Genomic DNA, 335,073 nt, shown 5'->3' with positions numbered 1-335,073 from the left:
ATCAATACGGAAGATTATAAACTGTCCTGCTTTTGCTTTTTTTGCAATAAAAGGAGCCTCAATCTCCATAAGTGTAACTGCGTCATTAAGTTTTCTTTTAGTTACTATTTTAAACATTTCAAAACCCCTGTTCTCCGCCTATATTTTTAAAATTTTATATGGAAAGGGGACCGGCGGTATCCTCTTTTGTAAAAATATCAAAGTAATGCCTCAGTAAATATGATTATATCAATAGTATTTTGATTTATCAACTGTTTGATAAATGTTTTTGCTTTAAAACAATATTGTGTTAAATAATGAAATTAAAAAATTAGGATTTTTAATATTTATTGTGGTATACTTTGAAATATATTTGAAGGGAGCGATTTTTTTGGAAAAGTATAGTTTTTATGATTTAGTTGATATTATAAAAAAATTAAGAGATGATAATGGTTGTCCATGGGATAAAGTTCAAACCCATGAGAGCCTTAAAAAAGCTATGTTAGAGGAAGCTTATGAGGCTTTGGAGGCCATAGATAATAAAGATATGAAAAATCTCTGTGAGGAGCTTGGAGACGTTATTTTACAGGCTGTATTCCATGCTCAGATAGAGAGTGAAAAAGGAGTATTTAATATTGATGATGTTACAGATGGTATATGTAAAAAAATGATTTATCGCCACCCACATATTTTTTCTAATGCTAAAGCTGAAACATCAGAGGAAGTACTTTCTAATTGGGAGGAACTTAAAAAGAAAGAAAAACATTATGAAACTCAAACAGATGTTTTAAAAGGTGTTGCAAAGGCTTTGCCAGCTTTAACAAGAGCTTCAAAAGTACAGTCAAAGGCAGCTGATGTTGGTTTTGATTTTCAATGCGGTGATGATACAATAAAGAAAACTCATGAGGAAATAGATGAATTGTATAATGCAGTTCTTTTGGGCAAAAGTGACAATATTGAAGAAGAATTTGGGGATATTTTGTTTTCAATCGTTAATATATCAAGATTTTTGAAAATAAATCCTGAGTTTGCCTTGACAAAAGCCATAGAAAAGTTTATAAATAGATTTGAGTATGTTGAAAAGGCTGTAATTTCAGAAGGTAAAAGTTTTTCTGATATGTCTTTAGATGAGCTTGATAATTTTTGGAATGAGGCTAAAAAAATTGAAAAAAGGGATTGACAGTATTATTTTATAATAATATAATGCTGTGAATTAATAAGTTTACTATTTAATGGTTTTTTAAGGAGGAAGTAATATGAATAAATCTGATTTAGTAGCAGCAATTGCAGCAAAATCTGAAATGAGCAAAAAAGATGCTGAAAAATTTGTAAAAGCATTTGAAGAAGTTGTAGCAGAAGAATTAGCTAACGGTGGAAAAGTACAGTTAGTAGGTTTTGGTACATTTGATGTTGCTGAAAGAGCAGCTCGTGAAGGAAGAAATCCTCAGACAGGTGAGGCTATGCCTATACCAGCTTCAAAAGCTCCAAGATTTAAAGCAGGAAAGGCTTTAAAAGACGCTATCAATAAATAATTTTTAAATTTAAGTAGATTTTTAAGGCTGTTCTTTTTTGAACAGCCTTTTTTGATACTAAGGAGAGATTTTATGAGACTTGACAAGTATTTAAAAGTTTCCAGAATAATAAAAAGAAGAACTGTTGCCAATGAGGCTTGTGACGCCGGAAGAGTTACTGTAAACGGAAAACAGGCGAAAGCAAGTGTTGATATTAAAGTTGGCGATATAATAGAGATACGTTTTGGAAGTAACACAACAAAAATAGAAGTTTTGGCTATTGCTGATACACAGAAAAAAGATGAAGCAGCAAATATGTATAGAAGTGTTCAATAATTAAAACAGCCCTTTTGGGGCTGTTTTTTTCTTCATAAGTTATTTTGGAAAAGCATATATTGTTTTTAAGAAATAATATTAGGAGGAATAATTGTGGCTGAGGATACAAGAAGAAAAAGCGGAAATCATAGTGTTATAATGGAACAGAGAAATAAAGTGACAATAACAGGTGTTGTTGATGTTCTTTCTTTTGATGATGAGGGAGTTATTGCTGATACTGAAATGGGTATACTTATTATAAAGGGCAGGGGAATGCACGTTGGAAGACTTAATGTTGATGACGGAAGTTTGAGTGTTGATGGAGAAGTTGAAAGTCTTGAGTACACTGAAGCGGGAGGAAATGTAAAAAACAAAAATTCACTATTTGGAAAAATATTCAGATAGTGGGGTGAAGGCTTTGATACTTTCTTTAAATGAACAGGCAGCAATATTTATTACTACTGTTTTGTTAGGCGTTATTGCAGGGGCAGTTTATGATTGTATTAAAATATTTAGAATTGCCTTTAAACACAATAATATTTTTATACAGTTAGAGGACGGTATTTTTTGGATAACAATAACATTTTTTGTTTTCACTGTAATGTTAGATAGAAATTATGGTGAAATACGATTTTTTAATATAGCAGGTGTATTTTTGGGAATGATTATGTATATTTTTACTGTAAGTCCCATTGTAATAAGTGTAAGCAGTAAAATAATATATGTTTGTAGATATATAATAAATTTGTTCTTTACTATAATAACAACACCCATAAGAATTTTGTACATATTATTATTTAGACCTATTATAAAAAGGGGAAAAATAGCGACAAAAAAAGGTAGAAATATATTGCATTTACTGGCTTTTTATGCCAAAATAAAATTCAAAGAGTTTAATAGAAATATTAAAATTATAATAGGAAAAAAATGAAGGATTGAAGCACTTATGGGAAGAACAAGCTATTCAGGTCCAAGGACTAAAAAAAATACAAAAAGAAAATCACACACAGGTTTGATAATGTTTATATTTGTAATTGTTTTTACATCTATTGTTGGAATAAGCTATGCTTATCAAACTACTAAATATAATGAACTTCTTGAAATTGAAAAAAAGCTTACAGAGCAAATTGAAGAAGAAAAACAGAAAAATTTTGAGTATAAAAATCAGCAAGAATATTATAAGAGTGATGCATATATTGAAAAAATAGCCAGAGAGCAATTAGGACTTATAAAACCTGATGAGCTTGTAATAATAAATCGCTCAGGTGAATGATTTAAAAATTTTTAAAAAAAGTCAAAAAAACTATTGACACATTATGTAAGTATATGTATAATAGTTCAAGTAGTCACCAATTAAGAGTGATACAGGATATGGCGGAGTAGCTCAGTTGGCTAGAGCACGCGGTTCATACCCGCGGTGTCGGGGGTTCAAATCCCTCCTCCGCTACCAATCCAATATGGCCCGTTGGTCAAGCGGTCAAGACGCGGCCCTCTCACGGCTGAAACAAGGGTTCGATTCCCTTACGGGTCAGCTTAATTTAATAGCAAAAATATGGGAGTTTAGCTCAGCTGGGAGAGCACCTGCCTTACAAGCAGGGGGTCACAGGTTCGAGCCCTGTAACTCCCATTTTTTTATACATGATAGTTAATAAAATAACAAAAATAATTAGCATGCAAATTAATTTTAAGTTCTATTTTAATTCCATATCTCTTGAAAATTCCTTAAAAATTAAGAAATATTACATTTTATGTTAAATTTATATAAAAAAATAAGTGTTATTTTTATAACAAAATACTTGATTTTTTAGCTATATTAATATATACTCTATCATAGATTGATTTTTGAAAGTAACATCAGTATTATCCATATTTTATTAGTCAAGAACGCATATGAATTGCCCCTTACAATTCGGCGTTTTCATTACAGACATAAAACTAAAAAGAGAAGCAATAGCTTCTCTTTTTAGTTTGTTAAATTTTAAGTTTATAAAGATTTTTTTAAAATAAAATAGTATAATATAAAAACAATAATTTATTAAGAAAGGGTTTTTTATATGAGTTTTATTACAATGTGTCTTATAGCTATTGGATTGGCGATGGACGCTTTTGCTGTTTCAGTTTCAAATGGTATTGCGTTAAGTAATTTTAAGTTTCGCGATTCTGTTCGTCAAGGTGTATATTTTGGTGGTTTTCAGTTTATAATGCCTCTTATGGGGTGGATTTTGGGAAATAGTATAAGACAGTATATAGAAGCTGTTGACCATTGGATAGCTTTCATACTTCTTGTTGTTATAGGCGTAAATATGATTAAGGAATGTTTTAGTGATGAAGATGAAGATTGTGGTATGGATTACATAAGTACAAAAACTATGGTTCTTCAAGCTGTTGCAACAAGTATAGATGCTCTTGCTGTTGGTATAAGTCTTGCTATACTTAACATAAATATAGTGTATGCCTGTTCAATTATAGGAATTGTAGCTTTTATATTCTCTTTTTCTGGAGGATTTATAGGAAAATATATAGGAGGATTTCTTAATAAAAAAGCTGAAATTGTAGGTGGAATAATACTTATATTTATAGGCTTAAAAATACTCCTTGAGCATACAGTTTTTTAAAAAATTAGGAGAATAATTTGATGGATTTATTACAAAGATTTGATGATAGTGTAATACTATTTCTTGACAGTATAAGAGGTGTAAGTTTTATTGATAATTTAATGAAATTTATATCCTTTTTGGGAAATGGTGGTTGGTTTTATATACTTATTGGAATAGTTATGATATGTTTTATTAAAAAATACCCTAAAGTTGGAAAATGGGGTATTGTACTTTTAATATCTTTAGCAATATCAGCTATTATAGTAAATTTAGGAATAAAACCTTATGTGGCTAGAATAAGACCTTTTGATAGGCTTATGCTTGATATAATAATAGACACTCCCCATGATTATTCTTTCCCTTCAGGTCATACAACAGCAGCTTTTGGTGCAGCAGTTGTTTTTATGTATATGAATAAAAAAATAGGATTTATTATGCTTATTTTTGCTGTTCTTATGGGATTTTCAAGAATGTATCTTATGGTACATTTTCCAACAGATGTTATATGTGGAGCTTTAATAGGTACTGTTGTAAGTGTTATTGTTTGTAATATCTATATTAATAAAATACAGAATAAAAAAACTAAGGTTTAAAGCCTTAGTTTTTTTATTTTAAAAAGTTATTTGTATACTTTTTAAATATACAATGATATTTCATAAAATAAATTACAAAAAATAAACTAAAAATATTACTAAAAATATATAATTATGTTGAAAGGTTATATTGTAATTAAAATGTTAATGTGATATTATTTGACATGGTTAGTTATGTTTTGTGTATTATGTATACATTTTTAAAATTTTTAAACCTGAAAGGGGTTAAATAGGGAATGCCTGTGGTTAATCAGCTTATAACTATGGTTATAGTGATGGCTTTAGGAATTCTGCTGAGAAAAGCGGGAATGATTGCTAATGGAGGTATAAAGGGACTTTCTGTTGTACTTTCAAAAGTTGCCGTTCCTTGTATGGTTGTAAATCTTTTGCAAAGAGAGTGTACTCCTGAACTTCTTCATGAGTTTATTTTTGTTTGTGTTGCAACATACATTCTTTCAGTAATTTTTGCTTTAATTTTTTTGATTGTAGGAAAATTTTTAAAATTAGATTTTCCAGAATTAGGACTTTTTTCAGTTAGTTGTACATATTCAAATGTTGCTTTTATGGGACAGCCTCTTGTTCTTGCAATGTTTGGCGAGGAAGGTCTTATATATTGTGTAGCTGTTATAGTAATGCAGAATGTATTTTTTGCTACTTTGGGAATAGGACTTCTCACAAAAGGTATTGAAGGCAGTGCAGAAAGAACTATAAAAGATACATTAAAAACAGCTTTTGTAAATGGTCTTTTTATAAATGCTGTAATAGGTTTTATACTTTTCTTTAATGGAATAATGCTTCCAGAATGTGTAAAAAATGCTCTCCAATATGCCAATGACTCAACTGTATTTTTATCTATGATGGTAATAGGAGCACTTCTTGCTAAAGCAAATGTTAAAAATGTGCTGAAAGATTACAGAATTTATGTGTTTTCATTTCTTAACCTTGTAGTTATGCCTATTTTGACAAAACTTATAATTGTAAATTTTACAGATAAGAATATTATTATAGGTGTAATGGTAATACTTATGGGAACACCAACAGCAGCAGCAGTTCCGGCTTTTGCTGACCATTATGACGCAGACAGTAGAAAAGGGGCGGAATATGTATTTGTTTCAACAGTTTTATCTGTTATAACATTACCTCTTGTGGCTTCTTTGGTGTGCTGTTAATAAAAAGGACTGATATTTATATCAGTCCTTTTTTTGTGTGTTTTATTTAATTTCAAATTTCCATAAACCATGGAGGTTGCAGTAAGCATATACAGCGATAGCTTTATCATCTTTTATAACAAAATCTGCAACAGGTTCTTCATTTGGTTTAAGGTCTTTTCTCTGTATGCCTTTTTCTGTCTCAACAAGAACCCACTGAATATAGTGTTCTTCTGTCATTGGGTGAATAACTGAACCTACCTGAACATGGATAGTGTCACCATCAATTTTTACATCTGGGATATGCTTTTCAAAAGCGGCATCTACTGTATTTGCAACAATTTCTTCCATTTTCTGTCCGCAACACATCATAGGTACAGGAGTTTTATAAATAGTCTCAACAAAATTACCGCAAGTATTACATTTAAAGAATTTTACCATAAAATATCCCTCATTTCTACAAATAATAATTATTTTCCTTTGATAATTATTATATCACAAAATAATAATATTGCAATAGTATATGAAAATATTTATCAAATATATTGTATACAATATAGTCTTTATAATTATTGACAGTTAATTTTTAAAGCTTTATTATGTATAAAGTATATTTAAAAATTGGGGGAATTAACATGAGAAAAGCTTTAAAATTTGCTTTTTTTAGAACCATACCCATATTCTGTGGGTATCTTTTTTTGGGAATGGCTTTTGGATTACTTCTTCAACAGGCAGGCTTTGGACCATTTTGGGCATTTATATCAAGTCTCTTTATATATGCCGGTTCAATGCAGTTTGTTCTTGTAAGTTTTATTGGAGGAGGACTTGGTGTTATATCTATTATAATTATGACTCTTTCAATAAATTGTCGCCATATATTCTATGGAATATCATTTATAGAAAGGTTTAAGTCTATGGGTAAAAAATATCTGTATATGATATTCTCACTTACAGATGAAACATATTCTTTGCTTTGTTCATCAGAGACTTTACCGGGGGTAGATGAGGACAAATATTTATTTTCAATAGCACTTTTAGACCATTGTTATTGGATATTTGGCTCTGTTCTTGGGGCAGTTTTGGGAGAAATAATACCTTTTGACACAACTGGTGTTGATTTTGCTATGACAGCTTTATTTGCTGTTATATTCACAGAACAGTGGCTCAGCTTTAAAACTCATATACCAGCTGTTACAGGTATAATATGCGGTACAGTGTGTCTTATAATATTTGGAGCGGATAAATTCATTCTTCCTGCTATGATTTCATCAGTTTGTGTTCTTATGATTATGAAAAATATAATAAAAGAGAGAGGAGAGTTTGAAAATGACAAATAATCCCTTTTTTATAATTATTATTGTTGCAATATTTACTTTTATAACAAGAGCTGTACCTTTTGCTATATTTGGAGGTAAAAAGGAAGTACCTGCATATATTACATATCTTGGAAAAGCCCTTCCTCCTGCTGTTATGTCAATACTTATAGTATATTGTTTGAAGAATGTTGATATTACTTCAGGTAGCAGAGGAATTCCAGAATTTATATCAATAGCTGTGGTTATTATTCTTCACAGATGGAAAAGAAGTAATCTTTTAAGTATTGGAACAGGTACTATATTGTATATGGTTCTTATACAGAATGTTTTTGTATAGTATGATTATCAAAAAGTAATAATATTGAATAAAATAAGATAGATTTTACAATAAAGTTTTGTATGCTTGATTTTGGCTCTTTTGTAATATATACTTTTATTCGTAAAATAGACAGTTTTAATACACATAAATAAAAGAATGGAAGGATATAATGATAAAATTTAAAAATATAGAAATAAGTGATAGGGAGTGGATTGATGCCAGACTTAAAGAGTCTGACTTTAGAGGTTGTGAGTATTCCTTTGTAAATAACTTTATATGGCAGAAACCTTATGATATTAAATTTGCTGATGTAAATGGTTTTTATTGTATAAGAGGTGGAGAGAAAAACTCTGTTTATGCTTATCCAGCCGGCAAAGGTGACATTGTTCCTGTTATTGAAGCCCTTATTAATGAAGCCCATGAAAAGGGAGAAAAATTCAAACTTAGAGGTATAACTCTTGAAAATATGGAGCTTTTAAAAGAACTTTTTCCAAATAAATTTGATTTTGAACCTCAAAGAGATGAGTTTGATTATATATATGAAGTTTCAAGACTTTCAACGCTTTCAGGAAGAAAACTTCATGGAAAAAGAAATCACATAGCAAGATTTAAGGACAACCCAAATTGGTCTTATGAGTCTATAACAGAAAACAATATTGATGAATGTTTTGTTATGAATAATGAATGGTGTAAACTTTATAACTGTATAAGTGATGAAAGTTTAAATCATGAGCTTTGTGCTGTAAAAGAGGCTTTCAGAAACTTTTTTGACCTTAAAATGCTCGGCGGAATACTTAGACGAGAAGGAAAAATAATAGGTTATACAATGGCAAGTCATCTCAATTCAGATACACTTGACGTAAATATAGAAAAGGCTTTCCCAGAGATACAGGGGGCTTACCCTATGATTAATCAACAGTTTGTATTAAATGAATGTCAGAACTTTAAATATGTAAATAGAGAAGAAGATGTGGGAGATGAGGGACTTAGAAAAGCTAAACTTTCATATGTTCCAGATATTCTTCTTGAAAAATACACAGCAACTCTCAAGGAGGAAAAATGATAACAAAGGGAAAAGAGGAATATATACCATATTTAAAAAATATATGGAAAGAATGTTTTAAAGACAGTGATGAATATATAAATTTCTTTTTTGATAACAGATACAGTGATGAAAATGTAGCTGTTAAAATATGTGACGGTGTTCCTGTTGCTATGCTTTTTGTACTTCCTTCAATGGTGGTTGTCAAAGGAAAATATGAAAAATACGGTTATGTATATGCTGTTTCAACTCTTGAAAAATATAGGGGAAAAGGTATAAGTACAGAGCTTATGGAGTTTATAGAAGGTAATTTTGATGTTAAAGGTACATTTCTTGTCCCTGCCACTGAAAGTCTCTTTAAGTTTTATGGAAAAAGAGGATATAAAGATGCTTTTTCATTGAAAGAAGTTTTGTTTGATACCTTTGAAACAGACATAAATATAAAATTTGAGTATGATATATCACCTAAAGAGTATAAAGAATTGAGAGACAATATGTTTTTTGATGAGGGTTATGTTTCTTGGTCAGAGGAAGCATTAAAATATGCCCTTAATGAAAATAAATTTGTAGGCGGTAAAAATTATCGTGTAGAGTATAACAATAAAGTATATGCTGTTATGGGATATATTGAAAAAGGAAGATTTTTTGCAAGGGAAGCTGTTGTTTCTGATGAAGATTTTTATACTGTTTTAAATTATATTGCAGTTAAAGAAAATTGTAATGAGGTTTATACAAGAATTGATATAAAAAGAAATATAGAGGGCAATAAAATAAAATTCGGTGTTTTAAATGGAAATGATGTTATAAATGACGGATATTTTAATATAGCATTGGATTAAAATAAAAGCAGTTGAAATGTTTTCAACTGCTTTTTATATTACATATTTAAAGCCTTTTTATAGTTTTCTCGCATTGTATCACAAGATAATGCAAACTGTTTAAGTTCTTCTTCTGTCATAGGAAGTTCTATAACTTCCACAACTCCGTCTTTTCCTAAAATTGCAGGAACACTTGCATATACATCTTTTTGACCATATTCACCATTTAAGAGAACAGAAATCATAGAAACTTTTCTTTCATTGGAGAATATTGTTTTTATAAGCTCTGCGGCAGATGTTCCTATTCCAAACTCTGTTGAGCCTTTTCCATAAAGAACATCCCAACCTCCAGCTTTTGCTTTTTTGGCTATTTCATCAAGATTGAGTTTTCCATAGGTTTCAGGCTTTTCTTCCATAAGTTTGTAGAGAGATTTTCCAAAAATTGAAGCACATGACCAAGGAACCATTTGACTTTCACCATGTTCTCCCATAGCATAAGCATATATTGATTTTTGGTCTATATTAAGCTCTTTTGCTAATACTTTTCTAAGTCTTGCAGAGTCTAATGTTGTACTTGTTGATATTACTCTTTCAGGTGGAAGTCCTGTTTTTTCTTGTATATAGTGTGTTATAACATCAGCAGGATTTGAAATATCTATAAGTATTCCGCCAAAGTTTGATTTTTTAATATTTTCAACAATAGGCTTTATTGCCTCAATTGTCATTCCAAGAGTGTCCATTCTTGTCATACCGCCAGTAGGGTCTGGGAGAGGACCTGCACTTACAACTATTATTTCTGCATCATCAACATCACTATAATTTCCTGATTTAACATTTACATGATGTGGAAGATATACTGTTGCATCTTCAAGGTCTTTTGTTTGTGCTTCAGCCTTTTTTTCATATATATCTATAAATACTATTTCATCACATATTCCCTGTGTTGCAAGGCTAAAACCTACATGAGAACCTACATGGCCAGCACCTATTATAACTACTTTTCGTGGTTTTATATTCATTTTAAAAACCTCCTTTTATCATTTGTTAAAATAAAAATCCGAAAACTGAATTTAAGGTATAATACAGTTCTCGGATTTTTATTTTATATTTATTATTTATATTATGCCTTCCAAAATTATGTTAAAAATTTCTTTTAAAGAATGGTAGCACAATAAAAAAAGTATGTCAATAAAACAAATATTTATAATGTTTTTAAAAAAACGAATATGTGGTATAGTAATCATTAGCATATAAAATATGAAATAATGGAAATGAGGGTTTATATATGAATACTGATAAGGGTTTTACCCATGGAGGAAAATTTCATGCTGATGATGTTTTTTCAACAGCACTTTTAAAGATACTTTTTCCAAATATAAATGTTGAAAGAGGATTTGTTGTGCCTGAAAATTTTGATGGAATAATTTATGATATAGGTTTTGGAGAATTTGACCATCATCAAGAAAATTCACCTGTAAGAGAAAGTGGAACCCCTTACGCTTCCTTTGGACTTTTATGGAGAAAGTTTGGTTGTGATATTTTGGGAGATGAGGCAGGATTTTTTGATGAAAAATTTATTGAGCCTATTGACCTTGATGACAATACAGGCTGTGGCAATGATATTTCAGATATAATAACATCTTTTAATCCACCTTGGGATTCTGAAAAAACATCAGATGAATGCTTTTTTGAAGCTGTTCAGTTTGCTAAAACAATACTTGAGAAAAAATTTGAATATACAAAATCACTTATGAGAGGAAAAAGTATTGTTGTAGATTGTTATAAAAATTCTAGTGATAAAATAGCTATACTTCCAAGATATATACCTTGGAAACAGGCTCTTGTTGATACTGATGCAGAGTTTGTTGTTTTTCCTTCTGATAGAGGAGGTTTTAATGCTCAGGTTATACCTAAAAGCAAAAAAGACAAAGAACCTAGAATTAATTTTCCAAAAGAATGGGCAGGAAAAACAAAAGATGAGCTTTTTGATATAACATCAATAGAGACTTTAAAGTTCTGTCATAATAGTCGTTTTATGATTTCTGCCGATACTATGGAAGATATAATTTTAGCTTGTAAAAGAGCAAAGGAAATTGATAAAGGTATTGAATAAAGTTGAGTGATATGGTATACTTTTATAAATAAAATATTTGTAGGAGGAAAGCCGTGAAAAAAGATAAAGTTATATGTAGTTGTTATGGTATAACCGTTGGCAAAATAATAAAGGCTGTTGAAAAAGGAACAACAGACTGGAAAGACTTAAAAAAAGAAATCAAAATAGCTACTGACTGTAAAAAATGTAAAGAACATGCAAAGGCTGTTTTTAAAGATATAGTTAAGGAATATAAATAAATTTTCAGGGATACTCTAAAGTATCCCTATTTTTTTGATTAAAATAGGGTTTTTAAAAACATATTGTAAGATTTTGTGGTATACTATAAACCTAGGAGGTGGCTGTATGGATAATGATTTTAATATTGTTGAGTCAGTAGATAAAGATATACGCAAGGCGAAAATGATTTTGGGAGAATACTCTCATGATAAAGATAAAATGGAAAAACTTTTTAATCACATACTTTTTAGATATATTGATAAAATTCAGAATATAGCTGACGATTTAGCTGTTATTTCTCCTTACAGCGGTAATATTGAAGCCACATCTATTTATATGGAGAATGTTCAAAAACTTGTAAAAAGACTTGAAATGTTTAAGGGTAACGGTTATAGTAATGAGGGACTTTTTGAGTTTTATCTTCGTTCTGAAGATATTGAAGATAAATTTGATAGCACAGAAAGTATTTCCGATATAATAATTGATATTGGAATGATGGAAAATATAACTATCAGAGAGAAAGAGGAAATATCAACAAAATTGGGAGAAATTGAGCAGATATTGGCTATTACAGAGACAAAATCTAAAAAATGGGAAAGGCTTAGACCTTATGTTGTTTGGATATCTGGAAAAGAATATAGTGTGGCAATAAAAATACTCCCATTATTTTTGAGATTTAGGTGATTATATGATAAAATTTATTGCTTGTGATATGGACGGTACTCTTGTTGATGATAAAAAGGAAATTGATAAATCAGTATTTTCAACTATTGAGTATTTGAATGAAAAAAATGTATTGTTTTGTGCTGCCAGTGGAAGACAGTATAACAGTTTAAAAACTATTTTTGGTGAATATGGAAAAAATATGGTTTTTATTTCAGAAAATGGTTCTTATGTTGTATATGACAACAAACAAATTTATGCCAGCTTTATGGATAAAGAATTGTGGCAGTATATAGTTTTAAAATGCACAGAACATGGTGGTATGGGCATAATATTATGTTGTAAGGATTATATATACACAACAGACCCTGAGACAGTTGATATGCTGTCAAATCCAAAATTTGGATACAATGTAAGACTTGTTGATAGTCTTATTGATATTGATGATGATATTTTGAAAGTATCAATACTTGACGATAATCCTTATTCAGGAAGGGTTAAAAAATTCCTTGAAACTAATTTTAAAGATAAAACAGATATTGCTGTTTCAGGATTTAACTGTATTGATATTATGAAAAAAGGTGTATCAAAAGGTAAAGCTGTTAGAGAAATACTTGAAAATATGGGTATTGCCAAAGATGAGGCTGCTGTATTTGGTGATAATTTCAATGATTTGGAAATGTTTGACGAAGTATATTACAGTTTTGCAATGAAAAATGCTGTTGATGAAATAAAAGAACGTGCAAATTTTGTTACAAGCCATACTAATAATGAATGTGGTGTTGTTAAAGAAATAGAGAAATTTATAGAAAAGGGTGTCATTTGATACCCCTTTATAATTTGTGAATGAGGTGGAATAATGAAAAATGTTGCCAGCTATGCCCTCGGTTGTAAAGTTAATCAGTATGAGAGTGAGGCAATTGCAGAACTTTTTGAAGAAAAAGGATATAATATTGTAGGAATAGATGACATAGCAGACGTATATGTTATAAATACATGTACTGTTACAAATTTCGGTGATAAAAAATCAAGACAGCTTATAAGAAAGGTTAAAAGACAAAACCCTGAAGCTGTTGTTGCTGTTGTTGGTTGTTATGCTCAGACAGCTCCTGATGATGTTATGAAAATAGAAGGTGTAAACATTGTTATAGGAACAAAGGACAGAAAGGAAATTGTTGATATAGTTGAAAACTATCATGATAATAAACCGGAAAATCATGTTTCTGGAATAATGCATGAGAGAGAATTTGAGCATCTTAAAATTCATAAACTTAAAAATAGGACAAGAGCCTATTTGAAAATACAGGATGGATGTAGTCAGTTCTGTTCATACTGTATAATTCCTTATGCCAGAGGCCCTATAAGAAGTAGAGACCCAGAAGATATTATGGAGGAAGTGAGAGTTCTTGCTGATAATGGATTTAAAGAGATTGTTTTGACAGGAATACACGTTGCTTCCTATGGAAAGGATATTAAAAATATTGACCTTTTAGGCATAATAAAGAAGGTTCATGAGGTTTCAGGCATTGAAAGAATAAGATTTAGTTCAATAGAGCCTAATATAATAACAGAAGAATTTGTGTCAGAGATAGTGAAGCTCTCTAAAGTTTGTCATCATTTCCATTTGTCATTACAAAGTGGCTGTGATAAAACTTTAAAGGCTATGAATAGAAAGTATACAACAGAAAGATATTATGATGCTGTTTGTACTTTGAGAAAATATATGCCTGATGTAGCAATAACAACAGATATTATTGTAGGTTTTCCGGGAGAGACTGAGGAGGACTTTAAGGAAAGCTGTGATTTTGCCGAAAAAGTAGGATTTTCAAAGATACATGTATTCCCATACTCACCTAAAAAAGGCACTCCAGCAGCAGAGAGAAAAGACCAGCTTTTAAACTCTGTAAAACAGGAGAGAAGTAGAAAACTTATAGCTATAAGTGATAAAATGTGCCAAGATTTTATGGAAAAATATATAGGTGAAAATGTGGAAGTTCTTTTTGAAAGAAATGTAAAAGAAGATATATATGAGGGACACACAGGAAACTATATAAAAGTTTTAGCTAAATCTGAAAAAAATATTTCAAATGAAATATTAGATGTTAAAGTTTCAGGAATAGAAGGAGAAGATTTAATTGCATTTTGTAATTTTTAAGACAGATTTTAGTATTTTGTAATTAAATCTTAACGAAAATATATTTGCATTAACAGAAGATTTATATTATTATTTTTATAGGATAATAATTTGTGAAGTAAAGTCGGCGAAATAAAAAGGCTTTTTAGTTGGGAGTGAAATAATATGAAAGACTTAAACGCAACACAACAGTTTAGTGCTGTTGATAAAGAAACTATGAACGAGGCAAAAGCTATATTAATAAGGGTTACTGCTGCTTTAAAGGCAAAAGGATATAATCCTGTAAACCAGATTGTTGGATATATTCTTTCTGGAGACCCTACTTATATTACAAGTTATGACAATGCCCGTGTACTTATAAGAAAACTTGATAGAGATGAGCTTCTTGAGGAACTTGTAAAAGACTATCTTGATAAAAATTTTTAATTTAAGGTGATATTTTTGAGAATACTTGGATTAGATTATGGTGATAAGACTATTGGTGTTGCCATAAGTGACCCTTTTGGCTGGACTGCTCAAGGGGTTGAAATAATAAGAAGAACAAATGAGAACGAATACAAAAAAAGTCTTGCACGTCTCGCTGAAATTATTTCACAATATGAAGTTGAAAAAATAGTCCTTGGTTTTCCAAAGAACATGGATAACACAGAAGGTCCAAGATGTGAAAAAACAAGAGCTTTTAAAGAAAGACTTGAAAAAAGGTTTCAAAATATACCTGTCATATTATGGGACGAGAGAATGAGTACAATAGCCGCTGAAAGGTCACTTCTTGAGGCGGACCTTTCAAGAGCAAAAAGAAAAAATGTTATTGACAAGATGGCTGCTGTCCATATATTACAGGGCTTTCTTGATGGAAATAAATAAAATATAAAACAGCAAAGGAGAATTTATATGGCAGATTTTAAAGAAGAAGAATTCGAAGAATTTGAAACAGTTATAATGACTGATGAAGACACTGGCGAAGAAATAGAATTCGCTATAATTGATAACACTGAACATAAAGGAAACAGATACCTTCTTGTTGTTGAAAGTGAATATATTGACGATGAGGAGTCAGAGGCTGTTATTCTTAAAGAAGTTTCTCTTGCAGGAGATGATGTAACATACGCTCTTGTTGAGGATGATGATGAATTTGATGAAGTAGCAGACATATTCAGTGCTATGGGCGAAGAATATGATGTTGAAATTGACGAATAAGAAATTTTCCAAAGGCAACTTTGGCAAATATATATTTTAAAATATTAAATATGGATTTTTTCTCTATATGTGCGGTGAAAAACAGAGAATAAATTTATTTTGAAAATTTAATATTTTAATTTTAGAAAATAGCCTGTTTAAGACAGGTTTATTTTCGTGTTTGGACTGCTGTTATAGATAAAGAAATCATGGATTTTATCTGCGGAAATTTTTATGGTAATATCCCTTCAAGATGTATTTATTGAATATTTTTTGTGTTTAAAAAAGATTTTTTTTGGAATAATTATATTTAGCAGACAAAAAACGAACGGTGGTTTTATTTTTGGTATTTTTTTAATTTATATTTAGAAACGGAGGTGTTTTTTTGGCTTCAAAAAAACAAAAGTTAAAGGTTATATCCCTTGGCGGCCTTCAGGAAATCGGAAAGAATATGACAGTTTTAGAATATAATAACGATATTATAGTTATAGACTGCGGTCTTGCTTTCCCTGAAGATGATATGCTGGGAATAGACCTTGTAATACCTGATACATCGTATTTACAAAAAAATATAGATAGAGTCAGAGGAATTGTTCTCACTCATGGTCATGAAGACCATATAGGAGCGTTGCCTTATGTATTAAAGGACATAAATGTACCTGTTTTTGGTACTATGCTCACTCTTGGACTTCTTGAAAACAAACTTCGTGAACATGACCTTCTCAATTCAGTAACCCTTCATACAGTAGTACCCGGAGAAACGATAAAACTTGGACAGTTTAAAGTTGAATTTATACACACAAATCACAGTATAGCTGACGCTGTTGCTCTTGCAATAACAACTCCTTTAGGTGTTATTGTTCATACAGGAGACTTTAAGGTAGATTATACACCTATTGATGGCGATATTATGGATATACACAGATTTGCAGAGCTTGGAAAACAGGGTGTTCTACTTCTTCTCAGTGACTCAACAAATGCTGAGAGAAAAGGTTTTACTATGTCTGAAAAAAATGTAGGTCGTGTATTTGACCAGATTTTTGAGGAAACTCCTAAAAACAGAATTATGGTTGCAACATTCTCATCTAACATACACCGCATACAGCAGATTATAAATTCTGCTCACACATACAAAAGAAAAGTTGCAATTATAGGCCGTAGTATGGTTAATGCTGTTAAAACATCAACAGAGCTTGGATATTTAAGTATTCCGGCAGGAGTTTTGATAGATATAAACGATATTAAAAATTATACAGATGAACAGCTTGTTATTATAACAACAGGAAGTCAGGGAGAAACTATGTCTGCTCTCTCAAGAATTGCTTCTAATGAACATAAACAAGTTCAGATAAAACCAGATGATAAAATAATAATAAGTGCTTCATCTATACCAGGAAATGAAAAGAATATTTCAAGAGTTATAAATGAGCTTCTCAAAAAAGGTGCAGATGTTGTCTATGAAGGTATGGCAGACATTCATGTTTCCGGTCATGCTAGACAGGAAGAATTAAAACTTATGCTTGCTCTTATAAAACCTAAATATTTTATGCCTGTTCATGGTGAGTTTGTTCACCTTGTAAGCCATAGAGATTTGGCTGTTTCAATGGGTATTGAAAAAGAAAATGTGTTTATTATGAGTATAGGCGATGTCCTTGAAATAACAAAGAATGATGCTAAAGTAAATGGTACTGTACAGGCAGGTCAAGTTCTTGTTGACGGTCTTGGAGTTGGAGACGTTGGAAATATTGTTCTTCGTGACAGAAAACATCTGTCACAGGATGGTCTTATGATAGTTGTTGTTACTATGGAAAAAGAAACAGGAATGGTTCTTGCTGGACCGGATATTATTTCAAGAGGATTTGTCTATGTTCGTGAGGCAGAGGAACTTATGGAAGAAGCTAGGGCTGTTGTTCAAGAAGCTTTGATGAAATGTGAAGAAAAACATATTACAGGTTGGAGTTATATAAAAGGTCTTATAAAAGATACTTTGAAAAACTATTTGTGGCAGAGAACAAAGAGAAGTCCTATGATTTTACCTATAATTACGGAGGTATAAAGCCTTGGATAATAATATTAAAAATTTGGTTTTGGAACTTTCAAATGCTGTAAATGAAAGTAAAGAGTATAAAGAATATTGTAAATATCATAAAGAACTTTTGGAAAATCCCGAAATTAAGAAAATCGTTGATGACTTTAGAATTTTACAAACAGAAATAGAATTAAAAAGATTATCTGAAAATAGTGTTTCTAAAGAAGAAGAACAGCGTGTTGATAAATTATATGATAAAGTATCAGAAAATGAATTATGCAGTAACTTCATTGAAAGTGAAAAAAAATTAATTACATTGGTTTCTGAAATTTATAAAATGCTTGGTGAAAATATATCAATAGATATGGATTTTTTCAAGAGTATTAATTAGTAGTATTTTAATAACCCTCTATAATTGTATTAAATTGTAGAGGGTTATTATATAATTTATAATTAATTATTATGATACTGAAAAAGATAAACTTTATTTTTACTATAAAATTAATGATTATGATATATTTACTATTAACTATGGTGAATATTGTGAGTATTATGAATGTGAATAATAATTAATAATTAAAAGACTGTAACATATACAGTCTTTTATGTTTGTTTTATAATGTTTACATAGTTGACATTTAAGTATATAATTTTGTAGAAAGGATTGAGTATATGTCTGTTTCAATAAGTGATATAAAATCAGAATTTGAATTATGTCCCATTGAAAATATAGAGATGCTCTTTTTAAAATATGGGAATGATGAGAGAAAAGGCGTTATAAATATAATAGAAAGCTATAAAAAGAAAATTAAAGCCCTTGAAGTTGAAAAAGAAAGAATAGAAAATCTTCTTGTATATGAAAAAGAGCTTTACAATGAAGGATTTGAGTTTATTGCAGGAGTTGACGAGGTGGGGCGTGGACCTTTGGCAGGTCCTGTTGTCACTGCTTCTGTTATACTTCCTAAAGATTGCCGTATTATGGGTATAAATGACTCAAAAAAACTTTCTGAGAAAAAAAGAAATGAGCTTTATGATATAATAATAAAAGAGGCTGTTGCTTATTCTTTTGGAGTTATAACAGCTAAAGAGATTGATGATATAAATATTTTACAGGCTACATATAAAGCTATGAAAAATTCTCTTGAAAGTTTATCTGTAAAGCCGGACTTTGTTCTTGCTGATGCTGTCACTATACCTAATATAGAATTTAAACAGAAAGGTATTATAAAAGGTGATGCTAAAAGTCTTTCGATTGGTGCTGCTAGCATAATTGCTAAAGTTACAAGAGATAGAATGATGGAGGAGTATTCAAAATTATATCCAGAATATCATTTTGAAAAAAATAAGGGCTATGGTTCTGCGGAACATATAGAGGCTATTAAAAAATATGGAATATGCCCTATACATAGAAAAAGTTTTCTTAAAAATCTCATAAAGGTATAATATTATAGTATGGAAAATAATAATATAGGCTCTTTTGGTGAAGATGTAACAGAAAGACAACTTTTAAAAAAGGGTTATGAAATTCTTAAGAGGAATTTCAGAAAAAAATGTGGTGAAATTGATATAATAGCAAAAAAAGATGATACAATAGCCTTTGTTGAGGTTAAAACCCGCATAAATCCTGTTATGGGACTTCCTAGAGAGGCTGTTGATATTAGAAAGCAAAAACATATTAAAGATACAGCTATGTTATATATATCTGAAAATCAGTTTTATGACACAAATTTTAGATTTGATGTTGCAGAGGTTATGATTTTGGATAAAAATGTATACTTTAATTATATAGAAAATGCTTTCTTTTAATAGGACGGTGATGTTTTTTGAAAATCATTGAAAATGGAGATTTAAAATATATACAGTTTGATAATATAAATAAAACAGGTATTGTAAGACATTTTTTTTCAACAAGATGTGGCGGTGTAAGTGAAGGGGAATTTTGTTCAATGAACCTTAGTTTTACAAGAGGCGACAAAAGTGAAAATGTCATTAAAAATTTTGAGATTATGGAAAAAGAGACGGGAATTAATTATAAAAACATAGTTATGAGCCGTCAAACCCATACTACAAATGTTCATATAGTGACTAAAGATGACATTGGAAAAGGTGTTACAGTGGAAAATGACCTTGAAAATACCGATGGACTTATAACAAATGAAAAGGGTATAGCTATTACAACATTTTCGGCAGACTGTGTGCCTCTTTTCTTTGTTGATACTGAAAATAAAGTTATAGCTTTAGCCCATGCCGGTTGGAGAGGAACTGTTAATGGAATAGCCCTTGAGACTGTAAAGAAAATGACTGAAAACTTTGGAACAAAACCTGAAAATATTGTGGCTGCAATAGGACCTTCCATTGGAAAATGTTGTTTTCAAGTTGATATGCCTGTTGTTTCTGAATTTATGGATAAAATAGAAAATGCAAAAAGATTTATAGAGAAAGATACAGAAGAAGGAAAATTTAAAATTGACCTTTGGGGTGTAAATGCATTTTTGATGGAGAAAGCCGGTATATTAAAAGAAAACATTGAAATTACTGATTTATGTACTATGTGTAACCCAGAGCTTTTTTATTCCCATAGAGTAATGGGAAATGCTAGGGGAAGTATGGTTGCTGTTATGGAACTTATATAAACTTATATAAAAGTATTGGCAGGTATTTTTTATGAAAAAGAATGAAAATGTTGTAATAAAAGTTGAAAAGGGAAGTATTGCTGAGGAAGTTGGAATATGTCCAGGAGATGTCCTTGTTGCCATAAATGACGAGGAGATTACAGATATATTTGACTATCGCTATCAGATTAATGATGAGTACCTTGAAATGACATTCAGAACTCCTGAAGGTGAGGAGTATGTGGCAGAGATTGAAAAAGATTTTGATGAAGATATTGGAGTTATATTTGAAAGTGGTCTTATGGATGAGGCTAGAAGTTGCAGAAATAAATGTATATTCTGTTTCATTGACCAGCTTCCAAAGGGTATGAGAAAAACATTATACTTTAAAGATGATGACTCAAGACTATCATTTTTACAGGGTAACTATGTTACACTTACAAATATGAGTGAGAAGGATATAAACCATATTATATTCTATCATTTATCACCTATAAATGTTTCTGTTCATACAACAGATTTAGAGCTTAGAAAAACTATGCTTAAAAATAAAAATGCTGATAAAGTTATTGATATTATGAAACGTCTTAAAGATGCAGGCATAGAAATGAATTTACAGGTTGTACTCTGTAATGGAATAAATGATGGAGATATACTTGATAAAACTATTTCAGACTGTGCTAAGTTTATGCCTAATGCTCATAGTATGAGTATTGTTCCAATAGGTCTTACAAAATATAGAGAAGGTCTTTATCCTATGGCACCTTTCTCAAAGGAAGATGCAGAAAAAGTTATAAATCAAGTTGAAAAATGGCAGAATAAATTTTTGAAAGACCATGGCACAAGATTTGTATACTGTGCCGATGAGTTTTATTTGAAAGCAGAAAGACAGCTTCCTGATGCTGAAATATTTGAGGATTTTGCTCAGTATGAAAACGGAGTTGGAATGTTGTCACTTTTTGAAAAAGAATTTAATGACGAAATTGAAAAAACAGAATATAATATTGAAAGCAAAAGAAGTGTTTCCATAGCCACAGGTGTTGCAGCCTATGACCTTATTAAAAAATTGTCAGACATAATTATGGAAAAATTCCCTTCTTTAAATATAAATGTTTACTGTATAAAAAACAATTTCTTTGGTGAAATGATAACTGTATGTGGTCTTTTGACAGGACAGGATATTATAAGCCAGCTTAAGGGAAAAGATTTGGGAGAATATCTTCTTTTACCTGAGTCCCTTTTGAGAAACAGTACACATACACTTCTTGATGATGTGGAAATTGAGGATATAGAAAAAGAACTTAATATTAAAATAAAGATTTCCACAAATTCGGGAGACAGATTTATAAAGACTATATTAAATACGGAGGATTAATAAATGAAACCTATTGTTGCAGTTGTTGGACGTCCTAATGTTGGAAAGTCCACACTTTTTAACAGGCTTGCAGGTGAGCGTATATCTATTGTACAAGATACACCAGGCGTTACAAGAGACAGAATTTATGCCGATGTTGAATGGCTTGACAAAAAATTTACACTTATTGATACAGGGGGTATGGAGCCTGGCACAGAGGACATTATATTAAAACAGATTTTACAGCAGGCTGAAATTGCTATTGAGACAGCTGATGTTATTGTTTTTGTTGTAGACGTAAAAACAGGCGTTATTGATGATGATATTCAGGTTGCAAATATTCTTAGAAAAACAAATAAACCTATTGTTCTTGCGGTAAATAAAGTTGACAATATGCGTAAGGACAACTTTGAAGTTCTTGAATTCTATAATCTTGGAATAGGTGACCCAATAGCTATATCTGCGGGACAGGCTTTAGGCCTTGGTGACCTTCTTGAGGAAGTTACAAAACATTTTCCAGATGATGCAGATTACACAGAGGACGAAAGTGAAATAAAAGTTGCTATAATAGGTAAGCCTAATGTTGGTAAATCATCTCTTATAAATAAAATTCTTGGAGAAGATAGACATATTGTAAGTAATATTCCGGGAACAACAAGGGACGCTGTTGACTCACCAATAGAAATTGACGGACAGAAATATGTATTTATAGATACCGCCGGAATGAGACGTAAGAGCAAGATTAAAGAAGAAATTGAGCGTTTCAGTATAATTAGAGCTGTTGCAGCTGTTGAGAGATGTGACGTTGCAATACTTGTTATAGATGCACAGGAAGGTATAACAGACCAGGACACAAAAATTGCAGGAATTGCCCATGAAAGAGGAAAAGCTGCCATTGTTGCAGTTAATAAATGGGACGCTATTGAAAAAGATGATAAGACAATGAATAAATACTTAAAAGACATAGGAAATGAACTTGCTTATATGCCTTATGCTCCTAGAGTGTTTATATCAGCTCATACAGGTCAGAGACTTACAAGAATGTTAGAGCTTATACAGACTGTTCATGAAAACCATGCTTTAAGAATAAGCACAGGAGTTCTTAATGATGTTTTAATTGAGGCTATGGCTATGCAGCAGCCACCAGCTGATAAAGGTAGACAGTTAAAAATATATTACATGACACAGGTTGGAGTAAAACCACCTACATTTGTTATATTTGTAAATGATAGAGAGCTTCTCCATTTCTCATACAGACGATACATTGAAAACCAGCTTAGAGAAGCTTTTGGTTTTGTTGGTACACCTATACATTTTGTTGTTAGAGAAAAAGGGGAGAAGGACTGATGATACTTAAAGCGATATGTATTGTCATAGGATATTTTATAGGGTGCATACAATCAGCTTTTATAGTAGGAAAGTTTATGCATGTTGACCTTAGAAAACACGGGAGCGGAAATTTGGGGAGTACAAACGCCCTCCGTGTATTAGGCAAAAAAGCAGGTTTGATAACTTTTATAAGTGATATTATGAAATCTGTAATAAGTTATGTTATATGTCGTTTGATTTTTGGCGATGAAATAGGGGTAATTGCGGGAATGTACGGTTGTGTTGGAGCTGTTTTGGGACACAACTTTCCTTTCTATCTCAAATTTAAAGGTGGGAAGGGTATAGCTGTAATGATAGGTATGATGTTATGCCTTTCAACTTTAGATTATAGAGTTACTCTTATTTCTTTTTCCATAGGTATAATAGGGCTTTTTACAAAATATGTTTCAGTAGGCTCAATGGCTTTTTCTGTTGCTATTCCAATAAGCCTTTACATACTTAAATTTGATACAGAACATATTATTATATGTACAATACTTGCAATACTTGCATTATATAGACATAAAGAAAATATAAAACGACTTATTGCAGGAAATGAAAATAAACTTGGGGCAAAAAAACAACAACAGGCTGTTGAACAAAAATAGTGAGGTGTTTTTTATGAAGAAAATATCTGTTATCGGTGCGGGTAGCTGGGGAACTGCCCTTGCCGTAATGCTTGATAAAAATGGACATGATGTTATTATATGGGCTAGAAGACAAGAAAGTGTCCAAAAAATGAAAGAAGAAAGAGAAAACAGTGAATATCTTCCGGGAGTTACTATAAGTGAAAATGTTACAATTACAGATGACTTAGAGTTTGCTGTTAAAAATTCAGATATTATAATATCTGCTGTGCCTTCAAGAGCCGTAAGAAGTACAGCAGAAAAAATGGCACCTTTTGTAAAAGATGGTCAAATTATAGTTAATGTTGCAAAAGGCATTGAGGAAGGAAGTCTTATGAGGCTTTCAAAGGTTATAAAAGAGTGTATACCTAATTGTGAAGTTTGTACTCTTTCAGGTCCAAGCCATGCCGAGGAAGTTGGAAGGGAAATTCCTACTGCTGTTGTTGTTGCTTCTGAAAATATGGAAGCGGCAGAGGAAGTTCAGCATGAATTTATGAACCCTTCTTTCAGAGTTTATACAAATGATGATGAGGTGGGAGTGGAGCTTGGTGCAGCTTTAAAAAATCTTATAGCTCTTGCAGCTGGTATGTGTGACGGTCTCGGTTTTGGAGACAATACAAAGGCAGCTCTTATGACAAGAGGTATAGCAGAGATTGGACGACTTGGAATTACTCTTGGTGGAAGAATTGAAACTTTTGCAGGGCTTTCTGGAATAGGTGACCTTATTGTAACTTGCACAAGTATGCATTCAAGAAATAGACGAGCAGGAATACTTCTTGGACAGGGAAAGAGCCTTGATGAAACTTTAAAAGAAATTAAAATGGTTGTTGAAGGTGTAAATACAGCAAAGGCAGCCTATGCCATATCAAAAAAATATGATGTTGATATGCCTATAACAAAAGCTATAAATGAAGTTCTTTTTGAGGGTAAAGACACAAAGACAGCAGTTCTTGACCTTATGATGAGAGAAAAGACATCAGAAATTAATTTTTAATACAAAAAAGAAGTGAGTAAATTTTACTCACTTCTTTTTTTGTGGAAAATATATGATATAAATTTTGGTGGCAATATTAATATATTAGTCGTTTAATAAAAGCTCATCAATAGGTCTTCCCGGAGGAACCATAGGGAATACACTACAATCTTTATCTATTACACAATCAAAATATACAGGGCCATCTATATCTTTTGACTCATCAAGAGCCTTTTTGAGGTCTGAAAGATTGTCTATACGATATGATTTTATTTCATAAGCTTCTGCAAGAGCTTTATAATCAACATTGTCTCCTATATCAGTTTGAGAATATCTCTTGTCATTGAAAAGTCTCTGCCATTGACGAACCATTCCCAAAGCTCTATTATCAAACATTACAACTCTAACAGGTACATTATAAGCTGAAAGTGTCACAAGTTCTTGACATGACATTCTAAAACAGCCGTCACCTGTTATAAGAACAGTTTTCTTGTCAGGATTTCCAAGCTGTGCTCCTATTGAAGCACCAAGACCAAATCCCATTGTTCCAAGACCGCCAGATGTTATAAACTCATTAGAGTGTTTGATTTTCCAATATTGACCAGCCCACATTTGGTGCTGTCCTACATCTGTTACAAGTATTGTATTATCATCATAGAAACTATTTATTGTCTCTATGATGTTGTCTGGTGCAAATGTTGTGTTGTCTCCCTTTGGAACTTTCCAGTCTTCAATCTGTTTTAACCATTCTGGTCTTTCTGTCTTATTTACATTTGCAATAAGCTCTTTTAATATTGTCTCAAAATCTCCCATTATAGGTATACAGTTTGAAATATTTTTGTCAAGCTCTGTAACGTCAACATCAATGTGTATTATTTTTGCATTAGGTGCAAATCTGTTTGGATTTCCTATAACTCTATCGCTGAAACGTGCTCCTATTGCTATTAAAAGGTCACACTCTGTTACAGCCATGTTTGTTTCTCTTGAACCGTGCATTCCTAAAAATCCAAGAGAAAGAGGGTGGTTTCTATCTATTGCACCAAGTCCCATAAAACTGTTTGTTACAGGAATACAGGCTTTTTCTGCAAGTTCTGTAAGAAGTTTATCTGTCTTACTTATTCTTATACCACCACCGGAGTAGAGTACAGGTTTTTTTGCTGAATTTATAAGCTCAGCAGCTTTTTCTATATTTGATAAATCATTTTCAAATTTTTTAATTTTTGTTTGTTTGTGGTTTTCATCATATTCATAAGTAGCAAGAAGAACATCTTTAGGTATATCTACAACAACAGGACCTGGTCTTCCACTACCTGCCACATCATAAGCCTCCTCGATTATACGCTGAAGGTCTTCAATTTTTCTTACAATATAATTATGTTTTGTTACTGAAAGTGTTATACCTGTAACGTCTATTTCTTGAAAACTGTCTTTTCCTATAAGCATATTAGGAACCTGACCACTTATTACAAGAACAGGAACAGAGTCCATATAAGCAGTAGCAAGACCTGTTACAGTGTTTGTAGCACCAGGACCAGATGTACTTACAAATACACCAACTTTTCCTGTGCTTCTTGCATATCCATCAGCAGCATGAACACCATTTTGTTCGTGGGCTGGACGATATACTTTAAAATAATCCATTTCGTCATAAAGGGCATCGAAAAAAGGTATTATTGCTCCGCCCGGATAGCCGAAAATTGTGTCAGCTCCTTTTTCTCTTAAAACCCTTAATATTATCTGTGAACCTGAAAGCTTCATATATTTTCTCCTTTAATCTGTCTCCGCTCTAAATTTCCCCCAAAATTTAGCTTTTTTTTAAAATTTATAAAAAACAAATTAGCATACTTCTCTTACATCATAAACATCTTCAAGTTTTTTCATATAGAGAACAGCTTTATCAAAACTTGTATATTCCATAGGCATATCTTCTAAAGTAACGCTTATTTCGTCTAAATCTTTCATAGAAAATTCTTTTACGTCAAATTGTTTTCTTCTTAAAGTTGTCATTACTCTTACAGCTGAATCCATACCACTTGTTACCTTGAAAGTTAAAGTTCTACACATATTATATTCCTCCTCAATATCCTTAAAACAATCATTTACTATTATCATTTTGTTGACCTGAGAATGAAATAAAAAAACCTCTCGGCTCTATACACAATGTAAGAATTGTATATAGGGACGAAAGGTTTCGTGTTACCACCCTATTTCACGGAAAAACCGCCTCAGTCAGGTCAATATTTAACCTTAGCCTTATAACGTAGGCATACGTCACAACTTAATTGGAAAAAATCTGTTCAGCTGTGAAGCTGGGAGTGATTAATCATATCCTTTAACCATCGGCTCGCACCAAATACCGACTCTCTGTACGCATAGGGGATACTTTTGTCTCCGTCTTCGCTTTTGTTTGTATGACACAAGTATAAAACCAAAAAAAAGATTTGTCAATAGTATTTTTTAAAATACATCAAAAAATTTCCAGTAGAATGTTTTACTAAAAATTATACTGTATTCTGTATTTGTTATATACTTTATACAAAGTATTATTAAAATACTATGGTTTAAATGAAAGCTATGTTTATTGAAAAATTGTATATTTAATGATAGAATTATGTGATTGAATATATAGGAAAAATAAAAAAATCCGCTGATTATTTCAGCGAATTTTATTATTTATCTTCTGTTTGCTCTTTTGTTGAGACCAGCTTGTTTTTCATTTGCCTGTTTAAGCCATTCTTTCATTTTATCTTCAAAGTCAGAAGAAGCTGTTACAGCAGGCTGTGGCTGGAAATATTCGTTGCTTGGATTATTTGAACCTCTGTTTTCATAATTATTTTTGTGTTCACGATTTTTGAAGTTCTGCTGAGGTTTTGAAGGTTTCTGAGGAGGAGGGAGAGTTTCTTTTATAGAAAGAGAAATTTTTCCTGTTTCCTCGTCAACTGACAGAACTTTTACATTTACAGTGTCGCCAACGGCGATATGCTCATTTATATCCTGTACAAAACTGTTTGAAATCTGAGATATGTGTACAAGACCTTGAGTTTTGCCATCAATGGAAACAATTGCACCAAAAGGTTTTATTCTAACAACTTTACCCTCAACAATTGCACCGATTTCTAATTTTTCAGACATTAAATAAAACAACTCCTATATATAAATAATTTTGTGTTGGAGAAATCCGACGGATATTCTCATAAATATGATGTATTAGTATAGCACAATTTTTATTAAAATTCAATAAAGTGATGTTAAGTTTGGAGGTATTTATGGTTAAAAAAAATGATATTGTTGAAATAGTCATTGATGAAGTTCTTTTTCCAAATAAAGGACGAGGAAAGTTTGAAGATACAAATATTATTGTAAAAAATACAGTTCCGGGACAGAAAGTTTCTGCTAGAATAAATAAAAAGAAAAAAAGCAGTGTTGAAGGAAGACTTCTTGAAGTTTTAGAAAAATCTCCTGTCGAGATAGAACCTAAATGTCCACATTTTGAGTTTTGCGGAGGTTGCACATATCAGCAGCTTAAACATGATGATGAGCTTAAACTTAAAGAAAATCAGGTTTTAAAACTCTTTAAAGATGGCAATATAACAGACTTTGAATATCTTGGAATTGAGCCTTCTCCAAAATTAGAAGGTTATAGAAATAAGTGTGAATTTTCATTCGGTGATGAGGAAAAAGGTGGAGACCTTGCTCTTGGAATGAGAAAAAGAATGAGTTATTATGAAGTTGTGACATTAACAGATTGTAATATTGTTGACAGAGATTTTATAAGTATAATAAAAACTGTATTAGATTTCTTTAAGGAAAGAAACGTTCCTTTTTATCATAAAATGAGACATGAAGGAGTTTTAAGACATCTTGTTGTAAGAAAAAGTGAGGCTTATGGTGAGATACTTATAAATCTTGTTACATCAAGTGAATATACATTTAGCAGAGATGAGTTTAAAAATGCTTTGCTTGAAACAGAACTTGAAGGAAGTATATGTGGTATACTTCACACAATAAATGATGGACTTGCTGATGTTGTAAAAAGTGACTCAACAGAGGTACTTTATGGAAAAGATTATTTTATGGAAAAACTCTTTGATTTAGATTTCAAAGTTTCAACATTCTCATTTTTCCAGACAAATTCTAAGGGCGCAGAAAAACTTTATTCAATAGTTAGAGATTTTGCGGGAGATGCTGAAAATAAAGTTGTTTTTGACCTTTATTGTGGTACAGGAACAATAGGTCAGATTATGTCAGAAAAATCAAAGAAAGTTATAGGAATTGAGATTGTAGAGGAAGCTGTTGTGGCTGCCAATGAAAATGCAAAAATGAATGGCATTTCAAATTGTGAGTTTATAGCTGGAGACGTTCTTAAAAAAGTTGATGAACTTACAGATAAACCAGATATTATAATTGTTGACCCTCCAAGAGATGGAATACATCCTAAAGCAATAGGAAAAATTATTGATTTTGGTGCTCCGGAAATAGTTTATGTTTCATGTAAACCAACTTCTCTTGTTAGAGATTTACAGATTTTTGAGGAAAGTGGATATAAGACTAAAAAAGTTAAACTTATGGATATGTTCCCAAGAACTGTTCATGTTGAGACGGTAGTACTTTTATCTCGTATATAATTATAAATAAAAAAAGAGAACTTTTTAAGTTCTCTTTTTTTATTATTATTTTACAACAAATATAATATAAATGGTATTATATGTGTAAAAAATAAGGTTTTTTATGGATAAACATAGACTTTAATTGAATTTAGTAGGGAAAAGTGATAAAATATAGAAGTTTGCTTTTTATTTAGAGAAGGAGGTGTTATATATGGAATTTAAAATTGAAGGCTATGAACCAAAAATGCTTTTTCATTTTTTTGAAGAAATAAGCTCTATTCCTAGAGGTTCAGGAAATGAAAAGGGCATAAGTGATTATTTGGTAGATTTTGCTACAAAAAGAAATCTTGAATATTATCAGGATAAAGATTTTAATGTAATAATAAAAAAGCAAGCTTCTGTGGGGGCAGAGAATAAACCGGCAGTTATGCTTCAAGGTCATGTTGATATGGTATGTGAGAAACGTGTTGATGTTGAACATGATTTTATGAAAGATGGTCTTAAACTTTATGTAAAAGATGGAATGCTTATGGCTGATGGTACAACTTTAGGTGCGGATAATGGTATTGCTGTTGCACTTATGTTGACTGTGCTTGATGATAATAATTTGAAAAATCCTCCTTTGGAGTGTGTGTTCACAACAGGAGAGGAAATTGGACTTTTGGGAGCTGTGGCTCTTGATAAGACAAAAATATCAGCAAGAACAATGATAAACCTTGATTCTGAAGAAGAAGGTGTTGCAACTGTAAGCTGTGCAGGTGGTTTGAGATATACCGGTTCAAAAGAGATTTCAGGCGAAATAAAAAAAGGGGTTATTCTGAAAATAGAGGTTTCAGGTCTTTTGGGTGGACATTCAGGTATGGACATAGATAAAGAGAGAAACAATGCTAATATTTTGATGGCTAGAATTATATATAAAATAATGAAAGTAGCAGATTGTAATATTGTTTCTTTTGAAGGCGGAACAAAAGACAATGCAATTCCAAGAGAGTGTAAAGCACAGATTATGTTTTCATCATTAGAAGAAGCTAAAAAGGGAGAAAATGCTTTAAATAGTATTATAGAGCTTTTAAAATCTGAAATTTGTCCTTACGAGGCTGATTTTAAAGTTGAAACTTTATTAACTGAAGAAAAAGAATGTTTTGCAGTATCAAAAGAAGATAGTAATTCTTTTATAAATGCAATAAGACTTGCACCTAATGGTATAAGAAGTCGCAATATAAATATGAATGGATTTGTTGTAACTTCTTTAAATTTAGGCATTGCTCAGTTGAAAGATAGTGAAGCTAAGCTTATTTTTGCTCCACGTTCTTCTGTTGCTTCTCTCCAAGAAGATACAAAAGAAGTTTTGGGAATACTTTTTGATACTTTTGGATTTGAAAAAAGTATTGATGGAGAGTATCCAGGCTGGAGTTATGCAGAAAAGTCTCCTGTAAGAGATGTATTCTGTAATGTTTATAAAAATCTTTTTGATAAAGACCTTAGAATAGAAGCTATTCATGCAGGTCTTGAATGTGGTCTTTTTTCTGATGCAATTGATAATATTGATGCAATAGCAGTTGGTCCAGACATATATGGTTGTCATACACCAGATGAGAGACTTCCTCTTGACTCTGTTGAGAGATTTTATAAACTTCTTTCAAGTGTATTAGAATATATGTCAGAAAATTAACAATTATTTATGTAAAAAAGGAGAAAAAAATGTCAAACAATAAAAATGATTTCAAGCCGTATATACCGGCTGACAGAGTTGTTCCAGAATTTACAGTAACATCTATACTTATAGGTATATTCCTTGCAATAGTATTTGGTGCTGCAAATGCATACCTTGGACTTCGTGTAGGTATGACTGTTTCTGCGTCAATTCCTGCTGCCGTAATATCAATGGCTATTATTCGTATAATATTAAGAAGAGATTCTATTCTCGAAAATAACCTTGTACAGACAATAGGTTCTGCTGGTGAATCTGTTGCTGCTGGTGCAATATTCACACTTCCAGCTCTTTTCCTTTGGGCAAAAGAGGGAGTTATAGACCCTCCAAGTGTTATCACAATATTTATGATTGCTCTTGTAGGTGGTATTTTAGGTGTTGCTTTCATGGTTCCACTTCGTCAGGCTCTTATTGTTGAGGAACATGGAACACTTCCTTTCCCAGAAGGTACAGCTTGTGCTGAGGTTCTTCTTGCTGGTGAGGAAGGTGGTAGCAAAGCTGGTACAGTTTTTGCTGGTCTTGGTATTTCAGCACTTTATAAATTAATTGCTGATGGTGCGAAAATATTCCCTAGTGAAGTAGGATATGCAATAAAAGGATATGCTGGTTCACAGATTGGTATACAGGTTCTTCCAGCCCTTACTGGTGTTGGTTATATCTGTGGTCCTAAAATTTCAAGCTATATGCTTGCTGGTAGTACATTAAGCTGGTTTGTACTTATGCCTATGATTGCTCTTTTTGGTGGAGATGCAATAATTTTCCCAGGAGCTGTTCCTATTTCAACTATGGACCCTGGTACAATTTGGGGAACATATATTAAATATATTGGTGCTGGTGCTGTTGCTGCCGGTGGTATAATAAGTCTTATAAAGACTTTTCCATTAATTGTAAAGACATTTGGACAGGCAATGTCAAGCATGAAGAAAAACCATGCAGCAAATGCTTCACTTCGTACAGAACAGGATTTACCTATGCCTTTACTTCTTATTATTGTTGTAGTAATAGCTCTTGCAATATGGATACTTCCTGTATTCCCTGTTAACCCTATTGGTGCTATTATAATAGTAGTATTTGGTTTCTTCTTTGCTACTGTATCATCAAGAATGGTTGGTCTTATAGGTTCATCAAACAACCCTGTTTCAGGTATGGCTATTGCAACACTTATCATTGCAACACTTTTATTAAAAGCTACTGGAACAGTTGGTGTAACAGGTATGATGGGTGCTATATCAATTGGTGCTATTATATGTATAATTGCAGCTATTGCTGGTGACTGTTCACAGGACCTTAAAACAGGTTTCATTTTAGGTGCTACACCTAAAAAACAGCAGATAGGTGAAATGCTTGGTGTTGTTGTTTCATCAGCTGCTATCGGTTTTGTATTATATCTTTTAAGTGAAGTTTGGGGATTTGGTTCAAATGAAATACCTGCTCCACAGGCTACAATGATGAAAATGCTTGTTGAAGGTATTATGAACGCTGAACTTCCTTGGGCTTTAATACTTATCGGTGTATGTGCTGCTATTGTTATTGAAATATTACAGATACCTGTACTTCCATTTGCTGTTGGTATGTATCTTCCATTCAGCTTAAATGCTGGTATTATGTCAGGTGGTATTATTAGATATATTGTTGAAAGTCGCAAAGGTTCAGAGGAAGAAAAGAAAGAGGCTGTTGACAGAGGTATATTATATACTTCAGGTCTTATAGCTGGAGAAGGTCTCATGGGTGTAATACTTGCCCTTCTCGCATTCTTCTATATTGATGTTGATATATCTGATAAATTCTCAATAGGACAGATTGGAAGTATTGTAGTATTTATACTTCTTCTTCTTTCACTTGTTTATGTTTGTGTTTCAAAAAGCAAAAAATCAAGTAAATAATTTTTAAAAATTACAGCCTGCCTTATAGCAGGCTGTACTATTTAAAATTTTTAATATTTTAAAGGAGATATTTTATGCCTAAAAATAAAAAAAAATCAAAGAATTATATGGATTTTATACCTGTAAGAAATAAAGATATAGAATATTCAATAAACGATGATGGAAAAGCTGTATTATTAATAGAGTGGAAGGGCTTTTATTATAAGATAGCTCAGAAATTTTTTAATCGTCCAAGAGTTAGCGATATAGATTTAGATGAATATGGTACTTTTGTATGGCTTGCCATTGATGATAATAAAACTGTATATGATATTTCATTGGAGATGGAACAAAAATTTCCTGGCATGGAAAAATCTTTATCAAGATTAATAAAGTTTTTGGAAATAATGAAAGATAACAATATTATACATTGGAAAGGTGAAAATAATGTTTAAATATGTGCCTTATGTATTGATGTTTGCTGTTATAACAGCTTTTATTTACACTTGGGGATTGTGGAGAGCTCAGAGAAAAACTACTGACCTTAATAATATGCTTTCAGCAAAGGGTATATCAAAAATAAAAAAAGCACTTAATGAAAAAGGTGAAATGACAAAAGAAGATATGGAAATTGTTGTGAAAGATATATGGGTTTCACAGCCTTTTTCTAAAGACAGAATGGGAGTTACAGAGCCTTCTTTGTTTGTTGATTCTTTAATTCCTTATATGATAAAACAAAAAATTGTAAAAGAAGAAAAAAAGAAGGGTAAAACTTTTTATACTTTATATGGAAAATAACATTAATTTGAAAAAAATACGGCAGATAGCTGTTTAATTCAGCTTATCTGCCGTTTTTTATAAATCTTATTATTTTATTAAATATTTATTACTTTAATTGAATGTAGCATATTTTATGGGTATATTATAAGTATGATATATACATATTTATAAGGAGTGATTTTTGATGATTAAAAATATGTTTAAATTATTTGCCTCTACTATTGTAATAGGAAGTTTATGCTATAACGCTTATGGTCAAAGTACATATTTAGCATTACCTTCTAACAACAATCTTTATATTATTAAAAATGGTGTGGAAACAAAAGTTGAAAATATGAGTGCCTATAATATAAATGGTAAAAACTATTTTAAACTTAGAGACATGGGAATAATAATGGAATTTTATGTTGAGTATGATAGTAGAACAAATGAAATAAATGTTGATACTTCAAAAAATAGCAGTGATAAAATGTCACATATCGAAAATATTTCTAAAAATGCTGTTAAATCTTCTCAAAGTGTGTTTATAGATGCAAAAAGATTTGGAAATCTTGAAGCTTATAATATAGATGGTAACAATTATTTTTCTATAAGGGATTTTTCAGATATTATAGGTTATGATTGTATTTGGAATGGTAATGAAAATAAGATAACTATTAATTTGGATAGTGACAATGACAATAATACAAATTCATCAAATGTTTTTATAGAAATAAATGAAAAACTTAATATAAATCCTAAAGAGGGAGATGTTCAGGCTCTTACAGAGTACTTAGCTAAAAATGCACAGGGATTTAATGAAAATTGTAAACTTGAAGACATAGAGAGTGAAGGCTCAAATGGAGATTACAGAGTTATATATTCCCTTTATTATAAAGGTTTTAGAACACAGAATGATTTAATGGTGTTTATAAGTAATGATGGAATTAAATACGTAAATAAAATAGTAGATTTTAATATTAATGGTAAAGATATAACTATAAATGGAAATGATGTTTCTGAAGGAGAAATTGAAAACGCAAAGAAAAAAGCTCTTGAGGGATTTGAAAATTATAAAGTTTACAGCCAAAGTGCAGAGAAGCAGTTGGACTTAAATTTAAGACCTATGATTTATGTTGTTACAGTGTTTGAGGATAAAACAGGTTCTAAATTTACAACAAATTATACTTATTATCTTGACTAATAACATATTTTTTATAAAATTACTTGTGTCCTTCCAAAAAAGACAAAATTTGCATATTTTGTATTTTTAATTTTAAATACAATTTGTGAAATAATCTTGTAAATTTTTTTGATATATGGGATAATAAAATAATATTATAGTGAAAAAATAAGCTTATTTTTATTAGTGTAACTTAATATGGAGGGTTGATATGACGGACATTCATGGTATATTAGACAAACAACTTGAAAGTATTATCAATCTTTGCGAGGACATATATAAACACCCTGAACTTGGTTACAAAGAGTTTAATACAAGGAAAAAAGTTATAGATGTTCTTGAAAAGGCGTGTATTCCGTACAGAGACTGTGCCTATACAGGTATACTTTCAGAAATTGACTCAGGAAAAGAAGGACCACATATTGCACTTATATGTGAGCTTGACGCTGTGCCAACACTTAACCACCCTTACGCAAATAAAGATGATAATGCTGCCCATACTTGTGGTCATTATGCTCAAATTGGGGTTATGTTAAGTCTTTTTGTTGCCCTTAAAGAGGCAAATACTCTTGATAAACTTTGTGGAAAAGTTACCCTTGTTGTAACTCCTGCTGAAGAATTCTGTGATATGGATTACAGAAAAAATCTTATAAAAGAGGGAAAAATATCCCACCCCTCAGGAAAACAGGAGATGATTTCCCTTGGAATTTTTGATGATGTTGATATAGTTCTTTCTTGTCATGCTATGGGTCTTGATATGGAAAAATATCATGCTGAGATAGGTGCAGGACTTAATGGTTTTATTGGTAAGAGAGTTATATTCTATGGAAAAGCTGCCCATGCTGGAAGTAATCCTGCTGGTGGTGTAAATGCTTTAAATGCAGCTAATCTTGCTATGTCTGGTATTAATTTCCTTAGAGAGACATTTAAAGAAGAAGATGCTATAAGAGTTCATTTCGTTATGTCAGAGGGAGGACAAACTGTAAACACAGTTCCTTCAAGAACACAGCTTGAAATGTATGTAAGAGCAAAAACAGTAGATGCTATATTTGAAACTAATGAAAAGGTTGAAAGAGCTATAAAAGCTGGAGCTTATGCTATTGGCTGTGATGTTGAAATTCAGGATACACCGGGATATTTCCCACTTCATCAAGACGAAAACCTTACAGAGCTTGTTAAAGAGCATATTTTAAAATATATGGGACCAGAATGGGTTGCACAGGGAACTCATGGATTTGCTTCAGGTGATATGGGTGATATATCTATGATGTGGCCTACTGTTGAAATTGGTGTGGCAGGTTTTACAGGAACAATGCATGGTGTTGACTTTAAAACAGCAGACTATGAACAGGCTTATAAAGTACCAGCTCATTATTTTGCTGATACTATTATAGACCTTCTTTCTAATGGAGGAGAAAAAGCCTATTCAATAAAAGAAAGATTTAAACCTGTAATGAGTAAAGAAAATTATCTAGAACTTCTGGATAATCTTAATAAATCAACTATTTATAAAAAGGAGACAGAGATACTATGAAGAAAAAAATATTAAGTGGTTTTGTAATGGCTTTAATGGTTGTTTCAATGCTTGCAGGTTGTGGTGGAAAAACAGAAACTACTGAAGATAACAATGCTGGAACAACAACAGAGGAAAACACAGGAGACAAATTAAAAGTAAGTCTTCTTGTTACAGGTTCATTTGGAGATAAAGCTTTTAATGACTCTGCTCAGGAAGGTATGGAAAAAATTAAAGCTGATTTAAGTGACAAATGTGAAGTTGAAATGATTGAAATGGGTAACGATAAAACAAAATTTGAAGGCTCACTTTTAGATGCTTCTGATTCTGATGCTGATGTAATTATCGTTGGAACATGGGATATGAAAGAAAACCTTGAAAGAGTTGCTCCACAATATCCAGAAAAGAAATATATCATATTTGACACAGATGTTGACTATTCTCTTGGACTTGAAAATGTTTACTCAATGAGCTACAAACAGAACGAAGCTGCTTTCCTTGCAGGTGTTCTTGCTGCTGGTGTTACAACATCAGACATGGAATTTGCTAATCCTGAAGCAACAATAGGTTTTGTTGGTGCTAAAGATACAGCAGCTGTTATAAATGACTCTGTTGTAGGATATATTGAAGGTGCAAAATTTATGAACCCTGACATAAAAGTTCTTGTATCTTATGTAGGTTCATATACAGACTCTGCTACTGCTAAAGAGCTTGCTCTTACACAGTACTCAGGTGGTGCTGACTGTGTATTCGTTGCAGCTGGTCCTGCTTCTGTTGGTGTTATTGAAGCTGGTGCAGAAAGTCAGAAATATGTAATCGGTGTTGACTCTGACCAGGCTCTTGCTTATGAAGGAAAAGATGAAGCAAACTACATCATTTCTTCTGCAATAAAAGGTGTTGGAACAAGTATTTACAACTCAATAGAAAAAGAACTTGAGGGAACACTTCCTTATGGAACATATGAACAGCTTGGACTTGCTGAAAATGCAGTTGGAATTGCAGACAATGATATTTATAAATCAGTTGTTCCTGAAGATATAAGAAATAGCGTTGAAGATGCAAAACAGAAAATATTAAATGGTGAAGTAACTGTAAGTACTGCTTATGGTATGGACGAAGCAACATTAAAAGAAATTATAAACAGTGCTCAGTAATTGAAATATTTTAAAGCTGTTGCAGTAATGCGACAGCTTTATTTTAGTAATACAACTATAAATACAAATAAATCATATGAAAGGAATGTGGGTATGGAGCATGATTTTATACTTGAGGCACGCAATGTGACAAAGGTTTATCCCGGTGGAGTTGTTGCCAATCACAATGTAAATCTTCAGATTAAAAAAGGTGAAATTCACGCTCTTGTAGGAGAAAATGGTGCAGGAAAATCTACACTTATGAAAATGCTTTTTGGTATGATAAGCCCAACAGAGGGAAGTATAATTGTAGATGGAAAAGAAATGCATTTTTCTTCTTCAAAAGATGCCATAGCAGCAGGTCTTGGAATGGTTCATCAGCATTTTATGCAGGTTCCTTCAATGACTGTTGCAGAAAATCTTATACTTGGTGCTGAGACAGGTACAAGTATAAAGGTTGATAGAAAAAAAGCTGTTGAAATTACAAAGGAGCTTTCTAAAAACTATAACTTAAAAGTTGATGCAGAGGAAAAAGTTCAGGATATTTCTCTTGCTATGCGTCAGAAACTTGAAATTTTAAAGGCTCTTTATAGAGGTGCTCATATACTTATACTTGACGAGCCTACTGCTGTACTTACACCACAGGAGACAGAGGAGCTTTTTGAACAGTTAAAACTTTTAAGAGATAAAGGACATACAATTATATTTATATCCCATAAACTTAATGAGGTAAAAGCTCTTTGTAGCAGAATGACTATTTTAAGAGACGGAAAAACAATGGGTACTTATGATATAAAAGACCTTGATGAAAATGAAATTTCCCGTCTCATGGTTGGTCGTGATGTAAGTCTTGACATTGAAAAAGATGAAGCTGATTTTGGTAAAACTGTATTTTCTGTTAAAAATCTTATGTATACAGACCATTTCGGCAAAACAAAAGTTGATGATGTTTCATTTTCAATTAAAGAAGGTCAGATTTTGGGTGTTGCCGGTATTGACGGAAATGGTCAGTCTGAACTTATAGAAATCATTGTGGGAGTTTTAAAACAGCAAAAAGGAAGTATATTTATAAACGGAAAAGATATATCAAATGCATCTGTTTTAAAACGTCAGGAGTCAGGAATTTCTCATGTTTCTGAGGATAGAATGAGATATGGAACAGCTCCAAAACTTTCTCTTGAGGATAATGCCATATCAAAAATTTATTATACAGATAAACTTAAAACAAGAGGACTTTTGGACTCAAAGAAAATTACAGAGTTTACAAACAAAATACTTGAAGAGTTTCTTGTAAAATATGATAATTCAAAACAGTCAATATCAGAACTTTCAGGTGGTAATGTGCAAAAGGTTGTTGTTGGTCGTGAGTATGACTATATGCCAGACCTTTTGATAATGAACCAGCCTACACGAGGAATTGACGTTGGTGCTATTGAATTTATACGTAAAAAAATAGTTGAAATGAGAAAAAACAGAAAAGCTATATTGCTTGTATCTGCTGACCTTAGTGAGATACTCTCTTTAAGTGATACAATAATCGTTATGCATGAAGGTAGAGTTGTTGGATATATTGATGATGTTAAAAATACATCAGAAAAAGAACTTGGTCTTTATATGCTTGGAGTAAAAGAAGATACAAAGGAACATATTGGAGGTGCTTATAGTGAATAAAAAATTTACAGCTGTTCGTCTTGCATGTGCCTTTGCTATTGCTATTCTTTTGACGGTTATTATAATATTTTCAATAAGTAATGAGCCAGGCACAGCTATTTATAATCTGTTTTTAGGACCTTTACAGTCAAAACGTCATTTATTTGATGTTTTTGCAAGTAGTATTCCTCTCATGTTTACAGGTCTTGCCCTTGGACTTGTGTTTAAATCAGGTAACTTTTCAATGATTGCTGATGCTTCACTTTATACAGGTGGTGTTATAGCTGCGGCAATAGCTATTATGATACCTTTACCAATGATAATACACCCTATTGTTATATTTATAGTTGCGGCTTTAATAGGTGGTGTTATAGGAAGTATACCTGCTATACTTAAAGTAAAATTTAAAGCTAATGAGCTTGTTACATCTTTGATGTTTAACTATGTATTTTTCTATCTTGGAATATATACAGTAAATCGTTTCTTTGTAGATAGAGAGGCGGGAACTTTTGCATCTTTAAAATATTCACCTACTGCTACTTTAGGAAATATGTTAAGTGGTACAAAACTTCATTGGGGTTTTGTTATAGCAATAGTTGTTGTTATACTTTTATATTTACTTGTATATAAAACAAAATTTGGATATGAAATACGTATTTCAGGTAGCAATCCAGAGTTTGCAAAATACAGCGGTATAAATACAAGTCGTGTAATAATACTTACACAGGTTATTGCAGGAGCTGTTGCAGGTCTTGGTGGAGCTGTTGAACAGCTTGGTATGTATCAGAGATTTAATTGGCAGGACTCACCTTCTTATGCTTGGGACGGTGTTATTATAGCTATACTTTCTGGAAACAATCCTAAGTTTGTTCCTTTTGCAGCATTTTTCCTTGCTTATATTCGTGTAGGTGCTGACCTTATGTCAAGACGTTCTGATGTTCAGAATGAACTTGTTTCTATCGTTCAGGCGGTACTTATACTCTTTATAACTGCTGAAAGATTTATGGCTGGTTGGAAACAGAGACAGGAAGCTAAAAAAGTATTAAAGGAGGAAGCATAATATGGAGATTTTAAGAGACATATTTGGTGCATTAAGTGTGCCTGATTTCTATTTTGCCATGTTCCGTAGTGCAACTCCTGTACTTTTAACAACATTGGGAGCTATGGTTGCATCTCGTTCAGGAACAAGTAATATTGCCCTTGAAGGTATAATGCTTATATCTGCCTTTGTGGGAGTTGTTGTAAGTGCTTTTACACAGAGTGCTTTCGTTGGATTTTTGGGAGCTGTTTTGGCAGGCTTTGTTATAAGTAATATACTTGCCTATTTCGTTTTAAAACTTAAATCAAATGCTGTTATATCTGGTATTGCCATAAATACATTGGCTTCCGGTGGTACTATATTTGTACTTTATCTCATAACAGGTGAAAAAGGTGCTTCAACATCACTTCACTCACTTAAATTACCTAATGTAAATATACCTGTTATACAGGATATTCCTGTAATTGGTACAATACTTTCAGGTCATCACATACTTACTTATGTAGCTTTTATACTTGTTATTGTAATATGGTATATGTTTAAATATACTAGATTAGGTATGCATATAAGAGCTGTTGGTGAGTCTCCGGAAGCTGCTGAATCTGTTGGTATTTCAGTTCAAAAAGTAAAATATATTGCTCTTGTAATAAGTGGTATTTTGACAGGTATGTCAGGAGCTTTCCTTTCAATGGGATATGTAGGTCTTTTCTCATCAGGAATGACCGCTGGTAGAGGTTATATTGCCCTTGCTACACAGGCTATTGCTGCCGGTAATGCTGTTATAGGTATGTTTGCATCTCTTATATTTGGTTTCTGTTCAAGTCTTGCGAACTATCTCCAATCTTCAGGTATACCTCTCCAGTTTATACAGCTTATGCCATATCTTATAATAATAATTGTTTATACATGGTACTGTGCTATGGTTGAAAGAAATAAACTTAAAAGACAGATGAATAATGCTAAGAAAGGGGAGACACACGTAAAATGACAGAACTTCATTTACATCTTGACGGCTCTTTAAGACCGGAAACAGTTTGGGAGCTTGCTAAAATTCAAGGTATTGACTTAGGTGCAAAAGATATTGATGAACTTAAATTTATGATGAAAGTCCCTGATGATTGTAAGACACTTCATGAATGTCTTGAAAGATTTGATGTTCCTCTTAAAGTTCTTCAAACAGCTGATGCTATTGAGAGAGTTACTTTTGAGCTTGTGGAAGACCTTTCAAATATTGGAGTTGACTATGCAGAAATACGTTTTGCTCCACAGCTTTCAACAGAAAAAGGATTATCTCAAGATGAAATTGTTGAAGCTGCTATAAAAGGTGCAAAAAGAGGAATGGAAAAATATCCTAATATAAAATGTGGTCTTATACTTTGCTGTATGAGAAATGAAAACATTGAGGATAAAAATTTACAGACAATAGAGACTGCTAAAAAATATATGGGTGATGTTGTCTGTGCTGTTGACCTTGCTGGTGCAGAGTCTTTATATCCTACTGAGATGTTTGAAAATGTATTTAAAAAAGCTAATGAATATAATTTACTAAGAACAATTCACGCAGGAGAAGCGGCAGGTCCTGACAGTATAAGAAAAGCTCTTTCCTATGGAACAAAACGTCTTGGACATGGTGTCAATGCAATTTTTGACAAAGAGCTTATGGAAGAACTTATTGACAAGGGAGTTACTCTTGAGGTTTGTGTTACAAGTAATTATCAGACTAAAGTTGTTGATAGTATAGACAAACACCCTGTCAAAAAACTTTTTGATGCTGGTGTTAGAGTTACTGTAAACTCTGATAATATGACTGTATCTGATACTAATATTCATAAGGAAATTAAAATACTTAAAGAACAACTTGGTTTTACTGATGCAGATATTGAAAAAATGCAAAAGTATGCTGAGGAAGCAAGATTTATTAAATAATTAATAAAAAAAGAAAAAGCAGGAATGCTTTTTCTTTTTTTATTGTCTTTTATTATGTTAAAGATATATAATTAATTATACTCAATAGGAGGGTGATATTTTATGAAAAGAAAACATTACTTTTTTTATGGTAGAGTGCAGGGGGTAGGTTTTCGCTATACTATGACATACAATGCAAGAAATTTAGGTCTTACAGGTTGGGTAAGAAATCTATATGACGGCAGTGTTGAGGCAGAAGTTCAGGGAAGTGAAGTCCGTATTATGGCACTTATAGAAAAAATGCAGAGTAACAGATTTATAAGAATTGACTCTATGGAAGTTTATGACATGACATTTGTTGAAGGTGAAAAAACATTCGTTGAAAAATGGTGATTTTGTAAGAGAACTGTTTTAATTAAAATGGTTCTCTTTATTTTTGATAATTGTAATGGATTTATAAATATGATATAATGAGTATACTTTAATTTAAAAACCAAACTTATTATATATTCAGAGAAGGAGGAGTTTTCCAACTTTGATGATTTATTTTAAGTTTATTGTTTACACAGTTACTGACACAAATTTTAAAAAATGTGAAAGAAGGACGGTGTTTTTTTAGTGCCTTCTTTTAAGGCATTTTTTATTTTGAAAGGAGAATTTTTTTGGAATATAGAGTGGCTTTAATTGGAATTATGGTTGAAAATCCTGATGCTGTTGAGACTTTAAATAAAATACTTCATGACTATGGAAGTTATATAGTTGGTAGAATGGGTATACCTTACCATAAAAGAAATGTAAATATAATAAGTATAGCTGTTGATGCACCTCAAAATATAATAAGTGCCCTTTCAGGTAAATTAGGTATGATTGAGGGTGTAAGCTCTAAAACTGTATACTCAAATATTAAAGGCGAGGAATAGGAAATGAAAAAACTTATTGATAAACTTGAAAAAGAAAAAAGATTGTCTTTTGATGAGTGGAAAAGTATTATTGTTGAGTTTAGAAAAGAAAAAGACAAAGCCCTTCCTCTCTTTGATAATGACAGTATACTTTCTTATGCTTCAGAAAAAGCAAGAAAAATAAGACTTGAAAATTTCGGCAATAAGATTTATATACGAGGTCTTATAGAATTTACTAATTATTGTAAAAATGATTGTTATTATTGCGGTCTTAGAAAAAGTAATAAAGATATTGAGAGATACAGACTTGATGAAAATATTATATTAAAATGCTGTGAAAAAGGGTATCAGCTGGGATTTAAAACTTTTGTTTTACAGGGTGGAGAGGATTTATATTTTAATGATGATAGAATGGAAAGTATAATAAAAAATATAAAGAAAAATTTTCCGGACTGTGCTTTAACTTTGTCTGTTGGTGAAAAATCCTTTGAAACATATGAAAAATGGAAAAATGCTGGTGCTGATAGATATTTGCTTAGACATGAAACTGCCGACAAAAAACATTATAGCACCTTACACCCTGAAAGTATGAGTTTTGACAATAGAATGGAATGTCTTAAAAATCTTAAAAAATTAGGCTATCAAACAGGCTGTGGAATAATGGTTGGTTCACCTTTTCAGACAGTTGAATGTATAGTTGAAGATTTAATGTTTATGGAAAAATTTCAGCCTGAAATGGTTGGGATAGGACCATTTTTGCCCCAGCACTCAACACCATTTTGTGATAAAAAAGGTGGAAGTCTTGAGGAAACACTTTTATTACTTTCCCTTGTAAGAATAATGCTTCCTAAAGCTTTACTTCCTTCAACAACAGCTTTAGGCACTGTAAAAGAAGGTGGCAGAGAACTGGGAATACTTTGTGGTGCTAATGTTGTAATGCCTAATTTATCACCTTTAGAGTTTAGAGAAAATTATCTATTGTATGATAATAAAATTTGTACAGGTGATGAGGCTGCTGAAAGTCTTAAATCTCTTGAAAAAAATATGAAAAATATAGGTTACGAGATTGTAAAAGAAAGAGGGGACTCACCCTTTTTTAAAAAATAATAAATAATAAAAAATAATAAATCTGACGGGAAAGGCTTTATGCTCTGACCCTATGAAGAAAGGAAGAATGAAATGTATAACTACAACCCTAAGTCATCAAAAGCAGAGGAATTTATAAACCATGAGGAGATTATAGAAACTCTAAAATATGCAGAGGAAAACAAACACAATGAAAAACTTATAAGTGACATAATAGAAAAAGCTAAACTTAGAAAAGGTCTTACTCACAGAGAGGCTTCTGTACTTCTTGAGTGTGATATACCTGAAAAAAATGAAGAAATTTTTAAACTTGCAAAACAGATTAAAAAAGATTTTTACGGTAATAGAATAGTTATGTTTGCTCCTTTGTATCTTTCAAATTACTGTATAAATGGCTGTGTTTACTGTCCTTATCACTTAAAAAATAAACATATAGCAAGAAAGAAACTTACTCAGGAGGAAATTAAAAAAGAGGTTATTGCCCTTCAAGATATGGGACATAAAAGACTTGCTCTTGAAACAGGTGAGGACCCTGTAAATAATCCTATTGAGTATGTTTTGGAGAGTATAAAGACAATTTACAGTATAAAACATAAAAACGGTGCTATACGCCGTGTTAATGTAAATATTGCTGCTACAACTGTTGAAAATTACAGAAAACTTAAAGAAGCTGGAATAGGTACTTATATACTTTTTCAAGAAACATATCACAAAGAAAGCTATGAAAAACTTCACCCAACAGGTCCTAAACATGACTACTGTTATCATACAGAGGCTATGGATAGAGCACAGCAAGGTGGAATTGATGATGTAGGACTTGGTGTTTTATTCGGTCTTGAACTTTATCGCTATGAGTTTGCCGGACTTTTAATGCACGCTGAACATCTTGAAGCTGTTTTCGGTGTAGGTCCACATACTATAAGTGTTCCAAGAATTCAGCCAGCTGATGACATTGACCCTTCTGAATTTGATAATGGAATTGATGATGATACTTTTGCTAAAATTGTTGCTTGTATAAGAATTGCTGTTCCATATACAGGAATGATTATATCAACGAGAGAGAGTAAGGCTTGTCGTGAAAGAGTTTTAGGACTTGGTGTTTCACAGATAAGTGGAGGTTCTAGGACAAGTGTTGGAGGATATGCTGAGCCTGAACCAGAGGAAGAAAACTCTGCACAGTTTGATATAAGTGATAACAGAACTCTTGATGAAGTTGTAAAATGGCTTATGGAACTTGGATATATACCTAGTTTCTGTACAGCTTGTTACAGAGAAGGAAGAACAGGAGACCGTTTTATGAGCCTTTGTAAGAGTGGACAGATACAGAATTGCTGTCACCCTAATGCCCTTATGACACTTAAAGAATATTTAATTGACTATGCTTCAGAAGGTACAAGAAAAGTAGGGGAAGAAATGATTGAAAGAGAAATATTAAATGTGCCTAATGATAAAGTTCGTGATATAGTAACTAAAAATATTGTTGAGATTGAAAAAGGAAATCGTGACTTTAGATTTTAAGGGGGAAATGTATTGAGTATGAATAATACACCTTCTGGAGAGAGGGTACATATAGCCTTTTTTGGCAAAAGAAATGCAGGAAAATCAAGTCTTTTAAATGCTGTAACAAACCAAAATATAGCTGTTGTGTCTGATATTAAGGGTACAACAACAGACCCTGTATATAAATCAATGGAGCTTTTACCCATAGGACCTGTTATTATAATTGATACACCAGGAATTGACGATAATGGAACTTTGGGAGAACTTAGAGTTAAAAAAGCTAAACAGATTTTAAACAAAACAGATATAGCTGTTATTGCTGTTGAAAATGAAATGAGTTCATTTGAAAATGAGCTTGTAGAAATTATAAAATCAAAAAATATACCTTTTATAGTTGCTTATACTAAATCTGATATATATAATAATAAAACAGATTTAAAAGAAAATGAAATATGTGTAAGCAGTGTTACAAAAGAGGGTATAAATGAATTTAAAGAGCTTATTGGGAATATAAAACCTTTTGAGAATAAAAATAAGCTGGTTTCTGATATGCTTAAAAAAGGTGATATTGCTGTTTTGGTTGTACCTATTGATAAGGCTGCTCCTAAAGGTAGACTTATATTGCCTCAACAACAAGTCATACGTGATTGTTTAGACTGTGGTGCTGTTTCTGTTGTGTGTAAAGAAACAGAGCTTAAAGAAACTCTTGATATTTTGGGAGAAAAAGTTAAACTTGTTATAACAGACAGTCAAATATTCCCTCTTGTTGATAAAATAACACCTGATAATATACTCATGACATCTTTTTCAGTGTTGTTTGCAAGATATAAGGGAAATATAAGTCAGGCTGTGTTGGGAGCAAGACAGCTTAATAATATTAATGATAACAGCAAAATACTTATATCAGAAGGTTGTACACATCATAGACAGTGTGGAGATATAGGAACAGAAAAACTTCCTAATATGATAAGAAAGTTTACAGGAAGTAACCCACAATTTGTATTTACATCAGGAACAGAATTTACTGAAAATATTTCTGATTATGATTTAATAATACACTGTGGTGGCTGTATGCTTAATGAAAGAGAAATGAAATATCGTCTTTCTATGGCTAAAGACAGTAATATTCCTATGACTAATTACGGAACAGCTATTGCATATATGAATGGAATACTTGAAAGAAGTCTTAAGCCTTTTTATGTTCTTGCAGGTCAAAAATATTAATTATATAAAACGCAGAATTTTTTCTGCGTTTTTTTATTTGATTTAAAAAAGTGTGTTATGATAAAATTAGTCTATATATGATTTTTAGGGGAGAATGTTGATATGACTATAAATGAAATTGCACATCTTGCAGGAGTTTCAAGGGCAACTGTATCAAGATACCTTAATAATGGCTATGTAAGTGAGGAGAAAAAAGAAAAAATACAAAAAGTTATAGAGGAAACAGGATATGTGCCTTCGTCACAGGCTCAAATGCTTAGAACTAAAAAAACAAAACTTATAGGTGTTATACTTCCTAAAATAAGCTCAAGCACTATAAGTAGAATGACAGCGGGAATAAGTGATGTTATAACAAAATATGGTTATATGATGCTTCTTGCAAATACAAATAATGATGAGAAAGAGGAGCTTAAATATTTACAACTTTTTAGAGATAATCAGGTTGATGGTATAATATTTATAGCTACTGTATTTACAAAAAAACATATTAAACTTTTAAAAGAGTGTAAAGTGCCTGTTGTCATATTAGGTCAAAGACTTTCGGGATATTCTTGTGTTTATCAAGATGATTATAACGCTTCTTTTGATATTACATCAAAAATGATTGAGAAAGGCAAAAAAATAGGATATATAGGTGTAATTGAAAAGGACGAGGCGGCAGGAAAAAATCGTAAAAAAGGATTTATTGATGCTCTCAAACATAGTGGAATTGAAATTGATACATCTTTAATGTTTGAAGGTGGATTTAATATAGAAAATGGATATGAAAATATGAAGCTTCTTTTTGAGAAAGCTCCTGATATTGACAGTGTTTTTTGTGCTACTGATACAGTAGCTCTTGGAGCTTTGACATATATAAAAGAGAAAAATATAAAAGTCCCTGATGAAATACAGATTGTAGGTACAGGTGATACACCTATGGGAGAGGTTGTTGAACCTAAATTATCAACAGTACATTTTTATTATAAGACAAGTGGAAGTGAGGCTGGAAAAACTCTCATGGATATACTTGAAACAGGAGAGAATGTAAAAAAAGAAATTAAAATGGGATATGAGATTGTTCTCAGAGAGTCCATTAGATAAAACTTACAAAATAACCGATAGAATTTTTATTATAAATAACAGTTTACAATTTTAATTCTATCGGTTATAATTTAATCAATATATGAGAACGATACCATATAAAAATAAATAATAATCATATAATATTATATAATATCGGCATATTCTCAATGGAAACGATAACACTTAAATGGAGGGCTATTTATGAATCATAGAAATATGGAACAAGAGAATATTTTTAAAAGATTTATAAAAAATATTGGAGACACTATTTTTGGCAGTGGGAAATCATCTAAAGATGAAAAACAGCAAGTAATAAATAAAGAAAAATTAGAAATACCAGAAATAATAGAAAAAAATGTTATTTATTGTCCATTAAAGGGAGAGGGAATTGAGCTTGAAAAAGTAAATGACCCTACATTTGCTCAGGGACTTTTAGGACAGGGATTTGCTGTAAATCCAAAAGAAGGAAAAGTTTTGGCACCTTTTGACGGAAAAATAGCAACACTTTTCCCAACAAAACACGCAGTTGGAATTGTAAGTAATGACGGATTAGAGGTTCTTATCCACATAGGACTTAACACAGTTGAACTTAATGGAAAATATTATGAAACTCATGTAAAAGAGGGGGACGTTGTTTCAAAAGGTCAAACTCTCGTTACATTTAATATTGATAAAATAAATAAAGCCGGTTATGAGACAACAACTCCTGTTCTTGTAACAAATTCAGATGATTATGAAAAAGTATCTGTTATTAAAACTGGCGATGTTGATTTTATGGATAAAGTTATAAAAGCAGAATAAGGAAGGTTTTTTATGAGTGAATTAACAAAGGTTATATTTAAAAGTATAGAAGAAATTGAAGAAAAAGAAAAAATGAATGTTTCAAGAGAAGCATATCGTCAAAAATTTCATATTATGCCACCAGTTGGCTGGCTTAATGATCCTAATGGCCTTTGTTATTTCAAAGGTGAGTATCACGTATTTTTCCAGTATGCTCCTTTTAATGCAAAGGGTGGACTTAAAACATGGGCTCATTATACAAGTAAAAATCTTATAGATTGGCAGTATAGAGGAGTGGCTTTTGTTCCAGATTGTCCTTATGACTGTCATGGAGTGTATTCAGGTTCTGCATTTGTGGAAGGGGACACAATGCACCTGTTTTACACTGGAAATGTAAAATATGACGGAAATTATGATTATATAAATAATGGTAGAGAAGCCTATACAATGAAATCTGAAAGTGTTGACGGGGTTAATTTTATGCCGAAAAAATGCCTTATGTCCCTTTCAGATATGCCTAAAAATTACACTTGCCACATAAGAGACCCTAAGGTTTATAAAGAAAATGATGAATATTTAATGGTTCTTGGGGGAAGAAAAAAAGGTGATAGAGGAGCTGTACTTGTATATTCATCAAATAATATTGAAGATTGGACATTTAAAAAAGAAATAATGTCAGATAAGCCTTTTGGTTATATGTGGGAGTGTCCTGATATATTGAAATTTGGAGACAAAGAATTTTTATCAATGTGTCCACAGGGACTTACAAGAGAAGAATATCGTTTCCAAAATGTATATCAGTCAGGATATGTTATTATAGAAAATGATGAGATAAATACAGATAATTTCAAAGAGTGGGATTACGGTTTTGATTTTTATGCACCTCAAACATTTACTGATGAAAATGGCAGAGTAATTCTCATAGGGTGGATGGGAGTTCCTGACACAGAAAATGAATATACAAATCCTACTACAAATAGAGGTTGGCAACATAACCTTACATTATTGCGTGAAATTAAATATAGTGACGGAAAACTTTTACAATATCCTGTTTTAGAGTTTAATAATTTAAGAAAAGAGAAGTTTGAAATAAAATCAGATGTTAAAAATATTTTCAAAGGAAGATGTTTTGACTGTGAAATAAAAGAAATAAAGTATAAAGTTGACATTTGTATATGTGAAGATGTAAACTTTAATTGGAATGAAGGTATTGCTACTTTAAGCCTTACAGAAAAAACTGGCTGTGGAAGAAAAACTCGAAAAGCTAAAATAGAAAATGTAAATAATGTAAGAATTGTAACAGATGTTTCTTCTATTGAAATATTTGTAAATGATGGAGAATATGTTTTTACAACAAGATTTTATCCTGAGGTTAACGAGTATTCTATAACAGTAAGTTCTGATGCTAAAATAATTGAAGCATGGGAACTTAAGGCTATGAAAGGTATCTGATTTTTATATTAAACCATAATTATAATGGAGGGTTTTGTTATGGCACAGAATAAAAAAATTGATGTTGCAGTTCTTGGAGAGATACTTATAGATTTTACATATCAAGGACTTAGCAAAAATAATCAAAAACTCTTTGCACAGAATGCAGGAGGAGCACCAGCTAATGCAGCTGTTGTTATTTCTAAACTTGGTGGAAAAAGTGCTTTTATAGGTAAAGCCGGAGATGATATGCATGGACATTTTTTGAAAAATGTTCTTGAAAATGAAAATGTAAATACAGAAGGCTTTGTTATTGATGATAAATATTTTACAACTCTTGCTTTTGTAGACCTTAACGAAAAGGGAGAGAGAACATTCTCTTTTGCAAGAAAACACAGTGCTGATATTATGCTTGATAAAGATGATATAAACATGGATATTATTGAGAATACTCAGATATTCCATGTAGGTTCACTTTCTTTAACTGATGAACCAAGTAAGGGAGCTACATATTTTGCAGTTGAAAAAGCAAAAGAAAATGGTGCAACAATATCTTATGACCCTAATTACAGAAGTTCACTTTGGAAAAATGAATATGAAGCAAAAGAAACTATGCGTTCAATGATTGAATATGCTGATGTTATGAAAATATCTGATGAGGAGACAGCTCTTTTGACAGACTTTGCAGAACCTGAAAAGGCTGGAAAATTCCTTGTAAATAAAGGTGTAAAGATTGCAGTTGTAACTCTTGGTGGTGATGGAGCTTGTGTTTGTACAAAGCATGGAGTTAAAATTGTATCAGGATTTAAGAGTAATGTTGTTGACACAACAGGAGCTGGAGACTCTTTCTGGGGAGGATTTTTATATAAATTAAGTCAGAGTGGAAAAAATCCTGATGAAGTTACTCTTGATGAGGCTTGTGAATTTGCAAGATTTGGAAATGCTGTTGCAAGTATATGTGTAGAGGGATTTGGTGCTATACCTTCAATGCCTTCTATGGAAAATGTAATTAAGAGAATGAAAATGTAAATATAAATAAAAATGTTTATAAAAACAACTTGTTTTGATTTTTCAAAGCAGGTTGTTTTTTTGTTGTTTTTATATATAAAACATATTTGTTTTTTGTAGAGTTTTATTTTATAAAATGTTTTATAGTTTTTATTAAGATGATATAATATTTCGAGTATTTATTTATAATGGGCATATAAATAATTGGTTTTTGGGAGGGATATAATGTAGGAGACAGAAATTAAATAGACAGTTTTATTAATTCTTTAGTATATTATTTAATTCTGATTTGCGGGGTAATTTTATGAAAAAAGTTAATAATCTTGGTTCCGACAGTATGACAGGCCTTGTTTTGCGTCTTGCCATACCATCAATGATTGCACAGTTTATAAATGTTCTTTATAGTATTGTAGATAGAATATTTATAGGAAATATTCCACAGATAGGTGCTATGGCTATTGCAGGAGTGGGAATATGTGGACCTATTGTTACTCTTATATCATCATTTTCAACATGGATTGGAATTGGAGGTTCCCCTTTGATGAGTATAAGAATGGGTGAAAAAAATAAAAAAGCTGCAAGGCATATTATGGCAAACTGTTTTTTGATGCTTATAATAATGGCTGTTATAATAACTATTTTTCTTTTTATATTTAAAGACAGATTGCTTATGCTTTTTGGTGCCAGTGATGTTACTTTCCAATATGCTAATACATATATGTCAATATATGTTGCGGGCAGTATATTTGCCATAGTGTCAATGGGTATGAACTCATTTATAATATGTCAGGGATTTTCAAGGGTTGCTATGGCTACTGTTGTTGTTGGAGCTGTAAGTAATATTATACTTGACCCTATATTTATATTTGTTTTTGATATGGGAGTTGCTGGTGCTGCTGTTGCCACTGTTATTTCACAGATGTTTTCATGTATATTTGTTTTATGGTTCCTTTTTGGGCAATATCCTCCTATAAAAATTACTTTTAGAGGATATAGTTTTGATATAATGAAAAAAGTATTGCTTATAGGATTTTCTCCTTTTGTTATTATATCTCTTGATAGTGGTCTTATAATTGCCATGAATATGGTTTTACAACATTATGGTGGTCCGGGATATGGCGACCAGCTTGTAACTTGCCATACCATAGCCCAAAGTTTTTTCCTTATGGTAACTTTACCTATGGCAGGGATAACAGGTTCAACACAGCCTATACTTGGATTTAATTATGGTTCAGGAAATATTGATAGGGTTAAAGATGGTCAGAAAAAAACTCTTTTAGTATGTATTGTGTTTACCATTGTAATGATGGTTCTTGCTCATACAATATCACCTTATTTTGTAAGACTTTTTACAAATGATAAAATTTATATGGACCTTTCAATAAAGGCAATAAAAATATTTACTCTTATGATAGTTCCTTTAGCTGTACAGTATACTATTGTTGATGGATTTACAGGAATTTCAGCAGTAAAATATGCTATAACTCTTTCATGTTTTAGAAAGGCTTTTTATTTTGCTGCTATGGTAGTTTTCCCTATTATAGTGGGAATTGAAAATGTATTCTATGCTGAGCCTGTTGTGGATGTTATAAGCTCTATACTTTCAGCTTTTGTATATTTTAAATGTATGTCAAAAATACTTGATAAACGTTTGGATACTTTGAAAATAAAATCTATATAATATTAAATAAAAAACATCTAATATTTTGATATTAGGTGTTTTTTTGTATTATATTATCAAATTAAATATTAATTATAGCTTTAAGCTGTAAATTTATTCAATTATTTGATATAATATTATACAAAAGATAATAATGGGAGGTTATATTTTTATGCAATTTGGAAATTTAAAATTTTCTTTTAATGCTCCGGTTATATTAACATTTACTATAATATCTTTTATATCTTTGATTTTGGGAATTTTGACAAATGGATTTACAACACAGAAATTTTTTTCTGTTTATAGAAGTTCTCTTTTAAGTCCTATGACATATATAAGACTTATTGGTCATGTATTTGGTCATGCTAATTATTCCCACTTTATGGGTAATATAACACTTATACTTATAACAGGAACACTTCTTGAGGATAAATACGGTTCTTTTAATATAGCTTTGATAATAGGTGTAACAGCTATTATAACAGGTCTTGTTAATATAATGCTTTTTCCTAATATAATGCTTCTTGGTGCAAGTGGTGTTGTTTTTGCATTTATACTCCTTTCTTCAATAACTAATACTGGAGATGGCAGTATACCCCTTACATTTGTTATTGTTGCATTTATATATATAGGTGGTCAGATTTATGAAGGTATATTTGTTTCAAATAATGTATCAAATCTAAGCCATATAATAGGTGGAATTACAGGGGCTGTATTTGGATATATCCTAAATATTAGGTAAATAAAAGTTTAAAGAGGCGGAATGTTAGGTATGTTATATAAATGTGCTGATATTGTCAGTTTAAATGATTATTTTAAAAAATATAGTGAGAGAAATTCACAAGGTATATATTTTTATAGAATAAATGGTTTTAACAATAATATTAAAAATTTTATAACAGAATATTTTAAAATAGCAGAAAAATATGGTGCTGTTATAGAAGAAAAAATACAAAACCCAACAGAAAAAAATCTTGAGTATTATGAAGAAATGTTGGGCAATGATTTTGTTATGAGTGTTGATTTTATATCAAATGCTCTTAAAAAATGGACTCCTGAAATTGGTGATTTCAAAATCAAAAATCTTGCCATGTCAATGTATGATGTTTTTGATAGAATGACGAGAGAGGGAAAAAACTTAAACATAATAAAAAATGCCTACATAAAGTTTATGTGTTGGCTTTACTATAAATTTAAGAGAGTATTAAATCTTGCCGGTGACAATGATATACCTAAAATACTTTATCAGGGTAATATAACAATGTATGAGCTTAAATTTATTTCTGTTTTAGCTGGTCTTGGCTGTGATGTTGTTGTGTTGCAGTATGAAGGTGATGAAAATTATAAAAAAGTCGATAATAGATTGGAATACTCAAAGGAATATAGAGAAAATGACTTTGTAAATTTCCCTAATAATTTTTCTATTGATAGTATAAGAAAAGAAGTCCGTTTAAATGAAAAAATTCAGATTAAAAGAGAAAACAGTGTAAATGATGTATCTAAAAGAGGTACTAATATATGGCTTTCAGGTGATATTTTAAAAGACGTATTAAAAAATCCTTCTGAAAGAGGTACAGACAAAAATATTTATTATAATTGTTTTGTTCGTATGGCTGGCACTGATGATAAAGCTATGTATACAAGTGAATTGTATAAGTTTTATTCTGATATAAAAAACTCAAATAGAAATGTTGTAATATGTGATAAAGGCCTTGGAATACCTTCTGTTGATGAAATATCAAAAGTTAGAAGGGGAATATATAATACAGCTGAAAATATGGCTTTGGATATTGCAAAAAACATAAATTATAATCTGAATAAAGATATTTGCGATATTATAAGGAAAAATTTTGTTGAAATAATACTTGAAGAAAGTCGTAATATAAATGGACCTTTAAACCGTGTTACAAATAAAGCTGTATATATTATGTGTTGGCTTAATAGGTTTGTTTATGATTTGTATAAAAATATAGATTATAGAAGTATACCTGTTTTTATACTTTTTGGTGTATCTGAAAATGAAAATCAAGGATTGTTTTTAAGATTTTTATCAAGATTGCCTGTTGATGTTGTTGTAATATCACCGGATATTAATAAAGAGTGTGTTATAAATGATAAACTTTTGTTTGAAAAGAAATTGACATACTCTGTTGATATGAATGTATTTCCTAGAGACAATGTAGCTTTAAGGGCTGGAACAACAGCCTATCATGCGGAAAGAGAGCTTGAAAATATAATGTATACTGACTCAGGTTTATATAAAAATAGACAGTATAATAAAGCTGATAGTCTTTCTCTAAATACAATGTATGAGGAAATATATATACTTTGGGAACAGGATATGAAATATCGTCCTAATTTTCAGACTTTAGATGATGTTGTTAAAATGCCTGTTATATATGCTAAGGTTTCTGGAGTTAAAGAAGGAAATACTATTAATTATTGGAAGGATATAAAAAGACTTCTTGTAAAAGATACGTATCTAATAAAGGAAGCTCCTTTTATTAAGGGAACTGACAGAAACCCTATAAAGCCTTACTCAACAGAATTTTTTAAAAATAGAAGGCTTATTCGTGAAAAAATAAAAAATCATAATGCTTATCAGTATAAATTTATACGTGATGAAATGCAAGAACATATACTTGATAAATTGGAAATGCTTATAAATAGCAGAATTATAAAGGGGACTTTTGAGAGAGGAACAGAATATACAATAATTTCAACAGTTTTAAATCTAAATAAAGATATTTTGAGACTTATACAAAATTTTGATTTTACAAAGAAAAATCCCAAAATAGTTTTTATAAATACTGGTGAGAAAACCTACTCCCTTGAAGATGCTATTGTAACTGCATTTTTAAATCTTATTGGTTTTGATATTATTTTCTTTGTACCAACTGGTTATAAAGGTATTGAGTTGTATTTTAACGAATGTGAACCAGAAGAACATCAGATAGGAGAATATATGTATGATTTGCCTGTGCCTGATTTCAATAGGATTTCTTCTGCTTCAAACCGTTCGTTTATGGATATAATATTTAAGAGAGGAAGCTGATAATATGGCAATAGATTTTGGAAGACCTTCAAATTCAAATGTTCCTTCAAGTAATGTGCCGGCTGTCAATGATGATATTGAAGTTAAAGAGTATAATATTCAGACAGACCGCCAACAGGTTGAAATCAAATTAAAGGACTCAAAAGAACTTGATGACATTGTAAGTAAAATAGAAGTCTACAACCTTGAGACAATAGTGTCTTTCGGTGCTGATGTGGCTGATGAGATTTCAAAATGCTCTGATGTTGTACTTAACAGTATGAACATGAAACAGCTTGATGACTCCGGTGAAATGCTTAATCTTTTGGCTAAAATAATGAGTAAGTTTGACATTGAGGAGATAAAAGATAATCCGGGACTTTTGGGAAAACTTTTTGGAGGTTTCAGAAAACAGCTTGATAAAATACTTGCAAAATACCATACAATGGGCGAGGAAGTAGATAAAATATATGTAAAACTGAAACAGTATGAAAGTGAGATAAAAGACTCCAATAGAAAATTAGAAGATATTTTCCAAACAAATGTAAACTTTTATCATGAACTTGTCAAATATATAATGGCTGGGGAACAAGGCATAAAAGAAATTGATGATTATATAAATCAGAGAAGAGCTGACCTTGAAAATACAGGTGATAACTCTATAACTTTTGAGCTTACAACTCTTGAACAGGCTAAAATGATGCTTGAACAGAGAACCCATGATTTGAGAATTGCTGAAAATGTTGCTATACAGTCAATACCTATGATAAAAACAATGCAGTTTAGCAACATGAACCTTGTAAGAAAAATAAACTCTGCATTTATAGTTACACTTCCTGTTTTTAAACAGGCTCTTGCTCAAGCTATAATGCTTAAACGTCAGAAAATACAGGCAGAGGCTATGTCTGCCCTTGATGAAAAGACTAATGAAATGCTTATAAAAAATGCAAGAAACACTGTTGAACAGTCTAAAATGACAGCACAGTTAGCTGGAAGTAGTTCTATAAAAATTGAGACTTTGGAAAATACATGGAGAACTATTGTAAATGGTATTGAAGAAACAAAACGTATAAGTGAAAATGCAAGAAATCAGAGAAATAATGACGCTGAAAGACTTAACGAGATAAAAAACGAATTTTACAAAATGTACAATAAAACAAAACAATGATTTTGTATAATAACATAAAGGGGGATTTTATATGCCTATTAACTTGACAAAAGGACAAAAAGTAGATTTAACTAAGGGAAATCCAAGCCTTAAAAAACTTCTTGTTGGACTTGGTTGGGATGTAAACGCTTATGACTCAGGTGCATCTTTTGACCTTGATGCTAGTGCTTTTCTTGTTGGTGATAATGGAAAGGTTCCTACTGAAAAAGAATTTGTTTTTTATGGAAATCTTAAACATGTAAGTGGCGGTGTTGTTCATATGGGAGATAACCGTACTGGTGAGGGAGAAGGAGACGATGAACAGATTAAAATTGATTTGGACAAAGTTCCTTCAAATGTATCAAAAATAGCTTTCACTGTTACAATATATGAAGCTGAAGAAAGACGCCAAAATTTTGGACAGGTTTCAAATGCTTTTATAAGAATAGTTGATGAAGTTACAAATGAAGAATTGATAAGATATGATTTGGGAGAGGATTTCTCCATAGAAACAGCCATTGTTGTAGGTGAGCTTTATCGTCACAATGGTGAGTGGAAATTTAATGCCATAGGTAGTGGTTTCCAAGGTGGTTTGGCAGCTCTTTGCAATCACTATGGAATTGAAGTAGCATAATAAATAAACATTATATTTTTATATTTTAGGAGGTAATGAATATGCCTGTAAGTTTAAAAAAAGGACAAAAAGTTAGTTTAACAAAGGATAATCCAGGACTTAAAAAAGTTATAGTTGGACTTGGCTGGGATACAAACCGTTATGACACAGGTGGAAGTTTTGACCTTGATGCATCAGCTTTTATGCTTACTGATATGGGAAAAGTTTCTGCCAGTGAAGATTTTGTTTTCTATGGCAATTCAAAGGATAAGAGCGGTTCTGTTGAGTATATGGGAGATAACAGAACTGGTGCTGGTGAAGGTGATGACGAGCAGATAAGAGTTAATCTTTCAACAGTTCCTGCTAATATAACAAAAATAGCTTTCACTGTTACAATATATGAAGCTGATGAAAGACGTCAAAATTTTGGACAGGTTTCAAATGCCTTTATAAGAATTTATAATGAAGAAGATGGAACAGAAATTTTAAGATATGATTTGGGAGAAGATTTCTCAATAGAAACAGCTGTTGTTTTTGGTGAACTTTATAAAAACAATGGAGAATGGAAATTTAATGCCATAGGAGCTGGATATCAGGGTGGACTTGCTGCTCTCTGTGATAACTATGGAGTTGAAGTAGAATAATACTTTTGAAAAATTTTTGACAATAGGGGGGAGTATATATGGACTATGAAATTCTTTACAATGAAGCGTTTCCTATTGTAAAATGTAGACTTATAAAAGGTGAAAAACTTAAAGCGGAGTCTGATGCAATGATTGCCATGTCAAACACTATTGATGTTGAAGGTGGCATTGAGGGAGGACTTTTAAAAGGCTTTACTCGTATGCTTTCTGGTGAAAAATTCTTCTTTCAGTATCTTACAGCTAAAAGAGGAAATGGAGAAGTTTTGTTTGGTCATTCTACTCCAGGAGGCATTATAGATGTGGAACTTGATGGAACTTATGGTCTTAGAATACAGAAAAATGGTTTCCTTGCATCCACAGAAGGTATAGAAATAGACTCTAAAGTACAAAATCTAGCTCAAGGCTTTTTCTCTCAAGAAGGATTTTTTATACTTAGTGCTAGAGGAAAAGGAACAATATTTTTAAGCAGTTATGGTGTAATACACCCTATAAACCTTGATGATGGGGAAGAAATTATTATTGACAATGGACATCTTGTTGCATGGCCTGATTATATGGAGTATCATATAGAAAAATCATCTAATGGTTGGGCAAGCAGTTTTATGAGTGGTGAAATGCTTGTTTGTAGATTTAGAGGCCCGGGAACAGTTTTAATTCAAACAAGAAATCCTTCCGGATTTTCAAATTGGATAGCTTCCATGGGATTTTCAAAAGGTAAATAATGACATAATGTTTTTAACATGGTGTGAATAAAGGAGGTTTTTAAATGTCAGTTAGTTTGAAAAAAGGACAAAAAGTAAGCCTTAAAAAGGGAGAAGATAGCCTTAAAAGTGTTATGATTGGTTTAGGTTGGGATGCAGCAGAACGCAAAAGAACAGGTTTTTTTGCACCAAAGCCACAATCTATTGACTGTGATGCTTCAGCTATTGTTCTTCAATCAGGAAAACTTATAAATAATGCAGATATAGTTTATTTTGGAAATCTTCAACATAAATCCGGTGCAATAAAACATATGGGTGATAATCTTACTGGTGAAGGTGTTGGTGATGATGAACAGATTTTTGTTGACCTTGAACACGTACCAGCAGAATATGACAAAGTTGTTGTTGTTGTAAATATTTATCAGGCAGTAAAAAGAAATCAGCATTTCGGTATGATTAAGAACGCTTTCATAAGAATTATGGACGGTCAGAGTGGTACTGAGATGTTTAGATATGACCTTACAGAAGACTATTCAGGAATGACAGCTATGATTTTTGGTGAGGTTTATCGCCATAATGGCGAATGGAAGTTCAATCCTATTGGACAGGGTACGAATGACCCTGGACTTGGTGAACTTGCAAAAAGATTTGTTTAATTAATTAAAATCTGAATGCATTTTAAGGAAATCAGGTTTTTACTTGATTTCCTTATTATTTATGTGTTTGGGAGATGGAGGTAAAAAATGAAGTACAAAGGATTAACCAGTAAAGAGGTTGAGGAGTCCAGATTGCAAAATGGTTCAAACAGTATACCGGACTCAGAGCCTACTACATTCTGGCAAGAGTTTAAAGAGACATTTAAGGACCCTATGATAAAGATACTTCTTTTCATAGCTGTTCTTATGATTGTAATGTTTTTCTTTGGATATGCAGAGATTTATGAACCAGTTGGAACAATAATAGCTATACTTATTGTTGCTTTTGTATCTGCAAAAACAGGTGTTGCCAGCGACACAAAATACAGAGAGCTTAAAGCAAGTACAAAGAAAGATACTTGTAAAGCTTTCCGTGATGGTGCTGTAACTGTTATTGATGTTGATGATGTGGTTGTTGGTGATAAAGTTATTCTTCAATCAGGTGATAAAATACCAGCTGACGGTGTTCTTATTAATGGTGATTTGAGAGTTGATAACTCTGCTCTTAATGGTGAAGCTGAAGAATGTAAAAAATTTGCTGCAAGTGAAGATTTTCAACTTGCTGACGATATAACAGGAGATACATTTGTTGATAAACATTCTCTTTTTAGAGGAGCTGTTGTATTTGACGGTGAAGGCGTTCTTGATGTAAGAAAAGTTGGTCTTAAAACTATGATGGGTAAAATGGCCGAGGAAATGCAAGAAGATGAGCTTGATTCTCCTTTAAAAGTAAAACTTGCAAAACTTGCAAGCCAGATTTCAAAATTTGGATATGTTGGAGCTGTTGTTATTGCTGTAATGTATTTTGTTTTCTTTATAATGAAGGCAGGAGGAGTTTCAGCCTATTTCTCAGGAGAGATTACAGAAATTATACGTGATGTTATAGAGGCTGTATCTCTTGCAGTTGTTATTATAGTTTGTGCTGTTCCAGAAGGTCTTCCTCTTATGATTTCTCTTGTTCTTATGCAGAATACAAGTAAAATGCTTGACCATAATGTTCTTGTAAGAAAAGCTATTGGTATTGAGACTGCCGGAGCATTAAACATACTTTTTAGTGATAAAACAGGAACAATAACAAAAGGTGAGCTTGAAGTTGTTGAATTTTTTACAGCTGATGGAGAAGTTATATCTTCTGATGATAATGCTACTATAAGTGAACTTATGAGTTTTGCCATAGGAAAAAATACAGCTTCAATGTTTGATGCTGAACATAACGTTATAGGTGGTAATGCCACAGATAGAGCACTTATGAAGTTTTTAGGTGAAACTAAATTTAATAATATTGCTGAACGTACTGATTTAGTTGTCACAGCTTCACAGGGCTTTAATTCTACAAATAAGTTTAGTCAGGCACATATTGAGAGTACAGGAAAGACATTCTATAAGGGTGCTCCTGAAAGACTTACTGCCATGGCTACAAAATACATAGATAAAAACGGAAATGTGCAAAATCTTGATAAAGATGTATTAAATGGAAAAATTGATGCTCTTGCTGTCAAAGCTATGAGAGTTCTTGCCTTTGGTTATTCTGAAAAACCATTAGTTGAAAATAAAATTAATGATGATATTGTAATAATAGGTCTTGTTGGAATACGTGACGATGTTCGTCCGGAGGCTAAAGAAGCTATACATGAAGTTCAGAAAGCCGGAATACAGGTTGTTATGATTACAGGTGATAGACTTGAAACAGCTGTTGCAATAGCTAAAGACTCAGGTCTTATAAAATCTGAAAATGATGTTGCCATAACATCTGCACAGCTCAATGAAATGAGTGATGATGATGTTAAGAAAATTATACCTAATATAAGAGTTATAGCTAGAGCTTTACCGACAGATAAATCAAGAATGGTAAGACTTTGTCAGGAGATGAACCTTGTTGTAGGTATGACTGGTGACGGTGTAAACGACTCTCCAGCATTAAAGAGAGCTGATGTTGGTTTTGCTATGGGAAGCGGAACAGAGGCTGCTAAGGAAGCTGGAAAAATTGTTATACTTGATGATAACTTTAAATCAATAAAAGATGCTATATGGTATGGAAGAACAATATATCATAATATACTTAAGTTCTGTAAATTCCAGCTTGTAATAAATGTTGCGGCTGTTGTTGTAAGTGCTGTTGCTCCTTTCTTTGGTGTTGAGGAGCCTTTAAAGGTTACACATCTTCTTTTTGTAAACCTTGTTATGGATGGTTTGGGAGCTATTATGCTTGGAAATGAGCCTGCTCTTGAAAAATATATGAGTGAAAAACCAAGAAGAAAAGATGAAAATATTGTAAGTCGTGAGATGATGACACAGATTGTAATTATGGGTATATGGCTTACAGTATTAAGTTTTATTTATTTAAAAGCTGATATATTTAAAAATATGTTTGCAACAGAAGAACAACATCTTACATCATATTTTGTTCTTTTTATAGCAAGTGCATTGTTTAATGGATTTAATGTAAGAAATGACGGTTATGGAATATTTAAAGGTCTTAATGAAAATACAGGATTTTTAAAAGTATTCTTTGGTATAATAGTTATACAAGCCCTTATAGTAAATTCAGGTCTTGTTCCTCTTGAGATTTTCAAGTGGATTGGAAATATGTTTAGTTGTGTTCCTTTTGGATTAACTGGTTGGATAGTTGTATTTATACTTGCCTTTACAATGATACCTGTTGACCTTATAAGAAAAGTTGTTACAGGAGCAAATAATAAATAAAATAAAAATAACAGCACAGAATTTAATTCTGTGCTGTTTTATTTTTACATTTCTACTTTTTCACCATTTATATATACAGCTTTAATTGATAAATCTTTGTTTAAAAGAATAAGGTCTCCGTCTTTTCCCGGTGTTATACTTCCGCATTTATCGTATATTCCTATTGATTTTGCAGGGTTCATTGTTGCACAAGCAACAGCACTTTCAAGAGGAATATCCATTTTTGTTACTACTGTACGCATACAGTCCATAAGGTTTGTAACAGAACCTGCAAGAGCATTGTTTACTGTAAGAGTTGCTCTGTTTCCTCTTACTGTAACATCTTGTCCACCTAAAGTATACTGACCGTCTGCAAGACCTGTTGCACGCATACTGTCACTTATAAGAACAACTCTGTCATCTGTAAACATATTAAATGTTGCACGAACAACAGCTGGATGTATATGAACATTGTCACATATAAGTTCAACATATGTGTGTTTGCTGTCAAAGGCAGCTCCTACAACACCTGGGTCTCTGTGGGAGAAAGCAGGCATTGCATTGTAAAGATGTGTTACATGGTTTGCACCTCTGTCAAAAGCAAGCTTTGCTGTGTCATAATCAGCACAAGTGTGTGCTATTGATATTGCAACTTCATCTTTAACTTCATCAATGAAAGGAAATGCATCATTTGTTTCAGGGGCAATGTCAACAAGTTTTATAAGTCCGCCACTGAGTTTTTGAAAATCTCTGTACATTTCAATACTACAATTGCGGATATATGTGGCATCTTGTGCTCCTTTTTTCTCGCTGTTTATGAAAGGACCTTCCATATTTATTCCGATAAGTTTTGAACCGTACTCTCTTTTGTAATTTCCGGCTGCTTCCATAACTTTTGCGAGTTCATCAACAGAAATTGTCATTGTTGCAGGAGCTATTGAAGTTACACCAACAGAAGCTTCATATTTTGCTATTTCTTTTATAGCTTCCTCTGTACCATCGCAAAAATCATATCCCATACAACCATGGAAATGAATATCTACAAGACCTGGAATAGCATAACAATCTTCTCCGTCAATAATCTGTGATGAGTCGGAGCTTGTGCTCTGAAATTTACCGTCTTCTATAATTATTTCGCCTTTTTCAAACTTTTTGTCCTCTGTATAGACATTAACATTTTTAATAATCATAATATTTTTCTCCCTGTAACAAGATTTTTTACTTATTAAAGGTCAACTTTTGATAATGCAGCTTCGTCAGCAACAAGAACAACATCTCTATGAAGCTGAAGTATTGAAGCTGGAACTTCTGGTGTTATTGGTCCAAAGAATGCTTTTTTAACTGTTTCAGCTTTGTCTGCACCACTTACAACGATAAGTATTTTTTTAGCCTGCATTATTGTTTTGATACCCATTGTGTATGCATATTTTGGAACATCATCAGCTGATGCGAAAAATCTTTTGTTTGCTTCGATTGTGCTCTGCTGTAAAGCTACACAGTGTGTTCCTTTGTCAAATGCTTCCCCTGGCTCATTGAAACCGATATGTCCGTTATGTCCCATACCTAAAAGCTGAAGGTCTACTCCGCCTAATGACTGTATTAATTTGTCGTATCTTTCACATTCTGCATCTGAATCTTCAGCCATACCATCTGGAAGATATGTTTTGTTTGTGTCGATGTTTACATGGCTGAATAAATGGTCATGCATGAAATAATAATAGCTCTGGTCATTTTCTTTTGTAAGACCTTTGTATTCGTCAAGGTTAACGCTTGTTACTTCTGAGAAATCAAGGTCTCCTTTTTTGTACCATTCGATAAGCTGGTCATAAATTCCGATAGGTGAAGAACCTGTTGCAAGACCAAGAACACAGTCTGGTTTCATAATAATCTGTGCTGATAAAACGTTAGCTGCTTTTCTACTCATGTCTGCATAATCTTTTGCTTTGTAAATTCTCATAGTTAATCATTACCTTTCCATAATATATTTTTTAAAAAATTTGAGTTAATATAAATTTTCTTGTTTGTTTCCTTTTAATGCTTTTAATGTGTTATCGTGCATGACATCTTTTTTATATTTATCCTGTTCGGTGTAACAGGAATAAAATATGTCTGCCATGATAGCGATAGGAAATTGAGGGGATATAAGCTTTCCAAAATCTAATCTTGAACGAGTTGGAACAAGTACAATCTCGTCACAGAACTCTTTGAAACTGTCTTTGTTTGTTGCTGTTATAAGAACGGTTTTAGCACCATTTTTGTGAGCTTCTTTTAAAAAGAATATTATTTCTTCTTTTTCGCCACTTATGCTTATTCCTATTGAAAGACAATTTGGATTTTGAAAAACTGTATTCATTTTTATTAAATCGCTATCAGTGATAGCGTTAATATCTACACCTACACGCATAAAACGCATAGCCATTTCTTTTGCAGCAAGACCAGAATTTCCTATACCACATACAAAAACTCTATAAGTTGATAGATAATTGCTTATTCTAGCTACTTGAGACTCATCAACAAGTTTATATGCTTTATTTAAAAGCTCTTGATATGTATTTAGTACAAGTTTTATATTGCTTGTTGCAAATTCATTTTTTTCAACAAAACTTTCTTCATATTGATATATAAATTCTCTGTAACCTCTGTATCCACATTTTTTTGCAAATCTTGAAAGAGAGGCTTCAGACACAAAAAGTTTCTCTGAAATAGTTTTTGCTGAAAAATTAATTTTTTCACCGTTATTGATGAAAAAATCTGCAATATTTTTTTCAACTTGGGTTAAATTATTGTAGTTTGATTCTATTATTGGAATAATAGATTTTGTATAGGTTTTCATATTTACCACCATATTCTTTTAAATTTTTTTGTTTCAATTTATAAAAATACTAATTTTATATTAGCTTGATGTATTTTAAATAGAAGGAATAGGGGGTTATTATTTAAGTGCATCTGCAAAAGATTTTGTAATTAGTTGTGGTCTTGTTATTATTGAACCTACAACAACACTATATGCACCAAGCTCAATAACACGTTTTGCTTTTTCAGGTGTGTTTATATTTCCCTCCGCAATAACATGATGTTTTGATTTTTCAACTATTTTTTTTATAATTTCAAAATCGTTGGACTCAATTTTAAGATTTTTACTTTGTTCTGTATATCCTACAAGCGTTGTACCTATAAAATCAAATCCAAGTTCATCAGCATGGAGAGCTTCTTCAACTGTTGAGCAATCGGCCATAAGAAGTTGGTCAGGATATTTTTTTCTTATTTCAGCATAAAACTGGTCAATAGTAACATTGCCAGGACGTAAATTTGAAGTTGCATCAAGAGCTATTATTTCAGGTTTAACTTCCATAAGTTCATCTATTTCTTTCATTGTAGGTGTTATATAAACTTTGCTGTCACTGTAATCTCTCTTTACAATTCCAATTATAGGAAGGTCTACTTGAGTCTTTATTTCTGCTATATCTTCCTTTGTATTGGCTCTGATACCAAATGCACCGCCTTCTTTTGCTGCAAGTGCCATTCTTCCCATTATAAATGAGGAGTGTAATGGTTCATGGGGGAGGGCTTGACATGAAACTATAAGTTTTCCTTTTATATTTTCAATTTTTTTATCCATATTATTTGCACCTCTCTTCTGTAATCCTGTTAATTTCAGTATAGCATTATTAAAATTAATTTCAATAGATTGACTTGTTTATGAAAGTACTTTCAATCATTTAACTTTTTAACGATAATATTGTTTATTTTTTAGCTATTTTATATGCATATTTTACAATATTACGATTTCACTTACATTATAAAGTTTACCGGCTTCATGCCAAAAGTTGACCATATTTTATTATTTATACTTTGTAAAATATTTAGCTAAATGTACAATTTTTAAATGGAATTTTAATAATATAGATTTGTATATAATTACAGTTAATTACAGTTGTTTTGAATGTAATATTTACATAGATTGACAGGGGTTAATATATTTGATAATATGGATTTATACAAATAAAAATATATTATTTGTTATAAATTATACAATTTATCTAAAATTTAGACAAAATGAGCGGAGGGGTAATTATGAGGAGAACAATATTGAAAAAGGTTACGTCAGTTATTGCTGTGGTTGCCTTGACAATGTCATGCTGTCCTTTGAGTGTGACCGCAGCATCAAGAGACAAAGTGGAGGATTATGGAAATATATTAAATGTCTTTGGCAACCCTGATGAGGTCATATATGGAGATTATGATACTAATATGTATAATAATTTCTCCGACATGGGAGTTTGGCATGGATATTATCTTGCTTCCCCTGAAGCTTCTGATATAGTAGGAGGTTTTGCAGGACCTGTCATAATAGCAGAGGAATATCCTGTAAATCTTTCTAATTCTATATGTAAAATATCATTATATGATGAATTTGGAAAAATGTATGACCTTAATGAAGCTGAATATAGTGGAGTATATTATCCGGGGAAACTTGTTCAGACTTATGATATGGAAAAATTTCAAATTAAAATGGAGCTTATATTTGCAACAAATAGAACAGCTTTAATAAAAACAGAAATAAAAAATAAAACAATTGAGCCTATCAGTTTAAATGTTAAATGGTCAGGACAGGTTTATACAGAATATGGTGAAAAACAAAGTCCTATGGGAACAAGCCTTGAGGCTGTTGATACAGGTGTAAAAGTTAATTTTGATAAAATACGTTCTATTTGGAACTACATGACAACAGATGAAACTAAATTTGAAATTACTTTTGGTGGAGATACCACAACATCAATAGGAGGAAATGCCTATGAGACAACTCTTAAAGATGATTTGAAATTAAACCCTGGTGAAAGTAAAAAATTATGGTATGCTGAAAGCTATACATTTACTAATGAAGAATGGGAAAAAGAAAAACCTATTGTAAATGATATGCTTAAATATGGCGACAGTTATTTTACAAAAAATAATCAGCGTTGGCAAGGATATATAGATAGTACACTTTCAACAAGAAGTTCACTTCCAAAAGAGTATAAAAATGTGGCTGTAAAATCTATTGAAACTCTTATGACAAACTGGAGAAGTGACGCTGGAGCATTAAAACATGACGGTGTTGTTCCTTCTATGTCCTATAAATGGTTTATAGGTCTTTGGGCTTGGGATTCATGGAAACAGGCTGTTGGAGTTGCTCATTTTAACGGTGACCTTGCAAAAGATAATATAAGAGCTTTGTTTGATTATCAGATAACTGAAAATGACTATGTAAGACCACAGGACGCAGGTGCTATTGTTGACGCTATATTTTATAATACTGATGCATCAAGAGGCGGAGAAGGTGGAAATTGGAACGAGAGAAACTCGAAACCTCCTTTAGCTGCATGGGCCGTATATAATGTATATAAAGAAACTGGAGACATTGAATTTTTGAAAGAAATGTATCCTAAACTTGTTGCTTATCATAATTGGTGGTATACAAATAGAGACGTTGACAAAAATGGTATAGCTGAGTATGGTGCTATGGTTCATGATGCCCATTATAAATATGATGACGAGGGAAATATCATAATTGGAGAAGACGGAAAACCTGTTTTTGATGCTGAAGCTATAATTGAAGCGGCAGCTTGGGAAAGTGGTATGGACAATGCTCCAAGATTTGATGTTGAAGGTGAAGGAAAAGGCGATATTGGTGTTCGTGTATATGAAAATAAAAATGAAGCTGGAGAAACTGTTGGTTATTCAATAAATCAAGAGTCTGTTGACCTTAATGCATATCTCTATGCTGAAAAAGGTTTCCTTAAATCAATGGCTGAAATACTTGGATATACTGAAGATGTTGAAAAATATGAAAATGAAGCTGTATTGGTTAGAGATTACATAAACAAAAATATGTATGATGAAAATACAGGATTTTATTATGATTTACAGACAAATGCTGACGGCAGTGAAAAGATTTTACTTGTAAATAGAGGAAAAGGTGCTGAAGGTTGGATACCTCTTTGGGCTAAAGTATCAACTCAGGAAATTGCTGATAATGTTGTAAAAAATATTGTTGATACAGGAAAAATAAATCTTACTGTTCCATTCCCAACTGCTTCAAAAGATAATACAAAATTTGCTCCTTCTAAATATTGGAGAGGTCCTGTTTGGTTAGACCAAGCTTTGTATGGTGTTGAAGGATTACAGAATTATGGATATGAAAGAGAAGCAAAAGCCATGACAGAAAAATTATTTAAGAATGCAGAAGGTCTTATGGGTGATGGTCCTATTCGTGAAAATTATAATCCTGAAACAGGAGAAGGATTACATACAAAGAACTTTAGCTGGTCAGCTTCATCATATTACACACTTTTCTGTAATATACTTTCTAATAATGGTAAAACAACATCACAGGAAGGTTTTGAAATACCTGTAAATATTGAGACTGTTGAAGATACAGAAAATAATGTAATAGAATAATATAAATAAAAAAGGCGTCTGATTATTCAGACGCTTTTTATTTATGCAAATTATGCAATTATTCGGAAACTTTTGCACAACTTTCTCTTTCTATAAGATAATAAGGAACGATAATTTTTGTTGCAAATAAATCAGGCTGTTCTATATGATTTATCATCTGTGAAGCTGCTTCAATTCCTAATTGATATGAATTTATATCTATTGAAGTAAGCTTTGGAAAAGTTAGTCTTGAGAATATTGAATTGTTAAAACCTATTATTGATATGTCTTCTGGTATTTTTAATCCTAATGAAAAAACTGTTCTCTGTAATGCTACTGCAAGCATATCATCACATACTATAAGAGCTGTTGGTCTCTCTTCCATTGATAAAAGCTCTTTTATTTTTATATCCTCATCATCGGGAATATATGGAACTTCTATGCAATATTTGTTGTCAAAAGGTATATTATTTTCGTTTAATGCTATTATATATCCTGATTTTCTGTCATTTGAAAAAACTTTTATGCTGTCTGTTCCAACATATCCTATTTTCCTATGACCTAGATTTATAAGATACTGACAGGCTTCTTTTCCTGCCTGAATGTTGTCATTATCAACATATATTGTGTCATTAATCATTTTTGTTGCTTTTCCTATAAGAACAAAAAGAAGATTTTCTTCATACATATAGTTTATTATATTGTCATCAACATTTGAATATAAAAATATAAATCCGTCAACATTAGCATTTTGTATGCTTGCCATAATTTCAGCTTCTGTTCCTCCTGTTATGGCTGTGACAGTATAGCCTTTTTGATTACAAAATTGTCCTACTCCTCTTATTGCTTCCAAATAGAATGAGTTTTCATAGGCATCTTTTAGAGATGCTGGAAATACTACACCTACGGTTTTTGATATTTTATTTTCAATAGTTGTTGCCTGTATATTAGGTTCATAACCAAGTTCGGCCATAGCTTTTCTAACTTTTGCCTTTGTCTGTTCACTTATGGAAGGGTGGTTGCGGCAAGTTCTTGAAACTGTGGACGGTGAAACACCTGCAAGTTTTGCAACATCTTTTATAGTCATTTTAAACACCTCCAATTATGATTTTATTTTATAAAAATAGAAAATAAAAGTCAATTACTCTTGTTGCATTACTTTAAAAGGTAATTTTTTAAATATATTGCATAAAAATTAACATGAAATTTTATGCAATATATACTGTGAAATTTTACGCAAATAGTTGCGTAAAATTAGTAAATTTTAAGGGTGATTTTACGCAAATAGTTATTGAAATTATGAAAAGAAAGGATTATAATATGTTTGTAATCAAAAATGAAGGGGAGACCAATACTAATAAAATTATTGTATGCGCAAACAATAATGCAATTTGCATTAAAATTTTTGATGTGTTTTCTGGAATTTGTTTTTGTAAAGACATTTAATATTTTGCATAATTAGTGTTATAATGAAATTTTGAAAAATCGGTTCTTGGAGGGGATTTTATGGGAGAACAGAAAAAAAACAAAATTTTGGAGATTAAAGCTCCTATCTCAGGAAAAGCGGTACCTTTAAGTGAAGTACCAGACCCAGTGTTTTCAGAAAAAATGATGGGTGACGGTTTAGCAATTATTCCTGCTGAAGGTAAAATTTACAGCCCTGTAAATGGTGAAATAATAATGGTTTCAGCAACAAAACATGCCTATGGAATACTTGCTGATGATGGAACAGAACTCCTTATACATTTTGGTCTTGAAACTGTTGAACTTAATGGAGAAGGATTTAATGTTTTAGTTAAATCAGGAGATAAAGTTAAAGTTGGAGATATTATATCAGAGGTTGACTATGAAAAACTTAAAGAAAAAAATATAAATATGATAACTCCTGTACTTATATGTAATGGTTCTGAAGACCAAAAAATTAACTGTACATATGGTAATGTTGAAAAAGGAAAAGATGTAATTATAAAAGTTGAAAAAATTAATGAAAATGTAGAAAATACCGTTGAAGAAAAATCAGAAGAAAAAGAAAACAAAAAATTTAAAATAGATTTTGACTTTCTTCAGAAATTAGGTAAAGTTTTAATGACTGTTATAGCAGTTATGCCTGCTGCTGGACTTATGATTTCTCTTGGGAAACTTGTGCAAATGGCGGGTGCTGATATGTCATTTATGCTTACTGTTGGAAGCACAATGGAGAATATAGGTTGGGGTGTAATAAATAACCTTCATATACTTTTTGCTGCTGCAATAGGTGGTTCATGGGCTAAAGAAAGAGCTGGCGGTGCTTTTGCTGCTATAATTGCTTTTATACTTATAAATGTAATTACAGGTTCAATATTTGGTGTTACAACAGAAATGCTTTCTGACCCTACTGCTGTTACTCATACTCTTTTTGGTCAGGAAATAGCTGTAAATGGTTATTTTACATCAATACTTGGAAAAGCTGCTCTTAATATGGGTGTGTTTGTTGGTATTATATCAGGTTTTGTTGGTGGTGTTGTTTATAATAAATATTATAATTTCAGAAAATTACCTGATGCTCTTTCATTCTTTAATGGAAAAAGATTTGTACCTTTAATGGTTATAGTTTATTCAGTTGTTATTTCAATAATTTTAAGTATAGTATGGCCTTTTATACAGACTGGAATTAATAATTTTGGTATTTGGATTGCAAATTCTTCAGATACTTCTCCAATACTTGCACCTTTTGTATATGGAACTCTTGAAAGACTTCTTATACCTTTCGGTCTTCATCATATGCTTACTATTCCTATTAACTATACATCTTTTGGTGGAACTTATGAGATTATGACAGGAATAAATGCTGGAAGCGAAGTTTTTGGTCAGGACCCTCTTTGGCTTGCATGGGTAACAGACCTTATTAATTTCAAAGATGCAGGAGATATGGCTTCATACAATGCACTTCTTGCAAATGTTACACCAGCTAGATTTAAAGTTGGTCAGATGATAGGTGCAACAGGTCTTATACTTGGTATTGCCTTTGCTATGTATCGTAGAGTTGATGTTGATAAGAGAGCAAAATATAAATCAATGTTTATTTCAACAGCTTGTGCTGTATTCCTTACAGGTGTTACAGAACCTATTGAGTTTATGTTTATGTTTGCAGCCCTTCCTTTATATATTGTTTATGCTGTTTTACAGGGAATTGCCTTTGCTATGGCTGGTGTAATAAACTTAAGACTTCACTCTTTTGGTAACCTTGAACTTTTTACACGTATACCTATGTCAATAAAAGCAGGCCTTTCAGGTGATATTATAAATTTTGTTATTTGCGTAATTGTATTTTTTGTTGTAGGATATTTTGTAGCATATTATATGATTGGAAAATTCAAATTTGCTACTCCTGGTCGTCTTGGAAATTATGACGGTTTAGGCGATGATGATGAAACATCATCAAAATCTGCAAAAGGTGGAAATAAACAGGCAGAAAATATAATAGCACTCTTAGGAGGCAGAGAAAACATAAAACTTGTTGATGCTTGTATGACACGTTTAAGAGTAACTGTAAAAGACCCTAGTAAAGTTGCTGATGTTGAACAGTGGAAAAAGAATGGTGCTATGGGACTTGTCAAAAAAGACAATGGAATTCAGGCTGTTTATGGACCAAAAGCAGATATTTTAAAATCTGATATTAACGATATTTTATAAATAGTCTGGAGAGATAATTATTATGAAGCTCATTACTTTAAACACACATAGTATTGTTGAAAAAAATTATGAAAAGAAACTTGAATTATTTGCTGATATGATAAAAGATTTAAAGCCTGATGTCTTTGTACTTCAAGAGTCAAATCAGTCAAGAGATGCAAAAGAAGTTCCAAAAGAAGAACTTATAGGTTGTGTTGGAACTGATATGCCAATAAAAGAAGATAATAACGCTTTTGCTGTTTCAAAACTTCTTATAAAAAGAGGACTTAACTATAATTGGTATTGGAACAGTGTTAAATTAGGCTTTGATATTTTTGATGAAGGTCTTGCAGTATTTTCAATTAAGCCTGTTGAAAATTTTGAATATTTTTATATGTCTGATGTAAAGGATTATGATAATTGGAAAACAAGAATATCAGTAGGTTTTACTGTCAATGATAATGGAACTAAAAAAAGTTTTTATAGTGTTCATTTCGGTTGGTGGAATGATGATGAAGAAAACTTTAAGGGACAGTGGACTAATCTTTTGAAACATTTTGAAAATAGAAATGACGAAACTATATATGTAATGGGAGATTTCAATTCTCCTTCTCATATAAAAGGTGAAGGATATGACTTTGCTCGCTTATCAGGTTGGTATGATATGTATGAATTGGCAGAGAGCAAAGATAGTGGTGTAACTGTATGTGATAACATTGACGGTTGGAAAGATAAAGTTGTTGATGAAAATGGTATGAGAATTGACTATATATTCTCAAATAAACCTGTAAAAATGAAGTATCACAATGTTGTGTTTAATGGAGTTAATGGGCCTGTTGTATCTGACCATTTTGGAATAATTGCAGAAGAATAGGAGTAATTTTATGAGAGCAAGTGGAATTTTAATGCCTATAAGCTCTATACCTTCAAATTATGGTATAGGTTGTTTTGATAAATATGCATATGAATTTGTAGATAAACTTTCTAAGGCTGGTCAAAAATATTGGCAGATATTGCCTTTAGGCCCTACTGGCTATGGTGATTCACCTTATCAGTCTTTTTCAACTTATGCAGGAAATCCTTATTATATTTCTCTTGATGAACTTATAAATGAGGGACTTCTCACTAAAGAGGAATGTGACAGTGTAGATTTCGGCAGTGGAAACTATGTTGATTATAAAAAAATATTTGACGGAAGATTTAAAATATTAAGAAAAGCCTATGAAAGAAGTAACATAGCTGAAAATGATGATTTTAATAAATTCAAATATATAAATGGATATTGGCTTAATGACTATGCTCTTTATATGGCTGTAAAAGATTTCTTTGCTGGTAAAGAGTGGACAAAATGGCCTGAAGATATTCGCCTTAGATATGGCTATGCTTTGGATTATTACCGCAGAGAATTATATTTTGATATTGAGTTTTATGAATTTATGCAGTATAAATTCTGGAACCAGTGGTATAAATTAAAAAGTTATGCCAATGAAAAAGGTATAAAAATTATAGGTGATATTCCTATATATGTTGCCTTTGACAGTGCTGATACATGGGCAAACCCTAATTTATTTCAGCTTGACAATGAGAATAAGCCTGTTGCAGTAGCAGGTTGTCCTCCTGACGGTTTTTCAGCAACAGGTCAGCTTTGGGGAAATCCTTTATATGACTGGAATTATCACAGAAATACAGGTTATGAATGGTGGGTTAAACGTATTGAATATTGTTACTATGCCTATGATGTTGTAAGAATTGACCATTTTAGAGGTTTTGATGAGTATTATTCAATACCTTATGGAAGTACAACAGCAATAGATGGCCATTGGGAAAAAGGTCCTGGAATGGAACTTTTTAATACTATAAATTATAGACTTGGTCATAAAGAGATAATTGCTGAGGACTTGGGATATCTTACAGACAGTGTAAGACAGCTTGTAAAAGATAGCACTTATCCGGGAATGAAAGTTTTTGAGTTTGCTTTTGACTCAAGAGATTCAAGTAGTGCCAATGATTATTTACCTCACAATTATACAGATAATTGTATTGTATATACAGGTACTCATGATAATGAAACTCTTATGGGATGGTTTAAATCTATAAAACCAGAAGAAAAAAATATGCTTTTGAAATATATTCATTCAAAATCTGAAAAAGATAGTGACATACTTGATGATTGTATATGTGCTGTAATGGGAAGTGTTGCAAAAACTTGTATAATTCCAATTCAGGACTGGCTTGGTCTTGACAACAGTGCAAGAATAAATACTCCTTCAACATTGGGCAATAACTGGAAATGGAGACTTGACAGAAATCAATTTACAGAGGAACTTTCAAATAAAATATTAGATATAACAAGAATATATGGAAGATAATAAAAAACACAGACAGTTTTTGCTGTCTGTGTTTTTGTGTTACTTAATTTGATTTGTCAAAATCTTCAAATACTATTTCCATATCTTCATAAAGGTCAGGATAAAGCATAAGTATGTTTTTAACAGATTTTTGGGCTTCTTTATCAGCTTCAATAAGAAGTCCGTTTTCTATTGCCTTTTTCTCCATTTTTTTCTTCTCTTCTGTGGTAAAATCAGCATAATCCTTAACACTAATTTGATTGAAAACGTTTTTTGTTTCGTCAAATACTTCTATGGAGTCCTCTTTAATTTCATGGGAAATTATTTGAGATGTGGGAAGGTCTATTTTTATTTTTTTATCTGATACATCTACTTTTATGTCATCTATTGATATTCCTGCAAGTATAACTCCGTCATAAGATATTGTAAATGACTTTTGTGAAAATGGTATTGTTATACCTTTAAATTCTGAAGCATCTTCAAATTTTCCAAAGTTTGTATACAAATATTTTATTGATGAAATTGTATCTGCATTTTCAATTCTTGAATATATGAGAGATGAAGTTATTTCTGGCTCTTTTTCGTTATCATTTATTGATGATATAAAAAAATACAGAAGAAAACAGAAAAAAATTAAAAATGCTATTATCAATACAAAAACTATATTTGCTGCGGTTTTTCCCATTTTATCTTTAAGATGTTTAAAAAACATTTTTATCACCTCTTGTTACAGTATACAACAAAAAAGGACTTCAAAAAAGATTAATATTGGACCTGCACCTAATTTTATTGTTGCCATAATATAAAATATAATTATTTTATGGGGGTATTTTTGTGGGCAGATTTATTATTGAGGGAGGAAATACTCTTAAAGGTGAAATTGAAATTTCTGGAAGTAAAAATTCTGCATTGCCTATACTTGCATCAACAGTACTTTTAAAAGGTGTCAGTGTTATTAACAATTGTCCTCAGATTTCAGATGTTTTTAAAATGATAGAAATACTTCGTATTTTAGGTTGTGAAGTAGAGTTCTCAAAGGGTACTGTTGTTATTGACTCAACAAATGCAGACTGTTGTGAAATACCTTCATGTATATCCGAAAAAATGAGGTCCTCTGTTGTTTTTATGGGAGCTGTACTTGGAAGATTTAATGAAGTTATTACAGGCTATCCGGGAGGCTGTGAGATAGGTGAAAGACCTATTGATTTTCATATAAAAGCCTTTTCAAAAATGGGTGTTGATTTTGAGGAGAATGGCTGTTATATAAGAGGTTTTGGAAATTGTTTTTTGGGGACTGATATTAATTTAGATTTTCCGAGTGTTGGAGCTACTGAAAATATAATGATTTTAGGTGCAGTTTCAAAGGGCATTACAACAATATATAATGCAGCTAAAGAACCAGAAATTGTGGATTTGCAAAATTTTTTAAATAAAGCTGGTGCAAAAATTACAGGTGGTGGAACGGATACTATTTATATTGAAGGTGTTAAGGAGCTTTTTGGGACAGAGTATAATATACAGAGAGACAGAATTGAAGCTGGTACATTTATGTGTGCTGTTGCAGCCACTGGAGGAAAAGCCTTTTTAAAATATGCAAAAGCTGAAGATATGCGACAAACTGTATTGAGACTTTCAGAAACCGGTTGTATAATAAAGGAATATAATGATGGTATTTACATTAAAAGGGAGAATATACTTAAACCTGTAAATATTATAAGGACTGAACCTTATCCAGGATTTCCAACAGATATGCAGCCTCAAATTATGAGTGTGTTGACATTGGCAAAGGGAACAAGTATTATTATTGAAACAGTGTTCGAGTCTAGATTTAAACATATACTTGAACTTTGTAAAATGGGGGCGGATATATCTTTTAATGAAAGAACGGCTGTTATAAAAGGTGTTCCAAAACTTAAAGGTGGTTTTGTTAATTGTCGTGACCTTAGAGGTGGAGCGTCTCTTATAATTGCGGGACTTTCTGCCAGTGGAAGAACATTTGTCGATAATTCCGTATATGTTGAAAGGGGCTATGAAAATATTGTGGAAAAAATATGTCTTCTTGGAGGTTGTATTAAACTCCAGAAGTAATATTTTAGGGAGGAAATATACTTGAGTATTCAAAAGAATAAGCAAAGTTTTGAAAATGTTGAGGATTTTCAGTATCATAAAGAAAAAAGGGAAAAACAAGCTAGAAAAGAGAGAAGAAAGGCTAAGGCTAGAAAAAGGAATAAAATAATAATTATAACATCAATAATTGTTATTGTTATTCTCATGTCTCCTGCCTTTCAGATAAAGACTATAAATGCTACACAGATTAAAAAATATACACAGTCACAGATTATTGAAAAAACCGGTATACGTGAGGGCATGAACCTTGTATTTCTAAGTAAAAGAGAAGCCCTTAGAAATTTTAAAAATGACCCATATATCGAAAGTTGTGAAATAGATAAACAGCTTCCTAATACTGTGAATATTAATGTTAAAGAAAGACGAGTGAGGGGATATGTGCCCTATATGGGTTCATATCTTTACATAGATGAATATGGGCGTGTTCTTGACGTACAAACATCATATACAGAGCCTTTGCCTATTGTTAAGGGGCTTGAGTTTAGTGAATTTAAGCTTGGTGAGACTTTAGATGTAAAAAATACCAAATCTTTTGATGTAATAGTAAAAATAGCACAGATGATGACAAAATATGAGCTTTTAGATTTGGTTGTCAGTATTGATGTAAGCAATCCTTCTGATATACACGCATATTCCAATAATGTGGAAATACTTTTAGGTGATATAAGTGATTGTGACAAAAAAATTCGAACCATGGCTGAAGTTCTTAAAAAGCTTCCAGAAGGTGACAGAGGAACTCTTGATTTGAGAGATATGTCAAAACCTATAATATTCAAATACCTCACATAATTTTATATAAAGGTAGGATGTGAATTTTTTGAAAAGTTATAAATATGCAGTGGCATCAATGACAGCTGTTTGTGTTGTTTTAGGTGTGATAATAGGTATACAGTTTAAGACTGTTAAAAATCAGCCTAAAGCAACAGATATTCAAAGGGTAAGTGAGCTTTCAGCAGAGCTTAAAAATGTTATTGATGAAAAAGATGCTTTATATGAAAGGCTTATGGAGAGTGAGGATAAAGTGAGAGAATATGAAAAATCTCAGTCTGATGTAAGCCAATCTGTAAAACTTTTAAATGATGAACTTGAAAAGACTAGAATGCTTGCCGGTGTAACTCCTGTTAAGGGTAGAGGTGTACAAGTTACTATGAATGACAGTTCATATAATAAACAGGAAAATGTTGACCAAAATGCTTATCTTGTTCATGCAGAAGATATTCTTTCTGTTATAAATGAGCTTAATGTAGGTGGTGCGGAAGCTATTGAAATTAATGGTCAAAGAATAGTTTCTACATCATCTGTAAGATGTGCAGGTTCTGTTGTAAATGTAAATGGTGTTAAAATTGCCGCACCTTTTGTTATAACAGCCATAGGAGACCCTGACATTCTTGAATCTGCTCTTACAATGTCTGGCGGTGTTGTTGATTCATTGGCGCCTTGGGGAATTGAAATATCAATAAAGAAAAGTGATGAAGTTAAAGTTGCTGGATATAATGGTGTTATACAGTATAAAGAGGCAACAGTGGACAAGGAGTGATTTTTTTGATATATATTTTACCTGTTATAGGAATTATTGTGGGAATATATGCAGGGGTACAAAGTCCTTATGTATTTCCTCAAGCCTATTCTCCTTATGTGGCAATAGGTATTCTTGCCTGTATAGACTCTGTCCTTGGTGGAATAAAAGGCATGACAGAGAAGAATTTTAATATAGGTATATTTATTTCAGGATTTTTTGGTAATGCTTTAATAGCTGTTGCTATGATTTTTATTGGAAAAAATCTAAATATTGATATGAGTATTGCTGCAATTGTTGTTTATGGTTCAAGAGTATTTCAGAATTTTGCACAGATAAGAAGATTTGTGTTGAATAAACGGGAAAAAAAGGATAATATATAAATGATAATTGTACTTATTAATAGTGGTAAATTATAATAATATGTTGTATAATATTTATTCAGATAGATATTTGCTAGTTACTAGGAGGGGATTTTTTTGCTCGAATTTGATATAACACAGAGCAACGTTGCACAGATAAAGGTTATTGGTGTCGGCGGTGGCGGTAATAATGCTGTAAATAGAATGATAGAGGACGGTTTAGAGGGTGTTGAATTTATAGCTGTTAATACAGATAGTCAGGACCTTATTAAATCAAAGGCGCCTATGAAAATACAGATTGGTGAGAAACTTACAAAAGGACTTGGAGCAGGTGGAGACCCTGCAAAAGGTGAAGCTTCTGTTGAAGAGAGTAAAGAAGAAATTTCTCAGGCTCTTAAAGGAGCTGATATGGTTTTTATAACAGCTGGAATGGGTGGAGGTACTGGAACTGGTGCTGCTCCAAGAATTGCTGAAATTTCAAAGGAAATGGGAATACTTACAGTAGGTGTTGTTACAAAACCATTCACTTTTGAAGGTAAGAAAAGAATGTCAAATGCGGAGAGAGGTATCGAAGCACTTAAAAACAGCGTGGATACTCTTGTAATTATACCTAATCAGCGTCTTCTTGCTATAATTGACAAGAAAACAACTCTTATTGAAAGTTTCAGAAAAGCTGATGAAGTTTTAAGACAGGGTGTTCAGGGTATATCTGACCTTATTTCAAAACCTGGTGTAATCAATCTTGACTTTGCTGACGTTAGAACAATAATGGCTGATAAGGGCGTTGCTCATATGGGAATTGGTCGTGCAAGTGGTGAGAATAAAGCTGAAGCTGCTGCAAAAGCTGCTATACAGAGTCCTCTCCTTGAGACAACTATTGAAGGAGCAAGAAGCGTTCTTATTAACTTCAGTGGTGATGAAAACCTTGGTCTTCTTGAAGCTGATGAAGCTGCAAACCTTATTAGAGAGTCTATTGACCCAGAAGCTGAAATTATATTCGGTACTACAATAAATGATGAACTTAATGATGAGGTTGTTGTAACAGTAATTGCAACAGGTCTTGGAGAAGAAAGAAAAGAGACTGTTAAAGCTACTGAGACAAAAACTACAACAGTTAAACCTGCTGTTTCTGCAACTGAAGAAGTGAAAGAAACTTTAGAAGAAGAAATTGCTAAGAGAGAAAGCCTTGAGAGAAGAGGATTTGATTTTGGCGGAAGTGGAATAGGAGTAGATATTGATATTCCTAAATTTTTAAGAAGAAGATAATTTAATATATATAACACAAAAGCATAGTTTGAACTATACTTTTGTGTTATATAAAAAATAAAAAAATGTCATATTATTTTTTTGAGTATATCAGTATATATTACAAATTTCGTAGAGGTACAGCCTTATAATGTATTATACAGATTTGCATTAGAGGGTGCTTTATATGGAGTTTGAGATATATGCTGATATTTTTTTTATTATTAATTTTTTTATGAACTTCTCTGTTTTATGGGTTTCAGCTTTTATTATTAAGAATAGAATAAAAATATCAAAAATATTTGGAGGAGCCTTTATAATAACAATACTTTACATGGTAATGTTATTTAATAGTTTTTTTCATAGATTTTATGGTATTTTTGCCGGTCAGATTATATTGATTTTAGGTGTTATATTTGTTTTTAAACCTTCAACATTATACAAAACTTTTATACATACTGTTAGAACAGACATAATTTCAGCCTTTTTTTGTGGAATTATAATTATGCTTTCAAATATTTTTCAAGGCTTTGATGAAAGCATTTTAAGTATATACAGGGGATTTTCAAGTAAAATAATGATACTTTCGGCAATTTTTGTATATTTATTAATTTTTGTTTTTAGAAAATATATTTTAAAAACTCTTAATTGCGAAAAATTTTGTAATGCAGAAATATTTTTTAATAATAAAAGTATAAAACTCACAGCTCTTATAGACACAGGAAATGAACTTAAAGACCCTTTAAGCGGAAAATCGGCTATAATTGCCCAGACAATAGATATAGTTAAACTTTTTGATACTGATACAGCTATATCAATACTTGAAAATGCAAGAGCTGAGCCGGAAATAATAATAGGAAGTATAAAAAATAGTGATTTATTAAAAAAAATAAGACTTCTTCCTTTTAAAAGTATTGATAATGATAGAGGGCTTATGATTGGATTTTTGGCAGATAAAATTAAAATAACTTTGTCGGACGGTCGGCAAAGAGAGATTGAAAATATTACTGTTGGAATGTATGGTGGAGAGCTTTCACCTAAAAGAATTTATAAAGCTGTACTTGATTATGAGAGTTGTAATTTTTAGGAGGGGTTTGATTTGAATATACGATTTTGGATTTTTAAAATAAAGTATGAAATTCGTATTATTTTTAACAGATTGAGAAGAAAAACTTTTGATGAAATATATTACATAGGCGGAAGTGATGTTTTTCCTCCGCCTCTTACACCAGAGGAGGAAAATGCACTTATGGAAAAATTAGGCGGTGATGAGGATAATACAATAAAAGCTGTTCTTATTGAGAGAAATCTTAGACTTGTGGTTTATATAGCAAGAAAATTTGAAAATACGGGTATAAATGTTGAGGACCTTATATCTATTGGTACAATAGGACTTATAAAAGCTATAAATACATTTAATCCTGAAAAGAAAATAAAACTTGCTACCTATGCATCAAGATGTATAGAAAATGAAATACTTATGTACCTTAGAAGAAATAGCCGTATACGTTTAGAGGTTTCAATAGATGAGCCTTTGAATGTAGATTGGGAGGGTAACGAACTTCTTTTATCTGATATATTGGGAACCGATAATGATGTTATTTATAAAGATATTGAAAATGAGGTTGATAGAGAGCTTTTAAAAAAAGCTATGAATAAATTGTCTAAGAGAGAAAAAAAGATTGTAAGTTTAAGATTTGGCGTTATGGGTGACGGTGAGGAAAAAACTCAAAAAGAGGTTGCTGATATGTTGGGTATTTCACAGTCTTATATATCACGTCTCGAAAAGAAAATTATTTCTCGTCTTAAAAAAGAAATTAATAAAATGGTATAATTTATTGACAGATTATATATTTTTGCTGTATGGTTTATATATAATAAGTATATAAAAATGTAAAGGGGCGGTGGAAATGAATACCATGAATCTTACAGAAGACGGAAAAATTAAAACCATACGGTATTTAAAGGCAACTCATGAGGACTTTGCAAAATTAGTAAATGAAGGTAAAAAGGTCATTGATGAGTTTAATACTATGGAAAGTAAAACCGGAATTACTATGGAGATGTGTAAAGAAAAGATTAAAGAAGGTAAAATTGATACTGTTACCATTGACGGAGAGGAAAAAGATATACTTTGGCTTTATACATATTATGTGGAGAAAAAATCAATACTTGACGGCTATAACAGAGCCTATAAATTCCTTATGGAGGAGGGCGTTGATGAACTTCTTCTTTCAATAGATATAGGTCCTGAAAGCTATAATTATAACTTTTATAAACTTTGTCTTGAAAATTAATTTTTGCGGCGGTATATCCGCCGTTTTTTTAGTTGTATTTTATTTTTTATCAATTTATAATTATGAAGCACAATAAAACATAATAAGTACAATAAGGAGGGATAATATGGCAAAAACTGATGAGCTTTTTAAAAAACTTTTGATTGAAAAAACTGTTGAGTGTGAAAAATTAACAGGAATAAAGGGTGAGAAATTTATTCAGAATATTGAAAAATTTGGAGCTGTTGAGGCTTGTAGAAATACTCTTAAAAGAAAACAATATTTTAATGGATTTTTACAGTTAAAAGAAAAAAACAGACTTGATTTATCTGTGGAGGCTCTTGTGACTGACAGTAGATTTTCAACCCTTTTCAGTGATGATGAAGTTAATTTCTGTTTTGAAAGTTTATGCGAAGCCGGATATTTTAACTAAAAAAATAAAAGTGCGTTATAAAAACGCACTTTTTTGTTTTAATAAAAACTGCTTACTATTGGAACTATAAAAACTGTCATAACTCCTGCAATAACTATTGATAAACTTCCCATAGCTCCCACAAGCTCATCAATCTGTATTGCTCTTGATGTTCCTATGGCGTGAGTTGCTGTTCCAACAGATAGACCAAGAGCTATTTTATTGTCAATTTTAAATATTTTTGAAAATACTGTTATAAATGCAGCTCCTATAATTCCTGATACAACAACGCCTACACAGGTTACACCTGAAATTCCTCCAAGTTCTTCTGTTATTCCTAAAGCTATGGCTAAAGTAACTGATTTTGGCATTAAACCATAAAAAACTGAGTCGGATATATTCCAAAGTTTAGAGAGTATAAATATTGTCATTGTACAGGATATACAGCCACAAAATATACTTATGAGTATTGCCCATAAATTCTTTTTTAATATTGACATCTGTCTGTAAAGAGGTATGGCAAAAGCCACGGTTGCAGGTGTAAGCATAAATTGAAACATACTTCCTCCTATATAATAGTCTTCATAATCTATTCCTGTTATTAATAGAAAAACTATTACAAATATTATAGCTATCAATAGAGGATTGAATATTACAAGTTTTGTTTTACGGTTTATTATAATACCTATTTGAAAAGCTATTATTGTCAAGAATATACCGAAAAGCCCGTTTCCGAATACATCACTGTAAACATTTGAGAACATTTAATCTTTACCACCTTTCTGTATATTCATTATAATTTGCGCAACCTTTCCTGTGATAAAGAAACTTATTACTGTCGATATTATTATTACACCGAATATTTTAAATATTTCTCCTCTTATAGCTCCATAGCTTGTTATAAGTCCTGCACCTACTGGAACAAACATTATTGTCATTATTGAAAGAAGAAAATCGGCGGCAATTTCAACTTGCTCAAGTTTTACTGCTTTTACACATAAAAGTATGAACATTACAATCATACCCCATACACTGCCCGGCACTGGTAATGGTATTATACTGTTTAGAAATGTTCCAAAAAGTGAAACACCAATTATTATGCCAAACTGAATTAGTCCATTCATAAAAATTCGCCTCCATATAAATTTATTTATTTAATTTCCTGATAAAAGCCTAACCCCTAACTCCATTATTAAAAATTTTTATTATATTAATTAATTTCGTTTTTTCATACTAAAGTATCTGCGAAAATATTCTGTCAAAATTTTTGAAGGCTATTTTTTCAGCAGTTTCTTTTCCATATCTTTTATAAATTTCAGTTACAATTTTTGATATACATGAAACTTCCAAAAGCCCTTCTGGTGCACTTTCTATTCCGTCATAGTCACAGCCGAAACCTATAATATCATCACCGGCAATATTTATTATATGGTCTATATGTCTCATAACATCATCAATATTACAATGTTCTTTTTCTGAAACAAAATTACTGTAAAGGTTTATACCCATAACACCACCAATATTTTTGAGCTCAATGATTTGTTCATCAGTTAGATTTCTTTTTGAATTACATATTGTCCTTGAATTTGAATGACTTGCTATAAAAGGTTTATCTGAAATTCTTAAAACATCATAAAAACCTTTGTCACAGAGATGAGATACATCTACAATCATACCTTTTTTATTCATATGTTTTACAACATTTTTTCCGAAGTCTGTAAGATTTTCATCACCATAAAAAGCCCCACAGCCAATATGATTTTTATAGTTCCATGTTAAAGTCATAAGTCTTACACCTTTTTCATAAAAATCTTCAAGTTTTTCAAGACTTCCTTCTATGGCTTCACCACCTTCAATTGATAATATTGAAGATATTATGTTGTTTTTTCTGTTTTTAATTATGTCATTGTATGTATTTACATGAGATATAATATTGCTGTTTTTATTGATTTCAGCATTATAAAAATCTATACAACGACAAGTTTCATTATATGCATCAGAATAGTATTCTTTTTCAAGCCATATAGCAAATGTTTCTGTTGAAACTGTGTTTTTCATTCTTTCCAAGTCAATATGAATATTGTTCTTAAAAAGATTTTGATTTTCTCTTTTACATTTTACAATGGTGTCACAATGCATATCTGTTATTTTTATATTTTCTGTCATTTTCACAAAAACACCTCTTAGATACATGATAATAAAATTATATCATAAATCTATATTAAAATTACAACTAAAAAACAGAGACTAAATATTTAGCCTCTGTTTTATTTGATTTTAAATATAATCAAGAACATCTTTTACAGCTGATATATGAGATTTTATAACATTTTCAAGTTCTTCTTTGTTTTCTTCTTCTAAGAGTCTTACAATAGTTTTATGTTCGTCAAAAAGTTTTCTCTGTTTTGATGAAGGCATTTTTGCCATTGTATAAAGATAGAAAGCTGAGCCTACACTCCAGTTTGTATCGTAAAGTCTTAAAAGCTGTTCGTTGTCTGAAAGTTCTACAAGTGCTCTATGAAAATCAGACTCAATAGAAGATGCCATTCTGTAATCATCGTCATTTATTTCATCAAATTTATGAAGAATGTCTTTCATATATTTGAGTTTATCAGGATTTTTTAAGACATTTTCAACTGCTTTTTTTACAGCATATGTTTCAAGTAACATTCTTACTTCTATTATGTCTTTTATTTGTTTTTTGGAAAGCTGTCTTACAATAGTTCCTCGTCTTGGAATTGCCTCTGCAAGACCTTCGGCAACTAGCCTATTTATTGCTGCATTTACAGGTGTACGGCTTATCCCCAATTCCTCCGCAATATCCTGTGTAGAAAGTTTTTTTCCTGCTTCATATTTTCCTGTAAGAATATTTTCACGTATGACAGCAAGAGCGTACTCAAGTAATGATGTTGGCTGTTCCATTTTTATTCCCCACTTTTTTATACATTATTATTTGGTAAACTTTGTATTTTAAAATTATTATACTAACATAAATATGTTTTGTAAATGTTATACACTTATATTTTACTAAAGTTATATACAAATTGAAATATATGGTCTAAAATTAAATAAAACTTTATTGATAATATTTATTAAAGGGGAATTTGTTGTGTTTTCATATGAAATAATAGATTATATAGAAAAATATAAAAAGAAATTTTTTGATGTAAGTAAAGATATATGGGATTTGGCTGAATGTAGATATGAGGAATATAAATCAGCTGAAATTTTTGCAAATTTATTGGAAGATGAAGGTTTTGAAGTTGAAAGAGGAATAGGAAAAATACCTACTGCTTTTAGTGGTAAATTTGGAGAGGGTAAGCCTTATATTGCAATATTGGGAGAGTATGACGCTCTTGAAGGTTTAAGTCAAAAGAGAGATACTTTTTGTTACTCTCCTTTGGAGGGTAAAAATTCAGGTCATGGCTGTGGTCATAATATACTTGGTGTGGCTGCTCTTATGGCTGCTTGTGCCCTTAAATATGCTGTTGAAAAGGGTGATTTGAAGGGTACAATATACTTTTTTGGATGTCCTGCTGAGGAGAATGGCTCTGGTAAAACATTCATGGTTAGAGAAGGAGTTTTTGGTGGAATGGATATAGTTTTAGCTTGGCACCCTGAGTGTATAACTACTATAACTCCTTCTGGCTGTTATGCTCATAATGGAAAGTATTATAGTTTTAAGGGCAAGGCTTCCCATGCTGCCGCTGCTCCTGAACTTGGAAGAAGTGCTCTTGATGCTGTGGAGCTTATGAATGTAGGTTCAAATTTCCTTCGTGAACATATACCAACAGAGGCCAAAATACACTATGCTATAACTAATGCTGGAGGAATGTCTCCTAATATAGTTCAGGAAAATGCAGAGGTTTTATACACTGTTAGAGCTCCTAAAATGGATATGGTGTTATCTATAACAGAGCGTGTTGATAATATTGCAAAAGGTGCTGCTCTTATGACAGGAACAGAAGTAAGTGAAAGAACTGTAAATTCTTATGCTGACATTATAACAAACAGTGTTATAAATAATGTTATTGAAAATGTTATGAATTATATATTACCAATAGATTATACAGAAGATGAGTTTTTATATGCTGAAAAATTCTGCAATACTTTTGATGATATGGCTATAAAATCTGTTGCTTCAAGATTTGTAAAAGAGGGTATATCTCAAAGTGAAGCTGATATTTTAACATCTAAAAGTATTTATACGGATTTACCTAAGTTTGTTCATTTTAATGCTTCAACAGATGCGGGAGATGTAAGCCATATTGCACCTTTGGGACATTTTACACTTACTTGTTTTGCTATGGGAACAGCTTTACATACATGGCAGATTACATCACAGGGGCTTTCTTCAATAGCTTTTAAGGGATTAGTTGCTGCTTCTAAAATAATAGCTTTAACAGCTTTTGAATTTTTATGTGATGAAAAACTTGTTGAAAAGGCAAGAGAGGAATTTGAAAATAGTATAAAAGAAAATCCTTATATATGTGGTATACCTGAAAATGTTTTCCCTGTATAATATTTAAAAATAAAAAAGATATTATTCTAATGTTTGGAATAATATCTTTTTTATTTTATAAGCCTATATTCATCATTCTATAAACCATTGTTCCATATTCTTCAAGAAGTTTTTCTAATGACTCTGCATTATATTCCTGACAGACTGTTTGATTTTCAATTGTTTTGGAGGCAAATTCATTTATACTTGATACAATATATTTATTATTTATTGTATAGAGATTTGGCCCTTTTCCTGTTCTGTATGCTTTGTGGTTTTTAAGGAAAGCTTTTTTGTCGTTGGCAAAAACCGATAATAATAATGAATAGTTGTTTGAAAATACTGCTTCATCATCTATCACAGCAAATCTTATATTTGGATTTCTCTTTGATATATCTATAATCTTTTTGAGATGTTCCATTCTCTCATCAACAGTGAGATTATATATAACATCTGTATAGAATATTTCTCCATTGCTTATATATTTTAAAACGGAAGAACTTAAAATGAAGAATGTTATTTGACGTTTTTCAAATATTTCTTCCCATGTAATCTGAAGATTACGTATCATAGCTTCTATATTGTCATAAGGAATTTGTTCTTTAGCTGTTTCAACAATGTTATCTATAACACTTGCAGGCAATAAAAATTCAAATCCTGTTGTTATAAAGAAATTGAATTTTGTTCTTGAATAAAAATCTGTTCTGTATGATTTTTTACTTAATTCCTCAGAAGAACAACTGTGAATTAGGAGACTTTGGGATTTGAATTTGTATTTAAAGAATGAATATATTTTGTTTACATCATCTTCATCTGTTATACTTACTCCAAAGTCCATATGCCCATCATTTCCATAGGATATAAATTCTGCAAATGAATTTTTTACAGCAATAACATTTGCGTTTTTAAGTTCTCTGCCGTCATAAAAATTAAAATATATATTGTTATTATTATTTATAAGCATATAAATCTCTTTTATGTATGAAAGGGAATTACCATTGAACTCATCAATATCAAGGGCAATGTGAAATTTTATTTTTATATTTGGATTTTCTAATAAAGGGTCAAGAGTGTTTATATATTTGAGACATTTACAAATATCAACAGACCAAAGTATATTAACATCATCAGTAGAGTTTTCTATTACATTATTTATTTTTTTAATTATATTTTCCAAAACTTGTTTTTTTGTTAATGAAGGAAAATTTTCAGGTTTTGTTGAATTTTTTGAAATATCATTTCCTGATGAACTTCTGTAACATGAATTAAGTGCTGACTCTATATTTTCTGCAAATTGTATACAGTAATCTTCACTTGTTTCGTCCGCAGGAAGTATAACATCTTCAAAATCAAAAAAAAAGTCATCTTCTCTTTCTTGAGAAATCACTTCTTTAGCAAAAACTTTAGAAAGTTTCTTGTTTATAACAGATATTGTTCGAGGGGTAGGAAGAAGCCCTTTATTACACCATTTACTTATGTATGATATATCATAACCGGTTTCTCTTGCCAGTACCGCCATTTTTGTATTAGTAAAAACAATAAGTTTTTTTAGAAGTTCACCATATTTCATAAATAACCTCCTTAAAATCCTTTATATATATCACTATACATAAAGTTGAATATGTTGAACAATTCAAGAGCCTTTTTTATATATGACTAGGTTCTATATTTTAATTCAATTAAAATTATAGCATACATATATGTGTAATTCAAAATAATTTTAAGTAGATTTTCATTTATATTAATGTTTTTCGTTATAAAAATATATAAAAAATCAATTGAATTCAATTGAATTCAATATTAATTAATATAAAAAGTGTATAAAAAACAGGTATAATTACAAATATACACAAAATTTTATCGTTTTTATTGAATTTATTGTTTCAATATCAGTCAATAACTGGTATTTTATTTCAAATTGTGTAGAGGCTATAATAAAAGTGTAAAACAGCTACGGCAAACAAACCAAGGAAAAAAGTATTTAGTTTTTAACACAATAAAAATAATAAAACTGACGACTTATTTAACTCTTACAGTAATAAAAAACATTTTAAAAATTTACATCATAAAACATAATATTACAATAAGATTCCTAAACCCTAACTAACCATTTACCGCCGTAGCTGTCATAAAATTTTTGCAGAGGAGGAGTATTCATTTGAAAAAAGTAAAAATATTAACTGCCCGTCAAGCGGCCGATTTGGTAAAGGACGGTGACGTTATTACGACAAGTGGATTTGTTGCCTCTTGTAATGCGGAAGCACTTTGTAAAGCACTGGAAGAAAGATTTATTGAAACAGGTTCTCCTAAAAATCTTACTCTTATATATGCTGCATCTCAGGGAAATAGAGACGGCAGAGGAGCTGACCATCTTGCTCATGAGGGACTTTTAAAAAGAGCCATTGCAGGACATTGGAACACAGCTCCAAAACTTGCACAGCTTGCCCTTGATAACAAAATTGAAGGATATAACATTCCTCAGGGAACTCTCCTTCATATGTTTAGAGACTTGGCAGGAAATAAAATTGGAACAATAACAACGGTAGGACTTGAAACATTCGTTGACCCTAGAAATGGCGGGGGAAAACTTAACAGCATTACAAAAGACGATTTATCAAAAATAATTGAGATAGAAGGAACAGAACAGATTTTTTATAAGGCTTATCCAATAGATATTGCTTTTATAAGAGCTACATATGCTGATGAATGTGGAAATATAAGTTTTGAAAGAGAGATAACTCCTCTTGAAGGTACATCTGTTGCACAAGCTGTAAGCAATAGAGGTGGAACTGTTATTGTACAGGTTGAAAAGGTTGTTAAAGCAGGAACACTTGACCCTAAACTTGTAAAAATACCAGGTATATGTGTATCAGCCGTTGTTGTGGCTGACCCAATAGACCATCAACAGAGTTTTGACTGTGATTATAATCCGGCTCTTACAGGTGAGATAAGAGAGGAAACAGGAGATAATGTTAAACCTGTAAAATTAGATGCAAAGAAAATCATAGGCAGACGAGGAGCTATGGAACTTACAGAGGGAAGTGCTGTAAACCTTGGAATTGGTGCTCCTGAATATGTTGCTAAGGTTGCTGCTGAAGAAGGAATTGGAGATTATATGACTCTTACCGTAGAGTCTGGGCCTGTTGGAGGAATACCTCAGGGTGGGCTTAGATTTGGTTCTTCATTAAATCCTGATTGTCTTCTTGACCAACCTTATCAGTTTGACTTCTATGACGGAGGCGGACTTGATATAGCATACCTTGGACTTGCTCAATGTGATGAAAAAGGAAATATAAATGTAAGCCGTTTCGGTCCAAGAATTGCCGGATGTGGCGGATTTATAAATATAACACAAAATTCAAAGAAAGTTATATTCTGTGGTACTTTCACTGCTGGAGGATTAAAAATAAAATCCGGTGATGGAAAAGTTGAGATACTTCAGGAAGGACGAGAAAAGAAATTTATAAAAGATGTTGAACAGATTACTTTCAGCGGAAACTATGCTAACAAAAAAGGACAGACTGTTATGTATATAACTGAAAGAGCTGTTTTTGAACTTAAAGAAGACGGTGTTCATCTTACAGAGGTTGCACCGGGAATAGATGTACAAACACAAATTATTGACCTTATGGATTTTAAACCTATTATAGGTGATTTAAGGGTTATGGATGAGAGAATATTTAAAGATGAAATTATGGGTATAAAATAAAAATTTGATTAATTAAATGGAGGATGATATTATGAAACCTATGAGAATGCACCATGTTGGAATTGTTTTACCAGAATTATCTTATGCACAAGATTTAATTGATATGTTTGGTCTTGAAGTTGATTATAAAGGATTTGTTAATGCTTATCATGCTGACCTTATTTTCACAAAATACGGCGAAAAAGAAAGCCCAATAGAATTCATTATACCTAAAGAAGGAGTTCTTACAAAATTCAATAATGGTAAAGGTGGTATTGCTCACATCGCTTTTGAAGTAGATGATATTGAAGCTTGCAGTAAAGAACTTATTGATAGAGGATTTGAAATGCTTGAAAAAGCTCCTGTTGAAGGAACAAGTGATATTATTGTAAACTTCTTAAGACCAAGATATTCTCACGGAATACTTGTTGAACTTGTTCAGACAGTTGGAGAAATTAAAAGAGATTAATTTTTAATACATATTTATATGGTATAATGTTTTAGTTTGAATAAATTTTTGTATTTATTTGCAATGACTAAATGACAATGTTATAAAGTTTTACTACACGGGTTAGGAGGGTTCTTTATGGAACTATTATTAGCAATTTCGCCTATAGCCATTGTAATAATAGGTGTTGTAGGTCTTAAAAAACCTGCTACAATCGTTTCTGTAATATCACTTATATATACTATATTCCTTGGAATGCTTTATTTCCATATGGAAAATAGTGTTATAATTGCACAGACAACAAATGGTATGATTGAAGGTGCCAAAATGGTATTTATGATTTGGTCAGCATTCCTTGTGCTTAACCTTCTTATAAATACAGGTGCAATGGATAAAATTAAAGAAATTATAGCAGACCTTACTGTTGACAGAAGAAAACAGTTTATAATTATAGCTTTCTGTTTTGGTGGTTTCCTTGAAGGTGTTGCAGGTGCTGGTACTCCTGCTGCTATTGCTGCACCATTCCTTGTTGCACTTGGTATACCTCCACTTTCAGCAGTAGTTGGCGCACTTGTTTTTAATGGTATTGCTGCATCATTAGGTGCTGCTGGTCTTACAACAATAGGTGGTTTTGCTGCTTTCGTATCAACTAATCCTCCTATTGTAGATGTTATGGAAATATCAAGATATACATCATTTATCCATTTCTTTGGTTCATTAATTGCACCAATATTAGTTCTTGTTATTCTTTGGGGTAGAAAAGCAATAGATAAGGGAATTGTTAAATTTGCTCTTGTAACAGGATTTGCATATGGTGGATGTATGGTTCTTGTAGCTACATTTGTAGGTGCTGAATTCCCTACAATATGTGCTGGATTAGGCTCACTTGTTGTATCAATATTATATATAAAACTTTTCTGTAAAAATGAAGTAGTTCCAGAAGAACATAGATATGTTCCTGACCCAACAAAACCAAGAAGTACAATGCCTGCCTATAAAGCTTTATCAGCTTATGGTATACTTCTTGTAGCTCTTCCAACAGTAAGATTTTTTGCTCCTGACTGGTTTATAGGACTTGGATTTGCTGTTTGGATTGGTATAACAATTACTTGTGTCTGTCTTGTATCAGCAGTTATATTAAAAGATATACCTGCTATGCCTAAACATATGAAAGAAGCTTTCTTAAGTGTATTCGGCGCACTTATAGCTATGGCAGCTCTTGTTGCTCTTTCAAACCTTATGAAATCTGGTGGACTTCTCTCAATAATAGCAAAAGCACTTGCAGATGTGCTTGGTCCTGTTTATCCAGCAGTTGCTGTTATTATCGGTTCACTTGGTTCATTCGTTGCTGGTACAACAACAGGTTCAAATATACTTTTTGCTCCTATGCATTATGAGGCTTGTAATATATTAGGATTTAATGTTCCTGTTGTATTTGCAGCACAGAGTGCTGGAGGTGCTTTAGGTAACATGATTTGTACAAACAATGTTGTTGCTGTATGTGCAACAGTTGGCTTTAGAGGACAGGAAGGCCTTATTATGAGAAAAGTATTTAAACCTATATGTATATTGTGGGTTGTATACTGTTTACTTGCACTCCTTTATTCTTATGTCCTTTTCCCGGTATAAGAATAATAATATAATAAACTCTCTTTAAAATGTCTAATGAAAACGCAATCAAGCAAGAAAAAAGTCTTGGGATTTTTCCCTAGACTTTTTTCTTGCTTTTTTGTTATTATGGTATAAGGCTTGCTTATGGTCTCTATTTATAAAATTAATTTATAAAAATGTGGATTTTATAACGGATTTTTGATAATATAATACATTAAGAAAGGTGATTGTATACTTTAAACATATATTTTGTTTGAATTTGAAGTTTATTATTAATTTTTGGTATTGAAAGTTTTTTAAAATTAGTGTAACATTGTGTACTGAACAAGGACAGATGTATACACTTGGAATACAATGAGTATAAATTTTTAGAGGTGAATATAATGGAATTATCAAGAAGAGCAGAAGGTATTAAACCTTCATCAACACTTGCAATATCAGCAAAAGCATCAGAACTTAAGGCACAGGGCCTTGATATAGTTGGATTTGGAGTTGGAGAGCCTGACTTTGACACACCAGACCATATTAAAGAGGCAGCTATACAGGCTATTAAAGACGGATTTACAAAATATACAGCAGCTGCTGGTATACCTGAACTTAGAAAAGCTGTTGCTAAGAAACTTAAAAAAGACAACGGACTTGACTATGATTTTTCACAGATTGTTATAAGTAATGGTGGAAAACATGCTCTTGTCAATGCCTTTATGGCTATACTTAATGATGGTGATGAGGTAATTATACCTGCTCCTTACTGGTTAAGTTATTCTGAAATAGTAAACATTGCAGGTGGTGTTCCTGTAATAGTAAATACAAGTAAAGAAAATAACTATATGGTTACTAAAGATGAGCTTGAAGCTGCTTACACAGAAAAAACAAAAGCTTTTATACTTGTAAGCCCTTCAAATCCAACTGGTATGGTTTCAAGCATGGATGACCTTAAAATGATTGCAGATTTTGCAATTGAAAAAGATATATTTGTTGTTGCCGATGAAATGTATGAAAAACTCATATATGATGAAGATAAAAAACATATAAGTATTGCTTCTCTTGGAAAAGATATTTATGATAGAACTATACTTGTAAATGGTGTTTCAAAAAGTTATGCTATGACAGGTTGGAGAGTTGGATATACAGCTTCAAATCCTAAAATTGCAAAACTTATAAGCTCATTACAGTCACATATGACTTCAAATATAAACTCTATTGCTCAGAAAGCTACTCTTGCAGCACTTGAAGGTCCTCAGGATTGTGTAGTTGAGATGTGTAAAGAATTTAAAAAACGTCGTGACTATATTTTTGAGAGAGAAGAAAAAATACCATTTATATCAGCTTTAAAACCTGAAGGTGCTTTCTATCTCTTTATTGATGTTTCAGAAATTTATGGTAAGAAATATGAGGGAGTTGAAATTAATTCAGCTGCTGATATGGCTGCTCTCCTCATTGAGAAGAAATTTGTTGCTGTTGTTCCATGTGCAGACTTTGGTATGCCTGACCACATAAGACTTTCTTATGCAACATCTATTGAGACAATCAAAAAAGGTATGGACAGAATTGAAGAATTTGTTAACGAACTTAAATAATTAAATTTATTTTATATAAAAAAGGTGTCCTTTTTAGGACACCTTTTAATATTTATTAGATTTCTATTTTTGCTCCAAGAAGTTTTATAAATTCAGCACAGATTTTTGTATCTCCAGGCCATGCTGGTGATGTTACAAGATTTCTATCAACAACTGCTTCAGTAGCAGGAACTTCAACATATTCTCCGCCAGCCATTGTAATGTCTGGACCTACTGCTGGATATGCTGTTGCTTTGTATCCTTTTACAACATTTGCTGCTGTAAGAACCTGTGGACCATGGCATATTGCAGCAACAGGTTTGTTATCTTTGAAAAATTCCTGAACGATTTCAATTACTCTTGGATTAAGTCTTATGTATTCTGGAGCACGTCCACCTGTTATGAATAATCCTACATAATCAGCTGTATTAACACTGTCAAAATCAGCTGTTAAAGCAAAATTATGGCCTCTTTTTTCGGAGTATGTTTGTTCTCCTTCAAAGTCATGAATTGCTGTTTTCACAATGTCACCAGCTTTTTTGTCAGGGCATACTGCATCTACCTTATAGCCAACCATTTCTAAAGCCTGGAAAGGAACCATTGTTTCATAATCCTCTGTAAAGTCACCTGTAAGCATTAATATTTTTTTAGCCATAAATATATCCTCCTTTTATGTATACATTTGGATAAATTCAAAATCAGTGGAACATACTTATTTTTGAGTGTTTTTACTGAAATAGTATATTTTATCCTGTTAAAATTATACACTTTGTTTATTTATATTGCAATGGGTTTGTTTATATACTTTAAAAATTTTGTATTTTGTGTTATGATTTTAACAAAATGAAAGGGGGGTTATCATGAAAAAGAGATATAGAATTCAACCTAGCAAAGGTTCATCTTTTATGGGAATGATAATGGGAGGCGTTTTCTGTTTTGTAGGTTTATTTTTTGTCACACCTATGTTTGGAGCTTTCGGAGCTATTTGGACACTTTTTGCTGTTGTTATAACGGTTTCAAATGGCTATGCGTATTTTAAAGATAAAAATATAATGGGACATGATATAATAATTGAAGATGATGAAAAAGATTTTATTAACAGTAGTAGTTCAAAAAGTCGTCTCAATGAGATTAAAAAACTTTATGATGAGGGGCTTATAACTAAAGAGGAGTATGACAAAAAACGTAAAGAAATTATAGATAAGATTTGAATTTTTAGGCATTGAAATATTTCAATGCCTTATTTTTTTGTAAAAAATAAAATCTGGGACTTTTTTGGATTTTTTTTATTTTATTTTAATTGTACAGGGCCCTAAAAAATATAAGGAGGTTTATTTTATGGCAACTTTTACAGATTATTATAATTTGAAAAAGCCGGAAGATACAGATTTTTTTGATATTGCTGATATGAATGGAAATTCTGATATTATAGATGCCACTCTTTCAGATTTTGCAAAACAGCTTTCTGACAGTGCTTCTAAAGAGATTATGGATTGTATTGATAAAGGAGTTATGTCTCATAGATTAGGAGTTTTCGGTCAGAAAAGCGGTATTTATAAAAATCCAACATTTCTTGAAAATTTAGCTTATGATGACAATGCTTTGAATGATGCATATTGTGTCAATTTTATACTTGATGGGTTGATTGACAGTGAAATCCATATGGGAAATTTTTTTAAAAAAGTAACAGGAAGTGGAGACACTTCTTTTGATAGTCTTTCGGATATTGAGAGTGTTATATCTTCTGATACTGTTTTTGGAATAATTATGAATAATGAAAAATCTAAAAAACTTATATATGCCAGTGAAAAGGCTTTTAAAATTTTGGCTGAAAATTCTTCAGCTGTTTCTACTGTTTTGGCTGATGAAGGTTTCTTTAAGTACTTTAAAAATGACAGTCGTATTAGAGACGTTGTTTATAGTAGTAATGTTATGGCTGAAAGTATGGGAGAGAATACAGAGTTTTTAAATTTTATGTTTTCTGTGAATGAAGAAAATTATGTTGAAATTATTTCAAATAGTGAGTTTTTGGAAAAGTTATTTAAAAAACAACAGTTTAATCAGAGACTTTTATTAAATATCAATATTATCAAATATATTCTTAATAATGCTATTGCTACAAAGATTTTATGTGAAAATGAAAACGCTTGTAATACCATTTTGGGAAATGAAAGTATTATAAGCTTGTTTAAAGAAAATATAGGTTTACTTGCTCCTGTTTTGCAATATGAATATTCAACAGCTGTTTTTAAAGATAATGATGAAATTATGGTATTAATAAGCAAAAATCCAAATTGTCTTTATAATCTTGCTCTTTCTGGAGGCGAAATAGATTTTGATTTTTATAAAAATATTCAAAAATATCGTGCCAATATTCAAAATACAATTTTCACTACAAGAACAATTAAAATATTGGAATATGGTAGTGCTGAAACAGTGGGTAAAAAAGGTAAAGGTATAATTTATATGTTTAAAGGTGGCGAATCTACTCTAAGGTCAAATATAAATTTTTATGCTGATATTGAAAAAACAAAACTTTTAAAAACTATTACTTCATCGAACTATGACGATAATATGCTTGATATTGTATGTTTTGGGACATTTTTTATGGAACATTTAGGCGCTGCTACTAGAATTACAAGAAATATACTTGTTCTTATTTAAGGAGGTGATTTTTTTGATACATGATAAGTCTGTTATTAAGTCTATTCAGAGAGGAGTAGTTGCAGAGAATGTTTTGGATAGTACTTTTATAGAGATAGATATAAATCCTGTTAATCCTGAAAAAACAATAGTTATATTTAATTGTTTAAATTATTCTTCAACTAATGTACCTAATGCAACAGCTATTGCTGAACTTGTTAATGGTGATACATTAAGGATTTTTGGTAATTATATTACTAGTTACGGAATGATTATACCTAAATGTATTTGGCAGATTATAGAGTTTAATTAAACTGATTAAAGGAGTGATTTTATGTATTTTGCAAATGTTGATTTTGATGGCTATTGTATAGGGATTTCTTCTTGTGTTGACGGTAATTTGAGAAATAATCCTTATTGTGTTGGTATTGATTGTTATGATATGAGTTTTGTTGGAAGAAAGTATGATTTTGAAAATAAAATGTGGAGTGATGAGTGGAAAAATAGAACTTATGATTTTGAAAATCCTTTTGAAACTTTAGGGCAACAACAGTCTGATATTGAACTTAATCTTTTTGATGCTCAATACGAGAGAGCTTTGATTGCACAGCAGATTACAGATGTTGAGCTTGCTATATTGGAGGGAGGTATTTGATTATGAGTGATATGTTTGAAATACTTAAAAAAAGATATGAAATGAATTTTGTTAGAGATGACCAGTTAAAAAGATATGTTGAACTTGGAAAAATTACAGAAGAAGAATTTTTTGATATAACAGGTATTCCCTTTTCGGAGGTGTAATATTTGACAAAAGTTTTTGACAAAATAAATATTACAGGGGGAATTATTGTGGCTTTTCTTTCTTCTGTTTTTGGTCCGGCTTGGTTTCTTTTTATGGGTTTTCTTATTATGAATATTGTTGATTGGTTGAGTGGTTGGTACTGTGCTTATATGAGAAATGAGGAAAGCTCTAAAATAGGTGCTAGGGGAATAGTAAAAAAAGTTGCCTATTGGATTGTTATTGGAATTTCATTTTATATGGGTTTTTCTTTTGAAAAAATGGGAGATATTTTGGGAATTAAACTCCAGTTTATGAATTTTCTTGGGTATTTTGTACTTTCGAGTTATATTGTAAATGAAATAAGAAGTATACTTGAAAATTCAGTTAAAATAGGTATTGTTCTTCCTGAATTTTTAATAAAAGGTCTTGAAATATGTAGTGATATAATTGAAAATTCAGCAGATATTTCAGTTGGAGGAAAAGATGAATATAAATAAAATGTTACTTTCAAAAAATAAATATAGTAGACCAGGAATTTATATGGATAAAATAAAGGGAATAGTTATACATTATGTTGGAAATCCTAATACATCGGCGGAAGCTAATAGAAATTATTTTGAAAATCTAAAATATGGTACAAATAATATATATGCTTCTTCTCATTATATAATAGGAATTGACGGTGAAATAATAATGTGTGTTCCTGAAGGGGAAGTTGCATATCATGCTTCAAAGGCTAATTATGAATACATAGGAATAGAATGTTGTCATAAATATTCTGACGGTAAATTTAGCCATAAGACAATAAATTCTCTTGTTATGCTTTGTAAAGATATAATATCAAGATATGGAAATATGGATATAATAAGACATTATGATGTTACAGGAAAAAATTGTCCTTTATATTATGTTAAAAATACTGATGAATGGAAAAATATTTTAAAACTTATAGAGGAGGATAAAATGACTACTGATGAGGCTGTTGCTGTTTTAAAGAAAAATTTACGTCTTGAGGACAGTACAATACAATTTTTATTATGTTATAAATTTGGTGATGAACTGGTTAAGAGAATAGCACAAAATATAAAATAATATTTTAATAATAAAAACAGACAAAAGTTTTATACATTGTCTGTTTTTTTATGCAGTTATATAAAATACATGATTAAATAGCTATATATAATTACAGCCATTTTTTGTATATTTTGAATAAAATGCATTATTTATTATAAAAATATGTAAAAATATTCATTAAACCATTGACGGAAATTGTTTTTTTATGTAAACTCTTATAAATGTCTTTCTTTTTTAATAGAACGATATACTTAATTATTTTAAAATATTTTGCGTTAGGGGGATATAATGAAAATTCTGAAGAATAAAAATTTTTATAGGTTTCTTATACCATCTCTTATAGGTATATTTCTTTTTGTTACACCAATAGGAAGCAATGGAAATCTTACAATACCAGTTGCTGTTATGGCAAATGGACTTTTAAATTTTATGGGTGACAATTCTCTTACAGTTATATATGTGCTTATAAGTATAAGTGCTATTGTTACTGTTTTGCATAAAATATTTAATTTTAAAGCTTTTATTATTATAGAGCCTTTAAATAAACTTTTTTCTCCTTCACATTTTTGGTTTGGTGTTAGAATTGTAGGTTTTATATTTGCAACAATGATATATTTTGATTTTGGCCCAGAATTTATAATAAGTGATGCAACAGGGAGTCTTGTTATAAATGACCTTATGCCTATACTTGTGTGTGTATTTTTTCTTGCAGGTCTTTTGCTTCCACTATTATTAAATTTTGGACTTCTTGATTTTTTTGGAGCACTTTTAATAAAAGTTATGAGACCTGTTTTTAATCTTCCTGGAAGAAGTGCTATTGACTGTGTGGCAAGTTGGCTGGGTGATGGCTCAATAGGTGTTCTTTTGACATCAAAACAGTATGAGGAAGGCTATTACAGCAAGAGAGAGGCAACTGTTATTGCTACAACATTCTCAGCTGTAAGTATAACATTTAGTCTTGTTGTAATAAGTGAAGTTGGTCTTTCTCATATGTTTATACCTTTCTATTTGACAGTGGCTTTTGCAGGAATTGTTGCTGCTATAATAGTTCCTAAACTTCCTCCTCTTTCTCGAATACCTGATAATTTTAATGGTGAGAAAGTTTTTGTTGAGGATATACCTAAAGGATATACTCCTTCAAAATGGGGACTTGAAAAGGCTATGGAAAAGGCTAAATATAGTAGAAGTATAAAAGCTTTTTTTGTTGAAGGTTTTGAAAATGTTTTTGATATGTGGTTTGGAACACTACCTGTAATACTTGCTATGGGTACAACAGCTCTTATAATTGCAGAGTATACTCCTATATTTTCATGGATAGGTGCTCCTTTTATACCATTATATAAATTACTTCAAATTCCTAATGCTGTGGAGGCTTCTAAAACTGTTATAGTAGGTTTTGCCGATATGTTTTTACCTTCAGTTATGGCAAGTACAATTGAGTCTGATATCACAAGATTTGTTGTTGCTGCTACTTCTGTTACACAGCTTATATATATGTCTGAGATAGGAAGTATTATTATGGGTAGTAAGATACCTGTATCTTTGTTAAATCTTTTTATAATATTCCTTGAAAGAACAATAGTTACTTTGCCTATTATTGCTATTATTGCACATATTCTTTTTTGATTTTATTAAAAACAGCGGAAATATTTGTGTTTTACGCTGTTTTTTAAATTTTTATGTTGATTAATTATTTAAAATATTGTAAAATCTTCATTTAGATGAGCAAAATAGTATAGTTATATTTATAGAAAGGAAAGAGTATATGTTAACAAGCAAACAGAGAGCATATCTTCGTGGACTTGCAAATCCTATTGATACAATTTTTCATGTAGGAAAAGCAGGTGTTACTCCAGAGCTTACAGAGGCTATTGATAATGCCCTTGAGGCAAGAGAACTTGTTAAGGCTAATGTTCTTGATAATAATCTTCTCGGTGCTAGAGAAGTTGCTGAAACTATTGCAGGTAGAACTCATTCTGATGTTGTACAGGTTATAGGAAATAGATTTGTACTTTTCAGACAGTCAAAAACAAAGCCTGTTATAGAATTACCTAAAAAATAATTTGTAAATCGTCGTTTCTTTTTTAAGAACGACGTTTTTTAATGATTTTGTTTGAATTAATTGAAGTTTAATAGTATACTTTAATTTGTAGTTAAAATTTTAAAATATATGGCTTTTATGCTTTTTGGGGGAATAAAATGTACAGTGAAAAGGAACAGCTTAAAAACTATAAAAGTATAGGCATTATGGGTGGAACTTTTGACCCTATACATTATGGTCATCTTGCTACTGCTGAGGCGGTTTTACATCGTTTTAATATGGACAAGATTATTTTTATGCCAACAGGACATTCTTATATGAAAGAAGATGATGTTGGAGAGAAAGTTACACCTAATGAACAAAGATTTATGATGACAGCCCTTGCAACTATAAGAAATAAAAATTTTCTCACATCAAGAATTGAGATTGACAGAAAAGGAAAGACATATACAGTTGATACAATAGAAGAATTAAAAAAAATGTGTGGTCCTGATGTGCATATTTATTTTATAACAGGTGCTGATGCTATTGAACAGATAATGAGCTGGAAAAATCCCGAAAAACTTTTCAGTTTATGTGATTTTATAGCTGTTACCCGTCCGGGATATAAAAAAAATAAACTTTATGAAGAAATAGGGGAAATTATGGGCAAATATAAGGGAAGAATATATTATATGCAGGTTCCAGCCCTTGAAATATCTTCTTCTGATATAAGAAAACGTGTTGCTGACGGTCAGCCTATAAAATATCTTCTTCCTGAAAGTGTAGAGGAATATATAGAAAAATTCGGTCTTTATAAAAAACCTGTTAAATCTGAGGTGAAATTTATGCTTGATAAGAGTGTTATGCAGGAAAAATTGCAGTCCTCTTTATCCATAAAAAGATATATTCATACTATGGGTGTTGTTAAGGAAGCAAAAAAACTTGCTAAAATATATGGTGATAGTACTGTTGTTGAAAAAGCACAAGTTGCTGGACTTTTACACGATTGTGCAAAGGATTATCCAGCTGACCTTAAAAAGAGACTTTGCAAAGAATATCATATTGAATTAAATGATATTATGAAAGAACAGATTGACCTTGTTCATCCTTTCCTTGGTGCTGAGGTTGCAAAGAGAGAGTATCTTGTAGATGATGAGGATATACTTGATGCTATAAAATATCATACAACAGGTAGAAAAAATATGTCTCTCCTTGAGAAGATTGTTTTTATTGCAGATTATATTGAGGAGAATAGAAAACCTTTTGAAGGTCTTGAGGAGGCAAGAAGACTTGCTTATATAGACCTTGATTTGGCTATGAAATTTATACTTGAACATACAATAGACTATGTTGAGGAAAGAAAATTAAAGCTTCATCCGTTATCTGCTGAAGCTTTAGAATACTATAAGAATAAATAATGAAAACAAGGAGGAATTTTATGATTAATACTTTAGAAGCAGCAAAAATCGCAAGAGAAGCTCTTGAAGATAAAAAAGGTGAGGACATTAAAGTTCTTGATATAAAAGGACTTTCAAATATAGCAGATTGTTTCGTTATTGCCAGTGGAAATAATCCAAATCAGCTTAGAGCTATGGCTGATGAGGTTGAAGAAAAACTTTTTAAAGAGGGATATAAACTTCATCACTCAGAAGGATATACAGGTGGAACATGGATATTACTTGATTTTGGTAATCTTCTTATACATCTTTTTAATAAATCTGAAAGAGAGTTTTATAGCCTTGACAGAGTTTGGGGAGACGCAAAAGAAATGTAATAAATTTTTATGCCGGTTTTTACCGGCATTTTTTGCAGATTTATATATAGTTTAAAAAATATGGAAAGGAGAGGTTTTATGTCAGGAAAAATACTTGTTGCTATTGAGGGAATTAACGATGAACATAAAAAAATAATTGAGAAAGCTGGAGAAGGAAGAGAAGTTATATATATTAACCCTTCAAATGTTAATGAAGAAATTTTAAAAGATATAGAGATAATTGTTGGAAATATATCTGTTGATGATATTTCAAAATCTAGCAATCTTAAATTTATACAGCTTGAAACTGCTGGAGCTGATAAGTATATAAACTGTGATTTTATAAAAGATAATAATATTATACTTTCAAATGCAACAGGTTCCTATGGTGTTGCAATAGGTGAGTACATGGTAGGAGCAATTCTCTATATGATGAAGAATTTTGATGGATATAGAAAATGTCAAAAAGAACATAGTTGGACAGATTTGGGGCAGGTTAAATCAATATATGGCTCAAAAGTTCTCATACTTGGACTTGGCGATATTGGAGGAAGTTTTGCCAAAATTATAAAAACTATGGGCGGATATACAATAGGTGTTAGAAGAAAAGATGCACGTAAACCTGAGTTTATAGATGAACTTTACATGACAGAGGATATTGATAAACTTATACCTTGTGCTGATATTATTGCTATGAGTTTGCCGGGAACACCTGAAACATATCATATTATGGATGAAAGACGTCTTAAATTAATGAAAAAAGATGCTTTTATTATAAATGTAGGTAGAGGAAATGCCATTGATACAAAGGCTCTTTATGATGTAATGAAAGGTGGTCATATTGCAGGTGCTTTTCTTGATGTTACAGAGGTAGAACCTTTACCTTCTGACAGTAATTTATGGGATGTTGAAAATATTTTTATAACTCCTCATGTTTCTGGTGGTCATCATATTAAAGAGACTTTAGACAGAATTGTAAATATTTCAGCAGAAAATATATGTAATTATATAAATGGAAAAGATATAAATAATATTGTAGACTTTAAAACAGGATATAAAACTTTAAAATAATAATTTGACATTGGATAAGACATTAGATAGCAATTTTATTGGTGTGAAAAGGTGTGATAAAAATGATAATGGGGATATTATTATTTGCCAGTGTAATACTTCTCTGTATAGGAGCTACAAGATTTTCTGATAAATTCGGAATGCCAGCCCTTCTTCTTTTCATGATGCTTGGAATGATTTTTGGTTCTGATGGAATATTTAAAATAAGTTTTAGTGATTATACACTTACAGAAAATGTATGTAGTTTCGTTCTTATATTTATTATGTTTTATGGCGGTTTTTGTACAAAATGGTCTGTTGCAAAACCTGTTGTAAAAAAGGCTGTTGCTTTATCTACAATAGGCGTTTTGTTGACTGTAATGGGAACGGCTGTATTTTGTAAATTTGTATTGAATGTGGAATGGAAAGAAAGTTTTCTTATAGGTTCAGTTTTAGGTTCAACAGACGCGGCTTCTGTTTTTTCAATACTTCGTTCAAAAAAATTAAGTTTGAAGGAGGGTTCATCTTCAATACTTGAAATTGAAAGCGGAAGTAATGACCCTTTTGCTTATATGTTGACAGTAATTGCTATAAGTCTCATGAATTCTGGAGAAAATGTATCTGTTATAAGTGTAGTGTTTTCTCAAATAGCCTATGGAGTTGTTATAGGTGTTGCCGCAGCTATTCTTGCTGTAAAATCTTTAAGAAAATTAAACTTTTCGGCAGATGGTCTTGATACTATATTTATAATAGCAGTTGCTCTTATATCCTATTCCGTTCCTTCTCTTATAGGTGGAAATGGATATTTAAGTGTTTACATAACAGGTATAATTATGGGTAATAGTCCTATAAATAATAAAAAAGGAATAATACATTTCTTTGACAGTATAACTGGAATTTCTCAAATAATACTTTTCTTTATACTTGGTCTTCTTTCATTTCCACATAAAATGGGAACAGTTATAATTCCGGCTCTATTAATATCAATATCTATGATTTTTGTAGTTCGCCCTATTGTTGTGTTTTTAATATTAAAAATCTTCAAATGTAGTACAAAACAGTGTCTTTTAATATCATGGGCTGGAATAAGAGGAGCTGCATCAATAGTTTTTTCAATAATGGCTCTCGTTTCAGGAATTAGTATGAAATATGATATATTCCACATAGTTTTTGTTGTTTCATTGATATCTGTATCATTTCAAGGAGCACTTCTTCCAAAGGTTGCGAAAACTCTTTCAATGGTAGACTATGATGAAGATGTAGGAAAGACTTTCAATGACTATCAGGAAGAAGCTGAGATGACTCTTATGAAAATGTATATACCTAAAGGTCATAATTGGGAAAATAGAAAGATAGAGGATGTAAGTATGCCTTATGGCTCTTTGGCTATTATGATAAAAAGAGGGGAAGAAAATATTATTCCTAAAGGAGATACAATAATATATGCCGGTGATAGTATAATCTTGAATGTTCCTTACTATACAGAGACATCGGATGTTTTCCTTAAAGAAATTATTGTTGATAAGACGAGTAAGTGGAAAGATAGAAAAATTTCAGAGATTGATTTTTCTGATAATAATACTCTTATTGCTCTTATAAAGAGAGGAAATGAAAATATTATTCCTAGTGGTAAGACTGTAATACATGAAGGGGATAAAGTTATTTTTTATAGTTAAATTTATTTTTAATTGGAGGTAAATATGGAAATAAGATTGCAAAAATACCTTGCTGATGCAGGTATTGCTTCTAGAAGAAAAGCGGAAGAACTTATACAGCGTGGAAAGGTTGCTGTTAATGGAAAAGTTGTAACAGAGCTTGGAACAAAGGTTGATGATAAAACAGATACTGTAACATATAATGGAAAAGTTGTTAATATAGAAAGAAAATACGTTTATATTATGCTTAATAAGCCAGAAGGTTTTGTTACAACAGTTAAAGACCAGTTTAACAGACCAGCTGTTACAGACCTTGTAAAAGTTAAAGAGAGAGTTTTTCCAGTAGGTAGACTTGATTATGATACATCAGGACTTCTTATTTTAACAAATGACGGTGATTTGACTTATAAACTTACACATCCCAAACATGAAGTTGAGAAGACATATATTGCTAAACTTTTTGGAACTCCTGATATAAATGATATAAATAAATTTAAACATGGTGTCCATGTTGATGGAAGAAAAACACTTCCTGCTAAAATAGAGATTATTGAAAAAGAAGAAAAATATTGTTATGCAAAAATTACTATAAAGGAAGGCAGAAATAGACAGGTAAGAAAAATGTGTGATGCTATAAAACACCCTGTTGCTATGCTTAAGAGAGTTGCCACTGGTGATTTGGAGCTTGGTGACCTTCCAAAGGGAAAATATAGATATTTGACTGAAAAAGAAATAAGATACCTTAAAAATCTTTAAAATATTTTTAATAGAACTGAATTAAAATTCAGTTCTATTTTTTTGTATAATATTTGAAAAAACCTTTAAAAATCCCTTTTATCTTGAATAGATATTGTTATTGCATTATAATATGAAAGATATAAAAGACAATTAAGAAGGCGGTTAATATGAGAACTAAAATATATTTTATACGACATGGTGAAACTGTCTGGAATACTGAAAAAAGATATCAGGGTTGGACTGATATTGAACTTTCTCCTGTTGGTTTAAAACAATCAGAGCTTTTAGGTGAAAGATTTAAAAATATAAAATTAGATAAAATATATGTTTCACCTTTAAAAAGAGCTAGACAGACAGCAGAGCCTATGGCTAAAGTTTTGGGAATTGAACCTATAATAAGTGAAAGTTTTAAGGAAATAAATTTTGGTGAGTGGGAAGGAGGAACTGTTGACGAGCTTAAAGAAAAATATGGTGATACTTTTATAAAATTCTTTGAAAATCCTGCTTTTTATCCTTTCCCTGGTGATGGTTCTTTTGAAAATGTTGAAAAAAGAATGGCAAAAGGACTTGAAAAAATTCTTGTTGAGGATAAAGGAAAGAGTATTGCAATAGTTTCCCATGGTGGTCTTTTAAAAATATTATTCCTTTATATTATGGGACTTCCTGGGGATTTTTATAGAAAAGTATGGATTGACAATACTGGTATATCTTTAATAGAGATATTTGACAATGGAAAACCTCGTCTCAGAACTTTTAATGACATAGCACATCTTGAAAATTTTAATTTTAAATAGGTGATATAAATAATGGGAAAAATAATAGTTGTAGGTGGAGGTGCAGCTGGTCTTATTGCGGCAGGTCGTGCCGCTGAAAATGGCCATGAGGTGCATATCTATGAAAAAAATAATAGACTTGGAAAGAAAATATATATAACAGGAAAAGGCAGATGTAATGTTACAAATGCAGGGGATATTGACGATTTTATGGAAAATATTCCGGGAAATCCTTATTTTATGTACAGTGCATTCTATACCTTTGACAATAAAGCTACAATTGAGTTTTTTGAAAATCTTGGAGTTAAAACAAAGGTTGAAAGGGGAAACAGAGTTTTTCCTGTGTCTGATAAGGCGGGAGATATTGTTGCTGCCCTTGAAAAATATGTTAAAAAGAATAAAGTTAAACTTCATCTTGAAAGCTGTGTAAAAGATATACTTTCTGAAAATGGAGTTGTAAAAGGTATAAGACTTGCTAATGGTAATGAAATTACTGCTGATGCTGTTATTGTGGCAACAGGTGGACTTTCATATCCGGGAACAGGTTCTACTGGTGATGGATACCGTTTTGCAAAAGATATGGGACATACTGTTACAAAACTTTATCCTTCTCTTGTGCCTTTAAGAGCTAAAGAAAATTGGTGTCAAAGACTTATGGGACTTAGTCTTAAAAATATATCAATAGTAATTAAAAATAATAAGGGAAAAGCTGTTTATAAAGATTTTGGAGAAATGCTTTTCACTCATTACGGTGTAAGTGGCCCTGTAATATTAAGTGCAAGCCGTCATCTTTTGGGAAAACTTGATGAGGGTAATACTCTTATAATAGACCTTAAGCCGGCTTTAGATGAAAAGAAACTTGATGAGAGACTTTTGAGAGATTTTGAAAAGTATATAAATAAAGACTTTAAAAATGCTCTTGATGACCTTCTCCCACAGAAACTTATACCTGTAATAATAGACCTTTCAAAAATTTCTCCTGAAAAGAAAGTCCATGATATAACAAAAGAGGAGAGAAAAAATCTTTGTAGACTTATAAAAGGTCTAACATTAACAATAACAGGTACAACAGGATATAATGAGGCTGTTGTGACAAGTGGCGGAATTAATATAGATGAGTTAAATCCTGCTACAATGGAATCAAAAATAATAAAAAATCTTCATTTTGCCGGTGAGGTTATAGATGTTGATGCTTATACTGGAGGTTTTAATCTTCAGATAGCTTTTTCAACAGGTTATTGTGCCGGTATGTATGCTTTGGAGGAATAAGGGGGAATATTTTAATGTCAGTTGTATGTATAAGAGGTGCTATAACAGCACAGGAAAATACAAAAGAGGAAATTTTGAAAAAAACAGAAATTTTACTTAATGAGATAAACAAAGAAAATAATATAAAAGATGAAAACATTGTTTCAATAGTTTTTACTATGACAAAAGACCTTAATAAGGTTTATCCTGCTGTTGCTGCAAGAAAAATTGGTATAACACAGGCAGCTTTGCTTTGTTATCAGGAGCTTGATATTGAGGGAAGTCTTGAAAAATGTATAAGAGTAATGTATACCTGTGAAATGGATTGTAAACAGAAAGATGTAAAACATATTTATCTTGAAGGTGCTAAAGTTTTGAGACCTGACCTTGCAAAATAACAGGAAAGAAGGAAATTTTATTATGAAAAATATTGCTGTTGCAGTAGATGGACCTGCCGGAAGTGGAAAAAGCACTGTTGCAAAACTTATTGCTAAAAATATGAATATTGTATATATAGATACAGGAGCTATGTATAGAACTGTTGGCCTTTACTGTATTGAAAATGGTATCGACACAAAAAATGAAAAAGCTGTTTGTTCTGTACTTGATGATATTAAGATGGATATAAAAGCCCAAATGGGTGGTCAGACTATATTTTTAAATGGTGTTGATGTTACTTCAAAGGTTAGAACTCAAGAAGCTGGTCGTGCTGCTTCTGATGTGGCTGTTATACTTGCTGTAAGAGAAAAACTTGTCCAGATACAGCGAAATATGGCTAAAGGTACATCTGTAATTATGGATGGTAGAGACATAGGTACAAATGTACTTCCAAAGGCTGAAGTTAAAATATTTTTAAATGCCAGTGTTGAGGAGAGAGCAAAAAGACGTGTGGGCGAACTTTTGGCTCTTGGTGAAAATCCTGATTTTGATGAAGTAAAAGAACAGATAAGAAAAAGAGATGAAAACGATACAAACCGCAAACATAATCCTTTAAGAAAAGCTGAAGATGCTGTTGAGATTGATACAACAGGAATGACAATAGATGAGGTTATAGATAAAATTTCAGATATTATAAGAGAAAAAATTAGTTGATGGAGGTTAATATGTTTTATAATATAGCAAAATATGCCTTGAGACTTATGTATCTTGTTATGTTTAGAGTTGAGGTTAGAGGTAAAGAAAATATACCAAAAGACGGTCCTGTTATAATATGTGCAAATCATAGCAGTAATTTTGACCCTATTTCTGCAGCTATATATGTTAAAAGACCTGTAAATTTTATGGCCAAAAAAGAACTTTTTGGAAATAATTTCATGAAAAAACTTATGTATAGTCTTCATGCTTTCCCTGTTGATAGAGAGGCTGCTGATATGAAATCTTTTAAAACAACTCTTGAAATACTCAAAAAAGGTGAAGTTTTGGGAATATTTGCACAGGGTAAAAGAGTAAAAGAAGGTGAGACAGCAGACCCTAAAGCTGGAGTTGCTCTTTTTGCATTAAAGGGAAACGCTGTTGTTATACCTGCGGGAATTTCAGGAAATTATAAACTTTTTTCAAAAGTTAAAATAAATTATGGAAAACCTGTAAATCTTGATGAATACAGAGGAAAACGTGCAAGAACTGAAACTCTTGAAAAGATAACAGAAGAAATTATGTCTGAAGTTGAAAAACTTAGAAAGGAGCCATAATTTTATGGAAATTACTGTTGCAAAATCTGCCGGTTTCTGTTTTGGAGTAAATAGGGCAATACAAGCTTGTTATGATGAAATAGGAAAAGGAAAAATATATACTTATGGTTCTCTTATTCATAATAAGGAAGTTACAAAAGATTTAGAAAATAAAGGTGTTAAAATTATAGAAAGTCTTGATGGTATTGATGAAGGTACTGTAATAATACGTTCTCATGGTGTTGGAAAGTTTTTATATGATGAATTTGAAAAAAAAGGAATTAGATATATTGACGGAACTTGTCCTTTTGTAAAAAAAATCCATAACATAGTAAAAGAGAATTATGACAATAATAATAACATTATAATTGTAGGAAATCCAAATCACCCTGAAGTTATGGGTATAAATGGTTGGTGTGATAACTCTGCAACAATTATAGAAAATGTTGAAGATGTAGAAAATATATATTTTGACAATGATAATGATACTGCTGTTGTTGTTCAGACAACATTTAGAGGTTCAAAGTTTAATGATATAACAGAAGCTATAAAATCTCATATATCAAATGTAAAAATTTACAATACAATATGTTCCGCTACTGATGAGAGACAGCGTGAAGCCGTTGAACTTTCAAAGAAAGTTGACAAAATGATTGTAATAGGTGACAAGGGCAGTTCAAATACACAAAAACTTTACGAAATATGCAAAAAATATTGTCAGAATACATATTACATTGAAACTATTTGCGATTTAGTGTTGAATATTTTCAGTTCTAATGATAAAATAGGAATAACTGCTGGTGCATCAACCCCATCAGCAATAATTAAGGAGGTAATTAGTACTATGAGCGAATTCGAAACTCGAAACGGAAATATTGAGGAAGGGGAAGAACTTTCATTCCAGGAATTACTGGACCAGTCTCTTGTAAGTTTACACACTGGCGATATAGTTAAAGGAACAGTTATTAGTGTTGTGAATGAAGAGGTTTCTGTAAACCTTGGATATAAATCTGACGGAATCATCTCAAGAGGAGAATTCAGCAGTGATGTTAACGTTATCCCAAGCCAGGTTGTAAAACCAGGAGATGAAATAGAAGTATTTGTTATTCGTGTAAATGACGGCGAAGGAAACGTATTACTTTCAAAGAAACGTATTGAAGCACAGAAAGGCATGGAAGAAATCGAAAAAGCTTACAATGAAAAAGCTGTTGTTACAGGTAAAGTAGTAAGCGTTGTTAAAGGCGGACTTATAGCTGTTGTTAATGGTGTTCGTGTATTTATACCATCTTCACAGGTTTCAAATAAATTCATTGATGACCTTAGCGTTTTCAAAGACCAGGAACTTTCATTCAATATTATCGAGCTTGACAGAGCTAAAAACCGTATAATCGGTGGACGTAAAGCTCTTATTGAAAAAGAAGCTAACGAAAAGAAAGCTGCTTTATTTGATTCTATCGAGGCTGGAAAGAAAGTTACAGGTACTGTAAGCAGACTTACAGACTTTGGTGCTTTCGTTGACCTTGGTGGAGTAGACGGACTTATCCACATTTCAGAAATGTCATGGGGACGTATCTCAAATCCTAAAGACGTATTAAAAGAAGGACAGACAGTTGAGGCTATCGTTCTTGACGTTGACAAAGAAAAAGGAAAAATTTCTCTTTCACTTAAAGATGCTGACAGCAACCCATGGAAAATAGCTGTTGAAAAATATGCTGTTGGAACAGTTGTTGAAGGTAAAGTTGTTCGTATGGTACCATTTGGTGCATTCATCGAACTTGAACCAGGTGTAGACGGACTTGTTCACATCTCTCAGATTGCTGAAAAACACGTTGTTAAACCTGAAGATGAACTTAAGATTGGTGAAACAATCAAAGTTAAAGTTCTTGAAGTTAATCCAGAACAGAAAAAAATCAGCCTTTCAAAGAAAGCTGCTGAAGCTCCAGCTGTTGAGGAAGCTAAAGTAGAGGAAACACCTGCTGAATAATTATTAAAAAATACATTTTATAGTGTTATTTAGACTGCCGTACATTTTGTGCGGCAGTTTTTTTATTGAATAATTATTTTTCATATGTTAATAATCAGTAATATAAAATCAAAAAAATACGTATCTATATTTATAAAAGATACAAAGGAGGTATAATAAATGCCTACAATAAATATGCTTTCATCAGCAGACTCCGTCAAGGGACAAGGTGTAGGTTCTGCATATCTTGAACAGGTAAGTCTTGTCAGTGAAGGTCTTAAGGATAAGTATGAAGTCCTTATAAATTCAAAAAAGAAATGTGATATACAACATTTTCATACAATAAACCCCGAATATTTTATACCTGTTATACTTGATAAAAAAAATTCTGCCAATGTTGGATATGTCCATTTTTTACCTGAAACGGTTGAAGATAGTCTTGATATACCAAAGACTATAAAACAGCTTTTTTATAAATATATGATAGAATTTTATGAAAGTATGGATTATCTTGTAACAGTAAACCCTTATTTCATAGGTGAGCTTGAAAAATATGGTATACCTAGAAGCAAAGTAACATATATACCTAATTATGTTTCAGATGACTTTTTTTATCCCTATGATAAAATTAAAAAAGATAGTATAAGAGAAAAATGGAATATAGATAAAAATGCTTTTGTTGTTTTAGGTGTTGGACAGGTACAAACTAGAAAAGGTATATTTGACTTTGTAGAATGTGCTAAAAAGTTTACTGATGCGGTTTTTGTTTGGGCTGGAGGTTTCTCTTTTGGACCTATGACAGATGGATATAAGGAACTTAAAGAGCTTATGGAAAATCCCCCTGAAAATGTTATATTTACAGGTATAGTTGACAGAAATGAAATGAACAGTATTTATAATTTAGCTGATGTTATGTTTCTTCCTTCATACAGTGAGCTTTTCCCTATGACTATACTTGAATCAATGTGTGTTAAAATTCCTATACTTTTGAGAGATTTAGACATATATAATGACATACTTTTCGACTATTATTTAAAGGGAAATTCTGTTGATGAGTTTTTGGAACTACTTGAAAAGTTAAAAAATGATAAAGATTTTTATGATGAATGGAGCAAAAACTCTGACAGAGGACATAAATTTTATTCAAGAGAAAATGTACTGAAAATGTGGGAAGATTTTTATGATAGAGTTTATAGAGAGACTAAAGATTTTAAGGGTAAGAAAAAATTAAAAGTTAAAGTTAAAAAGAAAAAGAGAAAACTCTATAAAAAACTTAAATTTAAAAAGAAAGACAAAAAGAAAAATAAAAAAATGGAAGAATGGCTGAAACTTAAAGAAAAAATAATGAATGAGGTTGAAAAACAGATTGATAATTTTGAAAAGCAGTCAAATGATGAGGATAGCCTTTATATGAGTTTCTTGCAATTTTTCAAGAAAAATAAATGAAGTAAGGTATGACGAGAGTCATACCTTATTTTGTTTTAATAAAGTGCTGTAAATTTTTATAATATTGTTTTCTAATTTATACAATATTTTTTTAAATTAAATGTTCTATGTTTATATTTTTTGTGGTATAATACTGTTTGTCTCACAAATACAAATGTATTTATTAGAGGGAGAATGAAAAAGGCTGGTGTTTATAAATGGATTGTATAAAAGTTGCTATACTTGGGATTGGTACTGTTGGAAGCGGTACTTATAAAATAATTGAAAGTCAAAAAGATGAATTTCCATATAAAACAGGTTCACAGTTGGAAGTTTCAAAAATTCTTGTTAGAAATAAGAATAAGAAAAGAGAAGGCGTTGATGAGTCTTTAATTACAGATGATTGGTCAGAAATCATAAACGATGACAGTATTAGTATTATAATTGAAGTTATGGGAGGAATTGAACCTGCTAGAACATATATAACAGAAGCTTTGAAAAAAGGAAAATCTGTTGTAACTGCAAATAAAGACCTTATTGCTTCCTATGGTCATGAACTTCTTGACCTTGCTAAGGAAAATAAATGCGATATTCTATTTGAAGCTGCTGTTGCTGGTGGTATACCTATAATACGACCTTTAAAACAGTGTCTTGCGGCTAATAGAATTGAAGAAGTTATGGGTATTGTGAACGGTACTACAAACTTTATATTGAGTAAAATGACTGATGAGGGAATGGAGTTTGCTGATGCCCTTAAATTAGCTCAGGATTTAGGCTATGCTGAGGCTGACCCAACTGCTGATATTGAAGGATATGACGCTGCAAGAAAAGTTGCCATAATGGCTTCTATCGCCTTTAATTCAAGGGTTACTTTTGACGATGTATATACAGAAGGTATATCAAAAATTTCTGCTAAAGATATTAAATATGCTAAAGAACTTGATTGTGATATAAAACTTCTCGGTGTTGCTGCCAATACAGAGGGGGGAATTGAAGTTAGAGTTCACCCTATGCTTATACCTAGTGACCACCCTCTTGCAGGGGTTAAAGACTCCTTTAATGCTGTTTTTGTTAAGGGTGACGCTGTTGGTGACACAATGTTTTATGGAAAAGGAGCTGGAGAGCTTCCAACTGCCAGTGCTATAATGGGAGATGTTTTGGACGTTGCAAGAAACATAAACTTTAATTGTTGTGGCAGAATAGGTTGCACTTGTTATAAAGAGCTTTCTATTAAAAATATGGATGATATATATTCAAAATATTTTATAAGAATGCAGCTTCTTGACAAACCAGGAACTCTTGCCAGTGTACTTAGTATACTTGGAAATAATGGTGTAAGTATTTATCAGATGATGCAGAAAAAGAAAAGAGATAATAATTTTGCTGAAATAGTTATAATTACAGATTCTGTAAAAGAGAAAAACCTTAAAGACTCAATAACAATACTTGAGGGACTTTCTATTGTAAATAAGGTTTCAAGTATTATAAGAGTTTATTAATATTAAAGCTCCTTTATTAAAAATAAAGGAGCTTTTTTTTAATGCCAAAAAGTTCTAAATAACCATTTTCTAATTGGTACAGCAAATATTGCAAAAACAAAACCAGTTGACAAAGCACCTTGTATACCTGTTGTAAAAAGACCTATCAAAGCTCCTATTATGAAACCGATAAACATTGCTCTTATTATCATAGTTCTACCCCCTTAAAATATGACAAAACTTGTAAATATTTTTTATTATAATATCATGCATTAAATGGAAAGTCAATACAAAAATAGCACTTATAAGTTCTATATTGAAGTTATAAGTTTCTGTTTGCAAATATGTCTATATGCTAATTTGAAACAGGAGGTGCAAAAATGGCTATTGATTATAAAGTTATAGGAAATAGAATTAAAAGTAACAGAAAATGTGCAAATTTAACTCAGGAAGAATTAGCAGAAAAATTAGGTATATCTATAAGTTATGAAAGTAGAATGGAAAGAGGAGCTACAAAGATAAGTCTTGAAATGTTAGGAAGAATATCTGATGTTTTAAACATACCAATATCATTACTTTTGACAGGAACAGTTGATAGTATGGATAATTTTTTAGGAAATGAACTTAGTGATATAGTTAAAGAGTTTAATTCAAATGATAAAAAATTATTGCTTGATGTTGCAAAAGCTATATTAAAAAATAAACAGTAAAAAAATACCTCCTATAATAAGGAGGTATTTTTTAATTTGTCTTAACAAGCTCTATTGCTTCTTTTCCAGTCATGTGGTCAATTGTAATTTCTATACATGATAAAGAATTCCAAAATCTTTTTATTTCTTTTTCTATAAAATCAATATCACTATTGTATTTTAATCCTAATATTTTTGCAGCTTCAAATATATCTTTTTCATCTTCTAATATTTTGGCTTTTCCAAATACAATTACACTTCTAAAATATGTTGTCAATTTTTCAGGAACAACATCATCTTTATCAATTACACAGAATGAAACTTTATCACAATTTTTTATAGCGTCTATTTTATGACCTTCTTTTGCAGAGTGGATATATATTTTATTGTTTTTATAAACATAATTTAAAGGTATTGTGTAGGGATAACCATTTTCGTCCAATACACCTAATATTCCTGTTTTACATTTCTCTAATATTTCTATTGTGTTATTGTCACTTAATTGTTGTTTTATTCTTCTCATTTTTTTGAACATTTTAAAATCACTCCTTAAATACAAAAATAAACGGTGGCAAAATACCACCGTTTAATATAGATTTTTTATTCTTCACAAGCTTTAAGAAGAAGTTCCCAACGTCTATCAACTTCGGCCTGGAATTCTTCAATAAGATGTTCATTACCTTTTTTGAAAAGATGTTTAAATCTTCCCTGTGGTCTTAAGAAGTCTTCAATAGGAAGTTTATTTTTTGGTTTGTAGTTAAGTGTCCATTTTCCTTTTTCAACTTCAAATAATGGCCAGTAGCATGTCTCAACAGCAAGTTTACATATGTCAATGATGTCAGGAGTGTTATATCTCCAACCACGTGGACATGGAGCCATGATATTAAGGAATGCAGCACCTGGTGTATAAATAGCTTTTTCAGCTTTTAAGTGAAGGTCTCTGAAATTCTGTACAAATGTTGTCTGTGCAACATAAGGAATGTCATGGTTTGCTATTATTGCAGCAAGGTCTTTTCTGTTCTGAGTTTTACCGTTTGACTCTTTTCCAACAGGTGTTGTTGTTGTATCAGCATACATAGGTGTAGCTGATGAACGCTGTATACCTGTGTTCATGTAAGCACCATTGTCATAACATACATAAACCATGTCATGATTTCTTTCCATAGCACCTGAAAGTGACTGGAAACCGATGTCGTATGTACCACCGTCACCACCAAATGTTATGAATTTGAAATTGTTTTTAACTTTTCCTTTTGCTTTGAGTACGCTGTAAGCAGCCTCAACACCTGAACAAGTAGCTGCTGCATTTTCAAAAGCATTGTGGATATATGAATCTTTCCAAGCTGTATATGGATACATAAATGTAGAAACCTCAAGACAGCCTGTTGCATTTGTTATAACAGCTTTATCTTCATCGTGAAGTGCACGAAGTACATTTCTTACTGCGATAGTACCGCCGCAGCCTGCACACATTCTGTGACCAGGAGCTAAACGTTCTTCTTTGTTCATTACTTCTTTAAAGTTATATGCCATTGTTTTTCACTCCTTAATCTCTTAATGATAAATAGCGATATCTTTCACCTGCATCGCCTGTTTTTTCAATTTCCATAAGTGCCTCATAAACTGATTTAAGGCTTTCAACTGTTACGTCACGTCCACCAAGACCGTATACATAGTTGATTACTTCACAGTCAGCTTTTGCATTGTATAAAGCTGTTCTTATATCGTTACCGATAGGACCGCTCTGTGCGTTAAAGCTTTCTGTTCTATCCATACAAGCAATATATTTAACGTGTTTTATTGCTTCAACAATTTCTTCAGCTGGGAATGGTCTGAAAAGTCTTATTTTGAGAAGACCAACTTTTTTGCCTTCTGCTCTTAATTCGTCAACAGCTTCTTTTCCTGTTCCTGCTGCTGAGCCCATTATAACCATTATGTAATCAGCATCTTCTGTTTTGTATGTTTCAAATAATCCGTATTTTCTTCCGGAAATCTTTTCAAAGTCTTCTGCAACTTCAAGAGCAACTTTTTTTGCATTTTTTAATGCTTCAAGCTGAGCTCTCTTTGTTTCCATGTAGTATGCAGGTATAGCATAAGGACCTACTGCCATTGTTCCATTGTCGTTAAGAAGATAATTTTCTGGACAATATTCTCCAACAAATTCTTTTACTTTGTCATCTTCTATAAGTTCGATATTTTCAACAGCGTGGCTTGTGATGAAACCGTCCTGGCATATCATAATAGGAAGTCTAACGTCTTTGTGTTCTGCTATTCTGTAAGCCTGTACAAAGTTGTCATATGCTTCCTGATTGCTTTCTGAGAAAATCTGTATCCAACCAGCATCTCTTGCACCCATAGCGTCTGAATGGTCACAGTTGATGTTTATTGGGCCTGATAAAGCTCTGTTTACAAGGGCAAGAGCTATTGGAAGTCTGTCTGATGCTGCAACATAAAGTTCTTCCCACATAAGGGCAAGACCACATGATGATGTTGCTGTAAGTGTTCTAGCACCGGCAGCTTCTGCTCCGATAGCAGCACTCATTGCACTGTGTTCACTTTCAACAGGTACGAAAACTGTATCAACCTGTCCATTTGCAACGAAAGCTGAAAAATACTGTGGTATTTCTGTTGATGGTGTGATAGGGAAGGCAGGCATAACGTCAGGATTAATCTGTCTCATCGCTACTGCAACTGCTTCATTTCCTGATAATCTTTCTCTGATAGACATTTTAGTTCTCCTCCTTCTTCATTTCAATTGCTCCGAAAGGACAGACTTTAGCACATATTCCGCAACCTTTACAGTGGTCAAAGTCAAAGTCAAGTCTCTTCATATCTTTTACAGGTATTGAGCTGTCTGGGCATACAGGCACACAGAGGAGACACTGTTTGCATTTTTCAGCTATGAATGTAGGCATATCTACTCTCCACTCACCTGTGTTAAAGTATTGTGATGTTGCACTTTCATATACATTACAGCCTTCATTCATTTCCTGCCAAGTGTTAAATTCGTTTATATCTTTAAATGCTCTTGACATTTATTTCACCTCCTGTAAAGCTAATCTGAGAGCTTTCATGTTTCCTTCGATAACTTCAGGTTTTGAAGCAAATTTATGTTTGAATGAACCTTCCATTTCGTTTAAGAATGTATCTTCGTCCATAATTCCTGTTACTTTTACTATTGAAGCAAGCATAGGAGAGTTAGGGAAATATTTTCCTAAAGCTTCAATGGAAACTTTTCTAGCGTCAATTGTGAAAACTTTTCCTTCATAGCCTTTAAGTTTTTTAATTATTTCCTCTTTAGGCTGTGCTGTGTTAATTACAATTGCACCTTCTTTTTTGAGTCCTTTTGTTACGTCTACTGAGTCAAGAAGTGTCTCGTCAACAACAACAACGTAATCAGGCTCATAAATATTTGAATGAACTCTTATTCTTTCATCACTTATTCTGTTATATGCTGTGATAGGTGCACCCATTCTTTCAGGGCCGTATTCAGGGAACCCTTGAACGAATTTACCTGTGTTGAAAGCAACATCTGCCAAAAGGAGAGATGCTGTTTTGGCACCCTGTCCGCCACGGCCGTGCCATCTGATTTCTACTGCATTAGCCATTGAAATAACCCCCTTAATATATTTTTAAATTATTGTTGTTTATATATATTAGCAAACTTTGTGCCAAAATGAAAGAAATAAATAAATTTTTTGTGTATTTTTAAAGAAACAATGTATTTTAAAGGTAAAATAATTCTCAATTTTAATTAAAAAATAAGTTTAATAAAGTGATTTTATTGTTATTATAACAAAATAGTGTTAGAATAATGTTATAATTATCACATAGAATGTTATAATTGTTGTAATTTTTTATGTTGGGGGAAATATTTATGTTACTTACACCGAAAGGTTTTATTGAAATGAATATGTTTGAGGAGATATTGGATAACTGTAATGATGCTGTTAATGCTGTTGATATAAATGGAAATATAATATTTGCCAATGAAATTTCAGCTCATTATGCCAAGTCTACAAAAGAAGATATGATAGGAAGAAAAATTACAGATTTTTATCCAAGAGCTGTACTTTTAACAGTTCTTGAAAGTCATGAGCCACTTTTGGATAAACGTATACATGACGTTTTTGGAAAAAGATATGTTGTTGACTCTTATCCTATATTCAGAGATGGTGAGTTTTTGGGGGCATATTCTGTTTTTAATGGTCTTGATGAGATTGATGAACTTAACAGAAAAATTAAATATCTTCAAATGCAAGTAAAACTTATAAAGCCTGAAGAAAATATAAGTGGTGTTGTTGATATGGGAAGTATAAAAAATGTTTTTAAACAGGCAAAGAAAATAGTTGGTTCTTTAGGTGGTCCAAGACATTCTATAATTACTGGTGAGTCGGGAACAGGAAAAACAATGCTTGCAACACTTATATATAACTATGCAAAGAGAATTGGAGTTATAGGTAAAAATGCTCCTTTTATAGAGGTAAACTGTGCCCAGTTCGTAAATCCGGATATTGCTGCTATGGAGATTTTCGGCAGTGTTGAAGGTGCTTTTACAGGTTCAAAAAAGAAATCGGGACTTTTTGAACAGGCAAATGGTGGAATATTATTTCTTGATGAAGCACATACAATAGAAAACTATCAAAATTTACTTTTAAAAGCTATTGAGTCGGGAAAAGTTAGAAGAATAGGAGATACAAAAGAAATAAGCAGTAATGTTATAATAATAGCTGCATCAACAAGAAATCTTGATGAAGTTTTTCTTCCAGAATTGTATCAGAGACTTGCCCAGTATGAAATGCATTTGCCTTCCCTTAATGAGAGACCAAAAGAAGAAAAAGAAATGCTTTTTTCTCATTTTGTGAAAAAATATGAGCAGGCTGTTTGGGAGTCCCATAAAGTTGTATACCATGTTAAATTTACAGATGAGGCAAAGGAGGCTTTACTTTCAGCAGTTTATCCAAGAAATATACGTCAATTTAGAGATGTTATAAATTTCAGTATAGATGCGGCAGCCCCTTTGATTGAGGATATAGGTTTCCAAAGTGAGATAACAACTATTGTAGGTATGGAACATATACCTTTTAATTCATTGGGTGGAGATACTGTAAAAAATAATAAAAATAAAAAAGAAACAAAAAATATAAACATTGATGAGTACATAGAAGAATTGAGAAAACAGGGATTAGGTGCAAGAAAAATATCAGGAATGTTAGAAAAAGAGGGCATAAATATGCCTTATTACAAAATTTCATACATATTAAAAAAGAAAGGTTTAAATTAAAAAAGGTGTCTTATGACACCTTTTTAATTATAATTTTGACATTATTCTCAATATGAGCGGTCTATATACTGAAACAGCTTCCTTTGGACAAAGTTCTTGACAACAATAACATCTTATACATTTTGATGTATGTACAAAAGGTTTGTGATTTTTCATTTCTATTGTTTTTGCAGGGCAGTTTCTGGCACAGTCTCCACAGCCTATACATTTTTTATAGTCAAAATCAGGTCTTGGCTGTATGTGTCTATCCACAAAGCCTTCCAAAAATTTTGGTGGTTTACCACCTAAGAAATGCATACTTTTTGTTTTTGGAACATCATAATCTGTAATTATAAAATCTTTGTAATTATCTCCTATCATTTCTATTTCTTCTATATTATTAGGACATAATCCTCTATCTATTGAATTTTTTAATACAGGTATTGTTTCAGCTTCAGTATTTATAATTTTTGCAGCTACAAAATCAACATGGAAAGGATTTTCAGAGGCAATAATAGCACCGATTTTTCTTGGTTTTCCTGCTGTTGGACCTTCTCCCTCCATTCCAACAATGGCATCCATAAATGATAATACAGGATTTGCATTTAAACATATATCTATTAAACAGTCGGCGAAATTATTTACATCAGGACAGTTAAAATGATATTCTGCTTTAGTTGTTCCTGGTATTGTTCCAAACATATTTTTTACAGCACCTGTCATTTTTGTCATACAGTGAGTTTTTAAACGACAGACGGATATTATTTTGTCACAGTTTTTAATATATGCTCCTGCTGTTATTTTTTTCAAAACTTTACCATCAGGAAATTCACATACTATATGTTCTGTATTGAAATTAAGCTCTGCATTTCCCATTTTTGCTGCTTTATCCATTTCACATACATTGTATATTGATTTTAATAACATTGGAGAGAAAGGTCCTCCCGGACTGTCTCCTATTATAACTTTTGCTCCGTATTCTGAAAGTATTGAAGCTAAAGCTCCTGTAAATTCAGGATTACTTGTTGCTGCCATTTCAGGAGGCTTTTTCATTACAAGATTTACTTTTAAAAGAACTGTTTCACCTTTATTTATATATCTTTCAATTCCTCCTAAATTTTCGAAGGATTTTTTTATAGTGTCTTTTAATAACTCAAAATCATAGTTATCACATTTTAAAATTGAAACCAATATATTCATCTCCTTTTTAGAGATTATACTTTTTAAAATATTTTTATGCAATAAAAAATATATTTTTAAATTTCAAAATTACAATTGTAAACTTTGATTGTGAAAAGTCGTACATAAAAGTATAAATTTATATTTTAAGAATTCTGAAAAGTTTTTGAAAAACATTATAAATTATTATGTATTTTAATTTTTATTGATGATAGATTTTTTTGAAAGGGGATTTGTATATGAAGAAAATGACAGCTTTTTGTTTGAGTGTTATATTAAGTTTTAGTGCTATTTATGGAAATAAGGTTTTTGGTGCAGAAAAATTTTCTGATATAAATTCTAATTATTTGACATATGAGAGTATAAATAAGTGATGTAAATACATAAATCCATATAAAATAGTAGTTTTAAATCTGAAAAATCCTCTTTTGTTTTGTATATAAAAGGGGATTTTGTATATTAATGACAAAATTATAGAAATAAAATTATAAACATTGGACAAAAGTTTAGAATATTATATAAATATGGAAATTATATATTTTTTTAGTATTATTTTTTTATATTGTGTGAAATGATTACACCATTATAAATATCATTTTTTTAGAATGTTTTGTTATTTACATTATTTGTGATATAAATTTTTTTCTTTACCACTTTATTCTTTAATGGTATAATTCAAAAGTATAAAAATCCATAATAATGGTTTTTTATAAATTTATAAATCCTTCTGCACAGAGAATATTTAATAGGGAGGTTAGTTTTAATAAATAAATTGTATTTTTAAGCGCCAGAGCCATAGTGCAGATATTGGCTGACGAGGTGGAAGTTATCGAAGTTTTCGGCGGATGCTTCCCGCCCATTAGCACAGGGACGCAGGTCTTTAACAAAGAGTTTGAGAAATCGGGCTTACAAAATAAAGATAACGTGCTAATAAAATATTTGGAGGTAAAATTAAATATGTGTGGAATAGTTGGATATATCGGAGGAAATGAGGCAGCACCTATACTTATAAAAGGACTTAAGAAACTTGAGTATAGAGGATACGATTCTGCAGGTATCGCTGTTTATGGTGATAGTATCAACGTTGTTAAAACAAAAGGTAGACTTGCTGACCTTGATGAAAAGGTTCAGAGTTTAGGCGGCGTTAAAGGTACAATGGGTATAGGTCATACAAGATGGGCAACTCATGGTGCACCAAGTGATGTAAACTCTCACCCTCATACAAGTATGAACGGAAGAATTACAGTTGTTCATAACGGTATTATTGAAAACTATATTCAGCTCAAGGCTGAACTGGAGAAAAACGGATATGTTTTTGCTTCAGAAACTGATACAGAAGTAGTAGCACAGCTTTTTGACTACTATTATAACGGTGATATGGTTGATACTCTTATAAAGGTTATAGAGAGAATAAGAGGTTCATATGCTTTAGCTGTTATGTGTACAGAAAAAACAGATGAGATTGTTGCTGTCAGAAAAGACAGTCCTATGCTTATAGGTTTAGGTGAAGGAGAAAATTATATTGCTTCTGATATTCCTGCAGTACTTGAGTATACAAAAAATTATTATCTTTTAAATGATAATGAAATCGTTGTTCTTAAAAAGGATAGTGTAAAAATCCTTGATATGAATAAAAATGAGATTAAAAAAGATGTTTATAATGTAACTTGGGATATTTCTGCAGCTGAAAAAGGCGGTTATGATTATTTCATGCTTAAAGAGATAATGGAACAGCCAAAGGCTATAAAAGATACAATACACCCAAGAATTGCTGATGGAACAATAAAACTTGATGATGTAAAATATACTGATGAAGATATAAAAAATATAAACAGAATTCACATTATTGCTTGTGGTAGTGCTTACCATGCAGGAATTGTAGGAAAGTATGTTATTGAGGACTTTGCAAGAATACCTGTTGAAGTTGACCTTGCTTCTGAGTTTAGATACAGAAATCCTATTTTAAATAAAAATGATGTTTGTATAATAATAAGCCAGTCTGGAGAGACTGCCGACACTCTTGCAGCTTTAAGAGAGGCTAAGAGACAGGGAATAAGAATACTTTCAATAGTAAATGTTGTTGGAAGTTCTATTGCTCGTGAAAGTGACGATGTTCTTTATACATGGGCTGGTCCTGAAATTGCAGTTGCCACAACAAAGGGATATTCAACACAGGTTGCTCTTATGTATCTTATAGGTCTTAAATTTGGTCAGGTTAGAGGATATATTTCTGATGAAAGAGTTTCAGAGCTTATTGGTGAGCTTGACAAACTTCCAGAATATATAGAAAAACTTATTGACCTTGAAAAAGATATAAAGGTTATGGCAAAAGAACATCATAATTCAAATGATGTATTTATAATTGGTCGAGGAATTGACTATGCTGCTTCCCTTGAAGGTTCTCTTAAATTAAAAGAAATTTCATATATTCACAGTGAAGCATATGCAGCAGGTGAACTTAAACATGGTACAATTTCACTTATAGAGGATGGAACTTTAGTTGTTGCTGTTGCTACACAGGATAATTTATATGAAAAACTTGTAAGTAATGTTAAGGAAGTAAAAGCAAGAGGTGCTTATGTTATCGCTATTGCTAAGGAAGGCAACACAGAAATTGGAGAAGTTGCTGACAAGGTAATATATATACCTCATGTTGATGATAAATTTACAGCTTCTCTTAATGCTATACCAATGCAGCTTTTTGCATATTATGTTGCAATTGAAAGAGGCTGTGATGTTGATAAACCAAGAAACCTTGCAAAATCAGTTACAGTTGAATAATTTATGATTTTAAAACGCTGTCTTTTGACAGCGTTTTTTTATAGTTTTTTTCTTCAATTTTGTCACTATCTAATTTATGACAATTTTATAATTTATATTTTTATATTCTAAAAATTTGTCACTTACTATATAATATAAATGTAAATGTTTAAAAATGGGTTTATACAGTATATTTTTATACTGGAAAAAACATACAAATGCAAATCTATATGCAAAATGTATATAAAATATATAGTTTATTTTGTATATTTTAACATATTGTCTTATGAAAGGTTTTTTGTGAGAAATGCCATCTCAAAAAATGTCACTATCTGTTAGAGACAAAAGTGACACATCATATAGTTGTAACTGCTGAAAATACATAATATAATTAACTCATCGAAAGGTTGGTTTTTAAAAATGTCACTAGTGAAAAAACGTGAGAACAAAAAATCCGGATTAACCTCACGACAAAAAGCAATCATTGAGATTTTAACAAAATTTACTGCGGCTAATCCTGTAACAGTATCTGCTATTTCAGAAAAACTTAAATTAAGCTCAAGAACAATTTTAAGGGAAATGCCTAAAATAGAAAAATGGCTTTCTGATAATGAATTCAAATTTATAAGAAAGCCGGGAGTTGGTCTTGTACTTGATGAGAGTCTTGAAAATCAGAAACTTATACTTGAACTTCTTGAAATTGAAAATATAGAAAATGATTATTCTAAAGATGACAGAAGAAAACTTATACTTGTTGAACTTCTTTCAGCCAAAGAACCTTTAAAATCATTCTATTTTACATCAAAATTTAAAATTTCCGAGGGTACACTTAGTAATGACTTAGACTTTTTAAGCGAATGGCTTGGAAATTATGGTGTAAGTATAATAAGAAAACCTGGTCTTGGTGTTTATATTGATGGAAGTGAGAGTAGTTATAGACAGGCAATAGTCAATGCAGTTTATGAGTTTATGAGTGAGGAAGACATTCTTGCTCTTTTAAATGGTAAAAAAGATACATTTGAGAACTCAACAATAGCTCTTAAATCACAAAGTAGGCTTTTTAACTTTATTGATGATTATACAATGAAAATTGTTGAAGAAATACTCATCAATACAGAGCAAAAAATGCATATTAAATATACCGACAGTGCATATATGGGACTTATAGTTCATATATCTTTGGCGGTAAAGAGAATACAAAATTTTGAAAAAATTGAAATGGAAAAGGAAAAACTTTCAAAGCTTGAAATGATGCCTGAATTTTCTGTTGCAGAAGAAATAGGCAGAGCTCTTGAAAGTAGTTTGGAAATATCAGTTCCAAAGGATGAAATTGGTTTTATAACAATGCATCTTGTAAGTGCTAAGATATGGATTACAGAGAAAAAGGGCAGATTTGATTCGGACAATATAAATATAAGACAGCTTGTTCTCACTCTGATAATGCTTGTTGAAAAAGAGCTTGACATATATCTTAGAGATAATGAAATGCTTGTTGAAGACCTTTGTAATCATATTGCACCTGTTTTAAGCAGGCTTTCAATGAATGTTAAAATAAAAAATTCACAGTTAAAAACTATAAAAGAAAATTATGGTGACATTTATAGAGCGACGGAAAAGGGTTGTGAAATTTTAAAAGATGCGGCTGGAGTAAAAAAAGTGCCAGAAACAGAGATTGCATTTATAGCAATGCATTTTTGTGCGGCAGTTGAAAAAATTCATTCAGCGGAAAATCAAATTTCTGTTGTTGTGGTTTGTCCTACCGGTCTTGGAACTTCAAGAATGCTTGCGGTAAACATCACAAAATATTTTCATAATATCGAGATAAAAGATATTGTATCTGCTATTAATATTGATGTTGACAGATTATCAAGAGAGGGTATTGACCTTATTGTTTCAACAGTTCATCTTGATGTGGATTTTCCAAGTGTCTGTGTCAATCCTATACTTCTTGAACAAGATAAAATACTTATTAAAAATGCCATAGGAAGTATAAGCAAAAATAAAACAGCAAAAAAAGGACCTGAAGGCAAGAAGAACATTGATAAAAATGAAATTATTTATATTAGTAAACTCGGCAGTGAAATTTTAAATCTTCTTACAACAATAAAGCTATTAAATATTCACTCTGTAAGTGACAGAGATGAGCTTATTGATAAGGCCTCCGGACTTTTTGCCCGTAACTTTGAAGCTAAAAGACTTATAGCCGAAAGTCTTGAAAAAAGAGAGCGTGTCGCTGGAACATATATAAGCGACTTTAAAATGATGCTTCTCCATTGTAAAACAAAAGGTACGGACCAGTGTTGTTTTGGATATGTAAGACTTGAAAATCCTATGGAATTTAAAGAGGGTATTGTATTGGGAGCAATAGTAATGCTTGTTCCTGAAGAAAATAATAGGGTACATATGGATATTATGAGTGAAGTGAGCGGTGCACTTATAGAAAATGAAGCCTTTTTCCTTGCTGTCAGGGATAAGGGTGAAGACCAGATTTCAACAGAGCTTGAAAAAAGTCTTCTTAAATTTTACAGGAAAACAATATTAAAAAGAATGGAGTGTTAGTTTATGAAAAATAAGCTTCAGAGATTTGGTAAGTTCTTAAGCTCAATGGTTATGCCAAATATCGGTGCATTTATTGCTTGGGGTTTTATTACAGCTTTATTCATTGAAGAAGGTTGGTTCCCTAATGAGAGACTTGCTAGTATACAGCCACCTATGCTTACATATCTTCTTCCAATTCTTATTGCATATCAAGGCGGTAAGATGATGGGCGGAGACCGTGGCGGTGTTATAGGTGCCATAGCAACCGTTGGTGTTATATGTGGTGCTGAACAGACAATGCTTATCGGTGGTATGTTAATGGGACCTATCGCTGGTTTCTGTCTCAAAAAATTTGATAATGCAGTTGAAGGAAAAATACCAGCTGGATTTGAGATGCTTGTAAACAACTTCTCAGTAGGTATTTTAGGTATGATACTTGCAATAATAGGATACTATGTAATAGGACCTGTTATGACTGCAATACTTGCATTCCTTACAGCAGGCGTTGATGTACTTGTAAATAACAATCTTCTTCCTTTTACAGCTATATTTGTAGAGCCTGCAAAAGTACTTTTCTTAAACAACGCTATAAACCATGGTATATTTACACCAATTGGTATAGAACAGGCAGCAGAAGCTGGAAAATCAATTATGTATATGCTTGAAGCGAACCCTGGTCCTGGTCTTGGTGTTCTCCTTGCATACTGGGCATTTTCTAAAGATAAAACAACAAAAAGTTCTGCTCCTGGTGCAGTAATCATCCACTTCTTTGGTGGTATTCATGAAATTTACTTCCCATACATACTTATGAACCCTGTAATTATTATAGCTCCTATCGTTGCTTCAATAGTAACTATATTCTTCTATTCAATTACAGGTGCTGGACTTGTAAGCCCTGCTTCTCCAGGTTCAATTATAGCTTTCCTTGCTGTTGCACCAAAAGGTGAAACACTTATAGTTCTTGCTGGTGTATTAATAGCAACTGTTATATCATTCCTTGTAGCTTCTCCAATCGTTAAAATGACAGGAGACAAAAATCTTAACGAAGCAACAGAAAAAATGAAAGACATGAAAGCTGAAGCAAAAGGTATTGCTAGAACAACTGGCGAAATCAAAAAAATAGTATTTGCTTGTGATGCTGGTATGGGTTCAAGTGCTATGGGTGCTACAAAATTTAGAAACAGAATAGCTCCTTTAAACCTTGGAATTACAGTTATAAACACATCAGTTGATAATGTTCCTGGTGATACAGATATAGTTGTTTGTCAGACAGTTCTTCAGGATAGAGCTAAAAAGAGTGCTCCACAGGCACAGCTTGTTACAATAGGAAACTTCCTTGCTGATGCAAACCTTGACGCTCTCTATGCATCTCTTGAAGCTAAAGCTAAAGGTGGAAACAGTGGTAATTCAAGTACAAAAAAGTCTGAAGCACCTTCTGGAAAATCAAATGACGGAATAATGGTAGCAGAAGGTATTAAAACAGGTCTTAAATCAGTTTCAAAAGAAGAAGCGATTGAAGCTGCTGGAAAACTTCTCAACAAACTTGGATATGTAAATGAAAGCTATATCCCAGCTATGCTTGAGAGAGAAAGAACTGTTTCAACATATATGGGACTTGGTGTTGCTATACCTCATGGTACATCAAGTGCTAAAAATGAAGTTAAGAAAACAGGTATCGTTCTTCTTCAGTACCCTGAAGGTGTAGATTTTGGCGAAGAAAAAGCATATCTTGTATTTGGTATTGCTGGTATTGGTGATGAACATCTTGACCTTCTTGCAAAAATCGGTACTGTTATCGAAGATGAAGCTAATCTTGCAAAACTTAAAAATGCAAAAACAGCAGAAGAAGTTCTTGCAATGTTTAAATAATTTTGTGTAAATTAATAATAAAATAAAAAGCATATTGCTTACGGGCGATTGCAAAAAAAGAGCGTGCCCTAAATTATAGGTACGCTCTTTTTTAAAAATTGATAGTTTTTAAGAGGAGGAATTTAAAATGAAAAAAGCTATACAGTTTGGTGCAGGAAACATAGGTAGAGGATTTATAGGTGCATTACTTGAACAAGCTGGTTATCATGTTGTTTTTGCTGATGTAAATGATGCCGTTATAGACAAAATCAATGCAGATAAATGTTATACAGTTCATGTTATGGACGTTGAATGTAGTGAACAGAAAATAACAAATATTAGTGGTGTAAACTCAACAAAACCTGAAATGATTGATGAGATGAAAGACGCTGAAATAATTACAACAGCAGTAGGTCTTGTTATACTTCCAAGAATTGCTCCAACAATAGCAAAAGGAATTACTCTTCGTATGGAAAGTGGAGTTAATGAATATCTCAACATAATAGCTTGTGAAAACGCTATTAAAGCAAGCTCACAGCTTAAAGACGCAGTTTATGCTTCACTTGATGAAAAAGGTAAAGAATATGCTGATAAATATGTTGGTTTCCCAGATTGTTCAGTAGATAGAATTGTTCCTCCTGTAAAAAGTGAAAACTTTATTGATGTAGTTGTTGAAAATTATTATGAATGGAATGTTGAAGAAGCTGCATTCAAAGGCGAAATCCCACAGATAAAAGGTATGAACCTTGCAGGAAATCTTATGGCTTATATTGAAAGAAAACTTTTCACACTCAATACAGGTCATGCTATAACATCATATCTTGGATTTATAAAAGGATATTCAACAGTTGATGAAAGTATAAAAGATGAGAAAATATACAACATAGTAAAATCAGCTATGACTGAAAGCGGTAACGGACTTATCGAAAAATATGGCTTTGACAGAGAGGCCCATTTAAAATATATTGATAAAATTATTGGACGTTTCAAAAATCATTATCTTCAGGATGATGTTGCAAGAGTTGGCAGAGAGCCTTTAAGAAAACTTAGTGCAACAGATAGACTTGTAAAACCTCTTATGACAGCTGCTGGATACGGTTTCCCAGTTGATAATCTTATAATTGGTATAGGAGCTGCTTTAAACTATGATAATGAAGCTGATGCTCAGAGTGTTGAACTTCAGGCTAAAATAAAAGAAAAAGGCTTAAAGGCTGCTTTCTCTGAAATTTCAGGGGTTACAGATGAAAAACTTCTTGAAAATGTTGAAAACGCTTACAGAGAAGTAAAAAATTTAATCTAATATATTTAAAAATATTCAATTTGGGTGTATAATATTTATTATACACCTGAATTTTTTTATTCAGTGTTATATAGGTTGAGGAAATTTTAAGAGAAAGAAGGAGAATTTTTATGGTATCAAAAAAAGTTGTAGTAAATAATAAGACAGGACTTCATGCTCGTCCAGCATCAAGCCTTGTATCTTTTGTGAAGAAATTTAAAGGCTGCACAGTTTCTATCGTTAACGGAGAGAAAAAAGCAAATGCTGCAAGTATAATCAATGTTCTTACACTTGGTGCAAAACAGGGTACAGAACTTGAAGTTATTGTTGAAGGCGAAAACGAAGAAGTAGCTTTAGACGAAATTGTAAAATTCATAGAGACTCTTGAAGAGTAATTCTTTGTGGGGAAAAAGGAAATTATAACATTAGAGAGAGGTATTGTTTATGAAAAAATTTACTGTATCTAAAGCAGCATCAAAAGGTATCGTTATGGGAAAAGCATTTGTTGCTGTTCAGGAGAAACTTGAGGCTGACACTAGAATAATAAAAGATTCAGAAAAAGAAATTGAAATTCTTAAATTCCAGAAAGCTGTAAAAGATGCTGTTGAAGAAATTAAAGTTCTTGCAAAAGACAATGAAATTTTTGCAGCACATCTTGACGTTGCAGAAGACGCAGTTTTATCTGATTCTGTTGAAGGAAAAATCAATGGTGAAAACAAAAATGCACAGCTTGCTCTTGAGGAATCTGTTGCTGAAATCGTAACAATGTTTGAAAGTCTTGATGACGAATATTTAAGAGAAAGAGCTGCTGACATTAAAGACGTTGGTAAGAGAATGATGTGTAAACTTAAAGGAGTAAAGAGCAATCCTTTTGAAGGAATTGACGAAGAAGTTATTGTTATAGCTGAAGACCTTGCTCCTTCTGATACAGCAAATATGGATTTCAAATTTATAAAAGGATTTATAACAGAAGCTGGTGGTGTAACAAGCCACGTTGCAATTATGGCAAGAAGTATGGAAATTCCTGCTTTTGTTGGTGTTGTTGATTTCAGAAAGAATGTCACAAATGAAGATTATATCATTCTTGATGCTCTTGGAAACGAAATTATTGTAAATCCTGATGATGAAACAAAAGAGGAATACACAAAGAAAGCTGAAGAATACAAAGCTATGAAAGCTGAGCTTGAAAGCATGAATGGACTTCCTGCAACAACTCTTGACGGAAGAACAGTAGAGCTTTTTGCTAACGTAGGAAGCCTTACAGATGTTGAAAACGCTGTTACAAGAGGTGCTGAAGGTATCGGTCTTTTCAGAAGTGAATTCCTTTACATGGAAAATACAAAGTTCCCAACAGAACAGGAACAGTTTGATACTTATAAAAAAGCTATCGAAACAATTAAACACCCTATGATTATCAGAACTCTTGATATCGGTGGTGACAAAGAGCTTTCATACTATGAATTTGACAAAGAGGAAAACCCATTCCTTGGTTGGAGAGCTATAAGAATATCTCTTGACCTCAAAGACGTATTTAAAACACAGCTTCGTGCTATATTAAGAGCTAGTGCATATGGTGACATAAGAATTATGTACCCTATGATTATTTCTGTTGAAGAATTTAGAGCTGCTAACGAAATCCTTCAGGAATGTAAAGCAGAGCTTAGAAAAGACAATATACCTTTCAACGACAGTATCCAGACAGGTATTATGATTGAAACTCCAGCAGGTGTTATGTGTGCTGAAGACCTTGCAAAAGAGGTTGACTTCTTCAGTATTGGTACAAACGACCTTACACAGTACATGCTTGCAGTAGACAGAGGAAATCAGAAAATTTCTAAGATGTACAATTCATTCCACCCAGCTGTTCTTCGTGCTATCAATAGAGTTATTGAAGCAGGTCATAAATATGGCAAGATGGTTGGTATGTGCGGTGAGTTCGCTAGTGATGAAAAAGCACTTCCTGTACTTCTCGGTATGGGACTTGATGAGTTCAGTATGGCTGCAACAGAAATTGCATCTTCAAGATATAAAGTAAGAAATCTTAAATATGAAGATTGCAAAGAGCTTGCAAAAAATGTATGCTCAAAGAGCACAATAGCTGAAATCAAAGAACTTCTTGACTAATATCTATTGATATATAAAAGACGTCGAATTTTTCGACGTCTTTTTTTATTATATTATCTATAATTTAACTTGTAGCCTTTAATTTTGTTATAATATTTGATAAAATTTTATAAAAATAGTAAAATATAATAATAAAAATATGCCTGGGGGTGACTATGTGGAAATATACAACTTAAAAGAAATGCTTTTCCCTTATGAGCAGGCTGTAAAAGAGCTTACATTGAAGTTTGAAGGCATACGAAATGAATATAAACTTTTAGGACTTTATTCACCTATTGAATCTGTCACTGGAAGAGTTAAAAAAATGTCAAGCATACTTGAAAAAGCATCAAGAAAGAAAATTCCTCCTGATAAGATTAAAGAAAAAATTGAGGATATTGCAGGTGTAAGAATACTTTGTCAGTTTGTTGAGGATATTCAAAAGGTTATAGACATTATAAGAGAACGAAATGGCAGAGACCTTTTTATAGAGGAGGAAAGAGACTATATAACAAATACAAAACCTAGCGGTTATAGAAGTTATCATATTATTATAAGATATCCTATGAATACTGCTATGGGTTATATGGAAGTTCCTGCTGAGATACAAATAAGAACTCTTTCAATGAATTTCTGGGCTGTTGCGGAACATTCTCTCAAATATAAATATAGTGGAAATATTCCTATGGACTTACAAAAAAGGCTTATAAATTGTGCTGAGGCTGCGTTTAAACTTGATGGGGAAATGGGCACTATAAGAGAAGAGATAATGCACGTTCAGAAACTTAATGAGATAAAAAGCAATCTTGTTAATGAGATAATAGAAAATCTCCATAACTTATACTTTAAAGCAAAACTTGAGGAGATGGACGATATAAACAGAAAGTTTGTTGACATATGGGAAGAAGGAGACATTGATAAACTTAAAGAGTTTAATCAACAACTTAATGTTATGACAGAGGTTTATAAAGTTTAGGAGTGTTTTATGAGTTTATTTGCTTTATCTGATTTACATTTAAGCTTTTTTAAAGAAAAGCCTATGGAAGTTTTTGGAGACAATTGGAAAGACCATTTTTTAAAAATAAAAAATAATTGGAACAGTATTGTATCTGATGATGATACAGTTATTATTGCTGGTGATGTTTCTTGGGCTTTAAATATTGATGAAGCTTATCCTGATTTGGAGTTTATAAGCAATTTAAAAGGTAGAAAAATTATTTTCCCCGGAAATCATGATTATTGGTGGAGTTCAAACTCTAAGGTTAGAAAGGCTTTCCCACAGCTTACATTTGTAAAAAATGACTTTGCTGTATATGAAAATTATGCTCTTTGTGGCTCGAGAGGTTGGCTTTGTCCTAATGATACAAGATTTACAGAAAATGATGATAAACTGTATAAAAGGGAGATAATAAGAGTTCGTTTATCAATAGAAGCAGCATTAAAAGCCGGATATAAAGATAATATAATACTTGTTCTACATTATCCACCCGTAAATGACAAAAAAGAATACTCTGAATTTATTAAAATAATAGAGGAAAACAATATAAAGTATGTTGTTTATGGTCATTTGCATGGAGAGGACTCTTTTAAAAATATTATGAACGGTGTTGAAAATGGCGTTAAATATATGCTTACATCAGCTGATTTTGTTGATTTCTCACCTGTCAAAGTACTTTGAATTAAAAATCGGACGTTTGTCCGATTTTTTTTAACCCCTTAATTTTATAAAATTTTATAAATTTTTGAAGGTATATATTATTTTTGGTCGTATTATAAGTGTAATCAAAATTAATTAAAAAAGCCGGCTTAAAAAAGGGGGGTGAGTACAGGTTGTGAAAGAGAGGGAATTTAGGAATATAGTTGAGAAATATGAGAAATTAATTTTTACAATATGCTTTCAGTTTGTGAAAGATTATCAAGAAGCTCAAAATCTTACACAGGAGACTTTTATTTCTGCCTATACTCATATTGACAGTTGCAATATGGATACAATAAAGCCGTGGCTTTCGAGAATAGCAACAAATAAAGCTAAAGATTATCTTAAAAGTGCTTATAATAGACGTATTATGCTTGGAACTGATGAAAGTGAAGAAAGTTCGGCAGTAAGTCTTTTACCTTTGCCGGAAACTCTTGTAGTTTCAAAGGAAGGTGCTGAAAATATACGGAAATTTATTCTTAATATGAAAGAACCATATTATAAAGTTTCTGTTATGTATTTTATAGAAGAAAAAAGTATTGATGAAATTTCTTCCATACTTAAAAGACCAAAGAAAACAGTTCAAACTCAAATTTTTAGGGCAAAAAATATGCTTAAAGAATACATAGACAAGGAGGAGGGATAGTATGGATTTATTTAATAATGATGGTCATCTTACAGATTATGCTTTTGATTTGATTATAAATGAAAAGGCTGATGAAATGCAGAGGTTTGAAATATCCGAACATCTTTCATTCTGTGATGAATGTCTTCTTGCCTATACTGAAAGGCTTTCAAATGATGTTCTTATAGATATGGAAGAAAGTGTTACAGACAGTGTTATGTCTAGAATAAAAATGAGACTTAGAAGAATATTTGTAAATAAATATGGTACAGTGGCAGTGGCGGCTTGTTTTGCTCTTGTACTTTGGACAACAGGAACATTTTCTTATTTTAATAATAAAGTTGAGAATTTTACTAAAAATGCTGTTGTTGAAAATGCAGATAGATTTTATTATAAAAATACAAGTTTTACAGAAAAAATATCAGATAGCATTAGACGAATATTTACATTTGATAGGATTGGAGATGAATATTAATGGAGAAAAGTAGATTTTTGGTTCTGGTATTTTCGTTTATACCAGGAGCCGGAGAGATGTATCTAAATATGATGAAAAAAGGTGCCACTATAATGGGGCTTTTTTGGGGAATAAGTTTTATTTCAGGGAGTATGGGTATAAATTCAAGTATTTTAATGTTTGCTTTACCTGTAATATGGTTTTATTCATTCTTTGAAACTCATAATATGAAACATTTTACATTAGATTACAGAAAAGAATGTGATGATAGATTTTTCTATAATATGGACAGTATTTTTGAAAATGGAGGATTTTTTTCAAAATTAGATAACAGAAATAGAGTTATCGGTATTGTACTTATTATTTTTGGATTTGTTGCTATATTTAAAACTGTGCAGTATCCTTTTTATAGACTTATGGACAGTATAAATCCGGTTGTTGCTAATTTTATACACAGTGTATTTAATATGGTTCCTGATGTTTTAATATCAATATTTATAATATTCTTGGGATTTAGACTTATTAAAGGTAAAAATTCTTCTGAAGAAAAAGATTATATTGAATATACAGGAAAAGATGACGATTATGAAAAATGAGAGGTGATATAATTATGGCAGGTACAAGGAGAGTAGGCAGTGTTACAATGGGTATATGCCTTATTGTATATGGTATATATATGCTTATAGTTACTCTTTTCCCAAATTCTGATATATGGCATATTATGAAGTTTTCACCTTTGTTTCTTATAATTTTGGGTATAGAGATTTTGTATAACAGTTATTTTCATAAAAATGAAGATATAAAATTTGATTTTTTAAGTATTGTAATGTGTTTTGTAATAATTATGACATCTTTAGGAATGTGGGTTTTTACCTATATAATGCTTAATTTTTCTAAATTTTATAATTTTATATAAAAATAAAAAATAAAAGAGGGTTATTTACCCTCTTTTTTATTTTTTGTTTTTCTTCCTGTCTTTCTCCAACGCTCTTTTTTAGGCTTATTTTCATCTTTTTGTTTTTTTACAGAATATCCGAAAGTTCCAAGCTGTTTTCCTAAACCAAAATATCCGCCATGAGAATAACATATAGGTTTTGATTTGTTAAAATGGAATTTACCTGTTTCGTCCATATACTCATCACTTACACTAACAGACACAACTTCACCTATAAACATATCATGGCTTCCAAGTTTAACTATCTCTTTGACTTTACACTCTATATTTACAGGAGACTCATATATTAAAGGTGCTGACACAACATTTCCTTTAAAAGGTGTTAGTTTCATTTCGGAAAATTTATCAACATCTTTTCCAGAACGGACACCACAAAAGTCACAGGCATAAGCAAGATTTTCTGTAACAAGATTTATTACAAATTCGCCGGTTTTTTTAATTATTTCATAGGAATGACGTTCAGGACGTATTGACACATAGGTCATAGGTGGGTTTGTGTTTATTGTACCTGTCCATGCAACAGTTATTATATTTTTCTCCCCTTCAATATCTCCACAGGATACCATTACCGCAGGAACAGGATATATCACTGTGCCCGGTTTCCATACTGATTTTCCCATTATGTTTTCTCCCTTCATTTTTACTGTGAATATATTATATTAAGTTTTTGATTTTGTAAAGGATATAGTTTAAAATAATGTTGTAATAAGTATATTTTTTATGTAAAATTAAATGTCAGACTAAAATTTTCGAGGAGATGAAAAGTATGAATTTGCCTGATAAGTTTGTTGAAAAAATGAAAAATATGCTAGGTGATGAGTATGAAGCTTATGAAAAATCTTTTGATGATAAGCGTTTATACGGACTTAGAATAAATACAATGAAAATTTCAAGAGATGAGTTTTTAAATAGAGGTATATATGAAGTAGAAGATGTTCATTGGTGTAAAGAGGGATTTTATTATAAAGAGGGTGAAAGACCTTCAAAACACCCTTATTACCATGCAGGAATGTATTATCTTCAAGAGCCTAGTGCTATGTCACCGGGAGCTGTCATTGATATAGAGGAAGGTGACAGAGTTCTTGATATATGTGCTGCTCCGGGAGGAAAAAGTACACAGGTAGGAGCTAGACTTAATAATACAGGTGTTCTTGTGTCAAATGATATAAGTACAAGTAGAATAAAAGCTCTAGTTAAAAATATTGAAATATTCGGTATAAAAAATACAATAATAACAAATGAGTCACCTAAAAAACTTCGCACAAAGTTTGAAGGGTATTTTGATAAAATACTTATAGATGCTCCTTGTTCCGGTGAGGGTATGTTCAGAAAAGAGCCTGATGTTATAAAGGCATGGGGTGACAGTATGAGTAAATTCTGTGTTGAACAGCAAGCTGATATATTGGAACATGCAGCAGCTATGCTTAAAAGTGGTGGGGAGATACTTTACTCAACTTGTACATTTGCACCGGAGGAAAACGAAAAGAGTGTAAATGATTTCCTTGATAAACATGAGGATTTTGAAGTTGTTAAAATATCTGATGAATACGGTTTTGAGCCGGGACACCCTGAATGGATTGAAAATGGCAGAGAGGAGCTTAAAGGCTGTGCAAGACTTTTCCCACATAAAATAAAGGGAGAAGGTCACTTTTTAGCACTTTTAAGACATAAAGGTGAAAAATATAGTTCATCAGCTCTTTTTGTAGAGGAAAAAAGTGATAATGATAAGAGAATTGAATTCTTTTATGAGTTCTGTGATAAGTATCTCAATATAAGACCTGAGGGAGTTTTCAAAATTTATGGTACATACCTTTATTTACTTCCTAAAGGTGTTCCAGCCCTTAAAGGACTTAGAGTAATTAGAAGTGGTTGGCTTTTGGGAGAGCTTAAAAAGAATAGATTTGAACCTTCTCAAGCTTTTGTAATGGGGCTAAAAAAAGAAGATATAAAAATTGCCATAGACCTTCCACTTTCAGACCCTAACGTTATAAAATATCTTAAAGGTGAGACTATTGATGTTGACTGCGACGGTGAAGGCTGGTGTGTTGTTCTCGTTGATGGTAGTCCTTTAGGTTGGGGAAAAATTAAAAATGGAAGAATTAAGAATAAATATTTTGTAAGTTGGAAATGGAATTAAAATATATAAAAAATAGAAAAGAGGAATAGTATGCCTTTCTTACCTGTAACAATGGAAGAAATGAAAGAAAGAGGCTGGGAACAGGCTGACTTTGTTTATGTCTGTGGTGATGCTTACGTTGACCACCCTTCTTTTGGTGCGGCTATAATATGTCGTGTTCTTGAAAGTAAGGGTTATAAAGTGGGATTTATTGCCCAGCCTGATTGGAATAAAAAAGAAGAGTTTATGAAACTTGGAAAACCTCGTCTTGGTTTTCTTGTAAGTAGTGGAAATATAGATTCTATGGTAAATCATTACAGTGTAGCTAAAAAGAGACGTCAGAAAGATGCCTATTCTCCAGGAGGGAAAATGGGACTTCGGCCTGATAGAGCTGCTATTGTATATTCAAATAAAATACGTGAAGTTTATAAGGATGTGCCTATAATTTTAGGTGGTATAGAAGCCAGCCTTAGACGACTTTCCCATTATGATTACTGGGATAATAAAGTTAGACGCTCAATATTACTTGACAGTGGTGCAGACCTTGTTTTATATGGTATGGGTGAACATCAGATTGTGGAACTGGCTGAGGCTTTAGACAGTGGTATTCCTGTAAGTGAAATTACATTTATAAAAGGCTCTGTTTATAAAACAAAAGATGAGACAAGACCATTCGATTTTATAAAACTTCCAAAGTATAAAGATGTCTTAAAATCTAAAAAAGAATACTCTAAAAGTTTTATGATACAGTATCAAAACACTGATGCAATAACTGCTAAAACTCTTGTGGAGGAATATGATGAATGGCTTGTAGTTCAAAATCCACCTTCACCACCTTTAAAAATGAATGAGCTTGACAGTGTTTATGCCCTTGATTATATGAGAACATATCACCCTATGTATGAAAAAGACGGTGGTATTCCTGCTATTGAGGAAGTTAAATTCAGTCTTATAAGTAATAGAGGTTGTTTTGGAAGTTGTAATTTCTGTGCTTTGGCTTTTCATCAGGGACGAGTTGTAACAGCTAGAAGTCACAGTTCTATTATAAGAGAAGCCGAAAAAATAGTTTGGGAGCCTGATTTTAAGGGTTATATTCATGATGTTGGAGGTCCTACTGCCAATTTTAGAGGTCCTGCTTGTAAAAAACAGGAGACAGAGGGAGTTTGTAAACATAGACAGTGTCTTTTCCCAACACCTTGTAAAAATCTTAAAATAGACCATAAAGATTATGTTTCACTTTTAAGAAAACTCAGAGAAATACCAAGAGTTAAAAAAGTATTTGTTCGTTCCGGTATACGTTACGATTATCTTATATATGATAAAGATGAAACATTTTTTAAAGAGCTTTGTAAATATCATGTAAGTGGACAGCTTAAAGTTGCCCCAGAACATGTTTCACCAAGAGTTTTGGCTAAAATGGGTAAACCTACAAGGGAAGTTTACGATAGATTTTATAAGAGATATTATGAGATAAATAAAAATATAGGAAAAGAACAGTATCTTGTGCCTTATCTTATGAGTTCACATCCAGGAAGTGACCTTGACGCTGCAATAGAATTGGCTGAATATTTGAGAGATATAGGACATATGCCTGAACAGGTTCAAGATTTTTATCCTACACCGGGAACTCTTTCAACTTGTATGTATTATACAGAGGAAGACCCAAGAACAGGAGAAAAAGTTTATGTTCCTAAAACTCCTCATGAAAAAGCTATGCAGAGGGCTTTAATGCAGTATAGAAACCCTAATAACTATGACCTTGTTATGGAAGCTCTAAAGAAGGCTCACAGAGAAGACCTTATTGGTTTTGATAAGCATTGTCTCATAAGACCAAGAAATTTTGGTGGTGCAGTATTTAAAGGTTCTAAAACAGATAGGTCAAAACAGAATTCAAAACAAAATAACTATTTTTCAGGTAAAAAGGTGAACGACTTTAAAAATAAAAATTCAGCAAAATCAAAAAATGACAAACCTAAAAAGAAAACAATAAGAAATGTTCATAAAAAGAAAAACTAATTTTTAAAAGGGGGTTGTTTTTGATGGTTAAATTTGACAATGAAAAATGTGTGGGATGTGGAAAATGTGTTTCGGAGTGTCCTTTTGGAATAATATCTGTGAGAAATGGAAAAGCCGGAAACCATAATATTGATTGTATGAAATGTGGTCATTGTGTCGCTGCCTGTCCATTTAATGCTGTTTATATTGAAGATTATGACATGAATGAAGTTTTAGACTTAAACAGAGAGTTTTCTATAAATCCAGATGATTATCTTTATATGATAAAAACAAGAAGAAGCATAAGAAACTATAAAAATAATACTGTTGAAATAGAAAAACTTGAAAAAATAATTGAAGCCGGAAGATATACAGCTACTGCAAAAAATACACAGAGTAACCAGTTTGTTGTTCTTCAAAATGATTTAGAAGAATTTAAAGAAATGTTTTGGACAAGCCTTGAAAATATTTTTGAGGATAGTGAAAAATCAAAAAATATACCTAAAGAAATACGTATGTTTTTGAAAAACAAGCGTAAAAATCCAGATGATGACTTTATATTCAGAAATGCACCTGCTGTTATTTTTGTTGCAAATGATAAACCTGTTGATGTGGGACTTGCTTGTCAGAATATGGAGAACATGGCTGTTTTACAAGGTCTTGGAGTTTTGTATAATGGATACCTTGCAAGACTTACAGATGCTATGACTAATCTTAAAAACTATATAGGAATAGAAAATGAAAAACAAATATTTTTGACAATGCTTGTTGGATATCCTGATGTAAAATATTTTAGGACAACACCTAAGAAAAAAGCAGATGTTATTTGGAAATAAAAAAAAGCCCTTTTTAGGGCTTTTTATTTTATTATTTTGTAGATTCTGTTGCAGGAGTTTCAGTAGTAGTGCCTTCTTCAGTACCTTCAGCAGGAGTTTCAGTAGTAGTGCCTTCTTCAGTACCTTCAGCAGGAGTTTCAGTAGTAGTACCTTCTTCAGTGCCTTCAGCAGGAGTTTCAGTAGTAGTACCTTCTTCTGTTGTCTCAGCAGCTGTTGTTATTGAGATTGTTGATGTTTCAGCATTCCAATCTACTGTAAATCCTAAAGCATCTCCAAGGTCTCTAAGTTTGAAGTAGTTGTATCCATCAATGTTATATGCTTCAAGAGTTACTTCTTTTTCATCTACTAATACTTTTGAGTCACTTGCAACAGCTGATTTTTTATCAGTGTTTTCAGAAACAGCCATTTCACCACCAACAGCTGTGTATTCAGCTTTTGTTGTGAGAGACATTGCATTGTTTTCAGCGTCCCAAGCAACAGAGAAACTGTTTGTTGTTCCGTTTAATGAATAAGAAATGTCTCTAAGTTTGAAGTAGTTATATCCTCCGATATTGTATGCTTCAAATTTTGTGTCTGTACCATTTACAAGTACGCTTGATGAATTTGGTGTTGCAGTAACAGCATCAGCAGCAAAAGCTGGAACAGATGCCATTGTTAATGCAGCTGCAAGTAAAATTGTAACTGTTTTTTTCATAAAAAAATCCCCTTTAATTAAAATACATTACAAAATAAATTTTAGCACACTTGTCCTTATAATACAATAGTCAATAAAACATGCTTTCTATGGTGGACAAATGTATTTTTTTTACTTGACATTTTTAAAATTTTCTGTAAATATATATCTATGTCAATTTGTTTTAAAAGTATAATTTTACATAGAGAGAAGGATTATTTTATGAAGTATATAGGAACAAGAAACCCAAATATAATATCAGAGGCTTCTAAGGCTGTTTTAAAAGGAATATGTGAAGACGGCGGACTTTTTATGCCTGATAAAATTCCTACAATGGATAAAAGCCTTGAGGAGCTTGTAAATTTAAGTTATCAGGAACTTGCCTATGAGGTTATGAAACTTTACATGAACGATTACACAGAGGATGAATTAAAATATTGTATAAACAATGCTTATGACAGTAAGTTTGATACAGATGTAATAGCTCCTCTTGTGAAACAGAATGATGTATCAATATTAGAACTTTTCCATGGAAGAACTTTAGCTTTTAAAGATATGGCTCTTTCAATACTTCCTTATCTTATGAAGACAGCAGCAAAGAAAAATGGTATTGATAAAGAAATAGTAATACTTACAGCCACATCAGGAGATACAGGAAAAGCTGCTCTTGAGGGATTTGCTGATGTAGAAGGTACAAGAATAATGGTATTTTTCCCAGAAGACGGTGTAAGCCCTGTTCAAAAACTCCAGATGGTTACACAGGAAGGAAAAAATACTTGTGTTGTTGGTATAAAAGGAAATTTTGATGATGCCCAGTCTGCTGTAAAGAGCATATTTACAGACCCAGAGCTTATAAAAGAACTTGATGATAAAGGTTTTATGTTCTCATCAGCTAACTCAATAAATATAGGTCGTCTTGTGCCACAGGTTGTATATTATTTTTATGCTTATATGCAAATGGTAAGAAGTGGGGAAATAAAACTTGGAGAAAAAATAAACTTTACTGTTCCAACAGGTAACTTTGGAAATATTCTTGCAGGATATTATGCTAAATGTATGGGACTTCCTGTAAATAAATTTATATGTGCATCAAATGACAATAAAGTTCTTTATGATTTCTTTAAAACAGGAACTTATGACAAAAATAGAGAGTTTATGGTTACTGTTTCTCCTTCAATGGATATACTTATATCAAGTAACCTTGAGAGACTTCTTTGTAAACTTACATCACCTGAAAAAACAAAAGAACTTATGGCATCTCTTGCAAAAGAGGGTAAATATAGCGTAGACATTAAAAATGATGAGATTGTTGGAGAGTTTGCAACAAAGGACGAAACTTTCAAAGCTATAAAAGATATGTATGAAAAAACAGGCTATGTTCTTGATACTCATACAGCTGTTGCTTATGCTGCTTATGAAAAATATAAAGTTGAAACAAAGGATGAAACAAAGACTGTTATTGTTTCAACTGCAAGCCCTTATAAATTTACAAAAGATGTTCTCTGTGCAATAGACAGCAAATATGAAAGTGGAGATGCTCTTGAACTTATGACAGAGCTTGAAAATATTTCAAAAGTTTCAATTCCAGAGCCTATAAAGGGAATTGAGTCAAGACCTGTGCTCCATAATAATGTATGTGAAAAAGACGGTATAAAGAATTTTGTAAGAGAAAAACTTAATTAATTTTTATATTTAAAAAGAAGGGATTTTGAAATAAAAATCCCTTCTTTTGCGTCTAATAGTTATAGGAGGTGTATATTATGGATAATAATTTTGATAATAAGGATAATAATAAAAAAAGTTTTTTTAATAAGAGGAATGTTTTTGGAGTTTTTGTTATATTGTTTTTGTGTGCTATATTTATTCAAAATATGGGACTTAAAGAAAGATTAAATAATATGAATAATACACTTAACTCATTTTATGGAATAAGAGATGAAATATCAAACATAAAATATGATGTTCATAACGAGCTTAAAAAACAAGTTGAAGTTTTCAGCGAAAGTTATATAGATATTAAAAGTTTTAATCCTGAAAATAAAACATATGCTGCTGAGGTTAGATTGACACCTAGAGAGTATACTCAAAATGATAAAATTTATGTTATAGTTGAAAGTATGGAAGATGGAAGCAGAAACAAGTTTGAAGCGGTAAATAATCAGGGAAAATTTATTGCATTATGTGAAAATTTAGATTTTAGTGTTGATGTTAATATTTGGGGTAGTGTTGAAAATGGTGATAATGTACGTCAGGAGTATGTTGAAACTGTATCACCTAAAGATAAATTTGCTTTAAATATAGAAAATAGTCATTTTGATGGAAGTATAGGTTTTGAATATAAAAGTAAAAATTTATCACTTCAAGGTGAAATGTATGTTAATATCATAAATCCTAGTGATAATAGTTCTGTTGAGAAATGTGATTGTGTTTTATATGTTTCTGATAAAGAGTATAAAACTATACCATTAGTTAAAAGTAATGATAATTTTTATGATTTAGAATATAGAGGGAATATAGATGAGAAAATAAATATTGATGAAAATGACACATTCACAGCTAAAATTATAGTGGAGGATAAAAACGGTTTTATTTATGAAAAAATAGTTGAAAAAATGGGATTTATAAATGGAAATTTTGAGAGTCTAAACTATGATTACAGCCAAAATATAATTTATTGAGATTTGTATATAATTTGATAAAAATGTCCATTTTTTGGACATTTTTATTTTTTTAACACTTTTAAAGACTATTTTATGAAATTTATATTGTTATTTTTGTCTAGTAATTTTATTGATTTTATACAATATATGCTTTAATATTATTGTATACAAGGTACATCATTAAATGGTATAATATTTTTGCATTGAAAGGAGTCTGGATAATTATGAAGTTATTTATTGACACAGCAAATGTAGAGCATATAAGAGAAGCCAACGACCTTGGTGTTATATGCGGTGTTACCACAAATCCTTCCCTTATAGCCAAAGAGGGTAGAGATTTTAAGGAAGTTGTAACAGAGATAACACAAATTGTGGACGGACCTGTAAGTGCCGAAGTTATTTCACTTGACCATGAAGGAATGGTTAATGAAGCTAGGGAACTTGTAAAAATTCATAAAAATATTGTTATAAAAATCCCTATGACTTATGAAGGTCTTAAAGCTGTAAAAATACTCAGTAAAGAGGGTATTAAAACAAATGTTACTCTTATATTCTCAGCAGGACAAGCTCTCCTTGCAGCCAGAGCCGGTGCAACTTATGTAAGTCCTTTTTTAGGCAGAGTTGATGATATAGGCTTTGACGGCATGACTATAATTGAGGAGATAGTTGATATATTTGACGTTCATGGAATAGATACTGAGATTATTGCAGCCAGCATAAGAAATCCACTCCATGTTATAAATGCAGCAAGAATGGGTTGCCATATTGCAACAGTTCCATTTAATGTTATAAAACAAATGATAAATCACCCACTTACAGATATAGGAATTGAAAAGTTCCTTAAAGATTGGGAGAGTGTACCAAAAAAATAATGTATTTCAATTAATTAATTAATCTTTGAAATATTTTTTATAAAATTTTTATGTTTTATTTTAGGAGGAAAACTATTTATGAAAAATATTGATTTATTAACAATCAATACTATCAAAGTTCTTTCAGCAGAAGCTGTTCAGAAAGCAAAAAGCGGACACCCTGGAATTGCTCTTGGTGCAGCACCTATGGCTTATACACTTTGGGCAAAAGAGCTTAAACACAATCCAAAAAATACTGACTGGGTTGACAGAGACCGTTTCGTTCTCTCAGCTGGTCATGGTTCAGCTCTTTTATATTCACTTCTCCATGTTTTTGGATATGGCTTAACTATTGAAGATATGAAAAACTTCCGTCAGTTTGGAAGTCTTACACCAGGGCATCCTGAATATAAACATACAAAAGGTGTTGAAACAACAACAGGCCCTCTTGGACAGGGTATAGCTAACGCTGTTGGTATGGCTATGGCTGAAAAACACCTTGCAGCAAAATTTAATAAAGAAGGATTTAATGTTGTTGACCATTACACATATGCTCTTTGTGGTGACGGTTGTCTTCAGGAGGGTGTTGCTTATGAAGCCACTTCTCTTGCAGGAACTCTTGGTCTTTCAAAACTTATTGTTCTTTATGACTCAAATCATATAACAATTGAAGGAGATACAGACACAGCATTTACAGATGACGTATGCAAACGTTTTGAGGCTATGGATTGGCAGGTAATCTGTGTTGCTGATGGTACAGATGTTGAAGCTATCAAAAAAGCTATTGAGGTTGCAAAAGCTGAGATAACAAAACCTTCTTTAATTAAAATAGAAACAAAAATCGGTGCTGGTTCTCCAAATAAAGAGGGAAAAGCATCAGCTCATGGTGAACCTCTTGGTGTTGAAGAACTTGCTCTTCTTAAGAAAAATATTGGTTGGGAATATGAAGAAGAATTCTTTGTTCCTGAAGAAGTTAAAGAAAGTATGGCTTCTATAATAAAAGCTGGAGAAGAAAAAGAAGAAAGCTGGAACAAACTTTTTGAAGAATACAAAAAAGCATATCCAGAACTTGCTAAAGAGTGGGATACATGGTTCAGTGGTGAAGTTGACAAAGAACTTCTTGATTCTGAAGATTTCTGGACATATGATGACAAAGCTACTGCAACAAGAGCTTCTTCTGAAATAGTACTTCAGAAAGTTTCGAAGATTGTTCCAAATCTTTTCGGTGGTTCAGCAGACCTTGCTCCTTCAAATAAATCTGTTATGAAGGATAGAGAGTATTTCTCAAAATCAAATCCAGAAGGCTCAAATATACACTATGGTATCCGTGAATTTGCTATGTCTGCAATAGCAAACGGTATGGCTGTTCATGGTGGTATAAGACCATATATAGCTACATTCTTTGTATTCAGTGATTACATGAAATCAGGTCTTAGAATGAGTGCTCTTATGGGACTTCCAGTTGTAAGCATACTTACACATGACTCTATTGGTGTAGGTGAAGACGGCCCAACACATCAGCCTATTGAACAGCTTATAGCTTTAAGAAGTATTCCTAACTATACAGTATTTAGACCTTGTGATACAAAAGAAACTGCTGCTGCTTGGTATGCTGCTTTAACAAGAAATACAAGCCCAACAGGTCTTGTTTTAACAAGACAGAACCTTCCTGTACTTCCTGAGACAGGTAAAGAGGCATTAAAAGGTGCTTATATTCTTAAAGATAGTGAAAAAGTTGACGTTATACTTATGGCTTCTGGTTCAGAAGTTGAACTTATATACAAGGCTTATGATGTTCTCAAAGAAAAAGGCATTGGTGCAAGAGTTGTAAGTATGCCTTCATGGGAACTTTTTGAAGAACAGAGCGATGAGTACAAAGAAAGCATTCTTCCTAAAAATGTAACATCAAGAGTTGCTGTTGAAGCAGGAATTGATTTCGGTTGGCATAAATACACAGGATTTGATGGAGAAATAATTTCTCTTACAAGTTTTGGTGCTTCTGCTCCAGCAGGACAGCTTTTTGAACATTTTGGATTTACAGTAGATAATGTTGTTGAAAAAGCTATGAAAGTAGTTAAAAAATAATATGGTATATTTTAAAAAGGGTTGGGCTTAAGCCTAACCCTTTTTTTTAAAAAAGAGGAGAGATATTTTTTATGAGAGTATTTATGGCAATAGATTTTTCTGATGAAATAAAAGATTATATTTATGATGTTCAGAACATTGTTAAAACAGCAACAAAAAAAGGCAATTTTGTTCCTCGTGATAATTTTCACATTACACTTCATTTTATAGGTGAAGTTGGAAAAGAAAGTATAGAAGGTCTCTGCGATGCTCTTTATAGTGCTGCTATACAGAATAGAGAGTTTAAATTGAGACTTAGCGATTTAGGAACATTTAACAGAGGAAACAGCAGTATACTTTGGGTTGGAACAGAGGAGAGCAAACCACTCTTTAGACTTTACAATACACTTTCAAAAACATTATCAAGAGAGGGATTTTCAGCAGGCAGACAAGGTCTTAAACCTCATGTTACCCTTGGAAGGGAAGTTGAATTTTATAACAATGTTAAAAATATAAGGGCAAAATTCCCTGTTGAGCACAGAGAATTTACAGTTGATAAAATAACTCTTATGGAAAGTGTAAGAAAAGGACCTAAACTTATATATAAACCTATATATACTGCAAATCTTAAAAAATCAAAAGAAATTAATAATAATCTATAAAAAATATTGAAAAAATAATTCAAAAAAGTGAAAAATTCAATAAAATTGTTCTATTTTTGTATTTTTTTAGGTAATTTATAATAAAAACTTGACAATTTGGTAGGGGTTATTATAACATAAACACTAGATATATCGTTAGATATTTTCTTTTAGTGGACACTTTAAGAGGAGGAAATATACAATGGATTTTACTTTGACAAAAGAACAGAATTTGATGCAGGAACTTTTTAAAAAGTTTGCTGAGACAGAAGTCAAACCTCTTGCAGAAATAATTGACGAAGAAGAAAGATTTCCAGAAGAAAACTTAAAAAAATTTGCAGAATGTGGATTTATGGGTATACCTTTTCCAAAGGAATATGGTGGACAGGGTGCTGATAATTTATCATACTCAATGTGTGTTGAGGAGATGGCTAAAGTTTGTGCAACAACAGCCGTTATAATTTCAGCTCATACATCCCTTTGTTGTCAGCCTATTTTCCAGTTTGGAACAGAGGAACAGAAACAAAAATATCTTGTTCCCCTTGCAAAAGGTGAAAAATTAGGAGCTTTTGGACTTACAGAGCCGGGAGCAGGAACTGACTCATCAATGCAGCAGACAACAGCTGTACTTGACGGTGATGAATACGTTTTAAACGGAACAAAAGTGTTTATAACAAATGGAGGATATGCTGATACATATGTTGTTATTGCCATGACTGACAAATCAAAAGGCAATAGAGGAATTTCAGCATTTATAGTTGAAAAAGGAACACCTGGTTTTAAATTCGGTAAAAAAGAAAGAAAAATGGGTATAAAAGGTTCTGCAACTTGTGACCTTATATTTGAAAATTGTCGTATACCTAAAGAAAATCTTCTTGGAAAAGAAGGTCAAGGATTTAAAATTGCTATGCAGACTCTTGATGGAGGACGTATAGGTATTGCTTCTCAGGCTTTGGGAATTGCCGAGGGAGCATTAAATGAGTGTATTGCTTATACAAAAGAGAGAAAACAGTTTGGAAAAACTATTGCTCAGTTCCAAAATACACAGTTTGAGCTTGCCGAAATGGCAGCAAAAATAGAGTCTTGCCAGCTTCTTTTAAGAAAAGCAGCCAGTGAAAAGGACGCTCATAGACCTTATGGTCATTTATCAGCTATGGCAAAACTTCTCTGTGCAGAGCTTGCCAGTGACGTTACAAGAAGATGTTTACAGCTTTTCGGAGGATATGGATATACAAGAGATTATCCAATGGAAAGAATGATGAGAGACGCAAAGATTACTGAGATTTATGAAGGTACATCAGAAGTTCAGAAGATAGTAATATCAAACTGGTTAAAACTTGGCAAATAATGTAAAAAACTGTTTTCTGTGATATTGATTTCACAATTAAATAAATTGGGAAATATTTCAAAATGTCATATAATTATACTATATATGTTGTTAAAGGGTTCTATATATCATTATTTGCATGAAACTTTACATAAATAATGTATATATTGCCATAAAATCACTGTAACCCTTTATATTTTGTATAGAATTTTTATAAAACATATTGACATATTATAGACAAGGGTGTAAAGTGTTATTATACATATAAAGAATAGATGCACGCTTAGTGTGTCGTTTTTTGGGGCATATACTTTGCATACTAATTATTAATTTTTTAAAGTTTGTGTATATGTTCACGGCCTTTACTGCGTATCTTCCTTTTGTGTATTAATCCACGCAGATGCACCGGTTTTTTATTCACCGTTGTGATTTAGGCGGCGGAATGGTTATGCATTTGTAATTTAATAATCGGTCACACACCCACCGGTTATTTTAATTTTTTATTATTATAATAGGAGGAATAAAAAATGGATTTCAAATTAACAAAAACACAGTTGCTTTGTCAAGAGTTATTCAGAAAATTTGCAGAAACAGAAATCAAACCAATTGCAAAGGATATGGACGAAGCTGAAGAGTACTCAATGGAGCTTGTAGCTAAACTTCAGAAAGCTGGTATTTTTGGTATACCTTATTCAAGAGAGTACGGCGGACAGGGAGCTGACAACCTTACATACACATTAGCTATGGAAGAAATGTCAAAAATCGATGCTTCAACAGGTATCACAATCTCTGTTCATACTTCACTCTGCTGTGCTTGTATCAATGAGTTTGGTACAGAGGAGCAGAAACAGAAATTCTTAAGACCTCTTGTAGACGGAAGCAAAATCGGATGTTTCGGACTTACAGAGCCTAACGCTGGTACAGACGCTTCAGGTGTTCAGACAGAAGCTGTTTTATCAGAAGACGGTACATATTACACAATAAATGGTACAAAGATATTCACAACAAACTCAGGATTTGCTGATACATTTATCGTATTCGCTCTTACAGATAAATCAAAAGGACAGAAAGGTATGTCAGCATTCATTCTTGATAAAGAAATGGAAGGCCTTTCAGTAGGAACAAACATTGAACGTATGGGTATCAGAGCTGCTTCTAACTGTGAAGTTGCATATGAAAACGTAAAAGTTCCAGCTGACAGACTTCTTGCTAAAGAAGGAAACGGATTTAAGATTGCCATGACAGCTCTTAACGGCGGACGTATCGGTATCGGTGCTCAGTCAGTAGGTATTGCTCAGGGTGCTCTTAACGAAACAATCAAATACGTTAAAGAAAGAAAACAGTTCGGAAAACCAATTTCTAAATTCCAGAATACACAGTTCAAGATTGCTGAAATGCAGACAAAAATTGACGCAGCTAGACTTATGGTTTGGAGAGCAGCTGTTGCTAAAGACAACCATGAAAACTATGCTCCATTAGCAGCTATGTGTAAATTATTCGCATCAGAAGTTGCAAACGAAGTAACAAGAGGATGCGTTCAGTTAATGGGTGGTTACGGATACTCAAGAGAATATCCAGTTGAAAGAGCAATGAGAGATGCTAAGATTACAGAAATTTATGAAGGTACATCAGAAGCTATGAAGATGGTTATCTCAGGCTCAATGAAGCTGTAATTAAACCTACATTTTAGAAAATAAATTTCGGAAGGAGAACTAAGATGAAAATCGTTGTATGTATTAAACAGGTTCCAGATACAGTAGAAGTAAAAATCGATCCAAAAACTGGTACACTTATCAGAGATGGTGTACCAAGTATTATAAACCATGATGACAAAACAGGTATTGAGGCTGCTTTAAGAATTAAAGAGCAGACAGGTGCAACTGTTACAGTAGTATCTATGGGACCTCCACAGGCAGACGTTGCATTAAGAGAAGCATTAGCTATGGGCTGTGATGAAGCTTACCTTGTATCAGGTAGAGAATTCGGTGGTTCTGATACATATGCTACATCAGGAATTCTTGCTGCTGCATTAAGAAAAATCGGATACGATTTAATTATCACAGGTCGTCAGGCTATCGACGGTGACACAGCACAGGTTGGACCACAGATTGGTGAAAAACTTGGACTTCCACAGGTTTCTTATGTAGAAGAAATTCAGGAAGTTGCTGAAGACCATCTTATCGTTAAGAGACAGTTTGAAGATGGATACCACATCATCAAAATCAAAACTCCTTGCTTACTTACAGCTATTGCTGAGCTTGCTACACCAAGATACATGTCAGTTAGAGGTATCGTAGAAGCTTACGAAAAAGAAATCAAAATCATTGGTTTTGAAGACTTAAAAGATGACCTTGAACTTGACATGATCGGATTAAAGGGTTCACCTACAAACGTTTACAAATCATTTACTAAAGAAGTTAAAGGTGCAGGTACAATCCTTAAAGATGTTTCTGCTGAACAGGCTGTTGCAGCTATTATTGAAAAACTTGATGCTAAACACATTATCTAATTTTAATTTTAGTTGAAATATAATAATAAGGAGGAGAACCCTACAATGAGTAAAGGAATTTATGTAGTAGTAGAACAGAGAAGCGGTAAAGTTCAGAACGTTGGACTTGAGCTTATTGGAGAAGCTACAAGATTAAAAGAAGATTTAGGCGACGACGTTGTTGCTGTATTATTAGGTAGCGAAATTGAAGACCAGGTTGAAAGATTATACCACTATGGTGCAGATAAAGTTGTTTTAATTGACAATCCACTTCTTAAAGACTATGTTACAGAGCCTTACACAAAAGCTCTTGCAGCAGTAGTTAAAGAATTTGACCCAGAAATCATGCTCTTTGGTGCATCTTCAATCGGTAGAGACGTTGCTCCAAGACTTGCAAGCCGTGTAAGAACAGGTCTTGTTGCTGACTGTACAGGTTTAAGAATGGCTAAAACAGAAGAAGAAATAGCTAAAGAAGAAGCTATGGGCTGTGCTGACGGTTCAAGAGCATTACTTATGACACGTCCTGCTTTCGGTGGTAACATCATGGCTACTCTTATGTGCCCAAGAACAAAACCACAGATGGCTACTGTAAGACCTGGCGTTATGAAGAGAATCGCTAAAGACACAACAAGAACTGGCGAACTCATCAGATTTGATGCTGGCTTAACAGATGCAGACATGAACGTTGAAATCCTTGAAGTAGTTAAAGCTACAAAGAAAGCTGTTGACCTTACAGAAGCTAAACTTATCGTTTCTGGTGGACGTGGTATCGGCGGACCAGAAGGATTTGATATGCTTAGAGACCTTGCTGATGTACTTGGTGCAGAAGTTGGTTCTTCAAGAGCTTGTGTTGACGCTGGCTGGATTGAAAAAGATCGTCAGGTTGGACAGACAGGTAAAACAGTTAGACCAGAACTTTATGTTGCTTGTGGTATCTCAGGTGCTATCCAGCACGTTGCAGGTATGGAAGGTTCTGAATTTATCGTTGCTATCAACAAAAATGATACAGCTGCAATCTTCCAGGTTGCTGACCTTGGTATCGTAGGTGACGTTAAAGTTATCGTTCCAAAACTTGCTGATGCTATCAGAAAGTTTAAAGAAGAAAAAGCTAATCAGTAATTAGAATATTTTCTTTAATATATAAATTTTATTTTGTGTCGTGAAGATAAAAGGCGTTTCCTTTGGGAGACGCCTTTTTTGTATATTTAAGTTTACTGTTATGATATAATATACTTTGTAAACTTATTTTTTGGAGGTGTTTTGATGGATAAAGTATTAAACATTGGTATTGCAGGTTTTGGAATGTCAGGACAGATTTTTCACGGCCCTTTCATAGACAATGACAAAAGATTTAATCTTAAAAAAGTCTATGAGAGAACAACAACAAAATCAAAAGAAAAATATAACTATGTTGAAGTTGTAAGAAGTATTGAGGAGCTTTTTACAGATGATATTGATATTGTTGTTATAAGCACTCCTAATAATACTCACTATGATTATGCTAAAAAAGCTCTTTTGGCAGGTAAAAATGTTATTGTTGAAAAACCTTTTTCAATAACAACAAGTGAGGGAAGGGAACTTATAGATATTGCCAATAAAAATAATTTAATGTTGGCTGTATATCAAAACAGAAGATTTGACGGGGATTTTATGACAGTAAAAAGTATTGCTGAAAGTGGAAAACTTGGAGAACTTCTTGATTATGAATGTAGATATGAACGTTTTGCTCCAAATAAAAATAAAAAGGTTTGGAAAGAAGAAAATATATTGGGAACAGGCTCTTTATATGATTTGGGAGTACATATTATTGACCAAGCATACAGTATTTTTGGAAAACCTTCTGAAATATACTGTCAGCTTAGAAATCAAAAAGAGGAAAGTTCTGTTGTAGATAATTTTACAGTTCATATGATATATAATAATGGTTTTAGAGCCACTTTGTATTCTTCTTTTATGGCAAAAGAGAAATTTCCACACTATGCATTGTATGGAAGAAAAGGAGCTTTTGTTAAATATGGAATGGATATGCAGGAGGAAAGACTTGTTTCGGGAATGAAGCCTTCTGACTGTGTTCTTGGAAAAGATATTGAAGAAAATTATGGCAAAATTAATTATACTGATGAAAATGGAAATGATATTATCGAAAAAGTTGAGACAATAGTAGGAGACTATGGAAAGTTTTATGATAATATATATAATCATATTATAAATGGAGAAGAATTATATATAAAACCGGATGAAGCTTTAGACGTTTTAAGTATAATAGAGGCTTGTATTGAAAGTGATAAAAAAGGTTGTAGAATAAAGTTATAATTTATATTGCAATACTACTTTTTTGTAGTAGAATTGTATGTATACAATTTATTTTGGAGGGGAATTTATTTTGGACATAAGAGAAAGACTTAAAAAAAGCAAAAGAGTTGTCATAAAGGTTGGTACATCAACAATTACATACCATGAAAACGGTAGACTTAATCTTAAAAGAATTGAAAAAATGGCGTGGGTTATTTCTGACCTTGTAAATCAGGGAAAAGATGTTGTTCTTGTATCTTCAGGTGCTATTGGTGTTGGTTCAACAAGACTTAATTTTACAGAAAGACCAAAAGAAACAAGAAAAAAACAGGCTGCTGCTGCTGTTGGTCAAGCTGTTTTAATGCAGATTTATCAGAATTTCTTTAATGAGTATAGCCAGACTGTTGCACAAATTCTTTTGACAAAAGATGATGTCAATATTGATGAGAGACGTCACAATGTTGAAAACACATTCAGAACACTTTTTGAAATGGGTGTTGTACCTATTGTAAATGCAAACGATACTATATCAACAGACGAAATTGAGTTCAGTGATAACGATAGACTTTCTGCTTTGGTTGCACAGCTTACAAGTGCCGACCTTCTCATAATTTTAACTGATATTGATGCACTCTATGACGGTGACCCAAGAGTTAACCCTGATGCTAAAAGAATTTCATGTGTTGAAAAAATTACAGATGAAATTATGGCTATGGCGGGAAGTAATGGTTCAAAATATAGTGTTGGTGGTATGATTACAAAACTTGAAGCTGCTAAAATGTGTGAAGAAAATAATATAGATATGGTTGTTGCCCATGGTGAAAACCCTACAATAATTGATGATGTTATAGACGGTTTGGATGTTGGAACTCTCTTTATAGGAAAACATTAATATCTTAAGAATAAATTACATTTATTTACCTGTCAATTTATGTATGATAAAATAAATATGTAATGCTTCAATAAAACTTTTTTGAAGGAGGTTTTATATGACCTGTAAAAAATGTGGTAAAGAATTTGACGATGAATTTGATTTCTGTCCCAAATGTGGATTTAAAGCTAAGAGTTCAAATGTTTTAAAAACAGAAAATCAATTAAGTAATATTGTAAAAGTTCTTATTGTTGTTGGTATATGTATAATTCCTTTTGTAGGTTGGATTGGCGGAATTATTGCTGGAATTATTTTTATGAATAATAGTGAAAGCGATTCAAAATCCTTTGGTAAAGCTATTCTTATACTTAGTATTATTATAGTTATTTGGAGTATGCTTTGTTGTGTTATTTTAGCAGCCTTTAATGTACGTATATTCAATACTATTGATAGAATAGAAAATATACCTTACGAGTATTATTATGAATTTGAAGAATTTATATAATTGATGAGGTGATTTTATGTATTGTCCAAACTGTGGCTCTTTTATAGATGAATTTAGTAAAGAGTGTGAAAAATGTGGCTACCAAATTAATGGTAATGAAAATAGTAATCAAAGTGATGTTATAGATGCCGAATTTACAGAGGAAACTGTAAAGGAGGAAACTATTTACGATAAAACAGATTATAATTTTAATTCAAATCAAAATAATGAAAATACTACTTTAAATAATGGTATAAAAGTTTTACTTGTAGCTATTACTGTTCTTTTTGGTGGATTAGGCCCTATTATAGGTCTTATTTCAGGTATTGTACTTATGGGAAAACCTTATGAGGACCATCGTTCTTTTGGTAAATTACTTGTAATATTAAGTATTGTATTATTTGCAATATCATTCCTCTGTTGCTGTCTGGGAGGATTTATAGATATTTTTCTTGCATTATTTACTGCATATTGATTGATATATTTTTCGCCATAGGCAGTTCTGTATGTCATCAAATGTTTGAGAGAAGCATATTTATGGGTGGAAATTATTTGCCGGTATGTGCCCGTTGTACAGGGATTTATATTGGTTTTTCAATTTCTGCCCTTTATTTATTTTTTTCAAAGGGATATAAGGGAAATAAAGTTTTTAATTTATATCAGACAGTTTTTATGATACTTTGTTTTTTGCCCTTTATGATTGACGGTGCAGGAAGTTATATTGGTCTTTGGCAATCAAACAATTTTTTAAGAATAATTACAGGTTCAATAGGTGGTTGGGCTGTTGTGCCTTTTATGGTTCTTGTTTATAATTTTTCTTCAAAGGGAGAAAATACCGTTCCTATATTTAAAAAGGATTACCACGTTATTTTTATATGTATTTTCTGTGTTTTAATAGGAATTACTATATATTACGGCATTTTAGACAAATTATACTTTGTTTTTTCTGTTTTAATATCAATGGGAATTGTGATATACTATTCAGAAATATGTGCTGTAATTTTAAAACTTATTTTTTCAAAAACTAGTGATAAAATTATATTGTCTGTATCTTTTATTATGGGTGTATCTATAATAATATTTGTTTCTATTATAACAGGAGGTTAAATTGTGTATAAAGAATTAAGACAGCTTATGATTAGAAAAAGAAAAAGTCTTTCTAAAATTGAAGTAGAAGAAAAAAGTAGAATTATAAGTGAAACAATTTTTGCTTCAAATGCTTATAATGAAGCTGAAAGTATATTTATATACATAAATTTTGGTGAGGAAGTATCTACTTTTGATATAATAGAAAGAGCATGGAGAGATGGCAAAAAAGTAGCTGTTCCTGTTAGTATGGGAAACAGAGATATGTATTTTGTTGAGATAAAAGATTTTTCAAATATGAAAAGAAAAAAGATAGGTACTCTTGAGCCTGAAATAGGCAGAGAAAGAGAGTTTATTCCCAATGAGAAAAGCCTTTTTATAGTACCTGGTTCAGTATTTGATAAAAAGGGAAATCGCTGGGGATATGGCGGTGGATATTATGATACTTACATAAGTAAGTATAATATCACTAATACAATAGGTGTATGTTATGATTTTCAACTTGTGGAAAGGCTTGAAACTGAGCCTCACGATAAGAAAATGAAATATGTAGTAACAGAAAAAAGAATGATAGGTGGGGATAGAAAATGACAAATCTTATTGAAATGGGTATTAGAGCTAAAGATGCATCTGTTGAACTTGCTAGACTTTCAACAAGTGACAAAAATAAGGCTCTCTATGCAGCAGCTGATGCACTTGAAGCTGATATGGCAGAAATTATTGAAATCAATAAAAATGATGTTAAAAAAGCTATTGAAAATGGCATAAAAGGTGCTTTTATTGACAGACTTACCCTTACAGAAGATAGAATAAAAGGTATGGCTGACGGTTTAAGAGATGTTGCATCTTTGCCTGACCCTATTGGAGAAGTAATATCTATGAAAACTCTTGATAATGGACTTATAATAGGTCAAAAGAGAGTTCCTATGGGAGTTATAGGTATTATATTTGAGGCTAGACCAAATGTAACAGCTGACGCCTTTGGTCTTTGTCTTAAAGCAGGTAGTGCTACAATATTGAGAGGTGGAAAAGAAGCTATTGGCTCAAATACTGCTATTGTAAAATCAATTCAGAAGGCATTAAAAAATCAGGGTATATCTGAATATGCTGTTCAAATACTTGAAGATACAAGCCGAGAGACAGCAACAGAAATGATGCGTCTTAATGGATATATTGATGTTTTAATACCTAGAGGAGGAGCTGGACTTATAAATTCTGTTGTTCAAAATTCTACTGTTCCAGTAATACAGACAGGTGTTGGAAACTGTCATATTTTTGTTGATGAGACAGCAAAACAAGATGATGCAGTAAGAATTGTGCTCAATGCAAAAACACAGCGTCCGGGAGTTTGTAATGCAGCAGAAAAACTTCTTGTCCATGAAAACATAGCAAAAGAGTTTATGCCTAAAGTTTGTGAAGCCTTAAAAGCTAAAAATGTTGAGCTTAGAGGAGACGAAAAAACAAGAAATATAACAAGTGGTATTAATGAGGCTACTGATGAGGATTGGGCAACTGAATATGAAGATCTTATTATGTCATTAAAAGTTGTCAAAGATGTTGATGAGGCAATAGAGCATATAAGAAAATATACAACTCATCATTCAGAGGCTATAATAACAGAAAACTATACAAATGCACAAAAATTCTTAAATGAAGTTGACGCAGCAGCTGTATATGTAAATGCTTCTACAAGATTTACAGATGGTGGACAGTTTGGTTTTGGTGCTGAGATTGGTATAAGCACTCAGAAACTTCATGCAAGAGGACCTATGGGACTTAAAGAGCTTACAACAACAAAATATATTATATATGGAAATGGTCAGATAAGAGAGTGATTTTTCTAAAAACAGCTTTAAAAATTTTAAAGCTGTTTTTTTATTTGTAAAATTGACAGTTATATTTTTGACAATTATTTATTTAATATATAATGGCAAAAACGGAAAAAAGTACTTGAATATAAAAATTATAAAGAGAAATAATACTATTGTAACAAAAAAGTATTTAATTTTTAGGAGGAATTTAATTATGTCAAACAATTCTAGTTCAGGAACATCAAATAAGGTAAATGTACCCGAAGCAAGAGCTGCTCTTGAAAAATTCAAATACGAAGTTGCAAGCGAAATCGGCGTTCCTTTAAAACAGGGCTATAATGGAGACCTCACATCTGCTCAGAATGGTTATGTAGGCGGATATATGGTTAAAAAAATGATTGAAGCTCAGGAAAAAGCTATGGCTGATAAAAGCTCAAAATAATTTATAAACTAATTTTTAAAAGCTGTCTTATTAAGACAGCTTTTTCAATATATAATATTATTGTTATTTTTTTAATAATCAAGTATAATTATATAAAATATGCTGTTTTATTATTTAAGAAAGGAACAATTATGATTTCTTATATTAAAGGAAAACTTCAATATTTGTCTGACAGTTTCGTTATTATTGATAATGGAGGAATAGGATATAAAATATTTGTTTCTCCAAAACTTATGTCTAATATCGGTAAAATAGGTGATAATGTCACAGTTTTCACTTATATGAGTGTAAAAGATGATGGCATATCTTTATATGGTTTTGAAAATTTTGAAGAATTGGAAATTTTCAATAAACTTATAACAGTATCCGGTATAGGGCCTAAGGGTGCTTTGGGTATAATATCAAATTTAACTCCTGCTGATTTTATTATGGCTGTAATATCTGATGATGTTGCTGCTGTTTCAAAAGCTCCGGGAGTTGGAAAGAAAACTGCTCAAAGAATAATTTTGGAACTTAAAGATAAATTTAAAACAGAAGATTTTATTGAAGAAAAAATATTTGGAGAAGGTAAGGGACTTTCTTCTGTTGTTACTGATAACTCAAAAATTGAAGCCATTGAGGCTCTTACTTCTTTGGGATATGGAAGAAGTGAGGCGGCAAAGGCTGTTTCTGCTGTTTTTGAGGAGGGTAAAACAACGGAAGATATTTTAAAACTTGCCCTTAAAAAACTTGCTAGATTTTAATTAGAAACAGGTGATAACAATAGAAGACAGAATTATTACTGCTGGGTTTAGAGATGAGGACTTGGAAAATGAACCTAAACTCCGTCCTAATAATCTTGAATCATACATAGGTCAAGAAAAAGTAAAAAGTAATATGAAAGTTTTTATTGAGGCGGCAAAGGGTAGAGGTGAAGCCCTTGACCATGTTCTTTTATATGGGCCTCCCGGACTTGGTAAGACAACTCTTTCAAATATTATTGCCAACGAAATGGGTGTTAATATTAAAACCACATCAGGACCGGCAATAGAAAGACCGGGGGATATGGCTGCTATACTCAATAGCCTTGGAGAAGGCGATATACTTTTTATAGATGAAATCCACAGACTTAATAGAATGATAGAAGAAATACTTTATCCTGCCATGGAGGATTTTGCTATTGATATTGTTATAGGTAAAGGGGCGGGAGCAAGAAGTGTCCGTCTTGACCTTCCAAAGTTTACTCTAATAGGTGCTACAACAAGAATAGGACTTTTAACAGCTCCATTAAGAGACCGTTTTGGGGTTATACACCGTCTCGAGCTTTATGACATATCACAGCTTAAAACAATAATAAAACGTTCTGCATCAGTTCTTGATATTCCAATAGATGATAAAGGGGCAGAGGAGATTGCAAGACGTTCAAGGGGAACACCTAGAATAGCAAACAGACTTTTAAAGAGAGTTCGTGATTTTGCACAGGTTAAATATGACGGCGAAATTACTGAGGAAGTTTCTAAATATGCCCTTGACCTTTTGGAAGTTGACAAAATGGGACTTGATAATGTAGATAGAAAAATGCTTTTGGCTATGATAGAAAAATTTTCTGGTGGACCTGTTGGTGTCGATACTCTTGCAGTTTCGATAGGTGAGGAAGCCGAAACAATAGAAGATGTATATGAGCCTTATCTCATACAGTTGGGATATATTCAGAGAACACCAAGAGGAAGAATTGTTACGGATTTAGGTTATAAACATTTTGGAATAGGATATTTAGAAAAGTAAGGAGTAGTTAGGGTATGAGAATTGAAATTGAAGAACTTATTTTACAGGTAAAAGATGAACTTCTCTGTTTCGAGGGAATGGAAAGTCGTGCTGATGAATGGGAAAAAGAATTCAGACAGTGGATGAAAACTCCAAAGGGCAAAAAAGAGATTATGGAGTCTAAGGGAAGATACTGCATAGGAATTAAAGATGAGGAAGAAATTTTTGAAATTGCTGACTCATACATAGAAGCAGTTGGTGAAGATACAATAGATAAATATTGGAATGAATTTTAATTTGTTTCTATTAATAATAAAAAAGCCTTTGATATTTCAAAGGCTTTTTATAATATAAAGAGGAGAAAAAATGTTTTCATTGGTTCTTTGCCTTTTGAAGGCTTTCCTCTATGGCATCTATTATAAGATTTCCTGTAACGGCAGTTTCCTCCGGTACTGTAACCTTTGAGACATCTTGAAGTTTTACAACTTCATTTCCTATATATTCTGCTGTACTTTCAAAAAGAGGATAAAATACAGGTATTGTCTCAGAAGTATGTATAAGTTTTACTGATTTTATTTGGCTTTCATCAACAGTCAGTTCAATGTTAAGACTATCATCATTTACGCCTATCTTTGATGTATATACGCCGGGAACGTATACTGATTTATCATCACTGTTGTGGGGTATAAGAAAATATATTATTGCTATTATAAGTATTGTTCCCAGTATGGCAAATATTGCTGTTTTTACAAGCTCTTTAAATTTTATTACCATAAATCTCGTCTTTCCCATACACAGCCTCCTTAATTACATGATTAATATATTTTATTTTGCTGTGACTGTATTTATGATTAATGTTATAATAAATATTATTTGTAAAAAATTTTTTTGAGGTGATTTTATGAGCCTAAGATTTATAATAGGACGTTCTGGAACAGGAAAAACAGATTTTTGTTTAAATGAAATTTCAAAAAAACAGGATAAAGGACTTAATGTAATATATATTGTTCCTGAACAGTTTTCTTTGCAGGGAGAAAAAGAACTTTCCGAAAAAACAAAGGGTTTTGGAATGTTATCTGCAAAAGTTTTGACCTTTGGCAGACTTTCTCATAATGTGGCAATTGAAAAGGGTGGAAGTGTAAAAGAAACTCTTGACGAGTCGGGAAAATCAATGGTACTTAGAAAAGTTATTTTTGATAAAGAAAATGAGCTTGTTTATTATAAAAATTCTATTGACAAAAAAGGATTTATGGAACAGCTTTCAATGACTGTCAGAGAGCTTTATAACTATGATGTTACAAATGAAAAACTTTTAAAACTTTATGAAAATGTAGATGAAAGCTCTGTAATAAAAATGAAAATAAAAGACCTTTTAACAATAATGAAAGGTTATGATGAATATGTAAAAGAGAAATATATTTCATCTGATGAAAAACTTGATATTCTTGCAAGGGATTTAAAAAATTCAAAAATAGTTAAAAACAGTTATATATATATTGACGGATTTTATGGTTTTACACCACAGGAAAATAAAGTAATAGGGGAACTTATGGAGAGTGCTTTGGAAGTAAATGTTGTTCTTCCTATGGATAAGTATACTTATTATGATAAAAATCCATCTGTTGCAAGATTGTTTTTTGAGCCGGCACAGACTGCAAAAAAACTTATGACAGAGGCACAGGAAAGAGGGGTTAAAATAAATGACCCTGTTATATTCTATGAACAGAAAAGAGCTGTAAATGAAGGTGTAAAACATATTGAGAGATATTTTAATTATTATCCTCCTGTTGTGTCTGATAATTGTAATGGTGTAAAAATATTCTCTGCCAACAGTAAATATGATGAGATTGAAAATTGTGCTGTAAATATATTAAAAATGGCTAGAGATGAAAATATTAGATTTAGAGAAATTGCAGTTTTAATGCGTAATGTCAATGACTATGAGAGCAATATAAAAAGTATATTTTCAGAGTATAATATACCTGTTTTCATTGACAGTAAAGATGATATAATTTCACAGCCTGTTGTTGAACTTGTGAGAAGTATAATTGATATTGTAAATAAAGAATTTTCTTATGAAAGTATGTTCAGATATTTAAAAACAGGTCTTGTTCCTATTGAAAGAGAAGATATAGACCTTTTAGAAAACTATGTCCTTGCCTATGGAATAAAGGGTTATAGATGGCATAATGATTTGTGGGAATATGGATTTAAGAAAGATGAAGAAAGCGAAGAAAAAGACAATATAAATAGAATAAAGTCTGATGTTTTAAAATATTTAAAACCTTTTTATGAAAATATAAAAAGAGATAAAAAATATACAATAAGAAAGTTTATAGAGAGTATATACAATACACTTAATAATATGAACATATCTTCAATATTAGCTGACAGAGTAAATACTTTAAAGAGTAATTATGATATAGGAAAAGCTGAGGAATACAAACAGGTATGGAAAATAATGAATGATATTTTTGAAAAAATGAATACATTCTTGGGCGATGAGAGAATGACAGTTTTAGAATTTTCAAAAATACTTGATGCAGGTTTTGGAGAAGGTAGATTTGCCATTGTTCCTCCTACGGCAGATAGTGTTATTGTGGGAGATATTGAGAGAACAAGACTTCCAAATGTGAAAGCTGTTTTTGTTTTGGGAGTTAATGAGGGAATACTTCCTTCACCGGGAGAAGCTAGTGGAATATTTACAGATAGTGAAAGAGAGATTATAGATAAAAAAGGTGTTGAATTAGCACCAGATGGAAAAAGAATGGCTTTTGAGGAACAATTTCTTATATACACCAGTATAACAAAGCCTTCCCATTACCTTTATATGAGTTATAGAAAAAGTGATATTGACGGAAAATCTTTGAGACCTTCTCCACTTATAACAAGAATTAAAAATCTTTTTAATGATATTGAAGTTTTGGAATATGACAAAAACAGTATTGATAATATAGTTTCTCCTGTACCTGTATTCCATAGATTGGGAGAAAATTTAAGAATGATTTTGGAGGGTGAAGGTTTTGATGTTTGGAAAGATATATTATCTTTCTATAACGAGAAAGAGGACTGGAAAAACTCTGTTGATACTGTTGTAAATTCAATATACGATAAAAATATATCTGAAAAACTCAGTAAAGACACTGTAAAGAGAATATATAATGGCAAACTTTATTCAAGTATTTCAAGGCTTGAAAGATATGTAAGTTGTCCATATTCCTATTTTGTTGAGTATGTTCTTTCAGCAAAAGAAAGAAAGTTATATGAACTGGGAACTCCTGACCTTGGTTTCCTTTTCCACAGTATACTTGAAAGTTTTGAAGTTAAAATGGCAGAAAATAATATAAATTGGAATGATATAAGTAAAGAGGATACAAATAAACTTATTGAGAGTGCTGTATCTGAGAATGTTCCAAAATTGGGAAATGAAATTCTTTTAAGTACAGCTTCCCATAGATATCTTGTAAAACGTCTTGAGAGAATATCAAAAAGAGCCGCAACAACACTTACAGAACACGTTAAAAAGGGAAGTTTTAAACCTTATGGCTATGAAATGGAGTTTGGCATAAATGGTGCTTTACCACCTATCGTTATAGAACTTTCAAACGGTGAAAAAATGATTATGAACGGTAAAATTGATAGAGTTGACGTTCTTGACGCAGATGGTAAAAAATATGTAAAAATAATAGATTATAAATCAGGAACAAAAGCCTTTAATCTTCAAGATATATATTACGGTTTGCAGTTACAGCTTATGATATATATTGACGCTTTAATTAAAAATATGGGAGACTCTGAAAATCTTCTTCCAGGAGGAGTTTTCTATTTCAAAATACAAGACCCTGTAATAAAATCTGTTTCAGAAATGACAGGAGAAGAAATTGAAAAGAAACTTTTACAGGAACTTAAAATGTCAGGACTTGTGCTTAATAATGAAGCTGTATTTGAAGGGCTTGATGAAGACCTTAAAAATGGGGGAACATCTGACATTGTACCTGTTTCCTATGGGTCAAAAGGTAAATTGAAAAAGACAGGTACATCTGTTGCCTCTGAAGATGATTATTTAAGTTTAATGGAATTTACAGGAGAAAAAGCAAAGAGTATAGGTGAAAATATACTTTCTGGAAATATAGATATAAAACCATATAAGAGTAAAGACATGACACCTTGCAGATATTGCAGTTATCATTCCATATGTCGATTTGACATAAATATGCCTGAAAATAATTATAATAAATTGAAAGAAATTAAAGATGAGGACATATGGAAGGAGATAAGAAAAGAAACTGTAATTACTGATAATAGAAAAGAGTGATTATATGAACAATTATTTTATTGATATGCATACTCACACAACAGCTTCTGACGGAACACTTACACCAACAGAGCTTATAAACCTTGCAAAAGAAACAGGACTTAAAGCTGTGGCAGTTACAGACCATGACACTGTTGAAGGTATAGAGGAAGCTTTGAAAGAGGGAGAGAAAGTTGGTATTGAGGTTATACCTGGAATAGAGTTTGCAGCAGCCTATGAGGGAGAAACTGAAATACACATACTTGGATTTTTTATTGACTATAAAAATCATAAATTAAATGAAACTTTAAAATCAATAAAAGAGGCAAGAGATAAAAGAAATATTCTTATGGTAGAAAATTTAAGAAAAATAGGTATGAATATTACTATTGATGACATTATAAATGAAGCCGGAGGAAATATAATAACAAGAGCTCATTTTGCTGCTGTTCTTGAAAAAAAGGGATATGTTAAATCTAAAAATGAAGCCTTTAAATATTTTATTTCACCAGGAAAACCGGGATATGTTAGACGTGAGTTTATAACTCCTAAAATGTGTATAGAAACTATAAATAATGCAGGAGGAGTTGCTTTTTTGGCTCACCCTACACTTTATAAAATGAGTTATAAACAGATTGAAAAACTTGTATCAGAGCTTATAGAGTATGGTCTTAAAGGTATTGAGGGAGAATACTCCACATACTCAGATGAACAGGAAAAAAATATTAAAAAGATTGCTAATAAGTTTAATATTATGATAAGTGGAGGAAGTGACTTTCACGGTGGCAATAAACCAGATATAAAAATTGGAACAGGTATGGGCAATTTAAAAATACCTTATGAATATATTGAAAATATAAAATTTAGTATATTGTAAATATTTTGTTTAACAATACTAAATATTTTTCGATAATATTTAACAAAAAATTTTATATATAAAAATATTGTTGACTTATTATTCCAGTTATGATATTATTCTTTGCGTATGAAGATGAATTTTTAGAAGTCTTTGTGCAAATATTGTCGACCGCTCTTTGTAAAAAGAGCTATGGCCATACGGACAGCCTGGTCGAAAGCCGATTAAACTTGGTAACTTTCGTTGCCTTATTGATTGAGTTAGAAGCTCAAATTTTATAAGTTGGTTCCTTTATAACCGGTGTGAATACGACACAAAACTTGTGAAACGGTCAATAAGAGTAGTAAAAGTAAGATATTTGCTATATAGACTCTGAAAACTTTATCTGCATATCTAAAATCATAATATTCAGAATAATTTTGTCTGGATATTTAAAATAAAGCAGATTTTCCAACGCAGGCATTGTATGTATTTACATTGTCTGCGTTTTTTTGTGCACAAATAAAGAAAAGGAAGATATATCTATGGAGCAGAAATTAAAATTATATGGATTTAATAACCTTACAAAGGCTCTTAGCTTTAATATTTATGATGTATGTTATGCAAAAACACCTAGAGAACAGAAAGATTATATTGCATATATTGATGAACAGTATAACTCTGAGCGTCTCACAAAAATTTTGACAAGTCTTGCTGATATGATAGGAGCAAGAGTTTTAAATGTTTCAAGACAGGATTATGAACCTCAAGGGGCTTCTGTTACAATACTTATTGCTGAAAATTCAATGGTTCCTAGTGGTGAGGTTCAACTTGGACATCTTGATAAAAGTCATATAACAGTACATACATATCCTGAATATCACCCAGACACTTGTATAGCTACATTTAGGGTTGATATTGATATTGCAACTTGTGGTCAAATTACACCCCTTTCAACTCTTGATTTTTTAATTGGTTCTTTTGACTCTGATATTATAACAATGGATTACAGAGTCAGAGGTTTTACAAGGGATTTAAGCGGTAAAAAACTTTTTACAGACCATAAAATAACTTCTATACAGGATTATATAGCTGATGAAACTTTAGATAAATATGATTCGGTTGATATTAATGTGTATACTGCAAATCTGTTCCATACAAAAATGCTTATTAAAGAAATAGATTTACAAAACTATCTTTTTAACACAGATGTTTATGAGTTGCCACCAAGAAGAAGGCTTTCTATTATGAACAGTCTGCGTCAAGAAATGATAGAAATTTTTAACGGTAAAAATATATTTTGATTGTTAAAAAGGGGGGATGGCTGTGAATAAGCTGTCACAGGAGAGAGCTCCTATTTATGAGGCCCTCCAAAATTTTAGAAGAAAAAGAATAGTTCCCTTTGATGTTCCGGGGCATAAAAGAGGAAGGGGAAACCCTGAACTTGTGGAGCTTTTAGGTGAAAAATGTGTCGGTATAGATGTAAACTCTATGAAATGCCTTGATAATCTCTGTCACCCTGTTTCTGTAATACGTGATGCAGAAATACTTGCAGCAGAAGCCTTTGGGGCAGATTATGCATTTCTTATGGTTGGTGGAACAACATCAGCAGTACAGAGCATGGTACTTTCATCAGTTAAAAAAGGAGAAAAAATAATACTTCCAAGAAATGTTCACAGAAGTGTTATAGGTGCTTTGGTTCTCTGTGGGGCTATACCTGTGTATGTAAATCCCGAGTGTGACAAGAGACTTGGTATTCCTCTTGGAATGAAAGTGTCTGAGGTTGAAAGAGCCATAAAAGAAAATCCAGACGCAAAAGCTGTTCTTGTAAACAATCCTACATATTACGGTATATGCTCAAATTTAAAAGCTATTGTTGATATAGCCCATAAAAATAATATGTTGTGTATTGCAGATGAGGCCCATGGAACACATTTATATTTTGGTGAAAATTTACCTGTTTCAGCTATGGCAGCCGGTGCAGATATGGCGGCTGTATCAATGCATAAATCAGGAGGAAGTTTAACTCAAAGCTCCCTTTTACTTGCAAAAAATACAGTTTCAGAAGGATATATAAGACAGATTATAAATCTTACACAGACTACAAGCGGTTCTTATCTTTTACTTTCGAGCCTTGATATATCAAGAAGAAACCTTGCTTTGAGAGGAAAAGAAAATTTTAAGAAAGTTATGGAAATTGCAGAGTATGCAAGAAAAGAGATAAACAAAATAGGTGGATTTTATGCCTATTCTGACGAGCTTATAAACGGGGACAGTATATATGATTTTGATAGAACAAAACTTTCTGTATTTACCCTTGATACAGGTCTTGCAGGTATAGAAGTTTATGACCTTTTAAGAGATGAGTATGATATACAGATTGAGTTTGGTGATTTGGGAAATATACTTGCTTATATTTCAATAGGAGATAGAGAAAGAGAGATTGAAAGACTTGTAAGTGCTATGTCTGAAATAAGACGAGTTCACTCAAAAGAAAAAATGGATTTTATTGTGCCTGAATATATTTCTCCTGTCGTTGCAATGTCACCAAATACAGCTTTTTATGCTGAAAAAGAGTCCCTTCCTATTGATGAGACAAAAGGCAGAGTTTGTAGTGAATTTGTTATGTGTTATCCTCCGGGAATTCCTATTCTTGCACCGGGAGAGCGTATAACGGAGGAGATACTTGAATACATAAAATGTGCAAAAGATATGGGTTGTTCTATGACAGGAACAGAAGACCCATACATAGAAAAATTAAATGTGCTGAAAGGAGAGTTTTGATTAATATGGATTTCTGGTTTTCGGAGGCACACACTCCAAATGTAAAAATATCTATAAGAGTTGATAAACAGCTTTTCAGTACACAGAGTGATTTTCAGAGAATAGACGTTTTTGAGTCTCCTGAGTTTGGAAGATTTTTAACTCTTGATGGATATATGATGTTAACAGAAAAGGACGAGTTTATATATCATGAAATGATAACTCATGTTCCTATGGCTGTTCACCCTAATGTAAAAAACGTTCTTGTTATTGGAGCAGGTGATGGTGGTGTTATACGTGAACTTGCCAGATATAAAGACATAGAGAGAATTGATATGGTTGAAATTGATGAGGAAGTTGTTGAAGTGTGCAAAAAATATCTTCCCAAAACAGCCTGTGCCTTTGATGATAAAAGACTGAATATATATTATGAGGATGGACTTAGATTTATCCGTTTTTGTAAAAATGAGTATGACCTTATAATAGTTGACTCAACAGACCCTTTTGGTCCGGGAGAAGGACTTTTTACTAAAGAATTTTACGGTAACTGTTATAAGGCTTTGAAAGATGACGGTATTATGGTAAATCAGCATGAAAGCCCTTTCTATACAGAGGACGCAATGGCTATGCAGAGAGCTCACAAAAGAATTGTTGAGTCTTTCCCTATAAGTAGAGTTTATCAAGCTCATATACCAACATACCCTTCAGGTCATTGGCTTTTTGGTTTTGCCTCAAAAAAATATCATCCATTAAAGGATTTAAACGAGAAAAAATGGAACAAAAATAAATTCCCTTGCAAATATTACACAACAACACTTCACAAGGGAGCCTTTTATATACCTGCATATGTAGAGGAGTTGCTTAAAGATGTTGAATAGAAATATAGAAACATTCCTTGCCTGTGACTGTGAATATAGTGATGCTGATATAGTGCTTTTTGGAGCACCTTTCGATTCAACAACATCATTTCGTCCGGGAACAAGATTTGGAAGTAGTGCCATAAGACATGAGTCTTTTGGTCTTGAAAGTTATAGTCCTTATCAGGATAAAGATTTACTTGATAAAAATATATTTGATAGTGGAGATTTAGAGTTATCTTTTGGTATCACAGAAAATGCCCTTGCTGATATAGAGGAGAGAGCAGAAACTATATTAAATGACAAAAAAATTCCTTTTATGATTGGTGGAGAGCATCTTGTGACATTGGGAACATTTAGGGCTGTATCAAAAAAATATGAAGATGTCCATATAATTCATTTTGATGCCCATGCAGACCTTAGAAATGACTATCTTGGAGCAGAACTTTCCCATGCCTGTGTTATTAGAAGATGTTGGGATATTATCGGAGATAATAAAATTTATCAGTTTGGCATACGTTCAGGAGACAGAGAAGAATTCCGCTGGGGAGAAAAACACGTTATAACAAATAAATTCAATTTTGATACTCTTGAAGATGTTGTTAAAAAATTAGAGGGAAAACCTGTATATTTTACAGTTGACCTTGATGTTTTAGACCCTTCAGTATTTCCGGGAACAGGAACACCAGAACCAGGCGGAGTTGATTTTGATACCCTTAGAAAGGCTGTAACTCTTGTTTGTTCTAAGTGTAATATAGTGGGCTGTGATGTAAACGAGTTAAGCCCACACTATGACCAAAGTGGAGCTTCAACAGCAGTAGCTTGTAAAATAGTAAGAGAAATGCTTTTAGCAATTTAATTTATATTTAGGAGGATTTTAAAAAATGGGTAGAGTTTTAATTATAGGTTGTGGAGGCGTTGCTTCCGTTGCAATTCAGAAATGCTGTCAGAACAGTGAAGTTTTTGAAGAAATTTGTATCGCAAGCCGTACAGTATCAAAATGTGATGCTTTAAAGGCTAAAATTGAAAATACAACAAAAACAAAAATAACAACAGCACAGCTTGACGCTGATAATACAGATGAAATTATAGCTTTAATTAATGAATATAAACCAGATGCAGTTTTAAATCTTGCACTTCCATATCAGGACCTTACAATAATGGACGCTTGTCTTGCTACAAAGACACATTATATTGACACAGCAAACTATGAGCCTAAAGACACAGCAAAATTTGAATATAGCTGGCAGTGGGCATATCGTGAAAAATTCAAAGAGGCTGGAATAACAGCTATTTTAGGCAGTGGCTTTGACCCTGGTGTTACAAGTGTATTTTCTGCCTATGCATTAAAACATCATTTTGATGAAATCAATTATATAGATATTCTTGACTGTAACGGTGGTGACCATGGTTATCCATTTGCTACAAACTTTAACCCTGAAATAAATATCCGTGAAGTATCTGCAAAAGGTTCATATTGGGAAGATGGTCATTGGGTAGAAACAGAGCCAATGGAAATAAAGAGAGTTTATAACTTTGATGAAGTAGGTGAAAAAGATATGTACCTTCTTCATCATGAAGAAATAGAGTCACTCGCTCTTAATATTCCGGGTATAAAAAGAATACGTTTCTTTATGACATTTGGACAGAGCTATCTTACACACCTTAAATGTCTTGAAAATGTAGGTATGACATCAATAGAACCTATTATGTATGAAGGAAAAGAAATTATACCTTTACAGTTCTTAAAAGCTGTACTTCCAGACCCTGCTTCTTTAGGACCACGTACAGTAGGTAAAACAAATATAGGTTGTATATTCCAGGGTAAAAAAGATGGAAAAGATAAAACATACTATCTTTACAATGTATGTGACCATCAGGAATGTTACAAAGAACTTGGTTCACAGGCTATATCATACACAACAGGTGTGCCTGCTATGATTGGAACAATGCTTGTAATAAATGGACTTTGGAATAAACCGGGAGTATATAACCTTGAGGAGCTTGACCCAGACCCATTCATGGAAGCATTAAACAAATGGGGACTTCCTTGGAAAGAATCATTTAATCCGGAGCTTGTAGACTGATGAATAATAAAATTAGAACACCATATTTTTTGGTAGATGAGAAAAAACTTATTGAAAATCTTGAAATATTAAAATATGTTTCAGAAAAATCAGGAGCAAAAATACTTCTTGCCCAGAAGGCATTTTCAATGTACTCTGTATATCCTATTATAAGTAAATATCTTTACGGTTCAACAGCCAGTGGTATTTATGAGGCTAGACTGGGAGCTGAGGAGTTTGGTGGAGAAACCCACGTTTTTTCACCAGCATACAGAGCTGATGAATTTGATGAAATATTAAAATATGCTGACCATATTGTTTTTAATTCCTGTAAGCAGATTGAAAAGTATGGTAAAAAAGCTAAAGATTGTGGAAAATCAATAGGACTTAGAGTAAATCCAGAGTGTTCCACACAGGAAGGCCATGAAATATATGACCCCTGTTCCTTTGGCTCAAGACTTGGAACAACAATATCAAACTTTGATGAAAATGTACTTAATATTATAGATGGACTTCATTTTCATACACTCTGTGAGCAAAATTCAGATGATTTAAAAACAACTGTTGATGCTTTTGAAGAAAAATTTGGAAAGTATATAAAAGGTCTTAAATGGCTTAACCTTGGAGGTGGTCATCATATTACAAGAGATGACTACGACAGAGACCTTTTAATTAATATTGTAAAATATTTGAGAGAAAAATATAATGTAGAAGTTTATCTTGAACCAGGGGAGGCTGTTGTTTTAAATTCAGGATATCTTGTTTCAGAGGTTCTTGAAATTGTAAACAATGGAATTGATATTGCTATACTTGACACATCAGCAGCTTGTCATATGCCTGATGTAATAGAAATGCCTTACAGACCACCTGTTAAAGATAGCGGAAAATCTAATGAAAAGAAATATACATATAGATTTGCTGGTGGAACTTGTCTTGCAGGAGATATTATGGGAGATTATTCCTTTGACAATCCTTTAAAAGAGGGTGACACTATTATTTTTGAGGATATGGCTTTATACACAATGGTAAAGACAAATACATTTAATGGTATGCCCCTTCCTCAGATTGCTTTTAAAAATATTAATGGTGAAATACAGCTTATAAAATCTTTTGATTATAATGATTTTAAATGTAGACTTTAATATAAAAAATGCTCGGAATTTTCCGAGCATTTTTTGTTATTTTGAATTTATATTTATTATACCACTTTCGTCCCACTCAACGTTAAAATTAAGATTTGAGCCTAAATCTCTAAGTTTATAGAAATTGTTTCCATCTATTTTATAAGTGTCAAGATAAACATATTTTCCGTTTATATAGAGATTGTCTGTTGATGTAGTGGCAGTTTTTGACTCTCCATTTCCCAAAGCAAGCTCATTTCCAACAACTTTATAAGGTGAACTTGGTGTAATGTTTATTGCTGATTTTTCACTATCCCAATCAACAGCAAATTGACTTGATGTGCCATTTAATATAGAAGCTATATCTCTAAGTTTGAAATAATTGTATCCGTCTATGTTGTAGGACTCAAATATAACAGCCTTTCCATTTACCATAACAGTGTCTGTTGTAGGTGTTGATGTTACAGTTCTTATTGTAATATTAGGTTTTTCTGTTGTATTGTTGTCTTCTGGTTTGTCCTCTATAACAGGAATATCTGTTACAGGTGGTTTTACTGTTTCATTATTATTGTTATTTGTGTTGTTGTCTGTTTCAGTGTTTTTGTCGCTGTTATCTGTCACAGGAGGGAGTCCTGGTGTAGTTGTTGAAGCGTAGTAAGTAGTTATTTTATCAGTACAACCCTGTCTGTTTTCAAATATATCTTTTGCAGAGAAAAAGAAACTTCCTCTGACCTGTGGATATTTTTCATTTATTTTAAGTTGTGTGTCAATCTGTGCAGCAACAACATCTTTATATATAGCCTGTCCGATATAAAGTTTTACTGATGTTCCACTAACTTCATTTGACCACCATTTTACAAGAGTTTCATAATCAGCAGCAGAGTTTCCAGTCTCCCAGTATATCTGAGGAGTTATATAGTCAACTGTTCCTGATTTTATCCATGAGCGAACATCTGAAAATACAGCATAATATGCTTCTTGTCCCTTTGTGGCTGAACCTGTTGGGTCTGATGTGTTGTTTTTCCATATACCCATTGGACTTATACCGAATGTTACAGAAGGTTTAATTGATTTTATTGTTTTATAAACCATTTCAACCATATCATCAACATTTTTACGTCTGGCATTGGCAACTGCTCCGTCACGAGTTTCACCTTCTGGGAGAGGATAGTTTGAAGGATAGAAATAATCATCAAAATGTATTCCGTCGACATCATAATTAGTAACTATCTCTGCAACAGTGTCTTTTATATGCTCTCTAACTTCAGGTAAATCAGGATTATAATAAAGAGCAGAATTGTGTGTTATAAGCCATTCAGGGTGAAGTCTTGCTGGGTGATTTGCACTTAATACAGATGTATCTGTGCCCCATGTAGTAACTCTGTAAGGATTAAGCCATGCGTGAAGTTCCATTCCTCTTTTGTGAGTTTCTTCAATCATAAATGCTAATGGGTCATATCCTGGGTCTTTACCCTGTACACCTGTCAAAACATCTGACCATGGGTTTATGTTTGATTTGTAAAGAGCATCAGCCTTTGGTCTAACTTGAACAATTACAGTATTTATTCCTGCTTTTTGGAGAGTGTCAAGTTTCTGTATAAATTCTTGCTTTTGACCTTCAGCGTTTGCAAGATTGTCTCTTGAAGGGAAATCAGAGTTATATACTGTTGTAAGCCATACAGCTCTCATTTCCTTTGAATTTGGTTCTGCAAAAACATTTATTGTAATTGATGATATCATCATTATAAGTGTAAGCAGAAAAGATAATACTTTTTTCATTTTATTATTATTCCTCCTTTTTTATTATATTGACGTTAAAGTATTTCTTTTTGTTTCAATATTTTATCATACAAATTTTGGTATGTACATAAAAATGCCTTTGAATAAAAAGATTATTAATATATAATAACTTTTGTAGGTGGTGATATTTTGAAAAGATGGGTTCTTAAAAGAAATAAAGTTGATATTGAAAAAATGGGAGAGGCTTTAGGAATAAGCAGTGTTACTGCCTGTGTAATGGCAAATAGAGGTATAGGCAGTTATAGTAGTGCTATGGATTTTCTAAAGTGTGATTTAGATAGCCTTTCTGATATATCTATTATGAAAGATGTTGATAAGGCTTTTAATATAATAATAAATAAAATAAGAGAGAATAAAAAAATTGCTGTTTATGGTGATTATGACGTTGACGGCGTTATGAGTACAGTTGTACTTTATTCTGCCATAAAGGAATGTGGCGGAAATGTTATGTATTACGTTCCAGATAGACAGAAAGAAGGTTATGGATTAAATTGTGATGCTGTAAAAGAACTCCATAGTATGGGAGTTGATACTCTTTTTACTTGTGACAATGGAATAGCTGCCCTTGAGGAGATAGAAACAGCAAAAAACATAGGTATGACTGTTATTGTCCTTGACCACCATGAACCGGCCTTTGATGATGAAAGAAAAGATATTATTCCCTGTGCTGATGCGGTGATAGACCCTAAACAGAAAGACTGTCAGTATGATTTTAAAAAAATGTGTGCGGCAGGTATTGCATATAGATTTGCAATGTATATATTTGAAAATATGGGTATAGAAACTAAAAAAGCTAATGAATACGTTACTTTTGCCGGTATAGCTACAATATGCGACATAGTAGACCTTCTCTCTGAGAATAGAACAATAGCAAAAAATGCTTTGAATAATATAAATAATACAAATAATATAGGTTTAAAATCTCTTATAAAAGTATGTGAACTGGAAGACAGAAACATAAATGAGTATCATATAGGATTTATAATAGGACCTTGTATAAATGCTACAGGAAGGCTTGAAAATGCTAAACTTTCCGTTGAGCTTTTTATAGAGGAAGATGAAGAAAAAGCTTATGAATTGGCTGAAAAACTTCATAAACTTAATGGAGAGAGAAAAGAGCTTACAGTAAATGCAGCTACTGAAGCTGTGGAATACATAGAAAACAGTAGTCTTAAAAATGATGATATTCTTGTTGTATATAATGAAGATATACATGAAAGTGTTGCAGGAATTGTGGCGGGAAGGATAAAAGAAAGATTTTATAAGCCTGTTATTGTTATAACTAATACAGAAGATGAAAATATTGCTAAGGGTTCAGGAAGAAGTATTGAAAGTTATAATATATTTGAGGAACTTTTAAAATGTAAAAAGCTATTTACTAAGTTTGGCGGTCACCCTATGGCTGCCGGTCTTTCTCTTAAAAAAGAAAATATTGATATATTGAGAGAAATGCTCAATAAAAATTCTACATTGACAGAAAAAGACCTTACACCTGTAATAAAAATTGAAAAACAACTTCCTATTGATAATGTAAATATGAATTTAGCTAATGAGCTTACTATATTAGCTCCCTTTGGAAAAGAAAATCCTGCTCCTTTGTTTGGTGCTAAAAATGTACTTTTGGAAAAAATTTATATTATGGGTAAAAATAAAAATGTTATTAAATTTATGTTTAAAACAAATTATGTAGGTGAGAAAATATATGGAATATCCTTTGATGGATATGATGATTTTATAAAACAAACAAAAGATTTGTACGGAGAGAAATTCTGTGATAGAATACTATCCGGAAACCGTGCTGATGTGTATTTGGATATAATATATTCAATAGGCATAAATTCGTATAATGGCAGAGAGACAGTGCAGTTAAATATTAAAGATTTAAGATACAGCCAATAATTATAGGAGGATTTAAAAATGGATTTAAAATCAAAAATAAGAAATATTGAGGATTTTCCAGAGAAAGGCATAATATTTAGAGACATAACAACACTTTTAAAAGACCCTGAGGCTATGACATACTCTGTTGATGAGGTTATAAAATGTATTAAAGATGAAGATTTTGATGTTATAGCAGGACCAGAGTCAAGAGGTTTTATATTTGGTATGCCTGCTGCATACAGCCTTAAAAAAGGTTTTGTTCCTGTAAGAAAAAAAGGAAAACTTCCTGCTAAAGTAAGAAGTAAAGAGTATTCTTTGGAATATGGTACAGCAACTATTGAAATTCATGAGGACGCTATAAAACCAGGAACAAAGGTTGCTATTGTTGACGACCTTCTTGCAACAGGTGGCACAGCAAAAGCTATTGCAGAACTTGTTGAGGAGATGGGAGGAGTTGTAACTTCATTCACATTTCTTATAGAACTTGATGGACTTAAGGGTAGAGAACTTTTATCAAAATATAAAGTAAATTCAATACTTCATTATTAAAAAATTTTTTTGAAAAATGTAAAAAAATATGTTGCAAAAATATATTTGTGATGATATAATATTGACCTGTGAGTACGGACAGTCCTCTGACGCAATAAAGGTTTGTGTTAAGAATGTCTTTGAGGGAAGGAGGAAACTCAAATGGATATAATTAGAGAATTAGAAAATGAACAGTTAAAATCAGAAATAACTCCTTTTAATGTTGGTGACACAATCCGTGTACACGCAAAAGTTGTTGAAGGAACAAGAGAAAGAATTCAGACTTTTGAAGGTGTTGTTATCAAAAAACAGAATGGCGGTTTAAAAGAAACATTTACAGTAAGAAGAATTGCTTCTGGTGTAGGTGTTGAAAGAACATGGCCTTTACATTCACCAAGAATCGAGAAAATCGAAGTTGTAAGACGTGGTGTTGTAAGACGTGCTAAACTTTACTACTTAAGAGATAGAGTTGGTAAAGCAGCTAAAGTTAAAGAAGTTTTAAAATAATTAAAATTTGAAAGGGTACTGAATTTTTTCAGTACCCTTAAAATTTACCGTTTTTTAGGCAGGTGACAGTTTTGTTTGATAAATTTAAAAAAGAATTGAGAGAAAATAGGCTTTTTATAATTTTTGCTCTTGTTGTAATAATAATACTTCAAGCTTTCGGTACAATAAGAATAAAAGGTGAGTCTATGGAACCTACATTCAATCATTATGACCTTGTAGGTATAAACAAGATTTATAGATTTATGGAGCCTAAACAAGATGATATTATAGTTTGTGGATATGAGGGAAGTGATGAGCTTCTCATTAAAAGAGTTATAGGTCTTCCCGGTGATGAGATTGATTTTCTTGAAGATGAAAACAGTGTTGACCTTAAATATGATTTATATATAAATGGAGTTCTCTTTGAGGAGGATTATATAATGGAGCCTATTCAGCAAATAGGTGATATTGATTATCCTTATATTGTGCCTGATGACTGTTATTTTGTTATGGGTGATAACAGAAATGCTAGCTCTGACAGTCGTACAGAGAGAATTGGTGCTATTAAACAGGAAAATATAAAGGGAAAAGTATTTGTGAGAATATACCCTTTTGACCAGATAGAATTTTTTGATTAAAGTAAAAAAGAGGTGATTTTTTAGTGAATATACAGTGGTATCCCGGTCATATGACTAAAACAAGGAGAATGATGCAGGAGAATATATCTCTTGTTGATGTTGTAATAGAGCTTCTTGATGCAAGAATACCTTACAGCAGCAAAAATCCTGATATTGATGACCTTGCAAAAAACAAATATAGAATTGTTGTCATGAATAAATGTGACCTTGCTAATGAGAAATCAACAGCTATATGGACAAAATATTTTGAGGATAAAGGTTTTAAAGTTATACAGGTTAATGCTTTAAAGGGTACAGGAATTTCAGAAGTAACAAACGCCGCTAAAGAGCTTATGAAAGAAAAAATTGAAAAACAAAAAGCAAGAGGAAGAATATTTGTACCTATAAGAAGTATGATTGCAGGTATTCCTAACGTTGGAAAGTCTACATTTATAAACAAATACGTAGGAAAAACAACAGCAAAAACAGGAGATAAACCAGGAGTTACAAGAGGAAAACAGTGGATAAGAATTAAAAAAGACTTTGAACTTTTAGACACTCCAGGTATACTTTGGCCAAAATTTGAGGATAAAGAAGTTGGTCTTAAACTTGCTTTTACAGGTGCTATAAATGATGATATACTTGATATTCAGACAATGGGTGTTGAGTTTATAAATCTTATGATGTCAGTTGATGCAGATTGTATAAGAAAACGTTATAACATAGAGTTTGACTCCATAGAAGAACCTCATGAAATACTCTCAAAAATAGGAGAAAAAAGAGGATTTAAAATAAGAGGTGGAGAAGTTGACCTTGAAAGAACTGCTAAAATACTTATGGACGAGTTTAGAGGGGGAAAACTTGGAAGAATAACTCTTGAGCTTCCTGAGGACATAAAGAATATGAATGACAGAAAAGAGGAAGAAGAAAAAGCTAAAAAAGAAGCTGACTATAAGAGAAAACAGGAATTTAAAAAGAGATAAATAAAAGTACTGCCAAAGAAATGGCAGTACTTTTTTTATACTCGTTTTTTAAGTATATCTACAACATTTGAAATTATTTTAGCAGTTATTCCCCATATAACATGACCATTAGCTTTGAAAAATAAATGATGTACTGGAAGTTTTGAAAATTTATAATTTTCACCGTTTACAATAAGATGAAATGGAAAATCTTCAGGAAGAGAAGGGGAAAGCTCCATTGTATAAACATCAGGCTGATTTTCAAAAAAGAATGATAAAGGAACTGTGAATATTTTTTCAACCTCATCACGACTAAAATTAATATCTTCAATATTAATTCCATTAACTATTCCCACAAAAGGAGTTATTATGCCTCTGCCTGTTGTGACAATAGTGTCAGCCTGTCCTATAATTTCTATGTTTCCTCGGTTTATTCCCAATTCTTCATATACTTCTCTGTATGCTGTCTCAATTAAAGTTTCATTTTCTTCCTGTCTTCCACCGGGAAAGCATATATCCCCTGGTTGATGTTTTAATTTTAAAGAACGCTGATTGAAAAGAACTTCTATTCCTTCAGGTCTTTTAAATAATAAAACCATAACAGCACTTTTTATATATGTTCCTTCTATACCTACTGTATGCTCTGAAAAAATTTCTTTAATTTCATTTATATCCATAAAATCACTTCTCTATAAATATATAAACTTTTTTAATCTCGTCTAAGTTTTACTTTTGTTGCGGCACTTCTTCTTCTTGAATCTTCTATGGCTGCATAATGTTTTCTTGTTGTGTTTACATCAGCATGACCTAAAACGTCAGCTACAAGATATATATCTCCTGTTTCTCTGTAAAGGTTTGTGCCATATGTACTTCTCAATTTATGGGGTGTTATTCTCTTTACTTTTGTTACTATTTGAGAATATTTTTTAACAAGATTTTCAACAGCTCTTACTGTTATTCTCGTACCTCTGTTTGATAAAAATAGAGCTTTTTCATGACCTTTTTTAACTTTTGCTTTTTCACGCTGTTCTATATAAGGTAAAAGGGCTTCTCTAACTTCATCACTGAAATAGAGTATTACCTGATTACCTCCTTTTCTTGTAACTTTAACACCGTTTTGTTTGAAATCTATATCATCAATATCTATTCCAACACATTCAGACACACGTATTCCTGTTCCAAGCATTAAAGATACAAGGGCAAGGTCTCGCACTCTGAGTTTTTCGTGAAATTTTTTCTGTCTTTCTGTGAGATTTTCACCATTTTCAATTTCATCAAGAAGGTCTGCCATTTCATCAATATCAAGATATACTATTGCTTTGTCATGTATTTTTGGTATATCAATTATCTCTGCCGGATTAGCCTTTATTTTTTTTCTTTTGTAGAAAAATTTGCACATTGAGCGTATAGCTGCAAGTTTTCTTGCTTTGCCGTTTTCATCATTCTGAAATTCCATTTCTATATCAGCATTTTCAGGATTGGGCTTTGTATAGTAAGTGATGTATTCTAAAAAACGGTCTATGTCCTCAGATTCTATATTGTCCAAATCCTCAACTTTAATATCTTTCATTGTCTTTTCTTCAAAGCCATCTTTGAAATCAAGTATATAATTAAAAAATATTCTTAAATCATAGGCATAAGCAAGTCTTGTTTTTATTGCAGTTGTATCAGACATTCCTCTGAAAAATTGTTCTGTAAAAGGAGGCAAGTCTTTTATAAGTTTTCTAAGATGAACCATCTGTTTGTTTTTCTGCTGTTCAAAATAACTTGCCATTTTTAAATCACTCCTTTTTTAAATTAATCTTTTTTAGGTTTTTCCCAGCCTTTGAGATATGAACGCTGTATCGCACCGAATACTTTTTCAGGTAAATTATCATAATTTTTTGATATAGATGCAATAAATTCTTTTGTCTCTTGACGTTTTGTGTTTCCATCAGCAAGACATGGATTTTTTACTATATTTATACCGCTTTTTGTGACAAAACTTTTTGCTTCATATTCTGGTACATACATAAGAGGGCGTATTGAATAAAGTTTTTTTCTGTCGAGATAACTTACTGGTGCAAATGTGTTTATTCTTCCTTCATAGAAAAGAGACATAAAGAATGTTTCTATTACGTCATCTTTGTTATGACCAAGAGCAACTTTATTGCAACCTAATTTTTCAGCAGCATCATTTAATGCACCTTTACGCATTTTTGCACAGAGAGAACATGGATTTTTTTCTTTTCTCTCATAAAATATAATCTGACCTATATCTGTCTCTACAACAGTGTAGTTTACTCCGATTTTTTCGCAAAGTTCACGGATATCATCATATTCTGCTCCAGGAAGACCTAAAGATACTGTTATTGCTTCAAGTTCAAAATGTTTTGGATAAAATCTCTGAAGTGTTTTTAATGCTATGAGAAGACAAATACTATCTTTACCACCAGATACACCAACGGCTATTTTGTCTCCTTCTTCAATCATGTTATAATCATCAACTGCACGTCTTACATAGCTTAAAAGTTTCTGAAGTTTCATTAAAAAAATACCTCCGTAAATTTTGTTACAAGATATTATATAGTAAAAACAAAAGTAAATCAAATGATAATATATCTATTTGCCTTTTTGATGTAAAGATACTATAATTCTTTTATAATCTGTTTTTTTAGGAGTTGAAATAATGAAAAAAATAATTGCAGTTTTAATGACAGTTGCACTACTGTCAGGTTGTGGACTTATTGACAGATTTACACCAACAGAAAATAAAGAGTTTGAAGAATACGTTCTTGAGAATAATGAAGATACACAGAGTTCTGAAAATGATGATAGTAAAGATAAAGAAGAAAAAGTGGAAAAAACTGCTGAGGAAATAAAAGAAGATTATATTGATGAATTTATGTCAAAAATGACATTAGAAGAAAAAGTTGGACAGATGTTTATGGTTGCTTGGAGAAAAGACAGCAATGATAATGGAATTACAGCGGTAAATGATTTAATTTCAAAAGATATTGAAAATATTAAGCCGGGAGGGGTAATACTTTTTGGTGAGAATATTGACACAGAAGAACAAACAAAAGAATATATTAAAAATCTCCAAAGCGTTTCAGATATACCTCTTTTTATGGGTATAGATGAGGAAGGTGGCAGAGTTTCAAGACTTCACCAAAGTGGAAAAATAAATACACCTAATATTCCAACAGCTCAGTATATGGCTGAAAATGGCAGACCTTCCGACGCTGAAAATAATATGAGTATTATTGCAAATGAGATTAAAAAACTTGGATTTAATGTTGATTTTGCACCTGTTGCCGATATAAATACAAATCCTGAAAATACTGTAATTGGTGACAGAGCTTTTGGAAGTGACACTGAAACGGTTTCTGAGTTTGTTGTATCAGCTGTTAAAGGTCTTCAAAAAAATAATGTTGTAGCTTGTGTAAAACATTTTCCAGGACATGGAGATACATACACAGATACTCATAATACAGAAACTTTTGTAAACCATGATATGGCAAGACTTGAAAGCTGTGAGCTTGTGCCTTTTAAAAGTGCCATAGAAAATGGTGTTGATTTTGTAATGGTAAGTCATATAAAAGTACCTAATGTTGATGACTCGGGACTTCCTTCATCTCTTTCAAAAAGTATTGTAACTGGCATATTGAGAGATTATTTAGGATTTGAAGGTATTGTAATAACTGATGCTTTAGATATGGGAGCGATTTCGGAGTATTATACTCCAGAAGAAGTAGCAAAATATGCCCTTGATGCAGGAGTTGACATGTTTCTTATGCCTGATGATACTTATAAAATGTATGATTATATTGTGAATAGTGTGAAAAATGGAGAGATTTCACAGAAAAGAATTGACCAATCAGTTGAAAGAATACTTAATGAAAAGTATGATATAGGTCTCATTAATATTGAAAATAAATAAATTTGCATATTTTAGGGCTTTTTGACAGTATGTGTACTTGAAAAATTTTTATCTAATTACTATAATATTATTTATAAATTTTTAAATTATATTTTTGAGTGAAAAGGGGTGATTTTTGTGTCAGTACCATCAGTACCAATAGAAGAAGAACTTTATAAACAATTAATTGAAAAAATTAAAACGTATCACCCTGCTAAGGAATTCACTATGGTGGAAAAGGCTTATAAACTGGCTGTTGATGCTCATAAAGAGCAGAAAAGACGTTCTGGTGAGCCTTATATTATACACCCTCTTAAAGTTGCTTATATTCTTGCTGAACTTGAGCTTGATATGGAATCCATAGTTGCGGGAATACTCCATGATACTATTGAAGATACACCATATACTTTTGATGATATTAAAAATCTTTTTAGTGAGGAAATAGCAAACCTTGTTGATGGTGTCACAAAACTCAGTAAACTTTCATATTCAGCTTCAAAAGAAGAAATTCAGGCTGAAAATTATAGAAAAATGTTCCTTGCAATGGCAAAGGATATTAGAGTTATACTTATAAAACTTGCCGATAGACTTCATAATATGCGTACTCTGAACTATATGACAGAGGCTAAACAGAGAGAAAAGGCTCAGGAGACTATGGATATATATGCTCCTCTTGCCCATAGACTTGGTATTAGTAAAATACGCACAGAAATGGAAGACCTTTGTTTTAAATATCTTAATCCCCATGAATATTATGATTTGGCAGAGAAGATTGAGAGAAAGAAAACTGAGAGAGAAGCTTTTGTAAAGCGAATAGTTACAGATGTTAAAGCCAAAATGGACGAGGCTGGAATAAAAGGAAAAGTTGATGGAAGAAGCAAACATTTTTTTAGTATATATAAAAAAATGGTAAATCAAAATAAAACCATTGACCAGATTTATGACCTTTTTGCAATTCGTGCCATTGTTGATAATGTAAAAGATTGTTACGCTGTTTTAGGTATTGTCCATGATATGTATATGCCTATGCCGGGAAGGTTTAAGGATTATATAGCTATGCCAAAGCCTAATATGTATCAGTCTTTACACAATACTCTCATAGGTCCTGAGGGTGAACCTTTTGAAATACAGATAAGAACATGGGAAATGCACCGTACAAGTGAATATGGTATCGCTGCCCATTGGAAATATAAAGAAGGTAAAGGCGGAGAGAAATCTTCAGCAAAAGAGGAAGCAAAACTTACATGGCTTCGTCAAATCCTTGAATGGCAGAAAGATATGTCCGATAACAAAGAGTTTATGGACACAATAAAAACTGACCTTAATATATTTGATGACCAAGTTTATGCATTCTCTCCTAGAGGAGATGTTATAAGCCTTCCTAAGGGTTCAACACCTATTGACTTTGCCTATATGATACATTCTGCTGTTGGAAACAAAATGGTAGGTGCTAGGGTAAATAATAAAATTGTAAACTTTGACTATAAGGTTCAAAATGGTGACCGTATAGAGATTATAACTTCAAACAACTCAAAAGGTCCAAGTCGTGATTGGCTTAACCTTGTAAAAAGCTCACAGGCTAGAACAAAAATTAATCAGTGGTTCAAAAAAGAGTTTAAAGAAGAAAATATTATAAAAGGTAAAGAGTTAATTGAAAAGGATGTTAAGAGAAAAGGCTATACAATGGCTGAGCTTATACGTCCTGAATGGATTGACACTGTTGTAGGAAAATTTGTATATAGAGATTGGGACTCCCTTTGTGCTGGTGTTGGTCATGGCGGTATAAAGGAAGGTCAAGTTGTAAATAGATTTATTGAGGAACTCCAAAAAGAAGAAAATAAGGCTCAAACTGCTGAGGACCTTTTAAGAAAAATGGAGGCTCACGCCAATAAAAATGGCAAAAACGAAAAGAGTAAAAGTGGTGTTATTGTTAAAGGTATAGGCGATGTTGCTGTTAAGTTTTCAAAATGCTGTTCTCCTGTTCCTGGTGATGAAATTATAGGATTTGTAACTAAAGGTAGAGGAGTTACAATACACAGAACTGATTGTATAAATATTATAAACCTTACAGAGGACGAGAGACACAGACTCATAGAAACTGAATGGGCTGAAAATGCCAAAGAAGAAAACGGTGATGTTTCATATCTTGCAGAAATAAGAATTATTGCAGATGAAAGAGTAAATCTCATATTTGATATATCAAGGGTTATTTCTGAGGAAAGTATACCTGTAAAAGCCTTTAATGGTAGAACAACAAAAGACCTTGTTGCAATATTTAATGTTACAATAGAGATAACAAGCAAAGCACAGCTTGAAAAGATAAGTAGACGACTTAAAAATATTGCAGGTGTAAGAGACATAGAACGTGTTACAACATAATTTTTTGGAGGGTATTATGCGAGGTGTTATACAAAGAGTTTCTAATGCAAAAGTTACTGTTGACGGTAATGTTGCAGGAGAGATTAAAAGAGGTATTATGGTTCTTGTGGGATTTATTCCCTCCGATGATGAAAAAGTTATGGGCTATATGCTTGAAAAAATAGTAAATTTAAGAATATTTGAAGATGAGAATGATAAAATGAACCTTTCTGTTAAAGATATAGAAGGAGAAATTCTCATTGTTCCAAATTTTACTCTCTATGGTGATGCTAGAAAGGGCAGACGTCCAAGTTATGCCAATGCTGCATCTCCTGCGGAGGCTGAAAGTATATTTGCACGCTTTGTGCAGAAAGCAAAAGAACTGCCTTTGAAGGTTGAGACAGGTATTTTTCAGGCTGAAATGAAAGTTGAACTTTTAAATGACGGCCCTGTTACAATTCTTCTTGACAGCGAAAGAAATTTTTGAAAAAATGGTTTGGGGTGCTTTTGCCCTCAAACCTTTTTAGTTGTATAAATAAAAATCTTTTTTGAGGATTGTTGATATGATAAAATTTATATTGAAAGGACATGACCTGCCCCATGAGGTTCAGACAATAGTGCAGGTTTTTTATCCTAACAGACATTATTATGAAACTGATGAAATATCTAATGAAACATTTACAGTTATAAGTATACTTGAAAATGGTATAAGCGGAGCGGAGCTTTATGACTGTGGTGAATTTTTGGGAAGATATACTGAAAGTTATGAAGAAAGTGAAATACTTAATATAAAAGAGAAAAAGAGAAAAATAAAAACTGCCATATTTAAGCTTTTAACTGATATTACAGGATATACTCCTGTTTGGGGTATACTTACAGGTATTCGTCCAGCAAAAACTATAAATGACCTTATTGATGAGGGAATGACCGGTGAGGAAGCTTTGGAATTTTTATGTGATAAATATTTTGTATCGAGGGAAAAAGCAGAACTTAGCCTTAAAGTTGCCCTTGAGGAAAGAAAAATATTAAAATCAGATAATAAAAAAGATGTAAGTATATACATAGGAATTCCATTCTGTCCTACAAGATGTCTTTACTGTTCTTTTACTTCATATCCTTTATTCCAGTATAAAGATAAAGTTGATTTATATCTTGATGCTTTAATAAAAGAAATAAAATTTGTAAAAGATTATGCTTTAAAGTATAATGTTAAAAATATATATATAGGTGGAGGAACTCCTACATCATTAAATGAACAACAGCTTGACAGACTTTTGACTGCTGTTGATGAAAATTTTGATGTTAAAAATACTCTTGAATATACTGTTGAGGCTGGTAGACCGGATACTATAACAGAAGAAAAACTTATAATTATGAAAAAACATAATGTTTCTCGTATATCTATAAATCCACAGACAATGAACCAAAAAACTTTGGATTTAATAGGCAGAAGACATTCTGTTGAAGATATAAAAGACGTTTTTTATAAAGCTAGAAAAGCGGGACATGATAATATAAATATGGATATTATATTGGGACTTCCTGAAGAAAAAGCGGAAGATGTTGCTCATACAATGGAAGAAATTATGAAACTTTCTCCTGAAAATGTTACTGTCCATACATTAGCCGTTAAACGTGCATCAAGACTTAAAGAGCAGTTTGATTTATATACTCTTACAAGTCTTGAGGAAATGGAAAAAATGCTTTCTGTTTCATATAATTATGCTGAAAAAATGGGACTTAAACCTTATTATATGTACCGTCAAAAAAATATGGTTGGTAGCTTTGAAAATGTGGGATACTGTAAAGAGGGCACAGAGGGCGTTTATAATGTTGAGATTATGGAAGAAAATCAGACAATATTCGCTTGTGGTGCAGGAGCTACAACAAAGACTGTTGATAAAAATACAGGCAGAATAGAGAGAATTTTCAATGTTAAAAGCGTTGATGATTATATATCAAGAATAGATGAAATGCTTGAGCGTAAAAAAGAAGGGCTCAAGGAATTTTAAGGAGGTTTTTATATATGCTTACACAGGCACCAAGAGGCACTAGAGATATATTCGGTGCGGAGATAAAAAAATGGCAGGAAGTTGAAGCCAAAATAAGAGAGATTTGTGAAAATGCAGGTATAGAGGAAATAAGAACTCCTATATTTGAACATACAGAGCTTTTTTTAAGAGGTGTTGGTGAGACTACTGACATTGTAAATAAAGAAATGTATACATTTAATGATAAGGGAGATAGAAGTATAACACTTAAACCAGAAGGTACAGCCGGCATTGCAAGAGCTTATATTGAACATGGTATGCACAATATGCCACAGCCTATAAAACTTTACTATCTTTCAGCACCTACATTTAGATATGAAAAGGCACAGGCAGGAAGACAGAGACAGTTCCATCAGTTTGGTGTTGAAATGCTTGGTTCATTAAGTCCAGCTCAGGACGTAGAGGCTATTTCTGTTGCTGCAAGACTTATTGAAAGTCTTGGAATAGAAAATATAGAGCTTAGACTTAACAGTCTTGGTTGTCCTGAATGTCGTGGAAGATACAATAAGGCTTTAAGAGAGTTTATAGGTGAAAACCTTGAAAATCTTTGTCCAACTTGTAAAGAGAGGTATGAAAAAAATCCTCTCCGTGTTCTTGACTGTAAAGAAGAAAAATGTAAAAAAATTATAGAAAATGCACCTTCTGTATTAGATTGTCTTGATGAGGAGTGTACAGCACACTTTAATAAAGTTCAGGAAATACTCACTGAAATGGGCATAAAATTTGTTGTTGACCCTAAAATTGTAAGAGGTCTTGACTATTATACAAGAACTGTTTTTGAATTTGTCACAAATAGTATAGGTGCACAGGGCACAGTTTGTGGCGGTGGAAGATATGATAAGCTTATCGAGGAATGTGGCGGTCAGCCAACAGGAGCAGTAGGTTTTGGTCTTGGTATGGAGAGACTTTTATTAACTCTTGAGGCTCAAAATGGAAAATTTGAAAACAAACCTTACAAAGATATTTATATTGGAGCTATTGGAGATAAAGGTTTTGTAAAAGCTCAGGCTGTAACTTATAACCTTAGAAAAGAAGGCATAAAAGCTGAATGTGACACTGTTGGAAGAAGTGTAAAAGCTCAGATGAAATATGCAAATAAAATTGGTGCTAAGTATTCTGTAATAATTGGAGACAATGAAATCGCAGAAGATAAAGTTTCTCTTAAAAATATGGAAACTGGAGATGTACAGGAAATAAAACTTTCAGAAATTGCTAATTATATTGCACACTAATTTAAAATGTGCTAGAATACATTTTAATCTTATATAGTTTAATGTATACAAATACAATATTTTGTACCGTTTCATATAAGGTATAAATGTTAGTTAAATGGGGGAATAAAAATGCAGGAAATTAAATTTATTGAAAGTCAAAATCTTAAAGAAAAACCAGACATGAACAATCTTGGTTTTGGTAATTACTATACAGACTATATGTTTGTTATGGATTACACAGAGGGTAAAGGTTGGCATGATGCAAGAATAGAGCCTTATGGTCCACTTACTATGGACCCTGCTTCAATGGTTTTACACTATGGACAGGCAACTTTTGAAGGTCTTAAAGCATACTATGGTGTTAATGGAGACATTCGTCTTTTCAGACCTGAAAAAAATATGGCTCGTCTTAATGAGTCAAACAAAAGACTTTGCATACCAGAGTTTGACGGTGATTTTGTAATTGAAGGTATCAAAAAACTTGTAAATATTGAAAAAGAGTGGATACCTACTGCACCAGGAACAAGCCTTTACATAAGACCTTTTGTTATTGCAACAGATGTTCATGTTGGAGTTCATCCTTCACATACATATAAATTTATTGTAATATTATCACCAGTTGGTGCTTATTACAAAGAGGGTATAAACCCTGTTAAGATTTACGTTGAAGACGACTTCGTAAGAGCTGTAAAAGGTGGTCTTGGATATGCTAAGACTGCTGCAAACTATGCTGCAAGCCTTAAATCACAGGTTATTGCTGAAGAAAAAGGTTATACACAGGTTCTTTGGCTTGATGGTATAGAGAGAAAATATATCGAAGAAGTTGGAACAATGAACGTTATGTTCGTAATTGATGGTGAGGTTGTAACACCTGAATTAAATGGTAGTATACTTCCTGGTATAACAAGAATGTCAACAATAGAACTTCTCAAAGATGCAGGATATAAGGTAACAGAGAGAAGAGTTTCTATTGAAGAAGTTTTTGAAGCTGCTGAAAATGGAAAACTTGATGAAGCTTTCGGAACAGGTACAGCTGCTGTTATTTCACCGATCGGACTTCTTGAGTGGGAAGGAAAGAAAGTTGTTATCAATGACGGAAAAATCGGACCTATCTCACAGAAAGTATATGACACAATTACAGGTATCCAGAGCGGAGCTGTTGAAGATAAATTCGGCTGGGTAACAAAAGCATAATTATAATATAAGTCGCAGTTTTTATATAACACTGGGGTGTCTTGAAACAGCCATAAACTTAATATGACCGTTTTATGACGCCCTTTTATATTTTATCAAGGAGGTTATATGGAAATAAAATTCAAAAAAATTTTACTTAAAATATCCGAGTATATAGAGCTTGTTATAGCACTTATACTTACAGTTGCCCTTGTAGCTGCTGTTATTGGAATGTTTGCTAACATAAAGGATATTCTTGATGGAACTAGGGTTCTCAATGAAACTCTTGAATATGCCCTTACTCTTGTTGTGGCAATAGAGTTTATAAAAATGCTTGTAAAAAATACACCAGGTTCTGTTATAGAGGTTATTCTTTTTGCTGTTGCTAGACAGGTAATAATATCTCATTCAGGAGCTTTGGAAAACCTTATAGGAGTTCTTGGAGTGGCTGTTATTTTTGCAACATGGAAATTTCTTTTTGTACCAAAGTTTCTTGATGAGGATTAATTAGGGTTATATAGGACTTTTAATATTATGTATGTATAAATGATGTAAATAAAAAACGACGGCTTTAACCGTCGTTTTTTGTTGCTAGTTTATTTATTTGTTATATTCATCTCTGCGGTTCATATATTCGATTATTAAATCAACACAGTTATCAAGACCAATCTGGTCACTGTTAAGTACAAGACTGTAATTATTGGCACGTCCCCATGCTCTATCTGTAAAGTATGAATAATAGTTAGCACGGCGTTTATCAACTTTTTTAATTATAGCTTCAACATTATCATGGGAAACATCGCCATAAACTTCTTTTACTCTTTTAACTCTGTTAGGGAGTGATGAATGTATAAATATATTTATTACATTTGGATTGTTCTGAAGAACAAAATCAGCACATCTTCCTACTATAACACAAGGGCCTTCCTCTGCAACTTCTCTTATAACTTTTGACTGTGTAAGGAATATTTTTTCATTTAAAGGCATTCCATAAACCTCTGTTGCAGGTGAGAGCATTGAAAGAGAAAGTATTATACTGCTTTTTGCCATTGTCTCTGCTTCTTTGAAATATTCTTCGTTTATACCGCTGCGTTCTGCTGCAAGAGTAATAAGTTCGTTGTCATAGAAAGGTATACCAAGTTTTTCTGCAAGTTGTTTACCTATTATTCGTCCGCCACTTCCATACTCACGGCTTATAGTTATAATAGTATTGTTTTTCATAACGCAGACCCCCTTTAAAAGTAAAGAATTATATTACAAGTTAATTATATAATATCTCTGTTAAAAAATCAACGAATTTATGCACAATATATAAAAATAAAATCAAAAATAAAGTGTAAAAGATAAAAAATACATAAAATACTGTATTTTTTTATGGACAATATTATATGATGTGTTTTTGAATATGTTTTGTGCTTTACAATAAAGTGTTATTATAATATAATTCAATCTGTTAGAATGTTTATAAATAAGCATTTATCTGCTTTTTTGGGAGGATTTAAAATGAAACTTAATAAATACGTCACAGCGGTTTTAGTGGGAGTTATTATGATGGCGGCTGTGGTGGCTTTTACAACAAAGATAAGAAATGATTATGAAAAACAATTTTCTGTTGTGGAGGAACAATATACAGAGGGTGGAACTGTTGAGTTTGAGGAAGAAAACAGTAATAAACCTGTTTTTGACAGTGCCACAGGAAAGTTTTTCCTTCCTCTTAGAGAGATAATTGAGGAGATGGGCGGAAAAGTTGAATGGGACAGTGAAAAGTCTGCTGTTGTTGTAAGTCTTAAGGGAACTGAGGTTGCTATAAAGGAAAATGATAATAAAGCCTCAATAAATGGTTATAGCATATATCTTGATGATGCTCCTAGAAATATTAATGGTTGTCTCTATGTTTCATCAGATTTTATAGCAAATAATTTTGGTGCTATTGTTGAGTGGGATGAAGCTAATAAATTACTTACAATAAAAACAGAGATTAATGCTAGTCCTATAATAAATGTAAATAGATTTGAGTATAAAGACAGTAAAATGGAATACTTTGTTGAAGTTCCTGTTATAACAGGGCTTAATGATAAAAAGTATGAAGAAAATCTTAATAATTCATTTGTTACAAAGACTATGGATGATATAAAGATTTTTGCAAGACAATCTGGTCTTGATACAGAAGCGGAATCTATTTATTATTGGAATGAGCAGGTTGAAGTTAAGACAAAAGACTCAAAAATTATAAGTTTTATAAGCAAGGGAGTTAAAGAAGAACCAGGCGGAATAAATGCAACAATTATGAAACCTGTTACAATAAATCTTAATACTCAAAGTACAATGAAACTTGGAGATTTCTTTAAAAATGATAAATATAAAGAATATGTACTTGATGAAATAAATCATATGTGGGTTTCAAATCCTGAAAAATATCCTGTTTCAATATCTGAAGACATTGAAACTATTATACAGGATAACTTCTATGTTGATGAAAATGACATGGTTATATTTATAAAAAATAAAGATGGTGTCACATATTCTGAGTTTAGAATACCATTCTATGATGTAAGAAAATATATGAAATCTGAAATGCAATATCTTGCAAAAAACACAGATGATATTAATCATAAGAGCTAAATTTTAATTTTGAAACAGGGAAAATTTTTCCCTGTTTTTTTGTTTTAGAGAAAATATACAAAATATAATGTATACAACTTTAAAGAGAATATTGAACTTTATAAATAAGTGACAAAATTTATGACAGTGTATGTTTTTTTTCATGTAATTATGATATAAATATTGAAATAAAACAAATATAGGAATATAATATAAAGTGTTATGTTGATAGTGTACTGTAATATTTAAAGGGTTAAAAGTAATTTTACAGCAAACAGGTTTAAGGGTAACGCATAACAACAGTATAAATTGTAGTTTTGAAAAAACTGCAATAAATAAATTGCCGAAAGGCTATTTTTTCAAAGGAGGAAAAAAATTTATGTCTAAAGTAATGAAAACAATGGACGGAAATGAAGCTGCTGCATTTGCATCATATGCATTTACAGAGGTTGCAGCTATTTTCCCTATTACTCCATCATCACCAATGGCTGAAAAAACAGACGACTGGTCTGCAAACGGAAAGAAAAACATTTTCGGACAGCAGGTAAAAGTTGTTGAAATGCAGTCAGAAGCAGGTGCAGCAGGTGCCGTACACGGTTCTCTTGCAGCAGGTGCTTTAACAACAACATATACAGCATCTCAGGGATTACTCCTTATGATTCCTAATATGTATAAAATAGCAGGTGAGCTTCTTCCTGGTGTATTCCATGTAAGTGCTCGTGCTCTTGCTACTCATGCATTATCAATCTTCGGTGACCATCAGGACGTTATGGCTTGTCGTCAGACTGGTTTTGCTATGCTTGTTTCTAACTCAGTTCAGGAAGTTATGGACCTTGCTTCTGTTGCACATCTTAGTGCTATCAAAGGTAGAGTTCCTTTCCTTCATTTCTTTGATGGTTTCCGTACATCACACGAAATTCAGAAAGTTGAATGTATCGACTATGATGAATTAGCAAAAATCGTTGATATGGACGCTGTTAATGAGTTTAGAAGAAATTCATTAAACCCAGAACATCCAGTTCTTCGTGGTACAGCTCAGAACCCTGACATCTACTTCCAGGGACGTGAAGCTTCAAACAAATATTATGAAAACATTCCTTCTGTTGTAGAAGATTACCTTAAAGAAATCAGCAGAATAACAGGAAGAACATACAACCTTTTCAACTACTATGGTGCTGAAGATGCTGAAAGCATAATCATCGCTATGGGTTCAGTTTGTGAAGCAATCGAAGAAACAATCGATTACTTAACAGCTAAAGGCGAAAAAGTTGGTCTTCTTAAAGTTCATCTTTACAGACCATTCGTAGCAGACAAAATGCTTGCTGCTATTCCTAAAACAGTTAAAAAGATTGCTGTTCTTGACAGAACAAAAGAGCCTGGTTCATTAGGCGAGCCTTTATATCAGGACGTTTGTACAGCACTCTTTGAAGCTGATATTAAACCTGTTGTTGTTGCAGGACGTTACGGTCTTGGTTCAAAAGACACAACACCTGCTCAGATTATCGCAGTATATGATAACCTTAAACTTGATGCTCCAAAGAACCACTTTACAGTAGGTATCGTTGACGACGTTACAAATCTTTCTCTTGAAGTTGGAGAAGACGTTGACGTAAACGGAGATAACGGAACAATTAGCTGTAAGTTCTGGGGACTTGGTGCTGACGGTACTGTTGGTGCTAATAAAAACTCTATCAAAATTATCGGTGACCACACAGATATGTACGCTCAGGCATACTTTGACTATGATTCAAAGAAATCTGGCGGTATTACACAGTCACACTTACGTTTCGGAAAGAAACCTATCCGTTCAACATACCTTGTTAAAAAAGCTGACTTCGTAGCTTGCCACAAACAGGAATATGTTCATATGTATGATATGGTTTCAGACTTAAAAGTTGGCGGAACATTCCTTCTTAACACAGAATGGTCAGCTGACGAAATCGAAGCTAATCTTCCAGCTGAAATGAAGAAAGCTCTCGCTGCTAAAAAAGCTAAATTCTATGTAATCAATGGTACACAGATTGCTAAAGAAATCGGTCTTGGAAACAGAATTAACACTGTATTACAGGCTGCATTCTTCAAACTTGCTAACATCATTCCTATTGATGAAGCTGTTGATTATATGAAAGCTGCTATCAAAAAATCATACGGCAAGAAAGGTGACGCTATCCTTAACATGAACTATGCTGCTGTTGACCAGGGTGTAGATGGTGCTAAAGAATTCACAATTCCTGCTAACTGGGCTGATGCAGTTGATACAAAAGTTGAAGAAGTTAAAGAACTTCCAAAATATGTTGAAACAATCGTTAAGAGCGTAAATGCACGTCTTGGAGATAACCTTCCTGTAAGTGCATTCCTTGGACACGAAGATGGTACTGTTCCTGTTGGTACATCTGCTTACGAAAAACGTGGTGTTGCTGTTGACCTTCCAGAATGGGATCCAGAAAAATGTATCCAGTGTAACCAGTGTGCTTATGTATGTCCACACGCTACAATCAGACCATTCCTCTTAACAGAAGAAGAAGCTAACAATGCTCCAGCTGACTTCGTTACTGTTCAGGCTAAAGGTAAAGGATTTGAAGGATACAAATTCAGAATGCAGGTTTCTTCACTCGACTGTCTTGGATGTGGAAGCTGTGCTAATGTTTGTCCTGCTAAAGACAAAGCTCTTGTTATGAAACCATTTGCTACTCAGTCAGCTCAGGCTGCTAACTGGGAATATGCATTATCACTTTCACCAAAAGCTAATCCAATGGATAAGATGACAGTTAAAGGAAGCCAGTTCGAACAGCCATTACTTGAGTTCTCAGGTGCTTGTGCTGGTTGTGGTGAAACACCATATGCTAAACTTATCACACAGCTCTTTGGTGATAGAATGTATGTAGCTAATGCAACAGGTTGTTCATCAATCTGGGGTGGTTCTGCTCCAACAGCACCATACACAACAAATCATGAGGGCAAAGGTCCAGCTTGGTCAAACTCATTATTCGAAGATAACGCTGAGTTTGGTTTAGGTATGGCAACAGCTGTTAGACAGCAGAGAGAAAACATTCAGGCTAAACTTGAAGCTCTTATGGCTATGGGTTGTGCTGATGATGTTAAAGAAGCTGCTACAGCTTGGATTGACACAATGGCTGACGGAGACGCTTCAAAAGCTGCTTCTGCTAAACTTGTTGATGTTCTTACATCAGGAAGCTTTGAGGGAGAAGCTAAAGAAATCGTTGATTTCGTTCTTGAAAATAAAGACCAGCTCGTTAAGAAATCACAGTGGATATTCGGTGGTGACGGATGGGCTTATGACATCGGTTACGGCGGTGTAGACCACGTTCTTGCATCTGGTGAAGACGTTAACGTATTCGTATTCGATACAGAAGTTTACTCAAATACAGGTGGACAGGCTTCAAAAGCTACACCAACATCTGCTGTTGCACAGTTCGCTGCTTCAGGTAAGAGAGTTAAGAAAAAAGACCTTGGTATGATGGCTATGAGCTATGGTTATGTATATGTAGCACAGGTTGCTATGGGTGCTAACCAGGCACAGCTTGTAAAAGCTCTTAAAGAGGCTGAAAGCTATCACGGACCATCACTTATCATTGCTTACGCTCCATGTATCAACCACGGTATTAAAGGCGGTATGAGCGGTGCTCAGAGTGAAATCAAACGTGCTGTTGAAGCTGGTTACTGGCATATGTACAGATTTAATCCACTTCTTAAAGAAGAAGGAAAGAATCCATTCATATTAGACTCTAAAGAGCCAACAGCAAGCTTCCAGGATTTCATCGCTAATGAAGTTCGTTACAGCTCACTTAAGAGAACATTCCCAGAAGTTGCTGAGGAACTCTTCGCTAAGACAGAGCAGGATGCTAAAGAAAGATATGAATCATACAAAAGACTTGCTGAACAGCAGTAATTTTTGACTATGATTTTATAGGCTGACCGAAAGGTCAGCCTTTTTTGTCTATTGTAAAGTAAAAAAATTTACCTATATTACTTATAATTATTTGCAATTTTACTTATATTTATACTTTCGTTGACAATGTTTTTTGAGTATTTTTACCATTAATTAGTGTAATAATTTTGTTATAATAATTTAAAATGTAAATTTTATATATAATTAACACTGTCGTATTTTATTATTACACTGTTTTGTGATACAATATACTATGAAATGTATGACTTGAAGGGGAGGCTTTAGAGTATATTTATGGAAATAGGAAAAGAAAATTTAAGACCTTTTACCCATCTGCATGTACATACTGAGTACAGTCTTCTTGACGGGTCTGCAAAAATAAAAGAGCTTATTGCAAGAGCCAAAGAATTAAATATGGACTCTATTGCAATAACAGACCATGGTGCCATGTATGGAGTTATAGACTTCTATAAAGAGGCTAAAGCTCAAGGCATAAAGCCTGTTATAGGTTGTGAAGTTTATGTTGCTTCAAAATCGAGATTTTCTAAGGAAAATACAGGTTTTAATTATTGTCATCTTGTTCTTATTGCTGAAAATAATGAAGGATACCAAAATCTTATAAAACTTGTTTCTTATGGTTTTATAGAAGGTTTTTACTATAAGCCAAGAATTGATATTGAACTTTTGAAAAAATATCATAAAGGTATTATTGCTTCAAGTGCTTGTCTTGCAGGCCCTGTTGCACGAAATATTCTTCAAGTTTCATATGAAAAAGCAAAAGAAGTTGCTCTTGAATATGATGAAATTTTTGGCAGAGGTAATTTCTTCCTCGAACTTCAAGACCATGGATTGAAGGACCAGCAGATTGTGAACCATGCTCTTATGCGTTTGCATAATGAAACGGGAATACCTATGATTTGCACAAATGATAGTCATTATATATATAAAGAGGACAGCACTCCTCATGACATACTTCTTTGTATTCAGACAGGTAAAACCGTAAATGATTCAGATAGAATGAGATATGAAGGCGGACAGTTCTATTTAAAATCTTCTGATGAAATGTATGAACTTTTTCCTTATGCTGAGGAAGCTTTGGAAAATACATGGAAAATTGCACAAAGGTGTAATGTGGAATTTACTTTCCATGACCTTAAACTCCCTAGATTTGATGTTCCAGAAGGCAAAACAGCTTCAGAATATCTTAGAGAGTTGTGCTTTGATGGTTTTTATAAAAAATATGAAAATCCGCCAGACCAACTTAAGGAAAGACTTATATATGAACTTGATACCATTGAAAAAATGGGTTATGTTGATTATTTCCTTATAGTTTGGGACTTTATAAAATATTCAAAGGATAATGGTATAATTGTAGGGCCTGGCAGAGGTTCGGCAGCAGGAAGCATTGTTTCTTATTGCCTCTCTATAACAACAATAGACCCTATAAAATACGATTTAATCTTTGAGAGATTTTTAAACCCTGAGAGAGTGAGTATGCCTGATATTGACGTTGATTTCTGTTATGAGAGACGTCAAGAGGTAATTGATTATGTTATAAGAAAATATGGTGAGGACCACGTAGCACAGATAATAACTTTTGGTACTCTTGCAGCTAGAGCTGCTATAAAAGACGTAGGCAGAGCATTGGCAATGCCTTATGCTGATGTTGACAGAGTATCAAAAATGATACCAATAGAGCTTGGAATAACCATTAAAAAAGCTCTTAATATGAACCCAGAGCTTTTAAAAGCATATAATGAGGAGAAAGATACAAGACATCTTATTGATATGTCTATGAAATTGGAAGGTCTTCCAAGACATTCTTCAACTCATGCTGCTGGGGTTGTTATCTGTCGTGACCCTGTTATGGAATATGTCCCTCTAAATTCAAATGATGGGGCAATAACAACACAATATACCATGACAACACTTGAAGAACTGGGACTTCTTAAAATGGACTTTTTAGGCCTTAGAACTCTTACAGTAATTCAAAATGCCGTTAAAGAAATAGAGAGAATTCACGGCATAAAGCTTGACATGGAAAATATACCTGATGATGACCCAGGTGTATATGATATGATTTCCCAAGGAAAAACAGAAGGAGTTTTCCAGCTTGAAAGTGGCGGCATGAAGCAATTCATGCGTGAACTTCAGCCTACAAGACTTGAAGACCTTATAGCCGGAATATCCCTTTATCGTCCAGGTCCTATGGACTTTATTCCTAAATATATAAAGGGAAAAAATAATCAAAATGATATTCAATATACCCATGAATCATTAAAACCTATTCTCAATACAACCTATGGCTGTATAGTATATCAAGAACAGGTTATGCAGATTGTGCGAGATTTGGCAGGATACAGTCTTGGACGAAGTGACCTTGTAAGAAGGGCTATGTCTAAGAAAAAAGCTTCTGTTATGGCAGAGGAGAGAAAAAATTTTGTATATGGCATAGGGGATGATGTTCCCGGCTGTGTGAAAAATGGTATACCTGTCGATGTTGCGGAAAAAATATTTGATGAAATGACTGACTTTGCAAAATATGCTTTTAATAAGTCTCATGCTGCTTGCTATGCTGTTGTTGGTTATCAAACTGCATGGCTTAAATATCACTATCCTGTTGAGTTTATGGCAGCTTTAATGACATCTGTAATGGATAATACACCAAAGGTTTCTGGATATATTGAGGAATGTAAAAAAATGGGGATAAAACTTTTACCCCCAGACATAAATGAAGGATATGCACATTTTTCCGTATTTGACGGCAAGATACGTTTTGGTCTTGCAGCTATAAAAAATGTAGGTAAAAATGTTATAAAGGCAGTAGTGGCCGATAGAGAAAAAAACGGCTATTATAAAAGTCTTACTGAGTTCTGTAATCGTTTAAGCGGTGGAGAACTTAATAAAAGATGTGTAGAAAGTTTTATAAAATCTGGTGCCTTTGATTCTTTCGGTAAAAAAAGAAGTCAATATATGTCATCATATAAAAGCATTATTGAGGGAATTGGACAGGCGAAGAAAAATAATATTGAAGGACAATTAAATCTCTTTGATATGGGTAATAATATAGATAATATTAATAGTATGTCTGATGTTTTACCGGATATTGATGAATTTCCGGAAAATAAAATTTTAGCCATGGAAAAAGAAGTTTTAGGTATTTATGTTAGCGGTCATCCTCTTTCTGCTTATGAGGAGATTTTGAAACGTAAAACAAGTTGTTCAAGCCGAGATTTTATGGTTGATACAAGGGACTATGAAAATCCTTTGAAAGATAATCAAAGTGTTATAATTGGTGGTCTTATATCAGCTATATCAATAAAATACACAAAAAATAATAAACAAATGGCATTCCTTTCAATAGAGGATATGCATGGCATTGTGGAAGCTATTGTTTTTCCTAATGTATACGAAAAATTTTCACACCTTATTACTGAAGAAAATGTTATAATTATAGAGGGAAGAGTCAATATTTCTGATGATGAAAACGGCAAAATAATATGCGAAAGTATAAGAGGCATAAATGAGCCGGAAGAAGAAAAAAAATGGCTTTCTGTTGGTATAATTATAGGAAAATCAAACAATATTAAAACAGAGGATATTATACCGATACTTTCAAAGTATCCGGGAAATTGTCCTGTATATATAAAAGATATTGCTGGTGGCGTAACTTTTAAGGCTGATAGAAAATATTGGATAAAACCTAATGATAATATTGTGTCAGAACTTGGAAGTATTATTGGAAATGATTGTATAACTATAAAAGAAAAATAAATTAATGAATAAAGGGGATAAAACAATGGAAAATAATTTTGAAACTGCAAATACACCTTATATTTGTGTAAAAGCCCTTGAAAAAGGTGTAAATATAATAGGTGTTACCCGTGGTGAGGATACTAAAATTCACCACACAGAAAAACTTGATACCGGAGAGGTTCTTGTTGCACAGTTTACAGAAAACACTTCTGCAATTAAAATAAGAGGAAAAGCTGTTATTTATACAAAATATGGTCAAATAACAAGCGGTGATTTATAATAATATTAAATTAATTTAACAACAATGGGCTTTTGCCATTGATATATAATTTTTATTCAGGTAATAATTTTTATAGATGCCTTTAAAAGTATTTTTAAAAATTTTTTTGGAGCAAGGTATATTAAAAACACAGGGAGGTATTTTAAATGGACAAACAAGTCAGAAAAATAGGAGTTCTTACAAGTGGTGGAGACGCACCTGGAATGAATGCGGCAATAAGAGCCGTTGTTAGAACTGCACTTAATAATAATATACAGGTTGTAGGTATAAGAAAAGGTTACAATGGTCTTATGAATGGTGACATTAAAGACCTTAACGGAAAAGATGTTTCTGAAATATTAGGCAGAGGTGGCACAATCCTTCATTCAGCACGTGCCCTTGAAATGCTTACAGAAGAAGGACAGCAGAAAGCTGCTAACATCTATAAAATCTTAGGACTTGATGCACTTGTTGTTATTGGTGGAGACGGTTCATTCAGAGGTTGTAGAGCCCTTGCTAAATACGGTGTAAACTGTATTGGTATTCCAGCCACAATCGACCTTGACATAAGTTGTTCAGAATATACAATCGGTTTTGATACTGCTGTTAACACAGGAGTTGAAGCTATAAGCAAATTAAGAGATACTTCAGGTTCTCATGAAAGATGCTCTGTTTGTGAAGTTATGGGTAGAGATGCCGGATATATAGCATTATGGTGTGCTATGGGTGGCGGAGCTGAAGAAGTTCTTATTCCAGAAGAAAAAGAACTTGGAACAAGCGAAAGAGTTATCAAACAGCTTCTTGAAAACAGAAGTAAAGGTAAACGCCATAACCTTGTAGTTGTTGCTGAAGGTATTGGAGGCTCACAGCAGCTTGCTAAAGAAATTCAGGATACAACAGGAATTCAGACAAGAGCTACAATTCTTGGACACCTTCAGAGAGGTGGTAGCCCAACAGCTTTAGACCGTATTCGTGCTTCAGAAATGGGATACATTGCTGTTAAATCAATTATGGAAGGCAATGTAAACAAAATAGTTGCATACAATAAAGGAGAATATCAGACAATTGATATTGAAGAAGCTCTCAGCATGGAGAAACAGTTCAATCCTGAAATGTATGAAATAATCAAAGTTTTATCAATCTAATTTATCAATCTATTTAATTGATTACAGGAGGAAAAAAATTTAATATGAGAAGAACTAAGATAGTTTGTACTCTTGGACCAGCTACAAGCAGCGTTGAAATTATGAAAGAACTTATCAAAAATGGTCTTGATGCTGCTAGAGTTAATTTTTCACATGGAACTCATGAGTCACACAGTGTTATAATAAATATGCTTAAACAGGCTAGAGAGGAGCTTAATGCACCTATTCCTCTTATCCTTGACACAAAAGGTCCTGAAATAAGAATTAAAAAATTTGGTGTTGATAAAATCTATCTTGAAAGAGGACAGAAATTCACACTTACGACAAGAGACGTAGAAGGAACACAGGATATTGTCAGCGTTACATATGCTGACCTTCCAAAAGACCTTGAAGTTGATTCAAGAGTACTTCTTGATGACGGTCTTGTTGAATTAAAAGTTGAAGAAATAAAAGGAACAGATATATTATGTAGAGTAGAAAACGGTGGTTTCTTAAGCTCAAACAAAGGTGTAAATGTTCCTGATATATATGTAAATCTTCCAGCTCTTACAGAAAAAGATATTGATGATATTAAATTCGGTATCAAAATGGGATTTGATTATATATTCGCTTCATTCATACGTTCTGCAAGCGATATTATCAATATCAAGAGAGTGCTTGAAGAAAATGGTGGTTCTGATATACAGGTTATCGCTAAAATCGAAAGCCGTGACGGTGTAAACAACATCAATGAAATTCTTGAAGTTGCTGATGGTATCATGGTTGCCAGAGGTGACCTTGGTGTTGAAATTCCTACTGAGGAAGTTCCTCTTGTTCAGAAAGACCTTATTAAGAGAGCAAATTATTATAGCAAACCTGTTATAACAGCTACACAGATGCTTGAGTCTATGGTTACTAACCCAAGACCAACAAGAGCTGAAGCTAATGACGTTGCAAATGCTATTTTCGACGGAACAGACGCTATCATGCTTTCTGGTGAAACTGCAAAAGGTGATTATCCAGTTCAGGCTGTTGCTACAATGGCAAGAATTGCTGAAAAAACAGAGTCAAGCATTGACTATGTAAAAGAACTTAGCGGTAAATTTACACCAGACCAGACAAATATTACAAATGCTATAAGCTACGCTGCTTGTACAACAGCTGCTGAGCTTCATACAGCTTGTATTTGTTCTCTTACAAAATCAGGATTTACAGCAAGAATGATTTCAAAATTCAGACCAGCTTGCCCAATATCAGCTTGTGCTATGGACGAAATGATTTGGAGACAGCTTAACCTTGTTTGGGGATGTCGTCCATCTCTTTACAAACAGCCTATCAAATCTGATGAAGTTTTTGATGTAGCTATGAAAATGGCTGTTTCAAGCGGACTTGCTGAAAACGGAGATACTTGTGTAATGGCTATTGGTGTGCCTGTTGGTGTTTCTGGTTCAACTAATACTTTAAGAGTTGAAATCGTTGGAGACGTTATCGCTAAAGGTGTTGGTATCGGAACAAAGAAAGTAAGTGGAAAAACAAGAGTTATAAAAGTAGCTTCTGAAGCTTCAAGAAAGTTTAAAACAGGAGATATCCTTGTTACAACTTCAACAAACAATGAACTTCTTCCATATATGAAGAAAGCTTCTGCTATCGTTGTTGGTCCTGTAACAAATCCTGAAAACTGCCATGCTGAAATAGTTGGTAGAGCTCTTGACATTCCTGTTGTAATGTGTAACGCTAAAGTTATTGACTTTATTGCTAACGATGCACTTATAACAGTTGACCCTGTTAAAGGATTTATATATTCAGGTAGACCAGAATAATAATTATTAGAATAATTAAAAAGCCTTCGGAAAAATCCGAAGGCTTTTGTTTTTATTAATTAATTTGATTTTACAAAAACTTTTTCTATTTCAGCAACATATAATGTATGGAAATCATGGTCAGGATACCATCTGTCAGCTATTGAGCTATCTAAAAAGCTGTCTGGAGTGAGTTTCTGTTTGTAGAGGACTTTACATATTGCTGCAAGTTTTCCTTCCTCAAAGAAAGGAATTTCGCTGTTTTCAGACACTGTAAGACCACTTTTCTTGATTTTATCTTCATCACGTCCGGAAACTGTTCCAAGATATGAAAGTTTGCTTCTAAAACTGTCATTAAAGAATGTAAGAGAAAATCTACCGCTTTTGTCAATAAACTCTTTTGTGTAACGCTGAGGTCTAACAACTATGTAAGCTACATTTTTTCCCCATAATACACCAAATCCACCCCAAGATGCTGTCATTGTATTGATTTTGTCATCGGCAGATGATGTTACAAGCATCCAGTCTTTTCCTATAAGTTTAAATGCATTTTCCGAAATTTCTTCCGGCTGTATTTCTTTAAAAATTTCCAAATTTAACACTTCCTTTGTTTTTTATAGAGTTATTATACTATTTTATATTATTTATGTACATAAATTTTATATGTGCAAATATTATTATAATTTTGGATATTTTATAATATTTTAACAGTAAATTTTGTTATAAATATTTTTCTTTTATCAATTATAGTCATGTTTTTTGTATATAGTTACAAATATAAAACTATTATTGTGAAAAAACTATGTATTTTGAGCATTAAATTAGTAAAAAAATATGGTAAGAATTTGCATAATATGTTATAATAATTATGTTCGTTAGAACAAAAGTGAAGGTAATAAGAGAGGAGAATGGAAATGGCAGTAGAATTAAAGTTACATGGTGTTGCACCTTTTATTAATGAGCATGAATTCAAATATATTGCTCCATTAGTAGAAACTTGCCACGAATATTTACACGAAAGAAAAGGAGCAGGAAACGACTTCCTTGGTTGGATTGACTTACCTGTTGACTATGATAAAGAGGAGTTTGCAAGAATTAAAGTTGCAGCTGAAAAAATTCAGAAACAGAGTCAGGTTCTTATCGTTATTGGTATAGGTGGTTCTTATCTTGGAACAAGAACAGCTCTTGATTTCATCAAATCACCATTCTATAACGAAGATAAATCAAAAACTACACCTGACATTTATTTCGTAGGTAATAATATAAGCTCAACATACTTAAATGAAATTATCAAAATTATAGGAGATAGAGATTTCTCTGTAAATATTATTTCTAAATCAGGTACTACAACAGAACCTGCTATCGCTTTCCGTATTTTCAAAAAAATGCTTGAAGATAAATACGGTGCTGAAGGCGCAAAAGAAAGAATTTATGCAACAACAGACAGAGCTAGAGGAGCTCTTAAAAACCTTTGTAATGAAAAAGGATATGAAACATTTGTTATTCCAGATGCAGTAGGCGGAAGATTTACAGTTCTTACACCTGTTGGACTTCTTGCTATGGCTGTTGCAGGAATTGACATTGATGCTGTTATGAAAGGTGCTGCTGATGCCCGTGAAAAATACAGCAATCCTAACATTGAAGAAAATGACAGCTACAAATATGCTGCTTTAAGAAATATTTTCTATCATAAAGGAAAAACAGTTGAAATACTTGCAAACTATGAGCCTTGCCTTACATCTTTTGGTGAATGGTACAAACAGCTCTTTGCTGAAAGTGAAGGAAAAGACAAAAAAGGTTTATTCCCTGTAAGTGCTAACTTCTCAACTGACCTTCATTCTATTGGACAGTTCATTCAGGACGGTAACAGAACAATGTTTGAAACTGTTATCTGGAGCAAAACTCCTAAGACAGAACTTGAAATATTCAGTGATGAAGAAAACATTGACGGTCTTAATTTCCTTGCAGGAAGAACATTACAGTATGTAAACAGCAAAGCATTTGGTGGAACACTCCTTGCTCATATGGACGGTGGAGTTCCTAATATCATAGTTGAAATTGATGCTATGGATGCTTACAACTTTGGTTATCTTGTATACTTCTTTGAAAAAGCTGTTGCAATAAGCGGTTACCTTATCGGTATCAATCCATTTGACCAGCCAGGTGTTGAAGCTTACAAGAAAAATATGTTTGCTCTTCTTGGAAAACCTGGATATGAAAGCGAAAAAGAAGCTCTTGAAAAACGTCTTCTTTAATATAAATCTAAGCAATAAGAAAGTGCAGTTTTTAAACTGCACTTTTTTTTAATTATTAGATTTTATTGCCATAAAAATGGATTTTTTATCAGAATTATTAGATATAGTATAATTACGGTCTGGAAGTATTATTATAGTGTCTCCTTTTTTGAGTATGTAATTTTCATTGTCAAAACTAATTGACAAAGTACCTTCCATAACAAAAATTATACATTCTTTTTTCTCATCAGAAAATATATTTCCTGTATATGATGATAAAGGTTCTAGCTCAATAAGTCTTAAACTGACAGAATTTTTATTTGCAGTATTTGGAAGAATATCAAAAAGTCTGCAACCTTTTGTATCGTTGAAAATCTCTTTTCTATTATCAGAATAAAGTATAAGCTCGCTGTTTGGTATTTCTTCTTCAACGAGAGATGATAAACTAACTCCAAGGGCATTTGCTATTGCTACGAGAGCGTTTAAACTTGGATTACCTTTTCCTCTTTCAAGCTGACTTATAAGAGCAGGACTAAGATTTGAAATTTTTGAAAAATCTCTTATTGCCATATGATTTTTATGTCTAAATGAAAGTATTTTTTTACCTATATTTATATTATTCATTATATAAAATCACTACCTTAATAATATCTTCATTAAATTAATACGATATTATTATATCATAAAATATGGAAATAATTAAGTATTTTTTTATAAAAATTGAAAAAAATGTATTAATTTGATATTTTTTGCAATAAAAATATCATTGTTTTATACTATAAATAATAAAGCCTCTGTTTAGAATTTAACTGAACAGAGGCTTTGAGTTTAATGTTTTATGTCTGGTCCAAGGATGAATATTTATACAATAAGAATAATTAGATTTCTATTGTACCATCAAATACCTTTTCAGCTTTTCCAGAAAGATATATTGTACCATCGATATTGCTTATGAGAAGGTCGCCACCTTTTTGTTTAACAGTGATTTCTTTATTTTCGTGGCAGTAACCATTAAGAACAGAAGCAACTGCTGCAACACAAGCACCTGTACCACAAGCCCATGTTTCACCGCTTCCTCTTTCCCATACTCTCATTCGTATTGTTGTTTTATTTATAACCTGTACAAATTCTGTTGTAACTCTTTCAGGGAAGAGTGGATTGTATTCAAATTCATATCCAATCTTTTCAACATCTATTGCATCAAGGTTGTCACAGAATACTACACAATGAGGATTTCCAAGATTTAAACATGTAATGTTATAAGGTATTCTGTTTATTACAACAGGGCGATTTATAATAGTTTCTCCCTCAAGATTTACAGGAACAAGTTTAGGGTCAAGAACTATTTTACCCATTTCAACAGTAGCGGAAACTGCTTTTCCGTTCTGTGTAAAGAGTTTAACGTGTCTTACACCGCTTAATGTTTCTACTGTAAGGTCTGTTTTATTTACAATACCATTGTCATAAACATATTTTGCAAGACATCTTATAGCGTTACCACCCATAAATTCTTCTGTACCGTCAAGGTTGTAAAGTTTCATTCTTACATCTGCAACATTTGATTTACATATAAGAACTACACCTTCACCACCAATGCTGAAATGTCTGTTTGAAAGTGTAACTGCTAAAGACTCAGGGCTTTCAATCATATTATCATCATTCATACAGTTGAAGTAAATGAAGTCGTTTCCTGTACCGTGCATTTTTGTAAAGTTAAGAGCAAGTTTTTCTTCACGCATATTATTGATGTCTATAAGCTCAATATTATTCTGTGAGAAACGGCTCATAAGACAGTTTGCAAGAGCGTCTGCTGTGTCAAGAGATGTGAGACATGGGATAGCATGCTCAACAGCTATACGACGTATTTTAACGCTGTCACGGCTTGGAAGTCTTCCCTTTGATGATGTGGAAATAATGTAGTTGATTTTTCCACTTTCAAGGAGAGTTTTTGTATTTTCGCTTCCTTCATGGATTTTGTTTACAGGTGTTACATTAAGTCCAGCGTCATTTAATATTTTTGCTGTACCTTTTGTTGAGTAAAGCTCAAATCCAAGAGCAGCATATTTTTTAGCTATATCAACGATTTCGCCTTTATCGCTGTTTCTTACAGTGATAAACATAGCACCGTTTTTCTTCATCTTATATCCGGCAGCAATGAGACCTTTGTAGAGAGCTTCTCCCATAGTTGTACCTATACCAAGAACCTCACCTGTTGATTTCATTTCAGGTCCAAGCTGAACGTCTACGTCAATAAGTTTTTCAAAAGAGAATACAGGAACTTTTACAGCAACATATGGAGGTGTTTTATAAAGTCCTGTGCCATATCCAAGGTCTTTAAGTTTTGCTCCAAGCATACAAGCTGTTGCAAGGTCTACCATAGGAACACCTGTAACTTTGCTTATATAAGGAATTGTTCTTGAAGAACGTGGATTTACCTCGATAACATATATTTCATTTTCATATATTACATACTGAATATTTACAAGACCTTTTGTCTTTAATGAGATAGCAAGGTTCTTTGTATAATCAATAATTTTTTCTGTAAGTTCTCCGCTTACATTCCAAGCAGGATATACAGCTATTGAGTCTCCAGAGTGAATTCCGGCTCTCTCAACGTGTTCCATAATACCAGGAATGAGAATGTCTTCTCCGTCACATATAGCGTCAACTTCGATTTCAACACCCATAAGGTATTTATCAATAAGTATAGGATTTTCGATTTCGTGAGCAAGAATAATTTTCATGTATTCAATTATATCTTCATCACTGAAAGCGATAATCATGTTCTGTCCACCTAATACATAAGAAGGACGCATAAGAACAGGATACTGAAGTTCATTTGCAACTTTTAATGCTTCTTCTGTTGTCATAACAGTGTAACCAGAAGGACGTTTAATTCCAAGGCTTTCAAGAAGCTCATCGAAACGTTCTCTGTCTTCAGCAGCGTCAATGCTGTCTGCTGGAGTACCAAGAATGTTTATTCCCTGACTTTCAAGGAATTTTGTAAGTTTGATAGCTGTCTGTCCACCGAAAGCAACTACAACACCATAAGGTTTTTCTGTTCTGATTATATTCATAACATCTTCTGGTGTAAGTGGCTCGAAGTAAAGTCTGTCAGCTGTGTCAAAGTCTGTTGATACAGTTTCAGGGTTGTTATTTGCAATAACAACTTCATATCCAGCTTTTTTAAGTGACCATACACAGTGAACTGAAGCATAGTCGAACTCGATACCCTGACCAATTCTTATTGGACCAGAACCAAATACTATAACTGTCTTTTTATCAGAATTTCTTTCTGCAATAAATTCAGCAGCTTCATTTTCTGTGTCATATGTTGAGTAGAAGTATGGTGTTTCAGCCTTAAACTCAGCAGCACAAGTGTCAACCATTTTGAATACAGCTGTGCGTGGGTTTTCAACTTTCTGTCCTGAAATTCTTTCAATAACTTTATCAGGATATCCATATTTTTTACCTTTAATGTAGAGTTCTTCTGTGAGAGTGTTTTCTGCAATCTCTTTTTCATACTCAACAAGGTGTTTTAATTTATTTAAGAACCAGTGGTCAATTTTTGTTATGTCGTGGATGTAGTCAAGAGAAATGCCTCTCTTTATTGCTTCAAATACAACAAAGAGTCTTTCGTCGTCACATACACTGATTTTATTTTTTATTTCATCATAGCTAAGCTCTGCAAGTTTAGGAAGATTTAAACTGTCAAGAGATATTTCAGCACCTCTTACAGCTTTTATTATAGCCATTTCAAAGTTTGGACCGATAGCCATAACCTCTCCAGTAGCTTTCATCTGTGTACCAAGAGTACGTTTTGCATAAACGAATTTATCAAATGGCCATTTTGGAAGTTTAACAACAACATAGTCGAGAGCAGGCTCGAAACAAGCGTATGTTTTTCCTGTAACAGCGTTTTTGATTTCGTCAAGTGTATAACCGATAGCTATTTTTGCAGCAACTTTTGCAATAGGGTATCCTGTTGCTTTTGAAGCAAGAGCAGAAGAACGAGATACACGAGGGTTAACCTCAATTACTGCATACTCAAAGCTGTTAGGGTCTAAAGCAAACTGACAGTTACAACCACCTTCAACACCGAGAGCAGAAACGATATTTAATGATGCAGAACGAAGCATCTGATATTCTTTGTCTGAAAGTGTTACAGCAGGAGCAATAACAACAGAGTCTCCAGTGTGAACTCCAACAGGGTCAAAGTTTTCCATAGAACATACTGTTATACAGTTTCCTTTGCTGTCACGGATAACTTCAAACTCGATTTCTTTCCAACCTGAAATACATTTTTCAACAAGTATCTGAGTAATAGGGGAGAGACGAAGACCATTTGCAGCAATCTCTCTGAGTTCTTCTTCATTATAACAGATACCGCCGCCAGTACCGCCAAGAGTGAAGGCAGGACGAATTATAACAGGGTATCCTATTTTGTTTGTAAATGCTATTGCATCTTCAAGAGTGTTTACAACTTCTGAAGGTATAACAGGTTCTCCGATTTCAAGCATTGTATCTTTGAACATCTGTCTGTCTTCAGCTTTATCAATAGTAAGAGGATTTGCACCGAGAAGTTTTACATTGTTTTCTTCAAGGAAACCTTCTTTTGCAAGCTGCATTGAAAGTGTAAGACCAGTCTGTCCACCAAGGGTTGAAAGAATGCTGTCTGGTTTTTCTTTCTTTATAATTCTTTTTAATACATCTATTGTTAAAGGCTCGATATAAATTTTATCAGCCATAGCCTTGTCAGTCATAATTGTTGCAGGGTTACTGTTTACAAGAACAACTTCAAGACCTTCTTCTCTAAGGGCACGGCAGGCCTGTGTTCCGGCATAGTCAAATTCTGCCGCTTGTCCGATTATAATAGGACCTGAACCGATAACAAGTACCTTTTTAATATCATTTTTAAGTGGCATTATTTTGTACCTCCCATAACATTAATAAATTTATCAAATAAGAACATTGTGTCCTGTGGACCACCACAAGCTTCTGGGTGGAACTGTACAGTATATACAGGAGCATTTTTATAAGAAACACCTTCGCAAGTTCCATCATTAACATTTACCCAGCTTAATTCAGCATTTTCAGGAAGTGAGTCAGCGTTTACAGCATAACCGTGGTTCTGGCTTGTTATATAAACTCTACCTGTTGCAGTTTCTTTTACAGGCTGGTTTCCACCACGATGACCATATTTAAGTTTGCTTGTTGTAGCACCCTGTGATAAAGCTGTAAGCTGATGACCTAAACAGATACCAAAAATAGGTGTTTTTGACTCAACAAGGGCTTTAATCTCCTCGATAACTTCAACGTTTTCAGCAGGGTCTCCAGGGCCGTTTGAGAGCATTATTCCATCTGGGTTCATTGCAAGTATTTCAGAAGCCTTTGTGTATGAAGGAACAACTGTTACTTTACAACCTCTCTTAATAAGTTCACGTTGAATATTTGCTTTTTCGCCAAAGTCCATAAGAACAACGTGTTTTTCACCATTTTCATTAAATACTTTCATTTCTTTACAAGTTGCACCTTTTACAGCATCAACAATTTTGTAACCTTTAAGCTCTTTAATGATTTCATCTATATTATCAATAGATTTTGTTATTTTGGCATTCATAACACCGTATTCTCTTATGATTTTTGTAAGCTGACGTGTATCTATATCATAAAGGCCTATAACGTTCATATCCTTTAAAAAAGTGTCAAGATTGCCCTCACAACGGAAATTAGAAGGTTCCTGACACCATTCACGTACAACGTATGCTTTTAAATATGGTCTATCGCTTTCGAAGTCGGAAGGTATAACACCATAATTTCCAATTAATGGGAAAGTTTGAACAACAATCTGTCCAAAGTAGCTAGGGTCTGTGATAGTTTCAAGATAACCTGTCATAGCAGTAGAGAAAACTATCTCACCAGTGATTTCTCCTTCGGCACCAAAAGATTTACCTTCAAAAATCTGTCCGTTTTCAAGTACTAAGTATAATTTTTCCATCTGAATTCCTCCGATTACTCAAGTGAAATTGTAGAATAATAGGCATTGAATATGCTACAATATGCCCAAAAAAAAACGGAGTTTAAAAAAATTCTCCGCTTTTACCCATAATAAATAAGGGACAAAAGCCCCGAATTTATATAAAAATAAATCAAAGCTTGTTTGTTTCTTTATAAAGTTACAAGCTTATTAATATTAACTTATTTTTTACATTTTATAGCAATACTACAACATTGTCCATAGGTATTTTTGACTAATTAATACCCATTGTAATAGGTTGACTTTGCTTTTGTATATAATATATACAAAAATGCTTTATTATAAACATAAAAAATATAATATATGCTGTAAAAATATGTTGAAAATACAAGAATAGTCATAATTTTTAATAACTATATATGGATTATGACAGCAAAAAATCAGCTGTCATAAGTATTAAGAATATTTTCAGCAATAGTTTTTTTTGTTTTTCTCATATCCATTGCCTGTTTTTCTATATAGCGATGAGCCTCAGCCTCTGTCATGTTAAGATATTGTATAAGAACACATTTTGCTCTGTCTACAAGACGTATTTCTTCTATCTTCTTTTGAAGTTTCATATTTTCTTTTTCAAGAATAAGAAGTCTTTTTTGTGTTGCAGATACAAGTTTAACTGCACTATAAAAAGTTTGTCTGCTTAAAGGTTTTGATAATACTAATATTCCATAGTCTTCAACTCTGTCACAGACTTCCTCATAAATTTCCGACTTTACTATAAGTATAAGTCCAGAAACGGTGTTTGTTGAAGCGTAGAGTGCAAGGTCGTGACCAAATTCATCAGCAAGAGGAGTGTTTATAATTATAATGTCATAACTATTTTCAATAAGCATTCTTCTTGCCTCAGAGCCGTTTCTTGTATAAAAAAAGTCGGATATACCTGATGTATTTCTCATAAGGTCTTCTATTAAATTGCTTCCTTTTTCTGTTCCCGAAACAATAAGAGCACTTCCTCCATTACTCAACTCTTTTCACCTCTTTTATAATCTTTGAATTTTATATTTTATAAAAATAATTTTCTGTTTCAAAGACGTTTTTATCTTCTGTAAGTGAATATTTTTCAAGTTCATTTCTTTTTATTGAAACATATTTATCAAATGTTTTATTTGGCAATACAGATTTTATAAAATCACTTTCACAAGCTTTATCAATAGCACTTTCAAGATTATTAGGTAATTTTCTGAATATTTGTGAAAGTTCTTTTGGAGCTTTATAGAGATTTAAGTCCTGTGGAGGTTCTAAAGTAGCATTATTTTTAATACCTTCAATTCCTGCCTTTATTATTAGAGCTAAAGCAATATAAGGATTGCAAGCTGGGTCAGGAGAGCGAAGTTCCATTCTGCTGTGTTCACCCTTTGCAGAAGGTATTCTTATAAGCTGTGAACGGTTTTTGTGAGACCAACTCACATACTCTGGAGCTTCAAATTTTCCAAAACGATTGTATGAATTTGTCAAAGGATTTAAAAATAATGTTATATCTTCAATTCTATTAAGTATACCAGCAATAAAGCTTTCTGCTGCCAAAGAATGTTCGTTTATTTCTGTCTTAAATATATTAAGACCGTTTTTGAAAAGTGAAAGATTTATATGAAGACCACTTCCGCTTTCATTTTCAAGAGGTTTTGGCATAAATGAAGCAAAAAGTCCATTTCTTGCAGCTACGGATTTTACAACAGATTTGAATGATACAAGATTATCTGCTGCTGTTAAAGCATCACTGTATTTGAAATCTATTTCATTTTGTCCTGGACCTGATTCATGATGAGAGCTTTCAGGAGTGATATTCATTTCTTCAAGAGTTAAACATATTTCACGTCGTATATTTTCACCTTTGTCAACAGGAGCTATATCAAAATATGTTCCTCTATCAAAAGGAATTTTTGTTGGAAATCCTTCTTCATCATTCTCAAAAAGATAAAATTCACATTCTGTTCCAACTTTACATACATATTTCATTTCTTTAAGTTCATCAAGAACGGTTTTTAATATATATCTTCCGTCTCCTTCAAAATTTCTTCCGTCAGGGTATTTTATATGACAGAAGAAACGAACAACACGGCCCCTAGATGGTCTCCAAGGGAGTATTGAAAGGGTAGAGGGGTCAGGCACTAAAAAAAGGTCTGACTCCTCTATATTCATAAAACCGTCTATTGATGAGGCATCAAATGATATACCTGTATCAAATGCCCTTGGAAGTTCTGAAGGCATTATTGATATGTTTTTCTGAACGCCGAAAATATCACAGAATGCAAGTCTTATAAATTTAACATCATTTTCTTCTACAAAACGCAATACCTCGGATACGGTATAGTTCATGTTATCACCTCAAATAAATAAAATCAGTTTCTTGTATAAAGCTGTTTGTAAGGATTTTTTGTATCTGCTGTTAAAACATAAAAATCCTTTGTAAATATAATATTTTTATCAAAATTAAATTCTTCACAGTATTCATCTATGAGAGGGAGAATTTCATCTATATCAGATTTATCAGCTTTTTTAGCTGAAATCTGTACAGGAAGGTCAAAAGGAAGTTCATCACAGCGTATAAATATTTTACCACCGTGCATTCCTGTACCACAAAATCTTCCAACAGGAGTTTTAGAGTTTGTGTTAAGTCCAAGAACAACTATTGTTCCTCCAGCTTGGTATTCTCCCAAGAAACTTCCGGCAGAGCCTCCTATTACTATTGCTGGTTTATGCTCTTTATAGGCTTTTATATGAATTCCTGTGCGATAGCCAGCATCTTTCTCTATAAATATTTTACCGCCTCTCATAGCGTATCCTGTGGCGTCTCCAGATGAACCATGTATATATATTGTTCCACTGTTCATTGTGTCGCCTGTTGCTTCCTGTGTGTTTCCGTAAACACGTACAGTACAGCCGTCAAGATATGAACCTAAAGCATTTCCGGGAGTCCCATTTATAACAATGTTTTTATCCCTAAGACCGCTTCCGATATATCTTTGACCTATACAGTTGTCTATTATTATGTCTTTATCTGTGCAGTTTCTTATTTCATCATTTAAGTCTTTAAAATGTTTCATTCCTGCATATATATTCAATGTATGCACCCCCCGGCAATTAAAGATTATAATTTTTTAAAAATAAATTTTAGTACATTACAATGTACTCGTCTCTTGCAGCACCTACTGAAACGTATTTGATTTTTGAATCTACTGCTTTTTCAATGTATTTAATATAGTCAAGAGCTTCTTTTGGAAGGTCTTCTGGTTTTCTGCATTTGCTTATATCACAGTTCCAACCTTTTACATACTCAACAACAGGTTTTGCTTTATCAAGCTCTGTTGAGTATGGGAAATCTTTTGTAAGTTCTCCTTCAACATCATAAGCAACACAAACAGGAATTTCCTCAAGGTATGAAAGTACATCAAGTTTTGTGAGAGCAAGTTCATCACAACCCTGAACAAGTACACCATAGCGAGATGCAGGAACATCAAATGGACCTACACGTCTTGGTCTTCCTGTTGCAGCACCATATTCTCCACCAGCTTCTCTAAGTTTTTCAGCTTCTTCTCCAAACATTTCAGCTGTGAAAGGTCCTTCACCTACACAAGTTGAGTATGCTTTCATAATACCGATAGAGTTTGTAAGTTTAAGGTTAGGAACACCAGCACCAATAGGAGCATATGCAGCTATTGTTGAAGATGATGAAGTGTATGGATAAATACCATAATCAATATCTCTTAATGCTCCAAGCTGAGCTTCAAACATAACTTTTTTACCTTCTTTTACTGCATTGTTAAGGTAAATGCTTGTGTCACAGATATAATCTTTAAATTCTGCTGAGTATTTATCAAGCCAGCTTAACATATCTTCAAATTTTACTTCTTCAGCACCATAAACCTTTGTTATTGTAAGGTTTTTCCACTCAAGAATTCTTTCAAGCTCTTTTTTGTATGTTTCTCTGTGAAGAAGGTCACCCATTCTGATACATTTTTTCATGTATTTATCACCATAAACAGGAGAAATTCCACGTCTTGTTGAACCATATTTTGCATCACCAAGACGGTCTTCTTCAAGAATATCCTGCTGTCTGTGATATGGCATACATACAATAGCTTTGTTGCTTATTTTAAGATTTTTTGGAGAAATTTTAACACCTGCGTCTGTAAGTCTCTTTATCTCTCCGCTTAAATGTTCAAGGTCTATAACCATTCCAGGACCCATTACATTTACAACTTCCTCACGAAGTATTCCTGATGGTAAAAGATTTAATATAAATTTTCCTAAATCATTTACAACAGTATGTCCTGCGTTATTTCCTCCCTGATAACGAGAAACTATATCATAATCCTGAGAAAGAAGGTCTACCATTCTTCCTTTTCCTTCGTCTCCCCAGTTAATTCCTACTATTGATGTTAACATAATTAAAAACCTCCTTGAAATTAATAGTTTTTATTTTTCCTTTGTGAATATGCTTTTATTCCCCCGCATGCATTATTCCCAGTATGGAAAGTTCTTTTTCTGTAAGACCTATTCCCCTTAACATAAGTCTATTTCCTTTAAGTGCTTCTATTGAATTTATGCCCATTCCTCCCATAATCTCTTTTATTTCATGTTCCCAAGATTTTACAAGATTTACAAGTCTCTCACAACCTTCATCAGGATTGAGACGTTTTACAAGGTCTTCTCTCTGTGTTGCAATACCCCAGTTACATTTTCCAAGCTGACAGCTTCGACAGAGATGACAACCAAGAGCAAGAAGGGCAGCTGTTCCTATATAGCAGGCATCAGCACCAAGAGCAATAGCTTTTACAACGTCAGCACTGCTTCTTATACTTCCTCCTACTATTATAGATACGTTTTCACGTATGCCTTCTTCTCTAAGTCTTTGGTCAACACTTGCAAGGGCAAGTTCAATAGGTATTCCCACGTTATCACGTATTCTTGTAGGTGCAGCACCAGTACCTCCTCTGAACCCGTCAATAGCTATGATATCAGCACCACTTCTGGCAATACCGCTTGCGATGGCAGCCACATTATGAACAGCTGCTATCTTTACTATAACAGGTTTTTTGTATTCTGTCGCCTCTTTTAATGAATAAACTAATTGTCTAAGGTCTTCTATTGAATAAATATCATGATGAGGTGCTGGAGATATAGCATCTGAACCGATTGGTATCATACGTGTTTTTGATATATCTTCCAAAACTTTTCCTCCAGGAAGATGTCCACCTATACCTGGTTTTGCACCTTGACCCATTTTAATTTCTATTGCACATCCAGCTTCAAGGAAATCTTTATGAACTCCAAAACGACCGGAAGCAACCTGAACTATTGTGTTTTTACCATATTTATAGAAATCCTCATGAAGACCACCTTCACCTGTGTTGTAGAGTATTCCCAGTTTTTCAGCGGCTCTTGCAAGGCTTTCATGGGCATTGTAGCTTATTGAACCATAGGACATGGCAGAAAAGAGAATAGGTACATCAAGCTCTATGCTAGGACCTAAATTGTTTATTAAATTTCCCTCACTGTCTCTTTCTATTTTATCAGGACTTTTTCCTAAAGTAACTTTTGTTTCCATAGGCTCTCTCAATGGGTCAATAGGTGGGTTTGTAACCTGTGACGCATTTATTAACATTCTGTCCCAATAAACAGGTAATGGCTTAGGATTTCCCATTGATGAAAGTAAAACACCGCCACTTCCTGCCTGTCTGTAAATTTCAGCTATTGTTCTTCCTGTCCAGTTTGTGTTTTCTTTGAATGTATGGTCTGTTTTAACTATTTTTAAAGCTCTAGTTGGACAGACAGCAACACATCTATGACAGTTTACACATTTACTGTCATCTGCAACCATTTTCTTTAAATCGCCATTAAAACTGTGAACTTCATTGGCACACTGTTTTTCACAGAGACGACAGTTTATACATTTATCAAAATTTCTTACAACTTCATAATCAGGATATAAAAAATTTAATGCCATTATTTTGCACCTCCCTCAAGAGTTACTATTATAGGCTCTCCGCCTTTAGCTGCCCAAACCTTATCAGGGTTAGGCTCTATTATTCTTATGGCACATTCTTCACTAGCAACATAGAACATATTGTCTTTTTCGGCTGCAACCATACTTCTAAGTTTAAGTCTGTCATTAAGTGCCATCATACCGCCTTCAAATCCTAAAAGTATTGAGAAAGGACCTGTTATAAGAAGGCTTGAAAATGCTTTTCTTAAATAAGTGTATTTTTCTCTCTCTTTTTCAGGCATATGATTTATTGTTGACCAGAATGGAGCAGCTATAACAGAGGCAACCTCCTCAAGAGTAAGTTTTTTCTTTCTATTTAAAAAGTCTATTATGTATGTTATAACCTCTGTATCTGTAAGGAGAGAACATTTGTAACCAAACATTTCAATATATCTTCTGTTGGCATCATAAGAAGAAATCTCTCCGTTGTGTACTATTGAATAGTCAAGCATTGCAAATGGGTGAGCACCGCCCCACCAACCTGGTGTATTTGTTGGATATCTTCCGTGAGCTGTCCAACAGTATCCGGAATATTCTTCAAGTCTGTAAAAATCTCCTACATCTTCAGGAAATCCAACTGCCTTAAATATACCCATGTTTTTTCCACTTGAAAATACATAAGCTCCGTTTATCTGAGTGTTTATTCTTATACAACATCTTGCAATGTATTCTTTCTCATCAAGCTGACTGTCTGCAAGTTTTGTTGGGAGAGGATTTAAGAAGTATCTCCAAATTAAAGGTTCATTTGTAATTCTTGGATTTTTTCTTGTTGGTATTTTTGAAAGGTTTACTATATCAAAATGCCTGTCAAGAAATCTTTCACATTTTTCTCTTGCTTCAATATCATCATAAAATATATGGAAAGCATAGGAGTCTTTATATTCAGGATATATTCCGTATCCTGCAAAACCTCCTCCAAGACCGTTTGAACGGTCATGCATAGTTGATATGGATTTTATTATTGACTCACCAGAAATCCTTTTTCCGTCTTTTGCGAATATACCAGATATAGCACAGCCGGAAGGTATTCTTGTTTGTCCTTCTTTAAGCAACATAATCAAAACCTCCTTAATATTTAAGAGTATTTTTTAATAAAAAAACAGAAAAACGTCCGCCAAACACATACAAATATACCGTGAGTGACGAACGTCTTTGTTCGATGAAAGCATTATACTATCAGTTTTGCCCTTGTGTCAACGGTTTGATGGCTTTGAAAATATAAAGATTTCTTATTGTAAATATATTACAAGTGTTTTCTAAAAAATACATTTTAAATATACATTTTTGGTAAAATAAAAAAATTAGTAAAAAAAATATTGACTTTTCATTTTTGTGGTCATATAATCAACTGCATAAAACAGCAAAGGCGCTGTGGATTATATTTTTTATAGTCCACGGTGCCTTTTTTGTTTATTATATTTATTACAAAAGATGAAATATTTTTAAGGTACAAAGGATAAAATATTTAAAAGAACGTTTAAAAAACTAAAGAAATAATACTTTAATTTTAAGGGGGAAATAATATGACAAGTGTTCCTGAAATTTTCGGAAGTATGGTTTTTGATGAACAGGCAATGAAAGAGAGACTTCCAAAAGCTACTTATAAACTTATGAAGAAAAGCATAGCAGAGGGAAAACCTCTTGATAGAGAAGTTGCAAATGTAGTTGCAAATGCTATGAAGGATTGGGCTATTGAAAGAGAAGTAACACATTTTACTCACTGGTTCCAGCCTATGACAGGAGTTACAGCAGAAAAACATGACAGTTTCATATCTCCAAGTGAAGACGGCAGAGTTATTATGGAGTTTTCCGGAAAAGAACTTATAAAAGGTGAACCGGACGCTTCAAGTTTCCCTTCTGGTGGACTTAGAGCTACATTTGAGGCTAGAGGATATACAGCTTGGGACCCAACAAGCTACGCTTTTATAAAAGAAGATACACTCTGTATTCCAACTGCTTTCTGTTCTTACAGCGGAGAGGCTCTTGACAAGAAAACTCCACTTCTTCGTTCTATGGAAGTTATTAATGAACAGGCATTAAGAATTTTAAGACTTTTTGGAGATACTACTACAACAAAAGTTAATACAACAGTAGGACCAGAGCAGGAGTATTTCCTTATTGATGAAGAATTATACAAACAGAGAAAAGACCTTATATATTGTGGAAGAACTCTTTTTGGTGCTAAACCTCCAAAAGGTCAGGAACTTGAAGACCACTATTTTGGAACAATAAAACCAAGAGTAAAGGCTTTTATGAAAGACCTTAATGAAGAACTTTGGAAACTTGGTATACTTGCTAAGACAGAGCATAATGAAGTTGCTCCAGCACAGCACGAACTTGCACCAATATTCTCAACAACAAATATTGCATCAGACCACAACCAGCTTACAATGGAAATGCTTAAAAAGGTTGCACAGAAACATGGTATGGCTTGTTTATTACATGAAAAACCATTTGCAGGAGTTAACGGAAGTGGAAAGCATAATAACTGGTCAATATCAACAGATACAGGTGTAAACCTTCTTGAGCCAGGTGAGTCTCCAAAGAAAAATGCACAGTTTTTACTTTTCCTTGCAGCAGTTATAAAAGCTGTTGATGATTATCAGGACCTTTTAAGAGTTTCTGTTGTTGGTGCAGGAAACGACCACCGTCTTGGAGCTAACGAAGCACCTCCAGCTATTGTTTCAATGTTTGTTGGTGATGAACTTCAGCAGGTTTTAGACTCTATTGAAAAGGGTACAGAATTTGAACAGAAAGATAAAGAAGAAATGGAAATTGGTGTCCATGTACTTCCTCATTTCTTTAAAGATACAACAGATAGAAACAGAACTTCACCTTTTGCTTTCACAGGAAATAAATTTGAATTCCGTATGCTTGGTTCAACAGTTTCTGTTTCAGGACCTAATATTGTTTTAAATACAATAGTTGCAGAAGTTTTAAGCCAGTTTGCCGATGAACTTGAAAAAGCACCTGACTTTAATAAATCATTAAAAGCTCTTATAAAGAAAACAATTATAGAACATAAGAGAATTATATTTAATGGCGATGGTTACAGCGATGAGTGGCAGAAAGAAGCAGAGAGAAGAGGACTTCTCAATCTTAGAACAACACCAGACGCACTTCCTTATTTTGTATCAGAAAAAAGCATAAAACTTTTTACAAAGCATAATATATTTACAGAGGTTGAGATTAACTCACGTTATGAAATACTTTTGGAAAATTACTGCAAGACTTTAAATATTGAAGCTCTTACAATGATTGAAATGGCAAGAAGAAGCATTCTTCCAGCAGTAATGAAATATACAAACAGTATTACAGAAACACTTACAGCGAAACAGGGTATAGGAATTGACATATCAAAATGTAAAGAAAAATCTATTGTTGAGGAACTTTCATACATTACATCTTCAATAATTGATAACTTAGAAAAACTTGAAAGTGCTGTAATAGGTGTTAAGGATACAGATGGAATGCAAGCAGAGGCGGATTACTATAAAGATGTAGTTATACCTGCTATGAATGAGCTTAGAGCTGTTGCTGACAGAGCAGAGGTTATTGTTGGCGATGAATATTGGCCATATCCAAGATACGGCGAACTTTTATTCAGCATACTTTAAATTCAATGTTCTTTTGAACTTAAAAATAAATAAAATATAACTAATCACAAAGACGTGTATTTTTAAGGATAATATAAAAAATACACGTCTTTTAATTTTAGGGGGAATTAATATGTTTTCATCAGTAAATACCATTTGGGTATTGGTTGGAGCCGCCCTTGTATTCTTTATGCAGGCAGGCTTTGCAATACTCGAGGCAGGTTTAACAAGAGCTAAAAATGCCGGAAATATCATAATGAAAAACCTTATGGACTTTAGTATTGGTACTCCAATATTCTGGATTACAGGTTTCGGAATAATGTTTGGTTCATCATCATCATTCTTTGGTGGTATTGATTTATTTACAAGAGGAGATTACTCATCAATCACACCGGCAGGTGTCCCATTTTTCGCCTTTCTTATATTTCAGACTGTTTTCTGTGCCACAGCAGCAACAATAGTTTCTGGCGCAATGGCAGAGAGAACAAAATTTTCATCATACTGTATATATAGTTTTATAATAAGTGCAATTATATATCCTGTTTCAGGTCATTGGATTTGGGGCGGTGGCTGGCTTGCACAGCTTGGCTTCCATGATTTTGCCGGTTCAACAGCCGTTCATATGGTTGGTGGTATAGCAGCCTTTTTAGGTGCAAAAACTCTTGGACCTCGTATTGGAAAATATACAAAAGACGGAAAACCTAAAGCAATTTTAGGTCATAACCTTACTATTGCTGCTCTTGGTGTGTTTATATTATGGTTCTGCTGGTTTGGATTTAATGGTTGTTCAACAGTAAGTGCAGAAGGTGACGAAACTCTTATAAAAATGGGTTCAATATTCGTTACTACAAATATGTCAGCAGCAGTTGCTTCAATAACAGCTATGATTATAACATGGGTTAGATACAAAAAACCTGACGTTTCAATGACTTTAAACGGTACTCTTGCAGGTCTTGTTGCTATAACAGCCGGCTGTGATATGGTTTCAATAGGTGGTTCTGCTGTTATAGGTATTATTGCAGGTTTTGTAGTTGTATTTGGTATTGAGTTTATTGATAAAGTTTTAAAAGTTGACGACCCTGTTGGTGCTGTTGGTGTTCATGGTATGTGTGGTGCAACAGGTACAATTCTTACAGGTATTTTTGCTGTTGACGGTGGTCTTTTATATGGCGGCGGAATTGATTTCTTAAGAATACAGATTATAGGTGTTTTCTCTGTTGCTGTATGGGTTATTATAACAATGACAATAGTTTTCCAGGTACTTAAACATACAATAGGTCTTCGTGTTTCGGAAGAAGAAGAAATCCTTGGTCTTGATATTAAAGAACATAATCTTGCAAGTAGCTATGCTGGATTTATGATACCTAATGAAAGTGTATTTGGTGCAGATTTCAAAAAAGAAAGAAAAGTTACAACAGAGGAGGCTGTCACAGTACAGCATGTACCTGCTGAAAGAATTGAAAATGCTGAAAATGAAAAACTTACAAAAATCGTTATTATCGCAAATCAGAGTAAATTTGAAGCCCTTAAAAATGCTCTTTCAGCAATAGGAATTACAGGTTTAACTGTTACACAGGTTTTAGGTTTTGGTATGCAGAAAGGTAACAGCGAATATTATCGTGGTATTGAAGTTGATGTCGCTTTAAGACCTAAAGTAAAACTTGAAATGGTTGTATGTAAAATTCCTGTTGAAACTGTTGTCGATGTGGCAAAACAGGTATTATTTACTGGTCACATTGGAGACGGAAAGATATTTATATATGATGTTGAAAATGTAATCAAAATAAGAACTGGAGAAGAAGGATATTATGCTCTTCAGGATGAAGACTAAATATTTTTTGGAGTTGTTAAAAAAGTACAGACAATTGTCTGTACTTTTTTTATGTTTTAGTATAAAAACAGAATATTAAATTTATTTAACAAAGGGTTTGATTTTTATGCTATAATAGATTAAAATTGGAAAGTATATTTTTATTTTTTATTCAATAACATCAAGGTGAAAGGTTGATATTAAAATTATGAAGAATTTAATAGTTGCACAGTCAGGCGGACCTTCTTCCGCAATTAATGCTACTGTTGCAGGCGTTTGTAGTTTCGGTTTTGAAAGTAATAAAATCGATAAGGTCTATGGTGGTCTTCATGGTATAAAGGGGATACTTGAAGAGAGAATTATAGAGCTTAATGATTTACTTGATACTGAAGAAAAACTTGATACTCTTGCTATGACGCCGGCTGCAGCTTTGGGAAGTTGCAGAAAAAAACTTGCTGATTATAGGGTTGATGACAGCGAGTACAAAAAACTTATTGATATTTTCAGAAAATATAATATAGGTTACTTTGTCTATATTGGTGGTAATGACTCTATGGATACTGTTTATAAAGTGTCAGAATATTGTGTCGCAAAGGGTATTAATGATATAAAAGTCATGGGAGCACCTAAAACAATAGACAATGACCTTTGTGAAACAGACCATACCCCAGGCTTTGGCTCTGCTGCAAAATACATTGCTACAACAATATCAGAGCTTGGATATGACGGAGATGTTTATGATGTACCTACTGTAAATATTGTTGAGATTATGGGTAGGGATGCAGGTTGGCTTACTGCTTCATCATGTCTTGCAAGATTAAATGGACATCATGTTCCAGACCTTATATATCTTTGTGAGAAACCTTTTAGTGTTGAAAAATTTATTGATGACGTAAACAAAAAAATAGCTGAGAAAAAAACTGTGGTAGTTGCAGTCAGTGAAGGTGTTAAAAATGCAGAAGGAAAATACATATCCGAAACAGGAGATGGAAAACTTGACGCTTTTGGACATGTTCAGCTTGCTGGTGTAGGTGAATTTTTGAAAGACGTTGTCAAAAAAGAAATAGGCTGTAAAGTTCGTTCAATAGAGCTTTCACTTATGCAAAGATGTGCAGGTCATATTGCAAGTAAGACTGATATAACAGAGTCACGTCTTATAGGTTATGAAACTGCAAAATTCGCTTCTGAAGGTGGAAGTGGAAAGATGGGTGTTTTTATAAGAAATACTGAAAAAGAGTATGGTGTAAGTATTGATTTTGTGGATATATCAAAAATAGCAAATAAAGTTAAAAAAGTTCCTTTAGAATGGATAAATGAAGAAGGTAACGATGTTAAACAGGAACTTATAGATTATTTATACCCTATCATACAGGGAGAATTGCCTTTACAGTATGATAATGGTATACCTAAAACAATAGTAATTCAGTAATATATTTGAGGTATGTGGTAAATGCTTATAACTAGAGAAACAGATTATGCAATGCGTACTGTTAGAGCTTTGGCAGGAGGAAAAAGACTTAATATAAAACAGATTTGTGAGGCTGAATGTATACCTGTACAGTTTGCTTATAAAATTCTTAAAAAATTAAGTGAAAAAAATATACTTAAAATAATAAGAGGAGCAGGTGGAGGATATTGCCTTGAAGCTGACCTTAATACACTTACATTGTATGATATTCTTGTTGCAATAGAAAATGAAGATGATTATAATAGTGTAAATCTGTGTTTAAAAAAAGGTGTTGACTGTATTCATAACAGTAACGGCAAACATTGTAAAATGAATAAAGAATTTAGAAGAATAAATGCAGTTCTTGAGGAAGAACTTAAAAAAGTACCTTTTATAGAATTGATATAATTTTTAAAGGCAGAGCTTATGCTCTGCCTTTTTCGAAAGGGTGATAAAATGGCTTTAAAAAATAATGAAATCAATATTTTGTTAAAAAAAGAAAAAAAGTTTATAGAACAAAAACCTTTAAATCTGTTTAAGAAAGAAAAAGAAACTCTTTCAAATATTTTTGATGAAAAAGTACCTGAAAAAGTTCGTATAAGTACAGAGGCTACATTTGAGTCAGCTTTTGAATTTATATTTGAAAAAGGTGATAGTGTACTTGAAAAAACATATTCAAAAGAAAAAATATTAAATGAATATGAAAAAAATAAAAATAAGTTTAATTCAAATAAAACAAAATCAAATCTTAGAAGTTTTGATAGGTCTGTTAAAATATCAAATACAATAAATACAGCCTTTACAGGTATAAAAAGTACTGCTATGGGTGTTTTGGGAGTTGGTATGCCTGATATACCTGTTTTTATAGGTGAAATAATAAGAACAATATATCAAACAGGATTAAAATATGGATATGACCATAAAACAGAAAATGAAAAAATATATATACTTTCTGTTATAGGTTTTGGATTATCTTGTGGAAAAGAGAGAGAATATTATTCAAATCTTTGTGATGATATTGCATATAGTATTGAAAAAAATAGCGAATTAAAAGTTACATTTTCTGATATAGAAAAGAAAATTTCTGCTCTTATGGTAAGTAAAGTTTGCGGTCTTAAAATTGTTCAGGGTATTTTTGTAATCGGAATTATTTCATCATTTGGAAATATTTCTGTTATGGATAATATATCGAAAGGTGCATATTTAAAGTATAAAAAGCGTTTCATTATGTACAAACTTGTCAATAAAAATTGATTTTTTATAAATTTATTATTGACTTTATTAATTTTAAGTCATATAATCACCTTATAAAAATTGAATATTTATTCAGAACTGGGGAGCTGATTAAATCAGCTGAGAGTGAGGTGTTGTCCTCTTACTCATTGAACCTGTAAGGTTAGTACCTACGTAGGGAGTTTCTTGATTTTATGTTTTATTATTAATTGATTGATTGATTAATTGACATTATTTAAAGACTTTTTCCTATGGAGAAAGTCTTTTTTTATTTATTTTTTAAAATTTTTAAGTAAGGAGATGAAAATATGAGAGTAAACGGAGAGAATATTGAAATAACAAAAGAAACTAATCTCTATGAATTTTTGACAAAACAGGGATATAACACTTTGAAAATAGCTGTTGAATTAAATGGAGATATAGTTCCAAAAAGTAATTATAAAAATGTTACTCTTAAAAATGATGATACAATAGAGGTTGTCAGCTTTGTGGGAGGAGGCTGATATTTTATGAATATTGTGTTTAATGGTAACATTATATATGAAAAAGAGGGTATAAGTCTTATTGAATTTAAAGAAAAATATATGGCTTATGCTGATGTTATTATATTAAATGGTTTTCAAACTGATGAAGACTGTATTTTAAAAAATAATGACAATGTTACAATGCTTAAAAAAGGGGTTATGCCATCAGAAGATGTTCTTGAAAGTCTTATGATGTCAAGACATACACCTTTTGTCCATGAAAAAGTTAAAAAAGCCTTTGTGGCTATTTGTGGTCTTGGTGGTTTAGGTTCTAACATAGCTGTTATGTTAGCTAGAACAGGTGTGGGAAAACTTCTTTTGATAGATTTTGACGTTGTTGAACCTAGTAATCTTAACAGACAAAGCTATTATATAAAGCATTTGGGAATGAATAAAACAGATGCTTTAAAAATGCAGATAGAGGAAATAAATCCTTACATAGAAGTTATAACAAAAAATGTACTTCTTAATGAAAATAATGTAGGTGAAATATTAAAGGATTGTAATATAGTCTGTGAGGCCTTTGATAATCCTGTTTATAAAGCTGAAATTGTAAATTATATAATTGAAAATATGCCAAATACAAAAATTATAGCATCATCAGGAATGGCAGGATATGAAAGTTCTAATATTATAAAAACAGAGAAAAAATTTAAAAATCTTTATGTTTGTGGTGATGGGGTATATGAAGCACGACAAGGACGGGGTCTTATGGCTCCACGTGTGAACATATGTGCAGGTCATCAAGCAAATATGATTTTGAGAATTATACTTGGAATATATGAACCATAAATTTTTTAAAAAAGGAGATAGTGAAATGGAAGATAAACTTATAATCGGCGGAAAAGAATTTAATTCAAGATTTTTCTTGGGAACAGGGAAATTTGAGCTTTCAAAAATGAAAGATGTTGTTGAAGCCTCAGGAACAGAAATGGTTACTCTTGCTATAAGACGTGCTAATATGGCAGGACAGGGAAATATAATTGACGCTATACCAAAAAATATTACACTTCTTCCTAACACATCAGGAGCAAGAACAGCTGAGGAAGCTGTAAGAATTGCAAGACTTGCAAGAGAGCTTGGCTGTGGTGATTTTATAAAAATAGAAGTAATAAACGATACAAAATATCTTATGCCTGACAATGAGGAAACTGTAAAGGCAACAGAAATACTTGCAAATGAAGGATTTATTGTACTTCCATATATGTATCCTGACCTTATATGTGCAAGAAAACTTGTAAAAGCTGGAGCTGCTGCTGTAATGCCTCTTGCTTCACCTATTGGAAGTAATAAAGGTATAAGAACAAAAGATTTTATAAAAATACTTATTGATGAAATAGACCTTCCTATCGTTGTTGATGCGGGAATTGGTGCACCTTCACAGGCTTGTGAAGCAATGGAAATGGGAGCTGCTGCTGTTTTGGCAAACACTGCTGTTGCAACTGCTAATGATATTGTAGCTATGGCAGGAGCATTCAAAATGGCTGTTGAGGCAGGAAGAAAAGCATACCTTGCAGGTCTTGGACGTGTTCTTGAATATGAGGGAGAAGCCTCATCACCTCTTACAGGATTTTTGGAGGTGTGATTAAATTATGGAAAGACCGATAATAGAAGAAGTTTTGGAAAAATATAATAAGTATGATTTTGATAAATTTACAGCCTATGATGTTGAGAAGGCTTTATCAAAAGATACTATTGATGAGAGAGATTTTGCCGCTCTTTTATCTCCTGTGGCTATAAATTATCTTGAGCAAATGGCACAGAAGGCAAAAAAAGAGACAAGAAGACAGTTTGGAAACATTATAACTCTTTTCACACCTCTTTATATTGCAAACTATTGTGTAAATAATTGTGTTTATTGTGGTTTTAACTGTAAAAATAATATAAATAGAGCTAAACTTACTATGGAAGAAATTGAAGAAGAATACAAAGCCATAGCAAAAACAGGTTTAAAAGAGATACTCTTATTGACAGGTGAGTCAAAATATCACTCAAGTGTTGAATATATTGGAGAGGCTGTTGAACTTGCAAAAAAATATTTCTCTACAATAGGTATAGAAGTTTATCCTATGGATGCTGATGAGTATGAATATATACACAAAAAAGGTGCTGATTTTGTAAGTGTTTATCAAGAAACATATAATACAGTAAAATATGATGAAGTACATTTAAGTGGACCTAAAAAAGTGTTTGATTATAGATTTAATGCTCAGGAGAGAGCTTTAATGGGAGGAATGAGAGGAGTAGGCTTTGGAGCTTTGCTTGGTCTTGACAATTTTAGAAAAGATGCCTTTGCAGCAGGTCTTCACGCTTCACTTATACAGAAAAAATATCCACAGGCTGAAATATCATTCTCCGTTCCAAGACTTAGACCTTATATAAATAATTATGAAAATAATTCAAAAGATGTCCATGAACCACAGCTTTTACAAGTTATGTGTGCCTTACGTCTTTTCCTTCCTTTTGCTGGAATGACAATATCAACAAGAGAGAGACAAGGTTTTAGAGACAATGTAATAGGTATGGTTGCAACAAAAATTTCAGCAGGTGTAAGTGTTGGAGTTGGTGGTCATGCTGAAGAAGAAAAGGGTGATGAACAGTTTGAAATTTCAGACCCTAGAACTGTTGATGAGGTTATATCATCAATAAAATGTCATGGTCTCCAGCCTGTATTTACAGATTATGTAAGAGTTTAAGGAAGTGACATTATGATTATATCTGTATCCCAAAGAAGTATATCTTGTGAAAACTTTTTGGATAGAGTTGAAAAAATAGCCAAAGGACAGCCGGATTTTTTTATACTTCGTGAAAAAGATATGTCAAATAATGATTATGAAAATTTGGCAAGAGAATGTTTTGATATATGTAATAAATATAAGACTAAATTTTCTATAAATTCTAATATTGATTGTGCTAAAAAAATTGGAATAAAAAATATACATTTACCTTTTAATATATTATGTGAAAATTATAGTAATTTAAGTTGTTTTGATAATATAGGAGTTTCTGTTCACAGTTTTGATGAAGCTGTTAAGGCTGAAAGTATGGGAGCTACTTATATTATAGCAGGTCATATATATAATACAGATTGCAAAAAAGGTCTTGAGGGTAGAGGTCTTTTGTATCTTGAAAATATATGTAAATCTGTAAATATTCCTGTCTGTGGAATAGGCGGAATAACAAAGGAAAGAATTTCTGATGTTATAAGTACAGGAGCAGAAGGTATTGCTATAATGTCTGAATTTATGAAATGTGAAAATCCTCTTGATAGAATAATGGAGTATAAAAATATTATAAATAAGTCTAAAATTATATAAATTTATATTTTGCTATTGAAATAATTCTCTATTTAACCTAATATATTATATATGTCGGCGCTTTAAACTGTTACAGTTTAAAGTGTCGTAATGTACTTATATTTTAAAGACATAATGATATGGAGGTTTTTTAAATGAGTAACATCAATGGCTCAATAAATGGGCAGTTTGGCAGCAAACTGGGATTTATACTTGCCTCTGTTGGTTCTGCTGTTGGTATGGGAAATATTTGGATGTTCCCTTACAGAGTAGGACAGTATGGAGGAGCAGCATTTTTGCTTGTATATTTCTTTTTTGTTGCACTTTTTGGCTGGGTAGGTCTTTCCGGTGAGTTTGCTTTTGGTCGTATGACTGGTACAGGTCCAATTGGTTCTTATGACTATGCTTTAAAGACAAAAGGTAAAAAGGGCGGAAAAATTTTAGGGGCAATACCTCTTTTTGGTTCTTTAGGTATAGCAATAGGTTATGCTATTATAGTTGGTTGGGTTTTAAGATTTTCTGTTGGTTCTGCAACAGGTGCTATGATTGCAAAAGAGTCAACTGAATATTTTAGTGAGATAACAGGAGCTTTTGGAAGTGTTCCTTGGCATCTCTGTGTTGTACTTATGACAATAATTTTCCTTATTGGAGGAGTAACAAAGGGCATTGAAAAAATAAATAAATTTATGATGCCGGCTTTCTTTATACTTTTTGTTGTTATTGCAATAAGAGTTGCTTTCCTTCCGGGAGCTTTAGAAGGTTATAAATATCTTCTTATTCCTAAATGGGAGTATCTTGTAAATCCTGAAACTTGGATAATGGCTATGGGACAGGCTTTCTTCTCACTTTCAATAACTGGTTCAGGTATGATTATATACGGAAGTTATTTAAGTAAATCAGAGGATATAGTACACTCTGCTCTTATAACAGCACTTCTTGATACTTGTGCAGCTTTAATATCAGGTTTTGCTATTATACCAGCAGTGTTTGCCTTTGGTCTTGACCCAGCGTCAGGTCCTCCTCTTATGTTTATAACACTTCCAAAGGTATTTGCTAAAATGCCTATGGGTGGACTTTTCGGTTGTATGTTCTTTATATCAGTTTTATTTGCTGGATTAACATCTCTTATGAATATGTTTGAAGTTTGTTCAGAAGCTGCTCAGACAAATATAAAACTTAAAAGAAATCATGCTGTATTCCTTGTAGGAGCTCTTGTATTTATAGTAGGTTTATTTATAGAATATGAACCTTATATGGGAAAATGGATGGATATTATAACAATATACGTTGTTCCTATTGGAGCTGTTCTCTGTTCTATAATGATTTATTGGGTTCTTGGTGTTAAGAAAATTGGTGATGAGCTTGCACTTGGAGCAAAAAAACATGTTGGAAATATATTTGGATTTACTGCTAAATACATATATGTTTTCCTTGCAGCAGCAGTTGTTGTTTTAAGTATTATATATAAAGGAATAGGCTAAATAATAAAAAGGTTTCGAAAATTTTTCGAAACCTTTTTTTATTACATAAGAGGTGCAAATATTCTTAAAATAGCTCTAGCCAATCGAGTTGGTAAAGAAACATTTGTACAGAAATCATATGTTATAGGAGTACAGATTTTAAGTGTTTCAATATAGTCTTTTTTAAGGTCTTTTAGACATTCAGCTTTATATATGAATGTTCCACACTCAAAATGATGATACAAACTTCTGTAATCAAGATTTATTGTTCCAACAACTCCTGTTGTGTCGTCAGCTAAAAATGTTTTTGAGTGTATAAATCCCGGTGTATATTCATATATTTTAACTCCGGCTTCTATAAGTATAGGATAGTAAGCTCTTGTTATAATATGAACAAATTTCTTGTCAGGTATATGAGGTGTGACAATTCTCACATCAACGCCTCTTTTTGCTGCCATTAAAAGAACTGTGACGGTTTCATGGTCAACTATTAAATATGGTGTGTTTATATAAATATATTTACAAGCTGTGTTTATTATATTCATATAAACTGTCTCTGATAAAAGTTCATTGTCAAGAGGTGTGTCCATAAAAGGTTGAATATATCCATCACTTTTATTTTCTGTATGACTTTTAAATTTTGTATAGTCATCATCCTCAGGACAATAAAAATTCCAATTTTGAAGAAACATAAGAGTAAAACCCCATACAGCTTCACCTTTTATCATAACAGCAGCATCTTTCCAATGACCATGTTTTTCATATTCGTTTATATATTCATCGGCAAGATTTATACCACCATTAAAAGCTACTTTTCCGTCAATTACAGTAATTTTTCTGTGGTCTCTGTGGTCCATAGCCCTTGAAAGTGCCGGTGTGAATGGATTGAAAACAACACATTTTATGCCCATTTTTTTAAGTTTTTCATTGTATTTGTAAGGAAGTGTGTTTATACAACCTAGGTCATCAAACATAACTCTTACATCAAGACCTTCTTTTGCTTTTCTTTCAAGTATTTCCAAAATACTGTTCCACATTTTTCCTTCTTCTATTATAAAATATTCAAGGAAAATAAATTTTTCAGCTTTTTCAAGCTCTTTAAGCATATGTTCAAACTTTACTTCTCCTGGTGAAAGATATGTACTTTCAGTATTTTTAAAAGGTGGTATCCAAGAGTATTTATATATATATCTGCATTGATTAGCTGTTTGAATATCTATTTTTTCAATTTCATCTATTATTCCGTTGTCTTTACCTGCATTTTCTATAAACTTTTTATTAGACTGTTCTGTTTTTATTCTGTAACCTTTTCTATGTCTGTGTTTTCCGAATATTATGTAAAATATACCACCAAATATAGGAAACAAAAGTATAAGAACAATCCATGGAAGTTTTGTTGAAGGATTTGAATTGTTATTTATAATCCATAAAACAATTATTACACTTATTATCATAAATCCGGCATATATATATACAAAATAGTTGCTTAAATTCCATATAAGTGTAAATAAAACAGATAATTGAAATAAAATTGAAAAACTTATTATAAAAAGTCTACCTGTAATAAATTTTATAATCTGTTTCATAAAAAATCACCTCCAATTTTTTATTTAAAAATAAAACGCAGGTTAAAATAAAACCTGCGTTTGAATTTTTTTATTTTGAAATACCAAGTTTTTTGTCTGACCTTCTATGAAGTATAACAAGAAGAATTATAAGTATTATGAGAGATGTTCCCAATGATAATATAAGACTCTTTGTTATTCCGGCAATTATATAACCTATAAGACAACAGAAACCAACAAGTATAACGTAAGGTATCTGTGTTGAAACATGGTCTATATGGTTACATGAAGCACCGGCAGATGAAAGTATTGTTGTGTCTGATATAGGAGAACAGTGGTCACCTAAAACAGAACCTGCAAGAGTAGCTGAAAGTGAGATAATAGTAAGTTCTGGAGCAACTCTTGAACAAACCTCAGCTATGATAGGTATAAGAATACCAAATGTACCCCATGAAGTACCCATTGAGAAACTTAAACAAGCTGCAACAACAAATATTATAGCAGGTATAAGAACAGTAGGCATATTTGAATGAGCAACAACGTCACCAACATATTCTCCTGTGCTTAAAAGGTCTCTACATACACCGCTTATTGTCCATGCAAGTGTAAGTATTATTATAGCACCACACATTGATTTTACACCTTCTCCAATACCTTCCATAAATTCTCTAAAACCAAGAATTCTACGTGGAACGAATAAGAGGAAAGCTACTATTAAAGAAGCAAAACTACTAAGTGCTAAAGCTGGGCCGGCATCTGTGTTACCGAAACCGTCTGCTATTGACATTCCACCTTCAAAATATCCACCAACATAAAGCATTGATAATATTGAGAATATAATAAGTGCGAATATAGGTATTAAAAGGTCAAAAACACGACCTTTTTCTGAAATTCTAAGCTGGCTCATTTCGTCAGCTGGTGTTGATATTGATGAACCTCTCTGAACAAAATCAAGGTCACCTGTTTCCTGTGCATGAACTTCAAATTTTTCCATAGGACCAAAGTCAAGCTGTGTACAGGAAAGAACAACAATCATAACTATTGTCAAAAGTGCATAGAAGTTAAAAGGTATTGACTGTATAAAAGCTTCCATACCGTTAAGTCCTGTGTCTGCCATCTGTGATATAACAGAAGCAGCCCATGATGAGACAGGAGCTATAATACATATAGGAGCAGCTGTGGCGTCAATGAGATATGCAAGTTTTGCATGAGATATTCTCTGTTTGTCTGTAACAGGACGCATAACTGTACCTACTGTAAGACAGTTGAAATAGTCGTCAATGAATATAAGAGCACCAAGAGCTGAAGTTGCTAAAGATGCACCTACACGAGATTTTATTTTTGTACTTGCCCAGTTACCATAAGCTCTTGAACCACCTGCTTTTGTTATTACAACAACAAGAGCTCCAAGCATGGCAAGAAATAATACTATTGCTGTGTTGCCGGCAAGTTTTTCAGCCATAAGGCTCATGGCAACGTCTGCGGTTTTTACAGTTACACCTATAAAACCGTCTGCTGTATTGATTGCATAAATAAATGTTCCGGAAACAATACCTATTATAAGTGATGATATTACCTCTTTTGTAGCAAGGGCAAGACCAATGGCTATGATAGGTGGAAGTAATGAGAGAATTCCTACATTTATAGCTTCCATAAATACACCCCTTTAAAATTTTTTATTGATGATAAGTAAAAAATTATATATATAATATCATAAAACAAAGTTATATTCAATTTATTTATTATTTTATCCTATAAGTGCCTTGTTTTTCCATTTTCCACTGAAATATCTTATTGTAAAAACTATTGCTCTAAACAACCAGTCTATTGTCATGGCAACCCATACACCAAATACACCCATATTCATGTATACACATAAAACGTAACTAAAAGCTATTCTAAATACCCACATTGATATTGTTGCTACAATCATTGTAAATTTTACATCGTTTGCAGCACGAAGACCATTTGGAAGAGTGAATGATATTGCCCATATTACTATTGCACATATACTGTGATATATTATTATTTTTTCTGTCATCATAGCTGTTTCTGCTGTCAGCTTATATACTGAAACTATAATATTCGTTGAAAGTGCAACAGGAATATTTACTATTGTCATAGATGCTATTGAAACTAAAGTGAGTATTTTAATATATTTTTTTGCTTCATCAAATCTTTGAGCTCCAACACATTGACCTACAACAGTAATCATAGAAAGTCCAACAGCCATTCCCGGTATTATAGCTATATTTGCAATACTTCCAGCAACTGCATTTGCTGCAAGGGCTGATGTTCCAAAAGATACAACAAGACCTTGAACTATAATTTTACCAATCTGAAACATACTGTTTTCAATACTGTTTGGTATACCTATTGAAAGTATATTTTTTATTACAATTAAATTAGGGTCAAACTTAAAGAGTTTTTTAATTCTTATATCACCCTTTGAGAATTTTAAAAGTGTTATTACACATACAGCACTTACAGTACGTGCTATGAGAGAACCTAAAGCTGCACCAGCAACACCCATATCAAATATGTATATAAATGTGTAGTTTGCTGTTATGTTTACTATGTTCATTATAAGGGAATTTATCATAGATACTTTACTGTTACCCATAGCTCTAAATATAGCCGCTCCAGAATTATATAAAGCTAAAGATGGATAAGAAAGAGCTGATATTGCAAAGTATGTTATGGAGTCTTTCATTACAGACTCATCCATATTTCCGAACAAAATGTGAAGTATAAATGAATTTCCTAAAAGACATATAGCCATTATACAAAGTGAAAAACCTGCTGATACCATTATAAGTTGTTTTGCTGCAATAGAAGCATTTTTAAAATCACGTCTTCCTAAAAATTGAGCAGCAACAACTGCACCACCTGTTGACAGTGCTGTAAAAACGTTTATCAGAAGAATATTTATTGAGTCTACTACTGAAACAGCAGAAACTGCTTCCTCACCAACTCCTGCAACCATTATTGTGTCAGCCATACCTATTGTCATAAGTAAAATTTGTTCTACAATAAGAGGAATTATGAGCTTTATAATATCTTTTCTTGTAAACATAAAAATTTCCTTTCCTTAAAATATGTAGTTAATATTTTGATAGCCAATACTCTATATATTGCTCTTAAAACATTTCATATGCAAGAAAAATTTATATTGTTTTATAGTGATAAAAAACGACATTTTTTGTGCATATAATATATAAGTGGACAAAATATATATTGATTATGTAGCTATATAATTGTTTGTATACTGAAGTATTATTTTTTGTGGGTTAGTATTTACAATTATGAATATTTTTATAGTAAAAAATTTTAAATGGTTTCTAATCATTTTTTAATTTTAAACAAAGGATTAATTAAAAATAGAAACATAAAATTTAGTTGTAATTCTAATTGAACAGAAAATATCTAAGGGAGTGAATTATTTGAAGCTGAAATTTAATGTTTTTAAAGGTATGTTTAATTTTATAAAGCACAAAAAGAAAATAGTAGCTATTGTATGTATTATAGCAGTAGGTGGAGTATCTTTTTATTCTGTAAAAGCAAAAACATCTTCACAGGTTATTGAGAGAATACCTTCAACAACAGTGCAAAAAGGTGATTTAAGTAAAAGAGTTTCTGCAACAGGAACAGCCAGAGCGGCAGACGAAAACTCTATATTTATAGAGCTTTCACAGGAAGTTGATGAAGTTTTTGTTGAGGTTGGTGACCAAGTAGAAGAAGGGCAGCTTCTTGTAACATATGATATTGCAGATACAAAAAAGGAGCTTGAAAACAAACTTAAACAAGCTCAGATAAACTATGATAATGCTTTAATATCCCTCAATGAAATAGCAGAACCGGCAACAGGTGCAGAGCTTATAGATTTACAAAATCAAGTTATTTCAGCACAAAAAAATATTGATGATACAAAAACAGAAATACAAAACACAGAGACCAAAATAGCTCAAGCAGAGAGAGACCTTGAGACTACAAAAACAACAATGGAAAATAATGAAAAACTCTATGAATTGGGAGGAATAAGTAAGGATACTCTTGATAGTTCAAAAAATGCTTATGAAGATGCACTTACAAGTTTAGAGGAGATGAAACAGTCAAAAACTGCTCTTGAAAATTCCCTTGAGTCCCTTGAACTTAATCTTGAAAAAGCTAATTTGAATTTACAAACAGGTACAGACAAACTTTCTGACTCATCAAATGCTAATAACTATGAAAAACAAAAAAATTCTCTTGAAACAGCCCAGATAAGTATTGATGAAGCTCAGGAAGATATCAATAAACTTACAGATGCAACATACAGCCCAATATCAGGAACAGTAATAGAATGTAATGCTGTTGAAGGTCAGATGTTGACAGATAGTACAGTAATGATGACTATTGCAGACCTTACAAATATTGACCTTGATGCATCTATATCAGAGTATGACATATCAAATATAAAAGTTGGACAGAAAGTTGAAATAACATCAGACGGTATTGAAGGTAAAGTTTATACAGGTACAGTAAGAAAAATTGAACCTGTTGCTTCTTCACAGGGTACATTTAGTGGTGAAGAAACAGTTGTACCTGTTGTTATACATATGGATGACCCAGATGAAAGAGTTATGCCAGGAATAAGTTTTGATATTGAGATAATAACAGAAGACCTTTCTGACGTAAGCTATATTCCTATATCCTCTGTAAGTAAAGATGATGAGGGAAACACATTTGTATATACAGTTAATGAAAATGATATTCTTGAAAAAACAACTGTTGAACTTGGAACATATAGTGATATGTATGTTGAGCTTGTAAGTGGTCTTTCAGAAGGTGAAAAGATTGTTGAGACAATAGCTGATGACATGAAAGAGGGAACTTCTCTGTCAGATTATAAGACTGAAATAACAGTCAATAGCAATGAAGAACAGGAAAGCTCAATTATGGAAAATATGGGCGGTGCTAGTATGCAAGGAATGCCTTCTGGAGGAATGCCAGCTGGTGGAGGAATGCCTTCAGGTGGTGGCAGAGGCGGAATGAGATAAGGAGGTTTTGTTTATGGAAATGCTGAGACTTGAAAATATATATAAACAGTATAATCAGGGTGAATTGTCCGTTACAGCATTAAACAATATAAATCTTACTGTATCTGAAGGTGAGTTTGTTTCTATAATGGGCAGTAGTGGTTCTGGAAAATCTACAATGATGAATATTTTAGGTTGTCTTGATAGTCCAACTAAGGGATTGTATTTTCTTGAAGGTGAGGATGTATCAAAATATAATGACTCAAAACTTGCTGATGTTAGAAATAAAAAAATAGGCTTTGTTTTTCAGTCCTTTAACCTTCTTCCTAAAATGACAGCTATTGAAAATGTTGAACTTCCTATGGTATATGCCAATGTACCTATAAAAGTACGTCATGAAAGAGCAAAAGAAGCCTTAAAAAAAGTTGGTCTTGAAAAGAGAATAAATCATAAGCCTAATGAACTTTCAGGAGGTCAAAGACAGAGAGTTGCAATAGCACGAGCTCTTGTAAATGACCCAGCAATAATAATGGCTGATGAGCCTACGGGAAATCTTGACTCAAAATCAACTTTTGAGATTATGGAAATTTTTCAAAAACTTAATGATGAAGGAACAACAATAGTTATGGTTACTCATGAGCCTGATGTTGCCACATATACAAAGAGAATAGTTACTTTTAAAGACGGAAATATAATAAGTGATGCTCCTGTTCTTGAAAGAACAATAGCTGGGGAGGGAGTTAATTGAATATATATGAATGTATAAAATCCTCTTTCAGAAATGTTTTTTCAAACAAGATGAGGACAATACTTACCATGCTTGGTATAATTATAGGTATAAGTTCGGTAATACTTATTGTTTCAATAGGAAATGGAAGTCAAGCTGCCATAGAGGAGGAGTTTGAGTCTTTTTCCGCAGGAAGTTTGACTGTAAGCATGACAACATCAACAGATATAGAGACAAGAGATATGCTTACAATGGATGACTATGAGATTTTAAAGGATATAGAGGGAGTTTCATATGTTTCACCTAATTATAGTGGTAGCAATACATATATAAAACTTCTTGACCCTAAAGAGACAAAAAGTGCTTCTGTAAGCGGTGTTACTTATGATTTACAATATATAGATAATCCTAACATACTTTATGGAAGATATATTTCAAAAAACGATGTTGATATGAAAACTAATGTGGCTGTTATAAATGACACTACAGCTTTAAAAGTTTTTGGAAAAGTGTCTGAAGATGTTATAGGAGAACAGATTTCATTAAAAACTTGGAAAGGAACAAGCAAATTTTCTGTAATAGGAATAGTTGAAAATACAAATGCCAGTACAGAAACAGCATATAGTGATGAATATCCTGAAACTGTATTGATACCTATAAGTACAGCTATGAAACTTTACGGAGTTGATTATGTACTTGGATTTAAGGTTCTTACAGAGGATACAGACAATCTTGATTATATGAAAATGATTATAACATCTGTTCTTGAGAAAGAGCATAATAATCAAGATAAATATTATATACAGGATTCTGCTGAAATGGTTGAAAGTATAAATTCAATACTTTCTTATGTAACTCTTTTCATAAGTTTTGTTGCTGGAATATCTCTCCTTGTAGGTGGCATAGGTGTTATGAACATCATGATGGTTACCGTTACAGAAAGAACAAGAGAAATAGGTATAAGAAAATCAATAGGTGCAAAAAACAAAGATATAAGAATACAGTTTATTGCTGAGGCTGTTATACTTACAGGTACAGGAGGACTTTTAGGTCTTTTCTTTGGATATATAGGTGCTGTTATTGTAGGAAATATTGTTGATATAGAGCCGGTTATGTCTATAACATCAATAATTGTTGCTGTTGGAATTTCAATGGCAATAGGTATAATATTTGGTGTTACTCCTGCAAATAAAGCGGCAAAGCTTGACCCTATTGAGGCTTTAAGATATGAATAATTTTGAAAAGAGGTAATTTTTATGGATAGTGTAAGGGTTTTAATTATAGAAGATGAAGTTAAATTGGCAAGATTTGTTGAGTTGGAACTCAGATATGAGGGCTATGATGTTACAGTTGTTCATAATGGAAGAGAAGGACTTGAAACATTTCTTTCTGGAAAATTTGACCTTATTCTTCTTGACCTTATGCTTCCAGGTCTTAATGGCATAGAGATATGTAGAAGAATAAGAAAAACATCTGATGTTCCAATAATAATGCTTACTGCAAAAGATGAAGTTATGGATAAAGTTTCAGGATTGGACAGTGGTGCTGATGATTATTTGACAAAACCTTTTGCCATAGAGGAACTTCTTGCGAGAATGAGAGTTGCCCTTAAGCACAGTATAAAAAAAGAAGATGAGAAAAATATAATAACCGTTGGAAATTTTACAGTTGATGCAGATAAAAGAATTGTAAAGGTTGACTCTGATATAATCGACCTTACAAAAAAAGAATTTGAGCTTCTTTTATACCTTGTAAGAAATAAAAATATAGTGCTCTCAAGAGAACAGATATTGAATTCTGTTTGGGGATATACATATATGGGAGAGACTAATGTTGTTGATGTTTATGTCAGATATCTTCGCTCAAAGCTTGATGAAGTTTACGATATAAAATATATACATACCGTAAGAGGAGTGGGATATATTGTTAAAGATGAAGAAGATTAAAATTTTTAAAAACATGACCATAGCCAAAAGAGTCACACTCCTCTATGGCAGTATGTTTTCAATAACAATAATAATAATAAGTGCTATACTTTGGAGTAATGCCTCAAATATAAGTCAAAGTATAGTTAAAAATGAGCTTGATGAAGCAGTATCTGACATTAAACAATATATATCTGAAAATGATACATTGACTGACGAAGGCATGGAGGAAGCTCTTAAAAATAAATCTGTCTTTGCCACTGTAACAGATATTACAGACATGGTTAAAAAATTTGAAATGCCTTCTTTTATGGTAAAAGATTTAGATGATAATGTTCAACAGACAAGTAATTTTCCTGAAAATGATTATATAAAAAATTCTTCAGCTGTACCAAAAGAGCCAGCAAAGAGAAATGATGATTTTAAAATGATATATATTGGTGATACAGAATATATGCTTTTAAATGATGAATATATGGATAATGGCAGAAATTATAGAATAGATGTTTTTACAGAAAATATAGATGATAGAAAATATATGACTGTTTTAACAATAAAACTTATTGCCATGGATTTTTTTGGAATACTTATTGCTTTTCTTCTTGCAAGATATATAAGCAGTGTAATGCTTAAGCCTGTTAATAATATAAGAACAACTGCTGAGAGAATATCTGTTGAAGATTTGAGCCAGAGAATATCTATTGATGGTCCAGATGATGAGCTTAAAGAGCTTTCTATAACATTTAATTCAATGATAGATAGATTGGAGAGTTCTTTTAAAAGTCAAATTCAGTTTGTTTCTGATGCTTCCCATGAACTTAGAACTCCTATAAGTGTTATACAAGGATATGCCTCTTTGATGAATAGATGGGGGAAAACAGACCCTGTTGTTCTTCAGGAGTCTATCGACTCTATAATAAGTGAGACAGAGCATATGTCAGAGCTTGTAAAAAAACTTCTTTTCCTTGCCAGAAGTGACAGAAAGACAGTTAATGTAAAGAAAGAACACATAATTTTAAATGATGTAGTATCTGATATTGTAAAAGATATAGAAGTTATGGAGACGGGAAAAGAAATTGTCTTTGAGAGAGGGGAAGATGTTCATATTTTTGCTGACAGTGACCTTATAAAACAGCTTGTTTGGATATATGCTGAAAATGCAATAAAATATACAAAGGATAATGGAAAAATTACTTTTAGAATATATAAAGATGAAAAATATGGATATTTTGATATAGAAGATAATGGAATTGGAATTGATGAAAGCGATTTGAAAAATATATTTGATAGATTTTATAGAGCTGATAAATCAAGAAATAAAGATATACCAGGAACAGGACTTGGTCTTTCAATAGCAAAATGGATAATTGAAAATAATAATGGTGAAATAGAAGTGAAAAGTAAAATTGGTGAGGGAAGTGTTTTTATAAATAAATTTCCTCTTGATGATATGAAAGAAGGCGGAATATGAAAAAAAAGTTACTTGTAGTTGTTATGGCTCTAAGCTGTATGTTTTCTAATATAACTGTTTTTGGTGCTGATGAAACTTTAGAAAGTACCAATGTATTTTCATTTGTAAATGAACTTGAAATCACATCAAATGACACAAGAGAAAATCTTGATATAGATACAGCTACTGAAATGGCACTTAAAAATAGTACAGAGCTTAAAACAGCAAATCTTTCTCTTGAGGTTTCTGAAAAACAGCTTGAAAGTTCACAAAATACAGTTGATTATAATACAGGTTCAAATGGACTTCAAAGTATTTTAAGTCTTATAAAAAATCAGACATCATATAAGAATTCAGAGGAAGAAAAGGCTGTAACTGAGCAAAAAATAGCCTATGAAATGGAACAATCTTTTATTGAGATTTTAAATCTTGAAAGAGATATTGAAATCAGTGAAAGAAATATTGATATTCAGGAGAAAAACTTAAATATTTCAAGAGCTAAATATAATATGGGACTTTTATCTAAGCAGGAATTAAATGAAGCTGAAAGTAGTTTTGAAAAATCAAAAGAAAGTATTGAAACACAGAAAACAAATCTTAAAAATGCCTTTAAAAATCTTAATATAATAATAGGTGAGAGTGATACATCAAAGGAATATAATATTTTAATTGATGTTGAATATAATCCTTTAGAGATTGAAACATCTATTGAGACTTATGCAGAGGCTAGAACATTAGAGTCAGTTTCAGTAAAAAATGCAGAGAGAAATTTGCAAGTTACAAAACAATCTTATGTTGTTGAACAGGTAAGTGATACAGGTACAACAGTTTCACTTATGCAGGCTGAAAACAGTGTTTCCACATCAGAAATGAGTCTTTCTGATATGAAAGAGAATATGGAAAATCAGATTGTAAATCTTTATAATACAATAAAATCCCTTGAGACAAGTATTGAAAACAATAAAAAACAACTTTCTGATTTAAACAAAAATCTTGAAATTGCAAAACTTAAATATGATATAGGCTCTATATCAGAAATAGAGCTTTTACAGGCTGAAAATCAAGTGGCTGAAATGGAAAACACTATTATAGAACAAATATATCAGCATAGCCAAAATATAAAACAGTTTGAGAATGTAAATTTATTGTAATTGTTATTGACAAAGATTTTTTTTAATGATAAAATACCTTACATCAAATGAATATATTTTGATATTAAAAGGGAGTAGTGCAAATATACCATCAACATACCCGATAAGAATTTATGTGTTTTATCTGGTGGTATATGCCTTAATTAAGGTTACAAGACTTTTGATATGGTTTTATAATCATATCAAAAGTCTTTTTTTTTAAAATTTTTATGTACATAAATTAAATTTTTAAGCTAAAAATGTAAATACTAAAAAAGAGAGGTGCTTTTATGAAAGATTATTATAATTATGAAAAAGAAAAGATACTAAATGAATTTGAAACACAAAAAAATGGTATTTCATCAAAAGAGGCAGTAAAAAGACTTGAAAAGTATGGCAAAAATGAAATACAAGAGGGAGAAAAAAAGAGTGTATTAAAAATATTCCTTGAACAGTACACAGACTTTCTTGTAATAATACTTATTGCTGCCGCTGTAATATCAGCCTTTTTAGGAGATATTGAAAGCTCTGCTGTAATATTTGTAGTAATCACAATGAATGCTATCCTTGGAACAGTTCAGCAGATAAAAGCTGATAAATCCCTTGAAAGTCTTAAGGCTCTTTCATCTCCTATTGCTAAAGTTATAAGAGATGGAGAGAAAATAAGTATTGATTCAAAAGATGTTGTTCCCGGAGATATAGTTATTGCTGAAGCTGGTGACTATATATGTGCCGATGGTCGTATACTTGAAAACTATAATATAAAAGTTGATGAAAGCTCATTAACTGGTGAATCAATAAGTGTTGAAAAAGAGGATTGTGAAATTTCTGGTGAAGTTCCTGTGGGAGATAGAAAAAATATGGTATTCTCAGGAAGCTTTGTAACATACGGTAGAGCCGAATTTGTTGTTACAGGAACAGGAATGGACACTGAACTTGGAAAAGTTGCTAAACTTTTGAAAGATACAAAGACAAAGAAAACTCCACTTCAACAGAATTTGGATAACTTCGGAAAAAAACTCTCAATTATAATACTTATAATATGCGGTATACTCTTTGCTGTAAGTATTGTGAGAGGTGATGAGGTTATTGATGCCTTTATGTTTGCTGTTGCCCTTGCTGTTGCAGCTATTCCAGAGGCTTTAAGCTCTATTGTTACAATAGTTTTATCTTTTGGTACTCAGAAAATGGCAAAAGAAAATGCCATAGTAAGAAAACTTCACGCTGTTGAAGGTCTTGGAAGTGTATCAATTATATGTTCTGACAAAACAGGTACTTTGACACAGAATAAAATGACTGTCAAAAAATATTCTGTAAATAACACTGTTATTGATGAAGATAAATCAGATTTCTCAAATAAAGATGAAAGAGAAATACTTTATATGTCAATGCTCTGTAATGATGCTGAAAATAAAGATGGAAATGAAATAGGTGACCCAACTGAAATAGCTCTAATTAATTTTGGTGAAAAATACGGTTATGACTATATTGAAGCTAGAAAGAATTATCCAAGAATTGGAGAAATTGCCTTTGACTCTGATAGAAAACTCATGTCAACAGTAAATGTTGTTGATGGCAATAAAACAATGATTACAAAAGGTGCTGTTGATGTTTTAATGAACAGAGTTAAATATATAGTAAAAAATGGTGAGATTGTAGATATTACTGATGAGGATAAAAATGAAGTTTCAAAAATAAATGAAAACTTCTCAAAAAACGGTCTTAGAGTTCTTGCCTTTGCTAAAAAATATGTTGATAATGAAAATATAGGTCTTGATGATGAAAACAATATGATATTTGTAGGTTTAATATCAATGATGGACCCTCCAAGAGTTGAGTCAAAAGATGCTGTATCAGAGTGTATAAGTGCTGGAATAAGACCTGTTATGATTACAGGTGACCATAAAGTCACAGCGGCAGCCATAGCAAAAGAAATTGGAATAATTAAAAATGAGAGTGAAGCTGTTGATGGTGCTGAAATTGATAAAATGACAGATGAAGAACTTCAAAATTATGTTGATAAAATATCTGTTTATGCCAGAGTTTCTCCAGAACATAAAATAAGAATAGTTAGAGCTTGGCAGAATAGAGGAAATATAGTTGCCATGACTGGTGACGGTGTAAACGATGCCCCAGCTTTAAAACAGGCTGATATTGGTGTTGCTATGGGTATAACAGGAAGTGAAGTTGCAAAAGATGCAGCAGATGTTGTTCTTGCTGATGATAACTTTGCAACAATAGTTAAGGCTGTTGAGAACGGAAGAAATCTTTATATAAATATCAAAAACTCAATAAAATTCTTGCTTTCAGGTAATACAGCCGGTATACTTGCTGTTTTATATGCTTCATTGGCAGGTCTTGCAGTTCCTTTTGCACCTGTTCATCTTCTCTTTATAAACCTTCTTACAGACAGTTTGCCTGCCATAGCTTTAGGTGTTGAACCTCATTCAAAATCAGTTATGAAAAATAAGCCACGTCCTGTAAATGAGTCTATACTTACAAAAGATTTTATAATTGATGTTGTAAGAGAAGGTATTGTTATATGTATAGGTACAATGGCAGCTTACTATGTGGGATTAAATGCTTTAGGTGCTGGTGGAGCAATGACTATGGCATTCTCTACACTCTGTCTTTCAAGACTTATACATGGTTTCAACTGTAAGTCAAAAGAACCTGTAATATTTACAAATAAAATGTTTAACAATATTTATATTTGGGGTGCTTTCTTTGTAGGTTTTATACTCTTAAATATTGTACTTTTAGTTCCTGCACTTTTTGGACTTTTTGAGATAACTCCTTTAAGCACAAATCTTATTTTGACAATATACGGAATATCACTCCTTACATTTGTTGTAAATCAGATTATAAAATTTGTTATATGTAAAATTAAATAATGTTAAAAGATGTTAAAAATTATTAAAAAAGCCGCAGTTTTTATAACTGCGGTTTTTTCTCTTTGAATTTTATAAAAGGTATTTTACTTTCTGATATTAAAAGTCCCATGAGAGTAAGTATTGTTCCTATAATAGCCATAGGTGTTATTTTTTCATGTAGTATTATTACAGATGTAACTATTGTTATTACAGGTATTGCATATATATAAATACTTGTCTTTAATGCACCTAAAATATTTACAGCACAGTTCCATGTGACAAAACAAGCGGCTGAAGCCCCAAAACTTAAAAATATAAGATTTGACAAGTTTACAGGTTTTATTATTAATTGTAAATCCATTGAGAAATCAGAAAACATTACAACAGGTATCATAAATATTATACCATAAAAGAAAGTACGTCTTGTTGTCTGTATTGTGTTGTATCCCAAAGCTCCTATTTTTCTTGTTATTATAGAATATATTGCCCAAACGAGAGCTGCCAAAACAGCTAAAATATCTCCTTTTGGATTTAATGAAAGCTGTTGATCATTGAAACTTATAATAAATATTCCTGTTATGGCAAATAAAAATCCTAAAAAGAAGCTTATTTTGAGATGTTCCTCACCTTTAAGGAATATATGAGATAAAATAGCTGTAAAAAATGGTGATACAGCAACTATTACACCTACATTTGAAGCCATTGTATATGTAAGTGCTATGTTTTCTAAAAGATAGTAAAGACATATACCTGTAAGTCCTGCACCTATAAATAAAATTTCTTCTTTTATGTTTTTAATCTTTAAAAATTTTGGATAAGCAATAAAAAGTGCAATAAATCCAGCTATAAATCTAAAGAAAAGTATTTCAACAGGGTTAAAATCTTTTAATAAAACTTTTGTTGATATAAATGTTGTACCCCAAACAATAACTGTTATAGCTGCCAATATATGACCAAATATATTTTTTGACTGCATATAATTATGTCCCCCTTAAAATGTAAAAGTGAAAATTAAGACAAGTATATCATTACATTTAATATATATCAAATATTTTAAAAATTTTTATATAATTTTGAAACATAATAATTTTAAAAGGCGTCAGTAATGTATAAAGGAGGGATTTTATGAAAAAATTGTTTAAAAATGTTATATCATTATTTTTAGTTATGGTGTTTTTGGTAGGCTCTTTAAATGTCTATGGAATGGAAGGTGAAAGTGATAGGTTATACCTAAACGATATCTCAAAAAAGGTTTCTGAAATTGCTATGGAAAATGGTGAGACTTTGAGAGATTTCAAAATTGAAGACATTAATATTGCCAATGCTGTATTAAATGCAAGATATGATATAATTATAAACCGAGGTATCAATATTTATCATGATGTGTATTATTATGAAATGAGAAAATATATAAATGACAAAAAGGGAGATTTTAAAGATGACAGTAATAAAACAATCGCCCAAATGATAATGCATTCAACAAATTCTGGGAGAGATGCAACTTGTATAGGTGGATATAACTTAATAGAAAAACTTTCTGATTTTGACACAATAAAAAATGAAGGAATTGAAACAGTTTGTACAGTTTTATATGCTTTAAATTTAGGAAACTATGAAAGAACAGATTTGAAAGAAAACAGTATAAATTATATATTAAATTATGATTATAAAGATATAAATACCCTTGGAAAAGCATTGATTGTTTTATCCAATTTCAGCGATATACCTGAAGTTAAAAGTTTTATTGATAAAAATATTGAAAAAATGTACACAGCCAATAAAAATAACATAAATGAAATATCAATAGCAGCAACAGCCCTTTGTTCAAACGGTATTGACTGTTTAAAAGATGAAAGACTTTCTGTTAATGGTGTTGATGTTTTGGATTATATATATAACACTTACAATACAAATAAAATTATATATGATAATGAAACAAAATCTTTAGTTATAAATTGTCTTTTGTCATATAAGAGTATGAAATCAAATGGAAACTATACTTTAAATCTCAAAAAAGATAACAACAATCTTACAACAGAAACTATAAATTATATAAATAATAATAGTGAAATATCTAAACATTGGTCAAAAGACAGCTTTTTAAATCTTTTAAAAATAGGTGCTGTTGATTATAAAATGGGAGACAGTATAAATGTTGATTTACCTGTAACAAGAGGTGAGTTTGTATACTGGCTTTCAAATAAAATGGGTTGTGATAAAGTAGCTACAAATGATTTTAATGATGTTCCATTAGATTATAAATATAATAAGGATATAGGCGGATTTATTAAAAAAGTTGTAAAAGATAAATATACACCAGAACAGTATATTGAGTTAAACTCTGTTATGGATAAATTTTTTGGAAAAAATTTTAGACCTGATGATTATATAACTCGTGAGGAAGCAGCCTTTTTGATTTACTGTTCAGAGGGCTTATTAAATTTAAATTATGCTGATTATGATACAGACAATTCTATATCATCACGTATTTTAGATTACAATGAATGTAATGATAAATATAAAGATGCAGTTTTATATTGTATTGATAAAAATATTATGACTGGAAGAAACGGAAAAATGATGCCTAAAAGTTATATGACTTTAGGAGAGGCTTTTGTTGTTATAAATAAGTAATTAAATATTTTGAATATGCCTGTTTTTTACTGCATATATTTTAATTGTAGGGATACATTTCAAGGAGGATTAATAATCTATGGAACAGTATGATATTTACAAGGATATAGCAGAAAGAACAGGTGGAGATATATATTTTGGTATAGTTGGACCTGTTAGAACGGGAAAATCTACATTTATAAAAAGATTTATGGAGCTTTACGTTTTGCCAAATATTGAAAATACATATACAAAGGATAGGGCGAGAGATGAGCTTCCCCAATCTTCAGCAGGAAGAACTATAATGACAACAGAGCCTAAATTTGTTCCCAATGAAGCAATAGAGATAAATATAAATGATAATACAAAATTTAAAGTAAGGCTTATTGACTGTGTAGGCTATATTGTCCCCGGCTCAGAAGGTTATCTTGACGGTGATGAACCTAGAATGGTAAATACACCGTGGTCTGAAAATCCTATGCCTTTTACACAGGCGGCTGAAATGGGAACAAAAAAAGTTATCACAGAACATTCCACAATTGGTATAGTTATAACTACTGACGGAACTGTTACAGATATTCCAAAGGAAAACTATGAGGAGGCAGAAGAAAGAGTAATAAATGAACTTAGAGAGATGAAAAAGCCTTTTGTTGTACTTTTAAATTCATCAAAGCCTTATTCTGAAAATACGAAAGAAATGGCAAATGAAATGCATGAAAAATATAATGTGCCTGTTTTACCTGTAAACTGTGCCTCCCTTAAAACAGAGGATATAAAAGAGATTATTGAAAATATACTTTATGAATTTCCTGTAAGGGAAATAAAAATGAATATACCTAATTGGGTACAGTCTTTAAGTGATGACCATTGGCTTAAAAGCGATATTATAAAAAGTGTAAGAAATATAATGTATACTGTTGATAAACTTAGGGATATTAAAAATTTTGCTGAAAGTTTTGGAGAAAACAGTTATGTAAAAAAATCTTATATAAATTCAATAGAGCCGGGAAAGGGCACTGCTGATATTGATATTGCCCTTGATGACAGTCTTTTCTATAAAATTATAAGCGAGACAACAGGAATGGATATTGAGGACGATTGTAGCCTTATATCAAAAATAAAAATGCTTTCTGATGTTAAAAAAGAGTATGATAAAATAGAGCAGGCTCTTATTGATGTGAAAAGAAAAGGCTATGGTATTGTTTCTCCTGTATTTGATGATATAAAACTTGAAAAGCCGGAAGTATTTAAACAAGGTCAAAGATTTGGAATAAAACTTAAGGCAAAAGGCGAGTCAATACATATGGTGAAAGCTGATATTGAGACAGAAGTGAGCCCTATAATAGGCAGTGAGGAACAATCAAAAGAGTTTATTGATAATATACTTAAAGAGTATGATGAAAATCCGGAAAAAATATGGGAGCTTAATATTTTTGGAAGGACATTAAATTCTATGGTAAATGAGGGTATGCAAAATAAAATTTATAGAATGCCAGAGGACGCTCAGCTTAAACTTCAAGAAACTTTACAGAAAATAGTTAATGAAGGCAGCGGCGGACTTATATGTATAATACTTTAGTATATTATAAAGGTTTTTCGTATATATTGCGGGAAACCTTTATTTTTATGGTATAATTTTATATGAGGTGATAGTGTTGGTATTTGGAAAGTACAATTTTGATGTTAATGAAAATGATATTATACTTGACGACGGAAAGTGTATACAACTTATAACAAGACAAGAAGGATATATGTGGACAAAACGTATACCTGTTGCTACATTGAAATATCTTGATGAGCTTATAAATAAGGGCGAAGTATACACAAATGATGAACTTAAAGCTAGAGCAAAAAAAGATTATCCAACAATAGAAAATCCTGTTTATTGGAAATTTACATTGGGTAAAAAAATAGTTAGTGTTATTAGTGATACAAAATCTTTTGTTTATTGCAATAATTCATCAGGAGGTTTTACTAAAGGCAAAAAATATGATATAAAATCTGTTGAAGGCGGAATAAAAGTTATAAATGACAGTGGGAAACAGGTTATACTTGAATTGTCTGATAAAGATTTTTCATATTTTATAAATGTAAATAATGATATAGATATTAAATTATAAATAACAAAAAGGGATAATCAAAAGATTATCCCTTTATTTATTAAAACATATTTATGACGGTATGAAAAGATTGTCATCCATACCATCATCTGTATTCTCAGGTATAGTTTCATCCGGTTCGGGAGGTTTCGGAGTAGTTTCAGTATTATTAGAGTTATTGTTATTGCTGTTGTTACTGTTATTATTAGAATTATTATTTTCAGTATTGTTGTTATTTTCGTTATTATTATTTTGATTTTCACCATTTTCAGTATTATTTTCTTCTCCCGGAATGAAAAGGTCTTCATCGCTAGGAGGAGTATTATCAGCAGTATGAGTTGTACATACATTGTTTACATTCATACCGTTTGGTGAATTTATAACATTACCACTTCCGTCAACAGCAAGAGCAACACTCTTTACACTATCAGCAGGACAATATTCATTTGCTATCATTCCTGTTGATGTATCTATACGATATATTTTGTGTATATCACAAGTTTCTGAAGGAATATCGCCACTTGCAACAACAGAACCTGAATTGAAATAGTCAAGTTCACAAACTCCTGGTATAGCTTTTTTACCTGAAACAGTACAAAGTTTGTCTGGTTCTTCTTTTTCTTCTGTACTTACATTAGGTATATTAGCTCTTTCAAAGGCTTTATCTGGCAATCCTTCATGGACTTTTTCCATAACTTCTCTCCAAAGTATGAGATGATAACTCTTATCATAAGTCATTGATTTTTGGATATCATATCCAAGCCATATACCGGCACAGTAATAAGGTGTATATCCTACAAAAGTAAGGTCTTTATTATCATTTGTTGTACCTGTTTTTCCGGCTATATGCATATCCATGTTTTGGAAGTTTGCTAAACGACCTGTTGCACTTCCTCCACCTGTAATAACATCTTGCATCATGTCAGTGAGCATAAGAGCTGTTGATTTCTTCAATACAGTATGACTTTCAGGTTCTTTTTCAAGGAGAACTTCACCATCATGGTTAAGTATCTTTGTGTAGAATATAGGTTCATTATATACACCATCATTTGCTATTGCTGAATATGCAGCTGTCATTTCAAGTACAGAAACACCGTTTGTAAGACCACCAAGAGCCATTGAAGGAACTTTGTCATCTTCAACAAGTGATGTAAATCCGAATTTTAAAAGATAGTTATAAGCATTATCAACTCCAACATCTTCCACAAGAGTTTTTACTGCTACAACGTTCATAGAGTCTCTTATAGCTTCTCTAACTGTTACAGCACCTAAAAATGTTCCGTTCCAGTTTCTTGGAGAATAGCCGTTTATTGTGTAAGGCTCATCTATAAGTATTGAATTAGGTGTTAAAAGTCCCATGTCTATGGCTGGACCATAAACTGCTAAAGGTTTGAAACTTGAACCTGGTGAACGATAAGCATCAGTTGCTCTGTTAAATACAAGGTCACCTGGTTTCTGTCCTCGTCCTCCCACAAGAGCTTTAACCTGTCCTGTGTGATAGTCCATTATAACCATAGCAGACTGTAATGACTCTGTTATTGTAAGTTTATCAAGAACCATTTCATTTGTATCATTTAAAACTTCGGCTTTAACTTGTTCTGCAAAGGCTTCCGCTTCTTCTCTTGTCTTTACAGTTGTACGTTTTGTATGGTGAGTTTGTTCTTCACCGTCTATCGGTTTTACAGATATAGTATACTCAACATCAAGAGTGTTTCCCTTAGGAGGGAAAAGAGAGTCGTCCATATAGGCTTCTTCCATTATATTTTGCATATTTGTATCAACTGTTGATGTAATTTGAAGACCACCACTGTATATAAGGTCGTAGGCTTGTTTTTCTGTCATGTTCTTTTCTTCCACAAGGTCCTCTGCTACTTCAACAATGAGAGCATCTACAAAATAACTGTGAAGAGCTTCTGTGTAGCCTTCACTACTTTTTCCTACAATTCTTGAATAAATATCATCATTTACGGCTTCGTCATATTCCTCTTGAGTTATATATCCTTGCTCAAGCATTTTTTGAAGTACAGTAAGTTGTCTTTCTCTGTTAAAATCAGGATGACTTACTGGTGAATATTTTGATGGGTTCTGAGTGATACCTGCTATACAAGCACTCTCAGCAAGATTAAGTTCACTTACACTCTTTCCAAAATAAAACTCTGCTGCTGCTTCAACACCATAAAGTCCATGATTTAATGGTATTGAGTTTAAATAAAGCTCAAGAATATAATCTTTTGCAGCTTCTTTTGAACCTAACTGTTTTTCAAACTCTTTTTCATATACAACAGCAAGATACTGTTCTTTTATTTTTCTTATTATTGTTTTTTCTCTTTTGTTAAGTACATTGTTTTTAATAAGCTGTTGAGTTAATGTACTAGCACCTTGAGAGAAGTTTCTCTCTTTGATATTGACAACAAAGGCACGCATTATACCTTTAATATCAATACCGCTATGACTGTAAAAACGCTCGTCCTCAATGGCTATAACAGCATGCTGTAAATCTTCCGGTATATATTCCAGTTTTACATATTCACGGTTTTCGTCACCATGAAGGGTATCAATCTCATTACCCTGTTGGTCGTAAATTGTGGAGTTATATGAACCCGGAGTTATGTCAGCAGTATTTATAGAACCTGTATTTTCGATAATTCCCATATATGCACCTAAAAATGCACCACCTACGGCAAAAATTCCTACTATAAATAGGATAAGGAATATTCTTAAAATTACACGTCCTATACTATTCTTTTTTCTTTTTTTCTTCTTCTTTTTATTACTGTTTGTCTGACGTTTTTTTCCGTCCTGAGAATAATTCATAGGTTGGAACCTCCTTTATACTCTGTTATTATAACAGATACAAAATAACATATAAAGTACTTTTATTTTAAGAATTTATGAATATTTCTAAAAAAATCACAGTTTTTATAATATATTCCCCATATTTTTTATGCATTCGGGACATATTCCGAAAAATTCTAAGTTATGACCTGTTATTATGCAACCTGTTTTTTGTGATATTTCATTTTCAAGACTGGCTATTGGACAGCTTTCCAAAAGTATTCTTTTATTACACAAAGTACATATAATACTATGTCTGTGGACTTTGTTTGCCATTGAAAAATATGCAATTCCGTTTTGATGAATGTTTTTTTCTATTATATTTTTTTCGCACAGTACATTTAAAGCCCTGTATACAGTAGATAGACTCATTTTTATTTCTGATTTTTCATGAATATACTCTGCTGTTACAGGAGAATTTGACTCACTTACAATTTTTAATATTATGTTTCTCTTTTTTGTTGATTTTAAAGATGCTTCTTTTAATATATTCTTTTCCATAAAAATAACCTCGATAAAAATCTTTTGTTTTTGTAAGAAAATTGTGATTTTATGTATCTAATAAATAGATATAGTTTTGGATTATTATACACTATAAAATTTTTGTGAGCAATTATATAATATTTCTATATATGATATGAGGAAGTGGATTTTATGGATAAAAGAAAATTATTTGTTTCAGGTATAAACATATTTATGTATTTTGTAAATATGATTGTTATATATTGTATTTATAATTATTATGGCAGATTTTATTGTAAAGATTTTATATCTATTATGATAGTGATTTCTGTTATAGGAGTTATTAATATTTTTTCTAGAAAAAATAAATCTGAAAAACAAAATAAATATAGTTGTATAATTGCTTTTTTATGTCTTATTGGAAGTATTACTTTTATATTTTTGATTGATAGACATTCTCCTGTTATATATATACTTTTATGTATTTCTGTTTTGTTTCTTTTGGATAGTTTTTTTAAATTAAAAATATTAAATGAAGAAAATATATTTGTTTTTATCATGATTATAGTTATATTTGTTGGAGCTTTTATATTTCCAAAAGTTAACAATATGTATACAATAAATAGGGTTGAGAAAACTATAAAAGAACAAGGATATGAAAATGTTCAGTATATTTCAATATTAAATAATACAGCTATAAAAATATTTTTTGATGAAGAAACTCATTTTGGAGCTTATTGCTTTAGAGCACGTAAGGGTGATAAGGAGTATGATATTATTGTAAATGTTGAAGGAGGTAAAATTATAGATTATTCCGAAGATGGAAGTAATGATTTTATGGATTTGCTTATTGAAGGGGAGGGGTAATTTATGAGAAATAAAAAAATTATATTAGTTTTAGGTATTGTTTTATCTTATATATTATTTATACTATGTAGTTTATATATTAAAAATAATTATGAAGGGGCTTTTGACTCATCTTCTTATGAATTTATAATTTATATACCAATAATATTTGGTATAAGTTATTTTAAATCCAATAAAAGAATGGAAAAAAGAAAAAATAGTGCTAATATAACAAGTATTATTTTTATTATACTTGTTGCTGTAATGCTTATTTTTATGTTATATGAACCTATAACTTACGTATACTTGACAATATGTGTTATTTATGTTTTAGGTTATGTTTTTAAAACAAAATGGTTTAAATATTTGGAAAATGAGAAAAATGGAAGTTTAGTTATGTTTATATTTGTATACATATTTACATCAGTTGTATATATGGCTTTTCCCCATATATGCGGGCTTAAAACAATAGAGGAAAGTAAAAGTATTATTGAAAAAAATGGATATGAAAATGTAAGGTATACACATTCAAACCATAAAGATGGTGAAAAATTTGATGACTATAATTTTTATGTTGATAATAAACAGGGTGAAACATTGCTTATAAAAATAAATTCAAAAACATCAGAGATAAGAGAAATACATATTGATTATAGAATGCTGGAAGAATAAACAGTGACAGTTGTGAGAGAGTTATTTTGTCAATAAATTCTAAAACTTTAGAAATAGAATAATAAAAAAGGGGATAAACTTTTAAAGTTTATCCCTTTCCATTAAAATAAATTAAAATCCGTAATCTTCACCAACAAGAATAACTTTTATTCTCTTAGCTGGTTTTGTAAGTCTTGTTATTACAATCTGTGAGCATATAGACTCCTGTGATTTACAGTTTTCACAAGCTCCAGTTACTGAACATCCTGTTTTTCCCATAAATCTCATCTGATTTATAGGTGCAGCTATTGTTCTTGCTCTAACTATTGCAGCGTCAATGTCTTTTGCAACTTTGTTCATACCTGCAATAACAAGCACATTTTTAGGTCCAAAACATATGGCAGCAACTCTGTTTCCATTTCCGTCAACATTTACAAGTTCACCGTCTTCAGAAATTGCGTTGGCACTTGTTACATAATAATCGCAAGTAAATGCTTTACGCATTATATCAGCTGATTCCTCAGGGCTTTTTGCCTGGTCTCTGTCATATGCTGTATAGTTTCCTTCGTTGAGAGCCTTTGCAAGTCCTAATTCTCTTACTGTAACACTGCCTCCCCATGTTACAGAGCTTCCCTCTGGAATAATTTCAAGAGCTTTTTTTAATGCTTCCTCTGTTGTTGGACAGTAATAAGCTTCAAAATGTCTGCTTTCAAGCCCTTTAATTACTTTCTTTGCAAGTAATTCATTTCTTTTCTCAAGTGGTGTTGCCATATTAATGACCTCCTTAAAATTTATTATTTTAATGGAATGAAGTGTCTTGTTAAATCTTCAAAAGTATCTCTTTCTCTAATAAGTACAACTTCATTGTTTTCTCTGATAAGTACTTCTGCTGGGCGAAGTCTGTTATTGTAGTTACTGCTCATAGCAAAACCATAAGCACCAGCGTCAAGAACGCAGAGTGTATCTTTTTCAAATATTTCAGGGAGAGTTCTATCTTTTGCAAGAATGTCTCCACTTTCACATATATTTCCTACAACAGTAACTGTCTCATCTTTTTCTGATTTAACATCAGATTTTCTAAATACTTCTACACCGTGATATGAATCATACATAATAGGTCTTTGTAAAACATTGAAACCTATATCTGTACCAACGAATTTTTTATCATGGTTGTATTTTACAGAGTGAACTGTACCAAGAATTACACTTGATTCTGCTGAAATATATCTGCCTGGCTCAATTCTGAATGTCACCTGACTACCATATTCCTCAGCAAATTTATAAAGTGCCTCATCAATATGTTTTCCAAGGTCTTTAAGGTCAAGAGGAGCTTCATCAAACTCTTTTTTGTAAGGTATACCAAATCCGCCACCCATATCTATGAATTTAAGATTTTCAAACTGTTTTGCAATTTCAAGAAGGGAAGCGATACTCTTTACAAAAGCCTCACCTGTCATGAAAAGTGAACCTATATGCTGATTTATACCTATAAGTTTAAGGTCATATTTTTTAAGTATCTCTTTAACCTGTGGTATAAATTCAGGGCTTACAGCAAATTTTGTTTTCTTTCCTGCTGTTACAACTTTCTCATGGTGTCCTGCACCTACACCTGGATTGAAACGGATTGCAACTTCTCCACCTGGATTAAGTCTTCCGTACTGTTCAAGCTGAGAGAGAGAGTCAACACTTGTTATAACGCCTTCTTTTATAGCATAGAGCATTTCTTCCTCTGATACGTTGTTACAGATATAGAAAATTTCGTGAGGCTCAAAACCTGCCATTTTCTCAACAAAAATTTCTCCTGGACTCATAGCATCAACTTCAAGACCTTCACTTTTTACAATCTGTAAAAATGCAAGATTTCCGTTTGCCTTAGCACTATAATCTACAACAAAATTAGGGTATGTTACAAGATTTTTAAGGTCACGGCATCTTTCACGTAAAATTCTTTCGTTATAAACATAAAGAGGAGTACCATATTTTTCTGCTAACTCTGTTGGGTCTACTCCCTGAAAAAAATTCATACTATCTGTTACTTTTGAATATACTTTTTGCATATTTTTCTCCTTTCGATTTTAAAAATTTTTATCTTTTGTATAAATATTTAATGTTTTCAATTTTTGAAAACATATTGGCAAATAATAAATCAACAATAGTAATAGATGCCATAGCTTCTGTCACAACAACAGCACGGGGAACTATTACAGGGTCATGGCGACCTTTAATATTTATATCTATATTTTCATTGTTTTTGTTTATGGTTTTTTGAGTTTTATGTATTGAAGGTGTAGGTTTGAAAGCTGTTCTTATTATTATTTCAGAACCATCACTCATTCCTCCTAAAATTCCTCCAGCATTATTTGAAAGTTTTGAAACTTTTCCATTATTATATTCAAAGAAATCATTATTTTCAAAACCTGTTGATTTGCTGGCATTAAATCCTGAACCTATCTCAACACCCTTTACAGCACCTATTGAAAACATAGCTTTTCCAAGGTTTGCGTCAAGTTTGTCAAATACAGGTTCTCCAATACCTTCAGGCATACCATATACAACTGTCTCTATTATACCACCAGCAGAATTTTCTTCACTCATACATTTGTTTAAAAATATAGAGGCTTTTTCTGCTGCATCTTTATCTGGCATAAAAAGAGGATTTTTTGATATTTCATCAAAATCAAATTTTTCTCTATCTATTGATATATTTCCTATTGAAACTGTATAGGATACTACTTTTATTCCTAATTCTTCAAGTATTTTTTTAGCAACAGCACCGGCTGCAACCCTAGAGAGAGTTTCTCTACCAGAAGAACGTCCTCCGCCTCTGTAATCTCTGAAACCATATTTTTTGTCAAAGGTATAATCAGCGTGTCCCGGACGATAGCATTCTGCTATTTGAGAGTAATCTCTTGAGCGTTGGTCTTCGTTAAATACCATAAGAGATATGGGAGTTCCTGTTGTTTTTCCCTCAAATACTCCTGACATTATATGTATTTTATCGCCTTCACTGCGTTTTGTTCCATAAGCATTTGAACCAGGTTTTCTTCTGTCCATATCTTTTTGTATATCTTCCTCAGTGAGAGATATACCGCTAGGACAACCATCAATAACTACTCCAAGTCCTTTTCCGTGAGACTCACCCCAAGTTGTTATTGTAAAATTTTTTCCGAAAATCGAGCCTGACATATATGCACCTCGCTTTTAATTTAATATAGAATGTATTGTAACACAAATACATACGTTTTTGTGCAAAAAAAATATCAAAAATTTTTATTATTTCATAAGACTTTTTTATAAAACTTTCGTTTATCTATGTGAAAAGATTAAAAACAGTCTTTTCACTGATGAAATGTCGTCAGAAATTTAATACCCCATTTTCAGAGTCGGAGCCCCCCTTTCAATCCGGCTCTGTTTTTTTGTTGAAAAAAATAGCTTGCTGTGATATATTTTACCTAAATATTAATTTGGGGGAAAGAAGGATTAAAAAATGTCAATAGAAGTTGTTAGGGAATATCTTAAAAATTACAACAGAGATAATGATATTATGGAGTTTGATGTTTCAAGTGCAACAGTTGAACTGGCAGCGGAGGCAGTTGGTGTTGAACCGGCAAAAATAACAAAAACTTTAGCCCTTAAAACAAAAGATGATGGTTGTATGGTTATATGTGTTGCTGGAGATGGAAAAATAGATAATAAAAAATTTAAAGCCGAATTTTCTATGAAAGCAAGAATGTTATCTCCTGAGGAAACTTTGGATAGGACAGGTCATGCAATAGGGGGAGTTTGTCCCTTTGGACTTCCTGAAGGTGTTAAAGTCTTTATGGATATATCAATGAAAAGATTTGATACTGTATATCCTGCTTGTGGTAGTAGTAACTCTGCCATAGCTCTTTCTTGTGATGAGCTTTTTGATATTTCTAAGGCTGAAAAATGGGTTGATATTTGTAAGGATTGGGAATAATAAAAAATAAAAAGACAGCAATAAGCTGTCTTTTTATTTTTAAAAATTTTATTATACGTGCTCTGCCATATAATGAAGAAGTCTTTCTGTTGTATCCCAACCAATGCAAGCGTCTGTTATTGATTTTCCATATACATGTTCTTCAACTTTCTGATTTCCTTCTTCAATGAAGCTTTCTATCATTATACCACGTACCATTTTATGAAGGTCTGTGTTTAATGTACGATTGTGAAGAATTTCAGCAACAATTCTAGGCTGCTCTGAATATATTTTCTTTGAGTTGGCATGATTTGCGTCAACTACTATAAATGGATTTTCAAGGTTGTGTTTATGATACATATCACATACAAGAGAAAGGTCCTCATAGTGGTAGTTTGGCATACTCTGACCATGTTTGTTTACAGAACCTCTAAGTATTGCATGAGCATATGGGTTTCCTGTTGTTGAAACCTCTTGGTCTCTGTAAAGGAATGTATGGCTTGACTGTGCAGCATGAATTGAGTTCATCATAACTGTAAAGTCTCCACTTGTAGGGTTTTTCATACCTACTGGCACATCTATTCCACTTGAAACAAGTCTGTGCTGCTGATTTTCAACAGAACGAGCACCTATTGCTATATATGTGAGAAGGTCATCTACATAAGCAAGATTTTCAGGATAAAGCATTTCGTCAGCAGCTGTAAGATGTGACTCTGAAATAGCACGAATGTGCATTTTTCTTAATGACTTTATACCTTTTAAAATATTAGCTCCCTTTTCAGGGTCTGGCTGATGAAGCATACCTTTATATCCTTCACCTGTTGTTCTTGGTTTGTTTGTGTATACTCTAGGTACAATGAAGAGCTTATCCTTTACTTCCTCATTGACTTTTGCAAGACGGGAAACATAATCGCAAACAGCGTCCTCATCACTTGCAGAACATGGTCCTATAATAACAACAAACTTATCGCTTTTGCCCTCAATTATTCTTTTAAATTCTTCATCTCTCTCAGCTTTTATCTTTTTGAGATTTTCGGGCATTGCAACTTCTGAAAGCATCTCCTCTGGAGATGGTATAACTTGTACACATTTGAAACTCATAATATTAAAATTCCTTTCTGAAAACTTCCCCCTGTTTTCAAAACAAGGATGTATTTACTAAAAAAAGTACATTTTATTACAATTATATATAAAAAAACTATATTGAAAAATGTCACTTTTAATAGTATACTCTATACTATATAAAAAAAACGTTGATTTTGCAATATTTTTAAATATTGTACTTAAAAAAATATTTTAATAAATCGAGGAAGATTTTTTTTCTTCCTTATTTTATTGGTAACAGGAGTGATTTATTATGTCAGATGATAAAAAAATAATATTCAGCGGAATGCAACCTTCAGGACTTATAACACTTGGAAATTATCTTGGTGCTTTAAATAACTGGACAAAACTTCAGGAAGATTACAACTGTCTTTATTGTATAGTTGATATGCATGCTATAACTGTAAGACAGGACCCTGCTAAACTTAGAAAACAGGCTAGGGATTTACTTATGCAGTATATTGCAGTTGGTCTTGACCCTGAAAAAAATATAATATACTATCAATCCCATGTTCCACAGCATGCTGAACTTGGTTGGATTTTAAATTGTTACACATATATGGGCGAGCTTAACAGAATGACACAGTTTAAAGAGAAATCAGCAAAACACGCTGACAATATAAATGCAGGTCTTTTCACATATCCTGTACTTATGGCTGCTGATATACTTCTTTATCAAGCTGACCTTGTTCCTGTTGGTGAAGACCAGAGACAGCATCTTGAAATTACAAGAGATATTGCTGGAAGATTTAATTCTGTTTATGGTGATACATTTAAAATTCCAGAAGGATACATTGGAAAAGTAGGTGCAAGAATTATGGCACTTCAGGAGCCTACAAAGAAAATGTCAAAATCTGATGAAAATAAAAACAATACAATAGCAATTATGGACGAGCCTGCTGTAATTATGAATAAAATTAAAAGAGCTGTTACAGACTCTGATAATCAGGTTCGTTTTAGTGAAGATAAACCAGGAATTTCAAATCTCTTAAATATTTATTGTGCTTCAACTGGTAAAACAATAGCTGAGGCTGAAAAAGAGTTTGAAAATGTGGGATATGGCACATTTAAAACAGCTGTTGGTGAGGCTGTTGTGGCAAACCTTGAGCCTATACAGGCAAAAGTTAGAGAACTTGAGAAAAATAAAGATTATATTGACTCAATAATAAAAATGAATGCTGAGAGAGCAGGAAGATTAGCTGATAGAACTCTTAGAAAAGTTCATAAAAAAATTGGTTTCCCAGCAAGAATTAAATAATTAATATAAAAAATAAAAAAGCAAGCCGGCTTATTTTTAGGTCGTTATATTTGATTATGAAGGTTTTTACCTTTTATAATAAATATCGAGATGTTCCTTGCATAACCATCTCGAAAATAAAAAACAGGGAGGAAAATTAAATGAATGAAATGGTTCGATACAGTGTTGTCGAAAACAAGAAACCACGAGAAATAGTTCTTCTAAAAGGTCACCCTTGTATATGGGGTAGATGTGCCTTTTGTGATTATATTGATGATAATTCCAAAAACGAAGAAGAAATGGCAGAATTTAATAGCGAAGTTTTAAAAAATGTTACAGGGTTTAAAGGTGTCCTTGAGGTCATAAACTCTGGCAGTGTTTTTGAACTTCCAAAGAAAACTCTTTTTGAAATTAAAGAGATAGTCAAAGAGAAAGGAATAAAATTACTGTTTTTTGAAAGTTATTGGTCATACAGAGACAGACTTGATGAAATGCGTCAGTTTTTCGGTGTGCCTATAATATTTAAAAATGGTGTTGAAACTTTTAATGACTATTTCAGAAACAATGTACTTAAAAAGGGAACTGTATTCAGTGGCCCTGAGGAAGTAGCAAAATATTTTGACTCTATATGTCTTATGGTTGGCATACAGGGACAGACAAAAGAAATGATTGATTATGATATGGAGTGCCTCCAAGAATATTTCAAGCATGGCTGTGTAAATGTATTTATTGATAATACAACCAATATAAAGGCTGATAATGAGCTTATAAAATGGTTTAGAGATAAATACAGCTATCTTGACGAAAACCCTAATATAGAAGTTTTGTGGAATAATACTGATTTTGGTGTAGGAGGTACATTATGATAAATTTAATTTCAAAAAAGAGAGTTTCTAGAAAAATTACTGCAAAAGATATTGCTATTACAGGTATAACAGCAGCACTTTATTGTGTTTTAACTGTTCTAATAGCTCCACTTTCATATGGCGCTATACAGCTTAGATTTTCTGAGATTATGGTTCTTCTTGCCTATATAAATCCTATATTTGCTCCAGGACTTGTTATAGGATGTATAATGGCTAACTGTTTTAGTCCATTGGGAATTATTGATGTTATTTTTGGTACAACTGCTACTATATGTACTATGTTTGCTATAACTCGCACAAAAAGTCTTTTTGTTGCTACATTATGGCCTACATTTTTCTGTTTCTTTGTAGGTATTGAACTTTATTTTGTTTCGGGATTACCTTTCGTTCCAACAACAGCCACTGTTATGATGGGTGAATTTGCTGTTGTTACTTGTATAGGATATCCTGTGTTTAAGTATATACTTAAAAATAAAAAAGTAATTGAAATATTAAAATAAATATAGGTTTTAAAAAGCTCGAATAATTAATATTATTCGGGCTTTTTTTATTATTAAAAATAAAAAAATATATTTTTTTAAAATTTTTGAAACAAATTATAAAGTATATGTATCTAATATATGAGTAAAACTGATTTCGGAAAGGAGGTAACAGTATTGGCTAAAGACATAATCAGGATAAGAGGTGTAAAAAAAGTTTTTCGTATGGGAAATGAGAGGATTTTTGCAGTTAATAACATTGACCTTAATATTGCTGAGGGAGAAATTTGTTGTCTTCTTGGAAAATCAGGTTCGGGAAAATCAACACTTTTAAATCTTTTAGCAGGTTTGGAGAAACCTACAAAAGGTGAGATTATAATAGCTAATAAGCACGTTGAGAGAATGAATGAAGAACAACTTGCACTTTTTAGACAGCAGAATATAGGCTTTGTTTTCCAGTCCTATAATCTTCTGTCAACTCTTACAGCTATGGAAAATGTAATGCTTCCCCTTATATTTGAGAGGGTTCCTAAAAAAGAAAGGATTGAGAGAGCTAAAAAAATGCTTGACGCTGTTGGGCTTAAAGAGAGAGCAAATCATAAGCCTAATGAAATGAGTGGTGGACAGCAACAGAGAGTAAGTATTGCAAGAGCTTTCATAAATAATCCTAGAGTTGTTTTTGCTGATGAACCAACAGGTAATCTTGACACAAAAACTACTTATGAAATGATGGACCTTATAACGGGAATGGCGAGAAAAAATAATCAGACACTTATAATAGTTACTCACGATTTGGAGATATCGGAATATGCTGATAGAATTATACATCTTTCTGATGGTGCCATAGAAAAAATCGAGATTAACCAAAGACCAACTTAAGTAGAGAGCGGAGGTATATTATGAAAAAAATTAAAAGTTTGTTGGGAATTGTTTTTACAATAATACTTGTCCTTCAAATGAGTATGGGAGGAATGGTAAGCGCTTTTGGTGCAGATGATGAGGTTATAGACAAAAGTGAATACATTCCAGAACTTATACTAACAAATGGTCCTGTTTTTGACATAAAGGGTGGTTCTAAAAATGAAATAAAACTTAACATAAAGAACCCTACACCTTATGCAGCTAAAAGCATAATTGTTCAAACAGAGCTTACAGATGTAACAGATAACCCTTTTAATATGTACATAGCAGGCAGTGACAATAAAATTACTACAATAGCTGGTCAGGGAGATAAAAATATAACTCTTGTTGTTGATGCAGACCAGACTGTTTCAAATAAAACTTACACTGCTAAAATTAATTATACATTCTTTAATACTTTTGGAAAGAAATTCACAGGAAGCTCCACAATATATTTAAAAGCACAGAGTGCAGAAGCTCCTGAGTTTGTTATACAGAATTTTAAAATGTCACAACCTTCAATTCTTCCGGGACAGACAGCAACAATAAGCTTTGATGTCTTTAATAAAGGAAGACTTTTGATGAATGATGTTTATGTGACTCTTGCAGACCTTGACCCACAGGGAATAAGTATAAACAATGGTACAAATACAAAAAATTATAAACAGATTTCAATAGGACATGCTCAGACTGTTTCATTTAATATTATAGCTAATGGAAGTATGAGTGCTGGAAATTATCCTGTTAAGGTTAATATTAAATGTAAAGATGTTGACGGAAAAGAGCATACTCTTGAACAGAGTTTCTTTATTTCTGTTGGAACAGGAAGTCCAACTGAAAAATCTTCTCTTGAAATAAGAAATATGGCAGAGCCTAGTGGTGTTTATGGTGTAAATCAGAATTTTGTAGTAAAATTTAACCTTTTTAATAATGGAAAAGGTGTTGCAAAAAATATAAAAGTAACTGCAACTCCTGCTGGAGAAGGTGCTGTTGTTCCTAAATCATCAAGTGTTAAGACTGTTACACAGCTTGCAAGTGGAGCTTCCACACCTATGGAATTTACTTTTGCTGGAACATCTTTAGCAAAATCTCAGAACTATGCTATTGAGTTTGCTGTTTCTTATGAAGATGGTTCAATGAAAGAGGGAGAAAATAACGTTGTAACATTCTCCCAGTATGCGGGAGTTAATATAAGTAATCCTGAAGCTGACTCATCGGGAGAAGATGGAGACAAAAAAACAAGTAAACCTAAAATTATTGTAAGTGATTATCAGAGTGACCCTCTTATAGTTATGGCTGGTGATGAGTTTGACCTTACAATGACATTTTTAAATACTCATCAAACTAAAACTGTAAAAAATATAAAAATGTATTTAACTCTTTCAGAGGAAACTTCAACAGATACTGCAAAAACTGGTAATATATTTACACCTGTTGACAGCAGTAATACATTCTATTTTGACTCAATAGGTGCAAAACAAACTGTAAATAAAAAACTTAGACTTTTTGTTGTACCTGATGCACAGCCTAAAACATATACCCTTACAGTAAACTTTGAATATGAAGACACTGAAGGAAATGAATATACAGCAACAGAACTTTTAGGTATAAATGTAAAACAGCCTACACAGGTTGAGACAGGTCAGATATATATACCTGAAACAACAGAAATGGGTGTTCCTGTGCCTGTATCCTTTGAGATTTATAATACAGGAAAAGTTGTTTTAAGTAATTTTATGATAAAAATTGAAGGCGATGTTGAAACACAGAATAAGAGTACATTCATAGGAAACTTTGATGCTGGAAATACAGAATATTTTGACGGAAGTTTTACACCTATGAATATGGGTGAAACACCTGTAAGTATTGTTCTTACCTATGAAGACCCTAGTGGTGAGAGTTTTGAGGTAAGAAAAGATTTTACAATGAATGTTACTGAAGCTATGCCTATGACAGATGACTTTGACCCTAGTATGATGCCTCCTGAAGAAGAAAAAGTTAATTTTAAGAAAATAGGTATAATTGTTGGAATAGTTGTAGTTGTTGTTATAGCAGGTGTTGTTATATTCAAAAAAATAAAAGCTAAAAAAGAGGCTGCATTTTTAGAAGCAGATGACAGCGATGATGAATAATAACATAAAACTATATATATTTAGAAAGGTTTGGTGCCTATGAGTATAAAAGATTTAATATCAATGGCTGTCCGAAACCTCTGGAAAAGAAAGCTTAGAACATTTTTGACAATTTTGGGTGTTATTATAGGTACTGCATCTATTGTTGTTATGGTTTCAATAGGTATAGGAATGAATGAAAGCTATACTAAACAAGTTTCCGAATGGGGAAGTTTGCAAGTTATAGATGTATATGCTCCTAATGGCGGAATGGGTGTTGTTATGAGTTCTGGTTCATCTTCGTCATCTTCTTCAAAAAATAACGGAAATGTTGTTCTTGATACAAAAGCTATACAGAGTTTTAAAAATATACCAGGAGTTATGGCAGCAACACCTGTTGTAAATGATTATTTTCAAATTATATGTGGTAAATATGTATCCGATGTAAGTTTTATAGGTATAGACCCAGAGTGTTTTGACGATTTAGGATATAATATAGCTGAGGGCAGAGGTTTGACGGGTGAAGATAAAAATGCCATAGTTGTTGGACAAACTGTTTTGACAAGTTTTTATAATCCAAAACTTGACTGGAGAGCCAGATATAACTCAGACCCTCCAGAGGTTGATATTTTCAATGATAAAGTTCAACTTACATATGATTATAGTTATGGCACAAAAAATGCTGATAAATCAATAAAACCTATAAAGGTTGAAGTTGTTGGAACTCTTGCAGGAAGTGACCAGAATGCTTACTCTGTTATTATGCCTATAAAACAGCTTGAAAGCATACAGAAGGAAAAACAGAAACATGAAAGTGCAGGAGGAAGTACAACTAAGAAAAAAAGTGGTAATTATGAAAGAGCTATGGTTAGAGTTGAGGATATAGAGAAAGTTCAAAGTATACAGCAACAGATAAAAGATATGGGATACAATGCATCTAGTTTATCTGATATTCTTGAGTCTATGAAAGAAACAACAAAAATGTTAAGAACGATGCTTGGAGCTATCGGTGCTATATCTCTTATAGTTGCGGCAATAGGTATTACAAATACTATGGTAATGTCAATATATGAGAGAACAAGAGAAATTGGTGTAATGAAAGTTATAGGTGCATCTTTAAAAGATATAAAACGATTATTTTTGACAGAGGCAGCTATAATAGGTTTTATGGGAGGTATATTTGGTATGCTTTTAAGTTTTGGAGCTTCAAAAGCTGTAAATTACTTTGCTATGAAACAATCAAGCGATATGCTTTCATCAATACCTTTATGGCTCTATTTAGCATCTTTGGCTTTTGCAACTTTGGTTGGAGTTGCTTCAGGATATCTTCCAGCAAAACGTGCCATGAAACTTTCAGCTTTAACAGCTATAAAAACAGAATAATTTTTAATTTAAAAACAGTCCCTTTTTAGGGGCTGTTTTTTGTATTAAAAATAAACTTTACATATTTAACTATTTTGATTATAATAGAAAAGTATTTGTTGCAAAGACAAATGTTTTTCTATGAAAGTAAGGAGATGTATTTAATATGAAATATGTTGTTATGCTGGGAGACGGTATGGCCGATTACCCAATAAAAGAACTTAATGATAGAACACCTCTTGAAGTTGCAAAAAAAGATACAATAGATTTTATTGCAAAAAATGGTGTGTGTGGTATGGTAAAAACTGTACCTAATGGAATGAAACCGGGAAGTGATGTGGCAAATCTTTCTGCTATGGGATATAATCCTGTTTCTTGTTATACAGGTCGTTCACCTCTTGAGGCTGTAAGTATAGGAATTGACATGAAAGATGATGATGTTGCTTTTAGATGTAATCTTGTTACACTTTCTGATGAAGAAGATATAAGAGATAGAACAATGGTTGATTATAGTGCTGGAGAAATATCAACAGAGGAAGCGGCAGAACTTATAAAAGCTGTAAATGAAGCATTGTCAACAGATGAACTTGAGTTTTTTTCTGGTATAAGTTATCGTCATTGTCTTATATGGCATGGAGGAAAAACTGACCTTAATTTAACACCTCCCCACGATATTTCTGACAGAAAAGTAACAAATTATCTGCCTGAAAATAAACTTATATTTTCACTTATGGAAAAAAGCAGAGACATTTTAAAAGACCACCCTATAAATAAAAAGAGAATTGAAAAAGGTCTTAATCCTGCCAATTCAATATGGCTTTGGGGAGAGGGAACTAAACCAGCAATAGGAAACTTTGAAAAAATGACAGGTCTTAAGGGTGCTGTCATTTCAGCTGTTGACCTTATAAAAGGAATAGGAATATGTGCTGGAATGGAAGTTATAGAGGTTTTAGGAGCAACAGGAAATGTAGATACAAACTTTAAAGGAAAGGGAGAAGCTGCTCTTTCTGCTCTTAAAAATGGAAATGATTTTGTTTATATCCATGTTGAAGCTCCAGACGAATGTGGTCATAGGGGAGAGATTGAAAATAAAATTAAGTCAATAGAGCTTATAGATAGTGAGATTGTAAAACCTGTTATGGAAGGTCTTAAAAATATGGGAGAGGATTTTAAAATAATGGTTCTTCCAGACCACCCTACACCTATTTCTCTTAAAACTCATGTTTCTGACCCTATACCTTTTGCTATATATGATAGTAGAAATAATAAAAGTTCAGATATAAAGGCATATAGTGAGAAAGAAATATCAAAATCTGACTTAATGTTTGATGAAGGATATAAACTTATGTCTTATTTTATAGGTTAAAGTTAAAGGATATACAGTTATAAAACTGTATGTCCTTATTTTTTTATAATAAAAGATTGTTAATAAACATACCATATTATTATAAAACAGTATGGATTGTGTTAAAAACTAATCAAATATCTTTTTATTGAATATCGTTAGTATTATTGATAAAAATAAGGTTAATGTTAAAAAGTACTATATTTATTTTGTTATATTAAATTAATTGTGATGTATTGTTTATATTTGTATGCAATATGTCCCTTTTTAATAGTTATATCATATAAAATTTGAAAAGAATTTTGAATTTTGAATTTTATTTTAAAAAAATAATTTTTTAACAATATGTGTTGCATATGAAAGATAAAAATGTTATAATAATTAAAAATTGATAAAAAAGACTGTGTTTTGACTATTAATTATAAATAAATGTTATAGTTTTATTTTTTGGCAATTATACGACAGCTGCTTTTTACAACAGTCTTTCGTTTTTAAATAATTGCAATGCATTATGTTTACAATTTGTATTGCAAATTTTTAAATGCATTATTTTAAAGGAGGATTTCTAATGTACACAATGGGAATAGATGTTGGCTCAGCATCTTCTAAAGTAGTTATTCTTGAAGACGGAAAAAACATCGTTGCAGCAGAAGTCATTCAGGTTGGTACTGGTTCTTCCGGTCCTCAGCGTGCTCTTGAAAAAGCTTTTGAAGTTAGCGGACTTAAAATGGAAGATATGACTAAAATTGTAGCAACAGGATATGGACGTTTTGCTCTTAAAGAAGCTGACAAGCAGGTCAGTGAAATAAGCTGCCATGCAAAAGGTATTTTCTTCTTAGTACCGGAGGCTAGAACAATTATAGATATTGGCGGTCAGGATGCCAAAGCTATACGTCTTGATAATAAAGGATATGTTAAACAGTTCTTTATGAATGACAAATGTGCTGCCGGAACAGGAAGATTTCTTGACGTTATGGCAAGAGTTCTTGAGATAACTATTGATGATATGGCTGAATATGACAGTCGTGCAACAGAGATTGCTTCTATAAGCAGTACATGTACTGTTTTTGCCGAGTCAGAAGTTATTTCTCAGTTATCAAAAGGTGTTTCTAAAGAAAACATCATTGCAGGTGTACATCAGTCCGTTGCAAGTAAGGCTTGCGGTCTTGCTTACAGAGGCGGACTTGAACATGCTGTTGTTATGACAGGCGGTGTTGCAAAAAATGCCGGTGTTGTAAGAGCAATAAGTAGAGAATTAGATAGGGAAGTTATTGTGGCTCCAAACCCACAAACAACAGGTGCTCTCGGTGCTGCATTATTTGCATACGAAGAAGCAAAAAGATAAAGAAAGAGGGATTGAAGATGTTCGAAACTACAGGCAAAAAAGCAAAGGAATTGTTAGCGTACTATCAGGCAAAATTAGACGAAGAAGCAAGAGAAGCTAAAAAGAACGGCAAACTCGTTTGTTGGTCAGCTTCAGTTGCACCATCTGAGTTCTGTGTAACTATGGATATTGCTATGGTATATCCTGAAACACACGCTGCTGGTATCGGTGCTAGAAAAGGTGCTTTAGACCTTCTTGAAGTGGCAGACAGAAAAGGCTACTCACTTGACTGTTGTTCATATGGCCGTGTAAACATGGGTTATATGGAATTATTAAAAGAAGAAGCTATCACAGGAAAAACTCCTGAGACACTTGCTAATTCTCCAGCAGCAAGAGTTCCACTTCCAGACCTTGTTATCACATGTAACAACATCTGTAATACACTTCTTAAATGGTATGAAAACCTTGCAGTTGAATTAGATATTCCATGTATCGTAATCGACGTACCATTTAACCACACAATGCCTATCCCTGAATATGCTAAAGAATACATTGCTGACCAGTTCAGAAATGCTATTGCTCAGCTTGAAGTTATTTGTGGAAAACCATTTGATTATAAGAAATTTAAAGAAGTTAGAGAGCAGACACAGCGTTCAGTTGCTCAGTGGAATAGAATTGCAGCTTTATCACACTACAAACCATCTCCACTTAACTGCTTCGACTTATTCAACTACATGGCTCTTATCGTTTGTGCAAGAAGCCGTGACTATGCTGAAATCACATTCAAGAAATTTGCTGATGAAATCGAAGAAAACCTTAAAAATGGTGTTTATGCATTCAAAGGTGCTGAAAAAACACGTATCACTTGGGAAGGTATCGCTGTATGGCCTTACTTAGGACATACTTTCAAATCACTCAAAGCTCTTGGTTCAATAATGACAGGTTCAGCTTACCCAGGACTTTGGAACCTTTCATATGATGCTAATGACGAGTCATTACACGGAATGGCTGAAGCATACACAAGAATTTACATCAACACTTGCCTTGAAAATAAAGTAAATGTTCTTCTTGATATTGTTAATGGCGGACAGTGTGACGGTGTTGCTTACCACCTTAACAGAAGCTGTAAGTTAATGAGCTTCCTTAACGTTGAAACAGCTGAAATCATCAAAGAGAAAACAGGAAAACCATATGTAAGCTTTGATGGTGACCAGACAGACCCTCGTAACTTTGCACCTGCACAGTTCGATACACGTGTTCAGGCATTAGCAGAAATGATGGAACAGCAGATTGCTGGAGAAGCAGAATAAGGGGGAGAAATACAATGAGTAAATATGAAACAATTTTAAGCCAGTTAAAAGACGTTGCAGCAAATCCTAAAAAAGCAATGGATGATTATAAAGCAGAAACAGGTAAAGGTGCTATCGGTATTTTACCACTTTACGCTCCTGAAGAATTAGTACACGCAACAGGTTACCTTCCAATGGGTATCTGGGGTGGACAGAAAACAATCACAAAAGCTCGTACATACCTTCCAGCTTTCGCATGTTCAATAATGCAGCAGGTTATGGAATTACAGTGTGAAGGTGCTTATGATGAATTAGCAGCTGTACTTATTTCAGTTCCTTGTGATACATTAAAATGTTTAAGCCAGAAATGGAAAGGAACATCACCTGTAATCGTATTTACACACCCTCAGAACAGAGGACTTGAAGCAGCTAACAAATTCTTAGTAGAAGAATACAAAATCGTTAAGAGAAAACTTGAAGAAATCGTTGGAGCTCCTATAACAAACGCTGACATCGAAGCTTCTATCAAAGTTTACAATGAAAACAGAGCAGTTATGCGTGAATTCGTTAAAGTAGCAGCTGATTATCCACAGATTATCGACCCAGTTTCTCGTCATGCAGTATTCAAATCAAGAATGTTTATGGAAAAATCAAAACATACTGCACTTGTTAAAGAACTTATCGAAGAAATCAAAGCTATGCCTGTTGAGCCTTGGACAGGTAAGAAAGCAGTTGTTACAGGTATCCTTGTTGAGCCTAACGAATTACTTGACATCTTTAAAGAAAACGGTATCGCTATTGTTGCTGACGACCTTGCTCAGGAATCAAGACAGATTAGAGTTGACGTTCTTGACGGAGAAGAAGCTCCATTATACAGACTTGCTAAAGTATGGCAGAGAATGTATGGATGTTCAGTAGCAACAGATACAAAGAAATACAGAGGAAAAATGCTCATGGATATGGTTGAGCAGACAGGAGCAGATGCTATCATAGTTGCTATGATGAAATTCTGTGACCCAGAAGAATGGGATTACCCAGTAATGTACAGACAGTTCGAAGAAAAAGGTATCAAAAACATCATGATAGAAGTAGACCAGGAAGCTACAGCTTTCGAGCAGGCTAGAACAAGAATTCAGAGCTTCGTTGAAATGATGTAATATATTTTGTTGAAAATCCCGACGGGTTTTGAATGAGTACAACCAGGCTCTAGGATAATGTATATTATTTTAGAGCCTGTGTTTTTAATAAATGCAAGTAGGAGGAGAATAATAATGAGACAGGTTAAAATTATTACTGCCGATGAAGCTGCTAAACTTATTAAAAATGGCGACACATTTACAACAAGTGGTTTCGTTGCAAGTGCTATTCCTGAAGCACTTAATAAAGCTGTTGAAAAAAGATTCCTTGAAACTGGAGAACCTAACAACATAACATATGTTTACGCTGGTTCACAGGGAAATAAAGATGGTCGTGGTGCTGAACACTATGCACACAAAGGACTTATGAAAAGATTTATTGCCGGACATTGGGCAACAATCCCTGCTATCGGTAAAATGGCTATGAACAATGAAATGGAAGCATACAATGTTTCTCAGGGTGCTTTATGTCACCTTTTCAGAGATATAGCTGCTCACAAACCAGGTACATTTACAAAAGTAGGTCTTGGTACATTTATCGACCCTAGAAACGGCGGTGGAAAGATTAACGATATTACAAAAGAAGATATCGTTGAACTTATGACTATTAAAGGACAGGAATATCTTTTCTATCCTGCATTCCCTATCAATGTTGCATTCCTTAGAGGTACATATGCTGACGAGAGTGGTAATATTACATTAGAAAAAGAAGTTGCTACACTTGAAGGAACATCTGTTGCTCAGGCCACAAAAAACAGCGGTGGTATCGTTGTTGTTCAGGTTGAAAGAGTTGTTAAAGCAGGAACACTTGACCCTCGTCTTGTTAAAATACCTGGAATTTATGTAGACTATGTAGTAGTTGCAGACCCTGCTGACCATGAACAGTCATTAGGTTGTCCATACGACCCAACTCTTTCAGGAGAAAAACGTGCTCCTGAAACAAACAGTGCTGCTGTACTTCCTCTCGATGCTAAAAAAATCATCGGTAGACGTGGTGCTTTAGAGCTTGAAAAAGACGTTGCTGTAAACCTTGGTGTTGGTGCTCCTGAATATGTTGCTTCTGTTGCTTGTGAAGAAGGCATTGGTGACTACATGACACTTACAGTTGAAGGTGGTCCAGTTGGTGGTATTCCTCAGGGTGGCCCAAGATTTGGTGCTACAATGAATGCTGATGCTATCCTTGACCAGGGATATCAGTTTGACTTCTATGACGGTGGCGGACTTGACCTTGCTTTCCTTGGTCTTGCTGAATGTGACGAAAATGGTCATATTAACGTTAGCCGTTTCGGCCCAATGATTGCTGGTTGTGGCGGATTTATCAACATTACTCAGAACACACCTAAAGTATTCTTCTGTGGTACATTTACAGCAGGTGGATTAAAAGTTAAAGTTGAAGACGGTAAAGTTGTTATCGCTCAGGAAGGTAAAAAGAAAAAATTCATCAAAGCTGTTGAACAGATTACATTCAATGGCGATATAGCTAATAAAAATGGTCAGCAGGTAATGTATATTACTGAAAGATGTGTATTCACTCTTAAAGAAGACGGATTACACCTTACAGAAATAGCTCCTGGTATCGACCTTCAGACACAAATTCTTGATATGATGGACTTTGAGCCTAAGATTGACAGAGTTGACGGCGAAATCAAACTTATGGACGCAAGAATTTTCGCTGAAGCTCCTATGGGATTAAAAGACTGATAATATATAATTTTTTTAAGGACTTCGATTATATCGAAGTCCTTTTTTTATGTATTAATTTGGTTGTTTAACATTGAACATTTTTGCATAAACTAAGTGTACATAAATTTATGTTTTTATTTATGTACACTTTAACTATACAATAATAATAGATAAATTACAGTTTTTTCAAGTAATACTGTTAAAAGTAAATCAGATATAAATTATCAATAAAAATATATTGAATTTATTGTCTAATATTAGTATAATATAACCTGTTAACGATAAATATATTAATATACATCATTGACATAAAAAAGAGCTCTTGTTTTTAAAAATGTACATTTAAAAGTGAAAAAATTTATCACTTTATGGTCATGACCCTTTTTTGAAAATTTATGTATTTTGAAAATAGGGAGGGTAAATTTTAAATGTCTAAAGAAGTTATCAGAAAAGTTAGTTTTGCCAGTATATTTTCTGTTGCCTCTGTTTGGTTTGGTTCTCATGCCGGCGGTGGATTTGCTACGGGAAATCAGGCGACACAGTATTTTGTTCAATATGGTTGGTATGGTCCTTTAATGGCTGTAATTTCAATGGCTATACTTGCTCTTGTATTAAGAGAGATTGTTATAATGACAAATAACCATGGCTTTACTAACTATAAACAGGTTTTTGAGGAATTATTTTATCCATACACAAAAATAGAAATTCTTTTTGAAATCTTTAATTATATTATAGCTTTAAGTGCAACAGGTGCTGCTATTGCAGGAGCTGCTACATTATTTACAGATTATGGAGTTAATTATGGAGTTGCTGTTATAGGTGTAAGTGTTATACTTTTTATACTTACAATTTTTGGTGCAAGTCTTGTGGCTAAGGCTTCCACAGTAATGTCTGTATGTATACTTGTTTGCTGTGCTATTATATTTTTCTTAGGTATTAAAACAAAAGGAATGGAAATTCAAACAGTTATAGCTGCAAGAGAGACTGCCGGCACAGGAATATTACAGCCTATATTAAAAGTATTATCATATGCAGGTTTTCAGGTTCTCTGTGCTCCAGCTTTGATAAGTTGTTCATTCTTATTAAAGACAAAAGAAAATGCAACAAAAGCAACTATAATAGGTTTTATTATGAATGCTCTTGCTCTTGGTTTATCATGCCTTATGCTTTTAGGTTGGTATTCTGATTACAGTGTAACAGGAACAGAACTTCCAACTCTTTATATATGTAATCAGTTGGGATATCCTTTCCTTTATTATTGTTATACAATATCACTTTTCTTATGTTTTATATCAACAGGTGTTTCATGTATATTTGGTCTTGTTCCAAGATTTGAAAATACAAAAATACTTCAGAAATTTGATGTTAATAGAAGACGTATGATAATTTCCCTTTCAGGACTTATACTTTCAACTCTTGTATCTATGGCAGGTCTTACAAATATTATAAAATATGCCTATGTTTACAGCGGATATTTAAGTGTTGTTGTAGTTGTTATTCCTGTTCTTACAATAGGACATTATAAAAATAAAAAATGGTTAGCCGAAAACGGCGTTAAAAAATAATTTATAGGTGTGTATTTCATAGATTTTATTCTTTAATTATGTTATGCTTTAATCAGCATAATTTATCAATAAAGGAGTAAAGATTTATGATATTCACACCTTTTAAAATTAACGGAAAAGAATTTAAAAACAGACTTATAATGTCAGCGTTAAACACAGGTTTTGTTATTGATAATGAATTTTCAGATAAAGTTTCTGAATTTTATAAAAAAAGGGCAAAGGGTGGAGCTGCTGCTATAACTACAATATGTGCTGTTAATAAAGAAGGTAGTTTTAATAATATGCCTTTTAATGGTGAAGGCTTTGATGTTTTTTGTAATAAAATGTCAAATATGCTTAAAGAATATGAATGTAAACATATTGTACAACTTTTTCATTATGGAAGTGGTTCAACTTTTCAGGGAGAAAAAAGAGAAGAATTTATTCCAAAAAATATGTCTGTTGAAGATATAAAACATATAGTTGAAAGTTTTAAAAAAGCGGCTGAAATTTCTGTTGAAAATGGTGCTGATGCTTTAGAGATAGAGGCAGGAAAAGGATTTTTATTATCAGAATTTATATCACCTATTACAAATGACAGAGATGACCAGTATGGAGACTCTTTTGATAATAGAGTAAATATAGTATTTAATGTTATGAAATCTGTCAGAGAGGCTGTTGGGGCTGAAATACCTGTTATATTGAGTGTGTCAGGTGCACAAATGACAGAGGGCGGATATACTGTTTCTGATATGGTTAAACTCTGTGAAAAGGCTGAAAAAGAAGGTCTTATAAATGCTGTAAAAGTTTCAGGTGGTTGGTATAATTCAAAAGTGCCTTGTGAAACATATTTTGTGCCTTTTGAAACAATTGGAGCTATTTCAGACAGTATAAAGAGAAACTTAAATATTCCTGTTATAACAGAGGGAAGATTAAATAGTGTAACAATGGGTGAAAAAATGATTGAAAACACTATGACAGACTTTTTAGCTATTGGTAAAAGCTTTTTGGCTGACTATGATATAGCTATAAAGATTTTGGAAAAGAAAACTTATAATGTCTGTCAAGGCTGTAATAAATGTATTGAAAGTATTATGAGAGGTGAGGAGCTTTACTGTTCATATAACCCTGAAGCTGGTTTTGAGTATATTGAAAATACTCACAGAAGAATTGCAACAGCAAAGAAAATTGTAGTTGTCGGTGGAGGCCCTGCGGGAATGATGGCAGCTAAAAAATCTGCTGAGAGAGGATACAAAACAATACTTATAACAAATGAAAGTCGTTTGGGAGGTCAGCTTAATATGGCAGGTCTTCCACCTAAAAAAGATGATATTTTTAAATTTATAGAAAATCTTGAAAATGACCTTAAAGCCCTTGATGTTAATATTGTTTATGATACTTTTGCAGATTTTGAGAAAATAAAATCCTATGAGCCTTATTTTGTTGTTTTGGCTATGGGAAGTGTTCCTGTTGTTCCTGATGTTTTTAAGGATAAAAAATATATACTTGCAAAAGATGTTTTCTTTGGTTCAAACAAAGTTATTGAAAATATAAAGAGAGGTAAAACTGTAATTATAGGTGGAGGTTCTCTCGGTCTTGAATTGGCGGAGTTTATAAATGATAAATGTTGTATCTGTGATGAAAACATAGATGTTTTATCAAAATATACTGATATACCTTTGTCAGATATGTATAAAAAGCCAGATATAACTATAATTGAAAAACTTCCAATTCTTGGCTTTGAGCTTAATTCAACAAGAGAAACTGTTATAAATGGCTTATTGAATAATGATGTTAAAATGTTTACAGATACTGAAGTTATTGAAGTTAAAGAAAATAGTATAGTTCTTTCTAATGATAAAGAGATTGAATACGATAATATTATAATTGCAACAGGTTCTGAGCCTGTAAGTTCAACTATTGCAGAAGAACTTATGAATGAAAGAATATCTTATTCAATAATAGGTGACAGTGATTATGTGAGAGATGCTGAAAAAGCTCTTAAAGATGGCTTTGAACTTTTCCTTAGAATGTTTATAGCTTAATATATAAAAAAGGTGTCTTTTTGGACACCTTTTTTACTTTTATGTTTAATCGTCATAGCCTAATCTATCAAGAGCATCATCAACCATGTCATCAAGAACATCAAGTTCCTCATCTCTTGTTGATATTTGTTTTTGTTTTTCCACAAACTCATCTCTTGTTATTTTTCCAGCTTTATATTCATTTTCAATAATATCTTCTTGGTCATCAAGATATTCTTCTTCTATTTCTATCTGTCTTTTTTGATTTAAAAGTTCTTCAACTGTTGTTCCTAAAACAAAGTTGTTATTTTGAGAGTAATTTTCTTCCATATGGTCTTCAATATCATCTTCCATATCATCTAAGGCATCTTTTTTAATTTCCAATTCTTTTTTTGCATTTTTAAATTCATCTGTACCTATTTTACCAACTCTATAATCAGCTTCAAGAGCATCAATTTCAGCTTCCACAGCATTTTTTTCAGCTTTTACATCTTCATATGATTTATTTTGTTGTGTTTCTGATGAAGTGTTCTGGGTATTTTGTGTGTTTGTTGTATTGTTTGTGTTAGATGTATTAGAAGTATTAGAAGTATCAGATGTATTTATTGTATCATCTGTGTTAGATGTATTGGATGTATCTGTTGTATTTTCATTATTTTCCTGTGATGATATAAGACTATTTTCAGATATTTTTTGAGTCATTTTAGTTCCGCTGGAATTTTGACAACCTGTAATGAGAAGTAATATTGTTATACTTGTTAATAAATATCCTTTCATGATAAAATCCTCCTATAAACCTTTTTAATTATTATACAATTAAAATATGAGAAAAACATTAAAAGGAGGAATTTTTTTGAGAATTTTAGTTGCGGAGGATGAAAGAGACCTTCTTGAAATTACTGTTAAAAGACTTAAATCTGACGGCTTTGGTGTTGACGGTTGTGAAAATGGAGAGGACGCTCTCTATTATATAGAAAATACAAAATATGATATGGCTGTTCTTGATATAATGATGCCTAAAATTGATGGTTTGACTGTTTTAAAAACATTGAGAGCAAGGGGAAATGCTATACCTGTCTTGCTTTTGACAGCTAAAGACTCTATAAGTGACAGAGTTGAAGGACTTAATTCTGGTGCTGATGATTATTTAATAAAACCTTTTGCCTATGATGAGCTTATAGCTAGAATAAGAGCCCTTTTAAGACGAAATTCAACTGAAAAAACTGATGTTTTAAAAGTTGCAGACCTTATAATAGAGCTTTCTACAAAAAAAGTGTCAAGAGGAGGAAAAGAGATTGTACTTTCTGCCAAAGAATTTTCACTTTTGGAATATCTTATGAGAAATAAAGGGGCTGTATTGTCAAGGGGACAGCTTGAAAATCATGTTTGGGATTATGGCTTTGAAGGTGGAAGTAATATAGTTGATGTATATATAAGATATTTGAGAAAGAAAATTGATGAGCCTTTTGAAGTAAAACTTATACATACTATAAGAGGTATGGGATATACCATAAGGGAGGTTTTATGAAAAAATTTTTGTCAATAAAAGCAAGAGTTACAATGTGGTATACTTTTTCAATGCTTATAATAACAAGTCTTGTTGTAGTTTTTTTAATATCTTTTTCACAACAATTTTCAAAAAAACAACTTCAAGAAAAAGTTATTGATATAGTTACCGATACAGTACAAAATGTAAATTTTCATAATGGTGTTATGGATACTGATATGGATTTTTATAATAATGGTGTGTCTCTTTTTATATATGATATAGACGGTTATTTAATTGCACCTAGAGTGAATAAAGGTATACAAGTGGACTCTCTCCTTGAGGACCAAACAGTTAAGATTGTTGATAGTATAGGAGAAAAATGGCTTGTATATGACCTTTTTGCTGCTAAAGAAAATACAAATTTTTGGGTAAGGGGAATAGTGTCAATGTCAGGCACAAGACAGACTTTAAGTTATATGAGTTTTGCAGCATTGGCAATACTTCCTGTGTTTGTATTTATCATAGCTTTTGGAGGATTTAAAATAACAAAAAAGGCTTTTGAACCTATAAAAAATATTGCTGAGACTGCCGACACAATAAACTCTGGAAATGACCTTTCAAGTCGTATAAAAATTGAAAACATGAATTCAAAGGATGAACTTTCCCACCTTGTAAGAACAATGAATGATATGTTATCGAGATTACAACAATCCTTTGAAACTGAAAAACAGTTTACTTCAGATGTATCCCACGAACTTAGAACACCTATTGCTGTTATGATTTCACAGTGTGAGTATGCTCTCTCTGGAAAAGCCTCTAATGATGAGAAGGAGGAGGCTTGGGAGGCTGTATTAAAAAATTCAAAAAGAATGTCTGATATGGTTTCTCAACTTTTAATGTTTGTTAGAGCGGAAAATGGAAAGTTTAAACCTCATATGGAGAAAACAGATATTACAAGTTTGTGTGAAATGATAATACTTGATATGGAGGTTATGGCAGAGAAAGCAGGTATAAAATGCGAAAGTGATATTAAAAAAGATGTCTATGCTGTCTGTGATGAAGTTTTAATTGCTAGACTTATAACAAATCTTATTTCTAATGGTATAAGATATAATAAGCCTTCAGGAAGTGTTAAACTTTCATTAGATTGTGATGATGACTTTGTTATTATAAATGTAAGTGACACAGGTATAGGCATAAAAAAAGAAAACTTGGAAGATATATGGAATAGATTTTATAGGGTTGATACATCAAGAAGTGGAGAAGGTACAGGTTTAGGCTTATCAATGGTTAAATGGATAGCTCAAATACATGGGGGAAATGTTTCTGTTGATAGTGTTTTTGGCATAGGAAGTCAGTTTACAGTTAAAATACCTATTGATATTAAAAATTAAAATATTAATTTATTTTTTAATGTTCCTTTAATATTTCAAATATATACTCAAATTACAATAAAGGTTGAAAAAATTAATCCATTAAGGGGGTATATATTATGAAAAAATTATTATCAATAGCTTTAGCTACAACATTAATTATTACAGCTTTTGGTTCTTACCATGTTTTTGGTGAAAGCTCCTCTCTCACAGCTGATGAGGCATTAAAAATTGCAAAGGAACAAATTCCTTATAAATTATCTGAAACTAGTGTTCATATGTTTACAGAAAATGATTATGAAGATTTTGAAGTTCGTTTCTATGATGAAAAAAATTATGAATACCATGAAATAGAAGTTAATAAAAATACAAAAAGCATAACTTCAATAGATACAGAAAAAATTTATGATGATGGAGATGCTAATGTTAAAATAACAAAAGAAAAGGCTATGGAAATAGTAAAATCTGAATGGCCTAATGCAACAATACTTTCCACAAAAACAGATTTTGATGATGATGACAAAAAATATAAATATGAAGTTGAGTTTAAATCAAATGATGCTTATGGAGAATATAAAATAAATCCGTCAACAGGAGTTATTATTGAGAGAGATATAAATATTGTAAAAGGCATAGGAAATATAATAACATTTTCAGAGGCAAAAAATGCTGTTTTAAAAGTTTTACCTAATTCAGTTGTTAAAGATATAAATCTTGAACATAATAATGGTTCAATATATTATGAGGTTGAACTTTTTTATCCAACAAACAATATTGAATATGTTGTTGTAGTAGATGGACAAAACGGAAATATACTCTGGAAAGGCATTGAAGATGATTATGACGATGATATAAATTATGGAAATAATAATTATACACAGTATATTACTTATAGTGAAGCAAGAAATATTGTTGCTAAAAAACTTCCTAATGGCAATATAAAAACAATAAACTTTAATTTTGATGATGAAAATTCTGTTTATTATGGTGTAGTTGAAAAAGATAGTGTTAATTATACATTTTCAATAAATGCTATAACAGGTAATATTATATCTTGGGAAAAAGGTGCTGTTGAAAACAGTTCAACAAAATATATAACTTTAGAGAAAGCAAAATCAATAGCCCTTGGAAAAGTACCTAATGCAAATATAACAAAAATCAAATTTGAATATGATGACGGCAGAGCTGTATATGAAGGTGAAATGTATAAAGAAAATTTTGAGTATGATTTTGAGATAGATGCTGTTACAGGAAATATTACAGATTGGGACGTTGACGGATATGATGATTGGCATGATGATTATGATGATAAATATGATGATGACTATTATGATGACGACTATGACGATTATTATACTGTAAGTAGTACATCTTATAAAACTTATGATGAAATTAAAAGCATAGTTCTTGCAAAAGTTCCTGGTGGAACAGTTAAAGAAATTGAATTTGATTACGATGACGGCAAAGCTGTTTATGAAGGTGAAATCCGTAAGGGCAATATGGAATATGAATTTAAAGTTAATGCCACAAATGGAACAATAATTGAGTGGGAAGCAGATTATGATGATTAATTAAATGTATTAAAAAATTGTGCAGACATTTGTCTGCACTTTTTTATTTTAACATTATTTTAATATAAAAAATTTTGCAATATTAATATTATTGGTTATAATATTATATAAATTAAAGGGGGGAGAGTTTATGAAAAAAATATTGTGTATTGCTATTTTGATATTTATATCACTTACAGGATGTAGTTATGGCAAAACACAACTTAGTGATAATACATATATAAATAATTTATACAGTGATAAAAATATGATAACTCTTAATAATTCAAAGTATGATGTTGAGGATAAAAGCGAAACTATGACAGCTAAGGAATATGGAATAGGTATTACTGTTACAGAAACCCTTCAACAATTTATAATTGACAAAAAAGTTAGTGGTACAGTTTCGCCTTACTTTGTTAGAACATCATATATAACAGAGAGTAGCAATAATATATTTTCAATACTTAAAGCTAATGAAAAAAATTTTACTGTTGAGGAACAGCAAGAGTATATTGACTCAGCTCAACAATCTGTTTTTGATATTTTCGGTGTTTTTTGTAAGCCTGAAAATAATACTCAGGCGGAGTATTATTACACTATATTTGCGGGGATTTATGATAATATAGAAGTGTTGGGAACCTATGAGGGGAATACATATTATTTTGGATATAATACCGATTATTCAGAAAAAATTTTGACAGAAAATGAGGTAAAAGATATAAATAAAATTGTTGATGAAATTAATGATTACAGAAACGGAGTTGCTATATTTCCACCTGTTATTGAAACTGAATAATAATTAAAAAAGGTCGCTTTTTGAAAATAAGCGACCTTTAAAATACAAAAATATAAAACACAAAACGGAGACGGTGGGATTCGAACCCACGTGCCCTTTCGGACAAACTGATTTCGAGTCTTTAAAATTGAGTTGTTTCTAGTGTTTTTATGTGTTGGTTTGTGTTAATAAGTGATAGCTAAAACCCTTGAAAATACTGGCTTTTAAGGCAAAAAACAGCGGAAAATTAGACTTTTATCCAACCATAGAAAAAAGCTGATTTCATATTGTTTTGTTAGCATTTTGTTAGCAGATATTATTTATTAAATCGTCTATCTTAGGTCAAAAGACCATACAGAAAGAGTAAAACCTCTTACTGTATGGTCTTTTTCTGTCTGGAGGAATGCTTATGAAATTAACACGACCTTTTGTTATGGTGGAAAGAGATGTTCTCTTTGATTCAGAATTAACTTATCTTGAAAAATTAGTTTATTGTATTTTGTGTGCCTTTTCTGATAATGACACACGTACATGCTATCCGTCTTATAATACTATAGCTGAGAAAGTTGGCTGTTCTAAAAAGACTGTCATACAGTGTGTTTCTTCTTTGTGTGAAAAGGGGTGGATACAGAAAAAACAACAACGTACAAAAAATGGAGGTCACAAAAGTAATATATATTTTCTTTCTAAGAAATCAGAAAATATAAGTTCACCAAATAGCCAAATAAAAAATGAATATACATCAACTACTTCTTCTGAAAACTCTAAATCGAAAAAACAAGTTGAATATGATTATAAGTTAGAGGAAATAAAAGAACAAATTGATTATGAATATTTTGTTGAGAATATGCCAGATAACATTTATATGGTTGATTTTATTTGTAGGTGTATTCCTGAGCTTTATAATAAATCTTCTTCAGAAGATAAGAAATTATTGAAAGAAGTTAGCAGTTTAGATATATTGGGATTTTTACAGCATATTGCTTGTAGAAATTATTCTGATAAAAAGAATTTAAAAGCATATTTGAAAACGATGTTTATGGAATATTTACAGACTGAAAAATTGCTTATTTCAACAGCTGTCTATCCGAAGATATGATAGATGAGTATAGTTATATGTTTATAGTTATTTAGTATAGTTTGGGTGAATATGGGAAACAAGTGAGGTGAACGTAGGAAACAAGTGTAGTGTAATGTTTACACAATATGGATGTATTAATTATACTAGAAAGTAAAATGAAAGGGCGGTTTAATTTCTAAATATTGGTATAATTAATTGTAAATTGAAGTGTAATTTGGTTTTTGATATAATAAAAACAATAGAAACATAAAATAAGAAAAAATATCATGCCTGTTTGTTACAATAAATTATGGAAAATTCTCATAGAGAAGAGAAATCTAAAGCTTTTGTTTGTGAATTATTGAAATTATTATTGGACAAATACATAGATAAGGGGATTTATGAAGTTAAGTTTGAAGTTTGATTTATTCTAAACCTGTAAAAAGTTATTAATGTTTTGAAATTAAAGTTGGGTATTTAAAAGCGTTAAAGAAATTGAAATTGATAATTTGTATAGAAGAGGTAATATAAATGGGAAAAATGTCATCATGGCACGTTGGTATAGCTGCAGAGGCGTTTGTTGCTGCACAATTTGCAAGATTGTGTTACGATGTATCTGTTCAATATGGAGCAAATCAACCAGAGTATGATTTGATTGCTGTTTCTGGAGATAAAATGTTAAAAATTTCGGTAAAGGGTAGTCAAGATGGTAGTTGGGGGTTGACTCAAAACTACAAAAAAGGTTGTGATTATCATGAAGCAGTTCAAAAATGGTTAGATAGTCATAATAAAAAGACTATATTCTGTTTGGTGCAGTTTAAAGGAATAAGGGATGATGAAATGCCACGAATGTATCTTGCATCTCCTGTTGAATTTGCAGAAGTGTTAAATGTTTCTGCTGGTGGTCGTGGTGATACAATTCTTTATGAATATCACAAATGGGGATCTCGTGCCGCTGGAAGTGGAACAATAGACCGTATTCCAGAAGGGTGGGAATTTACTGCTGAACGTGCACAGTATATGTTTGAAACATATGGATAATAAGAATAAAAGTTTATAATCATGGGAAAATTATAGTTTACTAGTATAATATAATTGCAACACATTGTTAGAATAATATGAACATATTAATATTATAATTATTCAAGAAGGATATGTTATATCAGTACGTTATAACAAAGAACTTAAAATACAAGTTATAAAAGTCTATATTGCTAGTGATAGGTCTATTATATAACAAAAGTGGTGGTATTTTAAGAGATAACCACCACTTTTGTTAGTTTATATTTCTAATTTTTGATCTCTATTTCTCCATTGAGTAATTCAGTTGTTTTCATAAGTGTACTATACTTAAATGGAGATGTTTGTAATAAAAAACCGTTTCCACAGTTTGCCTTTAAAGGTTCTTTTTCACCATCGATAATAATTCTCCATTCATTTTGATTTTTATAAGATAAACCTTTTACAAAATATCTATCAATCCAACTTCCAGTTGTTCTATATTCTTCTGTATTATCAAAATCATAGAGATTTCTATAAAGAATAGGTCTTGAATCATATACTATTTTCTGTTTGTTCAAATCTGTTGATGATTTTATATGATCTAATAATTCTGTAGACCAAAGTAATAAAACATAATCTCCAAAGTCTTTAATTGATGACTTAAATATATCTTTAAAATGCCATTTGTTATTCTTAACATTATCCAAAATTTCTATGTTAATCATTGCAGCACAGAACATCATAAGATTTTCATCATCTAATATTGATTCTATTGCTATATCAGGATATGGAAGTGTTTCAAAAATATTCTTACCTTCGCTATTAAATATTTTAATATCTGTTGGATTAATAGGAATTTTCCCTTCCATTGAATCTCCTCTATAATCAGTTCCGTCATTTCGATATGCCTGAATTGAATTAAAAAATATATTGCCGTTTTGAAGCTGTTCTAAATGATTTTTATTTCCAAATTTTGCAATTAAAAAATTGTTAGAACTATTCATTTCCATCAACTCCGTTTTTTCTAATTATATCATAGCTTTTAAAAAACAATATAATATATTTTTACAAAAGAAAAATATTGATATTATTATATTTTTGCTTTTACTCTGAATTACTAAAGATATAATAAAAATCTAAAACTTAATTTATTGAAATTTGAGTTAACATCTAATTTTAAGTTTTTAGATACCATAAATTTGAAAAATAAGTTAATTTATGCTAATATAATACTCGATTAGTTACATAAAAGAATATGTTTGTAATGGATATATAACATAATTTAATAAAAAATATGATTATAAAGTTTTATATAAAGTTAATTGATATTTTGAGAATACGAAACTAAATTTAATTAGATAAATAATATGGATTAGATTAGAGATATTGTTTATATCATATTAAAGTAATATAAGGGGGTATTATTTTGATTGAAAACGGGGGTACAGAAGAAATAACAAAACATGATAAAGTAATTTCTCTGTTTCAATTTATTGCAGAACTTAATAAGTTAAAACAAAAAGTGGTATTAAAAGCAAAAGATTATCAGTGGTATCGTTCTATTGCATCTTTTCCAAAGGACTCTGAAAATATAAAAGTATATTATCGTGATTATGTACAGGAAAACGACACAGAACAGCCTATGGATATTTTATTAGCTGTGCATAAACCAGAATTTCAACATTGTCCTAAACCAAGTGAAGATATTTTAAAATGGTTAAATGATGGTTGGAATGATTATCATATAGAAGTTTCCATAAAAGAATATAATAATATTAATCCTGTATTAAGTGAAGAAGACACAGAAGAAGAACCTTTAGAGAATTTCTATGACAATCCTAAGCGTGTAGAAGATTTTCATAAATGGTTGGAAGATAGAAAAGTTTGGGCAACAAAACAAAAAACTTATGATGATACGAGAAGTTTTTTTACAGAATTATATAAAATTTCTGTGGATTTAGAACGAGACTCAGAAACTTTAGAACTAGTAGTTGCAGATGGATTTATTCGTGATAAAAATAATCCTGAAATTGACCATCCTATTTTAACAAAACGTGTAAAAATCTATTATGATGATATGGAAAATACTATTTATATTAAAGATACAGATGTGACAACAGAATTATATACTGTTCTTTTTCAAAATATGGAAGATATAAATCTTGGAACAATAAATTATATGAATGAATACTTAAGACAAAATGATTATCACCCTTTGGATAGAAACGAATTACCAGTATTTTTTCAGAGATTTATTCATCAACTTTCAGGAGAAAGTATTTATTCAGACGAAGGAATTCCAAAAGAATGGGAAGAACAAGAGCGTTTATTAATGTATAGAAATCCTTGTTATATTTTACGAAAAAAATTAGATGGTGCATTAAAAACTATTGAACAAATTATTGAAAATATAGAAGAAACAGATGTTATTCCTAATCCAATTAAAGATATTGTAGATGGTGGTAAAATTGATATTCTGGAAGAAACAGGAGAAGTTTCTGTTGAAGAACAGTTAGCAGCTGTTGGTGGGGAGAGTGTCAATATTTTATTGTCTAAGGAAGCAAACAAAGAACAGTTGGAAATTGCTCAACGTATAGAGAGATACAATGCTGTGTTAGTTCAGGGACCACCAGGTACTGGCAAAACACATACTATTGCAAACTTAATGGGACATTTTCTAGCACAGGGAAAAAGTATTTTGGTAACAAGTCATACACAGAAGGCTTTAAGTGTATTAAAAGAAAAATTGGTACCAGGTTTACAGAGTCTTTGTGTTTCAATGTTAGATGATTCAAATATAGATATGGAAAAATCTATTGATGGTATTACAGAATACATGTCACATTTTACATCATATGAACTAAAGAATGACATGGAAAAGTTAGCACAGGAACGAACAAAAGTAATTAATGACCTTGCTGATGTTCGAAAAAAATTATTTGCTATGATTTATAAAGAATGTAATTGTATTGTGTATCAAGGAGAAAGTGTTTCTCCTTCTGAAGCTGCTGCTTATGTGTTAGAACATCAAGAAAAATTATCTTATATACCAGGTAAAGTTCGTTTATATGAACCATTACCACTTAATTTTGCGGAATTAAATGACTTATACCGAAGTAATGGCGAAATAAGCTCTATAGATGAAATGGAGTTAAGTGCAAATTTGCCTAATCCAAATGAATTAATGTCTATAATTGAATTTGAAGAGGTTATGCAGCATTTGCACGATGCTAATAGAAATTTGGATAATATATCTAAGAAAAATATATGGAAAATAGAAAATTTAATAAGAGAAAGAACGGTTTCTATAAAAGGGGAAGATATTGAATTAAACTTAAATTATCCAAATCAAGAAGCTGTTAAAAAGTTAAAATCTTATATTAGTACCTTTTCTGGCTTTGAACCGTGGAAGTTACATTGTGCAGTTGACGGAAAAAAAGGTGGTCAGTATAGACAATTATGGCTTATTTTAATAGAACAGATTGAAAAAACATGTGAATATGCAGAAAAAATATTAGCAGAAAGATTTGGTAAAGATATAAGAATTTTAAATAAAGACCCTGAGTATGTTGAAGCAGTAAAACAGTTACATGAAAAGTATAAACAAAATAGTAAAATCAGTAAATTAACACTTTTTCTAAATAAAAATTTAGGAATTGCGTTAGATGGTGCAACCGTTGATAGACATAAACCTCAAAATGTAGAAGACTGTAATCTTATTATTCAAACTATAGAGATGAACACAATAAGAGAGCAATGTGCTTCTTATTGGAATAATTTGATTGGAAAATACGGTGTACCATTGTTTTATGATTTAGATATTAATGAACCAGAACGTGTGGCAGCAAATTATATATCTTGGATAAAGAGATATCTTGATTGGTATGATAACGAATATACAGATTTAGTAGATTATATTAATGGTGTCAACATTCCTTGTGATATAGTTTTCAAAAAAAATCCATTGGATTCAGAAATAGTTGCAACAGAAAAGATTTTACACTCAATGAATTATATAATTCCTTCTATTTGTGATGTATTTGATGAAATAAATACTATTGACCATATATATCAACAATTAGAAAAAAATAAAAATATTTTGACACTTGATAAGAGAGTGGCATCAAATATTTGTAAAGATATTTTAAAAGCCATAGAAAATGGTGATATTTCTATGTATCGTAATGCATATAGGGTTTTGGAACAAATTTATGTAAAATATGATTTACAAAGAAAGAGAGAAGAATATTTGAATAAATTATCACCTATTGCTTTTGAGTGGGCAGAAGCTATTCGAAATCGAACCGGAATTCATGGTCTTGAAGTTATGCCTTCAGATTTGGAAGAAGCTTGGAAATGGAAGCAATATTATGGCATAATTGAGGAAATTACCTCAGAACCTTTTGAAGAATTGCAAAAGAAAAGTCTTTTTTTAAGTAAAGAGTACAGAGATATTACAGCAAAATATGCAGAAAAATGTGCTTGGTATCAGCTTTTAAAAAGAACAGAGCATGATATTGACATGAAACAAGCTTTAATAGGGTGGAAACAGACTGTAAAAAAAATTGGTAAAGGAACAGGTAAAAATGCACCTATGTACCGTGCTGAGGCAAGAAAACTCATGATAAAATGTCAAAATGCTGTTCCAGCTTGGATTATGCCGATTAGTAAAGCCTTAGAAAATCTTAATCCGAAAGAGAATAAGTTTGATGTAGTAATTATTGATGAAGCTAGTCAATCAGATATTTCGTCTCTAGCAATATTATATATGGGAAAAAAACTTGTTATTGTAGGTGATGATAAACAGGTAAGTCCTATGGCTGTAGGAGTTGATATAGAAAAAATTAATAGCTTAAAAGATATGTATATAACTGACAAAATTCCAAATGCACATTTATATGATGCTAAAACTTCTATTTATGATATTGCAGCTACAACATTTCAACCTTTAATGTTACGAGAACATTTTCGTTGTGTACCGGAAATTATTGGGTTTTCAAATAAATTTTCTTATGATTTCAAGATAAAACCACTTCGTGATGGTAGTAAAAACTTGTTGAAACCTGCTGTAATAAATTATCGTGTAGAGAATGGTGAGCGTGTTGGAAAAACAAATCCAAATGAGGCTAAAGCTATTGTGGCACTTATGAAAGCATGTATGGAACAGCCAGAATACTGTGATAAAACTTTTGGTGTTATTTCTTTATTAGGAGATGAACAAGTAAAAAAAATTCAAGAAGAAATATATAATAATATTGATATAAAGGAATGTAATAAACGTCGTATTTTATGTGGCAATGCCTCTAACTTTCAAGGTGATGAACGTGATGTTATATTCCTTAGTTTAGTAGATTGTTCAAATGGAAATGGTCCTTTGACAAAACAGGGATATGGCACAGAAGATTCTTATCGAAAACGATATAATGTTGCAACTAGTCGTGCTAAAGACCAATTATGGGTTGTTGATTCTATTGACCCTGCTAATGACTTAAAGCCTGGAGATATTCGTAAAGAATTGATTGAGTATTCATTACACCCTGAGGCAATAACAGAACTTCAAGCACAAATTGAGAAAAAATCAGAATCTCCATTTGAAGCTGAAGTTGCAAAATATCTTTCTGCAAGAAATTATCACTTAGTACAACAATGGCAAGTTGGTGCTTACCGTTTAGATATGGTTGTTGTATGTAAAGATAAAAAAATTGCAATAGAATGTGATGGAGAGCGTTATCATAGCGGAGAGGCAAAAATTAGAGAAGATATGGAAAGACAAACTGTTTTAGAACGTCTTGGTTGGCAGTTTATTCGTATTAGAGGTAGTGAGTATTATAGAAATCCGGATGGTACAATGGAAAGAGTTATTCGTCAATTAAAAGAATTAGATATTGAACCGGAAACATATATGACTTCTGAGGAAAACAATAAAAATAGAACAGATTTATTATTAAAAATAAAACAGCGTGCCCATGAAATTTTATCTGATATATCAGATGACACTTTTCAAAATCATGTCATTTCTGCGGCATTAGACCCTAAGAATTATATGATTGGTGATTTTATTTTTGATGAAATAGACATGTAAAATAATAAATACAAAGCTGTTTTTTAAATATAGTAAGGATAGATAATTATTATTGTACTCTTACCAATAATTTATAATTGTTGGTAAGAGTAATTTTTTAATAATTCAAATTTATTATATTTTTATAAAGTATTTTCTGTTTTTATCCCATTTTTATTCCTTGAGCTTTTTTCTTTTCTTGTATTTTCTGTCGTAACTTATGTTCTATAATATCTATATCTGCATCTTGTTTTTTGTAATCTTCTTCAATTATATTACTAACTTCTTTAATCAACTGTATAAAATGATTTTTGATTATATCATTTTTTATTTGATTATTATGATTTTGTGTTTCATTTTGCATATTACTAATTTCTAATGCAGTTTTAAGTACAAGATTTTTGATATTTATAAACTCAGGCTCATCAGAAAAAGAGTGTCTTGCATAGTTTTTACCGTCATAGAAAGATAAGATTTCGTCTTTTAATTCCAACCACGATTGATAAAGAGAATCTATTTTTTTATCTTTGCTGATTTCAGAAATGATTTCATCTACCAAAAGTTTATTTTCTTTGGCGAGACGACCATAGACTTTTTTATGTTTTGCTGTCTTAAGGTTCTTTGCCAAGGCTAATAACAATGCCTGTACATAAGCATTTTCCCCACTTTCCAAAGATAACGATTTTTCCAGAAAGTTTTTACAGTTATCACGAATACATTTACGCATCTCATCTTTCTGCTCATAGAGATGATAAAATTCATCGTGAAAAATCTCGTGAGCAAAGGTACTTCTCAAGTTTTCAATACCTTTTTTGGTCAGATAACCTTCTTTTGGATTTTTGGAATAGCACATAATATGTACATGAGGGTGATGACCTTCGTTATGAAATGCACCATACCAAACAAGATTTTCAGGTTTAATTCTCATTTCTTTTGCTATTGATAAAGATTTTTGTATGATTAAATTTCTCCAAGTTTTAGCATTATCATACCCTAATCTTTGAGCATCTTCTCGTTTTAGTGAAACAACAAAGTTCCAAATACGTCCCTGATATTCTGCGGCTTTCTTTTGTACTTTTTGTAAATGGATTTTTTCATTACTATCATTCCAAAGGGCGTGTCCTTGTTCTGTAAACTCTGCTCCAGGACGTTTAGCCAAGTAAGCAATATATTTTTTTATATCATTTCCATGGTATATATTAGTTTCAGCAATTTTATGAATGAGATTTTCTGCTGTATGACAGTTAGGATTTATTTTATAAGCCTGATATTCCTGTGTACATTCTTCTTTAAGTTTTACAGATTTTTTTAGTTCTTTTTCTATCCATTCCTTTTGTAGTTCTGAAACTTCATGGGAGATAGGGTGGGAGTATCTTTCTGAGTTTGGTCTTGTGGCGATATATTTTACATAGTTTTTGATTTTTCCCTGAGAAATATTTTTCATATACCTTGCAGTAAAAATGATTTTTGCCATAAGTATACAACCTCATTTCTATTATTTTTCATGTCTTATTATATCTTCTAAAGATAAAGCACCATTTATATTTTTGACTTCCTTTTCACATACTCTATGAAGTTGAGTCAGCGTTTCTTCGTCTATCTGACAGTAAAAAGAAAGTATTCTTTGTAGTTTTGCTAGTTCTACTGCTATTCTGAATGTCTGGTTTGAGAGTCTGCTCTCAGAAGATTTTACTGATGACTCTACTAATTTTTGAATTTGTTCTCCTAATACTAATTTATCTTTATCTGCGGAAAGATATCCAACATAATATTTTATGGCCTTTTCAATAAATTCATTTCGGCTTCGGCAATCATCTATTGCCATACCGGCAGCACAAATATTGGCTGTTTCTTCCGAAAGTCTAACAGTAAATGTATGTTTTATATTATCTTTTTGCAATTTTCTTCACTCCTTTTGAAAAACATTTGACGTCGGTAACGATGTCGGGCATAAAGTCCCTATTTCCTAAGGTAAAACCTAATTTTTTCTATAATAAAGTGCTGTTTTTGGAGTCTGTAACTTATTTATGACACCAAATTTCGGTGGCAATAAATCTCCGCACTGCGGTGATTTGAGGAATTTGTGGCGGAACAAGACACCGCCACTTTAACCTGCAATCTTTTTGGAGCATAGATATTGTCTATTTACTTTTCATATTTTCAACTATTTCTAAATTCCCGTTTTTCTGTGGCTTTTACATCTAATCGGCTATTTACTCCATAGTCTGAATAAAACGCCACACAGGGGCAAACAACGGGGTAAATGTGCATGATTAATTATTTTTCTAATTGTTTTTTATTTTTATTTCTGCTTTTATAAACATGATAACGGTTTCTACACTTATGTGAGCAGTATTCAATTCTTATATCTTCACGATAAAAATATTTTCCACAATGTTTACATATAGCTATGGGACTTTCTTTCTGACCTAATGCAATCAAACAAGCTGTTTCTATTATCATTGTTAGACTATTAAATATCCAATAGGTTCCTAGTGTGGGATAATACTTTATCACATATGGAACACCAACATGATGAAAGTTTTCTATTTTTTTCATTAACATAAATTTTTCTAGTGGATTATATTTAGGGTCATATATCATTTCTTTTGCACGGAAATGTTCATACATTTCTTGTAAAAAACAAATAGCCCAGTCAACAGGTTCACAATAATTTTTTGAAAATATCAATTCATATACAGGAGAACGCCCCAAAGTTTTGGCTGTTCCAAAAATATTTTCTTTACTTGGTTCTATTTGAAATTGTTCAATATATTTTTTTGTGTCCATTGTGGTGTTTGAAAAAATAAAGTATTCATTTTCTGTAAGAAAAACAGTACTTTCTAAGTAAAAATTTTCATTTACAGGTAGATACATTATCCAGCCTAATAAACCATACTTTGATACAAAATCAAAAACAGTTTTTTTAATTTTTTCATATTTTTCAGTATCGGCAACTATCTTTCCCATATTTAAAACATCAGATATTAATTCTTCTTCATTTTCAATAGGGTCATACCATTCAGCTACTGAATTTTTACTTGGCACAATATAATCACAATTTTTTATTTTAATAATTTCATAAGATGAATATTTTTTCCACTTTGAAATTCTATTTTCATATATTTCTTTTATCTTTTTCATTATTGCTATGTCCTTTCTTAAATTGATATTTTCATATGACTTTTTGCTCTCTCACGTATTTTACGGATATTTCTTTCACTGCTACCAAATATTCTAGCAATATCCCTTACTGAAAAACCATGGATATAAAATAAAAAAACAACTTTTCTTTGCATTGTTGTTAGAGTCATCAATGATTTTGACAGCTCTTTACTTTCTGTCAGCTGATATAAATCAGCAGAGCTTTTTGAAAAAATCCAATCTATCCAGTTTTCATCAGTGGTGCTCAATTTAAGTTTTATTTTTGATGAAATATAGTCATCATTATCATTTTGGCATTGACACAAAGTTATATCAAGCATATCACGTTTTTCCTTGTGTCGGCGTTCATTACATTTTTCAGTGTTGTCAAGTTCATCTAATACAGTTTTCCATTTTTCAATCAACAGTTTATCTTGATTTGTAAGTATTTCTTGGTTCATTAAATCATTGTATGTATCAATAATAATCACCTTCTTTTAAAATGTTTCGATACGTGATACCGTTTTTTATATTTTCACCGTCTTTATTATATAAGTAATAGTTTTAAGCAGTTATACTATTACTTTTTTAATATTATAACACAAAACGTAAAGTGGGGGATATAATATGACGCAAATTTCATCAAAAAATGATTATTTTAAAATGTTTCGCTCATATCCTGATGTAGTTCATGTAGAAGATATGCGAAAAATGCTTGGGGGGATTGGTAGAACTACTGCTTATGCTCTTTTAAAAAGTGGAAAAATGCAATCTGTGAAAATAGGACGTATGTATTTAATTCCAAAAGTCAATATCATTAAATTTCTATATGAAAACAATAAATAAAAAGAAACAATAAAAAAGACTGTTAAAAACTATCCGACTATGGTAATATACCAAAACACCTTAGATGGACGATTTTTAAAGAAAGGAGAATTTTTATGGTAACAGGAAGTATTTATGAAAGAAACGGAATTTATTATGCTGTTGTCAGCTATTATGTTAATGGCAAAAGAAAACAAAAATCTGCAAGTACAGGTTTATCTATAAAGGGAAATAAAAGACGTGCTTTAGAATTTTTGGAGAATATGAAACGCACATACGAAACACAAGAGTCAATGGAAAATATGGACGGCAGTAGAATTTTTATAAATGATTACTTAGATGAGTGGCTTAAAATTATAAAGCCTTTAGTGGAACGTGCCACATATAAAAGTTACAGCAATATGATTGAAGCACGAATAAAACCTCATTTTAAGAAATTAAACTTGCTTTTAACAGAAGTTGAACCTAAACACATAAAAATGCTTTATGATGAAATTTTAGAACAGGGATATACAACAAATACAGTAATTCATTATCATGCTGTACTTCATCAGGCACTTGCCTATGCTGTGAAAAATGATTATATACCAAGTAATCCTGTTGAACGTGTAAAACGTCCTAAGAAAAATAAGCACATTGCAAGTTTTTATACCAAGGAAGAAATTTTGACTTTGTTAGATGTTGCAAAAGACGACCCTATTTACATACCAATAATTTTAAGTGCATATTATGGATTTCGTAGAAGTGAAACTATTGGTATGCGTTGGAGTGCTATTGACTTTGAAAATAAAACAATTACAGTAAATCATAAAGTTATAGAGCTTACTGAAAACGGAAAAACAATTGTTTATGCTGAGGACAAGCTGAAAACAAAATCTAGTTACCGAACACTTCCATTAATTCCAGTTGTTGAAGAAAATCTTTTGAAGCATAAAGCAAAGCTTGAGCGTAACAGGAACTTATTTGGAAACAGTTTTTGTACAGAATATTTAGACTATGTTTGTGTAAATGAAATGGGAAAACTTTTTCGTCCTAATTTTGTAAGTGACCATTTCAGAATATTATTGAAAAAATATGGATTAAAGAAAATAACCTTTAAAGAATTAAGACATAGTTGTGCCAGTATGCTTGTATCAGAAGGAATATCTATGAAATCAATTCAAGAATGGCTTGGACATTCTAACTTTTCTACAACAGCAGACGTATATTCTCATATTGATTATCATTCAAAACAACTGTCTGCTGATGCTATTGGTAATGCATTAAAAAGTAAATAAATTATTAATATAGATTGAAATAAAAAAGAAACCTTGAATTATCAAGGTTTCAATAAGCGGAGATGGTGGGATTCGAACCCACGTGCCGCTATTAACGACAAACTGATTTCGAATCAGACCCGTTACAACCACTTCGGTACATCTCCATATTAATATTAAATTATTTTTAAAAAATCAGAAAAATTATTCTGTTAGCAATTTGTTAGCATTTTAGCTTTTTTCTATTTAATATATTTGCTGAAAGCCTTATATTTAGCTATTTTCAGGCATCTGTTATTAAATATACCTATTGGATTTCGAGTCAGCCTCGTTATGACCACTTCGATACGTCTCCATTAATTAGACTACATTATATAATAAATGTATATTAATACATTGTCAAGAAAAATGCAATTTACCCTGTATTTATAGAGTTTTTTGTGATAATATAGTTAGGATTGATTATAGGAATAGAGGGAATTTTTATGAATAAATTTATAGGACATTTTAAGACAATAACATACCATAAATGGCTTGTAATGCAATACTGCTTTAAAATGGGACTTTTTAAACAAGGAATTTTACATGATATGTCAAAGTATTCTTATACAGAGTTTATTGTGGGAGCTAAATATTTTCAAGGGAATAGAAGCCCTAATAATGCAGAGAGGGAGGATATAGGATATTCTTCTTCATGGTTACATCACAAAGGCAGAAACAAACATCATTATGAGTATTGGATAGATTACAGCGGAAGAAAAGACGCACCTTTAACAGGTATGAAAATACCTGAAAAGTATGTCATAGAAATGCTTGCAGATAGAATTGCAGCTTGTAAAGTTTACCAAAAAGAAATGTATACAGATAGTAGCCCTTTGGAATACTATATGCAGGGAAGGGATTTTGTGATAATGCACCCTAAGGCTCAAAAACTTTTGGAAAAGCTTCTCTGTATGCTTTCTAAAAAAGGCGAAAAATACACTCTTGATTATGCAAGAAAACTTGTAAAGCAAATTAATAAAGGTAAAAAACTTTATTAAAAAGTAGGTAAATTGTAAGAATTTATAAAATTTTATTTTTATATTTCCTGTGTTATAATATATATATAAATTAACTGTATTTAAGTTAAAATTTTCTTGAAATATATTAATTTATAATATAGAATATTTAAAGTATTATTTCAGCATTAATTATATGTTTGAGAGAAATACAAGGAGGAATGAAATATGAAGACTTTTAAGAGATTTGCAGCAGCTATTATGATAGGTATTATGGCAGTTTCTTTCACTGCTTGTAATAATGATAAAAATGATAGCAAAAGCACTATGACAACAGAAACTGTAACAGCAGAAAGTGTATTTGACAAGGCTTTGGAAAATATTAAAAATACATCAAGCTATACAGCTACAACAAAAGTTGACGGTACTCTTACAGGAGGCGGAGTTGATTCAAATGTTTTAGTTGAGTCAAATATAGATTTTATTGCAGACCCTCTTTATATTAAAAAGACTGTATCAGCTGATGAGGGAACAGGACAGGCTACAACTTCAGAGACTTATGTAACTGTTGAAGGTGATGATGTTCATACTTATAATACTAATGGTGGACAGTGGACACACCAGAAAAAAACTATTGAACAGTATGCAGAGTCTTATGACAATGAAGACATTAGAAAAGATATAGAGACAATTCTCACACTTGCTGATAATATTACAATGGACGAGAATACAAAAAATGATGATAGAATAAAACTTACTGCTACAATACCAGCAGAAAAAATTTCAGAGCTTATAAATGAGCTTAATGCATTTTCATATGTAGGTTTTTCAGGTTATTCAGAGGAGTCCTATGAAGGTGTTGAGCCTATTGAATTCACAATGTATGTTGACTCTGAGACAGGAAATATTGCTGAAATAAATTGCAATCTTGAAAAAACACTTCAAACTCTTATAGATAATATAATAGCAAGTTTCCCTGAAGGTTCAGGAGTTACAAAGCTTACAGCAGAGAAATATACAATAGACATTGTTATGTCAAACTATAACTCTGTGGAAATGACAGAAATACCAGAGGCAGCTCTTTCAACAGCTGTTTTCGGTTCATAATCAATAATTAATAATTAAAAAACCACTGCCTTTGCAGCGGTTTTTTATTGGAAAAATAAATATATATTTTAAAAAGGAGAATTTATAAATGATAGGAGCACATGGCGTTTCACTCCAGTATGGAGGTAGAACACTTTTTAAAGATGTTAATGTTACTTTTACAAAGGGTAACTGTTACGGTCTTATAGGTGCAAATGGCACAGGAAAATCAACTTTCTTAAAAATACTTGCAGGAGATATTGAGCCTAACAAAGGTGAAGTTTCAATTACACCAGGTGAGAGACTTGCAGTTTTAAAACAGGACCACTTCATGTTTGATGATTTTATAGTTGTTGATGCGGTTCTTTATGGACATAAGAGACTTTTTGATATTATGAAAGAAAAAGAAGCTCTCTATGCAAAACCTGATTTCAATGATGAGGACGGTATAAAAGTTTCTGAGCTTGAAGCTGAATTTGCAGAGCTTGACGGTTGGACTGCTGAGTCTAATGCTGAAATACTCTTAAATGGTCTTGGAATTACAAATGAATTTCATTATGTTCCAATGAGTGAACTTACAGGTAATCAGAAGGTTAAAGTTCTTCTTGCACAGGCTCTTTTTGGAAACCCTGATATACTTCTTCTTGACGAGCCTACTAACCACCTTGACCTTGCATCTATAAAATGGCTTGAAAACTTCCTTATGGACTTTGAAAACACTGTTATAGTAGTTTCTCATGACCGTCATTTCCTCAATAAAGTATGTACTCATATTGCGGATATTGACTACGGTGCAATTACTATGTATGTAGGTAACTATGATTTCTGGTATCAGTATACACAGATGACACAGAGACAGCTTAGAGACGAGAATAAGAGAATTGAACAGAAAATGAAAGAACTTCAAGAGTTCATTCAGCGTTTCAGTGCTAATGCGTCAAAATCAAAACAGGCTACATCAAGAAAGAAACTTCTTGATAACCTTCAGATGAATAATATTAAACCTTCTTCAAGAAAATATCCTTTTGTAAACTTTAAACAGGATAGAGAAGTTGGAAATGACGTTCTTGAAGTTAGTGGAATTTCAAAAACAATAGGTGACAGAAAAGTTTTAAATGATGTAAGCTTTATTGTTTCACCTAACGATAAAATCGCTTTTGTTGGTGATGATGAAATTGCAAGAACAACACTCTTTAAAATACTTATGGGTGAAATGGAGCCAGACGAAGGAACATTTAAGTGGGGTATAACAACATCAACAGCTTATTTCCCTAAAGATAACAGCGAATATTTCGACAACTTTACAGAGTCTCTTATAGAATGGCTTAGACCATACGCTAAACCAGGCGAACAGTACGACTCAGACATAAGAGGCTGGCTTGGTAGAATGCTTTTCTCTGGTGAGGAGGCTTTAAAAGCTGCTAATGTACTTTCAGGAGGAGAAAAAGTTCGTTGTATGCTCTGTAAAATGATGATGTCAGGAGCTAATGTACTTATACTTGATGAGCCAACTAACCACCTTGACCTTGAGTCAATTACAGCATTAAATGAAGGTCTTTGTGATTATAAGGGAACACTTCTCTTTGACTCCCATGACCACCAGTTTGTTCAAACAATAGCAAACAGAATTATCGAAATACTTCCTAATGGAATTATTGACAGACGTGAAACATTTGACGAGTATATCGACAATGAGGACGTTGACGCTATGAGAGCTAAACTCAGCTAATTTATATAAATAATTAAAATAGGTTGTTCCTTTTTTATAGTTATGATATATTTATCAGAGAAAAAGGGACAGCCTTATTTTTTATATTTAATTTATATTAAGAGGTGTAATTATTATGATAAACGGAAAAATCAATCTTAGAAGTGACACTGTAACAATACCTACTGAAAAAATGCGTAAAGCTATGTTTGAAGCACCTGTGGGTGATGATGTTTACGGTGAAGACCCTACAATAAATAAACTTGAAAAACTTGCCGCTGAAAAGTTTGGAAAAGAGGCTGCTATATTTGTTCCTTCTGGTACAATGAGTAACCAGTTAGCTTTATTTGTTCATGCTGATAGAGGAACAGAAGTTATACTTCCAGATAGATGTCATATTGTACAGCATGAGGCTGCTGCTGCCTCAATAATAGCAGGAGCACAGCTTAGATGTATACAGACTATAAAGGGCGGTGAAATGCCTCTTGATGCCGTTGAAGATGCTATAAGAAAAGACCCTGATGATATTCATCAGCCAAGAACTTCTCTTATTACATATGAAAATGCAGACTCTGACGGACGTGTTAGAAGTGTTGAGTATATGAAAAATATAAAAGAGCTTGCTGATAGTTATAGAATACCTGTCCATGTGGACGGTGCAAGAATTTTCAATGCCGCTTGTGTTCTTGGTACAGATGTAAAAGAACTTTCAAAATATTTTGATACTATATCTGTATGTCTCTCAAAGGGACTTTGTGCACCTGTTGGCTCTGTACTTATAGGAAGTAAAGAGTTTATTGAAAAAGCAAGAAGAAAAAGAAAAATATTGGGCGGTGGAATGCGTCAAGCTGGAATACTTGCTGCTGCTGGAATTGTTGCCCTTGAAGAAATGACAGACAGACTTAAAGAAGACCATGAAAATGCAAAATATTTTGCAGAAAGACTTTCAGAGATAAAAGGAATTGAAGTGTTTAAAGATAGAGTTGAAATTAATATGGTATTCTTTAAACTTAAAGATTACAGACTTTCAGCAGATAGTCTTGTAAGATACCTTGATGATAATGGTGTTTCAATTAATGGTGAAGATAATGGTATAATGCGTTTTGTAACAAACTATTATGTTTCAAAAGAGGAGATTGATACAGTTATTGAACTTATGAAATTAGCTGAATAATTGTATTTTTTTAAAAACAGAGTTGTATTTTTTTTCATACACTCTGTTTTTTTATTTTAAATATATTCTGTGTTTTGAATACAGTATAAAATTGTATTTGATTTTGTACAATGTGACAAGGACATATGTATGTAAAAGGCTTACATTGTCTTTGGGTCAAAAACCTATAAACTTTGGTAAAGTTTTATATAAAGGGTATGTATGTATACAAAAAACATAAAGAATTTTATATTATTTTGTATATCTTTGACTATTGCCTTTTTTTGTGAATGGGTGCATAATTGGTGTCACAAAGTAATAAATACAAAATACATTGACAAGGAAAAGTAGTATATATTTTTGTTTCAGAGAGCTATCGGTTAGTGAGAGATAGTACAATATGTATATGAAAAATCACCTTTGAGTATTCGGCTGAAGGCAATATGATTGCTGTGTAAGCTCTGAACGCATAACACCCGTTAAAGTGTTAGCCAATTATTTGGCAGTGAGTGGCTTTTTATATTTTTGGTATAAAAAGCAATCAGAGTGGTACCGCAGAGTTTTGCCTTTGTCTCTAATATTTTAGAACAAAGGTTTTTTTGTTTAATGGATTGTAAAAAATATAATAAACAGATTTGGGGGAATTAATTATGGTAAAAATGTACTATGATGCAGATTGTAATTTAGGATTATTAGAAGGAAAGAAAATAGCTGTTATTGGTTATGGTAGCCAGGGACATGCTCATGCTAACAACCTTAAAGAAAGTGGAATGGACGTTGTTGTAGGTTTAAGAAGTACATCTGCAAGAGTTGCAGAAGCTAAAGCTGCTGGTCTTGAAGTTATGGAAGTTCCAGAAGCTGTTAAAGTAGCTGATGTTGTTATGATGCTTGTTCCAGACGAAAAAGCTGCTGATATCTACAAAGAATCAGTTGCTCCAAACCTTAAAGATGGTGCAATGCTTATGTTTGCTCACGGTTTTAATATCCATTACAATCAGATAGTACCACCAGCTACTGTTGACGTAACAATGTGTGCTCCTAAAGGACCTGGACATACTGTAAGAGAAACATATCAGGCTGGTATGGGTGTTCCTGCTCTTATCGCTGTATATCAGGACGCTTCAGGAAAAGCTAAAGATTATGCTCTTGCTTATGCTGCTGGTATCGGTGCTGCTCGTGCAGGTATCATTGAGACAACATTTAAAGAAGAAACAGAAACAGACCTTTTCGGTGAACAGGCTGTACTCTGTGGTGGTGTTTGTGCTCTTATGCAGGCTGGTTTCGAAACTCTTGTTGAAGCTGGATATGCTCCAGAAATGGCTTACTTTGAATGTTTCCATGAAATGAAACTTATCGTTGACCTTTGCAACAGAGGCGGTATGTCATTCATGAGATATTCTTGCTCTGATACAGCTGAATACGGTGACTACATCACAGGACCAAAGATTGTTACTGATGAAACAAGAAAAGCTATGAAAGGCGTTCTTAAAGACATTCAGGACGGTACATTCGCTGGTAACTGGATTGCTGAAAACCGTGCAAGTGGTAGAGCTCACTTCCTTGCTATGCGTCGTGTTGCTGCTGAACACCCAATCGAAAAAGTTGGTGCTAAACTTCGTAGCATGATGAGCTGGTTAAAGAAATAATTCATAATAGTTTGTTTAATATTGGTTTATAATAATTACAGGTATCTGATTTTTTTCAGATACCTGTTTTTTATGTATATTGTTCTATTAATTTTATGGGAGTATAATAAATAATAAAAAAGGTGATATTTTGTGATAAAGGGAATAGGTACTGACATTATAGAGATTAATAGAATTAAAAAAGCTATTGAGAGAGAAAGTTTTTTAATTAAATATTTTACAGAAAATGAGAGACGGCAGTTTTTAGATAAAAAAAATAGGGCTGAAACAATAGCTGGAGTGTTTTCTGCAAAAGAGTCTGTTGTCAAGGCTATGGGTACAGGTTTTTCAGGATTTAGTTCCTCTGATATAGAAATATTAAAAGACGAAAAGGGTAAGCCTTTTGTTAATGTTTTTAATAATGCTAAAGAAATATGTGACAAAAAGGGTATTGATGCTATTCATGTGTCAATAACCCATTGTAAAGATTATGCTCAAAGTTTCGCTGTTGCGGAGGGAGGTCTTTGATTTGAAAGTTACAACAGGGGCGGAAATGAGAAATATAGATAAAACAGCTATTGAAAAATATGGTATTCCCGGTATTGTTCTTATGGAGAATGCGGGAAGATGTGTTTTTGATGTTTGTGAAAATTATATTTCTAAAAGTGGTAAAAGTAATGTTTTAATAGTTGCAGGAAAAGGAAATAACGGTGGAGATGGCTTTGTAGTTGCAAGGCTTTTAAAAAATAAAGGATATAGTGTTTCTTTGATAGTTGTATCTGAGAAAAGTGATATAAAAGGAGACGCTCTTACAAATATTGAAATTGCCGAAAAAATTGGAATAGATATAAAAACATATAAACCTGAAATATTTGAAAAAGAGATTTTTAAATGTGATTTTATAGTTGATGCATTACTTGGAACAGGGTTAAAGGGTGAAGTTAGAGAGCCTTATAAAACTGTTATTGAAAGTATAAATAAAAGTGAAAAATATGTTATAAGTGTTGATATTCCTTCTGGTCTTGATAGTGATACAGGAGAAATTTTAGGTTCTTGTGTTGTTGCTGATGAGACTGTAACTTTGGCATTACCTAAAAGAGGTCTTTATTTGGAAAATTCATTTTTATATACGGGCAAACTTACTGTGGCTGATATTTCTATGCCTAGTATAATTTATGAAAATGATATGGATATAAAGGGAAATGTTTTGACTAAGGAAGAAGCCTTTGAAATTATGCCTAAACGAATTAAGAGAAGTAATAAGGGCACTTATGGTAGACTTTTTGTTGTGGCAGGTTCAAAGGGTATGACAGGAGCTTCATATCTTTGTTGTAAGAGTGCTTACAGAACCGGCTGTGGCGTTGTCCATTCTTGTATTGTTAATTCGGCTGTCAGTGTAATGCAAAGTATACTTCCTGAAGCTGTATATATACCTCTTGAAGATATGGGAGGATTTGTATATAAAGATAGCATTGATGATGTGGAGCATGAAATGTATAAGGCTTCAGCTTTTGTTATAGGTCCGGGACTTGGAGGTAGAAAACAAGTTTCAGAGTTTGTAAAACAGATACTTGTTGATATTGATGTTACAGCTGTTATAGATGCTGACGGTTTAAATGCCATTGCTGATGATACAGATATACTTAAAAAAATGAAAAAAATGCCTATAATAACTCCTCACCCTAAAGAAATGGAGAGACTTACAGGCATTCCTGTTAAAGATATTTTAAATAATACTGTTGATGTTGCTTTAGATTTTGCAAAAACACATAATTGTGTTGTTCTTTTAAAAGATTCAAGAACGGTTATTGCAAATCCTAAAGGAGAGTTTTATATTAATACAAGGGGCAGTTCTGCACTGGCAAAAGGTGGTTCGGGAGATGTTTTATCTGGAATAATAGGAAGCCTTGTGTCTCAAGGCTGTGACACCTTTGAAAGTGCTGTTTTAGGTGCTTATATACATGGCATAACAGGAGAAATTGCAGGTGAAAGATTTACAAACTATGGTAGTCTTTCGGGAGATTTTGCCGATATTATACCGGAAGCTTTGAAAAGCATATTAGAATAAATTACACTTTTTTTCAATATAATGTTTTAAACATATATTGAAAGGAAGTTTTTTATGAAGGTGTTTAAAAGTTTTATATTGATAGTTTTTTTAATTACTGTATTTTCAGGTTGCAGTATTAAAAAAGATGAAGTTTCAACAATGGAAAAAATACAAAATCAACTTAAAAATATGGAAAGCTATCAATGTACAGGAACACTCACAAGAATTTCAAACAAAAGCGAAAATGTATATGAAATAAAACAGTATTATAAAAGTACAGGAGAGTATAAATTAGAAATGTTAGCTCCTGAAGATGTAGCAGGAAATTATACTGTATATAATGGTGAGTCTGTTTTTCAGTATAATCCAAGAATACAGGGTAAAGTTATACAGGGAGTTCCTAAATCTCAAATGAGAAACGAGCTTTTTTTAGGCTGTTTTATAAAAAATTATTTTCAGTCTGAAGATGTGACCGTAGAGACGGGAAATATGGATATTCAAAAAAGTACAGTTCTTGAGGCGGTTATACCAGGAGAAAATAAATATACAGCCACAGAAAAATTATGGATTGATGAGGAAACTTTAAAACCTTTAAAACTTGTCATTTATGACACAGAGGGTAAAGAAAGATATATTATAGAATATAAGGATTTTGAATATAACATTGATATTGATGAAAATATTTTTAAAATACCTGAAGTTTAGGAGGAAGTAAAATGACAGAATACCAGAGAGTGACAGCAGAAATTGACCTTGATGCTGTTGCATATAACATAAGAAACATAAGAGAAAGAGTTAATAAAAATTCAAAAATAATGGGTATTGTAAAGGCTGACGCTTATGGTCATGGTGCTGTTGAAGTGTCAAAGGTGCTTTTATATAATGGTGCTGACTGGCTGGGAGTTGCCATGATTGATGAGGCTATACAGCTTAGACAGAATAATATTATGGTTCCTATACTCATACTTGGTTATACTCTTGAAACAAAAATTGATGATGTTGTGAGATATGATATTATACAGACTGTATTTTCTTATGATATGGCAAAACTTGTTTCTGATGCAGCTGTAAAACAGAATAAAATTGCTAAGATACATATAAAAGTTGATACAGGTATGGGAAGAATTGGTTTTATGCCTGATGAAAATATTGGTGAGGAGGTTTTAAAAATATCAAAACTTCCTAATATAGAGATTAATGGTATATTTACTCATTTCTCAACATCTGATGAGACTGATAAATCCTTTACAAGACTTCAAATTGAAAGATTTAAGTATGCAATAGATGAAATTGAAAAAAGGGGAATAAATCTTCCTGTTAAACACTGTGCTAATAGTGCGGCCATAATGGATTTGGAGGATTTAGGCTTTAATATGGTTCGTGCCGGTGTAATACTTTATGGAATGTATCCTTCTGATGATGTTAAAAAAGAGAATTTAAGCCTTAAACCTGTTATGAGCATAAAAACTCATATCAGTTATGTTAAAAATGTAGGTGTTGGTGTTCCTTTAAGCTATGGAAGAACATACTATACAGATAAAGAAAGTGTTATTGCAACTGTGCCTGTTGGATATGCTGATGGATATATTAGAAGAATGCAAAAGGGCGGTAGAGTTATAGTTAATGGTCATTATGCTCCTATTGTAGGTAGGGTTTGTATGGATCAGTTTATGATTGATGTCACAGACATTCCAGATGTTAAACCGGGAGATGATGTTATACTTATGGGTTCTGACGGAAATATATCAATAACTGCTGATGAAATTGCTAAGGTACTTGATACAATAAACTATGAAGTTGTGTGTATGATAGGAAAAAGAGTGCCTAGAGAGTACATAAAAAATAATAAGACAATAAAAACTGTAAATTTTATTTAAAACTGTATTAAAAATAAGGCTAAAGGCAATAATAAAAATATAACTTTGGTCTGTGAAACAGTTTTATGGATATTACATATTAATTTAAAAAAAGAGTAATCCTTATATAGTGTTTTTATTTGTTTCACATTGACTGTAAAATAATTTTACGGAGTGTGAATATTGTGATTGTACGACGAGGAGATATATATTATGCTGATTTAAGTCCTGTTGTGGGAAGTGAACAGGGAGGTGTTAGACCTGTTTTAATAGTGCAAAATGATGTTGGAAATAAATATAGTCCAACTGTTATATGTGCCGCTGTAACTTCTCAGATAAATAAGGCTAAACTTCCTACTCATATAGAGATAGAAGCCTCAAAATATAGACTTGTGAAAGACTCTGTTATACTTCTTGAACAGATAAGAACAATAGACAAAAAAAGATTGAGAGAGAAAGTTTGTCAATTAGATATGCCTATTATGAGAAAAGTTGACACAGCTCTTATGACAAGTTTGGGATTATTTAAGTAAAGTTATAGGGAGACGGATTTTTTTCCGTTTCCCTTTGTTTTGTTAAAATATAGAGGAGGAAAAATAATTGCAAGAGCTTTTTTTGATAGGTGAAATATCTAAACTCTTTAATATAAATGTTAGAACCCTTAGATATTATGATGATATAGGACTTTTAAAACCTGAGTATGTTAATCCTGAAAGCGGTTACAGATACTATTCTGTAAATCAATTTGAACTTTTAAATACAATAAAATATCTTCGCACTCTTGATGTGCCTATTCCAAAAATAAAATATTTCATTGAAAATAGAGATACAGACAATATAATAAATATTTTTAATATGCACAAAAAAGAGATTGAAGGAAAAAGAAAGAAACTTGAGATTATTGAAAGAAAAATAAATAAAAGACTTGAACAGATAAATGATGCTGTAAATACAAAGTATGGTATTATAGAGGAAAAATATATACATGAGAGAAATGTGGCTATTTTAAGAAAAAATATTCCTATAAATGAAAATCTTGAATATAAAATAAGGGAGCTTGAAATAGAAAATAACCTTGATGCTGTAATGTTTTTGGGAAAGGTTGGTGTTTCTATTTCTGAGGAGAATATAAAGAAAGGTTCTTTTAAAACTTTTTCATCAATATTCGTTATACTTGAAGATGAATATATAAGCAGTGATAAAATGAGAACAATACCTTCGGGAAATTATGTGACAGTGAGATTTAAAGGAACTCACAGTGAGGCTGAAAATTATTATAGGGACGTTGTAAAATACATATATAATAAGGGATATAATATAAATGGAAATTCGGTTGAGATAACTTTAATAGATTATGGAATGACGAATGATAGAGATAAGTTTGTAACAGAAATACAGATACCCTATTTATAATTATAGTATTTTTAAAAATACTTGACTCTCCAATTACTGGAGGGTTTATTTTTTTGTTATAAAATATTAGGGGGGATTAAATTGACAGATGAAAAAGACCTTACCAGTGGAAATATTGTAAAAACTGTTATAACTTTTGCAATACCTTTTTTGTTGGCAAATATTATACAAGCATTATATGGAGCTGTTGACCTTATGGTTATAGGAAAATATTGTACTCCTGATAGTGTCTCGGCTGTGTCAACAGGAACTCAGGTTACACAGATTATAACAAGTATAATATCTGGTTTGACATTGGGAGGAACTGTTATTGTAGGAAGATATGCAGGAATGAAAAGGGAGGAGGATATAAAAACAACAATAGGAACAAATCTTACAATATTTTTTATTGTAGGTATAATACTTACTGTGGTTATGCTTGTGTTTGTTGACAATATACTTACACTTCTTCAAACTCCAAAAAGTGCTTTTGATGAGGCTAAGGAGTATGTTTCTGTATGTGCCTGTGGAATTATTTTTATATGTGGGTATAATGCTATAAGTGCTATATTGAGAGGTTATGGCGACTCTAAAAGTCCCCTTGTTTTTGTTTTTATAGCCGGATGTATAAATATTTTTGGGGATATTTTGCTTGTTAAATATTTTAATATGGGTGTTAAGGGAACAGCTTTAGCAACTATATTTTCACAGGGAATAAGCATGGTTTTTGCTATTATATATCTTAAAAATAAAAATTTTATATTTGATTTTAAACTTTCAAATTTTAAAATTTCAAAGGATAAATTAAAATCTTTAGCATGGGTTGGTATACCTGTATCCTTTCAAGAGTGTATGGTTAGACTTTCATTTCTATATTTGACATCTGTAACAAACAGTTTAGGAGTTAATGCTTCATCAGCTGTTGGAATAGCCAGCAAATATGATGTTTTTGCAATGCTTCCTGCTACATCTGTTGCTTCTGCTTTATCTGCTATTGTAGCCCAAAATTATGGAGCTGAAAAATATGACAGAATGACAAAATCATTATTTATAGGAATTTTGGCGGCTTTACCATTTTCATTGGCTTTTTTCGGTTGGGCTCAAATTTCACCGGAAAGTATGATAGGAATTTTTTCTAAAGATGAAAATATAATATCCGTTGGTATTCCATTTTTTAAGACTTGTAGTTTTGACTATATATGTGTTTTGTTTGTGTTCTGTATGAATGGATATTTGAACGGAAGGTCAAAAACTATATTTACAATGATAAGTTGTTGTTTTGGTGCTTTGGCTTTGAGAATGCCTCTTATATATATTGTGTGTAAATATTTTCCGGAAAATTTAGGTGTAATAGGCACTGTTGCTCCTTCTGTGTCATTTATAATGGCTGTATATACATTAGTTTATGTATTATATTTGGCAAAAAATGATAAAAAAATAAAACTTTGAAACTTTTTGCAATAAAAGAGCGTCAATTATTTGACGCTCTTTTATTTTAAGTGATTTTTTATTGTTCATCAAAAAGTTTATAATATGCCCAACCTTTAAGAAGGTTTACATCTTCCGTTTCTTTTTCGGGAAGTTTTTCTGTTATTTCACCCTTGTTGTTTACATAGAAATATTCTGTCACAACAGGAACTTCCTCCATAAGATTATTTGAAAATTGCCATAAAGGATAGAGGCTATCATAACCCATAAGTTCCATTACAAGAGAACCTAAATAATTTGAACTTATAGTCATATCACTAGGAAGATTTAATGTTTTTTCTACTTCTTTGATATTTGTAATTTCTTTTGCACTGTCATTTTCCCATATGAGGAAAGGAGTTTTATAAGCATTAAGATATTCTTCTTTTGTTCCGTTAAGGTTTATATCATATTCAAGAGCTTCAAAATTTTCAGTACCATTTGAAAATCCTGGAAGATGGTCACCGAAATATACAATTACAACAGGCTCATCACTGTCTTCAAAATAATCTGTAAGACGTCCAAGCTCTTTGTCGGCATCTTTTACGCCCTCAAAATAGTTGCCCATTATACTTGTTTGGTGGTCTGTAAGTTCCATATCTGTGTTAAAGTTTCTACCGTCAAAACCATATTTTTCTTCATAAGGACCATGGTTTTGTATTGTTACACAGAATGTAAAAAGAGGATTGTCACTGTTTTCAATGTGTTCCTCAAAATTTTCTATTATTTTGTCTGTTGCGGCTTCATCACTTATATACATTCCTTTATTTTGAGTTACAGGTTCAAAATTATCTTCAAGGAATATTGATTTGTCAAAACCGAAATAATTATAAACATTATAACGATTGTAAAACCAAGAATACCCCGGATGAATTGCTACACTGTCATAGCCTATTGTATCAAGTATAGAAGGCATAGCATCAAAATCTTTTCTTACAAAACTATATGAAGAAAGAGGGTTGTCTATAAATCTTGTGGAACAAGCTGTAAAAACGTCAAACTCTGTGTCGGATGTTCCTCCACCAAAGTTTGGTACAACTATGTGACCACTTACAGCATTGTCACTTTTTGAAAGTTCTTTAAAGTTTTTTAAAGGGTCTCTGTAACCTTTAAAATCTATGTTTTCATTTTCTGAGAGGTCAGAGAAAGCTTCACCCATAATCATTATTATATGAGGTTTTTCTTTTGTTTTTAATGAATTTGGAATTTTTGTTTCCTTTTCCATTTTTTCATATACAGTTTTGTCATAACCAACAGGTTTTTGGACACTTAAAGTATGTATATCATGGATAAAACTATAAAGGAAACCTTTTGACTCATAGTGATTTACTTTAAAATAGTAATTTCCTTCTATTTCAAAGGAGTCATAATATGATGAACTTGCATAAACAGAAAAATGTATACACATCATTATTGCAAGGGTTGAGGCAAAACAAGTAAAACGCAGTGTATTATTCATCTTTTTGCCTTTAAAAAGTATTATGGATATTAATATTAGAACTACAAAAACAATAATAGCGGTTATTGCAGTTTTTATATAGCTTTCGTCAAAACTTGTGAATATGGCTTTTACTTCATTTATAAGAGTTATGTCAGAAGGAATAAAAGGGTCCTGACGCATTTGTATTTTTACATTGTTAACAACGGCCATAAGTGAAAATATGCCGGAACATATAAATACACTTAAAAGAGCATTATTAAAAAGAAAATATAAAAGTATCATGCATAGTGGAATTGGTATGTAATTTAACCATATAAGAGCAGGATATTTTTCTGTCATAGCAAAAAATTCTTTTGTATTTTCCGGTGCAACATTAATCATAAAATATGCTGTTCCGATTGAAAATACTATTATAAGTAAAATTGATGATATTATACCAAGTTGTATTTTTTGTTTTAAAAAAGTTTTCATCTCTACCTCCTGAAAAATACTAATCCGATTAAATATGTTATAACTTTTTTAAGGCAATGTAAAGAAATATACGCAAATTTATTAATAATTGTTAACTTTGATTAAAAAACTTTTGTTTTTGTATTTATAAAATCTTAAGAAGTTTGTTTATTGTAAAAAAATGTAGTATTTGATATAATAATCAGAGCCATGTTTTGGTTTATAATGTAAAAAAATGTAATATTTTTGGGAGTTGGTTTGGTGGAAGGAAGAAGAATGAAAAACAGAAAGGAAAAAAAGGCTAAAAGTTTTAAATTTATAGCCCTTTTAGTTCTGTTGATTGTATGTGTTTTTGGAGGGACAAGTGTATTTTTTGCTATGAATGGCAAAATTAAAATTGGAAATAAAAATAATCAGCAAAATAATAATGAAGTTGTAAATACACAGCCTGAAGAAAATACAGATGAAATTGTTGAAAATATAGAAGATGAAACTCAAAAAGGAGATACAAAAATAAATGTTCTTGTTATGGGAACTGACAAAGTAGGACTTCATTCAGATGTTGACTTTGTTGTATCCTTTGACACTGAAACAAAGAAAATGAGTTTATTATCTATTCCAAGAGATACAAAAGTTGTAATGACAGATGAAATGATACAAAGTCTTTTAGATAGGGACAGAGAACAATTTATACCTAATGCTAAAGGAGTTAGGGGACAGTGTAAATTGACTGAAGTTTATGCTTATGCTGGTGATGGTTACAGAGACCAGTTTGTTAAAATGGCTATTGAGGACCTTTTGGGTATAGAAATTGACCATTATGTGACTGTTGACCTTCAAGGATTTAAAAATATTGTTGACGCTTTTGGTGGTGTGGATATGGTTGTTCAAGAAAGACTTTATTATTCAGACCCAGCTCAGGATTTGTATATAGACCTTTATCCTGGTTATCAGCATCTTGACGGCGATAAAGCAGAACAGCTTGTAAGATATAGAGACGGTTATATACAGAAGGATATTAAGAGAATACAGGTTCAACAGGATTTTCTTTCAGAATTTCTTAAAAAAGTTACAAGTACAGATAATATAATTAAAAATTTACCTGAAATTATAACAACTGCCATAAAATATACAAAAACAGATATATCTATTACAGATGCCATAAAATATTCAAAATATATAAGTGATATTGATATGGAGAATGTAACTATGGAAACAATTCCAGGAGAGGGAGGTTCTTATTATACTCCTGATATGGAAGCTGTAAAAGAAATTGTTGACAGAATTTTCTATGATATTATACCAGAAAGTGAAACAGCTCAAGAAGAAACAGGTGAATTATCAGAGGTTTCTGACAGTAAAAATCTTAATATTGAAGTTGCTAACGGTACAATGACAAATGGTATGGCTGGTAAAAAGCGTGATATGCTTGAAAAAGAAGGTTATACTGTTTCAGGAATATCAACATATAAAGGACAGAAACAGGAAGCAACAAGAATAGTTGTAAAAGAAGAAGGTCAAGGAAATGACCTTGTTAAATATTTTGTTAATGCAAATGTTGAAGTTGATAGTGAGCTTGTTGGAGATGGCTGTGATATAAAAATAATTGTAGGGTATAGTGAAAATTAATGTTTTTAGGGGGGTTGTCTCATGAGCAGAGTTGATAGAAGAAAAAATAAAGGCAATAGTCGTTTGCCATTAAAAATTTTAATATTTGTAGTTATTATAGCGGTTGTAGCTGCTGTTGTTGTGGTAGTTTTTAATTTTCTTTCAAAAAAAACTGATGATAATGTAGTTTCTGTTTCTGGAAGTAGAAATACAGCATTTTTTGTGTATGATAAAAATGATAATTCTGTTGACGGTATAGCTTTAATACATACAGATGACAGTTCCAAAAAAATTTCAATGATGTCTATGCCTAAAAATACTATGGTTACTGTGTCTGAAAATATTAGTGATATGATTGACTCTAGTAGAGTTGAAATTAATCAAGATATTAAAATTAGAGACCTTAAATCTTATTCAAAAGATGGGGCTTTTAATGCTACTGTTGCAGAGCTTGAAAATATGTTTGGAGTTAAAATTGACGGATATATTGCTGTAAATATTGAGGGAATTGAAAAAGTTGTTGAGAGTTTAGGCGGTATTGATTTTTATACAGAAAAAGATATTTATGTTGATATGGGAATGGAAGACGGAGTTCTTGATATAGAAGCAGGAGAACACCATATTGACGGAAAAACAGCCGGTCAACTTATGAAATATGATGGAAGTGACTATGGTATAGTTGTTCAAGAAGTTATTTTCAAAAATATACTTGCCAGTGTAAAAGAAGATAAATTATCTAAAGAAAATATAATTTCAGAAAAATATGTAAATACAAATATGGACAGACAGGAAGCTTTGGGATATATTGAATATATGAAGAAATTTGAAGTCAAAGAAATTTCATTTGTAATGGTTCCTGGTGTATATGAAGAAAGAAATGGAACATTATACTATGTATATAATGCTGAAGGCGTAACTCAAATGGTTGACAAATATATACATGGCAAAATTGATGATACAGCTTCTGCGGACAGTAAAAGTCTTAGAATAGAAGTTTCTAATGGCGGTATAACAGACGGTTTGGCGGCAAAGACAAGAGATATGCTTATAGGACTTGGCTATAATGTTACAGGCATTTCTAACTATGAAGGATATAAACAGGAAGCAACAAGAATAGTTGTTAAACAGGAAGGACAAGGAAGCGACCTTGTGCAGTATTTTGATGGAGCTTATGTTGAACTTGACACAAATAATATTGTATCTGATGAATATGACATTAAAATAATATTAGGGCTTGATGAAAAATAACTTTTGGGAGATACATTAATATGCGTTCAGATAAAAAAGAAAAAAATGTAGCCCCTCGAAGAGGTGGTAACAGAAAAAAAAGACAAGTTAAAAAAAAGAAAAAAAGACTTTTTAGAATGTTTTTTGTTTTCCTTATATTGTTTGTAGCTGTTATATGGGGAGCTGATTTTGTTTATAGTAAATTTGGCGGTGGATTAAACCAAAATAAACAACAGTCTGAAAATTCAGAAAATACAGATGATAATACAAAAAGAGAAAAACTTGAGCTTAATGTAGCCATATTTGGTGTGGATAAAGATGAAACAAGAACTGATGTTATTTTTGTTGTTCATTTTGATAGTGAGCTTAAGAAAATTTCATTGCTTTCTGTGCCGAGAGATACAAAGGTTGATATAGCACCGGAAGTTAAAGAAATATATGATGAAAATGATAGATATTATCAATCACCTACAAAAATAAATGCTGTTCATGCTTATGGTGGCAAAAATGGTGTTGAGTGTGCAATTTTACAGCTTGAAGATTTGCTTGGAGTTGAGATAGACCACTATGTAAAATTTGATATGGACTCTGTTGTAGAGTTTGTTGACGCTTTTGGCGGTGTTGATTTTTATGTTCCAATGGATATGTATTGGGATATGCGTGACACAGGTGATATTCTTATTGACCTTGATGAAGGTATGCAGCATATAGATGGTGAAAAAGCTTTACAGTTATTAAGATTTAGACACGGCTATGCACAGCAGGATATAGAAAGAATACAGACACAACAAAACTTTATGAATGCACTTTTTGAAAAAGTTACAAACACAGAGAATATAATGAAAAATCTTCCTAATATACTCATGACTACTATAAAATATGTCAAAACAGATATAGGTGTATCAGATGCAATAAAATATTCAAAGTATATAAATGAAGTTGCTGAAAGTAAAGTTACAATGGATACTGTTCCTGGAGTAGGGGAGCCAGTATATTATATATTGGATGAGGAAGGACTTAAGGAAACTATTGACAAGGTATTCTATAATAAAATGCCTGAAGGTGAAGAAGAAGTTGAAAAAGCTCCTTATGAAAGTAGTTTTTTGAAAATTGAAATAGCTAATGGTGGAACAACAACTGGTCTTGCTGGTGAAAAAAAAGATATGCTTACAGAACTGGGGTATAATGTTGTGGCAATATCTACATACAATGGTGATAAAACAAATAATACACGAATTGTTGTAAGAGAAGAGGGAGTTGGTGAAGACCTTCTTAAATACTTTGATAATGCCCAACTAGTAGTTGATGACAGCCTTATAGGCAACGAGTATGATGTTAAAATAATACTTGGTCTTGATGAAAAATAATATTTACAGGAGTGTTTGTATATGCATGATGATAGAGATGAATATGTCAAAAGAAAAAAGAAAACTAAAAAAAGAAGAAAAAGAAGTCCTATAAGAACTTTTTTCAAAATAGTAATAAGTATGGTTCTTGCTTTTGTTGTTATGGCTTCTGCGGCTGTTTTTGCTTACACAAAACTTACAGGAAATTCTGTTGAGAGCACATCAAATAATAGCTTTATAGACTCTATACTTGGAAAAGGTATAAAACTTAATGTAGCTGTATTTGGTGTTGATAAAGATGAAACAAGAACTGATGTTATGTTTGTTGTTCATTTTGACAGTAAGAAAAAAGAGTTAGGTCTTTTATCAATACCACGTGATACAAGGGTTGATATTTGTGATGAAGTTAAAGAGATATATGAACAAAATGACAGATATTATCAGACACCTACAAAAATAAATGCTGTTCATGCTTATGGTGGTGATAAAGGTGCTGAATGTGCTGTATTACAGCTTGAAGACCTTTTGGGAATAAATATTGACCATTATGTTAAAGTAAATATTGACGGCTTTGGAGAGATTGTTGACGCTATCGGCGGTATAGATTTCTATGTTCCACAGGATATGTATTGGGATATGCGTGACACAGGTGATATTCTTATTGACCTTAAGGAAGGTCAGCAAGTTCTTGACGGTGACAAAGCTATACAGCTTGTTCGTTTTAGAAGATATGCAGAAGGTGACGTTGCCCGTGTTCAGGTTCAGCAGGATTTCTTAAAAGAAGCGGCTAAACAGATTTTAAGCACAGAAAATATAATGAGCAATATTGACACTTATATAAAAACATTCTTTAAATATGTTAAGACAGATATAAATATTGTCGATGCTATTAAATATTCCGGATATATTGATGATATAGACATGGAAAATGCAGTTTTTGAGACACTTCCGGGACAAGGTCAATATGTAGGTGGAGTTTCCTACTATGTGTATGACCCAGAAGCAACTCAAGAAATTGTTGATAAAATGTTCTATGGAAAAGGTGATGAAACCCTTGAAGATGGAACGATTTCAAGTAAAGATAAAAAAATTGAAGTGGCAAACGGTGGAGATGTAAACGGTCTTGCTGGAAGAAAAAGTGAAGAACTTCAAGCTGATGGATTTACTGTAAATTCCACTACAACATATAAAGGCGAGAGAACTGAATATACAAGAATAGTTGTTCCTAAAGAAAATATGGGTGAAGACCTCAAAAAATATTTCTCTGATGCTAGAGTTGTTGTTGATGAGTCTTTAATAAGTGAAGGCAATGATATAACAATAATAATAGGAACAGAACAAGAATAAATTTTAATTAAAAGAGGCATTATATGCCTCTTTTTTACAATTTTATTAAAAATCTTAATTTATTAATAAATTACATTGTTTTTGTGGTAAAATGAGACAGTGATTAAATCTTTCGGAGGTAATTTTTATGGGTAAGAAAAATATTGCGGCTGTTGCTGTGACAGCAGCTCTTATATGCGGTACATTATATTCTGTTAATGCGGCAAATGCTGAGCCGGGTTCTAGTGCTGACCCTGTTGTTACAAAAAGCTATGTTGATGAAAAAATAAGCGAGCTTATGGGAGTATTCAATAATTCCGGAAATGGCAACACAACAGGAACAAACGGAGGAACTATTTCGTCTGCTGATAAGGAAGAAATAGTAAATAGCGTTATGGAACAGCTTTCAGGACTTTCTGGAGGCACAGATTCTTCCACATATAAACCTGTAAGTGCTATAAAGGGGCAAGTTATTATAGGCGGAGAAGGAAGTGAGATTATACTTAGAAGTGGTCAGGCTGTGGGATATTGCACTGGTACTGACGGCATTGTAAACGCAACAAAAGGCACAGAGGTTTTTAATGATACAAATATAGAAAAAAATAATCTCCTCATTGTACCAAGAAATGATGGCAGGGGCGTGAGAGTTACAACAGAGGAGGCTTGGTTCATTATCAAGGGAAGTTATCAGATTGTAGACCTTGATGTTTGAAACACATTAGGAGAGGAATGACAATATGAAATACAGACTTAAAAAAATTGCTGCACTTTTAATATCTGCCTGCATTTTATGTACATCTGTAAATGTATTTGGTGCAACAAAACTTTATGATAGTGTTACTCGTGAAATTGTAGCTAGTGGTGTTACATATGAACATAATCAGCGTCTTAATGCTGAAGGTTGGCAAGACATACATGTTTTAACAATAGACCTTAATTCACCAAATATTGAGCTTGCACCTGTTGAGTCATCAGGTGAGATTGGTAAAAAAGACACTGTTTTAAAAATGCTTAATGATAGTGGTGCTGTTGCTGGTGTAAACTCAGATTTCTTTGGTATGGCTGGAACTCATTCAGCTTCTTTCGGTCTTACTATGGATAATGGAGAACTTTTATCTGTTGGTACAGATAAAAATATATCTGCTCATGAGTATGCTACATTTTTTATAGACAATAGTGGAAATCCTTTTATAGATTTCTTTCATGCAGATATACACTTTAAAACAGGTCCTATTGACCTTGAACTTGCTTCTGTAAATAAAATTACAGAAATGAAGTATCCTATATATTTTGATAGCCATGGTGGAAGCACTACACAGGCTCTTGATGCTCGTTTCCCTAATCTTGTAAAAGTTGTTGTTCAAAATAATACAATAACAAAAATATCATCAAAGGGCGAGATTGTCACTGTACCTGAAGACGGATACCTTATAATTATGAATGGTGATTATTATGACGGTATTGCAACAGGTTTTGCTGTTGGTCAGTATGCAACAACAGAGTTTAAAACTACTCTTGACTTAAACAATATTGATACAGCTATGAGTGGCGGTGGAAAGCTTTTAACAAATGGTCAGATTGCAAGAAATGACGGTGTTGTTATATCTGGTAGACAGCCAAGAACTGCTCTTGGTATTTCACAGGATAAAACAAAACTTATACTTATGGTTGTTGATGGTAGAGGTTCCAGTATAGGTGCTACTCATGATGAGCTTGCTTGGCTTATGAAAGAGTATGGTGCTTATGAAGCTATGCACCTTGACGGTGGCGGTTCTTCAACAATGGTTGCAAATACTATAAATGACACTCAGAATGAAGTTAAAAATACTGTTTCTGATGGTGCTGAGAGAAAAGTAATGACATCTATTGGTGTATTTAATACAGGAACTATGGGAACTCCTGTGGAGCTTTCTGTGAGACCTAATACAGAGAGAGCTTTTGTTGGAACTCCTATAAGTTTTGATTTTGTGGCTTATGATAGTGTTTATCATAAACAGACTGTCGATGCATCACAGGTTCAGTTATCTGTTCCAGAAGGGACTGCTACTGTGAATGGTTCAACTGTTACACCTCTTATTGACGGTGCTATTCCTGTGACAGCTACTTGGAACGGTCTTACAAAGTCAACTGTAATTTATGGTATGACACCAGCTTCTATAAAGGCTAATACAAATTCAATAGCTCTTTCTGTGGGAGAGAGTAGTACAATAACTGTAAGTGGTGTAAGTACAGAAGGTTATACAGGTACAATTTCAGGCGGTGTTACATATGAACTTTCAAATCCTGCTTTGGGTACTCTTGTAAATGGTGTGTTTACTGCTCAGAGTGAAGGTGCTGGATATATTAAATGTACATATAACAATGCTTCAACATATATAGCTGTTTCTGTTGGTGGTACAGAAGTTCCTGTGTCGTCTTTTGAAAACAGTCCGGCTCTTTCCTTTAGCTCATATCCTTCAGAGCTTATAAAAGGCTTTGCCGGTCTTTCAAATGCATTTTATAGCGACGGAGCAACATCACTTTTATTAAATTATACATTCTCACAGAGTACAGTTACACAGGCAGCTTATATGGACTTTGTAACTCCTGTTACTATACCGGGACAACCTTCAAAAATTAAAATGTCTGTCTATGGCAATAATTCCGGTCATTGGCTTAGAGGTAAAATAAAAGATGCTGCCGGAAATGAGTATGTTGTAGACTTTACAAAGAATATAAATTGGAACGGTTGGTCAGATGTTACAGCCGATATTCCTAAGGGTGCTGTTTATCCTGTAAGCCTTCAGACAATATATGTTGCTGCTTTATCAAATACAAATACTGCAACAACTCAGCTTTGTTTTGATAATCTTAGAGCTGTTGTTCCTAATACAGTTTCAAATATGCCACAGGATACAGGAATTGCAGATAAATTCAGTGGCGACACAACATATGTTGCTGATGGTTCATATTACATAACAATGACAGGAAATGTCACTGCTCCAGCTGATAAGAGAGGTTCTGATTATACAACTGCAAGAGTGAATGTTAATAATAATATTCAGAGCGGTTCTAATCTTGCTGTTTATGCCGGTTCTGACGATGTAGCATTACAGAATAGTGTTGAGACTATAAAGAGAAGTCAAGGCGGTTATGCTGTATATGATAAAAATGGTGTCACACTTATAAGACTTCAGGCTGCAAACGGAACTTTATCAAACACAAATTCTTCTCAGTGGACATCTTTTAAAACTTCAGCGATTTCAAGCAATGACAAAAATGTTATATTCATGCTTGATAGAGCTCCTAGTCTCTTTACTGATGCAAGAGAAAAAGAGCTTTTTGAGGAAGTTTTACAGGATATAAAAAATAGTGGAAAGAATGTATTTGTTGTGTATACAGGAACTAGCACTGCTGTTTCTGAAATAAGTGAAGGAATAAGATATCTTGGTCTTCCTGACCTTTGGAATAGCAATGGAACTTATAATCAGAATTACAAAATGCTCAGATTTAAAGTTAGTGGAGATAATATTGTTTATGAGTTTAAATAAAATATTGTAAATTTATATACATTGGTTTATTATTGTACATAAAGCACTAAAGCAGATGGCATTTTTATGTCACCTGCTTTATGTGCGTAAATAAGTTTTATTATTTTGATGTTTTTATTGTTTTTGTTATGGTTTGGACGTTGAAAATAATTTTGCGGATTTTAAATATCTGGAATTTATATATATATTAAAATTTTTAAATGAGGTATAGAGATGTCTGAAAAAAGTAAAAATGCAGTAAAACTGGTAAGCTCTATTATGATTATAACTCTTATGGGAAAAGTTTTGGGGCTTTTTAGAGACCAGCTTCTTGCTTGGAATTACGGTGTAGGTGTTGAGGCTAATGCTTTTACATCAGCCAGCAGAATACCACGTATTTTCTTTGATGCTGTTTTTGCATCGGCAGTGTCTTCAAGTTTTATTCCCGTTTTTAATGAGTATCTGCAAAAAGACGGTAAAAAACGAGCTTTTGATTTTTCAAATAACTTTGTAAGTATTGTTATTGTTGTCACAGCTTTGATGACTATTTTTGGAATTTTGGGAGCTTCATTCCTTCAAGGACTTTTTGCAGGAGGTTTTGAGGGTGAAACAGCTATACTTTGTACTGAGCTTTTGAGAATACTTTTCCCAATGCTTATATTTACAGGTGTAGCTTTCTCCTATGTAGGTGTTTTACAGTCATTAGATGAGTTTACTGTTCCAGCTGCAATGAGCACAGTATCAAATGGTATAATAATACTTTACTACTTTGTTTTTGGAACAAAATTCGGTGTTAAAGGTCTTGCTGTTGCCTTCCTTTTCGGTTGGTTTATGCAAATGGCTATACAAATTCCTCCTCTTTACAAAAAAGGATACCGTTTTAAATTTTTTATAAATTTTAAAGATGAGGGACTTAAAAAAGTAGGAGCTCTTATGCTTCCTGTTATGGTTAGTACTTGGATACAGCCTATTAATATAGCTATAAATGGAAGATACGCTTCTGGCCTTTTTGGTGGAAGTGGTTCTTCAATAGTTGATTATGCTAATAATTTATATTCAATTATTGTTGGTGTATTCGTTTTATCAATAGCAAATGTAATATTTCCAAAACTGTCAAGACAGACTGCTAATAATGAGGAAAAAGAGTATGGTGAGACAATAAACTCAACTATGAAGGTTCTTTTGTTCCTTCTTATACCTATGATGTTTGGTCTTATATCTTTAAGCACTCCTATTGTAAGACTTATATATGAGTGGAAAGAGTTTGACCATACAGCTACATTACTTACAGGTAGAGCTTTAGCCTTCTTCTCTGTTGGTATGATTGGTTTTGGTATACAGACAATATTAAGTCGTGCTTTCTATGCTTTACAGGACGGGAAAACTCCTCTTATAACAGGTGTTGTTTCTATTGGAATTAATGTTATATTCTGTCAGTTACTTGTAGGTAGAATGGACGTTGGAGGTCTTGCCCTCGCTTCATCTTTATCATCAATAGTTTCTGCTGTTCTTCTCATAATACCTATGAAAAAGAAAAGTAAAGATATTATGGGAAAGGGATTTTTGACTGCCACAATAAAAATGTTTGTTTCTGCTATTCTTATGACTGTTGTTGTAATTGTTCTTAAAGATATAATTTACAATTCAGTGGCAGATAATATTATAGGGCGAATTATTGTTGTAGCTGTCCCTACAATTATAGGTGTTATTGTTTATATGGTTTCTTCTTATATTCTTAAAATTGAGGAAAGTCAATTTGTTTTTAACTTTATAAACAAGTTTATATCAAAATTTAAAAAATAGTACGGAGGGATAATGTGTTTGAAAATAGTGTTGTTATAAAAATCCTCTCCCGTATGGGAATGTGGTTTTCATCACAGTTTGAAAACAGTCATATTATAAACTTTTTCCTTACACAGAATGATAAAAAGGAAAATGTTGAAAATAGTATATTTAATAGACTGTTTTATGGTGTGATTGGAATTTTTAGAAAAATATTTTCTGCCTTGAGACTTGATAAACTTTTTAAGGGCAGTATATACAGGATTTCATTTTTATGGTGTGCTTTGGCTGTAATTTTAGCTCCTGTTATACCTACAATGGTTCTTTTGGCAATATGTGTTGCCGGAGTTTTGTCTCTATTTCTTGATTTTATATGCAATAAGGACAGAAAACTTAAATATTTTGCTATAAATAAGTATATATACCTTTATGCTTTTGCTTATATATATGCAACTATAACTTCTGTTACAGTTTCGGGAAGTCTTTTAGGAGGTATGCTTACAGTTTTATTTATACTTTCATTTATAGTTATTGTAAATTCTGTAAATACAAAAAGACAACTTCATATACTTATGTTTTTTATGATATGCATTGGTGTTGTTGTTTCTTTATACGGATTTTATCAGTTTATGTTCCCTGATAAATTTAGTGGTGTATGGCATGACAAGGATATGTTTGAGGATATAAGTTTTAGAGTTTATTCTACTCTTGAAAATCCTAATGTTTTGGGAGAGTATTTCCTTCTTGTTATACCTTTCGGCTGTGCTTATATTTTTAATACAAAAAGTATTATAGGAAAACTTTTCTTTGCCGGCTGTACAGGTATTATGACAATATGCCTTATATTGACATACTCAAGAGGTTGTTATTTAGGTTTGCTTTTTGGTGCAGCAGTATTTCTTGTACTTTATGATAAAAGATTTATATGGCTTGGAATTATAGGGCTCATACTTTTGCCTTTTATACTTCCTGACACTATTATAAATCGTTTTATGAGTATAGGTGATATGTCTGACTCATCAACAAGTTATCGTGTTTATATTTGGCTTGGTACAATAGCAATGTTAAAAGATTACTGGCTTTGTGGTATAGGTCCGGGAATTGATGCCTTTAACCTTGTATACCCTGCCTATGCTTTTAACTCAATAAGTGCACCACACTCTCATAATCTTTTCCTTCAGATAATATGTGATGCAGGTGTAATCGGTTTTGCAATATTTGTTGCCGTTATATATCAGTATTATAAAGCCTCTTTTGCTTCTCTTAAAAAGGAAAAAGACAAAAAAGCTAGAGTTTATAATATTGCAGGGGCTTCTGCCGTTACTGCTTTTATGGTTCAGAGTATGACTGACTATACATTCTATAATTACAGAGTAATGTTCCTTTTCTGGGCTGTTTTAGCTGTGGGAATACTCTTTACAAAGTTTTCTGATATGAAGGAGGCTTAATATGATAAAAGTATTAAATATTATAAGTGATAAAAATATCGGTGGTGCAGGAAGATGTGTTTTAAATTTCTTAAAGCACTATGACAGAAAAAATTTTGATATAAGTGTTGTTGTGCCGGAAGGAAGTCTTCTTATACCTGAGATTGAAAAACTTAATGCTAAAGTTATTGAAGTTTCCGGTATAGCTGATAAATCTCTTGACTTAAAATGTATAGGTAGCCTTAAAAAAATTATAAAAAGTGAAAATCCTGATGTTGTCCATACCCATGGAACATTTTCAGGAAGAATTGCAGCTAAGCTTTGTCATAAAAAAATAATATATACAAGACATTCTGTTTTCCCTGTAAGTAAAAAAATAAGCAGACAGCCGGGAAAAACAGTTAATAAACTTGTAAATGAGTTCTTCTCTAATGATATTATAGCTGTTGCTGAGGCGGCAAAAGATAATCTCACAGAGGGCGGAATTTCAGATAAAAAAATAAAAGTTATACTTAACGGTGTTGAGACTGTTGAAAAGTGTACACCTTCTGAAATTGCAGAGACTAAGAAAAAATATGGCATAAATGATGATGATTTTGTTATTGGAATTATGGCGAGACTTGAGGCTGTAAAGGGACATAAATATCTTATTGATGCTGGAAGAATACTTAAGAAAAAAGGTAAAAAAATAAAAATACTTATTATAGGTACTGGCGGTATAGAAGATAAAATAAGAGATTATGTAAATAAAACAGATATGAATGATACTGTTGTATTTACAGGATTTATAAAGAATGTAAGAGAAATACTTAGTATTATGGATATTCAGGCTAATGCTTCTTATGGAACGGAGGCAACAAGCCTTGCTTTACTTGAGGGAATGAGCATGGGTATTCCTGCTGTTGTAAGTGATTACGGCGGAAATCCGGGGGTTATATCCCATGGTGAAAATGGATATATATTTAAACTTAAAGACAGTAAAGACATGGCTTTATACATTGAAAAAATAATGAATGAGCCTGAAACTTTTGAGTATATGAAAAATAAATCAAAAGAGATATTCAATAAAAAATTTACTGCTGATATATATGCAAGAAATATAGAAAATGTATATAGAGATGTACTTAAAAAATAATAGTGAGGTGCCAAAATGGAAAAAAAGAAATTTAGAATAAACTTTTTTGATATAGTGATTGCAGTGGTTATAATTGCAGTTGCAGGAGGAATTTATTTCTTTACTAATAAAGAAAAAGTTGTTGAGACAAAAAAACTTGTTTATACTTTCGAGCTTAACAGTCTTCCTGAAGGATTTACAGAAAATATAAAAGTAGGGGACAAACTTACTGATGGTGTGAAAAATTATAATATGGGTACTGTAATTGCTGTTGAAAAAACAGATTACACAGTTCTCTCAACAGACTATGAGACAAATACTATAAGAGAAAACGTTGTTCCAGGAAAAGAAAGAGCTGTTGTTACAGTTGAAGCTAATGTTACTGAAACTGGAGCAGATTATAAAGTTGACGGAAGTTTTCTTGTTAAAACAGGTCTTGAAGTAAATGTTCATGGACCAGGATATGCCGGAAGCGGTTATATAATTTCAATGGAAAGATGAGAGGTGCTGTGAATTATGAGAAATGGTAATAAAAAAGGTTTGCTTTTTGGCAAAATAAGCATTGTTGATATAGCTGTTATTGTAGTTATAATATTACTTGCAGCTGGTACAGTATATAAATTTAAAGGTCTTGCAAAGACAAACACTAATGCAGCTATGGTTCCTGTAACATACACTGTTGAAGTTAAAAAAGTTAGACCTTATGTTTTCGATAATGTAAAAGAAGGGGATATATTATACGATAAAACTTCTGGAAACTCTATTGGAACAATAGTAGCTGTTGAGGGAACTCCTGCAAAAGAAGCTACTGCAACATTTAATGGTCAGACTGTTCTTATGGACGTTGAAAATAGGGTTGATGTTAAATTTACAGTTGAGGCTGAAGCTGTAAAATCTTCTAATGGAACATATCATATAAACAGAACATATGAAGTTATAAGAAACTCTGCAAAGAAATTTATGACAAAATATTTTGAATGTAATGGTACTATTACAGATATATCTGAAAGATAATAGTTTTTAAAATAAAATATGATTATTTACAGGGAGGCATAATATGGCTGAAAAACAGACTATACTTATGACCCTTATGGGCCTTGAAATAGGCGGTGCCGAAACTCATGTTGTTGAGCTTTCTAAGGAACTTAAAAAACAGGGGTATAATATAATTGTTGCCAGCAATGGCGGTGTGTATGAAAAGGAACTTCTTGAGTCTGGTATAACTCATTATAATGTGCCTATGCACCAGAGAAATGTTTTTAAGATGATAAAATCATACTATCTTCTTAAAGATATAATCATCAAAGAGAAAGTTGACATTGTTCATGCCCATGCAAGAATACCAGGCTTTATATGTGGTTTATTACACAAAAAAATGAACAATTTTACTTTTGTAACATCAACTCATGGTGTGTACTCAACTAAAATGGGCTTGAGATACCTTACAAATTGGGGACAAAAGGTTATAGCAGTAAGTGAAGATATAAAAGAATATCTTATGAAATGCTATAAAGTTAAAAGTAAAGATATTTTTATAACTATAAATGGTATAGACACAGACAAGTTTTCTCCAAAAACTTCAGGGGCTAAAGTTAGAAGGGAATTAGGTCTTTCTGATGATGAGCCTGTTGTTGTTCATGTAAGTAGACTTGACGAAGGTGGAAGTGCCACTGCTGCGGAAGTTTTAATTGATTCTGCCTATAAACTTTCAAAAGAAATATCTAATATAAAAATAGTTATTGCTGGTGGTGGAAATCTTTTTAAAAGTCTTAAATCAAAGGCTGATGAAGTCAACAGAGTTATGGGTAGAAAATGCATAATTATGCTTGGACCTAGAACTGATATAAATGAAATTCTCATGGCTGGAGATGTTTTTGTAGGTGTTAGCCGTGCGGCTTTGGAAGCTATGGCGGCTGAAAAAGTTGTAATACTTGCAGGATATGCCGGATATATGGGAATATTCAATGATAAAAAACTTGTTGATGCAAGGGATAACAATTTCTGTTGTAGAGGTTTTGAGGAGACAAGGGTTGAACCTCTCGTTAAAGATATACTTTATTTCTTCAAAAAAATGCCAGAGGAAGAAAAAAGAGAACTTGGTGCATACGGCAGAGAAGTTATATTTGAATACTACTCTGTAAGTAGAATGGCAAAAGACTGTATTGAGGCTTATGAAGCAGGATTGAAAGACAGTGCTTCAACCCATTACAATGTCATTATGTCAGGATATTATGGATTTAATAATTCCGGTGATGAGGCTATTTTACTTTCAATGCATAAAAATATAGAGAGAATGGGAGATAATATAAATATAACTGTTCTTTCAAATAGACCGGAGGAGACAAAGGCTAAATATGGCGTTGATGTTGTGTATCGTTTCAGTTTTAAAGAGGTTTTTAATGCCATTAAAAATTGTGATGTTGTATTAAGTGGTGGAGGAAGTCTCCTTCAGGATAGTACAAGCACACGCTCACTTATGTACTATTTATCAATAATACTTCTTGCAAAACTTTTGAGAAAAAAAGTAATGCTTTATGCTAACGGAATTGGACCTGTCTCAAAAAATTTCAATAGACAAATTGTTAAAACTGTTGTCAATAAAGCCGACCTTATAACTTTAAGAGAAGGCTATTCCTATGAGGAGTTAAAATCAATGGGTGTAAGTGCAAAGTCTTTTGTGACTGCTGACCCTGTTTTCACTCTTGATGGTATATCTAAAGATGAAGCATATAAACTGTTTGAAAAAGCTAATATTCCTACTGATAAAGAAATTGTCGGAGTTTCTGTTAGAAATGTTAAACATTGGAGAAATGAAGATGAGTTTGTTGAGGAGATGGCTTATCTCTGTGACACAATATATGAAAAATATAATAGAAATATTGTGTTTATAGTTATGCAAGTTCCTAATGACATAAGAATAAGCGAAAAAGTCCATGAAAAAATGAAAAATCCGTCTTATATACTTAGAGACTCTTATTCTCCATATGAGATTATGGGTATAATAGGTTGTATGAGTTTTATTGTGAGTATGAGACTTCACACACTCATATTTGCAGCAAGACAGAGAGTTCCTCTTGTTGGATTTGTTTATGACCCTAAAATAAAATACTATCTTGATAAACTTCAAATGCCTTCAGGTGGAGATATAAATGATTTTGATATGGATAAAACTCTTGAAATAATAGATGACATGATTGTAAATCATGAAAAATACGCCGAGATACTTGACAAGTCTGCTAAAGAGCTTGAAGAGGCGGCACATAATAATGAAAAATACCTTATGGAGCTTTTGAAAAAATAAGGAGGGGCATTTTAAATGAGAAAAATTACACACGTTTTAGGGGTACCTTTTGACACATATACAATGAAAGAGGCTGTTGGTAGAGTTATGACTTTTCTTGGTGACGGGGGACAGCATATAATATGTACTCCAAACCCTGAAATAGTTATGGAAGCACAGAATGACAAGGAGCTTATGGAAATATTAAAGGCTTCTGACATGGTAATTCCTGATGGAATAGGTGTTGTTTGGGCTTCAAAATACAGCGAAATTAAAATAAAAGAGAGAGTTCCAGGCTATGACCTTACACAGAATGTTTTTGATAAAATAAAAGACATGGATTATACTGTATATTTCTTTGGTGGAGCTCCTGGCATTGCCAGTGCAGCCGCTAAAAAAATGATGCACAAATATGAAGGTCTTAAAATTGTTGGAACACGAAACGGATATTTTAATAAAAATGATGAAGCTAAAATTATTGACGATATAAAGAAATCAAAGGCTGACATACTTCTCGTTGGTCTTGGAGCACCTAAACAGGAAAAATGGATATATGACAATATGCGTTTTACAGGTGCTAAAGTTTGTATAGGTGTTGGTGGAAGTTTTGATGTTATGTCTGGAAATGTAAAGAGAGCACCTAAAATATTCTGCAAACTTGGTCTTGAATGGTTTTATAGACTTATAACACAGCCTACAAGAATTAAACGTATGATGAGACTTCCAAAGTTTGCTTTAAAAGTACTTAAAGAAAAATAAAAATAAATAAAACTGAATAAAGAAGGGATAACATTATGGTTTTAACAGACAAAAGACAGTTTTTTGATTTTTTTGTAGTGATGGTTGGAACATTCCTTACAGCTGTTGCTGTTGTGATGTTTTTTGACGCTAATGGTCTTGTACTTGGGGGAGTTTCGGGTATATCCATAGTTATAAAAGAACTGGGAAAAATGTTTTTTGGTGTTGAATTTCCTCTTTCAGTAATAAGTCTTTTTATAAATGTTCCTCTGCTTGTTGCTGCATACATTGTAATGGGCAGAGATTTTATTGGAAAAACTGTATTTTCTACAATACTTTTTTCATTATTTCTTGAAACATCAAAATTTTTACCTGTATATAAAGGGGAGTTAATGCTTTCTGCTATATATGGTGGAGCAATTCTTGGATTAGGTTCTGGTCTTATACTTAGGGGGCATGCAACATCTGGCGGTTCAGACCTTTTGGCCGCTATAATATATAAGTATAATAGTCATATATCTATATCCAAAATACTTTTTGTTATAGATGCTGTTGTTATTGCTATGGGACTTTTTGTTTTTGGTATTGAAAAATCTATGTACTCTGTAATATCTGTTTTTATATGTACTAAGGTTGCTGGAGGTATAATAGACGGTATAGGATTTGCCAAGGCTGTTTTTATAATATCAGATAAATCCGATGAAATATCAGAAAGTCTTATGAAAGACCTTAAAAGAGGAGTTACTGCTCTTAAAGGTAAGGGAATGTATACAAATAATGATAAAGATGTTCTTTTATGTGTTTTCTCACAGAAGGAAATTTCTATTGTAAAAGAAATTGTTATGAATATTGACAGTAGTGCTTTTATGATGGTAACAGACATAAAAGAGGTTATGGGTGAAGGTTTTGTCACATACAAATTGTGATATTAAAATAATTTTGTTGAAATTTACTGTATGACAATACTGTGTAATATAAAAACTTTGATTGTAAAAAGTGCCCACTTTTTGAACTCAGACAGTGAAAAATCACTTTATAGACAAATTTAATTTGCTATTTTTATTAAAAAATAAATATTTTGAAGAAAGTTTGTACTTTTTTTAAATATTTCTCTTTATTTTTTTGGTATTTTGTTATAAAATGTAATAGGGCAAAAAAGATGTTTTGTATGTACAATTTGTTCTAATTGACAGCTTAAGGTTTTGCAAAAAAGTCATTTGGGGAAACAAAAAAATAATTTTTTCTGGGGTGAGGGTATGATTTCAAATCAAATTTTACAAAACACAATCGATGGTCTTAAGAACATAACTCGTAAAGAGCTTAGTGTTGTTGAGAAAGAAGGAAAGGTTATTGCTACAACAGAGGAAAACATGATTGGCAGACAGATTGATGCCATTGAGAATTTTATTGGTTCTCAGGCTGAAAGCCAGCTTATACTCGGTTATCAGTATTTCAAAATATATGATAACGGTATTCCTGAATATGTTGTACAGGTTAAAGGTGAGGATGAAGAAGGTTACAGAATAGGTAAAATTGCTGCTTTCCAAATTCAGAGTCTCCTTGTTGCTTACAAAGAAAGATACGACAAAGATAACTTTATCAAAAATCTTCTTCTTGACAATCTTCTTCTTGTTGATATTTACAGCAGAGCTAAAAAACTTCACATTGAAAACAATATAAGAAGAATTGTATATCTTATAGAAACTAATATCGACAAAGATATGAATATTGTTGAGATAGTAAGAAGTATATTCCCAGCAAAGACAAAAGATTTTGTTACAGCTGTTGACGAGCATAGCATAATACTCGTTAAAGAATTGAGAGAAAAGGAAACTATGGACGAAATCGAAAAGATTGCTAAAATGATTGCCGATACTCTCAATAATGAAATTAAGAGCAAAGTTTATATCTCCATCGGTACAGTTGTAAATGACCTTAAAGATGTTTCCCGTTCTTATAAAGAGGCTAAAATGGCTCTTGAAGTTGGAAAGATTTTTGAAGGAGATAAATTTATTGTAAACTATGAGAAACTTGGTATAGGTAGACTTATATATCAGCTTCCACTTCCTCTTTGCAGAATGTTCATAAAAGAGGTTTTACATGGTCTTACAATGGACGATTTTGACGATGAAACTCTTGCAACAGTAAATAAATTCTTTGAAAATAATCTTAATGTTTCTGAAACATCAAGACAGCTCTATATACACAGAAACACACTTGTATACAGACTTGATAAACTTCAGAAAATGACAGGTCTTGACCTTAGAAATTTTGATGATGCCATAATATTCAAAATAACTCTTATGGTAAGCAAATATATGATTTATATGGACAAGATGTCTTATTAAAATTTAAAAAATAATACACAATGCAAAGGACAGGGGCGTAATTTAAAAAAAAGGGGCGTTCCCTGTCTTTTTATGAGTTAAGAAAGGAAGATTTTTTTGATACAACTTGAAAATGTTAAAAAAGTGTATCCTAACGGCTCCCAAGCCCTTAAGGGAGTTTCAATACACATCAAAAAAGGCGAGTTTGTTTTCATAATCGGTTCCAGTGGTTCCGGAAAATCAACTCTTATAAAGCTCCTTTTGAAAGAGCTTGACCCCACAGAAGGAAAAATTACTATAAATGGTATAGATACAACAAATCTTGCCAGAAATGAGATACCTTATCTCAGAAGAAACCTTGGTGTTGTTTTCCAAGACTTTAGACTTTTGCCAAACAAAACAGTATATGAAAATGTTGCTTTTGCTATGAGGGTAATTGAAGCACCTTCAAGAATAATAAGAAGAAATGTTCCAACAGTTCTTTCTCTTGTAGGTTTGCAGAAAAAATTGAGAGCTTATCCAAATCAGCTTTCTGGTGGTGAACAGCAGAGAACTGCTCTTGCTAGAGCTATTGTTAATAATCCACCTATACTTATTGCAGACGAACCAACAGGAAACCTTGACCCTGATACTGCTTGGGGTATTATGAATTTGCTTGAGGATATAAACAGCAGAGGTACAACTGTTGTTGTTGCTACTCATGCTAAAGATATTGTTGACGCTATGCAAAAAAGAGTTATAACACTTAAAAAAGGTGTTATTATAAGAGATGTTGAAAAAGGTGGTTATGATAATGAGGCCTAGTTCTATAAGATATTATTTTAAAGAGGGCTTCACAAGCCTTTTAAGAAACAGACTTATGACAGTTGCATCTATTGCTACTGTTGCAGCATGTATTTTTATTATGTCTTTCTCATACTGTGTTGTGAGTAATCTTCAGTATGTTTTAAGACAGATGGAAGACTCCATTGGAATTGCAGTATTTTTGAATGAAGAACTTACAAGTGAAGATGTTGAGAGAATAAGTACTGAAATAAAAGAAATTCCTCATGTTAAACAGGTTATATATACATCTCCTGATGATGCCCTTAAAGAACTTCAGGAAGATTGGGATATGGCTGGAATACTTGATGGATTTAGTGGTGAAAATAATCCTCTTTCAAGCTCTTTTGAAATAGCCCTTGAAGGTGTTGAATATCAGGGAGACGTTTCAAAAGCTTTATCTGAAATTGAAGGTATTGACAGTGTAAGAGATGCCCATACAGAGACAGAAGTTTTAATTAAAATAAATAATATTACTCAGGTTACAGGTGTTTTAGTAATAATTATACTTGGTGTTATATCCATTGTTATAATTATGAATACAATAAAGATTTCTGTATACTCAAGAAGAAATGAAATAAACATTATGAAATATGTAGGTGCCACAGACTGGTTTATACGTTGGCCTTTCATCATAGAAGGAATGTTAATAGGAATTATTGGTTCTCTCATTCCTATGTTGATTTCTTGGCCGGCATACAGTAAAATAATAGATGTATTATACACAAATCTGCCAGTAATTAAAAATATGGTTACTTTCAGATACAGTATAGACATTTTCTCTGTGCTTGTACCTGTTTCAATACTGGCAGGAATACTTTTGGGAACTGTCGGAAGTGTTACATCTATAAGAAAACACCTCAAAGTATAATTTTTTCAAAGGAAGGAAACAAATAATGAAGAAGTATTTAAGAGGTTTTTTTGCTGTTACATTTGCTTTCTCACTTGCTTTTAGTCAGGTGGCAGATGCCAAAACTCTCAATGAGCTTAAACAGGAGCAGAGTGACTTGGCAAACAAAAAACAGCAAACACAGAATGCACTTAATGAGACAAAAGCTAAACAGCAGGATATAAGTGCTGAGATTGAGAGTCTTGATAAGGTTGTTACTGAGGCTCAAAATCAGCTTGATGCAGTTAAAACAGAACTTAATGAAGTGACAGCAAGACTTGCAGAGTCTGAAATACAGCTTAAAGAAGCAACAGATAAAAAAGAAGCTCAGCTTAAGAGTTTTGAGACAAGAATTAAATTCTTACATGAAAATGGTTCAATAGGCTATCTTCAGATTATATTAAGTGCAGAGAGCTTTACTGATTTTCTCACTAGAATGCAGTATGTAAACGACATTATGAATTATGACAACAAGCTTTTAGGAGAATTAAAGGAAAGCGAAAGAGTTATTGAAGAAAAAACAAAAGAGATTGCAGAGGACAAAACGAGAGTTGAAGTCCTTGTGGCTGAACAACAGACAAAAACTGATGAACTCAATGCAAAAATGGCTGAAAAACAAGCTACATACAGCCAGTATCAGCTTGACGCTGCAAAATATGAACAGGAGCTTGCTTCATGGGATAAGGCAAGTAAAGAAGTTGAAAGTCTTATAGCTCAGGCAAGTGCAGCTTCTACAAGAAGTTCATCAAATTCAGGTGGCTCAGCAATGGGCAACGTTACATATACAGGAGGTCAGTTTGCTTGGCCTGTTCCTGGACGTTCTTACATAAGCAGTGGTTACGGTTATAGGTCAAGACCTATTGGAAGTGGAAGCGAATTCCACACAGGTTATGACATACCGGCTTCTTACGGTGCAAACATTGTTGCTGCTGAGGCGGGCACTGTAATATATGCAAGCTACATGAATGGTTATGGATATACAGTAATGATTAATCACGGGGGCGGATTGGTTACTCTTTACGGTCATAACTCAAAACTTGTAGTTTCAAAAGGTGATACTGTTTCAAGAGGACAAGTTATAGCTAAAGCAGGAAGTACAGGAAATTCTACTGGAAATCACTGTCACTTTGAGGTTAGACTTAACGGCAGTCACACAAGTCCTAAACCATATTTAGGAGTATAATATATTAAAAAAAAGGGGCTTTAAGGCTTTTATGCCTTTTAGCCTTTTTTAGAATAATATAAAAATTTTTTTAATAGAATTTATAATAACAAAAATCAGGAGTGAAGTTATGAAAAAAAGACCATTTTTGAAAGGTCTCATACTTGGTATTGCCCTTACTGTTGTTGTAGGTATAGGTGGTAATTTTGCTGTATCTGCTCTTGGTATAGGTATGTATAAAGATATGGGGCTTTCCGAAAAAATATCAACAATAGCTACAATACTTGACCAAAAGTATGTTGATGAAATTGACTTTGACAAAATGGAAGAAGGAGTATATGACGGTATGGTTAGAGCCTTAGGAGACCCATATACTGATTATATGACAGCTGAGGAGTTTTCTCAGTTTTTAGAAGATAATGAAGGTGAATTTTACGGAATAGGCGTTGAAGTTATAGGTGACACAACAGACGGAAGTATTCGTGTAATTTCTCCTATTATTGGAACACCAGCGGAAAAAGCGGGAATACTTCCTGATGATAGAATAATAAAAGTAAATGATACAGATGTTTCAGCTGAAAGCATAGATGAAGCTATAAAACTTATAAAAGGTGAGGAAGGTACATCTGTTAAAGTTACTATTTATAGACAGAGTACAGGTGAGATAAAAGATTTTGACATTGTAAGAGAAAAAATAAATGTTCAGACTGTTGAAAGTAAAATTGTTGATGACAATATTGGATATTTAAGAATAACAAGTTTTAAAGAAAATACATATGACCAGTTTAAAGAGCATTATGACAATCTTATGGGACAAAATATAAAAGGTCTTGTTATTGATGTCAGAAATAATCCGGGAGGAAATCTTGACGTTGTTGAGAAAATAACAGATATGCTTATACCGGAAGGAACACTTGTATATACAATAGATAAAGAGGGAAAACGTGAGGATTATACTTCTGATGCTAATTGTATAAATATTCCTCTCTGTGTTCTTGTAAATGGCAATAGTGCCAGTGCTTCTGAAATTCTTTCCGGTGCTGTTCAGGATACAGGAACAGGAAAACTTGTTGGAACACAGACTTTTGGAAAAGGTCTTGTTCAAGGGCTTTATCCTCTTTCTGACGGTTCAGGACTTAAAATAACAATACAGAAATATTATACACCTAAGGGAGTTTGTATACAGGGTGAAGGTATCACACCAGATTATGTTGTTGAGCTTCCAGAAGAACTTCAGTACCAGCTTACAATAGAAGAAGACAAAGATACTCAGCTTCAAAAAGCTTTGGAGGTTATAGAGGAACAGTTAAAATAACACAGTAGTTCTATATTTTGTGATTTTATGTTGACAGAATCTCTAAAAAAAGATTCTGTCTTTTTTATTAAATGACTATATTGACGATTTTTATATATTTTTGTCTATTCTCTTTAAAAGAACGGAATAATTATGTATAATTATTGAAGGTTATGGGAATGTATTTTGCAATGAAAAGGAGAATTGCCATGTTTGGTTTTATGGGATTTGGCGAGGACATAGGTATAGACCTTGGTACTGCCACAGTTCTGGTTTATATAAAAGGTCAGGGGATTGTTATAAG

Annotated in this window: 302 protein-coding genes, 4 tRNA genes, 1 pseudogene, 1 riboswitch and 2 other annotated features (1 of these 310 cut by a window edge); of the genes and pseudogenes, 246 read left to right on the top strand and 61 right to left on the bottom strand. The window is 32.1% G+C overall.

The features are described from left to right. Positions 1-370: 370 nt before the first annotated feature. From mazG to B5E58_RS01740, 12 genes are all read left to right on the top strand, one after another. Complete coding sequence (mazG, locus tag B5E58_RS01795; RefSeq protein WP_330395592.1) at positions 371-1,159, top strand: nucleoside triphosphate pyrophosphohydrolase; 789 nt, start codon at positions 371-373, stop codon at positions 1,157-1,159. Between the two features lie 76 nt (positions 1,160-1,235). After that, positions 1,236-1,511, top strand: a complete 276-nt coding sequence (locus B5E58_RS01790; protein WP_088107960.1) for an HU family DNA-binding protein — start codon at positions 1,236-1,238, stop codon at positions 1,509-1,511. A 72-nt stretch (positions 1,512-1,583) separates the two neighbouring features. After that, entirely contained in the window at positions 1,584-1,826 is a 243-nt protein-coding gene (locus B5E58_RS01785; RefSeq protein ID WP_088107959.1) for an RNA-binding S4 domain-containing protein, read from the top strand. 93 nt (positions 1,827-1,919) lie between these two features. Further along, a complete protein-coding gene (gene yabP, locus B5E58_RS01780; RefSeq protein WP_242956569.1) occupies positions 1,920-2,210 on the top strand; it encodes a sporulation protein YabP in 291 nt (96 codons plus the stop codon). After that, positions 2,191-2,736, top strand: coding sequence for a spore cortex biosynthesis protein YabQ (yabQ, locus tag B5E58_RS01775; RefSeq protein ID WP_158097636.1), 546 nt, complete (start codon positions 2,191-2,193; stop codon positions 2,734-2,736). The genes yabP and yabQ overlap by 20 nt, the downstream gene beginning before the upstream one ends. A gap of 15 nt (positions 2,737-2,751) precedes the next feature. After that, positions 2,752-3,078, top strand: a complete 327-nt coding sequence (locus tag B5E58_RS01770; RefSeq protein ID WP_088107957.1) for an FtsB family cell division protein — start codon at positions 2,752-2,754, stop codon at positions 3,076-3,078. A gap of 100 nt (positions 3,079-3,178) precedes the next feature. Then, positions 3,179-3,255, top strand: a tRNA-Met gene (locus B5E58_RS01765). A 9-nt stretch (positions 3,256-3,264) separates the two neighbouring features. After that, a tRNA-Glu gene (locus B5E58_RS01760) sits at positions 3,265-3,336 on the top strand. A 23-nt stretch (positions 3,337-3,359) separates the two neighbouring features. Then, positions 3,360-3,432: transfer RNA gene (locus B5E58_RS01755), tRNA-Val, on the top strand. A gap of 427 nt (positions 3,433-3,859) precedes the next feature. Next, positions 3,860-4,420 carry a manganese efflux pump MntP gene (locus tag B5E58_RS01750; protein ID WP_088107956.1) on the top strand — a complete coding sequence of 187 codons (561 nt, stop codon included), beginning with the start codon at positions 3,860-3,862 and terminating at the stop codon, positions 4,418-4,420. 20 nt (positions 4,421-4,440) lie between these two features. Next, complete coding sequence (locus tag B5E58_RS01745) at positions 4,441-4,995, top strand: phosphatase PAP2 family protein (protein WP_088107955.1); 555 nt, start codon at positions 4,441-4,443, stop codon at positions 4,993-4,995. Between the two features lie 236 nt (positions 4,996-5,231). After that, positions 5,232-6,164 (top strand): AEC family transporter, encoded by a 933-nt coding sequence (locus tag B5E58_RS01740; protein ID WP_088107954.1) that lies wholly within the window; start codon positions 5,232-5,234, stop codon positions 6,162-6,164. A 42-nt stretch (positions 6,165-6,206) separates the two neighbouring features. Here the strand turns inward: B5E58_RS01740 and B5E58_RS01735 are convergent, their stop codons facing one another. Continuing rightward, the gene (locus B5E58_RS01735; protein WP_088107953.1) at positions 6,207-6,584 is read right to left on the bottom strand and encodes a desulfoferrodoxin family protein; all 378 of its coding nucleotides are present in this window, start codon (positions 6,582-6,584) and stop codon (positions 6,207-6,209) included. A gap of 194 nt (positions 6,585-6,778) precedes the next feature. Between B5E58_RS01735 and B5E58_RS01730 the strand changes: the two genes are divergently transcribed. From B5E58_RS01730 to B5E58_RS01715, 4 genes are all read left to right on the top strand, one after another. Next, positions 6,779-7,480 carry an AzlC family ABC transporter permease gene (locus B5E58_RS01730; RefSeq protein WP_088107952.1) on the top strand — a complete coding sequence of 234 codons (702 nt, stop codon included), beginning with the start codon at positions 6,779-6,781 and terminating at the stop codon, positions 7,478-7,480. Then, positions 7,470-7,796 carry a branched-chain amino acid transporter permease gene (locus tag B5E58_RS01725; RefSeq protein ID WP_088107951.1) on the top strand — a complete coding sequence of 109 codons (327 nt, stop codon included), beginning with the start codon at positions 7,470-7,472 and terminating at the stop codon, positions 7,794-7,796. The genes B5E58_RS01730 and B5E58_RS01725 overlap by 11 nt, the downstream gene beginning before the upstream one ends. Positions 7,797-7,947: 151 nt before the next feature. Next, positions 7,948-8,841, top strand: coding sequence for a DUF2156 domain-containing protein (locus B5E58_RS01720; RefSeq protein WP_088107950.1), 894 nt, complete (start codon positions 7,948-7,950; stop codon positions 8,839-8,841). Next, entirely contained in the window at positions 8,838-9,659 is an 822-nt protein-coding gene (locus tag B5E58_RS01715) for a GNAT family N-acetyltransferase (RefSeq protein ID WP_088107949.1), read from the top strand. The genes B5E58_RS01720 and B5E58_RS01715 overlap by 4 nt, the downstream gene beginning before the upstream one ends. Positions 9,660-9,697: 38 nt before the next feature. Here the strand turns inward: B5E58_RS01715 and B5E58_RS01710 are convergent, their stop codons facing one another. Further along, the gene (locus B5E58_RS01710) at positions 9,698-10,657 is read right to left on the bottom strand and encodes an L-lactate dehydrogenase (protein ID WP_088107948.1); all 960 of its coding nucleotides are present in this window, start codon (positions 10,655-10,657) and stop codon (positions 9,698-9,700) included. A 266-nt stretch (positions 10,658-10,923) separates the two neighbouring features. Here B5E58_RS01710 and B5E58_RS01705 point away from each other — a divergent pair, with 266 nt between their 5' ends. The 17 genes from B5E58_RS01705 (at position 10,924) to B5E58_RS01625 (ending at position 24,926) form a co-directional block, all read left to right on the top strand. Beyond that, complete coding sequence (locus B5E58_RS01705; RefSeq protein WP_088107947.1) at positions 10,924-11,751, top strand: MYG1 family protein; 828 nt, start codon at positions 10,924-10,926, stop codon at positions 11,749-11,751. Positions 11,752-11,804: 53 nt separating this feature from the next. Continuing rightward, on the top strand, positions 11,805-11,990 hold the full coding sequence (locus tag B5E58_RS01700) for a (2Fe-2S)-binding protein (protein WP_158097635.1): 186 nt from the start codon (positions 11,805-11,807) through the stop codon (positions 11,988-11,990). A 106-nt stretch (positions 11,991-12,096) separates the two neighbouring features. After that, positions 12,097-12,654 carry a hypothetical protein gene (locus B5E58_RS01695; protein ID WP_088107945.1) on the top strand — a complete coding sequence of 186 codons (558 nt, stop codon included), beginning with the start codon at positions 12,097-12,099 and terminating at the stop codon, positions 12,652-12,654. Positions 12,655-12,658: 4 nt separating this feature from the next. Continuing rightward, positions 12,659-13,459: a Cof-type HAD-IIB family hydrolase gene (locus tag B5E58_RS01690; RefSeq protein ID WP_088107944.1), complete on the top strand. Its 801-nt coding sequence runs from the start codon at positions 12,659-12,661 to the stop codon at positions 13,457-13,459. Positions 13,460-13,492: 33 nt separating this feature from the next. Beyond that, positions 13,493-14,788: a tRNA (N(6)-L-threonylcarbamoyladenosine(37)-C(2))-methylthiotransferase MtaB gene (mtaB, locus tag B5E58_RS01685; protein WP_088107943.1), complete on the top strand. Its 1,296-nt coding sequence runs from the start codon at positions 13,493-13,495 to the stop codon at positions 14,786-14,788. A gap of 144 nt (positions 14,789-14,932) precedes the next feature. Continuing rightward, positions 14,933-15,193 carry an IreB family regulatory phosphoprotein gene (locus tag B5E58_RS01680; protein ID WP_088107942.1) on the top strand — a complete coding sequence of 87 codons (261 nt, stop codon included), beginning with the start codon at positions 14,933-14,935 and terminating at the stop codon, positions 15,191-15,193. A 15-nt stretch (positions 15,194-15,208) separates the two neighbouring features. Beyond that, entirely contained in the window at positions 15,209-15,631 is a 423-nt protein-coding gene (gene ruvX, locus B5E58_RS01675; RefSeq protein WP_088107941.1) for a Holliday junction resolvase RuvX, read from the top strand. A gap of 27 nt (positions 15,632-15,658) precedes the next feature. Next, positions 15,659-15,964 (top strand): DUF1292 domain-containing protein, encoded by a 306-nt coding sequence (locus B5E58_RS01670; RefSeq protein ID WP_088107940.1) that lies wholly within the window; start codon positions 15,659-15,661, stop codon positions 15,962-15,964. A 364-nt stretch (positions 15,965-16,328) separates the two neighbouring features. Beyond that, positions 16,329-17,999, top strand: coding sequence for a ribonuclease J (locus B5E58_RS01665; protein WP_088107939.1), 1,671 nt, complete (start codon positions 16,329-16,331; stop codon positions 17,997-17,999). 4 nt (positions 18,000-18,003) lie between these two features. Further along, positions 18,004-18,363 carry a YlbF family regulator gene (locus B5E58_RS01660; RefSeq protein ID WP_088107938.1) on the top strand — a complete coding sequence of 120 codons (360 nt, stop codon included), beginning with the start codon at positions 18,004-18,006 and terminating at the stop codon, positions 18,361-18,363. A gap of 281 nt (positions 18,364-18,644) precedes the next feature. Beyond that, complete coding sequence (locus B5E58_RS01655) at positions 18,645-19,415, top strand: ribonuclease HII (RefSeq protein ID WP_088107937.1); 771 nt, start codon at positions 18,645-18,647, stop codon at positions 19,413-19,415. Between the two features lie 9 nt (positions 19,416-19,424). After that, positions 19,425-19,778 carry a YraN family protein gene (locus tag B5E58_RS01650; protein WP_088107936.1) on the top strand — a complete coding sequence of 118 codons (354 nt, stop codon included), beginning with the start codon at positions 19,425-19,427 and terminating at the stop codon, positions 19,776-19,778. A 17-nt stretch (positions 19,779-19,795) separates the two neighbouring features. Further along, positions 19,796-20,605, top strand: coding sequence for a peptidoglycan editing factor PgeF (gene pgeF / locus B5E58_RS01645; RefSeq protein WP_088107935.1), 810 nt, complete (start codon positions 19,796-19,798; stop codon positions 20,603-20,605). Between the two features lie 31 nt (positions 20,606-20,636). After that, positions 20,637-21,959, top strand: a complete 1,323-nt coding sequence (locus B5E58_RS01640; protein WP_088107934.1) for a DUF512 domain-containing protein — start codon at positions 20,637-20,639, stop codon at positions 21,957-21,959. A gap of 3 nt (positions 21,960-21,962) precedes the next feature. Then, on the top strand, positions 21,963-23,285 hold the full coding sequence (gene der / locus B5E58_RS01635) for a ribosome biogenesis GTPase Der (RefSeq protein ID WP_088107933.1): 1,323 nt from the start codon (positions 21,963-21,965) through the stop codon (positions 23,283-23,285). Further along, positions 23,285-23,914, top strand: coding sequence for a glycerol-3-phosphate 1-O-acyltransferase PlsY (gene plsY, locus B5E58_RS01630; protein ID WP_088107932.1), 630 nt, complete (start codon positions 23,285-23,287; stop codon positions 23,912-23,914). Before der ends, plsY begins: the two co-directional genes overlap by 1 nt. Positions 23,915-23,927: 13 nt before the next feature. Further along, positions 23,928-24,926, top strand: a complete 999-nt coding sequence (locus B5E58_RS01625) for an NAD(P)H-dependent glycerol-3-phosphate dehydrogenase (RefSeq protein WP_242956568.1) — start codon at positions 23,928-23,930, stop codon at positions 24,924-24,926. 84 nt (positions 24,927-25,010) lie between these two features. Here the strand turns inward: B5E58_RS01625 and ilvB are convergent, their stop codons facing one another. The 3 genes from ilvB to B5E58_RS01610 all read right to left on the bottom strand — a co-directional run bounded on the left by ilvB (position 25,011) and on the right by B5E58_RS01610 (position 28,037). Next, entirely contained in the window at positions 25,011-26,663 is a 1,653-nt protein-coding gene (gene ilvB / locus B5E58_RS01620) for a biosynthetic-type acetolactate synthase large subunit (protein ID WP_088107930.1), read from the bottom strand. 78 nt (positions 26,664-26,741) lie between these two features. Then, a complete protein-coding gene (locus B5E58_RS01615; protein WP_088107929.1) occupies positions 26,742-26,969 on the bottom strand; it encodes a hypothetical protein in 228 nt (75 codons plus the stop codon). 110 nt (positions 26,970-27,079) lie between these two features. Beyond that, positions 27,080-27,312 (bottom strand) — a binding site (T-box leader). A 266-nt stretch (positions 27,313-27,578) separates the two neighbouring features. Further along, positions 27,579-28,037, bottom strand: coding sequence for a S1 RNA-binding domain-containing protein (locus tag B5E58_RS01610; protein ID WP_088107928.1), 459 nt, complete (start codon positions 28,035-28,037; stop codon positions 27,579-27,581). 134 nt (positions 28,038-28,171) lie between these two features. Between B5E58_RS01610 and rlmD the strand changes: the two genes are divergently transcribed. The 30 genes from rlmD (at position 28,172) to B5E58_RS01460 (ending at position 62,457) form a co-directional block, all read left to right on the top strand. Then, positions 28,172-29,530: a 23S rRNA (uracil(1939)-C(5))-methyltransferase RlmD gene (rlmD, locus tag B5E58_RS01605; RefSeq protein ID WP_088107927.1), complete on the top strand. Its 1,359-nt coding sequence runs from the start codon at positions 28,172-28,174 to the stop codon at positions 29,528-29,530. 193 nt (positions 29,531-29,723) lie between these two features. Further along, positions 29,724-31,184 carry an aminoacyl-histidine dipeptidase gene (locus tag B5E58_RS01600; protein WP_088107926.1) on the top strand — a complete coding sequence of 487 codons (1,461 nt, stop codon included), beginning with the start codon at positions 29,724-29,726 and terminating at the stop codon, positions 31,182-31,184. A 29-nt stretch (positions 31,185-31,213) separates the two neighbouring features. After that, entirely contained in the window at positions 31,214-33,106 is a 1,893-nt protein-coding gene (locus tag B5E58_RS01595; protein ID WP_088107925.1) for an OPT family oligopeptide transporter, read from the top strand. 74 nt (positions 33,107-33,180) lie between these two features. Continuing rightward, positions 33,181-33,540: a PqqD family protein gene (locus B5E58_RS01590; protein WP_088107924.1), complete on the top strand. Its 360-nt coding sequence runs from the start codon at positions 33,181-33,183 to the stop codon at positions 33,538-33,540. After that, positions 33,533-33,883, top strand: a complete 351-nt coding sequence (locus tag B5E58_RS01585) for a hypothetical protein (RefSeq protein WP_088107923.1) — start codon at positions 33,533-33,535, stop codon at positions 33,881-33,883. Before B5E58_RS01590 ends, B5E58_RS01585 begins: the two co-directional genes overlap by 8 nt. A gap of 166 nt (positions 33,884-34,049) precedes the next feature. Further along, a complete protein-coding gene (locus B5E58_RS01580; RefSeq protein WP_088107922.1) occupies positions 34,050-35,048 on the top strand; it encodes a hypothetical protein in 999 nt (332 codons plus the stop codon). 190 nt (positions 35,049-35,238) lie between these two features. Then, entirely contained in the window at positions 35,239-36,561 is a 1,323-nt protein-coding gene (locus B5E58_RS01575; protein ID WP_088107921.1) for an amidohydrolase, read from the top strand. Continuing rightward, the gene (locus tag B5E58_RS01570; protein ID WP_088107920.1) at positions 36,558-37,694 is read left to right on the top strand and encodes a BMP family ABC transporter substrate-binding protein; all 1,137 of its coding nucleotides are present in this window, start codon (positions 36,558-36,560) and stop codon (positions 37,692-37,694) included. The genes B5E58_RS01575 and B5E58_RS01570 overlap by 4 nt, the downstream gene beginning before the upstream one ends. A 93-nt stretch (positions 37,695-37,787) precedes the next feature. Beyond that, positions 37,788-39,344: an ABC transporter ATP-binding protein gene (locus B5E58_RS01565; protein ID WP_088107980.1), complete on the top strand. Its 1,557-nt coding sequence runs from the start codon at positions 37,788-37,790 to the stop codon at positions 39,342-39,344. Further along, positions 39,337-40,383, top strand: coding sequence for an ABC transporter permease (locus B5E58_RS01560; protein ID WP_088107919.1), 1,047 nt, complete (start codon positions 39,337-39,339; stop codon positions 40,381-40,383). The genes B5E58_RS01565 and B5E58_RS01560 overlap by 8 nt, the downstream gene beginning before the upstream one ends. 1 nt (position 40,384) lies before the next feature. Next, complete coding sequence (locus B5E58_RS01555) at positions 40,385-41,350, top strand: ABC transporter permease (protein WP_088107918.1); 966 nt, start codon at positions 40,385-40,387, stop codon at positions 41,348-41,350. Further along, the gene (add, locus tag B5E58_RS01550; RefSeq protein WP_088107917.1) at positions 41,347-42,288 is read left to right on the top strand and encodes an adenosine deaminase; all 942 of its coding nucleotides are present in this window, start codon (positions 41,347-41,349) and stop codon (positions 42,286-42,288) included. Before B5E58_RS01555 ends, add begins: the two co-directional genes overlap by 4 nt. Before the next feature lie 102 nt (positions 42,289-42,390). Then, entirely contained in the window at positions 42,391-42,660 is a 270-nt protein-coding gene (locus tag B5E58_RS01545) for an acylphosphatase (protein WP_088107916.1), read from the top strand. A 269-nt stretch (positions 42,661-42,929) separates the two neighbouring features. Continuing rightward, positions 42,930-43,187 carry a TM1266 family iron-only hydrogenase system putative regulator gene (locus B5E58_RS01540; RefSeq protein WP_088107915.1) on the top strand — a complete coding sequence of 86 codons (258 nt, stop codon included), beginning with the start codon at positions 42,930-42,932 and terminating at the stop codon, positions 43,185-43,187. Between the two features lie 3 nt (positions 43,188-43,190). After that, entirely contained in the window at positions 43,191-44,273 is a 1,083-nt protein-coding gene (gene hydE, locus B5E58_RS01535; RefSeq protein ID WP_088107914.1) for a [FeFe] hydrogenase H-cluster radical SAM maturase HydE, read from the top strand. Between the two features lie 72 nt (positions 44,274-44,345). Beyond that, positions 44,346-45,770: a [FeFe] hydrogenase H-cluster radical SAM maturase HydG gene (gene hydG, locus B5E58_RS01530; RefSeq protein ID WP_088107913.1), complete on the top strand. Its 1,425-nt coding sequence runs from the start codon at positions 44,346-44,348 to the stop codon at positions 45,768-45,770. A gap of 12 nt (positions 45,771-45,782) precedes the next feature. After that, complete coding sequence (hydF, locus tag B5E58_RS01525; RefSeq protein WP_088107912.1) at positions 45,783-46,976, top strand: [FeFe] hydrogenase H-cluster maturation GTPase HydF; 1,194 nt, start codon at positions 45,783-45,785, stop codon at positions 46,974-46,976. A 102-nt stretch (positions 46,977-47,078) separates the two neighbouring features. Further along, complete coding sequence (locus B5E58_RS01520) at positions 47,079-48,059, top strand: LacI family DNA-binding transcriptional regulator (RefSeq protein WP_088107911.1); 981 nt, start codon at positions 47,079-47,081, stop codon at positions 48,057-48,059. Between the two features lie 183 nt (positions 48,060-48,242). After that, on the top strand, positions 48,243-48,842 hold the full coding sequence (locus B5E58_RS01515) for a PTS sugar transporter subunit IIA (protein WP_088107910.1): 600 nt from the start codon (positions 48,243-48,245) through the stop codon (positions 48,840-48,842). A gap of 12 nt (positions 48,843-48,854) precedes the next feature. Next, positions 48,855-50,273, top strand: a complete 1,419-nt coding sequence (locus B5E58_RS01510) for a glycoside hydrolase family 32 protein (protein ID WP_088107909.1) — start codon at positions 48,855-48,857, stop codon at positions 50,271-50,273. 39 nt (positions 50,274-50,312) lie between these two features. After that, the gene (locus tag B5E58_RS01505) at positions 50,313-51,281 is read left to right on the top strand and encodes a carbohydrate kinase family protein (protein WP_088107908.1); all 969 of its coding nucleotides are present in this window, start codon (positions 50,313-50,315) and stop codon (positions 51,279-51,281) included. A gap of 283 nt (positions 51,282-51,564) precedes the next feature. After that, on the top strand, positions 51,565-52,941 hold the full coding sequence (locus B5E58_RS01500) for an MATE family efflux transporter (protein ID WP_088107907.1): 1,377 nt from the start codon (positions 51,565-51,567) through the stop codon (positions 52,939-52,941). A 151-nt stretch (positions 52,942-53,092) separates the two neighbouring features. Further along, positions 53,093-53,662, top strand: a complete 570-nt coding sequence (locus B5E58_RS01495; RefSeq protein WP_088107906.1) for a rhomboid family intramembrane serine protease — start codon at positions 53,093-53,095, stop codon at positions 53,660-53,662. Between the two features lie 30 nt (positions 53,663-53,692). After that, the gene (locus tag B5E58_RS01490; protein WP_088107979.1) at positions 53,693-55,975 is read left to right on the top strand and encodes a YceG family protein; all 2,283 of its coding nucleotides are present in this window, start codon (positions 53,693-53,695) and stop codon (positions 55,973-55,975) included. Between the two features lie 4 nt (positions 55,976-55,979). Then, positions 55,980-57,122, top strand: a complete 1,143-nt coding sequence (locus B5E58_RS01485; RefSeq protein WP_088107905.1) for a toxic anion resistance protein — start codon at positions 55,980-55,982, stop codon at positions 57,120-57,122. A gap of 31 nt (positions 57,123-57,153) precedes the next feature. Then, on the top strand, positions 57,154-57,735 hold the full coding sequence (locus B5E58_RS01480; protein WP_088107904.1) for a TerD family protein: 582 nt from the start codon (positions 57,154-57,156) through the stop codon (positions 57,733-57,735). Between the two features lie 41 nt (positions 57,736-57,776). After that, positions 57,777-58,358 (top strand): TerD family protein, encoded by a 582-nt coding sequence (locus B5E58_RS01475; RefSeq protein WP_088107903.1) that lies wholly within the window; start codon positions 57,777-57,779, stop codon positions 58,356-58,358. Between the two features lie 38 nt (positions 58,359-58,396). Continuing rightward, entirely contained in the window at positions 58,397-59,080 is a 684-nt protein-coding gene (locus tag B5E58_RS01470) for a TIGR00266 family protein (protein WP_088107902.1), read from the top strand. A 44-nt stretch (positions 59,081-59,124) separates the two neighbouring features. After that, on the top strand, positions 59,125-59,715 hold the full coding sequence (locus B5E58_RS01465) for a TerD family protein (protein WP_088107901.1): 591 nt from the start codon (positions 59,125-59,127) through the stop codon (positions 59,713-59,715). An 87-nt stretch (positions 59,716-59,802) separates the two neighbouring features. Then, positions 59,803-62,457, top strand: a complete 2,655-nt coding sequence (locus B5E58_RS01460; protein WP_088107900.1) for a calcium-translocating P-type ATPase, PMCA-type — start codon at positions 59,803-59,805, stop codon at positions 62,455-62,457. Positions 62,458-62,501: 44 nt separating this feature from the next. Here the strand turns inward: B5E58_RS01460 and nagA are convergent, their stop codons facing one another. From nagA to B5E58_RS01440, 4 genes are all read right to left on the bottom strand, one after another. Further along, positions 62,502-63,626: an N-acetylglucosamine-6-phosphate deacetylase gene (nagA, locus tag B5E58_RS01455; RefSeq protein ID WP_088107899.1), complete on the bottom strand. Its 1,125-nt coding sequence runs from the start codon at positions 63,624-63,626 to the stop codon at positions 62,502-62,504. Between the two features lie 35 nt (positions 63,627-63,661). Continuing rightward, positions 63,662-64,393 (bottom strand): glucosamine-6-phosphate deaminase, encoded by a 732-nt coding sequence (gene nagB, locus B5E58_RS01450; protein WP_088107898.1) that lies wholly within the window; start codon positions 64,391-64,393, stop codon positions 63,662-63,664. 45 nt (positions 64,394-64,438) lie between these two features. Further along, positions 64,439-65,269: a MurR/RpiR family transcriptional regulator gene (locus B5E58_RS01445; protein WP_088107897.1), complete on the bottom strand. Its 831-nt coding sequence runs from the start codon at positions 65,267-65,269 to the stop codon at positions 64,439-64,441. Positions 65,270-65,368: 99 nt separating this feature from the next. Then, positions 65,369-66,055, bottom strand: a complete 687-nt coding sequence (locus tag B5E58_RS01440; RefSeq protein ID WP_088107896.1) for an N-acetylmannosamine-6-phosphate 2-epimerase — start codon at positions 66,053-66,055, stop codon at positions 65,369-65,371. A gap of 455 nt (positions 66,056-66,510) precedes the next feature. Here B5E58_RS01440 and ygjK point away from each other — a divergent pair, with 455 nt between their 5' ends. Then, complete coding sequence (gene ygjK / locus B5E58_RS01435; protein WP_088107895.1) at positions 66,511-68,877, top strand: alpha-glucosidase; 2,367 nt, start codon at positions 66,511-66,513, stop codon at positions 68,875-68,877. Between the two features lie 58 nt (positions 68,878-68,935). Here ygjK and B5E58_RS01430 read toward each other — a convergent pair whose 3' ends face one another. After that, positions 68,936-69,943 (bottom strand): LacI family DNA-binding transcriptional regulator, encoded by a 1,008-nt coding sequence (locus B5E58_RS01430; protein WP_088107894.1) that lies wholly within the window; start codon positions 69,941-69,943, stop codon positions 68,936-68,938. A 419-nt stretch (positions 69,944-70,362) separates the two neighbouring features. On the opposite strand from B5E58_RS01430, the gene B5E58_RS01420 reads away from it, so the two are divergent. Genes B5E58_RS01420 through malQ form a run of 3 tightly spaced genes read left to right on the top strand, consistent with a single transcriptional unit; the run spans position 70,363 to position 74,876 of the window. Then, positions 70,363-72,528, top strand: a complete 2,166-nt coding sequence (locus tag B5E58_RS01420; RefSeq protein WP_088107892.1) for a PTS transporter subunit IIBC — start codon at positions 70,363-70,365, stop codon at positions 72,526-72,528. Positions 72,529-72,550: 22 nt separating this feature from the next. Further along, entirely contained in the window at positions 72,551-73,381 is an 831-nt protein-coding gene (locus tag B5E58_RS01415) for an endonuclease/exonuclease/phosphatase family protein (protein ID WP_088107891.1), read from the top strand. Between the two features lie 10 nt (positions 73,382-73,391). Then, positions 73,392-74,876, top strand: coding sequence for a 4-alpha-glucanotransferase (gene malQ, locus B5E58_RS01410; RefSeq protein ID WP_088107890.1), 1,485 nt, complete (start codon positions 73,392-73,394; stop codon positions 74,874-74,876). A 43-nt stretch (positions 74,877-74,919) separates the two neighbouring features. Here the strand turns inward: malQ and B5E58_RS01405 are convergent, their stop codons facing one another. After that, on the bottom strand, positions 74,920-75,567 hold the full coding sequence (locus B5E58_RS01405; protein WP_088107889.1) for a DUF4230 domain-containing protein: 648 nt from the start codon (positions 75,565-75,567) through the stop codon (positions 74,920-74,922). Positions 75,568-75,689: 122 nt separating this feature from the next. Here B5E58_RS01405 and murA point away from each other — a divergent pair, with 122 nt between their 5' ends. The 9 genes from murA to B5E58_RS01360 all read left to right on the top strand — a co-directional run bounded on the left by murA (position 75,690) and on the right by B5E58_RS01360 (position 82,814). After that, positions 75,690-76,943 (top strand): UDP-N-acetylglucosamine 1-carboxyvinyltransferase, encoded by a 1,254-nt coding sequence (gene murA / locus B5E58_RS01400; protein ID WP_088107888.1) that lies wholly within the window; start codon positions 75,690-75,692, stop codon positions 76,941-76,943. Between the two features lie 21 nt (positions 76,944-76,964). Continuing rightward, complete coding sequence (locus B5E58_RS01395; RefSeq protein ID WP_088107887.1) at positions 76,965-77,771, top strand: cell division protein FtsQ/DivIB; 807 nt, start codon at positions 76,965-76,967, stop codon at positions 77,769-77,771. A gap of 28 nt (positions 77,772-77,799) precedes the next feature. After that, positions 77,800-78,519, top strand: a complete 720-nt coding sequence (locus tag B5E58_RS01390) for a DUF881 domain-containing protein (protein ID WP_088107886.1) — start codon at positions 77,800-77,802, stop codon at positions 78,517-78,519. Positions 78,520-78,524: 5 nt separating this feature from the next. Continuing rightward, the gene (locus B5E58_RS01385) at positions 78,525-78,881 is read left to right on the top strand and encodes a small basic family protein (protein ID WP_330395590.1); all 357 of its coding nucleotides are present in this window, start codon (positions 78,525-78,527) and stop codon (positions 78,879-78,881) included. Positions 78,882-78,977: 96 nt separating this feature from the next. After that, positions 78,978-80,126: a cell division protein FtsZ gene (ftsZ, locus tag B5E58_RS01380; RefSeq protein WP_088107885.1), complete on the top strand. Its 1,149-nt coding sequence runs from the start codon at positions 78,978-78,980 to the stop codon at positions 80,124-80,126. A 166-nt stretch (positions 80,127-80,292) separates the two neighbouring features. Further along, positions 80,293-81,192 carry a sigma-E processing peptidase SpoIIGA gene (locus B5E58_RS01375; protein ID WP_088107884.1) on the top strand — a complete coding sequence of 300 codons (900 nt, stop codon included), beginning with the start codon at positions 80,293-80,295 and terminating at the stop codon, positions 81,190-81,192. Positions 81,193-81,231: 39 nt separating this feature from the next. Next, the gene (sigE, locus tag B5E58_RS01370; protein ID WP_242956573.1) at positions 81,232-81,939 is read left to right on the top strand and encodes an RNA polymerase sporulation sigma factor SigE; all 708 of its coding nucleotides are present in this window, start codon (positions 81,232-81,234) and stop codon (positions 81,937-81,939) included. Positions 81,940-82,015: 76 nt separating this feature from the next. Beyond that, positions 82,016-82,402, top strand: coding sequence for a hypothetical protein (locus B5E58_RS01365; protein ID WP_088107883.1), 387 nt, complete (start codon positions 82,016-82,018; stop codon positions 82,400-82,402). Between the two features lie 106 nt (positions 82,403-82,508). After that, entirely contained in the window at positions 82,509-82,814 is a 306-nt protein-coding gene (locus tag B5E58_RS01360; protein ID WP_088107882.1) for a hypothetical protein, read from the top strand. 38 nt (positions 82,815-82,852) lie between these two features. Here the strand turns inward: B5E58_RS01360 and B5E58_RS01355 are convergent, their stop codons facing one another. The 4 genes from B5E58_RS01355 to B5E58_RS01340 all read right to left on the bottom strand — a co-directional run bounded on the left by B5E58_RS01355 (position 82,853) and on the right by B5E58_RS01340 (position 85,715). Next, positions 82,853-83,557, bottom strand: coding sequence for an LrgB family protein (locus tag B5E58_RS01355; protein WP_088107881.1), 705 nt, complete (start codon positions 83,555-83,557; stop codon positions 82,853-82,855). Then, positions 83,558-83,917, bottom strand: a complete 360-nt coding sequence (locus B5E58_RS01350) for a CidA/LrgA family protein (RefSeq protein WP_088107880.1) — start codon at positions 83,915-83,917, stop codon at positions 83,558-83,560. A 109-nt stretch (positions 83,918-84,026) separates the two neighbouring features. Further along, the gene (locus B5E58_RS01345; protein WP_242956572.1) at positions 84,027-84,959 is read right to left on the bottom strand and encodes a dipeptidase; all 933 of its coding nucleotides are present in this window, start codon (positions 84,957-84,959) and stop codon (positions 84,027-84,029) included. Between the two features lie 111 nt (positions 84,960-85,070). Continuing rightward, complete coding sequence (locus tag B5E58_RS01340; RefSeq protein WP_088107878.1) at positions 85,071-85,715, bottom strand: GntR family transcriptional regulator; 645 nt, start codon at positions 85,713-85,715, stop codon at positions 85,071-85,073. 187 nt (positions 85,716-85,902) lie between these two features. Here B5E58_RS01340 and B5E58_RS01335 point away from each other — a divergent pair, with 187 nt between their 5' ends. Continuing rightward, positions 85,903-87,315, top strand: coding sequence for an amidohydrolase (locus B5E58_RS01335; protein WP_158097633.1), 1,413 nt, complete (start codon positions 85,903-85,905; stop codon positions 87,313-87,315). Between the two features lie 55 nt (positions 87,316-87,370). Here the strand turns inward: B5E58_RS01335 and B5E58_RS01330 are convergent, their stop codons facing one another. Continuing rightward, positions 87,371-88,864, bottom strand: a complete 1,494-nt coding sequence (locus tag B5E58_RS01330; protein ID WP_088107876.1) for a hypothetical protein — start codon at positions 88,862-88,864, stop codon at positions 87,371-87,373. A gap of 588 nt (positions 88,865-89,452) precedes the next feature. Here B5E58_RS01330 and B5E58_RS01325 point away from each other — a divergent pair. The 4 genes from B5E58_RS01325 to B5E58_RS01310 all read left to right on the top strand — a co-directional run bounded on the left by B5E58_RS01325 (position 89,453) and on the right by B5E58_RS01310 (position 94,621). Beyond that, entirely contained in the window at positions 89,453-91,003 is a 1,551-nt protein-coding gene (locus B5E58_RS01325) for an acyl CoA:acetate/3-ketoacid CoA transferase (RefSeq protein WP_088107875.1), read from the top strand. A 31-nt stretch (positions 91,004-91,034) separates the two neighbouring features. Beyond that, positions 91,035-91,451 carry a VOC family protein gene (locus tag B5E58_RS01320; RefSeq protein ID WP_088107874.1) on the top strand — a complete coding sequence of 139 codons (417 nt, stop codon included), beginning with the start codon at positions 91,035-91,037 and terminating at the stop codon, positions 91,449-91,451. A gap of 117 nt (positions 91,452-91,568) precedes the next feature. Then, positions 91,569-93,059 carry an L-lactate permease gene (locus tag B5E58_RS01315; protein ID WP_088107873.1) on the top strand — a complete coding sequence of 497 codons (1,491 nt, stop codon included), beginning with the start codon at positions 91,569-91,571 and terminating at the stop codon, positions 93,057-93,059. 365 nt (positions 93,060-93,424) lie between these two features. After that, positions 93,425-94,621: a pyridoxal phosphate-dependent aminotransferase gene (locus tag B5E58_RS01310; protein ID WP_088107872.1), complete on the top strand. Its 1,197-nt coding sequence runs from the start codon at positions 93,425-93,427 to the stop codon at positions 94,619-94,621. A gap of 55 nt (positions 94,622-94,676) precedes the next feature. On the opposite strand, the gene B5E58_RS01305 is transcribed toward B5E58_RS01310, so the two are convergent. Continuing rightward, positions 94,677-95,255, bottom strand: a complete 579-nt coding sequence (locus B5E58_RS01305; RefSeq protein ID WP_088107871.1) for a DJ-1/PfpI family protein — start codon at positions 95,253-95,255, stop codon at positions 94,677-94,679. Between the two features lie 205 nt (positions 95,256-95,460). Here B5E58_RS01305 and B5E58_RS01300 point away from each other — a divergent pair, with 205 nt between their 5' ends. The 22 genes from B5E58_RS01300 to B5E58_RS01195 all read left to right on the top strand — a co-directional run bounded on the left by B5E58_RS01300 (position 95,461) and on the right by B5E58_RS01195 (position 114,892). Beyond that, the gene (locus tag B5E58_RS01300; protein ID WP_088107870.1) at positions 95,461-95,811 is read left to right on the top strand and encodes an SHOCT domain-containing protein; all 351 of its coding nucleotides are present in this window, start codon (positions 95,461-95,463) and stop codon (positions 95,809-95,811) included. 127 nt (positions 95,812-95,938) lie between these two features. Further along, entirely contained in the window at positions 95,939-97,264 is a 1,326-nt protein-coding gene (locus B5E58_RS01295) for a hypothetical protein (RefSeq protein WP_088107869.1), read from the top strand. Positions 97,265-97,277: 13 nt separating this feature from the next. Further along, positions 97,278-97,556 carry a hypothetical protein gene (locus B5E58_RS01290; protein WP_088107868.1) on the top strand — a complete coding sequence of 93 codons (279 nt, stop codon included), beginning with the start codon at positions 97,278-97,280 and terminating at the stop codon, positions 97,554-97,556. A 21-nt stretch (positions 97,557-97,577) separates the two neighbouring features. Then, a complete protein-coding gene (locus B5E58_RS01285) occupies positions 97,578-97,898 on the top strand; it encodes a hypothetical protein (RefSeq protein WP_088107867.1) in 321 nt (106 codons plus the stop codon). Between the two features lie 2 nt (positions 97,899-97,900). Then, positions 97,901-98,044, top strand: a complete 144-nt coding sequence (locus B5E58_RS01280; RefSeq protein ID WP_242956567.1) for an XkdX family protein — start codon at positions 97,901-97,903, stop codon at positions 98,042-98,044. Between the two features lie 3 nt (positions 98,045-98,047). Beyond that, positions 98,048-98,521: a phage holin family protein gene (locus tag B5E58_RS01275; protein WP_088107866.1), complete on the top strand. Its 474-nt coding sequence runs from the start codon at positions 98,048-98,050 to the stop codon at positions 98,519-98,521. Further along, positions 98,508-99,116: a peptidoglycan recognition protein family protein gene (locus B5E58_RS01270; protein WP_088107865.1), complete on the top strand. Its 609-nt coding sequence runs from the start codon at positions 98,508-98,510 to the stop codon at positions 99,114-99,116. Before B5E58_RS01275 ends, B5E58_RS01270 begins: the two co-directional genes overlap by 14 nt. A 270-nt stretch (positions 99,117-99,386) precedes the next feature. Next, positions 99,387-100,724, top strand: coding sequence for a YjiH family protein (locus B5E58_RS01265; RefSeq protein ID WP_088107864.1), 1,338 nt, complete (start codon positions 99,387-99,389; stop codon positions 100,722-100,724). Between the two features lie 139 nt (positions 100,725-100,863). Beyond that, positions 100,864-101,160 (top strand): ribosome assembly RNA-binding protein YhbY, encoded by a 297-nt coding sequence (yhbY, locus tag B5E58_RS01260; protein ID WP_088107863.1) that lies wholly within the window; start codon positions 100,864-100,866, stop codon positions 101,158-101,160. A gap of 137 nt (positions 101,161-101,297) precedes the next feature. Then, positions 101,298-102,539 (top strand): nicotinate-nucleotide adenylyltransferase, encoded by a 1,242-nt coding sequence (gene nadD / locus B5E58_RS01255; protein WP_088107862.1) that lies wholly within the window; start codon positions 101,298-101,300, stop codon positions 102,537-102,539. Between the two features lie 20 nt (positions 102,540-102,559). Further along, positions 102,560-102,895, top strand: a complete 336-nt coding sequence (gene rsfS / locus B5E58_RS01250; protein WP_088107861.1) for a ribosome silencing factor — start codon at positions 102,560-102,562, stop codon at positions 102,893-102,895. A gap of 78 nt (positions 102,896-102,973) precedes the next feature. After that, on the top strand, positions 102,974-103,945 hold the full coding sequence (locus B5E58_RS01245) for a D-2-hydroxyacid dehydrogenase (protein ID WP_088107860.1): 972 nt from the start codon (positions 102,974-102,976) through the stop codon (positions 103,943-103,945). Between the two features lie 62 nt (positions 103,946-104,007). Then, positions 104,008-105,600, top strand: coding sequence for a potassium/proton antiporter (locus B5E58_RS01240; protein ID WP_088107859.1), 1,593 nt, complete (start codon positions 104,008-104,010; stop codon positions 105,598-105,600). Positions 105,601-105,624: 24 nt separating this feature from the next. After that, positions 105,625-106,335: a pseudouridine synthase gene (locus tag B5E58_RS01235; RefSeq protein ID WP_088107858.1), complete on the top strand. Its 711-nt coding sequence runs from the start codon at positions 105,625-105,627 to the stop codon at positions 106,333-106,335. Positions 106,336-106,484: 149 nt separating this feature from the next. Beyond that, a complete protein-coding gene (locus tag B5E58_RS01230) occupies positions 106,485-107,111 on the top strand; it encodes a histidine phosphatase family protein (protein ID WP_088107857.1) in 627 nt (208 codons plus the stop codon). 12 nt (positions 107,112-107,123) lie between these two features. Next, positions 107,124-108,359, top strand: coding sequence for an NAD(P)/FAD-dependent oxidoreductase (locus B5E58_RS01225; protein WP_088107856.1), 1,236 nt, complete (start codon positions 107,124-107,126; stop codon positions 108,357-108,359). 14 nt (positions 108,360-108,373) lie between these two features. Beyond that, entirely contained in the window at positions 108,374-108,736 is a 363-nt protein-coding gene (gene aroH, locus B5E58_RS01220; protein WP_088107855.1) for a chorismate mutase, read from the top strand. A 22-nt stretch (positions 108,737-108,758) separates the two neighbouring features. Beyond that, the gene (gene cmk, locus B5E58_RS01215; protein ID WP_088107854.1) at positions 108,759-109,430 is read left to right on the top strand and encodes a (d)CMP kinase; all 672 of its coding nucleotides are present in this window, start codon (positions 108,759-108,761) and stop codon (positions 109,428-109,430) included. An 11-nt stretch (positions 109,431-109,441) separates the two neighbouring features. Continuing rightward, complete coding sequence (locus B5E58_RS01210; protein ID WP_158097632.1) at positions 109,442-110,026, top strand: lysophospholipid acyltransferase family protein; 585 nt, start codon at positions 109,442-109,444, stop codon at positions 110,024-110,026. 4 nt (positions 110,027-110,030) lie between these two features. After that, positions 110,031-111,989, top strand: coding sequence for a bifunctional 4-hydroxy-3-methylbut-2-enyl diphosphate reductase/30S ribosomal protein S1 (locus B5E58_RS01205; protein WP_088107852.1), 1,959 nt, complete (start codon positions 110,031-110,033; stop codon positions 111,987-111,989). Positions 111,990-112,148: 159 nt separating this feature from the next. Next, positions 112,149-113,414: a glycosyltransferase family 4 protein gene (locus tag B5E58_RS01200; protein WP_088107851.1), complete on the top strand. Its 1,266-nt coding sequence runs from the start codon at positions 112,149-112,151 to the stop codon at positions 113,412-113,414. Positions 113,415-113,611: 197 nt separating this feature from the next. Next, on the top strand, positions 113,612-114,892 hold the full coding sequence (locus B5E58_RS01195) for a homoserine dehydrogenase (protein ID WP_088107850.1): 1,281 nt from the start codon (positions 113,612-113,614) through the stop codon (positions 114,890-114,892). A 38-nt stretch (positions 114,893-114,930) separates the two neighbouring features. Here B5E58_RS01195 and B5E58_RS13405 read toward each other — a convergent pair whose 3' ends face one another. Beyond that, positions 114,931-115,083: a hypothetical protein gene (locus B5E58_RS13405; protein WP_158097631.1), complete on the bottom strand. Its 153-nt coding sequence runs from the start codon at positions 115,081-115,083 to the stop codon at positions 114,931-114,933. A gap of 168 nt (positions 115,084-115,251) precedes the next feature. On the opposite strand from B5E58_RS13405, the gene B5E58_RS01190 reads away from it, so the two are divergent. Next, a complete protein-coding gene (locus B5E58_RS01190) occupies positions 115,252-115,581 on the top strand; it encodes a helix-turn-helix domain-containing protein (protein WP_088107849.1) in 330 nt (109 codons plus the stop codon). 31 nt (positions 115,582-115,612) lie between these two features. Here B5E58_RS01190 and B5E58_RS01185 read toward each other — a convergent pair whose 3' ends face one another. The 5 genes from B5E58_RS01185 to B5E58_RS01165 form a co-directional block, all read right to left on the bottom strand. Further along, positions 115,613-116,095 (bottom strand): pyridoxamine 5'-phosphate oxidase family protein, encoded by a 483-nt coding sequence (locus B5E58_RS01185; RefSeq protein WP_088107848.1) that lies wholly within the window; start codon positions 116,093-116,095, stop codon positions 115,613-115,615. 65 nt (positions 116,096-116,160) lie between these two features. Further along, on the bottom strand, positions 116,161-117,093 hold the full coding sequence (locus B5E58_RS01180) for a thiamine pyrophosphate-dependent enzyme (RefSeq protein ID WP_088107847.1): 933 nt from the start codon (positions 117,091-117,093) through the stop codon (positions 116,161-116,163). Between the two features lie 13 nt (positions 117,094-117,106). Further along, positions 117,107-118,288: a pyruvate ferredoxin oxidoreductase gene (gene porA, locus B5E58_RS01175; RefSeq protein ID WP_088107846.1), complete on the bottom strand. Its 1,182-nt coding sequence runs from the start codon at positions 118,286-118,288 to the stop codon at positions 117,107-117,109. 1 nt (position 118,289) lies between these two features. Continuing rightward, entirely contained in the window at positions 118,290-118,595 is a 306-nt protein-coding gene (locus tag B5E58_RS01170; protein WP_088107845.1) for a 4Fe-4S binding protein, read from the bottom strand. After that, the gene (locus tag B5E58_RS01165; RefSeq protein WP_088107844.1) at positions 118,596-119,168 is read right to left on the bottom strand and encodes a 2-oxoacid:acceptor oxidoreductase family protein; all 573 of its coding nucleotides are present in this window, start codon (positions 119,166-119,168) and stop codon (positions 118,596-118,598) included. Positions 119,169-119,437: 269 nt separating this feature from the next. Between B5E58_RS01165 and B5E58_RS01160 the strand changes: the two genes are divergently transcribed. Beyond that, entirely contained in the window at positions 119,438-120,844 is a 1,407-nt protein-coding gene (locus B5E58_RS01160) for a sigma 54-interacting transcriptional regulator (RefSeq protein WP_088107843.1), read from the top strand. A gap of 27 nt (positions 120,845-120,871) precedes the next feature. Here B5E58_RS01160 and B5E58_RS01155 read toward each other — a convergent pair whose 3' ends face one another. Further along, entirely contained in the window at positions 120,872-122,014 is a 1,143-nt protein-coding gene (locus B5E58_RS01155) for a DUF362 domain-containing protein (protein ID WP_330395589.1), read from the bottom strand. Positions 122,015-122,241: 227 nt separating this feature from the next. Here B5E58_RS01155 and B5E58_RS13860 point away from each other — a divergent pair, with 227 nt between their 5' ends. The 13 genes from B5E58_RS13860 to B5E58_RS01095 all read left to right on the top strand — a co-directional run bounded on the left by B5E58_RS13860 (position 122,242) and on the right by B5E58_RS01095 (position 136,221). After that, on the top strand, positions 122,242-122,376 hold the full coding sequence (locus tag B5E58_RS13860; protein ID WP_275532708.1) for a hypothetical protein: 135 nt from the start codon (positions 122,242-122,244) through the stop codon (positions 122,374-122,376). 583 nt (positions 122,377-122,959) lie between these two features. Continuing rightward, positions 122,960-124,783 (top strand): glutamine--fructose-6-phosphate transaminase (isomerizing), encoded by a 1,824-nt coding sequence (gene glmS, locus B5E58_RS01150; protein WP_088107841.1) that lies wholly within the window; start codon positions 122,960-122,962, stop codon positions 124,781-124,783. A gap of 399 nt (positions 124,784-125,182) precedes the next feature. Continuing rightward, positions 125,183-127,321, top strand: a complete 2,139-nt coding sequence (locus B5E58_RS01145; protein ID WP_088107840.1) for a BglG family transcription antiterminator — start codon at positions 125,183-125,185, stop codon at positions 127,319-127,321. A gap of 3 nt (positions 127,322-127,324) precedes the next feature. Beyond that, positions 127,325-129,169, top strand: coding sequence for a PTS mannitol transporter subunit IICBA (locus tag B5E58_RS01140; protein WP_088107839.1), 1,845 nt, complete (start codon positions 127,325-127,327; stop codon positions 129,167-129,169). Between the two features lie 127 nt (positions 129,170-129,296). Continuing rightward, positions 129,297-130,448, top strand: coding sequence for a mannitol-1-phosphate 5-dehydrogenase (locus B5E58_RS01135; protein ID WP_088107838.1), 1,152 nt, complete (start codon positions 129,297-129,299; stop codon positions 130,446-130,448). Positions 130,449-130,558: 110 nt separating this feature from the next. Beyond that, positions 130,559-130,822 carry an HPr family phosphocarrier protein gene (locus B5E58_RS01130; protein WP_088107837.1) on the top strand — a complete coding sequence of 88 codons (264 nt, stop codon included), beginning with the start codon at positions 130,559-130,561 and terminating at the stop codon, positions 130,820-130,822. A gap of 49 nt (positions 130,823-130,871) precedes the next feature. Next, a complete protein-coding gene (gene ptsP, locus B5E58_RS01125; RefSeq protein WP_088107836.1) occupies positions 130,872-132,551 on the top strand; it encodes a phosphoenolpyruvate--protein phosphotransferase in 1,680 nt (559 codons plus the stop codon). Positions 132,552-132,708: 157 nt separating this feature from the next. Then, complete coding sequence (locus B5E58_RS01120) at positions 132,709-133,506, top strand: GTP pyrophosphokinase (protein WP_088107835.1); 798 nt, start codon at positions 132,709-132,711, stop codon at positions 133,504-133,506. Between the two features lie 9 nt (positions 133,507-133,515). Beyond that, positions 133,516-134,208 carry a metallophosphoesterase gene (locus tag B5E58_RS01115; protein WP_088107834.1) on the top strand — a complete coding sequence of 231 codons (693 nt, stop codon included), beginning with the start codon at positions 133,516-133,518 and terminating at the stop codon, positions 134,206-134,208. A gap of 154 nt (positions 134,209-134,362) precedes the next feature. Further along, a complete protein-coding gene (locus B5E58_RS01110; protein WP_088107833.1) occupies positions 134,363-134,872 on the top strand; it encodes an RNA polymerase sigma factor in 510 nt (169 codons plus the stop codon). A gap of 1 nt (position 134,873) precedes the next feature. Next, positions 134,874-135,326, top strand: coding sequence for a hypothetical protein (locus B5E58_RS01105; RefSeq protein WP_088107832.1), 453 nt, complete (start codon positions 134,874-134,876; stop codon positions 135,324-135,326). Further along, a complete protein-coding gene (locus tag B5E58_RS01100; RefSeq protein WP_088107831.1) occupies positions 135,326-135,901 on the top strand; it encodes a hypothetical protein in 576 nt (191 codons plus the stop codon). Before B5E58_RS01105 ends, B5E58_RS01100 begins: the two co-directional genes overlap by 1 nt. Positions 135,902-135,915: 14 nt before the next feature. Further along, positions 135,916-136,221: a LiaI-LiaF-like domain-containing protein gene (locus B5E58_RS01095; RefSeq protein WP_143597225.1), complete on the top strand. Its 306-nt coding sequence runs from the start codon at positions 135,916-135,918 to the stop codon at positions 136,219-136,221. A gap of 20 nt (positions 136,222-136,241) precedes the next feature. Here the strand turns inward: B5E58_RS01095 and B5E58_RS01090 are convergent, their stop codons facing one another. After that, entirely contained in the window at positions 136,242-136,880 is a 639-nt protein-coding gene (locus tag B5E58_RS01090) for a flavin reductase family protein (RefSeq protein WP_088107829.1), read from the bottom strand. A gap of 146 nt (positions 136,881-137,026) precedes the next feature. On the opposite strand from B5E58_RS01090, the gene B5E58_RS01085 reads away from it, so the two are divergent. The 3 genes from B5E58_RS01085 to B5E58_RS01075 are packed head-to-tail and all read left to right on the top strand — an operon-like array spanning position 137,027 to position 141,207. Beyond that, positions 137,027-138,397 carry an RsmF rRNA methyltransferase first C-terminal domain-containing protein gene (locus tag B5E58_RS01085; RefSeq protein ID WP_088107828.1) on the top strand — a complete coding sequence of 457 codons (1,371 nt, stop codon included), beginning with the start codon at positions 137,027-137,029 and terminating at the stop codon, positions 138,395-138,397. A 30-nt stretch (positions 138,398-138,427) separates the two neighbouring features. After that, the gene (locus B5E58_RS01080) at positions 138,428-140,392 is read left to right on the top strand and encodes a YgiQ family radical SAM protein (protein WP_088107827.1); all 1,965 of its coding nucleotides are present in this window, start codon (positions 138,428-138,430) and stop codon (positions 140,390-140,392) included. 23 nt (positions 140,393-140,415) lie between these two features. Further along, entirely contained in the window at positions 140,416-141,207 is a 792-nt protein-coding gene (locus B5E58_RS01075) for a nitroreductase family protein (RefSeq protein WP_088107826.1), read from the top strand. A gap of 31 nt (positions 141,208-141,238) precedes the next feature. Here the strand turns inward: B5E58_RS01075 and B5E58_RS01070 are convergent, their stop codons facing one another. After that, a complete protein-coding gene (locus B5E58_RS01070; RefSeq protein WP_088107825.1) occupies positions 141,239-141,901 on the bottom strand; it encodes a stalk domain-containing protein in 663 nt (220 codons plus the stop codon). Between the two features lie 201 nt (positions 141,902-142,102). Here B5E58_RS01070 and thrC point away from each other — a divergent pair, with 201 nt between their 5' ends. From thrC to B5E58_RS00970, 20 genes are all read left to right on the top strand, one after another. Further along, positions 142,103-143,563 carry a threonine synthase gene (gene thrC / locus B5E58_RS01065; RefSeq protein ID WP_088107824.1) on the top strand — a complete coding sequence of 487 codons (1,461 nt, stop codon included), beginning with the start codon at positions 142,103-142,105 and terminating at the stop codon, positions 143,561-143,563. A gap of 77 nt (positions 143,564-143,640) precedes the next feature. After that, positions 143,641-144,558 (top strand): hypothetical protein, encoded by a 918-nt coding sequence (locus tag B5E58_RS01060; RefSeq protein ID WP_088107823.1) that lies wholly within the window; start codon positions 143,641-143,643, stop codon positions 144,556-144,558. Positions 144,559-144,764: 206 nt separating this feature from the next. Then, complete coding sequence (gene fsa, locus B5E58_RS01055) at positions 144,765-145,412, top strand: fructose-6-phosphate aldolase (RefSeq protein ID WP_088107822.1); 648 nt, start codon at positions 144,765-144,767, stop codon at positions 145,410-145,412. A gap of 78 nt (positions 145,413-145,490) precedes the next feature. Beyond that, entirely contained in the window at positions 145,491-147,476 is a 1,986-nt protein-coding gene (tkt, locus tag B5E58_RS01050) for a transketolase (protein WP_088107821.1), read from the top strand. Between the two features lie 71 nt (positions 147,477-147,547). Beyond that, entirely contained in the window at positions 147,548-148,117 is a 570-nt protein-coding gene (thpR, locus tag B5E58_RS01045) for an RNA 2',3'-cyclic phosphodiesterase (protein WP_088107820.1), read from the top strand. A gap of 181 nt (positions 148,118-148,298) precedes the next feature. Beyond that, positions 148,299-149,444, top strand: a complete 1,146-nt coding sequence (locus tag B5E58_RS01040; RefSeq protein ID WP_088107819.1) for an acyl-CoA dehydrogenase — start codon at positions 148,299-148,301, stop codon at positions 149,442-149,444. A gap of 506 nt (positions 149,445-149,950) precedes the next feature. After that, positions 149,951-151,096, top strand: coding sequence for an acyl-CoA dehydrogenase family protein (locus B5E58_RS01035; protein WP_088107818.1), 1,146 nt, complete (start codon positions 149,951-149,953; stop codon positions 151,094-151,096). A 44-nt stretch (positions 151,097-151,140) separates the two neighbouring features. Beyond that, a complete protein-coding gene (locus B5E58_RS01030; RefSeq protein WP_088107817.1) occupies positions 151,141-151,932 on the top strand; it encodes an electron transfer flavoprotein subunit beta/FixA family protein in 792 nt (263 codons plus the stop codon). A gap of 45 nt (positions 151,933-151,977) precedes the next feature. Beyond that, a complete protein-coding gene (locus tag B5E58_RS01025; RefSeq protein ID WP_088107816.1) occupies positions 151,978-153,030 on the top strand; it encodes an electron transfer flavoprotein subunit alpha/FixB family protein in 1,053 nt (350 codons plus the stop codon). A 144-nt stretch (positions 153,031-153,174) separates the two neighbouring features. Further along, positions 153,175-154,224 carry a Gfo/Idh/MocA family oxidoreductase gene (locus tag B5E58_RS01020; protein ID WP_088107815.1) on the top strand — a complete coding sequence of 350 codons (1,050 nt, stop codon included), beginning with the start codon at positions 153,175-153,177 and terminating at the stop codon, positions 154,222-154,224. 70 nt (positions 154,225-154,294) lie between these two features. Then, positions 154,295-155,095: a glutamate 5-kinase gene (proB, locus tag B5E58_RS01015; RefSeq protein WP_330395584.1), complete on the top strand. Its 801-nt coding sequence runs from the start codon at positions 154,295-154,297 to the stop codon at positions 155,093-155,095. 97 nt (positions 155,096-155,192) lie between these two features. Continuing rightward, positions 155,193-155,579: a zinc ribbon domain-containing protein gene (locus tag B5E58_RS01010; protein WP_088107813.1), complete on the top strand. Its 387-nt coding sequence runs from the start codon at positions 155,193-155,195 to the stop codon at positions 155,577-155,579. A 16-nt stretch (positions 155,580-155,595) separates the two neighbouring features. After that, the gene (locus tag B5E58_RS01005) at positions 155,596-156,033 is read left to right on the top strand and encodes a hypothetical protein (RefSeq protein WP_088107812.1); all 438 of its coding nucleotides are present in this window, start codon (positions 155,596-155,598) and stop codon (positions 156,031-156,033) included. Continuing rightward, positions 156,030-156,665, top strand: a complete 636-nt coding sequence (locus B5E58_RS01000) for a DUF2085 domain-containing protein (protein WP_158097630.1) — start codon at positions 156,030-156,032, stop codon at positions 156,663-156,665. The genes B5E58_RS01005 and B5E58_RS01000 overlap by 4 nt, the downstream gene beginning before the upstream one ends. Before the next feature lie 3 nt (positions 156,666-156,668). Continuing rightward, entirely contained in the window at positions 156,669-157,235 is a 567-nt protein-coding gene (locus tag B5E58_RS00995; protein ID WP_088107810.1) for a 5-formyltetrahydrofolate cyclo-ligase, read from the top strand. Further along, the gene (locus B5E58_RS00990) at positions 157,232-158,479 is read left to right on the top strand and encodes a glutamate-5-semialdehyde dehydrogenase (RefSeq protein WP_088107809.1); all 1,248 of its coding nucleotides are present in this window, start codon (positions 157,232-157,234) and stop codon (positions 158,477-158,479) included. Before B5E58_RS00995 ends, B5E58_RS00990 begins: the two co-directional genes overlap by 4 nt. 190 nt (positions 158,480-158,669) lie before the next feature. Continuing rightward, positions 158,670-158,897: an alpha/beta-type small acid-soluble spore protein gene (locus B5E58_RS00985; RefSeq protein ID WP_088107808.1), complete on the top strand. Its 228-nt coding sequence runs from the start codon at positions 158,670-158,672 to the stop codon at positions 158,895-158,897. A gap of 131 nt (positions 158,898-159,028) precedes the next feature. Then, entirely contained in the window at positions 159,029-159,640 is a 612-nt protein-coding gene (gene ruvA, locus B5E58_RS00980) for a Holliday junction branch migration protein RuvA (protein ID WP_088107807.1), read from the top strand. 19 nt (positions 159,641-159,659) lie between these two features. Next, positions 159,660-160,661, top strand: a complete 1,002-nt coding sequence (ruvB, locus tag B5E58_RS00975) for a Holliday junction branch migration DNA helicase RuvB (RefSeq protein ID WP_088107975.1) — start codon at positions 159,660-159,662, stop codon at positions 160,659-160,661. A 14-nt stretch (positions 160,662-160,675) separates the two neighbouring features. Continuing rightward, positions 160,676-160,936 (top strand): hypothetical protein, encoded by a 261-nt coding sequence (locus B5E58_RS00970; RefSeq protein ID WP_088107806.1) that lies wholly within the window; start codon positions 160,676-160,678, stop codon positions 160,934-160,936. Between the two features lie 76 nt (positions 160,937-161,012). Here the strand turns inward: B5E58_RS00970 and B5E58_RS00965 are convergent, their stop codons facing one another. Then, entirely contained in the window at positions 161,013-161,432 is a 420-nt protein-coding gene (locus tag B5E58_RS00965; RefSeq protein WP_088107805.1) for a hypothetical protein, read from the bottom strand. A 109-nt stretch (positions 161,433-161,541) separates the two neighbouring features. Here B5E58_RS00965 and addB point away from each other — a divergent pair, with 109 nt between their 5' ends. From addB to nspC, 8 genes are all read left to right on the top strand, one after another. After that, on the top strand, positions 161,542-164,955 hold the full coding sequence (gene addB, locus B5E58_RS00960; RefSeq protein ID WP_088107804.1) for a helicase-exonuclease AddAB subunit AddB: 3,414 nt from the start codon (positions 161,542-161,544) through the stop codon (positions 164,953-164,955). Between the two features lie 4 nt (positions 164,956-164,959). Further along, on the top strand, positions 164,960-165,811 hold the full coding sequence (locus tag B5E58_RS00955) for a PHP domain-containing protein (protein WP_088107803.1): 852 nt from the start codon (positions 164,960-164,962) through the stop codon (positions 165,809-165,811). A gap of 503 nt (positions 165,812-166,314) precedes the next feature. Beyond that, positions 166,315-167,073, top strand: a complete 759-nt coding sequence (gene speD, locus B5E58_RS00950; RefSeq protein ID WP_088107802.1) for an adenosylmethionine decarboxylase — start codon at positions 166,315-166,317, stop codon at positions 167,071-167,073. A gap of 22 nt (positions 167,074-167,095) precedes the next feature. Then, positions 167,096-168,553: an aminotransferase class I/II-fold pyridoxal phosphate-dependent enzyme gene (locus B5E58_RS00945; RefSeq protein WP_088107801.1), complete on the top strand. Its 1,458-nt coding sequence runs from the start codon at positions 167,096-167,098 to the stop codon at positions 168,551-168,553. A 5-nt stretch (positions 168,554-168,558) separates the two neighbouring features. After that, positions 168,559-169,410, top strand: coding sequence for a polyamine aminopropyltransferase (gene speE, locus B5E58_RS00940; protein WP_088107800.1), 852 nt, complete (start codon positions 168,559-168,561; stop codon positions 169,408-169,410). Continuing rightward, positions 169,400-170,248 (top strand): agmatinase, encoded by an 849-nt coding sequence (gene speB / locus B5E58_RS00935; protein WP_088107799.1) that lies wholly within the window; start codon positions 169,400-169,402, stop codon positions 170,246-170,248. The genes speE and speB overlap by 11 nt, the downstream gene beginning before the upstream one ends. A 25-nt stretch (positions 170,249-170,273) precedes the next feature. Next, the gene (locus B5E58_RS00930) at positions 170,274-171,476 is read left to right on the top strand and encodes a saccharopine dehydrogenase family protein (protein WP_088107798.1); all 1,203 of its coding nucleotides are present in this window, start codon (positions 170,274-170,276) and stop codon (positions 171,474-171,476) included. Beyond that, on the top strand, positions 171,476-172,597 hold the full coding sequence (gene nspC / locus B5E58_RS00925; protein ID WP_088107797.1) for a carboxynorspermidine decarboxylase: 1,122 nt from the start codon (positions 171,476-171,478) through the stop codon (positions 172,595-172,597). The genes B5E58_RS00930 and nspC overlap by 1 nt, the downstream gene beginning before the upstream one ends. 36 nt (positions 172,598-172,633) lie before the next feature. Here the strand turns inward: nspC and B5E58_RS00920 are convergent, their stop codons facing one another. Next, positions 172,634-174,355, bottom strand: a complete 1,722-nt coding sequence (locus tag B5E58_RS00920; protein WP_088107796.1) for a glycoside hydrolase family 10 protein — start codon at positions 174,353-174,355, stop codon at positions 172,634-172,636. Between the two features lie 150 nt (positions 174,356-174,505). Between B5E58_RS00920 and recJ the strand changes: the two genes are divergently transcribed. The 5 genes from recJ to ylqF all read left to right on the top strand — a co-directional run bounded on the left by recJ (position 174,506) and on the right by ylqF (position 178,871). Beyond that, positions 174,506-176,275 (top strand): single-stranded-DNA-specific exonuclease RecJ, encoded by a 1,770-nt coding sequence (recJ, locus tag B5E58_RS00915; protein WP_242956566.1) that lies wholly within the window; start codon positions 174,506-174,508, stop codon positions 176,273-176,275. Positions 176,276-176,293: 18 nt separating this feature from the next. After that, the gene (locus tag B5E58_RS00910; protein WP_088107794.1) at positions 176,294-176,806 is read left to right on the top strand and encodes an adenine phosphoribosyltransferase; all 513 of its coding nucleotides are present in this window, start codon (positions 176,294-176,296) and stop codon (positions 176,804-176,806) included. A 141-nt stretch (positions 176,807-176,947) separates the two neighbouring features. After that, complete coding sequence (rplS, locus tag B5E58_RS00905) at positions 176,948-177,292, top strand: 50S ribosomal protein L19 (RefSeq protein WP_088107793.1); 345 nt, start codon at positions 176,948-176,950, stop codon at positions 177,290-177,292. A 71-nt stretch (positions 177,293-177,363) separates the two neighbouring features. Further along, positions 177,364-177,909, top strand: a complete 546-nt coding sequence (gene lepB / locus B5E58_RS00900; RefSeq protein WP_158097629.1) for a signal peptidase I — start codon at positions 177,364-177,366, stop codon at positions 177,907-177,909. A gap of 23 nt (positions 177,910-177,932) precedes the next feature. Beyond that, positions 177,933-178,871 carry a ribosome biogenesis GTPase YlqF gene (ylqF, locus tag B5E58_RS00895; protein ID WP_088107791.1) on the top strand — a complete coding sequence of 313 codons (939 nt, stop codon included), beginning with the start codon at positions 177,933-177,935 and terminating at the stop codon, positions 178,869-178,871. Between the two features lie 35 nt (positions 178,872-178,906). On the opposite strand, the gene B5E58_RS00890 is transcribed toward ylqF, so the two are convergent. Genes B5E58_RS00890 through B5E58_RS00880 form a run of 3 tightly spaced genes read right to left on the bottom strand, consistent with a single transcriptional unit; the run spans position 178,907 to position 181,376 of the window. Then, entirely contained in the window at positions 178,907-179,527 is a 621-nt protein-coding gene (locus tag B5E58_RS00890; protein WP_088107790.1) for an NUDIX hydrolase, read from the bottom strand. Between the two features lie 32 nt (positions 179,528-179,559). Next, the gene (locus tag B5E58_RS00885; protein ID WP_088107789.1) at positions 179,560-180,624 is read right to left on the bottom strand and encodes a tyrosine-type recombinase/integrase; all 1,065 of its coding nucleotides are present in this window, start codon (positions 180,622-180,624) and stop codon (positions 179,560-179,562) included. Between the two features lie 23 nt (positions 180,625-180,647). Next, on the bottom strand, positions 180,648-181,376 hold the full coding sequence (locus B5E58_RS00880; protein WP_088107788.1) for a tRNA 2-thiocytidine biosynthesis TtcA family protein: 729 nt from the start codon (positions 181,374-181,376) through the stop codon (positions 180,648-180,650). Positions 181,377-181,518: 142 nt separating this feature from the next. On the opposite strand from B5E58_RS00880, the gene B5E58_RS00875 reads away from it, so the two are divergent. The 7 genes from B5E58_RS00875 (at position 181,519) to B5E58_RS00845 (ending at position 190,054) form a co-directional block, all read left to right on the top strand. Continuing rightward, positions 181,519-182,772, top strand: coding sequence for a glycoside hydrolase family 3 protein (locus tag B5E58_RS00875; RefSeq protein ID WP_088107787.1), 1,254 nt, complete (start codon positions 181,519-181,521; stop codon positions 182,770-182,772). 117 nt (positions 182,773-182,889) lie between these two features. Next, positions 182,890-185,130, top strand: coding sequence for a RelA/SpoT family protein (locus tag B5E58_RS00870; RefSeq protein WP_242956565.1), 2,241 nt, complete (start codon positions 182,890-182,892; stop codon positions 185,128-185,130). 16 nt (positions 185,131-185,146) lie between these two features. Then, a complete protein-coding gene (dtd, locus tag B5E58_RS00865; protein ID WP_088107786.1) occupies positions 185,147-185,596 on the top strand; it encodes a D-aminoacyl-tRNA deacylase in 450 nt (149 codons plus the stop codon). A gap of 76 nt (positions 185,597-185,672) precedes the next feature. Then, positions 185,673-187,121, top strand: coding sequence for a coproporphyrinogen dehydrogenase HemZ (hemZ, locus tag B5E58_RS00860; protein ID WP_088107785.1), 1,449 nt, complete (start codon positions 185,673-185,675; stop codon positions 187,119-187,121). Between the two features lie 14 nt (positions 187,122-187,135). Further along, entirely contained in the window at positions 187,136-188,392 is a 1,257-nt protein-coding gene (gene hisS, locus B5E58_RS00855) for a histidine--tRNA ligase (RefSeq protein ID WP_088107784.1), read from the top strand. Between the two features lie 111 nt (positions 188,393-188,503). Beyond that, positions 188,504-189,568: a branched-chain amino acid aminotransferase gene (locus tag B5E58_RS00850; RefSeq protein ID WP_088107783.1), complete on the top strand. Its 1,065-nt coding sequence runs from the start codon at positions 188,504-188,506 to the stop codon at positions 189,566-189,568. A gap of 108 nt (positions 189,569-189,676) precedes the next feature. Next, entirely contained in the window at positions 189,677-190,054 is a 378-nt protein-coding gene (locus tag B5E58_RS00845) for a transporter (protein WP_088107782.1), read from the top strand. Positions 190,055-190,147: 93 nt separating this feature from the next. Here the strand turns inward: B5E58_RS00845 and B5E58_RS00840 are convergent, their stop codons facing one another. Then, positions 190,148-190,768, bottom strand: coding sequence for a cytidylate kinase-like family protein (locus B5E58_RS00840; protein WP_088107781.1), 621 nt, complete (start codon positions 190,766-190,768; stop codon positions 190,148-190,150). A 282-nt stretch (positions 190,769-191,050) separates the two neighbouring features. Here B5E58_RS00840 and B5E58_RS00835 point away from each other — a divergent pair, with 282 nt between their 5' ends. The 6 genes from B5E58_RS00835 to pyk all read left to right on the top strand — a co-directional run bounded on the left by B5E58_RS00835 (position 191,051) and on the right by pyk (position 203,017). Further along, positions 191,051-192,169, top strand: a complete 1,119-nt coding sequence (locus B5E58_RS00835) for a copper amine oxidase N-terminal domain-containing protein (RefSeq protein WP_158097628.1) — start codon at positions 191,051-191,053, stop codon at positions 192,167-192,169. A gap of 358 nt (positions 192,170-192,527) precedes the next feature. Continuing rightward, positions 192,528-196,058, top strand: coding sequence for a pyruvate:ferredoxin (flavodoxin) oxidoreductase (nifJ, locus tag B5E58_RS00830; RefSeq protein ID WP_088107779.1), 3,531 nt, complete (start codon positions 192,528-192,530; stop codon positions 196,056-196,058). Positions 196,059-196,352: 294 nt separating this feature from the next. Next, positions 196,353-199,832 (top strand): DNA polymerase III subunit alpha, encoded by a 3,480-nt coding sequence (locus B5E58_RS00825; protein WP_088107778.1) that lies wholly within the window; start codon positions 196,353-196,355, stop codon positions 199,830-199,832. 25 nt (positions 199,833-199,857) lie between these two features. Then, positions 199,858-200,094, top strand: a complete 237-nt coding sequence (gene mtrB, locus B5E58_RS00820; protein ID WP_088107777.1) for a trp RNA-binding attenuation protein MtrB — start codon at positions 199,858-199,860, stop codon at positions 200,092-200,094. 146 nt (positions 200,095-200,240) lie between these two features. Then, positions 200,241-201,218 carry a 6-phosphofructokinase gene (pfkA, locus tag B5E58_RS00815; protein ID WP_088107776.1) on the top strand — a complete coding sequence of 326 codons (978 nt, stop codon included), beginning with the start codon at positions 200,241-200,243 and terminating at the stop codon, positions 201,216-201,218. A gap of 44 nt (positions 201,219-201,262) precedes the next feature. Then, a complete protein-coding gene (gene pyk, locus B5E58_RS00810) occupies positions 201,263-203,017 on the top strand; it encodes a pyruvate kinase (RefSeq protein ID WP_088107775.1) in 1,755 nt (584 codons plus the stop codon). Positions 203,018-203,076: 59 nt separating this feature from the next. Here pyk and B5E58_RS00805 read toward each other — a convergent pair whose 3' ends face one another. Continuing rightward, entirely contained in the window at positions 203,077-203,598 is a 522-nt protein-coding gene (locus B5E58_RS00805; RefSeq protein ID WP_443080003.1) for a flavin reductase, read from the bottom strand. A gap of 306 nt (positions 203,599-203,904) precedes the next feature. Between B5E58_RS00805 and B5E58_RS00800 the strand changes: the two genes are divergently transcribed. Beyond that, on the top strand, positions 203,905-205,251 hold the full coding sequence (locus B5E58_RS00800) for a glucose-6-phosphate isomerase (RefSeq protein ID WP_443080002.1): 1,347 nt from the start codon (positions 203,905-203,907) through the stop codon (positions 205,249-205,251). A 48-nt stretch (positions 205,252-205,299) separates the two neighbouring features. Here B5E58_RS00800 and B5E58_RS00795 read toward each other — a convergent pair whose 3' ends face one another. The 10 genes and pseudogenes from B5E58_RS00795 to B5E58_RS00755 all read right to left on the bottom strand — a co-directional run bounded on the left by B5E58_RS00795 (position 205,300) and on the right by B5E58_RS00755 (position 218,305). Further along, entirely contained in the window at positions 205,300-205,854 is a 555-nt protein-coding gene (locus B5E58_RS00795) for a helix-turn-helix domain-containing protein (RefSeq protein WP_088107772.1), read from the bottom strand. A gap of 254 nt (positions 205,855-206,108) precedes the next feature. Then, positions 206,109-206,933: a diaminopimelate epimerase gene (dapF, locus tag B5E58_RS13970; RefSeq protein ID WP_334293181.1), complete on the bottom strand. Its 825-nt coding sequence runs from the start codon at positions 206,931-206,933 to the stop codon at positions 206,109-206,111. 24 nt (positions 206,934-206,957) lie between these two features. Continuing rightward, positions 206,958-210,155, bottom strand: a pseudogene (gene carB / locus B5E58_RS00790) (carbamoyl-phosphate synthase large subunit); the annotation flags it as partial. Then, on the bottom strand, positions 210,155-211,228 hold the full coding sequence (locus tag B5E58_RS00785) for a carbamoyl phosphate synthase small subunit (RefSeq protein ID WP_088107770.1): 1,074 nt from the start codon (positions 211,226-211,228) through the stop codon (positions 210,155-210,157). The gene B5E58_RS00785 and the pseudogene carB, both read right to left, overlap by 1 nt. Before the next feature lie 419 nt (positions 211,229-211,647). Continuing rightward, positions 211,648-212,229: an ANTAR domain-containing response regulator gene (locus tag B5E58_RS00780; RefSeq protein ID WP_242956564.1), complete on the bottom strand. Its 582-nt coding sequence runs from the start codon at positions 212,227-212,229 to the stop codon at positions 211,648-211,650. Between the two features lie 31 nt (positions 212,230-212,260). Further along, positions 212,261-213,556, bottom strand: a complete 1,296-nt coding sequence (locus B5E58_RS00775; RefSeq protein ID WP_330395578.1) for a glutamine synthetase family protein — start codon at positions 213,554-213,556, stop codon at positions 212,261-212,263. Positions 213,557-213,603: 47 nt separating this feature from the next. Beyond that, positions 213,604-214,335: a glutamate synthase gene (locus B5E58_RS00770; RefSeq protein WP_443080001.1), complete on the bottom strand. Its 732-nt coding sequence runs from the start codon at positions 214,333-214,335 to the stop codon at positions 213,604-213,606. Between the two features lie 40 nt (positions 214,336-214,375). Next, positions 214,376-215,650 (bottom strand): adenylosuccinate synthase, encoded by a 1,275-nt coding sequence (locus tag B5E58_RS00765; RefSeq protein WP_088107768.1) that lies wholly within the window; start codon positions 215,648-215,650, stop codon positions 214,376-214,378. 55 nt (positions 215,651-215,705) lie between these two features. Next, on the bottom strand, positions 215,706-217,211 hold the full coding sequence (locus B5E58_RS00760) for a glutamate synthase-related protein (RefSeq protein ID WP_088107767.1): 1,506 nt from the start codon (positions 217,209-217,211) through the stop codon (positions 215,706-215,708). Then, positions 217,211-218,305 (bottom strand): class II glutamine amidotransferase, encoded by a 1,095-nt coding sequence (locus B5E58_RS00755; RefSeq protein ID WP_088107766.1) that lies wholly within the window; start codon positions 218,303-218,305, stop codon positions 217,211-217,213. Before B5E58_RS00755 ends, B5E58_RS00760 begins: the two co-directional genes overlap by 1 nt. 468 nt (positions 218,306-218,773) lie before the next feature. Between B5E58_RS00755 and B5E58_RS00750 the strand changes: the two genes are divergently transcribed. From B5E58_RS00750 to B5E58_RS00700, 11 genes are all read left to right on the top strand, one after another. Then, positions 218,774-220,867 carry a glutamine synthetase III family protein gene (locus tag B5E58_RS00750; RefSeq protein WP_088107765.1) on the top strand — a complete coding sequence of 698 codons (2,094 nt, stop codon included), beginning with the start codon at positions 218,774-218,776 and terminating at the stop codon, positions 220,865-220,867. 112 nt (positions 220,868-220,979) lie between these two features. After that, positions 220,980-222,677: an ammonium transporter gene (locus B5E58_RS00745; protein WP_088107764.1), complete on the top strand. Its 1,698-nt coding sequence runs from the start codon at positions 220,980-220,982 to the stop codon at positions 222,675-222,677. A 187-nt stretch (positions 222,678-222,864) separates the two neighbouring features. Then, positions 222,865-224,085, top strand: a complete 1,221-nt coding sequence (locus B5E58_RS00740) for a 6-phosphofructokinase (RefSeq protein ID WP_088107763.1) — start codon at positions 222,865-222,867, stop codon at positions 224,083-224,085. Between the two features lie 21 nt (positions 224,086-224,106). Further along, complete coding sequence (locus B5E58_RS00735; protein WP_088107762.1) at positions 224,107-224,511, top strand: RrF2 family transcriptional regulator; 405 nt, start codon at positions 224,107-224,109, stop codon at positions 224,509-224,511. A gap of 48 nt (positions 224,512-224,559) precedes the next feature. Next, the gene (locus tag B5E58_RS00730; RefSeq protein WP_158097627.1) at positions 224,560-225,357 is read left to right on the top strand and encodes an EcsC family protein; all 798 of its coding nucleotides are present in this window, start codon (positions 224,560-224,562) and stop codon (positions 225,355-225,357) included. Between the two features lie 69 nt (positions 225,358-225,426). Further along, a riboswitch (TPP riboswitch) is annotated at positions 225,427-225,534 on the top strand. Positions 225,535-225,644: 110 nt separating this feature from the next. Next, positions 225,645-225,839 (top strand): sulfur carrier protein ThiS, encoded by a 195-nt coding sequence (gene thiS, locus B5E58_RS00725; protein ID WP_088107760.1) that lies wholly within the window; start codon positions 225,645-225,647, stop codon positions 225,837-225,839. Positions 225,840-225,845: 6 nt separating this feature from the next. After that, positions 225,846-226,652: a sulfur carrier protein ThiS adenylyltransferase ThiF gene (gene thiF / locus B5E58_RS00720; RefSeq protein WP_088107759.1), complete on the top strand. Its 807-nt coding sequence runs from the start codon at positions 225,846-225,848 to the stop codon at positions 226,650-226,652. Between the two features lie 25 nt (positions 226,653-226,677). Beyond that, positions 226,678-227,445: a thiazole synthase gene (locus B5E58_RS00715; RefSeq protein WP_088107971.1), complete on the top strand. Its 768-nt coding sequence runs from the start codon at positions 226,678-226,680 to the stop codon at positions 227,443-227,445. A gap of 7 nt (positions 227,446-227,452) precedes the next feature. Then, positions 227,453-228,556 carry a 2-iminoacetate synthase ThiH gene (thiH, locus tag B5E58_RS00710; protein ID WP_088107758.1) on the top strand — a complete coding sequence of 368 codons (1,104 nt, stop codon included), beginning with the start codon at positions 227,453-227,455 and terminating at the stop codon, positions 228,554-228,556. Positions 228,557-228,568: 12 nt separating this feature from the next. Continuing rightward, on the top strand, positions 228,569-229,177 hold the full coding sequence (locus tag B5E58_RS00705; protein ID WP_088107757.1) for a thiamine phosphate synthase: 609 nt from the start codon (positions 228,569-228,571) through the stop codon (positions 229,175-229,177). Between the two features lie 134 nt (positions 229,178-229,311). Next, the gene (locus tag B5E58_RS00700; protein ID WP_088107756.1) at positions 229,312-230,637 is read left to right on the top strand and encodes a sodium-dependent transporter; all 1,326 of its coding nucleotides are present in this window, start codon (positions 229,312-229,314) and stop codon (positions 230,635-230,637) included. A 41-nt stretch (positions 230,638-230,678) separates the two neighbouring features. Here the strand turns inward: B5E58_RS00700 and cls are convergent, their stop codons facing one another. The 3 genes from cls to B5E58_RS00685 all read right to left on the bottom strand — a co-directional run bounded on the left by cls (position 230,679) and on the right by B5E58_RS00685 (position 235,257). Continuing rightward, positions 230,679-232,202, bottom strand: coding sequence for a cardiolipin synthase (gene cls / locus B5E58_RS00695; RefSeq protein ID WP_088107755.1), 1,524 nt, complete (start codon positions 232,200-232,202; stop codon positions 230,679-230,681). Between the two features lie 70 nt (positions 232,203-232,272). Beyond that, positions 232,273-233,835 (bottom strand): Na+/H+ antiporter NhaC family protein, encoded by a 1,563-nt coding sequence (locus B5E58_RS00690; RefSeq protein ID WP_088107754.1) that lies wholly within the window; start codon positions 233,833-233,835, stop codon positions 232,273-232,275. A gap of 93 nt (positions 233,836-233,928) precedes the next feature. After that, complete coding sequence (locus tag B5E58_RS00685) at positions 233,929-235,257, bottom strand: MATE family efflux transporter (RefSeq protein WP_088107753.1); 1,329 nt, start codon at positions 235,255-235,257, stop codon at positions 233,929-233,931. Positions 235,258-235,624: 367 nt separating this feature from the next. On the opposite strand from B5E58_RS00685, the gene B5E58_RS00680 reads away from it, so the two are divergent. The 7 genes from B5E58_RS00680 to B5E58_RS00650 all read left to right on the top strand — a co-directional run bounded on the left by B5E58_RS00680 (position 235,625) and on the right by B5E58_RS00650 (position 245,325). Then, the gene (locus B5E58_RS00680) at positions 235,625-237,220 is read left to right on the top strand and encodes an efflux RND transporter periplasmic adaptor subunit (RefSeq protein ID WP_088107752.1); all 1,596 of its coding nucleotides are present in this window, start codon (positions 235,625-235,627) and stop codon (positions 237,218-237,220) included. Positions 237,221-237,233: 13 nt separating this feature from the next. Then, positions 237,234-237,947 (top strand): ABC transporter ATP-binding protein, encoded by a 714-nt coding sequence (locus B5E58_RS00675; RefSeq protein WP_330395576.1) that lies wholly within the window; start codon positions 237,234-237,236, stop codon positions 237,945-237,947. Further along, positions 237,944-239,161, top strand: a complete 1,218-nt coding sequence (locus tag B5E58_RS00670) for an ABC transporter permease (RefSeq protein ID WP_088107751.1) — start codon at positions 237,944-237,946, stop codon at positions 239,159-239,161. The genes B5E58_RS00675 and B5E58_RS00670 overlap by 4 nt, the downstream gene beginning before the upstream one ends. A gap of 21 nt (positions 239,162-239,182) precedes the next feature. After that, complete coding sequence (locus tag B5E58_RS00665) at positions 239,183-239,872, top strand: response regulator transcription factor (RefSeq protein ID WP_088107750.1); 690 nt, start codon at positions 239,183-239,185, stop codon at positions 239,870-239,872. After that, positions 239,859-241,322, top strand: a complete 1,464-nt coding sequence (locus tag B5E58_RS00660) for a sensor histidine kinase (RefSeq protein ID WP_242956570.1) — start codon at positions 239,859-239,861, stop codon at positions 241,320-241,322. Before B5E58_RS00665 ends, B5E58_RS00660 begins: the two co-directional genes overlap by 14 nt. Then, positions 241,319-242,452, top strand: coding sequence for a TolC family protein (locus tag B5E58_RS00655; protein WP_088107748.1), 1,134 nt, complete (start codon positions 241,319-241,321; stop codon positions 242,450-242,452). The genes B5E58_RS00660 and B5E58_RS00655 overlap by 4 nt, the downstream gene beginning before the upstream one ends. A gap of 269 nt (positions 242,453-242,721) precedes the next feature. Further along, a complete protein-coding gene (locus B5E58_RS00650) occupies positions 242,722-245,325 on the top strand; it encodes a calcium-translocating P-type ATPase, PMCA-type (protein ID WP_088107747.1) in 2,604 nt (867 codons plus the stop codon). A gap of 40 nt (positions 245,326-245,365) precedes the next feature. Here the strand turns inward: B5E58_RS00650 and B5E58_RS00645 are convergent, their stop codons facing one another. Beyond that, the gene (locus B5E58_RS00645) at positions 245,366-246,280 is read right to left on the bottom strand and encodes a DMT family transporter (RefSeq protein ID WP_088107746.1); all 915 of its coding nucleotides are present in this window, start codon (positions 246,278-246,280) and stop codon (positions 245,366-245,368) included. Between the two features lie 149 nt (positions 246,281-246,429). Here B5E58_RS00645 and B5E58_RS00640 point away from each other — a divergent pair, with 149 nt between their 5' ends. The 3 genes from B5E58_RS00640 to B5E58_RS00630 all read left to right on the top strand — a co-directional run bounded on the left by B5E58_RS00640 (position 246,430) and on the right by B5E58_RS00630 (position 250,037). After that, a complete protein-coding gene (locus B5E58_RS00640) occupies positions 246,430-247,938 on the top strand; it encodes an S-layer homology domain-containing protein (RefSeq protein ID WP_088107745.1) in 1,509 nt (502 codons plus the stop codon). A gap of 79 nt (positions 247,939-248,017) precedes the next feature. Beyond that, complete coding sequence (gene spoIVA / locus B5E58_RS00635; protein ID WP_088107744.1) at positions 248,018-249,496, top strand: stage IV sporulation protein A; 1,479 nt, start codon at positions 248,018-248,020, stop codon at positions 249,494-249,496. Positions 249,497-249,563: 67 nt separating this feature from the next. Beyond that, entirely contained in the window at positions 249,564-250,037 is a 474-nt protein-coding gene (locus B5E58_RS00630) for a hypothetical protein (RefSeq protein ID WP_158097626.1), read from the top strand. A 51-nt stretch (positions 250,038-250,088) separates the two neighbouring features. Here B5E58_RS00630 and B5E58_RS00625 read toward each other — a convergent pair whose 3' ends face one another. Beyond that, complete coding sequence (locus B5E58_RS00625; protein WP_088107742.1) at positions 250,089-252,830, bottom strand: transglycosylase domain-containing protein; 2,742 nt, start codon at positions 252,828-252,830, stop codon at positions 250,089-250,091. Between the two features lie 105 nt (positions 252,831-252,935). Continuing rightward, entirely contained in the window at positions 252,936-253,352 is a 417-nt protein-coding gene (locus tag B5E58_RS00620) for a Fur family transcriptional regulator (RefSeq protein ID WP_242956563.1), read from the bottom strand. 153 nt (positions 253,353-253,505) lie between these two features. Here B5E58_RS00620 and B5E58_RS00615 point away from each other — a divergent pair, with 153 nt between their 5' ends. Both B5E58_RS00615 and B5E58_RS00610 read left to right on the top strand, forming a co-directional pair. Next, entirely contained in the window at positions 253,506-254,180 is a 675-nt protein-coding gene (locus B5E58_RS00615; protein WP_088107740.1) for a hypothetical protein, read from the top strand. A gap of 3 nt (positions 254,181-254,183) precedes the next feature. Further along, the gene (locus B5E58_RS00610) at positions 254,184-254,831 is read left to right on the top strand and encodes a hypothetical protein (protein WP_088107739.1); all 648 of its coding nucleotides are present in this window, start codon (positions 254,184-254,186) and stop codon (positions 254,829-254,831) included. A gap of 111 nt (positions 254,832-254,942) precedes the next feature. On the opposite strand, the gene B5E58_RS00605 is transcribed toward B5E58_RS00610, so the two are convergent. Genes B5E58_RS00605 through aroC form a run of 3 tightly spaced genes read right to left on the bottom strand, consistent with a single transcriptional unit; the run spans position 254,943 to position 257,996 of the window. Beyond that, complete coding sequence (locus tag B5E58_RS00605) at positions 254,943-255,581, bottom strand: lactate utilization protein (protein ID WP_088107738.1); 639 nt, start codon at positions 255,579-255,581, stop codon at positions 254,943-254,945. Positions 255,582-255,604: 23 nt separating this feature from the next. Next, positions 255,605-256,867 carry a diaminopimelate decarboxylase gene (lysA, locus tag B5E58_RS00600; protein ID WP_088107737.1) on the bottom strand — a complete coding sequence of 421 codons (1,263 nt, stop codon included), beginning with the start codon at positions 256,865-256,867 and terminating at the stop codon, positions 255,605-255,607. Positions 256,868-256,895: 28 nt separating this feature from the next. Next, a complete protein-coding gene (aroC, locus tag B5E58_RS00595; protein WP_088107736.1) occupies positions 256,896-257,996 on the bottom strand; it encodes a chorismate synthase in 1,101 nt (366 codons plus the stop codon). Between the two features lie 301 nt (positions 257,997-258,297). Here aroC and B5E58_RS00590 point away from each other — a divergent pair, with 301 nt between their 5' ends. Further along, complete coding sequence (locus B5E58_RS00590) at positions 258,298-258,771, top strand: YbaK/EbsC family protein (RefSeq protein ID WP_088107735.1); 474 nt, start codon at positions 258,298-258,300, stop codon at positions 258,769-258,771. A gap of 51 nt (positions 258,772-258,822) precedes the next feature. Here the strand turns inward: B5E58_RS00590 and B5E58_RS00585 are convergent, their stop codons facing one another. Further along, positions 258,823-259,851 (bottom strand): 3-deoxy-7-phosphoheptulonate synthase, encoded by a 1,029-nt coding sequence (locus B5E58_RS00585; RefSeq protein WP_088107734.1) that lies wholly within the window; start codon positions 259,849-259,851, stop codon positions 258,823-258,825. 256 nt (positions 259,852-260,107) lie between these two features. On the opposite strand from B5E58_RS00585, the gene trpS reads away from it, so the two are divergent. The 13 genes from trpS (at position 260,108) to B5E58_RS00520 (ending at position 277,175) form a co-directional block, all read left to right on the top strand. Next, positions 260,108-261,112 carry a tryptophan--tRNA ligase gene (gene trpS, locus B5E58_RS00580; protein ID WP_088107733.1) on the top strand — a complete coding sequence of 335 codons (1,005 nt, stop codon included), beginning with the start codon at positions 260,108-260,110 and terminating at the stop codon, positions 261,110-261,112. A gap of 140 nt (positions 261,113-261,252) precedes the next feature. Next, complete coding sequence (locus B5E58_RS00575) at positions 261,253-261,957, top strand: hypothetical protein (RefSeq protein ID WP_330395575.1); 705 nt, start codon at positions 261,253-261,255, stop codon at positions 261,955-261,957. Continuing rightward, entirely contained in the window at positions 261,954-262,457 is a 504-nt protein-coding gene (locus B5E58_RS00570; protein WP_088107732.1) for a QueT transporter family protein, read from the top strand. The genes B5E58_RS00575 and B5E58_RS00570 overlap by 4 nt, the downstream gene beginning before the upstream one ends. 120 nt (positions 262,458-262,577) lie before the next feature. Beyond that, complete coding sequence (locus B5E58_RS00565) at positions 262,578-263,315, top strand: ABC transporter ATP-binding protein (RefSeq protein WP_088107731.1); 738 nt, start codon at positions 262,578-262,580, stop codon at positions 263,313-263,315. A 20-nt stretch (positions 263,316-263,335) separates the two neighbouring features. After that, a complete protein-coding gene (locus B5E58_RS00560) occupies positions 263,336-265,468 on the top strand; it encodes a COG1361 S-layer family protein (RefSeq protein ID WP_088107730.1) in 2,133 nt (710 codons plus the stop codon). A 39-nt stretch (positions 265,469-265,507) separates the two neighbouring features. After that, entirely contained in the window at positions 265,508-266,830 is a 1,323-nt protein-coding gene (locus tag B5E58_RS00555; RefSeq protein ID WP_088107729.1) for an ABC transporter permease, read from the top strand. A 145-nt stretch (positions 266,831-266,975) separates the two neighbouring features. Continuing rightward, positions 266,976-268,175 carry a cofactor-independent phosphoglycerate mutase gene (locus B5E58_RS00550; protein ID WP_088107728.1) on the top strand — a complete coding sequence of 400 codons (1,200 nt, stop codon included), beginning with the start codon at positions 266,976-266,978 and terminating at the stop codon, positions 268,173-268,175. A gap of 547 nt (positions 268,176-268,722) precedes the next feature. Next, the gene (locus tag B5E58_RS00545; protein WP_088107727.1) at positions 268,723-269,499 is read left to right on the top strand and encodes an acyl-CoA dehydratase activase; all 777 of its coding nucleotides are present in this window, start codon (positions 268,723-268,725) and stop codon (positions 269,497-269,499) included. Between the two features lie 17 nt (positions 269,500-269,516). Continuing rightward, positions 269,517-270,788, top strand: coding sequence for a 2-hydroxyacyl-CoA dehydratase subunit D (locus B5E58_RS00540; protein ID WP_088107726.1), 1,272 nt, complete (start codon positions 269,517-269,519; stop codon positions 270,786-270,788). A 14-nt stretch (positions 270,789-270,802) separates the two neighbouring features. Continuing rightward, positions 270,803-271,924, top strand: a complete 1,122-nt coding sequence (locus B5E58_RS00535; RefSeq protein ID WP_088107725.1) for a 2-hydroxyacyl-CoA dehydratase subunit D — start codon at positions 270,803-270,805, stop codon at positions 271,922-271,924. A 114-nt stretch (positions 271,925-272,038) separates the two neighbouring features. Next, entirely contained in the window at positions 272,039-273,604 is a 1,566-nt protein-coding gene (locus B5E58_RS00530) for an acyl CoA:acetate/3-ketoacid CoA transferase (protein WP_088107724.1), read from the top strand. Positions 273,605-274,014: 410 nt separating this feature from the next. After that, positions 274,015-275,151, top strand: coding sequence for a YkvI family membrane protein (locus B5E58_RS00525; RefSeq protein ID WP_088107723.1), 1,137 nt, complete (start codon positions 274,015-274,017; stop codon positions 275,149-275,151). Positions 275,152-275,237: 86 nt separating this feature from the next. Then, on the top strand, positions 275,238-277,175 hold the full coding sequence (locus tag B5E58_RS00520) for an oxidoreductase (protein ID WP_088107722.1): 1,938 nt from the start codon (positions 275,238-275,240) through the stop codon (positions 277,173-277,175). Positions 277,176-277,220: 45 nt separating this feature from the next. Here the strand turns inward: B5E58_RS00520 and B5E58_RS00515 are convergent, their stop codons facing one another. Next, positions 277,221-277,931 (bottom strand): hypothetical protein, encoded by a 711-nt coding sequence (locus B5E58_RS00515; protein WP_088107721.1) that lies wholly within the window; start codon positions 277,929-277,931, stop codon positions 277,221-277,223. Positions 277,932-278,007: 76 nt separating this feature from the next. On the opposite strand from B5E58_RS00515, the gene B5E58_RS00510 reads away from it, so the two are divergent. The 6 genes from B5E58_RS00510 (at position 278,008) to B5E58_RS00485 (ending at position 284,445) form a co-directional block, all read left to right on the top strand. Beyond that, entirely contained in the window at positions 278,008-278,682 is a 675-nt protein-coding gene (locus tag B5E58_RS00510; RefSeq protein ID WP_088107720.1) for a response regulator transcription factor, read from the top strand. After that, positions 278,679-280,037, top strand: coding sequence for an ATP-binding protein (locus tag B5E58_RS00505; RefSeq protein ID WP_088107719.1), 1,359 nt, complete (start codon positions 278,679-278,681; stop codon positions 280,035-280,037). Before B5E58_RS00510 ends, B5E58_RS00505 begins: the two co-directional genes overlap by 4 nt. A gap of 98 nt (positions 280,038-280,135) precedes the next feature. Continuing rightward, positions 280,136-281,587 carry a PepSY domain-containing protein gene (locus tag B5E58_RS00500; protein WP_088107718.1) on the top strand — a complete coding sequence of 484 codons (1,452 nt, stop codon included), beginning with the start codon at positions 280,136-280,138 and terminating at the stop codon, positions 281,585-281,587. A 130-nt stretch (positions 281,588-281,717) separates the two neighbouring features. Then, on the top strand, positions 281,718-282,365 hold the full coding sequence (locus B5E58_RS00495; protein ID WP_088107717.1) for a hypothetical protein: 648 nt from the start codon (positions 281,718-281,720) through the stop codon (positions 282,363-282,365). Between the two features lie 388 nt (positions 282,366-282,753). Continuing rightward, a complete protein-coding gene (locus tag B5E58_RS00490; RefSeq protein WP_158097625.1) occupies positions 282,754-283,443 on the top strand; it encodes a helix-turn-helix domain-containing protein in 690 nt (229 codons plus the stop codon). Between the two features lie 492 nt (positions 283,444-283,935). After that, positions 283,936-284,445, top strand: coding sequence for a hypothetical protein (locus B5E58_RS00485; protein ID WP_206608530.1), 510 nt, complete (start codon positions 283,936-283,938; stop codon positions 284,443-284,445). A 248-nt stretch (positions 284,446-284,693) separates the two neighbouring features. Here B5E58_RS00485 and B5E58_RS00480 read toward each other — a convergent pair whose 3' ends face one another. Continuing rightward, positions 284,694-285,410 carry a hypothetical protein gene (locus B5E58_RS00480; protein ID WP_088107715.1) on the bottom strand — a complete coding sequence of 239 codons (717 nt, stop codon included), beginning with the start codon at positions 285,408-285,410 and terminating at the stop codon, positions 284,694-284,696. Between the two features lie 422 nt (positions 285,411-285,832). Here B5E58_RS00480 and B5E58_RS00475 point away from each other — a divergent pair, with 422 nt between their 5' ends. Beyond that, a complete protein-coding gene (locus B5E58_RS00475; protein ID WP_088107714.1) occupies positions 285,833-290,488 on the top strand; it encodes an AAA domain-containing protein in 4,656 nt (1,551 codons plus the stop codon). Between the two features lie 142 nt (positions 290,489-290,630). Here the strand turns inward: B5E58_RS00475 and mobP3 are convergent, their stop codons facing one another. From mobP3 to B5E58_RS00455, 4 genes are all read right to left on the bottom strand, one after another. Continuing rightward, positions 290,631-291,941, bottom strand: a complete 1,311-nt coding sequence (gene mobP3 / locus B5E58_RS00470) for a MobP3 family relaxase (protein WP_088107713.1) — start codon at positions 291,939-291,941, stop codon at positions 290,631-290,633. A 21-nt stretch (positions 291,942-291,962) separates the two neighbouring features. Next, positions 291,963-292,367, bottom strand: coding sequence for a hypothetical protein (locus tag B5E58_RS00465; protein ID WP_088107712.1), 405 nt, complete (start codon positions 292,365-292,367; stop codon positions 291,963-291,965). Positions 292,368-292,744: 377 nt separating this feature from the next. After that, positions 292,745-293,611, bottom strand: coding sequence for a hypothetical protein (locus tag B5E58_RS00460; RefSeq protein WP_088107711.1), 867 nt, complete (start codon positions 293,609-293,611; stop codon positions 292,745-292,747). Between the two features lie 17 nt (positions 293,612-293,628). Continuing rightward, positions 293,629-294,102, bottom strand: a complete 474-nt coding sequence (locus B5E58_RS00455; RefSeq protein ID WP_143597223.1) for an RNA polymerase sigma factor — start codon at positions 294,100-294,102, stop codon at positions 293,629-293,631. Between the two features lie 136 nt (positions 294,103-294,238). Between B5E58_RS00455 and B5E58_RS00450 the strand changes: the two genes are divergently transcribed. Together B5E58_RS00450 and B5E58_RS00445 are read left to right on the top strand one after the other, a co-directional pair. Further along, on the top strand, positions 294,239-294,457 hold the full coding sequence (locus tag B5E58_RS00450; protein ID WP_088107709.1) for a helix-turn-helix domain-containing protein: 219 nt from the start codon (positions 294,239-294,241) through the stop codon (positions 294,455-294,457). Positions 294,458-294,552: 95 nt separating this feature from the next. After that, positions 294,553-295,713 carry a site-specific integrase gene (locus tag B5E58_RS00445; RefSeq protein WP_088107708.1) on the top strand — a complete coding sequence of 387 codons (1,161 nt, stop codon included), beginning with the start codon at positions 294,553-294,555 and terminating at the stop codon, positions 295,711-295,713. A gap of 57 nt (positions 295,714-295,770) precedes the next feature. On the opposite strand, the gene B5E58_RS00440 is transcribed toward B5E58_RS00445, so the two are convergent. Further along, positions 295,771-295,859 (bottom strand) — tRNA-Ser (locus B5E58_RS00440). Between the two features lie 318 nt (positions 295,860-296,177). Between B5E58_RS00440 and B5E58_RS00435 the strand changes: the two genes are divergently transcribed. The 12 genes from B5E58_RS00435 to B5E58_RS00380 all read left to right on the top strand — a co-directional run bounded on the left by B5E58_RS00435 (position 296,178) and on the right by B5E58_RS00380 (position 309,009). After that, positions 296,178-296,732, top strand: coding sequence for a DUF5662 family protein (locus tag B5E58_RS00435; RefSeq protein WP_088107707.1), 555 nt, complete (start codon positions 296,178-296,180; stop codon positions 296,730-296,732). A 186-nt stretch (positions 296,733-296,918) separates the two neighbouring features. Continuing rightward, positions 296,919-297,797: a DUF6612 family protein gene (locus tag B5E58_RS00430; RefSeq protein WP_088107706.1), complete on the top strand. Its 879-nt coding sequence runs from the start codon at positions 296,919-296,921 to the stop codon at positions 297,795-297,797. Between the two features lie 88 nt (positions 297,798-297,885). After that, positions 297,886-299,505 (top strand): ABC-F family ATP-binding cassette domain-containing protein, encoded by a 1,620-nt coding sequence (locus B5E58_RS00425; protein WP_088107705.1) that lies wholly within the window; start codon positions 297,886-297,888, stop codon positions 299,503-299,505. 115 nt (positions 299,506-299,620) lie between these two features. Continuing rightward, positions 299,621-300,658, top strand: a complete 1,038-nt coding sequence (ltaE, locus tag B5E58_RS00420; RefSeq protein WP_088107704.1) for a low-specificity L-threonine aldolase — start codon at positions 299,621-299,623, stop codon at positions 300,656-300,658. A 304-nt stretch (positions 300,659-300,962) separates the two neighbouring features. After that, positions 300,963-301,216 (top strand) — a binding site (T-box leader). 71 nt (positions 301,217-301,287) lie between these two features. After that, entirely contained in the window at positions 301,288-302,283 is a 996-nt protein-coding gene (gene ilvC / locus B5E58_RS00415) for a ketol-acid reductoisomerase (RefSeq protein ID WP_088107703.1), read from the top strand. 132 nt (positions 302,284-302,415) lie between these two features. Then, positions 302,416-302,790 (top strand): holo-ACP synthase, encoded by a 375-nt coding sequence (acpS, locus tag B5E58_RS00410; RefSeq protein WP_088107702.1) that lies wholly within the window; start codon positions 302,416-302,418, stop codon positions 302,788-302,790. 1 nt (position 302,791) lies between these two features. After that, on the top strand, positions 302,792-304,330 hold the full coding sequence (locus B5E58_RS00405) for an NAD(P)H-hydrate dehydratase (RefSeq protein ID WP_158097624.1): 1,539 nt from the start codon (positions 302,792-302,794) through the stop codon (positions 304,328-304,330). 54 nt (positions 304,331-304,384) lie between these two features. Continuing rightward, complete coding sequence (locus B5E58_RS00400) at positions 304,385-305,017, top strand: LolA family protein (protein ID WP_088107700.1); 633 nt, start codon at positions 304,385-304,387, stop codon at positions 305,015-305,017. 11 nt (positions 305,018-305,028) lie between these two features. Then, positions 305,029-306,189, top strand: a complete 1,161-nt coding sequence (alr, locus tag B5E58_RS00395) for an alanine racemase (protein WP_088107699.1) — start codon at positions 305,029-305,031, stop codon at positions 306,187-306,189. A 164-nt stretch (positions 306,190-306,353) separates the two neighbouring features. Then, complete coding sequence (locus tag B5E58_RS00390) at positions 306,354-306,701, top strand: type II toxin-antitoxin system PemK/MazF family toxin (RefSeq protein ID WP_088107698.1); 348 nt, start codon at positions 306,354-306,356, stop codon at positions 306,699-306,701. Between the two features lie 67 nt (positions 306,702-306,768). Then, positions 306,769-307,581 carry a MerR family transcriptional regulator gene (locus tag B5E58_RS00385; RefSeq protein ID WP_088107697.1) on the top strand — a complete coding sequence of 271 codons (813 nt, stop codon included), beginning with the start codon at positions 306,769-306,771 and terminating at the stop codon, positions 307,579-307,581. An 81-nt stretch (positions 307,582-307,662) separates the two neighbouring features. Further along, positions 307,663-309,009: an MATE family efflux transporter gene (locus B5E58_RS00380; RefSeq protein WP_088107696.1), complete on the top strand. Its 1,347-nt coding sequence runs from the start codon at positions 307,663-307,665 to the stop codon at positions 309,007-309,009. A gap of 58 nt (positions 309,010-309,067) precedes the next feature. Here B5E58_RS00380 and B5E58_RS00375 read toward each other — a convergent pair whose 3' ends face one another. Continuing rightward, the gene (locus tag B5E58_RS00375) at positions 309,068-310,939 is read right to left on the bottom strand and encodes an LTA synthase family protein (RefSeq protein ID WP_088107695.1); all 1,872 of its coding nucleotides are present in this window, start codon (positions 310,937-310,939) and stop codon (positions 309,068-309,070) included. 255 nt (positions 310,940-311,194) lie between these two features. On the opposite strand from B5E58_RS00375, the gene B5E58_RS00370 reads away from it, so the two are divergent. The 20 genes from B5E58_RS00370 to B5E58_RS00275 form a co-directional block, all read left to right on the top strand. Then, on the top strand, positions 311,195-312,547 hold the full coding sequence (locus tag B5E58_RS00370) for an LCP family protein (protein ID WP_143597222.1): 1,353 nt from the start codon (positions 311,195-311,197) through the stop codon (positions 312,545-312,547). A 21-nt stretch (positions 312,548-312,568) separates the two neighbouring features. After that, complete coding sequence (locus tag B5E58_RS00365; RefSeq protein ID WP_088107693.1) at positions 312,569-313,774, top strand: LCP family protein; 1,206 nt, start codon at positions 312,569-312,571, stop codon at positions 313,772-313,774. 20 nt (positions 313,775-313,794) lie between these two features. Further along, the gene (locus tag B5E58_RS00360) at positions 313,795-315,120 is read left to right on the top strand and encodes an LCP family protein (protein ID WP_088107692.1); all 1,326 of its coding nucleotides are present in this window, start codon (positions 313,795-313,797) and stop codon (positions 315,118-315,120) included. A gap of 21 nt (positions 315,121-315,141) precedes the next feature. Continuing rightward, on the top strand, positions 315,142-316,446 hold the full coding sequence (locus tag B5E58_RS00355; RefSeq protein WP_088107691.1) for an LCP family protein: 1,305 nt from the start codon (positions 315,142-315,144) through the stop codon (positions 316,444-316,446). A 127-nt stretch (positions 316,447-316,573) separates the two neighbouring features. Further along, on the top strand, positions 316,574-317,137 hold the full coding sequence (locus B5E58_RS00350) for a hypothetical protein (RefSeq protein ID WP_088107690.1): 564 nt from the start codon (positions 316,574-316,576) through the stop codon (positions 317,135-317,137). A gap of 25 nt (positions 317,138-317,162) precedes the next feature. Beyond that, on the top strand, positions 317,163-319,955 hold the full coding sequence (locus B5E58_RS00345) for a phosphodiester glycosidase family protein (protein ID WP_088107689.1): 2,793 nt from the start codon (positions 317,163-317,165) through the stop codon (positions 319,953-319,955). 213 nt (positions 319,956-320,168) lie between these two features. Beyond that, on the top strand, positions 320,169-321,737 hold the full coding sequence (murJ, locus tag B5E58_RS00340; RefSeq protein WP_088107688.1) for a murein biosynthesis integral membrane protein MurJ: 1,569 nt from the start codon (positions 320,169-320,171) through the stop codon (positions 321,735-321,737). A gap of 14 nt (positions 321,738-321,751) precedes the next feature. Further along, on the top strand, positions 321,752-323,164 hold the full coding sequence (locus B5E58_RS00335; protein WP_088107687.1) for an O-antigen ligase family protein: 1,413 nt from the start codon (positions 321,752-321,754) through the stop codon (positions 323,162-323,164). Between the two features lies 1 nt (position 323,165). Further along, positions 323,166-324,278 carry a glycosyltransferase gene (locus tag B5E58_RS00330; RefSeq protein ID WP_088107686.1) on the top strand — a complete coding sequence of 371 codons (1,113 nt, stop codon included), beginning with the start codon at positions 323,166-323,168 and terminating at the stop codon, positions 324,276-324,278. Between the two features lie 15 nt (positions 324,279-324,293). Next, positions 324,294-324,758, top strand: a complete 465-nt coding sequence (locus B5E58_RS00325; protein WP_088107685.1) for a DUF4330 family protein — start codon at positions 324,294-324,296, stop codon at positions 324,756-324,758. Between the two features lie 15 nt (positions 324,759-324,773). Beyond that, positions 324,774-325,271: a DUF4330 domain-containing protein gene (locus B5E58_RS00320; protein WP_088107684.1), complete on the top strand. Its 498-nt coding sequence runs from the start codon at positions 324,774-324,776 to the stop codon at positions 325,269-325,271. Between the two features lie 43 nt (positions 325,272-325,314). Next, positions 325,315-327,558 (top strand): polysaccharide pyruvyl transferase CsaB, encoded by a 2,244-nt coding sequence (csaB, locus tag B5E58_RS00315; RefSeq protein ID WP_088107683.1) that lies wholly within the window; start codon positions 325,315-325,317, stop codon positions 327,556-327,558. A 15-nt stretch (positions 327,559-327,573) separates the two neighbouring features. Next, complete coding sequence (locus B5E58_RS00310) at positions 327,574-328,296, top strand: WecB/TagA/CpsF family glycosyltransferase (protein WP_088107682.1); 723 nt, start codon at positions 327,574-327,576, stop codon at positions 328,294-328,296. Between the two features lie 35 nt (positions 328,297-328,331). Continuing rightward, complete coding sequence (locus B5E58_RS00305) at positions 328,332-329,201, top strand: YitT family protein (RefSeq protein WP_088107681.1); 870 nt, start codon at positions 328,332-328,334, stop codon at positions 329,199-329,201. Positions 329,202-329,531: 330 nt separating this feature from the next. Next, positions 329,532-330,623 carry a PucR family transcriptional regulator gene (locus B5E58_RS00300; protein WP_088107680.1) on the top strand — a complete coding sequence of 364 codons (1,092 nt, stop codon included), beginning with the start codon at positions 329,532-329,534 and terminating at the stop codon, positions 330,621-330,623. A gap of 96 nt (positions 330,624-330,719) precedes the next feature. Next, a complete protein-coding gene (ftsE, locus tag B5E58_RS00295) occupies positions 330,720-331,406 on the top strand; it encodes a cell division ATP-binding protein FtsE (protein WP_088107679.1) in 687 nt (228 codons plus the stop codon). Further along, a complete protein-coding gene (gene ftsX / locus B5E58_RS00290; RefSeq protein ID WP_158097623.1) occupies positions 331,396-332,295 on the top strand; it encodes a permease-like cell division protein FtsX in 900 nt (299 codons plus the stop codon). The genes ftsE and ftsX overlap by 11 nt, the downstream gene beginning before the upstream one ends. 25 nt (positions 332,296-332,320) lie before the next feature. Then, entirely contained in the window at positions 332,321-333,496 is a 1,176-nt protein-coding gene (locus tag B5E58_RS00285) for a murein hydrolase activator EnvC family protein (protein ID WP_088107677.1), read from the top strand. A gap of 109 nt (positions 333,497-333,605) precedes the next feature. Further along, positions 333,606-334,790: a S41 family peptidase gene (locus tag B5E58_RS00280; protein ID WP_088107676.1), complete on the top strand. Its 1,185-nt coding sequence runs from the start codon at positions 333,606-333,608 to the stop codon at positions 334,788-334,790. A 200-nt stretch (positions 334,791-334,990) separates the two neighbouring features. Then, a protein-coding gene (locus B5E58_RS00275) for a rod shape-determining protein (RefSeq protein WP_088107967.1) crosses the window boundary here: on the top strand, positions 334,991-335,073 show its start. 988 nt of this gene lie beyond the right edge of the window; 83 of the gene's 1,071 nt are visible here — the first part of the coding sequence; it begins with the start codon at positions 334,991-334,993; the stop codon falls past the right edge of the window.

The sequence above is a fragment of the Tyzzerella sp. An114 genome, from assembly GCF_002161055.1.
GTDB lineage: Bacteria > Bacillota > Clostridia > Lachnospirales > Anaerotignaceae > Fimicola > Fimicola cottocaccae.
The sequence above is the reverse complement of the archived record's forward strand: the minus strand, read 5'-3'. Positions and strand labels throughout refer to the sequence as shown.

What these genes read in the sequence shown, in the direction of transcription:
- B5E58_RS01790 (WP_088107960.1), top strand. Translation starts at nt 1,236, where the DNA reads ATGAATAAATCTGATTTAGTAGCAGCAATTGCAGCAAAATCTGAAATG.
- B5E58_RS01785 (WP_088107959.1), top strand. Translation starts at nt 1,584, where the DNA reads ATGAGACTTGACAAGTATTTAAAAGTTTCCAGAATAATAAAAAGAAGA.
- B5E58_RS01770 (WP_088107957.1), top strand. Translation starts at nt 2,752, where the DNA reads ATGGGAAGAACAAGCTATTCAGGTCCAAGGACTAAAAAAAATACAAAA.
- B5E58_RS01750 (WP_088107956.1), top strand. Translation starts at nt 3,860, where the DNA reads ATGAGTTTTATTACAATGTGTCTTATAGCTATTGGATTGGCGATGGAC.
- B5E58_RS01745 (WP_088107955.1), top strand. Translation starts at nt 4,441, where the DNA reads ATGGATTTATTACAAAGATTTGATGATAGTGTAATACTATTTCTTGAC.
- B5E58_RS01740 (WP_088107954.1), top strand. Translation starts at nt 5,232, where the DNA reads ATGCCTGTGGTTAATCAGCTTATAACTATGGTTATAGTGATGGCTTTA.
- B5E58_RS01735 (WP_088107953.1), bottom strand. Translation starts at nt 6,584, where the DNA reads ATGGTAAAATTCTTTAAATGTAATACTTGCGGTAATTTTGTTGAGACT.
- B5E58_RS01730 (WP_088107952.1), top strand. Translation starts at nt 6,779, where the DNA reads ATGAGAAAAGCTTTAAAATTTGCTTTTTTTAGAACCATACCCATATTC.
- B5E58_RS01725 (WP_088107951.1), top strand. Translation starts at nt 7,470, where the DNA reads ATGACAAATAATCCCTTTTTTATAATTATTATTGTTGCAATATTTACT.
- B5E58_RS01720 (WP_088107950.1), top strand. Translation starts at nt 7,948, where the DNA reads ATGATAAAATTTAAAAATATAGAAATAAGTGATAGGGAGTGGATTGAT.
- B5E58_RS01715 (WP_088107949.1), top strand. Translation starts at nt 8,838, where the DNA reads ATGATAACAAAGGGAAAAGAGGAATATATACCATATTTAAAAAATATA.
- B5E58_RS01710 (WP_088107948.1), bottom strand. Translation starts at nt 10,657, where the DNA reads ATGAATATAAAACCACGAAAAGTAGTTATAATAGGTGCTGGCCATGTA.
- B5E58_RS01705 (WP_088107947.1), top strand. Translation starts at nt 10,924, where the DNA reads ATGAATACTGATAAGGGTTTTACCCATGGAGGAAAATTTCATGCTGAT.
- B5E58_RS01695 (WP_088107945.1), top strand. Translation starts at nt 12,097, where the DNA reads ATGGATAATGATTTTAATATTGTTGAGTCAGTAGATAAAGATATACGC.
- B5E58_RS01690 (WP_088107944.1), top strand. Translation starts at nt 12,659, where the DNA reads ATGATAAAATTTATTGCTTGTGATATGGACGGTACTCTTGTTGATGAT.
- mtaB (WP_088107943.1), top strand. Translation starts at nt 13,493, where the DNA reads ATGAAAAATGTTGCCAGCTATGCCCTCGGTTGTAAAGTTAATCAGTAT.
- B5E58_RS01680 (WP_088107942.1), top strand. Translation starts at nt 14,933, where the DNA reads ATGAAAGACTTAAACGCAACACAACAGTTTAGTGCTGTTGATAAAGAA.
- B5E58_RS01670 (WP_088107940.1), top strand. Translation starts at nt 15,659, where the DNA reads ATGGCAGATTTTAAAGAAGAAGAATTCGAAGAATTTGAAACAGTTATA.
- B5E58_RS01655 (WP_088107937.1), top strand. Translation starts at nt 18,645, where the DNA reads ATGTCTGTTTCAATAAGTGATATAAAATCAGAATTTGAATTATGTCCC.
- B5E58_RS01650 (WP_088107936.1), top strand. Translation starts at nt 19,425, where the DNA reads ATGGAAAATAATAATATAGGCTCTTTTGGTGAAGATGTAACAGAAAGA.
- B5E58_RS01640 (WP_088107934.1), top strand. Translation starts at nt 20,637, where the DNA reads ATGAAAAAGAATGAAAATGTTGTAATAAAAGTTGAAAAGGGAAGTATT.
- der (WP_088107933.1), top strand. Translation starts at nt 21,963, where the DNA reads ATGAAACCTATTGTTGCAGTTGTTGGACGTCCTAATGTTGGAAAGTCC.
- plsY (WP_088107932.1), top strand. Translation starts at nt 23,285, where the DNA reads ATGATACTTAAAGCGATATGTATTGTCATAGGATATTTTATAGGGTGC.
- B5E58_RS01625 (WP_242956568.1), top strand. Translation starts at nt 23,928, where the DNA reads ATGAAGAAAATATCTGTTATCGGTGCGGGTAGCTGGGGAACTGCCCTT.
- ilvB (WP_088107930.1), bottom strand. Translation starts at nt 26,663, where the DNA reads ATGAAGCTTTCAGGTTCACAGATAATATTAAGGGTTTTAAGAGAAAAA.
- B5E58_RS01615 (WP_088107929.1), bottom strand. Translation starts at nt 26,969, where the DNA reads ATGTGTAGAACTTTAACTTTCAAGGTAACAAGTGGTATGGATTCAGCT.
- B5E58_RS01610 (WP_088107928.1), bottom strand. Translation starts at nt 28,037, where the DNA reads ATGTCTGAAAAATTAGAAATCGGTGCAATTGTTGAGGGTAAAGTTGTT.
- rlmD (WP_088107927.1), top strand. Translation starts at nt 28,172, where the DNA reads ATGGTTAAAAAAAATGATATTGTTGAAATAGTCATTGATGAAGTTCTT.
- B5E58_RS01600 (WP_088107926.1), top strand. Translation starts at nt 29,724, where the DNA reads ATGGAATTTAAAATTGAAGGCTATGAACCAAAAATGCTTTTTCATTTT.
- B5E58_RS01595 (WP_088107925.1), top strand. Translation starts at nt 31,214, where the DNA reads ATGTCAAACAATAAAAATGATTTCAAGCCGTATATACCGGCTGACAGA.
- B5E58_RS01590 (WP_088107924.1), top strand. Translation starts at nt 33,181, where the DNA reads ATGCCTAAAAATAAAAAAAAATCAAAGAATTATATGGATTTTATACCT.
- B5E58_RS01585 (WP_088107923.1), top strand. Translation starts at nt 33,533, where the DNA reads ATGTTTAAATATGTGCCTTATGTATTGATGTTTGCTGTTATAACAGCT.
- B5E58_RS01580 (WP_088107922.1), top strand. Translation starts at nt 34,050, where the DNA reads ATGATTAAAAATATGTTTAAATTATTTGCCTCTACTATTGTAATAGGA.
- B5E58_RS01575 (WP_088107921.1), top strand. Translation starts at nt 35,239, where the DNA reads ATGACGGACATTCATGGTATATTAGACAAACAACTTGAAAGTATTATC.
- B5E58_RS01570 (WP_088107920.1), top strand. Translation starts at nt 36,558, where the DNA reads ATGAAGAAAAAAATATTAAGTGGTTTTGTAATGGCTTTAATGGTTGTT.
- B5E58_RS01565 (WP_088107980.1), top strand. Translation starts at nt 37,788, where the DNA reads ATGGAGCATGATTTTATACTTGAGGCACGCAATGTGACAAAGGTTTAT.
- B5E58_RS01555 (WP_088107918.1), top strand. Translation starts at nt 40,385, where the DNA reads ATGGAGATTTTAAGAGACATATTTGGTGCATTAAGTGTGCCTGATTTC.
- add (WP_088107917.1), top strand. Translation starts at nt 41,347, where the DNA reads ATGACAGAACTTCATTTACATCTTGACGGCTCTTTAAGACCGGAAACA.
- B5E58_RS01545 (WP_088107916.1), top strand. Translation starts at nt 42,391, where the DNA reads ATGAAAAGAAAACATTACTTTTTTTATGGTAGAGTGCAGGGGGTAGGT.
- hydE (WP_088107914.1), top strand. Translation starts at nt 43,191, where the DNA reads ATGAAAAAACTTATTGATAAACTTGAAAAAGAAAAAAGATTGTCTTTT.
- hydG (WP_088107913.1), top strand. Translation starts at nt 44,346, where the DNA reads ATGTATAACTACAACCCTAAGTCATCAAAAGCAGAGGAATTTATAAAC.
- B5E58_RS01520 (WP_088107911.1), top strand. Translation starts at nt 47,079, where the DNA reads ATGACTATAAATGAAATTGCACATCTTGCAGGAGTTTCAAGGGCAACT.
- B5E58_RS01515 (WP_088107910.1), top strand. Translation starts at nt 48,243, where the DNA reads ATGAATCATAGAAATATGGAACAAGAGAATATTTTTAAAAGATTTATA.
- B5E58_RS01510 (WP_088107909.1), top strand. Translation starts at nt 48,855, where the DNA reads ATGAGTGAATTAACAAAGGTTATATTTAAAAGTATAGAAGAAATTGAA.
- B5E58_RS01505 (WP_088107908.1), top strand. Translation starts at nt 50,313, where the DNA reads ATGGCACAGAATAAAAAAATTGATGTTGCAGTTCTTGGAGAGATACTT.
- B5E58_RS01500 (WP_088107907.1), top strand. Translation starts at nt 51,565, where the DNA reads ATGAAAAAAGTTAATAATCTTGGTTCCGACAGTATGACAGGCCTTGTT.
- B5E58_RS01495 (WP_088107906.1), top strand. Translation starts at nt 53,093, where the DNA reads ATGCAATTTGGAAATTTAAAATTTTCTTTTAATGCTCCGGTTATATTA.
- B5E58_RS01490 (WP_088107979.1), top strand. Translation starts at nt 53,693, where the DNA reads ATGTTATATAAATGTGCTGATATTGTCAGTTTAAATGATTATTTTAAA.
- B5E58_RS01485 (WP_088107905.1), top strand. Translation starts at nt 55,980, where the DNA reads ATGGCAATAGATTTTGGAAGACCTTCAAATTCAAATGTTCCTTCAAGT.
- B5E58_RS01480 (WP_088107904.1), top strand. Translation starts at nt 57,154, where the DNA reads ATGCCTATTAACTTGACAAAAGGACAAAAAGTAGATTTAACTAAGGGA.
- B5E58_RS01475 (WP_088107903.1), top strand. Translation starts at nt 57,777, where the DNA reads ATGCCTGTAAGTTTAAAAAAAGGACAAAAAGTTAGTTTAACAAAGGAT.
- B5E58_RS01470 (WP_088107902.1), top strand. Translation starts at nt 58,397, where the DNA reads ATGGACTATGAAATTCTTTACAATGAAGCGTTTCCTATTGTAAAATGT.
- B5E58_RS01465 (WP_088107901.1), top strand. Translation starts at nt 59,125, where the DNA reads ATGTCAGTTAGTTTGAAAAAAGGACAAAAAGTAAGCCTTAAAAAGGGA.
- B5E58_RS01460 (WP_088107900.1), top strand. Translation starts at nt 59,803, where the DNA reads ATGAAGTACAAAGGATTAACCAGTAAAGAGGTTGAGGAGTCCAGATTG.
- nagA (WP_088107899.1), bottom strand. Translation starts at nt 63,626, where the DNA reads ATGATTATTAAAAATGTTAATGTCTATACAGAGGACAAAAAGTTTGAA.
- nagB (WP_088107898.1), bottom strand. Translation starts at nt 64,393, where the DNA reads ATGAGAATTTACAAAGCAAAAGATTATGCAGACATGAGTAGAAAAGCA.
- B5E58_RS01445 (WP_088107897.1), bottom strand. Translation starts at nt 65,269, where the DNA reads ATGAAAACCTATACAAAATCTATTATTCCAATAATAGAATCAAACTAC.
- B5E58_RS01440 (WP_088107896.1), bottom strand. Translation starts at nt 66,055, where the DNA reads ATGGATAAAAAAATTGAAAATATAAAAGGAAAACTTATAGTTTCATGT.
- ygjK (WP_088107895.1), top strand. Translation starts at nt 66,511, where the DNA reads ATGAGGAGAACAATATTGAAAAAGGTTACGTCAGTTATTGCTGTGGTT.
- B5E58_RS01430 (WP_088107894.1), bottom strand. Translation starts at nt 69,943, where the DNA reads ATGACTATAAAAGATGTTGCAAAACTTGCAGGTGTTTCACCGTCCACA.
- B5E58_RS01420 (WP_088107892.1), top strand. Translation starts at nt 70,363, where the DNA reads ATGGGAGAACAGAAAAAAAACAAAATTTTGGAGATTAAAGCTCCTATC.
- B5E58_RS01415 (WP_088107891.1), top strand. Translation starts at nt 72,551, where the DNA reads ATGAAGCTCATTACTTTAAACACACATAGTATTGTTGAAAAAAATTAT.
- malQ (WP_088107890.1), top strand. Translation starts at nt 73,392, where the DNA reads ATGAGAGCAAGTGGAATTTTAATGCCTATAAGCTCTATACCTTCAAAT.
- B5E58_RS01405 (WP_088107889.1), bottom strand. Translation starts at nt 75,567, where the DNA reads ATGTTTTTTAAACATCTTAAAGATAAAATGGGAAAAACCGCAGCAAAT.
- B5E58_RS01375 (WP_088107884.1), top strand. Translation starts at nt 80,293, where the DNA reads ATGGAGTTTGAGATATATGCTGATATTTTTTTTATTATTAATTTTTTT.
- B5E58_RS01365 (WP_088107883.1), top strand. Translation starts at nt 82,016, where the DNA reads ATGAATACCATGAATCTTACAGAAGACGGAAAAATTAAAACCATACGG.
- B5E58_RS01360 (WP_088107882.1), top strand. Translation starts at nt 82,509, where the DNA reads ATGGCAAAAACTGATGAGCTTTTTAAAAAACTTTTGATTGAAAAAACT.
- B5E58_RS01355 (WP_088107881.1), bottom strand. Translation starts at nt 83,557, where the DNA reads ATGTTCTCAAATGTTTACAGTGATGTATTCGGAAACGGGCTTTTCGGT.
- B5E58_RS01350 (WP_088107880.1), bottom strand. Translation starts at nt 83,917, where the DNA reads ATGAATGGACTAATTCAGTTTGGCATAATAATTGGTGTTTCACTTTTT.
- B5E58_RS01345 (WP_242956572.1), bottom strand. Translation starts at nt 84,959, where the DNA reads ATGACAGAAAATATAAAAATAACAGATATGCATTGTGACACCATTGTA.
- B5E58_RS01340 (WP_088107878.1), bottom strand. Translation starts at nt 85,715, where the DNA reads ATGGAACAGCCAACATCATTACTTGAGTACGCTCTTGCTGTCATACGT.
- B5E58_RS01330 (WP_088107876.1), bottom strand. Translation starts at nt 88,864, where the DNA reads ATGAAATATGGTGAACTTCTAAAAAAACTTATTGTTTTTACTAATACA.
- B5E58_RS01320 (WP_088107874.1), top strand. Translation starts at nt 91,035, where the DNA reads ATGAAACCTATGAGAATGCACCATGTTGGAATTGTTTTACCAGAATTA.
- B5E58_RS01315 (WP_088107873.1), top strand. Translation starts at nt 91,569, where the DNA reads ATGGAACTATTATTAGCAATTTCGCCTATAGCCATTGTAATAATAGGT.
- B5E58_RS01310 (WP_088107872.1), top strand. Translation starts at nt 93,425, where the DNA reads ATGGAATTATCAAGAAGAGCAGAAGGTATTAAACCTTCATCAACACTT.
- B5E58_RS01305 (WP_088107871.1), bottom strand. Translation starts at nt 95,255, where the DNA reads ATGGCTAAAAAAATATTAATGCTTACAGGTGACTTTACAGAGGATTAT.
- B5E58_RS01300 (WP_088107870.1), top strand. Translation starts at nt 95,461, where the DNA reads ATGAAAAAGAGATATAGAATTCAACCTAGCAAAGGTTCATCTTTTATG.
- B5E58_RS01295 (WP_088107869.1), top strand. Translation starts at nt 95,939, where the DNA reads ATGGCAACTTTTACAGATTATTATAATTTGAAAAAGCCGGAAGATACA.
- B5E58_RS01285 (WP_088107867.1), top strand. Translation starts at nt 97,578, where the DNA reads ATGTATTTTGCAAATGTTGATTTTGATGGCTATTGTATAGGGATTTCT.
- B5E58_RS01280 (WP_242956567.1), top strand. Translation starts at nt 97,901, where the DNA reads ATGAGTGATATGTTTGAAATACTTAAAAAAAGATATGAAATGAATTTT.
- B5E58_RS01270 (WP_088107865.1), top strand. Translation starts at nt 98,508, where the DNA reads ATGAATATAAATAAAATGTTACTTTCAAAAAATAAATATAGTAGACCA.
- B5E58_RS01265 (WP_088107864.1), top strand. Translation starts at nt 99,387, where the DNA reads ATGAAAATTCTGAAGAATAAAAATTTTTATAGGTTTCTTATACCATCT.
- yhbY (WP_088107863.1), top strand. Translation starts at nt 100,864, where the DNA reads ATGTTAACAAGCAAACAGAGAGCATATCTTCGTGGACTTGCAAATCCT.
- nadD (WP_088107862.1), top strand. Translation starts at nt 101,298, where the DNA reads ATGTACAGTGAAAAGGAACAGCTTAAAAACTATAAAAGTATAGGCATT.
- rsfS (WP_088107861.1), top strand. Translation starts at nt 102,560, where the DNA reads ATGATTAATACTTTAGAAGCAGCAAAAATCGCAAGAGAAGCTCTTGAA.
- B5E58_RS01245 (WP_088107860.1), top strand. Translation starts at nt 102,974, where the DNA reads ATGTCAGGAAAAATACTTGTTGCTATTGAGGGAATTAACGATGAACAT.
- B5E58_RS01240 (WP_088107859.1), top strand. Translation starts at nt 104,008, where the DNA reads ATGATAATGGGGATATTATTATTTGCCAGTGTAATACTTCTCTGTATA.
- B5E58_RS01235 (WP_088107858.1), top strand. Translation starts at nt 105,625, where the DNA reads ATGGAAATAAGATTGCAAAAATACCTTGCTGATGCAGGTATTGCTTCT.
- B5E58_RS01230 (WP_088107857.1), top strand. Translation starts at nt 106,485, where the DNA reads ATGAGAACTAAAATATATTTTATACGACATGGTGAAACTGTCTGGAAT.
- B5E58_RS01225 (WP_088107856.1), top strand. Translation starts at nt 107,124, where the DNA reads ATGGGAAAAATAATAGTTGTAGGTGGAGGTGCAGCTGGTCTTATTGCG.
- aroH (WP_088107855.1), top strand. Translation starts at nt 108,374, where the DNA reads ATGTCAGTTGTATGTATAAGAGGTGCTATAACAGCACAGGAAAATACA.
- cmk (WP_088107854.1), top strand. Translation starts at nt 108,759, where the DNA reads ATGAAAAATATTGCTGTTGCAGTAGATGGACCTGCCGGAAGTGGAAAA.
- B5E58_RS01210 (WP_158097632.1), top strand. Translation starts at nt 109,442, where the DNA reads ATGTTTTATAATATAGCAAAATATGCCTTGAGACTTATGTATCTTGTT.
- B5E58_RS01205 (WP_088107852.1), top strand. Translation starts at nt 110,031, where the DNA reads ATGGAAATTACTGTTGCAAAATCTGCCGGTTTCTGTTTTGGAGTAAAT.
- B5E58_RS01200 (WP_088107851.1), top strand. Translation starts at nt 112,149, where the DNA reads ATGCCTACAATAAATATGCTTTCATCAGCAGACTCCGTCAAGGGACAA.
- B5E58_RS01195 (WP_088107850.1), top strand. Translation starts at nt 113,612, where the DNA reads ATGGATTGTATAAAAGTTGCTATACTTGGGATTGGTACTGTTGGAAGC.
- B5E58_RS13405 (WP_158097631.1), bottom strand. Translation starts at nt 115,083, where the DNA reads ATGATAATAAGAGCAATGTTTATCGGTTTCATAATAGGAGCTTTGATA.
- B5E58_RS01190 (WP_088107849.1), top strand. Translation starts at nt 115,252, where the DNA reads ATGGCTATTGATTATAAAGTTATAGGAAATAGAATTAAAAGTAACAGA.
- B5E58_RS01185 (WP_088107848.1), bottom strand. Translation starts at nt 116,095, where the DNA reads ATGTTCAAAAAAATGAGAAGAATAAAACAACAATTAAGTGACAATAAC.
- B5E58_RS01180 (WP_088107847.1), bottom strand. Translation starts at nt 117,093, where the DNA reads ATGGCATATAACTTTAAAGAAGTAATGAACAAAGAAGAACGTTTAGCT.
- porA (WP_088107846.1), bottom strand. Translation starts at nt 118,288, where the DNA reads ATGTCTATCAGAGAAAGATTATCAGGAAATGAAGCAGTTGCAGTAGCG.
- B5E58_RS01170 (WP_088107845.1), bottom strand. Translation starts at nt 118,595, where the DNA reads ATGTCAAGAGCATTTAAAGATATAAACGAATTTAACACTTGGCAGGAA.
- B5E58_RS01165 (WP_088107844.1), bottom strand. Translation starts at nt 119,168, where the DNA reads ATGGCTAATGCAGTAGAAATCAGATGGCACGGCCGTGGCGGACAGGGT.
- B5E58_RS01160 (WP_088107843.1), top strand. Translation starts at nt 119,438, where the DNA reads ATGTTACTTACACCGAAAGGTTTTATTGAAATGAATATGTTTGAGGAG.
- B5E58_RS13860 (WP_275532708.1), top strand. Translation starts at nt 122,242, where the DNA reads ATGAAGAAAATGACAGCTTTTTGTTTGAGTGTTATATTAAGTTTTAGT.
- glmS (WP_088107841.1), top strand. Translation starts at nt 122,960, where the DNA reads ATGTGTGGAATAGTTGGATATATCGGAGGAAATGAGGCAGCACCTATA.
- B5E58_RS01145 (WP_088107840.1), top strand. Translation starts at nt 125,183, where the DNA reads ATGTCACTAGTGAAAAAACGTGAGAACAAAAAATCCGGATTAACCTCA.
- B5E58_RS01140 (WP_088107839.1), top strand. Translation starts at nt 127,325, where the DNA reads ATGAAAAATAAGCTTCAGAGATTTGGTAAGTTCTTAAGCTCAATGGTT.
- B5E58_RS01135 (WP_088107838.1), top strand. Translation starts at nt 129,297, where the DNA reads ATGAAAAAAGCTATACAGTTTGGTGCAGGAAACATAGGTAGAGGATTT.
- B5E58_RS01130 (WP_088107837.1), top strand. Translation starts at nt 130,559, where the DNA reads ATGGTATCAAAAAAAGTTGTAGTAAATAATAAGACAGGACTTCATGCT.
- ptsP (WP_088107836.1), top strand. Translation starts at nt 130,872, where the DNA reads ATGAAAAAATTTACTGTATCTAAAGCAGCATCAAAAGGTATCGTTATG.
- B5E58_RS01115 (WP_088107834.1), top strand. Translation starts at nt 133,516, where the DNA reads ATGAGTTTATTTGCTTTATCTGATTTACATTTAAGCTTTTTTAAAGAA.
- B5E58_RS01105 (WP_088107832.1), top strand. Translation starts at nt 134,874, where the DNA reads ATGGATTTATTTAATAATGATGGTCATCTTACAGATTATGCTTTTGAT.
- B5E58_RS01100 (WP_088107831.1), top strand. Translation starts at nt 135,326, where the DNA reads ATGGAGAAAAGTAGATTTTTGGTTCTGGTATTTTCGTTTATACCAGGA.
- B5E58_RS01095 (WP_143597225.1), top strand. Translation starts at nt 135,916, where the DNA reads ATGGCAGGTACAAGGAGAGTAGGCAGTGTTACAATGGGTATATGCCTT.
- B5E58_RS01090 (WP_088107829.1), bottom strand. Translation starts at nt 136,880, where the DNA reads ATGGGAAAATCAGTATGGAAACCGGGCACAGTGATATATCCTGTTCCT.
- B5E58_RS01085 (WP_088107828.1), top strand. Translation starts at nt 137,027, where the DNA reads ATGAATTTGCCTGATAAGTTTGTTGAAAAAATGAAAAATATGCTAGGT.
- B5E58_RS01080 (WP_088107827.1), top strand. Translation starts at nt 138,428, where the DNA reads ATGCCTTTCTTACCTGTAACAATGGAAGAAATGAAAGAAAGAGGCTGG.
- B5E58_RS01075 (WP_088107826.1), top strand. Translation starts at nt 140,416, where the DNA reads ATGGTTAAATTTGACAATGAAAAATGTGTGGGATGTGGAAAATGTGTT.
- B5E58_RS01070 (WP_088107825.1), bottom strand. Translation starts at nt 141,901, where the DNA reads ATGAAAAAAACAGTTACAATTTTACTTGCAGCTGCATTAACAATGGCA.
- thrC (WP_088107824.1), top strand. Translation starts at nt 142,103, where the DNA reads ATGAAGTATATAGGAACAAGAAACCCAAATATAATATCAGAGGCTTCT.
- B5E58_RS01060 (WP_088107823.1), top strand. Translation starts at nt 143,641, where the DNA reads ATGGATAATAATTTTGATAATAAGGATAATAATAAAAAAAGTTTTTTT.
- fsa (WP_088107822.1), top strand. Translation starts at nt 144,765, where the DNA reads ATGAAGTTATTTATTGACACAGCAAATGTAGAGCATATAAGAGAAGCC.
- tkt (WP_088107821.1), top strand. Translation starts at nt 145,491, where the DNA reads ATGAAAAATATTGATTTATTAACAATCAATACTATCAAAGTTCTTTCA.
- thpR (WP_088107820.1), top strand. Translation starts at nt 147,548, where the DNA reads ATGAGAGTATTTATGGCAATAGATTTTTCTGATGAAATAAAAGATTAT.
- B5E58_RS01040 (WP_088107819.1), top strand. Translation starts at nt 148,299, where the DNA reads ATGGATTTTACTTTGACAAAAGAACAGAATTTGATGCAGGAACTTTTT.
- B5E58_RS01035 (WP_088107818.1), top strand. Translation starts at nt 149,951, where the DNA reads ATGGATTTCAAATTAACAAAAACACAGTTGCTTTGTCAAGAGTTATTC.
- B5E58_RS01030 (WP_088107817.1), top strand. Translation starts at nt 151,141, where the DNA reads ATGAAAATCGTTGTATGTATTAAACAGGTTCCAGATACAGTAGAAGTA.
- B5E58_RS01025 (WP_088107816.1), top strand. Translation starts at nt 151,978, where the DNA reads ATGAGTAAAGGAATTTATGTAGTAGTAGAACAGAGAAGCGGTAAAGTT.
- B5E58_RS01020 (WP_088107815.1), top strand. Translation starts at nt 153,175, where the DNA reads ATGGATAAAGTATTAAACATTGGTATTGCAGGTTTTGGAATGTCAGGA.
- B5E58_RS01010 (WP_088107813.1), top strand. Translation starts at nt 155,193, where the DNA reads ATGACCTGTAAAAAATGTGGTAAAGAATTTGACGATGAATTTGATTTC.
- B5E58_RS01005 (WP_088107812.1), top strand. Translation starts at nt 155,596, where the DNA reads ATGTATTGTCCAAACTGTGGCTCTTTTATAGATGAATTTAGTAAAGAG.
- B5E58_RS00990 (WP_088107809.1), top strand. Translation starts at nt 157,232, where the DNA reads ATGACAAATCTTATTGAAATGGGTATTAGAGCTAAAGATGCATCTGTT.
- B5E58_RS00985 (WP_088107808.1), top strand. Translation starts at nt 158,670, where the DNA reads ATGTCAAACAATTCTAGTTCAGGAACATCAAATAAGGTAAATGTACCC.
- ruvA (WP_088107807.1), top strand. Translation starts at nt 159,029, where the DNA reads ATGATTTCTTATATTAAAGGAAAACTTCAATATTTGTCTGACAGTTTC.
- B5E58_RS00970 (WP_088107806.1), top strand. Translation starts at nt 160,676, where the DNA reads ATGAGAATTGAAATTGAAGAACTTATTTTACAGGTAAAAGATGAACTT.
- B5E58_RS00965 (WP_088107805.1), bottom strand. Translation starts at nt 161,432, where the DNA reads ATGGGAAAGACGAGATTTATGGTAATAAAATTTAAAGAGCTTGTAAAA.
- addB (WP_088107804.1), top strand. Translation starts at nt 161,542, where the DNA reads ATGAGCCTAAGATTTATAATAGGACGTTCTGGAACAGGAAAAACAGAT.
- B5E58_RS00955 (WP_088107803.1), top strand. Translation starts at nt 164,960, where the DNA reads ATGAACAATTATTTTATTGATATGCATACTCACACAACAGCTTCTGAC.
- speD (WP_088107802.1), top strand. Translation starts at nt 166,315, where the DNA reads ATGGAGCAGAAATTAAAATTATATGGATTTAATAACCTTACAAAGGCT.
- speE (WP_088107800.1), top strand. Translation starts at nt 168,559, where the DNA reads ATGGATTTCTGGTTTTCGGAGGCACACACTCCAAATGTAAAAATATCT.
- speB (WP_088107799.1), top strand. Translation starts at nt 169,400, where the DNA reads ATGTTGAATAGAAATATAGAAACATTCCTTGCCTGTGACTGTGAATAT.
- B5E58_RS00930 (WP_088107798.1), top strand. Translation starts at nt 170,274, where the DNA reads ATGGGTAGAGTTTTAATTATAGGTTGTGGAGGCGTTGCTTCCGTTGCA.
- nspC (WP_088107797.1), top strand. Translation starts at nt 171,476, where the DNA reads ATGAATAATAAAATTAGAACACCATATTTTTTGGTAGATGAGAAAAAA.
- B5E58_RS00920 (WP_088107796.1), bottom strand. Translation starts at nt 174,355, where the DNA reads ATGAAAAAAGTATTATCTTTTCTGCTTACACTTATAATGATGATATCA.
- B5E58_RS00910 (WP_088107794.1), top strand. Translation starts at nt 176,294, where the DNA reads ATGGATTTAAAATCAAAAATAAGAAATATTGAGGATTTTCCAGAGAAA.
- rplS (WP_088107793.1), top strand. Translation starts at nt 176,948, where the DNA reads ATGGATATAATTAGAGAATTAGAAAATGAACAGTTAAAATCAGAAATA.
- B5E58_RS00890 (WP_088107790.1), bottom strand. Translation starts at nt 179,527, where the DNA reads ATGGATATAAATGAAATTAAAGAAATTTTTTCAGAGCATACAGTAGGT.
- B5E58_RS00885 (WP_088107789.1), bottom strand. Translation starts at nt 180,624, where the DNA reads ATGGCAAGTTATTTTGAACAGCAGAAAAACAAACAGATGGTTCATCTT.
- B5E58_RS00880 (WP_088107788.1), bottom strand. Translation starts at nt 181,376, where the DNA reads ATGAAACTTCAGAAACTTTTAAGCTATGTAAGACGTGCAGTTGATGAT.
- B5E58_RS00875 (WP_088107787.1), top strand. Translation starts at nt 181,519, where the DNA reads ATGAAAAAAATAATTGCAGTTTTAATGACAGTTGCACTACTGTCAGGT.
- dtd (WP_088107786.1), top strand. Translation starts at nt 185,147, where the DNA reads ATGCGAGGTGTTATACAAAGAGTTTCTAATGCAAAAGTTACTGTTGAC.
- hemZ (WP_088107785.1), top strand. Translation starts at nt 185,673, where the DNA reads ATGATAAAATTTATATTGAAAGGACATGACCTGCCCCATGAGGTTCAG.
- hisS (WP_088107784.1), top strand. Translation starts at nt 187,136, where the DNA reads ATGCTTACACAGGCACCAAGAGGCACTAGAGATATATTCGGTGCGGAG.
- B5E58_RS00850 (WP_088107783.1), top strand. Translation starts at nt 188,504, where the DNA reads ATGCAGGAAATTAAATTTATTGAAAGTCAAAATCTTAAAGAAAAACCA.
- B5E58_RS00845 (WP_088107782.1), top strand. Translation starts at nt 189,677, where the DNA reads ATGGAAATAAAATTCAAAAAAATTTTACTTAAAATATCCGAGTATATA.
- B5E58_RS00840 (WP_088107781.1), bottom strand. Translation starts at nt 190,768, where the DNA reads ATGAAAAACAATACTATTATAACTATAAGCCGTGAGTATGGAAGTGGC.
- B5E58_RS00835 (WP_158097628.1), top strand. Translation starts at nt 191,051, where the DNA reads ATGAAACTTAATAAATACGTCACAGCGGTTTTAGTGGGAGTTATTATG.
- nifJ (WP_088107779.1), top strand. Translation starts at nt 192,528, where the DNA reads ATGTCTAAAGTAATGAAAACAATGGACGGAAATGAAGCTGCTGCATTT.
- B5E58_RS00825 (WP_088107778.1), top strand. Translation starts at nt 196,353, where the DNA reads ATGGAAATAGGAAAAGAAAATTTAAGACCTTTTACCCATCTGCATGTA.
- mtrB (WP_088107777.1), top strand. Translation starts at nt 199,858, where the DNA reads ATGGAAAATAATTTTGAAACTGCAAATACACCTTATATTTGTGTAAAA.
- pfkA (WP_088107776.1), top strand. Translation starts at nt 200,241, where the DNA reads ATGGACAAACAAGTCAGAAAAATAGGAGTTCTTACAAGTGGTGGAGAC.
- pyk (WP_088107775.1), top strand. Translation starts at nt 201,263, where the DNA reads ATGAGAAGAACTAAGATAGTTTGTACTCTTGGACCAGCTACAAGCAGC.
- B5E58_RS00800 (WP_443080002.1), top strand. Translation starts at nt 203,905, where the DNA reads ATGGAAATGGCAGTAGAATTAAAGTTACATGGTGTTGCACCTTTTATT.
- B5E58_RS00795 (WP_088107772.1), bottom strand. Translation starts at nt 205,854, where the DNA reads ATGAATAATATAAATATAGGTAAAAAAATACTTTCATTTAGACATAAA.
- dapF (WP_334293181.1), bottom strand. Translation starts at nt 206,933, where the DNA reads ATGCACGGTACAGGAAACGACTTCATTTACTTCAACTGTATGAATGAT.
- B5E58_RS00785 (WP_088107770.1), bottom strand. Translation starts at nt 211,228, where the DNA reads ATGGAAAAATTATACTTAGTACTTGAAAACGGACAGATTTTTGAAGGT.
- B5E58_RS00765 (WP_088107768.1), bottom strand. Translation starts at nt 215,650, where the DNA reads ATGTTAACATCAATAGTAGGAATTAACTGGGGAGACGAAGGAAAAGGA.
- B5E58_RS00760 (WP_088107767.1), bottom strand. Translation starts at nt 217,211, where the DNA reads ATGGCATTAAATTTTTTATATCCTGATTATGAAGTTGTAAGAAATTTT.
- B5E58_RS00755 (WP_088107766.1), bottom strand. Translation starts at nt 218,305, where the DNA reads ATGTTGCTTAAAGAAGGACAAACAAGAATACCTTCCGGCTGTGCTATA.
- B5E58_RS00750 (WP_088107765.1), top strand. Translation starts at nt 218,774, where the DNA reads ATGACAAGTGTTCCTGAAATTTTCGGAAGTATGGTTTTTGATGAACAG.
- B5E58_RS00745 (WP_088107764.1), top strand. Translation starts at nt 220,980, where the DNA reads ATGTTTTCATCAGTAAATACCATTTGGGTATTGGTTGGAGCCGCCCTT.
- B5E58_RS00740 (WP_088107763.1), top strand. Translation starts at nt 222,865, where the DNA reads ATGAAGAATTTAATAGTTGCACAGTCAGGCGGACCTTCTTCCGCAATT.
- B5E58_RS00735 (WP_088107762.1), top strand. Translation starts at nt 224,107, where the DNA reads ATGCTTATAACTAGAGAAACAGATTATGCAATGCGTACTGTTAGAGCT.
- B5E58_RS00730 (WP_158097627.1), top strand. Translation starts at nt 224,560, where the DNA reads ATGGCTTTAAAAAATAATGAAATCAATATTTTGTTAAAAAAAGAAAAA.
- thiS (WP_088107760.1), top strand. Translation starts at nt 225,645, where the DNA reads ATGAGAGTAAACGGAGAGAATATTGAAATAACAAAAGAAACTAATCTC.
- thiF (WP_088107759.1), top strand. Translation starts at nt 225,846, where the DNA reads ATGAATATTGTGTTTAATGGTAACATTATATATGAAAAAGAGGGTATA.
- B5E58_RS00715 (WP_088107971.1), top strand. Translation starts at nt 226,678, where the DNA reads ATGGAAGATAAACTTATAATCGGCGGAAAAGAATTTAATTCAAGATTT.
- thiH (WP_088107758.1), top strand. Translation starts at nt 227,453, where the DNA reads ATGGAAAGACCGATAATAGAAGAAGTTTTGGAAAAATATAATAAGTAT.
- B5E58_RS00705 (WP_088107757.1), top strand. Translation starts at nt 228,569, where the DNA reads ATGATTATATCTGTATCCCAAAGAAGTATATCTTGTGAAAACTTTTTG.
- B5E58_RS00700 (WP_088107756.1), top strand. Translation starts at nt 229,312, where the DNA reads ATGAGTAACATCAATGGCTCAATAAATGGGCAGTTTGGCAGCAAACTG.
- cls (WP_088107755.1), bottom strand. Translation starts at nt 232,202, where the DNA reads ATGAAACAGATTATAAAATTTATTACAGGTAGACTTTTTATAATAAGT.
- B5E58_RS00690 (WP_088107754.1), bottom strand. Translation starts at nt 233,835, where the DNA reads ATGGAAGCTATAAATGTAGGAATTCTCTCATTACTTCCACCTATCATA.
- B5E58_RS00685 (WP_088107753.1), bottom strand. Translation starts at nt 235,257, where the DNA reads ATGTTTACAAGAAAAGATATTATAAAGCTCATAATTCCTCTTATTGTA.
- B5E58_RS00675 (WP_330395576.1), top strand. Translation starts at nt 237,234, where the DNA reads ATGGAAATGCTGAGACTTGAAAATATATATAAACAGTATAATCAGGGT.
- B5E58_RS00665 (WP_088107750.1), top strand. Translation starts at nt 239,183, where the DNA reads ATGGATAGTGTAAGGGTTTTAATTATAGAAGATGAAGTTAAATTGGCA.
- B5E58_RS00660 (WP_242956570.1), top strand. Translation starts at nt 239,859, where the DNA reads ATGAAGAAGATTAAAATTTTTAAAAACATGACCATAGCCAAAAGAGTC.
- B5E58_RS00655 (WP_088107748.1), top strand. Translation starts at nt 241,319, where the DNA reads ATGAAAAAAAAGTTACTTGTAGTTGTTATGGCTCTAAGCTGTATGTTT.
- B5E58_RS00650 (WP_088107747.1), top strand. Translation starts at nt 242,722, where the DNA reads ATGAAAGATTATTATAATTATGAAAAAGAAAAGATACTAAATGAATTT.
- B5E58_RS00645 (WP_088107746.1), bottom strand. Translation starts at nt 246,280, where the DNA reads ATGCAGTCAAAAAATATATTTGGTCATATATTGGCAGCTATAACAGTT.
- B5E58_RS00640 (WP_088107745.1), top strand. Translation starts at nt 246,430, where the DNA reads ATGAAAAAATTGTTTAAAAATGTTATATCATTATTTTTAGTTATGGTG.
- spoIVA (WP_088107744.1), top strand. Translation starts at nt 248,018, where the DNA reads ATGGAACAGTATGATATTTACAAGGATATAGCAGAAAGAACAGGTGGA.
- B5E58_RS00625 (WP_088107742.1), bottom strand. Translation starts at nt 252,830, where the DNA reads ATGAATTATTCTCAGGACGGAAAAAAACGTCAGACAAACAGTAATAAA.
- B5E58_RS00620 (WP_242956563.1), bottom strand. Translation starts at nt 253,352, where the DNA reads ATGGAAAAGAATATATTAAAAGAAGCATCTTTAAAATCAACAAAAAAG.
- B5E58_RS00615 (WP_088107740.1), top strand. Translation starts at nt 253,506, where the DNA reads ATGGATAAAAGAAAATTATTTGTTTCAGGTATAAACATATTTATGTAT.
- B5E58_RS00610 (WP_088107739.1), top strand. Translation starts at nt 254,184, where the DNA reads ATGAGAAATAAAAAAATTATATTAGTTTTAGGTATTGTTTTATCTTAT.
- B5E58_RS00605 (WP_088107738.1), bottom strand. Translation starts at nt 255,581, where the DNA reads ATGGCAACACCACTTGAGAAAAGAAATGAATTACTTGCAAAGAAAGTA.
- lysA (WP_088107737.1), bottom strand. Translation starts at nt 256,867, where the DNA reads ATGCAAAAAGTATATTCAAAAGTAACAGATAGTATGAATTTTTTTCAG.
- aroC (WP_088107736.1), bottom strand. Translation starts at nt 257,996, where the DNA reads ATGTCAGGCTCGATTTTCGGAAAAAATTTTACAATAACAACTTGGGGT.
- B5E58_RS00590 (WP_088107735.1), top strand. Translation starts at nt 258,298, where the DNA reads ATGTCAATAGAAGTTGTTAGGGAATATCTTAAAAATTACAACAGAGAT.
- B5E58_RS00585 (WP_088107734.1), bottom strand. Translation starts at nt 259,851, where the DNA reads ATGAGTTTCAAATGTGTACAAGTTATACCATCTCCAGAGGAGATGCTT.
- trpS (WP_088107733.1), top strand. Translation starts at nt 260,108, where the DNA reads ATGTCAGATGATAAAAAAATAATATTCAGCGGAATGCAACCTTCAGGA.
- B5E58_RS00575 (WP_330395575.1), top strand. Translation starts at nt 261,253, where the DNA reads ATGAATGAAATGGTTCGATACAGTGTTGTCGAAAACAAGAAACCACGA.
- B5E58_RS00570 (WP_088107732.1), top strand. Translation starts at nt 261,954, where the DNA reads ATGATAAATTTAATTTCAAAAAAGAGAGTTTCTAGAAAAATTACTGCA.
- B5E58_RS00565 (WP_088107731.1), top strand. Translation starts at nt 262,578, where the DNA reads ATGAGTAAAACTGATTTCGGAAAGGAGGTAACAGTATTGGCTAAAGAC.
- B5E58_RS00560 (WP_088107730.1), top strand. Translation starts at nt 263,336, where the DNA reads ATGAAAAAAATTAAAAGTTTGTTGGGAATTGTTTTTACAATAATACTT.
- B5E58_RS00555 (WP_088107729.1), top strand. Translation starts at nt 265,508, where the DNA reads ATGAGTATAAAAGATTTAATATCAATGGCTGTCCGAAACCTCTGGAAA.
- B5E58_RS00550 (WP_088107728.1), top strand. Translation starts at nt 266,976, where the DNA reads ATGAAATATGTTGTTATGCTGGGAGACGGTATGGCCGATTACCCAATA.
- B5E58_RS00545 (WP_088107727.1), top strand. Translation starts at nt 268,723, where the DNA reads ATGTACACAATGGGAATAGATGTTGGCTCAGCATCTTCTAAAGTAGTT.
- B5E58_RS00540 (WP_088107726.1), top strand. Translation starts at nt 269,517, where the DNA reads ATGTTCGAAACTACAGGCAAAAAAGCAAAGGAATTGTTAGCGTACTAT.
- B5E58_RS00535 (WP_088107725.1), top strand. Translation starts at nt 270,803, where the DNA reads ATGAGTAAATATGAAACAATTTTAAGCCAGTTAAAAGACGTTGCAGCA.
- B5E58_RS00530 (WP_088107724.1), top strand. Translation starts at nt 272,039, where the DNA reads ATGAGACAGGTTAAAATTATTACTGCCGATGAAGCTGCTAAACTTATT.
- B5E58_RS00525 (WP_088107723.1), top strand. Translation starts at nt 274,015, where the DNA reads ATGTCTAAAGAAGTTATCAGAAAAGTTAGTTTTGCCAGTATATTTTCT.
- B5E58_RS00520 (WP_088107722.1), top strand. Translation starts at nt 275,238, where the DNA reads ATGATATTCACACCTTTTAAAATTAACGGAAAAGAATTTAAAAACAGA.
- B5E58_RS00515 (WP_088107721.1), bottom strand. Translation starts at nt 277,931, where the DNA reads ATGAAAGGATATTTATTAACAAGTATAACAATATTACTTCTCATTACA.
- B5E58_RS00505 (WP_088107719.1), top strand. Translation starts at nt 278,679, where the DNA reads ATGAAAAAATTTTTGTCAATAAAAGCAAGAGTTACAATGTGGTATACT.
- B5E58_RS00500 (WP_088107718.1), top strand. Translation starts at nt 280,136, where the DNA reads ATGAAAAAATTATTATCAATAGCTTTAGCTACAACATTAATTATTACA.
- B5E58_RS00495 (WP_088107717.1), top strand. Translation starts at nt 281,718, where the DNA reads ATGAAAAAAATATTGTGTATTGCTATTTTGATATTTATATCACTTACA.
- B5E58_RS00490 (WP_158097625.1), top strand. Translation starts at nt 282,754, where the DNA reads ATGAAATTAACACGACCTTTTGTTATGGTGGAAAGAGATGTTCTCTTT.
- B5E58_RS00485 (WP_206608530.1), top strand. Translation starts at nt 283,936, where the DNA reads ATGGGAAAAATGTCATCATGGCACGTTGGTATAGCTGCAGAGGCGTTT.
- B5E58_RS00480 (WP_088107715.1), bottom strand. Translation starts at nt 285,410, where the DNA reads ATGAATAGTTCTAACAATTTTTTAATTGCAAAATTTGGAAATAAAAAT.
- mobP3 (WP_088107713.1), bottom strand. Translation starts at nt 291,941, where the DNA reads ATGGCAAAAATCATTTTTACTGCAAGGTATATGAAAAATATTTCTCAG.
- B5E58_RS00460 (WP_088107711.1), bottom strand. Translation starts at nt 293,611, where the DNA reads ATGAAAAAGATAAAAGAAATATATGAAAATAGAATTTCAAAGTGGAAA.
- B5E58_RS00450 (WP_088107709.1), top strand. Translation starts at nt 294,239, where the DNA reads ATGACGCAAATTTCATCAAAAAATGATTATTTTAAAATGTTTCGCTCA.
- B5E58_RS00445 (WP_088107708.1), top strand. Translation starts at nt 294,553, where the DNA reads ATGGTAACAGGAAGTATTTATGAAAGAAACGGAATTTATTATGCTGTT.
- B5E58_RS00435 (WP_088107707.1), top strand. Translation starts at nt 296,178, where the DNA reads ATGAATAAATTTATAGGACATTTTAAGACAATAACATACCATAAATGG.
- B5E58_RS00430 (WP_088107706.1), top strand. Translation starts at nt 296,919, where the DNA reads ATGAAGACTTTTAAGAGATTTGCAGCAGCTATTATGATAGGTATTATG.
- B5E58_RS00425 (WP_088107705.1), top strand. Translation starts at nt 297,886, where the DNA reads ATGATAGGAGCACATGGCGTTTCACTCCAGTATGGAGGTAGAACACTT.
- ltaE (WP_088107704.1), top strand. Translation starts at nt 299,621, where the DNA reads ATGATAAACGGAAAAATCAATCTTAGAAGTGACACTGTAACAATACCT.
- ilvC (WP_088107703.1), top strand. Translation starts at nt 301,288, where the DNA reads ATGGTAAAAATGTACTATGATGCAGATTGTAATTTAGGATTATTAGAA.
- B5E58_RS00400 (WP_088107700.1), top strand. Translation starts at nt 304,385, where the DNA reads ATGAAGGTGTTTAAAAGTTTTATATTGATAGTTTTTTTAATTACTGTA.
- alr (WP_088107699.1), top strand. Translation starts at nt 305,029, where the DNA reads ATGACAGAATACCAGAGAGTGACAGCAGAAATTGACCTTGATGCTGTT.
- B5E58_RS00375 (WP_088107695.1), bottom strand. Translation starts at nt 310,939, where the DNA reads ATGAAAACTTTTTTAAAACAAAAAATACAACTTGGTATAATATCATCA.
- B5E58_RS00370 (WP_143597222.1), top strand. Translation starts at nt 311,195, where the DNA reads ATGAAAAACAGAAAGGAAAAAAAGGCTAAAAGTTTTAAATTTATAGCC.
- B5E58_RS00365 (WP_088107693.1), top strand. Translation starts at nt 312,569, where the DNA reads ATGAGCAGAGTTGATAGAAGAAAAAATAAAGGCAATAGTCGTTTGCCA.
- B5E58_RS00360 (WP_088107692.1), top strand. Translation starts at nt 313,795, where the DNA reads ATGCGTTCAGATAAAAAAGAAAAAAATGTAGCCCCTCGAAGAGGTGGT.
- B5E58_RS00355 (WP_088107691.1), top strand. Translation starts at nt 315,142, where the DNA reads ATGCATGATGATAGAGATGAATATGTCAAAAGAAAAAAGAAAACTAAA.
- B5E58_RS00350 (WP_088107690.1), top strand. Translation starts at nt 316,574, where the DNA reads ATGGGTAAGAAAAATATTGCGGCTGTTGCTGTGACAGCAGCTCTTATA.
- B5E58_RS00345 (WP_088107689.1), top strand. Translation starts at nt 317,163, where the DNA reads ATGAAATACAGACTTAAAAAAATTGCTGCACTTTTAATATCTGCCTGC.
- murJ (WP_088107688.1), top strand. Translation starts at nt 320,169, where the DNA reads ATGTCTGAAAAAAGTAAAAATGCAGTAAAACTGGTAAGCTCTATTATG.
- B5E58_RS00330 (WP_088107686.1), top strand. Translation starts at nt 323,166, where the DNA reads ATGATAAAAGTATTAAATATTATAAGTGATAAAAATATCGGTGGTGCA.
- B5E58_RS00325 (WP_088107685.1), top strand. Translation starts at nt 324,294, where the DNA reads ATGGAAAAAAAGAAATTTAGAATAAACTTTTTTGATATAGTGATTGCA.
- B5E58_RS00320 (WP_088107684.1), top strand. Translation starts at nt 324,774, where the DNA reads ATGAGAAATGGTAATAAAAAAGGTTTGCTTTTTGGCAAAATAAGCATT.
- csaB (WP_088107683.1), top strand. Translation starts at nt 325,315, where the DNA reads ATGGCTGAAAAACAGACTATACTTATGACCCTTATGGGCCTTGAAATA.
- B5E58_RS00310 (WP_088107682.1), top strand. Translation starts at nt 327,574, where the DNA reads ATGAGAAAAATTACACACGTTTTAGGGGTACCTTTTGACACATATACA.
- B5E58_RS00305 (WP_088107681.1), top strand. Translation starts at nt 328,332, where the DNA reads ATGGTTTTAACAGACAAAAGACAGTTTTTTGATTTTTTTGTAGTGATG.
- B5E58_RS00300 (WP_088107680.1), top strand. Translation starts at nt 329,532, where the DNA reads ATGATTTCAAATCAAATTTTACAAAACACAATCGATGGTCTTAAGAAC.
- ftsX (WP_158097623.1), top strand. Translation starts at nt 331,396, where the DNA reads ATGAGGCCTAGTTCTATAAGATATTATTTTAAAGAGGGCTTCACAAGC.
- B5E58_RS00285 (WP_088107677.1), top strand. Translation starts at nt 332,321, where the DNA reads ATGAAGAAGTATTTAAGAGGTTTTTTTGCTGTTACATTTGCTTTCTCA.
- B5E58_RS00280 (WP_088107676.1), top strand. Translation starts at nt 333,606, where the DNA reads ATGAAAAAAAGACCATTTTTGAAAGGTCTCATACTTGGTATTGCCCTT.